General features: G+C 54.9%; 407 protein-coding genes, 2 tRNA genes and 2 pseudogenes (2 of these 411 cut by a window edge). 240 read left to right on the top strand and 171 right to left on the bottom strand.

Annotation, left to right across the window (positions count from 1 at the left end):
• From ABD851_RS01345 to lptC, 3 genes are all read left to right on the top strand, one after another.
• Window positions 1-105 carry the 3' end of a type III pantothenate kinase gene (locus ABD851_RS01345; RefSeq protein WP_344974102.1) on the top strand. It extends 633 nt beyond the left edge of the window, so only the last 105 of its 738 coding nucleotides appear in the window; the start codon falls outside the window, past its left edge; its stop codon occupies window positions 103-105.
• On the top strand, window positions 68-1,396 hold the full coding sequence (gene bamG, locus ABD851_RS01350; RefSeq protein WP_344974105.1) for a BamG family beta-barrel-assembly machinery protein: 1,329 nt from the start codon (window positions 68-70) through the stop codon (window positions 1,394-1,396). Before ABD851_RS01345 ends, bamG begins: the two co-directional genes overlap by 38 nt.
• A gap of 163 nt (window positions 1,397-1,559) precedes the next feature.
• The gene (gene lptC, locus ABD851_RS01355) at window positions 1,560-2,108 is read left to right on the top strand and encodes an LPS export ABC transporter periplasmic protein LptC (protein ID WP_344974108.1); all 549 of its coding nucleotides are present in this window, start codon (window positions 1,560-1,562) and stop codon (window positions 2,106-2,108) included.
• Window positions 2,109-2,461: 353 nt separating this feature from the next.
• Here the strand turns inward: lptC and lysS are convergent, their stop codons facing one another.
• Window positions 2,462-3,979: a lysine--tRNA ligase gene (gene lysS / locus ABD851_RS01360; RefSeq protein ID WP_344974110.1), complete on the bottom strand. Its 1,518-nt coding sequence runs from the start codon at window positions 3,977-3,979 to the stop codon at window positions 2,462-2,464.
• Window positions 3,980-4,133: 154 nt separating this feature from the next.
• On the opposite strand from lysS, the gene ABD851_RS01365 reads away from it, so the two are divergent.
• Entirely contained in the window at window positions 4,134-4,793 is a 660-nt protein-coding gene (locus ABD851_RS01365; protein ID WP_344974113.1) for a sterol desaturase family protein, read from the top strand.
• 30 nt (window positions 4,794-4,823) lie between these two features.
• On the opposite strand, the gene ABD851_RS01370 is transcribed toward ABD851_RS01365, so the two are convergent.
• The 8 genes from ABD851_RS01370 to mutY form a co-directional block, all read right to left on the bottom strand.
• On the bottom strand, window positions 4,824-5,156 hold the full coding sequence (locus tag ABD851_RS01370) for a hypothetical protein (RefSeq protein WP_344974116.1): 333 nt from the start codon (window positions 5,154-5,156) through the stop codon (window positions 4,824-4,826).
• 12 nt (window positions 5,157-5,168) lie between these two features.
• Window positions 5,169-6,110, bottom strand: coding sequence for a DUF6263 family protein (locus tag ABD851_RS01375; protein WP_344974119.1), 942 nt, complete (start codon window positions 6,108-6,110; stop codon window positions 5,169-5,171).
• Window positions 6,110-6,883: a TIGR02757 family protein gene (locus ABD851_RS01380; RefSeq protein ID WP_344974122.1), complete on the bottom strand. Its 774-nt coding sequence runs from the start codon at window positions 6,881-6,883 to the stop codon at window positions 6,110-6,112. Before ABD851_RS01380 ends, ABD851_RS01375 begins: the two co-directional genes overlap by 1 nt.
• Window positions 6,865-7,440, bottom strand: coding sequence for a DUF3109 family protein (locus ABD851_RS01385; protein WP_344974125.1), 576 nt, complete (start codon window positions 7,438-7,440; stop codon window positions 6,865-6,867). Before ABD851_RS01385 ends, ABD851_RS01380 begins: the two co-directional genes overlap by 19 nt.
• 39 nt (window positions 7,441-7,479) lie before the next feature.
• Window positions 7,480-8,076, bottom strand: coding sequence for a gliding motility lipoprotein GldD (gldD, locus tag ABD851_RS01390; protein WP_344974128.1), 597 nt, complete (start codon window positions 8,074-8,076; stop codon window positions 7,480-7,482).
• The gene (gldE, locus tag ABD851_RS01395) at window positions 8,073-9,404 is read right to left on the bottom strand and encodes a gliding motility-associated protein GldE (RefSeq protein ID WP_344974130.1); all 1,332 of its coding nucleotides are present in this window, start codon (window positions 9,402-9,404) and stop codon (window positions 8,073-8,075) included. The genes gldD and gldE overlap by 4 nt, the downstream gene beginning before the upstream one ends.
• A gap of 154 nt (window positions 9,405-9,558) precedes the next feature.
• Window positions 9,559-10,008, bottom strand: a complete 450-nt coding sequence (locus tag ABD851_RS01400; protein ID WP_344974133.1) for a single-stranded DNA-binding protein — start codon at window positions 10,006-10,008, stop codon at window positions 9,559-9,561.
• Between the two features lie 124 nt (window positions 10,009-10,132).
• Entirely contained in the window at window positions 10,133-11,230 is a 1,098-nt protein-coding gene (gene mutY, locus ABD851_RS01405) for an A/G-specific adenine glycosylase (RefSeq protein ID WP_344974136.1), read from the bottom strand.
• A gap of 100 nt (window positions 11,231-11,330) precedes the next feature.
• Here mutY and ABD851_RS01410 point away from each other — a divergent pair, with 100 nt between their 5' ends.
• The 3 genes from ABD851_RS01410 to ABD851_RS01425 all read left to right on the top strand — a co-directional run bounded on the left by ABD851_RS01410 (window position 11,331) and on the right by ABD851_RS01425 (window position 14,442).
• The gene (locus ABD851_RS01410) at window positions 11,331-11,624 is read left to right on the top strand and encodes an HU family DNA-binding protein (protein ID WP_344974139.1); all 294 of its coding nucleotides are present in this window, start codon (window positions 11,331-11,333) and stop codon (window positions 11,622-11,624) included.
• A 61-nt stretch (window positions 11,625-11,685) separates the two neighbouring features.
• Window positions 11,686-12,519 (top strand): tetratricopeptide repeat protein, encoded by an 834-nt coding sequence (locus tag ABD851_RS01415; protein ID WP_344974142.1) that lies wholly within the window; start codon window positions 11,686-11,688, stop codon window positions 12,517-12,519.
• A gap of 366 nt (window positions 12,520-12,885) precedes the next feature.
• Window positions 12,886-14,442 (top strand): Rne/Rng family ribonuclease, encoded by a 1,557-nt coding sequence (locus ABD851_RS01425; protein WP_344974164.1) that lies wholly within the window; start codon window positions 12,886-12,888, stop codon window positions 14,440-14,442.
• 28 nt (window positions 14,443-14,470) lie between these two features.
• On the opposite strand, the gene ABD851_RS01430 is transcribed toward ABD851_RS01425, so the two are convergent.
• Window positions 14,471-14,857, bottom strand: a complete 387-nt coding sequence (locus ABD851_RS01430) for a RidA family protein (RefSeq protein ID WP_344974167.1) — start codon at window positions 14,855-14,857, stop codon at window positions 14,471-14,473.
• 88 nt (window positions 14,858-14,945) lie between these two features.
• On the opposite strand from ABD851_RS01430, the gene tsaB reads away from it, so the two are divergent.
• The 4 genes from tsaB (at window position 14,946) to ABD851_RS01450 (ending at window position 18,395) form a co-directional block, all read left to right on the top strand.
• Window positions 14,946-15,608 carry a tRNA (adenosine(37)-N6)-threonylcarbamoyltransferase complex dimerization subunit type 1 TsaB gene (gene tsaB, locus ABD851_RS01435; protein ID WP_344974170.1) on the top strand — a complete coding sequence of 221 codons (663 nt, stop codon included), beginning with the start codon at window positions 14,946-14,948 and terminating at the stop codon, window positions 15,606-15,608.
• A 132-nt stretch (window positions 15,609-15,740) separates the two neighbouring features.
• The gene (locus ABD851_RS01440; RefSeq protein ID WP_344974173.1) at window positions 15,741-16,100 is read left to right on the top strand and encodes an ArsR/SmtB family transcription factor; all 360 of its coding nucleotides are present in this window, start codon (window positions 15,741-15,743) and stop codon (window positions 16,098-16,100) included.
• 123 nt (window positions 16,101-16,223) lie between these two features.
• Window positions 16,224-17,615 (top strand): MBL fold metallo-hydrolase, encoded by a 1,392-nt coding sequence (locus ABD851_RS01445; RefSeq protein WP_344974176.1) that lies wholly within the window; start codon window positions 16,224-16,226, stop codon window positions 17,613-17,615.
• A 192-nt stretch (window positions 17,616-17,807) separates the two neighbouring features.
• On the top strand, window positions 17,808-18,395 hold the full coding sequence (locus ABD851_RS01450; RefSeq protein ID WP_344974179.1) for a DNA-3-methyladenine glycosylase I: 588 nt from the start codon (window positions 17,808-17,810) through the stop codon (window positions 18,393-18,395).
• Here ABD851_RS01450 and ABD851_RS01455 read toward each other — a convergent pair.
• Together ABD851_RS01455 and nadB are read right to left on the bottom strand one after the other, a co-directional pair.
• Window positions 18,385-19,269, bottom strand: coding sequence for a lysophospholipid acyltransferase family protein (locus ABD851_RS01455; RefSeq protein ID WP_344974182.1), 885 nt, complete (start codon window positions 19,267-19,269; stop codon window positions 18,385-18,387). The two genes, ABD851_RS01450 and ABD851_RS01455, sit on opposite strands and share 11 nt — an antisense overlap.
• Window positions 19,270-19,289: 20 nt before the next feature.
• The gene (nadB, locus tag ABD851_RS01460) at window positions 19,290-20,885 is read right to left on the bottom strand and encodes an L-aspartate oxidase (RefSeq protein WP_344974185.1); all 1,596 of its coding nucleotides are present in this window, start codon (window positions 20,883-20,885) and stop codon (window positions 19,290-19,292) included.
• A 191-nt stretch (window positions 20,886-21,076) separates the two neighbouring features.
• Here nadB and ABD851_RS01465 point away from each other — a divergent pair, with 191 nt between their 5' ends.
• The 4 genes from ABD851_RS01465 to ABD851_RS01480 all read left to right on the top strand — a co-directional run bounded on the left by ABD851_RS01465 (window position 21,077) and on the right by ABD851_RS01480 (window position 25,208).
• Window positions 21,077-22,414, top strand: coding sequence for a TolC family protein (locus ABD851_RS01465; protein WP_344974188.1), 1,338 nt, complete (start codon window positions 21,077-21,079; stop codon window positions 22,412-22,414).
• Window positions 22,415-22,429: 15 nt separating this feature from the next.
• On the top strand, window positions 22,430-23,791 hold the full coding sequence (locus tag ABD851_RS01470) for an efflux RND transporter periplasmic adaptor subunit (RefSeq protein ID WP_344974191.1): 1,362 nt from the start codon (window positions 22,430-22,432) through the stop codon (window positions 23,789-23,791).
• A gap of 23 nt (window positions 23,792-23,814) precedes the next feature.
• Window positions 23,815-24,834, top strand: coding sequence for an NAD(P)H-dependent glycerol-3-phosphate dehydrogenase (locus tag ABD851_RS01475; RefSeq protein WP_344974194.1), 1,020 nt, complete (start codon window positions 23,815-23,817; stop codon window positions 24,832-24,834).
• A 173-nt stretch (window positions 24,835-25,007) separates the two neighbouring features.
• On the top strand, window positions 25,008-25,208 hold the full coding sequence (locus tag ABD851_RS01480) for a hypothetical protein (RefSeq protein ID WP_344974198.1): 201 nt from the start codon (window positions 25,008-25,010) through the stop codon (window positions 25,206-25,208).
• Window positions 25,209-25,293: 85 nt separating this feature from the next.
• On the opposite strand, the gene uvrB is transcribed toward ABD851_RS01480, so the two are convergent.
• A complete protein-coding gene (gene uvrB, locus ABD851_RS01485; protein WP_344974201.1) occupies window positions 25,294-27,330 on the bottom strand; it encodes an excinuclease ABC subunit UvrB in 2,037 nt (678 codons plus the stop codon).
• Between the two features lie 191 nt (window positions 27,331-27,521).
• Here uvrB and ABD851_RS01490 point away from each other — a divergent pair, with 191 nt between their 5' ends.
• The 3 genes from ABD851_RS01490 (at window position 27,522) to ABD851_RS01500 (ending at window position 30,679) form a co-directional block, all read left to right on the top strand.
• Complete coding sequence (locus ABD851_RS01490) at window positions 27,522-29,255, top strand: DUF4091 domain-containing protein (RefSeq protein WP_344974204.1); 1,734 nt, start codon at window positions 27,522-27,524, stop codon at window positions 29,253-29,255.
• A 4-nt stretch (window positions 29,256-29,259) separates the two neighbouring features.
• Entirely contained in the window at window positions 29,260-30,369 is a 1,110-nt protein-coding gene (gene nagA, locus ABD851_RS01495; RefSeq protein WP_344974206.1) for an N-acetylglucosamine-6-phosphate deacetylase, read from the top strand.
• Between the two features lie 97 nt (window positions 30,370-30,466).
• Window positions 30,467-30,679, top strand: coding sequence for a hypothetical protein (locus tag ABD851_RS01500; protein WP_344974209.1), 213 nt, complete (start codon window positions 30,467-30,469; stop codon window positions 30,677-30,679).
• Here the strand turns inward: ABD851_RS01500 and ABD851_RS01505 are convergent.
• From ABD851_RS01505 to ABD851_RS01515, 3 genes are read right to left on the bottom strand one after another with little or no spacing between them, the layout of a single operon-like run.
• A complete protein-coding gene (locus ABD851_RS01505) occupies window positions 30,673-31,047 on the bottom strand; it encodes a chorismate mutase (RefSeq protein ID WP_344974211.1) in 375 nt (124 codons plus the stop codon). The genes ABD851_RS01500 and ABD851_RS01505 overlap by 7 nt on opposite strands.
• 38 nt (window positions 31,048-31,085) lie before the next feature.
• Window positions 31,086-32,210: a dipeptide epimerase gene (locus ABD851_RS01510; RefSeq protein WP_344974214.1), complete on the bottom strand. Its 1,125-nt coding sequence runs from the start codon at window positions 32,208-32,210 to the stop codon at window positions 31,086-31,088.
• Between the two features lie 25 nt (window positions 32,211-32,235).
• A complete protein-coding gene (locus ABD851_RS01515) occupies window positions 32,236-33,483 on the bottom strand; it encodes a C40 family peptidase (RefSeq protein WP_344974217.1) in 1,248 nt (415 codons plus the stop codon).
• Window positions 33,484-33,586: 103 nt separating this feature from the next.
• Between ABD851_RS01515 and ABD851_RS01520 the strand changes: the two genes are divergently transcribed.
• Together ABD851_RS01520 and ABD851_RS01525 are read left to right on the top strand one after the other, a co-directional pair.
• Window positions 33,587-34,162: a DUF5606 family protein gene (locus ABD851_RS01520; protein ID WP_344974220.1), complete on the top strand. Its 576-nt coding sequence runs from the start codon at window positions 33,587-33,589 to the stop codon at window positions 34,160-34,162.
• A gap of 15 nt (window positions 34,163-34,177) precedes the next feature.
• Window positions 34,178-35,902 (top strand): M3 family oligoendopeptidase, encoded by a 1,725-nt coding sequence (locus tag ABD851_RS01525; protein ID WP_344974223.1) that lies wholly within the window; start codon window positions 34,178-34,180, stop codon window positions 35,900-35,902.
• Between the two features lie 25 nt (window positions 35,903-35,927).
• Here the strand turns inward: ABD851_RS01525 and ABD851_RS01530 are convergent, their stop codons facing one another.
• From ABD851_RS01530 to purN, 3 genes are all read right to left on the bottom strand, one after another.
• The gene (locus ABD851_RS01530) at window positions 35,928-36,551 is read right to left on the bottom strand and encodes an SCO family protein (RefSeq protein ID WP_344974226.1); all 624 of its coding nucleotides are present in this window, start codon (window positions 36,549-36,551) and stop codon (window positions 35,928-35,930) included.
• Window positions 36,552-36,601: 50 nt separating this feature from the next.
• Window positions 36,602-37,267, bottom strand: coding sequence for a hypothetical protein (locus ABD851_RS01535; protein WP_344974229.1), 666 nt, complete (start codon window positions 37,265-37,267; stop codon window positions 36,602-36,604).
• 177 nt (window positions 37,268-37,444) lie between these two features.
• A complete protein-coding gene (gene purN, locus ABD851_RS01540) occupies window positions 37,445-38,011 on the bottom strand; it encodes a phosphoribosylglycinamide formyltransferase (protein ID WP_344974232.1) in 567 nt (188 codons plus the stop codon).
• Between the two features lie 280 nt (window positions 38,012-38,291).
• Here purN and ABD851_RS01545 point away from each other — a divergent pair, with 280 nt between their 5' ends.
• The 16 genes from ABD851_RS01545 to ABD851_RS01620 all read left to right on the top strand — a co-directional run bounded on the left by ABD851_RS01545 (window position 38,292) and on the right by ABD851_RS01620 (window position 55,149).
• A complete protein-coding gene (locus ABD851_RS01545; protein ID WP_344974235.1) occupies window positions 38,292-39,536 on the top strand; it encodes a cytochrome c3 family protein in 1,245 nt (414 codons plus the stop codon).
• A gap of 93 nt (window positions 39,537-39,629) precedes the next feature.
• Window positions 39,630-42,779, top strand: a complete 3,150-nt coding sequence (locus ABD851_RS01550) for a TAT-variant-translocated molybdopterin oxidoreductase (RefSeq protein WP_344974238.1) — start codon at window positions 39,630-39,632, stop codon at window positions 42,777-42,779.
• A gap of 52 nt (window positions 42,780-42,831) precedes the next feature.
• Window positions 42,832-44,268 carry an NrfD/PsrC family molybdoenzyme membrane anchor subunit gene (nrfD, locus tag ABD851_RS01555; RefSeq protein WP_344974241.1) on the top strand — a complete coding sequence of 479 codons (1,437 nt, stop codon included), beginning with the start codon at window positions 42,832-42,834 and terminating at the stop codon, window positions 44,266-44,268.
• A 63-nt stretch (window positions 44,269-44,331) separates the two neighbouring features.
• Window positions 44,332-44,925: a DUF3341 domain-containing protein gene (locus ABD851_RS01560; RefSeq protein ID WP_344974243.1), complete on the top strand. Its 594-nt coding sequence runs from the start codon at window positions 44,332-44,334 to the stop codon at window positions 44,923-44,925.
• Between the two features lie 100 nt (window positions 44,926-45,025).
• Entirely contained in the window at window positions 45,026-45,688 is a 663-nt protein-coding gene (locus tag ABD851_RS01565; RefSeq protein WP_344974246.1) for a c-type cytochrome, read from the top strand.
• Window positions 45,689-45,737: 49 nt separating this feature from the next.
• The gene (locus ABD851_RS01570; RefSeq protein ID WP_344974249.1) at window positions 45,738-46,937 is read left to right on the top strand and encodes a quinol:cytochrome C oxidoreductase; all 1,200 of its coding nucleotides are present in this window, start codon (window positions 45,738-45,740) and stop codon (window positions 46,935-46,937) included.
• Window positions 46,938-47,000: 63 nt separating this feature from the next.
• The gene (locus ABD851_RS01575; RefSeq protein WP_344974252.1) at window positions 47,001-48,089 is read left to right on the top strand and encodes a cytochrome c oxidase subunit II; all 1,089 of its coding nucleotides are present in this window, start codon (window positions 47,001-47,003) and stop codon (window positions 48,087-48,089) included.
• Window positions 48,090-48,152: 63 nt separating this feature from the next.
• The gene (locus ABD851_RS01580; protein ID WP_344974255.1) at window positions 48,153-50,024 is read left to right on the top strand and encodes a cytochrome c oxidase subunit I; all 1,872 of its coding nucleotides are present in this window, start codon (window positions 48,153-48,155) and stop codon (window positions 50,022-50,024) included.
• Window positions 50,025-50,215: 191 nt separating this feature from the next.
• Complete coding sequence (gene cyoE / locus ABD851_RS01585; protein WP_344974258.1) at window positions 50,216-51,124, top strand: heme o synthase; 909 nt, start codon at window positions 50,216-50,218, stop codon at window positions 51,122-51,124.
• A gap of 4 nt (window positions 51,125-51,128) precedes the next feature.
• The gene (locus ABD851_RS01590) at window positions 51,129-51,695 is read left to right on the top strand and encodes a cytochrome c oxidase subunit 3 (RefSeq protein ID WP_344974262.1); all 567 of its coding nucleotides are present in this window, start codon (window positions 51,129-51,131) and stop codon (window positions 51,693-51,695) included.
• Between the two features lie 36 nt (window positions 51,696-51,731).
• Window positions 51,732-52,412 (top strand): cytochrome c oxidase subunit 3, encoded by a 681-nt coding sequence (locus ABD851_RS01595; protein ID WP_344974266.1) that lies wholly within the window; start codon window positions 51,732-51,734, stop codon window positions 52,410-52,412.
• A gap of 56 nt (window positions 52,413-52,468) precedes the next feature.
• Window positions 52,469-52,870, top strand: coding sequence for a cytochrome C oxidase subunit IV family protein (locus ABD851_RS01600; protein ID WP_344974269.1), 402 nt, complete (start codon window positions 52,469-52,471; stop codon window positions 52,868-52,870).
• A 122-nt stretch (window positions 52,871-52,992) separates the two neighbouring features.
• Window positions 52,993-53,619, top strand: a complete 627-nt coding sequence (locus ABD851_RS01605) for an SCO family protein (RefSeq protein WP_344974273.1) — start codon at window positions 52,993-52,995, stop codon at window positions 53,617-53,619.
• Window positions 53,616-54,137: a DUF420 domain-containing protein gene (locus ABD851_RS01610; protein ID WP_344974276.1), complete on the top strand. Its 522-nt coding sequence runs from the start codon at window positions 53,616-53,618 to the stop codon at window positions 54,135-54,137. The genes ABD851_RS01605 and ABD851_RS01610 overlap by 4 nt, the downstream gene beginning before the upstream one ends.
• A gap of 103 nt (window positions 54,138-54,240) precedes the next feature.
• Window positions 54,241-54,480, top strand: a complete 240-nt coding sequence (locus ABD851_RS01615; RefSeq protein WP_344974279.1) for a hypothetical protein — start codon at window positions 54,241-54,243, stop codon at window positions 54,478-54,480.
• Between the two features lie 9 nt (window positions 54,481-54,489).
• Entirely contained in the window at window positions 54,490-55,149 is a 660-nt protein-coding gene (locus ABD851_RS01620) for an LON peptidase substrate-binding domain-containing protein (protein ID WP_344974282.1), read from the top strand.
• Between the two features lie 13 nt (window positions 55,150-55,162).
• On the opposite strand, the gene ABD851_RS01625 is transcribed toward ABD851_RS01620, so the two are convergent.
• Window positions 55,163-55,699: a DUF2269 family protein gene (locus ABD851_RS01625; RefSeq protein WP_344974285.1), complete on the bottom strand. Its 537-nt coding sequence runs from the start codon at window positions 55,697-55,699 to the stop codon at window positions 55,163-55,165.
• A gap of 11 nt (window positions 55,700-55,710) precedes the next feature.
• Window positions 55,711-56,193, bottom strand: coding sequence for an anthrone oxygenase family protein (locus ABD851_RS01630; protein WP_344974288.1), 483 nt, complete (start codon window positions 56,191-56,193; stop codon window positions 55,711-55,713).
• 275 nt (window positions 56,194-56,468) lie between these two features.
• On the opposite strand from ABD851_RS01630, the gene ABD851_RS01635 reads away from it, so the two are divergent.
• Entirely contained in the window at window positions 56,469-56,771 is a 303-nt protein-coding gene (locus ABD851_RS01635; protein ID WP_344974291.1) for a nucleotidyltransferase family protein, read from the top strand.
• Window positions 56,761-57,099: a HepT-like ribonuclease domain-containing protein gene (locus ABD851_RS01640; protein ID WP_344974294.1), complete on the top strand. Its 339-nt coding sequence runs from the start codon at window positions 56,761-56,763 to the stop codon at window positions 57,097-57,099. The genes ABD851_RS01635 and ABD851_RS01640 overlap by 11 nt, the downstream gene beginning before the upstream one ends.
• A gap of 122 nt (window positions 57,100-57,221) precedes the next feature.
• Here the strand turns inward: ABD851_RS01640 and uvrC are convergent, their stop codons facing one another.
• The 6 genes from uvrC to ABD851_RS01670 all read right to left on the bottom strand — a co-directional run bounded on the left by uvrC (window position 57,222) and on the right by ABD851_RS01670 (window position 64,942).
• A complete protein-coding gene (gene uvrC / locus ABD851_RS01645) occupies window positions 57,222-59,030 on the bottom strand; it encodes an excinuclease ABC subunit UvrC (RefSeq protein WP_344974296.1) in 1,809 nt (602 codons plus the stop codon).
• 384 nt (window positions 59,031-59,414) lie between these two features.
• Window positions 59,415-60,932: a porin family protein gene (locus ABD851_RS01650; RefSeq protein WP_344974299.1), complete on the bottom strand. Its 1,518-nt coding sequence runs from the start codon at window positions 60,930-60,932 to the stop codon at window positions 59,415-59,417.
• Window positions 60,933-60,938: 6 nt separating this feature from the next.
• On the bottom strand, window positions 60,939-61,502 hold the full coding sequence (locus ABD851_RS01655; protein WP_344974302.1) for an RNA polymerase sigma factor: 564 nt from the start codon (window positions 61,500-61,502) through the stop codon (window positions 60,939-60,941).
• Window positions 61,503-61,669: 167 nt separating this feature from the next.
• Window positions 61,670-62,143, bottom strand: a complete 474-nt coding sequence (locus tag ABD851_RS01660) for an Lrp/AsnC ligand binding domain-containing protein (RefSeq protein ID WP_344974306.1) — start codon at window positions 62,141-62,143, stop codon at window positions 61,670-61,672.
• Entirely contained in the window at window positions 62,128-62,478 is a 351-nt protein-coding gene (locus ABD851_RS01665; protein WP_344974309.1) for a hypothetical protein, read from the bottom strand. The genes ABD851_RS01660 and ABD851_RS01665 overlap by 16 nt, the downstream gene beginning before the upstream one ends.
• A gap of 40 nt (window positions 62,479-62,518) precedes the next feature.
• Complete coding sequence (locus ABD851_RS01670; RefSeq protein ID WP_344974312.1) at window positions 62,519-64,942, bottom strand: TonB-dependent siderophore receptor; 2,424 nt, start codon at window positions 64,940-64,942, stop codon at window positions 62,519-62,521.
• 162 nt (window positions 64,943-65,104) lie between these two features.
• Between ABD851_RS01670 and trmB the strand changes: the two genes are divergently transcribed.
• The 4 genes from trmB to ABD851_RS01690 all read left to right on the top strand — a co-directional run bounded on the left by trmB (window position 65,105) and on the right by ABD851_RS01690 (window position 67,034).
• Window positions 65,105-65,827, top strand: a complete 723-nt coding sequence (gene trmB / locus ABD851_RS01675) for a tRNA (guanosine(46)-N7)-methyltransferase TrmB (protein ID WP_344974315.1) — start codon at window positions 65,105-65,107, stop codon at window positions 65,825-65,827.
• Window positions 65,784-66,158: an MGMT family protein gene (locus ABD851_RS01680; protein ID WP_344974318.1), complete on the top strand. Its 375-nt coding sequence runs from the start codon at window positions 65,784-65,786 to the stop codon at window positions 66,156-66,158. The genes trmB and ABD851_RS01680 overlap by 44 nt, the downstream gene beginning before the upstream one ends.
• A gap of 4 nt (window positions 66,159-66,162) precedes the next feature.
• Entirely contained in the window at window positions 66,163-66,606 is a 444-nt protein-coding gene (locus tag ABD851_RS01685; RefSeq protein ID WP_344974321.1) for an IPExxxVDY family protein, read from the top strand.
• Between the two features lie 200 nt (window positions 66,607-66,806).
• Window positions 66,807-67,034, top strand: a complete 228-nt coding sequence (locus ABD851_RS01690) for a 4a-hydroxytetrahydrobiopterin dehydratase (RefSeq protein WP_344974324.1) — start codon at window positions 66,807-66,809, stop codon at window positions 67,032-67,034.
• An 18-nt stretch (window positions 67,035-67,052) separates the two neighbouring features.
• Here the strand turns inward: ABD851_RS01690 and selD are convergent, their stop codons facing one another.
• Together selD and mnmH are read right to left on the bottom strand one after the other, a co-directional pair.
• The gene (selD, locus tag ABD851_RS01695; protein ID WP_344974327.1) at window positions 67,053-68,108 is read right to left on the bottom strand and encodes a selenide, water dikinase SelD; all 1,056 of its coding nucleotides are present in this window, start codon (window positions 68,106-68,108) and stop codon (window positions 67,053-67,055) included.
• A 17-nt stretch (window positions 68,109-68,125) separates the two neighbouring features.
• Window positions 68,126-69,181 carry a tRNA 2-selenouridine(34) synthase MnmH gene (mnmH, locus tag ABD851_RS01700; protein WP_344974330.1) on the bottom strand — a complete coding sequence of 352 codons (1,056 nt, stop codon included), beginning with the start codon at window positions 69,179-69,181 and terminating at the stop codon, window positions 68,126-68,128.
• 363 nt (window positions 69,182-69,544) lie between these two features.
• Here mnmH and ABD851_RS01705 point away from each other — a divergent pair, with 363 nt between their 5' ends.
• From ABD851_RS01705 to ABD851_RS01765, 13 genes are all read left to right on the top strand, one after another.
• A complete protein-coding gene (locus tag ABD851_RS01705) occupies window positions 69,545-70,132 on the top strand; it encodes a sigma-70 family RNA polymerase sigma factor (protein ID WP_344974333.1) in 588 nt (195 codons plus the stop codon).
• 254 nt (window positions 70,133-70,386) lie between these two features.
• Window positions 70,387-71,577, top strand: coding sequence for a FecR family protein (locus ABD851_RS01710; RefSeq protein ID WP_344974336.1), 1,191 nt, complete (start codon window positions 70,387-70,389; stop codon window positions 71,575-71,577).
• Window positions 71,578-71,825: 248 nt separating this feature from the next.
• Entirely contained in the window at window positions 71,826-75,152 is a 3,327-nt protein-coding gene (locus ABD851_RS01715; RefSeq protein WP_344974338.1) for a TonB-dependent receptor, read from the top strand.
• A gap of 10 nt (window positions 75,153-75,162) precedes the next feature.
• The gene (locus ABD851_RS01720) at window positions 75,163-76,914 is read left to right on the top strand and encodes a RagB/SusD family nutrient uptake outer membrane protein (RefSeq protein WP_344974341.1); all 1,752 of its coding nucleotides are present in this window, start codon (window positions 75,163-75,165) and stop codon (window positions 76,912-76,914) included.
• A gap of 132 nt (window positions 76,915-77,046) precedes the next feature.
• Window positions 77,047-77,718 (top strand): DUF3823 domain-containing protein, encoded by a 672-nt coding sequence (locus ABD851_RS01725; protein ID WP_344974344.1) that lies wholly within the window; start codon window positions 77,047-77,049, stop codon window positions 77,716-77,718.
• Window positions 77,719-77,819: 101 nt separating this feature from the next.
• Window positions 77,820-80,810 carry a PVC-type heme-binding CxxCH protein gene (locus tag ABD851_RS01730; protein ID WP_344974347.1) on the top strand — a complete coding sequence of 997 codons (2,991 nt, stop codon included), beginning with the start codon at window positions 77,820-77,822 and terminating at the stop codon, window positions 80,808-80,810.
• 31 nt (window positions 80,811-80,841) lie between these two features.
• Complete coding sequence (locus ABD851_RS01735; protein ID WP_344974350.1) at window positions 80,842-82,686, top strand: neutral/alkaline non-lysosomal ceramidase N-terminal domain-containing protein; 1,845 nt, start codon at window positions 80,842-80,844, stop codon at window positions 82,684-82,686.
• A 186-nt stretch (window positions 82,687-82,872) separates the two neighbouring features.
• Window positions 82,873-83,526 carry a TetR/AcrR family transcriptional regulator gene (locus tag ABD851_RS01740; RefSeq protein WP_344974353.1) on the top strand — a complete coding sequence of 218 codons (654 nt, stop codon included), beginning with the start codon at window positions 82,873-82,875 and terminating at the stop codon, window positions 83,524-83,526.
• A 290-nt stretch (window positions 83,527-83,816) separates the two neighbouring features.
• Entirely contained in the window at window positions 83,817-84,437 is a 621-nt protein-coding gene (locus ABD851_RS01745) for an RNA polymerase sigma-70 factor (RefSeq protein WP_344974356.1), read from the top strand.
• Window positions 84,438-84,510: 73 nt separating this feature from the next.
• Entirely contained in the window at window positions 84,511-85,596 is a 1,086-nt protein-coding gene (locus ABD851_RS01750; RefSeq protein ID WP_344974359.1) for a FecR family protein, read from the top strand.
• A gap of 217 nt (window positions 85,597-85,813) precedes the next feature.
• The gene (locus ABD851_RS01755; RefSeq protein ID WP_344974362.1) at window positions 85,814-89,305 is read left to right on the top strand and encodes a SusC/RagA family TonB-linked outer membrane protein; all 3,492 of its coding nucleotides are present in this window, start codon (window positions 85,814-85,816) and stop codon (window positions 89,303-89,305) included.
• Window positions 89,306-89,327: 22 nt separating this feature from the next.
• Window positions 89,328-91,109: a RagB/SusD family nutrient uptake outer membrane protein gene (locus ABD851_RS01760; RefSeq protein WP_344974365.1), complete on the top strand. Its 1,782-nt coding sequence runs from the start codon at window positions 89,328-89,330 to the stop codon at window positions 91,107-91,109.
• 104 nt (window positions 91,110-91,213) lie between these two features.
• Complete coding sequence (locus ABD851_RS01765) at window positions 91,214-91,705, top strand: methylated-DNA--[protein]-cysteine S-methyltransferase (RefSeq protein ID WP_344974368.1); 492 nt, start codon at window positions 91,214-91,216, stop codon at window positions 91,703-91,705.
• Between the two features lie 10 nt (window positions 91,706-91,715).
• Here the strand turns inward: ABD851_RS01765 and ABD851_RS01770 are convergent, their stop codons facing one another.
• From ABD851_RS01770 to ABD851_RS01780, 3 genes are all read right to left on the bottom strand, one after another.
• On the bottom strand, window positions 91,716-92,423 hold the full coding sequence (locus tag ABD851_RS01770) for an SDR family oxidoreductase (protein WP_344974372.1): 708 nt from the start codon (window positions 92,421-92,423) through the stop codon (window positions 91,716-91,718).
• 118 nt (window positions 92,424-92,541) lie between these two features.
• Window positions 92,542-93,600: a porin gene (locus ABD851_RS01775; RefSeq protein WP_344974373.1), complete on the bottom strand. Its 1,059-nt coding sequence runs from the start codon at window positions 93,598-93,600 to the stop codon at window positions 92,542-92,544.
• A gap of 89 nt (window positions 93,601-93,689) precedes the next feature.
• Entirely contained in the window at window positions 93,690-95,078 is a 1,389-nt protein-coding gene (locus ABD851_RS01780; protein WP_344974376.1) for an ammonium transporter, read from the bottom strand.
• 444 nt (window positions 95,079-95,522) lie between these two features.
• Between ABD851_RS01780 and ABD851_RS01785 the strand changes: the two genes are divergently transcribed.
• Both ABD851_RS01785 and ABD851_RS01790 read left to right on the top strand, forming a co-directional pair.
• On the top strand, window positions 95,523-96,869 hold the full coding sequence (locus ABD851_RS01785) for a M16 family metallopeptidase (RefSeq protein ID WP_344974380.1): 1,347 nt from the start codon (window positions 95,523-95,525) through the stop codon (window positions 96,867-96,869).
• A gap of 71 nt (window positions 96,870-96,940) precedes the next feature.
• Window positions 96,941-99,019, top strand: coding sequence for an insulinase family protein (locus ABD851_RS01790; RefSeq protein ID WP_344974383.1), 2,079 nt, complete (start codon window positions 96,941-96,943; stop codon window positions 99,017-99,019).
• Here ABD851_RS01790 and ABD851_RS01795 read toward each other — a convergent pair.
• Genes ABD851_RS01795 through ABD851_RS01810 form a run of 4 tightly spaced genes read right to left on the bottom strand, consistent with a single transcriptional unit; the run spans window position 99,009 to window position 100,831 of the window.
• On the bottom strand, window positions 99,009-99,407 hold the full coding sequence (locus ABD851_RS01795) for a VanZ family protein (protein ID WP_344974386.1): 399 nt from the start codon (window positions 99,405-99,407) through the stop codon (window positions 99,009-99,011). The two genes, ABD851_RS01790 and ABD851_RS01795, sit on opposite strands and share 11 nt — an antisense overlap.
• A 4-nt stretch (window positions 99,408-99,411) precedes the next feature.
• Entirely contained in the window at window positions 99,412-99,792 is a 381-nt protein-coding gene (gcvH, locus tag ABD851_RS01800) for a glycine cleavage system protein GcvH (RefSeq protein ID WP_344974389.1), read from the bottom strand.
• Between the two features lie 41 nt (window positions 99,793-99,833).
• Complete coding sequence (locus ABD851_RS01805; protein WP_344974392.1) at window positions 99,834-100,493, bottom strand: peptidylprolyl isomerase; 660 nt, start codon at window positions 100,491-100,493, stop codon at window positions 99,834-99,836.
• A complete protein-coding gene (locus tag ABD851_RS01810; protein WP_344974395.1) occupies window positions 100,490-100,831 on the bottom strand; it encodes a hypothetical protein in 342 nt (113 codons plus the stop codon). The genes ABD851_RS01805 and ABD851_RS01810 overlap by 4 nt, the downstream gene beginning before the upstream one ends.
• Before the next feature lie 134 nt (window positions 100,832-100,965).
• Between ABD851_RS01810 and ABD851_RS01815 the strand changes: the two genes are divergently transcribed.
• The 4 genes from ABD851_RS01815 to ABD851_RS01830 are packed head-to-tail and all read left to right on the top strand — an operon-like array spanning window position 100,966 to window position 104,848.
• Window positions 100,966-101,967 (top strand): AAA family ATPase, encoded by a 1,002-nt coding sequence (locus tag ABD851_RS01815; protein ID WP_344974397.1) that lies wholly within the window; start codon window positions 100,966-100,968, stop codon window positions 101,965-101,967.
• Window positions 101,968-102,006: 39 nt separating this feature from the next.
• A complete protein-coding gene (locus ABD851_RS01820; RefSeq protein ID WP_344974399.1) occupies window positions 102,007-102,876 on the top strand; it encodes a DUF58 domain-containing protein in 870 nt (289 codons plus the stop codon).
• 20 nt (window positions 102,877-102,896) lie between these two features.
• Window positions 102,897-103,838 carry a hypothetical protein gene (locus ABD851_RS01825; RefSeq protein WP_344974402.1) on the top strand — a complete coding sequence of 314 codons (942 nt, stop codon included), beginning with the start codon at window positions 102,897-102,899 and terminating at the stop codon, window positions 103,836-103,838.
• Window positions 103,805-104,848: a vWA domain-containing protein gene (locus ABD851_RS01830; protein WP_344974405.1), complete on the top strand. Its 1,044-nt coding sequence runs from the start codon at window positions 103,805-103,807 to the stop codon at window positions 104,846-104,848. The genes ABD851_RS01825 and ABD851_RS01830 overlap by 34 nt, the downstream gene beginning before the upstream one ends.
• A gap of 54 nt (window positions 104,849-104,902) precedes the next feature.
• On the opposite strand, the gene ABD851_RS01835 is transcribed toward ABD851_RS01830, so the two are convergent.
• A complete protein-coding gene (locus ABD851_RS01835; RefSeq protein WP_344974408.1) occupies window positions 104,903-106,381 on the bottom strand; it encodes an alpha-L-fucosidase in 1,479 nt (492 codons plus the stop codon).
• Window positions 106,382-106,532: 151 nt separating this feature from the next.
• Here ABD851_RS01835 and rsgA point away from each other — a divergent pair, with 151 nt between their 5' ends.
• Window positions 106,533-107,465: a ribosome small subunit-dependent GTPase A gene (gene rsgA, locus ABD851_RS01840; RefSeq protein WP_344974411.1), complete on the top strand. Its 933-nt coding sequence runs from the start codon at window positions 106,533-106,535 to the stop codon at window positions 107,463-107,465.
• Here rsgA and ABD851_RS01845 read toward each other — a convergent pair.
• The gene (locus ABD851_RS01845; protein ID WP_344974414.1) at window positions 107,401-107,805 is read right to left on the bottom strand and encodes a hypothetical protein; all 405 of its coding nucleotides are present in this window, start codon (window positions 107,803-107,805) and stop codon (window positions 107,401-107,403) included. The two genes, rsgA and ABD851_RS01845, sit on opposite strands and share 65 nt — an antisense overlap.
• Window positions 107,756-108,298: a gamma carbonic anhydrase family protein gene (locus ABD851_RS01850; protein ID WP_344974417.1), complete on the bottom strand. Its 543-nt coding sequence runs from the start codon at window positions 108,296-108,298 to the stop codon at window positions 107,756-107,758. The genes ABD851_RS01845 and ABD851_RS01850 overlap by 50 nt, the downstream gene beginning before the upstream one ends.
• Window positions 108,299-108,459: 161 nt before the next feature.
• Here ABD851_RS01850 and ABD851_RS01855 point away from each other — a divergent pair, with 161 nt between their 5' ends.
• Complete coding sequence (locus tag ABD851_RS01855) at window positions 108,460-109,650, top strand: aspartate aminotransferase family protein (protein ID WP_344974420.1); 1,191 nt, start codon at window positions 108,460-108,462, stop codon at window positions 109,648-109,650.
• Between the two features lie 24 nt (window positions 109,651-109,674).
• Here the strand turns inward: ABD851_RS01855 and ABD851_RS01860 are convergent, their stop codons facing one another.
• Window positions 109,675-112,179 (bottom strand): DUF5686 family protein, encoded by a 2,505-nt coding sequence (locus tag ABD851_RS01860; protein ID WP_344974423.1) that lies wholly within the window; start codon window positions 112,177-112,179, stop codon window positions 109,675-109,677.
• Between the two features lie 167 nt (window positions 112,180-112,346).
• On the opposite strand from ABD851_RS01860, the gene ABD851_RS01865 reads away from it, so the two are divergent.
• Genes ABD851_RS01865 through ABD851_RS01880 form a run of 4 tightly spaced genes read left to right on the top strand, consistent with a single transcriptional unit; the run spans window position 112,347 to window position 115,076 of the window.
• The gene (locus tag ABD851_RS01865; protein ID WP_344974426.1) at window positions 112,347-112,979 is read left to right on the top strand and encodes a hypothetical protein; all 633 of its coding nucleotides are present in this window, start codon (window positions 112,347-112,349) and stop codon (window positions 112,977-112,979) included.
• 24 nt (window positions 112,980-113,003) lie between these two features.
• A complete protein-coding gene (locus ABD851_RS01870) occupies window positions 113,004-113,303 on the top strand; it encodes a winged helix-turn-helix domain-containing protein (protein ID WP_344974429.1) in 300 nt (99 codons plus the stop codon).
• A gap of 50 nt (window positions 113,304-113,353) precedes the next feature.
• Complete coding sequence (gene creD, locus ABD851_RS01875) at window positions 113,354-114,691, top strand: cell envelope integrity protein CreD (RefSeq protein WP_344974432.1); 1,338 nt, start codon at window positions 113,354-113,356, stop codon at window positions 114,689-114,691.
• A 13-nt stretch (window positions 114,692-114,704) separates the two neighbouring features.
• On the top strand, window positions 114,705-115,076 hold the full coding sequence (locus ABD851_RS01880; protein WP_344974435.1) for a diacylglycerol kinase family protein: 372 nt from the start codon (window positions 114,705-114,707) through the stop codon (window positions 115,074-115,076).
• A 28-nt stretch (window positions 115,077-115,104) separates the two neighbouring features.
• Here ABD851_RS01880 and ABD851_RS01885 read toward each other — a convergent pair whose 3' ends face one another.
• Window positions 115,105-118,470, bottom strand: coding sequence for a hypothetical protein (locus tag ABD851_RS01885; protein WP_344974437.1), 3,366 nt, complete (start codon window positions 118,468-118,470; stop codon window positions 115,105-115,107).
• 65 nt (window positions 118,471-118,535) lie between these two features.
• On the opposite strand from ABD851_RS01885, the gene ABD851_RS01890 reads away from it, so the two are divergent.
• A complete protein-coding gene (locus ABD851_RS01890) occupies window positions 118,536-119,177 on the top strand; it encodes an MBL fold metallo-hydrolase (RefSeq protein WP_344974439.1) in 642 nt (213 codons plus the stop codon).
• A gap of 20 nt (window positions 119,178-119,197) precedes the next feature.
• Here ABD851_RS01890 and ABD851_RS01895 read toward each other — a convergent pair whose 3' ends face one another.
• Window positions 119,198-120,706 (bottom strand): lipopolysaccharide biosynthesis protein, encoded by a 1,509-nt coding sequence (locus tag ABD851_RS01895; RefSeq protein ID WP_344974442.1) that lies wholly within the window; start codon window positions 120,704-120,706, stop codon window positions 119,198-119,200.
• Window positions 120,707-120,918: 212 nt separating this feature from the next.
• Between ABD851_RS01895 and ABD851_RS01900 the strand changes: the two genes are divergently transcribed.
• Together ABD851_RS01900 and ABD851_RS01905 are read left to right on the top strand one after the other, a co-directional pair.
• Window positions 120,919-121,143 carry a hypothetical protein gene (locus ABD851_RS01900; protein ID WP_344974445.1) on the top strand — a complete coding sequence of 75 codons (225 nt, stop codon included), beginning with the start codon at window positions 120,919-120,921 and terminating at the stop codon, window positions 121,141-121,143.
• Between the two features lie 109 nt (window positions 121,144-121,252).
• Window positions 121,253-121,900 carry a GDSL-type esterase/lipase family protein gene (locus tag ABD851_RS01905; protein ID WP_344974448.1) on the top strand — a complete coding sequence of 216 codons (648 nt, stop codon included), beginning with the start codon at window positions 121,253-121,255 and terminating at the stop codon, window positions 121,898-121,900.
• Window positions 121,901-122,219: 319 nt separating this feature from the next.
• Here the strand turns inward: ABD851_RS01905 and ABD851_RS01910 are convergent, their stop codons facing one another.
• Both ABD851_RS01910 and ABD851_RS01915 read right to left on the bottom strand, forming a co-directional pair.
• Window positions 122,220-124,205: an OPT family oligopeptide transporter gene (locus ABD851_RS01910; RefSeq protein WP_344974450.1), complete on the bottom strand. Its 1,986-nt coding sequence runs from the start codon at window positions 124,203-124,205 to the stop codon at window positions 122,220-122,222.
• Window positions 124,206-124,232: 27 nt separating this feature from the next.
• On the bottom strand, window positions 124,233-125,903 hold the full coding sequence (locus ABD851_RS01915) for a peptide MFS transporter (protein ID WP_344974453.1): 1,671 nt from the start codon (window positions 125,901-125,903) through the stop codon (window positions 124,233-124,235).
• A 154-nt stretch (window positions 125,904-126,057) separates the two neighbouring features.
• Here ABD851_RS01915 and purD point away from each other — a divergent pair, with 154 nt between their 5' ends.
• The 6 genes from purD to rodA all read left to right on the top strand — a co-directional run bounded on the left by purD (window position 126,058) and on the right by rodA (window position 133,158).
• Complete coding sequence (gene purD / locus ABD851_RS01920; protein ID WP_344974456.1) at window positions 126,058-127,332, top strand: phosphoribosylamine--glycine ligase; 1,275 nt, start codon at window positions 126,058-126,060, stop codon at window positions 127,330-127,332.
• A 91-nt stretch (window positions 127,333-127,423) separates the two neighbouring features.
• A complete protein-coding gene (locus ABD851_RS01925) occupies window positions 127,424-128,446 on the top strand; it encodes a rod shape-determining protein (protein WP_344974459.1) in 1,023 nt (340 codons plus the stop codon).
• An 87-nt stretch (window positions 128,447-128,533) separates the two neighbouring features.
• Complete coding sequence (mreC, locus tag ABD851_RS01930; RefSeq protein ID WP_344974462.1) at window positions 128,534-129,373, top strand: rod shape-determining protein MreC; 840 nt, start codon at window positions 128,534-128,536, stop codon at window positions 129,371-129,373.
• A 4-nt stretch (window positions 129,374-129,377) separates the two neighbouring features.
• Complete coding sequence (locus ABD851_RS01935; protein ID WP_344974465.1) at window positions 129,378-129,881, top strand: rod shape-determining protein MreD; 504 nt, start codon at window positions 129,378-129,380, stop codon at window positions 129,879-129,881.
• A gap of 56 nt (window positions 129,882-129,937) precedes the next feature.
• The gene (gene mrdA / locus ABD851_RS01940; protein ID WP_344974468.1) at window positions 129,938-131,872 is read left to right on the top strand and encodes a penicillin-binding protein 2; all 1,935 of its coding nucleotides are present in this window, start codon (window positions 129,938-129,940) and stop codon (window positions 131,870-131,872) included.
• A complete protein-coding gene (gene rodA / locus ABD851_RS01945) occupies window positions 131,869-133,158 on the top strand; it encodes a rod shape-determining protein RodA (protein ID WP_344974471.1) in 1,290 nt (429 codons plus the stop codon). Before mrdA ends, rodA begins: the two co-directional genes overlap by 4 nt.
• Before the next feature lie 9 nt (window positions 133,159-133,167).
• Here the strand turns inward: rodA and ABD851_RS01950 are convergent, their stop codons facing one another.
• The 8 genes from ABD851_RS01950 to ABD851_RS01985 form a co-directional block, all read right to left on the bottom strand.
• Complete coding sequence (locus tag ABD851_RS01950) at window positions 133,168-133,638, bottom strand: hypothetical protein (RefSeq protein ID WP_344974474.1); 471 nt, start codon at window positions 133,636-133,638, stop codon at window positions 133,168-133,170.
• A gap of 10 nt (window positions 133,639-133,648) precedes the next feature.
• Window positions 133,649-134,239 (bottom strand): hypothetical protein, encoded by a 591-nt coding sequence (locus tag ABD851_RS01955; protein WP_344974477.1) that lies wholly within the window; start codon window positions 134,237-134,239, stop codon window positions 133,649-133,651.
• Window positions 134,240-134,285: 46 nt separating this feature from the next.
• Window positions 134,286-134,834, bottom strand: coding sequence for an RNA polymerase sigma factor (locus tag ABD851_RS01960; protein ID WP_344974481.1), 549 nt, complete (start codon window positions 134,832-134,834; stop codon window positions 134,286-134,288).
• Window positions 134,835-134,876: 42 nt separating this feature from the next.
• The gene (locus ABD851_RS01965; protein WP_344974484.1) at window positions 134,877-135,839 is read right to left on the bottom strand and encodes a transketolase family protein; all 963 of its coding nucleotides are present in this window, start codon (window positions 135,837-135,839) and stop codon (window positions 134,877-134,879) included.
• Between the two features lie 38 nt (window positions 135,840-135,877).
• Window positions 135,878-136,909: a UDP-glucose 4-epimerase GalE gene (gene galE / locus ABD851_RS01970; RefSeq protein ID WP_344974488.1), complete on the bottom strand. Its 1,032-nt coding sequence runs from the start codon at window positions 136,907-136,909 to the stop codon at window positions 135,878-135,880.
• Window positions 136,910-136,974: 65 nt separating this feature from the next.
• On the bottom strand, window positions 136,975-137,847 hold the full coding sequence (rfbA, locus tag ABD851_RS01975; RefSeq protein WP_344974491.1) for a glucose-1-phosphate thymidylyltransferase RfbA: 873 nt from the start codon (window positions 137,845-137,847) through the stop codon (window positions 136,975-136,977).
• Between the two features lie 256 nt (window positions 137,848-138,103).
• A complete protein-coding gene (locus ABD851_RS01980; RefSeq protein WP_344974496.1) occupies window positions 138,104-139,093 on the bottom strand; it encodes an inorganic phosphate transporter in 990 nt (329 codons plus the stop codon).
• A gap of 57 nt (window positions 139,094-139,150) precedes the next feature.
• Window positions 139,151-139,798: a DUF47 domain-containing protein gene (locus ABD851_RS01985; protein WP_344974499.1), complete on the bottom strand. Its 648-nt coding sequence runs from the start codon at window positions 139,796-139,798 to the stop codon at window positions 139,151-139,153.
• Between the two features lie 140 nt (window positions 139,799-139,938).
• Here ABD851_RS01985 and ABD851_RS01990 point away from each other — a divergent pair, with 140 nt between their 5' ends.
• The 5 genes from ABD851_RS01990 (at window position 139,939) to ABD851_RS02010 (ending at window position 146,364) form a co-directional block, all read left to right on the top strand.
• Window positions 139,939-140,778: a UDP-2,3-diacylglucosamine diphosphatase gene (locus tag ABD851_RS01990; protein WP_344974502.1), complete on the top strand. Its 840-nt coding sequence runs from the start codon at window positions 139,939-139,941 to the stop codon at window positions 140,776-140,778.
• A gap of 128 nt (window positions 140,779-140,906) precedes the next feature.
• Window positions 140,907-141,245, top strand: coding sequence for a hypothetical protein (locus tag ABD851_RS01995; protein ID WP_344974504.1), 339 nt, complete (start codon window positions 140,907-140,909; stop codon window positions 141,243-141,245).
• A 132-nt stretch (window positions 141,246-141,377) separates the two neighbouring features.
• Window positions 141,378-144,185 carry a TonB-dependent receptor gene (locus ABD851_RS02000; protein ID WP_344974507.1) on the top strand — a complete coding sequence of 936 codons (2,808 nt, stop codon included), beginning with the start codon at window positions 141,378-141,380 and terminating at the stop codon, window positions 144,183-144,185.
• 91 nt (window positions 144,186-144,276) lie between these two features.
• A complete protein-coding gene (locus ABD851_RS02005; protein WP_344974509.1) occupies window positions 144,277-145,788 on the top strand; it encodes a hypothetical protein in 1,512 nt (503 codons plus the stop codon).
• A 360-nt stretch (window positions 145,789-146,148) separates the two neighbouring features.
• Window positions 146,149-146,364 carry a general stress protein CsbD gene (locus ABD851_RS02010; protein ID WP_344974511.1) on the top strand — a complete coding sequence of 72 codons (216 nt, stop codon included), beginning with the start codon at window positions 146,149-146,151 and terminating at the stop codon, window positions 146,362-146,364.
• 44 nt (window positions 146,365-146,408) lie between these two features.
• Here ABD851_RS02010 and ABD851_RS02015 read toward each other — a convergent pair whose 3' ends face one another.
• Window positions 146,409-147,461: a sensor histidine kinase gene (locus ABD851_RS02015; protein WP_344974514.1), complete on the bottom strand. Its 1,053-nt coding sequence runs from the start codon at window positions 147,459-147,461 to the stop codon at window positions 146,409-146,411.
• A 66-nt stretch (window positions 147,462-147,527) separates the two neighbouring features.
• Entirely contained in the window at window positions 147,528-148,217 is a 690-nt protein-coding gene (locus tag ABD851_RS02020) for a response regulator transcription factor (protein ID WP_344974517.1), read from the bottom strand.
• 214 nt (window positions 148,218-148,431) lie between these two features.
• On the opposite strand from ABD851_RS02020, the gene ABD851_RS02025 reads away from it, so the two are divergent.
• The 8 genes from ABD851_RS02025 to ABD851_RS02060 all read left to right on the top strand — a co-directional run bounded on the left by ABD851_RS02025 (window position 148,432) and on the right by ABD851_RS02060 (window position 157,815).
• On the top strand, window positions 148,432-150,681 hold the full coding sequence (locus tag ABD851_RS02025) for a hypothetical protein (protein ID WP_344974520.1): 2,250 nt from the start codon (window positions 148,432-148,434) through the stop codon (window positions 150,679-150,681).
• Window positions 150,682-150,731: 50 nt separating this feature from the next.
• Window positions 150,732-152,495 (top strand): ABC transporter ATP-binding protein, encoded by a 1,764-nt coding sequence (locus ABD851_RS02030; protein ID WP_344974524.1) that lies wholly within the window; start codon window positions 150,732-150,734, stop codon window positions 152,493-152,495.
• Between the two features lie 117 nt (window positions 152,496-152,612).
• Entirely contained in the window at window positions 152,613-153,761 is a 1,149-nt protein-coding gene (atpB, locus tag ABD851_RS02035) for a F0F1 ATP synthase subunit A (RefSeq protein ID WP_344974527.1), read from the top strand.
• Window positions 153,762-153,808: 47 nt separating this feature from the next.
• A complete protein-coding gene (gene atpE, locus ABD851_RS02040; RefSeq protein WP_344974530.1) occupies window positions 153,809-154,060 on the top strand; it encodes an ATP synthase F0 subunit C in 252 nt (83 codons plus the stop codon).
• Window positions 154,061-154,183: 123 nt separating this feature from the next.
• The gene (gene atpF / locus ABD851_RS02045; protein ID WP_344974533.1) at window positions 154,184-154,678 is read left to right on the top strand and encodes a F0F1 ATP synthase subunit B; all 495 of its coding nucleotides are present in this window, start codon (window positions 154,184-154,186) and stop codon (window positions 154,676-154,678) included.
• A 33-nt stretch (window positions 154,679-154,711) separates the two neighbouring features.
• Window positions 154,712-155,275, top strand: a complete 564-nt coding sequence (gene atpH, locus ABD851_RS02050; RefSeq protein ID WP_344974536.1) for an ATP synthase F1 subunit delta — start codon at window positions 154,712-154,714, stop codon at window positions 155,273-155,275.
• A gap of 198 nt (window positions 155,276-155,473) precedes the next feature.
• Window positions 155,474-157,051: a F0F1 ATP synthase subunit alpha gene (gene atpA, locus ABD851_RS02055; RefSeq protein ID WP_344974539.1), complete on the top strand. Its 1,578-nt coding sequence runs from the start codon at window positions 155,474-155,476 to the stop codon at window positions 157,049-157,051.
• Window positions 157,052-157,215: 164 nt separating this feature from the next.
• Entirely contained in the window at window positions 157,216-157,815 is a 600-nt protein-coding gene (locus ABD851_RS02060; RefSeq protein ID WP_344974541.1) for an isoprenylcysteine carboxylmethyltransferase family protein, read from the top strand.
• A gap of 205 nt (window positions 157,816-158,020) precedes the next feature.
• Here the strand turns inward: ABD851_RS02060 and pdxA are convergent, their stop codons facing one another.
• The gene (gene pdxA, locus ABD851_RS02065) at window positions 158,021-159,088 is read right to left on the bottom strand and encodes a 4-hydroxythreonine-4-phosphate dehydrogenase PdxA (protein WP_344974544.1); all 1,068 of its coding nucleotides are present in this window, start codon (window positions 159,086-159,088) and stop codon (window positions 158,021-158,023) included.
• A gap of 111 nt (window positions 159,089-159,199) precedes the next feature.
• Here pdxA and rsmA point away from each other — a divergent pair, with 111 nt between their 5' ends.
• The 4 genes from rsmA to ABD851_RS02085 all read left to right on the top strand — a co-directional run bounded on the left by rsmA (window position 159,200) and on the right by ABD851_RS02085 (window position 162,021).
• Window positions 159,200-159,952, top strand: a complete 753-nt coding sequence (gene rsmA / locus ABD851_RS02070) for a 16S rRNA (adenine(1518)-N(6)/adenine(1519)-N(6))-dimethyltransferase RsmA (protein WP_344974548.1) — start codon at window positions 159,200-159,202, stop codon at window positions 159,950-159,952.
• Window positions 159,949-160,887 carry an NAD(P)-dependent oxidoreductase gene (locus tag ABD851_RS02075; protein ID WP_344974550.1) on the top strand — a complete coding sequence of 313 codons (939 nt, stop codon included), beginning with the start codon at window positions 159,949-159,951 and terminating at the stop codon, window positions 160,885-160,887. Before rsmA ends, ABD851_RS02075 begins: the two co-directional genes overlap by 4 nt.
• Window positions 160,888-161,054: 167 nt before the next feature.
• Window positions 161,055-161,528 carry a transcription elongation factor GreA gene (greA, locus tag ABD851_RS02080; protein ID WP_344974553.1) on the top strand — a complete coding sequence of 158 codons (474 nt, stop codon included), beginning with the start codon at window positions 161,055-161,057 and terminating at the stop codon, window positions 161,526-161,528.
• Window positions 161,529-161,628: 100 nt separating this feature from the next.
• Entirely contained in the window at window positions 161,629-162,021 is a 393-nt protein-coding gene (locus ABD851_RS02085; protein ID WP_344974556.1) for an HIT family protein, read from the top strand.
• On the opposite strand, the gene ruvB is transcribed toward ABD851_RS02085, so the two are convergent.
• From ruvB to ABD851_RS02100, 3 genes are all read right to left on the bottom strand, one after another.
• Window positions 162,011-163,048: a Holliday junction branch migration DNA helicase RuvB gene (gene ruvB, locus ABD851_RS02090; protein ID WP_344974559.1), complete on the bottom strand. Its 1,038-nt coding sequence runs from the start codon at window positions 163,046-163,048 to the stop codon at window positions 162,011-162,013. The two genes, ABD851_RS02085 and ruvB, sit on opposite strands and share 11 nt — an antisense overlap.
• Window positions 163,049-163,233: 185 nt before the next feature.
• A complete protein-coding gene (locus ABD851_RS02095; RefSeq protein WP_344974562.1) occupies window positions 163,234-163,719 on the bottom strand; it encodes a hypothetical protein in 486 nt (161 codons plus the stop codon).
• A 32-nt stretch (window positions 163,720-163,751) separates the two neighbouring features.
• A complete protein-coding gene (locus ABD851_RS02100; RefSeq protein ID WP_344974565.1) occupies window positions 163,752-164,507 on the bottom strand; it encodes a Bax inhibitor-1/YccA family protein in 756 nt (251 codons plus the stop codon).
• 175 nt (window positions 164,508-164,682) lie between these two features.
• Here ABD851_RS02100 and ABD851_RS02105 point away from each other — a divergent pair, with 175 nt between their 5' ends.
• Both ABD851_RS02105 and ABD851_RS02110 read left to right on the top strand, forming a co-directional pair.
• Window positions 164,683-166,530 (top strand): 2-oxoacid:acceptor oxidoreductase subunit alpha, encoded by a 1,848-nt coding sequence (locus ABD851_RS02105; protein ID WP_344974568.1) that lies wholly within the window; start codon window positions 164,683-164,685, stop codon window positions 166,528-166,530.
• Window positions 166,531-166,699: 169 nt separating this feature from the next.
• On the top strand, window positions 166,700-167,803 hold the full coding sequence (locus ABD851_RS02110) for a mechanosensitive ion channel family protein (protein ID WP_344974571.1): 1,104 nt from the start codon (window positions 166,700-166,702) through the stop codon (window positions 167,801-167,803).
• Window positions 167,804-167,923: 120 nt separating this feature from the next.
• On the opposite strand, the gene ABD851_RS02115 is transcribed toward ABD851_RS02110, so the two are convergent.
• Both ABD851_RS02115 and ABD851_RS02120 read right to left on the bottom strand, forming a co-directional pair.
• Window positions 167,924-169,117: a Gfo/Idh/MocA family protein gene (locus ABD851_RS02115; RefSeq protein ID WP_344974574.1), complete on the bottom strand. Its 1,194-nt coding sequence runs from the start codon at window positions 169,115-169,117 to the stop codon at window positions 167,924-167,926.
• A 28-nt stretch (window positions 169,118-169,145) separates the two neighbouring features.
• Window positions 169,146-170,384 carry a nucleoside permease gene (locus ABD851_RS02120; RefSeq protein WP_344974576.1) on the bottom strand — a complete coding sequence of 413 codons (1,239 nt, stop codon included), beginning with the start codon at window positions 170,382-170,384 and terminating at the stop codon, window positions 169,146-169,148.
• A 170-nt stretch (window positions 170,385-170,554) separates the two neighbouring features.
• Here ABD851_RS02120 and ABD851_RS02125 point away from each other — a divergent pair, with 170 nt between their 5' ends.
• Window positions 170,555-172,138, top strand: a complete 1,584-nt coding sequence (locus tag ABD851_RS02125) for an FMN-binding glutamate synthase family protein (protein ID WP_344974579.1) — start codon at window positions 170,555-170,557, stop codon at window positions 172,136-172,138.
• 18 nt (window positions 172,139-172,156) lie between these two features.
• Here the strand turns inward: ABD851_RS02125 and nth are convergent, their stop codons facing one another.
• The 5 genes from nth to gldA form a co-directional block, all read right to left on the bottom strand.
• On the bottom strand, window positions 172,157-172,798 hold the full coding sequence (gene nth / locus ABD851_RS02130; protein WP_344974582.1) for an endonuclease III: 642 nt from the start codon (window positions 172,796-172,798) through the stop codon (window positions 172,157-172,159).
• Window positions 172,795-173,019, bottom strand: coding sequence for a hypothetical protein (locus ABD851_RS02135; protein WP_344974585.1), 225 nt, complete (start codon window positions 173,017-173,019; stop codon window positions 172,795-172,797). Before ABD851_RS02135 ends, nth begins: the two co-directional genes overlap by 4 nt.
• A 98-nt stretch (window positions 173,020-173,117) precedes the next feature.
• Window positions 173,118-173,426, bottom strand: a complete 309-nt coding sequence (locus tag ABD851_RS02140; RefSeq protein WP_344974588.1) for an FtsB family cell division protein — start codon at window positions 173,424-173,426, stop codon at window positions 173,118-173,120.
• 56 nt (window positions 173,427-173,482) lie between these two features.
• Window positions 173,483-174,772, bottom strand: coding sequence for a phosphopyruvate hydratase (eno, locus tag ABD851_RS02145; protein ID WP_344974591.1), 1,290 nt, complete (start codon window positions 174,770-174,772; stop codon window positions 173,483-173,485).
• A 138-nt stretch (window positions 174,773-174,910) separates the two neighbouring features.
• Window positions 174,911-175,825 carry a gliding motility-associated ABC transporter ATP-binding subunit GldA gene (gene gldA, locus ABD851_RS02150; protein ID WP_344974594.1) on the bottom strand — a complete coding sequence of 305 codons (915 nt, stop codon included), beginning with the start codon at window positions 175,823-175,825 and terminating at the stop codon, window positions 174,911-174,913.
• Window positions 175,826-175,884: 59 nt separating this feature from the next.
• Here gldA and ABD851_RS02155 point away from each other — a divergent pair, with 59 nt between their 5' ends.
• The 5 genes from ABD851_RS02155 to ABD851_RS02175 all read left to right on the top strand — a co-directional run bounded on the left by ABD851_RS02155 (window position 175,885) and on the right by ABD851_RS02175 (window position 179,285).
• Entirely contained in the window at window positions 175,885-177,597 is a 1,713-nt protein-coding gene (locus tag ABD851_RS02155; RefSeq protein ID WP_344974597.1) for a M23 family metallopeptidase, read from the top strand.
• 7 nt (window positions 177,598-177,604) lie between these two features.
• Window positions 177,605-178,072, top strand: a complete 468-nt coding sequence (bcp, locus tag ABD851_RS02160) for a thioredoxin-dependent thiol peroxidase (RefSeq protein ID WP_344974600.1) — start codon at window positions 177,605-177,607, stop codon at window positions 178,070-178,072.
• A gap of 6 nt (window positions 178,073-178,078) precedes the next feature.
• Complete coding sequence (locus tag ABD851_RS02165) at window positions 178,079-178,630, top strand: YceI family protein (protein ID WP_344974603.1); 552 nt, start codon at window positions 178,079-178,081, stop codon at window positions 178,628-178,630.
• Between the two features lie 88 nt (window positions 178,631-178,718).
• Complete coding sequence (apaG, locus tag ABD851_RS02170; RefSeq protein WP_344974606.1) at window positions 178,719-179,105, top strand: Co2+/Mg2+ efflux protein ApaG; 387 nt, start codon at window positions 178,719-178,721, stop codon at window positions 179,103-179,105.
• 18 nt (window positions 179,106-179,123) lie between these two features.
• Complete coding sequence (locus ABD851_RS02175; protein ID WP_344974609.1) at window positions 179,124-179,285, top strand: hypothetical protein; 162 nt, start codon at window positions 179,124-179,126, stop codon at window positions 179,283-179,285.
• 11 nt (window positions 179,286-179,296) lie between these two features.
• On the opposite strand, the gene ABD851_RS02180 is transcribed toward ABD851_RS02175, so the two are convergent.
• Window positions 179,297-179,749: a GNAT family N-acetyltransferase gene (locus ABD851_RS02180; protein ID WP_344974612.1), complete on the bottom strand. Its 453-nt coding sequence runs from the start codon at window positions 179,747-179,749 to the stop codon at window positions 179,297-179,299.
• Window positions 179,750-179,816: 67 nt separating this feature from the next.
• Window positions 179,817-180,851: a gliding motility lipoprotein GldB gene (gene gldB, locus ABD851_RS02185; RefSeq protein ID WP_344974615.1), complete on the bottom strand. Its 1,035-nt coding sequence runs from the start codon at window positions 180,849-180,851 to the stop codon at window positions 179,817-179,819.
• 107 nt (window positions 180,852-180,958) lie between these two features.
• Between gldB and ABD851_RS02190 the strand changes: the two genes are divergently transcribed.
• Window positions 180,959-182,653 (top strand): NAD+ synthase, encoded by a 1,695-nt coding sequence (locus ABD851_RS02190; RefSeq protein WP_344974618.1) that lies wholly within the window; start codon window positions 180,959-180,961, stop codon window positions 182,651-182,653.
• Here the strand turns inward: ABD851_RS02190 and ABD851_RS02195 are convergent, their stop codons facing one another.
• Window positions 182,654-182,983, bottom strand: coding sequence for a YbjQ family protein (locus ABD851_RS02195; protein ID WP_344974621.1), 330 nt, complete (start codon window positions 182,981-182,983; stop codon window positions 182,654-182,656). It abuts the gene before it with no gap.
• 96 nt (window positions 182,984-183,079) lie between these two features.
• On the opposite strand from ABD851_RS02195, the gene serS reads away from it, so the two are divergent.
• The 6 genes from serS to ABD851_RS02225 all read left to right on the top strand — a co-directional run bounded on the left by serS (window position 183,080) and on the right by ABD851_RS02225 (window position 189,028).
• Window positions 183,080-184,351, top strand: coding sequence for a serine--tRNA ligase (gene serS, locus ABD851_RS02200; RefSeq protein ID WP_344974624.1), 1,272 nt, complete (start codon window positions 183,080-183,082; stop codon window positions 184,349-184,351).
• Window positions 184,352-184,510: 159 nt separating this feature from the next.
• Window positions 184,511-184,942: an NfeD family protein gene (locus ABD851_RS02205; protein WP_344974627.1), complete on the top strand. Its 432-nt coding sequence runs from the start codon at window positions 184,511-184,513 to the stop codon at window positions 184,940-184,942.
• Window positions 184,929-185,708 carry a slipin family protein gene (locus ABD851_RS02210; RefSeq protein ID WP_344974630.1) on the top strand — a complete coding sequence of 260 codons (780 nt, stop codon included), beginning with the start codon at window positions 184,929-184,931 and terminating at the stop codon, window positions 185,706-185,708. Before ABD851_RS02205 ends, ABD851_RS02210 begins: the two co-directional genes overlap by 14 nt.
• Before the next feature lie 47 nt (window positions 185,709-185,755).
• Window positions 185,756-186,301: a GNAT family N-acetyltransferase gene (locus tag ABD851_RS02215; RefSeq protein WP_344974633.1), complete on the top strand. Its 546-nt coding sequence runs from the start codon at window positions 185,756-185,758 to the stop codon at window positions 186,299-186,301.
• A 48-nt stretch (window positions 186,302-186,349) separates the two neighbouring features.
• Complete coding sequence (locus tag ABD851_RS02220; protein ID WP_344974636.1) at window positions 186,350-187,804, top strand: DUF1800 domain-containing protein; 1,455 nt, start codon at window positions 186,350-186,352, stop codon at window positions 187,802-187,804.
• Between the two features lie 18 nt (window positions 187,805-187,822).
• Window positions 187,823-189,028, top strand: coding sequence for a DUF1501 domain-containing protein (locus ABD851_RS02225; protein ID WP_344974639.1), 1,206 nt, complete (start codon window positions 187,823-187,825; stop codon window positions 189,026-189,028).
• A gap of 6 nt (window positions 189,029-189,034) precedes the next feature.
• Here ABD851_RS02225 and arfB read toward each other — a convergent pair.
• Window positions 189,035-189,424 (bottom strand): annotated as a pseudogene (gene arfB, locus ABD851_RS02230) (alternative ribosome rescue aminoacyl-tRNA hydrolase ArfB); the annotation flags it as partial.
• Between the two features lie 90 nt (window positions 189,425-189,514).
• Here arfB and dtd point away from each other — a divergent pair.
• Window positions 189,515-189,967 carry a D-aminoacyl-tRNA deacylase gene (gene dtd / locus ABD851_RS02235; protein WP_344974642.1) on the top strand — a complete coding sequence of 151 codons (453 nt, stop codon included), beginning with the start codon at window positions 189,515-189,517 and terminating at the stop codon, window positions 189,965-189,967.
• A gap of 2 nt (window positions 189,968-189,969) precedes the next feature.
• On the top strand, window positions 189,970-190,296 hold the full coding sequence (locus ABD851_RS02240) for a nucleotide pyrophosphohydrolase (RefSeq protein WP_344974645.1): 327 nt from the start codon (window positions 189,970-189,972) through the stop codon (window positions 190,294-190,296).
• 61 nt (window positions 190,297-190,357) lie between these two features.
• On the opposite strand, the gene ABD851_RS02245 is transcribed toward ABD851_RS02240, so the two are convergent.
• On the bottom strand, window positions 190,358-190,873 hold the full coding sequence (locus ABD851_RS02245; protein WP_344974648.1) for a molybdopterin-dependent oxidoreductase: 516 nt from the start codon (window positions 190,871-190,873) through the stop codon (window positions 190,358-190,360).
• A gap of 123 nt (window positions 190,874-190,996) precedes the next feature.
• Here ABD851_RS02245 and ABD851_RS02250 point away from each other — a divergent pair, with 123 nt between their 5' ends.
• Complete coding sequence (locus ABD851_RS02250; RefSeq protein ID WP_344974653.1) at window positions 190,997-192,442, top strand: glycine--tRNA ligase; 1,446 nt, start codon at window positions 190,997-190,999, stop codon at window positions 192,440-192,442.
• Window positions 192,443-192,476: 34 nt separating this feature from the next.
• On the opposite strand, the gene ABD851_RS02255 is transcribed toward ABD851_RS02250, so the two are convergent.
• Window positions 192,477-193,196 carry a ferredoxin--NADP reductase gene (locus ABD851_RS02255; RefSeq protein WP_344974656.1) on the bottom strand — a complete coding sequence of 240 codons (720 nt, stop codon included), beginning with the start codon at window positions 193,194-193,196 and terminating at the stop codon, window positions 192,477-192,479.
• 181 nt (window positions 193,197-193,377) lie between these two features.
• On the opposite strand from ABD851_RS02255, the gene ABD851_RS02260 reads away from it, so the two are divergent.
• The 3 genes from ABD851_RS02260 to mfd all read left to right on the top strand — a co-directional run bounded on the left by ABD851_RS02260 (window position 193,378) and on the right by mfd (window position 200,484).
• Window positions 193,378-193,983, top strand: coding sequence for a hypothetical protein (locus ABD851_RS02260; protein WP_344974659.1), 606 nt, complete (start codon window positions 193,378-193,380; stop codon window positions 193,981-193,983).
• Window positions 193,984-194,439: 456 nt separating this feature from the next.
• The gene (locus tag ABD851_RS02265) at window positions 194,440-197,007 is read left to right on the top strand and encodes a TonB-dependent receptor (protein ID WP_344974662.1); all 2,568 of its coding nucleotides are present in this window, start codon (window positions 194,440-194,442) and stop codon (window positions 197,005-197,007) included.
• A gap of 96 nt (window positions 197,008-197,103) precedes the next feature.
• Window positions 197,104-200,484, top strand: a complete 3,381-nt coding sequence (gene mfd, locus ABD851_RS02270; RefSeq protein WP_344974664.1) for a transcription-repair coupling factor — start codon at window positions 197,104-197,106, stop codon at window positions 200,482-200,484.
• A 113-nt stretch (window positions 200,485-200,597) separates the two neighbouring features.
• Here mfd and ABD851_RS02275 read toward each other — a convergent pair whose 3' ends face one another.
• Complete coding sequence (locus ABD851_RS02275; protein WP_344974667.1) at window positions 200,598-201,881, bottom strand: DUF6600 domain-containing protein; 1,284 nt, start codon at window positions 201,879-201,881, stop codon at window positions 200,598-200,600.
• A 251-nt stretch (window positions 201,882-202,132) separates the two neighbouring features.
• Here ABD851_RS02275 and ABD851_RS02280 point away from each other — a divergent pair, with 251 nt between their 5' ends.
• Complete coding sequence (locus ABD851_RS02280) at window positions 202,133-202,456, top strand: CD225/dispanin family protein (protein WP_344974669.1); 324 nt, start codon at window positions 202,133-202,135, stop codon at window positions 202,454-202,456.
• Window positions 202,457-202,468: 12 nt separating this feature from the next.
• A complete protein-coding gene (locus ABD851_RS02285) occupies window positions 202,469-202,882 on the top strand; it encodes a DUF2752 domain-containing protein (RefSeq protein ID WP_344974672.1) in 414 nt (137 codons plus the stop codon).
• 7 nt (window positions 202,883-202,889) lie between these two features.
• Here ABD851_RS02285 and ABD851_RS02290 read toward each other — a convergent pair whose 3' ends face one another.
• Window positions 202,890-203,600, bottom strand: a complete 711-nt coding sequence (locus ABD851_RS02290; RefSeq protein WP_344974675.1) for an RDD family protein — start codon at window positions 203,598-203,600, stop codon at window positions 202,890-202,892.
• Between the two features lie 97 nt (window positions 203,601-203,697).
• Between ABD851_RS02290 and ABD851_RS02295 the strand changes: the two genes are divergently transcribed.
• Genes ABD851_RS02295 through ABD851_RS02320 form a run of 6 tightly spaced genes read left to right on the top strand, consistent with a single transcriptional unit; the run spans window position 203,698 to window position 209,851 of the window.
• The gene (locus ABD851_RS02295) at window positions 203,698-204,729 is read left to right on the top strand and encodes a stage II sporulation protein M (protein ID WP_344974678.1); all 1,032 of its coding nucleotides are present in this window, start codon (window positions 203,698-203,700) and stop codon (window positions 204,727-204,729) included.
• On the top strand, window positions 204,696-205,586 hold the full coding sequence (locus tag ABD851_RS02300) for a hypothetical protein (protein ID WP_344974681.1): 891 nt from the start codon (window positions 204,696-204,698) through the stop codon (window positions 205,584-205,586). Before ABD851_RS02295 ends, ABD851_RS02300 begins: the two co-directional genes overlap by 34 nt.
• Window positions 205,587-205,602: 16 nt before the next feature.
• Complete coding sequence (locus ABD851_RS02305; RefSeq protein WP_344974682.1) at window positions 205,603-206,334, top strand: DUF4129 domain-containing protein; 732 nt, start codon at window positions 205,603-205,605, stop codon at window positions 206,332-206,334.
• A complete protein-coding gene (locus ABD851_RS02310; protein ID WP_344974685.1) occupies window positions 206,331-207,515 on the top strand; it encodes a DUF4350 domain-containing protein in 1,185 nt (394 codons plus the stop codon). Before ABD851_RS02305 ends, ABD851_RS02310 begins: the two co-directional genes overlap by 4 nt.
• A gap of 5 nt (window positions 207,516-207,520) precedes the next feature.
• Window positions 207,521-208,507 carry an AAA family ATPase gene (locus ABD851_RS02315; protein ID WP_344974688.1) on the top strand — a complete coding sequence of 329 codons (987 nt, stop codon included), beginning with the start codon at window positions 207,521-207,523 and terminating at the stop codon, window positions 208,505-208,507.
• Between the two features lie 3 nt (window positions 208,508-208,510).
• Window positions 208,511-209,851: a DUF58 domain-containing protein gene (locus ABD851_RS02320; protein WP_344974691.1), complete on the top strand. Its 1,341-nt coding sequence runs from the start codon at window positions 208,511-208,513 to the stop codon at window positions 209,849-209,851.
• Window positions 209,852-209,857: 6 nt separating this feature from the next.
• Here the strand turns inward: ABD851_RS02320 and gyrB are convergent, their stop codons facing one another.
• Complete coding sequence (gene gyrB / locus ABD851_RS02325) at window positions 209,858-211,846, bottom strand: DNA topoisomerase (ATP-hydrolyzing) subunit B (RefSeq protein WP_344974695.1); 1,989 nt, start codon at window positions 211,844-211,846, stop codon at window positions 209,858-209,860.
• Between the two features lie 293 nt (window positions 211,847-212,139).
• Between gyrB and ABD851_RS02330 the strand changes: the two genes are divergently transcribed.
• The 3 genes from ABD851_RS02330 (at window position 212,140) to ABD851_RS02340 (ending at window position 216,488) form a co-directional block, all read left to right on the top strand.
• Window positions 212,140-213,069, top strand: coding sequence for a helix-turn-helix domain-containing protein (locus ABD851_RS02330; RefSeq protein ID WP_344974698.1), 930 nt, complete (start codon window positions 212,140-212,142; stop codon window positions 213,067-213,069).
• 109 nt (window positions 213,070-213,178) lie between these two features.
• Entirely contained in the window at window positions 213,179-215,449 is a 2,271-nt protein-coding gene (locus ABD851_RS02335; RefSeq protein ID WP_344974701.1) for a S9 family peptidase, read from the top strand.
• A 226-nt stretch (window positions 215,450-215,675) separates the two neighbouring features.
• On the top strand, window positions 215,676-216,488 hold the full coding sequence (locus ABD851_RS02340) for a hypothetical protein (RefSeq protein WP_344974704.1): 813 nt from the start codon (window positions 215,676-215,678) through the stop codon (window positions 216,486-216,488).
• Between the two features lie 227 nt (window positions 216,489-216,715).
• On the opposite strand, the gene ABD851_RS02345 is transcribed toward ABD851_RS02340, so the two are convergent.
• Both ABD851_RS02345 and ABD851_RS02350 read right to left on the bottom strand, forming a co-directional pair.
• A complete protein-coding gene (locus ABD851_RS02345) occupies window positions 216,716-218,038 on the bottom strand; it encodes an alpha/beta fold hydrolase (protein WP_344974708.1) in 1,323 nt (440 codons plus the stop codon).
• Window positions 218,039-218,084: 46 nt separating this feature from the next.
• Window positions 218,085-218,861, bottom strand: a complete 777-nt coding sequence (locus ABD851_RS02350) for a hypothetical protein (RefSeq protein WP_344974712.1) — start codon at window positions 218,859-218,861, stop codon at window positions 218,085-218,087.
• A 312-nt stretch (window positions 218,862-219,173) separates the two neighbouring features.
• Between ABD851_RS02350 and ABD851_RS02355 the strand changes: the two genes are divergently transcribed.
• Window positions 219,174-219,584 (top strand): hypothetical protein, encoded by a 411-nt coding sequence (locus ABD851_RS02355; RefSeq protein WP_344974715.1) that lies wholly within the window; start codon window positions 219,174-219,176, stop codon window positions 219,582-219,584.
• Window positions 219,585-219,703: 119 nt separating this feature from the next.
• Here ABD851_RS02355 and ABD851_RS02360 read toward each other — a convergent pair whose 3' ends face one another.
• Complete coding sequence (locus ABD851_RS02360) at window positions 219,704-220,132, bottom strand: PepSY-like domain-containing protein (RefSeq protein WP_344974718.1); 429 nt, start codon at window positions 220,130-220,132, stop codon at window positions 219,704-219,706.
• Window positions 220,133-220,289: 157 nt separating this feature from the next.
• On the opposite strand from ABD851_RS02360, the gene ileS reads away from it, so the two are divergent.
• Window positions 220,290-223,703 (top strand): isoleucine--tRNA ligase, encoded by a 3,414-nt coding sequence (ileS, locus tag ABD851_RS02365; protein ID WP_344974722.1) that lies wholly within the window; start codon window positions 220,290-220,292, stop codon window positions 223,701-223,703.
• Window positions 223,704-223,766: 63 nt separating this feature from the next.
• Here the strand turns inward: ileS and ABD851_RS02370 are convergent, their stop codons facing one another.
• Complete coding sequence (locus ABD851_RS02370) at window positions 223,767-224,276, bottom strand: hypothetical protein (RefSeq protein ID WP_344974725.1); 510 nt, start codon at window positions 224,274-224,276, stop codon at window positions 223,767-223,769.
• A 67-nt stretch (window positions 224,277-224,343) separates the two neighbouring features.
• On the opposite strand from ABD851_RS02370, the gene ABD851_RS02375 reads away from it, so the two are divergent.
• Complete coding sequence (locus tag ABD851_RS02375) at window positions 224,344-224,715, top strand: TraR/DksA family transcriptional regulator (RefSeq protein WP_344974728.1); 372 nt, start codon at window positions 224,344-224,346, stop codon at window positions 224,713-224,715.
• On the opposite strand, the gene ABD851_RS02380 is transcribed toward ABD851_RS02375, so the two are convergent.
• Entirely contained in the window at window positions 224,716-225,462 is a 747-nt protein-coding gene (locus ABD851_RS02380) for an IclR family transcriptional regulator (protein ID WP_344974733.1), read from the bottom strand.
• Window positions 225,463-225,612: 150 nt separating this feature from the next.
• On the opposite strand from ABD851_RS02380, the gene ABD851_RS02385 reads away from it, so the two are divergent.
• The 13 genes from ABD851_RS02385 to ABD851_RS02445 all read left to right on the top strand — a co-directional run bounded on the left by ABD851_RS02385 (window position 225,613) and on the right by ABD851_RS02445 (window position 242,974).
• Window positions 225,613-225,783: a hypothetical protein gene (locus ABD851_RS02385; RefSeq protein WP_344974736.1), complete on the top strand. Its 171-nt coding sequence runs from the start codon at window positions 225,613-225,615 to the stop codon at window positions 225,781-225,783.
• The gene (locus ABD851_RS02390; RefSeq protein ID WP_344974740.1) at window positions 225,780-227,516 is read left to right on the top strand and encodes a sodium:solute symporter family protein; all 1,737 of its coding nucleotides are present in this window, start codon (window positions 225,780-225,782) and stop codon (window positions 227,514-227,516) included. The genes ABD851_RS02385 and ABD851_RS02390 overlap by 4 nt, the downstream gene beginning before the upstream one ends.
• Complete coding sequence (locus tag ABD851_RS02395) at window positions 227,513-228,205, top strand: SDR family oxidoreductase (RefSeq protein ID WP_344974744.1); 693 nt, start codon at window positions 227,513-227,515, stop codon at window positions 228,203-228,205. The genes ABD851_RS02390 and ABD851_RS02395 overlap by 4 nt, the downstream gene beginning before the upstream one ends.
• Window positions 228,206-228,308: 103 nt before the next feature.
• Window positions 228,309-228,959 carry an RraA family protein gene (locus ABD851_RS02400; RefSeq protein WP_344974747.1) on the top strand — a complete coding sequence of 217 codons (651 nt, stop codon included), beginning with the start codon at window positions 228,309-228,311 and terminating at the stop codon, window positions 228,957-228,959.
• Window positions 228,960-228,961: 2 nt separating this feature from the next.
• On the top strand, window positions 228,962-231,022 hold the full coding sequence (locus ABD851_RS02405; RefSeq protein WP_344974750.1) for a hypothetical protein: 2,061 nt from the start codon (window positions 228,962-228,964) through the stop codon (window positions 231,020-231,022).
• Window positions 231,012-231,458 (top strand): VOC family protein, encoded by a 447-nt coding sequence (locus ABD851_RS02410; protein WP_344974756.1) that lies wholly within the window; start codon window positions 231,012-231,014, stop codon window positions 231,456-231,458. Before ABD851_RS02405 ends, ABD851_RS02410 begins: the two co-directional genes overlap by 11 nt.
• A complete protein-coding gene (locus ABD851_RS02415) occupies window positions 231,430-232,446 on the top strand; it encodes a zinc-dependent alcohol dehydrogenase (protein WP_344974760.1) in 1,017 nt (338 codons plus the stop codon). The genes ABD851_RS02410 and ABD851_RS02415 overlap by 29 nt, the downstream gene beginning before the upstream one ends.
• A gap of 154 nt (window positions 232,447-232,600) precedes the next feature.
• The gene (locus ABD851_RS02420) at window positions 232,601-235,747 is read left to right on the top strand and encodes a SusC/RagA family TonB-linked outer membrane protein (RefSeq protein ID WP_344974764.1); all 3,147 of its coding nucleotides are present in this window, start codon (window positions 232,601-232,603) and stop codon (window positions 235,745-235,747) included.
• An 18-nt stretch (window positions 235,748-235,765) separates the two neighbouring features.
• Complete coding sequence (locus tag ABD851_RS02425; RefSeq protein ID WP_344974767.1) at window positions 235,766-237,409, top strand: RagB/SusD family nutrient uptake outer membrane protein; 1,644 nt, start codon at window positions 235,766-235,768, stop codon at window positions 237,407-237,409.
• A 28-nt stretch (window positions 237,410-237,437) separates the two neighbouring features.
• The gene (locus ABD851_RS02430) at window positions 237,438-238,913 is read left to right on the top strand and encodes a GH39 family glycosyl hydrolase (RefSeq protein WP_344974770.1); all 1,476 of its coding nucleotides are present in this window, start codon (window positions 237,438-237,440) and stop codon (window positions 238,911-238,913) included.
• A gap of 83 nt (window positions 238,914-238,996) precedes the next feature.
• Window positions 238,997-240,298, top strand: coding sequence for a hypothetical protein (locus tag ABD851_RS02435; RefSeq protein ID WP_344974774.1), 1,302 nt, complete (start codon window positions 238,997-238,999; stop codon window positions 240,296-240,298).
• Window positions 240,299-240,330: 32 nt separating this feature from the next.
• Entirely contained in the window at window positions 240,331-241,797 is a 1,467-nt protein-coding gene (locus tag ABD851_RS02440) for a GH39 family glycosyl hydrolase (protein ID WP_344974777.1), read from the top strand.
• 7 nt (window positions 241,798-241,804) lie between these two features.
• Window positions 241,805-242,974 (top strand): hypothetical protein, encoded by a 1,170-nt coding sequence (locus tag ABD851_RS02445; RefSeq protein ID WP_344974779.1) that lies wholly within the window; start codon window positions 241,805-241,807, stop codon window positions 242,972-242,974.
• A gap of 16 nt (window positions 242,975-242,990) precedes the next feature.
• On the opposite strand, the gene ABD851_RS02450 is transcribed toward ABD851_RS02445, so the two are convergent.
• A complete protein-coding gene (locus ABD851_RS02450) occupies window positions 242,991-244,829 on the bottom strand; it encodes an ABC transporter ATP-binding protein (RefSeq protein ID WP_344974783.1) in 1,839 nt (612 codons plus the stop codon).
• A gap of 85 nt (window positions 244,830-244,914) precedes the next feature.
• Here ABD851_RS02450 and rbfA point away from each other — a divergent pair, with 85 nt between their 5' ends.
• Together rbfA and ABD851_RS02460 are read left to right on the top strand one after the other, a co-directional pair.
• A complete protein-coding gene (gene rbfA, locus ABD851_RS02455; RefSeq protein ID WP_344974786.1) occupies window positions 244,915-245,307 on the top strand; it encodes a 30S ribosome-binding factor RbfA in 393 nt (130 codons plus the stop codon).
• A gap of 23 nt (window positions 245,308-245,330) precedes the next feature.
• The gene (locus tag ABD851_RS02460; RefSeq protein WP_344974789.1) at window positions 245,331-246,551 is read left to right on the top strand and encodes an FtsX-like permease family protein; all 1,221 of its coding nucleotides are present in this window, start codon (window positions 245,331-245,333) and stop codon (window positions 246,549-246,551) included.
• Between the two features lie 9 nt (window positions 246,552-246,560).
• Here ABD851_RS02460 and ABD851_RS02465 read toward each other — a convergent pair whose 3' ends face one another.
• Window positions 246,561-247,397, bottom strand: coding sequence for a transketolase (locus tag ABD851_RS02465; protein ID WP_344974794.1), 837 nt, complete (start codon window positions 247,395-247,397; stop codon window positions 246,561-246,563).
• 109 nt (window positions 247,398-247,506) lie between these two features.
• Here ABD851_RS02465 and frr point away from each other — a divergent pair, with 109 nt between their 5' ends.
• Complete coding sequence (frr, locus tag ABD851_RS02470; RefSeq protein ID WP_344974797.1) at window positions 247,507-248,070, top strand: ribosome recycling factor; 564 nt, start codon at window positions 247,507-247,509, stop codon at window positions 248,068-248,070.
• Between the two features lie 120 nt (window positions 248,071-248,190).
• Window positions 248,191-249,078 carry an ACP S-malonyltransferase gene (gene fabD / locus ABD851_RS02475; protein WP_344974803.1) on the top strand — a complete coding sequence of 296 codons (888 nt, stop codon included), beginning with the start codon at window positions 248,191-248,193 and terminating at the stop codon, window positions 249,076-249,078.
• A 33-nt stretch (window positions 249,079-249,111) separates the two neighbouring features.
• On the opposite strand, the gene ABD851_RS02480 is transcribed toward fabD, so the two are convergent.
• Together ABD851_RS02480 and ABD851_RS02485 are read right to left on the bottom strand one after the other, a co-directional pair.
• On the bottom strand, window positions 249,112-249,582 hold the full coding sequence (locus tag ABD851_RS02480) for a GNAT family N-acetyltransferase (RefSeq protein ID WP_344974808.1): 471 nt from the start codon (window positions 249,580-249,582) through the stop codon (window positions 249,112-249,114).
• Between the two features lie 105 nt (window positions 249,583-249,687).
• Window positions 249,688-250,923, bottom strand: a complete 1,236-nt coding sequence (locus tag ABD851_RS02485; RefSeq protein WP_344974811.1) for a trans-sulfuration enzyme family protein — start codon at window positions 250,921-250,923, stop codon at window positions 249,688-249,690.
• Between the two features lie 308 nt (window positions 250,924-251,231).
• On the opposite strand from ABD851_RS02485, the gene guaB reads away from it, so the two are divergent.
• The 4 genes from guaB (at window position 251,232) to ABD851_RS02505 (ending at window position 255,732) form a co-directional block, all read left to right on the top strand.
• On the top strand, window positions 251,232-252,701 hold the full coding sequence (gene guaB, locus ABD851_RS02490) for an IMP dehydrogenase (RefSeq protein ID WP_344974814.1): 1,470 nt from the start codon (window positions 251,232-251,234) through the stop codon (window positions 252,699-252,701).
• Window positions 252,702-252,754: 53 nt separating this feature from the next.
• A complete protein-coding gene (locus ABD851_RS02495; protein WP_344974817.1) occupies window positions 252,755-253,942 on the top strand; it encodes a lipoprotein N-acyltransferase Lnb domain-containing protein in 1,188 nt (395 codons plus the stop codon).
• A 187-nt stretch (window positions 253,943-254,129) separates the two neighbouring features.
• The gene (locus tag ABD851_RS02500) at window positions 254,130-254,975 is read left to right on the top strand and encodes an alpha/beta fold hydrolase (RefSeq protein ID WP_344974820.1); all 846 of its coding nucleotides are present in this window, start codon (window positions 254,130-254,132) and stop codon (window positions 254,973-254,975) included.
• The gene (locus ABD851_RS02505; RefSeq protein ID WP_344974823.1) at window positions 254,962-255,732 is read left to right on the top strand and encodes an SDR family NAD(P)-dependent oxidoreductase; all 771 of its coding nucleotides are present in this window, start codon (window positions 254,962-254,964) and stop codon (window positions 255,730-255,732) included. Before ABD851_RS02500 ends, ABD851_RS02505 begins: the two co-directional genes overlap by 14 nt.
• Before the next feature lie 175 nt (window positions 255,733-255,907).
• Here the strand turns inward: ABD851_RS02505 and sov are convergent, their stop codons facing one another.
• On the bottom strand, window positions 255,908-263,194 hold the full coding sequence (gene sov / locus ABD851_RS02510) for a T9SS outer membrane translocon Sov/SprA (RefSeq protein WP_344974825.1): 7,287 nt from the start codon (window positions 263,192-263,194) through the stop codon (window positions 255,908-255,910).
• A gap of 31 nt (window positions 263,195-263,225) precedes the next feature.
• Window positions 263,226-263,810, bottom strand: a complete 585-nt coding sequence (gene ruvA / locus ABD851_RS02515) for a Holliday junction branch migration protein RuvA (protein ID WP_344974828.1) — start codon at window positions 263,808-263,810, stop codon at window positions 263,226-263,228.
• A gap of 218 nt (window positions 263,811-264,028) precedes the next feature.
• On the opposite strand from ruvA, the gene ABD851_RS02520 reads away from it, so the two are divergent.
• Entirely contained in the window at window positions 264,029-265,042 is a 1,014-nt protein-coding gene (locus tag ABD851_RS02520) for a beta-ketoacyl-ACP synthase III (RefSeq protein ID WP_344974831.1), read from the top strand.
• An 87-nt stretch (window positions 265,043-265,129) separates the two neighbouring features.
• On the opposite strand, the gene dprA is transcribed toward ABD851_RS02520, so the two are convergent.
• Window positions 265,130-266,254 carry a DNA-processing protein DprA gene (gene dprA / locus ABD851_RS02525; RefSeq protein ID WP_344974834.1) on the bottom strand — a complete coding sequence of 375 codons (1,125 nt, stop codon included), beginning with the start codon at window positions 266,252-266,254 and terminating at the stop codon, window positions 265,130-265,132.
• Between the two features lie 73 nt (window positions 266,255-266,327).
• Window positions 266,328-268,262 carry an OmpA family protein gene (locus ABD851_RS02530; protein ID WP_344974837.1) on the bottom strand — a complete coding sequence of 645 codons (1,935 nt, stop codon included), beginning with the start codon at window positions 268,260-268,262 and terminating at the stop codon, window positions 266,328-266,330.
• 134 nt (window positions 268,263-268,396) lie between these two features.
• Between ABD851_RS02530 and ABD851_RS02535 the strand changes: the two genes are divergently transcribed.
• Entirely contained in the window at window positions 268,397-268,846 is a 450-nt protein-coding gene (locus ABD851_RS02535; protein WP_344974840.1) for a MarR family winged helix-turn-helix transcriptional regulator, read from the top strand.
• Window positions 268,847-268,974: 128 nt separating this feature from the next.
• Window positions 268,975-269,577 carry an NADPH-dependent FMN reductase gene (locus ABD851_RS02540; RefSeq protein ID WP_344974843.1) on the top strand — a complete coding sequence of 201 codons (603 nt, stop codon included), beginning with the start codon at window positions 268,975-268,977 and terminating at the stop codon, window positions 269,575-269,577.
• Between the two features lie 4 nt (window positions 269,578-269,581).
• Here ABD851_RS02540 and ABD851_RS02545 read toward each other — a convergent pair whose 3' ends face one another.
• From ABD851_RS02545 to pckA, 4 genes are all read right to left on the bottom strand, one after another.
• Window positions 269,582-270,229: a 7-carboxy-7-deazaguanine synthase QueE gene (locus ABD851_RS02545; RefSeq protein ID WP_344974846.1), complete on the bottom strand. Its 648-nt coding sequence runs from the start codon at window positions 270,227-270,229 to the stop codon at window positions 269,582-269,584.
• Between the two features lie 34 nt (window positions 270,230-270,263).
• Entirely contained in the window at window positions 270,264-271,010 is a 747-nt protein-coding gene (locus ABD851_RS02550; RefSeq protein ID WP_344974850.1) for a DUF4397 domain-containing protein, read from the bottom strand.
• A gap of 82 nt (window positions 271,011-271,092) precedes the next feature.
• The gene (locus tag ABD851_RS02555) at window positions 271,093-271,980 is read right to left on the bottom strand and encodes a bifunctional 5,10-methylenetetrahydrofolate dehydrogenase/5,10-methenyltetrahydrofolate cyclohydrolase (RefSeq protein WP_344974853.1); all 888 of its coding nucleotides are present in this window, start codon (window positions 271,978-271,980) and stop codon (window positions 271,093-271,095) included.
• A 160-nt stretch (window positions 271,981-272,140) separates the two neighbouring features.
• Window positions 272,141-273,748 carry a phosphoenolpyruvate carboxykinase (ATP) gene (pckA, locus tag ABD851_RS02560; RefSeq protein ID WP_344974856.1) on the bottom strand — a complete coding sequence of 536 codons (1,608 nt, stop codon included), beginning with the start codon at window positions 273,746-273,748 and terminating at the stop codon, window positions 272,141-272,143.
• Window positions 273,749-274,027: 279 nt separating this feature from the next.
• Here pckA and ABD851_RS02565 point away from each other — a divergent pair, with 279 nt between their 5' ends.
• The 6 genes from ABD851_RS02565 to rsmI all read left to right on the top strand — a co-directional run bounded on the left by ABD851_RS02565 (window position 274,028) and on the right by rsmI (window position 277,836).
• Window positions 274,028-274,276 (top strand): DUF6364 family protein, encoded by a 249-nt coding sequence (locus tag ABD851_RS02565; protein WP_344974859.1) that lies wholly within the window; start codon window positions 274,028-274,030, stop codon window positions 274,274-274,276.
• Window positions 274,266-274,694 (top strand): type II toxin-antitoxin system VapC family toxin, encoded by a 429-nt coding sequence (locus ABD851_RS02570; RefSeq protein ID WP_344974862.1) that lies wholly within the window; start codon window positions 274,266-274,268, stop codon window positions 274,692-274,694. The genes ABD851_RS02565 and ABD851_RS02570 overlap by 11 nt, the downstream gene beginning before the upstream one ends.
• A 77-nt stretch (window positions 274,695-274,771) precedes the next feature.
• Window positions 274,772-276,070 carry an aminopeptidase P family protein gene (locus ABD851_RS02575; RefSeq protein ID WP_344974864.1) on the top strand — a complete coding sequence of 433 codons (1,299 nt, stop codon included), beginning with the start codon at window positions 274,772-274,774 and terminating at the stop codon, window positions 276,068-276,070.
• A gap of 3 nt (window positions 276,071-276,073) precedes the next feature.
• Complete coding sequence (locus tag ABD851_RS02580) at window positions 276,074-276,844, top strand: CDP-alcohol phosphatidyltransferase family protein (protein WP_344974867.1); 771 nt, start codon at window positions 276,074-276,076, stop codon at window positions 276,842-276,844.
• A 68-nt stretch (window positions 276,845-276,912) separates the two neighbouring features.
• A complete protein-coding gene (gene purS / locus ABD851_RS02585) occupies window positions 276,913-277,161 on the top strand; it encodes a phosphoribosylformylglycinamidine synthase subunit PurS (RefSeq protein ID WP_344974870.1) in 249 nt (82 codons plus the stop codon).
• 3 nt (window positions 277,162-277,164) lie between these two features.
• Window positions 277,165-277,836, top strand: coding sequence for a 16S rRNA (cytidine(1402)-2'-O)-methyltransferase (gene rsmI, locus ABD851_RS02590; RefSeq protein WP_344974873.1), 672 nt, complete (start codon window positions 277,165-277,167; stop codon window positions 277,834-277,836).
• Between the two features lie 44 nt (window positions 277,837-277,880).
• On the opposite strand, the gene ABD851_RS02595 is transcribed toward rsmI, so the two are convergent.
• The gene (locus tag ABD851_RS02595) at window positions 277,881-279,554 is read right to left on the bottom strand and encodes a glutamine--tRNA ligase/YqeY domain fusion protein (RefSeq protein ID WP_344974876.1); all 1,674 of its coding nucleotides are present in this window, start codon (window positions 279,552-279,554) and stop codon (window positions 277,881-277,883) included.
• Between the two features lie 68 nt (window positions 279,555-279,622).
• Entirely contained in the window at window positions 279,623-280,495 is an 873-nt protein-coding gene (locus tag ABD851_RS02600) for an AraC family transcriptional regulator (protein WP_344974879.1), read from the bottom strand.
• 139 nt (window positions 280,496-280,634) lie between these two features.
• On the opposite strand from ABD851_RS02600, the gene ABD851_RS02605 reads away from it, so the two are divergent.
• The 3 genes from ABD851_RS02605 to ABD851_RS02615 all read left to right on the top strand — a co-directional run bounded on the left by ABD851_RS02605 (window position 280,635) and on the right by ABD851_RS02615 (window position 286,747).
• On the top strand, window positions 280,635-281,951 hold the full coding sequence (locus tag ABD851_RS02605; RefSeq protein WP_344974882.1) for an MFS transporter: 1,317 nt from the start codon (window positions 280,635-280,637) through the stop codon (window positions 281,949-281,951).
• A gap of 110 nt (window positions 281,952-282,061) precedes the next feature.
• Window positions 282,062-285,046, top strand: a complete 2,985-nt coding sequence (locus tag ABD851_RS02610; protein WP_344974885.1) for a SusC/RagA family TonB-linked outer membrane protein — start codon at window positions 282,062-282,064, stop codon at window positions 285,044-285,046.
• Window positions 285,047-285,094: 48 nt separating this feature from the next.
• A complete protein-coding gene (locus ABD851_RS02615; protein WP_344974888.1) occupies window positions 285,095-286,747 on the top strand; it encodes a RagB/SusD family nutrient uptake outer membrane protein in 1,653 nt (550 codons plus the stop codon).
• Here ABD851_RS02615 and ABD851_RS02620 read toward each other — a convergent pair.
• The 10 genes from ABD851_RS02620 to ABD851_RS02665 all read right to left on the bottom strand — a co-directional run bounded on the left by ABD851_RS02620 (window position 286,744) and on the right by ABD851_RS02665 (window position 300,196).
• Window positions 286,744-287,478 (bottom strand): 6-phosphogluconolactonase, encoded by a 735-nt coding sequence (locus ABD851_RS02620; RefSeq protein ID WP_344974891.1) that lies wholly within the window; start codon window positions 287,476-287,478, stop codon window positions 286,744-286,746. The genes ABD851_RS02615 and ABD851_RS02620 overlap by 4 nt on opposite strands.
• 17 nt (window positions 287,479-287,495) lie before the next feature.
• Complete coding sequence (locus tag ABD851_RS02625; RefSeq protein WP_344974894.1) at window positions 287,496-288,347, bottom strand: ROK family protein; 852 nt, start codon at window positions 288,345-288,347, stop codon at window positions 287,496-287,498.
• Complete coding sequence (locus tag ABD851_RS02630) at window positions 288,344-289,609, bottom strand: sugar MFS transporter (protein WP_344974897.1); 1,266 nt, start codon at window positions 289,607-289,609, stop codon at window positions 288,344-288,346. Before ABD851_RS02630 ends, ABD851_RS02625 begins: the two co-directional genes overlap by 4 nt.
• A gap of 23 nt (window positions 289,610-289,632) precedes the next feature.
• Window positions 289,633-291,144, bottom strand: coding sequence for a Gfo/Idh/MocA family protein (locus ABD851_RS02635; RefSeq protein ID WP_344974900.1), 1,512 nt, complete (start codon window positions 291,142-291,144; stop codon window positions 289,633-289,635).
• 18 nt (window positions 291,145-291,162) lie between these two features.
• Entirely contained in the window at window positions 291,163-291,867 is a 705-nt protein-coding gene (locus tag ABD851_RS02640) for a 3-keto-disaccharide hydrolase (protein ID WP_344974903.1), read from the bottom strand.
• 204 nt (window positions 291,868-292,071) lie between these two features.
• Entirely contained in the window at window positions 292,072-293,754 is a 1,683-nt protein-coding gene (locus tag ABD851_RS02645) for an FAD-dependent oxidoreductase (protein ID WP_344974910.1), read from the bottom strand.
• A 243-nt stretch (window positions 293,755-293,997) separates the two neighbouring features.
• Entirely contained in the window at window positions 293,998-295,053 is a 1,056-nt protein-coding gene (gene rhaT, locus ABD851_RS02650) for an L-rhamnose/proton symporter RhaT (protein WP_344974913.1), read from the bottom strand.
• Between the two features lie 68 nt (window positions 295,054-295,121).
• The gene (locus tag ABD851_RS02655) at window positions 295,122-296,546 is read right to left on the bottom strand and encodes an FGGY-family carbohydrate kinase (RefSeq protein WP_344974918.1); all 1,425 of its coding nucleotides are present in this window, start codon (window positions 296,544-296,546) and stop codon (window positions 295,122-295,124) included.
• A gap of 26 nt (window positions 296,547-296,572) precedes the next feature.
• On the bottom strand, window positions 296,573-297,856 hold the full coding sequence (locus ABD851_RS02660) for a sugar isomerase (RefSeq protein WP_344974921.1): 1,284 nt from the start codon (window positions 297,854-297,856) through the stop codon (window positions 296,573-296,575).
• Window positions 297,857-298,075: 219 nt separating this feature from the next.
• Entirely contained in the window at window positions 298,076-300,196 is a 2,121-nt protein-coding gene (locus tag ABD851_RS02665; RefSeq protein WP_344974924.1) for a bifunctional aldolase/short-chain dehydrogenase, read from the bottom strand.
• A 352-nt stretch (window positions 300,197-300,548) separates the two neighbouring features.
• Here ABD851_RS02665 and ABD851_RS02670 point away from each other — a divergent pair, with 352 nt between their 5' ends.
• Window positions 300,549-301,571: a GntR family transcriptional regulator gene (locus ABD851_RS02670; protein WP_344974927.1), complete on the top strand. Its 1,023-nt coding sequence runs from the start codon at window positions 300,549-300,551 to the stop codon at window positions 301,569-301,571.
• Window positions 301,572-301,718: 147 nt separating this feature from the next.
• Here the strand turns inward: ABD851_RS02670 and ABD851_RS02675 are convergent, their stop codons facing one another.
• Together ABD851_RS02675 and ABD851_RS02680 are read right to left on the bottom strand one after the other, a co-directional pair.
• Complete coding sequence (locus ABD851_RS02675) at window positions 301,719-302,513, bottom strand: DUF4350 domain-containing protein (protein WP_344974930.1); 795 nt, start codon at window positions 302,511-302,513, stop codon at window positions 301,719-301,721.
• A 38-nt stretch (window positions 302,514-302,551) separates the two neighbouring features.
• Window positions 302,552-303,424, bottom strand: a complete 873-nt coding sequence (locus ABD851_RS02680; protein WP_344974933.1) for an aldose 1-epimerase family protein — start codon at window positions 303,422-303,424, stop codon at window positions 302,552-302,554.
• Window positions 303,425-303,521: 97 nt separating this feature from the next.
• Here ABD851_RS02680 and ABD851_RS02685 point away from each other — a divergent pair, with 97 nt between their 5' ends.
• The 3 genes from ABD851_RS02685 (at window position 303,522) to ABD851_RS02695 (ending at window position 306,766) form a co-directional block, all read left to right on the top strand.
• Window positions 303,522-304,589, top strand: a complete 1,068-nt coding sequence (locus tag ABD851_RS02685; RefSeq protein WP_344974936.1) for a PA0069 family radical SAM protein — start codon at window positions 303,522-303,524, stop codon at window positions 304,587-304,589.
• Between the two features lie 43 nt (window positions 304,590-304,632).
• The gene (locus tag ABD851_RS02690; RefSeq protein ID WP_344974939.1) at window positions 304,633-305,547 is read left to right on the top strand and encodes an SMP-30/gluconolactonase/LRE family protein; all 915 of its coding nucleotides are present in this window, start codon (window positions 304,633-304,635) and stop codon (window positions 305,545-305,547) included.
• Between the two features lie 76 nt (window positions 305,548-305,623).
• A complete protein-coding gene (locus ABD851_RS02695) occupies window positions 305,624-306,766 on the top strand; it encodes a glycerate kinase family protein (protein WP_344974942.1) in 1,143 nt (380 codons plus the stop codon).
• Window positions 306,767-306,788: 22 nt separating this feature from the next.
• On the opposite strand, the gene ABD851_RS02700 is transcribed toward ABD851_RS02695, so the two are convergent.
• From ABD851_RS02700 to gmd, 6 genes are all read right to left on the bottom strand, one after another.
• Window positions 306,789-307,706 (bottom strand): sterol desaturase family protein, encoded by a 918-nt coding sequence (locus ABD851_RS02700; protein ID WP_344974944.1) that lies wholly within the window; start codon window positions 307,704-307,706, stop codon window positions 306,789-306,791.
• Window positions 307,707-307,865: 159 nt separating this feature from the next.
• Window positions 307,866-308,996 carry an acyltransferase family protein gene (locus ABD851_RS02705; RefSeq protein WP_344974947.1) on the bottom strand — a complete coding sequence of 377 codons (1,131 nt, stop codon included), beginning with the start codon at window positions 308,994-308,996 and terminating at the stop codon, window positions 307,866-307,868.
• Between the two features lie 36 nt (window positions 308,997-309,032).
• Window positions 309,033-310,178: an acyltransferase family protein gene (locus ABD851_RS02710; RefSeq protein WP_344974950.1), complete on the bottom strand. Its 1,146-nt coding sequence runs from the start codon at window positions 310,176-310,178 to the stop codon at window positions 309,033-309,035.
• A 58-nt stretch (window positions 310,179-310,236) separates the two neighbouring features.
• Window positions 310,237-312,126, bottom strand: a complete 1,890-nt coding sequence (locus ABD851_RS02715; RefSeq protein ID WP_344974953.1) for an ABC-F family ATP-binding cassette domain-containing protein — start codon at window positions 312,124-312,126, stop codon at window positions 310,237-310,239.
• Between the two features lie 146 nt (window positions 312,127-312,272).
• Window positions 312,273-313,199, bottom strand: coding sequence for a GDP-L-fucose synthase (gene fcl, locus ABD851_RS02720; protein ID WP_344974956.1), 927 nt, complete (start codon window positions 313,197-313,199; stop codon window positions 312,273-312,275).
• Between the two features lie 267 nt (window positions 313,200-313,466).
• The gene (gene gmd / locus ABD851_RS02725) at window positions 313,467-314,555 is read right to left on the bottom strand and encodes a GDP-mannose 4,6-dehydratase (RefSeq protein WP_344974958.1); all 1,089 of its coding nucleotides are present in this window, start codon (window positions 314,553-314,555) and stop codon (window positions 313,467-313,469) included.
• Between the two features lie 130 nt (window positions 314,556-314,685).
• Here gmd and ABD851_RS02730 point away from each other — a divergent pair, with 130 nt between their 5' ends.
• From ABD851_RS02730 to fumC, 5 genes are all read left to right on the top strand, one after another.
• Window positions 314,686-315,585 (top strand): MerR family transcriptional regulator, encoded by a 900-nt coding sequence (locus tag ABD851_RS02730; RefSeq protein ID WP_344974960.1) that lies wholly within the window; start codon window positions 314,686-314,688, stop codon window positions 315,583-315,585.
• A 129-nt stretch (window positions 315,586-315,714) separates the two neighbouring features.
• Window positions 315,715-316,215 carry an RNA polymerase sigma factor gene (locus ABD851_RS02735; RefSeq protein ID WP_344974963.1) on the top strand — a complete coding sequence of 167 codons (501 nt, stop codon included), beginning with the start codon at window positions 315,715-315,717 and terminating at the stop codon, window positions 316,213-316,215.
• A gap of 155 nt (window positions 316,216-316,370) precedes the next feature.
• Window positions 316,371-317,018 carry an acetate uptake transporter gene (locus ABD851_RS02740; RefSeq protein ID WP_344974966.1) on the top strand — a complete coding sequence of 216 codons (648 nt, stop codon included), beginning with the start codon at window positions 316,371-316,373 and terminating at the stop codon, window positions 317,016-317,018.
• 307 nt (window positions 317,019-317,325) lie between these two features.
• Complete coding sequence (locus tag ABD851_RS02745; RefSeq protein WP_344974969.1) at window positions 317,326-318,114, top strand: enoyl-CoA hydratase/isomerase family protein; 789 nt, start codon at window positions 317,326-317,328, stop codon at window positions 318,112-318,114.
• Between the two features lie 239 nt (window positions 318,115-318,353).
• Window positions 318,354-319,757, top strand: coding sequence for a class II fumarate hydratase (gene fumC / locus ABD851_RS02750; protein ID WP_344974972.1), 1,404 nt, complete (start codon window positions 318,354-318,356; stop codon window positions 319,755-319,757).
• Between the two features lie 35 nt (window positions 319,758-319,792).
• Here fumC and ABD851_RS02755 read toward each other — a convergent pair whose 3' ends face one another.
• The gene (locus ABD851_RS02755; RefSeq protein ID WP_344974975.1) at window positions 319,793-320,230 is read right to left on the bottom strand and encodes a c-type cytochrome; all 438 of its coding nucleotides are present in this window, start codon (window positions 320,228-320,230) and stop codon (window positions 319,793-319,795) included.
• 176 nt (window positions 320,231-320,406) lie between these two features.
• Between ABD851_RS02755 and ABD851_RS02760 the strand changes: the two genes are divergently transcribed.
• Window positions 320,407-321,129, top strand: a complete 723-nt coding sequence (locus tag ABD851_RS02760) for a hypothetical protein (protein ID WP_344974978.1) — start codon at window positions 320,407-320,409, stop codon at window positions 321,127-321,129.
• Window positions 321,130-321,275: 146 nt separating this feature from the next.
• Window positions 321,276-321,830 carry a type 1 glutamine amidotransferase domain-containing protein gene (locus ABD851_RS02765; RefSeq protein WP_344974981.1) on the top strand — a complete coding sequence of 185 codons (555 nt, stop codon included), beginning with the start codon at window positions 321,276-321,278 and terminating at the stop codon, window positions 321,828-321,830.
• A 100-nt stretch (window positions 321,831-321,930) separates the two neighbouring features.
• On the opposite strand, the gene ABD851_RS02770 is transcribed toward ABD851_RS02765, so the two are convergent.
• Entirely contained in the window at window positions 321,931-322,278 is a 348-nt protein-coding gene (locus tag ABD851_RS02770) for a hypothetical protein (RefSeq protein ID WP_344974984.1), read from the bottom strand.
• A 167-nt stretch (window positions 322,279-322,445) separates the two neighbouring features.
• Between ABD851_RS02770 and ABD851_RS02775 the strand changes: the two genes are divergently transcribed.
• Entirely contained in the window at window positions 322,446-323,699 is a 1,254-nt protein-coding gene (locus tag ABD851_RS02775) for a DNA recombination protein RmuC (protein WP_344974987.1), read from the top strand.
• A gap of 101 nt (window positions 323,700-323,800) precedes the next feature.
• Here the strand turns inward: ABD851_RS02775 and ABD851_RS02780 are convergent, their stop codons facing one another.
• The 8 genes from ABD851_RS02780 to ABD851_RS02815 form a co-directional block, all read right to left on the bottom strand.
• Window positions 323,801-325,168 carry a Gfo/Idh/MocA family oxidoreductase gene (locus ABD851_RS02780; protein WP_344974990.1) on the bottom strand — a complete coding sequence of 456 codons (1,368 nt, stop codon included), beginning with the start codon at window positions 325,166-325,168 and terminating at the stop codon, window positions 323,801-323,803.
• Between the two features lie 55 nt (window positions 325,169-325,223).
• The gene (locus ABD851_RS02785; RefSeq protein WP_344974993.1) at window positions 325,224-326,606 is read right to left on the bottom strand and encodes a Gfo/Idh/MocA family protein; all 1,383 of its coding nucleotides are present in this window, start codon (window positions 326,604-326,606) and stop codon (window positions 325,224-325,226) included.
• A 91-nt stretch (window positions 326,607-326,697) separates the two neighbouring features.
• Window positions 326,698-328,299, bottom strand: a complete 1,602-nt coding sequence (locus ABD851_RS02790; protein WP_344974996.1) for a Na+/H+ antiporter — start codon at window positions 328,297-328,299, stop codon at window positions 326,698-326,700.
• A gap of 55 nt (window positions 328,300-328,354) precedes the next feature.
• Complete coding sequence (locus ABD851_RS02795; protein WP_344974999.1) at window positions 328,355-328,576, bottom strand: hypothetical protein; 222 nt, start codon at window positions 328,574-328,576, stop codon at window positions 328,355-328,357.
• A gap of 29 nt (window positions 328,577-328,605) precedes the next feature.
• Window positions 328,606-329,487 carry a VOC family protein gene (locus ABD851_RS02800; RefSeq protein WP_344975002.1) on the bottom strand — a complete coding sequence of 294 codons (882 nt, stop codon included), beginning with the start codon at window positions 329,485-329,487 and terminating at the stop codon, window positions 328,606-328,608.
• Between the two features lies 1 nt (window position 329,488).
• A complete protein-coding gene (locus ABD851_RS02805) occupies window positions 329,489-329,887 on the bottom strand; it encodes a DoxX family protein (protein ID WP_344975005.1) in 399 nt (132 codons plus the stop codon).
• Window positions 329,888-329,938: 51 nt separating this feature from the next.
• Window positions 329,939-330,310: an iron chaperone gene (locus tag ABD851_RS02810; protein ID WP_344975008.1), complete on the bottom strand. Its 372-nt coding sequence runs from the start codon at window positions 330,308-330,310 to the stop codon at window positions 329,939-329,941.
• A 29-nt stretch (window positions 330,311-330,339) separates the two neighbouring features.
• Window positions 330,340-330,900 (bottom strand): dihydrofolate reductase family protein, encoded by a 561-nt coding sequence (locus ABD851_RS02815; protein WP_344975011.1) that lies wholly within the window; start codon window positions 330,898-330,900, stop codon window positions 330,340-330,342.
• A gap of 188 nt (window positions 330,901-331,088) precedes the next feature.
• Between ABD851_RS02815 and ABD851_RS02820 the strand changes: the two genes are divergently transcribed.
• Window positions 331,089-332,075: a GlxA family transcriptional regulator gene (locus ABD851_RS02820; RefSeq protein ID WP_344975014.1), complete on the top strand. Its 987-nt coding sequence runs from the start codon at window positions 331,089-331,091 to the stop codon at window positions 332,073-332,075.
• A 6-nt stretch (window positions 332,076-332,081) separates the two neighbouring features.
• Here ABD851_RS02820 and ABD851_RS02825 read toward each other — a convergent pair whose 3' ends face one another.
• The 5 genes from ABD851_RS02825 to ABD851_RS02845 all read right to left on the bottom strand — a co-directional run bounded on the left by ABD851_RS02825 (window position 332,082) and on the right by ABD851_RS02845 (window position 341,002).
• A complete protein-coding gene (locus ABD851_RS02825; protein WP_344975017.1) occupies window positions 332,082-334,445 on the bottom strand; it encodes a GH92 family glycosyl hydrolase in 2,364 nt (787 codons plus the stop codon).
• Window positions 334,446-334,491: 46 nt separating this feature from the next.
• On the bottom strand, window positions 334,492-335,379 hold the full coding sequence (locus ABD851_RS02830; RefSeq protein ID WP_344975019.1) for an ROK family protein: 888 nt from the start codon (window positions 335,377-335,379) through the stop codon (window positions 334,492-334,494).
• Window positions 335,380-335,445: 66 nt separating this feature from the next.
• Complete coding sequence (locus ABD851_RS02835; RefSeq protein ID WP_344975022.1) at window positions 335,446-336,831, bottom strand: sugar porter family MFS transporter; 1,386 nt, start codon at window positions 336,829-336,831, stop codon at window positions 335,446-335,448.
• 35 nt (window positions 336,832-336,866) lie between these two features.
• Window positions 336,867-339,194 (bottom strand): GH92 family glycosyl hydrolase, encoded by a 2,328-nt coding sequence (locus ABD851_RS02840; protein ID WP_344975026.1) that lies wholly within the window; start codon window positions 339,192-339,194, stop codon window positions 336,867-336,869.
• Window positions 339,195-339,205: 11 nt separating this feature from the next.
• A complete protein-coding gene (locus tag ABD851_RS02845) occupies window positions 339,206-341,002 on the bottom strand; it encodes a class I mannose-6-phosphate isomerase (RefSeq protein ID WP_344975029.1) in 1,797 nt (598 codons plus the stop codon).
• Between the two features lie 281 nt (window positions 341,003-341,283).
• Here ABD851_RS02845 and ABD851_RS02850 point away from each other — a divergent pair, with 281 nt between their 5' ends.
• A complete protein-coding gene (locus tag ABD851_RS02850) occupies window positions 341,284-342,015 on the top strand; it encodes a GntR family transcriptional regulator (RefSeq protein WP_344975032.1) in 732 nt (243 codons plus the stop codon).
• A gap of 27 nt (window positions 342,016-342,042) precedes the next feature.
• On the opposite strand, the gene ABD851_RS02855 is transcribed toward ABD851_RS02850, so the two are convergent.
• Window positions 342,043-343,578, bottom strand: coding sequence for a sulfatase family protein (locus tag ABD851_RS02855; protein WP_344975034.1), 1,536 nt, complete (start codon window positions 343,576-343,578; stop codon window positions 342,043-342,045).
• Window positions 343,579-344,091: 513 nt separating this feature from the next.
• On the opposite strand from ABD851_RS02855, the gene ABD851_RS02860 reads away from it, so the two are divergent.
• From ABD851_RS02860 to ABD851_RS02895, 9 genes are all read left to right on the top strand, one after another.
• Complete coding sequence (locus ABD851_RS02860; RefSeq protein WP_344975036.1) at window positions 344,092-347,250, top strand: SusC/RagA family TonB-linked outer membrane protein; 3,159 nt, start codon at window positions 344,092-344,094, stop codon at window positions 347,248-347,250.
• A gap of 11 nt (window positions 347,251-347,261) precedes the next feature.
• Window positions 347,262-349,178 (top strand): RagB/SusD family nutrient uptake outer membrane protein, encoded by a 1,917-nt coding sequence (locus ABD851_RS02865; RefSeq protein WP_344975040.1) that lies wholly within the window; start codon window positions 347,262-347,264, stop codon window positions 349,176-349,178.
• A 12-nt stretch (window positions 349,179-349,190) separates the two neighbouring features.
• Entirely contained in the window at window positions 349,191-349,943 is a 753-nt protein-coding gene (locus ABD851_RS02870; protein WP_344975043.1) for a DUF3823 domain-containing protein, read from the top strand.
• A 44-nt stretch (window positions 349,944-349,987) separates the two neighbouring features.
• On the top strand, window positions 349,988-352,846 hold the full coding sequence (locus ABD851_RS02875) for a glycoside hydrolase family 38 N-terminal domain-containing protein (protein ID WP_344975046.1): 2,859 nt from the start codon (window positions 349,988-349,990) through the stop codon (window positions 352,844-352,846).
• Between the two features lie 95 nt (window positions 352,847-352,941).
• On the top strand, window positions 352,942-353,187 hold the full coding sequence (locus ABD851_RS02880) for an AbrB/MazE/SpoVT family DNA-binding domain-containing protein (protein ID WP_344975049.1): 246 nt from the start codon (window positions 352,942-352,944) through the stop codon (window positions 353,185-353,187).
• On the top strand, window positions 353,178-353,501 hold the full coding sequence (locus ABD851_RS17995) for a type II toxin-antitoxin system PemK/MazF family toxin (RefSeq protein WP_425549943.1): 324 nt from the start codon (window positions 353,178-353,180) through the stop codon (window positions 353,499-353,501). Before ABD851_RS02880 ends, ABD851_RS17995 begins: the two co-directional genes overlap by 10 nt.
• A 41-nt stretch (window positions 353,502-353,542) precedes the next feature.
• Window positions 353,543-353,932, top strand: coding sequence for a VOC family protein (locus tag ABD851_RS02885; protein WP_344975052.1), 390 nt, complete (start codon window positions 353,543-353,545; stop codon window positions 353,930-353,932).
• A 200-nt stretch (window positions 353,933-354,132) separates the two neighbouring features.
• On the top strand, window positions 354,133-354,435 hold the full coding sequence (locus ABD851_RS02890) for a helix-turn-helix domain-containing protein (RefSeq protein ID WP_344975054.1): 303 nt from the start codon (window positions 354,133-354,135) through the stop codon (window positions 354,433-354,435).
• A 3-nt stretch (window positions 354,436-354,438) separates the two neighbouring features.
• On the top strand, window positions 354,439-355,713 hold the full coding sequence (locus ABD851_RS02895) for a type II toxin-antitoxin system HipA family toxin (RefSeq protein WP_344975057.1): 1,275 nt from the start codon (window positions 354,439-354,441) through the stop codon (window positions 355,711-355,713).
• A 377-nt stretch (window positions 355,714-356,090) separates the two neighbouring features.
• Here the strand turns inward: ABD851_RS02895 and ABD851_RS02900 are convergent, their stop codons facing one another.
• The 6 genes from ABD851_RS02900 to ABD851_RS02925 all read right to left on the bottom strand — a co-directional run bounded on the left by ABD851_RS02900 (window position 356,091) and on the right by ABD851_RS02925 (window position 362,056).
• Window positions 356,091-356,951, bottom strand: a complete 861-nt coding sequence (locus ABD851_RS02900; protein WP_344975060.1) for an ester cyclase — start codon at window positions 356,949-356,951, stop codon at window positions 356,091-356,093.
• Window positions 356,952-357,025: 74 nt separating this feature from the next.
• Window positions 357,026-357,799 carry a helix-turn-helix domain-containing protein gene (locus ABD851_RS02905; RefSeq protein WP_344975063.1) on the bottom strand — a complete coding sequence of 258 codons (774 nt, stop codon included), beginning with the start codon at window positions 357,797-357,799 and terminating at the stop codon, window positions 357,026-357,028.
• Between the two features lie 478 nt (window positions 357,800-358,277).
• Window positions 358,278-358,349, bottom strand: a tRNA-Arg gene (locus ABD851_RS02910).
• 150 nt (window positions 358,350-358,499) lie between these two features.
• A complete protein-coding gene (locus tag ABD851_RS02915) occupies window positions 358,500-360,452 on the bottom strand; it encodes an AMP-dependent synthetase/ligase (protein ID WP_344975066.1) in 1,953 nt (650 codons plus the stop codon).
• Between the two features lie 114 nt (window positions 360,453-360,566).
• Window positions 360,567-360,830, bottom strand: coding sequence for a 2TM domain-containing protein (locus ABD851_RS02920; protein WP_344975069.1), 264 nt, complete (start codon window positions 360,828-360,830; stop codon window positions 360,567-360,569).
• Window positions 360,831-360,919: 89 nt separating this feature from the next.
• The gene (locus ABD851_RS02925) at window positions 360,920-362,056 is read right to left on the bottom strand and encodes a tetratricopeptide repeat protein (protein WP_344975070.1); all 1,137 of its coding nucleotides are present in this window, start codon (window positions 362,054-362,056) and stop codon (window positions 360,920-360,922) included.
• Between the two features lie 143 nt (window positions 362,057-362,199).
• Here ABD851_RS02925 and ABD851_RS02930 point away from each other — a divergent pair, with 143 nt between their 5' ends.
• Entirely contained in the window at window positions 362,200-362,796 is a 597-nt protein-coding gene (locus tag ABD851_RS02930) for an opacity family porin (protein ID WP_344975072.1), read from the top strand.
• 184 nt (window positions 362,797-362,980) lie between these two features.
• Here ABD851_RS02930 and ABD851_RS02935 read toward each other — a convergent pair whose 3' ends face one another.
• From ABD851_RS02935 to ABD851_RS02950, 4 genes are all read right to left on the bottom strand, one after another.
• A complete protein-coding gene (locus ABD851_RS02935) occupies window positions 362,981-364,237 on the bottom strand; it encodes a DUF1015 domain-containing protein (RefSeq protein ID WP_344975075.1) in 1,257 nt (418 codons plus the stop codon).
• A 69-nt stretch (window positions 364,238-364,306) separates the two neighbouring features.
• Window positions 364,307-365,383: a 3-phosphoserine/phosphohydroxythreonine transaminase gene (serC, locus tag ABD851_RS02940; protein WP_344975078.1), complete on the bottom strand. Its 1,077-nt coding sequence runs from the start codon at window positions 365,381-365,383 to the stop codon at window positions 364,307-364,309.
• Between the two features lie 108 nt (window positions 365,384-365,491).
• On the bottom strand, window positions 365,492-366,472 hold the full coding sequence (locus ABD851_RS02945) for a zinc dependent phospholipase C family protein (protein WP_344975081.1): 981 nt from the start codon (window positions 366,470-366,472) through the stop codon (window positions 365,492-365,494).
• A gap of 38 nt (window positions 366,473-366,510) precedes the next feature.
• Window positions 366,511-367,140 (bottom strand): DUF502 domain-containing protein, encoded by a 630-nt coding sequence (locus ABD851_RS02950; protein ID WP_344975083.1) that lies wholly within the window; start codon window positions 367,138-367,140, stop codon window positions 366,511-366,513.
• A gap of 485 nt (window positions 367,141-367,625) precedes the next feature.
• Between ABD851_RS02950 and ABD851_RS02955 the strand changes: the two genes are divergently transcribed.
• The 8 genes from ABD851_RS02955 (at window position 367,626) to dctA (ending at window position 377,304) form a co-directional block, all read left to right on the top strand.
• Window positions 367,626-368,279: a TetR/AcrR family transcriptional regulator gene (locus ABD851_RS02955; protein ID WP_344975086.1), complete on the top strand. Its 654-nt coding sequence runs from the start codon at window positions 367,626-367,628 to the stop codon at window positions 368,277-368,279.
• Window positions 368,280-368,346: 67 nt separating this feature from the next.
• The gene (locus ABD851_RS02960) at window positions 368,347-369,690 is read left to right on the top strand and encodes a TolC family protein (protein WP_344975089.1); all 1,344 of its coding nucleotides are present in this window, start codon (window positions 368,347-368,349) and stop codon (window positions 369,688-369,690) included.
• Window positions 369,691-369,725: 35 nt separating this feature from the next.
• Window positions 369,726-370,826, top strand: a complete 1,101-nt coding sequence (locus ABD851_RS02965; RefSeq protein WP_344975092.1) for an efflux RND transporter periplasmic adaptor subunit — start codon at window positions 369,726-369,728, stop codon at window positions 370,824-370,826.
• Window positions 370,827-370,847: 21 nt separating this feature from the next.
• Complete coding sequence (locus ABD851_RS02970) at window positions 370,848-374,345, top strand: efflux RND transporter permease subunit (protein ID WP_344975095.1); 3,498 nt, start codon at window positions 370,848-370,850, stop codon at window positions 374,343-374,345.
• A gap of 221 nt (window positions 374,346-374,566) precedes the next feature.
• On the top strand, window positions 374,567-375,172 hold the full coding sequence (gene pncA, locus ABD851_RS02975) for a bifunctional nicotinamidase/pyrazinamidase (RefSeq protein ID WP_344975098.1): 606 nt from the start codon (window positions 374,567-374,569) through the stop codon (window positions 375,170-375,172).
• Window positions 375,173-375,270: 98 nt separating this feature from the next.
• Entirely contained in the window at window positions 375,271-375,597 is a 327-nt protein-coding gene (locus ABD851_RS02980) for a hypothetical protein (RefSeq protein ID WP_344975101.1), read from the top strand.
• A gap of 107 nt (window positions 375,598-375,704) precedes the next feature.
• Entirely contained in the window at window positions 375,705-375,983 is a 279-nt protein-coding gene (locus ABD851_RS02985) for a hypothetical protein (protein WP_344975104.1), read from the top strand.
• 43 nt (window positions 375,984-376,026) lie between these two features.
• Window positions 376,027-377,304 carry a C4-dicarboxylate transporter DctA gene (dctA, locus tag ABD851_RS02990; RefSeq protein WP_344975106.1) on the top strand — a complete coding sequence of 426 codons (1,278 nt, stop codon included), beginning with the start codon at window positions 376,027-376,029 and terminating at the stop codon, window positions 377,302-377,304.
• 6 nt (window positions 377,305-377,310) lie between these two features.
• On the opposite strand, the gene leuS is transcribed toward dctA, so the two are convergent.
• Window positions 377,311-380,079: a leucine--tRNA ligase gene (gene leuS, locus ABD851_RS02995; RefSeq protein ID WP_344975109.1), complete on the bottom strand. Its 2,769-nt coding sequence runs from the start codon at window positions 380,077-380,079 to the stop codon at window positions 377,311-377,313.
• A 277-nt stretch (window positions 380,080-380,356) separates the two neighbouring features.
• On the opposite strand from leuS, the gene ABD851_RS03000 reads away from it, so the two are divergent.
• Genes ABD851_RS03000 through ABD851_RS03010 form a run of 3 tightly spaced genes read left to right on the top strand, consistent with a single transcriptional unit; the run spans window position 380,357 to window position 382,319 of the window.
• Window positions 380,357-381,178 carry a cell division protein FtsX gene (locus ABD851_RS03000; RefSeq protein ID WP_344976393.1) on the top strand — a complete coding sequence of 274 codons (822 nt, stop codon included), beginning with the start codon at window positions 380,357-380,359 and terminating at the stop codon, window positions 381,176-381,178.
• A gap of 10 nt (window positions 381,179-381,188) precedes the next feature.
• The gene (locus ABD851_RS03005; RefSeq protein WP_344975111.1) at window positions 381,189-381,515 is read left to right on the top strand and encodes a DUF3098 domain-containing protein; all 327 of its coding nucleotides are present in this window, start codon (window positions 381,189-381,191) and stop codon (window positions 381,513-381,515) included.
• 6 nt (window positions 381,516-381,521) lie between these two features.
• The gene (locus tag ABD851_RS03010; RefSeq protein ID WP_344975114.1) at window positions 381,522-382,319 is read left to right on the top strand and encodes an undecaprenyl-diphosphate phosphatase; all 798 of its coding nucleotides are present in this window, start codon (window positions 381,522-381,524) and stop codon (window positions 382,317-382,319) included.
• 2 nt (window positions 382,320-382,321) lie between these two features.
• On the opposite strand, the gene ABD851_RS03015 is transcribed toward ABD851_RS03010, so the two are convergent.
• Together ABD851_RS03015 and tsaE are read right to left on the bottom strand one after the other, a co-directional pair.
• Window positions 382,322-383,539, bottom strand: coding sequence for an alanine dehydrogenase (locus tag ABD851_RS03015; protein ID WP_344975116.1), 1,218 nt, complete (start codon window positions 383,537-383,539; stop codon window positions 382,322-382,324).
• A 71-nt stretch (window positions 383,540-383,610) separates the two neighbouring features.
• Window positions 383,611-384,060, bottom strand: a complete 450-nt coding sequence (gene tsaE, locus ABD851_RS03020; RefSeq protein WP_344975119.1) for a tRNA (adenosine(37)-N6)-threonylcarbamoyltransferase complex ATPase subunit type 1 TsaE — start codon at window positions 384,058-384,060, stop codon at window positions 383,611-383,613.
• Window positions 384,061-384,123: 63 nt separating this feature from the next.
• Here tsaE and ABD851_RS03025 point away from each other — a divergent pair, with 63 nt between their 5' ends.
• Window positions 384,124-386,028, top strand: coding sequence for a RecQ family ATP-dependent DNA helicase (locus ABD851_RS03025; protein ID WP_344975122.1), 1,905 nt, complete (start codon window positions 384,124-384,126; stop codon window positions 386,026-386,028).
• Between the two features lie 45 nt (window positions 386,029-386,073).
• Here ABD851_RS03025 and ABD851_RS03030 read toward each other — a convergent pair whose 3' ends face one another.
• On the bottom strand, window positions 386,074-386,535 hold the full coding sequence (locus tag ABD851_RS03030) for a hypothetical protein (RefSeq protein WP_344975125.1): 462 nt from the start codon (window positions 386,533-386,535) through the stop codon (window positions 386,074-386,076).
• Between the two features lie 56 nt (window positions 386,536-386,591).
• A complete protein-coding gene (locus ABD851_RS03035; RefSeq protein ID WP_344975128.1) occupies window positions 386,592-387,077 on the bottom strand; it encodes a beta-barrel fold lipoprotein in 486 nt (161 codons plus the stop codon).
• A 240-nt stretch (window positions 387,078-387,317) separates the two neighbouring features.
• Here ABD851_RS03035 and ABD851_RS03040 point away from each other — a divergent pair, with 240 nt between their 5' ends.
• Window positions 387,318-389,297, top strand: coding sequence for a tetratricopeptide repeat-containing sensor histidine kinase (locus ABD851_RS03040; RefSeq protein WP_344975131.1), 1,980 nt, complete (start codon window positions 387,318-387,320; stop codon window positions 389,295-389,297).
• Window positions 389,278-389,919: a response regulator gene (locus tag ABD851_RS03045; RefSeq protein ID WP_344975135.1), complete on the top strand. Its 642-nt coding sequence runs from the start codon at window positions 389,278-389,280 to the stop codon at window positions 389,917-389,919. The genes ABD851_RS03040 and ABD851_RS03045 overlap by 20 nt, the downstream gene beginning before the upstream one ends.
• Before the next feature lie 9 nt (window positions 389,920-389,928).
• On the opposite strand, the gene ABD851_RS03050 is transcribed toward ABD851_RS03045, so the two are convergent.
• A complete protein-coding gene (locus ABD851_RS03050) occupies window positions 389,929-391,473 on the bottom strand; it encodes a helicase HerA-like domain-containing protein (RefSeq protein ID WP_344975139.1) in 1,545 nt (514 codons plus the stop codon).
• Window positions 391,474-391,656: 183 nt separating this feature from the next.
• Here ABD851_RS03050 and ABD851_RS03055 point away from each other — a divergent pair, with 183 nt between their 5' ends.
• The 4 genes from ABD851_RS03055 to ABD851_RS03070 are packed head-to-tail and all read left to right on the top strand — an operon-like array spanning window position 391,657 to window position 393,627.
• Entirely contained in the window at window positions 391,657-392,172 is a 516-nt protein-coding gene (locus ABD851_RS03055) for a DUF2975 domain-containing protein (RefSeq protein WP_344975142.1), read from the top strand.
• A gap of 48 nt (window positions 392,173-392,220) precedes the next feature.
• The gene (locus ABD851_RS03060; protein ID WP_344975145.1) at window positions 392,221-392,736 is read left to right on the top strand and encodes a DUF2975 domain-containing protein; all 516 of its coding nucleotides are present in this window, start codon (window positions 392,221-392,223) and stop codon (window positions 392,734-392,736) included.
• 32 nt (window positions 392,737-392,768) lie between these two features.
• Window positions 392,769-393,389, top strand: a complete 621-nt coding sequence (locus ABD851_RS03065) for a DUF2975 domain-containing protein (protein WP_344975148.1) — start codon at window positions 392,769-392,771, stop codon at window positions 393,387-393,389.
• A gap of 4 nt (window positions 393,390-393,393) precedes the next feature.
• Window positions 393,394-393,627 carry a helix-turn-helix domain-containing protein gene (locus ABD851_RS03070; RefSeq protein ID WP_344975151.1) on the top strand — a complete coding sequence of 78 codons (234 nt, stop codon included), beginning with the start codon at window positions 393,394-393,396 and terminating at the stop codon, window positions 393,625-393,627.
• Window positions 393,628-393,632: 5 nt separating this feature from the next.
• On the opposite strand, the gene ABD851_RS03075 is transcribed toward ABD851_RS03070, so the two are convergent.
• The 7 genes from ABD851_RS03075 to ABD851_RS03105 form a co-directional block, all read right to left on the bottom strand.
• The gene (locus ABD851_RS03075; RefSeq protein ID WP_344975154.1) at window positions 393,633-394,013 is read right to left on the bottom strand and encodes a co-chaperone GroES; all 381 of its coding nucleotides are present in this window, start codon (window positions 394,011-394,013) and stop codon (window positions 393,633-393,635) included.
• Window positions 394,014-394,069: 56 nt separating this feature from the next.
• The gene (locus tag ABD851_RS03080; RefSeq protein WP_344975157.1) at window positions 394,070-394,909 is read right to left on the bottom strand and encodes an MBL fold metallo-hydrolase; all 840 of its coding nucleotides are present in this window, start codon (window positions 394,907-394,909) and stop codon (window positions 394,070-394,072) included.
• 241 nt (window positions 394,910-395,150) lie between these two features.
• Complete coding sequence (locus tag ABD851_RS03085; RefSeq protein ID WP_344975160.1) at window positions 395,151-395,768, bottom strand: ABC transporter ATP-binding protein; 618 nt, start codon at window positions 395,766-395,768, stop codon at window positions 395,151-395,153.
• Window positions 395,752-396,552: an acyl-ACP--UDP-N-acetylglucosamine O-acyltransferase gene (gene lpxA, locus ABD851_RS03090; protein WP_344975163.1), complete on the bottom strand. Its 801-nt coding sequence runs from the start codon at window positions 396,550-396,552 to the stop codon at window positions 395,752-395,754. Before lpxA ends, ABD851_RS03085 begins: the two co-directional genes overlap by 17 nt.
• Window positions 396,553-396,559: 7 nt before the next feature.
• Window positions 396,560-397,972 (bottom strand): bifunctional UDP-3-O-[3-hydroxymyristoyl] N-acetylglucosamine deacetylase/3-hydroxyacyl-ACP dehydratase, encoded by a 1,413-nt coding sequence (locus ABD851_RS03095; RefSeq protein WP_344975165.1) that lies wholly within the window; start codon window positions 397,970-397,972, stop codon window positions 396,560-396,562.
• An 11-nt stretch (window positions 397,973-397,983) separates the two neighbouring features.
• On the bottom strand, window positions 397,984-399,045 hold the full coding sequence (gene lpxD / locus ABD851_RS03100; RefSeq protein WP_344975168.1) for a UDP-3-O-(3-hydroxymyristoyl)glucosamine N-acyltransferase: 1,062 nt from the start codon (window positions 399,043-399,045) through the stop codon (window positions 397,984-397,986).
• Between the two features lie 73 nt (window positions 399,046-399,118).
• Window positions 399,119-400,351 carry an HD domain-containing protein gene (locus ABD851_RS03105; RefSeq protein ID WP_344975171.1) on the bottom strand — a complete coding sequence of 411 codons (1,233 nt, stop codon included), beginning with the start codon at window positions 400,349-400,351 and terminating at the stop codon, window positions 399,119-399,121.
• A 321-nt stretch (window positions 400,352-400,672) separates the two neighbouring features.
• Here ABD851_RS03105 and porX point away from each other — a divergent pair, with 321 nt between their 5' ends.
• The 5 genes from porX to ABD851_RS03130 all read left to right on the top strand — a co-directional run bounded on the left by porX (window position 400,673) and on the right by ABD851_RS03130 (window position 405,685).
• Window positions 400,673-402,232, top strand: a complete 1,560-nt coding sequence (porX, locus tag ABD851_RS03110; RefSeq protein WP_344975174.1) for a T9SS response regulator signal transducer PorX — start codon at window positions 400,673-400,675, stop codon at window positions 402,230-402,232.
• 17 nt (window positions 402,233-402,249) lie between these two features.
• A complete protein-coding gene (locus ABD851_RS03115; RefSeq protein ID WP_344975176.1) occupies window positions 402,250-402,591 on the top strand; it encodes a hypothetical protein in 342 nt (113 codons plus the stop codon).
• Window positions 402,592-402,593: 2 nt separating this feature from the next.
• Window positions 402,594-403,355, top strand: coding sequence for an MBL fold metallo-hydrolase (locus ABD851_RS03120; RefSeq protein ID WP_344975178.1), 762 nt, complete (start codon window positions 402,594-402,596; stop codon window positions 403,353-403,355).
• Between the two features lie 94 nt (window positions 403,356-403,449).
• Window positions 403,450-404,397, top strand: a complete 948-nt coding sequence (locus ABD851_RS03125; protein ID WP_344975181.1) for a ComEA family DNA-binding protein — start codon at window positions 403,450-403,452, stop codon at window positions 404,395-404,397.
• A 148-nt stretch (window positions 404,398-404,545) separates the two neighbouring features.
• Entirely contained in the window at window positions 404,546-405,685 is a 1,140-nt protein-coding gene (locus ABD851_RS03130; RefSeq protein WP_344975183.1) for an acyl-CoA dehydrogenase, read from the top strand.
• A 197-nt stretch (window positions 405,686-405,882) separates the two neighbouring features.
• Here the strand turns inward: ABD851_RS03130 and ABD851_RS18000 are convergent.
• From ABD851_RS18000 to tig, 7 genes and pseudogenes are all read right to left on the bottom strand, one after another.
• Window positions 405,883-405,999 (bottom strand): annotated as a pseudogene (locus ABD851_RS18000) (hypothetical protein); the annotation flags it as partial.
• Entirely contained in the window at window positions 405,984-406,220 is a 237-nt protein-coding gene (locus ABD851_RS03135) for a hypothetical protein (protein ID WP_344975186.1), read from the bottom strand. The gene ABD851_RS03135 and the pseudogene ABD851_RS18000, both read right to left, overlap by 16 nt.
• Before the next feature lie 95 nt (window positions 406,221-406,315).
• Window positions 406,316-406,549, bottom strand: a complete 234-nt coding sequence (locus tag ABD851_RS03140) for an HU family DNA-binding protein (RefSeq protein ID WP_344975188.1) — start codon at window positions 406,547-406,549, stop codon at window positions 406,316-406,318.
• A gap of 122 nt (window positions 406,550-406,671) precedes the next feature.
• Window positions 406,672-407,925 (bottom strand): ATP-dependent Clp protease ATP-binding subunit ClpX, encoded by a 1,254-nt coding sequence (clpX, locus tag ABD851_RS03145; protein ID WP_344975191.1) that lies wholly within the window; start codon window positions 407,923-407,925, stop codon window positions 406,672-406,674.
• Between the two features lie 88 nt (window positions 407,926-408,013).
• Window positions 408,014-408,643: a ClpP family protease gene (locus tag ABD851_RS03150; RefSeq protein ID WP_344975194.1), complete on the bottom strand. Its 630-nt coding sequence runs from the start codon at window positions 408,641-408,643 to the stop codon at window positions 408,014-408,016.
• 36 nt (window positions 408,644-408,679) lie between these two features.
• Complete coding sequence (locus ABD851_RS03155) at window positions 408,680-409,384, bottom strand: ClpP family protease (protein WP_344975197.1); 705 nt, start codon at window positions 409,382-409,384, stop codon at window positions 408,680-408,682.
• Window positions 409,374-410,750, bottom strand: a complete 1,377-nt coding sequence (tig, locus tag ABD851_RS03160) for a trigger factor (RefSeq protein ID WP_344975200.1) — start codon at window positions 410,748-410,750, stop codon at window positions 409,374-409,376. Before tig ends, ABD851_RS03155 begins: the two co-directional genes overlap by 11 nt.
• A gap of 55 nt (window positions 410,751-410,805) precedes the next feature.
• Between tig and ABD851_RS03165 the strand changes: the two genes are divergently transcribed.
• The gene (locus ABD851_RS03165) at window positions 410,806-411,108 is read left to right on the top strand and encodes a hypothetical protein (RefSeq protein WP_344975202.1); all 303 of its coding nucleotides are present in this window, start codon (window positions 410,806-410,808) and stop codon (window positions 411,106-411,108) included.
• Window position 411,109: 1 nt separating this feature from the next.
• Here ABD851_RS03165 and ABD851_RS03170 read toward each other — a convergent pair.
• From ABD851_RS03170 to ABD851_RS03180, 3 genes are all read right to left on the bottom strand, one after another.
• Window positions 411,110-411,191, bottom strand: a tRNA-Leu gene (locus tag ABD851_RS03170).
• Between the two features lie 95 nt (window positions 411,192-411,286).
• Window positions 411,287-411,568, bottom strand: a complete 282-nt coding sequence (locus ABD851_RS03175) for a type II toxin-antitoxin system RelE/ParE family toxin (protein WP_344975204.1) — start codon at window positions 411,566-411,568, stop codon at window positions 411,287-411,289.
• Window positions 411,561-411,791 carry a hypothetical protein gene (locus ABD851_RS03180; RefSeq protein ID WP_344975207.1) on the bottom strand — a complete coding sequence of 77 codons (231 nt, stop codon included), beginning with the start codon at window positions 411,789-411,791 and terminating at the stop codon, window positions 411,561-411,563. The genes ABD851_RS03175 and ABD851_RS03180 overlap by 8 nt, the downstream gene beginning before the upstream one ends.
• Before the next feature lie 141 nt (window positions 411,792-411,932).
• Between ABD851_RS03180 and ABD851_RS03185 the strand changes: the two genes are divergently transcribed.
• From ABD851_RS03185 to ABD851_RS03195, 3 genes are all read left to right on the top strand, one after another.
• Entirely contained in the window at window positions 411,933-414,179 is a 2,247-nt protein-coding gene (locus tag ABD851_RS03185; RefSeq protein ID WP_344975210.1) for a RelA/SpoT family protein, read from the top strand.
• A 74-nt stretch (window positions 414,180-414,253) separates the two neighbouring features.
• The gene (locus ABD851_RS03190) at window positions 414,254-415,519 is read left to right on the top strand and encodes an adenylosuccinate synthase (protein WP_344975213.1); all 1,266 of its coding nucleotides are present in this window, start codon (window positions 414,254-414,256) and stop codon (window positions 415,517-415,519) included.
• Window positions 415,520-415,696: 177 nt separating this feature from the next.
• Window positions 415,697-416,134, top strand: a complete 438-nt coding sequence (locus ABD851_RS03195; protein ID WP_344975216.1) for a hypothetical protein — start codon at window positions 415,697-415,699, stop codon at window positions 416,132-416,134.
• Between the two features lie 114 nt (window positions 416,135-416,248).
• Here the strand turns inward: ABD851_RS03195 and ABD851_RS03200 are convergent, their stop codons facing one another.
• Window positions 416,249-417,307, bottom strand: coding sequence for a Gfo/Idh/MocA family oxidoreductase (locus ABD851_RS03200; RefSeq protein ID WP_344975219.1), 1,059 nt, complete (start codon window positions 417,305-417,307; stop codon window positions 416,249-416,251).
• An 81-nt stretch (window positions 417,308-417,388) separates the two neighbouring features.
• On the opposite strand from ABD851_RS03200, the gene ABD851_RS03205 reads away from it, so the two are divergent.
• The 6 genes from ABD851_RS03205 to ABD851_RS03230 all read left to right on the top strand — a co-directional run bounded on the left by ABD851_RS03205 (window position 417,389) and on the right by ABD851_RS03230 (window position 425,164).
• On the top strand, window positions 417,389-418,852 hold the full coding sequence (locus tag ABD851_RS03205; protein WP_344975222.1) for a hypothetical protein: 1,464 nt from the start codon (window positions 417,389-417,391) through the stop codon (window positions 418,850-418,852).
• Between the two features lie 183 nt (window positions 418,853-419,035).
• On the top strand, window positions 419,036-420,568 hold the full coding sequence (locus ABD851_RS03210) for a hypothetical protein (RefSeq protein WP_344975226.1): 1,533 nt from the start codon (window positions 419,036-419,038) through the stop codon (window positions 420,566-420,568).
• 3 nt (window positions 420,569-420,571) lie between these two features.
• Window positions 420,572-421,555: a hypothetical protein gene (locus tag ABD851_RS03215; RefSeq protein WP_344975229.1), complete on the top strand. Its 984-nt coding sequence runs from the start codon at window positions 420,572-420,574 to the stop codon at window positions 421,553-421,555.
• A 274-nt stretch (window positions 421,556-421,829) separates the two neighbouring features.
• On the top strand, window positions 421,830-422,546 hold the full coding sequence (purQ, locus tag ABD851_RS03220; RefSeq protein WP_344975232.1) for a phosphoribosylformylglycinamidine synthase subunit PurQ: 717 nt from the start codon (window positions 421,830-421,832) through the stop codon (window positions 422,544-422,546).
• Window positions 422,547-422,603: 57 nt separating this feature from the next.
• The gene (locus ABD851_RS03225) at window positions 422,604-423,047 is read left to right on the top strand and encodes a protein-disulfide reductase DsbD domain-containing protein (RefSeq protein WP_344975236.1); all 444 of its coding nucleotides are present in this window, start codon (window positions 422,604-422,606) and stop codon (window positions 423,045-423,047) included.
• A gap of 86 nt (window positions 423,048-423,133) precedes the next feature.
• Window positions 423,134-425,164 carry a protein-disulfide reductase DsbD family protein gene (locus ABD851_RS03230; RefSeq protein ID WP_344975239.1) on the top strand — a complete coding sequence of 677 codons (2,031 nt, stop codon included), beginning with the start codon at window positions 423,134-423,136 and terminating at the stop codon, window positions 425,162-425,164.
• Window positions 425,165-425,174: 10 nt separating this feature from the next.
• Here ABD851_RS03230 and hisS read toward each other — a convergent pair whose 3' ends face one another.
• The gene (gene hisS, locus ABD851_RS03235; RefSeq protein ID WP_344975242.1) at window positions 425,175-426,524 is read right to left on the bottom strand and encodes a histidine--tRNA ligase; all 1,350 of its coding nucleotides are present in this window, start codon (window positions 426,522-426,524) and stop codon (window positions 425,175-425,177) included.
• 123 nt (window positions 426,525-426,647) lie between these two features.
• On the opposite strand from hisS, the gene ABD851_RS03240 reads away from it, so the two are divergent.
• The gene (locus ABD851_RS03240; RefSeq protein WP_344975245.1) at window positions 426,648-427,961 is read left to right on the top strand and encodes a porin; all 1,314 of its coding nucleotides are present in this window, start codon (window positions 426,648-426,650) and stop codon (window positions 427,959-427,961) included.
• Between the two features lie 28 nt (window positions 427,962-427,989).
• Here the strand turns inward: ABD851_RS03240 and ABD851_RS03245 are convergent, their stop codons facing one another.
• Window positions 427,990-428,460 carry a low molecular weight protein-tyrosine-phosphatase gene (locus tag ABD851_RS03245; protein ID WP_344975249.1) on the bottom strand — a complete coding sequence of 157 codons (471 nt, stop codon included), beginning with the start codon at window positions 428,458-428,460 and terminating at the stop codon, window positions 427,990-427,992.
• Window positions 428,461-428,775: 315 nt separating this feature from the next.
• Between ABD851_RS03245 and ABD851_RS03250 the strand changes: the two genes are divergently transcribed.
• The 19 genes from ABD851_RS03250 (at window position 428,776) to ABD851_RS03340 (ending at window position 447,358) form a co-directional block, all read left to right on the top strand.
• Window positions 428,776-429,003, top strand: a complete 228-nt coding sequence (locus tag ABD851_RS03250; RefSeq protein ID WP_344975252.1) for a hypothetical protein — start codon at window positions 428,776-428,778, stop codon at window positions 429,001-429,003.
• Entirely contained in the window at window positions 429,003-429,989 is a 987-nt protein-coding gene (locus tag ABD851_RS03255) for a PstS family phosphate ABC transporter substrate-binding protein (RefSeq protein ID WP_344975255.1), read from the top strand. The genes ABD851_RS03250 and ABD851_RS03255 overlap by 1 nt, the downstream gene beginning before the upstream one ends.
• Window positions 429,990-430,067: 78 nt before the next feature.
• Window positions 430,068-431,840: a tetratricopeptide repeat protein gene (locus ABD851_RS03260; protein WP_344975259.1), complete on the top strand. Its 1,773-nt coding sequence runs from the start codon at window positions 430,068-430,070 to the stop codon at window positions 431,838-431,840.
• Window positions 431,841-432,005: 165 nt separating this feature from the next.
• Entirely contained in the window at window positions 432,006-432,404 is a 399-nt protein-coding gene (locus ABD851_RS03265; RefSeq protein ID WP_344975262.1) for an NADH-quinone oxidoreductase subunit A, read from the top strand.
• 218 nt (window positions 432,405-432,622) lie between these two features.
• Window positions 432,623-433,186 carry an NADH-quinone oxidoreductase subunit B gene (locus tag ABD851_RS03270; RefSeq protein ID WP_344975265.1) on the top strand — a complete coding sequence of 188 codons (564 nt, stop codon included), beginning with the start codon at window positions 432,623-432,625 and terminating at the stop codon, window positions 433,184-433,186.
• Between the two features lie 78 nt (window positions 433,187-433,264).
• On the top strand, window positions 433,265-433,765 hold the full coding sequence (locus ABD851_RS03275) for an NADH-quinone oxidoreductase subunit C (RefSeq protein WP_344975268.1): 501 nt from the start codon (window positions 433,265-433,267) through the stop codon (window positions 433,763-433,765).
• A gap of 85 nt (window positions 433,766-433,850) precedes the next feature.
• Window positions 433,851-435,080 (top strand): NADH-quinone oxidoreductase subunit D, encoded by a 1,230-nt coding sequence (locus tag ABD851_RS03280; RefSeq protein WP_344975271.1) that lies wholly within the window; start codon window positions 433,851-433,853, stop codon window positions 435,078-435,080.
• 92 nt (window positions 435,081-435,172) lie between these two features.
• Window positions 435,173-435,670, top strand: coding sequence for an NADH-quinone oxidoreductase subunit NuoE family protein (locus ABD851_RS03285; protein ID WP_344975274.1), 498 nt, complete (start codon window positions 435,173-435,175; stop codon window positions 435,668-435,670).
• Window positions 435,671-435,674: 4 nt separating this feature from the next.
• A complete protein-coding gene (locus ABD851_RS03290; RefSeq protein ID WP_344975277.1) occupies window positions 435,675-436,160 on the top strand; it encodes a copper resistance protein NlpE in 486 nt (161 codons plus the stop codon).
• Window positions 436,161-436,205: 45 nt separating this feature from the next.
• Window positions 436,206-437,558: an NADH-quinone oxidoreductase subunit NuoF gene (gene nuoF, locus ABD851_RS03295; protein WP_344975280.1), complete on the top strand. Its 1,353-nt coding sequence runs from the start codon at window positions 436,206-436,208 to the stop codon at window positions 437,556-437,558.
• A gap of 69 nt (window positions 437,559-437,627) precedes the next feature.
• A complete protein-coding gene (locus tag ABD851_RS03300; protein ID WP_344975283.1) occupies window positions 437,628-438,755 on the top strand; it encodes an NADH-quinone oxidoreductase subunit G in 1,128 nt (375 codons plus the stop codon).
• A 32-nt stretch (window positions 438,756-438,787) separates the two neighbouring features.
• Window positions 438,788-439,828 carry an NADH-quinone oxidoreductase subunit NuoH gene (gene nuoH / locus ABD851_RS03305; protein ID WP_344975286.1) on the top strand — a complete coding sequence of 347 codons (1,041 nt, stop codon included), beginning with the start codon at window positions 438,788-438,790 and terminating at the stop codon, window positions 439,826-439,828.
• A 41-nt stretch (window positions 439,829-439,869) separates the two neighbouring features.
• On the top strand, window positions 439,870-440,379 hold the full coding sequence (nuoI, locus tag ABD851_RS03310) for an NADH-quinone oxidoreductase subunit NuoI (protein ID WP_344975291.1): 510 nt from the start codon (window positions 439,870-439,872) through the stop codon (window positions 440,377-440,379).
• Window positions 440,376-440,870: an NADH-quinone oxidoreductase subunit J family protein gene (locus tag ABD851_RS03315; RefSeq protein WP_344975295.1), complete on the top strand. Its 495-nt coding sequence runs from the start codon at window positions 440,376-440,378 to the stop codon at window positions 440,868-440,870. The genes nuoI and ABD851_RS03315 overlap by 4 nt, the downstream gene beginning before the upstream one ends.
• A gap of 10 nt (window positions 440,871-440,880) precedes the next feature.
• On the top strand, window positions 440,881-441,180 hold the full coding sequence (gene nuoK / locus ABD851_RS03320) for an NADH-quinone oxidoreductase subunit NuoK (protein WP_344975298.1): 300 nt from the start codon (window positions 440,881-440,883) through the stop codon (window positions 441,178-441,180).
• Between the two features lie 24 nt (window positions 441,181-441,204).
• A complete protein-coding gene (gene nuoL, locus ABD851_RS03325; RefSeq protein WP_344975301.1) occupies window positions 441,205-443,103 on the top strand; it encodes an NADH-quinone oxidoreductase subunit L in 1,899 nt (632 codons plus the stop codon).
• A 29-nt stretch (window positions 443,104-443,132) separates the two neighbouring features.
• The gene (locus ABD851_RS03330) at window positions 443,133-444,575 is read left to right on the top strand and encodes a complex I subunit 4 family protein (RefSeq protein WP_344975304.1); all 1,443 of its coding nucleotides are present in this window, start codon (window positions 443,133-443,135) and stop codon (window positions 444,573-444,575) included.
• 35 nt (window positions 444,576-444,610) lie between these two features.
• Window positions 444,611-445,996 (top strand): NADH-quinone oxidoreductase subunit N, encoded by a 1,386-nt coding sequence (locus tag ABD851_RS03335; protein WP_344975307.1) that lies wholly within the window; start codon window positions 444,611-444,613, stop codon window positions 445,994-445,996.
• An 84-nt stretch (window positions 445,997-446,080) separates the two neighbouring features.
• Complete coding sequence (locus tag ABD851_RS03340; RefSeq protein WP_344975310.1) at window positions 446,081-447,358, top strand: ABC transporter permease; 1,278 nt, start codon at window positions 446,081-446,083, stop codon at window positions 447,356-447,358.
• Window positions 447,359-447,434: 76 nt separating this feature from the next.
• Here ABD851_RS03340 and rplI read toward each other — a convergent pair whose 3' ends face one another.
• The 3 genes from rplI to rpsF are packed head-to-tail and all read right to left on the bottom strand — an operon-like array spanning window position 447,435 to window position 448,527.
• Window positions 447,435-447,881 (bottom strand): 50S ribosomal protein L9, encoded by a 447-nt coding sequence (gene rplI, locus ABD851_RS03345; protein WP_344975313.1) that lies wholly within the window; start codon window positions 447,879-447,881, stop codon window positions 447,435-447,437.
• 28 nt (window positions 447,882-447,909) lie between these two features.
• A complete protein-coding gene (gene rpsR / locus ABD851_RS03350) occupies window positions 447,910-448,173 on the bottom strand; it encodes a 30S ribosomal protein S18 (protein ID WP_344975316.1) in 264 nt (87 codons plus the stop codon).
• A 3-nt stretch (window positions 448,174-448,176) separates the two neighbouring features.
• On the bottom strand, window positions 448,177-448,527 hold the full coding sequence (gene rpsF / locus ABD851_RS03355; protein WP_344975319.1) for a 30S ribosomal protein S6: 351 nt from the start codon (window positions 448,525-448,527) through the stop codon (window positions 448,177-448,179).
• 398 nt (window positions 448,528-448,925) lie between these two features.
• Here rpsF and htpG point away from each other — a divergent pair, with 398 nt between their 5' ends.
• Window positions 448,926-450,806, top strand: coding sequence for a molecular chaperone HtpG (htpG, locus tag ABD851_RS03360; protein ID WP_344975322.1), 1,881 nt, complete (start codon window positions 448,926-448,928; stop codon window positions 450,804-450,806).
• Between the two features lie 151 nt (window positions 450,807-450,957).
• Here the strand turns inward: htpG and recJ are convergent, their stop codons facing one another.
• Both recJ and ABD851_RS03370 read right to left on the bottom strand, forming a co-directional pair.
• Complete coding sequence (recJ, locus tag ABD851_RS03365) at window positions 450,958-452,661, bottom strand: single-stranded-DNA-specific exonuclease RecJ (protein WP_344975325.1); 1,704 nt, start codon at window positions 452,659-452,661, stop codon at window positions 450,958-450,960.
• 4 nt (window positions 452,662-452,665) lie between these two features.
• Entirely contained in the window at window positions 452,666-453,628 is a 963-nt protein-coding gene (locus ABD851_RS03370) for a polyprenyl synthetase family protein (protein ID WP_344975328.1), read from the bottom strand.
• 264 nt (window positions 453,629-453,892) lie between these two features.
• On the opposite strand from ABD851_RS03370, the gene ABD851_RS03375 reads away from it, so the two are divergent.
• On the top strand, window positions 453,893-455,536 hold the full coding sequence (locus tag ABD851_RS03375; RefSeq protein WP_344975331.1) for an OmpA family protein: 1,644 nt from the start codon (window positions 453,893-453,895) through the stop codon (window positions 455,534-455,536).
• Window positions 455,537-456,188: 652 nt separating this feature from the next.
• On the opposite strand, the gene ABD851_RS03380 is transcribed toward ABD851_RS03375, so the two are convergent.
• The 3 genes from ABD851_RS03380 to ftsA form a co-directional block, all read right to left on the bottom strand.
• Window positions 456,189-458,123 (bottom strand): KUP/HAK/KT family potassium transporter, encoded by a 1,935-nt coding sequence (locus tag ABD851_RS03380; protein WP_344975334.1) that lies wholly within the window; start codon window positions 458,121-458,123, stop codon window positions 456,189-456,191.
• A 116-nt stretch (window positions 458,124-458,239) separates the two neighbouring features.
• On the bottom strand, window positions 458,240-460,069 hold the full coding sequence (ftsZ, locus tag ABD851_RS03385) for a cell division protein FtsZ (protein WP_344975338.1): 1,830 nt from the start codon (window positions 460,067-460,069) through the stop codon (window positions 458,240-458,242).
• Between the two features lie 44 nt (window positions 460,070-460,113).
• Window positions 460,114-461,373 carry the 3' portion of a cell division protein FtsA gene (gene ftsA, locus ABD851_RS03390; protein ID WP_344975341.1) on the bottom strand. Its footprint extends 126 nt past the window's final position, so only the last 1,260 of its 1,386 coding nucleotides appear in the window; its start codon lies beyond the right edge, outside the window; it ends in the stop codon at window positions 460,114-460,116.

Here is a 461,373-nt window from a genome sequence, read left to right on the forward strand (position 1 = left end):
GCTTATTTTGCAGGACGCCTGAAAAATAAGATATTTGCAGACTTGACGCTATCGTATAAAGGTTTACATGCAATCTTGGAATTCAATGCGGGCCGTAACGGTTAAGCTGGGCGCGCTCTTTTTACTGCTGCTGACAGAATGGATGCCCGCTGCTGCGCAAAACTCACCCTATTCCCGCTACGGGCTCGGTGACCTGACAGACGGGCGGAACGCCATAAACCAGGCCATGGGCGGTGTTTCGCAGGCTTATGCCGACGGACAGTCGTTGAATTTCAACAACCCGGCTTCTTATGCCAACCTCCAGCTGACCACCCTGGATGTCGGCATGAACGGCAGCTTCAGCACCCTTAGCGATAAAGGGAACAATACCTTTCATTCCGGCTCAGCCAGCCTGTCCTACCTCCAGCTGGGGGTGCCGCTGAAACGCGGCGGGGGCTGGGGGCTCAACTTCGGTCTGGTTCCCGTCAGCAAAATGGATTACAATATTCGGCGGCACGATACCCTTACGGAAATAGGTACCGGCGTGGACAAGCTCTACCAGGGCACCGGCGGCCTGTACCAGGCTTTTATAGGCACCGGCGTACGCATCAAAGGCATACGCCTGGGCATCAACGCGGGTTATCTTTTCGGTTCCCTGGAGCATAGCGAGCAGTTCATCTATCCCAACGATACCCTGCACCTCTACAGCTCTGACATGCGCCAGAACACCAGCTTCGGAAGCTTCTTCTGGAGTGCGGGGGCGCAGGCCCATATCAAGCTGGCCAGCAACCTCCACCTGGAGCTGGGCGCCAGCGGCAGCTCCCGTCAGAACCTGTCGGCAAGGCGCAGCCTGCTGCAGGAGACCTTCTTCTCCAGCGGCGACCCCTCCGACCCCTCTCCCCAGAACCTGGATACGGTAAAGTATGAAGGAGGCGAAAAGGGAAAGATCATCTATCCCCAGCAGCTGCGTTTCGGCATTCTCCTGCACGACAATGAGCACTGGATGCTGGGTGCCGACTATGAAATGGGGCAGTGGGACGACTACCGCTTTTATAAAACCACCGACTCGGTACAGAACAACTGGAAGCTCCGCATCGGAGGACAGTTTATTCCCAATGCCACCGCATCCGGCAAGGGCTACTGGAGCCGGGTGGCCTACCGCGCCGGCATATATACCGGCAGCGACTACCTGCTCACGCCGGGTGGCGACCTGAACGTCTTTGCCTTTACCTTCGGGGCAGGGCTTCCCATACGCAATTTCGTGCCCAACGCGCGCGGCCAGTTTACCACCCTGAACCTGGGCTTTGAAGTCGGTAAACGGGGCGGCGACAGCAATCCCCTGAGCGAGCGTTTCTTTAGGATAAACCTGGGGCTGGACCTCAGCGATATCTGGTTTAATAAAAACAAATTCCGCTAAAACCCCTTTTCCCGACGGATAAAACGGCTCCTGCCGGTTATAATCACGGCCCCGACCCGAACAGGATAATTTATCCCTCGGCTATTACGTCCGAATCCCGGCTTTCAGTACCTTTAACCGGGCATGATAAACATTTATCGTTCAGCAGTAGGTTTATAAACGGATGAAAAAGATACTGTCCTGTCTGGTGCTTTTCTGTATCTGCTGCGGCGGATGTGAGAATGATCTGCAGCAGGTGCAGCAGCTGAATACCCGGGATATCGGCGTGGAGGTGGCCAAGAACATCGAGACCTACTACTACAGCGCCAACGGGCAGATCAAGGCGAAGATGACGGCCCCGCAGCTGCATCGCTATATGAAAAATCCGCCCTATATGGAGATCAATAACGGGTTACGGGTGGATTTTTATAACGACAGCCTGCAGGTGGAAAGCATTCTTACCGCCAAAAAGGGATATTTTAACGAAGGCAATAACGAGATGTGGGTGAAGGACAGCGTGGTGGTGATCAACCGGGAGGGACGCCGTCTCGATTGCCAGGATCTGTACTGGGACGCCAAAAAGCAGCAGTTTTATACCCATAACCCTGCTACCATCACCAGCCCTACAGAAGTTCTCTACGGCCGGAACGGCCTGACCGCCAACCAGGATTTTTCTTCCTATCAGATATTACACACCAGCGGCCTTTTCCAGGATTCCACCATGGCGCCCTGAGCCTTAAAGTCCGGACCTTCCCTTTGCTCGTCACCCTCGCTGTTGATACCCAAGGTGTGCAGCTTCCCGAAGGCGGCCCGCGGCGAAGCCCGTTTCCGGCGAAAGCCGGTCCATGCGGTCTTTATTCAATTTATCCGTCGACCTCTTATCCGTCGACCTCTTCGACGGCGGCCTGACGCGTGCGGCTGTCCTTGCAAGGCCGGATCATCACCTCCTATAACGCAAAAACCCCGCACTGCAGACGCAGGCCGGGTTTTTACGCTTTAACCTATTTTTTAACCTAAAATTACTTATTATGCTGCAACAACCGTGCCAGAAAAGCGGCCGGCTGACGGAATGACGGCCGGTTTGGATCAGGGCTTTTCCGGCCGCAGCTGCGGAAACAGGAGCACATCCTGGATGGAAGGCTGCTCGGTCAGCAGCATGGCCATCCGGTCGATGCCGATGCCGATACCCGAAGTGGGCGGCATCCCGTATTCCAGCGCCCGCAGAAAGTCCTGATCGATATACATGGCCTCGTCGTCGCCCCGCTCCATGAGCCGGGATTGCTCCTCGAAGCGCTCCCGCTGATCCAGCGGGTCGTTGAGCTCGCTGTAGGCATTGGCCAGCTCGCGCCCGTTCACGATCAGCTCGAAGCGCTCCACCAGTCCCTCTTTGTCCCGGTGCTTTTTGGTCAGGGGGCTCATCTCCACCGGGTAGTCGATGATAAAGGTAGGCTGAATATAATGATGTTCGCATTTTTCGCCAAAAAGCTCGTCGATCAGCTTGCCCCGGCCCATGCTGGGCTCTACCGGGATGTTCAGCTCCCGGCAGACTTCCCGGAGGCCTTCCTCGTCCATGCCGCTGATATCCTTGCCGGTATGTTCCTTTATGGCGTCATAGATGGTGATCCGCTTGTAGGGCGCCCTGAAGTTCACTTCGTGCTCTCCGCTCCTGACAAGGGTGGAGCCGTTTACGGCCAGCGCCGCCTTTTCGAAAAGCTGCTCGGTGATCTCCATCATCCAGTGATAGTCCTTGTAAGCCACATAAAATTCAAGGACGGTGAATTCGGGGTTATGCGTACGGTCCATTCCCTCGTTCCGGAAGTTGCGGCTGAACTCATATACCCAGTCGAACCCGCCCACGATGAGCCGCTTCAGGTAGAGCTCATTGGCAATACGCAGGTACAGCGGCATATCCAGCGCGTTGTGGTGGGTGCCGAAGGGGCGGGCGGCGGCCCCGCCGGGAATGCTTTGCAATACGGGAGTATCCACCTCCAGGGCGCCCCGCTCGTTCAGGAAATCCCGGATGGCGTTTTTCAGCCGGGTGATCTTTACAAAAGTCTCCTTTACCTCGGGGTTGATGATGAGGTCGGCATAACGCTGCCGGTAGCGGAATTCGGGGTCGGTAACGGCATCGTACACCTCTCCTTCCTTCTCCTTGACCACCGGAAGCGGGCGCAGGGACTTGGCCAGCAGGGAAAATTCCTTTACATGTACGGAAGTTTCCCCCGTTTTGGTGGTAAATACAAAGCCTTTTACCCCTACGATATCCCCGATGTCCAGCAGCTTTTTCCAGACGGTGTTGTAGGCCGTCTTGTCCTCCCCGGGGCAGATATCGTCGCGGCGGACGTACAGCTGTATGCGGCCCGTGCTGTCCTGCAGCACCGCAAAGCTGGCCTTCCCCATGTCCCGGAAGCTCATCAGGCGTCCGGCCAGGCATACCGTTTCAAACTCCGCGTCGTTGACCCCGTTTTCATAGTGGGCCTTTATATAGGCGGCGGTGGTATTTACCGGGTAGAGCGGGGCGGGGTAAGGATCCATACCCAGCTCCACCAGCTGCTGTAGCTTCTCCCGGCGTATTCTTTCCTGTTCGGATAACTGCTGACTCATATCTGAATGGTTCAATGGCGCACAAAAATAGTAAATACCCGCGAAGCGCGCTCCGCTCTATAGACGACGCCTATACTTTTTATTGACAAATCGAATGAGCACAAAGCCGTTTTTCCACTAAATTTGCAGAGGATAAAAACCAATCGTTTTTGTCATGAAATTCGAGAAAATCAAAAACAAAGGGCAGGCCCGGCTTTTTGAAAGCCGGTATCTGGAAATACTTACCAAAACGCATCCGCTGGTGATATGGGGCATGTATATCCCCATAATCGCCTATATGCTTTACTACAGCGGGGCGCGGCTGGATTTTTCCGTTTCCCGTATCCTGCTGACCTTTTTCGGGGCCATGTTCTTCTGGACCTTTTTTGAATACCTTATGCACCGGTTCGCCTTTCATTTTGTAAGCGAGAATCCCAGGATGCAGCGCATCATCTATGTGATGCACGGCAACCACCATGAATACCCGCGGGACCGGGAGCGGCTTTTTATGCCGCCCGTACCCAGCCTGATCCTGGCCTCGGCGCTGTTTTTCATTTTTTACCTGATCATGCGGGAGAATGCCTTTGCTTTTTTCCCCGGCTTTCTGCTGGGTTATCTGATATATGGCAGCATGCATTATGCCATACACGCCTGGAATCCGCCTTTTAAATGGATGAAGCCGGTATGGCGGAACCACCACCTGCACCATTACAAAAGCGATGAAAAGGGATTCGGCGTAAGCTCTTCCATATGGGATTACGTGTTCGGAACGGGCTTCGATCTCAAGAACGAGAAGGAAGACAAGGAAAAAGTGAAGGCCCTGCAGTTTAAATAGCTTCTTCCGGCATTACGGTATCCGTCCCGGTTACCATTTTTCATCTTCAGGGATCTGCTCCTCCCTGTCCCGGCCGGCTTCCCGTGTTTTTATCTTTTGCCGGATCCTTTCGAGGATCAGCACGGCAATGACCTTTGCCGCCTCTTCCGGCGACCGGTCGCGAAGGGTCTTCCTGAGACGCTGTTCTTCTACGTCGATGCGGTACAGCAGGTTGACGAGTCCCTGAAAATCCCGGTTGATCAGCTGCTGGATATGCTCCTGCAGCAGCATCAGGGCCTGTTCGCCGCTGATGTCATCCGGAACGGGGCGGCCGGTATACTGCTGCAGTTCCCGGCCCAGCGCTGCTTTTTCAGAAAGGTCCATGCCGGAAGCCCGTTAAAGGTGCTTGATATGATAGCTGATATCGCTGACCACCCGTACCGGCACTTCCAGGTCCTTCTTTATTTTCAGCTTCTTGTTGGCTTTGTAGGTATATTTTCCCTCCAGCTCCGTATGTTGGGTGCAGAGGTTGGGCCAGCCGGTTTCCGGTTCTACGGCAAACTGCCCCTGTGTTTCCCCGCCGAGGTCGATAAGCCCGCGGAGCCCCGAGCCCATGTCCACCTCTTCCGACTTGTCGGTGCTGAACTTACCCTTGTTGCTGAGCCGGATCGTATGGGCGTCGCCGTATTCCATTTTCCAGTAGTTGTTGATGCGCCCGTGGTAAAAGCCGTCTGTGTACACTACATCCGACCAGGTATCGCCGCTGCGCACCTGGTGCGAGGGATAATGGGGCAGGATCAGGGTCAGCCGGGCCTTCAGCGGCTCCGCGCCGAAGAGGCTCTGCAGCAGCTGCCGCATGGCATCCTTCTCCTCCGTCTTTTTCAGGCCCAGCGTATTGATGATGCCGTCGAAGGCGGACTCCAGCCCGCTGATGGTTTTGATGATGCCGTAGGGCGACATGGTGAGATTGAAGGGCTTTCCGATGATCGGCCGGAAGGCTTTGTTATAGACATCTTCTTCCCCGCTTTTGGTGTTTACGCTTACCCGCTGGTTGTCGCCCGAGGATACCAGCGTCAGCTGCGTGATCTTTCCTTCGATCGTAGCTGCGGCAGGCGTCAGCGCCGTGACGGTAAACAGGATAACGGCATCCATTTGACGGGTGGTGCGTTTCTGGATACCGTCGAGCGTGAGATAGCTGTCTTCCTGTGAATGTTCCGTCACCTCGAAGCGGTCTCCCTGGGTAAGCTTGTAGCGGAGGTCCTGATAGTCCTGTGCGGCTGCGGCTTGGAAGAAGCCCAATCCCAGCAGAAAAAGACAAAAGATTATTGGTCTGGTCATCAGATAAACTTTTCGATTACACCCAGGCCGAACAGCGCAAAATCATATTTCGCCGGGTCGGCAGGATCAAATTTACGCAATTCATCCGTGAGGGCCAGGGCGGCCTTCCAGTTGGTCTGGCCGGTATGCAGCAGACCCAGCCGTTGCGCGGTACGGGACACATGTATATCGAGGGGGCAGACAAGCTGTGCCGGCCGGATATTTTTCCAGCAGCCGAAGTCCACGCCGCACTTGTCTTTGCGGACCATCCAGCGGAGGAACATGTTCAGGCGCTTACAGGCAGAGTTGCGTGCGGGGGTGGCAATATGTTTACGGGTACGTGCGGGATGTTCCCGGGCGAACATCAGGGTATGAAAGCCGGTGAGCGCTTTTTCGACGGTAGGGTCGGCGGGCTGCAGGTGCCGGCTGAAGGCCGTTTCCAGCGAGGAATGGCTGCGGTACCAGGCGCTGAGGAAGTCGATGAAATAAAGCAGGTCGGTGGCGTTGAAGGTACGGTGCTTGAAGTGCAGAAAGCGCTTCAGGTCTTCCGGCCGGTGGCCGAGCATAAAGTCATGCGGGGCGTCGTCCATCAGGTCCATCAGCTGCAAACAGTTTTTGATGATGGTGCTGCGGTTGCCCCAGGCCAGGATGGCGGCAAAAAAGCCGGATATTTCGCGGTCCTGCAGCCGGGTAAAGCGATGGGGAATGCTCACCGGATCGCCGGGGATAAACAGGGGCTGGTTATACTGGGCTGTCTTCCGGTTGAGGAAGGCGGTCAGGTTTTCTTTTTCCATTTACGTCCGATCGTGTCCAGTGCCTCATAAAATGCGCTGCCGTACTTCCGGATAAGCGCTTCCTTCAGAAATCGGTATACCGGCACCTTCAGGCGTTTTCCGAGCTTGCAGGCCGCCCGGCAGAGCTGCTCCCGCGGTTCGTAGTTGATCGCCTCGTAGCCGTCCTGCCTGCTGATGCGGAAGGGGTAAAGGTGGCAGGACAGGGGCTTTTTAAAATCCGTTTTCCCTTCATTCCATGCTTTTTCGATACCGCATTTTACGATACCGTTTTCAATGATGCCGTATACGCATATCTGGTGACGGATGGTAGGGGTGACGGCCCCGAAGCCCTTTTCATAAACGTGTCTTCCCTGCTTTTCGATTTCGGCGACGCCTTCGGGGGTAAGATAGGGCTTTACCTGTTCGTATATCCGGTCCAGCACGGGCAGCTCATCTTCCGACAGCGGAGCGCCGGCATCCCCGTCTACGCAGCATCCGCCTTTGCAGGCCTCCAGGTCGCATACGAATTGCTCTTCCACCGCTTCATCGCTGATCAGCACCTTATCAATGATAATCATACCCGATTATTTTCCGCTCCGGGACAAAATTAGGAAAGTTTATCGCCATTTCAGCGTCTCGAGCAGATGCCACATGTCTTTCTCCACGAACTTCACCACAGGAGCCAGCGAATCCGCATTGGGTACGGCGTAGAAGTAAAGTGCGCCCCGCAGGTAATGCCGGGTGCTGTCTGTGGCAAAGAACTGCCGCGCCGTAGCGGCATCGCCCTCCACGTTATAAAAGATACCGGATGCGCCGTAGGGGTTCTGGAAGGCTACCGGCGTGATGGCGTCGGCTTTAAGCGTATTCTTATAGGTCATCGTGTACGCGTCGTTCACCAGCTTTTCCAGCGAATGCTGCGGTCCGATGGCTTTATAGCTCAGGTATATTTTGCCGTTCAGGCCTGGAAAGGTAATGTTGATCCAGTAGGGGTTTTCGGGGCGCTGCCCGAAAAAGGCGGTATCTTTTACGATGCGGGCATACGCAGGGTATTCAAATGTATAGGGATAGCCGGCTTCGTCGAAGCTGCGGTAGGCTTTTTCCGGCAGGGCAATGCGGAAGTATCCCCGCGGACGGGGCGCAGACACCGGGCGGCAGGCGCCGAGACCCAGGATAATGATGATGATCAGCGATAAAAGAAATCTGGAGGCTGTCATTCCGGTTGAATGGTCACTTTCACTTTCTGGATACGCATTTTGTTGATCTCGAGGATGGTGAAGTCGAAACGGTCATGGCTGATGACGCTGTTGATCTCGGGAAACTGGCCGGCCAGCTCCAGGATCAGTCCGCCCAGCGAATCGCTTTCGCCTTTTACGGAGGCAAAGGTATTGGCCGGCAGGTTCATGATGCGACATACGTCGTTCAGCATGGTTTTTCCTTCGAAGATATAATTGTTCTCGTCCGTCTTGCTAAAGCTGAATTCGTCTTCGTCAAACTCGTCCCGGATATCGCCGATGATTTCCTCCATGATGTCCTCGAGGGTAACGATGCCGCTGGTGCCGCCGAACTCATCCACCACGATAGCAAGATGGATGCGCAGACGTTGGAATTCTTTCAGCAGGTCTTCTATCAGCTTGTGCTCATGGATAAAATAAGGCTGTCGTACGATGCTGTGCCAGTCGAAGTCCTGCCGGTTTTCCAGATAAGGCAGCAGGTCCTTGGTATGAACCACTCCCGCTATGTTATCGAGATTGCCCTTATAGACGGGCAGCCGGGAATAATGCAGCTCCCCCACCTTGCGGATCACCTCTTCGAGGGGCATGTCGTAGTCGATGCCGGAAACGTCGAGACGGGTACGCATGATCTGCTTTACCGTGATGTTGCCGAACTTGATGATGCCCAGCAGGATATTCTTTTCTTCCTGGGAGGTGGACTCATCCACGGAAAGCTCGATGGCCTGATCCATTTCCTCTTCGCTGACGTTAAAAAAGTGCCGCCGCGACAGCTTTTTTTCAATGGCATCCGAGATGAAGGTAATGAGGTTGCTCAGCGGTTCGAAAAGGCTGTTGAGCCCGCTCACCACGGGAGCGGCGGTGAGGGCCATCCGGATATTGTTCTGCGCGGCATATACCTTGGGAAGCAGCACGCTGAAAAGCAGCAGCACCAGCGTGATCATCACGATCTTCAGAGTGAGCGAAAGCACCAGGTTCTGGTCCAGCCCCACCAGCTGATCCAGCAGGAAATTCAGCATAAAGATGGCGGCGATATTGCTGAAGGTAGTGGTAATGAGCAGCGTGCTCTGGAGCATCTTGGGCTTTTCGAGCAGCGAGGTCACGAGGCGGGCATTATTGTTCTCCCGGGTCTTCAGCATGTTGAGGTCTTTCAGCGTGAGGGAGAAAAAGGCCACCTCGGCGCCGGACAGGAGTGCGGCGAGGATCAGCAGCAGCAAGCTCAGGATGGCAAAAACGGTGACGTTCGGGCCGGCGGTATGGGTTACTTGCAAGGGCAAAGCAGTGGTCAGAAAAATGGCCGAATAGTAATCCAAGTGCGCTTATTTTATTTTAATGATAAAACAGGAACCGGACAAAAGTAAGGGAAAGTAATCCGCGAAAGGTGAATTGCTTTCCCTATGCAAAAATAGCAAACCATCATAATTTGCATGATGGCAGGAAGGGCGCCGTTTGCCGGCGCCGGTATGATCAGAAAGGCAGATCATCTCCGTGTTCTTCCGGCGGAGGCGAGCTGTCTTTATCCGTCTTGTTACCCGGCTCTCCCTCTTCCCCGGGGTGATGTCCGGGCATATCGTAATTTCCCTCACTGCGTTTATCGAGCATCACCAGGTTATCCCCCACGATTTCCGTAGCGTATTTCTTATTGCCCTCCCGGTCTTCCCAGCTGCGTGTCCGCAGCCGCCCGTCGATATACACCAGGCTGCCCTTGTGCAGGTATTTCTGGGCCAGCTCCGCGAGGCCCCGCCACAGTACCACGGTATGCCATTCTGTCTGGGTAAGCAGCTTTCCCGACCGGTCTTTGAATGTTTCGGTGGTGGCGAGTGAAAATTTCGCTACCGCTATATTGCCCTCAAGGAACTGTACATCCGGATCTCTGCCCAGGTTGCCGATCAATGTGACTCTGTTGACACCTCTCATAAACCCTATGTTTGGAAATTAGCTTAGCCGTCCTTGTTTTAACCGTTTCTAAAGATAGGGTTTTTCCCGAGAATCCGGAAACATTCGATCCGAAATCCGGAAGGCCCGGGGCGGTCCCGGACGCTCAGCGGTTGCCGTTCATAAGCCCTTGCAGCACGTCCTGCACATACTGATCCAGCAGCCGGGGGAGGGCATGGCGGTCGAGCTGGTCCAGGCTCACCGGGAAATAATCCGCGCCGGCAGACAGGGGTCTGGGGACGCGCAGGACGAAGAAGCGGGCGAAGATCGTCTGGTGCGTGAGCTGGTGGCGGTACACCTCCGAGCTGTGCTCGCAGGTCCAGCCTCTGTTTTTCAGCAGCCGGGTGAAGCCGGCTTTCTCCCGCAGCGCTTCAATGCCCAGGGTAGCGTCTTCCTCGAGGAGCACGAATTCGTGCAGGTGCTGCCATATATCCCTGGCGCTGCGCTTCCGGATATATATCTGATTGCGGTGGCGGATCACCAGGTAGTGGAAGAACCGGGATTTTATCTGTGTTTTCCTGCTTTTTACGGGAAGCAGGGCTATGCTGTCGTGCTTCAGGGCCCTACAGCGCGGGGCGAGGGGGCATTGCGGGCACTGCGGGCTCCGGGGCGTGCAGACGGTGGCCCCGAAGTCCATGATGGCCTGATTGTAGACGGCCGGATGGCTTTGGTCCAGCAGCTCCCCGGCCAGCTCCCGGAAGAGCAGCTTGCCGTCGGTGCTGTCCATGGGCAGCGCTATCCCGAAAAAGCGGCTGAGCACCCGGTATACGTTGCCGTCCACCACGGCATGGGGAAGATCGTAGGCAAAGGCGGCAATGGCGGCGGCGGTGTATTCCCCCACTCCCTTGAGGCTGCGCAGTCCTGCAAGATCGGCGGGAAAACGGCCTCCGTGCTCCCCGGCCACCTGCCGGGCGGCGGCCAGCATGTTCTTACAGCGGTTGTAGTAGCCCAGCCCCTGCCAGAGGCGGAACACCTGCTCCTCGGGAGCGGTGGCCAGCTGCTCCACGGTGGGATAATGCTGCAGGAAACGTTCGTAATAAGGCAGCCCCTGCGCTACCCGGGTCTGCTGCAGGATGATCTCCGAGAGCCAGATTTTATAGGGATCGCGTTCCCCCTTCCAGGGCATGCTGCGCCGGTTATCCTCGTTCCAGCGGAGCAACTGCCGGGTAAAAAATTTCTTGTCGGTGCCTGGGGCGGTATTCATAACGGTGGCAAGTTACGCCGGGAAAGAAAATATTCCTGCAGCCAATCCACTGGTTGATAATTTTTTATATTATTTTTGAATACTAAAATCATTGTTTCTCATGAGAAAAGCAGATTTAATTACCAACATTGCGGAAAAAACCGGCATACCCAAGGTGGACGTGCTGGTTACGCTGGAAGCCATGTTTAAAGAGGTGAAAGACAGCCTTTCGCAGGGTGAGCATATCTATATACGCGGATTCGGCAGTTTTATCACCAAGAAACGGGCAGCCAAGATCGGCCGTAACATCAAAAAGAATGTGGCCGTTCATATTCCGGAGCATTATATCCCGGCCTTCAAACCCTCGAAGGAATTTGTCGCCGAGGTAAAAAAGCTGAAGAAGCTTCCCGGCTGATTATCCTGCGGGCCTGTGGATTTTCCCGTAACTTTGCTCCCTGAATCAATTTGTTTTTGTAGTGCGAAAATATCAGCTTCTTTTGGTGGGCGCCGCAGTACTGTTGCTGGCGGGGTTGTATGCTTTCGGTCGCCGGGTGCCCGAAGGAAAGGCTGCTGCGCCGGCCGCCGGCCCCATGATGGCCGCGGACAATACGCCCGCTGCCGACTTCCCTACCTTGCTGGCGGCGGCAAAAAAACCGCTTTCCCCCGAAATGCAGCTTAACCTGTCCCGCCTGGAAACCGTGATCCGCGGCGATGTAAAAAACCAGCAGATCAATGCCTACCGGGCGCTGGCGCAGACCTGGGACAGCCTGAACCAGGCGCCCATAGCCGCCCATTATCTCGGAGAAGCGGCGAAGTTGGAAAATTCGGGGAAAAGCCTGACCTTTGCAGCCAATTTATTTTTGACCCATCTTCAGCATACCGAGGACCCGTCCGTCCAGAAATGGGAAGCCGGCGAGGCCGGAACACTGCTGAAGCAGGCCCTGGAGCTGGATCCGTCCAACGACAGCATTAAAACGGCCCTGGGCAAATCCTATATCGCCGGTGGACAGGTGATGCAGGGGGTACAGCAGCTGCTGGCCGTTACCGATAAAGACCCGGATAATCTCGAAGCCAACCTGATACTGGGGAAGCTGGCGATTACCTCGGGGCAGTACGATAAGGCGGTAAAACGCCTCGAAGGCGTGGTGGCCCTTCATCCCGACAATGCCGAGGCCCTGTATTTCCTGGCCGAAGGCTATAAGGGTCAGGGCAATAAGGCGCAGGCCGTGGCCACGTTTGAACGTTGTAAAAAGCTGGTGAACAACCCGGACTTTAGCAAGGAAATTGACGATTATATCAAATCATTTTAATAAAAGCATTCACTGTAATAAAAAACATACCCGACTATGCCATGCGGAAAGAAAAGGAAAAGACATAAAATTGCCACTCATAAACGCAAGAAAAGACTGAGAAAAAACCGTCACAAAAAGAAATAAAATTTATTTCTGTCTCCTGCCTGGTCTTTTGTATGCGTAGGCAGGCAATATACCGGTGATGCTTTTCCCTGACGACATATACCGGAGTTTGTCTGCCTGCTTATTTACCCTGAAGCGAACCCAATATCACCTGTACAAGTTCAACAATGTCGTTTTTACGGCAGGGTAAGGAGGAAATGTGCCGCAGGGCGCATGCTGCTTCCGCTTTTTGTAAGGCTTTATTGGTTAAATGAAAATCGCTTGAACAAGGAATTAATTATCAATGCCCATCATGGAAATGTAGAGCTGGCATTGCTGGAAGATAAGAAGCTGGTGGAGCTGCATCATGAGAGCAGCAACACCCGTTTTGCTGTGGGGGACCTCTATCTGGGGAAGGTTAAGAAACTGATCCCGGGGCTGAACGCCGCTTTTGTAGACGTGGGCTACGAGCGGGATGCCTTTCTGCATTATACCGATCTGAGTCCCTACGCCCGCTCTATCCTTCGCTTTACCCAGCTGGCCATCAACAACAAATCCCCCGAAGGATTCGACTTTTCCCGTTTCCGGAATGAGCCGGAGATCGTAAAGACCGGTAAGATCACCGAAGTGCTGAACGGCCGCCCCAATGTGCTGGTACAGATACTCAAGGAACCTATTTCCACCAAGGGCCCACGCCTGAGCTGCGAAATATCGCTGCCCGGGCGCTTCGTGGTGCTGACGCCCTTTAACGACATCATCGCCGTTTCAAAAAAGATACATTCCTCCGATGAGCGGAAACGTCTTCAGAAGATCGTGGAAGCCATCCGCCCCAAGAATTTCGGCGTGATCGTGCGCACCGCCGCCGAAGGGAAAAACACCGCCGAGCTGCACGACGATCTCCGCACCCTCGTGGAGATGTGGAAGACCATGCAGCGGAACCTGCGGGGCGCCACGCCTCCCCAGAAGATACTGAGTGAGCGGGACCGGACCACCAGCATCCTCCGCGATCTGCTCAATGCCAGCTTTAACCGGATCGTGGTCAACGACAAAAATCTTTACAACGACGCCCGCAGCTATATCCAGAAAATAGCCCCCGACAAGCAGGATATCGTTTCCCATTATACCGGGAGCGCTCCCGTGTTCGACGCTTTTGGCATCACCAAGCAGATCAAGTCGTCCTTCGGAAAAACGGTGAACCTGGACAGCGGCGTTTACCTGATCATCGAACCCACGGAAGCCCTGCATGTCATCGACGTCAACAGCGGCTATAAGAGCGCCAGCAGCAACCAGGAGCAGAATGCCGTGGGCGCCAACCTGGAGGCGGCGGCGGAAATAGCCCGGCAGCTGCGGCTGCGCGATCTCGGCGGTATCATTATCATCGACTTCATCGACATGAAGCAGGCCGAGCACAAACGCGCCGTATACGAAGCGATGCAGCGGTATATGGCCAATGACCGCGCGCGCCATACCATCCTTCCCATTTCCAAGTTCGGCGTCATGCAGATCACCCGGCAGCGGGTGCGCCCCGAAGTGAACATCTCCACTTCCGAACAATGCCCGACCTGCCGGGGTACCGGAAAGATCGGCTCCTCCGTGCTGCTGACCGATGAGATCGAAAAAAACCTCCAGTACCTGCTCAAGAACCGGCACAGCGGTCTTACGTTGCAGGTAAACCCCATCCTGTATGCTTTTCTGAAAAAAGGAGTGTACAACCAGCAATGGAAATGGTATTTCCGCTACCGGCAGTGGATCAATATCCGGCCCGACCCCTCCTGCCAGCTGGTGGAATACCGCTTCCTGGATAAAAACGGGGAAGAGATCAAGCTGGCCGGAGCCTGAGAACCGATACGGAACATGCCGGCCGCGGTCAGGAGGGCCGTGCGGCGATGACCGATATCTCTACCCCTACTCCCTTGGGAAGCGCGGCCACCTGTACGGTTTCGCGGGCGGGGAACTCGCCGTCGAAATATTGCCCGTACACCTCGTTGACCGTCGCGAAATGATTCAGGTCGGTGACAAAGATGGTGCTTTTTACCACGTTCCTGAAGCCCAGACCGGCTGCGTCGAGCACGGCCTTCAGGTTACGCATCACCTGATGCGTTTCCGCGTCGATGCCGCCGGAAACACAGGCATTGGTGGCGGGGTCTACGGGGATCTGACCGGAAACAAACAGGAGATTGCCTGCCTGTACGGCCTGGTTGTAAGGGCCTATCGGCGCAGGAGCATGCTCCGTATTGATAAACTGTTTTTCCATAACTTGCAAAACATTGAGCCGGCAAAATAACTAAATCCCGGAGATATATGATCTGCAGGGTGGACCGGATGTTTAATAAAAGAATATCGTGGCCGTTATTTTATGTATAGATACCAGCGGAGCGCAGGCTTCCGTGTGCCTTGCCCGGGACGGCGCCGTAACCGCATCCGTGTCGGGGGATTCCCGGAAGGACCACGCCGCCGCCACCGTGCCGTTTATCCGGCAGCTGCTGGAGGATAGCGGGCTTGGCCCGGAGCAGCTTAGCGCAGTAGCCGTCAGCGCCGGTCCCGGCTCCTATACCGGGTTGCGTGTGGGGGTGGCCACGGCAAAAGGACTTTGCTATACCTGGGGTATACCCCTGATCCCCATCAATACGCTGAAGATGATGGCGCAGGGTGTGAGGCCGCCGGAGCCGGAAGGGCTCCTTTGCCCGATGATCGATGCCCGGCGGCAGGAGGTATATACCGCCCTTTACGACAGCGACCTGCAGGAAGTGCTTCCACCCGAGGCCCTGGTGCTGGATAAAACCGCTTTTGCCGGGGAGCTGTCCACCCGGCAGATTTATTTTTTTGGCTCCGGCGCCGCAAAATGGCAGGCCATCTCCTCTTCACCCCGGGCTTGCTTCCTCCCCTATACACCCGACGCCGGACATCTCGCTCCCCTCGCAGAGATCGCTTTTCACGAAGGGCAGTCCGCCGATCCGGCTTACTTTGAGCCTTTTTACCTGAAACCTTTTTATACCCCGGTATAATTTATTTTTTACATTACTTGATATTATATATTTTTGTAACGCAAATCTTAGGTTGTTAACCCCACACCGATAGCTTGGATATGACCGGTAATTCACGGGAATTACTTTTTTATAATTTAAACTTTTGAAACGATGGAAAAAACTTTGGTGCCGACCTCTTCCAATGCACTGGTTATTAACCGTGGGAACGGAGAAAAAGACCTGATCAGACTGGATTATGTTGCCGTGCGAAAAGCGGCGATGGTGTTAAGGGCCATCAACCACAAATTACGCCAGCAGATCATCAAGCTGCTGGAAGATCATAAAAAGATGACGGTAACGGAGATTTATGTAAAGCTGCGCCTTGAGCAGTCGGTTGCCTCCCAGCACCTGGCCATTCTCCGCCGGGCGGGTATCGTGATTACGGAGCGGGACGGTAAATTTATTTTCTATTCCATCAATGCCCAGCGTGTGGCCGAGGTAGCGCATTTTGTCGAGGAGCTGGTGGGATAACCTTTTTTTCACAACACCCAGCGCAGGCATCCATACCGTATGGATGCCTGTTTGTTTTCCGGCCGGCCGCCAGGGGTAAATCCCCTATCTTTGTTGCGGTCAATTATCATGAACTGAACGGTTATGCAGATCAGGCAATTATATACGAACTGTCTTTCCGAGGCCGCTTATTTTATCGCCTCCGACGGCGTGGCTGCTGTGATAGACCCGCTGCGCGATACGGACACCTACCGGCAGCTGGCGGAGGAGGAGCAGGCGGAGATCCGGTATATCTTTGAAACGCATTTTCACGCCGACTTCGTCTCCGGTCATCTCGACCTGGCCGAGGCCACCGGCGCCGCTATCGTCTATGGTCCGGGTACGGAAACCAGCTTTCCTGTTCACGTCGCGCGTGACGGGGAAACATTTTCCATCGGCCGGCTGACGCTGGAGGTGATCCATACCCCCGGACATACCCCGGAAAGCACCTGTTACCTGCTCAGGGATGAGTCCGGAAAACCGTACTGCGTCTTTACGGGCGATACGCTTTTTGTAGGCGGCGTCGGCCGACCCGACCTCTTTGGCGGGGAGCGCGACGAGGAGGTTATGGCGGGCGATCTCTATGCCTCGGTCGGCAGGCTGAAACAGCTCCCCGATGAGGTGATCGTATACCCTGCCCACGGCCCCGGCTCTGCTTGCGGTAAAAACCTGGGACCGGAAACGCAGAGTACGATAGGAGAACAAAAGCAGAGCAACTATGCCATGCTGGCCCCCGATAAAGCCGATTTTATCCGGCAGGTTACCGAAGGGATGAGCACTCCTCCGCCCTATTTCCCCGTCAATGCGCGTATTAACCGTGAGGGCTATACGGCGCTGGCGCAGGTCCTGGAGAAAAGTCTGAAGGCCCTTCCGGTGAAAGCGTTCAAAGCGCAGATGGAGGAAGGGGCGCTGGTGCTGGATACCCGTTCCCCCGAAGCTTTCGCGGACGGGTTTGTACCCGGTGCGCTGAACATCGGCCTCGACGGCCGTTTTGCGGAATGGGCCGGCAGCCTTATACCCTTTGACAGGGCGGTGCTGCTGGTCACCGATCCGGGGCGGGAAGAAGAAACGGTGGTGCGCATGGCCCGGGTGGGATACGATAACGTAGCCGGCTATCTTCAGGGCGGCATGGACGCCTGGCGGAAAGCCGGTGAAAAAGCCGATCTGGTGATCAGCGTGGATCCTGACGAGCTGGCGATGGATCTGCCCTATGATCCGCATATCCGGGTGCTGGACGTGCGGAAGCCCGCCGAGTTCGAAGGAGGACATGTAAAAGGCGCCGTCAACCTTCCGCTGGAAACCCTGGCCGATGCCGGCGCCCTGGCCGATATCGAAGAAAGGCAAAACCTGTATCTCCATTGTCAGAGCGGATACCGCAGCATGATCGCCTGTTCCCTGCTGAAGCGGGAAGGCTTTCATAACCTGCGCAATGTGACCGGCGGCTTCCGGGCGCTGGAGAAGACAAAAGGGATCGAAGTGATACCCCCTAACCCCTAAAGGGGGAAATAGAGGAGAAAGGTTAAAGGTTAAGGGCGAAAGGCATTTTGGTTTAACGTCTAAAGTCCAAATTCTAACGTTCCATACCAGGCAGATTAACTTTAGACGTTAAACTTTAGACCTTAGACTATCGAACCCGAAACCGGAAACCCGAAACTTCAAACTGGAAATCAGAAACCTCAAACCGGAAACATGCCTCCCAAACCGCCCTCCCGCTGCAGCTGGCCTGCCGACGATCCCCTGATGATCCGTTACCATGACGAGGAGTGGGGCACGCCGCTCCACGACGATCGCCGCCTGTTTGAATTCCTGGTGCTGGATGCTTTCCAGGCCGGGCTCAGCTGGAAAACCATTCTTTACAAACGGGAAAACTTCCGCAAGGCCTTTGATAATTTTGATCCGCGCAGGATTGCGAAATACGATGAGAAAAAGATAGCCTCGCTTCTTGAGGATGCCGGTATCATCCGCAACCGCCTGAAGGTGCTGGCCACCATACAGAATGCCCGCAGCTTTTTGGCCCTGCAAAAGGAATTCGGCAGTTTTGATGCTTACATCTGGCAGTTTACAAAAGGAAAGACGATCAATCGCCGCAGGAAGGAAGGGGAAGGCGCTCCCGCCCGTACCGCGGAGTCGGATGCCATGAGCAAGGACCTGCAGCAGCGCGGCTTCAAGTTTGTCGGCTCCACCATCTGTTACGCTTTTATGCAGGCGGCCGGCATGGTCAACGACCATGCCCGCAATTGCTTCCGGCACAAAGAAGTAGCTGCCGTCAGGGTTTAGCCGTCGCTGTATTTCCCGGCCATTCGCGCTTCCAGCGGCGATGGCTCCATACCCAGTTTTCCGGCTGATCCCGGATGTTTTTCTCCAGGTATTCCACAAAGGCGGCCGTGATATCACCTTCCCCGGTCTGCTGCGCATGTTCTTCCGCCAGGTCGGTAAAGGCCTGGTAATATCCTCTTTTTACCTTGCGGATATGGCCGAAGATCACGGTATTGTCGTTGCGCCGGGCGCTCAGCTCGGGACCTTTGTAAAAGGCCGTCATCTTGTGCATAAACGGGAACCAGTAGGCGCGGCGGACCTTTCCCGGGTTCTGGTCGGCAACCAGCACGCTGGCATAGGGCTTTCCCTGCCAGGGCTGCATGGCCCGCAGCACATCGTCCGCCGGGACCATGGTGCTGCCGAAACGGGAACGGATATAGCTGAAAAGACGGTCTGACGCTTTGCTGTGCAGCGGCATGTAAGTAACCAGGAAGGGCTGCTGCGGATCGGTCCCTATCCTCAGGTACAGGTTGGCCCATTCCCAGTTGAAATGATGACCGAGGTGGATCTGGCAGGCGCGGCCCTCGCGGTACAGCCGGTGCAGCAGGCTCAGGTCGCAGCGGAAACGGCTTTCCAGCGCTTTTTTCCGGATGCTCATCAGCTTGACGGTTTCCACCGCGGCATCGGTAAGGTTACGGTAGTATTTTTCGGCAATCCGCTTTCTTTCCGCGGCGGTCTTTTCCGGGAAAGCCTGGGCCAGGTTAGCCATAACCACTTTTTTCCGGTAGCCGGCCACGTGATATACCAGCAGGTACAGCAGGTCGGAAATAAGGTACAGTACCCGGAACGGCAGCAATGAAAAAGCATAACAGCACAGAAACAACAGGTAGTACATAACCGGAAAGGCGGGTCTGTTTACAAAATGATATTCTGGACCAGCTTGCTTTTGTAGGGGTAGTCCGTGTTATAATGCAGCCCCCGGCTTTCGTGCCGGAAAGCGGCGCCTTTTACGATCAGGTACCCTACGGTGATGAGGTTGCGGAGCTCGCAAAGCTGGGGGGACACGATCGTTCTGGCGTACAGCGCCTCGGTTTCCTCATGCAGCATATCCAGCCGGCGCATGGCCCTGCTCAGCCTTTCATTGCTCCGGACAATGCCCACATAGTCGCTCATTACCTGCTGCAGCTCTTTCAGGCTCTGGGTGATCAGGATCATTTCCCGGGGCGCCGAGGTGCCTTCCGCATTCCATTCGGGAATATCTTCGCGGAAAGCGGTGTTATCGATCTGGTCTACAGTGTGTATATAGCAGCGGTGGGCAAACACCATGGCTTCCAGCAGGGAATTGGAAGCCAGGCGGTTGGCGCCGTGCAGTCCTGTAGAGGCGCATTCGCCGCAGGCATATAGATTGTGGATGGAGGTGCGGCCCCACTCATCCGTTTTGATACCGCCGCAGCTGTAATGGGCGGCGGGAGCCACCGGTATCATATCCTGTCCGGCCTCGATGCCGATGCTTTTGCACTTTTCGTAGATATTGGGGAAGTGCTGCCGGAACTTTTCCATATCCATATGCCGGCAATCCAGAAAAACATGCTCTGTACCGGTCCGTTTCATTTCGCTGTCGATGGCGCGGGCCGCAATGTCGCGGGGCGCCAGGTCTTTGCGCGTATCGTACCGTTCCATAAAGGCCTCTCCGTCTTTGTTGCGGAGAATGGCCCCGTCGCCGCGCACCGCTTCGGAGATGAGGAAAGGGGAGGGCGAGCCCGGCTCGTACAGGGCTGTGGGATGAAACTGGATGAATTCCATATTCTCGATCCGGCCTTTCGCGCGGTATACCATGGCCACGCCGTCGCCGGTAGCGATGGAGGGGTTGGTGGTAGAGCGGTAAACGCGGCCGCAGCCCCCGGTGGCCAGCAGGGTGATGCGGGCGCGGATCTGCTCGATGCGGTTGGTCTGCAGATTCATCACATAGATGCCGTAGCATTCGATATCGAGGGTGGATTTGGTGACCAGATAACCCAGGTGATGCTGAGTGATCAGGTCGACTACAAAACAGTGGGTGACCAGCTCTATATTGGGCTGCCGGTAAACGGCTTCCAGCAGCGTTCTTTCGATTTCGCTGCCGGTGATGTCCTTGTGATGCAGCACCCGGAACTCCGAATGGCCTCCCTCCCGGCCCCGGGAAAAGTCGCCGTCCGGCTGGCGGTCAAACCGGGCGCCCCAGTCTATGATCTCCCGGATACGCTGGGGCCCTTCCCTGACCACGATCTCGACAACCGCCTCATTACAGAGACCGTCCCCGGCCACGAGGGTATCCTCGATATGTTTTTCAAAACTGTCGTGCTCCAGGTCGTTCACTACGGCAACGCCCCCCTGCGCATATTTGGTATTGGTTTCGTCTTCCCGGGTCTTGGTCAGCACCATCACCTTTTTTTCGGGATATTTCCGCGCCATGTTCAACGCATAGGTAAGGCCTGCCACGCCGGAGCCGATCACTAAAAAGTCTGTTTGCATGTATTGCCGTTTGATAGCGCCCCAAAGTTAATCGATCTGCCCATAACAGGGATAAGGGCCGGACCTTTCCGGGGCGAACCGCCGGCAGGAGCCGGATTTTGCCGGACCGCTCCCCGAAAAAAGCCGGAGCGGAATAAAATTACTATGGTTGGCATATTCATATTCATTATTTTTGGCAAATTATGAGGATTATGCGTATACCCTTACTCCTATTCGCTGCGGTGCTTTTTTCGGTTCCTGGCCGGGCCCAGGAGACCTGGAGCCTTACGCGCTGCATCCAGTACGCCCGTGAGCATAATATCCAGATCAAGCAGCAGGTGCTGCAGAAGCGCCTGGCCGATCTGACGCTCAAGCAAAGCCGGCTTTCCCAGATCCCGAGCCTGAACGGCAACGTCAACTACGGTTTTAACTTCGGCCGCTCTGTCAACCCCACCACCTACGAGTTCGACAATACGCAGTTTAACAGCGGAAACATAGGAGTGAACAGCAGTGTGACGCTTTTTAATTTTTTTCAGAAACGCAATACCATTGCTGCCGATAAATATGCCGCGCAGGCTGCGGATGCCACGGTGCAGAAGCTGTTCAACGACGTTTCGCTGAACATCGCCACGGCTTACCTGCAGATGCTGCAGGCCCGCGAGCAGGTAAAGGTAAGCGAGGAGCAGGTGAGTCTGACCCAGCACCAGCTGGAGAATACCACCAAGCAGGTTGAAGCGGGCTCCCTTCCGGAAAGCAACCGCGCCGATCTGATTGCCCAGCTGGCGCGGGACAGCTCCGACCTGATCACCAACCAGAACAGCGCCACCATGGCGGTGCTGCAGATGAAAGCGCTGCTGAACCTTGATTTTGAAACGGAGTTTGAGCCGGAAATACCGGAAAATATCGATGATATTCCCCTGCTAAACCTGCTGGCCACCGGTCCGCGGCAGATTTATGAAGGCGCCCTGGCGGTACAGCCCCAGCTGAAGGCCGACTCCTTCCAGATATTGTCTTCCGAAAAAAGGGTAGACGCCGCCAAAAGCGCGCTGTATCCCTCGATCGCCCTTTCGGGCGGCATCGGCTCCAACTATGCCAGCGCCACACGGACCATTACCGGTGAGAAGGTGCCTTTCGGCAAGCAGCTGGATAACAACTTCAATGAAAATATCGGCATCGGGCTGAACATTCCCATCTTTAACGGATGGCAGGCCCGGGCGGGTGTGCGGCAGGCGCAGATCGACCTGGAAAACCAGCGGCTGACCAAAGAGCAGGACCAGCTGCAGCTGAAGCAGGACATTTACCAGGCTTATGCCGATGCAGGCGCGGCCCTGGAAAAATATCATGCGGCCCAGAAAAGCCTGGAAGCTTCGCGTACCGCCTTCTTCTATGCCAGCAAACGGTATGAGCTGGGGGTCGTCAACTCCATCGACTACCTGACCTCGCAGAACAACCTGTATAAGGCGCAAACCGACATGCTGACCTCACATTATGAATATGTGTTCAAGATGAAGGTGCTGGAGTTTTACCGGGACCTGAACATTCACTTTTAGTTGTAACGACGGATTATGAAAAAAAAGACGCTATACTATCTCATTGCAGGCGTGGTACTGCTGATTATAGTGTTGCTGCTGTTGAAAAGCAAAGGCGTTATCGGCGGTAACAACGGCACAAAGGTGGCGGTGGAAAGGACGGCCTACCGGGACGTGGTGCAGACGGTCTCCGCCAGCGGGAAGATTTATCCCGAGGTGGAGGTGAAGGTGAGCTCCGATGTGTCCGGGGAAATTGTTGAGCTGCCGGTCCAGGAGGGCGACTCGGTGACGAAAGGGCAGGTGGTGGCCCGCATATACGGGGATATCTACAATTCCCAGCGGGAGCGCTCCCAGGCCACTGTGAGCCAGTCGCAGGCGCAGCTGGCCAACTCCCAGGCCGCGCTGGGCGCTACGAAGGCTACGCTCGAAGAGCAGCAGGCCGCTTTTGAACGCAACAAGCAGCTGTTTGACCAGAAGGTCATCTCCCGGCAGGAGTTTGAGCAGTCGCAGAGCGCATACCAGCAGGCCCTGTCCAACTACAAGGCGGCGGAAGCCCAGATCAACAGCATGAAATATGCCCTGGCCGCGTCCAGGGCCGATCTTTCCCAGGCCGCCGAAAACCTCCGGCGCACCACCATCGCCGCCCCGATGAGCGGTTATGTATCGCTGCTTTCGGTGGAAAAAGGAGAACGTGTGGTGGGGACGGCCCAGATGACCGGTACGGAAATGATGCGTGTCGCCAATATGGATGCCATGGAGGTGCGGGTGGATGTCGGTGAAAACGATATTCCCAAGGTGTATCTCGGCGACACGGCCCTGATCGACGTGGATGCCTATAACGGCCGCCGCTTTAAGGGGATAGTCACCCAGCTGGCCAGCTCCAGCGGGGATGCTGCGGCTCAGCAGCTTACCGGCAGCAGTTCCAGCAGCAGCACGGGGTCGGCCACGCAGGTGGCCAATTATACGGTCCGTATCCGTATCCTGAAAAGCTCTTACGAGGATCTGCTGGATCCCCGGCACCGGAATCACTTTCCCTTCCGGCCGGGTATGAGCGCCAATGTGGATATCCAGACCAGGCGCCGCAGCCATGTGCTGACCGTGCCGATCACGGCCGTGGCTACACGCGACGATACCTCGTCCAAGGCCGCTCCGAAGAGCGGGGTTACGGCTTCGGGGGCGGATGCTGCGGTAGGCGTATTTACCCTGCAGCGGGACGGTACGGTGAAGTATGTCCATATCAAAACCGGTATCCAGAACGATACTTATATAGAAGTCACCAGCGGTCTCGGCGACAGCGTACAGGTGGTAACCGCGCCTTACAGCGCCATCTCACGCACCCTCACCAATGGGGCGAAGGTTAAGGTGACCCCACGCTCCCAGCTGTTCGAAGCCCAATAACTGGCCCCCGTAAATGATGATATATGGGCCGGGAAACACCCTATAAGATCGGGCTGCTCGGCAGCGGCAGCTGGGCCACGGCGCTTGCGAAGCTGCTGACCGGCAAAGGCTATACGATCCACTGGTGGATACGGCAGCCGGAGCATATCCGGTATTTGAAGCAGCACCGGCATCATCCGCGTTACCTGAGCGCCGTTCATTTCGACCTGCGAAAGCTCATTTTTTACGAAAGCGCAGCGGAGCTGGTCGCCCGAACCGACCTTATCCTGGTCTGTCTGCCTTCCGCTTTTCTGAAAGCCGTACTGGATACCCTGCCGCCTTCCGCTTTCCGGGACCGGTATGTGGTGTCTGCAGTGAAGGGGATGGTGGGGGAGACGCACCAGCTGCTGAATGACTTCCTGGAAGATCGTTTCGGCCTTCCGCAGGAGCAGTATTTTAACATTACCGGTCCCTGTCATGCGGAAGAGGTGGCGGCCGAAAAACTCTCTTATCTCACGGTTTGCGGTAAAGACAGGGCGGTGTTGGAACGCATTGCCCCGCATTTTTCCACCCCTTACCTGCAGACCGTTCTTTCCACGGATGTCCGGGGCACACAATATGCCGCCGTGCTGAAAAACATCTATGCCCTGGGTGCGGGGATGGCGCACGGGCTGGGCTACGGTGATAATTTCCTGGCCGTTTATATCGCCAACTGTGCCCTGGAGATGAGCCGCTTTAATACGGCCGTCTGCGGGACGCAGGAAGAAGAGGCCGCACCGCAATTGCTGTCGAGCGCTTACCTGGGAGATCTGCTGGTAACCTGCTATTCTTCCTATAGCCGTAACCGTAGGTTCGGCAACATGATCGGGAAAGGCTACAGCGTGCGTGCGGCACAGATAGAAATGGATATGGTGGCCGAAGGCTATGAAGCCGCCCGTTCCGTATACCTGCTGAACCGGGAAATAGCCGCCCCGATGCCGGTGGCCACTGCCCTGTACCAAGTGTTATGGGAACACGGTCATCCCCTGGAATGCTTTACCAGCCTGGAAAAAAAATTCTTCTGAAAATATTTCCCCTTTTTTGTTTGCAGTTTCAGAAAAAGTAGTACCTTTGCGCCCGATTTCAAGATACAACAACACTTAGTAATCGTGTCAAAGGAGTAATTCTGCGCAGTATCCACACCCTTACTACCTGTCTCGTGGAGATTGGATTTTTTAATGATCAAAAAATCAGCATTATGAACTCTGAACTGTTGGGTGCATCCAAAAGCATCCGGGTAGAAGGTATCCGTGTCAACGATCTGTTTGTTCCGGAAACCTTAGCCCAAAACGTGACCCTGCCGGGCCATTCTGCCATCAAAAGCCGCCGTTTCAGCCATGTAGACCTCTGGAACATCCAGCGGAGACTGAAAACTGCAAGGCGTACCCTTTCCCTGTAACAAAAGGGCGCCGATCAGTATCGGCAAAGGCAAGACCGTCTCCGGTTATATATTTCTTAACCGGAGACCGGGAAGCGCCGGGAGGTTATTCCTGCTTCATTTCCTTCAGTTTCTTTTGCAGCGAGAACAGCTCGTCCCGTAAACGGGCCGCTTCGAGAAAATCCAGATCTTTCGCTGCCTTTTCCATTTTTTTTCTTGTGCGGGTCACCGCTTTTTCCACCTGCGGAATCGTTTCGTAGACAACTTCTTCTTCGGCTACCAGCACAGCAGCTTCCTCATGGATGGCATAGGGGGCGTTTTCATCGTAGTTTTTGATATCGAGCACCGCAGTTTGACCGAATATCTGTTGCTTGCTTTTTCGTATGGTCGATGGCGTTATCCCGTGCTCAATATTGTACTTCAGCTGTTTTTCCCTGCGGCGGTTGGTCTCATCGATCGTGCGTTGCATGCTCATCGTGATGCTGTCCGCATAAAAGATCACCAGCCCGTCCACGTTCCGCGCCGCGCGTCCCGCCGTCTGTGTAAGCGAGGTTTCGTTCCGGAGAAAGCCTTCTTTATCCGCATCCAGGATAGCCACCAGCGATACTTCCGGAAGATCCAGCCCTTCCCGCAGCAGGTTTACACCGACCAGCACGTCGATGTTGCCCAGCCGCAGCTCCCGGAGTATTTCCACCCGCTCCAGCGTATCCACCTCGCTGTGGATATACTTTGATTTGATATCGATCCGGTGCAGGTATTTGTCCAGCTCTTCGGCCATCCGCTTCGTGAGGGTGGTGACGAGTACCCGGTCGCCTTTCTTTATCCGCTTGTCTATCTCATCCAGCAGGTCGTCGATCTGGTTATGGCTGGGTCGTATCTCGATGGGAGGGTCCAGCAGACCGGTCGGACGGACCACCTGCTCCACCACCACTCCTTCCGTTTTTTCCAGCTCGTACCGGCTGGGCGTGGCGCTGACAAAGATCACCTGGTTCAGCTGCTGTTCGAATTCTGAAAAATTCAGCGGCCGGTTATCCAGCGCTGAGGGGAGGCGGAAACCGTATTCCACGAGATTGAGCTTCCGGGAGCGATCGCCCCCGTACATCCCGCTGACCTGGGGAATGGTGACATGACTTTCATCGATCACCGTAAGGAAATCCTTGGGGAAATAATCCAGCAGGCAGAACGGGCGTGTCCCGGGCTGGCGGCGGTCAAAAAACCGGGAATAGTTTTCGATGCCGCTGCAGTAGCCCAGCTCCCGGATCATTTCAATATCATAATTTACCTTTTCGCTCAGCCGCTGGGCTTCCACGGTTTTTCCCTGGGTCTGGTAATAGGTTACCTGTGCGGCCAGCTCGTCCTGTATTTCATAGATGATCTGCTGCAGCTGATCTTTCGGCGCAAGATAGAGGTTGGCCGGGAAGATGGCTGCCGTATCCATGCGACCGATGCGTTTTCCCGTTTCCGGATCAAAGCTTTCAATGGTTTCGATATCGTCTCCGAAGAAGGAAATGCGGTAGGCATAGTCCACATAGGGCAGGTTGATGTCCACCGTATCGCCCTTTACCCGGAAGCTGCCCCGGCTGAAGTCGACCGTGGTGCGGGAGTAGAGGGAGTTGACCAGCCCATGCAGAAAGGAATTGCGGGCGATGGTCTGTCCCTGGTGGATGCGGATAATGCCGTTTTCGTATTCCTGCGGATTCCCCATGCCATAGATGCAGCTTACGCTGGCCACCACGATAATGTCCCGGCGGCCCGAGAGCAGGCTGCTGGTAGCCCGAAGCCGTAATTTGTCCAGCTCGTCATTGATGGAGAGGTCCTTTTCGATATAAATACCCGATACGGGCATATAGGCCTCCGGCTGGTAATAGTCATAATAGGAAACAAAGTATTCCACGGCATTTTCCGGAAAGAACTGTCTGAACTCTCCATACAGCTGCGCGACCAGCGTCTTGTTGTGCGTAAGCACCAGCGTGGGCTTTTGCACGTTCTGGATGACGTTGGCCACGGTGTAGGTTTTTCCTGAGCCGGTAACGCCGAGCAGGGTCTGGAACTGTTCCCCGGATTCCAGTCCTTTGGTCAGCTGCCGGATGGCCTCCGGCTGGTCGCCGGCCGGCGGATAGGGTGCTGCTATTTTGAATGGCATAGGGTAAAGTTACGAAGAATCAAAACTATGGCTATCTTAGAGAAAGTTTAACCCTCTGGCCCCCTGAAGGGGGAATGAGGGTGAAAGGTTAACCGTTGGACCTTAGCCTACGGGATCAGAAACCGGAAACCACAAACCCCAAACCGGAAATAGGAAATCTCAAACCGGAAACCGTGAAAGACGCTGTCCATATGAAAATCGCTTGTTTTTTGCTGGCCGCCTGTACGGGCGCCTTTCTCTTCATCTGCGCTGGCAACCCGGCTGCCGCCTCTGCCCGGGATACGCATGGGAAAGCCCCCAGCAATGTCGGCATTGTATGCTGGCTGGAGACCTCCCTCAGGCGCGTCTTCCCCCAGTCGCCCTCCGGCACCCGGGAGCAGCTGGATCTGCTTACGGCCCGTAACAGACAGATATCCTTCCAGGTCTGCTTTCGTAACGAGGGTACCGATGCTGCCACGATCTCCTGCAGCCTGGACGGGGCGGAAGCCCTGAAGCCGGAGATCCGCCTGGTAGGCCTGGTGCCCATGCCGCATTTTAATACGGATATGCCCCAGGCGGAAGCCGACGGCGTCGGTATGCTGCCCGGCCTGGTGCCGGATCCCCTGTACCCGCAGACCAAGACCACGGCCGGTCCCTTTGCCAGCCGTTCGTTCTGGGTGACCCTCCATATCCCGGCGGACATTGCTCCCGGCGAGTATACCTACCGGGTGCGCATGTCCTGGGAGGAAAACAAAAAAAAGCAGGAGAAAATCCTTCCGGTGCGGGTAAAGATCAGCCCGCTGGTGATCCGCCCCCGGCATGACTTCCATGTCACCCACTGGATACGGGGCGAAGCCATCAGCCTCTATTACCATACCGATTTGTACAGCGAGCGCTGGTGGCAGCTGGCCCGCGCGCTCATGAAAGACCTTTATGACCATGGTACGGATGTGGCTTTTGTACAGCATTTCTTTGAGCTTCGCGCCGTGTTCAAACAGCCTTGCCAGCTGCTGATCGTGGATGAGCCCAGCCCCGGAAAATACCGGTTCGACTGGTCCCGGGTCAGGCGGTACGTCGACATGTGCAAGAAGATCGGGTTCAAAAAGTTCGAATGGGCGCATCTCTGGTTGTACTGGGGCGTGGAGAACGCCATGCATGTCTATGCGCAGAAGGACGGCAAGTATGTGATGCTGTGGGATGAAAACCTGTCCGCCACCTCGCCGGTCTACCTCAACTTCCTGAAGCAGTTCCTGCCTTCCTTCCACGATTTCCTGCAGCAGGAAGACATCCTGGAGGACTCTTATTTTCATTTGTCGGACGAGCCCGGGGGGCAGCACGTGGAGAACTATAAAAAGGCCCGGCAGATCCTGCATGAGCTGGCTCCCTGGATGAAGGTCATGGATGCCCTGAGCGATATCCGGTACGGGCGGGAGCACCTCACCGATATTCCCGTGCCGCTGATCGATGCAGCCGCGGCGTATACCCGCGAGCATATCCCGCACTGGGTCTACTTCTGCACCGGTCCCCGCGGTCCCTGGCTCAACCGGTTCTATGATACCCCGCTGTCCAAGATCCGCATGTCGGGCTGGCTTTTCTATCACCTGAAAGCACAGGGTTTTCTCCACTGGGGCTATAATTACTGGTACAAGCTGGACCGGGAAGAGACGGAAGATCCTTATCAGGAAGGTGCGGCAAGCTCCTGGCCGGGCATTGCCTACGGGGATCCGTTCGTGGTTTATCCCGGTCCGGACGGGCCGCTGAGCTCCGTCCGCTGGGAGGTATTTGCCGAATCGCTGCAGGACTACGCCCTGCTGCAAACGGCCGGCATCAGCCCGGACGACTCGTTGCTGTCCGGTCTGCACTCCTATGCCGATTTCCCCAAAAACGAGGCGTGGATACAGCATGCGCTGGAACAGATACTAAACCGTCCGGCCACAAAAAAATAAACCGATGCTGACTGCTTTTACCAATGCTGCTATCTTCACGGGCCGCGGGATTTCCCAGGGTCAGGCCTTGCTGATTGAAGACGGGCATATAAGGGCCCTTACGGAAATAGAATCGCTGCCCGCGGACACGGAGCTCATCGACTGTGGGGGGCATTACCTGGCGCCGGGGCTGCTGGATCTGCAGATCTACGGCGCGGGAGGACACCTTTTTTCCAACCATCCTACCCCGGAAGCGCTGGAGGCGGTTGCAGAAGCCATTGTCCTCACCGGCACCACAGGCTTTATGCTTACCCTGGCGACCAATCCCATGGAGATCGTTTACGAGGCCATACGGGTAGCCGGGGAGCATCCTCATCCCGCCCTGCTGGGTCTGCATCTGGAAGGCCCTTATATCAGTACGGCCAAGCGGGGAGCGCATCCCGAAGCCTATGTGCGCCGGCCGGAAAGAAAAGAGCTGGAGACGCTGCTGAAAGCCGGCAGGGGTATTGTAAAAATGATGACCATTGCCCCCGAATGCTGGGAACCTGAGCTGATCTCCCTGCTGACCGACTACGGGGTGGTCGTTTCTGCCGGGCACAGCAACGCCACCTTTGCGGAAGCCATGAAAGGGTATGCGGCGGGTATCCGGACCACTACCCACCTGTTCAATGCCATGTCTCCCTTTCATCACCGGGATACCGGGTTACCCGGCGCGGCCTTCCGCTCCGGCACGGCCTTCGCCAGCATCATCGCCGACGGCATACACGTGGATTACAACGCGCTGGCGGTCAGCAAAGCGCTGCTGCAGGACAGGCTATTTCTCATCACGGATGCGGTGGCAGAGACCCGGGAGGGTTTTTATATCCATGTGCGGCAAAAGGACCGGTATACCTTGCCGGACGGCACCCTTTCCGGGTCGGCCCTCACCCTGCTGCAGGCGGTCAGCAACTGCGTGGAACATGCCGGCATTGCCTTGCCGGAAGCGCTCAGAATGGCGACTGTTTATCCCGCTGCGGTAATCGGATCGGCAGACCGGGGCGCCCTTGAGCCCGGCTGCCGGGCGGATCTGATCCTGTTCGACCGGAACATGGCCCTCAGCGGGGTTTGCTTCGGCGGAGCGTTCCGCCGGTGCTGATACTTATCTGTCTCCGCCTGGCTGAATTTTTGCCGGATTCGCGGAGTTCTTCTATTTTTGTATTGATCATCCGATGTTAATAATTAAAGGAAGAAAAATGCAGACCGTAACCATAGATATATTGAATAATAAGGCTTTACAGCTTTTACGTGCCTTGGAAACCCTTAAGCTTATCTGCATGCGCAGGGGCAAGTCGCTACCTGCGGTCAATTGGGCGAAAAAATATAAAGGTGCCATGAAAAAACAGCCTTTGGCAGATATCGACCATCAATTAAAATCGCTACGTGGCCGTCTGCGCCATCATCAGTAAGCAGTGCTGTCTCTTTCTATCCGGAGACTTTCTTCGTGGATGGCGTTCATCAGGGTCTTTATGAATTCCGGGGAAAGCCCCGCCTTTTTTCCTTCCGCGATGCTCTGTTCCAACACCTCGTTGAACCGCGCTTTCTGCAACGGCGCAATATGTTTTTCCGCCTTGTAACGGCCGATCGCTCTTACGATATCCTCCCGCCGGCCAATGAGCTGTATCAGGGCATGATCCACAGAGTCTATCTGCATCCGGCTGCTTTCGAGAAAGTTGCCGTTATCCTTGTCTGCCCGAACGTCCTGTGCATGCAGGCTGCCCTGCAGCAGGCACAGGAGGATCAAGCCTGCGGCAGAATAATACCATTTTGTCTTCATCTGTTAATAATTGATTTTTCAATGGGTCGTCTCCCTGCTCAAAGCGGGGATATCCCGATGCCGGGCTCCCGGTTCAGCGTTATTTTTCCGTCAATCACCTGCATGCCTTTGTAGACGTCGTTGCTGATGAGCAGGTTCCCGTCCAGGTCCGCCCAATCCGTCATGGGGGAGAGCTGTGCGGCGGCCGAGACGGCGCAGGAGGTCTCGGTCATGCAGCCGATCATCACCTTCATGTCCAGCGCCCGGGCCAGCGTCAGCATCTTATGGGCCTCCCGCATGCCCGTACATTTCATCAGCTTGATGTTGATGCCGCTGTACACCTTATGGGCTTTCATGACATCGGGAAGACGCTGCACGGCTTCGTCGCCCATGGTAGGAAGGGGACTGTGTTCGGTAAGCCAGGCGTTGTCGTCCACCCGCTCCTTGGGCATGGGCTGCTCGATAAAGATGATGCCCTGCTCGTTGAGCCAGTGGGCCATGTCGAGGGCATACTGCCGGTCTTTCCAGCCCTGGTTGACATCCACGCAGATCGGCTTGTCGGTAAGCTTCCGGATGGTGGAGATGATCATCTTATCGGTGCCCAATCCCAACTTTACCTTCAGCACCTTGTAGGGCGCGGCTTCCTTCACCTTCTGTCGGATCACTTCCTCGGTATCGATCCCTATCGTATAGGAGGTACGGGGTGTTTTTGAAGGATCATAGCCCCAGATCCGATACCAGGGCTGCTGCATCAATTTACCGGTAAGATCGTACAGGGCGATGTCCACCGCAGCCTTGGCCGCCGGGTTGCCCGGCTCGATGCCGTCTACGTAATCCAGAATATCCTCCGTCTGGAAGGGATCGTCAAACTGCGAAAGGTCTACTTTGGACAGGAAGCGCAGTACCGTTTCATGGGATTCGCCGAGATAGGGCGGCATGGAGGCCTCCCCGTAGCCGGTGACGCCTTCAAATTCGATCTCGCTGAGCACCACGGGGGTGGTGGTCCGGGAATTGCTCGAAATGGTGAAAACATGTTTCAGCTGCAGGGTATAGGGTTTGTATCTGAGCTGAAGGCCCTTCCGGGCCGGCTTCCCGGTTTTCCCGGGCAGGGCAAGTTTGGGTGCAATGCTCATGGCGGTAGTGATTAATCCGGTATGCTTGATAAAATCTCTTCGGTTTGACACGGCGGAATATTTTAAAACATAGAGATTATTTTTGAGACGACTGGCCGGTATAAAAAAAGTTGTGTTCCACCCTGCTGATACCGGGACTGTCTGTGGCGCCCAGGATGCGGCGGGCACTGACCAGCCGCCGGCTCTGGAAATCGTCGTATCCTTCCGTCCCCGGCAGCATATTGTTGATCCTGACCCTTCCGGCCGCCTGGATAAAAACGCCGTCGCCCATGTAAATGGCCGTATGGGTAATGTGCGGCGGGCCGTTACGGTTATCCTTTGCCGGCGTAAAGAACAGCAGGTCGCCGGGACGGAGGTTCTGCAGGCACTTGCGGAGGCTGAGGGTATCGTTTTCCAGGATGTCCACGGGAACGCCTACACGCGCTTGCTGTGAGGCGTCTCTGGGCAGGATGATGCCGTTCAGGAAAAAGCTGGTTTTGGTGAACCCGCTGCAGTCCATTCCTTTTATGGACGTGCCGCCCCAGAGATAGGGAACGCCGGTCAGGGTCTTTGCCGTGCCAATGATCTGAGCCGCGTCGGGGTCGGGGCGGGCTATCCAGCGTTCGTAGGGCATGGCCTCCCGCACCGGCAGGTAAGCAATACGCCCGTCGGGATACCGGATGCGGAAAAAGCCCTTTTCGGTACCCAGCACCTCCAGGATGTCTCCCTGTACCAGGTCGGATACCCGCATGGCCGTATCGGAAGGTGCGGCAAAGGCATGACCGTATTCTTTGGTATACACTGTTTTGGGGGCTCGTACCCAGGCCCTGTACGCGGCTTCGTCCACCGGCACCACGGCCGCGTCGTCTGTCCAGGAGATATAGCGGTCCGGCGTCCGGACCAGGTAATAGCCTTTTTCTTTTTTCAGGATCCGTACCGGCGTGCCCAGCAGCATCTGGGTAACCATTTCGGAGGCGTTGGAAGGCAGCTTCCGGTTGTTGGCCACCGACAGGTTGACGATACCGTAGGTCTTTTTCCCGGTCCCGCTCCCGGGCAGCAGTCGATTGCGGACCGTGGTCCGGATGCCCGCGCTGTCCAGCGCCGACCGGAATGCCGCCAGCGCCCGGGGCAGGGTGCTTTCGGCCAGCAGCTGCAGGGAGTCTTCCCCTTCCGCCCATACCCGGAAAATATCGGTGCGGTCATCCGGCACAAACCGCTGATGAACGGCGGCGGCGATGTCCCGTACGGCATCGCTCATCCGCCCGTCGTCCGTCTGGGCATAGACCGGGCCGCATCCGAAGAACAGCCCGGCTATCGCCAGACTTGTTTTCACCCCCTTTCTCATAGTCTACAAAGCTACAGTAATTGTGAAATTGAAGGGTTTCCGTCCTCCTGTTCCCGGGCGGTTTTATTTTTTTATCTTTGTGCCCCTTAAAACCAAAAACTGTATGCAATATCGTGAAATCGTATCTGTAACGGGCCTGGGTGGGCTGTACCAGCTGTTGTCCAGCAAGCCGGAGGGCGCCATCATACGCTCCCTGGAAGACCAGTCTACCCGCTTTGCCGCTGCCCGCCAGTATAATTTCACCCCGCTGGAAAGCATCGAGGTATTCACCTCGGGGGAGAATGTGAACCTGTCTGATATCTTCAAAGCCATGCAGGCGGCGGAGGCTGAGCATCCGCCCGTGGACGCCAAGGCCGACGGTCCGGCTATCCGGGATTATTTCAAGACCGTTTATCCGGAGCTGGACGAAGAGCGCGTATACATGAGCGATATGAAGAAGATGCTGAAATGGTATACCCTGCTCAAAGTTAGGGACCTGCTGCATTTCGAGGAAGCAAAGACGGAAGAGAAAGCCCCGGCGGCGGAAGCGGCCGAAGCAACGGAAACGCAGGAAGAAGCGCCCGCGGCGGAACCGGCGAAAAAGCCCGCCAGGAAAACCGCCAAGCCGGCGGCAAAGAAGGCAGCCGAGGCGGACGCTCCCGCGAAGAAAGCAGGCACAAGGAAGAAAAAGGAAGCATAGCTCAAACCGGTAATTATGATACAGGCCAACGCAGACATACAGCCGCTGCCCCGGCATTTTCTCCCGGCGGATTTCCGGGTGACGACCTGGGAGGCGCTGCAACCCTATTTTGAATCGCTTCAGCAGCGGGAGATCGGCAGCCCCGAAGCCCTGCAGCAGTGGCTGAGGGACTGTAGCGAGCTGGATGCGGTGGTCGGGGAAGACGCTGCCTGGCGGCAGATCCGGATGACCTGCGATACCACGGACAAATCGTACGAGGAAGCCTTTGTGTATTTCTGCATGGAAATACAGCCCAAGCTGCAGCCCTATGTGCATGCGCTGAATGAAAAGTTGCTGGCATCGCCGGGGCTGGACGGGCTGAAGGACGAAAAGTATTTTACCTATCTCCGCGGCGTGCGCAGCGCTGTAGAGCTGTACCGCGAAGAAAATATTCCCCTGCAGGCCGAGCTGAACGTGCAGCAGCAGCAATACGGGCAGATCACGGGGGCGATGACCATCACGGTCAATGATAAAGAGTATACCCTGCAGCAGGCAGCCAAGTTCCTGGAAAATACCGACCGCGCCCTGCGGGAAGAAGTGTTCCGGAAAACGGCGGATCGCCGGCTGAAAGACCGGGAGCGGCTGGATGAGCTGTATACCGCCCTGGTACGGAAACGCGACCAGGTCGGCCGCAATGCCGGCTTTGACGGTTACCGCGATTATAAGTTCCGGGCGCTGGGGCGGTTCGACTATACGCCGGAGGACTGTTTCCGGTTTCACGAAGCCATCCGGCAGCATGTGCTGCCCCTGGTGGAAAAGGTGCTGCTGCGGCAAAAGGAAAAGCTGCAGCTGGATGTATTACGGCCCTGGGATACGGCCGCCGAGCCCGCCGGTATAAAGCCCCTGGAGCCTTTTAAGACCGGCGCGGAGCTGCTGTCGAAGGCCGAAAGCTGTTTTACCGCGCTGCGGCCCTTCTTCGGCGACTGTCTCCGGGTGATGCAGCAGCGTCAGCGTCTGGACCTCGAAAGCCGTAAGGGCAAAGCGCCGGGAGGCTACAATTGTCCGTTGGCCGAAAGCGGGGTGCCCTTTATCTTTATGAACGCCGCCGGGCAGATGAGGGACGTGACCACCATCCTGCATGAAGGCGGGCATGCGGTGCATGCTTTTCTGAGCCATGACCTGGAGCTGAGCGCTTTTAAGGAATATCCCATGGAAATGGCCGAGGTGGCCAGCATGAGCATGGAGCTGCTGACGATGGATCACTGGAATGTATTTTTTGAAGACGGGGAAGACCTGCGCCGTGCCAAGCTGCAGCAGCTGGAACAGGTGCTGACCGTTTTCCCCTGGATCGCTACGATCGATAAATTCCAGCACTGGGTGTATGCGCATCCCCAGCATACTACGGAAGAGCGCACTGCTGCCTGGAACCGTATCCAGGAGGAATTTTCCACCGGACAGGTGGACTGGAGCGGCCTGGAAGACTTCCGTGCGGCCAGCTGGCAGAAGCAGCTGCACCTGTACGAAGTGCCTTTTTATTATATCGAATACGGTATTGCGCAGCTGGGCGCCATCGCCATGTGGAAACAGTACCGTGAAAAAGGAGAGCAGGCGCTGGACAATTATATGAAGGCGCTCAGCCTGGGATATACGAAACCGTTAAAGGAGCTGTACGCGGCTGCCGGTATCCGGTTCGACTTTTCGCCTGCCTATGTAAAGGAGCTGGCGGATTTTGTACAGGAAGAGCTGGAAAAACTGTTGTAAAGCCCGGTCTGCCGGGGGCTCCCGTTCAGTCTTTCTTCTCCTCCTGCAGCAGGGCGCGGATATCATCGCTGAGCTGGCTGACCTGCTCCTGCTTGAGCCCGTCATAGAAGCCGCGGATGCGGCGGTCCTGGTCCACCAGGGCAAAAAACTGGGTGTGGACAAACTGCTCCGTGGCTCCGGCGGAGTCGGCCGCGCTGAGAAGAAACTGATTTACCGCTACCTTGAACAAGGCGTTTCTGTCGCCCGTGAGGAACAGCCACACCCGGGGATCCGCTCCCCATTGTTCCCCGTATTTGGCAAGCACCGGCACGCTGTCGTGTGCAGGGTCCACCGTAAACGATAAGATCTGGAAGCCCGGCGTGTGCTTGAACTTTTCGTAGACCTGGTCCATGTTCCGGTTCATCTTGGGACAGATGCCTGTGCAGGTGGTAAAAAAATATTCCACCACGCTTACCTTTCCATCGAGCTTTTTCTCGGTGATGCTGTCTCCTTCCTGGTTGACGAAGGTGAATGCGCCCACTTTGTGACCCGGATTACCCAGGACCGGGAGCGACTTTTTGGCGTAGTCGGTGCCCCTGAATAAAAAGAGGAAGAATGCGCCGGCCAGCACCACAAAGAAGACGATCAGTATCGTTATTTTACGATTCATGTGCGGGAATGATTTTCCGCAGGCAAAGGTAAGTTATTCGGACGGACCGCTCATTGTTTCCCGGCGAGCCCGATCTTTATGCCCAGCTGTATGCTGGGCAGCCAGCTGGTGGTGTGGTCGTTGTCGTTCTGGACCTTGCCGGTAGCGCTGTTTGTCTTGTAGTTATCAAAAGAGTAGGTTTTGGCTTTTACGCCGAGACCGAAATACTTGTCGATGATCCATCGTCCGTTGCGGTGTTGCCGTCCGACCAGCAGCTGCAATCCCCAGATCCTTTTGTTGCCGTTTTCGGGATATTTTTCTTCGTCGATGGTTTTATGGTCGGTGGGATACCAGACCTGCTTGAACAGCAGCAGGGGTTCGAAATAGGTACCGCGGGCCCTCAGGTTGTCAAAATCAGGGGCGATGATATAGTAGCGAAAGCCGATCCGGCCGGCTACTCCTTTGGCCTGCAGGTATTGCCGCGTGCTGAGGTTGGGCTTGATCTGGCCGAAGTCGAACTGGTTGAGCAGGCGGTCCCAGTAATCGGTATAGATGCCTCCGGCCCCGATCTCGAGGCTGGTGGAAGGGCTCAGCTCCTGTTCGAGGTAGAGGTCCAGCTCATTGATGAGCGTGGTGGGGTTCAGCTTAAAATAAGTATGACGCTTCGCGGACTGGGCATGTACGGCGTTGGTCGCCAGAAGCGACCCGAGGCAGGCAAACAGTAGATAGCGGCGCATGGTTTAACGGACGCCGTTAAGTTACGAAAATCCCGGTAATCCGGCCGGTCAAATCGTTATTATATCCATTTGCATGTAAAATCCTCCTATTGTTCATTTTCCGGAATCTCAAACCTCAAACCAGAAACGCGGAGCGTTCACGGAGACCGCTAAAAAACTTTGCGAGCGACGTAAACTTCAAACCCTTAGCAGTTCCTCCACCACCTGTGGCAGCCAGGTATGCTCCAGCTTGTGGATCCGCCCGGCCAGCAGCTCCGGGGTATCCCCGGGCAGCACGGGACAGGTTTTCTGCAGGATGATCTCCCCGTCGTCATATTGGTCATTTACATAATGGATGGTGATGCCGCTTTCGGTGTCTCCCGCCGCGATAACGGCCGTATGCACCCGCTCGCCGTACATGCCCTTCCCGCCGTATTTGGGCAGCAGGGCGGGATGCAGGTTGATCATCTTTCCCGCGAAGGCGCGCACCAGGTTATCGGGGATCTTCCACAGAAAGCCCGCCAGCACCACCAGATCCGCCGGCATCTCCTGCAGCAGCTTTACATAACGGTCCGTGTGATAGAAATCGTGACGGTCCAGCAGCGCGACAGGAATGCCCTCCCGCCGGGCGGTTTCCAGCACGCCCGCCTGGGGGTTGTTGCAAAGCAGCAGCTTTACCCGGGCCAATTCCGATTCCCTGAAACGGTCGATGATCTTCGCGGCGTTGCTGCCGGTACCGGAGGCAAAAATGACGATGTGCTTCATGCCGGGCAAAGATGATAAAAAAATTTCAGGCCGCTCATTTTTTCCGGCGGAAGCCCATACAAATCAATAAAATGTCCGGTTTAAAGTGATATGAAAAAAAATAATTAAATAAGGTCAAAAACGGCTGAAATCCTTTGCCCGCAAGGGGGAGAATTTTTAAAAATTGTAGCCGAATTGTCAACATTCTGTCTTATTTTTGTGGCGCTTTTCAAAAAATCATCAGGTACACAATATTATTATAATGGTTAACCGTCTTTATAGGACCGCGTGTAGTAAAGCTTTGCCGGGTATTCTTCTCTTTCTATCATTCTTTCTTTTTGCACAAAGTTCCCTGGCTGCCGACGGCGGTGGCGACGCAGCTAAGGGGAAGACCCTCTTCCAGGCTAACTGCGCCACTTGTCATAACCCTATCAAGCCGATGACAGGCCCTGCGCTGCAGGGTGTTGTAAAGGATATACCCGGGGGCATGGACTGGGTATACGACTGGGTGCACAATTCCTCCAAGGTGGTGGCCAGCGGCGATCCTTACGCCAACCAGATCTTCAACCAGTGGGGAAAGGTGCAGATGACCGCTTTCCCGCAGCTGTCCAAGGAAGATATCGATAATATATTTGCCTATGTGGACAGCTATCAGCCGGCCGGCGCTCCTGCAGCCGGTGCGGAAGGGGCCGCCTCGGGCGCTCCTGCCGAAGGGGGAAACCACAGCGTGCTGTTTGGCGTCCTTACCCTGATCCTGGCCATCCTTGCGCTGATCCTCATGCAGGTCAACAGCAGCCTGCACAAGCTGGCCAACGACAAAGAAGGCGTTCCCAACCCCAAGCCCATTCCTTTTTACCGCAACAAACGCAATATCTTCTTCGTGGTGGTGGTGCTGTTTATCCTTTCCGGGTATTTCCTGGTCAATGCCGCTACTACCGTAGGTTATAATCAGAATTACCAGCCCAAGCAGCCTATCTTTTACTCGCATAAGGTACATGCCGGCATCAACCAGATCAGCTGTCTGTATTGCCATGCCGGTGCGGAAAAGAGCCGCCATGCCATGATTCCTTCTCCCAATATCTGTATGAACTGCCACAAGGCCATCAGCAGCTATTCGGGGAATGCCCTGCAGACCGCCGAAGGTAAGATGGTGGACGGCACCGCCGAGATCCAGAAGCTCTACGATTATGCAGGCTGGGATCCGAAGCAGCAGAAATATACCAAGCCCGGGCGCCCCATCGAATGGGTCAAGATCCACAATCTCCCGGATTATGTGTATTTCAACCACTCGCAGCATGTGAAGGTAGGCCAGGTGCAGTGCCAGACCTGCCATGGCAATATCCAGGACGAAAACGAGGTATACCAATATGCCACCCTCGGCATGGGCTGGTGTGTAAACTGCCACCGCACCACCAAGGTACAGTTTAAGGAAAACAACTATTACTCCATCTTTACCAAGTACCACGAACAGCTGAAGAATCACCAGATAGACAGCGTAACGGTAGAGATGCAGGGCGGCACCGACTGCCAGAAATGCCACTATTAAGATGAGGGGCCGCGGCATGCTTAACGGAGATTTCCGCCCGGCTGTACGAAGAATTTTTTTACCTGTAACAATACGTAAGCGTCAATAAATAACATGAAGCAGAAGAAATACTGGAAAGGGTTGGAGGAGCTGCAGGATGAGGCTGGCTATGAAAAAGCCATGTACAACGAATTCAGGGAAGAGCTGCCGCTCGGGGAGTCCGATGCATTTCTTTCCACCACTACGCCGCGCCGGGATTTTCTGAAATACCTGGGCTTCAGCATCACGGCCGCCACCGTGGCCGCCAGCTGTGAGATCAAGGTGCGCAAAGCCATCCCTTACCTCAACAAGCCGGAAGAGATCACGCCCGGTATACCCAATTACTATGCTTCCAGTTATGCGCTGGACGGAGATTACTGTCCCATCGTCATCAAAACGCGCGATGGCCGCCCCATTAAGATAGAGGGAAACACCCTGTCTTCCATTACCGGCGGGGGCACCTCTGCCCGGGTACAGGGTTCCGTGCTGAGCCTGTATGACACTACCCGCCTGCGTTACCCCATGGCAGACGGCAAGGAAACCACCTGGGCCGCCCTGGACAAGCAGGTGGCGGGCAGTCTGGCCGGCGGCGGCGTCGTCCTGCTGACCGGTTCCATCCTGAGCCCTTCCGTAAAGCAGGCCATCAACGAATTCATAGCCCGGTATCCCGGCACGCGGCATGTCGTGAACGACTCGGTCTCCTACGCCGGCATGCTGATGGCCAACGAAGCCTCCTATGGCAAAAGAGCCCTTCCTTCCTATCATTTTGAAAATGCGAAATGCATCGTCAGCATCGGCGCCGACTTCCTGGGCACCTGGCTGTCTCCGGTAGAGTTTGCCGGACAATACGGAAAGGCGCGGGCCGTCAGCGGGGAAAACCCCTCGATGAGCCAGCACTTCCAGTTTGAAGGCCATGTCAGCCTGACCGGCTCCAATGCCGATTACCGCTATACCCATAAGCCCTCCGAACTGCCTGCGGTAGTGCTGGGGCTGTACAATGCTGTGGCCCAGACCCTGGGCCGGCCGGCACTCTCCGGCGCTCCCGCGCCGACCAGCAAAAGGGTAGCCGACGGGATCAAAAAGGCCGCCAAGGCCCTCGCGGCCAGCCAGGGCGCTGCCCTGGTCGTGAGCGGCTCCAACAATACCCAGGTGCAGATCCTGGTGAACGGCATCAACGATATGCTGGGCGCCGGGGGAAAAACGATCGACTGGAACACGCCGGTAAATTACCGCCAGGGCGTGGATGCCGATATGCAGCAGCTGGTAAACGACATGCAGTCCGGCAGCGTAAAGACGCTCCTGGTCTACGGCGCCAACCCGGCTTACGACTACTACGAAGCCGACAAGTTTGCCGCGGCGCTCAAGAAGGTACCGGCCAGCGTTTCCTTTAACGATCACCTGGACGAAACGACGCGCCTCTGCAAATATGCCGCGCCGGATCATCACTATCTCGAAAGCTGGGGAGATGCTGAACCCAAAACGGGCTATTACAGCCTGCAGCAGCCCGGGATCGCCCCGCTTTTCAAAACCCGGCAGTTCCTGGAGACCCTCCTGAAATGGAGCGGTGCTGCCGAAAGCGATCCGCTGGCTTATATCCAGAACTACTGGAAGACAAATATATTTCCCCAATATGGCAACGGCGACTGGCAGACCTGGTGGGACCAGTCCCTGCAGGACGGGGTGGCAGAGCCCAAAACGGCTCCCGCCTTCGGTACGGCCGCCTTTGCCGCCGACGTCAACGATGCCGCCGCCAAGCTTCTTTCCGCCACCCCCAAAAGCGGCGGCGTGGAGATCGTATTTTATGAGAAAGTAGGCGTTGGCACCGGACGGCATGCTAATAACCCCTGGCTGCAGGAAATGCCCGACCCCGTCAGCAAATGTACCTGGGACAACTACCTGTGTATCTCTCCCGCCATGGCGGAGAAGCTGCATGCAGTGGTCAACCGCTTCAACGAAGTGGACTTCCACCGGCCCCTGGCCAGCGTGAAGGTCAACGGAAAGGAGCTGAAGCTGCCCATCCTGGTGCTGCCGGGCATGCACCCCGAAGTGGTGGCCGTAGCCGTAGGTTATGGACGCGGCGGAAACGGGCTTAACGGAGATGCGCTGAAGACTGCCCGCCGGAATATCGGCCCCTCGGCTGCCGGCGTAGGTACCAATGTATACCCCTGGGTAAGCTATAATGCCACCAGCGGCACTTTTGAATACAGCGCGCCCAAGGCTGAGGTCTCCAATACCGGCGAAACCTACCTGCTGGCCATTACCCAGTCGCACAACAGCTTCGAAGGCCGCCCCATCATCCGGGAGACCACGCTGAAGGATTTTATCGAACATCCCGAAGAATTGCAGCACGAGCGCAAGGAAGAGTTAGGCAAATACGGAGAAAACTTCCGGGATGATGCCACCCTCTACTTCCCCGACGTATTCAATCATCCGCAGGGGATCCACTGGGGCATGTCTGTCGACCTCAGCACCTGTATCGGCTGCAGCGCCTGTACCATCGCCTGCCAGGCGGAGAATAACGTGTCGGTGGTCGGCAAGTCCGAAGTGGCCCGCGGGCACGAAATGCACTGGCTGCGGATCGACCGCTATTTCGCCGGGGACCCCGAGGACCCGCAGGTGGTATTCCAGCCGATGATGTGCCAGCACTGCGACAACGCCCCCTGTGAAAACGTTTGCCCGGTAGCCGCGACCAGCCATAGCGACGAAGGGCTCAACCAGATGATATACAACCGCTGTATCGGTACCCGCTACTGCGAAAATAACTGTCCTTACAAGGTGCGGCGGTTTAACTGGCGCGACTGGAACGGCGCGGACAGCTTCGCCGACAACCTCTGGGACGACCCCGCTACCCTGGAAATGAACGAAAGCCTGACCCGCATGGTGCTGAACCCCGATGTAACGGTGCGCGGCCGCGGCGTGATGGAAAAATGCACCTTCTGTGTACAGCGTCTCCAGGATGCCAAGCTGCAGGCCAAGAAAGAAGACCGCCCGGTGAAGGACGGCGAGGCGCAGACGGCCTGCCAGCAGGCTTGTCCCACCCATGCCATCGCCTTTGGCAACGTGAACGATAAGGAAAGCAAGGTATACGAGATCAGGATGAAGAACCAGCGGCTTTACGGCGTGCTCGAAGAACTGCATACCCTGCCCAACGTTACCTATCTCTCCAAGGTGCGGAACAAGGATCCGGAAGACCTCTTCCAGGAAGGACCGCAGAACGTACTGTAAGAGAGCGGCCGGAGGGGCCATTGATAAAAAGTAAATTTTTATAATTAGAACTATGTTGCTGAAATACGAATCCACGGTAAGGGAGCCCTTAGTTGACGGTGTTAAGGATTATCACCAGGTCACCGTAGATATTGTGCGGCCTATCGAGGGGAAGCCGGGGAAATTGTGGTATGCGGGGCTGATCATCTCCATCGCCCTGCTGATCTTCGGCGTTTTTTCGGTGTATTGGGAAGTCTATTATGGTATCGGCGTATGGGGCGTCAACAAATCCATCGGCTGGGCCTGGGCCATTACCAACTTCGTATGGTGGGTGGGTATCGGTCACGCCGGCACCCTGATCTCGGCAATCCTGCTGCTGTTCCGCCAGGGCTGGCGTACCGGCGTGAACCGCGCCGCGGAAGCCATGACCATCTTTGCGGTGATGTGCGCCGGGCAGTTCCCCATCTGGCACGTAGGACGCGTATGGGATGTGTTCTTTATCTTTCCTTATCCCAATACCCGCGGCCCCTTATGGCCCAACTTTAACTCCCCCCTCCTGTGGGACGTATTTGCAGTATCCACCTACTTCACCGTATCCCTGCTCTTCTGGTACTCCGGGCTGCTGCCCGACCTGGCCACGATAAGAGACCGGGCCAAGACCAAGCTCCGCAAGTTTCTCTATGGCGTGGCTTCCTTCGGATGGACCGGCTCTACCAAGCACTGGCAGCGTCATGAGGCCCTGTCGCTCGTGCTGGCCGGCCTGGCCACACCGCTGGTGCTCTCGGTGCACAGCGTGGTGTCGATGGACTTTGCCACTTCGGTGATCCCGGGCTGGCATACCACCATCTTCCCGCCTTACTTTGTGGCCGGGGCCATCTTTTCGGGCTTTGCCATGGTGCAGACCCTGCTGATCGTGACGCGGAAGATCCTGCACCTCGAAGAATATATTACCCTCGGACATATCGAGGCCATGAACAAGATCATTATGCTTACCGGCTCTATCGTAGGGGTGGCCTACCTGTCCGAGCTTTTTGTGGCCTGGTACTCCGGAGCCTACGGCGAAGGCGGCGCCTTCTGGTGGCGCATCCTCGGTCCCTACTGGTGGGCATATGTGATCATGATGACCTGTAACGTGGTATCGCCCCAGGTATTCTGGTTCAAGAAGCTGCGCCGGAACGTACCCTTTACGCTGCTCATGTCGGTAGTGGTGAACATCGGGATGTGGTTCGAGCGCTTTGTGATCATCGTGCTTTCGCTGTACCACGACTGGCTGCCGTCCAGCTGGAGCTATTTTTCTCCGCAATGGCCCGATATCGGGTTTTATGTGGGCACCTTCGGCCTGTTTTTTACCTGCTATTTCCTCTTTGCCAAATATTTCCCGGTCATTGCCATCGCCGAAATCAAGCATGTGCTGAAAACCTCCGGGGAGAATTTCAAAGGGAAAATGCATACCATCGAGGCCAAGACCAACGAAGCCTTTGCCGAAGAGGTGGCCCATGCCCATCATTGAGCGGATGGCCTGCGGCAGATGAAACAAGAAAGGATTTATGTACTCAAGTAATGCCTGTTTATTATGATAAAGAATTTTGTAGTAGGATGCTTTAAGGAAGAAGCGGATACCTTCAAAGCAGTCGAGCAGGTACGGGCTACCGGCTACAAGCTGCATGATGTATATACGCCTTTTCCCATCCACGGGTTGGATGAAGCGATGGGATTGCGGGGCACCAGCCTGCATACCGCCGGATTCCTGTACGGGCTCCTGGGTACGCTGACCGCCCTGCTGGGGATGTCCTATGTGACGGTAATGAGCTGGCCGCTGAATTTTGACGGGAAACCGCATTTTCCGCTGCCCGCTTTTATTCCCATTACTTTCGAATTGACGGTATTGTTCTCTTCCGTGGGTATGGTGCTGACCTTCTGCTGGTTGAACCAGATCATGCCCGGCGTAAAGAAGCACATCTTCCATCCCCGCCAGACCGATGACTATATGGTAATGGTGATCGAGGTGACCCCGAAGACCCGCCCGGACGAGGTGGTGAAAATGCTGGAAGGGCTGAATGCCGTTGAGATCACCCAGCAGCGTGCCGAAGCCGGCTGGTGGTTCGGAAAGTTCAGTAAACGGGAAAAATACGAAGAAGCCGGCCTGAGCAGCGTGCCGGTGGGATGAAGCCCCATCCCCTGGCCCCCTAAAGGGGGGAAGGTAAAAGGTGAAAAGGTGAAGGGCTAATGCCTATTGAAAACAGATATCAACGGACGAATATTAAGCGATGAAGCGATCCTATATTGTAGCTTGTTTTATTGCCGGGGTCATGATCACCCTGGCTGCATGTAACGGAAAACACCGGGAGCCGGGGCATATCTATATGCCGGATATGCACTACTCCCAGGCGTTTGACGCCTATTCCGAAAGCCCCAACTTTGCGGACCATATGAGCAGCCGCATGCCGGTGAAGGGCACGGTAAAACGCGGAGAAATGTTGCCTTATCATGTCCCGCAGAGCGATTCGGGCTATGCTTTTTCCGGCATGGTGCGGAACCCGCTGACGGTGAATGATTCCATGCTGGCCGAAGGACAGCGCCTGTTCAACATCTACTGCGCGGTTTGTCACGGCGAGAAGCTGGACGGCAACGGCCCCCTTTATAAGGATGGCAGCGGACCCTTCCCCGTCGCTCCCGCTAACTTTATCGCCGGCCCCAAAGCCTCCCTTCCCGAAGGCACGATATTTTATGTGGCTACCTATGGTATCCGTATGATGGGCAGCTATGCCAGCCAGCTGGACCGGCATCAGCGCTGGATGGTGGCAGCTTATATCCGGAGCGTCCAGGAAAAAGGCGGTGTTACCCAGACCGCGGTGGACTCCACCCAGCAATCGCTGGTAGCGGCTTACCGGCAGACGCAAAATGCCTTTGGCGGAGGCTCGGGCCAATAATCCGGGCCAACCACCCGAAAAAAAAGTACAAACCTATATTGCGAAGATAATGAGAGAACAATTTGTATTGCCTGCCAAACTGAAGAACGTTTCCCTGGTATTGCTGGGCGTAGGGGTGCTGGCCCTGCTGATAGGGATCTTTGCGCTGAACGGGGAAGAAGGCGCCCGCCGCTTCTGGGGGGTGCTGCTGTTTGACAGTGTGTTTTTCCTGGTTGTAACGGCCGCAATGGGATTACTGCTGAGCGCGGCCACCCTGGCTGCCGGAAGCTGGCATATTGCCTACCGCAGGGTAATGGAATCCATGGTGATGGCCCTGCCCGTGCTGGGGATCCTGGCCTTTATCGTGCTGATGATCATCGTGTGGGGCGATAAACATTTTATCTATGAGTGGGTGGACAAGCACGTCGTAGCGGAAGACCCCGTGCTGCAAAAGAAAAGCGTGTTCCTGAACCCCGGCTTCTTTACGCTCATGACCGTGCTCACCATCGGGTTGTGGTCGTTTCTGGGTTACCGCCTCCGCCGTCTTTCCCTGCAGGAAGACCTGGCGCAGCCGGGCACGCGGAAGATATACTGGAAGACCCTGCGGGTAGCCGCCGCCTTTGTGGCCGTTTTTGCCGTAACCAACTCTTCTTCCTCCTGGCAGTGGATCATGAGCACCACGCCGCATTGGTATTCCACCCTGTTTGCCTGGTATATCTTTGCCAGCTCCCTGGTATGCAGCATTGCCGTGCTGGCGCTCTTTGTGGTGCTGATGCGTAACCTGGGCTTTATGGAATGGATCACCGACGAGCACCTGCACGACCTGGGTAAGCTTATGTTCGCCTTCTCCATCTTCTGGACCTACCTCTGGTTTGCCCAGTATATGCTGATCTGGTATGGTAATATCCCGGAAGAGACCACTTATTTTTCGCCGAGGCTCTGGGGCAGCTACCGCCCTATCTTCCTGCTGAATATTATCATTAACTTTGTAACGCCCTTCCTGCTGCTCATGACCCGCGATGCGAAGCGCAATTACACCTCCGTGGCCGTACTGGCTTTCATCATCGTGATCGGTCACATGTTGGATTTTTATATGATGTTTATGCCGCAGATCGTAAAGGACAACTGGCACCTGGGCTGGTTTGAGCTGGGTATCACCCTCGGTTATGCCGGCCTGATGATATTGCTGGTAACGCGGAGCCTGGCCAAGGCGCCCCTTTACCCGAAAAACCATCCTTTCCTGAAAGAAACGCTGATTCATCATTCCTGATAGGAGAGGCCGCTGAAGAGAACCCGTTTTTCAATGTAATTAAAAGCATTCAACATACATACAATGTCAGGATTATTCATAGTGCTCACGGTCGTGCTCATCTTGATTGTCGTGTTTCAGATATCAAGGGCCAGCGAGTACGTGGCCGTGCTGAAAGGTGAAAAGAAAGCGGACGCACAGTCGAACCAGGTAAATGCCGCCCTGATGATCGTGTTCCTGGTGCTGGGGCTGATCGGCGTGTATTACTGCAACGAGTTGCTGAAGGGAAGGATGTTGCCGGAAGCCGCCTCCATACAGGGGAAGGCCATCGACCGGATGATGAACGTAACCCTGATCATTACCGGTATCGTATTCGTGATCACCCAGATCATGCTGTTTGTATTTGCCTACCGCTTCCGGGCTACCGAAAAGCGCAAGGCCTATTATTATCCGCACAACAACAAGCTGGAGCTGGCCTGGACGGTGGTGCCCGCCATCGTGCTCACCATCCTGGTGGCCATCGGGCTGAAACACTGGTTCAGCATCACCTCCGACGCCCCTAAAGATGCGATGCTGGTGGAAGTGACCGGCAAGCAGTTCAACTGGATGTTCCGCTACCCCGGCAAAGACGGGGTGCTGGGTAAGAAAAACTATCAGCTGGTCGACGAAAGCAAAGGCAATATGGTAGGGCAGGACTGGAGCGATCCCGCCAACCATGACGACGTGATGCCCAATGAAATGCACCTCGTGGTCAACAAGCCGGTAAAGCTGCTGATCAACTCCCGGGATGTGATCCACGATGTGGGGCTGCCGTACTTCCGGCTGAAGATGGATGCGGTACCGGGGATCCCCACCACCATGTGGTTTACCCCCACGATCACCACCCAGGAGATGATCAAAAAAACAGGAAATCCTAACTTTGTATATAAGCTGGTCTGCGACCAGCTCTGCGGGAAGAGCCATTATTCGATGACTGCTAATATCGTGGTGGAGACGCAGGAGGAATTTGACAAATGGATCGCCACCCAGCCCGTGCAATACCAGCTGGCTATGTCCTCCGAGGCGCCGGCCGGGGGCGACAGCACCCAGGCAGCCGCTCCGGCGGACAGCACCGCTGCGGCTCCCGCGGCAGACAGCAGCGTCGCACCTGCGGACAGCAATGCAACGAAGTAAAAGCGGCCCGAAAAAAGGATTTAACCGGCAACCCGTTGCCGGACCATATATAAAGCACTTATCATGAGTAACGAAGCAACCTTGCACGGTCAACAGGAAGTACAGCAGCCCCATGCTGACGTACACGATCATGGACATGACGGAAATGGCCATGCACATCATCATCATGAGACGTTTGTCACCAAATATCTTTTCAGCCAGGATCATAAGATGATCGCCAAGCAGTTCCTGGTGACGGGGATGATCTGGGCCATCATCGGGGCCTTTTTCTCGGTACTCTTCCGTTTGCAGTTGGGCTTTCCGGAGGCCACCTTCCCCTGGATGGAGACCGTGTTCGGCCACTGGGCCAGGGGCGGAAGGCTGGACCCCGAGTTCTACTATGCGCTGACCACCATGCACGGCACCATCCTGATCTTCTTCGTGCTGACCGCCGGGCTGAGCGGTACCTTTGCCAACCTGCTCATTCCGCTGCAGCTGGGCGTCCGGGATATGGCCTCTCCCTTTATGAACATGCTGTCCTACTGGTTCTTCTTTATCGCCAGCGTGATCATGTTCGCCTCCCTTTTCCTGCAGACCGGCCCCTCCCAGGGCGGGTGGACGGCCTATCCGCCGTTAAGCGCGCTGCGCGACGCTTCGGACGGCTCCAAAACCGGTATGGACCTGTGGCTGATCAGCATGGCCCTCTTCGTGGTGTCTCAGCTGCTGGCCGGCCTGAACTATGTATCCACTATCCTGAACATGCGTACCAAAGGCATGAGTATGACGCGCATGCCGCTGACCATCTGGGCGCTGTTCTTTACCGCTACGCTGGGGATACTGTCCTTCCCCGTACTGTTTTCCGGCTTTATCCTGCTGATATTCGACCGTACGCTGGGGACCAGCTTTTATCTGTCTGACATCGTGATACAGGGGAAGGTGCTTCCCAATCAGGGCGGCAGCGCCATCCTGTACCAGCACCTCTTCTGGTTCCTGGGGCATCCCGAGGTGTATATCGTTATGCTGCCCGGTATGGGCATCGCCTCCGAAATGCTCTCCACCCACGGCCGGAAACCGATCTTTGGCTATCTGGCCATGATCGGCTCCCTGTTCGCCATCTGTATCCTGGCCTTCCTGGTATGGGCGCACCATATGTTTGTAACCGGAATGAACCCCTTCCTGGGCGCCTTCTTCGTGTTGCTGACGTTGCTGATTGCGGTACCGTCGGCCATCAAGGTGTTCAACTGGCTGACCACCCTTTGGAAGGGCCGGCTTCACCTGAATGTGCCGATGCTGTTTGCGATCGGTTTTGTGAGCATGTTCATCTCCGGCGGTCTTACCGGTATCTGGCTGGGTAACTCCGCGCTGGACCTGCACCTGCACGACACCTACTTTGTGATTGCCCACTTCCACCTCGTGATGGGCGTATCCGCCTTTTTCGGGATGTTCGCGGGCATCTATCACTGGTTCCCGAAAATGTTCGGGAGGATGATGAACCGGACGCTGGGTTATATCCACTTCTGGATAACGCTCATCGGCGCCTACCTCATCTTCTGGCCCATGCACTACGAAGGGCTGGCCGGCATGCCGCGGCGCTATTACGAATACAATGCCGACTCTCTGGCCGTATACCATAATTTCCAGGGACTGAACGCCTTTATCAGCGTGGTGGTCATCATCGTCTTTGTCACGCAGCTTATGTTTGTGCTGAACTTTTTCTACAGCATGTTCAAGGGACGTAAGATTACCGACCCGAACCCCTGGAAGGCCAATACGCTGGAATGGACCACCCCGATCAACCCGGGACACGGTAACTGGCCCGGCGAGATTCCCGAAGTACACCGCTGGCCGTATGATTACAGCAAAAATGGTATCGACTATATCCCGCAGACCGTTCCCCTCACTCCGGAGGAAGAGCAGGAGCAGGAGCACGTAGTGCGGCAGCCGGCAACCCCCTGACCCCCTGAAGGGGGGATAGAGGTGAAGGGTAAAAAGCGAAAGGAGAAGGGTGAGGGGTGAAAGGTGAAAGGTCACCGGGCACCAGAAACGCGCAGCGTTCACGGAGGCCGCTAATAAACTTTGTGAACGACGTAAACCAGAAATTTCAAATGTAAATGCCGGCCGGGGCGTGATTCCCGGCAGGAGATAAAATGATTCAGGAAAATTCCATAAAGTTACCCTGGCACTATGCCATAGCCTGTAAGGTAAAAGACTATTTCCAGCTCACGAAGTTCACCCTGAGCTTTATGGTGGTCTTTTCCAGCGTGATCGGCTACCTGCTGGTACCGGGAGTGGGATTTGACCTGCTGAAGGTGCTGCTGCTCTTTGCAGGAGGACTGCTGATCACGGGATGCGCCAATGCCATCAACCAGATCATGGAGCGCGATACGGATGCGCTCATGAAGCGGACGGCCCGCAGGCCGCTGCCGGACAAGCGGATGAAGGTGGAGGAGGCAGCCGTTTTTGCGGCCATCCTGGGTATCGGCGGCCTGGTGCTGCTGGCGCTGGTCTTTAACTGGCAATGCGCCTTCCTCAGCCTGCTGTCTATCGTCCTTTACGGGTTCGTATATACGCCGTGGAAGAAATGGAACTCGCTGGCTGTGCTGGTCGGCGCCATACCCGGTGCGCTGCCCCCGCTGATCGGATGGGTAGCCGGGAGCGGACAGGCGGATGCCGGCGGGTGGATCTTGTTTGCCATGCAGTTTCTCTGGCAGTTCCCGCATTTCTGGGCGATCGGATGGGTAGCTTATGACGATTACAAGCGGGCCGGCTTTAAGCTGCTGCCTTCCGACGAAGGCAAAAACCGGTTTACCGCCCTGCAGTCTGTGACCTATACCATCATGCTGATACCGGTGGGCTGGCTGCCGTATTATTTTCACCTCACGGGTATCGTGTCTGCGGTGATCGTGATGGGACTGACCTTGTTCTTTGTATTTCGTGCCGTACAGCTGTACCGGTTTTGCGATGTGCCGCATGCCCGCAAGCTGATGTTTGGCTCATATATATATCTGACGGTGGCGCAGCTGGTGCTGCTGGCAGATAAGGTAAAAGTTGTTTGAGATCATGGGAAAAATGGTGCATGCTCAGCGGAAGCGCATCCACCCCTATAAGTTCAATATGTGGGTGGCGATGGGGAGCATCGTGATGATGTTTGCCGGGTTTACCAGCGCTTACCTCGTGATGCAATCGCGCAGCACCTGGCAATCGTTTGAGCTGCCGGAGGTTTTTTGGTTTTCCACTGCGGTGATCCTGGTCAGCAGCGGTACCATACAATGGGCCTACCGGAGCTTCAAGGCGCACAATATGGGGCGGTATAAGATGCTGATCACCGTTACCGCCGTGCTGGGGCTGGTGTTCCTGGCTTCGCAGACCACCGGTTTTGCGGAGCTGTATGAGCGGGGGCTGAAGCTGGACTGGAACGTATCGGTAGCCCTGCTGTATATCATTGCAGGCGCTCATATGCTGCATGTGCTGGGCGGAGTGGTAGCCCTGCTGATCATTTTCATTCGGGCTTACCGCCGCAAGGTACGCTCTTATGATCCGATCCCCATTGAAGTGGTGGCTACTTACTGGCATTTTGTAGATGTGCTGTGGATTTATTTGTATGTTTTTTTTCTGTGGATTCGTTAACTGGCTATTAAAATATCGCGTTTAGATTTTCGTAAAATGGATACTGCACTAACAGGTAAGAAAAAATTATGGGGAGGAGGGCTGTCTCCTTTTAGTACCAGCTATGGCAAGCTGATGATGTGGATATTCCTGCTTTCGGATACCTTCACCTTCAGCGCATTGCTGATCTCTTACGGTACTACCCGTTTCAGCGAAAGCTACTGGCCGGACCCCAACCATGTATTTAATAAGTTTTTTATCCTGGAAGGCAACTTCCCGCTGATGTCCGTGAGCGTGATGACCTTTATCCTCATCATGAGCTCCGTGACCATGGTGCTGGCCGTACATGCCGGCCACATGCACCGGCGCAAGGAAGTGGTCAAATGGATGATCTTTACCATTATCGGCGGATTGCTCTTCCTGGGCTGTCAGGCTTTTGAATGGACCGATCTGATCCTGGAAGGGGTGACCCCCACCCACAACATGTTTGGCCCTGTGGTCAACGGTGCGCACACCCCCGGACCTGCTGCCTTCGGCGCCTTCTTTTACCTGATCACCGGTTTCCACGGCTGTCACGTTTTCTCCGGTGTCGTGCTGAATGTCATTATCCTGATCAATACCCTGAAGGGGACTTATGACAAGCGCGGTCATTACGAGATGGTGGAAAAAGTAGGGTTGTACTGGCACTTTGTGGACCTGGTATGGGTGTATGTATTTACCTGCTTCTACCTGCTCTGAGGAGCGGCCGGAAGGTTGCATTAGCATGATCATATAAACTTTTTATCGTAATAGTTATGGAGAATACGCAAGCGCTCGAAGCACATGCTCCTGTACAGGAAGGGAAAGATCCGGTGGTAAAACGCCTGCTTCGGGTGTTCTGGATATTGCTGATCGTCACGATCATTGAGGTGGGTTTTGCCTTTCTGCATTATTTCACGAAATTCCCGCCCAGGGCGCTGCTGAACGCCATATTCATCGGGCTTACCGTGGTAAAGGCTTTCTATATCATGGGCGAGTTCATGCACCTGCGCCATGAGGTAAAGAACCTGATCTGGACGATCCTGATACCCCTGCTGCTGCTGGTATGGGCTATCGTGGCCTTCCTGGCGGACGGCAATTCCTGGAAGAACATGAAGAAAAGTCAGAATATAGAGGCTACAAGCTCCTGGGAACAGGTACAGCACGAGCAGCATTGAGCAAAAGCGCCGGTACGGCTTGTCGTCTTGCGTCTTCCAGGGGATAAAAGATCCCGGTTTTAAACAAATAACGCATCTCCCGGAAAAACATTATAGGATATTGTGTCGCGGTAGCGATCCCCGTGATCTGTTACCTGATCGTGCGGCAGATATCGGCCACTACGGTACGGTTGCCGGGGTATTATATCGTGGACCGCGTGGATTCCACCGGGCAGGACGGCCGGATGCAATACGATACGGTCTATCACCAGCTGGGTGATTTCCGGCTGACCAACCAGCTGGGGCACCCGGTTTCCCTTACCGATGTGGAAGGGAAGGTGCTGCTGGCCGACTTCTTTTTTACCTCCTGTCCCTCCATCTGCCCCCGGCTGAGCGCCAATATGCGCAGGGTGCAGCAGGCCTTTGCCAAAAACGATTCCTCGCTTCAGCTGCTTTCCTTTACCGTTGACCCCGAGCATGATTCGGTGCCCAAGCTAAAGGCCTACGCCGACCAGTACGGCGCCAACCATGACACCTGGTGGTTTCTCACCGGATCCAAAAAGACCATTTACGGGATTGCCAGGAACGATTTCCATCTTTCCGTATCCGGAAGCGACGGCGATGCGGGCGATTTTATCCATACCGAAAAATGGGTGCTGCTGGACAAGCACCGCTATATCCGGGGATATTACAATGGTCTGGATACCGCCGACATTACCCGCTGCATCAATGATATCGCCCTGCTGATGCTGGAAAAAGAAAAAAGATGAAGACCAGAAACCTGACCCTGCCCATCGTCATCATATCCGTAGCCATCCCGGTGCTGATTGCCGTATTGTACTTCCTGCCCCGGCCCAATATCGAGGTGGGATTCAACATAAAAATACTTCCGCTCCTCAATGCCGTGCTGAACGGGACTACCACCGTGCTGCTGCTGGCCAGCTTCTATTTTATCCGCCGCGGGCTGCGGCGGGCCCACGAGGTCTGCAACCTTACAGCCGTGGGGCTTTCGGTGCTGTTCCTGCTTTCGTATGTCACCTATCATGCCCTGAGCGAGCAGGCGCATTACGGCGGCACCGGCGTATGGCGGTACATTTACTTTTTTATCCTCATCACCCATATCTGCCTGTCTGCGGTGATCGTACCGCTGGTGCTGATCACGCTGGTCCGGGGGCTGAAAGGCAATTTTCCGCGTCACAAGAAGATCGCCCGGTATACCTGGCCGCTCTGGCTGTATGTGACCGTCACCGGGGTGCTGGTGTACGTGATGATGTCCCCCTATTATTGAGCGGGCCGGAAGCGTGTTGGCCCGTAATTTTTTTGTACCTTTACATCCAAATATACAGGTCATGGAACAGGTGTGCGGGCAAAAAAACGGAAAAACGTGCCGGGTGTCTTCCGGTATGAAGCGGCTGTTTGCGGGCATGGTGCTCATCCTGCTCGTGTTTTGCAGCAGCGGCGTAATGGCGCAGGGTTGTGCCATGTGTTCCAAAACAGCTTCGGAGCTGGGTGAAGGCGCCGCCAAGGGGCTGAATACCGGCATCCTCTATCTGGCGGCTATGCCGCTGGCCATCGCCGGCTTTATCGGCTTTCGCTGGTGGAAGAATAACCAGGCAGAAGAAGGAGAATAATCTTCCGGTATGACCAATTTCATCCCCATTTTCCCCCTGGAGATTGTCGTATACCCCACAGAACACCTTAACCTTCACATTTTTGAACCCCGTTATAAGCAGCTGATCGCCGAGTGTTTCGCGCAGCAGAAGCCTTTTGGTATTCCCAGTGTTATCGGGGGGACGATGAAGGAATTCGGTACCCTGGTTGAAATACTCAGCATCGAAAAGCGCTATGAGAACGGGGAGATGGACATCCGTACCCGCGGGCTGAAGGTGTTTCGCGTCCTGGAAACCATCCGGGACGTCCCGGATAAGCTTTATTCCGGAGCCATCGTGCATTATCCCCGCAACATCCGCCAGGGCAACGACGAGCTGATGCAGAAGATACTCCGCAGCATCCGCGAGCTGCATGCCCTGCTGAAGGTTTCCCGGGACTTCTCCACTCCCGAAGCAGAATTAAGCTCTTATGATGTAGCGCATCATGCCGGACTGCAGCCCGAAGAGGAGTACGAAATGCTTTGCCTGATGCAGGAGCGGCAGCGGCAGGAATATCTACGCCGCCATCTTGGAAAGGCCATTCCTCTCCTCGCGGAAATGGAGAACCTCAAGCAGCGGATACAGCTCAACGGTCATTTCCGCAACCTGCCGGGATACCCTTCCGACCCCGCGTCTCAGGCGGAGCAGTAGAGGGTGAAGACGCTTACCCCTTACCCTTATACGAGATCCTGCGCAGCGGAAGAAATCCGACAAGGATGGAGATCAGTATAGCGGTAATCGAACCTGCCAGCCCGGGTTTTACCGTCATTAAAAAAATAATTCCTAAGAAAAGAAAGGTTCTGATCTGAATAGATAGCCACAGGGAATTCTTATTTAGGAGCGGCTTGAATTCCTGGACCGAATTATTCCCGGTTTTCACCATTTTTTTGATCTTATTCATTTTTCTGCCCGTCACGACGCCACCGATTATCCCCAGTAAGAGCAAACCGGCCAGCGCGATCATGATCCAGCTGGCATCTTTCCAGACCATGGCGGTCATATAGAACCCCGGGATGAGGATCAGGAGCATGGCGGTGCCCCCGATTTTACTTAATGCCGAATAATTAAAAACGGATTCCCTGATCCGTTCCGGGGTATCGGCTTTGCGGAGGTTAAGGATGCACAGCCATTCAATGACCAGGGCCGTACATAATAATAAGGCTCCGATGACGTGTAAGAACAAGGCGATTTTGTACCACATGTTTAATGATTTTATTTTTTTGTAGTTGGGTTTTTAACGTTGATCGCCGCCAGCGCAAAACAAGCGAAGCTTGCCAGAGCGGTGAATGTCCGCACGGCATGATAAGCATGCCACCGGCTACGGATGTCCTCCCAGTGCTCCGGAAGGGCGGATGCTGTCCATTGTTTCAGGTCGTTGTCAATAGGAACCAGGATGATTAACGTGACGAGCAGCGTAATGATCATCAGGACTAATGCGGCAATACTGAGATGGAAACCGGCGGAGGGTTTTTCGGGATAAAACCAAAGGGATAACCCCAGAAAAATGATACAGGCAGGCATTAAAATGCTCATCGGTACGGCCACGTTTGCAATAATAACCCGCCCGATATGGATAAATTCGGCTGCGGAAAACTGATCGATCGACCGGGTCATGGTAAACCAGGTCCCCCAGAATACTCCGGTAACCAGCAGCAATAGCAGCAGAGCGATAAAATGAATTATTTTGGTTTTCATGGCCGCAGTTTTTGTTTCAAAAATACCGGCGTGCCGGGTTGCTGTATTTTGACGGTATGATTTATCTCCGCCTGATGTCTGATGTAAAATTATGATCCGGCCCGGCAGAAAAATTTGATAGTAGACCAGCGGCTATGCTGTTGCGACGAAAGGGGGAATTGTGTATATCTGACCCGGATCAGGCATAATAATACCTGAGGGGCTTAACAAGTCCAAAACAAGGTCGTTGCTTCATTTGACTAATTTTGCGTAAATTCGTATGGTAAAATCCAGTTATGTCAATACTTGACAAACATATAAATGACATTCAAAAACTTTGTGAAAGCCACAATGTAAAGAGGTTATATGCCTTTGGCTCTGTGTTGACAGACAACTTTCGCAAGGAAAGTGATATAGATTTGATTGTTGATTTTAATCCAATAGATATCAGCGACTATGCAGACAATTATTTTGATCTGAAATTTTCCTTACAAGATGTTTTGAACCGGCCCGTTGACCTTTTAGAAGAAAAGGCAATAAAAAATCCATATTTCAAACAGGCTGTTCAACCTAAACGTCAACTTGTTTATGGATATTAGCGTTAAGTCGTGGCTTTACGATATATTAAATGCCATTAATGAAATTGACAGTTTCTTCATTGATACGCCGAAAGACTTTTTTATTTATCAGAAAGACATTAGAACTAAAAGGGCTGTAGAACGGAACATTGAAATTATAGGGGAAGCTATGAATCGTATTTTGAGCGCAACCGATAAGATTGCATTATCTAATTCAAGAAAAATTGTAGATACAAGAAACAGAATTATTCACGGCTACAATTCTGTTTCAGATGACATTATTTGGGGAATCATCAGTAAGCACCTGCCTCTTTTAAAATCAGAAATTGAAGTGTTGCTAAATGAATAGCATTAGCCCGTAACATCGGCTTTACCGCTATGCTGGTTGACGAATATGACTTCATCTGTTGGCTATTATCAATTTCTGTGAAATTCCTGGAATATTGGGAAGGGAAGATCAAAAAGGTTCGATTACCCTTCGGGGTGAAAGTAATCCCAGATCAGGCGGGCCTGGCGGGAGCCGGTTTCTTTCGCGATCTCGCGCTGGGTCAGCTCCCGGATATGCTTTACCGAGCGGAACGCTTTCAGCAGCTGCTCGGCGGTGGTTTTTCCGATGCCGGGGATGGCCTCCAGCTCGTTGCGGAATGTGCCGCGGCTTCGCTGGTTCCGATGAAAGGTAATGCCAAAGCGGTGCACCTCGTCCCGGATGCGGCGGATGAGCCTGAGGCTCTCGCTTTCGTAAGGCAGCTTCCAGCTTTCGCGGTCGCCGGGGAAAAACACCTCTTCCACGTTCTTGGCCAGTCCCACTACCGTCATCCTGCCGCTGAGCCCGAGGCTTTCGAGGCTTTCCATGGCCGCGCCCAGCTGCCCTTTTCCCCCGTCGATGATCACCAGCTGCGGGAGCGGCTGCTCTTCTTTCAGCAGGCGGCTGTAGCGACGGTAAACGGTTTCCTTCATGGAAGCAAAATCGTCGATACCCGTTACGCTTTTGATGTTGAAATGCCGGTAATCCTTTTTGCTGGGCATGCCGTCTTTAAATACCACGCAGGCAGATACCGGGAAGCTGCCCTGAAAATTGGAGTTGTCGAAGCACTCGATATGCACCGGCAGGGCGGGCAGCTGCAGGTCGTGCTGCAGGTCTATCAGCACCTTCTGCTGCGCGGTCTCGTCTTTCTTTTCCAGCCGGAGCATCTTCTGCTTGCGCATCTCTTCCCGGAAATAAGCGGCGTTTTTGAGGGACAGCTCCAGCAGCTGCTTTTTGTCGCCTCCCCGCGGAACGGTGAGGGTGATCTCCGGATCCGGATAAGATAACGGGAACGGCACTACGATCTGGCGGTTGATGCTTTGCAGCTTTTCCCGGAGGTGGGCAATGGCGAAGGCCAGCACTTCCTCGTCGGTTTCCTCCAGCTTTTTTTCGAGGGTGATGGTCTGCGTCTGCACTACGGTACCGTTCAGCACCATCAGGTAATTGACAAAGGCCTGCCGTTCATCGGACAGCAGGGAGAACACGTCCACGTTTCCCGTGCGGGGATTGACGACGGCCGATTTTGCCCGGTAAGCCTGCAGCTCCACGATCTTCTTTCGCAGCTGCTCCGCCGCTTCGAATTCCATCCGCCCTGCCAGGCGGGTCATCTCTTCGCGGAAACGCTGGATAACGGGAGTCAGGTTGCCCTTCAGGATATTGCGGACCTGCTGCAGTCCTTCCCGGTAGTCCGCTTCGGTCTGTAGCGCTTCGCAGGGACCTTTGCAGTTGCCCAGGTGATATTCCAGGCAAACCTTGAACTTACCTTTCCGGATATTGTTTTCCGAGAGGTTGAGCCCGCAGGTACGCAGCGGTATATGATTGCGGACAAACTCCAGCAGCTCCCGCACCTTCCCCACCCCGGTAAAGGGGCCCAGGTATTCGGATCCGTCGCGGATCAGCCTGCGGGTAAGGAATACCCGGGGAAAGGGCTCGTTCTTGATAACGATATAAGGATAGGACTTGTCGTCTTTGAGGTTGATGTTGAATTTTGGCTGGAACTGCTTGATCAGCGAATTTTCCAGCAGGAAGGCATCCTGTTCGGAGTCCACGATGGTAAACTCGATATGGTGGATATTTTCCACCAGCTTGCGCGTCTTGTAGTTGTCGTGGTTTTTTACAAAATAGGAGCTGATCCTTTTTTGCAGATCTTTTGCTTTTCCGACATAGATAAGCTTTCCTCCGGCCTCAAAGTATTTATAGATACCCGGCTGCCGGGGAAGGGTAGGGTTGATCTGCTGAAATTCCTCGCTGGTCATGACTGGTTTTCCCTTGATACATCCGCCCGCAGGCACGCCTGGGGTATTTTCAAAGGTACGAAGTTTTGTTCCCGGGCGGGTAAAACAAAAGCGCCCCGCAGGAGGTGGGGCGCTACACACACGAAATTAAACAGTAAAAGAGAAGGAAACTTATATAAATTTAATAAGATCTGTCCAGGTAAAGATGCCGCTTCCGGTAAAAAGACAAGGCGTTTGTACGAAACGCTGCATGCGGGATAAAAACTTTTCAGGTGAACCGGGATAGGGTACATGGGGCCGGCACCAGGGGCTGGGGCGCGCCGTGCTGAGGGCCCTGTAACGGCCGGTGGGCATAGCAAGAAAATTAATTCCCGCGGTGCTTTTTCCGGGAGCTGCGGCGGCAGGCTACCATTGCAGGGAAAGCTGCAGTCCGGTGGCAAAGGGATGTTCGTTCACCGGGTAGCCCTTCTTATAGGTGGACATCAGCTGATAATATACCATAGGGCCCGCCTCCAGCTTCATGGAACCCTCAAGCGGGAAGGCAAACAGGATATTGGTCATAAAGGTGCCGTTCCAGGGGCGTACCAGGGATGGGTCGCTGAAATAACGGCCCATCTCGGGGGCGAAGATGTTGATATGGCGGTTCAAAAGATAGTTTACCGCTACTCCGGAGGAAATGCCTATGCTATAGCCGTTCCGGTCCAGCGGCATCTCCCACCGCAGCAATACGGGAACGCCGGCTTCGAAATAGTTGTTGTGAAGCGTAATGGGCTCGCCTTCGCTCAGCGAGCCGGTGCTGTTGGCGGAGAAGGCCGAACGGCGGCTCACGGTGTGCATGCTGCCGGTGCTCTGCGTTACCTGTACGGAGAGGGGGCGTGTCCGGTTGGCGGAGATATCATACCCGGTTTTGGACAGGCTGACGCCGGTCAGCAGCGACCACCGGCCGGATATCGGCAGCAGGGTATGTACGCCGGCATGGATACCCAGGTTCTGGTGATGGTATACCTTGCTGATCTCTTCGGGGGCGGTGGTCGCCATGCGGGGAAGACCGCTGATGGCGTAGGTGACGTCAGCCGCGGCAGGCGTGGGATCCGGCCGGCCGGCGGTGCTGAAGGTGCGGTAGCTGACGGCGGGCGTGGCAAAAAATTCCCAGCGGGCCTTTTTCTTTTCAGGCGTTTCGGCGGCAGGCGCCATTTCATTGAATGCCAGCAGGCGGCGCGCCGTCTCCGCGGAAGGCTGTCCTAACAGCGCCTGCTTGGGACTTTGCGTGGGTGCGGGGGCGACACGGGAGGTCGCGGTCAGGTTTTGGGTTGCCGGCCATGCCGGGGAAATGCCGCCTTCGATGTAGGGAAGCGAAGGAGTGGCCGGGCGGGCCGCCGCAATCAGGTTTTCCTGTTGCCGTGCAGCAGCAGGAATTGCCGGGGTCGCTCCGGTGACAGGAGTGATTTTGGCTGTTGCCGTTGCGGGAAGGGCGGGGGACTCCGCTGCCACGGTGCCGGCCGGGCGCGTTTTGGCGGAAAGGTCCCGGTGCGGGCGGGCGGTTGCCGGCTCTTCTGCAGCGGGCTGCCGGGAACCGCCGGCGGCAGTAAGATCCTGTTCCGGATGCGCAGCGGCTGCCGTGTCCGTATTTCCCGCCGGCGCCTCATTCTTCGCCGGTGCGCCCGCCATGTCGCGTTGCTGCAGGGTATGACCCGGTACGGTCTGCTGCGGCCGGGGGCGGAACACCCAGAAGCCGCCCGCGAGCAGCAGCAGGGCAGCCGCGGCGGCAAGCCAGCGGTAAGGAAATCTTTTTCCGGCTGCCGGCAGGGGGTGCAGGGAACGGGAAACCTGTTCCCAAACCCCGCCGGATGGCGGGAGGGAAAAGTCCTCCGCTGCAGATTTCAGCAGGCGTTCTAATTCATCGTCACGTAGTTCTTCACGCATTGCCGGTTATTTGATAACAGCCACTTTTTTTCGTTCTTCGATCAGCCGCATCAGCAGGCCCCTGGCGCGGGCATACTGCGAGCGGGAGGTGCTCTCTGCGATACCGAGGATGTCCCCGATCTCCTTGTGCGAATACCCTTCCACCGCATACAGGTTGACGATGCTGCGGTATCCCAGCGGGAGCGAGCGGATGATCGCAATGATATCCTTGGTATGCAGCGGCAGGTCGCTCTGCTCCGCAGAGGAGACCTGCAGCGCCTCATCGAGCTCCAGGCTTTGCTGGAAAGATTTATTGCGTTTCAGGTAATTGATCGCCGTTGTCACCATGATACGCCGGATCCAGCCTTCCAGTGCGCCATCCGAACGGTATTGCTCCAGGTGGGTGAATACCTTTATAAACCCTTCCTGAAGCATGTCTTCCGCATCGGCCTGATTGCGCGCATAACGATAGCATACCCCCAGCATCCGGCCGCTAAATCGCTCATATAACGCTTTTTGTGCACCGGCATTCTGCTGCAGGCATTCCCTGACGAGCGTTGCCTCGTCCAGCCGTTCATACTGCTTGCTCAAATTGGCTAAGGTTTAGACAGGTAGTACCCTTAAAAACGCTGCATAAAGGAAAGAAATTTTTCGTTAAAAAATCCGCCATCAGCGGGCAATACGCCGTTGTCCCGGGGCGGCGAGATCAGCCCGGTCATGGCGTATAGCGGCCGGCAGGGCCCGGGTATGGCTCCTGCTCAGTCCGCCGGGGCAACGTTTATGCTGCGGGTGAATTCCTCTTCGAGGGAGATGATGGTTTCGGTCCGCTCAATCCCTTTAACCTTCTGAAGCTCATCGTGTAATACACGGCGCAATTGTTCTATATCTTTGCAGACCACCTCGGCAAAAATGCTGTAATTGCCCGTGGTATAGTTGATCCGGGTGATCTCGGGGATCTTTTTCAGCTCCTTGGCCACGGTATCATAGAGCGAGCTTTTTTCCAGGTAGATACCGATAAAGGCGATCACGTCATAGCCGATCATCTTCAGGTCTACCTGAAGCTTGGTGCCTTTTACCACGCCCATCTCATGCAGCTTCTTCATACGGACATGGATCGTTCCCCCCGATACGAAGAGCTTTTTACCCAGGTCGGCATACGAAATCTCGGCATTCCGCATCATTTCGTTGATGATCTGCAGGTCCAGTTTGTCGATGTTTAAGGTAGCGGCCATTTTGATGCTTTTAAAAACGGATGTAGAAAAGGATAGCGATCAGGATTCCGGTAGAGACCTTCACCGCCAGCAAAAATGCCGTTCCGGCTTAGGCTTTCATTACCAAAGGATAAAGATAGGAAATTTTGATACTTTGCAAAACAGGCCTGCTTTTTTGTTTTTTTGTCAAGTATGTGGCCCCAAAACGGCAGAATGTATAACAGACACTTATCAAGACAGTACCGCAACGGCGGAAAACCTTGAGAAATTCTGCCGCAGCGGAAAGCATCTGAACGGAAAAAACAAAGCACGCACTTTCGGAAGCCGGCCGCTCCCGCAAAAGCGGCCGGGCGCATGGATTTACCGGAATATGGCTCCGGCGCGTCAGATCTGCGGTCAGAATTTGAAAGACAGGCTGGCCACAAAATTCCGGGGCTTCTGCGGGTTCACCGACCAGTAGCCGATATAATATTCCGTGTTGCTCAGGTTGTTTACATTGAGCGCAGCCCTGAACCTGCTGCCTTCGTAAAACAGGGAGGCATTCAGCAGCGTATAGGCGGGCAGGTAAAAGACGCCGGTCTGACTGTTGTCGATCACCTTGTAACGGCCGGCGTAGTTTCCTCCGATGCCCAAGCCCAGACCCCGTAAACCATCCTTGTGGAAAGTATACGTTCCCCAGAAGTTGGCCGTATGCTGAGGGCCTTGTCCGCCGGGACTTCTGCCGGGCTCCGAATAGAAATCCATATCATTGCCCTCAATCACCGCGGTATGGTTATAGCTGTATCCCGCGATCAGACTGAGCCCCTCCAGCGGATAGGCCGCCAGGTCCAGCTCGAGCCCCCTGCTGCCTACCTTGCCACCCTGGACCTGGTCATTGGGATTACCGGCAACCGGCACCACCCTGTTGCTGACCCGGATATCATAATAGGAGAGGGTGGCGGACAGCTTTTGGGAAAAGAGATTGGCTTTTACCCCGGCCTCCCACTGGTTGGCATGTTCGGGTTTAAATGATTTGATGCGGGGATTGCTGCCATCGGGGTCGGCGACTTCTGCCGGTGCCACATTGATAAAGGCATTCATATAATTGGCAAACAGCGATACCTTATCCGGCACCGGCTGATAAACGAGACCAAACTTGGGTGAGAGCGCGAACTGGCTGAAGTCGTCCTCATCCGTGCTGCGTTCGCCCTTCGAGTCAAAGTAATCCGCCCGCAGGCTGGCCATGAGCATCAGCCCGGGCGTGATATTGATCACATCCGATACATAGGCGGCATAAGAGCTGTTCGAAATGTTGCTGTGGGCAGGTTCCGTACCGGCCAGAAGATTGTCGATGGATGCCTTGGTCAGGTATACGGGAACCAGGGTGTCTCCGGAAAAGGGGTCGACGTAGTTGACGTCCCCCTGCGGAGTGACGTTCCGGGCCCATCCCCATCCGGAGCCGTTGTCCACCACATGCTGATTGAAGAAATCGAGTCCCAGGAGCAGGCGGTTCCGCAGCCTCCCGATGTTGAAATCCCCGTTGAAATTTTGCTGTATGTCGGTGGTATAGGTCGTCTGCTGCTCGTCGTGGAAATATTGACTGAAATGATCGGCCTCGGTGGAATCATCATCCCAGATATAGGTATAGATGCCATCGGATTTTACGGTACCCCTCGAGAACACGGTCTGGGAAGTCCAGCGGCCGGAGAGCTTGTACTCCATCCGGGCCTGGAGGTTGAACTTGGGATTTCTGATGGTCAGGTCGTTGCTGGTAAAGGACAGCTTGGGATCCAGGTTCAGCGCATCAATCGTTTTAAAGGGAAGCGCGCTCAGTCGGTCGGAATGAAAAAATACCGGAGGTACTGCTCTTTCTTCCTGCAGGATCTCGGTGAGGATATGAAAAGAAAGCCGGTCGTTCACCTCGTATACCAGCGAAGGCGCCAGGAAGAAGGATTTCCGGAAACCGGCATCCTGAAAGCTGCCTTCCGAATGATAGGCCGTATTGATGCGCATCGCAATTTTCTCCCGGGAGCTCAGGGGTGTGTTGATATCCGCTGTTACCCGGTTGAGGCCAAAGCTTCCGAACTGGTAGCCCGCTTCTCCGCCGAAATGATAATAGGGTTTCTTGGTGATGGTATTGATGATGCCGCCGTAGCTGTAAAAGCTGCCGCCGAACAGCGTGCCCGAAGGGCCTTTGAGTACTTCTATCTCTTCCACATCGGCCGGATCCATATCTCCGCTGGTCAGACCGGGCAGCCCGTTCACGAGCGCCGGCTGGGCGTCGAAGCCGCGGAGCGCAAAGTAAGCACCGCCGTCTCCGGCCCGGCCTGTAGAAGCCCAGGTGCGGGATATCCCCGGCACATTCCGCATGGCGTCGTCATAGTCGGTAACGGCTTGCTGCTTCAGGATCGCCGAGGTGACGGTATTGTAAACCTGCGGATTTTCCAGATTTTTCAGCGGCATCTTGGCCACGCCGGTGTTTACCTTATCCGGGTTGCGGCCGGACACGACTACTTCCCGGAGGGCTGCGGCGTTTTCTTTCAGGCGGAAATCGACGGTCAGGGTCTGCCCTGCCGCCACATGGATCTTTTTTTCCTGTGTCGCCATACCCACCGCAGATATCTTTAAGGTCCAGCTCCCGGGTTTTATGTTCCGGATGATATATTTTCCCTGTTCATTGCTGATGCTGCCCCAGCTGCTGCGGGTTATGCTGACGGTGATGTTGGCCGCCGGAAGCCCATCGCTCCCGGCGATGGTACCCCTGACGGTACCTGTGCTTTCGTCCTGGGCAAACAGCAGAAACGATGGGAACAGCAACAGGAGCGTGAAGATTGTTTTCATATGATTGGTTTGGCGCGATGAGCAGTTTGAGGGGAGCAAAAGTAGCCGCTTGGCCGACAAACCATCCCCGGCAATCGGGAAAATGATTTACGCGATTGGGAAAAAAATGCCTGGCGGTGAATACCCGGCTTCCGACTCGGCTGTCTGTCTTATTTTTGCGGCATGGGACACAACAAGCTGATCCGTTTTGAGGAGATCCTGCATTTTCCGAATGTGCTCATTTATCCCGAGCAGCAGGCCGGCCGCTGGGCGGAACATTTCGGGAACAATCACCCGGTCACCCTGGAGCTGGCCTGCGGGAAAGGCGACTACACCCTGGCGCTGGCCCGCCGTTTCCCCGAAGAGAATTTTATCGGCGTGGATATAAAGGGCAACCGCATATGGAAGGGGGCCCGCACCGCCCTGGATGAAGGATTGCGGAATGTGGCTTTCCTGCGCACGCAGATCGGACAGCTGCCCGCCTATTTTGCGCCCGGGGAGGTGAAGGAGATCTGGATCACTTTTCCGGATCCCTTCTTACGGAAGTCAAAGGCAAAGAAGCGGCTGACGCACCCGGTGTTTCTGCACCGCTACCAGCAGGTACTGACGCCCGGCGGAATGATACATCTCAAAACCGACTCTCCCGAGCTGTATGCCTTTACCCGGGAGGTGATCAGTGAAAATGGCTGTATCTTAGCTGAGGACATTCCGGATGTGTATGCGCTGCCCGCTGTGCCTCCCCTGCTGGATATACGCACTTTTTACGAGAGCATGCACCTGGCCGCGGGCCGGACGATCCGGTACCTGCGTTTTTCATTACCCGACCGGCTGCCGCCCCTGCCGGTGAAAAAACAACATGAGCATGGCGATGCAGAAATCCTCCAGGACGCCGACAAAAAACAGTAAGGAAGAACCCGCTTCCTTTTTTGAAACCGTATATGCCATCGTAAGAAAAATTCCCCGCGGGAGGATAACCACTTACGGCGCCATTGCGGAAGCCGCCGGCACAAGACTTTCCGCCCGTATGGTGGGCTGGGCCATGAATGCGGCGGGACATGCGCCTGTTCGCGTTCCCGCTCACCGTGTGGTGAACCGCAACGGCATGCTTACCGGACGTCAGCATTTTGCCACCCCTACCCTCATGCAGGAACTGCTGGAACAGGAAGGGGTAAAGGTGGAAAACGACCAGGTAGTGGAATTTGAAAAATTATTCTGGGCGCCGCCCGTGAAAAGCTGATCTTATGTCCAAAGGCCGGTTTACGCTGAACACTGCCCTCCTGGAGGAAGACTTTTTTGACATGACATGGCTGATCGGCATCCTGGCCCCGATAGCCGATTACCGCTTGTGCTGGCAGCTGAACCGCGCCCTGGGCGTCAATTTCAGGGTCAACAACGACCTCGAGATCTCCCTGATCAGCAAAGGGAAAAAATGTTATTTCACGGTTTTCGAATTTACGGAGCCGGTAAAATCCGTGGCGCATTATTTGTACAACAATCACAGCAAGGCGGAATTCCTGCTGCCGGAGCTCCGGAACATCGATTATCTGTGGCTGCTCAAGGGAGATTATTACCGGCAGGGCGACGTACAGGAACTGATGGAGCGGATCCGCCGTGTGGAAGGCGTGCAGCTGGTGAACTTGCTGGATCCCGCCGGGCTGAAGCACCGGCAGCACCTTATCTTCTGAACCCGCCGGCCCCCTACCCCCTGACCCCCTAAAGGGGGAGGTGAAAGGTAAAAGGTGAAAGGCAATTGAGTGAAATAAATGATTTGATGTGCCAATTTACTCCATCATCAAATCATCAAATTTCCAAAGGCAAAGCCTTCACTGAGACCACTAAGAAATCATAATGCGCGAAGTAAATCATCAAGTCAAAACCTTATCCTATGTGGCAGGAAAAAAATAACCAGCTCGTTCGTGAATTCAGTTTCGATGATTTCAGCCAGGCTTTTGCTTTTATGACCCGCGTGGCCCTGCTGGCGGAGAAGATGAATCACCATCCCTATTGGATCAACGTCTACAACAAAGTGGATATCCGTCTTTCTACCCACGATGCCGGCGATGTGATTACCGATAAAGACCGGAAGCTGGCTGCGGCGATCGACGGGTTGTAAACGTGGGCAACGGCTTGCTTACAGCACGGTAATAAGCGGTTGCTCCCTATCCTTTGCTGCCGTCAGCTTGCCGATCGGGGTGCCAAAGGCGCTTAGCTGATGGGCGGCCAGCACGGCCCTGATCTCTTCCAGCCCTTCTGCTTCCGCGGCAATAAGCAATCCCCCGCTGGTTTGCGGGTCGGCAAGGATGGCCTTGCGGAGCGGCGTCAGCGCGCCGATCTTATGCCCGTAGCTCTCCCAGTTGCGTCCGGTGCCGCCCGGCACGGCCTGCTGTTCGATATAATCCGGCAGATCGGGGCTCAGCAATGGGATTTTATCGAAATACAATTCCGCCGCGCATTGGCTGCCCCCGGCCATCTCTGTCAGATGGCCCAGCAATCCGAAACCGGTGACGTCGGTCATTGCCGTAACGCTGTCCAGCGTGGCGAGCGCAGCGCCGGCTTTGTTGAGCTGCAGCATTCCTTTTGCGGCAAGATCCCTATGTTCCGGCTTCAGCAGCCCTTTCTTTTCGGCGGTAGTCAGGATACCGGTCCCCAGGGGTTTGGTGAGCAGCAGGAGATTACCCGGCTTGGCGGTATTGTTCCGCTTGAGATGGCGCACGGCCACGGTGCCGTTTACCGCAAGTCCGAAGACCGGCTCTGGATTATCGATGCTGTGGCCGCCCGCAAGGGGTATGCCCGCGGCCTTGCAGGTGCTGCGGGCCCCTTCCAGCACCTTCGCCGCTATGGAAGGCGGGAGGAGGTTCACCGGCCAGCCCAGTATGGCAATGGCGAGGAGCGGCGTGCCGCCCATCGCATAGATATCGCTGATGGCATTGGCGGCGGCAATGCCGCCGAAGGCATAAGGGTCGTCTACCACCGGCATAAAGAAATCCGTCGTGGAGATAAGCGCCCTGCCTTCTCCCAGGTCATAGACGGCGGCGTCGTCACGGGAATGATTGCCCACCAGTAAATTCGGGTAGTCCGGCTCCGCATCCTCCCGCCGGAGTATTTCGTCCAGCACCTTGGGAGATATCTTGCAGCCGCAGCCGGCGCCATGGGCATAACGGGTAAGCTGTACAGGAGTGTTGTCCATTGCGGTAAAATACAAAATTATCCGGCGGCCATGCCAGCCAGTTTTTCGGCCAGGAGCGCCGGATCTGTGCCTGCATCCTGCAGCACCCGGACCTGTGCGGAATCGGGCCGCAGGGAGAGCGACTTCCGGTAATATTTATCATAGTATTGCAGCAGGATGCGGAAGCAGCCTTTGAGATCGCCCTGCTGCAGGGCCTGCGTCGCCTTCTGCGTTTCCAGGCCGCCCAGCCTTTTCCGGATGCGGAGTATTGCCTGTTCCAGCTCGGCGCTGCCGGCGTTGCCATAGCTCTGCAGGAGATTATCCAGCCGTTGCGGAAACGGGATGTCCAGAAAATACAGGGGAGCATGGTGAAGCTGTTCCCAGAGGGCGCCGGGAATGTTGACCTGCCCGATGCGCCGGCTCTCGTCCTCCATCCACACCGGCGTTGCTGCCGCTTTTCTGAGCGCCAGCGCCAACCGGTTCTCGAACATCTCCTGCGAGGGTTGCGGCGGCAGTCCGATGCCGCCAAAGGCGGAACCCCGGTGCCCGGCCAGCCGTTCAAGGTCTATCACGGAAGCGCCCTGCTGCCCGAGTGTGTGGAGCAGGGACGTTTTGCCGGAGCCGGTATAGCCTCCCAGCACCCGGATGTCAAAAGGCAGGGTAAAGGTCTCCAGTACATAACGGCGAAAGGATTGATATCCCCCTTTGAGCGTGTATACCGTAAAGCCATAGAGGTCCAGCAGCCAGGCGACGGCTGCGCTGCGCATGCCGCCCCGCCAGCAGTGCAGGAGTATGCGGCGGCCGGCTGCTCCGCCCGGAGGGGAATGCTGTTCCGCCATGAGATCCTCCGCGGCGGTCACCATGGCCCGCATCCTGGGCCCGAAGAAATCCAGTCCTGCTTTGATGGCGGCTTCACGGCCCTGCTGTTTGTACAGGGTGCCGACGACCTTTCGCTCCTCATCGTCGAACAGGGGCAGATGATGTGCGCCGGGCATATGGGCATGCCCGTACTCTGCGGGAGCCCGTACATCCAGAACGGGCATCGTTGAAGCCATCGTCATGAAAGTTCCGATATCCAGAATTTCTGCTGCCATTGAAGTCTTGTGTTCTCCTGCAAGTTAAGATATAGATGATCGAAACTACGACATCAATGCGCAGGAGATATAAAAAGTGTTGTCTGCAGGTTCGCTTTACAGGTGGCGGAGCCGCCGGGATGGCTGCCGGGAAGGGGATATAGGATGCAAACAGCATTAGCGGCTCATCGCAGAAAAGGAAATGAGAAGACAGCAGGCTATTGCAAAAATGAGAAGGGAACATTAGCTTTGCTAAGGTAGGCTGTACGATATTACGGTCCTGCCTGCTGTAGCGGATGGCGATGAGGGTTTCCGGACCTCCATGTAAAAAACAAATTTTGTCCCTGTTTTTTGCTTTATCTTATTAACCTGTCATAGCGGCTTATGGATAATGCGTTATACCACGATAGCTTATTCCGGCAATTAGCGGTGGGCAGCGAGCCGGCTTTCCGGAAAATATTCCATGCCTATAATGCTCAACTCCATCCGTTTATTTTTAGGATGACCGGTTCCGGGTACGTTACCGAGGATATTATACAGGAGACCTTCCTGCGCCTGTGGATACACCGTGCGGAAGTGGGCCGGATGGACCGGCCCGTATCATGGCTGTATACCGTTGCCTCGAATTTGTCTTTGTCGTGGCTGCGGGCCCGCGTTTCGGAACACCGCCGGCTGGCGCGGATAGAGACGGAGCACCGAACGGCCCCGCATCCCGATGAGGGAAATCTTTCCCTGAAGGAAATTCAGCTGCTGGTCGCGGAGGCGGTGGCCCTGCTGCCACCCAAACGGCAGCAGATATACAGGTTGAGCCGCGAGCAGGGCCTCAATCATCAGGAAATTGCCGAACAGCTTCAGCTTTCTCCCAATACCATAAAAAACCAGCTGGTCAGCGCGCTTAAATTCATCAAGGTATATCTTCAGAAGGCCGGTGGCCTGGCTGCACCGCTGCTGATTTTAATCTTCGGCCATTAATTTTCTTTCCGGATAGTCCCTCGCGGTCTTTGCTGCGTTCTTATAGTATGAGGGGTGTAAACGGACCTGGCTGTTGACAATGTTAACTTACGAGGTTTATCTCGTTCATAATAATAGTCACGGGTATCGATGCACCTTCAGTGTCGTCTGCCCGCCACAGCGACGTCAGCCGGGTCCGGCCGTTGAAACGCGCAGCGTTCATTGAGACCTTTAAAGGTCATTATGAACCGAGATAAAAAGACACACATTAACGGATGAAAGAAGAAGAGCTAAAGCGTCTGCTTGAACGGTACATCAGCCGTACGGCGACCGAAGAGGATTATCGGCGTCTTTCCGAATTGCTGGAAAAAGAAACAGGAGCCTGGACCAGGGTGATCCGGAAAATGATGGAGCAGGAGCCGATCGACCGGGAGTATGACCCTTCACGCTGGGAGCAGACCATCAACAGGATCCTGCGGAAGGGCGGCAAGGCAGGCAGGAGCGTGAAGCGGAAAAACCGCTTGCGCATGCGGAAGATGGCTGCCGCCGCCGCAATAGTTATTTTGACGGGCATCGGCGTATCCATATATATACACATAAGGCATAAGCAGGATCGCGCGGGCGTCGCGCAGCTCAGTGATTTAAAAAACGATATACGTCCGGGTGGTCCGAAGGCGCTTTTAACATTGGGCAACGGACAGCATATTATCTTGGACAGCATGCAGAACGGCCCCATAGTCTCCCAGGGGAGCGCACGTGTCGTAAAGCTGAAAAGCGGCCAGCTTGCCTACAACCGGGAGCAGGGGGATGCGGTCCGCGACGTTTACAATACGTTGCAAACGCCGCCGGGGGGACAATATGAGCTGATCCTGCCTGACGGCAGCAGGGTATGGCTGAATGCAGCTTCCTCTATCCGTTTCCCGGTTACTTTTCAGGAAAAGGAGCGGCGTGTTTTTATTACAGGAGAGGCCTATTTTGAAGTCGCCCGCGATGCCGTAAAACCCTTTGTTGTTTCGGCAGGCGATATGCAGGTGAGGGTGTTGGGTACGCATTTTAACATTATGGCTTACGCCAACGAACCGGTGATGAAGACCACCCTGCTGTCGGGTGCGGTGGAGATCGCGGAAAAAGATGCTTTGGCAAAACTTAAGCCCGGACAACAGGCTGTTCTCCGGCCGGTGCAGGGCGATCAAAGTCATATTGCCGTGAAGGAAAACATTGACGTAAGTGAAGCTGTGGCGTGGAAAAGCGGATTGTTTCAATTTTCTGATGACGGCATAGAATATGTCATGCGGCAGATTGCCAGGTGGTATGACGTGGAGATCATATACGCAGATAGCGTACCCGACGTCCATATCACGGGAAAAATACCCCAGAACACGAATCTTACGGACGTGCTGAAGATGATGGAGCTGAGCGGTATCCGTTTTAGGCTGGAGGGCAGGAAAGTAATTGTATTGACCTAAAGAAATATAAATGGGACCTTGATTCAAATGACTTATTTCCCCGAAGGTAAAAAGCCGGATCCTGATCTGCACTCAGGGTCCGGCCGTTGAAACGGGCTAATGCAATCATTATCCAAGCGAATGTCTAATAATCATTTTAACCCTCCGGAACGAATGCTCCGGTCAACCTTTACAAATATATGCATTTAACTGTAAAATGCCCTTGCAGTTCCTCATCAGGGTTTCCCGTTCTAAAAAAATTGCTGATCATGAAACTGCTATCTATTGCCTTATTGGCGGTTCACCTGCAAGCCAGTGCGAATGCCGACGCACAGCAGATCACCCTGATCGCAGATAATGCTTCTCTTAAGAAAGTGTTCAGCGAGATAGAAAAGCAAAGCGGCTATTTCTTCATTTACAGAAATGAATGGATCCGTCGCGAAGAAAAGGTGACCGTGAACCTGAAGAACGTATCCTTGACCGAAGCGTTAAAGACTATTTTGGATCATCGGGCGTTAACGTACACGCTCGTTGATAAAAACATTGTGATCAGAAAAACTGCTCCGCCGGAGGCGCCGGTAGCCGCTCCCGTGCAGCAGGTAAGAGATGTTCAGCTTTCGGGCGTCGTAGCCGATTCGGCCACCGGGCGGCCACTGCCCGGCGTGACGGTAAAAGTGCGGAACAGCAATACGGGCGCCACCACGGATGCAGAGGGTAAGTTCAGCTTGACGGTGCCTGAGGATGCAGTGCTGGAGGTGACCTATCTGGGCTACGGTAAAAAGGAGGTTCCGGTAAACGGAAAAAATGTGATCAGGATACTGCTCGCGCCTGAAGCAACCGGATTGAACCAGCTGGTGGTGGTAGGGTACGGCACCCAGAAAAAAGCCAATGTGACCGGTTCCATTTCGACCATATCGAGCAAGGATCTGACCACGGTGCCGGTGGCGAATGTGACGACGGCGCTGGCCGGAAAGCTGCCGGGACTGATTGCGGTTCAACGGAGCGGACAGCCCGGCGCGGATGACGCCAGTCTCTCTGTTCGCGGCTTCGGGAATGCGCTTGTCGTCGTCGACGGGGTTGTGGGAAGAGAGTTCTCTCGCCTGGATCCTAATGAGATAGAAAGCATCACCGTGCTGAAAGACGCCGCTTCCGCTGCGGTGTATGGCGTTAGCGGCGGGAACGGTGTGATCCTGGTGACCACGAAGAAGGGATTTATCGGGAAGCCGGAACTCAATTACACCTTTAACTACGGCGTGCAGCATGTCACAAAATACCCCCGGTTCGTGAATTCTGCCGAGTTCGCCACCCTGAAGAATGAAGCTTCTGTAAATTCCGGCGGCGGGCTGATATACAGTCCCGAAGAAATCCAGAAATACCGCGAAGGAACCGATCCGAACTATCCCAACTTTGACTACTACGATTATTTTGTACACGATTATACGCCGCAGATACAGCAGGATCTGACGATCCGGGGCGGCAGTGAGAAGATCAGGTACTTTTTTCTGCTGGGCGGGCTCAAACAGGCGGCCATGTGGAAGGGTAAGCAGGATTATACCCAGTATAATTTCAGATCCAATGTCGATGCGCAGATCAATGACGACCTGGACATTTCGGTCCAGATCGAAGCGAGGGACGAGGTCCGGAACGAGCTGACCCAGGATTCCTACCTGATGGCCTCCTGGCTGCAGTATTCCTGGCCGATTGACAAGCCGAAGACACCCGACGGCAAAATAGCATCTACAAATTACGGGCTTACGGCTTATCTGGATAAGGACCTGGCCGGCTATATCAAAGACAACAGGAGGCGTTATATCGCTAACCTGACCATCAATTACCGCATACCTTTTGTTGAAGGGCTGACCGCCAAGATTATGGCTTCGAGGGATATGTATATCGGCAAGACCAAAAGCTGGCTTAAAAAATACAATACTTATCAATGGAATGAGGAGACCCAAACGTCCGAGGTGACGGGGTCGCGGGGAGAGAACAGTCTTGAGCTGGCCAATGCAGACGTCGGGATAACGCATATCCAGCCGGCCCTTGAATATGACCGGACCTTTTCGGAGAAGCATCATGTCAGCGCGCTTTTGTTATTTGATGAAACCGAGTCCGACTCTTCCAGCGTTTCCGCGACCCGGGTGGGCTATGTGGTGCCGATAGACCAGATCTTCGCTGGGCCCGACCTGAACAAAAGCAACGGGGGAACCGCAGCCGACGACGGGCGGGAAAGCGTTGTAGGACGTGTCAATTACGACTATATGGGAAAGTACCTGGCGGAATACAGCTTCCGGTATGACGGGTCTGCAAGGTTTCCGCCGGAGAAAAGATGGGGATACTTCTCCGGCGTCTCCGCAGGATGGCGGCTGTCCGAAGAGGATTTCATAAAAAATAATTCCCGCGCCATAGATAACCTGAAGCTCCGTTTTTCCTGGGGAAAGCTGGGGAATGACGAAACGGGAATATTCCAGTTTTTGACCGGATACCTGTACCCCTCGCCCGGCAGCTACATCTTCGGGAACGATATTGTAACGAACGGTATGATCCCCAACGGGATCGCCAACCCTTATATTACCTGGGAAGTAAGCCAAACCTGGAATCTCGGCGTCGACCTGGATCTGTGGAACGGGATGTTCAGCGCATCGGTGGATGTTTTCAGCCGGCAGCGGACGGGGATACTCGCCAAAAGAAACCTGCAGCTGCCGCTTACCTTCGGCGCTACCCTGCCGGACGAGAACCTGAACTCGGACAAGGCCAAGGGTTTTGAAGTAGTGCTGAATCATAACAACCAGGTAGGGGAGATCAACTATAATATCTCAGCCAACCTCTCCTTCGTGAAATCGAAATGGGACCACGTAGAGGAAAGGAATTTCAGTTCGGAATACGACAGGTGGGTAAACAGTAAGGCAGAACGTTATGTGAACCGGTATTTCGGGCTAAAGGCCATCGGCCAGTTTCAGTCGGAAGAAGATATAAAGTCATCGCCCATACAGGATCAGAAAGCGAATTCAACCCTTCGCCCCGGCGATATCAAGTACGATGATTTTAACAAGGATGGCGTCATAGATGCAAACGACAACCAGCCGCTTGGCCGCGGAGAGACCCCCGAGATCAATTACGGTTTGCAGATGGGACTGGGCTGGAAAAGATTGTCGCTGGCCGTGAACTGGCAGGGCGCCGCCAATTTTGTCATGCAGCAGCAGTCCTTTTTGATCGCGCCGTTCTTTAACGGGATGAATGCATACGCGTATTTAATGGACAGATGGCACCGGGAGGACATGGCTGATCCCAATTCCAAATGGATACCCGGTAAATATCCGAGCACGATCGAATCGGGGGCGCCGAATAACATGCAATTCTCCTCGTTCTGGCTGAAGAATGCCACCTACCTGAGATTGAAATCGGTCAACATTACCTATAGCTTTGACCATCCCCTGCTCAAAAAGGCCGGCATAGAAGGGATCGATGTGTCGCTGAGCGGTCAGAACCTGCTGACGTTTTCAGGATTAAAATATATTGATCCCGAAGCGCCTACCGGCAGATTATCCTATTACCCTCAGCAGAAGACCTATAACCTTGCCTTAAACATCAAATTCTAATACGGGGTTTATGAAAAATAAAATATTTGCCGCCTGTCTCTTGATAACGCTGTCCGGCTGTATCAAGGATGTATTGGACAGAAAGCCGCTGAACATCATCACGGATGACGATGTGTGGGAATCCAAAGAACTGGTGGATATATACCTGGCCAACCTGTACGATGCCATCCCGATCGGTTTTCTCAACCGGGTGGATCAGTCCAACTTCACCGACGAGTCGTCCTTTATGGACGGGACCTACGTAAGCGGCTATGGCAACCAGTGGCTGTCCCTCAACACAGGTATGTATGAATGGATCAGAAATGTCAATTATTTCCTCGGACGGATCGGGACCAGCAGCCTTTCCGAAGAAGACATCCGCACTTTGTCCGCCGAAGGTCATTTCATCCGGGCTTACTATTATTTCGACCTGGTCCGGAAATATGGCGGAATGCCGCTGATTAAAACGGTGCAGAATTTCGACAATAACCTTGAGGATATTCAGATACCCAGGAGCAAGGAAGAGGAGGTGTGGGAATTCATTGCCAGCGAGCTGGACAGCGCCATCCTGGATCTGCCCGAAACGCAGGAGGCGGCAGGGGCGAACCGGCCCACAAAATATACCGCTCTCGCCCTGAAGTCGCGCGCAATGTTGTATGCCGGATCTATCGCCAAATACGGCCAGGTTCAGCTTGGAGGAATCCTGGGGATCCCTTCCGATAAGGCGGAAAGCTACTTCACCGCATCGTTGGACGCTTCCCAAAAGATCATCGATAGCAAGCATTTCTCCTTGTATACGAAGCAATATGATCCTGCTACACATGCCGGAGATCCGGTGGCCAATTATCAGAATATATTCCTCGATGAAAACAACAGCGAGATCATTTTTCAGAAGGCGTACAGTTTCCCCGATAAAGCGCACAGCTATGACAACTGGAATATTCCCGAAGGGTTTACCACCAATAACGGCAGCTCTATCGCCCCGACGCTGGAGATGGTAGAATCCTATGAATATATCGACGGGTCGCCTGGGGATTTAAAAACAGATAAGGAATACGATTCTCCCACCGGCATCTTTGAGGGCAAGGATCCCCGTTTCGAAGCTTCCGTCCTCCATGGCGGCAGCCCTACGGGCTGGGGCCGGGATGTACAGATATACCGCGGCATTTATGCCGGAGGCAAGCTGTACGAAAGCCTTTCTCCTTTCCCGGAAGAGCCTTCCCGCAGGCAGGTCGGTCTCGACGGGCCGTTTTCATCAGGCAATTTCGGTAAAACGGGTTTTTATATAAAGAAGTACATGAATATCGCCAACCGGGTGGTAGAGCCGGGATATTCGGATCAGAACTATATCGATATCCGTTATGCGGAGATCTTATTGAATGCGGCGGAAGCGGCGGTTGAATTGGGAAGAGATAAAACCGGGGCGCTGGATGCCATTAATCAGATAAGGGGCCGGGCGGGCATAAAACTGCTGACGGCCGGCGAGCTGACCCTGGATAAAATACGGCATGAAAGAAAGATCGAGCTGGCATTTGAAGACAAGCGCTTCTGGGATATAAGAAGATGGAGGCTGGGCACAAATCTTTTCAGAAATACGTATGTCCACGGGCTATGGCCTTATCTGAACTATGAAAACGGCAAATATACCTACACCTACAAGGTGGTTAACGGCTATCCTATCGACGACGGCTATCCCAGGATATTCGAACAGCGGGACTATTACAGTAATCTTTCGGCATATGTGAATTCCAATCCCAAAATCGTCAACAATCCCGGGTGGTAATCCCGGCCGGCAATCAATAGGGTCATGATCATCTTTCCGGAGCGGCCCGCAATGCCGTCCGGCTATGAAATACCGGGCGTTTATTGAAGCCGGAAAAGAGATAAACGAAGAAAAAAATCAAAATATTAACGCATGAAAGCGAAATTATTTTACCTGTTCATGCTGTCCTCCCTGGCCGGCTGCACCATTGACAATTATGAGATGCCTCATCTGACGTTGTCGGGCAAGATACTGGATGCCCAGACAAATGAGCTGATACCTTCAAGCGGAGCCAACGCCGGCGCCCTTGTTAAGCTGTATGAGGGCAATTCCACCCAGCCTCTGCTATATACGGTCAAGCCGGATGGCACCTTTCAGAATAGCCGCGTTTTTCCCGCTACCTACAAAATCGTTGCGGAAGGGGCATTTGACAGGGTGGAGGACACGATCACGGAAACTATTTCGAAAGATATGCAGCTCGATATCAAAGTGACGCCGCATGTCCGGCTGCAGCTGACCCTTGCCGGCATTACCGACACTACCGCGGAAATCAAGATGCATTATAAAAAGATCAACGCTGACCAGGAGATCGTCAAGCTGGGTGTGGTTTGGAGCACCTTCGCTTATCCGAATGCCACCGTCTTCCCGGAAGGCGACATTATACTGGAGGATGCAGCCCCTGCTCTTCCTGCTGAAGGCGATCGGACCTATACCGTGTCCGGCCTCAAGGCGGGAGCCACCTATTATATACGCGCCCTTGCATTGACCAACAATGCCGGAGGATATTACAATTACAGCACACAGCTTGAAGCTGAAGCGAAATAAGCGCATGCGCCTATGCAACATCGCAAAAGAGTCTCTATCTTTAGATGACTGCCGGACATAAAGACATCCCATTACGATAAACAACCCGTACAAACTCCTGTATGATGATAAGCAGAAAATATCTTTTTCAATCCTGTTACCTTCTTTTCTCATTATGTGTTATCGGCCTTGTGACCAGTGGCTGCCACAACAAATCCGCTTCTCCCTTCAGCGAGTCCGCCGAGGAGGACCTCTCCACTTTTCAGCTGGAGCCGGGATTTAAGATCGAGCTGATCGCCAGCGAACCGCTGGTCCGCGACCCGGTGGATATGACCATTGATGAATATGGCCGCATGTATGTCGTGGAAATGCCCGGGATGCCGCTGAACAAGTCGGGGCTGGGAAAAGTCATCATGCTCTCCGATACCAGCGGCGACGGGAAAATGGATAAAAGAACGGTTTTTGCCGATTCCCTGATCATGCCCTCGGGCGTCACGCGCTGGAAAAAAGGGATATTGGTGACCGATCCGCCCAAGGTGTATTATATGGAAGACACCCAGGGCGACGGCATAGCCGATATCAAGAAGGTCGTACTTACCGGATTCGACACTTCGAACCTGGAGGCCAATGTAAACAATCCTGAATACGGGTTGGATAACTGGGTATATCTTGCCGATCTGCCGGTCGGGGGTGGGTCGGGGATCCGCTATGCCGACGACACTGCCGGAACGGCCCTGCCCGAAAGCTCCGTCCGTTTCCGGCCCGACCGCCGGCAGCTGGAGGTGCTGTCGGGGCAAACCCAATTCGGACAGGCATTTGATGCATGGGGCAACCACCTGCTGGTTAATAACAGCAATCACATCTTCCAGAACGTTGTCGCCACCCGCTATCTCCAGCGCAATCCCGATCTGGTGGCGCCCAGCGCAATCCAGACGCTGGCGGATCATTCCGAGGTTTTCCCGATCACCAAGAATCCGGAATATCAGATGCTTACCAATGTGGGCGTATTCACCTCGGCATGCGGACTTGCCACCTATCTCGGAGGCGCCTTTCCGGATCCGTATAACCACGACGTAACGTTTGTCTGCGAGCCGGTCAGCAATGTGGTGCATGTGGACCGGCTGTCATCCGACGGGGTCACCTTCAAGGCCAACCGGATATTGGATCATAAGGAATTTCTCGCGTCAACGGATCCTTACTGCCGGCTGGTCAATATGTATACCGGGCCGGACGGGGCACTATACGTGGTTGATTTTTACCGGCAGGTTATCGAGGGGCCGGAGTTTATGTCGCAGGAGGTGCTGGATTCGGTCGACCTGTACAACGGCACGCACAAGGGCCGCATCTACCGCATCAGCGCCAAAGACGCCGCCGCACCCGAATGGACAAAAGGACTTGAGCTGGGAAATGCAACGGACCAACAGCTGGTGGAGAAGCTGGCAGACAAAAATATCTGGTGGAGACGAAATGCGCAGCGGTTGCTTGTCGACCGGAAGCCGGCCGGGGCCGTGCCGCTTTTAACGGAGATGGCGCAAAACACGAAATCGCCGATGGGACGCTTGCATGCCCTGTGGACGTTGGAAGGCATGGATACGCTCTCGTCCGCGTTAATTACCCGTGCCTTAAAGGACCCGGAAGCCGGTATCCGGGAAAATGCCATAAAGCTTGCCGAGCTCCATTTGAGCGCCGATCCCTCCCTCGCTGCCGCGTTGCTGCCGCTGAAAGACGATCCCGATCGCAAAGTAAGATTTCAGCTGCTGCTGACCTTAGGGTTCCTCGATACCCCGGAGGTCAATCAGATAAGACAACAGCTCTTGTTCAGGGATATTAACGACAAGTGGGTCCAGCTGGCCGCGTTGAGCGCATCATCATCCCAGGCCACTGCCTTGCTGGATGCCGTTCTGGCGAAGTTTGACGCTGGCAATGCCGCTTACGCCCTGCTGGTAAAAAGTCTCAGCGCCATTATTGGGAAGAGCCAGCCCGCCGCCGTCATGCAACCGTACGTCCGCGAAGCCACCGCCGTCTCCGCCGCGCAGGGAAGATGGCAGGCCCCGCTTCTTGAAGGACTGGCTGAAGGCCTCGGGAGCAGGAAAGACCTTCCTGCGGGAATAGAAGCGGAGCGTGCGCTCCTCATGCAAAGTTGCCTGGAGCATCCGGCTATGCCGATAAGAGAAGGCGCCCTGAATATATTGAAGGTCATCGGCCTCTCTCCGGGCGCACAAACCCAAAAGACCCTCCAAAAAGCCCGTCAGATGGCTGCTGATGCGAAACTGCCTGAAGAGCAGCGGGCGGGCGCTATCGATTTTCTGGCTTTGCAAAGCCCGGCATCCTATTCGTCGCTCCTGAAGAGTTTGATCGTTCCCCGGGAACCCCTGCCCGTCCAGCTGGCGGCTTTGCGTGCGCTCAGTCTCGTGCCGGGACTGGAAGTAAGCCAGTATATCCTGCAGCGATGGCTGACCCTTTCTCCGGAATTGAGGAATGCAGCGATCAACGCCTTTATGTCCGATGACCGGCGGATCGACCTGCTGCTCAATGCGGTGGCGTCCGGAAAGATCAACACCGGCGAGATCAGCTGGTCGCAAAGCGTCCGGCTGAGATCGCTGGGGAATATGGAACTCCGAAAACGGGCAAGGACGTTACTTACCCAAAAGAGCGATGAACGGGAAAACGTGATAAAAGATTACCGTGCCGCATTGTCCCTCAAGGGAGATGCCGCAAAGGGCAAAGCGATATTCCAGCAAAACTGTTCCGTGTGCCATCAGGTGCGGGGTAAGGAAGGAAGGGCATTCGGTCCTGACCTGGGTACGGTTCATGCCTGGGCGCCTTCGGATATTATGATCAATATCCTGGATCCGAACCGGTCCATTGCGCATGGGTACGACAGCTGGGATGTCAGCCTGAATAACGGCGAGTCCGCACAGGGGATCATTTCCGAAGAGACCCCTACCGCGATCACCTTAAGTGACGCCAACGGACATACGAGCAATATCGCCCGCCAGGATATAAAATCGTTAAAGGCGCTGAAGCTGTCTCCCATGCCGCTGGGTCTGGAAAAGAAGATCGATAAACAGCAGATGGCCGACCTGCTGTCGTTCCTCCGGCAGGGAGAATAATAAAAAAACACTTAATCAAATAGGATTCATTATGCTACGGAAATCAATATGCACGCTTATCGACAGGCGTTTCAGAACGGCGCTTGTTCTTTTTCTACTGGTTGCCGGTCTGCTCGGCGGGGAGACTGCCTATGGTCAGCAGGTGGATGGGAAGATGCCCATGGATGCTGGCGTAGCCAGTGTCGATATCACCCCCCAGGTACCCATCCGTATGGCCGGATATGCAGCCCGGTCCAGCGCCGAGACGGACAGTGTGCTGCAGCCTATCTCTGCAAAGGCGCTGGCGTTGGGCAGCGACCAGCAGCATCCCGCCGTATTGATTACGGTGGATCTGGTGGGCATACCCTGGAGGATCACCAAACAGGTCTCCGATTTCCTTTCGCAGAAAATGGGGATTGATCCTGCCCAGCTTGTCATTTGTGCGTCCCACACGCACGGCGGGCCCGAAGTCGGTAACCTTATCAATATATTGCAGGCCAGGGGCGGCCACTTCACCGATTCCCTGCTGGCCCTGGAGCAGCTGATCCATATTGCGCAATATACCGAAGCGCTGACGCAGAAGCTGAAGGACGTAGCGGTGGCGGCCCTGAAAAACCGGCAACCTGCGTATGTGTCCTGGGGGCAGGGTCAGGCTTTGTTTGCGGCCAACCGCCGCACGAAGGGAGGTCCGGTCGATCCGGCATTGCCCATGCTGCGGGTTACGGATCTTAACGGAGGGTTAAAGGCCGTCTTTGTCAATTATGCATGTCACGGAACCACATTGGGGGGTGACGTGCACAAAATTCATGGCGATTGGATCGGGGAAGCGCAGCGTGTGATTCAGACCCGGCATCCGGGGGCTACCGCCCTGATCGCGCTGGGTTGTGCCGGCGATGCCAATCCGGCGCCAAGAGGCAGCCTGAACGATGTGAAGCAGCACGGACAGGAGATTGCCGACAACGTCGATAAGCTGGTGGCCGCCGCATTGCAACCCCTGAACAGCCCCCCTGCCGGGAAGATGAAGTGGATCAAGCTGCCGTTCTCCAAGGTGCCCACCGTTCCTGAATTGATCGAGCTGACGAAGGACGAAACCGTAAAAGGATATTACGCCCGTCTGGCCCTGGAGCGCCTCGAAAGAGGGGAGACCATACCGGCGACGCTCGATTATCCCGTCCAGGTATGGAATTTTGAAAACAAGATGGTCATGGTAAACCTGGGCGGTGAAGTGGTCGTGGATTATGAGATCCGGCTGAAGAACGAATACGGCGCCGAACGGCTTTGGGTCAACGGTTATTCCAATGATGTTCCCTGTTATATCGCATCGCGGCGGGTGGTAAAAGAAGGCGGTTATGAAGGAGAAAGCAGCATGTACTGGTACAACAAGCCTGCACCCTTTGCGCCGGAGGTGGAAGATATCATTGTAAATGCGGTGGGTGAATTAATGCCGCCGGCATTTAAGGATAAAAGACCCGAAGCTAATCATCAGGAGCTTATCCGGCCCGGCGAGGACAATACCTATCGCCTCTCTTCGTGGCTGGGCAGCGCCGTAGGACAGCATATCAAGTACATGCCGGAGTGGAAGGCGTTCGGCTGGTTCAATACCGAGGACCAGGCGGTGTGGAAGGTGGATGTAGCAAAAGCGGGGAGGTACGACGTATATCTCGAATGGTCGGTGTCGGATAAGGAGGCGGGGAAATCGTTTGTGCTGCAATCCGGAAATAAAAAGGTGACCGGAAAAGTGGCGCCGACCGGCTCCTGGTTTACCTACAGGACAAAGAAGGTAGGATCCATTCGCCTGTCCGGGGGAGTACAGGACATTGTGCTGAAATCAAATTCCAAAAGGGAAAAAGGTTCCATCTTTGATTTGAGAGAAGTGAAGCTGGTCCCGGCCAAATAGGGATTTTAAATAATCATATTGTCTGCACAGATGCGCTGCGGATGTACTCCACGCGGCCGGTTTTTCCGGCCGCGTGTTTTTATAAGGGAGCCCGGCGTATGTCTGTCCGGGCGGTGAAAAAATTTTGGTGGATATTCCAAAGTTTTCTACTTTTGACTCTGAGCGTAAAAAAGTCAAAAATACAATATGCCGGAGCAGGATCTCAAGCGGGAAATGATTCTGGACATTGCCTTGAAGAGACTTGCACATTTTGGCCCTTCCAAGACAACGATGGATGAGATTGCCCGTGACCTGGAGATATCAAAGGGACTGTTGTATTATTATTTTCCGGATAAGGAAAGCATCTGTATCGCTGCGGTGGAGCGGGTGGTGCAAACCTCGGTAAATTCCCTGCAGGCGCTGATGAAAGAGCCCTTGTCCATGGATGAGCTGCTGGAGCATTACCTGCGGCTGAAAGAAGAGAACTATATCCGTTACCAGCATCTGCTGGGCATTCTCGAATGGTCGCCGAAAGGGCGTACCTGTCTGGCGCAGCAGGGGCTTGATATTTTCCGCCGGGCGGAAGTGGGGTTTATGGCCCAGCTGATCAGCCGGGGTATCCGTGAAGGAGAGATTGATGAGCATACCGACCCGAAGTTAACGGCGGAGATATTTTTTGATGCAATGCTGGGACTGAGGATGATGTGGGTGAAGGAAAAGTGCCAGCATTTCAGCCGGATCGAAAAGCGTAACATCAGCGTGCTTATGCGGCGGATCAGGCTTTTGCAGGAAACCTTTTTCAGAGGATTGCGGACAGCGGCGGCGGCTTCCGGACCGGCGGCGGACGCAAAGATGCGATGAGCCGGCATCCGGGTCCGGTGCGGAAAAAGACGCTTGCATAGCAGAAGAGATCATAAAGAGCATACATATAAAGTGTAGTAGTAGGTTTTAAGGTAAGGTAGCGTGAAAGGACGATGATTTTTCATCGTCCTTTTTTTGTTTAAAGCAGGTTCGCCCCCTGGCCTGCAGCGTCCTTCCCGCCGGCTGCGTTTTCCGGCAGCATATGAACTTTTTGAAAAAAAACGAATAACTTATCGTTACTTTAGACGGCAGACCTTGCCCGTTTTCTAATTTCATCTTAGACTTGCTATGTGAAAGAGGATATCTGGAACATACAATGGCAAAAATGCTGTCTGGAAGACGACCAGCACGCCTTTGAGCGGCTTTTCACCCATTTTTATGTTTCACTCGTCCGCTTTGCTGCCGATTATGTTGGCGAAAAAGCCTCGGCGGAAGAGATCGTATCCGATGTTTTCGTGCGGTTATGGAACAATCGTTCCCGGCAGGACCCTATCCGGAATATCGGCACTTATCTTTTCATTTCGGTACGCAATCAATCCCTTAATTACCTCAAGAAATTCTCGCGGATGCGGCTCGTCGCCGATCCGGAAAATTTTTGCCACCGCTTGACCGATTCCCATGACCCGGCATGCGCCATGGAATGGAAAGAGCTGCTTTTCAGACTGGACAAAGCCGTGGAGGCGCTTCCCCCGCAATGTAAAGCGGTTTTTAAACTTGTCCGGGAAGAGGGATTCCGGCATAAGGAAGTGGCTGAGATCCTGAGTATCTCTCCGCGTACGGTGGAGACCCAGCTGCTCCGGGCCATGAGCAAGCTGCAGGATGTGCTGGATAATTCTCCTTCCTCCGCCCCCCGGAGATTCCGCAATAATGAGCTGCGGAGCATGCTGCTGTTATTCGGCAGCCTCTTTTAGGCCTTTCAAAAATTTTTTCCCCCTTGTCCGTGTTCCGGGCTTTTTTGTTGTCCTTATTGATATAACCGTCAATATGCACAATAAAAGGTTTGTAAGCCTCGTGACCCGCTGCCTTTCCGGAAACATTACCCGGGAAGAGCAGGAAGAGCTGAATGAGGAGTTGCAGGCTTCGACGGCAGCGCGGGAAAAATTTGAGCTGTTGCGGCGGTTCTGGCAACACCGCCCTGATGGAATGGGCGGCGTAGATCCGTCCGCGGCTTACCGTTTGGTACAGGAACGTCTGAGCCATGAGCCGGCCCGCGGTAAACGCCGGCCCCGGTTTCGCAGGCAGGCGTTTTTGGCCGCCGCTGTCCTGCTTTTGCTGATCCTGGCGGGAGCATTGCTTTACCGGTACAAACCCTTTTCCCGGGACAGCGAGACCGTAAAATGGATTACGCTCTCCACCCCCAGAAAAGAAAAGCGGCATATTGTGCTGGAAGACGGTACGGGGATCTGGCTCAATGTGGACAGCAGGCTGCGCTATCCGGAAAGATTCGGGAAGCATACGCGGGAAGTATACCTCAGCGGCGAGGCTTTTTTTGAAGTGAAAAAGGCGGCTGCACATCCTTTTGTGATTCACGCCAATGATCTTGACATCAAGGTGCTGGGTACCGCTTTCGACGTAAAATCATATCCCGGAGACCCTACTTACGAAACTACGCTGCTGAAGGGGGCCATAGAGGTCAGCCTTCGGAGCAATCCTTCAAAAAAAATCCGGATGAAGCCCAATGAAAAGCTGGTATGGCGTAACCAGCGGGCTACAGACAGCCTTGCCCTGATGCATAAGGAAAAAGAAAAAGCTGCCTCGCCGGACTGGCACCAGCTGCCCAGGGTAAGCATCGGCGAGCCGTTGTATCTCCCCGGTGAGGACAGTTCCGCTGTGGCGGAAAATGCCTGGGTGGAAAATAAGCTGGTATTCCGTGATGAAAGCTTTGAAGTGCTGGCCGTTCAGCTGGAGCGCTGGTATGACGTTCATATCCGTTTCAAACGGGAGGCTCCGCGATACTACCGGTTCTCCGGTATTTTTACCCGTGAAACCGTTGAGCAGGCGTTGGAAGCCCTTCAGATGACCGAGTCTTTTCATTACCGTATAAAAGGTAACGATATCACGATCTTTTAAACCCAATAAAACATTTTATGGATACTTCCTGAAGGAGGTTTACAACAAGAGGGCGGGAAGTGTTGACGCACTCCCGCCCGACAGGTCAACAGGAATGCTCTCCTTGGTACGGCGCGGCATTCCCATTGTATCACCCGCATTGATCAAAACTATGAAAAAATTCGATCCTCCAAGCGTGGGCTGTCCTTCGCGGCCCCTTCTCAAGTGCTTGCTCATTATGAAATTATCCGTCTTTCTGCTGCTATGGGGTTGTTTCCAGGCGTCGGCCGCCACCGGCTATTCGCAGGAAAGGGTTACGCTTAATCTGAAAAATGCAGGCTTGAAAAAGGTACTGCATATGATCGAACAGCAGACGGATTACCGGTTTATTTTCAGCGACCGGAAGCTCCCCACCGGCCTGAAGGTAAATGTGGAAGTGAGCAACGCTCCCCTTCCACGGGTACTGGATACCCTCCTGGCGTCCGTCAACCAGCGATACCGCATGCTGGGAGATAATCTCGTCGTGATTATGCCCGACGGGACAAATGCTGCGGTACAGCAGATCTCCGGCCGCGTGATAGATAAGGCAAGCGGCGCTCCGCTGGTCGGGGTATCCGTGAATGTAAAGGGGACCAGCCTGGGCACCTCTACGGACGCACAGGGTAATTTTACCCTGGAGGTCCCGGACGATGCAATACTCCGGATTACCTATATCGGCTACGAGGCCCAGGAAGTAGCGGTGGCGGGCCAGAAAAGCATTACGGTTGTGCTGGCAGCTTCTTCCACCTCGCTTAACCAGGTAGTGGTCGTCGGGTACGGTACGCAGAAAAAGGCCAACCTTACGGGGGCCGTAGCCCAGATCGATTCCAAGATGCTGGAGAACCGTCCCGTCGCCAATATCACCCAGGCCCTCCAAGGGCTGGTGCCCAACCTGAGCGTTAATTTCAATGACGGCCGTCCGGGCAGCCAGGGAAAGATCAACATCCGGGGATATACCTCGGTCAACAGCGGCTCGCCGCTGGTGCTCATCGACGGCGTACCGGGCGACATCAATCTGATCAACCCTCTGGATGTGGCGTCTATCTCCGTGCTCAAAGACGCTTCTTCGGCGGCTATCTACGGCGCCCGTGCGGCATACGGTGTGATCCTGGTAACGACCAAACAGGGGCAGCAGGGTAAGTTGAAGGTCTCTTACAGCAATAATTTCTCCTTTGGTACACCGACCACCCCGCATGATTTTATGACCGATGGCTATGCGACGGCCAAGCTGATTGACGAGGCCTTCAGGATCAGCACCGGTAACAGCTATACCGGCTATACCGACGAGGACTATGCCGAGCTGGAAAAGCGGCAGACGGATCATTCGCTGCCCTCCGTGGTGGTGCAGAACCGGGGCGGCCGCGACCAGTATGTATGGTACGGCAATACGGACTGGTGGCATTACTTTTTCCGCGAAACCCTGCCATCCATGAGCCATTCCCTGCAGTTTACCGGCGGGTCCGAGAAGATAGACTTCCTGGTGTCCGGCCGTTATTACCAGCAGCTTGGCATGATGCAGATGAACCGTGATAAATACACGGCCTATAACCTCCGTGCAAAGATCAACGCACATATCACACCCTGGCTGACCCTTAGCAACAACCTGCAATTTGCCGCCAATACCTATAATTATCCCGGCGACGGTTCCAACGGCGGTCCCAATACTGCTTTCATCTATCTCGGCGTTCATGCCCTGCCCTCTTATGTTCCGGTGAACCCGGACGGTACCTTTACCTACAGGAGCCAGCTGAACAATTATGGCATCGCCGACGGCCGCAATGTGCAGCTGCAGTACGGGAAGGCCAAATCACAGGAACAGGAGTTCGATCTTACCAATACGGTGAGCCTGACCTTACAGCCTACCCCGGAGCTCAGCATAGTAGGCAGCTACAGCTATGACCTGAACCCTTATTCCAATTTTCACCGCAGCACAAAGTCGCCGTGGTCCATCTACCCGGGCCAGACCGACTATATCGGGGACGACTGGTATTCGGAATCCTCCAGCCAGGACCAATATCACGTCGTCAATGCGTATGCTACCTATACCAAAGACCTGGGTAAGCATGCGCTGAAGATACTGGGTGGCTACAACCAGGAGCTGAAAAAATACCACACCGTTAACGGAAGGGCCAATAACCTGCTTTCCGAGGACCTTAACGCGCTGGACCTGGGCACCAGCGACCAGCAGGTAGGCAGCAATTCCGTGGAATGGGCCTTGCTGGGCTTTTTTGGCCGGATCAATTACAGCTATGCCGACAAATACCTGCTTGAGCTCAACGGCCGCTACGACGGCAGCTCCCATTTCCCGGAAGGAAGCCGCTTTGGCTTTTTTCCTTCCGTATCGGCGGGCTGGCGCATCAGCGAAGAGCCGTTCTTCGCACCCCTGAAGCGCGCAGTCTCCGAGCTGAAGCTGCGCGGCTCTTACGGCTCCCTGGGGAACCAATCGCTCAGCGCCAACCTCAGGAACAGCAACTACCCCTATATTCCCGTTATGAGCACCGGTCTGTCCAGCTGGCTCACCGGCGATAGTAAGACCCAGTACCTCAGGGTAGGCAGTCCCGTGTCTCCCGAGCTGACCTGGGAGCGGACCACCTCCGCCAACATCGGTATTGACCTGGGCTTTATGAAAAACAGGCTCAACGTGACCTTCGACTGGTACGACCGGAAGACGTTGGATATGCTCATTGCCGGAAAAACGCTGCCTGCCGTTTTCGGGGCCGCTTCTCCCAAGCAGAACGCCGGCGATCTGGACAGCAAGGGCTGGGAACTTTCGGTGCAATGGAACGACGAGCGAACGGTAAGCGACAAGCCCTTTTCCTATAGCATCGGTTTTGTGCTCTCCGATTTCAAGTCCCATATCACCCGCTTTGACAACCCGCTGAAGCAGCTGAACAATCATTATGTAGGAGAAAGGATCGGCGATATCTGGGGCTATACGGTGGACGGGTATTTCAAGACCGATGAGGAAGCACAGGCCTACGGAGAGGTCGTCAATCAGGACTTTGTCAACAAGGAAAGAGTGCAATCGCCCGGCGACGGCAAGAAGCTGCAGGCCGGGGATATGAAGTTCGTGGACCTGAGCGGAGACAGCATCATCAACAACGGGCAGAACACCCTTGCAGATCACGGCGATATGAAGATCATCGGCAACAGCCTGCCCCGTTATAACTTCGGTATCACCGCCAGCGCCAGCTGGAACGGCTTTGATCTCTCCGTGTTCTTCCAGGGGGTTGGGCATCAGGACTGGTACCCGGGCAACGAGACCTATTTCTTCTGGGGACCTTACGGGCGGCCTTATTATTCATTTATTCCCAAAGATATCCAGAAGGACATCTGGAGCCCGGATAACCCTAACGCCTATTTTCCGAAGCTAAGGGGATATGTGGCCCTCAACGGCAATACGGAACTCCAGGTGGCCAATACCCGTTATATCCAGAACATCGCCTATATCCGTCTGAAGAACCTCAGTGTGGGGTATAGCCTGCCGCTGTCGCTTATCCAGCGCTGGAAGATCGACCGGGTACACGTCTACTTCAGCGGGGAGAACCTGTTTACCGCGACGGGACTGCATTCCAAATACGTGGATCCGGAACAGGTATCCGCCGATCCCAACGGGAGCAGAGGCGATAACAACGCCCGGAACTACCCCTTTATGAAGAACTATTCCTTTGGGCTGGATATTACTTTCTAAGGTTCACCAAAAGCGAGAAAAAATGAAAAATATAAAATCCTTTATTGTTGTACTTCCGCTGGTCGCGGCGCTGCTGGCCTCCTGCAGCAAGAACTTCCTGGACCGGGAACCGCTTTCCCAGCTGTCCCCGGGCAGCAGCTTTAACAGTGAGAACCAGCTGAAGCTGTATACGAATTCGTTTTATGACCTGTTGCCGGCGGCCGGCGATATCTATAACGAGCGATGGGATAATATCGTGGTGAACACGCTCAGCAGCGAGATGACGGGCGACCGGATCGTACCCGTTACCGATGCCGGCTGGAGCTCGAGCGATGCCCGTAGCTGGAGCGCGCTGCGGAACATCAATTTCTTCCTGCAGAATTATCAGCTCGGTGGGCTTCCGGACAATATCACGGCTCCTTATGTCGGCGTTGCCCGGTTTTTTCGTGCCTATTTTTATTTCAATATGGTAGCCCGTTACGGAGATGTGCCCTGGTATTCCGCTTCCATAGCATCGAACGACTCAGCACTGTTGCAGAAGCCCCGCGACCCGAGGAGCCTTATCATCGACTCGGTGGTGGCGGACCTCGATTACGCCGTTGCCCATTTACCATCCGCAGCCTCCACCGAACAGGTCACCAGATGGACGGCCCTGGCCCTGAAGTCCAGGATATGCCTTTTCGAAGGCACTTTTAGGAAATACCATTTCGGGGACGACTTCGTAAAGGACAGCACGGGTGCTGCCGGGCTGCTGCGGCAGTCTGCCGATGCTGCAGATACCCTGATGAGCTACGGTCCCTATAAGCTCTATACCAGCACGCCCGACAAAGCTTATTGGGAGCTTTTTACCGCCGAAACGCCCATTGCCACTGAAATGATCCTTGCCCGAACCTTCAATGCGGATCTGCAGGTATATCACGATGTAAACTATTATACCGTATCGCCTTCCTATGGAAAACCGGGACTGGAGAAAAAGCTGGTCAACAGCTATCTGATGAAGGACGGCTCCCGCTTCACCGACAGGATGGGTTATGACACCATACAGTTTTACCGGGAGATGGAGAACCGAGATCCGCGCCTGGCCGGCACCATCCGTACCCCGGGTTATATGCGGATCAACAGCACGGTGAAGCTGGCACCCGACTATGCCGCTACCGCCACCGGCTACCAGCTGATCAAATATGTGCTGGATGCCACGCATGATAAAATATCCGGCTCGGTGACCCCCATACCGATCTTTCGTTATGCGGAAGCGCTGCTCAATTTTGCGGAGGCCAGAGCGGAAATGGGCGTGCTTACCCAGGCGGATATTGACCGGTCGATAAATCTTTTGAAAAGTCGCGTTGGCATGCCCGGCCTGGACATGGCAGCGGCTAACGCGCATCCCGATCCTTATCTGGCCGGGCAGTATAAGCACCTGGATGGAAACAATAAGGGTGTGATCCTGGAGATCCGGCGGGAAAGAAGAATAGAGCTGGTCATGGAAAATTTCCGCTGGAACGACCTGATGCGCTGGAAAGAAGGGCATCTCCTCGCCGAGCAATTTTACGGTACCTACTTTCCGGGACCGGGCTCTTTCGACCTCGACGGCGATGGCAAGACCGACCTTGTGATCTACACCGGGGATAAGCCGGCCGGCCAGCCCGGCGTGCAATACCTGAAATTGGGAAGCGATATCTCGCTGGAGCATGGGGCAAGCGGCGGCAGGGTGATCATTAACGGCGACATCACAAAGAGCTTCCGGGAAGACCGGGATTACCTGTACCCCATTCCTACGCAGGAGCTGCAGCTGAATCCCGACCTGCATCAGAACCTGCATTGGTAAGGAAGCTACTTTTTAGCATAAAAGCAGGGTTTCTCCGGAAGCCCTGCTTTTTTTGTTTCGGGGCTGCGCAATGGGTTTGCGGGAGAAACCCGTATTTTTGGATCATGACCCTTCTGCATACACCGTATTACTTCTTCTACCAAAGTCCTGTCGGCTGGATAAAGCTGGGGGCCTCCGATACCGGCCTGATGCTGGCGTACTTTATGAAGGCGCGGGAAGAGGACGATCGGCCCAATGCCGTGACCCGGGAGGCTTTGCGGCAGCTGGAGGCCTATTTTGAAGGGCGGCTGAAAAGCTTTGACCTTCCCCTGGAAATGCAGGGAACGGATTTCCAGCGCAGCGTCTGGACGGAGCTGCTGAAGATACCTTTTGGCAAAACGATCAGCTATCTTGCGCTTTCGCAGCGGCTGGGCGACGAAAAGGCGATACGCGCCGCGGCCCGGGCCAACGGGCAGAACCCGCTGCCCGTGATCGTGCCCTGTCACCGGGTGATCGGGAGCGACGGCAGCCTTACCGGCTATAGCGGCGGGCTGTGGCGGAAGAAATGGCTGCTGCAGCACGAGGGGCTGCTCCCGCAACTGGAGCTGCCCCTGTAGCGCGGAAAATTTATTTCGACGGCGGCTTTGTGGGGCGTATCTCCACCTTGCTGGGCAGGGCCCGGGGATGCATCTGCAGCAGGTCGTGCACCAGCTGGCCGATGTCCTCCGGCTGTATCTTCCAGAAGTCGGCTTCGGAAGGGGTGTGATCATGAAAATGACTGGCCACCGATCCGGGCATGATGGTCGTGACCTTTACATCCTCCTGCCTGAGGTCCAGCATCAGGGCCTGGGTGAAGCCGACCAGCCCGAACTTGCTGGCGTTGTAGGCGGTGCCGCCGGCAAAGAAATTGGTGCCGGCCAGGCTGGCTATGGTGATGATATACCCTTTGGACTCGCGAATGGCCTGCAGTGCCGCTTTTACGCTGTTGAACACACCGGTAAGATTGGTATCTATCGTCTGCCGCCAGGCGCCGGCATCCAGCTCCCCGATCGGGGCGAAGATGCCTACCCCGGCATTGGCGACGAGCACATCCAGCCGCCCCCACTTCTGGAGGATACGCTGCACGGCCTGCTGCTCGTCCTGCTCCTGTCGCACATCGGACTCCAGCGCCAGCACGCCGGCCGCTTCCCCGCCCAATGCTGCCGCCGCTTCCCGGGCGGCCTCCAGGTTTCGGCTGCTGATGGCTACGCGGTAACCTTCTTCCAAAAGACGGGCGGCAATGCCTTTACCGATGCCCTTGCTGCCCCCTGTGATGTAAACAACTTTTGCTGACATAGCTATTTTTTTGCTGACTCTTTTGGAACAGGTAAGCGACCGGTTTTGTTCAGCGGGAGGCATAGCAAAAAAAGCACGGCCGGGCAGCCGCGCTTTCAAAACAGGGTTAGGTAAGAGATCAGAAGCTGTAGATAGCGGCGAACAGGGCCGAGGGCGAGCTTTGGGTGGGGCTGCCGTTGCCCTTGTTGAACAGGGTTTCCGAAGCCTGGTCCAGCCGTATTTCCGGAACCAGCCGGAGGTGGCCCCCTATCTTGCAATTACCCGAGAGCGTGAAGCTGAGCACGCTGCCGCCGTCGGGGAAAGCTGCCGCATCGGTGAATACTTTTACGCCGTCTTTGTCCGAAAAATATTCCCCGCGCAGCGTCAGACCGAAATGTTCGGTGAAATCGCCGTTCAGATAGAGCGCCGATCCCCACCATGCGGTTTTATTGTCTTCGAATTTATAATGGCTGTAAGTGCCGTTATAACCCAGGCTGAAATGGTCGCTGACCGTATAATTGAGCACTACGTCCAGCTGGTCGTTCCGTAATCCGGAGGTGTCCTCCCCGCCGATATAGTTCAGGTAGGAGCTGAAGCCGCTTTCCGAAGGGGTGAAGGCCCACTGTGCTCCGATGTATTTCTTGCTGTCCGGCGGCGCGTATTTATAGTCGGTGGGGTTGAAGACGCCGACCATAAAGCTGTGATCCCCCGCCTTGAAAGTGGCTTTCAGTCCCGTGTGCGAAAACGGCCCGTAGGAGAACATGTAAGACATGCTGTAGTTCCGGTTGAGGTCCGCATCCACCAGCTCGTAGCCGACATGCGTGGCGAAGCTTCCCAGCGCCAGGGTCACCCAGTCTGCCGGCGCGTAGCTGACATAGAGCTGCTTGATGGCCAGCGACGTTTTTTCATCGGTATAGGAAAACTCGTCCGCTCTTTTTCCAAAACCCAGGTCGCCATACACGCTCACCTTTCCGAAGGCATGCTGGACCTTCAGGGAGATCATGCCCAGCTCGAAGGAATTGTGGGAATTGGTGAAGCTGGTTTTATTGTCGGTTTCATTTTTGTTGAAATTATACTTGTAATAGACGTCAGCATAACCCGAAAGCAAGGGCGGTGATTGTTCCTTTGTGCTGTCCTGGGCATGAGCCGCTGAACAACAAATAAAGACACCGAAAAGCACGCTGAGTAAATTTTTCATAAATACACGGTTTTAAAGGACCAATAAACGGGTGAAGCTCTTCTCCGCGCGCTCAAAAACGATGTATTCGGTGCGTCTCGTCTCTGGGATCAGGCCATCTCCATTTCCACGGAAGATACCGGATCGCTGTGCAGCGTAATACGGGAGGTGTCCCCGTACTGCTCGTCATGCTGGCTGATGTCCAGACCCAGTTTTTCTTCCTTGGCGGATACCCGTATCGGATATACGAAGTTGATGAACTTGAAGATGAGCCATCCCATGATAAAGCTGTAGGATACCACGATCAGCATACCCAGCAGCTGGTGCAGGAACAGGCTGAAATTGCCGTACAGCCATCCGTTGGCTCCCGCGCCATTTACGGCGGTGGTAGCAAACAGGCCGGTGCAAAGCATCCCTACCATCCCTCCTACGCCATGGCAGGGAAATACGTCCAGGGTATCGTCCAGGGAAGATTTCGATTTCCAGTGTACAACCATGTTGGAAACAATGGCTGCAACAAGACCGATGGCTGCGCTTTGGGGGATGCCCACGAAGCCGGCGGCCGGGGTAATGGCGACCATGCCCACTACGGCGCCCACACAGAAACCGATGGCGGAAGGTTTGCGGCCGCGGATGTTATCAAAGAATATCCAGCCCAGGCCTGCAGCGGCGGTGGCGGTGTTGGTGGTGGCAAAGGCAGAGACGGCCAGCGCGTTGGCGGCCAGCGCCGAGCCGGCGTTAAAGCCGAACCAGCCAAACCAGAGCAGGGCGGTTCCCAGCAGGACGAAAGGAATATTGGCAGGGGTATTTTCCTGTTTTTCCACATGGGCGATGCGGCGTTTGAGCACCATGGCCCCGGCCAGGGCTGCGCAGCCTGCGGAAATATGTACTACGGTGCCACCGGCGAAGTCCAGTACGCCCAGCTGAGCCAGGATGCCGTCCGGATGCCAGGTCCAGTGCGCGATGGGTGCGTAGATCAGCAGGCTGAAGAGCACCATGAACAGCACATAGGCCTTGAAGCGGATGCGTTCCGCTACCGCGCCCACGACCAGGGCCGGCGTGATGATGGCAAATTTCATCTGGAACAGGGCAAAGAGCAGCAGCGGTATGGTCGGCGCTCCGGCCCAGGGCGTTCCGTTCCAGACCCCTTTGAAGAAAAAGAAGGAGACCGGATTGCCGATAATGCCGTGCAGGGAATCCCCGAAGGCGAGGCTGAAGCCCACCACTACCCATAATATGCTGATCAGGCCGGTGGCGACAAAGCTCTGCAGCATGGTGGAGATGATGTTTTTCCGGTTTACCATGCCGCCATAGAAAAAGGCCAGCCCCGGGGTCATCAGAAATACCAGGGTGGAAGCCACGATGATCCAGGCCACGTCTCCCGAATCGAATTTCCCGGTATCGGCTATCGGCGGCAATACCGGAACAAAAATGCCGATGAGGCATATGATACCCAGCAGGAGGAAGGGTGCGATTTCAGAAAGCGTTATTTTTTTCATGTTATTATAATTTATAATTACTTCACAAAAGTAAGACTAAACTTTATATCATTCATATAAATGACATTTATTTAGATTAAATCTAAAAAACGTTCCATTTTTATTGATTTTTTAGGATCAAGGGTAAAAGTATGTAATTCAATCCTGAATTACGAAAATAAACATTAAAATAATTATAATTTGTATTTTATAAAGATTGAATGACGAAATATTAATTGAGAATCAATAACTTAATAAAATGTGAATTTTGAAGCTGTTTTTGTAATTTTAAAGACTATCGATCTAAAATTGATTATTTTGGATCAATAATTCATATTACACAATTATTAATATTTTAAAAATCTCCCGGCGCTTTTTCCGGGCTCGCGGGCCATTTTTGAGAAATCCTTACTTTCGATCCGCATTTTCATCCCTAATTGTCTGACCATCCTAATTCATGAACGCATGCAGAAAATCTTTGGCGCGCTCTTCCTCGGTCTCCTGTGCTGGCTTCCGGGAAAAGCCCAGCAGCGGAATATTGACTTTATCCGTTACCGGCTGCCCAACGGCCTGAAAGTAATTCTCCACCGCGATACCACTGCCCCGGTGGTAGCGGTGACGGTGCTGTACCATGTCGGATCCAAAAACGAAAAACCCGGACAAACCGGCTTTGCCCATTTTTTTGAGCATCTCATGTTTGAGGGGTCGACCTATATCCGGCGCGGGGAATTCATGAAATATGTCAGCAACGCCGGCGGTCAGCTCAATGCCAATACCAGCCAGGACCGCACCTTTTATTATGAGAACATGCCCTCTAACCAGCTGAAGCTGGCCCTCTGGCTCGAAAGCGAACGCATGCTCCACGGGAAGATCGATACGGTAGGGGTAAACACCCAGCGGGAAGTCGTCAAGGAAGAAAAGCGCATGCGGGTGGACAACCGCCCTTACGGTACCCTCCTGCAAGAGGTCTGCAAGCGCGCCTTTAAAGGCACGCCTTACCAGTGGGTACCCATCGGGAGCATGGAAGATCTCAACAAAGCGGTGCTGGGCGACTTCATCGAGTTTTACCATACTTATTATGTGCCCGGCAATGCCGTGCTCAGCATAGCCGGCGATATCGATACCGCCCGTACACGCGAGCTGGTCGCCGCATATTTTGGTTCCATACCGGCTTCGGACAAGCCCATACGTCGTCCTCAGGTGCAGGTTCAGCCGCTGGGACATGAGATCAGGGATACGGTGTACGACAACATCCAGCTTCCCGCCGTTATCGAGGCCTACCGCGTTCCCCGCCAGGGTACCCCGGATTATTACGCCTTTAATGTACTGGCGCAGCTGTTGGCCGGCGGTCCTTCCGCCCGCCTGCAGCGCGTGGTAAAAGATCAGCAGCAGCTGGCAGCCGGTATCGAGGTGGTGCCGCTTTCGCTCGAAGACGCCGGGCTGTTTCTGAACCTCGGGGTGGTCAACGTGGGTGTGGACCCGGATACGCTGCAGCAGGCCATCGATGCCCAGGTAGCTTTGGTAAAGCAGGATACCGTGCCGGAACACGAATTCCTGAAGGTGATGAACCAGATCGAGACCGATTTTATCTCCGGCAATGCCCGGATGCTCGGCATTGCCGAGAAGCTGGCCGACTACGAAGTGTATTTCGGCGACGCCAACCTCATCAATACCGAGCTGGATCGCTACCGCCGTGTTACCCGGGAAGATCTTCGCCGAGTCGCCCGTAAATACCTTACGCCGGACAACCGCGTAGTGCTGTACTACCTGCCCAAGGCCATGCAGTCCGGCTCCGGCAGCAAGGCCTCCTGATCTGTTCCCGGAGAAGGGCCGGCCGCGACCCGCCCTCTCCCGCTTTTGATAAATGCTCAAATCCCGTTATCATGATAAAGAAATTTCCGGTTCTCTTTTTTCCTGTTTTGCTGATCGCCGCCGCCCTGCAGGCCCAGCAGCCGGACCGTTCCCATGCCCCGCTGCCGGATCCCGCCCCCGCCGTAAATATCGGTACGCCGGACAGCTTTACCCTCGCCAACGGCCTGAAGGTATTTGTGGTGGAAAATCATAAGCTGCCCACCGTAACCGCTTCCCTGGTGCTGAAGCTCGATCCCGTACTGGAAAAAGACAAGGTGGGTTATGTATCGATGGCCGGCTCGCTGATGCGCCGCGGTACGACCACCCGCAGCAAGGCCGAGCTCGACGAGGCCATCGACTTCCTGGGCGGCCAGGTAAGGACCGGCTCCCGCAGCGCCAGCTGCTCCGGGCTGCAGAAAAATTTTGAGCAGATCTTTGCCCTGATGGCCGATGTGGTGCTGCATCCCTCCTTCCCCGCCGGAGAACTGGAAAAGATAAGGCGGCAGACCCTCTCCGGACTGGCTTCCGCCAAAGACGACCCCGAGAGCATGCTGTCCAATGTTGCCGCAGTAGTCACCTACGGCGCGGATCATCCCTACGGGGAAGTGGAAACGGAAGCGACGGTTAAGAAGATAACGGTACCGGACATACGCGGATATTATGAGACTTACTGGAAGCCCAACGTGGCCTACATGGCCCTGGTGGGCGATATTACCCGGGACAGTGCGGAAGCCCTGGTAAGGCGTTATTTCAGCAGCTGGAAGCGCGGCAGCGTGCCCCGTCATACCTACCCGCTGCCGCAGAAGCCCGGCAAGGCCCTGATCGCCCTGGTAGACCGTCCGGCCTCCGTCCAGACCAATATAGAGATCATCAACCCCGTGATGCTGAAGCCCGGCGAGGCGGTGAATTTTCCCGCTGCGCTCATGAACGCCGTGCTGGGCGGGGGCAGCAGCGGCTGGCTGTTCCAGGACCTCCGGGAGAAATACGGCTATACCTACGGGGCCTATTCCTCACTTTCCGTCGATCCCGTCATCGGCGCCTTCTCTGCCAGTGGAGATGTGCGTACGGCCGTTACCGATAGCTCGCTGGCCCGTTTTATGTATGAGCTGAACCGCATCCGGGACAAAACGGTCAGCCCGGCTTTGCTGGACAGCGTCAAAAACACCGTGTCGGGTAACTTTGCCCTTTCACTGGAGAGCCCCGCCCGCATCGCCCAGTTTGCCATCGATGTGGCCATGTATGATATGCCGGCGGATTATTACCGGGATTATCTGAAAAGCATCGCGGCCGTTACCCCCGCAGCTGTGCAGGCCGCGGCGCGCCGCTTTGTGACGCCGGACCGCATTCATCTTGTCATGGTGGGAAATGCCTCGGAATTTGCCGGTAAGCTGGCGGCCTTCGGACCGGTACAGTATTACGACGGAGAAGGCAACAAGGTAGCCCCGCCGCTGAAAAAGCAGGCGCCGGCGGGCATGACGGCCAGCGCCGTTATCAAAAAATACCTGGAGGCCGTCGGTGGGGAAGAAAAGCTGAGCGGTATAAAAGATGTCCATATTATGTCCGGCGCCGAGGTAATGGGGCAGACTTTAAAAATGGAGCAGAAGTACCTGCTGCCGGATCATTTTTTTATGAACATGAGCATGGCCGGCCACAGCGTATCGCAGACCATAGTAAACGGAGACAGCGCCGGCATGTGGCAGATGGGTCAGCCGCTGCCTGTTGACGACAAGACGAAGGCCGGGCTGAAAGCACGGGCGCAGCCCTTTCCCGAACTGACCTACGGCAACGGCAAATATGATCTCCGGCTCAAAGGGATAGAAACGGTGGACGGCAAAGCGGTGTATGCGCTGGAAATTACCGACCCTTCCGGTGAAAAACATTCCGCTTATTACGACACCTCCACCGGCCTCAAGCTGCGGGAAACGAGCCCTCCCCGCAAAACACCCCAGGGAGAGATGGTACAGACCGCCGACCTGCGCGATTACCGGGAGGTGGAAGGTATAAAGATTCCCTACGAAACCATCGTTGATGCGGGCGGGCAAAAGATCGACATACGGGTGCAGGAGGTGAAGTTCAACAGCGGGCTGCAGCCCGGGGATTTCAACCCCTGACCTTCTTTTTTTGAGGGAAAAGCAGCAGCAGGAGCAGGCCGATCACGGCCCCGGTGGCGTCTGCTACCATATCGAGGAATTCAAAATCACGTTTTACCACATATTCCTGCAGGTATTCGATACCGATACCCAGCGCTATGCCGGCCAGCGTAACAAACAGCAGCAGGCGGAAGAGATGGTGCATGCCCCGGGCCTGCCGGAAGGCCCAGCCCCATAAAAAGACAAACCCGAAAAAAAGCGTGCCGTGCACCAGCTTGTCAAAATGGGGAAAGCGGTCGAAGATGGAAACATGGGGCACATCCCGGCCCGGCATGAGGGTTGCCGTCAGCACAATAAGGGTCCATACCAGCGCGGGTATAAAAAGAAGAAAGGGATTTTTGGACTTCATAAAGTTATGCGCTCACCAGCTTTTCATAAGCGGCCGCATCGAGGAGGGTATCTATATCCGCGGTATTCTTCACGGTCATTCGCACCAGCCAGCCTTCGCCGTAGGGATCCTGATTCACCAGCTCCGGCGTGCTTTCCACCTGCGGATTTTTTTCAGTAAGGGTGCCCGCAACGGGCAGATAAAGATCCGATACGGTCTTTACCGCCTCTACCGTCCCGAATACTACGGCGGCATCCAGGGTTTTGCCCACCGTCTCGATTTCCACGTATACGATATCGCCGAGCTCACGCTGTGCAAATTCCGTGATGCCAATGGTGGCGGTATCGCCCTCCAGACGGATCCATTCGTGGTCTTTGGTATATCTGAGGGTTGCCGGGAAGTTCATGGGTACAGGCTTTTAATGCGAAAATAAAGGTTTTGATGCTATCAGAAGAATAAAAATTTATGTACCCGGCGGATCTTCATCGGCACATCCTTCAGGGGCCGGTCGCGGTCGTCGGTCGGCAGCGCTGCGATCTTATCGATCACTTCCATGCCTTTCAGCACCTGTCCGAAAACGGTATAGTTCATGTCCAGAAAAGGCGTACCGCCCGTGGTCTTGTAAACCGCCCGGTGGTCCGGAGGGATATCATGCCCGAAGCGCTGCGCGATCTGATCCATTTCCGCATCGGTATAGGTCCGGCCCTGCACCAGGTAGAACTGGCAGCCCGACGAGGCCTTTTGCGGGTTGACGTCGTCTCCTTCCCGGGCCGCTGCCAGCGCGCCCTTCCGGTGAAACAGCTCCGGCCTGAACTCGGCGGGCACCGTATGACCGACGTCGCCGTCGCCCAGCGGGGCGCCGGCCGCGGCCTTGCGGGAGTCAGGATCGCCGCCCTGTATCATAAAGTCTTTGATCACCCGGTGGAACAGCAGGCCGTCATAAAAATGCTTTTTTACCAGCCGGAGAAAATTATTCCGGTGCTGCGGCGTTTTGTCGCTCAGCTCCACCAGCATCGTGCCGTAAGGCGTGATGATCTTTACCCTGCGGTGCTGGGCAGTGGCCAGGGTGGTCGCCAGCAGCAGGGCAAACAGCAAAGACGCTTTCATATCAGACCTTGTTTTTCAAAATAAAGAATGGCCTCTTCCCGCAGCATCCGCGCCTGCTCGGTCAGCGTCATGGCGGGCAGGCGTTCGGTCGGTTCGAAATGCGGCCAACCCTCCGCATCCTTGCGGGCCAGCCGGTAATACCCCCGGTTCATCAGCAGCGTACATACGGCCACGTGTATCAGGTCCTGCTTCTCTTCCTTGCTGAAACCGGCGGCGGTGGATTGCCCCACCTCCTGGACCCCGATCAGAAACAGCAGCGCCTCCATATGAGGGATTTTTCCAAAACGTTTTTTCAGGGCGTCCTTAAGCGCCTGCCACCGCTCTGCATATTGCTCCATCAGTTGTTCGTTTATTGCACAAAATCAGCCATTTAACATTGTTTTAACAGCCGGAACCTGCTTACATCGCTATTTTGCAAACTTAATTGTTATTTTAGTATCTCTTAACGACATTCAGGAACAAACAAGCGCACATGGAAAGTACGTCGTACGACATTAAAGCATTAAATGAAAAAATCCACGAGGCCAGCGCCTTCGTAGACCTGCTGAATCTGGAGATGGGAAAGGCCATCGTGGGTCAGAAATATATGGTAGAGCGGCTGATGATCGGATTGCTGGGTCAGGGCCATATCCTGCTGGAAGGAGTGCCGGGGCTGGCGAAGACCTTATCCATCAAATCCCTTTCCGCGGCCATCCATGCCAAGTTCAGCCGCATCCAGTTCACCCCCGATCTGCTGCCGGCCGACGTGGTCGGCACCATGATCTACAATCAGCAGCAGAATGCCTTTATGGTGCGGAAGGGTCCCATCTTTGCCAACTTCATACTGGCGGATGAGATCAACCGCGCCCCCGCCAAAGTGCAGAGCGCGCTGCTGGAGGCCATGCAGGAAAAGCAGGTCACCATCGGGGAGAACACCTTTCAGCTGGAAGAGCCTTTTCTGGTGCTGGCCACGCAGAACCCCATCGAGCAGGAAGGGACCTACCAGCTGCCGGAAGCGCAGGTAGACCGTTTTATGCTGAAGGTAGTGATCGGGTATCCCAACAAAGAGGAGGAACGGCTTATCATCCGGCAGAACCTGCAGCCGCAGGGCATCCAGCCCATCGCCCCCGTGGTGCATCCCGGGGACATCCTGAAAGCCCGCCAGCTGGTGCGCGAAGTGTATATGGATGAAAAGATAGAGCAGTATATCCTGGATATCGTATTTGCCACCCGTACGCCGGGGGATTACAAGCTGCCCAGGCTGAAGCCGCTGATCGCCTATGGGGCATCGCCCCGCGCCAGCATTAACCTGGCGCTGGCGGCAAAGGCCTACGCCTTTATGAAGCGCCGCGGGTATATCATCCCCGAAGATATACGCAGCATCTGCTTCGACGTGATGCGGCACCGCATCGGGCTGACCTACGAGGCCGAAGCCGAGAACGTAACGACCGAGAAAATACTGAGCGAGATATTAAACGTGGTGGAAGTGCCCTGATGCGCTCTTCCGGCATATCTGCCGACAACAATCAGCTGAATGGATACATCCGAGTTATTAAAAAAGGTCCGCAAGATAGAAATCAAGACCCGTGGGCTCTCCAATCATATCTTTTCCGGGGAATACCACACGGCGTTTAAGGGGCGCGGTATGAATTTCAGCGAGGTGCGGGAATACCAGTTCGGGGACGACGTGCGCGCCATCGACTGGAACGTGACCGCCCGCTTTCACCATCCCTTTATAAAGGTATTTGAGGAAGAGCGCGAGCTGACCGTGATGCTGCTGGTGGATGTCAGCGAAAGCGCCGCCTTCGGCACCGTAAAGCAGCGCAAAAAGGACCTGATCACCGAGCTCTGTGCCGTACTGGCCTTTTCCGCGATCAATAATAACGATAAGGTAGGCGTGATCTTTTTCAGCGAAGGGGTGGAGAAGTATATCCCGCCCAAGAAAGGCAAATCGCATATCCTGCTCATCATCCGGGAGCTGCTTTCCCTGGAGCCGAAGAAAAACGGCACCAATATCCGGGACACGCTTCGCTTTTTTAACAACGCCGCCAAGAAACGCAGCATCGTTTTTCTCGTTTCCGATTTCCTGGCGGCCCCGCATTACCAGGAGGCGCTTACCATTGCCGCCAGGAAGCACGATATGGTGGGGGTGCATGTATATGACCGGCATGATAAAGAGCTGCCGCCCGCCGGGCTGATCCGGATGCAGGATGCGGAAACAAAGCAGCTGCGCTGGGTGGATGCTTCCGACCGGAAAGTGCAGGAGTTTTATACCCGGCAATTCCAGGAGCATGCGCGGTATTGCCGCGAGGCATTCATCAAAAGCGGGGCGGAGCTGCTCAGCATCCGTACCGACGAGGACTATGTAAAAGCCCTGCAGGCTTTTTTCAGTAAGCGGATTTAACCGGGGTTGATTTTTTCAGTATGAAGCGAAACCGAATCACTGCATTATTATTCTTTATATCCTTTCTGTTCCCGGCTACTTTCGCCTGCGCACAGCAGCCAAAGGTATCGGCCAGGATCGACTCCTCGCATATCCTGATCGGACAGCAGTTCCGCCTGCTGCTGGAGGGACAGGCAGACGCTTCCCGGGGCGGGTTTTCCTGGGCAACGGTGCCGGATACCTTCAACCATCTTATGGTGGTGGACCGGGGAAAGATCGATACGCTCACCAATGGCGCTCAGCAAACTTACCGGCAGGCCATCGTGCTGACGGGTTTTGATTCCGGCCGCTGGCAGGTGCCTGCGCTGTCCTTCGGATGGAAGGCCGCCGGAGGGAGCACGCCGCCGGATACGCTGCATACCTCCCCGCTGCAGGTAATGGTCAACACCGTGCCTGTCGACACCACCCAGCCTTTCCGCCCGATCAAGGATGTCCGCCGGGTGCCCGTAAATCTTATCGACTTCTGGTATATACCCGCCATCCTCCTCGCGTTGCTTATTGCCTTTTTTGTCTGGCGGCGTTACCGCGGCCGTAAAAAGCCTTTGCAGGAGCGCCCTGCGGCCCCCCCTCCGCCGCCGTATGAAACGGCCCTGAAGGCGCTGCATGAGCTGGAGGCGGAAAAGCTATGGCAGGCCGGCGAGGTAAAAACGTATTATATCCGGCTTACCGATATCCTCCGTATTTATATGGAGCGGCAGTTCCGCATTCCGGCGATGGAGCTGACCACCGACGAGGTGCTGCAGCAGATAAAGAAGGTAACCCAGCTCAGCCAGCGGCGGGAGACCCTGCAGTATATCCTCCAGACGGCAGACCTGGCTAAATTTGCCAAGCTGCAGCCGATGCAGGAAGAACATGAACGCTGCATGAAGAGCGCCTATCAGCTGCTGGAATGGACAAAGCCGAAAGAGGAGGAGGAAAAATGATGAACGTGTTTGATCTCAGCCATATCGAATTTGCCTACCCGCTTTTCTTTCTGCTGTTGCTGCTGGTACCCGTCATGATCTGGTGGTATCTCCGCCGGCGGAAAGGAGCGCAGGCTACGCTGCGGGTTTCTTCGCTCGAAGGACTGAAGGACCTGCCGGTCTCCTGGAAGGTCCGTTTCCGGCCCCTGCTGTTCGTGCTGCGGCTCCTGGCTTACCTCCTGCTGGTGGTGGCGCTGGCCAGACCGCAACGCTCCAACGTGTCGGAAACCATCAACAGCGAAGGCATCGACATCGTACTGGCGATCGACGTCAGCGGCAGCATGCTGGCCCAGGACTTTCATCCCAACCGCATCGAGGCGGCCAAAAAGGTGGCCCTGGATTTTGTGAGACATCGTCTTTCGGATCGTATCGGGCTGGTGATCTTCGCCGGGGAAAGCTTTACGCAATGTCCCATTACCACCGATCATGCCGTGCTGGAAAACCAGATCAAAAAAGTCAACAGCGGCATGCTGCAGGACGGCACCGCCATCGGTATGGGACTGGGCACCAGCGTGGACCGGCTCCGGAACAGCCAGGCCAAGAGTAAGGTGATCATCCTGCTTACCGACGGGGTTAACAATACGGGCCTGGTGGATCCGCTCACCGCCCTCGAAATTGCCAAGTCCTATAAGATACGCGTGTATACCATCGGTGTGGGCACGCGCGGCGTGGCGCCTTACCCGGTACCTTTGCCGGGAGGAGGCGTACAGATGCAGAACATGGATGTACAGATCGACGAGGCGCTTTTGCAAAAGATCGCCCAGGGCACAGGCGGGCAGTATTTCCGGGCTACCAACAACAATTCGCTGCAAAATATCTATCAGCGCATCGACGATATGGAAAAAACAAAGGTGGAGATATCCTCCTACAAGCGCTATGCAGAGCTGTTTTATCCCTTTGCCCTGGCCGCCCTCTGCCTGCTGCTGCTCGAGATCGTGCTGCGTTATACGGTGTTCCGGAGCCTGCCGTGAAAAAGAGGTAAAAGGAGAAAGGTCAAAGGTGAAGGGCCTTTTGCCTTTAACCCTTTACCTTTTACCTTCCGGAAGTCCGTTCTCCACCCTGATCACAAAGGGCAGAGAAATATCGCCCGGACGGATACCGGAGAGATCGATCTCACAGTTTTCCCCGTTTTGTTTCCAGCTGATCTTCCGGCTGCTTCCCGCCAGGCTGACCGTTGCCGAGGCCGGCGGACTGAAATTCCGGATGCTTACTACAGGCATATAGTTCGGAAGGATGCAATACAGGTCGTTTCCCTTCCGGGTAAAAAACATTTCGATATGGGCCTGGTCGTCCCGCGGCACGACCAGCTTGCTGATATCATAGGCGGCCATATAGCTGGCCTTTTTGACTTCCGGTCTTTTACCCGCGCTCCATTGCCGGGTTGCCTTCCAGGGGGTGGTGGCATAGATGGCTTCCCCGTTGGTCTTCAGCCAGCTGCCGATATCCAGCAGGCGCTGCTGCATGATCACGGGGATACGTCCATCGGCGGTCGGTCCGATATCGAGCAGCAGGTTGCCGCCCCGCGACACGATATCGGCGAGGATCAGGATAAGCTGTCGGCTGCTTTTGTAATCTTTCAGCGCTTCCATCCGGTTATAGCCGTAGGACAAACCGATGCCCTGGCTTTCTTCCCAGGTCACATCCGGCCCCATGCCGCTGCCGTATTCGGAAGTGGAGTAAGTGCTGCCGGTATTTTTCCCGCGGGTATTGCTGCCCCAGCGGTCGTTTACCACCACCTCTTTGGCCACGGGGGATTCGTTAAAAAGCCAGGCCAGCAGTTCCGGGCTGTGCCAGGCCGTATCCGGGAGCTCCCATTCGCCGTCCGAAAAGATAATGGAGGGTTTATAGCGGGTAACGAGGTCCTTGAACTCGGGCGTCATCACTTCGCGGATATAGCGTTGCTTGTCGGTTTTCCAGAGGGGGTTGAACCATTCGTACAGCGAATAGTAATAGCCCATCCGCAGGCCGGCGTCCTTTACGGCCTGGGTAAGATCGCCGAGCAGGTCGCGGTGCGGCGTTCCGGTTACCGCATTCCAGGGCCGTCCCCAGGAGCGGTCTGCCCAGGGGCTGTTCCACAGGCAATATCCTTCGTGGTGCTTGGAGGTGAGCACCACATAGCGGGCGCCGGACTCCCGGAATATCTCTGCCCATTGTGCCGGGTTGAACAGCTCGGCCCGGAAGGATTTTTCAAAGTTGCGATAGGGGAAATCCCGGCCGTAGTTCCGGGCATGGAAGTTTTTTACCGCGGTATCCCCCTTCATATCCTTGCTCTCCAGCCGGTTCCAGTACCACTCGGCATAGCTGTAGCCGCTGTTGGGGATCACGGGGGCAAAGGCCGGCACCGAATAGACGCCCCAGTGGATAAAGATGCCGAACTTGGCTTTGTGAAACCAGGCGGGGATGCCTCTTTTGTTCAGGGAGGCCCAGTTGGGTTCGTAGTGCTGGGCGGGAAGCTGCTGTGTCAGCAGGAGCAGGGTGGCGAGGGCAAACAGTATTTTTTTCATACAGCCGGGCAGGTTAGCGGGGATATAATAGGTTAAAAATAAAAAAATATTCTTTCTCCGGGGAAGAAGACCGCTTTAAAGTGCGAGATGTGTACGCGGTAAACACGTTATCCCAAAACCCACTAATTTTACAGCGGTCAAACCCGCGTATTTGGAAGCCGTTATCTGTAAGTCAACCGGAAGCTGGTATACCGCCCGTGCCGATGCGGGCACGGTATGGCAGTGTCGTATCCGGGGCAAGTTCAGGGCCGACGAGGCCATCACCTCCACCAATCCTGTGGCTGTGGGGGACGTCGTGGAGCTGGAGCCGGAGGATGCCGCCCGGCATACGGCGATGATCACCCGCATCATGCCCCGGAAGAATTATATGGTACGGTCATCGCCCCACCGTCCCAGCCGGCATGTGATCGCCGCCAACCTGGACCAGGCCTTGCTGGTGGCCAGCCTGCGCACCCCCCGTACCTCGCAGGGCTTTATCGACCGTTTCCTGGTAACGGCGGCGGCTTATCATATCCCCGCGATCCTGGTTTTTAACAAAAGCGATCTGCACCGGCGGCAGGAGGAGGAGCGGTATGCCTTCTGGAAAGCGCTGTATGAGGCTATCGGCTATACGGTGCTGGGGACGGCTGCCGTCAGCGGGGAGGGGGTCGATCCCCTGAGGGAGCTGCTGTCGGGTAAGATTACCCTTTTTTCCGGTCATTCCGGGGTGGGCAAGTCCACCCTGATCAACCTGCTGATACCGGGATCGCAGCTCAGAACACAGTCGGTAAGCGGCTGGTCCGGAAAAGGCATGCACACCACTACCTTTGCCGAGATGTTCCCCCTTCCGGAACCGGGGGGCGGAGCGATCATCGATACCCCGGGCATCCGTGAGCTGGGGGTTGTGGATATGGAAAAAGCCGAGCTTTCACATTACTTCCTCGAGATGCAGCCTTATATCGGAAAATGCCGGTTCAACAATTGCCTGCATATCGACGAGCCGGGTTGCGCCGTCAGGGATGCCGTGGAAAAGGGGGCAGTCAGCGCGGAGCGGTACGAGAGCTATCTGACGATACTGGATTCGCTGGAGACGCCGGAGTGGTAGCGGGAGCAGGAGCTCTCCAGGAGGAGTCAGCGCCCCGGGCCGGCACCCGCTTTTGCATCATACCCCGTTCCTGCAGGTATTTGTTCATCTTCTTGTCGAACAGCTGCCGCGGCTTCTTTTCCGGCCGCAGCACGCCTTCGTCGAATTTGTGCTCGGCGCCGAGGGGCGGCGGTTTGTAAATCTTGGGTGCACAGCCGCAGAGCTGCCACCCCGCCAGCGGCAAGACCAGGGCCAGCAGCAGCGGTTTCAGTCCTCCGCCCTTTATCCTCCTCCCGCTTAAGGGCAGCAATTCATTGCTCCCCGGTGCGCGGGCCGTTTTCTTTTTTGAACCATCCTGCATATTTCACATAATTCTCTGCGATACGGTTGATCTCATCGCTCACCATGTCTCCGGGGATATCCTTCAGCTTTTTTGCCGGTACCCCGGCAAAAATACAGCCTGGCGGCACCATCGTTCCTTCGGTCACCACGGCGCCCGCCGCAATGATGGAGTTGCTGCCGATATGGGCCCCGTCCATCACGATGGCCCCCATGCCGATAAGTACATTATCATCCACTGTGCAGCCGTGCACGATGGCGTTATGGCCGACGGAGACATTATTTCCGATTATCGTTTTTGTCCGCTGATAGGTGCAGTGGACGATTGCTCCGTCCTGGATATTCACGCGGTTACCGATGCGGATGCTGTTCACATCCCCCCGGACCACGGCATTGAACCAGACGCTGCTCTCGTCGCCCATCAGTACATCCCCCACGATCGTGGCATTCGGGGCGATAAAGCAACCGGATCCGAATCCGGGATATTTTCCTTCTACTGGTAATATTACAGGCATACGGCTAAAACGGTTTTGGGGTGACGGATATTATAGGATGCAAGATAATACCCGGATGGTTAGGCCGGATAAAATGTTCAATTTGGCAGACGCCGGCTGCGAATCTTGGCCGCCGGCTGCAGAGCGCCTATTTTTGTATAAATATATCAACGATCCCGAAGATGACCAACCGTCAGCTTTTTATGCAGCATGTAGCCCAGACCTCCGATGCGCCGATGGGGCTGGAGATCGTCCGCGCGGAGGGCATGTACCTCTACGATGCGGAGGATAAGCAGTATCTCGATCTGATCGGCGGCATCAGCGTCTGTAACCTGGGTCACGGTCATCCCGGCATAACGGAGGCCATACGGGACCAGGCCGGCCGGTACCTGCACCTGATGGTGTACGGCGAGTTTGTACAGTCTCCCCAGGTGAAATATGCCCGGCTGCTCACGGAGCAGCTGCCGGCTTCGCTGAACTGCATGTATTTTACCAACTCGGGCGCCGAGGCGGTAGAAGGGGCGATGAAGCTGGCCAAGCGTTATACCGGCCGACGGGAGATCGTAGCTTTCAGGGACAGCTATCACGGCTCTACCCAGGGCGCGCTGAGCATCCTGGGCGACGAGTACTGGCGCAATGCTTACCGTCCTTTGTTGCCGGGCATCTCTCATGAGCGGTACAATGATCCTGCCGCCCTGGAGCGGATCACCGGACAAACGGCCTGTGTATTTGCGGAAACCATACAGGCCGAAGCCGGCGTGATCGCGCCGCAACGGGAATGGCTACACGCTTTACGCCGGCGCTGCAGCGAAACGGGCACGCTGCTGATCCTTGACGAGATCCAGTGCGGCTTCGGCCGCAACGGCACGCTCTGGGCTTTTGAGCAGTATGGGATCGTGCCGGACGTGCTGCTGCTGGGGAAGGCCTTGGGCGGCGGCATGCCGCTGGGCGCTTTTATCGCCGGCCGTGAAATCATGCAATCGCTTTCGGCGCAGCCGGTACTGGGGCATATCACTACCTTCGGGGGGCACCCCGTTTGCTGTGCCGCCGGCGCCGCTGCTTTGGAAGCCCTTCTCCGGGAGGGATGGATAGCGCAGATCGCCGGAAAGGAACAATTGTTCCGGAGCCTGCTGGCGCATCCGGCGATAAAGGCGGTCCGCTCCCGCGGGCTGATGCTGGCCGTGGAATTTGATTCGGCGGAAATAAACCGGCAGGTGATCGGCAGCTGTATAGCGCAGGGGGTGCTGACAGACTGGTTTCTTTTTGCTCCGCAGTGCCTGCGTATTGTACCGCCGCTGATCATCACGGAGCAGCAGATCCGGGAAGCCTGTGCGGTGATCCTCCGGGCGGCGGATGAAGCGGCGCAGGGATAGCTGTCGCCGGAAGACGACGCCGGCTCAGAATTGCAGGCGGAAGCTGCCGAATACCCCGAACCTTTTTTGCAGGGGCTCGCCGGGCTGCGGCCGCGGCGCTACCCGCCATACGCAGTCTATCCGGATAAAGTGGAGGATATTTTCCACGCCGGTGCCGAGCTCCAGGTAAGGATGGTTCTCCAGGGTCCGGAACGGGTAGCCGGTATGGGTGATGTTCAGCTCCCGGTTGGCGGCAGAAAGCCCGCCGATAACGCCCTTGGCGGTCCAGAACTGGCGGAGCTTCAGCTTCCGGATTCCCGGCAGATAGTTAAAGATACCGCCCCCGATCTCGTGCTCCAGGTTGAAGCCGGCATAGTGGTCGCTGAGGAACTCGTAGCGGTTCATCATGTTGAAGGCATACTTGTCGTAATAGTAGAGCTCGTTACCGGGGTGTATCTCCAGGAAAAGATAGGGCAAGGTGCCGTATATCTTCCCGCCGAAGAAGTTGTAGTACAGGCTGCCCAGGGGAGGGATGGGCATCTGGTCCGAAATGCTGAGCCCTATTTTCCGGTAGTTGTATTGACCGTTCAGCACCCCTTTCAGCCCCGCGGCCAGGTCCAGCTGCACGATGGGGTAGAGGCTGCCCAGGCTCACCCGGTAATACGAGCCTTCCAGGAATTTCTCCCGCCACGCATAACGGAGGCTCAGCTGTATCTGCATGTCATGCAGCGGATCGCTCTGCTTGCCCTGTCCGAAAAAGGAGGCGTCCGGGAGGGGTGCATAAGGCTGGAACTGCTTGTTCACCACGCTGAGGTGCTGGGAAAAACCGCTGAACCCTTCCTTGTAAAACTCAAACCGTTTTTCGTCTATCATCACGAACTTCTGGGGGATGTCCGGCTTGCGGATGGCCAGGGTAAAAATATTATCGGTTGATATCTGGTCCTGGTACTGCACGCCGTTGTCCAGGTCGTGCGTATAAGAACCGTACAGGTAGGAGCGCGGATGCCGTTCCAGCAGCCAGAGACCCGCGATCTTGCCTTTGAACTGCCGGTCTCCGAAGCCATAAGCGAGGTAGCCGTTCAGGTAAACCGATTTGAGCAGCTCCCGGGTAGTGCCGAGGTCAAAGCGGACCCGGTACTTCTCCAGGTCGTTCATGCTGAACCAGTAATAGTAAGGGCCGATCTCAAGCGGGCCGAACTTTTTGGTACCGGTGGCGACAAACTGGATGATGTTGGAATATTTGTTGAACAGGGGCATATGCTGCAGGCTGTCCACCATGGTATATATCCCTTTTTCCCGGCGGTTGAGCGTATCCTGGCGGTGGGTCTGCCAGAAGGTATCGGTTTTGGCCGCAGCCCCGGGAAGCACGTAGATGTTGTTGTCCCGGTAAGCTTTGGCTTCCAGGACGGCATTCACCGCCGAATCGTTATTGATCTCCACCTGATCATAGGTAGCGGTCTTCCGGCCGATGAGTCCCGGCCGTTTGTCGCCGATGGGTTTGAAATCGGCTACGAACATATCCTTCCGGGGAAACCAGCGCCCGCCTGCGAGCTGCTGAAATTCCTGGACCAGGCTGACCCGGCCCACAAAGTTGATGTTGGCCGTTTTGCTGACCTGCATGGATACCTGCAGGATGGCATAGGTGGTGTCGTGCACCCAGAAATCCCCGAAGAAGGCGCTTTCCCCTTTTCTTTTCGGGGAAAAGCTGACCTGGAAAAACCGCCTGTTGTCGATGTACTGCGTATCGGCGATATGATAGTTGTAATAGGCGGCGCCGGCATTGCTGATGGGGCTCACATATTTTTTATCGAATACGGGAATAAAATTTTCATACACGTTTACATTCTGGTAGGTGGTGCCGAGAAACTGGGTGATGCTTTTGTTTTTGATGCCGGAGGTACGGCTGGCCAGGATAAGTTCCTTGGTTTTCTTGGGCTGGCGCCGGTAGAAATAATCCGAAAGCGTTTCGGTCAGGAATACCGGCAGGAAGGGTTTTTCTTCGGCGCTGCTGTCCATGTTATCCAGGATAAAGGCAAATGGCCTGAACAGCTTCGAGTGACGCAGCTTTTCCCGGTTGAGGCGGTTGATGTCCAGCTCCAGCTTGTTGTAGAGCTTGTAGGTATAGTTGTCCAGCAGGTCGGGGTCGTTGAGCGGCTTGTGTCTGATGATGAGCTTCAGGAGCGTCAGCGCGGGGTCGCTGCCCGAATGGATCACAAATTCCTTCAGGGCATATTCCTGCCGGAACAGGGAAAAGTCTATCGTTTGGGTATCTGCGGTTTGATCAAGCGCGGTGCTTTGTAAAGTGTAGCCCAGGGTCCTGGCGGTGAGGCTGTCTGCGGGAAGCGCCGGCAGGGTAAAGGTGTAGCTGCCGTTCTCGTCGCTGGTGGTACCGGTGCTGCTCCCGTTGAACTGCAGGGTAGAGAAGGGCAGCGGCTCTCCGGTATGTGCATCCCGCACTACACCATGAACCACTTTCTGCTGTGCCTCGGCCAGGTTGCAGGTCAGTATGCCCATGCAGGCCCCAAGGATAAGAAGCCGGTAGTTTCTCATAAATTTCCCCCCGCAAAGTACGGCAATTTTGTCTTTGGGAAGACAGCCGGGCCGCCGTCGGGGAGCGCCGGTAAAGCAGCGCCCGTGGGGAACCTTCTGGCCCGTACAAAAAATAAATTTGACAGATATCCGGATTTACTCTTACTTTGTTGTGCAAAGTACTTTATATGGATGAAAAACAATCCCTGGAAACCCTTTCAGACATAAAGCGGATCATGGAGCGCTCTTCCCGCTTTCTCTCGCTGAGCGGGTGGAGCGGTGTGGCGGCCGGCATTTGTGGGCTGGCCGGGGCTGCCTGGGGGCAGCAAGTGCTCCTGCGGTATCAGGGGAGCCTCTCTGCCGGCGGACAAGGACTGGACGGACTGCTGCTCCAGACGCAGCTGATCCGCCAGTTGTTTCTGGTGGCGGGGCTGACCTTTTTCTGTGCGCTGGTCTCGGTTATTGTCTTTACCTGGCTGCATACCCGTCGCCGTCATCTGCCGGTTTGGAACGCCGGCTCGCGCAGATTGCTGGTCAATCTTTTTATTCCTTTGATTGCCGGCGGTATCTTCCTGCTGGGCATGCTTTACCGGCACGAGTACCATTTTATCGGGGCCGGCTGTTTGGTATTTTACGGTCTTGCCCTGGTCAATGCCGGGAAGTACACGTTGACGGATATCCGTTACCTGGGGCTGCTTGAAATTCTGCTGGGGCTGGTCTGCTTGTTTTTTGAGTCCTATACCCTGTATTTTTGCGCCTTCGGTTTTGGGTTGTTGCATATAGTCTATGGCCTGATCATGTGGAAGAAATATAAGGGATGAGCCGCATCATCCCGACCTGATGGTATGAAAAATCCGATCGCACAACTGAATAAATTATTTGAAAGCCGTATCCGGCTGGGGATCATGAGCGTTTTGATGGTCAACGAAGCGGTCAGCTTTAACGATCTGAAGCAGCTGCTGGACGTTACCGACGGCAATCTGGCTTCCCACCTCGTGACGCTGGAGGAAAACGGCTTTATCAAGGTATGGAAGGGGTTTGTCGGGAGAAAGACCAATACCACCTATTCGGTTACGCGGGCGGGGGAAAAAGCATTTAAGCAGCATCTTGAGGCGCTGGAGCAGATGATCAGCGGGTTGCGGTAATTTTTTTGTCATTATACTTTGTATTGCAAAGCACTTTTAAAATTTAAAATATGGAAAATTCACTTGTTTCTTTCTGGGAGCGGAACCGCCTCGTCATCAAAATCTGCACGATCGGCATCCTGGCCCTGCTGTTGCTCATTCCCACCGCCTTTATCAGCTCCCTGGTACGGGAGCGCGAGGCCCGCAGGCAGGAGGCGGTCAAGGAAGTCAGCAACAAATGGGCTTCCGGGCAGACGGTCAGCGCTCCTGTACTGGTGATACCTTACCTGAAACATGTTTATGACGAAAAAGGACAGCGCGAGCTCGTCCGGGAGCTGGCTTATTTCTTACCCGACCAGCTGCATATCGACGGTAAGATCATCCCGGAAAAAAGATACCGCGGGATCTACGAAGTGATCCTGTACCGTTCGGATCTGCATATCAGCGGCCGGTTTGACGACCTGCAGCCGGAAGGCATGAAGATCGCGCGGGAAGACCTGCTGACCGATGAGGCATTCCTGATGCTGGGGCTGGACGATGTGCGCGGGCTGGAGGACCAGGTGATGCTGCGCTGGGCAGATACTTCCTTGCTTTTCCGGCCCGGGCTTCCTGAAAATACATCGCTGAAGAGCGGTATCAGCGTTCCTGTGTCGGTAGTGGGCAGCGGTCAGGACAAGAATTCCTTTGCTTTCGATATCCGTTTAAAGGTGAAAGGCTCCGGACAGCTCTTCTTTGTGCCGCTGGGGGCGACCACTACCCTCAGCCTGCGTTCGCCGTGGCCCACCCCGAGCTTTGACGGCAGCTTCCTTCCCGATAAACGCCGGGTAACGCCGCAGGGCTTTGAGGCCGAATGGAAGGTCTTTCACCTGAACCGTAATTTTCCGCAGCACTGGACGGACGCTTCGTACAAGTTGCAGGATGCGGCCTTCGGGGTGAACCTGATGTTGCCGGTGGATGCCTATCAGCAAACCATGCGCTGCGTGAAATATGCCATCCTCTTTATTGCGCTCACCTTTATCGTCTTTTTCCTGCTAGAAGCTACACGGGGCGGCGGCCGCGTCCATCCGTTCCAATACCTGCTGATCGGCCTGGCGCTGTGCGTCTTTTATACCCTGCTGCTTTCGATTTCCGAATATCTCCGCTTTTCCTGGGCCTATGGTATTGCGGCAGTGGCCGTCGTAGGGCTGATCGCGCTGTACAGCTGGTGGGTCTTCCGGAGCCGGCGGTTTACCCTGCTGGTATCCGGTATCCTGGCGCTGCTGTACGGCTTTATTTTTACGCTGGTGCAGCTGGAGGATTTCTCCCTCCTGGCCGGCAGTGTAGGGTTGTTTTCCATACTGACCCTGTTGATGTATTATTCCCGGAAAATAGACTGGTATGGCCTGCAGGGCGGAAACAAGCGACAATAACTAATTTTAGGGGATGGAAAGCAAAGAAAAATTTTCGCTCCGCAGCCGGCTCTGCAGCTTCCGGTATGCCTTCAGCGGGCTGCTGCGGTTTTTCCGTACCGAGCACAATGCCTGGATCCACCTGCTGGCGGCGGTCCTGGTGGTGCTGGCAGGGCTGGTCTTTCGTTTGACAAAAGGAGAATGGACAGGCATTGCATTTTCCATCGGCCTCGTGCTCTGCGCCGAAGTGTTCAATACCTGTATCGAGAAGATGATGGACCTGCTGTCCCCGGTCCGGGATGAACGGGTGAAATATATCAAGGACCTGGCGGCCGGCGCCGTGCTGGTGGCGGCCGCCACAGCCGCCGTCATCGGTCTGCTGATCTTTATACCCAGGCTGATTTAGCGGTCTACGCGGGCCGGGATAGCCTTCCTTAGAAATCCACGCCCAGGGCCAGGTACCACATCGGCTTCCCTTCGAAGAGCCCGGTCATGGGCCACGCCGCGTCCAGCCGCAGGAAATAGCCGCCCAGCGCCGTGCGGGCTCCGAATCCGTATCCTCCGGCAAAAGGCCCCAGGAAATTGTTTTTGATCTGGAGGATCACTGTGGGGTCGGTCGGGACATTGGGATAGCTGGAATAGCCCTCGTTTTTAAAGGACAGCTTTTCGTTCCAGGCGGTGCCGATGTCGGCAAAGGCGGTCAGCTGGAAGTTGCGGATAAAATTGGAATTGATGGGCTGTTCGATAAAGGTGGCGAACACCGGCAACCGCAGCTCCGTATTGAGGAGCAGCACATTGGTGCCGTTCTTGACGTTCTGCGGATAGCCGCGAAGGTTTTCCGCCAGTGTCTGGTAGGCGTAATAGGGGGGATTGTCGCCTGCGTGGTTCACCGGTACCGTGGCATCATACTTCGGAAAAAGCCAGTTGTCCACTCCACCCAGGTAATACAGCAGCCGCCGGTCGCCCCAGGAGAAGTCTGCCGCCACGCGAGTGGCCCAGATGAAGTTCTTATAGATGGGCAGGTAGTAGCGGGCGTCGGCGCCGGCATTGAACGTAAAGGATTTTTTAGGACCCTTCAGCTCGGGGAACAGCTCCCCGTACACCTTGTAACGAAGACCGTTCCAGATGTTCATGGCCGGGTTAGTGGTATTGTCGTAGACGTATTCCAGCCGCAGCAGGCCATACGTCTGGGTATAATCAAGCGGCCCCTTGGGCAGGGATGTCGGATCCTTGGCCAGGAATACGTTCTGGTCGGTACGGTATCCCAGGGTCAGCCGCACGCTCCGCACCGGGTCAAAGGGATAACGGGCGGTGATCTGGTAGAGGTTGGTCTTCAGCTTGCCTTCGTTCAGGGTAGGGTTACCGCTGCCGTCGGAATACGACAACCGGTCCACCTTGCGGTAATAGACCGCTTTCCAGTCTACCAGGTGCGTCAGGTTCTCATAGCCAAAGAAGTATTCGCTTCCGTTGAGGTTGGAGGGGACGCGGAACCCGCCGAAGAACTTGATGTTTTCAAAAAGGTCGCTTACCCCTACCTGTATCATACCGTTGAAGGGCTGTTGCAGATAGATCGGGCCTCCGCCGCCCATGAAAGGCTGGTAGCGATTGATCAGCACGGAGTTGTCCAGCTGGGCCACGAGGTAATCCGAAGAGAACTTCAGGTGGTACGGCAGCAGGCGGGCTGATTTCAGTATGTTTTTATGGGACTGGGTGAGCGTTTCGTTTTCCTTGATGATGATGTTGCTGTCCGGCGGCTCATAGCCAAACTCGCTCTGGAAATAGTTACCCTGTTCGGGCTGCGTGGTATCCGGATGCTCATAATACATGGGCAGGCCGCGGGCAATGCTGTCCTTATGCAGCGAATAGCGCCGGTAGGTGGTCAGCGGCGTGCTCACGTTGCGGCGGCGCAGGGCGATGGTGTCGGTCCTCAGGCGGTATACCCGCTTGAAATCCCCCTGCCGGATGGTCTCGGAAACCTGCATCTGGTCGCCCGCGATGTTGGACTCTACGATACCGTGGATATAGTTGGTAATGGGGAATACATAAGTGGAGTCCTGCGTGATGGCGATCACCTTTACGGAATCCGGCTGGGTGCTGCCGTATGCCTGAAGGGCGGAGTCCAGCTCCGTCGGCTCGGGGTTGTGGTAGATATCCGTTCCCACAAAATAAAGCGAGTCCAGCCCGTCCTGGGTAGCCCTGAAAAAGCCGGCATAACGGTTACGGATACCGTTGTCGTCGCTGACAAAAGTGAAATAAGTATCGTTGTATTGCGTAGGCATGCGGGCGTCGCCATGCTGCATTTCCGTAAGCCGGCTGATCTGCTTGTCCTGGGTCTTGTTCCAGTTGTCTATCAGAAATACATTATAATGATCGTGCGGAAGTACGGTGTCGGCGTCTTTGGCATAGGCCGAGGGACGGTTGGAGGAAAAGATCACCCCGCTTTTCCCGGGGAAGGCCACAAAGGAAGGGTCCAGATCGTCATACACATCCTGCGTGATGGGGGTGGTCTGGAAGGTGCTGATGTTGTAGGTATAGATATCGGAATGGCCGTTCTTTACCGCCGACAGCAGCAGGGTGTTATGATCCAGCAGGTACTGGAAGCTGTTGATGGACTGGAAATCAGCGGGCAGGTCCTGGTGGGTGCGGGTTCTGCTGATGAGATCATAGATCATCAGCTTGAGTTTCCCGCGTTCTTCGTAGATGACGGCAAGACGTCCTCCTTTGGTATCCCAGGCAATCTGCGGATAATCCGGGTTTACCTGCGACTGCAGCTGACGTACCCCGCTGGTGAGCAGTACTTTGGGCTTATAGGCGCCCTGGTACAGCAGCACGCTGTATTTTCCCTTTTTAAACTCCACCATGGCATAATCGCGGTTCCGCGGATTGGGGTGGAAGCGGTAATAATCATGCCGCTCATCGGTGGGGCGGGTGGTGACCGGCCTGCCGCGGGTAATCTGGCGGCGGTGGCGATTGTCATCCTGGTAGCGCCGGTAGTTGTAGGTCATAAAGTCCTGCAGGGCGTTCTTGAACTTCTGGTGCAGCACCTGGGTGCTGGCCTTTTTAAGGCTGCGCTCCATGCGGGAGATGTAGAGGAGGTAGGAGGTGGCGTCTTTCCCGTATTTGTTTTCCACATAATACCAGAAGGCGTGGCCGGCCAGGGTTGGCTTTTCGAGCGCCAGCTGGTTAAAGGTGCGGTAACGGCCGCTGTAAAGCGCTTCCTTGAGATCGCCGTCCAGCTCGGTATTCCAGTTCTCCGCAATATAGGCGATATAGCCGTCGGTATACCAGATAGGCAGGTTGAGCAGCATGGTATTCCCGGCAAACTCCCCGAAATTGTCGCCCATCAGCATATTTTCAAAAATCACCCGCGCAATGCCTTCCCGGATCTGGCGGCGCAGCGCGGCATGGTCCCCGTCGAAATAGACGATCATTTTGTTGTTGACCAGCTTGGTGGTGCCGCCGGTGTTCTGCCAGTCCAGCCCTATCCCGATATTGGACTGCTTCATTTCGCCGAAGCTGTTGTAAACCACGATGTTGATCCGGCGGCGCAGCCCGTAGTCCATGGTCTTTTCAATATCGTTCAGTTCCGCTTCCGCCGCCTGGGCCACGTATTTGCCCAGTTCCAGTCCGTTTTGGTTAAAGTAGGTATTGAAGTTGCCGGTTTGCAGGTAGCGCCATTTGAAATTTTTGTATTGCAGCCTGTTTTGTCCGAATTCCACTGTGTTGGTTTGTCCGTAGGCCATGGAGGCCAGCCCGAGGATACACCCGCTCAATAACAACTTACGTAACATGCGATTCATACGGAATCTGTTGATAATGGACTATTTTTACGGTAATAAAAGTAGCGAAAATAAGCTTACTAAAAATGTTGACGATCCACAGCTTTCTTTTCAACCCCTTTCAGGAAAATACTTACCTGCTCCTTAACGAAAAAAAGGAGTGTATCATTATAGACCCGGGCTGTTATTTTGAAAATGAACGGAACGAACTGGTGGGGTTTATCACCACCCGGGGGCTGCAACCCCGGCTGCTGCTCAATACCCATGCCCACCTGGACCATATTTTCGGAAATTATCTGGTGAGCCAGGAGTGGGGGCTCCGTCCCCGGCTGCACCGGCTGGAGCTGCCCGTGCTGGAACGGTCGCCCGAGGCCGGGAACCTGTACGGGACTCCCTTTGCGCCCTCGCCGGAGCCGGAGGCGTTCCTTGAAGAAGGGAAAGCGATTCTTTTCGGGGAAGATGAGCTGGAGGTGATCCTGGCGCCGGGGCATTCCCCGGGCAGCCTTTGCTTTTACTGCCCGGCCCAGCAGTTCCTGATCGGGGGCGACGTGCTGTTCCGGGAGAGCGTCGGCCGCGCCGACCTGCCGGGGGGCGACTACGATACCCTCGTCCGTTCTATAGAGACCAGGCTGTATGTGCTCGATGACGCCGTTACCGTATATCCCGGTCACGGGCCCGCCACCACCATCGGGCATGAAAAACGGCACAACCCCTTTGTAAGGGGGTAGGGGTAAGCGGTGGAAGGGCTTCAGCGGCCCAGCCACCGACCCACGACCGGCAGGCGGCTGAACTCCCGCCGTTCCCGCAGCAGGGTAAAGAGCATGTACGCCCCAAGCAGAAGTACCCCGGCCAGGACGCGGAGGCCGGTCTGCCCCGTCAGCCGCTGCAATCCCTCATGCAGCAGCAGCACGACTACGGCAAGCAGCATATACCCGCCCAGCTTTTTCCATTCGTAAGGCACCGGGTAATGCCGCTGTCCCCACACGAAGGAGATCACCATCATAATAAAATAGCAAAGAAAGCTGGCCCAGGCGGAGCCCACATAGCTGAACCGGGGGATCCACCAGATGTTCAATACCAGCGTCACCACCACGCCGGCCAGCGTCATATAAGCGCCGTACAGGGTTTTGTTGGTGAGCTTGTACCAGATGGCCAGGTTGTAATAGATGCCGAGACATACATACGACATGGCCAGCTGCGGGATCACGTCGAAGCCGCCGGCATATTCGGGAGAATGACGGATGTCCACCAGGTTAAGCGCTTTCCACAGATCGCGGAACAGCACGATGCCGAGGAACATCCAGCAGCTGCCGATCACATAGAACTTCATGATGCGGGCATAAGTAGCCTGCGCATTCTCCCGTCCCGCTTCGTTGAAGAAAAAAGGCTCGGCCCCCATCTTGAAGACCTGGATGAAGACGTTGATCAGCAGGGCAAAGAGATATCCGGAGTAATAGATGGCCTGGATGGTCTCCACCCTGTCCCTGGAGTAGGGCAGCAGATTGTCCAGCAATGCGCGGTCCATCACTTCATTGATCATACCTCCGAAACCGACGATCATCAGCGGCCAGGTATAGCGCATCATCTGCTTCCACAGCTTCAGATCGAAGACCGCCCGCAGTCCGCGCAGTTCCTTGTATAGCAGCAGCAGCGTTACCGCGCTGGCGATCAGGTTGGCAATAAACACATAGCCGACACCGACGGCCGGGTCATAGCCTGGCAGGCGATGACCTCTTGCGCCTGCCCAGGGGCCGATCACCAGGAAATAAAAGATGAGCAGTACCTGCATCAGGATGTTCAGGAAGCGGATAAAGGCATATTTGACCGGCCGTCCCTGCTGCCGGAGCCTTGCAAAGGGAATAGCGCAGAGGGCGTCAAAGCCCAGTATCCCGGCAAACCATACCACCCATTCGGGATGCCCGGGAATATTCCAGATATCGGAGATGGGAGCCGCGCAGACCGCCATGGCCGTGCTCAGCAGGATGGTGGTGCCGAATACGGAAAAGAACGAGGTGGCATATACGGCGTTCCGGCCTTCCTTATGTTGTATAAAGCGAAAGTAGGTGGTTTCCATGCCATAGGTGAACAATACGTTCAGGAAGGTAGAGTAGACGTATACCTTGGTCACCACGCCGTAGTTGTCGATGGCGATGATATGGGTGAGGAAGAACTTTAAAAATACATTCAGGAAGCGGGCGGCCACATAGCTGCCCCCGTACCATAAAGTCTGATTTGCCAGTCGTCTGATGGAACTCAAGAGAAAATTTTTGCAAAAGTAAGAACAATCCCGGGCATGGGTCTTTTTGGAGTTATAAGGATTGCGGGAGCCGGGCGGCGATATCCGCGGATGGCTTTCGGCGGCCTGCTGCTGCGCCGGTGCATGTCGTCGCTGTTTATTTGGAAAATGCGACGGATTGGAGTATCTTTTGAAGAATTCTACTGTTTCTTTTTATCTTAAAACCATGGCTTATGCGTGTAACGGGCATTATACTGATCCTTATCGGCATAGCGATGCTGATCTTTACCGGCGGGATCAACTTCCAGACCAAAAAGAAAGTAGTGGATGCCGGTCCGATCCAGATCGACAAGAAGGAAAACAAGCACGTGGGCTGGCCTGCTTATGCAGGAGGCGTTATTGTGGTCGCCGGGATAGTGGTGCTGCTTGCCGGCGGCAAAAGAAAGGGAAGCGCCTGAAGCCTTTGACGGAAAAGATTTGTACATTACCTTCGTGCGGTCCGCGAAGCAGGGTTCTCATGCCTGTCTAACGGGAAGCCGCTAACGTCATTAAATGAAGCAACAGCGTATGAGAAAAGTCCTACTGATCCTATTTTTCACGGGTATGACCGTTTGGGCGCAGGCGCAGCAGTCCTGGCCCTTCCAGAAAGAAATCAATGAATTCAAGGCGGCGGACCGGGCCGGCATGCCGCACAAGGGAGCCATCCTTTTTACCGGCAGCTCTTCTATTAAGAAGTGGAGCGACCTGAAGACGCGTTTTGCCGATTATGACGTGATCCAGCGAGGGTTCGGAGGATCACAGCTGAGCGATCTGCTGCATTACACCGACGATATCGTACTGCCTTACCGGCCTTCCAAGATCTTTGTATACGAAGGCGATAACGATATTGCCGGCGGAAAGACGGCGGCTAAGGTGTATGCCGATTTCGTTACTTTTTTTAATCGTGTTCATACGGCGCTGCCCGAAACCAAGATCTATTATATCTCCATTAAACCCAGTCCCAGCCGGAAAAAGCTGTGGAAGACCTTCCGGGAAGCCAATGAAATGATCAAGGCCTTTGCCGCGAAGCATCCCTGCAATGCCGTCTTTATCGACGTGTACCATCCCATGCTGGATGGCAACGGAGAGGCCCTGCCCGTATTCCTGCCGGACAACCTGCACATGGTCAGCGCCGGGTACGACATCTGGGAGAAGGAGATCAGGAAGTATTTGTAGTTTATCTCGTGCACAATGATTTTAATTGGTCTCGATGAACGCTGCGCGTTTCTGGTTCTGTTCTTTCTTTGCCTTGATGCAAAGAAAGAACCAAAGAAAAATCAAGACTGGCGAAAAATGACTAAAATTTGTTTCACTCCGCTACGGAAAATAATGTCCTGATTCGCTTTTGTATTTCTCTGAGCTGCTCCATTGCTCGGCATCCGGTCATAGCCGGTCCTATTTTCCGTTTAACGCTCCATTGCACAAATTTTTTGACGTCATTTTTCTAAGGTCGCCTTTCATGTTTGTCAGTGAACTTTAAACCTCAAAATACCCTTTATCCTTCACCTTTCACCTCCCCCTTCAGGGGGTTGGGGGGTGTGGCAAAGCGGTACAATATCCGGCAGAGCAGCAGGAATGCCGCTACTCCTAAAATATCTCCCCAGACGCCCATTTTTTCCGCTATGCCGGTATGAAACACCGATATCAGGCTGCGGGGCGATCCGTCGGGTCCTGTCCCGATGTTGGTGCCGATCATGAGCGCAATGAGGATGCCGGTAAGCGCCCCGCCCGCGATCAGCCCCGAGCTGAAGAGGGCGCCCGGTCCGGCTTCGGATTCTTCGGTCTTGTTTTTCCTTTTACGGTCTACCAGCCATTTTACAACACCGCCGGCAAAGATGGGAGCGGTGGTGGAGAGCGGCAGATAAGCGCCTACGGCAAAAGCCAGTGAATTTACCCCGCACAGCTCCATGACGGCTGCGATGCCCATACCGGTGATCACCAGCCCCCAGGGCAGATCATGGCTCAGCAATCCTTTTATGACGGTCGCCATCAGGGTGGCCTGGGGCGCCGGCAGCGGGTTGGGATGTGCAGCGGTGACGGGGCCGATGCCGAGGGTGCGGTTGAGCAGCAGCAGGGTAAAGCCTACCGCCAGCACGGATACCGCCACACCGATGATCATTCCCAGCTGTTGCTTTAACGGTGTCGCCCCAACGATATAACCGGTCTTCAGGTCCTGCGACGTAGCCCCCGCATTGGCGGCGGCGATACAGACGATGGACCCGATCACCAGGGCGATGGGCTGGTAGGCATCGCCGGTCCAGCCGATGCCGACAAAGATCAGCGCGGTGGCCATCAGCGTGGCGATGGTCATCCCCGAAACCGGGTTGGAGGAGGAGCCAATCAGCCCGACGATACGGGAGGACACCGTTACAAAAAAGAACCCGAACAGCACGATCATCACGGCCGAGAGCAGGTTGGTGGGGATAGAGGGGATGACCGTCATAAAGATGATCAGCGCCAGGCTGCCCAGCAGCACCCAGATCATCGGGATATCCTTTTCCGTGCGATGGGCTTCTTCCTCGGTTTCGCGGCGGCGTTCCCGGAAGTCCCGGAGCGAATCGCGGAAGGCGCTGACGATGGTCGGCAACGTTTTGACCAGGGTGACGATGCCCCCGAAGGTTACGGCTCCGGCCCCGATATAGCGGATGTACTGGCTCCATATCTCATCGGGCGACATCTGCGAGATGAGCTTTGTTTTTTCAGGCAGAAAAGGTTGAGTAAGGCTGTCGCCCAGCAGGGTGATCAGCGGGGTCAGCACCAGGGCGGACAGCACTCCGCCGGCGACCATGATGCCCGCGATGCGGGGTCCGATGATATACCCCACGCCCAGCAGCTCGGGAGTGATCTCGCCGTTTACCGTACCGTTGGGCAGGGCGGACCGCCGGCTGAACACATAGGCCGGTACATCTTTCCAGAAGCCCAGCACAGACATCAGCAGTTTATACAAAAAGGCGATGCCCAGTCCGTAGTATACCCTTTTGGCAAGGTTACCTCCTTTTTCGCCTGCGATCAGCACGTCCGCGCAGGCCGTGCCCTCGGGATAGGGCAGCTTGCCGTGTTCCTTGACGATCAGCGAACGGCGCAGCGGGATCATGAACAGCACACCCAGCACGCCCCCGGCCAGGGCCAGCACGAAGATCTGGAAGTACCGGAAATACGCCTCGCCGCCGGACAGGAACAGCAGCGCGGGGATCGTAAATACCACGCCGGAAGCCACCGATTCCCCCGCAGAGCCGATGGTCTGCACGATATTGGATTCGAGTATGGTGGCCTTCCCCAGCTTCTTGAACACCGATATGGCCAGCACGGCTATGGGAATGGAGGCGCTGACGGTCAGGCCTACCTTGAGCCCGAGATAGCAGGAGGCGGCGCCGAAGACGATGCCGAACACGGCCCCCAGCAAAATGGCGCGGGGGGTAAACTCGGGGATGAAATCCCGCGGGGAGATGTAAGGCTTGAAGTCAGGTTTGGGTTCAGACATGAGGTGAAAGGTTAAAGGTAAAGAGACCTAATCCGATCCCGTTTTTTCCCGGATCACCCGGCCCAGCCATTTGCTCATCATGAACATGATGGTAGCGGCCACGGCGGCGGAGATCACCAGGATCAGGAAATAGTTTTCCTTATCAATAAAGCTGTCCCAGAAGGTGGCCATCAGGCCGGCCAGCTTACCGGCAATGGAATTGACCAGGAACCAGGCGCCCATCATCAGGGCGGTAATCCGCCCGGGTGAGAGCTTGGACACCATGGACAGCCCGATAGGGCTCACCAGCAGCTCCCCGATGGTGAACAGCGCATAGGTGGAGATCAGCCAGATCATGCTTGACTTGTCGTGATAAATATCTGTGGAGAGCACGGCGATCACCATGAGCAGGGAAGAAAGTCCCGCCACCAGAATGCCCAGCCCTACCTTCACCGGCGTGGAAGGTTCCTTTTTTCGCCGCGCCAGCCAGGAGAAGAGGGCCACCAGCAAAGGGGTAAAAAAGACGATGAAAAAGGGATTGACCGACTGGAATATCTCGGTGGAGATCAGCTTCAGCTGCCCGTCTCCCGGCCACTGGTCCTGCGGCAGGTTCTGGAAATAAGGATCCGGCCCCTGCGTCAGGAGGGTCTCGCCGCTGCTGTCGGTGGCGGCCCGGAAATACGCATCGACGCGGGTGACCGTATGCGGCTGGGTGGTCACCGGCTGCAGCATGCCAAAGGGCTGCAGCACGTTCTCGGCAGCCGGAGATATCTCCCGGGAGGTGTACTGGTCGGCCCAGATGGTCAGGCCGGTGCTGTTCTGGTTGTAGATCACCCAGAAAACGATCGATACCAGGAAAAAGGCAAACAGAGCGCCCAGGCCGCGTTTGTCTTCCCGGGAGGACCGTATGTACAGGCTTACATAAAAGATAACGATGGGCACGCAGGCGAACATAAAGGCGTCGTTGGAGGGCGTGCCGAAAAGCGTATGCCCGAGGATATCCTTCATAAACCAGCCCAGCGTGGCGGTCAGGATAGCCGGGAGGAACACGCCGCCGAAAATCGCGCCCAGCGACATGTCTCCTTTTTCTTTCGGTTTGATGACATCCCCTTCCTTGACATGCTTCATGCTGCCGATGAACCAGATCAGACCGATGGTCATGCCCACCCCGGCAGCGGCAAAGGCGTATCCCCACCCATAATGATTACGCATATAGGCGGCCACGAAATTGCAGACAAAGGCGCCGGTATTTACGCCCATATAAAAGATGTTGTAGGCGACGTCTTTTTTGGGCTTCAGGTCCTCCCGGTTATAGATGTTCCCGAGGAGGGTGCTGATGTTGGGCTTGAAAAATCCGTTGCCGATAATAATGGAGAGCAGGGAAATGTACATGGCGGTATCCCCGGGTATGGCCAGCCCGTAATAACCTGCCGCCAGCAATATTCCTCCCAGGATAATGGCCCGGCGGTAACCGAGGATGCGGTCGGCCAGCAGTCCTCCTATAAAAGGAGTCAGATAAACCAGTGCAATATAGGAGCCGACAAGATCGGCGGCCTTCCGGGTATCAAAGCCTTTTCCTCCCTGGCTTACGGGATCGATGAGGTATAACAGGAAAATGCCGACCATCAGGTAATAGCCGAACCTTTCCCACATTTCGGTAAAAAAACAGACATAAAGGGCCTTGGGATGCCCTTTTTTTGGCGTTAAAGTTTGTTCCATACAAGTGGTTTATGCGTTCAAGAACTTGAGGAATAAAAAAACGGCACTGTTTCAGGGGCGGAAGGTAACGTAATTCTCCTTAAAAAACCCCGTGATTGAAGGACGACTGTATTACATTTGCAGCACCTGAATCGGATAAACCACGGAGAAAAAGATGAATATCTTATTACTTGGAAGCGGCGGGCGGGAACATGCATTGGCCTGGAAGCTGCGGCAAAGCCCGGATTGCGGAGCATTATATATTGCGCCTGGAAACGCCGGCACAGCAGGGTGCGGCACCAATGTCCCCATAGCGGTTCACGATTTTGAACGGCTGGCGGCCTTCTGTCTGGAGCACGATATACAGCTGCTCATCCCCGGTTCCGAAGAACCCCTCGTGGCAGGCATCTACGATTATTTCGGGGAAAGGGAAGCGCTGCGCGCCATCCAGGTGATCGGCCCCTCCCGGGAGGGCGCCCGTCTCGAAGGCAGCAAGGCTTTTGCAAAAGCCTTTATGGAGCGTCACGGCATTCCCACAGCCGCCTACCGGGAGTTTACCGCGGAAGACTACGAAGCGGGAAAGCAGTACCTGCGGGAGCATGCGCTGCCCGTGGTCCTGAAGGCCGACGGCCTGGCCGCCGGCAAAGGCGTCGTGATCTGCGACACGCACGAGGCCGCCCTTGAGGTATTCGGACAGATGCTGCAGGAGGCCCGCTTTGGCGAGGCAGGCAAAAAAGTGGTGGTCGAAGCCTTTCTTTCGGGGATAGAGCTTTCCGTGTTTGTGCTGACCGACGGTCGCTCTTATGTGCTGCTGCCGGAAGCCAAAGACTATAAACGGATCGGCGCCGGAGATACCGGGCCCAATACAGGCGGCATGGGAGCCGTATCCCCGGTGCCTTTTGCCGACGCGGCTTTTATGGAGCGGGTGGAAAATCGTATCATCCGTCCCACCATAGCGGGGCTTGCCGCGGAAAATATTGATTATAAAGGATTTATATTTTTCGGTTTGATCAAGGTAGGGGAAGAGCCCTTTGTGATCGAATACAATTGCCGTATGGGCGATCCGGAAACCGAGGTGGTGATGCCCCGGCTGGAGGCCGATCTGCTTGCCCTTTTGTCGGCGGTTAAAACGGGCCGTCTTTCGGAAGTGCCGGTGTCTTTTGAGAAACGTACAGCCGCCACGGTCATGCTGGTATCCGGAGGATATCCCGGCGGCTATGATAAGGGAAAGACCATTACCGGTCTGGATCAGGTAAGGGACAGCCGGGTGTTCCATGCGGGTACGCGGGCCGAGGGCGATACCGTCGTCACAAACGGGGGCCGGGTACTGGCCATTACTTCGCTGGCCGGCGATCTGAAGACGGCGCTGGAACGGTCCAATGCCTGTGCAGCGCAGATCTGTTTTGACAAAAAATATTTTCGCAGCGACATAGGATGGGAGTTTCTATAAAATTGATCGCCCTCATCATAAAACGGCTACTTTTTCGTTAAAAAAGGTCATTTTTGCAAAAGATTACTTAAACCGCACACAAAGCTATTAAATGGGATTGTTCAACTTCCTGACGCAAGAAATTGCCATAGACCTCGGCACTGCGAATACCCTGATTATACACAACGACGAAGTAGTGGTGGATGAGCCCTCTATCGTGGCCATTGAGCGGGCGAACGGTAAGATTATCGCCGTAGGGAAGAAGGCCATGATGATGCACGAGAAAACGCATGAGTATCTCCGCACCATCCGTCCCCTGCGCGATGGTGTGATCGCGGATTTCAATGCGGCGGAAAGCATGTTGCGCGAGATGATCAAGATGGTATATCCCAGAAAGCCGTTGTTTTCTCCCAGCTGGAAGATGGTGATCTGTATCCCTTCCAGCATTACGGAAGTGGAAAAGCGCGCCGTGCGCGATTCGGCCGAGCAGGCCGGCGCCAAGGAAGTATATCTTATCCACGAGCCGATGGCCGCGGCCCTCGGTATCGGCATCGATGTGGAAGAGCCGGTAGGTAATATGATCATAGATATAGGCGGTGGTACTACCGGTATTTCAGTCATCGCGCTGGCGGGCATCGTATGCGACCAGTCCATCCGCATCGCCGGCGATGAGTTTACCGCCGATATCATGGAGGCCCTGCGCCGCTATCACAGCCTGCTGATCGGAGAACGCACCGCGGAGCAGATCAAGATACAGATCGGATCGGCCCTGAAGGAGCTGGATACGCCGCCGGACGATATTCCGGTGAACGGGCGCGACCTCGTGACCGGTATTCCCAAGCAAATCATGGTATCTTACCAGGAAATAGCAGAAGCCCTGGATAAATCTATTTTCAAAATAGAAGAAGCGATCCTGAAAGCGCTGGAGACCACGCCTCCCGAGCTGGCCGCGGATATTTACCGGCGGGGGCTGTATCTCACGGGCGGGGGAGCGCTCCTGCGCGGACTGGATAAACGGCTGTCCCAGAAGATAAAGCTGCCGGTACATGTGGCGGATGATCCGCTGAGGGCAGTGGTGCGGGGCACCGGCATATCCCTGAAGCATATCGGCAAATACCCCTTCCTGATGCAGTAGGAAAGGTAAAATCCGGAACCCGGTCCTCCGGGACCTGCCGGTTCGCAGCCGGCCCCGGTTTTGGATTTTATTTCAAAATTTCTTGTTGTGAGAAACCTGATCATATTCATAAGGCGGTATTTCAACTTCTTCCTGTTTCTGGTGATTGAGATATTCTGCCTCGTGCTGGTGTTCAGGAACAACAATTATCAGCGCGCTACCGTGCTGAACTCTGCCAACCGGGTTACCGCCGGCCTCTACAAAAAATATAACGCTATCCAGTATTATTTCCACCTGAAAGCCATCAACGACAGTCTCGCGGTGGAAAATGACCGCCTGCGCAACCAGCTGCTGCGGGATTTCCGTACTGCCGATACGCTGGCGGACCAGGTAAAGGAAATATCCGACACCGCCGGCCGCCGCAAGTACCTGTACATGCCGGCCCGTGTGGTGAACAACTCCGTCAACACGCTGGTCAACTACATCACCATAGAGCGGGGATCCGAGGAAGGGGTGACGCCCAACATGGCCGTCATCAGCGCCACGGGCGTGGCCGGTATCGTCCGCAGTGTGAGCGATCATTATGCGGTAGCCATCTCCCTGCTGAACAAAGACAGCCGGATCAGCGCCAGGCTGACCCGTACCGGTAATTTCGGGTCCGTACGCTGGAACGGCCGGAACCCGCGCTACGGCACGCTCACGGATATCCCGCGCAATGTAAAGGTGTACAAGAACGATTCGGTGGTGACCAGCGGCTATTCCACCATTTTCCCGGAAGGGCTGCTGATCGGGTATGTGGAAGGGTTCACCGAACAGAAGTCGAGTAATTTTCATACTATCCGTATCCGTTTTGCCACCGATTTTTACCGGTTGCAATACGTATCGGTGATCCGTAACCTGATGAGCGAGGAACAAAAAAAGCTGGAAGCGTCCGTGCCCCATGAGTAGCCTGATGAAAAATATAATCCGCTTTGTGCTGCTGTTGCTGCTGCAGGTTTTTGTGCTGAATAAAGTGTTGATCCACGAATTTGTCAATCCCTATCTTTACCTGCTGTTCGTGCTGCTGCTGCCTTTCAGCATGCCGCGCGCCGCATTGTTGCTCTGCGGTTTGCTCATGGGGCTTACGCTCGACATGTTTATGAACACGCCGGGCATGCATGCGGCGGCCTGTGTGCTGATCGCGTTCCTCCGGCCTTTTATCATCAACCTGCTCGCTCCCCAGGGCGGATTTGACCTTACGCAGAAAGATCCTTCCGTCACCACCATGGGCTGGGTACCCTTTACGGTCTATGCCACCATCCTGGTGCTGGTGCATCATATCGCCTATTTTGCGCTGGAGGTATATGGCTTTTCCAATCCCCTGTACTTCGTGCTGAAGACGCTGCTGTCTGCGGCGGTGTCGCTCGGCCTCATCCTGGTTTTCGAAATGTTGTTTGCGGTCCGTCCGGGGAAATGAGGACGGCCAACTGGCAAATTGTATGTAGGTTTGTACCCGAAAATTAATTCGTATCCATGCCGGTATATAACCAGTCGAGGAAGAATGTGATCAGGGCATTGTTTATTGCGGTGATCTGTATTCTGGGCCTGCGGCTGTTCTACCTGCAGATCATGGAAAAGAAATACCGTCTGCTGGCCACCGCCCAGGCTATCCAGCGCAAAACGGTATATCCCACCCGCGGGATCATCTACGACCGTAAAGGTCGCGCCGTGGTCAATAACGACGCTCTCTACGACCTGATGGTCACCCCTTCCGAGGTGAAATCCCTGGATACGGCATACTTCTGCAGCCTGCTGAACATCGACATCCCTACCTTCCGGACACGCCTGCATCGCGCCATGGTGCGGAACGGACCGGTGCGCCCTTCCGTATTTGCCCCCCTGTTGCCGCAGGACGTATTTGGCAGGCTGCAGGAAAATATCTACCAGTTTCCGGGATTCGACCTGGTGGAGAGACCGGTGCGGAACTATCCCTTTGGCGTCGGCGCCCATATTTTCGGATTTATCGGCGAGGTTGATTCCAACGTGATCAAACGAAACAGCCTGTACCAGGCGGGTGACTTCATCGGGATAACCGGTCTGGAGCAGACCTATGAACCCATCCTGATGGGACAGCGCGGCGTGAATTACGTGGTGCGCGACGTCCGTAACCGTATCGTTGGCTCTTATGAGAACGGCACCTACGATACGGCGGCCATAGCCGGTAAAAATCTGCACCTGGCGCTGGACATCAAGCTGCAGCAGCTGGGTGAGGAGCTGCTGCACGGCAAGATCGGCAGCATCATTGCGATCGATCCTCAAACCGGCGGTGTGCTCACCATGGTGAGCAGTCCCGAGTTTGACCCAAACGCGCTGAAGGGCGCCGAAAAAGGGAACAATTATATCAAGCTGCTGCGCGACCCCGCCAAGCCCCTGTTCAACCGCGCCATACAGGCTGCCTATCCCCCCGGCTCCACCTTTAAGCCGCTGGATGCGCTGGCGGCGCTCGACCTCGGCGTGATCACCCCGGCATTCGGCATCTCCTGTACCGGCGCTTATTATGGCTGCGGCCGCGTCATGCATTGCACGGAGCACTGGGCCGGCCATTCCCGAGATCTCCGTACGGCCATCGCCTGGTCCTGCAACTCTTATTTCGCGGATATTTACCGGAAGATCATTGACCAGCGGCACAACGTGGTGGCCGGGCTGCAGAGCTGGAAGAAATATATGAATGCCTTCGGGCTGGGGCAGCGCCTGGGCATCGACCTTCCCCATGAAGGCACGGGCAATATCCCGGATACGGGTACCTATAACCGCCTTTTCGGGAAAGGGCACTGGAGCTCCTGCTCCATCATCTCCTGCGCCATCGGACAGGGAGAAGTACTGGAAACGCCGCTGCAGATCGCTAATGCCATGTGCATCATCGGCAATCACGGATACTATTATACGCCGCACTTTGTGGTGAGTGTGGACAACGACTCTTCCCTCCTGAGCCCTTTTCATATAAAGCATACGGTAACGCATATCCCGGACGAGATGTACCAGGTGGTGGTCAACGGCATGGAAGACGTGGTAAAGCAGGGAACGGGCCGGATCGCCCAGATAGAAGGCATTTCCGTTTGCGGTAAAACGGGTACCGCACAGAACCCGCACGGAAAAGACCATTCGCTGTTTGCCGCATTCGCCCCGAAGGATCATCCCCGCATTGCCATCGCGGTGGTGGTGGAAAATGCCGGTTACGGCGCCACCTACGCCGCTCCTATCGCCAGCCTGATGATGGAGCAGTATCTGAAAGATTCCATTCCCTCCGGTCCGCGTACGGAACTGATGAAGCGGATGAAAAATACCACCATCCTGCCCCAGTACCTGCTGGATGAAATGAAGCAGATGAAGGCAAAAGACAGTATCCGCATCGTAAAAAAGGAGCGCAGGGAGAAGGCCCGCGAGGTAGCCGTTAACTGGAAGCCATGAACGACATAAAAGATACTACGCTCACCAAGGGGTTCGACTGGCTGATGATCTATCTGTACATGGCCCTTGTGATCATCGGCCTGCTCTCTATCTATGCCGTGGAGCACCGCGAGGGGGAGACCATCTGGTATGCGCTGACCCATTCGGGCAGCAGCTTTGCCATGCAGCTCAAATGGGCGGGCGTGTCTGCCGTGCTGGCCGTCATCGCCCTGTTGCTGGACAGCAAGTTTTACACGGCCATGGCCAATCTGCTCTACGTCTTTGGCCTCCTCCTCCTGCTGTTGGTGCTGGGCATGGGTACGGATGTCAAGGGATCCCATTCCTGGCTGGTGCTGGGCAGCATCCGGTTTCAGCCGGCGGAGTTTACCAAGCTCTGCACCCTGCTGGCCCTGGCCAAGTATCTTTCGGATACCGAGGTGGATTTTTCAAAGCTGCGCTCCCGTGTGATCGCTTCCGCGATCGTGCTGGCGCCGGCGGTCATCACTGTCCTGCAGAACGAAACGGGGCTGGCGCTGGTATACTGCTGTCTTTTTCTGGTGATGTACCGGGAGGGGCTGCCGGGGGTGCTGCTGGTGATCGCCTTTTCCCTGCTGGTGCTGGTGCTGTCGGCCCTGCTGGTGGATAAAAACATCCTTTTTATCATCTTCACCGTGATCGCAGGACTGGTCATCTGGTTTACCCGGCGGGAGATCAAGCGAAACCGTGCCCGGCTGGCCCTGATCATTCTCATATGGGGCTTCTGCGCCCTCTTTGTGATGTTTGTGGTGCCCTACACGTTTAAGCATATCCTCCAGCCCTACCAGGTATCGCGGATCAACGTTATCCTCGGCAAGGAAGCCAGCCGGGTAGCCGGATACAACGTGCTGCAGTCCAAGATCGCCATCGGGTCAGGCGGATTGACCGGCAAGGGTTATCTGAAGGGTACGCAGACGCGCTTCGACTTTGTGCCCGAGCAGCGGACCGATTTCATCTTCTGTACCATAGGAGAAGATTTCGGCTTTACCGGGAGCATCATACTGCTGCTTATTTACCTGGGTCTGTTGCTGCGTATCGTACAAATAGCCGAGCGGCAGCGATCGGCTTTCAGCCGCATTTATGCTTACGGGGTGGCCTGTATCGTTTTCTTCCATGTGGCCATCAACATCGGGATGACGGTGGGGCTGGCGCCGGTGATCGGGATCACCCTGCCCCTCATCAGCTACGGAGGCTCCTCGCTGCTGACCTTTACGCTGTTGATCTTTATCCTGGTACGGCTCGATGCGGACAGGCAGGTGGTGCTGCGCTGAGCGGCAGGGTTACTTTTTCTGCTCGCCCCTTTGCCGCAGCTCTTTCAGGAGCCGGTTATAAAAATCTCTTTCCGCGCGGTACAGGATCACTACTTTTTGCGGAGGCAGTATTTTCAGAAATTCGCGGTTGTATTTTTTCCGGAGGTCCAGCACTTTTTGCTGGTAGTCGAAATCGGCTTCCAGCTGCTGCCGGGCCTGCGCCGCCGTTGCCTCCTGGGGAGACCCCTGCGCAAGGCGGGCCCGCCGCTGCGCGGCGGTAAGCTGCCGGTAGGCTTTCTGATAGGCGTTGTACACGGGCCAGAATGCCCGGGCCTGCTCGCTGGAAAGATCGAGCCGGCGGGTCAGGTAGGCGATCTTTAGTTTTTCCACCTTTTCCTGCCGGGCGTGATTGTTCCCGGGATGCTGCGTGCCGGACTGGCCGAATGTGTTTGAGACGCTCGTTATCAGTATTCCGCAGGCGATCAGCAAAAATCGGGTCATGGCAGCTGTATTAGGGTAAGGCGGCAGGGGTATCTTCCTGTCCGGAAGCAGGCAGCGCGCCCGTCTCCCCGGTAAAGGCGGCGGGAGAGAGGCTGTTTTCGTCAAGGTTGTTATAAAGGGTCTGCTCGTCCAGCATTTCCGGATGGTCTTCCAGGAAGGATTCTATAGCCTGGCTGGATACCGACGTCAGCTGTTCGCTCAGCCCGGGAGCGGTGCGGGCATGCCATTGCTGTACGGCATATCCCATTGCACCGGCCAGCACGGCTGCCGCAGCCCATTGTGGCCAGCGCCGCCGCCGGGGCATGGATGCTATGCGGCCGCTTGCAGGCAGCCGTTCCCGTATCTGCGCCGGCAGGCCCGCAAAGTAAGCAGCCCCCGGGTCCGCATACACATTGCCGACGGGAAGACCGTCCCCGGATTCTCCGGCTGCTCCGCCGGCCGCGCTCCCGGAGCTTGCGCCGGCCCGCCGGTCCGCTTTTTCCGGAAATTTTTCAAAATAGCCTGCCGGAACGGAAAAAGGAAGCTGCTGCCCCGGGAAAGAGATGTCTTCCCCGCCGGTCAGCAAATGCCACTCCTCAGCTATGGTCTTGGCTTGGTTCATTGGGTGTTGGACCCCGCCCGGCGAAAAAAGTTTAACGTCCGGCGGTTCATAGCGCTGCTTTTATAAAGGCGGATACTTTTTTTACAGCATGGTGATAGGATGCCTTTAACGCGCCTTCGGAGGTCTCCAGGATGCGGCTCATCTCTTCGTAAGGCATTTCGTCGTAGTACCGGAGGTTAAATACCAGCCGCTGCTTTTCCGGCAGCTGCAGAATGGCTTGCTGCAGCCTCCATTCCAGCCTGCCGGGGTCAAAATCCCGCTCAGCCTTCAGCTTTTCGGATAAACCGCCCGTGGTATCGGACAGGGAGAGGGTGCTTCGTTTTTTCTGCTGCTCCAGGAAGGTCAGGCACTCGTTGGTGGCGATGCGGTACAGCCAGGTATAAAGGGCGGCGTTGCCGCGGAAACCGGACAGGTGCGTCCATGCTTTTATAAACACGTTCTGGAGCAGATCGTCGGTATCCTCGTGACTGATGACCATCCGCCGGATATGCCAGTAGAGCCGTTCCTGGTATTTACGGATGATGGCCGTAAAGGCCGCTTCCCGTGTCTCCGGCCGGTGAAATTGCTCCAGCAGCAGTTTATCTTCGTCGAACATAGATACAGTCTACCGGTGAAACGGAAAGCGGCCCGGAAGTCCTTAGCCTTTTTTGCGCTGCATCGCTTTTTCGGCGGCTTCCACGATATTGGGGGTATCCAGGCCGTATTTCTTCAGCAGCTCTGCCGGCTTCCCGCTTTCGCCAAAGGTGTCCCGGGTGCCGATATACTCGATGGGAATAGGCCGGTAGCGGGCGGCTACCTGGGCAATGGCATCGCCCAGCCCCCCGATGATGTTGTGCTCCTCGCAGGTCACCGCGCAGCCCGTCTTCTCGATGGAGCGGCGTACGGCGGCTTCGTCCAGCGGCTTGATGGTATGTATGTTGATCAGCTCCACGCTGTAGCCTTTTTCTTCGAGGATACGGCCTGCTTCCACGGCTTTCCATACAAGATGGCCGCAGGCAAAAAGGGTAATGTCGGTGCCCTCGCTCAGTACCTGGGCCTTGCCCAGCTCGAACGGCTGGTTCTCCGGCGTGAAGTTGGGCCATTTGGGCCTTCCGAAACGCAGATACACCGGTCCGTCGTAATCGGCAATGGCGATGGTGGCCGCCTTGGTCTGGTTGAAGTCGCAGGGCACTACAACAGCCATGCCCGGCAGCATCTTCATCAGGCCGATATCTTCCAGTATCTGGTGGGTGGCCCCGTCCTCACCCAGGGTAAGCCCGGCATGAGAGGCGCATATCTTCACATTCTTACCGGAGTAGGCAACGGACTGCCGTATCTGATCGTAGACGCGGCCGGTGGAAAAATTGGCAAATGTAGTGGTATAAGGTATTTTGCCCCCTATGGTAAGACCGGCGGCGATACCCATCATGTTGGCTTCGGCGATGCCGCACTGGAAAAAACGATCGGGAAAATCTTTGATAAAAGGAGCGAGCTTCAGCGATCCGGCCAGATCGGCGGTGAGTACCACCACATCTTTATTTTTCTTTCCTAATTCATAAATGCCTTCGCCGAAACCGCCGCGTGTTTCTTTTTCGTTAAGTACCTGGATGTCTTTTAACATAATTGCGTTTGATTGAGCTTGGTTTATTCGGTAGCGCGCTAAGATAGCGAATTGTTTTCTTTCAGGTGCAACTCCCATTGCCAGGCGGTACGCATCATGTCCTCGATGTTGTAGCGCGGCTCCCAGCCCAGCAGCTGCCGTGCCCGGGTATTGTCGGCGTATATGGCCTCCACATCGCCGGGGCGGCGGGGTCCCATGGTGTAGTTGAGCTTTTCCCCGGAGACCTTCTCAAAGGCCCGGATGGCCTCCAGTACAGATACTCCTTTGCCGATACCCAGGTTAAAGATCTCGTAGTTGGAGGCATTTTTTCCTTCGATGAGATACTGGAGGGCCCGGGTATGCGCATTGGCAATGTCCATGACGTGTATATAATCCCGTATGCCGGAGCCGTCGCGCGTGTTATAGTCATCGCCCCATACCTTCATCTCCGGCAGCTTCCCTGCGGCGGTCTGGGTGATCACCGGCACCAGGTTGTCCGGCTTCCCGAGGGGCAGCTCCCCGATCTCGATGGAGGGATGGGCGCCGACGGGGTTGAAGTACCGGAGCAGCACGTTATTCCCGGAATAGGCCCTGGCATAGTCGAAGATGATCTGCTCTCCCATTTGTTTGGTCCGGGCGTAGGGCGACTGCGCCTCTCCCAGCGGGGTATCTTCCGCAACGGGCAGGGCTACGGTGTTGCCGTATACCGAGCAGGAGGAGGAAAAAACAAAGTTGGGTATTTTATAGTCCCTCACACAGCGCAGCACATTGATCAGCGATTCCAGGTTGTTGTGAAAATACAGCAGGGGCCGCGCCACGGATTCGGGGACGGTCTTGTAGGCGGCAAAATGAATGATGCCGACCATATCGCGGTTTTCCTGGAAGACGGCGCCCGTATCGTCAAAGTTGCACAGGTCTACCTTGTAATTTTTTATCTTATGGCCCGTGATCCTTTCGATGCCGTCCAGCAGGGCCGTTGTGGATCTCGAGTTGTTGTCCACCGATATCACTTCAAAGCCGTGATCGATAAGATCTACAATGGTGTGCGCGCCGATATATCCGCAGCCACCGGTAACGAGTACTTTACGCATAGTTGATGAGTTGATCATTCATGATTAAGATTGATGGTCTTCCGGGCTGGCTTTGCCCTGGCGGTTCAGGTTACGGGCCGTCCTGCAATGTCCGTCAGGTACCGACCGTACCCGCTTTTCAGCAGGGGTTCCGCTATTTTTATCAGTTGTGCTTTACTTATAAATCCCTTCCGGTAGGCGATCTCTTCGATGCAGGCGATGCGGATGCCCTGACGCTGCTCGATGACCTGCACGAAATTGGCGGCCTGCATCAGGGAATCAAAGGTGCCGGTATCCAGCCAGGCAGTGCCCCGGTCCATGATGGAAACCCTGAGCTTGCCGCGGCGGAGGTAGGCTTTGTTGATGTCGGTGATCTCATACTCACCGCGTGCGCTGGGCTGCAGGCTGCGGGCAATGTCGATCACCTCGTTGTCATAAAAGTAGAGACCGGGTACAGCGTAGTTCGACTTGGGCTTTGCCGGTTTTTCCTCGATGGAGACGGCTTTCCGGTTTTCATCGAATTCCACCACGCCGTACCGTTCGGGGTCGGAGACGTGATAGGCATATACGATACCCCCGTCGGGGTCCACATTGTTCTGCAGCTGCTCTTCCAGCCCGGTGCCGTAAAAGATATTATCGCCCAGTACGAGGGCCACCTTTTCCCCGCCGATAAAAGAGGCGCCGATCACAAAGGCCTGCGCCAGCCCGTTGGGGACGGCCTGTTCGGCATAGGAAAGCGCCAGCCCGTAATCCTCGCCGGTCCCCAGCAGCCGTTGAAACAGCGGCAGGTCCTGGGGGGTAGAGATGATGAGGATCTCCCGGATCCCGGCCATCATGAGGACGGACAGGGGATAATAGATCATCGGCTTATCATACACGGGCATGATCTGCTTGCTGATGGCATAGGTGATCGGGTGTAAACGGGTTCCGGAGCCTCCGGCCAGGATGATTCCCCTCATTTGCTTTTTTTGAAGGTACAAAAATAGGGGGATAATTTGGATTGCCAACCCCGAGCGCCCCCGGCCCCCGCCTCAGGCGGGAAATAGAGGAGAAGGGTTAAAGGTTAAAGGCGAAAGGTTAAAGGTGAAGGGTGAAAGGCATTTTTAGGTTTAAGGTTCAAGCCTAACGTCTAAGGTTTCCCTTCAGGCAGATCAACTTTAGACTCCGAAACCTCAAACGGGAAACCAGAAACCTCAAACGGGAAACCGCTTTCTCTTATTTCACAAAAAGGTTAATGAGGGCGTACAGCCCGGCGGCCAGCAGCGCGCTCACGGGGATGGTCAGCACCCAGGCCCACAGCAGGTTGATGGTCACGCCCCAGCGCACGGCAGACAGCCGTTTGATGGCGCCGACGCCCATGATGGCGCCGGTGGTGGTATGGGTGGTGCTGACGGGAATGCCGAGGAAAGAGGTCAGGGACAGGGTGATCGCCCCGGCGGTTTCGGCGGAAAAACCTTCGAAAGGCGTCAGCTTGGTGATCTTCTGGCCCATCGTTTTTACGATTCTCCATCCGCCGATCATGGTACCGAAGGCCATGGCGAACTGGCAGGCATACATCACCCATTCGGGGATGGGCGCCGTAGCGGATATCATCTGCGCGGCAATGAGGGCGATATAGATGATGCCCATGGACTTCTGCGCATCGTTTGCGCCGTGGGCGAGGCTGATAGCCGCGGAGGATACCAGCTGCAGCCGGCGGAAGTATTTGTCCACCCTTGAAGGCACCGCCCGCCGGCAGATATTGGTGATGATCACCGAAAGGACCAGCGCGATGATCATACCGATCAGCGGGGCAAGTACGATAAAGGCGGATATCTTTGCGATACCGCCGATAACGATGGAGCTGAAGCCGGCCTTGGCGATGGCCGCCCCGGCAAAGCCGCCGATGAGGGTATGCGAAGAGCTGGAAGGTATGCCGAACCACCAGGTGAACAGGTTCCAGCAGATGGCGGCCAGTATGCCGGCCAGGATGACGGTGAGCGTCACCGCGTCCTGATGGACAATGCCCTTCGCCACCTCCTGCGCTACATGCAACGGGAAGAAATGGATAGCTACATAGTTGAAGATAGCGGCCCAGATCACGGCCGCCGCAGGCGAAAGCACCTTGGTGGACACCACGGTGGCAATAGAGTTGGCTGCATCATGAAATCCGTTGATCAGATCGAAAAAAAGCGTCAGTACGATAACGATGATCAGTAAGGTCATGGTGAAATATTGGACCGTTAGCCCGCCGTGCCGCCTTGATGCGGCCGGTTAACCGGCTTATGCATATTTGATAATAATGGATTCCAGTACGTTGGCCGCGTCTTCGCATTTGTCGGTAGCGGTTTCCAGCGACTGCAGGATTTCTCTTTTCTTGATCACCGTCACGGCGTCCCTTTCGTTTTCAAAAAGGTCGGCCACGGCGCTGTCGTAAACATCGTCGGCATGGTTCTCCAGGCTGTTGATCCTTACGCAGGCATCGGTGATGTTGCGCAGGTTCTTCATGTTGCGCAGCTCGTGCACTCCCTTTTTCAGCTCCGCCACCGCCTCGCAGATCAGCCCCGCCAGCTTGGAAATGCTGTAATGCGGCTGGGTGATCTTGTACAGCTGCAGCCGCTTGGCGGCGCCGTGGATAAAGTCGGCCACATCGTCCAGCGTGGAGGCCAGATAATGGATATCCTCCCGGTCGAAGGGGGTGATAAAATTCTGCCCCAGCTCTACAAATATCTTGTGGGTGAGGTCGTCATTGACATGTTCAAGGTGCTCGATCTGCTTAAAAAGCTCGCTGCGCTTGTCGCCGGCGGTGGCATCCACCGCCTCCTGCAGCAGCAGGCCCATCTGCACCAGCACATCGGTAACCTGCTCAAAGAGCTGATAAAAGACCCGGTCCTTGGGGAGGAAGATTTTTATAACAGAATTGAAGTTCATGCGTCGGGTTTAAAAGCTGCCGCAAAAATAGAATTGACCTTATGAAAGTAAGTACTTTTCGGGATATTTAATAATAAGTTAACATTGAGGTAATATAGAAATAATATAAAGAATGGTCCTTGCAGGGCAGAAACGCATATATGGATACACAACCCAGGGAAGTAGAGCTGGTGGTGATTTCTGACATACATCTCGGCATCTACGGCTGCCATGCCAAAGAGCTCTGCCGCTATCTTTCGGGTATCCGGCCCCGTATCCTGATCCTTAACGGCGATATCATCGACATCTGGCAGTTCAGCAAACGCTATTTCCCCAAATCCCATACCCGTGTTGTCCGGAAGATCCTGAAGCTGGCCGGCAACGGCACGCAGGTATATTACCTCACCGGCAATCACGATGAGGCCCTGCGCAAATACGCCGGCTTCTCGCTGGGTAATCTTACGGTGGACAATAAGCTGCTGCTTACGCTGAACGGAAAGACGCACTGGTTTTTTCACGGCGATGTATTCGATCTCACGATGCAGCATTCCCGCTGGCTGGCGAAGCTGGGGGGCAAAGGCTATGACCTGCTGATCATCCTGAACCGGTGGGTCAACGTGCTGCTCGAAAGGCTGGGAAAAGAAAAGATGTCTTTTTCCAAAAAGGTAAAGGCAGGGGTAAAAAAAGCGGTGCAGTTTATCTCCGATTTTGAGAATACGGTAGCCGAGATCGCCGCAGATAAACACTTTGATGTCGTCTGCTGCGGGCATATCCATCAGCCCTGTATAAAAGAGATATCTTCCGGAGAGCATACGGTGCTGTATCTCAACTCAGGCGACTGGGTGGAGAGCCTTACCGCGCTGGAATATCATAACGGGCAGTGGGAACTGTACCGCCACCCGGCGGAAGAGCAGGCCCCGGCGGTGGTCGAGGACGAGGATGAACCCCTCTCCGCAGAGATCTTTCCCCTGCCGTTCCCCCTGCCATCCGTAGGGAAGTAATGTCCGAACTCCCTGCTAATCATAACAATTTATTTACTTCCTGATAAGGATATCTTAATCCGGATAATGTTTTTTTGTATACAAATCGGTAATAACTTATTCTGTCGTTTATTCAAACCGGTTAGATCATGCGGATACTGAAGTTGCATCCTTTAATGACGGTGTCTTTGCTACAGATGCAGGTGAGGCAGTTGCTGCATTGCAACGTGGTGGTATACCATACCAGCCAGCTGGCCTATGCCTGGGAGACCTTGCGGGATACCGGGTTCGAAGGAGATGAGATGACGGAGTACCCCATCGACGAAACCATGAGCGTGCGCGAATTTGAGATGATGATAGAGGACCGGTTTAATATCAGCCTGGAGCTGAGCAACCAGCGTGAATCTCCTTTTAGCAATAAGAGCCTGAAGCTGTATCAGCTGACCGCCGGTAATACATCTTCTCCCGGCAGGGAATGCCGGGCCTGAGCCGTTTTCCCCTGTTGCGGCTGCCCCTCGGCGGCCTGTCTTGCCGTGCACGAAATCATGATCTGTTAACATTAAGGTAACAAAACCGTAACATACCCCCTCTACTTTTGCCCTGTATTAAAACGTTATCCTGTGAAGGAAAAAATCACGCTAAAATGCCGATGGGCATGCCTTTTTTTACCCTCCTTATTTCTTTATAGCGCCGTCCTTGCCCAGGGAACGGGCAAGATTGGCGGCAAGATTACGGATAAGCCTACCGGTAATCCCCTGATCGGTGTTACCGTCCTGGTGGACGGCAGCGCCAGCGGCGCTATTACCGACGTCCAGGGCGGCTATGTTATCAGCGGCATCTCGGCCGGCAGTCATACGGTAACGGTGAAGTATATAGGTTATGCTACAAAATCCATTTCCGATGTAATGGTGAAGGACGGGGCGGTGACCACGCTGGATGTAGTGATGGATGAACCGTCTTCCGAGTCTTTAAAGGAAGTAGTGATCACCTCTTCCTACCGGCAGGAATCGGTGACCTCGCTGCTGGTCAACCAGAAGAACAGCATGAGCGTTTCCAGCGGCATCTCTGCCGATCAGATTTCCAGGTCTCCGGACAAGAATATCGGACAGGTATTAAAACGGGTAAGCGGCGCCAGCATCCAGGATAATAAATTTGTGGTGGTCCGCGGGCTGAACGATCGTTATAACAATGCCACGCTCAACAACGTGTTGCTGCCCAGCTCCGAACCCGACCGGAAAGCGTTTTCTTTTGATATCATTCCTTCCGGCCTTATCGATAATGTGGTGATCAACAAAACCGCCCTGCCCGACAAACCGGGAGATTTTGCCGGCGGTCTGATCCAGATCCATACAAAGGACTTCCCTGAGCAGCAGTTTTTCAGCTTTACCCTGGGGACCTCCTATAATACCATCTCCACCTTTAAAGATGTGCTCTCCGGTAAACGCACAGCCCGGAATTTCGTGGGATTTGACGATGGGTCCCATCGCCTGCCGGACGGCGTTCCCGCTGATCAGAAGGCCTTCAACGGACTGAGCGGCGCTGCGCAGGACCGGATGAACCGGTCCTTTGAGAACACCTGGCAGATCAATCCCCGGAAAGGCCTGCCCGCCGGTAACTTCCAGTTTACCATGGGGAAGACCTTTTATGGAAAAACCAACAGCAACCGCAAGCTGGGCTTTATCCTGTCGGTTACGGATAATTACAGCGAGACCAACCAGCTCGCGGAAAGAAGCGACTACAACATCGATACAAAATCCTTTAATTACCACCTTTTGGACACGACGGGAACTTTCCAGTCCTCTTTCGGAGCGCTGGCCAATATTGCCTACAGCAACGGTCGGTCCACCATCTCATTCAAGAACCTCTATAACCGGGTATACAACGATCAGACCATCATCCGTCACCGCGCTACCGATCCCCAGCCGCCTTTTCATTATGTGACCTATGCCAATTTTCACAACCTCACCGAACGTTCCCTGTATTCAGGAACCCTGGAAGGGCTGCATGCCGTGGGCGGAAACGATATCCGTATCAACTGGAGCCTCAATTACTCCGGACTGGAGCGTCTTGAACCCGATTCCCGCATTGTCAATTATACCAATGACCATGCTATCGTGGACCAGCCGGTAAACGGCGGCAGCTCGCGTTCTTTCTCCAATGTAAATGACAACATCTATAACGGACAGGTAGCCGTATCCTTTCCCTTTAAGATAGACGCCCTGAGCCAGGAGCTGAAGATCGGGGGACTCACCCAGTACCGCGACCGCAAGGCCAACTACCGCCCGCTGTCCTACCACAGAAGCAGCAGCTTTCCCTTTGATCAGCTGACCCTGCCTCCTTATCTGTTGTTTGCTCCGGAAAACCTGGGCAGTGAAGGACTGTATCTCCGGGACGACAGTTCCCCCGAAAACAAATACGAGGCGAATTCGTTCCTGAAGAGCGGCTTTGCCATGCTGCAGAACGAGCTGGGAAAGAAGCTGAAGCTGATCTGGGGATTCCGTTTTGAATCGTACCATCAGGAGCTGGCCCCCGTCTCTGAAAAAACAGGTATCCGTACCACAGATACTACCTACAACAGCCTGCTGCCCTCCGTGAACCTGATCTATGCGCTGAACAAGAAGACAAACCTGCGGGCCTCCTATTCCAATACGGTGGCGCGTCCTGAGCTTCGTGAGATAGCTTCCTACAGCTTTTACGATTTCCTCAATTCCGCTTCGGTATTCGGCAATCCCCGGCTCAGACAGACCCGGATCACCAATATCGACCTGCGCTATGAGTGGTATCCCAGAGCAGGAGAAACGGTGAATGCCGCCCTGTTTTATAAAAAGTTTAAGGATCCTATCTCGGAATCATGGGCCAGCCAGGATAACAATGACCGTACCTATATCAACCTGAACGATGCGGTGTCCTATGGAGCTGAGGTAGAGCTCAGAAAAGACCTGGCTTTTGTGCTGGGCGACTGGGGTAAGAACTCCTTTCTCTCCCTGAACGGATCGTACATCTACTCCCGTATAAAAAACCCCAACAGCAGCAACCAGCGGAATGTCAACGGCGATACGCGCCCCCTGCCCGGACAGTCGCCCTACCTGGTGAATATTGGCCTGCAGATCGGGGATCCAGGGAATACTTTTTCAGCTACCATACTGTATAACCGCACCGGCGAAAGGATCAATACCGTAGGCGACGACAGCAGTAACAAGCTGGATATTTTTGAAGCCCCGCGCAACCAGCTGGATGTGCAGCTGAGAAAGAAGGTCTTTCATCAGAACGGGGAAGTAAAGCTTGGCTTTTCGAATCTGCTGAATGCCAACTATCTCCTGTATCAGAACAAGAACGACAAAAAAAGCTATCAGCGCGGCGATTATACTTATTATAAATACAGGCTGGGCACCGATATCTCGCTTTCCCTGAACTATACGATAAAATAAGCCAAAGCCCGGCCCGTAACATTAAGATCATCTTGCATTAACAGTTTGTTTAAAACCAATCCTGAATTTTAAAGCGTAAAAACGTCTTTTTATGAAGAAAGTATTGATTTACCTCATGGTCTGTACGGGTGTGCTGACCGTTTTTTCGGCCTGTAACAAGGATAATGACCCGGTCTGCGAGGGTTGTAACGAAGGCGGCGATTCCACCGGCAACGGGCAGGACTCCGCGAAAGTGGCCCTCCTCGTCGGAAAAATTGATCATGACCGCACCCTGTCTGCCGATACGGTATATGTGATGCGCACTTATGTGTATGTGGTTGACGGCGCCACCCTCACCATTGAACCCGGTACCGTTATCCTGGGCGGACAGGAATCTCCCACCAAGGGCGGCACCCTGTTCATCACCCGTGGTTCCAAGCTGGTGGCCAAGGGCACTGCAGACAATCCCATTGTATTTACTTCTGAAAAGCCGGTAGGCCAGCGCAAGAGCGGCGACTGGGGCGGTATCGTATTCCTGGGTAAGGCCTCCACCAACCGCGACCTCACCAAGCGTAAGCCGGAAGGCGTGGAAGGCGCCGACCAGAGCGTAGACCTGGTTTACGGCGACGATAATAACAATTTCAAGGATGACGATAATTCCGGAACGCTCGAATATGTGCGTGTGGAATTCGGGGGGATCGCCCTCGCTTCTACCAAGGACAGCGAAATCAACGGCGTTACCTTTTACGGGGTCGGCAGCGGAACTACTGTAGACCACGTGCAGGTAAGTTATTCCGGGGACGATGCCTATGAATGGTTCGGCGGTACCGTGAATGTAAAGAACCTGGTAGCCTTCGGCACCCTGGATGATAACTTTGACATGGACAGCGGCTTCCGCGGCAAGATGCAGTTCCTGCTGGCCCTGCTGGATCCCACGAAATCCGACGTGGTAAGTCTTTCCAACGGTATGGAAGTGGATAACCTGAACGGCGCCAATACGGCTACGCCCTTTACCCATCCGATGATCTCCAACTTTACGCTGGCAGGACCGGGCAATGCAACCGGTGATGGGGACAACTTCTATTCCGGTGCACGCTGGAGAAGAGGCGCCACCTTTGAGGTAGCCAACTCCGTTTACAGCGGCATGCCCGTCGCCATCGACGTGGAAAGCGAAACCGCCCAGAAGAAGCTGCAGGACGGCACCTCTTCCATCAAAAACTCTATTCTGCAGGCCAGCGGTATCAGCCCGATAACGGATCAGCGCGGCAACGGCAGCACGCCGATCGGCCCTGTGATGTTTGATGCCGACAACAAAGACGGCTCCATCTTAAGCGCTACGGATATCTGCGACCTTATCCTGAAGGCCGCAAACAAGAACGATACGGTTTCCAAACAATCCGATGTGTTTGTAAACGTACCCTCGGTGAGCGATTACAAAGCCTCCAACACCGACTTTAAGCTGAAGACGGATAAAGCCGCCATGTTTGACGGAAGTTTCAACGATGCGTTCTTCGACAAGGTAAATTATGTCGGCGCCGTAGACCCTGCCGATCCCTGGACCGCTGAAAAATGGATCAACTGGGACCCGCAGCATACCGAATACCCGGCCGCTACCCAGCAGTAGGAATAAAGCGTATTACTTTACCGCGCATTTATCCTTCACACATATATACGTTTAGTGCAGCAATGCCCCCTCTTCAGGGGGCATTTGCATTTAAGGCTTCTTCCTGCTATAAAGGACCCGGCCGGCGGGCCGAACTGTTCCGCAAGCTTGTAGCAGCCCTTTCTTCCCATGGCTTTCCGGCCTCCCTTTTTTCCGCGTCCGGCGCATCTTTACAGGCGTCTGCCGCTACCGAAAAAGGCAGCAATCTATTTCTGGCACAGATATTGGTTTTTTAGTAATGTATTAACCCTTTATCCTGCGAAATAACGCCGCTACAGGCGTCGTCGCGGAGACAGACGGAAATATAAAAGGAGAGATGTCATGGATGCCAGAATATTAAACCGAAAATGGAGGGAGCTGAAATGGGCGCTCCGGCAGCGGTACATACAGCTTACCGACGAGGATGTATTGCTGATCCGGGGTGAAGAAGAGCAGCTTATGGAGCGGTTGCAGCACAAGCTGGGAAAAAACGGACAGGAGCTGAATGCCCTGCTTGCGGATCTTATTCTGTCAGAGCATTGTCAGCAGCATTGGTGAATGAGGGCATATTTCCGCCGGAGCCGGGGCGGCGCAAAAGGCGTCTATTCCCGGCCGACCTTGAGGGTGAATCCGAAGGTGGAGCCGATATCCGGTTTGCTGCGGACGTTGATGGTTTGTCCGTGTGCTTCGATGATGTGCTTTACGATAGCCAGCCCCAGACCGGTACCGCCGGCTTCGCGGCTGCGGGCCTTATCCGTTCGGTAAAAACGTTCAAATACCCGGGGCAGGTGTTCTTCGGGGATGCCGATGCCGTTGTCGGAAAGCTCCACGAGGATGCGTTGTCCGTCTGTATTGTAAAAGCTGGCCATGGTATGCCCTTCGTGCTTTCCGTACTTGATGGAATTGTCCAGCAGGTTGATGAGCACCTGGCGTATCTTTTCCTTATCCGCATATACCGGAAGGGGCGGAGCTTCGCAGCCTTTCTTGATGGAGAAACGCACTCCCCTGTTTTTTGCTTTTAGCGAAAGCGTATCGAAAACATCCCTGACGAGGTCCTGTATGACAAATACTTCAGGGTCCAGCTGGTTTTCCCCGCTTTCGAGGCGGGATATTTCATCCAGGTCGTCGATCAGCCGGCAAAGCCGGTCGATATTTTTGGTGGCGTTCCGGAGAAAGGTCTTGTTTACTTCGGGATCTTCGAGCGCGCCGTCCAGCAGGGTATGGATATAACCCTGGATGGCGAACACGGGGGTTTTCAGCTCATGGGCCAGGTTCAGCAGGAATTCTTTCCGGAATTTTTCATTACGCTGCAGGCTGGCGATCTCCTCCCGCTTCTGGATGGCCCATTTTTCCACATCTTTGCTGACTTCCTCGATGCTCTTTTGCGGCAGCACATTTTTGTTGAAAAACTCTTCCTGCCGGGTGGCCTTCGTCTGGTGAATAAACTTGTAGATGAGCTTGATCTTGCGGTAAATAAATTTCCGCAGGCTGTTCAGAAAGAAAATATAGGAAAGCAGAAAAGAGACGGCGAAAGCGCTCAGGAACCCTGTCCACGATGCTTTGAGCAAAAGGCTGCACAGGGCCAGCAGCAGGGCCAGCAGCAGGGCGGTATAAAAAGCGATCTTCTGGGGAGAGGTATTTTTGCTGCTGATCATGTCCGCGGTATATACATTCTGTAAACCTATGATAAATCGGGGGAACCGCCAAAGGAGGGACCGCCCTTACATCATCAGGTCGAATTTATATCCCACCCCTTTTACCGTGGTCAGGAGGTCGGCGCCGATCTTTTGCCGGATCTTGCGGACATGCACATCGATGGTGCGGTTGCCCACGATGACCTCGGTGCCCCAGACCTGGCTGAGGATTTCGTTGCGGAGGAATACCCTTCCGGGTTTGGAGGCCAGCAGCTCCAGCAGCTCAAACTCTTTTTTGGCCAGGGCAATATCCCTGTCCTTGTAGCTGACATTGAATTTATCGCGGTCGATGACCAGGTCGCCGATACGGATGACTTTTTCTTCTTCCTTGTTCAGCCTGCGAAACAGGGCATTGACACGGCTCACCAGCAAACGCGGCTTGATGGGCTTCGTGATGTAATCGTCGGCTCCGATATTAAGACCCTCTACTTCCGATTTTTCATCCCCCAGTGCGGTCAGGAACAGGATCAGCGTTTCCTGGAACGCCGGCAGGCGGCGCAGCTCCCGGCAGGCGTCCATGCCGTTTTTGTTGGGCATCATGATATCGAGGATGATCAGGTCGGGATTAAAACGCTTTGCCTTTTCCAAGGCTTCTTCCCCGTCCCTGGCAGTAGCGGTTTCATACCCCGAGATCTGCAGGTTGTAACTGATGATCTCCAGAATATCCGCCTCATCATCCACGATCAGAATTTTCCCTCCTTCCTGGGCCATTGGCATAAGATGATGTTAAAAAGAACACCCAAAATTAACATTCCCCTGTAAAACGGCCTTGAAAAATAACATTACGAAATTGTTAAATCCCCGGCCGGCGGGTTTTCCGGGGTGATTTTCCCGTGAAACGCCGCATTTTCAGCTGTTTTTCGTTTCAGAAATTCGGGAAGCCCGTAAATTGGTAATAAATTTGCATCAAAGAGCAGAAAAACCGGTACAGATGAAGCAGTTATCCTTTGTGGTATTATTTTTTTCCCTCACGGCGACCCTGCCCCTGCGGGCGTCCATATGGCAGGATACGAGCGGCGTAGCCGTTCCCATACGCCTGCAGTACTGGCACGACCTCATCGGCAAACAGCAGGAAGCCGCCCTGCAGCTGAACGGGAAAGTAAAGGGAGAAGTGAACGTATCGGATGATAAAACCGTTAATCTGCAGGTAACGGATGCCCTGATCCGCCAGGTCAACGAGATGCGCACCGAAATAGAGGGCTCTGATCTCGAGTTCCGGAAACAGGTGATTTACCTGAGCGGGCTGTACAACATGCTGCGGGTGTACAATTATGAGCGCCGCTTCGGCATGATAGACGCTGCGCTGGCCCCCGAGCTGGTGGAGAACTTCCGGAGCATGATGGCGGCGGACCGCAGCGGGAAGAGCATCGCCCCGTATGTGGAGCAGGTCTCCTACGATGTGGGTGAGATCAACGTGCAGGTGTTTAACCAGAACTACGGCTACCGGGTGGCGCGGTATATCCTGTTCCGCAAATATGCGGATCTGCATCCGAACGAGGTGCTGCCCAAGCTGCGGACCATCTATGCGGATTTTGTCAACGAACCATACACCGATACCCTGATTGCGAAGGTGGCTCACCTGTATCCCGAGCAGGTATACAACTATGCAACCTCCAGTACCCCGCTCGGCTCGAAGGTCCGCGGGAACAACGATCCCCTGGTGAAGGCCATCGTGAAGATAGGCCAATCCAACTACGCCATACGTCTGCTTTCCTTTGTGGAATACATCGCCAACGGCACCTATACCATTGCCGAGCTGCAGAAAGTGGCTGCCGATGACGATGCCTTCTACAAGCTGGTGGTGAAGACCAAGATCGACATGGACAAACGCCAGCTCGAAGGCGCCCATCCCATCGGGATGAAGGCCATGCAGTACAATATAAAAACCCGTGCCCTGAAATATATCCGCCTGGTCAACGACCTGCACGAAAGTCCCGACCGCGTCCGGTTCGGCTCGGTAGATAAGTTTACGCCGCAGGAAATCTATTACGTGCTGATCAACGGGCAGGAAGAGCTGTATACCTCCAGCTATGTCGGCCTGTTCAAACGGATGATGGAGCGGATGAAACCCCCGAAAGGTGACGAGTTCCTGATGTCCGTGATCTTCGACCGTTTCCGGAAGTTCCTGACCATGGCGGCAGCCTATAATACCCTGGATCCCTTCCTGAGATCCATGGACCAGCAGAATGCGAACCTGCTCATGCAGAAATTCGTCAGTGACCTGCAGTACAGCGAAGGGCTGGAAGATGCCGTGGATGTGGCGGATGCTTTTGGCAGCATCAAAGACTCCAGCCTGCTGCGGTACCTGCAGCAGGAAGTCGCACAGAACTACCGGCAGATGATGTCCGAAGGGAACGAGCGCGGAAAGGTGATCTATGGCCTGCTGTCCAGCCTGTTCAACACACGGGAAAGCTCCGGCAAGGATAAGGAATGGTCCAATGCCATGGCTTCGAAGCTGAACCTGCCCCCCATCGATTATATTCCCTTTGCCAACCTGGAAACAGAAGGACGCGTATACCAGCAGGTGTTCTTTTACGGGGACAAAGACGGTTTTGAATCCTATAACAGCTTCCTGACCAGCTTCCGGAACGGTAACTGGAAGATCACCAACAGCAAGTACTGGACCACGCTCGCCTCGGTAAAAGGCAAGCCCACCACCATCTTTGCGAAGAAGCCGCAATCAGACGCCGACGAAGATGAGAAAGGCATGACGGAGCTGCGCAATTATCTCGAAGCAAAGAACATCCACCCCACCGTATACATCCACCGCGGCCACAGCTATCATGTCAACGCCACCATTGCGCAGCTGCAGAGTACGGCCAAGCTGGTGATCCTGGGCTCCTGCGGCGGGTACAACAGTCTGGCGGGCGTGCTCAACGTGGCCCCGGATGCACAGATCATTTCCTCCAAGCAAACCGGCTCCATGCATGTCAACGAACCGATCATCCGGACCATCGAGGATGTGATCCGCAGCGGAAAGAACCTGGACTGGATCGACATGTGGAATAAGCTGGGCGCGCAGTTCAAGAGCAGCCCCAGCTATTATGAGCTTTTCCAGGACTATATCCCTCCGCACAAGAACCTCGGCGCCATCTTTATCAAAGCCTATAAGAAGCTCATGAAAGAAGACGTGCCGGTGGATACGGCAGAAGAGGCCGCGGGAGGGCGGGACCAGGAGTAAGGTCATTATTAGTATCTTTGTGTTGTTCTAAACAACAAAGGCCCTTACCTGTGGAAGTTCCCGTTCCCAAAAAAGTGTTTGATACCCGCCTGCTACGGCGGGTATTTTCCTTTGCTACCCCTTACCGCTGGCAGCTCTGGACCGCTGTGGCGCTGACCGTGGTGCTGGCCGTCTTCGCGCCCCTGCGCCCCTATCTTATCCAGGTGACGGTAGACCGGTATATCACCGGCAAGCTGCTGCAGATGGTCGTCAACATCACCCTGATCCAGATCGGGCTGCTGCTGCTGGAAACCGCCTTCCGCTTTACCTTCAGCTATCTTACCAGCTGGCTGGGACAGACCGTGGTGAAGGACCTGCGCATGACGGTCTTTAACAAGATCATCGGACTGAATCTCGCCTACTTTGACCGCACGCCTATCGGTACCCTTACCACCCGTACCATCAACGATATAGAAGCGATCAACGATATTTTTTCGGAAGGGCTGATCTCCATCATCTCCGATTTGCTGATGATCGCTTCCATACTGGCCGTGATGTTTGTGACCGACTGGCGGCTGACGCTCGTCAGCCTCAGCATCTTCCCGGTGCTGATCTTTGCCACCTATATCTTTAAGGAAAGCGTCAACAAGTCCTTCTTCCGGGTACGCAATGCCATCGCCGACCTGAATGCCTTTGTGCAGGAGCATATCACGGGCATGTTCGTGGTGCAGGCGTTTGCGGCGGAGGACAAGGAATATGACAGGTTCAGCGCCATCAACCGGCGGCACCGCAAGGCCAATATCGATGCCATCTTTGCCTATTCCGTATTTTTCCCGGTGGTGGAGATCATCTCGGCGGTCTCCCTCGGGTTGCTGGTATGGTACGGCGCCGCCCGGGTGCTGGATTACCACGGCTCTTTCGGGGTGATCATCAGCTTTGTGATGTACATCAACCTGGTCTTCCGGCCCCTGCGTACTTTGGCGGACAAGTTCAACACCCTGCAGATGGGTATGGTGGCCGGGGAGCGGGTGTTCCGGGTGCTGGACAGCGACGACTATATCAACAATGAGGGAACCCACACGGCCGCCCGGATACAGGGCGGGGTGGTTTTCGACCATGTCTGGTTTGCCTACCGCAGCGGCCACGACGTGCTCCGGGACATCTCCTTCCGGATCCGGCCGGGGGATACGCTGGCCATCGTCGGGCATACCGGTTCCGGCAAAACGACCATTATCAGCATCCTGAACCGGCTTTACGAAATACAGCGGGGCCGTATTCTTATCGACGGGGTCGACCTGCGGCAGTATGAGCTGCACGCCCTGCGCAGCAAAATGGGGATCGTGCTGCAGGATGTCTTTCTTTTCTCGGGCTCCATCCTGGAAAATATCACCCTGCGCAACCCGGGTGTTTCGAGAAAGCAGGTAGAGGAGGCGGCCCGTATGATCGGGCTGCACGATTTTATTATGCAGCTGCCCGGCAATTATGATTATAATGTCATGGAGCGGGGCAGCACCCTCTCCCTGGGACAGCGGCAGCTGATCTCGTTCGTCCGGGCTCTCCTCTATGATCCGACCATCCTGGTGCTGGACGAAGCCACCTCCTCGGTAGATACGGGGTCGGAGCTGCTGATCCGGGAGGCCACCGAAAAACTGGTGTCCGGCCGTACCGCTATCGTGATCGCCCACCGGCTGTCTACCATCAGCAAAGCCGACCAGATCCTGGTGCTGGATAAAGGCGAGGTAAAGGAAACCGGCACCCATGCCGAACTGCTTCGCCGGCAGGGCTTTTATTACCGTCTCCACCACATGCAGTTTTCCGGCGCAACCGCGGAATAATACTTATTTAGTATGCTGTTAAGCAGTATATTAAATATTAATTAAAATATTTTCCTAATGTAACTATTGTTTTGGAGTAAAAACGACTATCTTTGCGGCAAATTTGACAAATCCCGCATGGTTTTCAAGCAATTCAAATACACGTTCACAGTAGTTCTTACCCTGGTTTGCCTGTTGGCAGCCGGGCGTTTTTCCTTTGCGCAGGAAGCAGCCGGTGAAGCCGGGGTGCAGGAAGAAAAGACGGAAAAAGGCTTCGATGCCAATGAAGTGATCCTGCAGCATATCAAGGACGCGCATGAATGGCATTTTTTTACCTGGAAAGGTCATCCGGTAAGCCTGTCGCTGCCGGTGATCCTGTATGTGCCGAACCAGGGATGGTCGGTATTTTCCTCCGCGCGGTTTCATCATGGAGAAGAGGTCTACAAGGGCTTTCAGCTGATGACCGGCGAATATATCCATGCGCATGGACTGGACCCCAATAAGTTTTTTGCAGGCAAGGTGATCGCCGTAAACGAAGACGGCTCGCCCAATATGGATAAGGCGGTGTATGACCTGTCGCTGACCCGGAACGTGATGCAGATGATCCTGGCCGCGTTGCTGCTGTTCTTTATTTTCCGCGGCATGGCCGGAAAATATGAGAAGAACCCGGGCAAGGCCCCTTCCGGTTTTCAGAATGCAGTGGAGCCTTTTGTGATCTTTATCCGCGACAGCGTAGCCCGGCCTTACCTGGGAAAGAAAACGGGTAAATACCTGCCCTACCTGCTCACGGTTTTCTTCTTTATCTGGATCAATGCGCTGGTAAGTCTGATCCCCGGATCGGCCAACGTGGCGGGCAATCTGGCCTTTACCGGCGTGCTGGCCGCCGTCACCTTCGTGTTTATCCTGACCAGCACCAACAAGCATTACTGGCAGCATATCATCTGGCCTCCCGGCGTACCCCTGTGGGTAAAGCCGATCCTGATCCCGGTGGAGATACTGGGTATCTTTACCAAGCCGTTTGCCCTGATGATCCGTTTGTTTGCCAACATGCTGGCCGGGCACATGATCATCCTGAGCATCATTTCGCTGATCTTTATCTTTGGCGGGCTGGCCGCGGTGGCGGGGTGGAGCTTTTCGTTTGTGTCGATAGCCTTTACCATATTCATGTATCTGGTGGAACTGCTGGTAGGGTTTATCCAGGCGTTTATCTTTACCAACCTGTCGGCTTTGTTTATTGCGCAGGCCTTTGAGGGCGGGCATCACGATGAAGAAGAGGTGATCCTGTAAAATTTCCCGTTGTAAACGTTTTCGTTTATCTATAAAAAGTATATTTTATGACACTGTTGAGCATTTTGTTTTTGGCCGCGGACGGTCTGGCCAAGCTGGGCGCCGGAGTAGGTGCAGGGCTGGCTGCTATCGGTGCCGGTATCGGTATCGGTCAGATCGGTAAGGATGCCATGAGCGCAATTGCCCGTCAGCCTGAAGTAGTTGGAGAAATCCGCTCCAACATGATCGTGATGGCGGCGCTGGTGGAAGGGGTAGCCCTCTTCGCCGTGGTAGTTGCTATCCTGGCGCTGTTCGTATAGGCTTAACCGTATGATTACTGCATTCAACGCACAGGGCCGCGAATGCAGTAATTATCTTTGTGAAGTATGATTTTAACCGGCCTCCGGCCACTGTTTACGATAACACAGTAATAAATTATCCATATGGATCTGCTTAGTCCTGATTTTGGCTTACTGTTCTGGACCGTCGTCATCTTCCTGCTGACTTTTCTCATCCTGAAGAAGTTTGCCTGGAAGCCGATTCTGAAAACGCTTGACGACCGGGAGAAAGGTATTGCCGACTCCATCGCTTCGGCCGAAAAGATCAAAGCCGAAATGTCCCATCTGAAAGCCGAGCATGAGCATGTCCTGGCAGAGGCCAAGGCTGAAAGAAGCCGCATCCTCAAGGAAGCCAAGGAAATGAAAGATCAGATAGTGGGAGAGGCCAGGGAACAGGCCAAGGCCGAAGCCCGCCGGATCATCGAAGATGCCCAGGGGGCCATCAACAACCAAAAGATGGCGGCGCTCACCGAAGTAAAAAACCAGGTCGGTCATCTGGTGATCGAAGTGGCGGAGAAGGTACTGCGCAGGGAACTGTCTGATCAGTCTGCCCAGCAGCAGTATATCCGCGAGCTGACCAAGGATATAGAATTGAATTAACCACGTCGTCCGCATTTTGTCGAATCCAGAATCATGCAGAATCCCCGTTTAGCATCCCGGTACGCAAAGTCCCTCATCGATATGGCCATCGAGACCAATCAGCTGGAGGCGGTATACTGGGATATGCAGCTGCTGCAGGCTGTCTGCAAAAGCAATCCCGACTTCACAGCGCTGCTGAGAAGTCCTATCATAAAGGCCGATAAAAAGGAAAAGATTTTCAGGGCCATCTTCGGGGACAGGCTGACCCTGCTGAGCGCCAAGTTCAGCGAGCTGCTGATGCAGAAAGGACGGGAGCTGTTTTTGCCCGAAATTGCCGGTGCGGTGATCCGGCAGTACCAGCAGATTCAGCATATCCGCAAGATAAAGATCACGACGGCCGTGGCGGTGGACGACAGTCTGAAGGCGGATATCGTCAAACATATCCGCGCCGAAACACCGCTGGATAAGGTAGACCTGGAAGCCGAGGTGGACGATTCGCTGATCGGCGGGTTTGTGCTGGAAATGGAGAATACCCTCTTTGACGCCAGTATCCTCCGCGACCTGAAAGATATCCGGCAGCAGTTTGACAAAAACGTGTACGTAAGGAATATAAGATAGGTGAAAGGCGGACTCTCTAACCCCCTACTCCCGGCCCCCTAAAGGGGGAGGTAAAGGGTTAAAGGCAAAAGGTGAAGGGCATTTTAATTTGATGATGTGCTGATATGGAGATTTGATGATGACGCAATCATTTCAAATCAGAAACTGGAAACCAGAAACCAATAAAAGTTTTATTTTAAAACAATAAGCAATAAGATCATGGTGGAAATAAAACCCGATGAAATATCCGCGATACTGCGCCAGCAGCTCAGCAACTTCGATATCGGAGCCGAGCTGGAGGAAGTAGGTACTGTTCTCCAGGTGGGGGACGGCATTGCCCGTGTATACGGACTGAACAATGTCCGTTCGGGAGAGCTGGTGGAATTTGAAAACGGTACAAAAGCCATTGCGCTGAACCTGGAAGAAGATAATGTGGGGGTAGTACTGATGGGAGAGGCCGCCGGTATCCGTGAAGGCGGCAAAGTGCGCCGTACCGGTCAGATCGCATCCATAAAAGTAGGCGAGGGCCTGGTAGGCCGTGTGATCAATACCCTGGGCGAACCGATCGATGGAAAAGGTCCTGTGGAAGGAGAGCTCTTTGAGATGCCGCTCGAACGTAAAGCCCCCGGCGTGATCTATCGCGAGCCGGTAAAGGAGCCCCTGCAAACGGGTATCAAGGCCATCGATGCCATGATCCCCGTTGGCCGCGGACAGCGCGAGCTCATCATCGGCGACCGGCAAACCGGGAAGACGGCCATCGCCATCGATACGATCATCAATCAGCGGGAGTTTTACGAAGCCGGCCAGCCGGTTTACTGTATTTATGTCGCCTGCGGACAGAAGGCCTCCACCGTAGCCCAGGTAATGAAGACGCTGGAAGAAAACGGCGCCATGGCCTATACCACCATCGTGGCCGCCTCCGCTTCCGACCCTGCTCCCCAGCAGTTTTATGCTCCTTTTGCGGGCGCCGCTATCGGGGAATTCTTCCGGGATACCGGCCGCCCTGCCCTGATCATCTATGACGATCTTTCCAAACAGGCGGTGGCTTACCGCGAAGTATCCCTGCTGCTCCGCCGTCCGCCGGGCCGCGAAGCTTATCCGGGAGACGTGTTTTACCTGCACTCCCGTCTGCTGGAGCGTGCCGCCAAGGTAGTGAGCAAAGACGAGATTGCCCGTGAGATGAACGACCTGCCCGAATCCATCAAGCACCTGGTAAAGGGAGGCGGCTCCCTGACCGCGCTGCCGATCATCGAAACGCAGGCCGGCGACGTATCCGCCTACATCCCCACCAACGTTATTTCCATCACCGACGGTCAGATATTCCTGGAGTCCAACCTGTTCAACGCCGGTATCCGTCCGGCCATCAACGTAGGTATCTCCGTAAGCCGTGTGGGGGGTAATGCCCAGATCAAATCCATGAAGAAGGTGGCCGGTACCCTCAAGCTGGACCAGGCGCTTTACCGCGAAATGGAGGCTTTCTCCAAGTTCGGGGGCGACCTCGACGCCGCTACCAAGCTGGTGCTGGACAAAGGCGCCCGTAATGTGGAGATACTGAAACAACCGCAGTTTTCTCCCTATAAGGTAGAAAACCAGGTAGCGATCATTTACCTGGGTACGCAGGGCTTGCTCCGGGAAGTACCGGTAGACAAGGTGAAGGAATTCGAAGAGCATTTCCACCGCGAGATGGAAGCCCGTCTGCCCGAGGTGCTCGCCGCCTTCAAGGCCGGCAAGCTGCCCGAAGACGGTCTTCAGAAGATGACCGATCTTACCAAAGAGCTCGTCGCCACTTATAAATAAGCGGTCCGCCGACAACATACAACAGCCCCGCCGTTTCGAAAACGGCGGGGCTGTTTTGGTTTACCGCCTGCGGATAGCAAAATGCCGGAGGCAATGAACAAAATGGCCGCTGCAGCGGGAACCTTTTTCCTACCTTGAACCCCTGTTTGAGAAAAAGCCATCTTATGCCCGTCCGTGAACAATTTTATGAAATAAGTCTGCTGCTGATCGTCGGGATTTTTCTTTGGCTGCGGATGTATTTCAAGAAGAAATATTATGTGCCGGGGCATCAGAAGGTGATCGCCCGCAGCCTCCCGCAGGCGCAGCTGCTGCTGCAGGTGCTGCTGGGTCTCTCTATGGTGCTGCCGCCCTTGCTGCTCGTTTTTACGGACTGGCTGGACTTTGCCGGCTTTTACCTGTCTGCCGCTTACCGCCTGGCGGGCTGGGTGGTCGCCGTCATCAGCCTGCTGCTGCTCTGGTGGACGCACCGTTCGCTGCACAGCAACTGGTCGCCTTCGGTGGAGATCCGGGAGGAGCATGATCTTATTACAGCGGGGCCCTTCCGTTATGTGCGGCATCCGATGTATACCGCTTTCTTTTTCTTTTACGCCAGCTTTCTGCCCCTTTCGGCCAACTTGTTTGCGGGGCTGCTGCCGGTAACGCTCTTTTTTGTGATCCTGTATCTGCGGGTGCCGGTGGAAGAAAAGATGCTGCAGCAGCAGTTCGGGGAACGCTATGTTGTCTACAAAGCCGCTACCCGCCGGTTTATTCCGTTTTTGTTTTAAGGGGGATTCCAGGTTTCCAGTTCAGTAGTCTAAGGTCTAAAGTTTAACGTCTAAAGTTGATCTGCCTGGAATGGAACCTTAGACTTTAGAATGTCTTTTCCTCTGATGATCCGGCAATTATCAAATCATCAAATCTTATTAAATGCCCTTCACCTTTCTCCTTTTACCTTTCCCCTCTCTTTCCCCCTTTAGGGGGTCAGGGGGTTTATCCTTCCTCGGCCAGCGCTCTTTTCTTCAGGGGATTACGGGTATATTCCGAAAAATCATGGCGCCGCCGAAGGATTTCGGCGCAGGTGAAGACGGCTTCCCGGAACGAAGCGGCGTCTGCCACGTTTTTGCCGGCGATGTCAAACGCCGTACCATGGTCGGGAGAGGTCCGGACGAAAGGCAGCCCGGCGGAATAGTTGACCCCTTCCCCCACCGCCAGTGATTTAAAAGGAATGAGGCCCTGATCGTGGTACATGGCCAGTACTGCATCGAAATGACGGTAGGTTTCCCGGGCAAAGAAAGCGTCGGCGCTGTAGGGGCCAAAGCACAGGATACCCTGGTTTTTGGCCTGACCGATCGCCGGCAGGATCACCTGCTGCTCCTCGGTTCCCACCAGCCCCTCGTCGCCTGCATGGGGGTTCAGCCCCAGCAGCGCAATCCTCGGCTGTCCGATGCCAAAATCGCGGACCAGGCTGTCCTGCAGAACGGCCAGCTTGCTGAGTATGCTCTCCTGGGTGATGTGGCGGGACACCTCTGCCACCGGCACATGCTCGGTGACCAACGCCACCCGCATGTTTTCGGCCACCATTAGCATGACCACCTCCCTGGCCCCGAAGGACTGCTGCAGATAAGGGGTATGACCGGTAAAATGAAAATCGTTGCCCTGGATGTTTTTCTTATGGATGGGGGCGGTGACCAGCCCTTCTATCTGACCGTCTTTCAGGCATTGCACCGCTACGGCCAGCGAGCGGGCGGCATATTTCCCCCCCGTGTCGTTCAGCTGCCCCGGAGTGATCACCACCTCCTCCTCCCAGCAGTTGAAAATGTTGACCTGGCCGGGGCGGAGACGCTGGAAATCCTTCAGACTCTGATAGTTGAAGCTGTTATCATCCAGGAGCTTGCGGTAAAAGTTGATGGTTTTGTTGGAGGCGAAGATCACCGGGGTGCAATAGTTCAGTATCCGGTTGTCACTGAAGGTCCTGATCACGATCTCCGGCCCTATGCCGTTGATATCCCCGATACTGATACCGATAACCGGCCCGGGAGAAGACGCTGCTGCTGTCATGTTCAACACTTTTGTCGAGGCCAAACCTACATAAAAAAGCTGACTTTATCTTTTGCCGGGCGGTAAATTGACCGGGGTTCTATTATTAGTGGTATTTTTGCGCCGCCGGAGATGTATACGCTAAAAAAATCACTGGGACAGCATTTTTTGCGGGATGAGGCGATATGCAAGCAGATCGTACAGGCCCTTCCCGTATCGCCGGGCATGCAGCTGCTTGAGATCGGCCCGGGAGCGGGAGCCATCAGCCGTTACCTGGCGGAGATACCCGGCGTCGACTACCGGGCGGTGGAGGTGGATGCTGAAAAAATAGCTTACCTGCGGCAGCATTATCCCGCGCTGGAGGGAAAGCTGATCCTTGGGGATATCCTGGAAACCGTTCCGCCGTTTGACGGTCTGTTCTCGGTCATCGGCAATTTCCCGTACAACATCTCTTCGCAGATCCTGTTTCGCATCCTGGAATGGAAGACGCGGGTGCCTTGTATGGTAGGGATGTTCCAACGGGAAGTGGCCCGCCGTATCGCCGCCGGCCCGGGAGGTAAGGATTATGGTATTTTAAGCGTATTATTGCAGGCTTTTTACAGGGTGGAATACCTCTTTGAGGTAGAGCCCAAGGCGTTTGAGCCGCCGCCGAAGGTCATGTCGGCCGTAATCCGGCTGCATTATCTCGGCAACCCCTATATGATCACCGATGAAAAGCGTTTTTTCCGCCTGGTAAAGGCGGCCTTCGGGCAACGGCGCAAGATGCTGCGCAACCCGCTGAAGCCGTTCTTCGAAAAGACGGTACTGGAGGAGCCGGTGCTGTCCAAACGGGCGGAGCAACTAAGCGTCCGGGAATTTGTTGATTTATCAAAACGTATGATATGACAGAGCATCTGAGAAAAGTATTGATCACCGCTAAAGTGCATCCTTATCTGATTGACACGCTTACCGAAAAAGGGTATCAGGTATTGTACCGCCCCGCCATTACCTATGAAGAGGTGTTCCAGGTCGTCCACAGCTGCGAAGGGCTGATCGTCACCACCCGGATCCGGGTGGACAAGGCGTTGCTCGACAATGCGATCAATCTGCAGTGGATCGGCCGTCTGGGTTCGGGGATGGAAATGATCGATGTGGATTATGCTGCGCACAAAGGTATCCGCTGTGTGAGCAGCCCCGAAGGCAACTGCGACGCTGTGGGCGAGCAGGCGTTGGGCATGCTCCTCTGTCTGTTCAATAACATCCTGCGGGGCAACCTGCAGCTGCGCGAAGGGATCTGGGAACGGGAAAAAAACCGTGGTCTCGAGCTGAAGGAAAAGACGGTAGGCATCATCGGCTACGGGCATACCGGAGCGGCCTTTGCCCATAAGCTGAGGGGCATGGAATGTACCGTGCTGGCTTATGATAAGTATAAAAAGGACTTCGGGGACGAATATCTGCAGGAGGTAACGCTGAACACGATTTTCGAGCAGGCCGACGTGGTCAGCGTGCATGTGCCGCTGACGGCGGAAACCAAGTACATGGTCAACGATACCTTCCTGCAGTCTTTTGAAGGGCCGGTATATGTGATCAATACCTCCCGCGGGGCCATCGTCAATACCAAGGACCTTATCGCCAACCTCAAATCCGAGAAGGTGGCCGGCGCCTGTCTGGATGTGCTGGAAAATGAAAAGCTTGAAAAGATGTCCGTCGAGGAGCGGGAGCAGTTCGAATACCTGCTGCGTGCAGATAACGTGGTGCTGACCCCGCATATTGCCGGCTACAGCCACGAAGCCTCCTTTAAGATGGCGCATGTGGTGTTGAAGAAACTGGGCATCCTGTAGCCTCCGCCGGTTCCGGCCGGTGCTTTTTTATTCCGGAAAATTGGCTATATTTGTATTTGCTGCAACGCTTCCGCAAGAGGCGTTGCTTTTTTTCACTCTCCTGCCTTTGTTTTTATTGTAAGGGCAGGAGTGATTTTTTTGTCATTAACAAAACAAAATCACCGTTTATGTCGGGAGTAACTTATGTGACCAAAGATACCCTGGAGCAGATGAAGGCGGAATTGAACGACCTCCGTACCAGGGGCCGGGCAGAAATTGCCAAAGCCATTGCCGAAGCCCGCGAGAAGGGAGACCTGCGTGAAAATGCAGAGTACGATGCGGCCAAGGAAGCGCAGGGGATCCACGAGGCAAAGATAGCGCAGCTGGAAGGAGCCGTGGCCACCGCCAGGATACTCGATACCAAAGATATAGATACTTCCAAGGTTTCTGTCCTGTCTACAGTGACCATCACCAACCTGAAGACGAAGAAGGCCGTGACCTATCAGCTCGTCTCCGAAAATGAAGCGGACCTGAAAGCCGGTAAGATATCGGTGGCTTCGCCGATCGGTAAGGAGCTGCTGGGCAAGAAGGTGGGGGACGTCGCCGACGTAAAAGCGCCTACCGGCCTGCTCCAGTTCCGGGTGGAGCAGATCACGGTATAAACAGGGCTGCAGTTTTTCAGAAAACCTGTCCCGTCCGACGCGGGACGGGTTTTTCTTTTGCCCTGAAATGGATTACTTTTGAAAAAACAACGTCACAACCATGACTATTTTTTCAAAGATCGTCCGCGGAGAAATTCCTTCCTATAAGATTGCAGAGGATAAGCGCTTTTTTGCTTTTCTCGATATCTCTCCCCTGGTGCGCGGTCATACGCTCGTGATCCCCAAAAACGAGATCGATAAGTTTATGGAGATGGAAGACGATCTGCTGGGCAGCATTCTGTTGTTTGCCAAGCCGGTTGCCGCCGCCATCGAGAAAGCATTTCCCTGTAAACGTGTAGGCCTCAGCGTTATCGGGCTGGAAGTGCCGCATGCACATCTGCACCTGCTGCCGCTGAATACGATGAACGATATCAATTTCAGCCGTCCCAAGCTGGAACTTTCTCCGGAGGAGCTTAAAGCGGATCAGGAGAAGATATTGAAGTTTATTTCGTAAACAGCTCCTGGGAGCCGCCCCATTGCGGCGGCACCCGGCCGAGATGCCGGTAGGCCTTGTCTGTGGCTTCCCGTCCCCGGGGCGTACGCTTGATAAAACCTTCCTGGATCAGGAAAGGTTCATAGACCTCCTCGAGGGTGCCCGGCTCTTCTCCCACCGCTGTGGCGATGGTGTTGATACCCACCGGCCCCCCTTTGAACTTGTCGATGATGGCCGAGAGGATGCGGTTATCCATATCGTCCAGGCCGTATTCGTCCACATTGAGCGCCTTCAGACCCATACGGGCGATCGCTATGTCCACCTTGCCGTTGCCCATTACCTGGGCGAAATCCCGCATCCGGCGCAGCAATCCGTTAGCGATGCGCGGCGTGCCGCGGCTGCGGCCGGCGATCTCCTTCGCCGCCTCCGGGCTGATGGCGGTCTGGAGCAGCTGAGCGGAGCGTTCCACGATATGCTGCAGCGTATCGGCAGTATAATATTCGAGCCGCGATTTGATGCCAAAACGCGAGAGCAGGGGAGCGGTCAGCAATCCTGACCGGGTAGTGGCCCCGATGAGGGTGAACGGCTGCAGGTTCAGTTGTATGGAGCGGGCATTGGGTCCCGAGTCGATCATGATATCGATCTTGAAATCTTCCATGGCCGCATAGAGATATTCTTCCACCACCGTGCTGAGCCGATGGATCTCGTCGATAAAAAGCACATCCCGTTCTTCAAGGCTGGTCAGTAATCCGGCCAGGTCGCCGGGTTTTTCGATCACCGGCCCGGAGGTTTCCCGGATATTGACCCCCAGCTCATGGGATACGATGCGGGAGAGTGTTGTTTTCCCCAGCCCGGGCGGGCCGTGGAAGAGGACATGGTCCAGGGCTTCGCCCCGCATGGCGGCAGCCCGGATAAAGACGCGCAGGTTTTCCACCAGCCCTTCCTGTCCGGCAAACTCGGCGATCTCCCGGGGGCGGATGTTGTTCTCAAAAGCCTTTTCGGCGGCGGTCAGCTGCGTTTCGTCTGGATGTATATGCGGATTGGACATCGGCGGCAATGATTCTGACCCCGAATTTAGGGTATAATCGCTTAATGGGTGAAATGAATGTCAATTTGATAATGTGCTGATTTGATGATGTGCCGATTATTGGATCATCAAATCATCAAATTTCCAAAGGCAAAGCCTTCACTGAGACTACTGAGAAATCATAATGCGCGAAGTAAATCATCAAATCAGAATGATGATGTACTGGCAGCGGTCAGGGTATCTTTGAGCTGGTAGCCGTCGCCCGAGAACTGGGTGACCATGGCCCGGTCCCCTTCCAGCTGTATGCGGATGGAATCGCTATAGGAACCGCCTTCCTGCTGATAATGATATTGCCCGGAAACGGTATGGCCGGAAAGCACGCCGGTGATGGTGCCGCGTTTGCCGTCCTTGCCGGGCAGCACCCATTGGTAGGTACCGGTCGCCGTATTACCTTTCAGGTTGAGGTTCAGCTGCATGGAGTCGGCGTTGGCAGGGCCGTCGCCTTCACTTTTAAAAACGGTGAGATAGCGGTATTCCCCCTGGAGCTGCTCGGCATCGCCGGTCATGGCCTCCGCTCCCGTGGAATCTATACGGCGGGTGTCGGTGGTGGTGTCGGATGATTGTCCGGCCGGCTGACATCCTGTAGCCCAGACGGCGGCAGGGATCAGCAGCAGATAAAGTAGTGTTTTCATGGGACGGGTTTTTTGCAGCGGCGCGGGCGGCATTACCGCCGGCTGTACAGCTTGGCCAGCAGCCGCAGGATCTCGATATACAGCCAGATCAGCGTCACCATCAGGCCAAAAGCGGCATACCATTCCATATACTGGGGAGCGCCTTCCCGGCTTCCCTTCTCGATGAGCTCGAAGTCCATCACCAGGTTCAGCGCGGCAATAGCGACGACGATCAGCGAAAAGACGATGCCCAGGGGGCTGCCCTCATGGATAAAGGCAATATCTATTCCAAAAAACCGGAGCAGGATCGAAATAAAATAAAAGACGCCGATGCCCAGGGTTGCGGAAAAAACGATCAGCTTGAACTTCTGCGTGGGGCGGATAATGCGGGAGCCGTACAGCAGCAACATGGCGATGGCGGTGCCGAAGGTAAGCCCTACCGCCTGTATGACGATAAAAGGCGCTTTTTCGGCAAAATAATGGTTGAACATCGCGGAAACGGCGCCCAGGAACAGGCCTTCGAAGAGGCAATAGGCGGGCGCCAGGTAGCCGGACCAGTTCTTTTTGAATACAATGACGATGGCCACGACAAAACCGCCCAGAATGCCGCCGTACATGTAGGGCGTTACGTTCATCCCCCGGCTCCAGAGGCTCCAGGAATAAACAGCGGAGCACAGCACCATAAGCAGCAGGAAAGCCGTTTTGGCCAGGGTGCCCCGGATGGTCATCTTGCCCTCTCCCTCCACATGGAGCGAGGGTTGAAAGACGTCTTCCCGGAGCGTGGGATTGGCGGATCGGAACAAAGGCATAGGTTAAAGCATTTAGCGGATATTCAAAAATAGGGTATTTTTTACGAATTTTTTCACTCCGGCCCGCGACCGATTGTAGATTATCTGTAAAACTCCTGCCGGAGCCTTATACATTCAGGTGAAGATTAAGTAATTTTGCACTTTCAAACGATAGGATAAGTCAACTAATAAAGAAATGCCAGAAACCACTATAAACCAATTAGCGGATGTAGTGATCAAATTTGCCGGTGACAGCGGCGACGGGATGCAGCTCACCGGCACCCAGTTTACCAACAATACCGCACTGCTGGGAAACGACCTTTCTACCTTCCCGGACTTCCCCGCAGAAATAAGAGCTCCCCAGGGCACGCTTCCCGGGGTAAGCGGCTTCCAGCTTCATTTTTCCAGTGAGCGCATCTATACGCCGGGCGACCAGTGCGATGTGCTGGTGGCGATGAATGCCGCAGCCCTCAAGGCCAACCTGAAATCCCTCAAAAAAAGCGGGATCATCATTGCCAACAGCGATGGCTTTGATGCAAAGAACCTGCGTCTGGCCAACTACCCCGACGGGGAAAACCCCCTGGAGGACGATACGCTCCAGGGGTATACCGTATACAAGATGGATATCACCAAGATGACCCGCGAGGCGCTGAAGGATATCCAGATGGGGGTGAAGGATAAGGACCGGGCCAAGAATATGTTCGTGCTGGGTTTCCTGTACTGGATGTATAACCGGAACATGGAGAACACCATCCGTTTTCTGAAGGATAAGTTCGGTAAAAAGCCCGAGATACTCGAAAGCAACCTCAAGGTGCTGCATGCCGGCTATCATTTCGGAGATACTACCGAAACCTTCACCACCCGCTACCGCGTGGAAAAGGCGCGTATGCAGCCTGGTACCTACCGGAGCATTACGGGAAATGCAGCGCTGGCCCTGGGGCTCATTGCCGCTTCCAGCCGCGCCGGGCTGCCCATTTTCCTGGGTACCTATCCCATTACCCCGGCCTCGGACATCCTGCATGAGCTCAGCCGGCATAAGAATTTCGGGGTGCGCACTTTCCAGGCGGAAGACGAGATCGCCGGCATCACCTCGGCGATCGGCGCCTCCTACGGAGGACATATGGGCATTACCACCACCTCGGGTCCCGGGATGGCGCTCAAAACGGAAGCCATGGGCCTGGCCGTTATGCTTGAAATCCCGCTGCTGATCATCGATATCCAGCGGGGCGGTCCTTCTACGGGCCTGCCCACCAAAACCGAACAATCTGATCTGCTGCAGGCCTATTATGGCCGCAACGGGGAATGCCCGATGCCGGTGATTGCCGCCTCCACGCCTTCGGACTGCTTTGCAGCGGCCTATGAGGCTTTCCGCATTGCCGTACAGCATATGACCCCAGTGATCCTGCTGAGTGACGGCTACATCGCCAATGGGGCAGAGCCCTGGCGTTTCCCCAAGAGCGCCGACCTTACGCCGATAACCGTGAAATTCAAGACCGCCCTGGACGAAGGAGAGGAGCAGTTCCTGCCCTACCTGCGTAACGAGCAGCAGGTACGCCCCTGGGCAGTGCCCGGCACGCCCGGTCTGGAGCACCGGATCGGCGGTCTCGAAAAGCAGAACATCACCGGAAACGTAAGCTATGACCCGGAAAACCATCAGCTGATGGTCCGGATCCGGCAGGAAAAGATCGATAAGATCGCCGATCATATCCCCCTGCAGACCCTGGATAATGGTCCTGAAAAGGGCAAGATACTGGTGCTGGGCTGGGGTTCCACCTACGGCGCCATTAAAAGCGCAGTACAGGAATTGCTTGCCGAAGGTCACAGCGTGGCGCATGCTCATCTGCGGCACCTGCGTCCTTTCCCCAGGAATCTTGGAGAGCTCCTGCATAATTATGATCAGGTGCTGATCCCCGAGATCAATAATGGTCAGCTCATCCGCATCATCCGCGATCAGTTCCTGGTGGATGCGCAGGGATATCATAAGATCATGGGCGTGCCCATCACCCGGCAGGAGCTGGTGATGCGCATCCGCGAGATGCTGTAGCCGGCCCTCCGTTTTTCCGGACCGCTGCTTTTTTGTACCTTTGCTGCATTCTTATTGTATGCATGCCGTCTTTGTATTTCTCCGACGGCGATAAGTCTCCCAATACGGCTTTAAAACGACCGCTGCAGGTGGCGGGCGGAGCTTTTTTTTAACCGAAAAACGGACGACGATGACGCATTGGAGCGACACGCTTTACTGGAACAATTCCCTGCGCGACTATCTTGTTGCCTTACTGATCATTATCATCGGACTGGTGGCTGTAAAGCTGCTCCGGTCCATAGTGCTGGGCCGCGTACGGCGATGGGCCAGGAATACCAGTTCCACACTGGACGATTTCATACTAAAGCTGATGGAGAAGGCCGTGCTGCCCGCGCTTTATCTTGCCGTGATATATGGCGGCATCCGCACGCTGAACCTGAGCGCTACAGTTGAGAATGTACTACGTATAGCCATCGTCGTTGTACTGACCTTCTTTGGCATACGGCTGGTGGTGTCCGCGCTGGAGTACGGGCTGAACAGCTATCTGAGCAAAGAAAAGAAAGGCGGGGAGCGGCGCAAGGAGCTGCGGGGCATGCTCATCATCATCAACGTGATCCTATGGAGTGTGGGAATTATCTTCCTGTTCGATAACCTTGGGTTCGACGTTACCACGGTGCTGACCGGTTTGGGCATCGGGGGTATTGCCATTGCCCTGGCGGCCCAGACCATACTGGGCGACCTCTTTGCCTATTTTGTGATCTTCTTTGACCGCCCCTTCGAGATCGGGGACTTCATCATCGTGGAGGACAAGCTGGGCAGCATTGAGCATATAGGGGTAAAGACCACCCGCATCCGCAGCCTCTGGGGAGAGGAGCTTATCTATTCCAACAAGCTGCTTACCGATTCCTGGATCCATAATTATAAACGCATGGAGCGGCGCCGGATCGTTTTCCAGCTGGACATCAGCTATCTAACGCCGGCGGACAAGCTGGAGCAAATCCCCGCCCGCATCCGGCGCATCATAGAAAGCCAGGAACGGGTACAGTTTGACCGGGCCCATTTTGCCAGCTATACCGAGTTCTCCCTGAAGTTTGAGGTGGTGTATTATGTGCTCACGAGCGACTATAACGTGTATATGGATATACAGCAGGCCATTAACCTGGCGCTTTTCCGGGAGTTTGCCGCCGAAGGCATCCGCTTTGCCCACCCGCTGCGCAGCCTGGTCACCCCCGATCCGGTAACAGGGCAGCCGCGGCCGCTGACCGTGGAGCTGAAGGCTGAGCGTGTATCCTGACGAGGCCGGTTTCCCGGCATGTACCGGCCATACCGTTTTATAAAAAAGATCCGCTGCGGCCAGGAGCTGCAGCGGATCTTCATGATATGCCGTGGGGCATGATGTCCGGTTTGGCGCCGGCTATGCCGTTACCTTTTCGATCACCTTCCCGGACTGTTTGTCTTTCAGGATCACCTTGGTGCGGCCGTCGTGGATGACTTCTTCTTTGATCAGATAATACTGGTCGTCGTAATCGGTCAGGGTGCTTTCCTGCTGCACCCCTTCCCGGCCACGCCATATTTCCAGCTTCACAGGCTCCCATTGCCGGCTTTTTGCCGAACGGTACGCAGCGTCCAGCACGGCGTTGACCACATAGCCGTCGTAGAAGGTTTCCCGCGGTTCCCGCCCTTCGTCGCAGGCGTTGAACATATCGGTGAACATATGGTTGTAGCCCAGGTCGGCCAGCTCATCGCCCACGGGGAAAAGCCAACCGGTATTGCTTTCCGCTTTCTCCGCCACATAATGCGCGCCTTTGCCGCTGGTGAACATCTCCAGACCCGTACGCAGGAAGTTGTTGACCCACACGGTCCCTTCCGTACCCATGACCTCGTCGCGCAGGTCGAGCCCGCCCCTGAAGGTCCAGCTCACCTCGAACTGGCCGATGGCGCCGTTTTCATATTTTACAAGCGCGATCGCGTGGTCTTCTGCAGGAATGGGCTTTACCTGGGTTTCCGCCCAGCACATCACTTCGATGGGTTTGATATCCTTGCCGATATAGTTCCGGGAGATCTCCACGCAGTGACAGCCCAGATCGAGGATACAGCCGCCGCCGGCCTGCTCCAGGTCCCAGAACCATTCGCTGTGCGGGCCGGGATGCGTTTCGCGGCTCTTGGCCCAGAGAATACGGCCCAGGGCGCCGCCCTGCACGCTTTCCAACGTTTTCAGGAACTTGGGGGTATAGCACAGGTCCTCGAGGTACCCGTTAAAGATGCCTGCCTTTTCCACGGCTTCCAGCATCCGTTTGGCCTCCTCGGCATTCCGGCCCAGGGGTTTGGTGGTGATCACCGCTTTTTTGGCTTTCACACAGGCCATCACGGCCGCCTCGTGCAGGTTGTTGGGCAGCGCGATACAGACCATATCCACATCCGGATGGTTTACCGCCGCTTCCATCTCGGTGGTCCAGTGCGGAACGTCGTAGTCTTCCGCAAATTTCCGCGCGCTTTGTTCCCGGCGGGAATACACGCTTACGATCTTGTCCTTGCTGCGGTGCGCCTGTATAGAATCGGCGTAAAAGCGGCCTATGAAGCCGGATCCGAGCATCGCAATCTTTCTCATAGTATCATGGGGTTGATGAAAAAAACAATTATATACTTTCGGGCAGGGCGCTGTCCGTTTTCTTTTCCCGGAAAGCGGCCATGAAAAATACCAGGACTACGGCGGCGATGCCGGCGGGAATGAGCCAGATGGTCTTCCAGTCGTGCGAACCGTCGGCCAGCTGCCAGTGATCCACGATGGGACCGGAGATCACATAGCCGATGAGCATGCCCACTCCGTAGGTGCCGAGCGTGATCAGCCCCTGGGCTGCGCTCTGGAAGGCCTGCCCGGCTTTGTTATCCGTGTAGATCTGACCGGTCACAAAGAAATAGTCGTAACAAACGCCGTGGATGGCTATGCCGACGAACAGCAGCCAGAACAATCCGCTGCTTTCATATCCGTAGGCAAAACAAATATAACGGATCGCCCAGGCCAGCATACCCAGCCCCAGCATCTTTTTTACTCCCAGCTTTTTAAAGAAGAAGGGCATCAGTAGCATAAACACCACTTCCAGGAACTGACCGATGGTTTGTTTGGCTGCCGCTGCGGTCATGCCTACCTCGTTCAGGAAAGGATTGGTGAAGTTGTAATAGAAGGCCGTAGGGATACAGATGGCCATGGAGGCTATAAAAAACACCAGGTAGTCCCGGTTCTTCAGCAGCTTGATCGCATCCAGCCCCAGCAGCTCGCTGACCGACACCTTCACGTTTTTCTTCAGCGGCAGCGTGTCCGGCAGGGTAAAGCTCTGAAAGCCCAGCACCAGAGAGGCAACGGCGGCCATCTTAAAGGTCAGGTTCAGCTGGTGGCTGCCTTCCCAGTGCAGAAAACCGATGATCAGCCCGGCCACGATCCAGCCTACCGTACCCAGCACACGGATGAAGGGAAACTCTTTTTTCGGGTCCGTCATCTGCCGCAGGGCGATGGAATTGGTAAGCGCCAGCGTGGGCATGAACAGGATCATGTAGACGAGGATCAGCAGGTAGAAGCCGGTAAAAGATGCAGCGACGGAGGCGCCCCACAGCAGTACGGCGCCGACCAGGTGCAGCACGCCCAGGATCCGTTGTGCGGAAAAGAAGCGGTCGGCGATAAGCCCGACGATGAAAGGAGCGATAACGGCCCCGAGAGACTGGGAAAGGTAGGCCTCTCCGACCTGAATCCCTTTTACCCCAAGACCTCCCGCTCCGGAGGGTTGCAGCAGATAGGTTCCCATGGTCACAAACCAGGCTCCCCACACAAAAAATTCAAGAAACATCATGGTGGAAAGCTGGAATCGGATTTTTGACGACATAACAGTTTATTTACGAAATGGCTCTGCGTTTTTACGCCCGGTAAAAGTGAGGTCAAGGTAATGATTCCCACGCATTTTCTATACATTTAATTTGCAGTATGTGATGAGCGGAGCAGGGGTTTTAACAATTCGTTACCGGGTGGCCTGCCTGTTTTTAAGTAATTTTAACGATGCGAAAAAAATTTATTCTCGGAAGTCTTATCGTCATGGCCGGATTGTTAGCCGGCGCAGCCTATTACCCCTGGATCGCCTGGCTCTGGATTCTTTTCGGTCCGCTAATCCTGCTGGGTATTGTGGACATGATCCAGGTCAAGCATGCCATCATGCGTAACTACCCGCTTGTGGGACGGTTGCGCTACCTGATGGAGGACCTCCGTCCGAAGATCTACCAGTACTTTATAGAAAGCGATATCGACGGGCGGCCGGTGAACCGGGTAGATCGCTCCACCATATACCAGCGGGCCAAGCGGCAGCTGGACACGCAGCCCTTCGGCACACAGTTCAACGTGTACCAGGAAGGGTATGAGTGGATGGGTCATTCCGTACAGCCGGTACCGTTTGAGAAGATGAACAAGGATCCGCGTATCCTCATCGGGGGCGGGGACTGTGCCCATCCTTATGCTGCCAGCGTCCTCAACGTCTCGGCCATGAGCTTTGGCTCGCTCAGCTCCAATGCCATCGAAGCGCTGAATGGCGGGGCCAGGATCGGGAATTTTGCGCACAATACGGGGGAGGGCGGACTCAGCCCCTATCATCTTGCCCAGGGCGGCGATATCGTCTGGCAGATCGGCACCGGCTATTTCGGTTGCCGCGATGATAACGGCAATTTTTTGCCGGAGCTGTTCCGGAAAAAATGCCGGGACCATCCGCAGGTAAAAATGGTGGAGCTGAAGCTTTCCCAGGGCGCCAAGCCCGGCCACGGCGGTATCCTGCCGGCGGAGAAGAATACCGCCGAGATAGCGGCTATCCGTCATGTCCGGGCCGGCACTACCATCTTTTCGCCCCCTTATCATACCGCCTTCAGCACGCCCCTGGGGCTGATGAAGTTTGTCGGGCAGCTGCGGGAGCTGAGCAATGGCCTGCCCGTCGGGTTTAAGCTGTGTATCGGCCGCCGCAGCGAATTTATCGCCATCTGTAAGGCCATGCTGGAAACCGATATTTACCCGGACTTTATCACCATCGATGGCGGCGAAGGCGGCACCGGGGCGGCGCCGCCGGAGTTTTCCAATTCGGTGGGCATGCCGTTTATGGACGGCCTTGCCTTTGCGCAGGACGTGCTGGTGGGGATGGGCGTACGCGACAAGCTGAAGCTGATCACCTCGGGAAAGATCCTGACGGGTTTTCATATCGTCCGCGCCCTGGCGCTGGGCGCCGATGCTTGCAACAGCGCCCGGGCAATGATGATAGCCCTGGGCTGTATACAATCCCTGCTTTGCAATACCAATAAATGTCCCACCGGCGTGGCTACGCAGGACAAGCTCCGGGCCAGCGGCCTGGTGGTAAGCGATAAAAAGCAGCGGGTGGCCAATTATCACCGGGATACGGTGGAAAGCGCGGTGGAGCTTACGGCGGCTGCCGGCTTGTCCGACCTGCGTCAGCTCACGCGGTCGCATCTTTACCGGCGTGTCTTTATGAACGATGTACGGACCTTCGAGGAAATCTATCCCTCCTTACAGCCGGGGAGCCTGCTGAAAGGCCTGCTTTCGGAGCGTTACCGGCACGATATGGCGGCGGCGGCCACAGACCGCTGGTAAGGCATCCTGCCGGAGGTCCTATCCGGTGAGGTGCGCATAGTACTTGCAGGCTTTCCGGATGCCGCACTGGTCGCATTTGGGATTCCGGGCCACACAGATATAGCGGCCATGGAGGATCAGCCAGTGGTGGGCGCGGTAAATCTTTTCTTTGGGGATATGCCGGACAAGCTGCTGCTCCGCCTGCAGGGGCGTTTTGGCGTTCTGGGTCAGCCCCACCCGGGCCGCTACCCGGAAAACGTGGGTATCCACCGCCATGTTGGGCTGGTGGTAGACGACCGAGGTCACCACATTCGCGGTCTTGCGGCCCACTCCCGGCAGCTTTATCAGCTCGGGCACGGTATCCGGTATCTCCCCGTCGAAATCTTCCATCACCATACGGGCCATGCCGATGAGGTGCTTTGCCTTGTTGTTGGGATAGCTGATGCTCTTGATCAGGGGAAAGAGCTCGTCAAAAGCGGCGTGGCTCAGGGATTTTATGTCGGGATATTTTTCAAAAATCGCCGGCGTGGTCATGTTCACCCGCTTGTCCGTACACTGCGCGGAAAGGATCACCGCCACCAGCAGCTGATAAGGGTTGTGATAGATCAACTCCGTTTCGGCGCCGGGATTGTGCTTTTCGAAATAGTCCAGAACGAACTGGTACCGTTGCTGTTTGGTCATATGGCCTTTTCCGCCTTGCGCGCATATTCGAGTATCGCCAGCAGGGTAGCGGTACGGGGCGAAAATTTCAGCCGGTCCAGCATCTGCCGGACAGACGGGGTTTCTTCCTCTTTCATGTCAAATGGTTGCAGGGTTGTTTCTTCCCATCCGGGGCGGGACGGGCAGAACTCATCCGATGGAGCAAGGGTGGAGGGGCGCTCCGGGTGTGTAAAGGTATTCATGCATAACAGAATTGTAACTGTGAATAATAACGTGTGTAGCTATTAAACGCCATGTTACAAAATTCTATTGTCTCCGGGGGAAATTTTTTTGGGGAGGCTTATTTTTTATCCTCCTCCTGGGGGGCGGCCGTAATGACAAAAAGGTCCTCGCCGTCTTTTTTCATAAAGTATTTTTCCCGTGCAAACTTTTCCTGTTTTTCGGGGCTGGAAAGCAGTTCCTGCCGCTCTTTTTCCGTCTGGCTGATTTCGTTCAGGAGATAGTCCTTTTTCTGCTGCAGTTCGTAAAGCTGGGCCCGGTAGCGGACCTGGGTGATGAGATCGTTGCGGTCAAAAAAGATCATCCACACGGCAAAAGCCACCGTAGCGATGATGTATTTGTTCCTCAGCAGGCGGGCGAACTTGCGCATGGTCGGTAGGATATGATCCCCGGTGTCCCGCCCCGGGCGGGACACCGGGGCCCGGTTTATACTCCAAATTTAAAGATATTATCCGGAAAAACCGCCGTCTCGGCCAGCTGTTCCTCAATGCGCAGCAGCTGGTTGTACTTGGCGATGCGGTCGGTGCGGGAGGCTGAGCCCGTCTTGATCTGTCCGCAGTTCAGCGCCACAGCCAGGTCGGCGATGGTGGTATCTTCCGTTTCGCCGGAGCGGTGGCTCATGATGCTGGTATAGGCATGGGTCTGTGCCAGCTGTACGGCATTGATGGTTTCCGTGACGGTTCCGATCTGGTTTACCTTGATGAGTATGCTGTTGGCAATGCCCCGGTCTATACCCTGCTGCAGGCGTTTTACGTTGGTGACGAACAGGTCGTCCCCGACCAGCTGGGTCTTTGCGCCGATGGCGTCGGTGAGCATTTTCCAGCCGTCCCAGTCGTCCTCTGCCATGCCGTCCTCGATGGAAAGAATAGGATATTTGGAAGCCCAGCCTGCCCAGTAGGCCACCATTTCTTCGCTGCTCAGCTTGCGTCCGTCGGATTTGTGAAAATGGTAGACCTTTTCGTCGGTGAGGTAGAGCTCGCTGACGGCGGGGTCCAGGGCGATGCCGATCTGCTCCCCGGGCTTATAACCCGCGGCTTCGATGGCCTTGAGGACCGTTTCGATGGCTTCCTCATTGCTTTGGATATCGGGTGCAAAACCGCCTTCGTCGCCTACGTTGGTGGAATATCCCTTCTTTTTCAGTACGGCTTTCAGGTGGTGGAAGACTTCCACACCCCAGCGCAGGGCTTCGGAGAAGCTGCCGGCGCCGAAAGGCACGATCATGAATTCCTGGAAATCGATCTTGTTGTCCGCATGAGCGCCGCCGTTGAGGATATTCATAAGGGGTACGGGAAGCGTTTTGGCGTTGGTGCCGCCGACATAGCGGTACAGGGGCAGCTCGCACTCCTGGGCGGCAGCTTTGGCAGCCGCCATGCTCACGGCCAGCATGGCATTGGCGCCCAGCTTGCTTTTGTTATCCGTGCCGTCCAGGGTGATCAGCAGGTTGTCGATGCCGGCCTGGTCGGTTACCTCCCAGCCTACCAGCTCTTCGCTGATGGGACCGTTGACATTGGCAACGGCGTTCAGCACCCCTTTGCCCATATATACGTTTTTATCTCCGTCGCGCAGCTCCACCGCCTCATGAACACCGGTCGATGCTCCCGAAGGTACGGCCGCCCGGCCTTCCAGTCCGTTCTCTGTGATCACTTCCACCTCTACGGTGGGGTTGCCCCGGCTGTCCAGGATCTGGCGGGCATGGATTTCAGTAATGATACTCATGATGTCGATTTGATATTTCTGGTTTGATTTGGTAATTTGATGATTTGGTAACTTGATGATAAACTAATCAGCACATCATCAAATTAAAAATGCCTTTCACCCTTCACCTTTATCCTTTCACCTCCCCCCTTTAGGGGGTCAGGGGGTGGTCAGCTTCCGGAATACTTCTTCCAGGCTGCTGCTTTGGCTCTGCAAAGAAACGATGTTCAGGTTGTTTTGCAAAGCAAACTGCAGCAGGTTTTTGCGGATCGGCTCCGGATCGGGACCAGAAAGCTGCCAGCGGCCGCCTTCCAGCGGCAGGGCCGCCGATACGCCCGGCAGGGCCTCCAGCTGTTCCCGGGAAGCCGCTCCCGCAAACTCCACCAGCACCTGCATCTGCTGCCCGGCCTGCGACCGGAGCTGCTCCAGCCGGTTATCGGCCACCAGCCTGCCCTCATGGATGATCACCACGCGGGTGCAGAGGGCTTCCACCTCCTGCAGGATATGGGTGGAAAGGATTACCGTTTTTTCCTGACCCAGCTGCCGGATCAGCTGCCGGATCTCCACGATCTGATTGGGATCCAGCCCCGAGCCGGGCTCGTCGAGAATCAGCACTTCCGGATCGTGGATCAGCGCCTGGGCCAGCCCTACCCGTTGCCGGTAGCCCTTGGAAAGCATCCCGATCTTCTTGTGCTGCTCTCGGGTCAGGCCGGTAAGACGGATCATCTCGGCAATACGCTCCCGGCGCCGGCGTCGCGGTATGCGGTACACGGCGGCCACAAAATCCAGGTATTCCCTGATGTACATGTCGGCATACAGCGGATTGGATTCCGGCAGGTAGCCCGTACGGCGACGTACTTCCAGCGGACGGGCAGTGACATCCAGACCGCAGACCCGGGCCGTCCCCGAGGCGGGGGGCAGATACCCTGTAAGCATCCGCATCGTCGTGGATTTCCCCGCTCCGTTGGGACCCAGGAACCCGACGATCTCGCCCCGGCCCACAGAAAAGGAGATATCATCCACGGCCCGCTGCGTACCGTACGACTTGCAGAGATGGCTTACTTCAATGGACATGTCCGCTTGCGTTAGGCCGCTAAGATAGCCATTCTGCCCATATCCCTTACTTTTGCAGCATGATCAGAAGAATTATGCTGGCGCTGCTGCTCCTTCCCGGCCTTTCGAAGGCCCAGCAATTTCCCGAACCCCATTATCCCCAAAACTATTTCCGCAATCCCCTGGATATTCCGATGCTGCTTGCCGGCAACGTTGGCGAGCTCCGTCCCGGCCATTTTCACTCCGGGCTGGACATCAAGACCAACGGTCATATCGGCATGCGGGTACATGCCGCTGCCGACGGCTACATCTCCCGCGTGGGCGTTTCGTCTACGGGATTCGGCAATGTTATCTACATCTCTCACCCCAACGGGTATACGACGCTATACGGGCACCTGCACCGCTTTAATCCGGCGCTGGAACAATACGTTAAGAAGCAGCAATACCGGCAGGAGCGCTGGGCCGTGGACCTGGACCTGATGCCGGGCCTTTTTCCTGTGAAGAAAGGGCAGTTCATTGCCTGGAGCGGGTCCACCGGCTCCTCCGTAGCGCCGCACCTGCATTTCGAGATCCGGAAAACCGTTGACCAGCATCCGCTGAACGGACTATTGTTTGGTTTCGAGGTACGGGATAATATCCCTCCTTCGGTTTACCGTATAGCCGTTTATGATAGGGATAAGAGCCTCTATGAACAAACACCGCAGGTCTATTCGCTGAAAAAAAGCGGCGGCCTTTACCGTCCTTCCCTCGGCACCATACGGGTAAAGGCAGCCCGGGCAGGCTTTGGCATCAGCACCATCGACCACGAGAACGGCACCACCAACACCTACGGCGTATACCGCGCCGTTGTGTATGACGACGACCGGCCCTCAGTGGGCTTCCAGCTGGACGATGTGGGCTACGAGGAAACCCGCTATGTAGACGCCCACACGGATTATAAAACGCACCACAGCGGCGGGCCCTACTATGAGCTGCTGTTTTCCCTGCCCGGCAACCGGCTGCCGATCTATCATAATTTTGAAGGCGACGGTACGGTTGACCTCTCCGACGGGGCGGTCCATGCCATAAAAATCGCCGTCAAGGACGCCGGAGGAAATACCAGCACGGTCTCTTTCAACATACAGCAGGACCCGGCGGCCAAACCGGAACAAAAATCACCCTGCGCCAACAGGATGACGCCGGGGATAAAAAATATCTTTGAAAACAACCACGTGGAATTTTACCTGGACGAAACAGCCCTCTATGACGATATCTGCTTCCGGTATAAAACCCTGCCGGCCCCGGCAACGGGTTACTATTCGGACATTTATTGCCTGCACAACCCGGATGTGCCCCTGTATACATCCTTTACCCTGCGGCTGCGGCCGGACAAACCCGTCCCCCCGTCCCTGCGGAGCAAAATGGTCATCGTACGGACAGAACCCCGCAGCGGGCGCCACGAAGTCCGGGCGGCCTCCTGGTCCGGGGCATGGCTGGAAGCCTCCTTCCGGGATTTCGGGAACTTTGCCGTACAGGCGGATACCACGCCGCCGGTCATCACGCCGGTGGGACTTCACTCCGGCATCAGCCTGGCCAATGCCACCCGTATGGCCTTCCGCATCCGGGACGGCCTGAGCGGCATCAAAAGCTACCGGGCCATGCTGGACGGCCGCTGGCTGATGTTTGCGCAGGATGGCAGTACAATTTATTATACATTTGATGAACATTGTCCCCGGGGCAGTCACCGGCTGGAGCTAACCGTGACCGATGAAGCAAACAATACAGCTACTTATTTACTTACTTTTAAAAGATAAAAAAGCGATGACAGCACTCAAGGAAGGCGATAAGGCACCGGATTTCAAGGCCAAGGATCAGAACGGAAAAACCGTGTCGCTTGCGGATTTCAAGGGAAAGAAGCTGGTCCTGTATTTCTATCCGAAAGACAATACGCCGGGCTGCACCGCCCAGGCCTGCAACCTGCGCGACAACTACAGCCTGCTGCAGAAAAAGGGATATGCCGTAGTGGGGGTAAGCACAGACCCTGAAGCCAGCCACAAGAAGTTTGAAGAAAAATTCGACCTGCCCTTTACGCTGGTGGCCGACCCCGACAAAAAAGTCGTGGGAGCTTACGGCGTTTTCGGGGAAAAGAAGTTTATGGGGAAGACCTATATGGGCACCCACCGCACCACCTTCCTTATCAATGAAAACGGCGTCATCGACAAGGTGATCAACAAGCCGGACACCAAAAATCATACTGCCCAGGTGCTGGAAGTATGGGAAGGGAAATAAAAAGCGATGAAGAAGGGATTTTTTCTGATGTTGCCGCTGCTGGCCATCCTGGCCGGAGCCCGCGCCCAGCAGCGGTTTACCTGTGATAATGCCGTTGTCTCATTTTTCTCCTCGGCGCCCCTGGAAGACATCGACGCCAGGACCGACAAGGGAATTTCCACGCTGGATATACAGACGCGTGAGCTGTATTTCAAGATCCCCGTCAATACCTTTCAGTTTAAGCGGAGCCTGATGCAGGAGCATTTCAACAGCGACTATCTGGAGACGGAAAAATATCCTTTTGCAGAATTTAAAGGACAGCTGCAGGGGAGCGACAGCCTGACCCGCGCGGGTACCTATACCGTATCGGTGAAGGGCCAGCTGACGATCCACGGGGTTACCCGCGACTGTACCGCAGACGGCACCCTCACCGTCATGTCAGACCGTATCCGCGCCGTATCGGCGTTTCAGGTACGCCTGGCGGATTATAACATCAAGATTCCCCGCCTGGTGATCCGGAACATCGCCGAGGTGGTGGATGTGAAGATAAATGCGGATTACCTGCCCGGTCCCTCCTGAAGGCTGAAGGCTACGGCAGGAGCAGTTTTTGCCCATTTATCCAAAAAAAAGAGGATGGGAACGAAAATTGCTTATTTTTACAAAAGTCATGGTCAAACAGATCACATCAGGTATTACGATCAGCGTGGAAACGTTCTACCAGCCGGATTATTCCAACCCGGTGGGAAGTGAGTTCATGTTTGCTTACCGCATCACCATTGAAAACAACAATACCTTCCCCATAAAGCTGCTCCGCCGCCACTGGCATATCGTGGATTCCAACGGCGCGCACCGCGAGGTGGAAGGCGAGGGGGTGGTAGGCGTACAGCCGCTGCTGGCGCCGGGTGAGAACTACCAGTACGTTTCCGGTTCCAATCTTCGTACGGAGATCGGCAAGATGTACGGAACCTACCTGATGGAAAACCAGAACAATAAAAAACTCTTTGAGGTAGCCATCCCCGAATTCCAGATGATCGTACCCTTCAAGCTCAATTAGGTTTCCCTTTCCGTTGTTATGAATAACCCCCGCCTACGTAATATCCTGCTGCTGGTGGCCTTTCTGATCCTGATCGGGGGCACCGTCCTGAAAATGCGGGAACATCCGGCCGCCTGGTATCTCATCGGCTTCAGCATCGCCCTGTATATCTTTGCCCGCTTCTTTATGCGGCGCGCCTAATGCAAGGCGTTTCACTGCTCCAGCGTATAATAAAAATGACGAGCGGGCTGCTCCCCCGCAGGTTGGGTAGAACGATAGAAAGCCACTGCCTCCCTGTCCGCCTGATCCGCCTGTACAAAGATCTCCTCAAATCCCAGTGCGGTACAATGCTCCCTGAATTTGTCCATGAGCAGACTGCCGATCCCTTGCCGCTGAAAAGTCTTTGTTACGGCAAGATCATAGATGTAGGCCAGCGGCTTCGGGGAATGATACTGTTCAAGAACATAGGCTGTCAGGCCTCCGGCTACTTCTTCGTCAACGAGCGCCACAAAAACCATAAAGTTTTCTTTATGGAGCAGCCGGTCCAAATATTCCGGTGTTGGGTCCTGAGCATTTTTCAGATCGAAAACAACTTCAAAAATCCGGATGAGCTGCATAAACTTATCCAGATCCCGGTTGCCCAGCGGGGTTATTTTTACTTCCATAGATCCTATGATTGAGATCGCCCGTCCCTTTTCCGCTTCACTCGATATACGGACCGGGCGAGGCTTATCATCTTGGCCGGTATTTTGCCCCGCCGAGCAGCTTTGCGGCATCGTTCATCTGCATCAGCTGGGACAGCGCCATGTCGGGATGCAGGGCCATGTACCGGCGCACGATCTGCCATCCCACCCAGGCTCCCACGCCGCCGGGAGCGCCCGTAGGCATATCCTGCGGACCCGGGCCGGGGTCCATGTACCGGGAGCTGGTCTGGAAATCCCGCCGGTATAAAAGATCGTGCTGTACAAAAAACTGCCAGAGCTGCTGCTCGTTTTTCCGGCACCAGTCCAGCTGCTGAGCCGAATAACCCGTCCTGACCGTCGCCGGATCGCCGGGCATCACCTTCTCCAGGAAATAAAGCAGCTTTCCCGCGCTGATCATCCGGTCCAGCAGCGTAGCCCGGTCGCCGGCAGGCGGGAACATCTGCTGCCCGATGACCTTGAAACAGTCTGCCGCGATAAAGACCGGCTCAAACTGGGTAAGCATATAAGCCGGGTAGGGGTCGGCCAGCTGTGTGTAGGGCCGGAAATCTTTTCCCAGGAACATGTCCAGCCCGATACCGAGCAGGGAATCCGCCGTGATGGCCCCGTAGTTATTCAGCCCCGAGATAAAGGTGATCACCTCCGGCGCCCGGAAGCGGGGAAAATAATAACGGATATACCGGAAGCCGGACTCCAGCTGGTGCTGCAGGGCATGCAGGTCGGAAAAATGGGCGTTGACCGTATCCTGCAGCGCCCGGATGTCCGCCGCCGTTAGCAGACCCCTTACGTTCTGCGTCAGCCGGCCGCTGGTATCCGGGTAAGGTCCGTAGTTGAGGATGTTCTCCAGGTAAATCGGGAGAAACAGGGGATATCTTTGCTGCAGTCCGGCCAGCCCTTCCGCTACCCGGTTCGTATCGATGGCGAGGAAATCGCGGTCAAAACGCCTGATCTTTACCTCCATGGGAATATGGCTCACATCCGGCGCGGAAGGGGAATGACAAGCCGCCGCTCCGGAAATCACCGCAAGCAGCAGCCACCGGAAGGCGGAATGCCGTTTTATCTTCATAACTTTTTGGCGATACGGTTTGTAAAATTATTCTGCCCGGGGATAAATAACTTTGTGACCCGGAGTATGCGGGTAAAAATACCATTAAATCATAAAACACCTTTCACGTGAAGATCGTCTTAGCCCAGCAAAATTATCATATCGGCAACTTCGAAGCCAACACCCGGCAGATCATCGACGGGATACGCGAGGCGGAAGCCCGGGGCGCCGACCTGGTGGTTTTTTCGGAACTGTGCGTCTGCGGGTATCCTCCCCGGGATTTCCTGGAGTTCGAAGATTTTATCCGCCGCTGTGAAGCGGCGATCGATCAGATCCGGGAACATACCGCCGGTATTGCCGTGCTGGTAGGGGCGCCGGCGCGCAATCCAAAGCCGGAGGGGAAAGACCTGTTTAACGCCGCCTGGTTCCTTTACGAAAAAGAAGTGAAGCAGGTCGTGCACAAAACGCTGCTGCCCACCTATGACATCTTTGACGAGGACCGGTATTTCGAGCCGGCGTACGAGTGGAAGGTGATCCCGTTCAAAGGAAAGCGTTTGGCCGTTACCATCTGCGAGGATATCTGGAACCTCGGCGACGATCCGCTTTACAGGATATGCCCGATGGACCGGCTGATCGGGCAACAGCCCGATATGATCATCAACCTCTCGGCTTCGCCGTTCGACTATGATCACGACATACAGCGCAAAGCCATCGTCCGCGCCAACGTGCTGAAATACGGGCTGCCGCTCTTTTACTGTAATGCGGTGGGGGCGCAGACCGAGCTGGTGTTTGACGGGGGATCGCTCGTTTTTGATGCACAGGGCAATGTCGTCAGGGAGCTTCCGCTCTTTGCGCCTGCCCTGGCAGATGTCGAATGGGAAGACCTTCAGGGCGAAAGACAAGCCGCCGGCGCAGCGCCGGATCCGGCGGGGGCCGCTCCTTTCATCCTCCGTCCTGCAACGCTCAGCTTTGACCCTGAGCGCAATATCGCCCGTATCCATGATGCGCTTGTCATGGGGCTGCGCGACTATTTCCGGAAAATGAACTTCAGCCGTGCCATCCTCGGTTCCTCGGGAGGCATAGACAGTGCCGTGGTGCTGGCCCTGGCCTGTGAAGCGCTGGGGAAGGACAATGTACGGGCCATACTGATGCCATCCCCTTTTTCATCGGAACATTCCGTATCCGACGCCGTACAGCTGTCCCGCACACTGGGCAATCCCCATGATATCATTTCCATCGAGGAAGCCTACCAGGCCTTCCTGCATACCCTGGAACCCTTTTTTGAGGGACGGCCCTTCGATGTGGCGGAAGAAAATATGCAGGCCCGCATACGGGGGAATATCCTGATGTCGCTGGCCAACAAATTCGGCTATATCCTGCTCAACACCTCCAACAAGAGCGAGCTCTCCACCGGCTACGGCACCCTCTACGGGGATATGGCCGGCGGCATCAGCGTGCTGGGCGACGTTTATAAGATGCAGGTGTACGCACTGGCACGGTATATCAACCGGGAAAGGGAGATCATCCCCGAGCACATCCTGGTCAAGGCCCCCTCGGCGGAGCTGCGCCCCGGGCAGAAAGACAGCGACAGCCTGCCGGACTATGCCGTCATGGACAGCCTGCTGTACCAGTACATCGAGCGGCGACAGGGGCCGGCCGAGATCATCGCGCAGGGCTTTGACGAGGCGCTGGTAGCGCGTATCCTCAGGCTGGTCAACGCCAACGAATACAAGCGAAACCAGTTCTGTCCCATCATCCGGGTATCCTCAAAAGCTTTCGGCGTGGGAAGAAGGGTGCCGATCGTGGGGAAATACCTGATCTGATCACAGCTTTTCCACGGTCACCGCGGTGCCATAAGCCAGCACTTCGGTTACGCCGCTCATGATTTCGTTGGCGTCGTAACGCATGGCGATAACCGCATTGGCGCCCATTTGTATGGCGTGCGTCACCAGGTGATCCAGCGCCTCCTGCCGGGTCTTTTCACAAAGCTCCTGGTAGATCGAGATTTTCCCGCCTACCAGGGTCTGGAATCCTCCGGCAATATTGCCGAAAATGCTGCGCGAGCGGACCGTAATGCCTCTTACGAGGCCGAGGTAGCCGGTGATGCGGTATCCGGCCAGTTCGTTGGCGGTAGTAATGAGCTTGGCGTCCATTTTTTGGGATAAAACTATCGAAAATACGGATAGCCTGCGCCGCCGGGCGGGATTTTGTGCGGGGGACGCCTATCTTTGCAAAAATTCGGTACGACTATGCTGGCCATACACCTGATCAGGGAAAAGAAAGAATGGGTACTTGAGCGTCTCGCGGTAAAGCACTTTAAGGAGCCGGAGCTGGTGGAAAAGATAGTGCAGCTCGATGAGCAGCGGCGGAAGCTGAAAACCGCACAGGACAACCTCCTGGCGGAGGTGAACACGGCTTCCCGCGCTATCGGCGCCCTCATGCGCGAAGGCCGCAAGGTCGAAGCGGAAGCCAGCAAAAAAGCGGTGGCCGATCTCAAAGCGCAGCTGCAGCCGCTGGAAGCGGAGCTGGCCCGGGCGGAGCAGCAGCAGCAGGAACTATTGCTGAAGCTGCCCAACCTCCCTGCGCCGGAAGTGCCGCCCGGCCGCTCTCCCGAAGACAATGTAGTGGTCCGCGAAGGCGGAACGATACCGGAGACCGGCCCCGGCGCGTTACCGCATTGGGAGCTGGCGCAGCAATACGACCTGATGAGCCTGGAGACGGGCAACAAGATCACGGGCAGCGGCTTCCCGGTATATAAAAACCGGGGGGCGAAGCTGCAGCGGGCGCTGATCAGCTATTTCCTGGACTACAATATCGCCAACGGCTATACGGAGTATCAGCCTCCGCTGCTGGTCAACGAGGCAACGGCTTACGGCACCGGGCAGCTCCCGGACAAGGAAGGGCAGATGTATTTTGTGCAGGAAGACGGGCTTTACCTGATCCCGACGGCCGAGGTGCCGCTGACCAATATTTACCGGGACGAGATCCTGAAGGAGTCCGAGCTGCCGGTCCGCATGACGGGCTATACGCCCTGCTTCCGCCGCGAAGCCGGCTCTTACGGCAAGGACGTAAGAGGACTGAACCGGGTACACCAGTTCGACAAGGTGGAGGTGGTGCAGCTGGTCCACCCCGCACAATCCTATGCCGTGCTGGAGCAGATGGTTGCCCATGTGGAAGGGCTGGTGCAGACCCTGCAGCTGCCCTACCGTATCCTGCGGCTTTGCGGGGGCGACATGAGCTTCACCTCGGCCATGACCTACGATTTTGAGATCTACAGCGCGGCGCAGAAGCGCTGGCTGGAGGTGAGCTCGGTATCCAACTTCGAGACCTTCCAGACCAACCGGATGAAGATACGATATAAGGATGCGGAAGGACGGTCGCAGCTGCTGCATTCCCTGAACGGCAGCGCGCTGGCGCTGCCCCGTATCGTGGCCTGCCTGCTGGAGAACAACCAGTCGCCCGAAGGCATCCTGTTGCCGGAAGCGCTGCATCCTTACTTTGGCGCGGACCGGATCAGCTGATCGTTGTTTCTGGTTTGAGGTTTAACTTCAAAATGCCCCTCACCTTTGGCCTTTGCCTGCCCCGTATGCATGAGAGAGCCGGGGATAAAACGGGGATAAAAATTGCTGCTCCCCGGGGAATTGCTTATCTTACGGGGAAACTGAAATTTGCCCGTCCGGATGAAGCTACCTGCCGCCTGTCTGTTATCCTGCTTTTTACTGCCTTTGCCGCTTTCCGCGCAAATGGCGACAGACGTGGTGGTCGCTGTAAAGACGGATGACGGCGGCCCGGGAGATATATCCGGCAACGTTATCTTCACCGCCGCGGTCATTTTAACGATCCTGCTTATACTTATCGTTGTCATAGGATTGTGGGGGCCGCACCGCCGGCCGGTCACCGGCGTCGAAGGGCTTGTGGGCGAAGCCGGCGAAGCGCTTGAGCCGCTCGATCCGCGGGGCATGGTGCGGGTTCACGGCGAGCTTTGGCAGGCCGAATCCGTTGCCGGCCCGATCGGAAAAGACGAAGACATCCGGGTAACGGCAATAAAACGGCTCAGGCTGTATGTAGAACCTCTTAATAACGATAAAAAACCACCTCATGAACGCATCTAGTTTTTTGGGATTTGTCATCGTCCTGGTTGTCCTTATCATCCTGCTCAACTCCATCCGCATCTTACGCGAGTACGAACGCGGCGTGATATTCCGGCTGGGGCGTCTGGTCTCCGGCGGTGTAAGGGGCCCGGGTCTGATCCTGCTGATCCCCATTATCGACAAGATGGTCAAGGTCAGCCTGCGGACCGTGGTGCTCGACGTGCCGCCGCAGGACATCATCACCCAGGATAACGTGTCGGTGAAGGTGAATGCGGTGGTCTATTTCCGGGTGATCGCCCCGCAGAAAGCGGTAGTGGATGTGGAGAATTATCTGTTTGCCACGTCGCAGATCTCACAGACCACCCTGCGCAGCGTGCTCGGGCAGTCCGAGCTGGACGACCTGCTTTCGCAGCGGGAGAAGATCAACCACAAGCTGCAGCAGATCATTGATTCGCATACAGATCCCTGGGGCATCAAGGTTTCCAACGTAGAGGTGAAGCAGATCGACCTTCCGCAGGAAATGCAGCGTGCCATGGCCCGTCAGGCGGAAGCCGAGCGGGAGCGCCGTTCCAAGGTGATCGCCGCCGAAGGCGAGTTCCAGGCTTCGCAGCGGCTGGCGGATGCGGCCGGCATCCTCAGTGACCAGCCCAGCGCGCTTACCCTGCGCTATTTGCAGACGCTGCGGGAAATTGCCACGGAGAACAACTCCACTACCATATTCCCGATCCCCATCGATATCCTCAAGCCTTTTATGAATGTAAAAGGCGCCGAAGGAAAACAGGAATAAAGGTTACCCTGAGATAGTGTGCCGGCATTTGTAGTAAATGTAAGCCCATGGAATATCTGCTTGCCAATGGTCAGAAACTGCGTATACGAGCGGCAAAGAGAGAAGACGCCGCGGCGTTGCTGCAGATGTTTCGCCTGGCCGTAACGGAAACGCCTTTTCTGATGACGGATCCCCGGGAGGCGGAGCAGCTGACCCTGGAGCAGGAAGAAGCATTTGTCGACGGTTACCGGCAAAGCGCCAATCATTTGTTCCTGGTGGCCGACGTAGGCGGCGGCATCGCCGGCTCGCTTACCATTACACAAAGCAAATGGTTCAAGCAACGGCATGTGGGGGAGCTGGGCATCGTTATCCTGCGCGACTACTGGAACATGGGCATCGGCCGGCGGATGATCAACACCATGCTGCAATGGGTAGAGCGGCATCCCCTCATCCGCTGTCTCCATCTGAACGTAATGGCGCACAATGAAAAGGCGATCCGTATCTATAAAAAATTCGGATTTACCGAACACGGGCGGCTGGAGAAAGCCGCGCTGCAGCCGGGCGACCGTTATGAAGACCTCATCCTCATGAGTCTCTGGGTGCCGGACCGTTAAACTTTTCCGCCCTTTTCCCGTCTCAGTACAAAAAGCAATATGCCTGCTATGGATGAACAGGCGAAGGCCAGACATCTTTGCTGGCGTGCCGGCTTCGACGGGGTTGCCGCTATGGCAACGCCGGGGCAACCGGTGCGTCTGAAGCCGCTGATCAGAAAAATGCTGCAGCCGTCTCCTGAGATAGCGGCAATTACGGCGCCGGAGATAGCGGCCCTGTCCCTGCCGGGAACGGCGAGGGCAAAACCGGCATCTCCCGAAGAAAAGCGCGCCCTCCGTAAACAGCAGCAGCAGGGAATACGCCACCTGAACCTCGCCTGGCTGGATACCATGGTTGCCACCTCCAGCCCCCTGCAGGAGAAGATGAGCCTTTTCTGGCATGGCCATTTTGCCTGCCGTGTCGGCAATGCAGTACATAACGGGCGCCTGCTCAACGTGATACGGCAGCATGCGCTGGGCGACTTCGGGACGCTGCTGACCGCCGTTTCAAAAAGCGCGGCGATGCTGCAGTTCCTGAACAACCAGCAGAACCGGAAACAGCATCCCAACGAAAACTTTGCCCGCGAGGTGATGGAGCTTTTCACCATGGGTCGCGGAAATTATACCGAAGACGATGTAAAGGAAGGCGCCCGCGCCTTTACCGGCTGGGCCTACGACGGAGACGGTAACTTCCGGTTTCGCCGCTCCGTGCATGACAATGGCGTAAAGACATTCCTGGGGAAGACCGGGAATTTTGACGGCGACGATATCCTGAAGATGCTCCTGGAGCAGCGGGCCACCGCCTATCATATCACGGATAAGCTTTACCGGTACTTTGTCAATGAAACGCCCGATGAAGCAAAAATAAAAGACCTGGCCGGGCGCTTTTACCAGAGCAATTATGATATCCGGGCGCTGATGCGGCATATCTTTGAGTCGGACTGGTTTTATGACCCTGTCAACACGGGGAACAGGATCAAGTCGCCCGTGGAGCTGCTGGTAGGCATGCGGCGCAGCATTCCGGTGACCTTTGCCCGGGCGGATACCCAGCTGCTGGTACAGCGCCTGCTGGGGCAGGTGCTTTTCTATCCCCCGAACGTGGCCGGATGGCCGGGCGGGCGCAGCTGGATAGACAGCTCCACCCTGATGTTCCGGATGCGCCTCCCGCAGATCGTTTATTACGATGAAACGCTGGATATGCAGCCCAAAGACATGCCGGACGAGATGATGATGGACGGGCCGGGCCGTCCGCCGGCGCAGCGCAGGCGGTATGCGGAGAACGACCGCTTTGTACGCAACTATGCGAGACGGATAGATGCAGACCCTCACTGGGACGCATATATGAAGAAGTTTCAGCAAACTCCTTCCGGGGAGCTGCCCGCTGCCGTCAGCCGTGTCCTGCTGGCCGGTACGCCGCCGGCCGGAAGCAGCGCGCTGCTGAAGCCCTATGCTTCTGCGGGCCGTGAAGAGGCCATCAAAGCCATGAGTGTGGCCGTCATGAGCCTGCCCGAATATCAATTGTGTTAGGAAGTAAAAACTTTCGTTATGCTGATCATTAACCGCCGCCGTTTTTTACAGCTGGGATCGCTGGCCTCCGTATCCACGATGATGCCCAAATTTCTGAAGGCATTTGAGCGCAATGCGCTGCCGCCGGAAAACAAGGTGCTGGTGGTGGTGCAGCTGTCCGGGGGCAACGACGGTCTGAATACCGTGATTCCCTACCGCAACGATATCTATTACAAGCTGCGGCCCGCGCTGGGGATACGACGGGAAAGCGCCCTGGGACTGGATGACGAGCTGGGTCTGCATCCCGCGTTAAAAGGGCTGAAGGCCCTGTACGACGACGGTGCGCTGGGAGTGTTGAACAGCGTGGGGTATCCCAATCCGGACCGTTCCCATTTCCGGTCGATGGACATCTGGCAGACGGCCAGCGATTCGAAGGACATCATCACCACCGGCTGGATCGGCCGCTACCTGGATGCCCAGTGCAATGGCTGCGCCCATCCCACCCAGGCGCTTGAGATGGATGATACCCTCAGCCTGGCGCTGAAAGGCACACGTCTGCGGGGACTGACGGTCCCCGATCCCAACCGGCTGTACGCCAGCGCCCATGACCGCATGTTCGGCGCTATGGCCGCGCAGCACCGCGACGGGGCCGGCGACGGGCACGGCAACGTGGATTACCTGTATAAGACCATGACGGAAACCATGAGCTCCGCCGCTTATATCTATAAGGAATCCAAGATCTACAAATCCAAAGCGCCTTATCCCGACACGGCTTTCGGAAAAGGGATGAAGACCATCGCGGAGATGATCCTGTCCGGTATCGATACGCGGGTATATTACATCTCCCTGGGCAGCTTTGATACGCATGTCAATCAGCACCCGCAGCAGCAACGGCTGTTTACCCAGCTGGGCGATACGCTGCAGGTGTTTACCTCGGAGCTAAAGAAGAACAACCGGTTTAACGATGTTGCGGTGATGACCTTCTCGGAATTCGGGCGTCGGGTCGGGCAAAATGCCAGCGGCGGTACCGACCACGGCACGGCCAACTGTATGTTCCTGGTATCCGGTGGGCTGAAGAAGAAAGGCGTGCTGAACGAAGTCCCCGATCTTCATGACCTTGACGAGGGCGATCTCCGGTATAAGGTGGATTTTAAGAACGTATATGCCACCCTCATGCGGAAGTGGCTGGATGCAGATGACCGCAACATCCTGGGCGGCCGGCACAGCTATCTCGATTTCATATAGCCGTGTTCAGTCTTCTTTTCGTCGCTGCTGTTTTCTTTCCGAACGGATTCTTTTTTCCTGCAGCCTCTTTTCCACAGACCCGGCCGTGGGCTTTGTGCGGATTCTTTTTTTGGGGACGACAAGGGCCCGCGCTACCAGGGCATTCATCTTACGGACAACCTCCTTTCTGTTTGCACCCTGGGTACGTGCGCGCTGCGCGGTTACCCGCAGCAGGCCTTCCTTGGAGATGCGGCCGGAGAGCTTTTCGCGGACCCGTTGCTGCTGGGCGGGAGTAAGCAGCCGGGACCGTTCCAGATCGAGATATCCCTCCACCATGGTCTCCACCTTGTTGACATGCTGCCCTCCCTTGCCGCCGCTTCGGGCCGTTTGAAAAACGATCTCGGATGAAAGGTCTATTAACATGATGCAACGCCGAAGGGGTTTCGCCCGGGTACAAAAATAAGGCTAAATTTGTACCTTACCTTTTTTCAAACAGCCGGCGGCATCATGAGAGCGGTCATCCAGCGCGTCACCCATGCGGGCGTTACCATTGACGGAACCATCAAATCCCGTATCGGGCCCGGACTGCTGGTGCTGCTTGGCATAGAAGAAGCCGATACCGTGGCGGATGTAAGCTGGCTGAGCGGTAAGATCGTGAACCTGCGTATCTTCAATGACGGGCAGGGCGTCATGAACTTCAGCCTGAAAGATACCGGCGGGGATATCCTGCTCATCAGCCAGTTTACGCTACATGCCCTTACCAAAAAGGGGAACCGCCCGTCTTATATGCGGGCGGCAGGGCCGGCCGTAGCCGTGCCGCTGTACGAACAGATGATCCGGCAGCTGGAAGCCGATCTGGGGAAGCCTGTCGGCGCGGGCACGTTCGGCGCCGATATGAAAGTAGAGTTATTAAACGACGGCCCGGTGACCATACTTATCGACACAAAAAACAGGGAATAGTCATGACCATACAGGAAGCGCAGCAGCGGGTAGACCAATGGATAACGACTACGGGTGTACGTTATTTCAGTGAGCTGACCAATATGGCCATCCTTACCGAAGAGGTGGGGGAGGTGGCCCGGATCATGGCACGGCAGTACGGGGAGCAATCCTTTAAGGAAAGCGATCTGAAAAAAGAGCTGTCCGATGAGCTGTCCGACGTGCTGTGGGTGTTGATCTGTCTGGCCAACCAGTGCGGAGTCGATCTTACCGCAGCCCTGGAAGCTAACTTTGTAAAAAAGGACCGGCGGGATGCGGAGCGGCACCGCCAGAATAAGAAGCTGCACTGAGGGTGGCTTTATCCTGCACACGCCATTGTTGTACGGTCCCGGGAGCGGTCCTCCCCGCCGCTTATTCCCCGGCCTTTCCCACTACCAGGGCGGTTACATCCCATATCCAGCGGGCCGGCTTTTTTTCACCGGGAACGATCACCCGGAAAGGGCCTTTGCCGGCCGGCAGCGCCTGCCCGTCCTCCCGGTCCGCCAGGATGATCCTGCGGTCGGTAAAAGCCGCATCCAGCTCGGGTAAGGCGAAGATTACCCGGTAACCATCCGCGGCTTTGACCAGGAGATAGCTGGCCATGTTCTTTCCGCGGAGGGCCGGGCCCATGGCAACGCCCGCCTTTTCCAGGATATCCGACAGGGCGACGCCCGAAAAAGCATGTGTTTTCCCATCCTTGCCGGCAGCCCGTACTTCGGTTCTTTTCATGCCGGAAAGATCCGCTGCGCTGAGCTTTAGCGGATGCTGTACGGCGCCGGTTACCGTAACCGCCCGGGGCGGTTTCGCGTCCTGTCCCCGGCAGAAGGATGCCGGTGCGGACAACATTATCAGGAGGATCCACAATCGGAATGATTGCCTTTTTTTCATCTGTGACCTTTTGTAAGTAAATCGATAACAGGAAGATTCAAAAAATAAGTTGTTGTAAAAATAGCCGTTTGCCCCGGAAAAACACCGGCTCTTCCCTTTTAACCTTTTATCTTTGCTCCCGTTATGGCAAACGATCAGCATAAGCTACAGGCAATTATTGCCCATTCCAAGGAATACGGCTTTGTTTTTCCCTCCAGCGAGATCTACGATGGGCTCGGTGCGGTGTACGACTACGGACAATACGGCGCACAGCTCAAAAAAAATATCCGTGATTACTGGTGGAAGAGCATGACCCAGCTGCAGGAGAACATCGTCGGTATAGATGCGGCTATCTTTATGCATCCGACCACCTGGAAGGCTTCGGGCCATGTGGACAACTTCAGCGACCCGATGATTGACAATAAGGACAGCAAAAAGCGCTACCGGGTGGATCACCTGCTGGAAGCCCGGGCCGATAAGCTGGAAGAAGAGGGTAAAGCCGATGCGGCGCGCCTGCTGATCGGAAAAATGGAGCAGCTGCTGTCCGCCGACGATCTGCCCGGCCTGAAAACGCTGATCCTCGAAGAAGGGATCGTTTGTCCGCTGAGCGGAACGGCCAACTGGACCGACGTACGGCAATTCAACCTCATGTTCTCCACCCAGCTGGGGAGCGTGGCCGGTGAGGCCGGGGAGATATACCTGCGGCCCGAAACCGCGCAGGGCATCTTTGTCAACTTCCTGAATGTGCAGAAAACCGGCCGGATGAAGATCCCCTTTGGGATTGCCCAGACGGGCAAGGCTTTCCGGAATGAGATCGTGGCCCGTCAGTTTATCTTCCGGATGCGGGAGTTCGAGCAAATGGAGATGCAGTTTTTTGTCCGTCCCGGCACCGAGCTGGACTGGTATGCGCACTGGAAGGAGACCCGGATGCAATGGCACCGGAGCCTGGGTATTCCGGAAGACAAACTGCAGTTTCACGATCATGCCAAGCTGGCCCACTATGCCAATGCCGCGGTGGACATCGAATACAACTTCCCCATCGGCTTTAAGGAAGTGGAAGGCATCCATTCCCGCACCGACTATGACCTTCGCCGGCACCAGGAATTTTCCGGAAAAAAAATACAGTATTTCGATCCCGAGATCAACAAAAATTATATCCCCTATGTGGTGGAAACTTCCGTAGGACTGGACCGTACCTTTATGATGGTGCTGAGCGAAGCCTATGCCGAGGAGGAGGTCGCCACCGCAGATCCAGCCAAAAAGGACACGCGTACCCTGCTGAAGCTGCCTCCGCGACTGTCGCCGGTGAAGCTGGCCGTCCTGCCCCTGGTAAAAAAGGATGGTCTGCCCGAAATTGCCCGGACGCTGATGGACGAGTGTAAGCAACAGTTTCATTGCATCTACGAGGAGAAGGACAGCATCGGGAAACGCTACCGCCGGCAGGACGCTATCGGCACACCTTTTTGCGTCACCATCGACCACCAGACGCGGGAAGACCAGACCGTCACCATACGCTACCGGGACAGTCTGCAGCAGGACCGGCTGCCGATAAGCATGATCTCGCAGCTGGTGCAGGACGCGATAAGGTGAGCACCCTGACCTCTAAAGGGGAGAGTAGAGGTAACTACCCGTAAAGCTCCTGATGGATGGCCTTGCGGTCGTACCCCATCGCCTGTATACGGCGTTTGGCCTCGTTGATCATCTCCTTCCAGCCGCAGAGGAAAAAATGTGCCGGTCCCTTGTCTTCCAGGATCGTTTCATACAACGTATGTACATAGCCGGAATGTCCTTCCCATTGTTCCCGGGAGAGGGTCGGGATGTACCGGAAGCGCTCTAATGCCGCCTCCAGCTGCTGCATTTCCCGGTGGTACAGCAGGTCTTGCTGCGTACGAGTACCCAGCAGGAGATACATGTTCTGATTTCGCGTGATGCCGTGGTTCCGCATGTAAGTGAGCATAGAGCGGAAAGGTGCGATGCCGGTACCGGTACAGATAAAAAAGAGATCGCCCTCTATCGCCTCGGGCAGCGTAAAGACGCCCAGCGGCCCCCGCAGGGTCACCTCGGTGCCGGGTTGCACCTCGTTAAAAAGGTAGGTGGTGCCGGCTCCGCCTTCCAGTAGTACGATCACCAGCTCTATTTCGTTGGTGCCGTCGGGTGCCGAGGCAATGGAATAGCTGCGCCAGCGCCGCGCCGGTCTTTCGTGGATGGGAAGGTCCAGCGTAACAAACTGCCCCGGTAGAAAGTCGAAGCTTTCCAGTTCGGGGATCCGTATCCGGAAACGCCGGGTATTGGGTGTTTCCTGGATGATTTCTGTAAAAACGCCGGTTCGCCAGGGTGCTGTCATGGGTCTTAAAATAGTTCGCACTGAAAAGATAAGCAGAAAAACGGGGGTAAGCAAGTTTTACGGTGTATTCCCGCTGGTACTGCAATAAAGACCAGGCAAGACATCCGGCAATTGTGATGAGCGGTTAGGCACATGCCGTTATTTGGATAACTTTGCAAGACGCCCGCTTACTGCATATATTATGGTAAAAATACTTTCTGTTGCCTTTTGCGTTTTCCTCTTTTGTTCCTGCTCAAAGAAGGACGAACCCCGTCCGGAACCGCCACCGGCTGAGCAGTACGAATTTCAGAGCATTGCATATTTTCTCCATGAAGGAGATGGTGTGACGACAGATTCGGTGCTGTTACAACCCTCAAGGATCGTCTCTAATAATACGTCAGGTACCGTGTCTGCGGATATTGCTGTTCCTCAGCAGTATGAAACTTCGAAATTTCTCAATAGTGAAAAATTTCCTTTCACTTTACAAACCGGTGACTCCGTGAAGATCGGCGTTCCTGTTTCCATTAGCGGGGACAAGATATATACCGGCGATGACAAATGGAGCTATCTCGAAAGCAGGGAAGAAGCGTTACCGGCTGCCACTTCTGATTACCATAGCGCATTTGATGTGGCTCCCCATACAAAAGCTACCATAGCGATATACGTTGTTCGGCGAAAAATATCCACGGGTTATATCGCAACATTTAAAGAGCGGCAGACGGGTAAGATCCTGAAAGTTGAAGGGGAGTGGAAGGGAGTGCAATTGGACCGTTTCTATACTTCCGCAAGGTGGGACGAGATAAAATAAGTTCTTCCTGTTTGTTGATTGAATCGTATCTCCCTCTTAAATAGTCAATTATCTGTTATTATAAAATAAATGTGAATATAAAGTCTACTGAAATTATAGACTTTATGTATTATTGCATTGCGATGCATTTTTATCTTCCGGACATACAAATAATATATACCTATTCCGCCGGGAAAGGCGGGATCGCTTCCTGTTTTCCGGTTTTCGGCAGGTAAGGTAGGCCGGCTGGGCCGGATACTTCACCGACCCGTCCGTCTGCGCATCAGCATGAAAGCCGACCTGCCTCATAACAGCTTTGACCGAAGTTAAGATGCTACACTCATAACAGCTTTGCCTGAAGTTAAGTATCACGGTAACGGACAAACGCTTTGCTGCGAATACACCCATAAAGCAGATAGCTTCAATAAAAAAACGTAAAAATCATTCATATTTTCCTATTTAAATTATAGAGCAACTATGAAAATAAAATTGTTTATAATTGCTGCCATCCTGTTGCTGGCGGGGAAGGCATCGGCTCAGCAGACCGTCGTGCAGGGCATAATAGCGGATGCCAAAGGAGCGCCGGTTTCCGGCGCAACGGTGGGGATAACCAGGACAAACACCTTTGCCATTGCGGACGACAGCGGCGGGTTCCGGATAACGGTCGCGGGGGAGCCGCCCTTTCTGCTGTCGGTACGGTCGGTGGGATATAAAACAAAAGAAGTGCGTGTGAACAAGCCGCCCGGTAAACAGCTGAGGATAATACTGGATGAGGATGCCCGTGTATTGACAGCAGTGGCGGTCACCGCCAGACGCCGCAGCGAAAACGGACAGGACGTTCCGATTCCGATAGCCGTTATCGGCGGAGCCCGCATCGCGGAAACGGGCTCATTCAACGTGAACTATCTCAAAGAACTGGTTCCCGCTGTGCAGCTTTATTCTTCCAATCCCCGCAATACCACGCTGAATATCCGCGGTCTGGGGTCGACGTTCGGGTTGACAAATGATGGCATTGATCCGGGTGTCGGTTTTTATGTGGACGGCGTGTATTATGCGCGTCCCGCCGCGACCACCCTTGATTTCATCGACGTGGAGCGGATCGAGGTGCTCCGCGGCCCGCAAGGAACCTTGTTTGGCAAGAACACGACCGCAGGCGCATTTAACATCATTACCCGTAAACCCGACTTTACACCCGGGGGGAATTTTGAAGCCAGCTATGGAAACCATGGATATATCCAGGCCAAAGCTTCGATAACAGGCCCCCTCGCGAAGAAGCTGGCCGGCCGGATATCCTTCACCGGAACCCGGCGCAACGGCACGTTGTTCAATATAGCCACTCAGCAGCATGCGAACGATCTGAATAACCTGGGCGCCAGGGCGCAGTTATTGTTCACGCCTTCCGACAAGACCCGGATCACCCTGTCGGCGGACGCTTCGGGTCAACGTCCTAACGGATATGCCCAGGTCATTGCCGGAGTCGTGAAAACGCAGCGCCCGGATTATCGCCAGTTTGACCAGATCATCGCTGACCTGCACTATAAGCTGCCCAGTCTTAATCCCTTTGACCGGCTCATCGATCATGATACGCCCTGGAAGTCGAACAACGACCTGGGCGGCGTTTCGCTCAACGTGGACCTGCAGCTGGGCCGGGGGACCTTGACCTCCACCACGGCATGGCGCTACTGGCACTGGAGCCCTTCCAACGACCGGGATTTTACCGCCCTCCCGGTTTTAACCTTGTCCCAGGCGCCGTCGAAGCATCAGCAATGGTCCGAAGAAGTAAGGTATGCCGGTGATTTCTCCACCCGTTTAAGCGGCGTGGCAGGGATCTTTGTGCTCGGTCAGGATCTCAAGACAGACCCTTTTCAAACGGAAGAATCCGGTTCGGCACAATGGCGCTTTTCCCAGAATTCGACCAGCGAATTATGGCAAACGCCGGGTCTTTTCGACGGTTACGGGATTCATACCTACTCCGCGCTCCGTTCGTTCAGCGGCGCCGTATTTGGCCAGCTGGACTGGAAAATTACCGATCGCCTTCATCTGTTGCCCGGGCTGAGGTTCAATTACGATAAGAAAAAGGAGCATTTCAGCCGGGAAACCTATGGCGGACTGGATACCGACGACCCGGAGCTGATTGCCTTGAAAAAAGTCGTGTACAGCGATCAGGCCTTTGATGCCAATACGGACAACACCAATCTTTCGGGCCAGCTGACCGTCAATTACAAGGCCACCGGCCGGATCAATGCCTATGTTACCTATGCGACGAGCTACAAGCCGGTGGGCCTGAATCTCGGGGGGCTGCCGACCAGCGACGGAAAGCCGTTGCTTGAGCTTGCACAGGTCAAGCCGGAGTATGTCCGGCATGTTGAGTTCGGCATAAAAACGACCCCGGGCAAAGACGCCATACTGAACCTGACCTTCTACAATACCGGCATCGATGATTTTCAGACCCAGGTTCAAACCGCTGAAGTGGGAGTGAACCGGGGCTATCTTGCCAATGCGGAAAAAGTACGGGTACGCGGCGCAGAACTGGAGGGAAGCGTATCCATCCGGCAAAATCTGCTGTTTTATGGCAGCGCCGCTTATACCGACGGTAAATATGTTTCATTCAAGAACGCGCCGGTACCCCTGGAAGAAACCGGCGGCGAATCTGCTTTTAAGGATATCTCGGGGGGCAGGCTGCCCGGGATTTCCAGATGGACCGGCTCATTAGGCGGAGAGCTCAGCCTGCCGGTAAAATTTATCGGCTTGCCGGGTAAATTCTTCCTGGCCGCGGATACTTATCTGCGTTCCTCGTTTTCTTCAAGTCCTTCGCCTTCCCAATACCTGAATATAGATGGCTACGCCTTGCTGAATGCACGGGCCGGCTTCCGGACGCTGGCGGGGTTGACCTTTTTCCTCTGGGGCCGGAACCTGCTGGACAAGGATTATTTTGAACAGCTGCTGCCCGCGGCGGGCAATGCGGGACAGTATGCCGCCGTGCTGGGCGATCCCAGAATGGTGGGGGTAACGTTGCAGTTCGCCTTTGGCGCTTCCCGGCGTTGATGAGCCCGTCCCCTCCGGTATTTGCCGGGAATGGCATGAGGTTCCCCTGCCGCTTTTTTGCCGGCCGTTCCAATTATCGTAACTTTGCGGCGCTTCATGAACTTGCAGGCGTTGTTGAATGGTTACCGTACGGATAACCGCCTGAAACAACTGGCGGAAGGGATAGCCATGCCTGCACCCCGCATCATCCGGCTTTCCGGCCTGACCGCCTCCGCTCCGGCTTTCATCGCTTCCGCGCTTTGGGAGCAGAGCGATCTGAACCATGTCTTTTTGTTGAATGACCGGGAAGAGGCCGCTTATTTTCACAATGATCTCGAGAACCTGCTGAACATCCTGGATATCTGCTATTTCCCCGATTCATTTAAGAAAACGGGTTTCTTTGAAGAGCAGAACAGCAGCCATGTGATGCTGCGTACCGAGGCGCTGATGAAGTTTTCGGGCCGGGAGACGCACCGGAAGATACTGGTCACCTATCCCGAGGCGGTATTTGAAAAGGTGGTGCCCCCGGCTGCGTTGTCCGGCAGCATGATCCAGCTGAAGGTGGGCGATACGCTTTCCCCCGAAGCCCTGTTGGCACAGCTGACGGGTCTGGGCTTCGAACGGACGGATTTTGTATATGAGCCGGGACAGGTGGCGCTGCGCGGCGGCATCCTCGATATCTATTCCTTCGGAAATGAAAAGCCCTACCGCATCGAGCTGTTTGGCGATGAAATAGATTCCCTCCGCCTGTTTGATCCGGAATCCCAGCTCAGCGAACGCAAGCTCCTGCAGGTAACCCTTATTCCGAACCTCGAGACCGGGATGGTTGCTGCCGAAAAAATATCTCTTCCTGCCTTTCTGCCATCGAACACCATCTGGTGGATAAAGGACCCCGGTTATGTGACCGGGGTATGGGGACAGATGGAAGAACGGGCCGCCGCCTTTATCCGCGCCGGCGGCAAGGTAAGCACCCCGGCTTCGGAAACGTTTATCGCCCTCTCGGCAGACGACTTTGAAACCGCAGGGGAGATACAGCAGCGCATCTTGCGGCAGACCTGCATTTTTCTTTCGGAAGACCATCCCATGCTGCCTTTTTTGCCCGCGGGCAGCGGGGCGGATCAGGCGGTCATCGACTTTCATACCGCGCCTCAGCCCGTGTTCAACCGGCAGTTCGAGCTGCTCATCGCGGACCTGCAGCAGAAAATAAAGGCGGGTTATCAGCTGTTTCTTTTTGCAGAAAATCCGAAGCAGCTGGAACGTCTCAACGCTGTCTTTGAGGACCTGCAGGCGGCGGTTTCCTTCTACCCCATCCCGCTGGCCATCAGCGAGGGCTTTATCGATCACGACCGCAAGCAGGCCTGCTATACCGATCACCAGATCTTTCAACGCTATCACAAATACCGGGTCAAGCAGGCGTACAACAAGAACAAGGCGCTCACCCTGAAAACGCTGCGGGAGCTGCAGCCCGGCGATTACGTTACCCACATCGACCACGGTGTGGGCGTATACAGCGGCCTGCAGAAGATAGAAACCGGGGGCCGGCTGCAGGAAGCCGTGCGCATCCTGTACAAAGACCAGGACATCCTGTATGTGAATATCAACTCCCTGCACAAGATCAGCAAGTATACCGGCAAGGAGGGAGCTGTTCCCAAGCTCAACAAGCTGGGCAGCGATGCCTGGGACCGGCTGAAGGATAAAACGAAACGCCAGGTAAAGGATATCGCCAAAGACCTTATCCGGCTGTATGCCGCCCGGAAGGCGCAGCAGGGATTTGCGCATTCGCCCGATACCTACCTGCAAACGGAGCTCGAAGCCTCCTTTTTGTTTGAGGATACCCCCGATCAGAGCAAGGCTACCGCGGATGTAAAGCGGGATATGGAATCTGCCGCTCCCATGGACAGACTGGTCTGCGGCGATGTGGGTTTCGGGAAGACGGAAGTCGCCATCCGCGCCGCTTTCAAAAGCGTCGCCGATAGCAGGCAGGCCGCCATTCTGGTGCCTACCACCATCCTGGCCTTTCAGCATTATCAGACCTTTTCGGAACGGCTCAAGGATTTTCCCTGTACCGTGGACTACCTGAACCGCTTTAAGTCGGCGAAGGAAAAAAAAGAAACGCTGCAGCGGGTACAGGAAGGGAAAACGGATATCATCATCGGCACCCATGCCCTGCTGGGCAAGGCGGTAAAGTTCAAAGACCTGGGCATCCTGATCGTGGATGAGGAGCAGAAATTTGGTGTCACGGCCAAAGAGAAGCTCAAACAGCTGAAGGTGAACGTGGACACGCTGACGCTAACGGCAACGCCTATACCCCGTACCCTCCAGTTTTCCCTGATGGGCGCGCGCGATCTTTCCATCATGAACACCCCTCCGCCGAACCGGCAGCCGATACAGACCGAGGTGCATGTATTTGACGAGGATCTGATCCGCGATACCATCTATTTTGAGACCGAGCGGGGCGGTCAGGTCTTCTTCATCCACAACCGCGTGCAGAACATCCGGGAGATGGCGGGGATTATACAGGGCCTCTGTCCCGACCTTTCCGTGGCGCATGCGCATGGGAAGATGGAAGGGCATCAATTGGAATCCGTATTGCTGGATTTTATCAATCGCCGTTATGATGTGCTGGTCTGCACCAACATCGTGGAGAGCGGGGTGGACATTCCCAATGCCAATACCATCATCGTCAACAATGCGCATCATTTCGGGCTGAGCGATCTGCACCAGCTGCGCGGACGGGTGGGCCGCAGCAATAAGCAGGCCTTCTGTTACCTGCTGGCGCCTCCCATGAGCACTTTGCCTTCGGACAGCCGCAAGCGCCTCCAGACCCTCGAGCAGCACAGTGAGCTGGGCAGCGGCTTCCAGATCGCCATGCGCGACCTGGATATACGCGGCGCCGGCAACCTGCTGGGCGGCGAGCAGAGCGGCTTTATGGCAGAGATCGGTTTTGAGATGTATCATAAGATACTGGATGAAGCCGTACGCGAGCTCAAGCAAACCGAGTTCCGGGAGCTGTTCAGGGAACAGCTGGCCGAAAAGGAGGAGTATGTCGGTGATTGTACCATTGACACCGATCTGGAGATCCTTATCCCGGACAGCTATGTGGAGAACATCACCGAACGGCTGAGCCTTTATCAGCAGCTGGACAACTTATCGGAAGAAGCCGATCTGCAGGCTTTCGCCATGGGGCTGGAAGACCGCTTCGGTCCGCTGCCTGCTCCCGTGGAGGACCTCTTTACCACCATTCGCTGCCGCCGTCTCGGCATTGCGCTGGGCTTTGAGAAGATCATCCTCAAAAATGAAAAAGCCCGCTGCTATTTCATCAATAATCCCGATTCCCCTTATTTCGAATCTCCTCTTTTTAATCATATTCTGCAATTTATCCAGCAAGAGGTCAACAATGCCCGTCTGCGTCAGGTAGGGACCAACTTTATGCTTGTTCTCGACCATATCGGCAGCATGAAAGACCTGGAGCAGTTCTTCCTCCGGATGAAAGGATAGAATAATGCCTGGTGTAAGAATGACCGTGGCTATACGCCTGCACAAAAAATCCCGTCCCGCCGGAGGCGGGACAGGATTTGCAAAACATGGACTTATATAAAAGGAACTGTGTATTACCGTTGGACGACGCGGCGGCTCGGTGCGCTGTGTGCGCTGGAGCTGCTTTTCCGGGGCGTGCTGCGTTGTACCGTGCTGCGTGCCACATGAGGTGCAGGACGGCTCGACCGTGAGGGAGCCACGCGACGCTGCGGACGGCTGGAGGCAGACACGCGGGACGCCGGAGCTGCGCGGTGTACGGACGTCTGCCGGGCCGGGGCCGCTCTTTCGGGTGCGGGGCTGCTGTGCGGAACGGTCCTGGACGGGGCGGGCCTGGCCTGGGGAGCAGCTGATTTACGCTGCGGAGCTGCCGGAGCGTGCTGCGGAGCCGCAGGGGCATGTTCCCGGTTCTGCGACGGTACGGTTCTCCTGGCAGGCGCTTCACCCCGTGCCGGGGCGGTATTCCGTTCCGCCGGGCTGCGGCCGGGCGCTACGGTTCTGGCCGGTGCGTGATTCCCCGAAGGAGGCGTTACCCTGCGGGCGGGTGCGTTGCTGTTACCATGGGCCGGCGCAGCGCCGCTTTTAGCGGGTATCACCCGTTTGGGAGCTGCCGAGCTCCTGCTGGAGCTGTTTACCGCAGGCCGGAAGATGTGCAGCTGGTCATTGCTGACCCTGCCGGTAGTGGGGCGGGAGGTATTGGTCACCCTCACCCTTCTTACCGGGGCTCCGGTAGCCCGTTCCACATCGCGGTGCGGAGGTCCGCCTGCATATACATTTTTGTTGTACACGACCCTGTTGTTGATGATCGTGGAGTTATTGATGATGGTAATATTCTGCTGCCGCCTGACGTAATACCTCGGCAGATAGCGGCTGGAGATATACCGTCGCGGCGCAAATATCCATCGTACCGCGGGGATGTTGATGCCCACGGAGATGCTCATGCCGGGACCCAGCGGCGCCCAGCCATAATAATCGGGCGTCTGTCTCCAGGCTACCCAGGCCGGTCCCCATTCGCTGCCCGGAAGCCATACCCAGCCATAGCTGTTGTCGTATAGCCAGCGGCCGTAATGGAAAGGCGCCCAGCCCCAGGAATAGTCGGATACCCAGGTCCATCCGTAATCGGTGTATATCCAGTGACCGTTGGTAGCATAAGGCTGAAAACCGCTGGACACCCGGGGTACCCAGGCATATCCATAGGAAGGGTAGTTGATCCAATTGCCGTAAGGACTCAAATTATCATAAAAGGTCTGATAGGAAATGGACGCACCTACGACCGGCTGCGCCGAGATCCTCGAGGCGGCGCAGCTTGTGAGCATGAGCGCCACCAGGTATATTGCGGATAATCTAAAGATCGTTTTCATGATACCGTTTTTAAGGGTTAGAAAACTTGTTTACGGGGATATAAAATCAATATCTGTACCATATTAACTTAACAAAATGCTATAAAATGGGTGTATGCCGTTTCCGGCGGATAAACGGCCCGGCAGGGCTTTGAGCGGAAAAAATATTGCGGCCATCCTGGCAAAAAAACCGCCGGATTGTCCCTTTTTCCGCCGCGGAAGGTATTTGCCGCAAAAAAGCCTATTTTTACGTTAAACAGCTTTTAATCCATATGGAACAACAACCTGTACCCCAACCGGGCAACGGTGGACAGCCGGTCGTGCCACCCAAGAACTGGCTGGTAGAATCCATCCTCGTGACCATCTTCTGCTGCCTTCCCTTTGGCATTGTCGGCATCATCAATGCCTCGAAGGTAAACAGCGCCCTCGCCGTAGGAAATTATGATGAAGCGCTCCGTCTCTCGAAGGAAGCCGGAAAGTGGACCAAGATCGGTTTCTTTGTCGGTCTGGCCCTGATCGTCATTTCGGTGATCTTGCAGTTTGTGGTCGGCGTAGCCATTTTCCGTCGGAATTCCGGCAGTTTCGGCATGCCCTAAACAAAAGGGAGCATGCAAGCTCGTAACCTTTCTGCAAGGATAAGTGTGTTGATCGGGTTAGCGGCGCTTCCGTTGCTGCTGGTCTATTTTTTATACGACCCCGCACACAGCGCGCTTTTTCCGGCCTGTCCCTTTCACCGGCTGACCGGATTGGACTGCCCCGGCTGCGGTTCCCAGCGTGCCCTGTACCAGCTGCTGCATGGCCATATCCTGGATGCGCTCGGCTATAACCTCATGATGGTGATGGCGCTGCCGCTGATCCTGTATGCCGCGGCGGTGCAGGCCGGCAATCTGTTTCGCCGGGAGCGGCGGGTCATCCGCTTTCTGTACCGTCCCTGGTTTACAAAGCTGGTATTGGCGGCAGTGTTGGTTTTCTGGGTGGCCAGGAACCTTCCCTTTGTTCCTTTTTCCTGGCTTGCCGCCTGAGCAGCTGTCAGTCCTGTTCCCGGCTGGTGAGGTGGTTGTAATCGGAGAGTACCTGCTGCAGAAAGGCCTCGGGCTCCAGGCTGCTCCTGAGTTGCAGTATCGTCTTGACCTTCTCGGCCGTCTGATAAAGAATGGCGGGGTTATCGGTCTTGCTGGCCTGGACAAGCAGGGATTTGATGAGCTGTATGTCCCGGTCGGAAAGCCGGGTCACCTCCGGATAAAGCGCCTGGTAGTCGTCGGCCGTCGGCATATAGAGCGTATGCTGCAGCAGCGTGCGCGGCTCCGTTTTGATGACCGTGGTATGGGCTACCATATCCCCCACGCGCTGCCGTTTGTCGGTAGCGGCCACACAAACCAGCGCTACCACCCCGTTCATCAGCCCGAAGTCTACCAGCCTGAAAATCCAGCGGAGCAGGTACTGGCCAAAGGTGGGCTGCGTTCCGTCGAGACTGATCACCCGTATTTTCATGATGCGCTTGCCCAGCGACTGCCCGTTAAAAAGCTGTTCCATGCACAGGTCGTAAAACAGCGCGGGTATTAAAAACAGGAGCCCCCATACGCTGTTACCGAACAATATCGACCACAGCAGAATGACCATGATGATATAAGCTCCTTTGATCGCGAAGTCGATAAGGCTCCCTGCAAGACGCTCTCCCACGCTGGCGATATCATAATCCAGCGCGATGTGCTGGGCTGTGGGTATGCTGACGGTATTCATAGGTTATAGTTCACAATGATAACAAACCCGGGACAAAATCGTAAGGACTTTTTTAATAAATTGCAGACACTGCCGGGTGTCCGGCAGTGCACCCTTTATGCGAGAAGCCTACTTTTTAAAGAAAAATGCCGGCAAGTGGAAACAATACGAATCCGAGCTGGGCGGGAAACCTGACCCTGACCGGCTGGCGGAAGGCTTTATCGAGCTCACCGATGATCTGTCCTATGCCAGGACCTTTTACCCCGCCAGCAATACCACCCGCTATCTGAACGGGCTGGCCGCGCGTTTTCATCAGCATATATACCGGAACCGCAAAGAAAGGGGAGGCCGCTTTTTTTCTTTCTGGCGGTATGAGCTGCCCTGGATGTTCTACCGTCATCAGCGTCTCCTCCTGTATACCTTCATCATCTTTGCCGTATTCGTGTTTATCGGGGTGCTGTCTGCCCTGTACGATCACCAGTTTATCCGTGCCATACTGGGCGACGGGTATGTAAACATGACTCTCGAAAATATCGAGAAGGGCGATCCTTTTGGTGTATATGCGCAAACGGCTCCGGCAGGCATGTTTCTGAAGATTGCCCTCAATAACATTTTTGTGGCTTTTGTGATCTATGTCTGTGGTATCACGGCCGGCGTTTTTACCGTGATCTTCCTGATGCGAAACTCCATTATGCTGGGCGCCTTCGTCGGTTTTTTCTTTACAAAGGGATTGGGCGCCGATGCCCTGCTTGCCGTATTTATACACGGCACGCTGGAGATATCGGGGCTGGTGGTGGAAGCCTGTGCAGGTCTTATCATGGCCCGGGCCATCCTTTTTCCGAAAACCTACAGCCGGAAGGTAGCCCTCGGCTCCGCCGCAAAGGACGGCCTTAAGGTCATTATGGGGATGGTCCCCGTTATCCTGCTGGCGGCCTTTCTTGAAAGCTTTGTCACCCGTTATTACCAGACGATGCCCCTGATGCTGAACCTCTTTATCCTGGCGGCTTCGCTGGCATTTATGGGCTGGTATTTCATCGGCTATCCGCGGCAGCTGCACAAACGAATGGAAAAAAACAAAGCCCGGGACTCCCCGGGCGGAGACCAAAATTTTATGGTATGGATGAACAAAAAATTGAGCTCCGGAAAATAAGGGCTTTCGGAGATTGCTTTAACGATACCTTCCAGTTTATCAAGCTCGGCTTTCCGAACCTGCTGAAAATCTTTCTGCTGATCTGCGGGCCCGTGATGCTGGCTGAGGCTATTCTGCGCGGTTATTACAGCTACGGTCAGCTCTCGCTTTTTAAGATACTGGGTCAGGTGGGTACGCCGGCGTACAGCAGGAATGTCCTCTCCCTGTTCACCCCGCTGTATTTCGTGATGTTGTTGATGTTCTTCCTGCTTTGGGTACTGATGGAGACCGTCATTTCGGCCTATATGCTGCTTTATGAACAGAAAAGCGGGGTTCATCCCGATATCAGTGAAGTCTGGTTGCTCACCCGGCGGTACATTTTTAAAGCGGCGTTGTTCAGTATTCCCAAGCTCGTGCTGACCTTGATCGGCACCCTCTTCTGTCTGGCTCCCGGCATATATTTCTGGGTGGTTTTCACCCCGCTGGTACCGGTGATCATGATGGAAGGCGGCACTTTTTCCCGCGTTTTCAATCGCTGCTTCAGTCTTGTGCGGTATCAGTTCTGGTCTACCCTTGGCATCTACGCCGTAGCCTATCTGATCTACAGCTTCAGCAGCATGGTGATCTCCGTATCGGTATCGGCAGTCGTCGGAATATTGTCTTACCTGACGGTCAAGAATGTTTCGACCACCATCAGTATGATATCGTCCGTGCTGACCATTTTTGCCTATCTGTTTTATATGGTGTTTTATGTTGCCGTGGTATTGCAATACTATAACCTGGCGGAACGCAGCGACGGTACAGGGCTGTTAAAACAGATAGACGAGATCGGGAAAGATATACCGCCACCTTTCTATGAAAATGCGGGAGAATATTAAGCTTAAAAACGGGTCCATGCGCTGGTTGCCTTTCTTGTATCTGCTTTGCCTGTCTCCGGCGGTTAACGGCCGGCAGCATGCGCTGCGGTACGATTCCTCGCGGGTGGAGCGGCGGCAGGTAAGTCCCGCGCAGCTGCAAAAATACCGGCAGCAACGCGAGTTCCGGTACGACCGGCAGGACCGCAGCGCATATGCCTCACTCTGGAGCCGGCTCTGGGACTGGCTCTGGGAGCGCTATTTTGACCTGTTCGGCAGGAGCGGGGGAGGTCTTCTCCTGCGCATATTGCTCTGGGGGCTGTGCATCGGGGTGCTGGGCTATTTTCTTTTTCGTGTGCTGGGGATGAATGCCATCCTCCTGCTGGGCAAGAAGAACCGGGAGGAAGCGCTGCCTTATGTCGTAGGAGAGGAGGACATCAACGCCCCCGGTTTTGAGGCTGCGCTGGCCGCTGCCATAGCGCAGAAGCAGTACCGGCTGGCCGTACGGCTGCTTTACCTGCAGTGTCTGAAACAGCTGAACGACCGGGCGATGATCCGCTGGCAGCCCGGCAAAACCAACCGGCATTACCTGCAGGAGCTGTCCGGCACAACGGCAGCGCCGCTGTTCGGGGAGCTGACCCGCAGCTATGAGTACGCCTGGTACGGAGAGATGCCCGTAGCGCCCCGTCAGTTTGAAGATATACGTAACCGTTTCGAGCAGTTCCGGACTATGGTGGACCGCCCGGAAGCAGAAGCCGGCGGAGATAAATGAAAGGCTACCGCAACTATATCGTCGTTTTTGTTCTCCTGCTGCTGCTTTACATAGCGGCCCAGTATTATAAGCCCGTGCCGGTCGATTGGCGGGTGACGCTTTCTGCGAAGGACAAGATACCCTATGGCAGCTTTCTGGTTTATGACAACCTGAAGACGATTTTCCCGGATGCCCGGGTGGTCTTGCAGCGGGTGCCCGTATACAACGTAGTGAACAACTCCACCGACCGGCATACGGCCTACCTCCTGATCGATCCGGAGCTTTCCCTTACCGCTACCGATGAAAAAGAGCTGCTCCGCTATGTGGCGCAGGGCAATTATGTATTCCTGGCCGCCTTCACCGGCTACGGCGGGCTGGCGGACAGCCTGCATTTCAAAAGGAACCTGGCGGTTTTGCCGAAGCAGGATTCCGTAAAGATCAACTTTACCCATCCCGTCCTGAAGCGGGACAGCAGCTATACCTTTGTCCGCAGCCGTATCGACGGTTATTTCTCGGAGTTGGATACTTCCCGTACGCTGGTGCTGGGAGAAAATCATAACGGAGCGGCCAATTTTGTAAAAATACCTTTTGGGCAGGGCGCCTTTTTCATACATGCAGCGCCGATATGTTTCAGCAATTATTTTTTTCTGTTCCGGCAGAACAACCGTTATGTGACCGATGCGCTTTCCTGTCTCCCCGCAGACATAGGCAAGGTTTACTGGGACGAATATTACAAGCAGGGAGGGACCACCGGATCGCAGAACCCGCTCCGGTTTTTCCTGACGGATCCCTGGCTGAAATGGGCTTTCCGGGTGGCCCTAATGCTGCTGGTCGTTTTCCTGCTGTTTGAGACCAAGAGAAGACAGCGCATCATACCGGTATGGGAGCCGCCGAAGAATACTTCGCTGGACTTTGTGCGCACCATCGGAAATGTGTATTTTAACCACGGCGATAACCGCGGCATCGCGCGCAAAAAGATCGGGTATTTTGATGATTTTCTCCGCACCGCTTTTTACCTTTCCCCGGCGTTGCCGGCGGAAACGCTGGCTCCGGAGCTGGCGCGGCGTTCCGGTTTGAGTGAAGACGGGATCCGGCAGCTGCTCGGGCGGATAGCGCAGGTCAGGCTGGCGGAGCAGGTGTCCGACGCCGTATTGCTGGACCTGAACCGGCGCCTCACTGATTTTTATAAAAAAGTAAAATAACGATTATGGAAGAATCGCAGCCATCTGTTACCCGGACGGATCTGAGCCGGCTGAGCGCAGCCGTGCAGGAGATAAAGCGGGAAATGGCCAGGGTGATCGTCGGACAGGAAGCGATGATCGAGCTGCTGATCGCCGCCGTGCTGGCGGACGGGCATGTCCTGATAGAAGGAGTGCCCGGCGTGGCCAAAACGCTTGCCGCCAAGCTGCTTGCGCAGACGCTGGACATCCGGTTTTCACGCATCCAGTTCACTCCGGACCTTATGCCCAGCGATGTGCTGGGCACAGCTGTTTTTAACCCGCAGCATGGCGAATTTCAGTTTAAGCCCGGCCCTGTTTTCAGCAATATCGTGCTGATCGATGAAATCAACCGGGCGCCGGCAAAGACGCAGGCGGCGCTGTTTGAGGTCATGGAAGAGCGGCAGGTGACGATGGATAACCGTACCTACCCCATGGCGGCTCCCTTCCTCGTCCTGGCCACGCAGAACCCGGTGGAGCATGAGGGGACCTACCGCCTGCCCGAAGCGCAGCTGGACCGTTTCCTTTTTAAGATAGCCGTGGACTACCCCGCGCTGGAAGATGAGGTGCGGATGCTGGAGCAGTTCCAGGCAAGGGGCGATGGCCTGAGGATACCGTTCGAACAGGTGTCCCGCGTATTGCAGGCCGCCGATATCCTGGCGCTGCGCAGCAGCATCCATAAGCTGCATATCGAACAACCGCTGATCGCTTATATTGCCCGCATTGTGTACGAAACCCGGCACAGCCGCGAGCTTTCACTGGGGGCTTCGCCGCGGGCATCCCTGGCGCTGCTGCAGGCTTCGAAGGCCTTTGCCGCTATCCGGGACCGCGATTTTGTGACGCCCGAAGATATCGTGGATACGGCGCCTTCCGTGCTGCGGCATCGTGTGGCGGTGACGCCCGAAAAGGAGATGGAAGGCGTGACGGCCGATGAGATCATTGTACAACTCCTGAAAAAAACGGAAGTGCCGCGGTAGCAGATGCCATTTAAAAAATATATCGCCCCCCTCTACTTTACGCCGGTCTTTTATGCGGCCGGGGCTGTAGTGGCCGTGTGTTTTGTGCTGCGTTTTTTCCTGCGCTGGCCGGGAGACCTGCCGTTTTTGCTGCTGGGGCTTTTCTTCCTGCTGACCGCGATGGATTACCTCCTGCTGTTTGGCAGGGGCGGCAGCATATTTGCCCGGCGGATCGCTCCCGAACGGCTCAGCAACGGCGATGAAAACGATATTCTCATCTACGTGAAAAGCCGGTACCGTTTTCGTGTGCGCCTCACCGTTATCGACGAGGTGCCCTTCCAGTTCCGGAAACGGGATACCGAATTCACACTTTCCGTGCTCCCGGGACGCGAGCAGCATATCCGGTACGGATTGCGTCCGGTCCGCCGCGGCGCTTACGAATTCGGGAAGATAAACGTATATGCACGTTCCCGGCTGGGCTGGATAGAACGGCGCTACCGTTTTGAAACTCCCCTGACCGTGCCGGTATATCCCGGTTTTCTGCAGATGCGCCGCTACCAGCTGCTGGCGCTGGCCAACCGCCTGAGCGAAGCCGGCATCCGGCGGCTCCGCAGGGTAGGGCACAGCCCCGAGTTTGAGCATATCAAGGAGTATGTGCAGGGCGATGATATGCGGACCGTCAACTGGAAAGCTACGGCCCGCCGGGGCGGGCTGATGGTCAACCATTATACCGAGGAAAAAAGCCAGCAGATCTATTGCATCATCGACAAGGGACGGGTAATGAAGATGCCTTTCAACGGCATGAGCCTGCTGGATTATGCCATCAATGCGGCGCTGGTGCTCAGTAATGTGGCTTTGCTGAAACAGGACAAGGCCGGGCTGATCACCTTTTCGGAAGCACCGGGCACTTTTCTCAAAGCCGATGCCAGGGCCGTGCAGATGTCGGCTATCCTCGAGCTGCTGTATAACCAGAAGACCCGGTACCTGGAAAGTGATTATGAAAAGCTGTATCAGCTGCTGCGCGCAAGGGTGACCCACCGGAGCCTCCTGGTGTTGTTTACCAACTTTGAAACGCTGACTGCCCTGCAGCGGCAGCTGCCTTACCTGCGCCGGATAGCGCGGCATCACCTGCTGCTGGTGGTTATTTTTGAGAATACGGAATTGCGGAAGATCAGGGAAGCGCCCGCCCGCGATCTTGAAGCCGTCTATACGCAGACCATTGCCGAACAGTTTGCCCACGAAAAGCAGCGCATCCTGAAAGAGCTGCGCCAATACGGTATCCTCGCGTTGCTGACCGCTCCCGAACAGGTGACGGTCAGCACGGTGAACCGTTATCTGGAAGTCAAATCCCGCGGCGAGCTATGATCGCCGTCAGGCATCGATATTGGCGTACTTGGCGTGCGTTTCGATAAACTGGCGCCGGGGCGGTACCTCGTCGCCCATGAGCATGGAGAAGATGCGGTCGGCCTCGGCAGCGCTTTCGATGGTTACCTGCTTGAGAATACGGGTGCCGGGGTTCATGGTGGTTTCCCAGAGCTGTTCGGCATTCATTTCACCGAGACCTTTATAACGCTGTACGGTTACATTTTCTTCTTTTCCATTCCCGGCGATCTGGCGTATGGCCGCCTTGCGCTGCTCTTCCGTCCAGGCGTATTCCTGCTCCTTGCCTTTCTTGACCAGGTACAGGGGCGGCTGGGCCAGGTATACATAACCCTGCTCTACCAGCGCTTTCATATAGCGGAAAACAAAGGTGAGGATCAGGGTGGCAATATGAGAACCGTCCACGTCGGCATCCGTCATGATGATCAGCTTGTGGTAGCGGAGCTTGGCCAGGTTCAGCGCCTTGTCGTCTTCGGGTGTGCCGATGGTGACGCCCAGGGCGGTAAAGATATTCTTGATCTCTTCGTTTTCGTAGATCTTGTGCTCCATGGCCTTCTCCACGTTCAGGATCTTGCCGCGCAGCGGCAGGATGGCCTGAAAACGGCGGTCCCGTCCCTGTTTGGCCGTGCCGCCTGCGGAGTCCCCTTCCACCAGGAACAGCTCGCATTGCTCGGGGTCGGTATCGGAGCAGTCGGCCAGCTTGCCGGGGAGCCCGCTGCCGGTCAGCACGCTTTTGCGCTGCACCAGCTCCCGGGCCTTGCGGGCGGCATGCCGCGCCTGGGCCGCCAGGATGACCTTGCTGATGATGGTCTTGGCCTCCTTCGGGTGTTCTTCGAGATAGGCTTCCAATACACCGCCCACCGAGCTGTCCACCACACCCATCACTTCGGAGTTGCCCAGCTTGGTCTTGGTCTGTCCTTCAAACTGGGGCTCGGGTACCTTTACGGAGATAATGGCGCTGAGGCCCTCCCGGAAATCGTCCCCGCTGACCTCCACCTTCACCTTTTCAAAAAGCTTGTTCCGGTCGCCGTAGGCTTTGAATACCCGGGTGATGGCCCGGCGGAAGCCGGCCACATGGGTTCCGCCCTCGATCGTATTGATGTTGTTGACGTAGGAGAAGATGTTCTCGCTGAAGGAATCGTTGTATTGAAGGGCCACTTCCACGGTCACATTGGTGCCGCTATCCACCGCTTCGATGGAGATGGGGGAGGGCAGCAGGGGCGCCCTGCGCCCGGTCTTGTCCTGCAGCGCCACGAATTCCACGATGCCGCCTTCGGAGTAAAAAGTCTCCGTCAGCGGAGCGCCCTGTTCGTCTTTTTCCCGCATGTCCGTAAGGGTGATGCGGATACGGCGGTTCAGGAAAGACAGCTCCCGCAGGCGGGAAGCCAGTATTTCCCGGTTGTAGACCACTTCCCGGAAGATGGTATTGTCCGGCAGGAAGTGGGTGGTCGTCCCGGTTTTATCGCTGATGCCGATCTCCCGGACAGCATACTGGGGAATGCCGGTACGGTACTCCTGTTCGAATATCTTGCCCTCGCGGTACACGGTTACGTGCAAAGCGGTTGACAGGGCATTTACGCAGCTTACCCCTACCCCGTGCAGGCCGCCGGATACTTTATAGGTATTTTTGTCAAACTTGCCGCCGGCATGCAGCACCGTCATCACGATCTCAAGCGCGGAACGGTTTTCCTTGGTATTCATACCCGTCGGGATGCCGCGTCCGTCGTCGCTGACCGTAATGGAATTGTCCTCTTCGATGGTAACCTCGATGTTTTTGCAATAGCCGGCCAGGGCTTCGTCGATGGAATTATCTACCACCTCGTAAACCAGATGGTGCAAACCTTTTGAGCTGATGTCGCCGATATACATGGCGGGACGCTTCCGTACCGCTTCCAGTCCTTCCAGTACCTGTATACTGTCCGCATTATATCCGTTGGAGAGGGCTGCTGTCGCCGGCGACGTGGTCGTTTCTTCACTCATATTTGCAGTGGAAATTTCTTTTTGATGGAAAATGATGTATAACATGCAAAAATAAGAAATTTGCCCCTATTTTTCAACAAATTCAGTGGTTTTTTCTGCACGGTTGATCCCCTTTCCCGGCCATTGTTCATCCAGGCAGGGAGGGAGGGTCGTTCCCGGCAGATAAACGAGAAACCGGAACCCTCAAACCGGAACTATTGGCACATTCTTCGTATTTTTGCCCGGCCGTTACCCTTTGGGAGCGGACAGCGCTTTACCGGCCCGTTACGGACACCGTGCAAAAAGAACTGAAAATGAAAGAGCAACCGGAGGATATTTTATCGCTTGCCATACAGCAGCCGGCTTTATCAGACCAGGTAAAGCTGGTGGAAGAGCGTTCGGTGAAGGTGAAGGCAGGCTTCGACTTCCGGCTGCACCGCTATGCTTACCCCGAAATGCTGCCGGTGGAAGACGTGGGCGTGGTGTATTACCAGCCTGCCAGCGGCAAAAAGTCCCAACGGGTACAGCTCCGTTATTGCATGGTCGGCAACCGCTACTGCAACAACCCCGCCTGTAAAAATACCGCCTGTGCAAAAGCAGCGGCAGAGGGGGGAACCCCGTCAGACAAACAGGCCGTGCTGGATGTGATCAGCATCACCCTGCACCCCTCGCTGCTGGATACCCTTCAGGCCACTCATATGCCGGATATCTTTGAAAAAAACGGCAACCGCTCCTTTGTAAAGACCATCCAGCCCTGTACCAAAACCAAGATAGCCCTCGAGGGCATGGTCCACCACGGGTACGACGGTATGCTGCAGAACATTTTTCTGCAAAGCAAGGCGCTGGAGCTGCTGCTGTACAGCTCCGACCAGTTTATCCGGAACGATCCGGATGAAAAGTACGGCTGCCGCTTTCTGACCCAGGTAGAGGACCGGGACAAGATCGTGCAGGCCCGGGATATCCTCCTGGAGCATCTCGACGCGCCCGTTACCATCCGTGAGCTGGCCCGGAAGGTGGCCATGAACGAATGCTATCTGAAAAAGGGATTCAAGGCCATGTACGGCACTACCATTTACGATTATTTTCAGAAAGAACGTATGGAAAGAGCCCGTCAGCTGTTGTACGACAGGGGACTGTCGGTTTCGGAGGTGGCGATGATGATGGGATATTCCTGTATTTCTCATTTCAGCACGGCGTTTAAAAAGCATACCGGGCTGAAACCCTGTGAATTATTACTGCGCTAAACCCGGTGGGCCTGTTTTCGCCGGTTGACATAAATTTCGTTACTTTCCCCATTTTTGCCGGCGGGGTAGCGCCCGTCTGTTCTGTTGCATCCGTAAAATCATCCGTTTCATGTCAAGACGTTGTTTTCGTAGTATTCCCGTACTGATAGCAGCACTGGCCGTACTGGTTTTTTCCGCTCATGCGCAGCCGCTGCATCATGCCTGGTCTTATAAAAGCCTGCAATGGGATGCCGTGCCGGACCTGGGCAGCCTGGACGATGTGCAGTGGGAAAAGACAGGCCACCTGTTTACCCGCCTGGAAAAGCTGGCTGCAGGAGGATATGAGATCGCGCAGTATGATCCCGAAAAAGATCTTGCCCGGCAGGTGCTGGTATCCTCCGCGTCGCTGAAGCCCGCAGGTATCGCGGACCCTATCGCCGCTGAATCCTATACCTGGTATCCTGAGCAGGGAAAGCTGCTGATCTTTAACAATTCCAAAAGGGTCTGGCGGGGCCGGACCCGGGGCGATTTCTGGCTGTATGATACCCGGGCCCGGAAGCTGATGCAGCTGGGAAAAGGGCTGCCGGCGTCCTCGCTGCAGTTTGCCAAGGTCTCGCCCGACGGCCGGCAGGCTGCTTACGTATCCGGGCATAACCTGTATGTGGAAGACCTTGGATCAGGTACCCGGCGGCAGCTTACCACCGATGGCACCGACAAGATCATCAACGGTACTTTCGACTGGGCCTACGAAGAGGAACTGTTCTGCCGCGACGGCTTCCGCTGGAGCCCGGACAGCAAATCCATCGCTTACTGGCATATCGACGCTTCGCATATCCGCGACTACCTGATGCTGAATACCACGGATTCGGTCTATTCCTACACCATACCGGTGCAATATCCCAAAGTGGGCTACGACCCCTCTCCCGCGAAGATCGGCGTGGTGGACGTCGCCACCGCCCGGACCCGCTGGATGGACATCCCGGGCGATCCGGTGCAGCACTACCTGCCGCGTATGGACTGGGCCGGCAATGCGGATGAGCTGATGGTGCAGCAGCTGAACCGGAAGCAGGATACCTGCCGGCTGATGCTGGTGAATGCCCGTACCGGCGCGGCCAGGACCATCTATGAGGAAAGCGATTCCGCCTGGATCGAACTGAATTATATCTGGCAATACGACCGTCCCGGCTGGGACTGGATCAACGACGGGAAGGAGCTGCTCTGGACCACTGAAAAAGACGGATGGAAGCATGTGTACCGGATGGACCGCGACGGGAAGCACGAGCGGCTGATCACCCCCGGAAACTATGATGTGATAGACCTGCCGGGTATCGACCGTCAGAACGGATGGCTTTATTATTATGCCTCTCCCGAAAACGCCACCCAGCAATACCTCTACCGCAGTAAGCTGAACGGAAAAGGGAAGCCGGCAGCGGTTTCCCCCGATGCCCGGAAAGGTACGCACGAATACAACATGTCGCCGGACGGGCAGTATGCCGTACACAGCTTTTCCAGTCATGATATTATGCCTTCCGACGAGTTTGTGCGGATGAAAGACGGGAAATCCCTGTTTGAGCCGCCCTCTTTTGAGCTGACGGACGAGCAGAAGCAGGAGTTTATGCGTAATCCGCAATCCTTTTTCCGGGTCACCACGGCGGATGGCGTCACGATGGATGGCTGGATGATCAAACCGGCGGATTTTGACTCCACCAAAAAATATCCCGTACTGTTTTTTGTCTATGGAGAGCCCGCCAGCGCGACGGTAGTGGATAAATTTGCGCCCAACCCCTGGTACCAGCAGTTGGCAGACCGGGACTATGTCATCATCTCGGTGGACGGCCGCGGGACTCCCGTACCCAAGGGCCGGCGGTGGCGGCGCGCAGTCTTTAAGCAAATCGGCGTCCTCAACGTACGGGACCAGGCCATGGCGGCCCGGGAAATCCTCAAATGGCCCTGGGTGGACAGCAGCCGGATCGCAGTATGGGGCTGGAGCGGCGGCGGATCTTCCACCCAGAACCTGATGTTCCAGTATCCGGATATCTACAAAACGGGCATGGCGGTAGCCGGGGTATCCAACCTGCTGTATTACGACAATATATATGAAGAGCGCTATATGGGATTGCTGCCGGAAGATCTTCCCTATTATAAAAAAGGATCTTCCGTCAACCATGTGGAAGGGCTGAAGGGTAACCTGCTGATCATTCACGGCAGCGGGGATGACAATGTGCATTACCAGAACCAGGAAGCATTGATCAATGCGCTGGTAAAGGCCGGAAAACCTTTCGATATGATGGAATACCCAAACCGTACCCATGGTATCCGCGAAGGCGCGGGCACCACGCGGCATCTTTATAACCTGCTTACCCGTTACCTGCTCGATCATTGCCCGCCGGGTGCCCGGTAACCGCGCGCCGTGCGCCGGCCCCGGCAGCCGTCCTTCCGGGCCGGTAAAACGGCGATATATATTCCCGGCTTTCCGTTAACTTTGCCGCATTTTTGGGGAAGGGGGGAAATGCACCGTTATTTCCATCCTGCTCCGGTCGCTCCGCGCGAAAGTGTATCCCTTTGACCAGGTTGTCTGCAAAAGCAAGGAAGAAACATTAAACCATTAAAGAATCAGATATCAACAGATGAAAAAAAGGATTTGCCGGACCCTCATCGCGGTCTCCGCCCTGTTGCTGACAGGACATGAGCTGAAGGCGCAGCAGAACCTGGGAGACAAAGGGGCATTTTACTTCTCCTGGGGATACAATAAGGAATGGTATACGCACAGTAACATTCATATCAGCCAGCCCTCCCTGGGCAACCATTACGTCTTTAAGAATACCATTGCCGTGGACAAGCCCGGCTGGAACGGACATTTTTTCCAGGAGGCGCTTACCATTCCGCAATACAACTACCGGATCGGTTATTTCTTTAAAAAGAACTGGGCGGTGGAGCTCAACTTTGACCATACCAAGTATGTGGTGGCCCCCCGTCAGCTGCTGCACGTCAGCGGGACGATGAATCATAAGCCGGTGAACGAGTACGTGGTGAACACGCCCGATATTCTTCAATATCAGCTGAACAACGGCGCCAATTTCTTTCTGTTCAACCTGGTACGCCGGCTCCAGCTTCCGTATGTGAATTACAAAAACCTGAATGCGGCGCTGCTGCTGAAGGGCGGGGTGGGTTTTATGTATCCCCACGTGCAGAATACCATCTATGACAAAAACAACGACAGGGGATTCCAGTTCGGCGGTCTCGATATCGGTACGGAAGCGGCGCTGCGCCTGACCTTCTTCCGCCACGTTTACCTGGAATACTGCAACAAGCTGGTCTATACCAATTACTGGGGGCTGAAGATTTACGAGGGGAAAGCCCGGCAGGCCTTCGGTACCTACGAGATGATCCTCAACCTGGGAGGCACCTTCCCGATCGGCGGCGGACATCGCCACGGGTAAATCCCGGCGCGATCCCGACGAAAGTATGCTGAGGGGCGGCGCCCTTTTTCCGCATCTGATCATTGATTTTCCGGATCGGCGTGCCCGGGGATGAAAAAAGGAAGTTTCTTTGTGCTACCTGAAAGCATGGGCATCTCCTCAAATCCTGATGATACCTGAAATTCCGCCCGCCCATGAAGATATCAAAAACCAAAAGGACCGTTCTGCAAAAGGCAGAACGGTTTTTTTTATGGGAGGATATGATGCTGTTGCAAAAAGGCCGTAATGGACGGTAGCAGCCCCGCGGAGAGCGGCAGGTCCGCCCGTCCGTAGGTGGCGATGTTTTGCGCCCGGTCTGCCGGCGCGTCCTTCAGCACGTGGTTCATTCCTTCGATCAGCCGCAGGGTAGCCTGCGGATCCGCCTGCGACAGCAGCTGCGCCTCGCTGGCCGGAACCTGGATATCGTGGGTGCCGTTGATGAGCAATACGGGGACGGCTACACGCTTTAACTGCACCGCGGGATCATAACGGAAGTCGGATATCAGGAAGGGCTGCACCCCCGGCGCAAAAAGATCCTGCAGCGCTACGGGCACATCCCGGACGGCTCTCCCCTGTTTCAGACTATCCAGTATCCTGCCGGCATCCTCAAGGGGGAAATCCGGCTGCAGCACCTTCGCCTGCTCCAGCTGGGTGCGGAGGATATCATCCAGCGGCCTCCCCGCGCCCGCAATGGAAATAAAGGCCGCAACTCCCGGCTCCTGCGCGGCAATCGTCCCGATCAGGGCTCCTTCGCTGTGGCCGATAAGGATCACTTTTGAAAACCGCGGATCCTTCCCGAGCTGTTGTATCCAGGCGATTGCATCGGTTACATAAGCCTCGAAACGCGGCGGGACCTGCAGGTCAAAATGACTGCTTTGACCCACATACCGTTTGTCATACCGCAGCGTAGCCACTCCCTTTGCGGCAAGCCCTTCAGCGAGCAGCTTATAGGTGTCCGTATGGAGACCGTTTTCATTATTGCCGTTCCGGTCCGTGGGGCCCGATCCGGCAATGATCAGGGCCACCGGCACAGGCATGCTGTCTTTGGGCAGCATGAGCGTGCCTTTCAGGGTGCCGTCACTAAAGACCAGGCTGTCCGGCACCTGCCGGAAGCCGCCCGCACTGTCGCTCTCCGCCTGCACCGTCTCCCGGGACGCCACCTTGAGGGTGTGAAAGCCCACCACCTTGCCGGACCGGTCGAACGCCACTTGTATTTCCACCCTGTTCTTTTTAAAAAGGGTATTGATCAGCACCGCCGTCAGGGAATCCCGGCGGAGCACCGAGCTGGAGCCAAGCCGCTCATAAGCGCCGAAATGGGTTTCGAGACCCTCCCAGGCCTTTTTCAGCGCCGCAGTGTCCGCCTGCTGCCGGAAAGCCGCGCTGGTCATGGCCGAAGCCTGTGCGAAGCGCTCCCCGTTGAGCAGGCGGAGAAAAGTGCGGGCCTTGATTTCCTCTTTTTGCTGGCCCTGCACGGTAAAGCCCGCCAGAAGAAGGCAGACTGCCGGCAGGAATCGCCCTATATAACGCATCATCCCGGATACTTTGAGTAGAAACCATAAAGGTAATCATTCGCCGGGCTTATGCTTCCGTATCGATATCCTCGTTTTCCCGGTAAATATCGTCCTCCCCGGTATCGGGAGCCCCGTCCATGTCCGCGTCCTCATCGTCCGGCTGCAGCGCCGGAATGTTCAGCGGCGGTACATCGGGTCGGTACTTGACGATCTGCTGACCCTCTATTTCAAAAACTTCCCGTACATAGATGAGGTGTGCGGCCTCCAAAAGCTTATGAAGGTATCGCTGCATGTCCATGATATCCCGGAGTACCGGAGATTCGATGGCGTGCGCATTGGAAAAGGCATGGGACAGCAGCTCGAGAAGCACCTCCCGCCATTCGGGCAGCGTCCGGAAATCGAAGAAATCTTCCAAAACCTGGTAGGGATCGAGAAACTCCCTTCTGCTGAGGCTTCGCGGAAAATAATCCCAGCGCTGGCCGGCGCCGAGCCCGCCGCAGTAAAGCGCGGGATCCGGCTCGTCGAACAGCTCCCGGGGCGCGTCTTCCAGTACCGCGGCAAAGGTCTGGCCATACGCCGACTCCTTAAAAAGACGGTGTACCAGGAAGGCCGATTCTACCAGCTTCTCCATATTTTCATAGAAGAACAGCAGATCCCCGTGATCCTCGATATAGGTTTTCTTGTCGCGGGTGGCCGCCCTGAGCACAAAAGACAGCGTTTTCCGGCCCTCGGGCAGACCCCAGCATTCGAAAAAAGCAACGATGCCCGCATAAGGCTCGACAATTTCCTTGAGCGACAGGCGGTGCAGGCAGGCATCCTGCATATGCATGGATAAACGTGACATAATAACGGATTTTATGGATGAAAAAATAGATGAACAAACAGGCACAGGCAGCAGCGAAAGCCGGGGCCTGTGCAGCGTTCAGCCAGGAGAAAAATATACGATAATAAAGGGGACCCGCAGACAGTGTAGGAACGAAGATCTGCCGGTAAGCGTGTTGAGAAGGTCCTTGGCGTGGAAGACAGATCAAAAGAGAAACCTGGGCTGTTTTCCCGGAAATGCTTACATTCGTAATCTTGTTTCCGGGAATTCGTCCACAAGGTATTTATTTTTCTTAGAAAATAAAAATTTTTTCCTCTTCCCTGAAAAAAACCCATGTCTTTACGTCCCATAGACCGGCTTGATGAGTTCAGAAAGTATAAGGAGCTTACCCCCGGCAGGTTTGAACGCCTGGGCGGCCTTTCCAACGGTTACTTCCGGAACAACAGGAAAGGCGGCGGCAAGATCGGCGATCGCATTGCCGACCGCATCGTCCTGCATTTCCCGGAGCTCAGCAGGGACTGGCTCCTGACGGGGAAAGGAAAGATGATCCGGGAAGGAAACGGATATTCCGGGGGGACCGGCACAAGCGAAGCGGAAAACCTTTACCTCACCCTGCAGGACACGTTGCTCCTGGAGCTGCGGGAGCGGATTGCCGACCTGAAGGCGGCGCTTGAGGATAAGGAAAAGATCATCCGTTTGCTCGAAAACCGTCCCCCTTCAGGCCGGAAAGGCAAGTCCCGTTAGGACGGGTGTGCGGCATCCCCGGCTTTACCCGGAGCACCGGAAAATAAAAAAGCCGTCCTACTGATGCAGGACGGCTTTTTCTGATTTCAAAGGGGTCATAATATAGAATAGGGCATTGCTTATTCGGTGAGCGTCCCCTGCTCGTTTCCCAACAGGGTGGCCGCCATGCCGTTCCGGTCCACGTCGATCTTATAATACCCTGCGATATCCGCACGGGTGATGTGCGTAACCGTCTTCACCGTGGCATCCGGGTATTGCAGCTGCAGGTTATGCATCAGCGTGTCGGGGAGCTGGGTAGGCGCCAGCTCGATACGCGTGGCCACCCAGGTGCCTTCCGGGGTAAATTCTGCCTGGGCGGGACCTTCCTCCGTTTTGAAAACAGCTACCCAATTGTCGGCGGCCCGATGCCACTGCAGGTCCGAAGCGTTGGCAAAATTTTCCTTCAGCGCATTCCGGACCGGCGCCGGCGCGGTCTCCCGCGCTTTTTTTTGCCCGAAAGCGACCGTGACGGCCGCCAGCATGAACAACATCAGAACAGCTTTTTTCATGGCTTTTGTATTTGAGGCCTGTGCAACCGGCTTATCCGGCCTCCCGGGTACCTTTCAGCGGGTTGCTTTGCTGGAAATTGCAAAAATCAAACCAGAATTGACACGCGGCCTTCACGGACGATTTTCGTAACTTTGCCCCCATTTTCAAAGCATACTTATGTCGGAAAAATACCGGGAATATACCCAGCTGGACCTGCCGGCGATAGAGCGGGAAATGCTGGAACAGTGGGATGCAGCGGGCACATTCGGGAAAAGCGTATCGCAGCGCGAAGGCGCGCCCTGTTTTGTGTTTTACGAAGGGCCTCCTTCAGCCAACGGCATGCCCGGTATCCACCACGTCATTTCCCGGACCCTGAAAGACCTCGTCTGCCGCTATAAGACCATGCGGGGCTTCCAGGTAAAACGCAAGGGGGGCTGGGATACCCACGGCCTGCCCGTGGAATTGGGTGTGGAAGCCATGCTCGGCATCACCAAGGAAGACATCGGCAAAAAGATATCGGTAGCGGAATACAATGCCACCTGTCGCCGGGAAGTGCTCCGGTACAAAGACAAATGGGACGAGCTTACCCGGATGATGGGTTACTGGGTGGACCTGGAACATCCCTATATCACCTTTACCAACGACTATATCGAAACGCTCTGGTGGCTCCTCAAAAAGCTTTTTGAAAAAGGACTGCTGTACAAGGACGTCAGCATACAGCCCTATTCGCCGGCTGCCGGCACGGGACTCAGCTCCCACGAGCTGAACCAGCCCGGCACCTACCGCGATGTAAAAGATACCACTGTCGTGGCCATGTTCAAGACCGTGGCCGATGAAAGGAGCGCTTTTCTTTTCCGGGTGGCGGGCGAACATGCCGGCGTGCAGCCGGAAGCCGCCGCGCCCCTTTTCTTCCTGGCCTGGACCACCACCCCCTGGACGCTCCCGTCCAACCTCGGACTTACCGTGGGCCCGCATATCGATTATGTGCTGGTAAAAACCTTTAACCCCTATACCCATGCGCCGGTGCATGTGATACTGGCCAAACCCCTGCTGGGAAAATATTTCCGTCCGGAGGGAGAAGGGGCGGATTTTGAAAAATACCAGGCCGGCGATAAGATCATTCCCTGGCAGACGCTGGCTGAGTTCAAAGGACAGGCCCTGGAGGGCATGCGTTACGAGCAGCTGATGCCTTACCCGGCCAACACCGCGGAGAAGGCCGGGGGAGACCCGTTCCGGGTGCTGCTCGGGGATTTTGTGACCACCGAGGACGGGACCGGCATCGTGCACACCGCCCCCGCCTTTGGCGCGGATGACAACCGCATCGGCAAGAAGTACGATATCGGTATCCTGACGCTGGTAGACCGGCAGGGCCGCTTCGTGGAAGGGCTGGGCGAGTTCAGCCACCGCTATGTAAAAAATTACCGCGACGAGGCGAACTATGTCGAGGTGGACGTGGATATCGCCGTAAAGCTGAAAAAGGAAGGCCGCGCCTTCCGGGTAGAAAAATACGAGCACAGCTACCCCCATTGCTGGCGTACCGATAAGCCGGTCCTTTACTATCCCCTGGATGCCTGGTTCATCCGTACCACGGCGATGAAGGATCGCATGGTGGCGCTCAACAAAACCATCCGCTGGAAGCCGAAGGCGACCGGGGAAGGACGCTTTGGTAACTGGCTGGAAAACATGGTGGACTGGAACCTGAGCCGCAGCCGCTTCTGGGGTACCCCCCTGCCCGTATGGGCTACGGACGACCACAGCGAGATGAAATGCATCGGCTCCGTGGCGGAGCTGAAAGCCGAGCTGGAAAAATCGGTAAAGGCCGGGATAATGCCTGCTGGCAGCGCCGAGCTGAAGCCGGAAGAGCTGGACCTGCACAAGCCTTATGTGGACGATCTCATCCTGGTGAGCGACAAAGGCCTGCCCATGCGGCGGGAACCCGACCTGGTGGACGTATGGTTCGACAGCGGGGCCATGCCCTTTGCCCAGTGGCATTTTCCGTTTGAAAACCGGGAAACCTTTGCCCGGAACTATCCGGCCGACTTTATCTGCGAAGGCGTGGATCAGACCCGGGGCTGGTTCTACACGCTACATGCCATCAGCGCCCTGCTGAAGGAAGAGATCCGGGCCGAGCTGGAGAAAGACGGCGTGCCGGTCACCGAAGAAAAATACCCGGGCCTGGCTTACCGCACGGTGGTCTCCAACGGCCTGGTGCTGGATAAGTTCGGGAACAAGATGAGCAAACGCGTGGGCAACGTAGTGGATCCCTTCGAGACCATCCGCCGGTTCGGTGCCGATGCCACGCGCTGGTACCTCATCACCAACGCCTCTCCCTGGGACAATCTGAAGTTCGATCTGGGCGGTATCCAGGAGGCCCAGCGCAAGCTTTTCAGCACCTTATATAATACGTACAACTTCTTTGCCCTGTATGCCAATCTGGACGGCTTTGGCTTCCGGGAAGATTATATCCCCCCCGCAGAGCGGCCCGAGATCGACCGCTGGATCATATCGCTGCTCAATACCCTGGTAAGATCGGTCACGGAAAGCCTGGACGATTATGAGCCCACCCGGGCAGGACGCCTGATCCAGGACTTTGTGGATGAGCAGCTCAGCAACTGGTATGTACGCCTGTGCCGCCGCCGGTTCTGGAAAGGGGAATATGCGGCCGATAAGATCAGCGCTTACCAGACGCTATACGAATGCCTGGAGACCCTGTCCGGGCTGATGGCCCCCGTGTCGCCCTTTTTTGCCGACTGGCTGTTTACCCGGCTCAACGGCGTTACCGGCCGTCAGCCCGTGAGTTCGGTTCATCTGAACGATTTTCCCAAGGCCGACGCTTCCGCGATAGACGCTCCCCTGGAGGAAAGGATGCAGCTGGCGCAGGATATATCCTCGCTGGTGCTTTCGTTGCGGAAAAAAGTGAACATTAAGGTACGTCAGCCGTTACAGAAGGTATTGATCCCTTTGCAGGACCCGGCCATGCGGTCCCAGCTTGAGCAAGTGGAAGCCCTGATAAAAAGCGAGGTCAACGTAAAAGAGATAGCGTATCTTACGGACACGGGATTTATCCGGAAAAAGATAAAGCCGAACTATAAAGCGCTGGGCAACCGGCTTGGACCCCGCATGAAAGCGGCGGCCCAGGCTATTGCCGGGTTTACCCAGGACGATATTGCCCTGCTGGAGCGCCAGGGGTACCATACCCTGCAGCTGGAGCGGGAATCGTTGCAGCTGTCGCTCGACGAGGTCGAGATCCTCTCGGAGGACATTCCGGGCTGGACGGTGGCTGCCAAGGGGCCGCTGACCGTAGCCTTGGATATTACCCTCACCCCCGAGCTGGAGGAGGAGGGGCATGCCCGGGAGCTGGTGAATCGTATCCAGAAAATGCGGAAGGAGCAGGGGTTTGAGCTGACAGACCGGATAGCGGTAAAACTGACAGCGCCAGAAACTTTGAGACATGCAATAATTAATTTTAATAATTATATTTGCACGGAAATTTTGGCAGACAGCCTGGAAATAGTACCCGAATTACCGGATGGAACTGAGATAACGATTAATGACAGTAAAATCAATGTATTAGTTCACAAAAAAAGCTAGACCTATGGCAACCCCAAAAAAAGTTGCTGGAAAGGCTGTAAAGAAGGCGACCAAAACGGTTCCTCAGAAAGCGGCAAAAAAGGTGGTGAAGAAAGCTGCTGTGAAGACGGTAAAAAAGGCAGCGCAGAAAACAGCTGCACCCAAGACTGCTGCCAAGAAAAAAGCCATGCCCAAAAGTGATCCCCGCAAAACGGTAAAGAAAGCCGCCGTCCCTTCGAAAGCAAATGCGTCGAAAACCAAGAAAACGGCCGCCAAACCGGCTGCGGTAAAGAAAAAAGCTTCCGTGGAAGCTAAATCCCGGAAGCCGGTCCGCCCGTCGACGGTTGCCGCAAAGCCGAAAACAGCGGTGAAACCTGCCCGGAAAACGATAGAAAAAAAGGTCGCTGAGAAGAAGAAAGCCGTAGAAAAGAAGACTGTGATAAAACCCAAACCCGCTGAAAAGCAAAAGACGCACCCGCAAAAGGGGGTAAATACCAAGCCGGTCAAAGAGAAGGCCGGAAAGCAATCCCAGACCGTTAGCCCTGTCGTTTCCGAGGGAACAAAACGGATCTCAGAACGAAGGAACGGAAGCAAGAAATCAACATTTGTCTACAAGCCGGAGCCCTCTATATTAGATCAGCCCGCAGAAAAACAAGGACCTGTGAAAAGATATAGCGACAATGAATTGCAGGAATTCAGAACGATCATTCAGCAGAAACTGGAAACCGCCCGTAAGGAACTGGCCTATCTGCAGGGACTGATTACCCGTAAGGATGAAGCCGGTACGGACGATACCGAAAATAAATACATGAGCATGGAAGACGGCAGCGGCACGCTGGAACGCGAGCAGCTGAACCAGATGGCCAGCCGCCAGATCCAGTTCATCGACCATCTCGAGAAAGCCCTGATGCGTATCGAAAACAAAACATATGGCATTTGCCGCGTTACCGGCAAGCTGATCGAGAAAGCCCGTCTCCGCGCTGTTCCCCATGCCACGCTGAGCATCGAAGCCAAGCAGCAGATGAACAAATAGTCAGTTTTCCTCCTGTTCCAGTCTCCCCGAGATTTTCCTGGCCGCCTGCCGGATAAGACGTGATATTTTTTCCTGATGGGAGGCGATAAACCGGCTTTCGGGCAGGAATATGCTCAGGCTGGCGATGACCTGTTTGTGCAGGTAGATCGGCACCGCTACGCCAACTACATGCTTCTTCGAAAGGGTATGGGACATTTTTTCATCGCGAATTTTTTGTAAAGCCCGGTACAGCTCGTTTTTGGTCTTTATCCCCTGCCATACCTGGGAGGCCGGCAATCCGACGGCGGTAACCAGGCTTGCCAATTCCTTTTCCGGCAGAAAGGCCATCAGCAATCTACCCGTAGCGGTAGAATAAAGGTCGAGGTCTGTACGGATCCTGACCTGTAATTCCTGATCGCTGTATACCGAGTAAAGCACATGTCGTCGGTTGTTCCGTATGATCCCCAGCAAACAAGTCTCATTTAGCTGCCGGGTAAGCTCCTCCATGATTGGTTTGGACGCTTGGATGAGGTGCTGGTCGTAAGACAGATTGCCGGCAAGCTGATAGGCCTGATCTCCCAAAATATATCCCGTATTCCGGTCTATCTGCTCAAGATATTTTTTCTGGATAAGCGTTTTGACAAGATTGGCGCAAGTGGACTGTGAAGTTCCTATCTGGGCGGCAATCTTGCTTAACCGGACCGGCTTTTTATCATGTTGTGCCACGAACTCCAGAATATCCAGTGCCCGCACTACCGCTTGTATCATATTATACAGTAAGAGGTGAAAAGACCAAAAATATTTCAATATTATTGAAATGAAAATTTTTTATCCTTTCCCTACAAGATTTATTTGGAAATTAAAAATGAAAATTCATAACTTTACTATATTGAAATTATATTCAATAATATTGAATTTATGATCCATCCTCTTTTTCCTGTCTTTGTGATGCGGCATATCGTCTGCTCTGCTGTATCGCTTGCCGTCGAACATGGCGGAATTCCGCTTCCTGTATATCATCCGGAAATACTTTCTGCTGAAAGTTCCGTTGGCTCCTGTTTTTGTACGCAGCTCAATCCGGATAAATGAAAGCGCTTCAGTCACTCGATTATACGGCTATCGTCATATACATGACGCTCATGGCGGGCATCGGCATATTCCTGGGAAAATTTGTAAAGACAACGGGCGATTACTTTAAAGGTGGTAATGCCATCCCCTGGATATCCGGAGCCATCAGCAATTTTATGACGAAGTTCAGCACCTTCATTTTTGTCGCTTATGCAGGAATTGCCTATAAAGACGGCATTATTGCCCTGACCGTGATCTGGAGCACCGTATTGCCGGCACTGGCTGGCGTGGCGTTCTTTGCCAAACGCTGGCGACGCGCAGGCGTGATGACCCCGGTGGAATACATGGAAACCCGGTTCAACATGCCGGTGCGGCAGCTTTTTTCGTGGGCCGGCGTGCTCTTTAAGCTGCTGGATAACATGGTGCGGTTGTACGCCCTTGGACTATTCCTGAAGGCTGCGGCAGGCATCAGTCTGGAAACCTCCATTATCATCTGCGGAATTATCGTCGCTTTGTATACGATCGCAGGCGGCCTCTGGGCCGTAGTGATTACCGATGTTGTGCAGTTCGTTATTCTCATTGTTGCCACCTGTATGCTCGTTCCGCTTTGTCTGAAGGCGACCGGAGGACTGCAGAGCCTGATACAGACTGTGCCGGACCATTTCCATTGGTTCAACGGTCCCAAAGGCACTCCCTGGTTTCTGCTGGCTTATTATATTATGATCCTCATTAAATATAGCGGCAACTGGACGTTTATCCAACGTTTTTACAGCGTTCGGGATGAAAAGGCCAGCCAGAAGCAGGCCCTGCTCACCGCCGTTTTCTTTTTCATATTTCCGGTCATATTTCTTTTTCCCTCTGTTGCTGCCAGAGCCATACTGCCTCATCTCGAAAATCCGGAGATGGCTTATGTAAGTATTTCCATGAAGCTGTTGCCCCCCGGCATTATGGGTTTGATGGTAGCCGCCATGTTTGCAGCAACGATGTCGGTGGTCAGCGGAGAATACAATGTGACGGCCAGCGTGCTCAGCCGGGATATTTACCAGCGGCTGTTCAGCAAAAATGCCGGAGATCGGGAAATGCTGTGGGTGGGGCGCATGATGACCTTGTTACTCGGCGCAGTAATCACCGTAGGCGCCTTGTTTGTCGGTGGATTCGGAGGCGCGTTTGAAGCCAATAAGCTTTTTACAGGTCTGTTTGCCATACCGATGACGATACCCCTCGTACTGGGTATCGTGCTGAGAAAGCCGAAACCCTGGGGCGCCTTCGCTACTGTGGTATCCGGCATCCTGACCGGCCTCCTGCTGAACATGAACAGCAGAATAGCTTGGGAAGCCGCCACCTTGATTGAAATTGGGGTATGCGTTTCCGTTTTCCTGCTGTCGGGATTGGTAAAAAATAAAGATGCCGCTTATAATACCCGCGTAATCTCATTTTTTCGGCGACTTTCTGTTCCGCTCACCGCATCGGAAAAGCCCGTTATAGACCCTGTGTTCCGGCGGTCTGTGAACCGCCTCTACGCCCTTGCCCTGGCGGCAACGGGTTTGTTATTTGCCGGCATGGGGATTCCTTCCGCCGGGGAAGCGACCGGCCTGATGGCCATCAGCGCCGGCGTAGCCTGCCTGCTGCTGTCCGGCTTTTTGCAATACCATAGCCGCCGCACAGCGGCCATTCCGAAAAAGACAACAAACCTGTCCCGGGAGATCTTGCTTCCGGAGGCGAATGATGCTTACCCTATAAAACATCAACCATGAGCAGACTTAAAGACAAAGTAGTATTCATCACAGGCGGCGCTGCCGGCATCGGTGGCGCCACGGCCGGCCTGCTGCTGAAAGACGGGGCGAAAGTATTTAGCATGAGCCGCTCCGGCAGCCTTCCCGACCACCCTGCTGCGTTTTCATTCCGCGGCAATGTGGCCAACGAGCAGGAGGTGACGGCCGCTTTCCGGCAATGCATCCAGACATTCGGAACAGTGGATATACTGATCAATAATGCAGGTGTTGGAATACCTACCCCAGACCTGGCGGAGACAAACCTGGAAACTTATGAAAAAATGACCGACACCAATATGCGGGGCGTTTTCCTCTGTAGCCGGGAGGCTCTGAAGATCATGAAGCCAAAGCAGAAAGGTCATGTGATCACTATCGTTTCCATGGCCGGGCAGCGCAGCAATCCTACTGCTCCGCTTTATTGCGCCTCCAAGTTCGGCGCCCGCGGCCTGATGAGCGGCATGGCAGACCAGGTCCTGAAACAGGGGATTAAGGTCACGGAAATAAATCCCGGTCCGGTAGACAGCGATTACTGGGGAAACCGTCAGGTGCCCCGGCAGAAATTCCTGAAAGTCGATGATGTGGCCCGGGTCATTCTCTTCGTGCTGGACCAGCCCGATTATATGATCGTCCGGGAGATCAATTTTGATAATATGCAATACCTGGCGGGATGATCTGTAACCCTTCAACAGGGTAAAACCGAATGTCTTTCAGCTTTACAGTTAATGATAATATAAACAATATAACAGTAACCCACATATGCAAACCTTATATCCTGTGCCTGTATCGGAAATGCGGGAAAGATACCAGCGGTTGTACACCGGTGCGGTGAACGACGTGCTCCGGTTCACTTATAAAATGCATGCCGCCAGCCTTCCTTCGGATTACAGGCCCCTGGCTGAAGACGCCAAACTTGCCGGTATGGCATTTACCATCAAAGGCGCTCCGGATATTACCACCGAAGGAGAGTTTGAAATGCGTGCCGAAATGCTGGAGGCCCTCCATGAAGATACTGTAGTGGTCTGGGACTGTACCGGGGATGTGGTCACCTCCCAGTGGGGAGAAGTGATGACGATGGCTGCTATCCGCGCCGGTTGCCGCGGGGCCGTGGTCAACGGCATACGCGATACCCGTTCCATCATGGCGCAGCAATTTCCAGTATTCTACAAGTACCGAGTCAACACAGGCATGTTTGGCCGTTTCCGGATGTACTATTACCAGAAGCCGGTACTTATCGGAGAAGTGATCGTTCATCCCGGCGATTGGATATTCGGGGACATTGACGGCGTGATCTGTATTCCCCGCGATATCGCCTACGATGTGCTGCTGGCCGCCGAAAAGATCCTGTATAAAGAGGAAGATATCAAGGCTATGGTGCGGAGCGGCATGAAGCCCACAGAGGTGGTAAAGAACGGCGGTTATTTTTAATGATGCACAAATTCTTAACCATACAGGAAAGCAACGGTATCCTTAACGCAAAGGATAGGCACATCTGCGCCTTCCGGAAGGCGCTGGCCCTGCGTGTCCGGGAAAGAATGCAGACGGATAGCCTGATATCTCCTTCGGACCGCGCTGCCTGGTGGTACGTAGCGGCAGAATATTTATCGGATGCTGCGCTGTTGTATGCTATTGCTCCCGATGACGGTCTGGGAACATGGCTGCGGAATATTGCGCTGGAGATCGCCCGTAAACCGTTGGAGGATTGGATAGGTCCCGCTTTCAGGGATCATAGACAACCCTTTCAGGGACATCTTGAAACGGCGCATCTCTGCTGGGGAATGGCAGCGGTAATGGATCTCTGTTTGCGCCTTTTTACCACCGTGGAACAGGAAACGCTCAAAGCAGCCTTGTGTGACAAAGGAGCGCACCTCTGTGAAGCATGGCTGGCCAGACATAATCACGTGGGAAACTGGCGGGGCATAATGATCTCGGGGATGGTGGTTACGGCAGCCGTACTGGAAGATGAGCAAAAGATCAGCCGCTTCGTAAAGGAGCTCAGGATGCTCGCGCAGGCTTTTCAGCCGGATGGCTCTTACGGGGAATCATTGCAATATGGCAACTATCTCGCCAACGCCATGATGCTGGCCTACGAATCCCTGGTAAGACAATATCCCGCCCAGGCCGAAAAGCTGGATATCGGCTGCTATGCAGGAGGAATGGCATGGGTAGCGCAAAGCATGCTGTACCGGAAGCCGCTCTCCGGCTGGGGGAACGAACCAAGACCGCGTGCCGTGAACTTCAATGATTCAGCGGCTCTTTTCAGGCCCTCGGGTGACATGCTGCTGCATGTTGCCGTACGCTATGCGCCGGCGGACAGGCGCATGTCGGGGCTGGCCAGATGGCTCTTTGATACGTACTATGCCCCCTGTCCGCAACAGGGACCGCATGACCTGGCTACTTTCGGCATGCGGAACGATTGGGGATTCCTGGCGTTGCCGCTGCTGACCCATGCTTCGATTCCCATGTCTCCCCCGGAAGCCGGGCTGCCCCTGACGGCCGCTTTTTCCAACGGCAACGTGCTGGTCCGAGATCAATGGGAAGGGCGTTCCATTGTGGCCGTGCAAGCCGGCAATAACGACGGCGTATATGCGCCCGGACACCTGCAGGGGGACTTGAACAGCTTTATGCTGGTGTTTAACAAGGAACGGATGCTTGCAGATCCGGGCCATAGCTGCTATCGCAATATTATCCACGGTCTGGAAAGTGCCTCCCGGACGCACAATACCTGTACGTTCCTGATCGCAGCGGATGAGCTCGGCTTACAGGAAGACCTTACCAAAGCTTCCTTGCTGGAGCAGGCGAACGTCCTGCCCAGGCGACGGATAACGGATGGCAAAGTTGGCCCTCCTGTGGACCGCGGCGGACGTCTGCTCCACTGTCAGCGGCGGGGCGAGGTATCGCTGGTGGCCTCGGAGGCCGGAAAGGCCTATGGCGCTCCGCTGAAAAAATTTACCCGTTACTGGATACAGGCAGGCACGCATCTCACGCTGATCCTGGATGATATAGAAGCGACTGTGCCAGTCAGGACGATCTGGAACTGGGTCATGAATAACCGGGATAACCGCGCTGTGGTGACGACGGACTCCCATAGTATAACCCTGATCCGCCGCCATGCCGGACTGCGGCTGCTGCATTGCGGAGCGGCTGCCGGAAGCGGACCGGTATACGCTCATCTGCACGATGCCTATCATCCCGAGCCCAACCAGCTGGGAGAAGGCGCGTCGGGGTCTGCCCTGATCTATCGTTTTACAGATGCGGCTCCCCGGCTTTCTGTTCGCCGTCTCCATATCCTGATCGCAGATGAAGCGAAGGCACTGTCCGGATGGAAGGTCAGTGAAAGGGAGTACGGTTACCGTATTGAAAACAGGAATGAAAAATGGCAGGTAACGGTTGATGATCCCGGTCATTCAGGTCTTACCCTTGAAAGCCCTGACGAGCGTCTGCACTTCAACCTGTCCGCCGAAAAAATCGATATGCATTATGTCTCTTAACCCACAGCTCTTTTTAGGAATAGATCATCCCGCCATCGCCGCCAACGATGTGGAGAAACTGGCGAACTGGTATTGCTCCGTACTGGGATATACAAAATTATACCGGCATGAAAAACCCGTGTGGATACTGGAGGCTCCTGACCATACGCTGCTTGAGATCATGCCGGAAGATCATACCGACCGGCCCCGGCGGACCATATGGACCCCGGGTTGGTCGCATCTGGCGATACGTGTGGCCAGCATGGAGCAGGCGATTGAACGGCTGGACGAGCAGCAGGTCAGCTGGGGCGGTGAAATAATGCCGGCTATAGGCGGCGGAAGGGTACGTAATCTCTACGATCCCGAAGGCAACCTGCTGCAATTGCTTGAACGCGATACTCACTTTATCACTCAAAGAGGACAACGACATGAAAGCAGCCATTTACAAGGGGAATAAAACTTTTTGTACCGGCGAAAGCAGAATGATCCCGCCGGGCAGGGGAGAGGTGAGCCTGAAGGTAGCTTATTGCGGCATCTGCGGCACAGATGTGCATATCTATCATGGCGAGATGGATCGGCGGGTAAATATTCCGCAGGTGATCGGACATGAAGTATCGGCCGAAGTGATCGCGGCGGGAGAAGGCGTAACCGGTATGCATCCCGGTGATAAGGTCGTGGTCCGTCCGTTGAAGCCGGGACCTCCCGTGCCGTCCGATAAAGGATATACGCATATCGGAAAGCATCTTCGGTTTATGGGCATCGACACGCCGGGTGGAATGCAGCATTACTGGACCGTACCGGCGGACACGCTCCATCATCTTCCTTCCGGTGTTTCCCTGCAGCACGGCGCGCTCATAGAACCGCTGGCAGTGGCTTGTCACGACGTCCGTATCGGTCGTGTGGAAGCCGGAGAACATGCTGTGGTGATCGGCGGAGGGCCTATCGGGATGCTGATTGCGCTGGTGATCCGTGCAAAGGGCGGGAAAGTATTGCTGGCCGAAGTAAACGAACACCGACTGAAGCTGGCGGCAGAACTGGGGATCTCCGGGGTCAACCCCATGCAGCGTGATCTTGCCGCCGCCGTGGAGGATTTTTCAGCAGGCGCTATGGCAGACGTGGTATTCGAGGTATCCGGATCGGCCGCCGGCGTGAAAGAGATGACCCGCCTGCCGAACATACGGGGCCGGATCGTTATGGTCGCCATCCATGCCGCTGCACGCGAAGTGGATCTCTTCAGCTTTTTCTGGAAAGAAATTGAAATGAGGGGAGCGAGGGTCTATGAACCGGAGGATTTTGAAGCCGCGCTATCGCTGGCCGCCGATGGTCTTGTGCCCTTGCCGGCCCTCATATCCGGCGTCGCGGGTATTGATCAGGTGCAGGAAGTATTTGAGCAGATCGACCGCCATCCGGAAGGCATGAAATATTTAATCGATTGCAACAGCTAACCGGTACATTAAATTCTTAAACCCAGCTGCCATGACATGAACATTACTTATGATACCGGTTCGCCGGTAACCGCGGATCCCGTAACATCCTCTTCCGGACAGATCAACCCGTCCGGAGCCTGTATCATTTAACCAGTTTTAAAGGTTTCAAATCATGAAAAGAAACGCACTCCATCCCTTTGGTTTCCGTCACATGCTGTGGATGGCACTCCTGACGTTGCTGATGCCCCTTGCGGCCGTTGCACAGCAGGGAACGGACATTTCGGGAACTGTCCAATCAGCAGAAGACCATGAGCCGATTGTCGGCGTAACGGTTCGTATGAAGAATACTTCCTTAGGTACCACCACCGATGTCAACGGAAGGTTTAGCCTGCGGCAGGTACCGCCCCATGCCATCCTTGTGTTTACCGCGGTCGGCTTTACCGCTCAGGAAAAACAGCTGCAGGATACAAAGCCGCTGGACATCTACCTTCAAAAAAGCGATGCAGGTCTGGATGAGGTGGTAGTGGTGGGATACGGTACGCAAAAGAAGGTGAATCTTACCGGCGCCATATCCCAGGTGGATGGCAAGGTGCTGGAAAACCGTCCGGTAACCAATGCGCTGGCGGCCCTGCAGGGCACTGCTTCCGGCATGGTCATCACACGCAGCACAGGCAAGCCGGGCGATGAGGGCTATGCCATACAGGTGCGGGGCCGGTCTTCGGTAAACGGTAGCGAACCGTTCGTGCTGATCGACGGTGCACCGGCAAGCGCTGCGCATATTGCCATGCTGAATCCGGACGATATTGCCGCCGTCAGTGTATTGAAAGACGCAGCGGCCGCAGCTATCTATGGTGCACGTGCAGCCAATGGCGTGATTCTCATTACCACCAAAAGCGGAAAGCCCGGGCAGCTGAGGGTCTCTTATAACGGTATGTGGGGCATGCAGAAATACATTAATCTGCCCGGCAGGATCCATTCCTGGGTAGATGCAGAAATGGACAATGAAGGCCGCCGGAATGCCGGCCAAAGCGACAACTGGAGTCAGCAGCAGATCGACTGGATGAAAGATCCTGACGTCAATTATGTGGTAGATCCGGCCAATCCCAGCGTATACCAGTATTATTATGACTTTGATCAGCTGAGTCCCGTGCTACACAATTACAGCGCCACCCAGAACCATAACCTTTCATTGGAAGGCGGATCGGACAAGGATAAATACTTCATTTCCCTGGGTTACTTTGACCAGCACGGTATCTATAAGATCGGACCTGACAAAACAGACCGTCTGAATGCCAGGCTGAACTACAACCGGCAGCTTTCCGGGAAGCTGAACTTGGATACCCGTATCACCTATTCCCAGGAGAATACCCTTGCTCCCCCTTATGCTTCGGAAGGCTACGGCGGATTGTTATATCTGATCCTTACGCGTGGGTCTATGGAACCTATCTATCTTCCCGGCAGCGATAACAAGAAATATGCTGCTTCCTACCTCGGACTGCCTGCCAACACCTATTCCATATTAAAAGACGGAGGTAAGGACGACAGCCGCTCCGATAACTTCAACGCAGTTGTCTCCCTGAAGGCAAGCGAGCTGGTAAAAGGCCTTACCCTACGGGCGATATATGCGCCCGGCATAGCTGTAACGCAGGAAGATATCATCAAACGGACGATCCCCTATTGGAATGTCAGCGGCATAAGTGATTACGGCTATCAAAAAACCAATCCCAATGCGCTGAGCAAACGGCGGGGCGTTACGCTGAGAAACAATCTCCAGTTCCTGGCCGATTATGATACCCATCTGGGCAGCAAGCACAGCCTACACGCCCTGGGCGGTTACTCGTTTGAAGATTACCGTTTTGATTACACCTTGGCCGGTGCGAAAGGGTTATCCTCCAATGATCTCTTTTCCCTGAATCTCGGTGATCCCACCCTGGCTGCTAATAGCGACGGCATATCTACCTGGGCGCTGCTGTCCTTCTTCGGAAGGTTGAATTATAATTACGACGAACGGTTTCTCCTGGAGGCCAATCTGCGATATGATGGCAGCTCCAAGCTGGCGCCGGTGAATCGCTGGCAGGCCTTTCCCTCTGTATCCGTGGGCTGGCGCCTGAATAACGAACGCTGGTTTCAAAATGCGCTGCCGTTTTTTGATGCATTCAAGATACGGGCCTCCTGGGGCCAGGTGGGCAACTCGGAAGGCGTGATCGGGGATTATGATTATATCGCCCTGATCAATTCTGGAACGGTTTACCCGTTTAATAACCAGCGCAACAAATCATTCTACCAGGGTGTGCTGGCTTCTCCGGAAAAGACGTGGGAAACCATCGAAAGCAGCAACGTCGGTCTGGACATGTCCCTGCTGGATCAACGGCTGAACATTTCGGGGGATTACTTCATCAAGCGCAATAAAGACATGCTGGCCCCACTGCAGGTATCTTCCATTATCGGCATAACAACTTCCACTTATAATATCGCTGACATGAAAACATGGGGCTGGGAAGCCTCCGTTGAATGGCGGGATGTCGCCGGAAAGAGCCTGAGCTACTGGGTCAACTTCAACCTATCCGACAACCAGAACAAGATACTCAGCTACAACGGGAGAAATGCCGTTACCGCCGGGTTGAACGGGATTATCGAGGGGCTGCCCTACAATACTTTTTTCGGATACATTGCCGACGGCTATTATAAGAGCGAGGAAGATGTGGCCAAAAGCCCGGTTTATAACAATGTCAACGGCCCAGGCGATCTAAAATACCGGGATATGAACGGTGATAACAAGATCAACGGCGGGCTGGGCAGAACGGATGATCATGGAGATCTGGTTAATCTGGGAAGCCCCGCAGCCCGGTATACCTTTGGGCTGAATATGGGCTTGGGTTGGAAGGGGATCGACTTCTCTGCATTTTTCCAGGGCGTAGGCAAGCGGAATATATTTCCCGATCCCAAGTTTCTTATGCCTTTTGTAGAACGTTGGCGCCATCCGATGGATTTCCAGACGGATTACTGGACGCCCGAAAATCCGGACGCCCTTCTTCCGAGGCTGTATTATCAAGGTACGCAGAATACAGCAGCTTCTTCCCACTGGGTCATGAATGCGGCTTATGTACGTCTTAAGAATCTGCAGGTTGGCTACACGCTGCCTTCCTCGCTGACCCAGCGTATAAAGATCAGCAAGGTCCGTATTTATTTCTCCGGTCAGGATCTTTGGGAAGCCGATAAGCTTCCGCTCAATGTATTGGACCCCGAGGTGCCCAATAATTCCGCCTATCAATATCCCTACTTCCGGACATTCAGTCTGGGGCTTAATATCGTCTTTTAAAATAAAAACCGGATGCTCATGATACGCAATAACAAGAAAGCCTGCTGTCTGCTTCTGGCAGCTGCAGGATTGATCTTTGCCGCCTGTACCAAACAGCTGAATAAAATCCCCGAAACTACCTTGTCTGATGCGGCGTTCTGGAAGACCAGCAGCGATCTCCGGGATGCCTGTAACAGCTTTTATGTCGTTTTACCGGCGATCCAAAGCAATGATGCCGCCGTATGGTCCGACGACGGATTTGGCACGGCACCGAATACCATCAGCGACGGATCCAGGCTGGTACCGGTAACTTCGGGAGACTGGTCCGATAAATATTCCCTTATCCGGAAATGCAACAATGTGCTAGAGAAATCCTCCCGGGTTTCGGATGATCCGGAGCAGGTAGACCGCTACCGCGGAGAAGCGCGGTTTTTCCGGGCTTTTGCCTATATGGAGCTTGTTAAACGATACGGCGATGTGCCGCTGATCCTCCGTACTTTTGATGTAAATGATACCCTTACCGAGGCCTACCGTACGGCGAGAGAAACAGTGATGGATTCCATCTATGCCGACCTGGATTTTGCCATCGCCCATTTGCCTGTCGCTTCCAAGCTTCCTCAGGCAGAGTATGGCCGTGCAACGCGGGGAGCTGCTCTTTTCCTGAAAGCCAGCGCGGGACTTTTCGAGGGGACCTGGAATAAGTTTCACCAGCAGGGAGACGCATCGCGTCATCTCAATATCGCCCTGGAAGCGAGCGAGCAGATCATAAACTCCGGCGAATATGCATTGTTTACCTATGCCCCTCTTCCCGATAGCAGCTATTTTTATCTGTTTCAGAACGCGGGAGAAGGGCCGGCCAACAAGGAAAACATACTGGTACGTCTATACGGGGAAAACATGAACAACAGCATTGCTTCTCACAATTACGTGCGGAGCATCTGGGGCGGTTCTGTGACGCCCACAAAGTCGCTGATGGATGCTTACCTGTATAAGGACGGTCTCCCCGCCGGCAAATCGCCCTGGGAAAAGCCGCAAACCAATACCCTCTCCCAGTATGAAAACCGCGATCCGAGAATGGATATGACGGTCTTTAACAAAAGACACTGGTTTATCAACAGTCTCTACGTACCCAGTTTTCAGAATACGCTTACCGGTTACAAGTCCAGGAAGTACTTTATCTCCGTCGACTGGACGATCAACCAGAGTTACGTCGACAATATCATTATGCGGTATGCAGAAGTATTATTAATGTTTGCCGAAGCTAAATACGAGTTGAACGGACAGATATCAGACGATGATCTGAACCGGTCTGTCAATCTGATCCGGCACCGTGTGGGCATGCCCCCGCTGACCAATGCATTCGTGGCGGAACATAGCTTGTCTATGCGGGAGGAAATCCGCAGGGAGCGCCGGGTGGAGCTGGCCCTGGAGGGCGATCACCGGTACTGGGACCTCATCCGGTGGAAGACCGCCGAGACCGTGCTTCCCCAAGCTGTGTTGGGTACCAAATTCTTTCCTGACGAATACGTGGATGTCACGAATCCGAAGCTGACGCCGGAAGGTTTTGTCATCGCCCAGGATGCCGCGAAAAGGAAATTTGATCCGGACAAGGATTACCTCTGGCCCCTGCCGACCAAAGAGCTGGGATTGGACATCCATCTCAGCCAGAATCCCCAATGGTGAATTTTAATTATGATTTAAATACCTGAAGATGAAACTTTCTTTCTTTGTCTGCTTCCTGATCGGCATGCTTATGGATATCCCCGGAGCATGGTCGCAGCAAAATAAAACAGGTCATGTTTCCTCCCCTGCAGGGCCGGACGATATGCTACCTGCATCGTGGCGGAAGACCGGGCATATAAAAACCCGGGCAGCCCGGGACATTCTTTCCTCCAGATGGTCTGTCGGCGGTGAGACGCTGGACCGTGATTACGCAGATTACAAGTCATACCGGGAATACCTGGGGCCCCTGGGTGCTAAACGGATCCGGCTGCAGGCCGGCTGGGCAAAAACGGAAAAGAACAAGGGCGTCTATGACTGGGCCTGGCTGGACAGCGTCGTGAACAACGCAGTAAGCCAGGGTGTAAAACCGTGGATTGAAACGTCCTACGGTAATCCGATTTACGAAGGCGGAGGAGACGCTCGCATCGGGGGAGGAATTCCGATTACCCCCCTGGCTCTGGCGGCCTGGGACCGCTGGGTAAGCGCGATGGTCAGCCGCTATAAGCACAAGGTAAATGAATGGGAAATATGGAATGAGCCCAACCTGAGCGGCAAGTATACCGCTGAAGCCTATGCCGCTTTCTTTATACGCACGGCATCGGTGATCCGCAGGGAGCAGCCCGGCGCCGGTATCATTGCGCTGGCGCTCGGAGGGATTTCAGCGAAGAGCTTGGAATTTACCCGGACATTTCTGTCCTTTCTTTCCGTCCGGAACAAACTGCCCCTGGCAGACATTATCTCCTTTCATATTTATCCTTCAAGACCGGAAAATGCGTCCGGTGAATTCAAACGGTTAAAAGCGGTAGTCGATGAATTCTCAAAAACGATCGTATTCTGGCAGGGAGAAACGGGTTGTCCTTCCACACCTTCTGCTTATAGCTCGGGAGCCCTCTCTAACCTGGACTGGACAGAAACATCCCAGGCCAAATGGATTCTCCGGAGGATGTTCGATGAAATGAAGCATGCAGATGATATTGCGGTAACCAGCATTTTTCAGATCTCGGATATGAATAGTTATAACGGCGGAAAGAACAATACCAAAGGACTGTTGAAGACAAATCCGGATAAGAGCATCGCTTATGCCAAGCCTTCTTATTATGCCATGCAGCATGTAACTGCGGTTTTTGACAGCACGGTCCGGCCTGTCAGCGATTTTCAACCCGAGATGGATGGGGCAGGCACTGCGGAGGCCGTCTGCTTCCGCAGGCTGAAAAACGGAGCGCCGGCGTTTGCCGTATGGTTGGACGGCCAGATCCCTTCGTCTTCTACTTCGGCGCATAAGGTAACGATAAAGCTGGGTGCGGCGAAGCTTAAAAAGCCGTTATATGTCGATATGCTGAGTGGCGCGATATACAGGATCCCTTCCGCGAATATCCGGAAAGACGGGGGCGTATATACGTTGAGCAATATACCGGTTTATGATGCGCCCGTACTTATTGCGGACGAGGGATTTCTTATCCGTTAATGCAGGATCAACTGATGAAAATGCTGGACGATCAAAAGATGTTTAAACCCGGACTAACGGTATGCGCCTTTTTCTTCCTGATAATGGCAACAGCAGTACGGGGACGTAGCCTGGCTTTCCGGGAGCCGGCGATTGGGAAGCCGGGAGACAGCGCCCTGCTGATCCGGGACGGTATTTATCATATCATCATGTACGGGCAGAGCCTGATGTTGGGAACCACTTCCATACCGGTGATCACGAAGGAGCAGAAGTACAATACGCTGATGTTTTCCGGCGGGGTGCGATCCGGATATGACGGTGATTCGGTGCATTTTTATGATAGCCTGGTGCCGCTGGTTGAAAAGGAAGTAAGATCAGCCTATACGGGCACCCTTTTGGGGGAAACCCCTGCGTCAGGATTTTCAGAAACCTTCCTGTCGCTGCTGATCCGGGAAAATCATTTGTCTTTTGATGCCCGGACCCGGAGGTTTGACCGGCCCGATTTTTCGTTGCTGTTGTCTTCCCCGGCGCAGGGATCCATGTCGGCGGAAGCGCTTACCGATGAGGGGCCTTACTGGGAGCGCTTTAAGCGGGACGTCCGCGCTGGATATGCGCTGGCCACGGCAAGGGGAAAGCCGTATAATGTTCCCTTCATTCTCTGGAATCAGGGAGAGCGTGATATTGATCTGAAAACATCCCCGGAAATCTATAAGGCGCGTTTGCGTGCGTTCCGTAGTAAGGCCGACCGGTTTATAAAGTCAGTTACGCACCAGAAAAATAATGTCTGGCTGGTGCTTTATCAAACCGTATCGCACAACGTACGGAAAGCGGCGGGAAATCCCACAATTGCCAATGCGCAATATGAGCTGGCCCGTGAGGATTCCTTTATCACGATGTCCAACACCACTTACCAGCTGCCTTATTCGGGGGACCACGTGCACTTTACCAATGCCGGCAGCAAATGGAACGGCGCCTGTTACGCCGTGGCCTGCAAGCGGATGCTGGCGGACGGGGGCAACTGGCGGCCGGTATTTGTGAAGAACGCGGTTCGCTCCGGCCGGACGGTACGGCTGACCTTTCACGTTCCGGTACCCCCGCTGGTATGGGATACCGTAACCGTAACCAACCCCGGCAACTTCGGTTTTAGACTATTCGATGATAACGGGAAGGAAATAAGTATCCGTAAGGTGATGTTAACGGGAGCGAGCTCGGTAAAAATTATTGCAGGGAAAAAACTTCCGCCGGGATCTGTGCTCTGGTATGGCAATAACGGCACCGGCACGGGTCCGCTCAACGGGGCGAGGGGCAACCTGCGTGATAGCCAGGGGAGGGGCATCTATTTGGATATCGGCGGGAGAAACATACCCATAGATAACTGGATGCCCCTGTTTAAGCAGGCGTTATAAAACGGGTTGAATCATCTTAAAATATGAAAAATATGCGCAACGCTTTTTCTGTCCTGGTCTTTTCGGTCTTTATGGTAAAGGCCATATTTGCTTTATCAGGTCCGGTCACGGCTCCTGCCTCTACTGTCATTTCCGATACCTTACCTGTTCTGGCCGACTGGCCCCTGGACGGGAGGCTTCGGAGCCGGTCTGCCCGGGAGATCGCTTCGTCCGACTGGTCCATTGGCGGTGAAACGCTGGACCGGGATTATGCCGATTATCATTCGTACAAGCCATACCTGGGTCCCCTGGGGGCCAAACGGATCCGCCTGCAGGGAGGATGGGCAAAGTGCGAGAAGGTAAAAGGGCGCTATGATTTTTCCTGGCTGGATTCCATCATACCAGACGCTTTTGCGCGCGGGGTGCGGCCCTGGGTCGAGCTTTCCTACGGTAACCCTATTTACGAAGGCGGGGGGGAGGCCAAGCTGGCCGGACGCATACCTACGTCGCCGGAAGGACTACGGGCCTGGGACAACTGGGTGAAAGCGATCGTCAGCCGTTATAAAAACCAGGTTGCCGAATGGGAGATCTGGAACGAACCGGATCTGAATGCCAAGAATCAGGGCGATGAATTCGCGGATTTTTATATCCGTACCGCCCGGATGATCCGGTCCGTACAGCCGGAAGCCCGCCTTTGGGCTCTGGGCATGGCCGGTGTGCCGGCGCTCCGGTTTCTGGGCCCCTTTATGGAACGCCTCCGGGAAAAAAACGCGCTTGACCTGATCGATGTGCTGACCTACCACGGGTATGCCCCGAATCCCGACGATTCTTATCCGAAGATAGAGCAGATGCGCAAATTTGTCTGGAAGTACAATCCCCGTATTAAATTCATGCAGGGTGAGAACGGAGCTCCTTCCACACCTGCCAAAGGCACGGTAGGGGCGCTTACGCAATTTGACTGGACGGAGCTGAGCCAGGCAAAATGGGATTTGCGCCGCATGCTGGGCGATCACGGAAGGGGCATTGCCACCAACGTATTTACGATCAGCGATGTTCGCTACGGGCCCGGGGATCATCTGCTCGGTCTGAACACCAAAGGACTGTTGAAGACCAATCCGGATAAGACGATCGACAGACCCAAGCTCTCCTATTACGCGGTTCAACATGTCATGAGCCTGTTTGATGACCGGCTGGAATTGGTGCCCGGGGCCGGGATCACTGCCGAAGGTCCGGATATATCTGTCTTTCACTACCGACGCCGGTCCTCGCATGCCTCGCTGATCACCCTTTGGAATCATGCAGCCCGTCCGTCGGAAGCGTTTATTCCCGTTGCCGTATCGGTAACCGTGACCGGCAAATTCACCCGTCCTGTTTTAGTGGACCTGATCTCCGGCAAGGTATATCGGATACCGGCAGATCACTGGAAAAGAAGCGGCCGGCAATATCGCTTTACAGGTATACCGGTCCCTGACTATCCGGTAGTGATCGCTGATAAATCAGCTTTATATCTAAAAAAATAAACCGACTATGCATATAACGGGAACCCCCGGTTACGACCAGATCAAGCAGACCACGCTGCGCTTCGTGGAGGCGATGAAAATAGGAGATAAGCCGGGCATTTACCGGAAAGAAGCCGGCGAGGACGAAAGCTTTTACGGATCTTATCATGCCGCGCACATCCTCGATCTGTTTGGTGAGTTATCCCTGCTTCCGGAGACAACGCGGCGTCAATGGGCGGAGCTGTTCCGGCAGCGGCAGACCCAACAGGGGTATTTTTCCGGAAAGGCGGATGACGTGCGGCGCGTCCGTAGTTTGGAAGAGCTTGAGCCGGTATGGCATTATACCCGGGGAAACATCTGGGCCCTTCGCATACTGGGATACCCTGCGGCACAGGAGTTACAGTTTGCCATGCCCCTGCTGGATGCCGGCAGGCTGTACCGCTGGGTGAAGCATTACGACTGGAGCAATCCCTGGGCGGCCGGCAACCAGGTACTGGCAGCGGCTACCGTGCTGATGGCCATGCGGGACTGGTTCGGGGCAACCGAGGTTGACCGGGTGCTGGAGCAGGGCATGTTCCCGGCGCTGGAAGAGCTGTTGGATGAAAAAACGGGTTTCTGGGGTACACAGTACGGCGCAGACCTGTCCAACGCGTTATTCGGAACCATTCATATTACGCCGATCTATTTTGCCCAGGGCTGGACGCTGCGCTCGCTTGAACGGAATGTTGATTCCACCCTGGCCTGCCAGCTGAGCGACGGCTCCTTCTGGCCGGGCGGATCGGACTGTCCCGATTTCGACGGCGCCTATATGATGGCGAATCTTGCCGCGCTTACAGACTATCGCCGAGAGGACCTGCAGCTGGCCGCCAGGAAATATCTCGCGCATGCCCTGATGCATGAAGATACGGAGCATGGCGGATGGTTGCTGCATCGGAGAGACAGTGTGCCCGCAGATTGGGTTCCGCGTCCGCACTGGATATGGAAAGAAGGTGAAAAAAAGGCCTTCGCCGAGTTGAGGGATGAGGACCCTGCCCGTACGCACATCATGCTGGGCTCCTGGTTTTATCCGCTTTCCATTGCGCTTATCAGCCATTTTCTGGGAGATACCGGATATGAAGGTCCTTATCAGTTCAGGAATGATTCACTGCATGTCTGTAATGTGTTCAATCCCCCGGCAGTTCCCGGCAAACAAGACTGACGGCCGCCTTGCCGGATCAATCGGTAAACTGCTGCATATCCACGAGCCGTTTGTAGAAGCCGCCGGCATTGACCAGCTCCTGGTGCCGGCCCCGTTCCACGATTTCTCCCTGGCTGAGCACGATGATCTCATCCGCATGCTGGATGGTGGAAAGCCGGTGCGCGATGACGATGCTGGTGCGGTTTTGCATGAGGTTGTTGATGGCCTCCTGGACCATCCGTTCGCTTTCGGTGTCGAGGGAAGAAGTAGCCTCATCAAGGATAAGGATGGGCGGGTTCTTTAAAACCGCCCGCGCAATGGTCAGCCGCTGGCGTTCCCCCCCGCTGAGCTTTACGCCGCGATCGCCGATATTGGTGTGATAACCCTGTTCCTTCCGGATAATGAATTCGTGGGCGTTGGCCACCTTCGCCGCGGCCACTACCTGCTCCTCAGTGACGCCGCCGGCCCCCAGCGCAATGTTGTTGAAGATGGTATCGTTGAACAGGATGGGCTCCTGGGTCACAATACCCATCAGCCGCCGCAGGTCCTCGATCCGGTAATCCCGGATGTCGGTGTCGTCCAGCAGCAACGCTCCGCCGCTGACATCGTGAAAGCGGGGGATAAGATCGGCCAGGGTGGACTTGCCCGCACCCGAGGAACCGACCAGGGCGATCATCTTTCCTTTCTCCACGCGCAGGTTGATGTGCTTCAGTACCGGTTTTATTCCGGCATCCTGGGTGGAATAGGCAAAGCTGACATCCCTGAACTCAATCGCGGAGGTAAAGCGGCGCAGCGCTTTTGCATCCGGCTTTTCCACGATCTGCTCCGGCGCGTCGAGGATCTTCTGTATCCTTTCCGCGCTGGCTTTCCCTTTCTGGATATTGTAGGAGGCGGTGGAAAAGGTCTTCAGCGGATTGATGATCTGGGTGAAGATCGCGATATAGCCGATGAAGCTGGCCGCGCTCATCAGCGGCGGATCGCCCAGCGCCAGGCGTCCTCCGAAATACAGCACGATGCACAGCACCACGATGCCGAGGAATTCGGACATGGGCGAGGCCAGGTCGCGCCGCCGGTTGATCCGGTTCTTGATCCGGAAAAGTTCATTGTTTTCATGCGTGAACTTGAGACGCTGCTGTCTTTCTGCATTAAAGGCTTTTACGATGCGCATGCCGCCCACCGTTTCATCGATCAGCGAAAGAATGCTGCCCAGCTTTTCCTGTCCGGCCGTGGAATGCCGCTTCAGCGACTTGCTGACCCGGCCGATGATCAGGCCGGTAGCCGGGAGCAGCACCAGCAGAAAGAGGGTCAGCTGGGGGCTGAGCGTTACCAGGGCGATCAGAAAAATAATGATGTTGAAAGGTTCGCGGAAAGCCGTTTCCAAAAAGCTGATGATCGATACTTCCACCTCCTGCAGATCGTTGGTCATCCTGCTGAGGATATCCCCCTTGCGTTCTTCGGAGAAATAGCCGATCGGCAGGCGGACGACCTTATTGAACAGGTCGGTCCGCATGTCGTTGATGACCGCGTTGCGAATGGGGGAGTTGATATAGGAAGCCAGGTAAAGAAAAAGATTTTTAAGCAGAATGGCGATCACCACCGTGATGCAGACAAAGCCCAGCGCCTGTATCCTGCCCTGGCGGATGATGATGCCGGACAGGTAATAGTTGAACGTGTCCAGCAGGGCGCTTGCGTTCAGCACGAACGCCGGCCGGGTATAGACGAGGTCCGTTTCTCCGAAGATCAGTTGCAGAAAGGGGATGAGCATGGCCAGCGATACGAGGGAGAACAGGATGGAAAGCAGGTTGAAGACGAAGTAAAGCAGTATGGCACGGGTATGACGCCTGAGGTAGCGGAACACCGGGAATAAACTCTTCATGGTATCCTTTTTGCCGGAATTCCGGCCTTTGACGGGGAATCCGTATAAAGGGCGTAAATTTACGACAATAATCAACGACAGTCTTATGGAAGAAGGTAAAAGGCAGAAACAGGTCGGTAAGCTGATCCAGCAGGAGCTGAGCGATATCCTCCGCCGGGAGGGACTGAATGTGGTGGACGGAGGCATGATCTCCGTGTCTGCGGTCCGGATGACGCCGGACCTGCTGGAAGCCAGGGTATACCTCAGCCTGTTTAACATTGCGGATACCGCCGCCATGCTGGAAAGGATAAAGGAACGCGGCCGGGAGATCAAAAAGGTGCTGGCCGCCCACATAAAAAACCAGGTCCGCCGTATACCGGAGCTGCAGTTTTTCCTGGACGATACCCTGGACCATGTTTTTAAGATGGAAGCGCTGTTCAAGCAGATCCATGATTCCGATGCTTCCCGAGATGAATCCGGCGAGGCCGGGCGTTCCTGATCCCGTTTTAAAACCGCCGACCTTTGATCCTGCAGTTTGCATCCCGGTATTTTATCGCAAAAAAGTCCACCCAGGCCATCAATATCATTTCCTGGGTCAGCATGATTGCCATTGCGGTGGGGGCGGCGGCGCTGATCATTGTGCTCAGCGTCTTCAACGGTTTTGAAGACCTGGTAAAATCCCTTTATTCCTCTTTTTATCCCGCCCTGAAGGTCAGTCCTGTCGAGGGAAAGACCATCCTGGTGCCGCCCGATACGCTCAGGCAGCTGCATGCCGTTCCCGGTATAAAGGATATCGCTGAGGTGCTGGAAGAAAAGGCGGTGCTGCAGTACAACAACGGCGGGGAGGTCATTGCCGTGCTCAAAGGAGTGCAGCGCAATTACCGCGACGTTTCGGGCATCGCGCAGCGCATCGTCCGCGGGGAATACAACACGGGCCGGACAGACGCGCCCACTGCCGTGGTGGGCGTAGGGGTGGAGGCCGCCCTGGGGATCGATGTAAAGCGGAGCTTCATTCCGCTGGCCATCTATATGCCGGACCGGCATGTCCGTCAGTTTCTTTCACCGGAGCAGGCGCTGAAGCGCGGCCAGATTTATCCGGTAGGCGCCTTCGCCATTCAGCAGGATTTCGACGATCATTATGTGATTACCAACCTCGATTATCTGCGCAGCCTGCTCGATTTAAAGCCCGGCGAAGTATCCGCGCTGGAGATTTCCCTGAAAATACCGGAGGATATGGATGCCGTAAAGCAACGGGTACAGCAGCTGCTCGGCAGCCGTTACCAGGTGCAGACGCGGTATGAGCAGAACCGCTCCCTCTATAATGTGATGGAGGTGGAGAAATGGGCCGTCTATGCCATCCTTTCCTTTATCCTGATCATTGCCGCCTTTAACATGATCGGCTCATTGTCAATGCTGGTCATCGAAAAGGAAAAAGACATCACCATCCTGAAGGCGATGGGTATGCGAAACAGCGGGGTGCGGCGTATATTCCTTGCCGAGGGAATGCTGATTGCCCTGGTGGGGGCGGCCATCGGCATCTTTATTGCCCTGGCGCTCTGTCTGCTGCAGCAGCATTTCGGACTGATCCGCATTCCGGGCGACAGCTTTGTGGTACAGGCCTATCCCGTGAGCATGCAGGGGAGCGACTTTATCCTCGTTTCCGTAACGATCCTCGTGATTGCTTTGCTGGCTTCCTGGTACCCCGCGCTGCGGGCTTCCCGGCAGGAAGTGCGGCTGAATTAAAGCAGCGCTTTAGTAGTCGCCCATGGTTTCCGGGAGCTGCTCCAGGGCCTTGGCCAGCTGCTCGTCATTGGGCGCTATGCCGTGCCAGTGGAAATCCCCTTCCATAAAGTCCACGCCCTTGCCCATGATCGTGTTCATCATGATCGCAATGGGCTGTCCTTTCCCGGCATACTCTTTGGCAGCTTCCAGGCTCCGCACGACGGCGTCGACGTCGTTGCCGTTATCAAGGTGCAGCACCTTCCATCCGAACTGCTCGAACTTGGCGCCCAGGTCGCGGTGATCCATGACCTCGCGGGTGGGGCCGTCGATCTGCTGTCCGTTCCAGTCGATAGTGGAGATCAGGTTATCTACCTTATGATGCCCGGCAAACATAATGGCTTCCCAGGCCTGTCCTTCGTCCAGCTCTCCGTCGCCATGCAGCGAAAAAACAAAACGGGGGTCCTTGTTGAGCTTTTTGGCGAGGGCCGCGCCGATGGCCACGCTCATACCCTGACCCAGGGATCCGGTGGCAATACGTACGCCCGGCAGATGCTCGGCAGTGGCGGGATGGCCCTGCAGCCGGGAATTGATCTTGCGGAAGGTATGCATCTCCTCGGGGGGGAAATAGCCGGAGCGTGCGAGCACGCTGTAGAATACCGGCGATATATGGCCGTTGGAGAGTACAAAGATATCCTCATCCTTTCCGTCCATCTGGAAGGAAGGATTATGTTTCATCACTTTAAAATAGAGGGCGGTAAGAAAGTCCGCACACCCCAGAGAACCGCCGGGGTGGCCGCTTTGCACCTCATGTACCATTCTGACGATGTCCCGGCGTACCTGGCTGGCAATATCCTGTAAGGTTGGCATAAACACTTTATTTTGGCGCCCAAACCTACATCAAAATGGCGAGCCGTCAAAATGGTAATATCGGCGGCTTTTTGTACGTTTGCAGATTCAACAACCAACCTTACCCGCTATGCAAGACGAACTGGAGCTCATCCTGTCCGATACCCGCGAAAATATGCAAAAGGCGATCAGCCACCTGGAAACGGAGCTGACCAAGGTCCGTGCCGGTAAAGCCAATCCCCAGATGGTGGATGGCATTACCGTGGAGTATTACGGCTCGCAGGTACCGCTTGCGCAGGTAGCCAATATCAACGTAGTAGATGCGCGCACCCTCTCCATCCAACCCTGGGAGAAGCCGCTGCTGCAACCCATAGAACGCGCGATCATCGCCGCCAACATCGGTATCAACCCGCAGAACGACGGGCAATATATCCGGCTTTTCCTGCCCCCGCTTACGGAGGAACGCCGCAAGGAGCTGGTGAAGAAGGTACATGGCGCCGGGGAGCAATCCAAGGTATCCATCCGCAACATCCGACGGGACGCCATCGAGATGGTCAAAAAGCTGCAAAAGGAAGGGCTCAGCGAGGATTCGGCCAAAGATGCGGAAAGCGAGATCCAGCAGCTGACCGATAGCCACAGTACGCTGATCGACAAACATTGCGGCACCAAGGAGAAGGAGATCATGACGGTATAATGCAGATGCACCTGTCCGCTGCAAGGCAATGGCCGGCGGATCTAACCCTTGAAACACGAAGTGTTCATTGAGACCTTTTAAAGTCATTATGAACCGAAATAAAAATCAATTACTTGACAGATGAAACATGCCTTTGTTTTTCCGGGGCAGGGCTCCCAGTTTCCCGGTATGGGAAAATCGCTTTATGATGCCGATGCCCGGGCCCGTGACCTGTTCGGGAAGGCCGATCATATACTCGGGTTTTCCATTTCCGATACCATGTTCACGGGCACAGCGGAAGCGCTGAAGCAAACGAATGTTACCCAACCTGCGGTATTTCTGCATGCTACCATCGCCTTCCTCTGTCACGGAGGGAAACCCGATATGGTGGCCGGTCATTCCCTGGGCGAATTTTCGGCGCTGGTGGCGAACGGGGTGCTGGACTTCGAGGATGCGCTGAAGCTGGTGGTGATCCGTTCCAATGCCATGCAGCAGGCCTGCGAACGTCACCCTTCCACGATGGCTGCCGTGCTGGGGCTCGAGGATGCAAGGGTGGAGGAGCTCTGCGCCGAAGCGGCGCGCGAAAGCAGCGAGGTGGTGGTGCCGGCTAACTACAACTGTCCCGGACAGGTAGTGATTTCCGGAACACAACGCGGCGTTGAGCTCGCCGGAGAACGGCTGAAGGCTGCCGGCGCCAAGCGGGTACTTCCCCTGCCGGTCGGCGGCGCTTTTCATTCGCCGCTGATGGAGCCGGCCAGGCTGCAGCTGCAGCAGGCTATTGAAAATACGACCTTTCATCAACCTTCCTGCCCCATATATCAGAATGTGAGCGCCACGGCCGTGGATGATGCCGATACTATCCGGCAGAACCTGGTTAACCAGCTGACCGGAGCCGTGCGCTGGACCCAGTCGGTTCAGGCCATGGTGGCCGACGGGGCTACCCGCTTTACCGAGTTCGGTCCCGGCAAGGTGCTGCAGGGGCTGATCGCCAAGATCAGCCGGGAAGCGGAGACAGACGGCGTCAGCTGACCTGCCGGCTCTCGCCGATTAGCGCTGTCTTTGCTAAAGATCCACGCTGCAGTTGATCCATTCGGGATCAAAGCTTGCCTGATATTTTTTATAAAAACGAATGGCCGGTTCGTTCCATTCGAGCACCTGCCAGGTCATACCCTTGAAACCGCGTTCATTTGCTTCTTCGATGAGCCGGTCAAACAGCATCTTGCCGATGCCTTTTCCTCTCATGTCCTGCGTGACCAGGATGTCTTCCAGGAACATCCGCTGCCCTTTCCAGGTGGAGAAACGGATATAATATAAGGCAAACGCTACCACCCGCGGGCTTTCCCCCGCCTCCGGCGCGGTATCTTCGGCTACAAAGGCCCACCATACGGGGGCGGAGCCGAAGCCGCTTTCGGTAAAATGTTCGAGGGAGACGGTCACCTCGGCGGGCGCCCTTTCGTATTCCGCCAGCTCCCTTACCAGCTCAAGCAGGCGGGCGCAGTCTGTTGCCTTTGCCCTGCGGATCCGTATGGTCATGGAGGATTTCTGTTTTGAGGTTTGAGATTCCAAAGTTGATTCAATAATTTACTTCGTGCACCATGTCTTTTTATCTGTCTCAGTGAAGGCTTCGCCTCTCGCCTTTCACCTTTCACCTTTCGCCTGATAAAGCGCCTGTTCCAGGTCGCTGATGATATCTTCCACATTCTCGATGCCTGCGCTGAGCCTGATAAGTCCGTCCGTGATGCCCGCCGCTTCCCGCTCTGCTTTGGCCACGCCGTAATGGGTCATGGAGGCGGGATGGCTGACGAGGGTATCGCAGGTGCCCAGCGAAACGGCGCGCACGCAGAGCCGCAGGCTGTCGATAAACTTTTTACCGGCTTCCAGGCCTCCTTTCAGCTCAAAGCTCATCATGGCCCCCGGCATTTTCATCTGCTGCTGCGCCAACTGGTAGTCCGGGTGTGCGGCCAGCCCCGGATAGTGTACCCGGCCGACCTCGGGTTGCTGCTCCAGAAAGCGGGCTACCGCCATCGCGTTGCTGCAGTGCCGCTCCATACGGAGCTCGAGGGTTTTGATGCCGAGGCTGAGCAGCCAGGCGTCGAAAGGACTGCCGCCGCCGCCGAGCAGGCGGTAGGTCTTGGTGACCACCTGCGCCATATGATCGCGGTCCCTGCCGATCAGGATGCCGCCGGTGGCGGTGCCGTGTCCGTTCAGGTATTTGGTGGTGGAGTGAAAGACAAAATCGGCGCCGTAGCGGAAAGGTTGCTGCAGGTAAGGGGTGGCAAAAGTATTGTCTACCGCGGTAAGCCGTCCGTACTGCCGGCCCAGACCGATCCAGGTCTGCAGGTCCACACAGCGAAGCGTGGGGTTGGTGGGCGTCTCCAGGTAGATCAGGCGGATAGCGGGATCCTGCTCCAGCAGGGCGGCAGCGGACTGCGGCGCTTCGGGATCCGCGAAGAGGACCTCGATGCCGAGCCCGGGAAGGATCTTTCGGAACACCTCGTCGGTGCCGCCGTACAGCGAATGGTGGGTCAGAATTTTGTCTCCCGCCTTGAGATGGGCCAGAAACAGGGTGTTCAGGGCGGCCATGCCGGAGCCGTGCAGCAGGGCGGCGGCCTGCAGGGGCTGTCCGTCCGGTCCGCTGAGTCCCAGGGTCTCGAGCAGGGCGATCTTTTGCTCCGCCTCGGTGGCATTGGGGTGCCCGAAGCGGGCATAGATGTATCCTTCTTCCTTGCCGGTAAAGCGGTCCATGCCTTGCTGAGCGGTGTCAAACAGATAGGTGGAAGTGGCGTAGATCGGCGTCAGATGCGCATAGCGCGGATCCGCGCTGTGTCCGCCGTGTATGCAGGCGGAACCAAAGCCGTGCTGTTGGTCGTCCATAGTACTGGTTTTATTTTTCCGGATGCGGCCGGGTTTACCAGCGTAAAAGTACATAACGGCCGGGATTCTGCCGTCTGTCGCCTTGCCGCAGCCCGGAGTTGTTCCGGCCGGGCGGCGTGGCCGGCCTGTCTTTCCGGGCAGGATTTGCGACGACGGTTGCCGGATGCTTTTTTTGACGTAAATTTGCGTGCAATTATTTCATCTGTTAATATTTGTTTTTTAATGGTCAGATGGAACCTCGCATATTAAAAACGCGCCTCTGTGGAGGCGGGATTATCATGCTCGGTTTTATACCTTAATAATTGCTTATGCCCCCCTCAAAGTCTAAATTTTTCGGAGAAGGATTAACATTTGACGATGTGCTGCTGGTGCCGGCCTATTCCGAGGTATTGCCGCGGGAAGTGAACATTTCCACCCGGCTTACGCGGGATATCGGGCTGAACATACCCATGGTTTCCGCCGCCATGGATACGGTGACCGAGGCGGGCATGGCCATTGCTCTGGCCCGGGAGGGCGGCATCGGCATCCTGCACAAGAACATGAGCATCGAGAAGCAGGCCGAGCAGGTCCGGAAGGTAAAACGTTCGGAAAGCGGCATGATCCTCGACCCGCTGACGCTCCCCGAAACCGCTACCATCGGGCAGGCGCTGAAGCTCATGAAGGAAAACAAGATCGGGGGCATTCCGATCATTAACGGCAGCGGCAAGCTGGTCGGCATACTGACCAACCGCGACCTCCGTTTCGAAAAAAACAACCGTCGCCCTGTCAGCGAGGTGATGACCCGCGAAAAGCTGATTACCGCCCCGGAAGGAACAGACCTGAAAAAGGCGGAGAAGATACTTCAGCAATACAAGATCGAGAAGCTGCCCGTGGTAAACCGGCAGGGCAAGCTGATCGGCCTGATCACCTACCGCGATATCCTGCAGCTGAAGAGCTTCCCCCTGGCGGTGAAAGACCGCTACGGGCGGCTGCTGGCCGGCGCTGCCATCGGTATCACCGCCGATATGCTGGAGCGCGTGGAGGCCCTTGTGAACGTGGGCGTGGATGTGGTGGGGCTGGACAGCGCCCATGGTCATTCCGCCGGCGTGATCGCCACGCTGAAAAAGATCAAGCAACAGTTTCCCGATCTGCCTGTGATTGCCGGGAATGTGGCCACCGGTGCCGGGGCCAAGGCTTTGGTAGATGCGGGCGCCGACGCGGTGAAGGTAGGGGTGGGGCCGGGCTCCATCTGTACCACCCGGGTAGTCACCGGCGCGGGCATGCCCCAGCTGACGGCCATCATGGAAGCCTTTAACGCCATTAAGCGTACGGGGGTTCCCGTTATTGCCGACGGCGGCATCCGCTATACCGGCGATATGGTGAAGGCGCTGGCTGCCGGCGCTTCGTGCATCATGGCCGGGTCTGTTTTTGCCGGCGTGGAAGAAAGCCCCGGAGAAACCATTATCTACGAAGGCCGCAAATTCAAATCCTACCGCGGTATGGGCTCTATCGAGGCCATGTCGGAAGGCAGCCGGGACCGTTATTTCCAGGATGTGGAAGCCGATATCAAAAAGCTGGTGCCCGAGGGCATCGTGGGACGGGTACCCTACAAGGGGTCGCTGAATGAGGTGGTGCAGATGTTTGTCGGAGGGTTGCGCGCCGGTATGGGCTATTGCGGCGCCAAGGATATCCGGGCGCTTCAGCAGGCGCAGCTGATCAAGATAACGGCTGCTACCGTACAGGAGAACCATCCCCACGATATCGTGATCACCAAGGAAGCCCCGAATTACAGCCGGTAAAAAAACCGGCCTGCTTCTCCCGGATAACCTGTACTTTAGGGTTTATATCGGTTATGAAAAACAGGTTACTGTTCCTGCTTGTCGTTACATCTTTATCGCTGCTTCCCCGGCAGGGCCGGACGCAGCCTGCTCCCGCGCCGGATTCCTGTACACTCCGGATCAGCCTGCTCACCATCGGTGTCGGGGACGATCTGTACTCCATCTTCGGACATACCGGTATCCGTGCGACGGATCCTGCTACCGGCATGGATGTGGTATTCAATTACGGAACTTTCGATTTTTCCGACCCTCATTTTTATCAGAAATTTATCCGGGGCAAGCTGCTCTACTACCTTTCGGCCGACCGCTTTTCCGATTTTATGGCGGCTTACCGGGAAGAGGAACGCAGCGTAACCGAGCAGGTGCTGAACCTGAGCTGTGTGGACCGTGAATCCATCTTTGCGTTTTTGCGCAACAACGCCCGGCCCGAGAACCGTTCCTACAAATATGATTTTTTCTATGACAACTGCTCTACGCGGCCCCGGGATGTTTTTGCCGGCATACTGGGCAACAGCTGGCAGATGCCGGATCAGCTGATACCCCAGGGCAGCACCTTTCGTTTGCTTTTTAATCCCTATATGGACCGGCATGCCTGGTCCAGGCTGGGCATGAATCTTCTGCTGGGCCGGCCCGCGGATGTGATGGTAAACAGCTGGCAGTCCATGTTCCTGCCCGATTATCTGATGAAAGCGCTGGACAGCACTTCGGTAAACGGGCAGCTGCTGGTGCGGGAGAAACGCGTGCTGTACACCCCGTTGCAGACCGCACGGCCGGCGCCCCCCTTCTGGGAAATGCCGTTGTGGTGGTTCATCGCGCTGGGGGTGTTGCTGCTGCTCTTCAGTGTAGGTCCCGGACAGCGATACAAAAGCATACAGCCCTGGATAGACCGCTGTCTTTTTTTCCTGACGGGATTGCTGGGCTGTCTGATGTTGTTCATGTGGTATGGCACCGATCACCAGGCCTGCTCGCAGAACTGGAACCTGCTTTGGGCCATTCCCCTTCACCTCCCGTTCAGCTTCTTTACCCAGCGGAATGCCTTATGGGTGAAGCGGTATGCCCTGCTGACCTTTGCGCTGGCCCTGCTCGTGCTGGCCGGCTGGCTGTTTCTGCCCCAGGCGCTGCCGCCGGAAATGTTTCCCGTGATCCTGGTGCTGGCGGTACGCGCTTTTCGGATCTACAAACGTTTCCGGTTTCCGGTTTGAGGTTTCGGGTTGATTTGATGATTTACTTCGCGCATTATGATTTCTTAGTGGTCTCAGTGAAGGCTTCGCCTTTGGAAATTTGATGATTTGATAATGAAATAATCAGCACATCACCAAATCGGCATATCATCAAATTATTAAGCGCCTTTCCCCTTTAACCCTTTACCTTTAACCTTATAAACGAATCATGCCCTATTTGGCCACAAAAGCATTGCCCGCCTCGTCCGGCGGCATGTCCTACCGGGATGCAGGCAGCGGGTTTCCGCTGGTGCTGATCCATGGGTTTCCCATGGACGGCAGCATCTGGGAAGCGCATATGGATGTCTTGAAGCCGCATTTCAGGTTGCTGGTACCCGATCTTCCCGGCAGCGGCGCCTCTCCGCTGACCCACCCCCTCGGTATCGCTACGATGTCCGAAGCCGTCTATGCCATGTTGCAACAGGAACAGATCACTTCCTGCATTATGATCGGGCATTCCATGGGCGGGTACATCACCCTGCGCTTTGCAGCGCAGTACCCGCAGCTGCTGCGGGGCTGGGGCCTGTTCCATTCCACTGCCTTTCCGGATACGGAAGAGAAAAAAAACGGAAGGCTGAAGTCCATACAGCTGATGCATGACTATGGCGGGGCTGCCTTTCTCCGTCAGATGATACCGGATATGTTTGCCGGCCGGTTCAGGGATACACAACGAAACCAGCTTACCGCGTTGATCCGTAGCCGTGAGGAAATGGCGGTAGCCTCGATGGAAGCTTATTACCGCGCCATGATGGAACGGCCGGACGCCACTGCGGCTTTGCGCGGGAGCAAAGTGCCCGTATTGTTCATCCTGGGGAAAGAGGATAAAGCCGCTCCCCTGAAAGATCTTCTCCGGCAGGTATCCCTGCCGCCCACTGCTTCCATACATATCTTTGAAGCGGTAGCGCATATGGGCATGCTGGAATTGCCCCTGCCGGTAACCGCCGGTATCATCCGCACTTTTGCCGCACTTTGCCATTTACTGGATACGAAACCGAAAAACCATGACGACAGTTAGACCGATCGCTATGATCACCGGGGCCACCTCGGGTATCGGAAAAGCCTGTGCGCAGCAGTTTGCCGCCGGCGGATATGACCTGATCCTTACGGGAAGAAGAGAGGAGCGTCTGCTTGCGCTGAAGCAGGAGCTGGAACAGGCCGGCGATATACAGATACATACCCTCTGTTTCGATGTGCGCGACCGGGAGGCGGTGCATGCCGCGCTGGAAGGATTACCGGCAGCCTGGAAGAAGATTGCCGTGCTCATCAATAATGCAGGGCTGGCTGCGGGACTGGCCTCTGTCTCCGAAGGGGATATCGACGATTGGGAGGTTATGATCGATACCAATCTCAAGGGGTTGCTATACGTTTCCCGGCAGGTGCTTCCCTGGATGCAGGCCGGAAAGAAAGGACATGTGTTCAATATCGGGTCCACCGCCGGCAAAGGGGTTTATCCTAACGGTAACGTATACTGTGCCACCAAACATGCCGTGGATGCGCTGTCCAAAGCCATGCGTATAGATCTGCTGCCTTATGGTATTAAGGTAACCGCCATACATCCCGGGGCGGTGGAAACGGAATTCTCGCTGGTCCGTTTCAAAGGCGATGCGCAAAAAGCGGAAGCAGTATATAAGGGCTTTGTGCCGCTGGAAGGAAAGGATGTCGCGGAGATCGTTTTCTTTTGCGCCGGCCTGCCCCCGCATGTCTGCATCAACGACCTGGTGGTGACCTCCACGGCGCAGGCGGATGCGCATTATTTCCACAAGTTGATTTGATGATTTGATAATTTGGAGATTTGATATTTCGTGTACAAAATGCTTTTATTGATGATTAAGTAATCATCAAACGCGGAGCGTTCATTGAGACCACTAAAGATCATTGTGCACGAAATAAATCAGCACATCATCAAATTACCAAATTTAAACGCCTTTCGCCTTTTACCCTTCACCCTTATCGCGCCATCACAAAACGCAGGGTAACGCCTGCCTGGGTATTGGACTGCGGGAAGTAAGATGAGATGGCCGGAATGGTCTGCCGCCGGTCATAGAAGAAATGCAGGTTCAGCCGGTCGTTCACCACATAGTCGATGGAGGGCGAGATGCCGATGGTCTGCTGCCCGCTGGTAGGAATGATCAGATCGGCATCCAGCCGGTTGTTTACTGTTTTGTCGTCCCGGAAGCTGAGGTCGATCCGGAAATTCAGGTCGTTGTTGAGTTTCTTTTTACCATTGCCCAGGTTAAACGGCAGGCTCAGGTTGCGGACGCGGAAGCCGCCGCCTACCGTGATTTCGCTGGACCGCATCTCCGCCAGCTGGAAGTCGATCAGGCTAAGGCTCAGCGTACGGCTCTTGCTGTAGGCGAAACGCACGTTCAGGTTGTTGGTAAAGGTAGCCTCGATCCCGAGCAGCGGCGCAAACTGTTCGGTAACCGTGATATTGGGCACCAGGAAGTAGGGGATATAATCCCCCGAGAGTGAATTCGGATCGATAAAGCCCGGGTAGCCATAACGCAGCGGATCTGCATACATCAGCGAGGAGTTATAGCTGTTCATGCTCAGCAAAGAGGTATAGGCATGAGACAGGGTCATGTTGGTGACAAAGTTGCTGAAGAAAGGCAGCCGGCTCAGGCCGTTGTAAGTGATCCGCCAGTTGGGCAGCGGCTTGTAGGCGCTGAAGGGATTGGAGCGTACGCTGCCCCCGCCGTTCTTCAGCAGACCGATCTTATCCGGATCCCGGCCGGTGTAGGCCGCCAGGAAAGCAGGGATGAGCACATCCTGCGCATACCGTCCGTATCCTTTGTAATAATCCGGGTCCTTGGGGTTTTTCTGTCCGTTGGTATAGGGGTTCTCCGTGCCCAGCCGTTTGGAGATGACCTTCCGGTAGTTTTCAAAGTCGAGGAAGGTCTTCGGGATGTCGCCCAGCATCTTTTCTTTACCGAACAGGGATTTAATGGAAATATAGGAGATCTGGAACCCGCCCATATCATACGGATTCAAATGGGCCAGTCCTGCGCTGCCCGTGGTATCCTTGAACAGCTCCGAGTGGGTCTTGGAAAAAGACTGGGTCAGGCTCAGGTCGATCCGCAGGCCGCCAAAGGGCTCGAGGGAGGCCTGGGCATCGAGCCGCTTGGTATACTGCTGCTGATACTGCAGGTTGAACAGGCTGTCGTGCGTGATCCATCCCTTCCGGCCGATATCGTCCAGCCAGGCGTCGTTCGGCTGCCAGCCGAACAGGAACTTCATCCCGGGGGCCATGCTGCCCCAGTTCTGTCCCAGCACGGAAGTGCTGTCCACATATCCCGGCAGGCGGGTGGCGGCGTTTTCGCTGTAATTGATCGTAACGCGTTTCAGTGACAGCAGGGGCCGGATCAGCGCGCGCAGCACCGGCGATATACCGTCGCTGCTGTTTTTGTCTTTGGCATTGCTGCCGGTTTTTTGCGGAGCGGGCCGCGCCGGGGCGGCAATTTCACGCAGGAACCTGGACTTGTTATACAGCGCTGTGAAGTTCAGATCGGCATTGACCTGGGTCTGGTGGCTGTTCTCGATGGCGTTCCCCAGGTAAAGCGCCAGGCGCGAAGCGGCCGTCCAGCTGTAATCGGTGGCATAGCCGAAGCGGACATTGGTCCAGTCCAGCAATGGAAATTTCTTCAGCGGCAGGGTATAGGTGAGGTTGGCCGTATGGTGGTACATGGTGGTCCTGCCCAGGTTGAGCAGGTTGTTAAAGACCGTGTCTCGTTTGGACGGCGTATTAAGGCGGCCGTAAGGCTCGTCGATGCGCGAGTTGTTGAGGGCCGTGAAGTCCAGCGTCAGCGAACGGGTGAGATCCCACTTGAGGGTATAGTACCTGTCAAATGTGAAATACTTATCGTAGGTCTCGGGAATCTTATACGGTCCCCCGCCGATGTTACGCACCCGGGTGGCGCCGAACTGCCGGTTGATCTCGCCGCGCAGGCTGATGATCGAGGGAACATAGTTGAAGTTGAAGTCCCGGATCAGGTCGAGATATTTTGATTTACCGCCCAGCAGGTTGCGGAAGGGTGTGATAAAGCGGCTCTGTCCGGCATAGTTATAACCGATACCCAGCCGGTGATTGGTGAGCATATCCCTTTCGATCAGCGGATTGTGCTCCATCGTCTGGGTGAAGGAGTAGCTGAGGTCGAAGTTTTCGATATCCCAGAGGTGGCTGTTCTTTTTACCGGCGCCGGGCAGCTTGCGCATGTTGGTGATGTTGAAGCTTTTTATGGCCACAAAATCCTGCGCCTGCTCGCGGATGGAATCCCTTGCGTGCTGGCTGCGGGCGAGCCGCAGCTTATCCTTCAGCTTGATGTCCAGGTCATAGGGATCATATTCCGGGTTGCTGATGGTCTGGGAATAGCCGGCATATACGGGTATGGACAGCCCCAGCTTGTTGGGCAGCAGCTTGCCCAGCTCGAGGTTGGCCGCCATGTCGTATTGGGTGTAATTGTCGCGGAAACGCTCGTTGATCCGCTGATCCACGCTGCCGAATCCCTGGGTATGCATGGCCCCCGATACGGATACCGTACCCAGATCGGAAAGCTGCATGTCCACCCTGCCTACGGCGGCGTAGCCGCCTTTTTCATCCATATCGGATACCCGCATCTCATCCACCCATATTTCGGCACATTTGGGAAGGCCGTCGTCGGGGCTGTTGGGATCGGTCTTCTTGGGGTTGAGGATACCGATAAGGGCATTCCGCACATCTCCCAGGTTGGGATTGCCGACCACGGTGATGTAGTTGCCCAGGTTGTCCTGTACCGTATAGGGACTCAGCGGGGAAACGTTCTCCTGGTTGCGCTGCTGTTTGATGCGGGGCAGCATGGTCAGGTCGATGTTCAGCTGGTTGGAGTCCGGCCAGATGGTGGCGGTATTGAAGGGGCCTTGCGGACTGGTAACCCGCAGGGGGATACGGTATTCGTAATAGTTATCGTTAAAATCGCTTCCCAGCCGGATGATGGCGGCGAGGTCGCCATCCCGGAGCGCTCCCTGTCCGGTAACCTCTTCGGCATGGATATACATTTTCATGCGGCGGAACTGGCGGAGGTCCATGGCGAGGGGTTTGAAAACGCCCCTGGCGTCCCCGTCCTGCAGCTCGCAGACCTTCAGGGTCATGGACTGCTCGTTCAGGTACTGGTTCACGTTGTTGGCGCTCAGCTGCTGCTGGCGTTTTACTCCCGGCGGGATCTGATAGGGTATGGGCACGCGTCCGGAGTTCTCTTCCAGGTTTACCGCAGAGATGTTAAAGGTGGTGCCGGTATTGTCGTCGTCCACCGGTATGGGTGGCTGGCCGGGCGGCGTATTCAGCTTGTAGTTGTACTGCCGCCACTGGTTGCGCACCAGGTCCAGCTTGGCAAAACGCAGGATGGCGCTGTCCCGGAAGCCGGTCAGGAACATCCGCATAAAGCGGATGGACTTGAAGTCGGGGATATCGCCGACCTTTTTGTTGTAAGATTGTATGGGAACGCGGAACTGGTACCAGGTCTCCGCACTGAGGGGGCCGTTCTTGTCGTTGGCAGGGATGGTGACCTTATCTACGATAAAGTTGTCGCCTACGTTCATACCCGGTTTCATCTCTATGCGGTACTGGAAATATTCTTCCGTCTCGTTCAGGGTATTGTCGTTGTTGATGTCTTCGGTTTCGGGCCGGTTGGAGTAAGCGGCTGGATACCGGTCTTTTCCGCTGGCGACGGGCGCATTGTTCTCGGAATTGTTGAAACGCTTGTAACGCTCCAGCACGCTCAGCTTCTGCTGGTCGTAATCGGCGCCGCGGTAAAAATGGAAATCATCGTTGTCGGGATCGGTCAGCGCGTCCTGGTAGATCTTGGAGTTGGGGCCGAAGTGCTGCATCAGCTCCAGCAGGTACTGTTGCCGGTATTTTGTTTCCTCGTTGTTGTCCAGGCCATCGTACCCCACGTCCTGGTAAGCCCTGGCGGCGGGGTCGTTATCGAAGGCATTGGTGATCTGCTGCTGGAACCGCGGTGTGCGGCCCCATATGGAAGTGTCCACCTTGTTGGTTTCCGCAGGTTTCGGAAGGCCGTTCTCAAAGAATTTACGGCCGTCGCGCAGGATATCTTCGGAAATGTTGCCGAGGTTGATATAGAGGTCGCCGCCGGAGCTGGTGGGGTTGTCCAGGAAGGGGTCCATGACCCAGAACTCGATGTACTGCACATTGGAGGTCTCGAAATCGGTGTTGTCGATGGCCCGCATGATACCGCCCCATCTTTTCTCGGGATGAAGCAGGCGGCCGTTGGCATCCACATCCGACGTGCTGCTGCTGAAGTTATAAGGGCCCCGTTCGTTGGGGTAATAGGCCAGGTCAAAGGTGGAGAGATATATCTGTCCGAAATCCAGGTCGCGTTTGTCGGGAAACAGCTCCTGCGGATTGATGGTGCGGACATAGTGTCCCAAGCGCATCTGCTTATCGTTCCGGATATAATCAGGCGCATTGCTGCCGTCGACGAGAGATTGCTCGATGGTATACCAGGCCAGGTTGCCCCGGTTCATGCCATATTCGAGCGAGTCGGTGAGCGTGGCTTCGGGAAACAGCTCCTGTCCTTCGGTGCCCGTGGCCCCCTGCGGGGTGGAGGCCAGCACCCAGTTGTAGTAGGGCGTCTTGAGATCGTAGGAGTTGCGGGCGCCTTCGAAATCGTCGATGAGCACGCTGCCGTCATCGCCTTTCCCGATCAGCTTGGAATGGCCGGGGAAAAGGCGGGCTACCTCGCCGGTAGCATTGATGGTGGAGGCGGTGCTGGACTTGTAGTTTGGCAGCTTGTCCAGCCAGCGGTTGAGGCCGGGCAGCTCTGATCGGTAGTTCATATCGAACCCGCCGATGGTATTGCTGATGGGATCTTCGCCGTAGTTTACCGTAGAGAAATAGGGCCGCTCGGTCATCCGGATCACCGAGGAGCCGATGGTGAGCTTGTCGTTGACATAATAATCGAGACGGGCCCCGAAGTAATTCCGCGTTTGCTGTCCAAAGGCCGCATTGCTTTCAAACTGTACGTTCACGGGCAGTCCGGAATTGAGCACGCCGGGGTTGATGATCCTGAGCTGACCCACCGAATAATCGATCACGTAATCCACATTTTCCAGCAGCTGCTGGCCACCCGCCGTAACGGTTACCGATCCCGGCGGGATGTTCAGCCCGCCCAGCGAGATCTCGGAGGAGGATGAGCCCTTGTAGGTCCCCCGCATGACATAGCGGTTGAACTGCGGAAACTGCTGCGCAATGGTCTTGGTGGAATCGTACAGCACCTGGAACAGGTACTTCTGCATCAGCTGGCTGTTGCCGTCGAAGGCCTTGGCCAGGTCCTTGCCGAAGGGCTGGAGGACCGGGAAGATGATATGTCCGTCCTGCGTGTTGATGGTAAACCCGTCGACAAAGTCGAATACCCCGTCCGGCTGGGGGTCGTTGTTGCTGTTCAGCCGGTCGAGGTTGAGAATGGACAGGAGCGGCCTGCCTTCATAGGGCCCCTGTGCGTCCGGGAGGTAACGTTTATCCCCGCTGCCCGGGTCCTGGTAAAAGATATCCATCCGGAAATCTTCCCGGCTCACCTGGAAGGCGCCGGTGGCATAGATGTTTTTCATCATCAGCTGCCATATGGGGAGGCGGGTGCGGGCGGAAGTAGCTTTGAGGAGCTTCAGGAAGATCACCTGGGGTTGCGCGCGTGCGGAGTCGGGCGGTATGTCCTGGGAAAACTCGCCTACCTGGAATACGCGTCCGTTATAGGTGTACTGGAAAGCCACCCCCAGCACTTCGTCCGGTTGCAGCTGCTGGCGCAATGAAAGAAATCCTACCTGATCGTTGTAGGTATATTCGGTGGAGTCCAGTTTTCGCGCAAACGTCTTTTCAAAATCCTGAACGGGCTGGAGCCCTATGGCCTGCAGCCGGCTGATCACCGTGCCGGTATTGCGGGCGGAAGGATCCGAGGCGAGGCGCTGGTATTCGTCGTTTGCGCCGTTCTCCGGCAGGGGATTGCTGGTCAGCGGATGGATATTGCCGTTGTAAGGCTTTGTTTCACCCAGGTCCATGAGCCCCACTACATCGCGGGCGTTGATGGTGGCGCCGGTTTTGTTGGTCACCCACACTTCCATCCGGGTGATGTGTACCTGCGAGCTCACTACCGGCAGGTTGGCCATCGTTTCGTTATAATGGTCGTGGAAGTATTGGGCCAGCAGGAAGTGCCGGTTTTCTTCATACTGATCGGCCATGATGGAGAAGTTGCTGACCTGGGAGCCGCCTTCCATCATCAGGTTTTGCTTCTGGGAGCGCTGGTTGGAGAAAACGGTGGTTACGCCGAGCCGGCCGAACTGCAGCTGGGCCTTTATGCCAAAGAGCGACTGTATGCCGGTTACCAGCTGGCTGTGGAGCGGGAAGCTGACGTTGCCGGCCTCGATCTTTTTGATGATCTCATCGTCGTCGCCGGTATATTCCAGGCGGATCTGTTTTTCAAAATCGAAGGTGGACTGGGTGTTGTAGCTGCTGGTCAGCTTCAGCTTGCTGCCGATCTGGCCCACCACGTTCATATTGATGTCCATGTCGAAGTTGAAGCCTCCCTGCCGCCGGTTGTTTTCGGGCAGGATGAGGTTGCCGGTATTGGAGCCTTCATAGCCGAAGGTGAGGTTCAGGTTGCCCTGGGGGCGGATGTCCACGCCGGTGCCGCCGAAGGTACGGTTAAAAAGCAGGGGGCCGCGGTAGAGCGCCGGTCCGCCGTTATCGCGATTGAGCCGGCTCATGGTACCGGCCCGCTGCATCCAGTAGTCCTGTTCGTCTTTTTCGCCCTGTCGCTGCAGGAACTTTTGATAATCCAGCTCCCCGGGCTTGCGGTAATAGCGGTCGCCTATCTTCTCTTCCAGGCGGTACTGCCGGGTAACGGGGTCGTATTCGACGGTTCGTTTGATCACGGGGGGATCCTGCAGGTCGATGCTGGAGGGCGTGGGCGTACCCTCGGGGTCTCCCCGCCGGTCGTATATCGGGAAATGCAGGGTATCGGTAAAGGACAGGGCGGGGGTGGTGTCGGGGACTGCGGCGGAAAGGGGCTGCGGGAGCAGCGGGGCAATAGAAGTCTGTCTTCCGCCCGGGCCGGTTTTGCCGGGGCGAAGGTATGCGTGAGGATGGGCGTCTTGCACAGTAGACCTGAAACCGGGAGCTCTGGCGCTCAACAGGAAAAGGGGCACTATGCCTGTTATCGCCAGGGTACCGAAATGGAACTTTCGCGCCAACGTGAATCTTGGTTTTTACAAGTTAAACGAACTACATGCTTTTAAGTGAAAGCTTGATCAGTTCTTCCACTTGCTGCATACCAGGGGATGCCTTCATTGCTTTCTGAACCGCCGATTCGGCGGCGCTGCGGGCAATGCCCAGCGCCAGCAAAGCCTGGAGGGCGTCCGCCTGTAACGTACTGCGTGCGGAGGCCGGCATATGGGGGATTTCTTTTTGCTTCAGCACCTTATCCCTCAGCTCAAGGATGATGCGTTTTGCCGTTTTGGCCCCAATGCCTTTGACCCGCTCGAGTACCCCTTCATTTTCTTGTAGGATCGCTGCTTGTATTTCTTCAGGCTGCATGGATGAAAGTATCATCCTGGCCGTGGATGCACCTACCCCGGATACGGATAATAGTTGCAGGAAAACCTGTCTTTCGGATTCTTCAAAAAAGCCATATAAGGTGTGTGCATCTTCTTTTATATGCAAAAAAGTCAATAGCCGGCAACGTTCCAGATGCTGCAGCTGCGTATAGGTATGCAGGCTGATCAGTATTTCATATCCGACCCCGTTATTCTCCAAATACACCACCGCGGGCGATTTATAGGATAGCCTGCCTTCAATGTATGCGATCATGGATGCTGCCGGTTCGGTTAAAGTCCCGCAAAGTAACGAGAAAAAGAGTCAAATTCAGCATATTATACGCATATTCTGGGTAAATTATTTTACGGCTTGTATAAATTCCGGGATGTGGCTGTCTGACAGGGAAAACCCCGGCCTTCACAAAGAAAAATCAATTGATTACGCGTATTGGCGTAATTTTACGCCCTGACAAAAAAGCGAGGTATACATTCATGAACAAGCTTACTGCAGCCATTACAGCTGTCGGCGGCAATCTGCCGGACTACGTATTGACAAACAAGGAACTGGAAAATATGGTGGATACCAACGACGAATGGATACGCACGCGTACCGGTATCGAAGAGCGACGGATACTGAAGGGAGAAAACCAGGGTACTTCTGTGATGGCGGTTAAAGCGGTAAATGAATTGCTGCAGAAAAGAGGGATCGGCGCCGATGAGATAGACCTGTTGATCTGCGCCACCACTACGCCTGACATGGTATTCCCGGCTACGGCCAATATCATCTGCGACAAGGTGGGGGCCGTGAATGCCTGGGGCTTTGATCTGCAGGCTGCCTGCTCGGGCTTCATCTATGCGCTTACTACGGGGGCGAAATTTATCGAGGCGGGCATGCACAAAAAAGTGGTGGTAGTGGGAGCAGACAAGATGAGCGCGATCGTGGATTATACGGACCGGGCCACCTGTATCATCTTCGGGGACGGTGCCGGAGCGGTGCTGCTCGAGCCGGATACGGAAGGCTTCGGCGTGGTAGACAGCGTGCTCCGGAGCGACGGCTCGGGATGCGAATTCCTGCATATGAAAGCCGGCGGTTCCGCACGCCCGGCCTCGGCCGAAACAGTAGCCAACCATGAGCATTTTGTATACCAGGAAGGCAAGGCGGTCTTTCGCTTTGCCGTGACCCGGATGGCCGATGTGTCCTATGAGCTGATGCAGCGCAACGGACTGACGGCGGACGACGTCGCCTGGCTGGTACCGCACCAGGCCAATAAACGGATCATCGATGCTACGGCCGACCGTATGGGCCTGCCCCCAGAAAAGGTGATGCTCAATATCCAGCGCTACGGCAATACCACGGCAGCCACTATCCCGCTTTGTCTCCGGGACTGGGAAAAGCAGCTGAAGAGGGGAGACAACATCGTGCTGGCCGCCTTCGGCGGCGGCTTCACCTGGGGAGCGGTGTATGTAAAATGGGCATACTCTCCTGGGGTGAAAGGTGAAGGGTAAAAGGTAAAAGGGCATTTTAATGATTAGAGGCCGAAACCGGAAATAAGAAACTTCAGACCAGAAAGGCGCAGCATTGGCAACGGGACATCAGAAACCGGAAACAAGCGAATACAGTTTCCCCGGCAGCGCCTGTACGATATCCCGTATTTCGAGGTTGAGCATTGCCGTGGCAATGCGCGCAGGGGAGAGGCCGCTCTCCCGGGATATTTCGTCGATATGCAGCACCGGCTGCCGCTGCAGCAAAGCCAGCATCTTTTTTTCGTCTTCCCCGAATTTTTCGTCATCCCCGGTATCCCGGGGTCGTTCTTCCGGTTGCCCGGCTGTTTCCGGCACTTCCCATCCCATCAGCTCCAGCAGATCGGCCGCACCCGTGATCAGCGCCGCCTTGTTTTTGCGGATCAGATAATGACAACCGGCGGAGCGGGCATCGCCGACGCGGCCGGGAAAGGCAAAAACATCCCGGTTATAGCTGTTGGCCAGCTCGGCCGTGATCATTGAACCGCCGCGCAGCCCCGTTTCCACCACAATGGTGGCGTCGGCCATGCCGGCAACGATCCGGTTTCGCCGGGGAAAATTCCGTTTATCCGGCAGGGTGCCGCTCATGAAATCCGTCAGCAGCCCGCCCTGTTCCGGCATCTGCCGGGCCACGGCCTGGTGTGCCGGGGGATAGATCCGGTCCAGCCCGTGCGCCAATACGGCTATCGTGGGCAGGCCCGCTTCCAGCGCCGCCTTGTGGGCTGCGATATCGATACCGTAAGCCAATCCGCTGACGACAACTACCCCAACAGCCGCCAGCTCCCGGACCAGCTTCTCGCAAACGGCCTTACCGTAGGCCGTGCAGTACCGGGTGCCCACGATACCGACAACGGGCGCGTGGTTCAGGTCTGTATTTCCCCTGTAGTACAGCATCACCGGGCTGTCGTAACAGTTCCTGAGCTTTTCGGGGTAAGCGGCATCGGTGTAAAACAGGGGGTGGATACGGTAGCGCCGGAGAAAGGACATTTCTTCTTCCACCCGTTCGAAGTCATGGAACTGCCGGATGTTTTTGGCCCGGGAGGGGCCGATGCCCGGCGCCGCGCTCAGCAGCTTTTCGGGCGCCTCAAAGATATCGCGCGCTGTGGGAAAATGCTCCAGCAGGCTTCTGGCCAGCACGTCCCCGATATTGGGGACCAGGGTCAGCGCCAGCCGGTAGCGTAGTTCTTCGTCTGTCATAGCGGATGGGTTGGAGAATGAAGTTACCGAAAATCGAAAAGCCGCGGAATCAGCCCGGCGAAGGCAGCCCGGCTTATTGGCCGGTGATCAGAAATTCTGTGCGGCGGTTTCGGGCGCGGCCGGCCTCGGTGTCGTTGCCGGCGATGGGCTTCGTTTCCCCGAAGCCTTTGGCTTCCAGACGTCCCGCGGCGATACCGTGCCCCGTCAGGTAATCTACTACCGACTGCGCGCGGTGCTGGGAAAGCAGCAGGTTGTCCTCGTCGTTGCCGATGTTATCGGTATGCCCGCTGATCTGTATCCGCAGGCTGGGATTTTGCTGCAGCAGCTGCACCAGGCGATCCAGCTCCGTGCGGGATTCGGGTTTCAGATCGTACTTGTTGGTATCAAAAAAGATATTTTTCAGGATCATGCCGGCATTTACCCGGATGGTATCCAGCCCGATGTTGATCTGATAGGAGGTATCGGGCACCTGGTTCTTCAGGGGAAAGTTGTCGGAATAAAAAAGATAACCGGGACGGCCGACATTGAAGCCGTAGTTTTTTCCGACGGGAAGGGTCATCAGGTAGTTGCCCTGCCGGTCGGTGGGTACCCGGGAGATCGTTTTCCCGGAGTCCAGGTCCACCAGGTCCACCACAGAGGGCAGTCGCTCCCGGGTTTGCTTGTCATACACAAAGCCTTTTACAAAAAGGGTCTTTACCGGACGGGCTTCCGGATACAGCTCAAAGCGATAGATATCCAGCTGTCCCCGGCTGTCGGCCCGGTCCGAGGCCAGGTAGGCCGTTTTGCCGTCGGCCGCCACAAAAAGGCTGCCTTCGTGATCGATGGTGTTGATGGGATAGCCCAGGTTTTCCGGCTTCCCCCAGGAGCCGTCCGGGTTCTTGCGGGCAAAAAAGAGGTCCATATCTCCCATGCCGGGCAGTTCGCCGGAGGCAAAAAAGAGCGTTTGGTTGTCCGCATGGATAAAAGGACTGCTTTCATTGCCGGAGGTGTTGATACCCGGACCCAGGTTTTCGGGCTTGCTCCAGGTGCCGCCGGGGCGAAGGTGGCTGACATAGATATCGCTGCCGCCGTATCCGCCGGGGCGGTTGCTCACAAAGTAGAGATCGCGGTTGTCCGGCGAAAGACAGGGTTGCGTATCCCAGTATTCGGTATTGACCGGAGCGCCGATGTTCCGGGGCGTGGTCCATCCCGTAGCGGTGCGGACGGTATAAAAGATATCGCAGCTGCCATATCCGCCGGGGGTATTGCAAAGGGTGTAAAGCAGCAGCCTTCCGTCCTGCGAAATGGTCTGCGCCCCCTCGTTGAAAGTAGTGTTGACCGGCGTGCCGATGCTCAGCGCCTTGCTCCAGCTGCTGTCCGGCCGGAGATGGCTGAAGAAGAAATCTTCGTTATGTCCCTGCAGGTTGCGGGTGAAGACCAGGGTACGCTGGTCGATGGTCAGCGTAGGAAAATATTCCGCATCCCCCGTATTGATGCTGTCCCCCAGATTGATCGGGGAAAAGGGGATGTTTTTGCCGGTATATTGCTGTGCAAACGTAAAATGGCTCAGCCATTGTTCCGCCGTTTCCCGGTCCCGCCCGGAGGGATTTGTATTCAGATAAGCTTTTGTCAGGCGCAGGGCCAGCCCGAAATTCCCCGTGCCGGCAGCCGCTTTGGCGTACATGATCCAGCCGGACCGGAAGAAAGCGGAATCCAGCCGGAAGGCTTTTTCAAAAAAAGGCAGGGCTCTGGCATAGTCATGCTGCATATTGTAAATGGAGCCCAGCTTTGCATAGGCTTCCAGGTAGCCGGGATCGACGGCAACCGCCTGCTCCAGCCAGCGGACGGCTTCCGTACCGCCGGCGGAATAATCCAGGTATTGCTGCGCCTTATCATAATAGGCTTTGGCTTTTTTGGGCACGCCTGCGGGGTTGTACTGGGCATGCAGATTCGTATACATCAGCAGCAGTAGCGCCCATCCATACCGTCTGAGGGAAGCGGTGATTTTCCTGTCGATATGTGCTTTCATGTACCGTCAGTGTTAGGAACAAGCGGAGGAGGTTGCAGCCGCTTAAAATTAGGACAATTTACCGCCTTCCCAATTTTTTTTGCCGGATATGGAAAACCGGCTACCTTTGTTGTGCATACAACTGTTGTAGTAGTATGAAACTGGAAACAGCCATACGGCAGAAAGCATTTGAAAGCGAGCAGCAAAAGGCGTCGCTGAACGTGATGTATACCGGCAACTGGCTGAACGCGCAGACCAACCGGCTGCTCAAGCCTTTTGGCCTGTCTCATCAGCAGCTGAACGTGCTGCGTATCCTGAGGGGGGCCGGAAGCGGCACCAATCTTTGTGAGATACAGGAGCGGATGCTGGACCGGATGAGTAACTCCACGCGGCTGGTGGAAAAGTTGCGGCTGAAAGGACTGGTCACACGGGACGCCTGTCCGGAAAACCGCCGGAAGGTGGATATCCGGATCACGCAAAAGGGTTTGGAGCTGCTCGGTGGCATTGACGGCGCCATACGGCAGATGCACGAAGGCATGTGTACCCGTATCAGCGCGAAGGAAGCGGCCCAGCTAAATGCGCTGCTCGAGAAGATGAGAAAATAAATTTTTTTACCTCAAATGTTGTATAGACAATAATCGTTTGGATATTTATCAGCAGCCCGGCATGATCATATTTCGCAAGGGGTATAGGCATGCCGGGGTCAACACTTCAAAACAAAAACAGTAAACCGATGAAAATCGCAATTATCCTGGGCAGTATCCGTATCGGCCGCCGGTCTCATCATGTAGCGGCCTATTTGCAGCAGCGTCTTTCGCAGTTCAGGGGCGTGGAGGCGGAGGTCATTGACCCGGCAGAGCATGCCCTTCCCCTGATGGACGAACGTTATGGCATGCATCCCAGTCCTTCCGAGCTCCTGCTTTTCCTGGGTGAAAAGATCAAGGCAGCCGATGCCTATATCCTGCTGAGCCCGGAATACAACGGCAGCTATTCGGGCGTGCTGAAGAATGTGGTAGATTATTTTGGCCGGCAGATGAGCGGTAAGCCCATCGGTGTGACCACCGTATCCGGCGGCAGGCTGGGCGGTATTAACGCTTCCCATCACCTCCAGAGCCTGGTGTTATCCATACAGGCTTATCCGCAGCCCCAGAAGCTGCTCGTATCCCAGGTGCAGGACCTGTTTGACGAAGCCGGTCAGGTAATACAGGAGAGCTTTGTTGCCCAGGTCGACAGCTATCTAAAGGCATTTCTGCCCTTCGCCCATGCGCTGGTCGGATCCCGCAGGGATCCCTGGTTACCGGAGACCATTGACGATTCCGCGGCCGTTAACGCTTAAGGCGTCAGGGTACGTTGATATACTTATGAAGCTGGAGGGAGAGCTCCCACTGCGGGTTTGCCTTGATGTATTCGATGATCAGCGGCAGCATCTGTTCCCGCCGGCTCCATTCCGGCTGCAGATACAGCCTGCAGGAAGGACTTACCCGGGCTGCATGTTCCTCGGCCCAGGCCAGATCGGTCCGGTGATAAACGACTACTTTCAGCTCCTGCGCATGGCCATAGGCCTCGGGGAGCGGGGCCTTGAATTTTTTCGGTGAAAGACATACCCAATCCCAATCTCCGCTGAAGGGGGCGGTGCCGGATGTTTCGATATGGATGCGAAAACCCCGCCGGTGCAGGGCCTCGCAAAGGTCGCCAAGGGGATGCAGGAGCGGCTCCCCGCCGGTGACGACAGCCAGGCGTCCGGGATGAGCGGCCGCTTCCGCCGCCATATCGCTTACGGACACCTGTGGATGCTTATCAGCATCCCAGCTTTCTTTTACATCACACCATACACAGCCCACATCACAGCCGCCCAGGCGGATAAAATAAGCGGCGCTGCCCTGGTAAAAACCTTCGCCCTGCAGCGTATAGAAGGCCTCCATCAGCGGAAGAAAAGCGCCGGGTGCGGCGGTCCGCTCCGCCGGGGTTATGTCCGGGAAAATATCCATGCTGCAAAGGTAAGAAAGGATCGCTTGCCGCCCGCTATTCCGCTGCTTTGGGGGCGTTATCGGCCGTTGAATCGAGTGTCAGCATAGCGTTCGGTATATACCTGATCTGCACGCTGTCGTTGCCCGTTCCGGCGGGATGGCCGGTCAGCAGCAGGGTATAGACTTTTCTTTCTTCCACCGCGATGGTCCGGCTGGTATGGATGTCCCCTCCGTCATTTACATCGATGGTGATGGCGCCGGTATCGATGGCGGTAAAATCCGAGACGGTGTTAAAGGCGGGATGATCGGAGATCAGCTCTCCCTTCCCGTTGCTGACCGTAACGGCAGGACTGCCCGAGCCGGGAATGGCGTTGATGTAGCGGATATAGGATTTTCCGGCCTGTCCGGACAGGCTGTCCAGCCCGTCTTCGACCACAATGTTATAAAAGGCATCGCCCATGCCGGTCACAAACAGCGAATAGTATTTGTCGGGCTGATAAGTAGGGGTATCCACCGCCAGCGATTCTCCTGTGGCGGCATCGTAGGATTCGGTATATCTTTTCCCGGGGAAGACGGCCAGGTAGCCGCCGGTATAGCTCATGTAGGGGAGCGGGTTCAGCTCGTTGCCCGATAAGGCAACCCCGACAACGGGCTTGTCCGGCGCCAGGTTGAAGGCCATTAATCCCGCTACCTTTGGTCTTACATGATCATCGTCGTCGTGGCAGGAAGCAAGAAATACCGAGACGGTTAAGCAGATCCCCAGCAGCCATAGCAGGCGGGAACCGGATAGGAAACGTTTCATAGTATTCGGTTTTTTTCACAGATAGAAAATCAGACGGGATTACTAAGATAAGGAAAAATGAGCAGAACCGGCTGCGTCTTCCTCAGCGCCCGGCTTCCAGACGGGCTATGGCCGCATGGAAGGTGTTCTTCAGCAAGGCGGCCCGCGTCATGGGACCTACCCCGCCGGGCACCGGTGTGATAAAGCTGCAGCGGGGCGCCACTTCATCGAACTTTACATCCCCGACCAGCCGGAACCCCGATTTTTTGCTGTCGTCTGCTACCCGGGTAATGCCCACATCGATGACCACGGCCCCGGACTTTACCATATCTGCCGTGACAAACTCCGCTTTGCCCAGCGCCGCTACGATGATATCGGCCTGCAGGCACAGCTCCTTCAGGTTATGCGTATGGGAGTGGCAGAGGGTGACGGTACAGTTGCCGTAAGGGGTATTCCGGCTCAGCAAGATGCTCATGGGGGTGCCCACGATATGGCTGCGGCCGATCACCACGGCGTGCTTGCCCCGGGTGGGCACCTGGTAATGTTCCAGCATCAGCATAATGCCATAGGGGGTAGCCGGGATAAAGGTCGGCAAGTTGTTGACCATCCTGCCGAGGCTGACGGGATGAAAGCCGTCCACATCCTTCTCGGGGGCGATGCTGTTGATGACGGCCTCTTCTTCGATATGCCGGGGCAGCGGCAGCTGCACCAGGATGCCGTCTATCGCCGGGTTGTCGTTCAGCAGGGCAATCTGGTCCAGCAGGTTCTTCTGGGAGATGGCGGCGTCGAAGCGCAGCAGCGTAGAGTCGAACCCGACCTCGGCACAGTCTTTTACCTTGGCGGCCACATACGTTTCGCTGGCGCCGTCATTGCCCACGAGGATAGCGGCCAGGTGGGGCGTCTTTTTTCCCTGAAGCCGCAGGATTTCGGCTTCTTGTCTGATCGCTTCTTTGATAGCCGCGGAAACGATCTTACCGTCTAAGAGTTGCATGGCGCAAACCTACGCTAATTCAGGGAATGTGCAAACAGTTGCGGAATACAGGCGCTGCGGCGGCAGGCGATGACAGGGCGCGGGGAAGATAAGCGGCGGAACACTAAACGGCGAAGCGATAAAAAAAGGCAGGGCTCGACAACCCCGCCGTATGCGCTAATCAAAAAAAGAGATGGGGGGCGCCGTTCCGTATGCGGGAGCCGGCATGTCCCTCGTATTTTTTAAAATTGTTTATAAACAGGCCGGCCAGCCGACCGGCCTGTTTGTCGTAAGAGGACGGATTTTTCCAGGTATTGCGCGGATCGAGCAGGGCTGCGGGTACGCCGGGGCAGACGGTGGGCATAGCGGTTCCGAATACCGGATGCCGGGTATAGGACATGGTATCCAGCCGTCCTTCCAGCGCGGCGGTGATCATAGCCCGCGTATACGATAGGGGAATACGGGTACCGCTGCCGTAACCTCCGCCGGTCCAGCCCGTATTGACCAGCCAGCATTGTACCCGGTGTCGCCGGATACGCTCGCCCAGCAGGGCGGCGTACCGGGCAGGGTGCAGCGGTAGAAACGGAGCGCCGAAGCAGGCGCTGAAGGTGGCGCTGGGCTCGGTGACACCCGTTTCGGTGCCGGCTACTTTGGCCGTATAGCCGGAAAGGAACTGGTACATGGCCTGACCTTCATCCAGCCGTGCTATGGGCGGCAGCACACCATAGGCATCGCAGGCCAGGAAAAAGATATGACGGGGATGCGACCCCGACGGGGGCTTGGCGGCATCCTCAATATGATACAGCGGATAGCTGACCCGCGTATTTTCGGTGATGGCCCGGTCGGCATAATCCACTTCGCGGCTTCCCGGGAAGAACCGCACGTTCTCCAGCAGCGCTCCATGCCGGATGGCCCGGAATATCTGCGGCTCTTTTTCGATGTTCAGGTCAATACATTTGGCATAACAGCCGCCTTCGAAATTGAACACCCCTTCATCCGACCAGCCGTGCTCGTCGTCCCCGATCAGCTGCCGGTGCGGATCGGTGCTCAGGGTGGTTTTGCCCGTGCCGCTCAATCCGAAGAAAAGAGCGGTATCCCCCTGTCTGCCGCGATTGGCCGAGCAATGCATGCTCAGCACGCCCTTCGCCGGCAACAGGTAGTTCAGTACGGAGAAAATGCTTTTTTTGATCTCTCCGGTATAGGCGGTGCCCCCGATGAGGATGACCCGTTTGCCAAAGTTGAGAATGACAAAGTTGGCGTCCGCCGTGCCGTCCGCTGCGGGATCGGCCCGGAAGCCGGGCGCGTGCAGCACCGTCCAGTCCGGCGTAAACATTTTCGCTTCAGGGGCGCCGGGGCGTCCGAACATATTGTAGCAAAAAAGGCTTCCCGAAGGTTGCTCCGTAACCACGCGCAGCTGCAGCCGGTAGCGGGGATCGGCGCATACATAGCTGTCCCGCACCCAAAGATCCTGCCGGCTGAGATAGGCGCAGACCTGCTGCTGCAGCCCGTCGAACCGCCGGGCATCAAAAGGCCGGTTGATCTCGTTCCAGTCGACAGTCTCTGCGGTGTCTGCGTCTTTTACGATAAAGCGGTCGCGGGGCGAACGGCCGGTAAATTTCCCCGTATGGATAACGAGGGCGCCCGAGCTGCTCAGCTGTCCTTCTTCCCGTATAAGCGTCTGCGTTATTAATTCCTCCGGCAGCGTCTGTGTATATACCTGTGTATCGTCGCCGGGGTATAGTCCCAGGTAATCCAGCGAAAGGGGGGATGGAGATAAAGTTGCCTGCATACCGAGTTGTTTGGATCAGGGCAAAGATATCGTTTTTTGGAAAATATCAAATTTACATCTTGTTTAAAAGATTGTTTTTTGATAAAATTTAATTTAAAAAGAAATTTTTGGTTAAAATTGCAAAATCTGGGCATATGGGCAAAAGCCCGTTACGGGATGGTCGAAAGGAAACCACATTTGTAAAGAACGTCAATAGTTTGGTGTGCGCATTTTGAGAAAATATGCGTATATTTGTTCAGGGAAGCGAGGCCAACCACAAAAAAATGAAATATTTAATGTATGAAAGCAAGGTTGAACATTACGATTGAGGAAAGCCTCCTGGAAAGGGCAAAAGTATATGCCATGAAGAAGCGGGTGAGCTTATCCAGCCTGGTCGGAGATTATCTGGAAGCGATCGTCCATGCATCTCCCAGGCGAAAGACTATCGTGGATATGGTGGATAAGCTGGAGCCCGATCCCGAAGTGATTGCTGAAAGCAGCCGGCAAGCAGCATTTTACGAAAGCCAGAAGGAGAAATATGGTTTTTAAAATATTTATTGATGCGAACGTCCTGCTGGATTTTACCCTGAAACGGGATAATTATACCCGTGCCCGGGAGCTTTTTAAGCTGGTGATTCATCAGGAAGTAAGCGCCTCCATTACCCCCGCCATTCTGCATATAGCGGGTTACTGGCTTACCAAAGCCTATGGAGCGGCTAAGGCCAAAGATATCTTATTGGAATTGCTGTCAGACGTACGTGTAATAGATGCTCCGCACGAAACGGCGCTTGCCGCGCTGCACTCCCGCATGACCGATATCGAAGATGCATTACAATATTATACAGCGCTGCATCATCAGCTCAACTGCTTTATCAGCGGCGATAAGCTGCTCAAAAAAGCGGCCATCGCATCCTTGCCGGTTTATACAATTGATGAATTTCTGGATAGCCGGCCGCCTTTAGGGTAGCTTGATGATTAAACACTAACGTATTGCGGCTGCTCAAAGCTTGCGACGGAAGCAGCTTTTAAAATAAATATTAACAGATGAAATACCTGCCCCTTGATCCCCGCCTGTTTATCGAGAACCGGAAACGTTTTGTGCGACAGATGCTGCCGCATGCGCTGGCGGTATTCAATTCCAACGACGAGGTTACCAGCAACGGTGACGCCCTCTATAAGTTCAAGCAGAACGCGGATCTCTACTGGCTTTCGGGTATCGACCAGGAAGATACCCAGCTGGTCTTTTATCCCGGCAATCCCGATCCCCGTTACCGGGAGGTGCTGGTGCTCAGGCGTCCCGATCCCCTGAAGGAGAAATGGGACGGCCACCGGCTTACCGCCGCCGAAGGCACGACGATCTCCGGGATACAGACGGTGGTATGGCTGGACGAGCTGGAGGGCCTTCTGCAACGCTGGGTGCACGAGGTGGAGGAGATTTATCTGAATACCAATGAGAACGACCGGAAGGCCGATACGCCGCCCACGCGCGATTACCGCTATGCGGCGCAGCTGCGGGAGCGCTTCCCCCTGCACCGGTACCACCGGGCCGCGCCCATCCTGAAAACCCTCCGCTCGGTAAAGACAAAATACGAGATCGCCGTGATGCAGCAGGCCATGGATATCACGGAAGATACGTTCCGGCATCTCCTGCGGTTTATCCGGCCCGGCGTATGGGAACACGAGATCCATGCGGAGATCCTGCACCAGTTTCTCCGGCAGCGGGCCACGGGAGAAGCTTACGCTTCCATCATCGCCAGCGGCGACCGGGCGCGGACCCTGCACTACGTGTACAACAACCAGGAATGCAAAAGCGGGGAAGTCATCCTGATGGATTTTGGCGCCGAGTACGGCGGCTACTGTGCGGACCTCACCCGCAGCGTGCCGGTGAACGGCAGGTTTACCAAACGGCAAAAAGAGGTATACAACGCCTGTCTGCATCTGCACAACTATGCCAGGAAGCTGCTGAAACCGGGGCTGACCATCGCCGCTTATCATGCCGAAGTAGGGAAGGAGGCGGAGAAGACCTTTGTAAAGATCGGGCTGCTGGATAAAGCGGATATCAAAAACCAGGACCCTGCAGCGCCGGCTTACCGGAAATACCTCTATCACGGCATTTCGCACTACCTGGGCGTGGATGTGCATGACCTGGGGCCTTCCTTTTCGTACCCCATTCCCGACGGCGCCGTTCTCACGGTGGAGCCCGGCATTTATATCGAAGAAGAGCAGCTGGGTATCCGCATCGAAAACAATGTATGGGTCAAAAAAGGCGGCAACGTCGACCTGATGAAAAACATCCCTATCGAAGCCGGCGATATCGAGCGGCTGATGCAACGATCTTCCTGAGCCATGAAGCAACTTCCCAATATCCTGACGCTGGCCAATCTTTTTTGCGGGGCGCTGGCGCTGGTCTTTATCCTGCAGTCTCCCGGCTTTATCGCAAGCTATAACGGAGAGGACTATATGATCACCGTGCCTCCGCCGATCTGCCAGGCCGTTGTGCTGATCGGGATAGCGGCGGTATTTGATTTCTTTGACGGGCTGGCCGCCCGCCTGCTGAAGGTGCAGTCGCCCATGGGCCGGGAGCTGGATTCGCTGGCCGATGTGGTGACTTTTGGCGTAGCCCCCGGCATGATCCTGTACCAGCTGCTGCGCAGCGCATACATGATGCAGCCCGGCGCCATGGAAGTGAGCCTGGTCAACGTGGCGGTAGCGCTGCTGCTGCCCTGTTTTGCCGCCTACCGGCTGGCCAGGTTCAACCTCGACGAGCGGCAGACGCAACACTTTATCGGCGTCCCCACGCCGGCGGTGGGCCTGCTGGTGGCCTCCTTTCCGCTGATCCTGCTGTACAACAGCGCTGGCCTGGCGCCCTGGCTGCAGCGTGTCTGGGTGCTGTATGCGCTGATCGCCCTGCTCTGTTTCCTGATGGTCTGCAATCTGCCTTTTTTCAGCCTGAAGCTGAAGCGGCTGTCCTGGAAGGAAAACAGGCTGCGATACCTCTTCCTGCTGCTGACGCTGCTGGCGATACCGCTGCTGAAATGGGCGGCTGTGCCCTTTGCCTTTGCGCTGTACGTGGCGCTGTCGCTGGGGAAGCATTTCTTTTCTCCCGGCCCCGAATAGGCTGCCGTTCCGGAAAGGAGGTTGGCGAGCCTGGAAGCGTTGTCTTATCTTTGCTGCAAATTCACCGTATGACCTTTACCGCACAAATTGATATCATGCCCCTGAAAGAGTTGCTGGACCCGCAGGGAAAGGCCGTTATGGGCGGGCTGACGCGCCTGGGCCTGGGGCAGATCACGGATGTCCGCATCGGCAAGCACATTACCCTGCAGCTGGAAGCGGCCGACAGGGAAGCTGCGCTGCAGCAGGCAGAGGATGCCTGCCGGAAGCTGCTGGCCAATCCCGTGATGGAATATTTTGAAGTGCACATCGTGGAATAAAGAATGCTGTATCTCGTTCCTTCTCCTATCGGTAACCTGGGGGATATTACCTACCGGGCGGTGGAGGTGTTACGGACGGCAGACCTCATCCTTGCCGAAGATACCCGTACTTCCGCCGTGCTGCTTCGCCACTACGGCATCGGGCAGCCCCTGACCGCCTATCATCAGCACAATGAGCACCGTATCGTGGATGGACTGGTGGAGCAGCTGAAGGCGGGCAAGACCATGGCGCTGCTGACCGATGCGGGTACGCCGGGCGTGTCCGATCCCGGCTTTCTGCTGGTGCGGGCCGCCGTTCGCGCAGATATACAGGTGACCTGCCTGCCCGGCGCCACGGCTTTTGTACCGGCGCTGGTCAACAGCGGTATCCCGATGAACCGGTTTGTCTTTGAAGGCTTTCTGCCCCTTAAGAAAGGCCGCCAGACCCTGCTGAAACAGCTGGCGGAGGAATCCCGTACCCTCGTGCTGTACGAATCTCCCCTGCGGTTGCTGAAGACCCTGGCCGAGCTGATCACCTGGCTGGGCGCAGACCGTCCCTGCTGTGTCAGCCGGGAGCTGACCAAGCTGTTCGAAGAGAACCGCCGCGGTACCCTGCAGGAGGTACACGATTATTTCCGGGAAAAAGGCAGCGTCAAGGGCGAGATCGTGATCGTGGTGGGCCCCCCAGCCCCCTGAAGGGGGTGAGGTGAAGGATTAAAGGCAAAAGGTAAAAGGCGCCTTTAACCCTTCGCCTTTAACCTTTCACCTTGTTTACTCCAGGTATCCTTCAGCGTAACGGTACGGTTGAACACCGGCTTGCCCGGAGCGGAATCGCGGTCCGCACAGAAGTATCCTTTCCGCATAAACTGGAAACGGTCGCCCGGCTGTGCTTCGGCCAGGGCCGGCTCTATAACGGCCTCCGGGATCACCTGCAGCGAATCGGGGTTCAGACAGGCTTTGAAATCTTCGGTGGCGGCAGGGTCTTCGGTGCTGAACAACCGGTCGTACAGCCTCACTTCCGCGGTACAGGCATGCGCCGCGCTTACCCAGTGGATGGTGCCCTTTACCTTGAAACCGCTGTTGTCCTGCCCGCTTCTGCTTTCGGGATAGTACGTACAGTATATCTCCGTGATATTTCCCTCCGCATCTTTCTTGAAATCATCGCAGCGGATGATATAGGCGCTTTTTAAACGTACGGCGAGGCCCGGTCCCAGGCGGAAGAATTTTTTGGCGGGATTTTCCATGAAGTCCTCGCGCTCTATCCACAGGGTACGGCCGAAAGGCAGCTTGCGCGAACCGGCCTCCGGGTCCTCGGGATTGTTTTCCGATTCCAGCCATTCTTCCTGTCCCTCCGGGTAATTGGTAAGGACAAGCTTTACCGGCTCGAGCACGGCCATTACGCGGTTGGCCGTCCGGTTGAGCTCTTCACGGATGCAGAATTCCAGCAGACCCACATCGATGAGGTTATCCCGTTTCTGGATGCCGACCTTATCCCAGAAGCTGCGGATGCTGGAAGGCGTATAGCCCCGGCGGCGGAGCGCGCTGACGGTGGGCATACGGGGATCGTCCCAGCCGGATACGTATTTTTCACGTACCAGCTGGAGCAGCATGCGTTTGCTCATCACTGTATAGCTGAGGTTGCCCCGGGCAAATTCGTACTGGCGGGAGGGGAATATTTCCAGCTTTTCGATCAGCCAGTCGTACAGCGGCCGGTGGGTGGCGAATTCCAGTGTGCAGATGGAATGCGTCACCCCTTCGATGCTGTCGCTCTGTCCGTGTGCAAAATCATACATGGGGTAAATGCACCAGGCATCGCCCGTGCGGTGATGGCTGGCGTGTTTGATACGGTACAGCACCGGGTCGCGCAGGTGCATATTGGAAGAGGCCATGTCTATTTTGGCCCGCAGCACCTTCTCCCCGTCTTTGAACTCGCCTTTGCGCATGCGCTCGAAGAGATCCAGGTTTTCTGCCACACTGCGGCCGCGCCGCGGACTTTCGACACCGGGCTTGGTGGGAGTGCCTTTCTGCTCGGCTATCTCGGCTGCCGAGGCATCGTCTACAAAGGCAAGTCCTTTACGGATCAGACGGATGGCATATTCGTAGAGGGTTTCAAAATAGTCGGAGGTATAGCATTCTTTTTCCCATTCGAACCCGAGCCAGCGGATGTCTGTTTTGATGGCCTCCACGTATTCGGTTTCTTCGGTGACGGGGTTGGTATCGTCGAAGCGGAGGTTGGTCTTGCCGCCGTATTTGTGTGCGAGGCCGAAGTTCAGGCAGATCGACTTGGCATGTCCGATATGCAGGTATCCGTTGGGCTCCGGCGGAAAACGGGTCAGGATGCTTTTGTATTTACCGTCGCGCAGGTCCGCTTCAATGATTTCCTCGATAAAGTTCAGGGATTTTTCTTCGCTCATGTGCTTGACTTGATCAGACTGCAAATGTAGGATAACAGAAGTAAAGACAGGTGATTTGATGGAAGGGCTTACGGGGTTTCTTCCCCGCCGAACGCTTTCCGGTAATGCAGCGGGCTGCACTGCCAGCGTTGCCGGAACATCCTGTTGAAATGGGATACGTCCCCGAAACCGCTTTCGTAACAGATAGCGGATACCGGCTTGTCGGTACCAGCCAGCTGCTGTGCGGCATAGTTCAGCCGGTAGGCCGTGACCGTTTCCACGAATGTCCTGCGCGTGGCCCTTTTGAAATATTTGCAGAAGGCCGAGGGGGTCATCCCCGCGATGGCGGCGGCCTGTCCCAGGCTCACCGGCTGCCGGAAATTTTCCACCAGGTAGGCCATCACCGCGCCGATCCTTTTCCGGTCGGCGGGGGATTGTTCCGTGGGCCGCTCTCCGGGATTCAGCAGGGTATATTCTCCGGACCCTGCCAGGATATCGAGGATGTCCAGCAAGCCGATCAGCTGCCGGAAAGGGCTGTTTTCCCCGGCCAGCCGCTTCATCCGCACCGCAACGACGCTGCGGGCTCTGCCTCCGAACCGGATGCCGCCGCTGCTTTTTTGCAGCAGCTCTCGGACCGGCGCTGCGGTAGCTTTTGAGAAAAAGTCCGCACCCGCGAAGTCGGCGGCAAACTGTATCACCAGCGCTCCGGCTTCGGCATTGCTTTCCGCCGGTGTGGTTTTCCAGCAATGCGGCAGGTTGGCCCCCAGCAGCACGAGATCGCCCCTGTCGTAGTCCTCCATGCTGTGTCCCACATACCGCTTGCCCCTTCCGTTCACGATAAAGGTGAGCTCCAGCTCCGGGTGAAAATGATAAGGCGCGCGGAAACCATCCGCGCTGAAGCGACGGACCAGCAGGGCGCCATCCTCCGTATGCGGGAGCGCTTCATAAGCTGCTTTCAGCATAGGTGTTTTTTGATATAAAAATAGCCTTTCTATTCGTAGTACGACAATAAATAACAAGCCTGAGGACTCCCGGCTTGCCGCTCATCCCATCCTGCGCCGGAATAGGATATAAATCTTATTTTTAAAATACCATCTTTTTATGCGCGACAACACCTCAATACCCAGGCTCTCCGGCCGCAGCATCTGGAACATGAGCGCCGGTTTCCTGGGCATACAGTTCGGATTCGCCCTGCAGAACGGAAATGCCTCCCGCATGCTCCAGACCTTTGGCGCGGGTGTGGAGCACCTGGGGCTGTTCTGGCTGGCCGCGCCGCTGGCGGGGATGCTGGTGCAGCCGCTGATCGGCCATTACAGCGACCGTACCTGGTGCCGGCTGGGACGCCGCAGCCCTTACTTCCTGGGTGGTGCGTTGCTGACGGCGCTGGCGCTGGTGCTGCTGCCGCATGCGGACGTGCTGACCGTCCTGCTGCCGCCTGTGCTGGTCGGCGCCGGCATGCTGATGATCATGGATGCCTCCATCAATGTGGCGATGGAGCCATTCCGCTCGCTGGTCGCCGACAAGCTACCGGATGAACAACGAAGCCGGGGATTTTCCGTGCAGACCTTCCTGATCGGCGCCGGCGCAGTAGCCGGATCCTGCTTGCCTTACGTGCTGGGCGAGTACCTGGGGCTGTCCAAGACCGCCGCCCCGGGCAAGGTGCCGCAGAATGTGGTCTGGTCTTTTTATACCGGTGCCCTGGTGCTGGCCGTCAGCATCCTCTGGACCGTGGTCACTACCCGGGAATATCCCCCGGGCCGGTATGCCGTTCCGGCAAAGCCGTCTGCCGGGGGTATAGGAGCCATCTGGCAGGATTTTCTGCACATGCCCCCCAAAATGCGGCAGCTGGGTTTGGTACAGTTCTTCTCATGGTTTGCCCTGTTTTCCCTCTGGGTGTTTGCGACCCCGGCGATTGCCGTCCGTGTCTACGGTACGCTTCCCGGCGATACCGCTTCGGAAAGCTATGCGGATGCTGCCAACTGGGTGGGTATCCTTTTCGGTATCTATAACGGTGTTTCTGCCCTGTATGCCTTATGTCTGCCGGCGATTGCGCGCGCTGCCGGCCGCAGCGCCGCCCATGCCCTCTCTTTAACGGCCGGGGGCATCGCGCTGATCTCCATTTACTTTATCCGCGACCCGCTGCTGCTGATCCTGCCCATGGCGGGCGTCGGGCTCGCGTGGGGCAGCATTCTCTCCATGCCCTATGCCATGCTGGCCAATACCATCCCGCCCCATAAGATGGGTGTGTACATGGGCATCTTCAATTTCTTTATCACCTTCCCCCAGCTGGTGAACGGTCTGCTCGAAGGGATCATTGTCCGGTATGTCTATCACGGACAGGTGATCTATGCCCTCGTGCTGGCCGGCGTCTTTATGATCCTCGCGGCACTGGCCGTTCTGCGCCTGAAAGAAGGGTAGATAAAAAAGTTTAGATTTTTTCCGGCTTTATGTTTAATTTGTGTATTGGATACATAAAATAAAGTATCCGGTCCAAACCAAAATCTATAACCAAAATCTACTCCGCTCTGATGAAAAATCTGCCATACAGGCTTTGCTGCCTGTTATCTTCCTGCCTTTTACTTTCCTTATCTCCCGCCGCCGCCCAGCAGGTCACCGTCACCGGCGTGGTGACCGATTCGCTGGGGGCTGCTCCGTTATCCGGGGTAACCGTTCATATCAAAGGCAGCACCACCGGCACGGGTACGGATGCTGCAGGAAAGTACAGCCTGCCAGCGCCGGCAAATGCCGTGCTGGTATTTTCTTATGTGGGATACCGCACCAAAGAGGTGCCGGTAAACGGTAAAAGCGTGCTGAATGTCAGCCTGTCTTCTTCCACCTCGCAGCTCCAGCAGCTGGTGGTGGTCGGATATGGCACGCAGAAAGCGCGTGATGTGAGCGCAGCGATCACCAGCATTTCAACAAAGGATTTCAACAAAGGCATTGTCACCAATCCGGTACAGCAGATACAGGGCAAGGTGGCGGGTCTGACCATTACCGCTCCGGGCGGAGACCCCAATGCCAGTCCCATCATCCGGCTGCGGGGCCAGGCTTCCCTGACCGGAGGGCAGACCCCGCTCGTGGTGGTGGACGGGGTGCCGCTGGACGATCCCGCCCAGGTAGCCAACATCCCTCCCGGGGATATTGCGTCCTACGATGTGCTGAAAGATGCATCGGCAACCGCCATCTACGGATCGCGCGGGGCCAACGGCGTGATCATCATCAATACCAAAAAAGGCATGGCCGGCAACCCCGTGGTGACCTATTCCGGCTATATCGGTATCGACCGGGTGGCCAAGCACTGGGACATGCTTGATGCCGCCGCATGGAAGGATGCAGCGCGTTCTATCGGCACTCCGGAAAGCACGATAGAAACCTATGATCATGATGCGGATGTGGACTGGCAGAAGGCTATTGAGCAAACGGCGTTTACCAACAACCATACCCTGTCGGTCTCCGGGGGCACCGAACACTTTACCTACCACGGCTCGGTGAACTATATCAACCAGGAAGGCGCTATCATCAATACGGGCAGGAATGCGGTGGGGCTGAACTTCAGCGCCAACCAGAAAGCGCTGGACGATAGACTGAATATCCAGATCGGCATTATCAGCACCCAGACCAACCGGAAATATGCGGATTACAATATCTTTACCTACATCGCCAGCACACCCCCTGTTTATCCCGTTTACAACAAAGACGGCAGCTACTTTGCCTTCCAGGATTTTGAACAGGCCAATGCCGTGGAGCACCAGATGCGTCAGCTGAATACGGGAAAAGAACGGCTCACCATCATGACCGGCACCATCGACTATGACCTTATCCCGTCCCTGAAGATCGGAGCTACCGGCTCGCTGAGCTATTTTAACAACCAGACCGGCTTCTTCCAGCCTTCTTACCCTATTGAAAACAACTTCAATAACGGTAACCAATATACGGAGGACCGGAATTCCAAAAAGGGAAACCTGCATATCAATTACAATCAGACCTGGGGCAAAAGCAACTTTGCCGCCACCCTGGTGCATGAATACAACGACTTTATATACGATAATTTCAAGGCCTCGGGGCAGCAGTTCCTCGCGGAGATAAACCAGAACAATTCCCTGGAGAACGGCAATCCGGCTTATAACGAGATCAACTCCTACAAGGAAGAGTATGAGCTGGCCTCCTTCCTGGGGAGGGTCACCTATAACTACAATGAAAAATACTATATCGAAGCCAGCTTCCGGCGAGACGGCTCCTCCAAGTTCGGCAGCCATAACCGCTGGGGTAACTTCCCTTCCGTCTCTGCCGCATGGCGCATCAGCGGGGAAAGCTTTATGGAAAATGTTTCCTGGGTCAGCGATCTTAAGATCAAGGCTGGGTACGGGGTTACCGGTAACCAGGATGCGATTGACGCCTACCGCTCCCAGCAGCTGCTGGGCAGCGTAGGCCGCTATTATGATCAGGCCAACCAACGCTATCCCCTGGCCTATGCCCCTTCCCAGAATCCCAACGAAGATCTGAAATGGGAAGAAAAGCACGGCATGAACGTGGGCCTTGATTTTTCCCTGTTCAATAACCGGCTTGGCGGGGACATCAACGTGTTTCACGATAAGACCAAAAACCTGCTGTATGATTATACCGTGCCGGTTCCGCCTTATTATGTCAATACCATCCTGGCCAATGTGGGCGATCTGACCAACAAGGGCATCGAAATAGCCCTGAACGGTGATATCGTCAAGGGGCAGCATTTCACCTGGTCGGCCAACGGGCAGATTACCTTTATAAAAACCACGGTGGACAACCTGTCCGGTACCTATGCCGGCAACGAGCTGACCACGGATGACATCCCGGGCGGCACCGCTGCAGGACGCGGACTGAGCGACAACCCCATCACCTATCTGAAAGTCGGCTATTCCCCCTATGTATTCTTCCTGCCGCATTTCGTAGGCGTGGATGACGACGGCAACCAGCTGTTTGATGACGGAAAAGGCGGACAGGTGACCCAGGGTGATCTTGACCAGAGCATGTACCGTTATACCGACCCGGCTGCAAAGTTTAATTACGGGTTCGGCAGCACCCTTACGTATGATCAATGGGGGCTGAACTTTTTCCTGAGGGGCGTGAGCGGTCAGAAGATATTTGATGATACCCGCATGCTGATCAGCAACATCAACCGGCTTCCCGGTAACAACGTTATCGGGGAGGCCCTGACCAACGGCATCAAGGACGCCCAGGTAGCCTCCGACCTGTGGCTGGAAAAAGCCTCCTATCTGCGCATGGATAATATCACCCTGTCTTATACCTTTAGCCACATATCCGCCTTGCAGAGCCTGCAGCTGTATGTTTCCGCAAACAATCTTTTTGTGATCACCCCCTATAAAGGTCTGGACCCGGAGATCAGGATCACCGGAGACGACCTGAACCATACCGATGTAACAAATCAGGCTTATATCGATGCCAATTACGGGAGCGATGGCTATTATCCCAAAACACGATCGTTTTCCTTTGGGGTGAATGTCTCGTTCAAATAACCGGTACCCGTTTTTATGTTATCCGTTTATCCATTTAATTTCTTTACTATGAAATCACAGCTTTTTTATAAAACCATCGTCATGCTGTCTTTTGCGGCTTTGGCATTCCCTTCCTGTACCAGGCTCGACCAGCATGTATACAGTGTGGTCCCCAACGGTAATTTCTGGCAGACGCCGGAAGAGATTGCGGCGGGAATAGCTCCCGCTTACCAGGCGCTGACGGCTATTCCCGACGGCAGCGTCTTTAACATCAGCGAAGTGAGCTCGGATGAATGCATTGTACCCACCCGGGGAAGCGACTGGTACGACGGGGGTGAATGGCAGCAGCTCTGGCTGCATACCTGGACGGCCCAAAGCGGCCAGCTGAACAATGCCTGGAACGATATTTACAACGGCATCGGTAAGATCAACTTTGCGCTGTCCCAGGTGGACAGTCTTCCCGAGCCGCCGGAGAATCTGGCGGGCATCGATGCGGAGTTAAAAACGCTGCGGGCCTATTATTATTTCCTGGCCATGGACCTGTTTGGCAATGTGCCCCTGGTGACCAGCTTTAATACAGACCCGAACTCCGTAACCAACGTCCCCAGAGCGGATGTATTTGACTTCATAGAAAAAGAGCTGAAAGATAACCTGGACCTGCTTCCTGTGGATGTGAGCGGCAGCACCTACGGCCGCGTTACCAAATGGATGGCCTTTGCGCTGTTGGGTAAGCTGTACCTGAACGCCCAGGTGTATACGGGAAAGGCGCGCTGGGCGGATTGTATGGCCATGTGCGATTCCATTATCGAGTCTGCCGGCTACACCCTGATGGCGGATTATTTTGATAATTTCTCTACGGATAATGAAAAATCTACCGAAAACATTTTTGTAGTGCCGTTTGACCGGATAAATATAAGCGGGAACGGTTGGGAGATGAACACCTTGCATTATCAGAACAACGTCAACTTCGGCCTGAGCGGCAGCCCCTATAACGGCTTTTGTACCGCCGCCGCCTTTTACTATTCTTTTGATACGACTTCCGTCTACAGCGCTACCGGTGCAAATACCTACCGCACTTTTAAGGACCAGCGTACCGGCCAGTACCTCGTAGGGCAGCAGTACAGTGCACCCTATCCTTATCCGCCTTATCAGAATATTCTGGTTGGTACCTCTGATCCGGGTATTACGGCGCTGAGCGATCTCCAAACCCAGCTGCCGCTTAAGTTCACCCCCGACGTCGACGTGCTGTCCAATCCGAGCGGGGCATTCCGGCTTGCGGGCGTACGCAACATCAAGTATTTCCCGGAATCGGGAACGGCAGGACAGCAGAGCAACGATATGGTACTTTTTCGGCTGTCCGATATCATGCTGATGAGGGCGGAGTGCGCACTGCGCCTGGGCACGGACCTGAGCGGTGCGCTGGACCTCGTGAACCAGATCCGGGAACGCGCATACAGCGGGGATAATTCCCATGATTGGAAAATGGCCGATCTGACGCTGGACAACATACTGGCCGAACGTGGGCGGGAGCTGGCCTGGGAGGGCTGGAGGAGAAACGACCTCATCCGGTACGAGGTGGCCGGCGGAAAACCGTATTATGGCGCAACCAGGGTGCCGGGCAAAAAAGCCGATCCTTCCGACCGTCATCTTAACATCTTTGCCATACCGGCGCCCCAGATATCGGCCAATCCGAAGCTAAAGCAAAACCCGGGATATAATTAAAAAGCGCGATGCAGCATGCCGGCGGCTCCGGCATCCGTATAAACGGTATAATGCGGATGGCGGCGCAGCAGAGACGCCGGCAGGGCCGGGGTGATTTCCCCCTCGAGCGCCTGCTGCAGGACAGCGGACTTTTTTTCACCGTTTATGAGCAGCAACAACCGGGCGGCTTCCATCAATGTGGCCATGCCCAGCGTAATGCCCTGCGTCAGGGATTGCGGGCGGACAAAATATTTCTGACCTACCTGCGCCGTTACCGGATCGATAACCGATACATGGGAGCGTAAGGAGGCTGGGGTGCCGGGTTCATTCAAACCGATATGGCCGTTCATGCCCAGCCCGAGCACGGCCAGGTCAATGGGTCCGTGTTGCCGGATAAAAGCTTCTACGCGGCTGCATTCTGCTTCCGGGTCTTTTGTCCTGCCGTCAAAAAAGCAACATTGCCCGGGCTGTACCCCCAGGGGACGGATCAGGTCCTCTTCCAGCATATACCGGCAGCTGCCGGGGTCGTCCCCACCCAGCCCTAACCATTCATCCAGTCCCAGAAAATACCAGCCGGAGATGTCCGCCTGGCCCCGGCGGCAGCGCTCCGCAAGGATGCGGTACAATCCTTTGGGGGTATCGCCGGAGGCTACGCAAAACAGGGGACGCTCCCGTAACTGCAGGGCCTGTATCACCTCGTCCGCCGCCTTTTCCGACAGGGAAGCATAGGAATCAAAAACCTGTATCTCCATAAGCAAGATTTTGTCGTTTAGCCGGCAGCGTCATAATACAAGGCGGCGGCGCCGAGTATGCCGCTGTTCTCCAGTGCGGATACCCTGATCTGCAGTTGTCCCGCAGAACGGGGATAAACGAGAGTATGGACGCGTTCCCACATCTTCCCGGAAAAATAGGGCCAGGCCCGGCTCACGGATCCGCCCACGACAATAAGGTCCGGGTCAAAAGTGTACAGTATCGTTTTGATGGCGTTGCCCAGATGAGCGCCCATCTCCGCATACATGGCGATCGCTTCCGGATCGCCCGCCGCCGCTCTTTTAAAGACCGTTTCCCCGTCTGTCCGGTAAACATTTTGGAAAAACTGACCGCAGGCATAGTATTCATAATATTTATCCAGGTATTCTACCATGCCGAATTCCCCGGCTCCGCAGTTGCTGCCTGCATAAAGCTTGTTGCGGATGATGATGCCTGCGCCCAGCCCGGTCCCGATCGTTAATCCGATCAGGGAAGGATGATCTTTACCCGCCCCGAAGTAATGTTCCCCGAGCGCAAAGCAATTGGCATCGTTGTTTACCCATACCGGCACGCCATAGCGTTCTTCCATCCGTTGCTTCAACGGCACCTCCTTCCAGGAAGGGATGTTCTGCACATCATAGACGATACCCCTTTCCACATCTACCACGCTCGGCACGCCGATACCAATGGCTTTTACAGCGCCGCTCACCAGCCGGTCGGCGAGCGCGAACAGCTCCTGCATAACCTCTTCTTCCGTTCCCCTGCTGCTGACCCGGCGCCGTGTAATATCCTGTACGACGGTTTTGTTCACCCGGGCTCCGCGGATATGGGTACCGCCCATGTCGATGCCGACAATGTAGTCCTGTGTCATGTTCCTGAGACCGGCTTCTCCGGCATCTTTTTCCGGATAAGCCGTATTTTTTTATTGGTGATCACCGGCCTTGCCCACCAGCCCACACTGAGGATATATCCCAGGGTAAGGTATAAAAAAAGCATTCCCCAGCGAAGCCCGAGCAGGTCACCCAGCCAACCGATGATCAGGGGCACCAGCGCTCCGCCGGTGATCCCCGTTACCAGTATGCCCGAAAAAGATCCGTGATGTTCCTGCAGGGAATTCAGGGCCAGCGAAAAGATAACGGGATACATCACCGCAGCAAAAAAGCCCATGAGCGAAAAAGCTGCAAGCGACTGGCGGGCCGGTCCGAACAGGGCTATGCTGAGGCATATCAGGGCAAGACAGGTAAAGATGATCAGCACGTGGCGGCTGTCCATTATTTTCAGCAGTAGCAGTCCCGCTACACCTCCGGCCGTCATCAGCCCCCAGAAATAAGCCACCGCTTTGGCGCCCGTTGTCTGCGGATCATATCCGTGGTAGACGGACAAAAACTGGGATATCCAGTTGGCCACGCCCTGCTCCGTACCGACATAGCAAAAGATGCCGATGAAGAACAGGATGACCACCGGGTTTTTAAGCAGCCGGATATGCGTTTGCCAGGGTCCCGCCTTTTCCGCGCTGCTTCGCTCCACCCGGGGGAATTTTGAGCCCGCGATGATGAGGATCATCAGGAGAGAGGTAAGCGCAAAAAGCCAGTACAGGGATATCCAGGGATGTTGCTCAGGTACCAGCGCCGCCGGCAGTGAAGCGCGGCTGCCGGAGTGCTTTAGCCTGAGCACCAGGTAGGAGTAGGTCAGCGGACTGACAAAGGAAGCGAGGCCGAAGACCAGCTGGGCCAGCACCGAGTTAAAAGCATAGTGTTCCTCGCCTCCGGCTATCCGGAGCAGCGGGTTGATCACCACCTGCAGCATCGCCATGCCGCAGCCGATGAGGAAAAGGGACAGCACCGCGGTCAGGTAATTGGGAAAAAATGCCAGCAGCAGGGCCCCCAGGAAAGCCACGGCAAAGCCGGCCATCATGATCTTCTTTTCCCGGTATTTTTCCGCCAGCATACCCGAAGGGATGGACATTACCCCGTAGGCGATAAAAAAGGAAAAAGGCAGTACCGCTACCAGGGTAAGGCTCAGTTTGAACTCCCTGATGATATCGGGTATCAGCGGACCGATGATGTTGGTCAGGAAGGAGATGACAAAAAAGATGAGCAGGATGAGCCCGACGATATAATAGTTTCGTTTCATGAAAGCCGTATGGTAAACCTGCCTTATAGTTTCAATTCATCCCACCCTTTCCGGTAAGTTCTTTTCACAAACTGATTGGCGGCTTCGAAGTTGGTGATCCGCATGTTTTCGCCATCCCATTTATAAGTAATATAGCGGCCGGGCGTATCGTATTCCTCCAGCGTACCGTATACCGGATCTTTCTTTTTTACTTTCTGCCGCAGGTTAAAGCTGCGGATCAGGAGATTCCCCATCAATACCGTTTCGGTGAGGGGGCCGGCATATCCCACAAAAGGAGAATCCACTTCCATATTGCCGTAGCCGGCGATACAGGCATCCACCCATTGCCACCAATGCCCGTCCATGCCGCCTTCCACGCGGGGATATTTCTGAGGGATATGGACATCCCGGTTCCGTGAAAGCGGCAGCAGCCGGGGATGATTGCCGCCCCATCCGCAGGATATCTTCCCTTTTGTGCCGATAAACAGGGAGCCGCCTTCAAAATCATGCTCCTCGGGGGTATCCGCCAGGGCCTCGTTCTCATTTACATCCGGGTCCAGCTCATCCGGCCGGTCGGGGACAAAGCCTCCGTCCATCCAGTAGAGCAGCAGATCGCGGCCGTTCTTTAATTTGAATTTATAGCGGAGCCGGCTGGAAGGGGGAATGCTTTCGGGATAGTCTGCCTCCTTAAAAATGCCTGAGTAAAGGGTAGTGGCGCTGCAGGTTACTTCCGTGGGATAGCCCAGATCGAACAGCTTGAAGGAAGGGCCGATAATATGACAGGCCATGTCGCCCAATGCGCCGGTGCCGAAACGCCACCAACCGCGCCAGTTGAACGGCACCAGGTTGTCGATATAGTCCGTTTGCTCGGCGGTGCCCAGCCAGAGATCCCAGTTGAGCTCCTTCGGTACGGCGGGATGCCTGTCGGGCCAGGGAATGCCCTGGGGCCAGACCGGCCGGTTGGTCCAGTTATACACTTTTTCTATATCGCCGATAAGATCCGCCTCAAACCATTCTTTCAGGATGCGCATGCCGTCGCAGGAAGCGCCCTGGTCGCCCATCTGGGTCACTACCTTGTATTTTTTTGCCGCCTCCGTAAGGATGCGGGCTTCGTAGATGTCGTGGGTCAGCGGTTTCTGAAGATAAAGATGCTTGTTCAGCTGCATGGCGTTCAGTCCCACGATGGCATGGTTATGATCCGGAATGGCTACGGAAACGGCATCAAAATGACTGCTTTCTTTTTCAAACATCTCCCGCCAGTCGTGATAAAATCCGGCCTTGGGAAATTCCTTTCGCCTTGGCGCCGCCATGCGGTCGTCCACATCGCAGAGAAAAGCCATTACCGCATTCTTTTTGGGAGCATTGGCATAATGATGGATATCGTTTTCGGCTTCGCCGCCGCAGCCTACCGCGGCGATATAGAGCTTGTCGCTGGGGGCCGTAAAGCCGCGGCCGCCCAGTACATGCCGCGGCACGATATAGAACCCTGCAGTAGCCAGCGCCGTATCGCGGATGAAGCGTCCCCTGCTGATGGGGCTGTCTTTTTTTATTGTCATGACCGGATGTTTGTATGGTTACAGTTTGCGGATCTTGATGTTGCGGAACCACAGTTTCCCGTTTTCCGTTCCCTGGAAGGAAATGTGACCCTTATGAAAAGCGCTGAAACCGGGCATCTCTGCGAATTTGCTGTGCGCTATCAGCTCCCGCCACTTGTCATCCCAGAGATGGGTATCGATGATCTTGTGTCCGTTCTGGAAAAGCTGCAGATGTCCCCGGTCGGCCTTTACTTCGTATTGGTTCCATTTGCCGCCGGGCGTTACCCATTCGGTATCGGCAGGGATCAGGTCATACAGGTCGCCTGCCCTGCATTTTAAGATGCGGCTGTCCGGACTGCAGGCAAGATCGGCGATCTGCATTTCCGGTCCCGTTTCATAAGTTTCCTTGTACTGCGGATCTTCATGCACAAAAAACATCAGTCCGCTGTTGGCGCAGGGTTCCATCTTCCATTCCACCTTCAGGTCAAAATTTTCAAATGCTTCATCGGTTACCAGGTCCGCATAATCTCGGTAAGTGCTTTGCGCATCTTTGTTCAGCGCAATGGCGCCGTTTTGGACCTGCCACGATTTTCCGGGTTTGTTCTCGAGGTAGGAATGCCAGCCCCGGAGGTCCCTGCCATTAAAAAGCAGCTGCCATCCGGCAGCCTTGTCCTCCGGTGTAAGGGTATTCTGGATCTGACCGTACCCTGCGCGGCTGTGTATGCCGATGATCAGGGTTATCATACAGGGTAAGATAAAATTCCGCATATCGATTCTGGTTTTGCAGGAGAAAGAGTTTACAGGGGCAAGCGCCGCCTTTAACGTGTATAACCTACAAATTACGGAATCTTCCTGAAACGCGGAAGGATATTTATGGAAATGACCCCCTGCCGGTTGGACCGGCTGTAAGGGTGAAAGGGGCTCTATGGGGAGAAGAGATGAGGACGGTTATGCGGCAGGGGCAGCCCGTGCGATCTGCTCCAGGGCAGCGGATAATTGTGCCGCATGATCTCCCAGGTCCGGACCCTTCCAGGCGATGAAGCCATCGGGCCGTACCAGCAGCGCTTCTCCGGCTTCCATACCGGTTTGGCAGCGCCACTGATCTGCCGGGTCGTTGAGCGTTTTGCCGGGACCTATATCGTAGGCGCGGATCGGAAGGTTATTCCGGGTTTTCTGCTGGGCTACCGCCGGTTTCCAGGCATCGATATCGCTGCTGAGCAGCACAAAATCCTTTCCGAAGACATCAAGGATGGAAATACGTTCGCCAAAATATTCCACCCAGACATGCGGAGCTCTTTCTCCGGGTCGTAAGATACCGGTATCGCTGTTGTCTTCCTGCTTTTCCTCATCCAGGATAGCGGCAGAGCAGTATGCATACCGTTCTATGCCGGCCAGCTTTTTAAGTAGCGTTTTTAGCTGCTCGGGTGTTTTTTGGCCGCTGTTCCAGAAGCTTTTTCCCGGAAAAGCTTCTGCTGCCGGCAATCCCCTGGGCCCCGCCAGCCGGCCGGATTGCAAGGCATTGGCAAGACCTACCGGCTGCCGTTCTGCACTGTAGGTCTGCAACAAGGCGGAATCTGCCTGTCCACGCAGCACGGCCGCCAGCTTCCAGGCAAGGTTATGCACATCCTGTATGCCGGTAGCAGCACCTTTTCCGCCGTAAGGGGTCATGACATGCGCGGCGTCTCCGGCCAGAAAAATTCTTCCGTGCTGCATTGCGTCGGCCACCGTTACGGTCGGCTGCCAGGGCAGCACGCTGAGGATACGTATGGGCAGGCCGGGCAACCCGATCAGTTGCTGCAGTATGCCGAGAATGCGTTCTTCGGGAAAGTCTGCCGGACTTTCACCCGCAGCGGGATCATAATACAAATGAAAAACCCATCGATTACTGTTGTTGATGGAGGTCAGCAGACCGGTGCGTCCGGGTTCGTCACAGCGGAGCATGCTGAATTCACGTCCCCGGACAAAGTCGCCCAGGTCCGCCTCGAAATAGATATTAAGCAGCTGGCTTAACGGGCCGCTGCCGCTGGTGACGGCTCCCAGGGCATGCCGTACCGGGCTGCCGGCTCCGTCAGCTGCAATCATATAGTCGGCGCGGATATCTTCTTCTGCTCCGGTCTGCCGGTGGCGCAGCAGCACATCTACGCCGTTGTGGTCCTGGCAGAAGCGGACCATTTCCATCCCGAACAGTAATTCCCCGCCGCGATCCAGTGCGGCTGCCAGCAATACCGGTTCGGCCAGGTCCTGGGTGCAGCGGGCGCCGCTCACAGGGCTCAGTGCCGCCAGCTCTTCCATGCCCGGAAGCTGCAGCGGATGCTCGGGAGCCGGTCCTTCCCGGCGGGGGAGGTCTTTCAATACGGTGAAGAGCGTGCTGCCCGTATGGATACCCCAGGCGCCGGAGAGGGCTTTCCCGGCCTCCCGGATGGCGCTATCCAGCTTCAGCTCGCGGAACAGCTCCATGGTCCGGACGTCAAAGCCTCTGGCGCGCGGATGAATCGAAGTGCTGCAGTGTTTTTCCACAAGCAGGGGGCGGATGCCCTGTTGTAATAAAAAGAGGGAGGCGCTCAGGCCGGTGATGCCGCCCCCGACAATCAGTACCGGTACCCGGCGGCCGGCTGTTTTTTGTCCGTTCATCATATTCTTTTATGCACGACACGGCATTTCTGAGGAAGACTTCGTAGGGTTGAGGCCGTTATAAGTCGTGCCGTATCGGTTGTCTTTGCCGGGCAAATCTATCCCCTTTGCTGGTCTGGCGGCAAGGAGACATCGGTGAAGCGGAAGAAAATTTCGGTAAAGCGGACGGTAGGGGGCTGTGGGAGAAAAAAAGCGGCCCTGCCTGAGGCAGGACCGCCGGAAAAGATATTGAGCTGGCAGAGATTACCCTGCCGCCAGCTTGTTGCCGTATCCGACCAGGAGGATCGAAACAAGGATGGTCAGTATGCCCAGGGTAATGGTGGTGCGGGTCTTTTTATTGACGCCGGTCCATTCCTTCAGCACCAGTCCCCAGACGTTGGCCACCAGGATAATGAAGGCCATATGCAGGATCCAGGAGCTGGCGCCGTTGCCCAGCTTGCTTTCGCCCATCCCGTAAAAGAAAAACTGTAGGAACCAGGTAGTACCGGCCAGCGCTGAAAAAATATAGTTTTTCAGGAGCGGCGCCTCTTTGTCCGTATAATCGCCAAAGGTTTTGTTCCGCGCATTCAGGATAATACACCAGATAAGGTTGGTGCTCAGCCCGCCCCAGAGCAGCACCACATAGATGACGTTGTTCTGGAAAAGGGGGTTGATGCCCCGGCTCACCGCCATCTCGGCCATAGGCGTGCCGGCTTCGATGCCGTAGTTGAAGCAGGCGCTCAGCAATCCCGATATGACGGCTACGATCAGGCCTTTCCCGATGCTGAATTCCTTCTCCCCGGCATCCTTCACGGGATTGTCCTTTTCCTTTAGTATCCCGGCCCGTCCGCAGATGATGATGCCGATCAGGCATACCAGCACGCCGGCGAGCACAAAGCGGCCCCAGGTAGAGCCCAGCATATCCGTAAAGGTGATCTTGCCCGGATGGGGGGAAAGGTTGTAATAAATGGAGGGCAGCAGGGCCCCGCAGACGGAGGTAAGCCCGAGGATGACCGTATTGCCCAGGGACATGCCCAGGTAGCGCACCCCGAGTCCGTAGGTGAGTCCTCCGATGCCCCAGAGTATCCCCATCAGGTAGGTCCATCCCAGCACGCTCGACGGCGTGGCGCTGATGATGTCCGCAAAGCCCGGGATCGTCAGCCAGGCGGCCAGCGGCGGCACGATCAGCCAGGAAAACAATCCCCCGATGATCCAGTAGCTTTCCCAGGCCCATTTTTTTACCTTTTTGAAAGGCATGTAAAAGCTGCCGGAAGCAAAGCCGCCGATAAAGTGGTAAATGACGCCGATGATGACTTGCATATGAGGAAGGATTTATTGCGTGCTTATGGTTCGTTTTGAATACGGAAAAAAGACTGTTGCCGTGATGGTCAGAAAGGCCGGTAGGATGACAGGTCTGCCCGGAGCCGCGGTGCAAACGCTACCAGGGGCGTTACATCTTCCGGCAGGGGACCGTCCTGCCAGCTCTTGTGTACCGCCAGCGCCGCTCCGAGCGCGGAAGCCCTTTTGTTTTCGGCAATGAAGAGCTGCCAGCCGGGCAGGAAGCTGCAAAGCAGCTCCATGAACAGCTCGCTTTGCAGAAAGCCTCCGCTGAGATACAAACGGTTGACCGGCGATTTGTCGGACAGCAGCTTCAGCGATATCTTTTGCAGCCAGGTAAGGTCGAGCATCAGCTTATGATAAGCCGTTTCAAAGCTGCCCATCCTGCCGAGGTCCGGCGCAGGTCCCTGCAGCTCCGGGAAGGGGCCGGTGCCGCCCATCGTTTCGGGATAAAAGGCCGTGCCGGGTCCCTGCAGCGCCAGCGCCTGCTCCAGTGCCGCGGCGTCCGGCTGCACCTCCTTATAGGCGCCTTTTGTCTTTTGAAAGAAAGCCTCCAGCTTCTTTACCTGGTGATCGTATTCGCTGCCCAGGAATACACGGGATGCGGCCACCGGCTGATCTTTATCCAGCAGGTAATACAGACAATCCTTCGTATAGTCGTCAGCGGTAAGGCGGCCCTTAAAGAAGGGATGGAGGGAAATATTCCAGGTGCCGGAGGAAAGCAGGATGAAAGGTTCCTGTGCGGTATAGACAAAAGGCAGCAGGGCGGCGGAGCTGTCGTGCAGCCCGATCCCTACCGGTATGGTTTTGTCTCCGAAGCGTACGTTGTCCGTAACGGTGGGCGCCTCCGGCGCAGGTAGCCGGTCGTCTACCTGCTGATCCCGCACCCAGCTGTGATACCGGTGATGACTGAAATCCCATAAGCCGGTATGGCAGCCGATGCTGGTGATATCGGCATGCGCCCGCCCGCTGAGCAGAAAATTGCCATACTGGGGCAGGTGCAGGCTGTGCCGGATCTTTTCAAACTGTTCCGGCCGGGTATGCTTCAGCCAGTAAAGCTGGATGCCGCTGTTCAGCATGTTGAGGACAGGCGATCCGGTTTCGGAAGAGAAGGTTTCCCGGCCGTTGAACAGCGCGTAGAAGTTGTCCCTGAGCTGCGGGTCCAGCGGTTTCATGTAATCATACAGGGGCGTTACGGGCTGGCCCTGGGCGCCTACATGTACCAGCGAGGCGCCGTGGGCCGAGAAGCTGATGCTGCGGATATCGTACCTGGTATCCTGCAGCGCTTCCCGGAGTACGGTCTGCATCCATTCCCGGATCGCTGCCAGGTCTTCACAAGGATACCCGTCTTCATCCGCAATGTCGGGAATTTTTGTGCTGGATTCTGTTACCACGCCGTACTGCCGGTCGAAAAGCAAGAACTTTTTATGGGTGCGCCCGATATCATAAACGGCGATCACTGGTTGTCCCGTCATACATTTTCTGTTTTAACACGTCCGTATCACAATCCGGTAGCGATGGTTTTTTCCCCGCGGGCGGCAATTAAATTTTTCCGGACCTGCAGCTCCCGGTAGCAATGGATCGGGCTCAGCGCAGCGCCGTCCTGCAGGCGGGCTTCGGCCAGCAGGGGACGCAGGTCGGTGCGGAAGGCATCCTGCAGCGCTTCCTGGGCCAGGACGGGGTCGTTTTCCTCCTGGGCCTGCTGCAGTCCAGGCGTATCCACGATCAGGGCCTGGGCATAGGCCAGCAGGATGGCATCTACGGATTGCAGGAGGTCTTCCAGCGGATCTTTGATATTGTGACTGGCATCGATCATCCAGCCGAGGTCCTGCATAGGACGCTGTTTCCGGCGCATGCCGTCCACCAGCTCGTAGAAAATAAGGAAGAGCTGGTAGGGCTTGATGCTGCCGGTGGTGAGATCGTCGTCGGCAAACTTGGAATCGTTGAAGTGAAAACCGGCCAGCCGGTCTTCGGCCAGCAGGGTGGACACGATCTGCTCAATGTTGGTATTGGGCAGGTGATGGCCCAGGTCTACCAGGGTCCGTGCGCGGTCGCCCAGCTTGTTCACCAGCAGAAAGGAGGTGCCCCAGTCCGGGATCACCGTTGCGTAGAACGCCGGTTCAAAAGGCTTGTATTCCAGGAAGAGCAGGAAATCGTCGGGCATGCCGGCATAAATGCTTTGCAGCGACTCGAGGGTACGCTGCAGGGCGCCCTGCATGTGGTACTGCCCCGGGAAGTTGCTCCCGTCGGACAGCCATACGGACAATACGTTGGTGCCCAGCTCGGCGCCGTAACGGACCACTTCCAGGTTGTGCTCCACGGCTTGCCGCCGCACCTCCTTGTCGGTATGGCAGAGGGAGCCAAAGCGGTAGGAGCGCTGCTGGTCCGGCTGGTCCTGAAAGGTATTGGAATTCACGGCATCAAACCGGAGGTCCAGCTCCGTCGCCAGGGCGCGGATATGCGCAGCGTTATCCGGGATATCCCAGGGAATGTGCAGCGAAATGGCGCCGCTGGAGCGGTTGAGCGCATGCAGCATACCGATATCCATCATCTTTTCTTCGAGGTTGAGCGGTGCGCCTCCGATGGGGAAGCGGCCGAAGCGGGTGCCCCCGGTGCCCAGCGCCCAGCTGGGAATGGCTACCTGGAACTGCCGCAGTTGCTGCAAGGTACTGGCTACATCCACGCCCCTTTCTTCAAGCTGCTGCCGCAGCGCGGTCCATTGTGCCTGATGTTTTTTCAGCTGCGGCTCATTGTGCTGCTGAAGCTGTTCCTTTGTGATTTGCATGTAATGTTGTTTGAAAAGTTTACATCGTTCACAAAGACTTTTAGCGGTCTCCGTGAAGGCTTCGCGTTTATTTCGGGCTTAATATCTTTTAGCGGTCTCAATGAAGGCTTCGCCTTTCCGGTTTCCAATTTCTGGTTTCCGGTGGTCTATAAAGTTTAAGGTCTAAAGTTAATCTGCCTGGGATAGAACCTTAGACTTTAGACCTTAAACGTTAAACTTTTACCGTACGAATGCGGCGGCTACCCCGCCATCTACATTCAGCACGTTGCCCGTGCTCTTGGAAAGCAGCCCACCGGTAAAGACAAACACGGCATTGGCAATGTCTTCCGGCAGGATGGTTTCGTGCAGCAGGGTCCGCTTGGCATAGTATGCCGGCAGCTCTTCCACGCTGATGCCGTACGCCTTGGCGCGTCCTTCGGCCCAGCCTCCGGCCCAGATATTGCTGCCCTGGATCACGGCATCCGGGTTAACGACATTCACCCGGATATGATCTCCGCCCAGCTCGGCGGCCATCAGCCGGCTCATGTGCAGCTGGGCGGCCTTGGCGGCCCCGTAGCCTACGTTGTTCGGGCCGCTGACCAGGGCGTTCTTGCTGACGATGTTTACGATGTCCCCGTCCAGTCCCTGCTTCTTGATAACGGTAACGGCTGCACGTGATACGAGAAACTGACCTTTTACCAATACGTCCTGCAGCAGGTCCCAGTCCTTGAGGGTGGTGTTTTCCAGCGTCTTTGAAATGGAGAGGCCGGCATTGTTAACGATAATGTCTACTCCCCCGAAGGCCAGGATGGCCTCCTTCAGACAGGATTCAATGGTGTCGCCGCGTGTAACGTCGAGGTGTGCGGTGATGAATCCGTCGCGGCTAAAAGCCTTTGTGAACTCTTCCGCCGTCTCCTTAAGTCTTTCGTCATTGATATCGGTCACCACCACGCAGGCGCCTTCGCCGGCCAGCTTTTCCGCGACGGCTTTTCCGATGCCGCCGCCGCTGCCCGTTACCAGGGCTACCTTACCGCTGAGGGGCTTGGGCTTGGGCATCCGCTGCAGCTTGGCCTCTTCCAGGAGCCAGTACTCAATATCAAATGCTTCCTGCAGGGGAAGGGATACATACTCGGAAACCGCTTCCGCCCCCTTCATGACATTGATGGCGTTGGTATAGAATTCAGCGGCTACCCTCGCGGTTTGCTTGTTCTTGGCAAAAGCGAACATACCCACCCCCGGGTAGAGGATGATCACGGGGTTGGGGTCGCGCATGCCGGGGCTGTTGGGATGTTTATGATCTTCGTAATACTGCCGGTAGTACTCCCGGTATCCGTCAAAGGCGGGCTGCAGCTTTTCTTTCAACGCCTGGCTGTCGTTCAGCGCTGCGTCGGGGGAAAGGTCCAGCACCAGGGGGCATATCTTGGTACGGAGGAAGTGATCCGGGCAGCTGGTACCCATCTTCGCCAGCCGCGCCACCTCTTTGCTGTTGATGAACTCCAGCACCCGCTCGTCATCGGTAAAATGACCGACCATACGGGTATAGGAAGAGCAGAAGCCGCGCAGTACGGGGGCCAGCGCCGCCGCCTGCTCCTTTCTTTTTTCCGGCGCGAGGGACTGCATTTTTACCCCTCCGAAAACGGGTTTTTTCTTGCCGAAATTTTCGTGGAGATAGGCCGAATATTTTTCGATCACCTCAAGGGTGTTCACATAGCTTTCATAGGCGGTATCTCCCCAGGTGAAGAGGCCGTGTCCTCCCAGCAGGATACCCTTTATTCCCGGGCTTTCCTCGAGGCAGGCCTGCAGCTTCAGTCCCAGGTCGAATCCGGGTCGCTGCCAGTCTACCCAGCCGATCTGTCCTTCAAAAAGCGCTTCATTGATCTGCTTGCCGTCTTTGCTGGCGGCGATGGCAATGGCTGCATCCGGATGCAGGTGGTCCACATGATTAAAAGGCAGGAAGGCATGCAGCGGAGTATCGATGGAAGGGGCCTTGGAGTCCAGATCATAAATGCAATGATTGAACAGGGCTACCATCTCATCTTCATGCTCGAGGCCGCGGTATATCTTTTTAAGCGCATGGAGGCGGTCCAGGTACAGCCCGGCCAGCCCGTTTCTTTTGAGGGTGCCCAGGTCGCCGCCGGAACCCTTTATATACATTACACGTACGTCCGTTCCCGTTAAGGGGTCTTTTTCCGTTGTTTTACAGCTGGTATTGCCGCCGCCGTAATTGGTCAGCCGCAGGTCTGCACCCAGCAGGTTGGAGCGGTAGAGCAGCAGCGCTACTTCGTCTCCCTGCAGTGATGCCGCTTTGGCGTCATCCCATAAATAGCTGACATATTTGAAATCTTTTGAGGTTAATGCCATATGATCTTATTGTTTGAAATGATGATAATCAGGATTTAATATTTCCAGGTGCAAAATAAGGTTTTGTAACTTGTTCCATATACGGCCGGAGGGCCTTCCGGAGACCGGGACGGGTTCCGGACAGGTATACTGCTGCCGGCAGGCCTGAAGGAAAAAAAGCGCCGGGGCAGCAATGATCGGTGTTTTTTCTCCGGGCATGACGACAGGAACAATGTCGGTTACAGAATAATAATGGTTTTACAAGGGATAAACATACTACAGGATGATAATTCCGGCATCCTGTACTTTCCTGCTCTCCGGCTTTTTTTGTATTTTGGCCGCTTTGCAGCCATTCATGCAGATACCATATTTCATGCATACTTCCTTCGCCATAAAGTTTATTCCCGATACGCCGAAATACCTGTGCGTGGTGGACTCCATCATCGAAGCCATCCGGGACGGTGAGTTGCAGCGCGGGCAGCAGCTGCCCTCCATCAATGAGCTCAGCGAACGGCACCTGCTGGCGCGGGATACGGTGGAGAAAGCCTATAAGGAGCTGCGCCGGCGCGGCATCATTACTTCGGTAAAGGGCAAAGGCTATTTTATCAACCGAGTGGACGTGTACGCGCCGCTCCGGGTACTGCTGGTATTTAACAAGATCAGCAACTATAAAAGGCAGATATATAATGCGTTCGTGCACACCCTGGGTGGCATGGCCAAGGTAGACCTGCATATCCATCATTCCAACGTACAGGTATTTCAGCAGCTGTTGGACAATAATATCGGCGCTTACGACTATTATGTGGTCATGCCGCATTTTTATGAGCGGCAGGAAGAGGTGATCGCGCTGCTTCGCCGGATTCCCGCCCCGCAGCTGCTGCTGCTCGACAAAAAGCTGCCGGAGCTTTGGGACAAGGAAGTAGCGTCGGTTTACCAGGATTTTGAAAAAGATATCTATGCGGCGCTCAACGAGGCTATCGGTCAGCTCCGTAAATACGAGCGCCTTGTATATGTCAATCCCAACCTGGTACCCTATCCTTCCGAAATCCGGAAGGGGTTCGAATATTTCTGCCGGATGAACGACTTTGCCTATTCGGTGCTGGAAGGGATGGATGCGGATACGGCGGTAAAGGCAGGCGATGTGTATGTGGTGATCGAAGAAACGGACCTCGTCAACCTGATCAAGCTGAGCCATATCCGAAAATGGGAGGTGGGCCGGGATATCGGCATCATCTCCTATAATGAGACCCCGCTGAAAGAGATCCTGCTGGAAGGGATCACCGTCATCTCCACCGACCACGAACACATGGGGAAAACCGCCGCCCGTCTTATCCTGGAAAAGCGGCAGGAGCAGATCAAAAATCCCTTTATCCTGATCCGCCGCAATTCCCTGTAAGCATTTACCGTAAAAACGGTATCCGCTCATGTCATTTGATGAGCATCATCTCCGATTATATACACTTTTAGTGAATATAATCACCAGACGTAGGTATGAGAGACGTCTTTTGCCCGGACATCTCCTGTGCGGCGCCGAACATGCCGCTTATTTCCGGTGCACCTGGCTGAGCAGGTAGCCGCTGAGGTTTTCTGCCGCTTTCCGGTTCTCAAAATCCGCTGTCAGGTGGTCGTGATCGATATATTCGTTGTATATCCAGGGATCGCAGATCGCAAAAACAAGCCCTTTGCCTGCATGGTTTTCCGCCGCCAGGGTATGGCCCTGGTAGGTGAGTACCGGCCGGGCAGCACCCGAAAGGGAGAGGGAAGAGGTTTCCTTCATATAGATCTTATGAACTCCCTGGAAAACGGGATGGTCGGGGAATTCCGTAAGGGCTCCCATCTCCCAGTGGCTGCCGGTAACATGGAGCAGGCTCACCGGGTTGAAATGCATGCCGAAGCGGGTGGCCAGTATATTGAAATGGGTGAATTCACAGTTGATGGAATCGTTGGAGAGGAGCACCAGCACACCGCCCCGGCGCACCCATTTTTCAATGGCGTCTGCTTCTGCAGGAGTGATGTAGTGCGGATCGGCAGTTTCCGCCCGGGTATCCGGGTCCACGATGATCAATATATCGAAAGGCCGCAGGTTGTGCTGATCGGGGCTGGCAGTAAGGGAGGCCAGCGTAGCCTGCTTTTGCCTGAAAATGCCGCCCCAGCGGGAGTATCCGCTGGCCAGGGTATCTTCCCAGGTATAATGAAAAGGCTGCCCGGTCTTTTTGTTGATCTCGTGATTATGGTAATTATCCAGCGCCACCACGGCAGGGCGCTGGGCAACGGCGGTCATCGAAGCGGTGAGCATACAGAGGGCGGCAAAGCATCCGGGGATGTTGGGTAATTTCATCGTAATGGTTTCTCTTTAGGCGTATGGTAAAAAACATTTTAAAAACAGGTGACGCTCCAGCTTTTTTCCCATTTTGCGCGGGGACTGAGCCGGATGATGCCTTCTTTTTCCGTAAGCTCCCCGTTATGTCCCGCCGTATCGGCAAGACCGCACCAGGGCTCCAGGCAGATGAAAGGCGCATCCCGGGCGGCCCATATCCCGAGATAGGGGAATCCTCCGAAATCCAGCTGCACGCCCCTTTTTTCTTTTGCAGACAGCAGGCTTACCCTGCGGGACCGCAGCCCTTTCAGCACGATGGCATCCTCGTAGAAAAGGGATTTTTGCAGCGGCAGCCTTGCCGCGTCTTCCAGCAGGGGATGAACTTCTCCCGTAATGAGGCCGTCCTTCCGTAGCCGCCATCTTCCGGCGGTTTCGGGATGCTCGAACTCCAGGTGATAGTCCTCGTACCGGAGACCTTCTTCCAGCGGCAGGGCAAAGGCGGGGTGCCCGCCCACCGAAAAATACAACGGGGCGTCGGCATCCGGGTTGCAGACCTCGTAGGTGACCTGCAGCTTCATGCCGGCCAGGTGGTATCGGATCCGGAGAATAAAATCAAACGGATAGACCTGCCGCGTTTCGGCAGAGCTGTGCAGGACAAAGTTGGCCATGTGGCCCGCCGTTTCCTCAGGGGTAAAAAGGAGATCGCGCGCAAATCCGTGCCGGGGAAGCGTGTATTCCCTGCCGTTATACCGGTAGCGGTCGTTCCGGAGCGCCCCGATTACCGGGAAAAGTACCGGCGAATGCTTTCCCCAGTATGCAGGGTCGCCTTTCCAGAGGTATTCCGTCTGGGTGCCGGTGCCGAACAGACTTTGCAGTTCGGCGCCTTTGGGGTGGATGCGGACCTGCAGCTTTTCATTTCGCAGGGTGATCATGGCCTTCGAGTTTGCGGCAAGGTACGGCAAAATAAAGATTAAGACACCATGGCAAATGCTAATAATTTTAGTATTTTTACTAAAAAAATTAGTAATCATGAAGCCGACGGAAGAAGATCATTATTATCATGGCCGGGGCGCCCAGGTCAACCCGGCCAACAAGTACCTCAAGGGTGAATATGTGCAGGAGCATGCCGAAGGCATTGACGAATGGTGGCAGCCGGACGAGCGTACCGAATACATAGAAGGGCATGCCCGCAGCATTGTGAACAAGGTGGACAGTCCCGATATCGGCATGTGGTATTCCCTGAATCCCTACCAGGGCTGCGAGCATGGCTGCATTTACTGTTATGCCCGCAACGCGCATGAATACTGGGGCTTCAGCGCGGGGATGGATTTTGAGCACAAGATCGTCGTCAAAAAAAACGCGCCCGCCCTGCTTCGCCGCTTCCTGGAGAACAAGAACTGGAAACCGGTACCCATTTCCCTGTCCGGGAATACCGACTGCTACCAGCCCGTGGAGCGGAAGCTGAAGATCACCCGGCAGCTGCTGCAGGTGGCGCTCGAGTACCGGCAGCCGGTGGGGATGATCACCAAAAACGCTTTGGTGCTGCGGGACCGGGATATCCTGGCGGAGCTGGCGCGGCATAACCTCGCCTTCGTATTTGTATCCATTACGGCGATGGATGAAAAGCTCCGCCAGGTGATGGAGCCGCGCACCGCTACCTATAAGCAGCGGCTGCGGGTCCTGAAGGAGCTCAGCGAGGCAGGCGTTCCTACCGGGGTGATGAGCGCGCCGATGATCCCCGGCATCAACGACCAGGAAATGCCGAAGATACTACAAGCTGCGCGGGACAATGGCGCACGCATGGCGGGCTATACCATCGTACGCTGCAACGGCGCGGTGGGTGAGATCTTCCGGGACTGGCTGTTCAAGAACTTTCCGGACCGTGCCGACAAGGTATGGCATCTTATCGAGAGCTGTCATAACGGGCAGGTCAACGACAGCCGCTGGGGGAAACGGATGAAAGGGGAGGGGCTGGTAGCCGGGATGATTGCCCAGCAGTTTCGCATCCATACCCGGCGGCTGGGGCTGAACCAGGAAAAGATCCGGCTGGATACCACCCAGTTTCGCCGTCCCCGTCCCCAGCTGAGCCTTTTCTGAATGCACTTTTTTTGTAATTTTAGGGAAAGCAAATCATACCGTCATGAGCCATCCTGCCACCCTTTGTCTGTCTGCCACCCTGCTGTGGGGCGCCTGTCTTACCGCCTGCAATTCCGCCCCTTCTTCCGGGTCCGCCGGGTCAGAAAGCGATTCTGCCGCTGTCACTGCCGCAGCCCCTGCATCGTCCCCGGAAAAAAAATGGGAGACCGATACGGTGGTCCGCGCGCCCGAATCGGTGCTCTGGGACGCGGGTGAAGGCATCTTCTACGTGTCCGATATCAACGGCGACGGCAGCGCCAGGGACGGGAACGGTTTTATTTCGAAAGTAAGTCCGGACGGCACCGTAAAGCAGCTGCACTGGGCCGACGGGCTGGATGCGCCCAAGGGTCTGGGTATGTATAAGGACGAGGTGTATGCCGCCGATCTGTCCCAGCTGGTGATCCTGGACAAAAAAAGCGGCAAGATCAAAAAGAAGCTGACGCTGCCGGGCGCCACCTTTCTCAACGATATCGCTGTGGATGATGAAGGAAATGTATATGTGTCCGATACCCGCCAGGGTAAGATATACCGGTACCGGGACGGGAAGGCTGAAGTGTTTCTCGGGGGCGACGAAGTAAAGGGCGCCAACGGGTTGCTGGCCGAGAAGGGCAGCCTGTGGATGCTCACCGCCGCCGGCATCAGCCGGTATGACTTTTCCACCAAAAAGACAAGCCTGTTTTCCGACGCGGTAAAAAACGGAGACGGCATTACGCGGGTCAACGACAGCGATCTGATCGTTTCCCAGTGGAAGGGCCTGGTGTATTATGTAAAAGCAGACGGCACGGCGAACCAGATACTGGACCTGCAGGCAGAACATAAAAATACCGCCGATCTCTTTTTTCTGCCGGAGCAGCAGCTGCTGGTCATTCCTACTTTTACGGGCAACACCGTGGCAGCTTATACGGTTTCCGCACCCTGACCGAAGCGTTTGTATTCATGATCGCTGCCGCCGGATCCCTCTCGGGGGAAGTGCGCTCCGAATTTAGTTTATATCCATGCATATCCTCATTGCCACCAATGCGTTCAAGCACAGCCTCAGCGCAGCAGAGGCCGCTCTGGCCATCCGCAAGGGACTGATGCAAAGCCGTCTTACGGGGAAGATAACCGTTTTCCCCGTGGCTGACGGGGGAGACGGCACGATGGAAGCCCTGCTTTTTCATAAGGGGGGTGAGCTGCAGACCGTCCGCAGCGTCAACGCCCAGGGGCATCCCGTTACCGCTTCCTTCGGCTGGATGCCCGGAGAAAAGACGGCGGTGGTCGCCCTCTCGGCGGCGTCGGGTCTTTCCCGGCTGGGTGCGGCCCGGCTCCGGCCGCTGCAATCCGATACCCGGGGTACCGGCCGGCTGATCAAAGCTGCGCTGGACCGGGGCGCCCGCCGCATCCTGATCGGGGTGGGCGGCAGCGCCACCATCGACGGTGGCGCCGGTATCATTCGCGCGCTGGGCGGAAAGTTCAGGGACCGCGCCGGTAAAATGATCCGGCAATTACCGGAGGGATTGCTGCAGCTGGCCCAAATCGACCTCGAAAAGCTGGACAGGCGGCTGGAGAAGGTGGAGCTTGTCGTGCTGTGCGACGTCACTACTCCCTTGCTGGGGCGGGGCAACTGTGTGAAAGTATTCGGTCCTCAGAAGGGAGCGGAGTCCGGAGATATCGTGCTGCTCGAAAAAGCGCTGAAGCGCTACAGCCGTGTCATCCGCTCCTGCTCCGGCAGAGATGTCTCGGCTATGCCCTTTGGCGGTGCGGCCGGCGGTACGGCGGCAGGGCTGAATGGTCTGCTGGGAGCAAGGCTGGTGAATGGCATCGACTATTTTCTTGAACATACCGCCTTTGCCGCCGCTCTGCGACAGGCCGATCTGGTCATTACCGGGGAAGGCAGCCTCGATACGCAAACACTCAGCGGGAAGGCCCCGCTGGGGGTGGCGGATCGCTGTCATGCGGCAGGGTTGCCGGTCATTGCCCTGGCGGGAGCGGTTCCCCTGGCTCCGCCGGGGGTATGGCAGCGGCACTTTGATGCTTTCTTTCCCATTGGTCACGCCCCGGAACCGCTGGACCAGGCCATACGGCATACCCGGGAAAACCTGGCCCGTACGGCCTGTCAGCTGGGGAACCTGATTGCGCAGAAAACAAGCCTGCACTGAGCAAAGCGGTAAAGCATGCTCCTCAGCGGGCCGCTGCGGCTTCTTTTTTCCGCATGGCGATGCCGGCGGGACTTCCAAAAATAAAATGACATTTTTTACGGAATCCCTTTGCCTTTTTTACATCTTTCCAGATGTCCAGGTATTCATGGAAATTCAGATATAGGGGATTGGCCTTTTTTTCCTTGGGCAACGGCGAGGTGATGCCGTAGATCACCTGTTCCTCTTCAGGCTGATAAGTACCGAACAGGCGATCCCAGAAGATGAAGGTAGCGCCGAAATTTTTGTCGATATACTTCTCCTGGGAGCCGTGATGCACACGGTGGTTGGAAGGTGTGGCAAAGATATACTCGATAAAACGGGGCATTTTCCGGATGTATTCGGTATGGACCCAGAACTGGAACAGGATTGCGATCTGGTTCACCACAAAGATGATGATGGGATGGAAACCCAAAAATGCCACGGGTAAGAAGAAAATGATCTTGAGGTCCTGCACCCAGCTGAGCCGGAAAGAAACCGTCAGGTTATAATGCTCGCCCGAGTGGTGGGCGATATGCGTAGCCCACCAGAAACGCTGGGCATGAGAGATGCGGTGGGCCCAGTAGCTGCAAAAATCAAAGATGATGTAGCAGGGCAGGAAAGTCCACCAGTTGAGCGTCATCCGCCAGGGAATAAGATTGTATACGCAGACGGCGCCGTATAACAGGGTGGCTTTCAGCAGGGCGCTTACCACGACGTTGCCCAGGCCTACCATAATGGATCCGAAGGTTTCTTTCTTCTCGTAATATTTGTGATCCTGCTTCCAGGAAATGATAAATTCCAGTGCGGCGAAAAAAAACATGGCAGGTGCCGCCCATACTATAATATCCGGAGCATTTCGCTCGATGTGCTCAAGATTATCCAAAGGGATTTTTTTGCCGTCAAACAGCGAGAGTAGCAGCATGTGTCAAGTTTAGTTTTAAGGTAGGTGCTCAAAATACTAAAATATGACAACAATCCGGCAGCTTACCCCTACGCGGGCCAAAAATAGACCGTAACGTCCCGGAAAAATAACAGGACGCTAACATAACAGGGATAACCGTTATGAGTGCTTCCGGACCTCTCAGATGCGGATATATACCTTTTTCCGGTCCATCCAGTATCCTACGAGCCAGCAGATCAGCATGTAGGAAACAGCGAACAGCAGGGAGCCAAAAGCCCCGGGGACGATTACCTGGTAGATGTGCCCGTTTATCCAGCGAAACAACGGATCCCCGCCCACCGGGATCATATACAGCACCACGACCAGCAGCTCCGAAAGCAGATAAACGGAGAGCGGGTTTTTGCCGACGACGGTGAAAAAGTAAACGCCCCGCTTCCACGACCGGATCTCAATAAAATAAATGAGCAGCGGCAGCACCAGCAGATCGATCCCTACCGTATACAATACAAAGGGGCTGGTCCATATTTTTTTGCCGATGGGGAAAAACTGGTTCCAGAAGAGCGCCGCAAAAACGAGCAGCGTGCCGGCCATCATGAGCTTGAAGACGCATTCGAAGTTTTTTCCCTTTTGTTGGATGAATATGCCCGCCAGATATCCGGCGATCACATTTACGATGGAAGGTATGGTGCTCAGCACCCCTTCGGGGTCAAAGGGAATGCCTTCGCCGTGATAGAGATGATCGTTGCCAAACAGAAAACGGTCCAGCCGCAGTACGGCATTGCCGGTCATGCTGAGCTGGGCTCCGGGCTCGCCGAAGATCATCAGCAGGGCCCAGTAGCCGAAAAGAAAGATCACGGAAAGGATGACGGCCGTTCGCCGGGAGCAGTACAGCACGATCAGCGCGCCGAAACAGTAGGCCAGCGCAATGCGTTGCAATACCCCCATGATGCGGGTCTGACTGATGGGGTTGAGCGCCCAGTGTCCCTCGGAGGTGATGTGAAAAAAGGGAAACCAGTACATGAGATAGCCCAGCAGGAAGATGATGACCGTGCGTTTGAATATCTTTTTCAGCACCGCTGCATTTCCCATGGCCTGGTATTTTTTTATGGAAAAGCTAAGCGCATTCCCGACGGCAAAAAGAAATGAAGGGAACACCAGATCGGTCGGTGTAAAGCCGAACCAATGGGCATGGTGAAGCGGGGCGTAGGCCGATGCGCCGCTGCCCGGCGTGTTTACAATGATCATCAGACAGATGGTCATGCCGCGGAACACATCGAGCGACTGAAAACGGGTGGATGGAGATGTATGCATAACAGGTTGTTGACAACGATACGGGCATGAAGCGGGTTAGACCCGGATATAGATCTTTTTCCGGTCAAGCCACAAGCCTACCAGCCAGAAGAGCAGTACGTGGAAAACGGCAAAGGCGAGCGAGCCCATCCAGTTCCCGAACAAGGGTTGAAACACTACGGTATAAAGCCACCCGTACATATTCCGGCCGGGTGTCATGGGGATGGCAAAATAGGAGAGCACCACCACGTCTGCTAAGATATAGATAAAGAGCGGATTTTTTCCGAATACCGTAAAGAAGCGGGACCAGTTGCCCGGATTCCAGGCCCTGATCTCCAGCAGCCAGATCAGCACGGCAATGACATAGAGGGCCAGACCGGTGGTATAAAGCACAAAGCTGCTTGTCCACAGTTTTTTGGCAATGGGAAAGAGGGGATTCCAGCAGAGCGCCAGCGCCAGCATCAGCGTCCCGGCCAGGAAAAGACCGGCGACACATTCGTAGCTCTTCCCTTTCTGCTGTATAAAGACGCCCGCCCGGTATCCGAAGATGACCGACGATACGGCGGGGAGGGTACTCAGTACTCCTTCGGGGTCAAAGGGGACGCCTTCTCCATGATACAGGTGATCCGGGCCAAAGAGGAAGCGGTCGAGCTTCAGCACGGCGTTGCCTTCGAGCGTCAGCTGCGCACCCGGATCGCCCAGCCACATCAGCAGTCCCCAGTAAGCCGGCAGGATCAGGATGCCGATCAGCAGTGCCCGGCGCAGCCCCAGGTAATGAATGAGCAGGGCGGCAGCGCAATAGGCCAATGCGATCCGTTGCAGCACGCCCATGATGCGGATATGGTCCAGGTGGAACTTGTGCGACCAGCTATGCGTAACGGCATCATAGCGGAAGAAAGGGTAAAAGTGAATGGCATAGGAGATAAGGAAGATGAGCGCCGTCCGTCTGAATATCTTCCACAAAACGGCCGCCTGCCCCAGCGCTTCGTACTTCTTCATCGAGAAGCTCATGGCGTTACCCACGGCAAAAAGAAAAAAGGGGAATACGAGATCGGTGGGCGTGCAGCCGAACCATTTGGCATGATCCAGCGGTGCAAAGACATAACGCCAGCTGCCCGGGTTGTTTACCAGGATCATCATGGCAATGGTCATGCCGCGGAACACGTCGAGCGAAAGAAACCGTCCGGGCCGGTTCAGGTTCATAATACGGGGCTATATACCCAACAAGATAACAATAGTTGGAGAAATTTCCGGGAAAGAGTTACCGCCGCTCGTCCAGCTCCAGCCAGCGCAGCTCTTTTTCATCGAGCAGCGCCGTGATGGTCCCGATCCTGCTGGCAGCCTCATGCAGCGCCTCGAACGACAGGCTGCCTTCGCCGATCTTTTCTTCCAGCGATTTCTTCTCCTGCTCCAGCTGGGGCATCTCCTGCTCCAGCTGTTCCAGCTCCCGCTTTTCGTGATAGGCCAGCTTTTTCTTTTGCGGCCCGGACGCTGCCGCGGTCCGGTCAGCGGCCGGCGCTCCGCCGGAGGGGGCTGCTGCTGCGGCTTTCTGCTTATGACTTTCGGCTTCCCGGTACTGCGAATAGTTGCCGGGGAAATCCCGTATGCTGCCCTCGCCCTCGAACGCAAAAAGATGGTCGATGAGCCGGTCCATAAAATACCGGTCGTGCGATACGATGACCACACAGCCGGGAAAATCCTGGAGGAAATCTTCCAGCACGTTCAGCGTCTGGATATCGAGATCATTGGTAGGTTCGTCGAGGATGAGGAAGTTGGGATTTCGGAACAGGATGCTGAGCAGGTGCAGACGCCGTTTTTCGCCGCCGCTGAGTTTTGAGATATAGGTATATTGCTTTTCGGGAGGGAACAGGAAGAGCTCCAGGAAGCGGGCGGCGCTCACCTTGGTGCCGTCCGCCAGGGGGAAGTGCTCGGCAATGGCCTTTACAAACTCGATCACCCGCTTGTCTTCTTTTACTTCCAGCCCCTGCTGGTTATAATATCCGAATATAACGGTGTCGCCTGTATTCACCTTCCCCGAGTCGGCCGGCTCGTTTCCCATCAGGATGTCCAGAAAAGTAGATTTGCCGGCGCCGTTCTTCCCGATAATGCCGATCCGCTCTCCCTTCTTAAAGGTATAGTCAAATCCTTTCAGGATGATTTTGTCGCCATAGGATTTATAGACTTTTTTCAGCTCGAGGATTTTACCGCCGAGCCTGCTCATCTTCACCTGCAGGGAAACGTTGCCTTCCGTGGTTTTTACGGTGGCTTTTTCCTTCAGGTCGTGAAAGGCGTCGATACGCGCCCTGGCCTTGGTACTGCGGGCTTTGGGCTGGCGCAGCATCCAGTCCAGCTCTTTTCGGAGGAGGTTGCGGGCCTTGTCGGTGGAGGCTTTCTCAGCTTCTTCCCGGGCCGACTTCTTTTCGAGGAAATGTTCGTAGTCCCCCCGGTAAGTATATAGCCGCTCATCGTCCAGCTCCCAGATCTCGTTGCACACATGATCCAGGAAGTACCGGTCGTGCGTCACCAGGAAGAGGGTCACTTTTTCCTGCTTCAGATACTGTTCCAGCCATTCGATCATTTCCACATCGAGGTGGTTGGTGGGCTCGTCCAGGATCAGCAGCGTATGGCGGTGCTCGAAGCCGGCGTCGATCAGGGTGCGGGCCAGGGCCACGCGTTTTCGCTGTCCGCCGGAAAGGGTGCCGGCGGGTTGCTGCAGCTGTCGGATCTGCAGCTTTCCCAATATCTGTTTTACGCGGGCTTCAAACTGCCAGGCGCCGAGCTCGTCCATGCGGGCAATGGCGGCCGCCATCTGCTGTTCGCCCGGCGCAGGACCATCCAGCAGCGCTTCGTATTCGCGGATGGCATTCAGCACCGGATGATCGTGATCAAAGATGTTCCCGATCACCGACTTCTGATCCTGCAGGCGGGTTTCCTGATCGAGGAAGGCTACGGTCACATCCTTGTGGACCCATACCGTGCCTTCATCGGGGGTATCCCGCCCCGCCAGTATCTTCAGCAGGGTGGATTTACCCGCGCCATTGCGCGCGATCAGCGCTATCTTATCGCCTTCTTCAATATGAAAAGATATTCCGGAGAACAGCGATTGTACGCCGTATGATTTATTCAGCCCTTCCGCAGAAACGTAATGCATATTTTATAGGGTTAAAGGTAAAAGGTTAGAGGCGAAGGGCATTTAGTCAATAGTTTCTGGTTTGAAGTTGATTTGATGATTTGAAAATTTGATGATGTGCTGATTGTTCATCATCAAATCGGCACATTGTCAAATCAAAATGCCTTTCACCCTTCATCCTTCGCCTCCTGATACACCGCCCTGATCCCTTCCTGCAGCCCGATGCGGTGTTTCCAGCCCAGCTGATGCAGCTTGCCGACATCCAGCAGCTTGCGGGGGGTGCCGTCGGGCTTGCTGTGATCGAATTCGATCTTCCCTTTATAGCCGGCCACAGCGGCAATCAGCTCCGCGAGCCCGGCAATGCTGATATCTTCCCCGGTACCGATATTGACCAGGCCCGGTTCGTCGTAATGCTGCATCAGGTAAACACAGGCGTCCGCCATATCATCCGCATGCAGAAATTCGCGTTTAGGCGTTCCCGTTCCCCAGACGGTAACGGAAGGCTGGTTCTCCGCAACGGCCTCCCGGAATTTCCGGATCAGCGCCGGCAGCACATGCGAATTTTGCAGGTCGTAATTGTCGTTGGGACCGTAGAGGTTGGTGGGCATCACCGAAATAAAATTGCACCCGTACTGGCTGCGGTAGGCATCGCACATTTTGATGCCGGCGATTTTGGCGATGGCATAAGGTTCATTGGTCGGTTCCAGGAGGCCGGTCAACAGATAGTCTTCCCGTAAAGGCTGTGGGGCCAGCTTCGGATAGATGCAGGAAGAGCCCAGGAAGAGCAGCTTTTTTACCCCGTTTTTCCAGGCATGGTGGATCACGTTGTTCTGGATCTGCAGGTTGTCGTACAGGAATTCTGCCCGGTAGGTATTGTTGGCCATGATGCCGCCCACCCTGGCAGCGGCCAGGAAAACATAGTCCGGTTTTTCGGCGGCGAAAAAGTCTGCTACGGCCGCCTGGTTGCGCAGGTCCAGCTCGGCCGAGCTCCGCAGCACAAAATCAGTAAACCCTTCTTCCTGCAATCTCCGGAGGATAGCGCTGCCCACCATGCCGCGGTGGCCTGCGATATAGATCTTATCGTTTTTGTTCATCAGTCGATGGTTTCCAATTTCTGATTTCTCAGTTTACGTCGTTCGTAAAGTTTTTAGCAGTCCCGTGAAACGCGGTTCGGCAGCACTATTTAAAAATGAATCGACTCCGTTGCCAATGCTTCGCATTTGAGGTTCAAGGTCTAAAGTTTGAGGTTTTTGGTTCCGGAGTCTAAGGTCTAAAGTTGATCTGTCTGGCATAAAACCTTAGGCCTTGAACCTTACTTAAAATGCCTTTCACCTTTCACCTTTTTCCTTTCACCTTTATTTTCATCCTTCCGCGGAAGGGGTCGACCGCCCTCCGCCGGCCAGATCGGCCTGTACCATTTCCCGGACGAGCGCCTTCAGGTCATACTTCGGCGTCCAGCCCAGCTTTTGCTTTGCCTTTGAGGCATCGCCGATGAGGAGATCCACTTCGGTAGGACGGAAGTAACGCGGGTCCACGCAAACCACTTCCTGGCCCTCCGGCAGCTGGTATCCGGGATGGGAGCAGCCGGTAACATACCCTTTTTCCTCCAGGCCCTTTCCGCGGAATTCGAGGGCGATACCCGCTTCGGCAAAAGCCATCTTTACAAAATCACGTACCGAATGGGTTTCTCCCGTGGCGATCACAAAATCTTCGGCCCGGTCCTGCTGCAACATCAGCCACATCGCTTCCACATAATCCCTGGCATGCCCCCAGTCGCGCCGGGCGTCCAGGTTGCCGAGATAGAGCTTTTGGTCTGTGCCCAGGGCGATCTGTGCGACCGCCCGCGTGATCTTGCGGGTGACAAAGGTCTCGCCCCGCACCGGACTTTCGTGGTTGAACAGGATGCCGTTGACGGCAAACAGGTCGTAAGCCTCCCGGTAATTGACCGTGATCCAGTAGGCGTAGAGCTTGGCTACGGCATAGGGGGAGCGGGGGTAAAAGGGTGTGCTTTCCTTTTGAGGGGTTTCCTGCACCAGCCCGTACAGCTCGGAGGTAGCCGCCTGGTAGAACCGCGTTTTTTCAGACAGCCCCAGCAGCCGGATGGCTTCCAGCAGCCGCAGGGTGCCCAGGCCGTCGGCATTGGCGGTGTATTCCGGGGTCTCGAAGCTCACCTTTACATGGCTTTGGGCGGCCAGGTTATAAATCTCGTCGGGCTGCGTTTCCTGCACAATGCGGATCAGATTGGTGGAATCCGTCAGGTCACCGTAATGCAGCACAAAATGCGGATGCTGAACATGCGGGTCCTGGTACAGATGATCGATGCGGTCCGTATTGATCAGCGAGCTTCTGCGCTTGATGCCGTGCACCAGGTAACCTTTGCCAAGGAGCAGTTCGGCCAGATAGGCCCCGTCCTGCCCGGTGATGCCGGTGATTAACGCTGTTTTTTGCATAATTACTGCTTAAAGCCGCTAAGATAAAACAATTGCGGAAGCCGGCAGGCGGGAAGCGGGAACGGGCAAACCCGTCTTTTTGAACCAACCGGACAAATCAGTTGTAAAAATAATAAGTTTGCGTGCGGAAATGAACGACACTTATACCATCAGGGAGCTGGAATGCCTTTCGGGGATCAAGGCGCATACCATCAGGATGTGGGAGCAGCGCTACGGGTTGTTAAAGCCGCAGCGCAGCCATACCAACATCCGCAGCTATGACTGCGCCGAGCTGAAGCGCCTGCTGAACATCGCCCTGCTGAACAGAAACGGGTACCGCATATCCGATATCCACCGTATGGATGAGGCCGACCTTCATGCCAGCATCCTTTCCCTCTTTCGTTCGGACGCCCGTTGCGAATGCCGCATTACCCGGCTGATGCAATTGATGCTGGATCTGCAGGCGGAGCAGTTCGAAAAAACCCTGGAAGCCGATATCCGGAAAAACGGGCTGCAGGACTGTCTTACCGAAGTGATCTTTCCCTTCCTGCAGCGGATGGACGTATTGTGGAGCACCGATCATATCAATGCCGCCCAGGACAGGCTGGTCACCAATATCGTCCGCCAAAAGCTGATTGCCGGCATCGAGAAAGCCGGCTCCTGCTGTGCCGGCCCTGAGACCGCCACCGCCCTGCTTTTTCTTCCCGAAGGGGAGTTTCACGAGCTGGGCCTGCTGTACCTCTGCTATCTCCTGAAAAGACAGGGCCATAATGTGCTTTACCTGGGCGCCAATATCCCCCTGGGCGATGTAAACGCGTTCCTGGTAAAAAGACCGGCGGATTATCTTTGTCTGCACCTGACCTCCACGTTGCCCGCCGGGCGTTTCGAAGAGTTCCTGCGCCAGCTGAATGCCCGCTTTAAAGGAAAAAAGATCATGCTGTGCGGCCCGCTGGTCAGCCGTCACCATGTCAAAGCCGGGCGCTTCCCCAATATCCAGATCAGCCGATCGGCCGCCGAGATAAACGCCTTTGCCGAAAGCCTTTGCCCCTGAAATGATAAGCCCTAATGCCGTCCCCGCAGAAAGGATTGACTATTATGTACATTTAACAAAACCTTAAGCAAAATAATTTGTTCGTTCCAAAATTGGTGTTTAACTTTACTATAGAAAAAGTTAAACAATATGTCTACCCTTGAATTTAACAATCTGCTGGTCCGCAATGCGGATTTTCTGAGGCCCTTCGCGATCACACTCACCAAGGACAGCGAGGCGGCCAAGGACCTCTATCAGGAAACGATGTTCCGCGCCATTTCCAATCAGGATAAATACAATGTAGGTACCAACATAAAAGCATGGCTCTATACGATCATGCGCAATATCTTCATCAACAATTACCGGAGGAAGGTAAAGCAAAAGACCATCTTTGACAATTCTGCGAACGACTTTCTCCTGGATTACCAGCAGGCCGGGACGGTAAACCATACCGAGTCTGCGTTGCGCGTGAAGGATCTCTACCAGGCCATCCATAACCTGCCGGAGATATTCAGGCATCCTTTCCAGATGTACCTGGACGGGTATAAGTACCATGAGATCGCCGACATGCTGCATGAGCCCCTGGGTACCATCAAAAGCCGGATCCATTTTGCCCGCAAGATGCTGAAATCCCAGATCAGCCGTTACTGAACCTTTGCCGGACGCGGCAGGCCTTCGGGCTGTCTGTGGAAAATCCGGCTGTCGCCGGGGGTACAGGGGGAAGCTTTTTCTGTTTATTTAACTTTTTTCGAAGGCAGGGTTGCATTATTGCGTAAAGTTTTTAATATTTAGGTTAAAAATCTGCTATGATGCCGACTCCGTCTGTAACTGTCCTCAAGGATACCACCGCCAATCCCGCCCCGCTGGGGCTGCTGGGATTCGGGATGACCACCGTTTTGCTCAATCTCGCCAATGCCGGATATTTTGGCGTCAATGCCATGATCCTGGCCATGGGTATCTTTGTAGGCGGTCTGGCACAGGTGCTGGCCGGCGTCCAGGAATGGAAGAAAGGGAACAGCTTTGGGGCGACGGCATTTACCGCCTACGGCATGTTCTGGCTGTCTCTGGTCTGCATTTTCACCCTCCCCGCTACCTCCTGGGGCGGCGCTTTTAAGGCGGATGCCGCCTCGCTGGGCTGGTACCTCCTGCTATGGGGAGTGTTTACCCTGTTTATGTTTTTCGGTACCCTGAAGCTGAACCGCATGCTGCAGGTGGTTTTCTTTACCCTTACCATCCTGTTTTTCCTGCTCGCCGGAAGTGAATTTACGGAAAACGCTTCGCTCAAAGCCTTTGCCGGATATGAAGGTATTGTCTGCGGTCTCTCCGCCTGCTACGGCAGCATGGCGCTTATCCTCAACGAAACCTATGGCAGGACGGTGCTGCCCCTGGGAGATAAAAAAGTCTTACCGGCGTCCCAGCCTGAAGCTGAAGCCCTGCCTTCGCTGAGCGCCTGAGGGCGGAACATTCGCCCCGCTGCCGGCGTGGGATCCGGCCGGATGTTGTCGTATTAGGCCCCGCGGCGGAACGCTCCGCCCCGGCGATGGGCCGGGTCTCCCGAGCTTTATAAGTCTTTGTGTTGCCGAAAGCCGCAGAATATGATATCCTGCGGGAGGCTTTTGCGCCCGCCTTCCGCCGGCTGCCCCTTCATGGCCGTCCTTACGACCGTTACCTTTCCGCCGCGGATTTTCAGCCGACTTACCCCGCAGGGCGAAAGTCCCGTCAATATGCGCTAACTTGCAACCGCATTTCAAAACCACCGTCATGCCCCAGGAACTCCTGCTGACCGGTCTGAGGGAAGGCATTTATACCATCACCCTCAACCGTCCTGAAAAACTGAATGCGCTGAACCGGCAGCTGATCGCCGGGCTCGGCCGGGTGATGGAGGAGGTATACCGCCGTCCGGACATCCGGGCGGTACTGATCACCGGGGCGGGGGAGAAGGCTTTTGCTGCAGGAGCGGATATCGCGGAGCTGGCTTCCCTGGACGTGGAGGCGGCTACCGCGCTGGCCCGGAGCGTGCAGCAGGATGTTTTTGATAAAATTGAAAACTGTCCCAAGCCCGTCGTGGCGGCGGTAAACGGATATGCCCTGGGCGGCGGTTGCGAGCTGGCTATGGCCTGCCATTTCCGGACCGCTGCGGAAACCGCCCGGTTCGGGCAGCCGGAAGCCGGCCTGGGGCTGATACCCGGCTATGGCGGTACCCAGCGGCTTACCCGACTGGCGGGCAAGGGGAGGGCCATGGAGATGATGATGAGCGGCGGAATGATCGACGCCGCTACCGCGGAAAGATGGGGCCTGGTGAACCATATTTACCCGCCCGGGCAGCTGCTGGACGCAAGTCTTCGCCTGCTGGAGAAGATACGGGATAATGCGCCCCCGGCCCTCGGCCGTATCATCGGGCTGGTCAATGCGGCCTCATTGGGCGATGCCGGTGGATTCGACAGGGAGATCGCGGCGTTCGGGGCCTGCTTCGGCACCCCGGAGATGCAGGAGGGTACCCGCGCTTTCCTGGAAAAAAGAAAGCCGAAGTTCGATGGAGGTGAAAGGTAAAAGGCGAAAGGCGTTAATGATTTGGTAATTTACTTCATGCATTATGATTTTTTAGTGGTCTTAGTGAAGGCTTCGCCTTTGATGATGAATTTATTATCAAAAGCACTTTTTAAAGTTTAAGTTCAAGGTCTAAAGTCTGAGGTTTCATTCCAGGCAAATCAACTTTGGACGTTAAACTTTAGAATCTTAGACTCAGAAACCTCAAACCGGAAATCAGAAACTTCAAACATCAAACATACATGGAATACCGCATTGAAAAAGACACGCTGGGAGAGGTAAAAGTACCGGCAGATGTATACTGGGGCGCGCAGACCGAACGCTCGGTGGAGAATTTTAAGATTGCCCGGGACACCAATAAGATGCCGCTGGAGATCATCCGGGCCTTCGCCTATCTCAAAAAAGGGGCTGCGCTCACGAATATGGCTGCAGGCGTATTGCCTGAAGAAAAAGCAAATCTCATCGCGCGGGTATGCGATGAGATCCTCGAAGGCAAGCTGGACGATCAGTTCCCGCTGGTGGTATGGCAGACGGGCTCGGGAACCCAGAGCAACATGAACGTCAACGAAGTGGTCGCCTACCGCGCGCATGTCCTGAACGGCGGAAAGCTCAGCGACAAGCAAAAGCTGCTGCACCCCAATGACGATGTCAACAAATCACAGTCTTCCAACGACACCTTTCCGACGGCCATGCACATTGCGGCCTATAAAATACTCGTTGAAGTGACGTTACCGGGCATCAAAAAGCTGCGGGATACGCTTGCCGAGAAGTCAAAAGCCTATATGCAGGTAGTGAAGATCGGCCGCACCCATTTTATGGATGCCACCCCGCTGACCCTGGGGCAGGAGATCAGCGGCTATGTGTCCCAGCTGGATCACGGCCTGAAGGCCATAAAGCATACGCTGGCGCATCTGAGCGAGCTGGCGCTGGGGGGTACCGCCGTAGGGACGGGTATCAACACCCCGCCCGGCTATGCCGCGGCAGTCGCTGCAAGGATCGCCGAGCTGACCGGGTTGCCTTTTGTCACTGCAGAAAATAAATTTGAGTCGCTGGCGGCGCATGACGCTATTGTAGAAAGCCACGGGGCGTTGAAAACGGTGGCGGTCAGCCTGATGAAGATTGCTAATGATATCCGGATGCTCTCTTCCGGTCCCCGCTGCGGCATCGGAGAGATCCATATCCCCGACAACGAGCCCGGCTCCTCCATCATGCCCGGAAAGGTCAACCCCACCCAGTGCGAAGCGCTGACCATGGTGGCGGCTCAGGTAATGGGCAACGATGTGGCCATCAACATCGGTGGCGCAACGGGACATTTTGAGCTGAACGTGTTCAAGCCGGTGATGATCTACAATTTTTTACATTCCGCCCGGCTGATCGGGGAAGCCTGCGTATCCTTCAACGACAAATGCGCGACGGGTATTGAACCCATCGAAGCCAATATCCGTCACAACCTGAATAATTCCCTGATGCTGGTAACAGCGCTGAACACCCGGATCGGTTATTACAAGGCGGCAGAGATCGCGCAAAAGGCGCACAAAGAAGGGAAAACCCTCAAAGAGATGGCGGTATCCCTGGGCTACCTGACTCCCGAGCAGTTCGACGAGTGGGTGAATCCGGCGGAAATGGTCGGCCATCTCAATGGGTAAATCCAGCGGCGGCGGATATATCGCGTACGGAATAGCTATTTTTTCACGGCAGGAGCTTCCTTGGCCGGATGTTCACTACCGTGGTGGCAGCTGTAGCAGGTCACTTCATACTTGTTATTGACGAAGTTCTCGGCAAAGCTGCCTTTTACCTTGAAGTGCTTGCCATTGATCTTCTTAACCATGCGCATCATATTGCGGGCCACGTCTTTATGGGGGTTGGCATCGGATGCAAAGTCAAGATCGCCCGGCTTGGTGGTAGATTTGGCATGACAATCGCCGCATTTAAAATCAAGGGCGTCACAGAAATCGTGCATGATCTTGATGAGCGCCATGTGATCGATATCTTTGGGAAGCACTTTCAGGTTCTGGGGCTTGTGCGGTTTGGGAGGCGCGGCATCCCGGAAAGAAAGAGAGGCGAAGGACATAATGCCGACAATGGCTAATCCGGCTAACCATTTTTTTCTGTGAGTCATGAACATGATGATGATTTTAATGCCTGATAAAAATTCCGGCTATAAAGCTAATAAAAATAAAATACCATACGCTTCCTCTTTTATAGGCGGGATGCCGGGCGGGGAAAATTTAACGTATCGGTAACTTTTTATGCCGTTAATTCGTAGTATGGGCTATGAATACTAAACTTTTCCGGATGAAGACAGTCGCCCTGCTCTGCGGTCTGGGTCTGACCCTTACCCTTACCTCGTTATCGGTTCGGGCCCAGGGTACCTTACCCGGTTATCTGCAGAACTATACGCATGCCTTTAAGCTGAAGCCGCAGCAGCGGGTTTACTGGACCGGCGGCGCCGACGGTCCCATCGCTTCTTTTTCACAGGTAAAGAACAATGCGGGAAAGGTGCCTTCGGACATGCGCTTTTCGCTTTTTTTCAATATCGGAGTGGCCACTCATTACGACTTTAACAGCCATGTGGGGGTTTTTTCCGGTCTCAATCTGAAAAACATCGGCCTGATCACAAGGCAGGATTCCATCCGGTTGAAAAGAAGAGTCTACACCCTCGGCGTTCCCCTTGGACTGAAGCTGGGCGACCTGGATCAGCAAACCTTCTTTTTCCTGGGCGGACAATATGAGCTGGCCCTGAACTATAAGGAGAAAACCTTTATCGACGGACACAAGACGGGCAAGTTCAATGAATGGTTCAGTCCGCGGACCCCGCTGCTGATGCCCTCCCTGTTTGCCGGCTTCGAGATCCGGGACTTCAGCCTCAAATTCCAGTATTATCCCCAGCCTTTTTTCAACCGCGACTTCTCCCAGACCGTCCACGGGTCCCAGTTTTATCCTTACAAAGACCTGAAAGCAAATCTCTTTTTTGTGACCTTTGGCTATAATTTTTCCACCCGCGACACCAGCCGCTGAGGGCAATTTTCTCTACAACCGTCCGGCCTTTTCCACATCCTGAAAGCACCTGTCCGCCTGACGTCGCGCATTACGCCCTGCCTTAATGGCCTGGTTTGGTATTTGGAGTGAGAGGCAGTATCTATCACCCCGAAAAACCCATGGTTATGAACAACATGTCAGAAAAGAAAGTGGCGATCCTTACCGAAAACGGATTTGAAGAACAGGAGCTCACCAGCCCCAAGCAGGCCCTTGAGGCGGCAGGCGCTACGGTGCATATCGTTTCTCCGCAGCCGGAGAAAGTCCGTGGCTGGAAAGGCGGCAACTGGACCATCGAGCTACCGGTAGATGTACAGGTGGATCAGGCCCGGCCGGACGACTACGATGCGCTCGTGGTACCCGGGGGCGTGATCAATCCGGATAAGATGCGGCTGAACGAACATTGTGTGGCTTTTGCAAAAGCCTTTCTCGAAACCGGAAAGCCGGTGGCCGCCATCTGTCATGGTCCCCAGCTGCTGATCGAAACCGGTTTGCTGCAGGGCCGCACCATGACCTCCTTTTATTCCATCAAGACCGATCTGATCAATGCCGGCGTACAATGGATAGACAAGGAGGTGGTGACCGACCAGGGGCTGGTGACGAGCCGTTCGCCCCGGGATCTGGAGGCATTCAACAAAAAGATGCTGGAAGAAATACAGGAAGGCGTTCACAGCGCGGCATAATTACACAACGGCACAACGGGGAGGCCCGGCCCCGCCGTTGTGCCGTCTTTTTTCCGCTGTGCGGCGGTCTTTCAGCGACCGGCCGTTGCTGGCATGTCACTTAGTCGTTACGGTCGTCTTCCAGGTCCTCATGCCGGTCTCCCCCGAGGCTGTAATAGTTGTTTTCTTCGTCTTCCTCGCCGATCGACTCATCCGCATCATCCAGGTCGGCGCCCGGAACATCGGGCATTTCTTCCGTATTGTCCTCCTTGCTTTGACTCAGCTCGGGAACTTTTTCGGAAGGCGCTTCCTCCGAGTCGTCTACCTTTACCTTCCGGCCGGCATGCCGGGGCGTGAGGATATCCTCCTCGGGAGGATAAGGGGGATATCCCGGGAAATCTTCCTCTTCCTTTTTCTTTTCTTTCTGCTGCTTTTCCGGTTTTTCCGGATGCTTGTCCTGTCTGGCCATAGTAAGTGATTTATAGGGATAGAAGGATTAACGCTGAAGAAAGCGCCAAAACTGTTCCAAAAAGCTTCCGGCAGCCGGTTTCCGGGCACGCGTCTTGCCCTCTTCCTGTGGCGGTTCCCTGTTTATGGCGGTTTGGGCGTTTTTGATTAAAATTGCAGGAAGTTTCTATGGAACCATTACTGATTATATTGCTTTTGGTCATACTGGCGTTGCTGGGGGTGACGGCTTTCTTTGCTTACCGGGCGGCAGCCGGCAAGGGCGATCACCTGACCGGGATAAAATACAAGGTGGAGAACCTCTCTGCGGAGCTGTTCCGGATGGAATCTGCCGTAAAGGGAGAGCTGGTGACCAACCGGGCTGAAACCGGCGAAGCCATGCGCGCATCGCGACAGGAGCTGTCGGCCCTGCTTACTTCATTTGAAGATCGTGTGGGCCGGATGCGCGAAACCCTGGAGCGGAAGATGGCCGAGCTGCAGGCCGGCAATGAAAAAAAGCTGGATGAAATGCGGGCAACCGTGGATGAGAAGCTGCAAAAGACCCTCGAAAGCCGGCTCAGCGAATCCTTTAAGCTGGTGAGCGAACGCCTGGAGGCGGTGCATAAGGGGCTGGGAGACATGCAGCAGCTGGCCACCGGCGTGGGGGACCTGAAAAGGGTATTATCCAATGTAAAGACACGGGGTATCCTTGGCGAATATCAGCTGGAGACGCTGCTGGATCAGCTGCTTACCCGCGAGCAGTATGCGCGCAACGTAAAGACCAAAGAAAACTCAAACGCCCTGGTGGAGTTTGCGGTGAAGCTGCCCGGCAGGAAGGACGGCGAAAAGGGGGTATGGCTGCCGGTAGACTCCAAATTTCCACGGGAAGATTTTGAGCTTTTGCAGGAAGCTTACGACCAGGGTAATCCTGCGCTGATCGAGGAGGGGCGGAAGAATTTTGTAAAGGGAATAAAGAAATGTGCCGCGGATATTGCCGGTAAATATCTTGATCCGCCCAACACCACGGACTTTGCCATTCTTTTTCTGCCTTTTGAAAGCCTGTATGCGGAGGTGCTCCGTACGCCGGCTTTGTTTGAGACGATACAGCGGGAATACCGTGTGGTCATTACGGGGCCCACTACCTTGTCGGCCCTGCTGAACAGCCTCCAGATGGGCTTCCGGACGCTGGCCATAGAAAAGCGTTCCGGAGAAGTATGGCAGCTGCTGGGCGCGGTAAAGACGGAATTCGGAAACTTTGGCGGCATCCTTGAAAAAACGCAGAAGAAGCTGCAGGAGGCCAGCAACGTCATCGAGCAGGCCGGCGTAAGATCCCGCGCTATCGAAAGGAAGCTGAAGACCGTGCAGGAGCTGCCCGAGGCGGAGTCCCGGGCATTGCTCGGCAGCAACCCCCAAACCGCGTTTCCCGGCGAAGATGAAGGAGCCTGATAACAGCGGCGCGGAATAATAGTCGCCAGGACCTGCGTAACCCGGTCTCCATCCGGCATTGGCTGTCCGAAGGGACAGCCTGCGGTCTGCTATCCGGCGACTCAGACGGTGGCCCGGTCGGGATGTTCCCAGGGGCCGCGGTAGCTGCGCCGTAGCAGGGCATTTGCTTCGGGATCGCCGACGATCTCACGTTTTTCCGGATCATATACGATAGGCCGTCCCGTTTTCATGGACAGGTTGGCCATGATGCAGCTGGCGGTGGAGATATGTCCTTGCTCGATATCTGCCACGGGACGTCCTCCGCGTTCGATAGCCTGGAGGAAGTTGCGCATGTGCTGCCGGGTGGCGGGTGCGGCATTTAACTCGATATCCGGCTCGGTAAGGTCTTCCGGGTATTTTTCTTTCTCATATACGACGTCCTTATGGATTTTCTCTCCTTTGCCTTCGGGGATAAAATCATACCGCATGGTGCTGGCTTCGAGGGTTCCTTTTTCACCATACAGCTTGAAGGACCAGGGGTAATCCGGATCGGCCGGTGTGCCCCAGGTACGGTGCTGCCAGATGCAGTTGAGCTCGTCGTATTCAAACAGCGCAGACTGGGTATCGGTGATATTGGACTTGCCTTCCTTCTGGACATAGATGCCTCCTGTGGAGCTGATCCGCTTGGGCCATCCGAGCTGCAGCATCCAGCGTACGGTATCGAACATGTGGATGCACATATCGCCCAGCAGCCCGTTGCCGTATTCCATAAAAGTGCGCCACCAGCGGACATGCGGAATGCCGTCATAGGGGCGCAGGGGCGCCGGCCCCGTCCACATTTCGTAATCGAAGAAGTCGGGTACGGGCTGTACCGGCGGGTTGCCGTTGGCGCGCATATGATAATAACAGCACATTTCCACATGGGATACCTTGCCCAGCAGACCCTTATCCACGATGGTTTCCTTGGCATCGATGAGATGGGGCGTGCTTTTGCGCTGGGTGCCCACCTGCACTACGCGGTTGTATTTGCGCGCGGCGGCCACCATGGCTTCTCCTTCCGTTACATCGACGCTGATCGGCTTCTGCACGTATACGTGGGCGCCGGCTTTCATGGCGGCTATGGCCTGCAGGGCATGCCAGTGATCGGGCGTTCCGATCAGCACGATGTCCAGCTTGTTTTCCGCCAGCAGCTTCCGGTAATCCCGGTAAAGCTTGGGCGTTTCATGCGATTGCTGCCGCTGGCTGACCATCTTCGCGGCCTTATCCAGCTGATGCTGATCCGCATCGCAGAGGGCGACCACCTTGACCGGGGCGACCTGGATCAGGCGAAAGAGGTCGCTTTTGCCGTACCATCCGGTGCCGATCAGGGCCACGCGGTATTCTTTTGCGGGCCGCAGAAATCCAAGGGCGCTGCCGCTCAGGGCGGAAAGGGCCACAGTGGCCGTCGCTCCTTTCAGAAAATGGCGCCGGCTGTTCGAAAAGTTATCCATAATCGTTAGCTCAATAGGGAAAGTAAGATAATCAAATTATCGGGTTATGCGGTCTCTATACCTTTATATCATCCCAGCCATGCCGGTAGCTGCGCCGGAGATATTTTTCCGCTTCCGGGTGGTTGGGAAACTTCAGATGCTCGGCATCCCATTCCAGCAGGGTGTCGGGAACGCGGATGGCTACGGTGCCCAGCAGCACCGTTTCCGTCATGGGACCGGAGCGTGCGAAAAATGACTCGGTACCCGGGCCGCCCAGGCAGGCGTTTACAAAGTTGTGATAATGGTTCTGATCCTGCATGTCCGGTCTTTTGTGATCTTTGAATTTCGATTCGGGCAGCAGCACCGGCGTTCCCTGATGGGGGATCAGCAGGGCGCCTTCCGACCCGATCAGGATAGACGACTCGGCGGGATATTTTTCAACCGAATATAAGGCGCGGATTTCCTCCGGCGGATAAAATTCCCCGTCGAACCATTCCACGGTCAGCCCCCCGGGATCGGTGCGTTCGCTGGGGGGAAACTTCCAGGTAATATGGTTGCTCTGCGGCCAGGTATCTCCCCGGCGCGCCGGGGAATCACGCCAGGACTGCTGTACCTCGGCGGTCACCGAAAGAGGCGTCTTCAGCTCCAGGCCTTTCCATACGGGATCGAATATATGACAGCCGATATCGCCGGACCAGCCGGTGCCGAAGTCCTGCCAGGCCCTCCATTTGGTAGGATGATAGATGCCCGGGGCATAGGGCCGCATGGGCGCAGTGCCCGTCCATATCTCCCAGTTCAGCTCTGCAGGCGGCGTCTCACCTTTTGCCGGCCGCGGTCCCACCAGCCGGTAGGCTTCCACTGCGCCCGGGCGGTTGGAGCAGAGGTAAGCATGTTTGATCTTGCCCACGATACCTTCTCTGAGCCATTGTACTCCGGTACGGTCGCCCACCGTAGCCGCCACCTGTGTGCCCAGCTGGGTGACGACCCCTGCACGCACCGCAGCCCGGGTAAGTGCACGCACCTCGGCCACGTCGTGGCACAGCGGCTTCTGGCAGTACACATGCTTGCCGGCGGCGATGGCATGACTGGCAATGATAAAGTGGTTGTGGTCCGGAACGGTTACGTTCACGGAATCGATGTTATCTTTTTCCTTTTCCAGCAGCTCCCGCCAGTCCCTGTAGGTACGTGCCCCGGGAACTACGGCAGCGGCGCTTTTCAGATGACCTGCATCCACATCGCAGATGGCGACGATGTCCACCTGGGGATGGGACTTGAAGTTTTGCAGGTCGTGAGCCCCCATGCCGCCCACCCCGATGCTGGCATGGCGAAGCCTTTTACCGGGCTGTGCGCCGGGGCCGAAGCTGCCGAGCGAGCGGAGGATAAAGGGTGGGGTGATGGCGGCTGCAGCCGCGTTGCCCAGGAACTTCCTGCGGGAAGGGGAATAAGCGTTTTTCTTCATAAGGATGGAATATCGTTAGCAAATGGTTAACGGCAAAAGGCGAAAGGTTAAAGGTTTCTGAGAGCCAATATAAGAAAAAATATAACTTTTTTCAGCCCATGTACATCTCCATTTGCAGCCGGGTTTCTTCGAGGTCCAGCTCCCGTTCGATCTTCCGGGTGATTTCTTCGCCGGCCTGTCCGGAGCGGTGCAGCTTTTGGAGATTTTCCCTTTCCACATTGATCAGGTCGATCTGCAGCTTGGAGAATTCGTTGAAGATCTTTCCCTCCAGCGTTTTGCCCTGCCCGAAGTAATTGGCCGGCAGATCGGACTTTTGCAGCCGGTTGTATTTCACCTCGTACTTGCTTTTGATATTGTGAAGCAGGGCATCCGGGAGCAGAGAAAGGGTTTCTTCAATATGGGTGATGGTGTGGCTGACGATGAAGTTGCGTATCTCGTATTCTTCCACTGCAATGGAATAAGGCATGATCTTCAGCCGCCGTACTACCCAGGGCAGGGTAAAGCCCAGCAGAACCAGCGTGGAGAGGATCACGCAAAAAGTCAGGAAGATGACCAGGTCCCGGTTGGGAAAAGCAGCGCCGTTCAGCAGGGTGGGTGGCAGGGCAAGGGCCGCGGCCAGCGAAACGACGCCCCGCATCCCGGCCCATCCGAACACGACCATATTGCGGGCGTCGAGCTTGTCCTTTTCGGGAACACGGCGGTTAAAATATTGCGGCAGCAGGGCCGCCGGGATGATCCAGACAAACCGTATCAGGATGACCACCGCGCTGATGACAATGGCGTACCGGGCCAGGGCGCCGGGGGAATAAGCGCTGATGCCCCGGACAACGCCGCGCAGCTGCAGGCCGATCAGGATGAAGATAAGGCTGTTCAGGATAAAGATGACCACCTCCCAGACCGAATAGGTCATGATCCGGCTTTGGTGGCTGAATATTTCGCTGGAGCGGAAGGAAAGATAAAGACCCGTGGTGACCACGGCCAGCACACCGGAAAAGTGGAAATGCTCGGCAATGAGATAGGAGGTAAAGGGCGTGAGGAAGGTCAGCGTTACCTCGATGATCGGGTCGCAGATGAACTTCTTGTGCACGAGGTACATCACATACCCGATGGCCAGACCGATGCCGATGCCGGCGGCTACCACCAGCAGAAAATTAAGCCCGGCCTGCCACAGCACGAAGTTGCCCGCCATGACGGCCGTTAAGGCATATTTGTACGCGATCAGACCGCTGGCATCATTGACCAGGCTCTCCCCTTCGAGTATGGTAATGATCCTGGGACTCAGCCCCAGTCCCTTGGTGACTGAGGTGGCGGCTACCGCATCGGGCGGGGATACAATGGCGCCGAGCAGGAACGATAAGGGCCAGCCCAGTCCGGGGATGAGCGCGTGGGCGATGATGCCCACAAGCCCTGTCGTCAGCAGTACCAGGCCTATGGCGGCAAAGGAGATCGGCCGTATGGCGCTTTTGAAGCTGAGCCAGTTTGTATTCCAGGCCGCTCCGTATAAGAGGGGCGGCAGGAAGATGATGAATACGATATCCGGGTTGAGGTTGATGGAGGGCAGGCCCGGTATCAGGCTGATGAGCAGACCGGAGAGCACCAGGATTACCGGGAAGGGAAACCTGTATTTGTTGCTGAGTACCCCCAGAAAGGCGATCCCGAACAGCAGCATGATGATGATGCCGACATTTTCCATGCGACAAAAATAAATCTTTCGGGGGTATGCCGGTGCCCTCCCTCCCGGACGTATCCTACGGCAGGACGCTGCAGCTGAATCCGTGTTCCTGCAGCAGCCGCATCACCTTTTCCGGTGCAAAATCCTTTCCCTCCACCCGCAGTATCCTGTCGCAATCCTCGAGGTCGAAATTTATCTTGGTATCCGGGAAATGCCGGAGCAGCAGCGCCAGCAGCTTTTGGGCCTCGGGCATTCCTCCGACGTTGGTCCTGAATACTTCCACCTTATGCGAGCGCATGCTTTTCATTTTGATCCGGCTGCTTTGTGCTAAGCCTGTTCCAGTTGGGCGATATCCAGCTTTATCATTTTCATCATGGCCTGCATGGTTCTTTTTGCCTTTTCCTTATCCTTGCTCTGCAGCATTTTGAACAGCATCCTCGGCGTTATCTGCCAGGATATCCCGAACCGGTCGGTCAGCCATCCGCAGGCCACTTCCTGTCCACCTTCGGTCAGCTTTTTCCAGTAAGCGTCCACCTCTTCCTGGGTGTCGCAGTTTACGACAAAAGAGATGGAGTCATTGAATGCCGCCTTGTGCTCATGTGCGCTGTCCATGGCGGCAAACCATTGGCCGGCCAGGATAAAATCAGCGAACATAACGGTTCCTTCCCTGTCCGGCTGCCGGTCTGCTCCGTAACGGAAGATACTGACCACCCTTGCCTCTTCAAATTGAGCGCTGTAGAAATTGATGGCTTCTTCCGCCTTTCCGGCTGCTTTGCCCGTGAACATCAGGGAGGGCATTATTTTTTGCTGGGGCTCGGCTTCGCTCAGCATCAGCTGCCAGGAGAGTCCGTATTTATCCTGCACCCATCCATATTTGTCGCTGAAGGGATACTTATCCAGCGGCATCAGTACCTGGCCGCCGGCGGAAAGCTTATCCCAGAGCGCTGTTATCTCACCGTCCGTCCGGCAGTTGACGATAAAGGAAATAGCGGGGTTAAATCCGGATTCCGTACGTCCGTTCAGGGTCATGAACTGCTCGCCTTCCAGGCTGAAGCCTACTGCAACTACAACACCTTCCGGACTGTCCGGGACGTCCCCGGTATTACGGAGGATATCCGTAATTTTTGAATTTTTGAAAAGAGCGGTATAAAAGGTTGCCGCTTCTTCGGCCTGGTGGGGAAACCAGAGGCAGGTCATTATCTTTTTCATATCAGGCGGGTTTATGTGTGACCAGTTGTCTTAAATGACTGTTTCGCAGATACAATCCTATCCAGATGAGCAAGCCCAGATAAACGGGGAAGAGGATGTGCGAGAAAAGCGGGTTGCCTACCCGTACATGGGTGGCCACAGCCCCACCCAGATAGCCGGTGAGCAACACGGCTCCCAGGAAGGAAACGCGGGGAAGGGCATACAGCACCGTGCTGATGAGCAATACTACGCCGAGCCCCGTGATGACGGTTTCGGGGTAGCCGAGTTCAGTGGTCCCTTTGATAACGGCTTCCGGCTTTGCGAGTTTACCGACACCGTCAAAGAGCAGGAAAAGGATGGCCAGGATGCTGAGTATCCATCCCGTAATGCGGCTTCCCTTTTTTGTGTTTGTTGTTTCCATACATTGTGTTTTAAGGTTAGCGGTTATATTTTGGCATTCATGTTTTTGTTTTCAGACCTTCCTCGCCCGGGCTTGCTCTGCCCTGTACTTTACCATTTTGCGAATCAGGTCCAGCGGCAGGGGGCTGTCCAGCGGGAACTGTACGGTCCCTTTCCCGCCTTTGTAGGCGGCCAGCGTCTTTTCAAACAGGGGATGCTGTCTCGGCGCGGGGTAAAATCCGATGTGCTTTTTAAAGGCGGCAAAATAAGCGACGGGATGGCCATGGAGGATAAACGCAGGTATGGCGTAGCTGATCTTCTCCTCGGCACCGGGAGCGGCCTTTTTTATGGTCGTGCGGAGCTGCTCCAGCAATGGCCGGACGCTCTCGGGAGAATCTGCTATATATTCATCCACATTCCGGGCGGGCGCCTTTTTGTTTTCCATGGTATGTCGAGTTAAGGTTGCAACAAGATCTACTTCCGGACCGGTTGATAGAAAAGCAGCACATTTCCGGAATTGAACACCTTTACTTTTAAAAGCTGCAGCTCAAGCTTATCCTGTGCCGGCAGGAATAAAGGATTTCCTTTTCCCAGGACGACGGGATTGATCATCACCCGAAATTCATCGATCAGGCGGTGCTGCATAAGGGTCGACGAAAGGAAGGCGCTCCCCAACAGGAGCATATCTTTTCCGGGCTGCTGCTTCAGCCGGGTTACCGCTTCCGCGACCGGCTCCTTCACCAGCCGGGTATTGTTCCAGTCTGCTTTGTCCAGCGTTTCCGAAAAAACGATTTTAGGATAGCTGTTCATGATCGAAGCCACAGCCGGATCGTCGGTGGCGGCTTCCGGAGTGGGCCAGTAGCCGGCCATGAGCTCATAGGTCTTTCTTCCGAATAAAAGCGTGTCGGCCGTCCCTATCTGTTCAAGAGCAAATTCGTTAAACTCTCCGTCCACATGATGCCAGTCCAGTTCGCCTCCGGGGCCTTCAAAGAAGCCGTCGAGGGACATCATGTTAAAGGTAATGAGCTTTCTCATCTGTGGGTTGTTTGTTACGATACAAATGTAGGTCCCTTCCTTTTGTGACGAGGGGTGCAAATACGGCAATATGCGGGGTTGATTGCGACAAAATCTTTGCATAGCTTTGTTTATGCATCGGGGCCGGCAGGGTGGAATAGGATGGAGCGGTGAGCGCCGGTTTTACAGGACTAAAAAAAGAACAGCAAATGCAACAGAAACACGTTTCGATCCTCGTAGCGGCCGGAAGCCACCTGGGGAGCATAGAAAACTCAAGGAATGGTTTTCTGGAAGTAAACCGCTTTTTGGAAAATGCCGGAAAAGCTCCGCTGTTTACCGTTCAGCTGGCCGGGCTTTCAAAGACCGTCCGGCTCGGCAACGGCATGTATACGGTGCGGCCCGATGTGCTGGTACAGGAGATCAGGAGCACCGACCTGATCATCGTGCCGGCCTTTAGCGATGATATACGCCGGAGTCTGAAGCAGAACCAGGCGTTCATTCCCTGGATAGTGCGGCAATACAAAGCCGGTGCGGAAATGGCCAGCATGTGCGTGGGCTCTTTCCTGCTGGCTTCGACGGGGCTGTTAAACGGGAAAAGCTGTTCCACGCATTGGCAGGCTGCCGAGGCCTTCCGGGCCATGTTCCCGGAGGTGGATCTGGTCACCGACAAGATCATCACCGATGAACACGGCATTTACTCCAGCGGGGGCGCCTTTTCTTCGGCCAACCTTATCCTGTACATCATTGAAAAGTATGCCGGGCGGGAGGCCGCCGTTTATTGCTCCAAGGTCTTTCAGATCGATATAGAACGCTCCAGCCAGTCGCCCTTTATCATTTTTCAGGGGCAGAAAGATCATGAGGACGAGCCGGTGAAAAGAGCCCAGGAGTTTATCGAAAAGAATTACCGGGACAAGATCAGCGTAGAGCAGCTGACGGATATGCTGGCGTTGGGGCGAAGGAATTTTGAGCGTCGCTTTAAAAAAGCTACTTCCAATACGGTCGTGGAATATATACAACGGGTAAAGATGGAGGCGGCCAAGAAAAACCTCGAGGCCGGCGGAAAAACCATCAACGAGCTGATGTACGATGTAGGCTATTCCGATACTAAGGCATTCCGCAGCATCTTTAAAAAGATCACGGGCCTGTCCCCGGTAGAGTACCGCAACAAATACAGCAAGGAGCTGTGGGCGGTATAGCCGGCCTCAGTAATCGTCTTTCGGCTGATCCCCCATCTCCAGGATCAGCTTTCCTCCCTTCTTTATCGCTTCAAACGGGATGAATGGTTTGTGCAGGCGTTTTCCGTTCAGGTCAAAAGACTGGACATAGATGTTTTCCTTGCTGCTGTTTTTTGTTTCGATAACAAATTGCCGGCCGGGATAATAATGCCGGTTCAGGCGGATCGTGATCTTGTCAAACAACGGGCTGCCCAATCCCATAGTGGGATGGATATCGGTGAGTCCTTTGACGTCGAATAAGCCCATGCTGGATATCACATACCAGGCGCCGAGCTGACCCTGGTCCTCATCTTGTCCATACCCGTAACCGTGTATGCCTTCGGTTCCGTAAAATTCGTCGCAGATGGCCCTTACCCATTTCTGGGAAAGCGAGGGCTTCCCTGAAAAATTAAACAGCCAGGAGATATGCAGACAGGGCTGGTTGCCGTGGTTATAAAGACCGGCAAGACCCGAGAAAGCATCTATTTTTGTTCCACCCCCGAAGCTGTTTTTCCGGGAAGTTTCAAAAATATGGTTCAGCCGGATGTTAAAGCTGTCCTTCCCGATCTTGTCTATCAGGGTTTGGGGATCGTGGGGAACAAAAAAAGTATATTGAAGCGCATTGCCCTCCTGGAATCCCCGCCAGGGCTCCTCGGGTTTAAAGTTATCGATGAATTTCCCGTTGGCGTATTTGGGCCGGATCAGCCTGAGGCTTGTATCAAAAAGATGTTCCCAGCCCCGGGATAAGCGCATCAGTTGCTTGTAATCCTGCTCTTTTCCCAGGAGCTTCGCCCACTGGCCCACGGCATACGCGCTAAAGGAATATTCAAGGGTGTGCGAGGCGGAGAACTTCCAGGTCTCCACCCATTCGTCGCTCTGATCGATATGATTCACAAAGCCGTATTTCAGAAATCGGTCTACGTCAAGCTTTCCGGCGCCCCGGGGCCGGTCTTTCCAACCTGTCTCATTTTTTAAAGCCGCCTGATAGGCCAGGTTGACGTCAAAGTCCCGGATGCCCGCCATGTAAGCGCCCGCCATGATCAGGCTCACGAAATTCGTCCCGACGCCCGATACATACCGGCTGTTGGCGATGCCATCGCCCAGCCAGCCGGCATCCTTAAATACCAGGAGCTGGCTTTTTATAAAGTCGGAATAATATTCCGGGTATGCCAAAGCCCACAGCTGTGTCAGGTTCCAGTAAGCGCCCCATACGGCATCGGTGTTATAATGGTTGTACAGGGGACGGTTGTTCCTGTCCAGCGGGATCTGGCCGACAGTGCCGTCGTGTTTCGGATAAGCGCCGTTGACATCGCTGGCCAGCCCCCGCCCCAGTAACGCATGATACAATCCGGTATAGAATTTTACCTTGTTTTCCCGCACCGGCGTTTCCACCCTGATCCGTCCCAGATAATCATTCCAGGTAGACATCGCGCGCGTTTTGGCCTGGTCGAAGCTCAGTCCGGACGCTTCTGTCTGAAGATTCAGCCGCGCGTTTTCGACAGAAGTATAGGAGAGTCCTGCTTTTAGGGTAACCGGCTCGTTTTCCCGGGTAGCAAATTTCAGGTAAAGCCCTGCACCCTTTCCGGATATCTCACTTTTCCCGGCGGTAATTTCTTTTCCCCTGAAAACGCCATACGAGACCGGCTTTTTATCGAGCACGGCGGAGAAATACATCGTTACCTCGGCGCCAGGCTGGTACTTCTGGACATATACCGGCAGGGTGGTGACAAAGCCTTCCACGCTACCTTCCGGGGTGATGTACACCTTCGCATCCTTCACCGGACCGCTTTCGCCCTGACGGTTGCCGATATCAAAAAGGATATAGGAATCTTTTCCTTCCGGAAAGGTATAACGGTGAAAGGCCACCCGCTTCGTAGCGGTAAGCTCGGCCTTTATCCGGTAATCCTTTAGCCAGACCGAGTAGTATCCGGTAGTAGCCGTTTCGTCTTTATGATCAAAGCGGGAGCGGTACCCGGAATCCGGATCCTCCAGGGTACCGGGAACGGTCTGCAGCTTTCCGGTCAGCGGGGCAAAGACGATGCCGCCTATCTGAAATTCGTGGAAGTTTGGAAATCCTTCTATGGAGGTATGTCTGAAGTCGTAGCCTACCGCCTCCCAGCCGCCGGCATTACCATAGTGTCCGTTGGTAGCGGGGGCAGGCTTGGCCATCCCGAAGGGCACGGCGCCGGGGGTATAGAAAAACCAGCGGCAATGCGCTGTCCCGATATTGGGATCAACGAACTGTGTCAGGTTTGCGGAACCTTGCGCCCTTGCTCCGGGATGACAGATGCCGGCCATGGCGATCATCAGGCCCAGTATGCATAGCTTTTTGTTTGAAGATTTCCTTTTCATCTGTTATCATTTATCGGTCTGAGGAGGGTTTGCCTGTCGGATCAGTTTATCCGGAAGTCTTGTCGCCTGACAGTTCCCGGTACCGGCAGCTGGCGGCTCCGATTAAGGCAGCCTCTTCTCCGAAGGCGGCTTTCCGGATCGCTACCCCGGGGAATTCCCGGCTTATGTCTTCTTTCAATATGGACTCAAAAAATGCATAGGCCTGCATGATATTTCCACCCATGATGACCACCTGCGGGGTCTCCTTCCTGATGAAATGCTTTACAAACAATGCGAGATTTTTCCCGAACTCATCAAAGACCGCTTTTACGTTGGGGTCTCGTCCGGCCTGTCCGGACAATTCCCTGACCCCGCTTACCTCCCGGCCGGTTAATTCGAAAAATCTTTTTACAAACCAGCGGGTCGATAAGTAATCTTCTGCCATGCTATCCTTAAAAGGGGCCTTCCAAAGACCTGCGTCGCAGGCCTGTCCGTCCCGGAACTTCGAGGTACCGAGACCGGTACCCAACGTGATGCCTATCGCCTGCTCATATCCCCGGCCTGATCCGCTGAAGGTTTCTCCCAGTAAAAAGCAGGCGGCGTCGTTCCGCAGACAGATATCCCCGGAAGACCCGTTCAGTCTTTGGGCCAGCAGCGTTTTCACATCCAGCCCGTACAGCGATTCGTACTTATTCTGGTCTTTAATAAGAGAAATCCCGTTTTCGTAATCAAAAGGTCCCGGTATGGCGATGCCGATATTGCTGACCGGCAATCCTCTTCCCGCTTCCGAGATGGTTTTGCTCCAGATCCCGATGATGTCGTCCGCGCCGGCCTTTGAATCGAGCCTATTTCTCACCAGGGAGTCGGGAGCAATTGTTTTCTTTTTAAGATCGACCAGGGCCGCCGTGATGTGCGAGCCTCCGATATCGGCTCCTATCGCCCAAAGGTTATTCATGCGTTATGGTTTAATTCGCTGCATCGCGATATTGTCCGCGTTGCACGGTCTGAAAACCTGGCTGTTTCAATTGGTTTTCTTCCAGTAATGCTCGATCTGTTCGAGTGATTTGCCTTTTGTTTCGGGCAAGAGCTTAAAGACGGTTATAAAGGCGATCAGGCAGAATAAGCCAAAGAACCAGAAGGTGCTGTAGGTCCCCCATGCTTTTAAAAGTATGGGTGTCAGCTGCCCGACGATGGTATCGGCTACCCACATCGTCATGATGCTTACGGCCATGGCCCTGCCCCGGATGGCGTTCGGAAATATTTCGGAAGCCACCACGAACTTTAACGGGCCGATGGAGAATGCGAAGCAGGCGAGGAAGGCGAGCACGCACAGCAGCAGCCAGATGCTGGCCGTGGCGCCGGTAAAAAAGCACAGGCCGGTCAGGAACAGCATAACGGTGGCGCCTGCCGTCCCGATCAGATACAGGGGGCGTCTGCCCAGGCTGTCCACCTTCCAGATGGCGATCAGGGTAAACAGCATGTTCGCCACCCCGAAGATGATCTGGCTGAGCAATGAATTGCTGAGCGAGATGCCTGCGTTGTTCAGGATGGTGGGGCCGTAATAAATAATGGCATTTATTCCGCTGAACTGGGAAAACAAGGGAAGCAGGATACCCAGGAGCATGGCCTTGCGCATGGCCGGGGAAAAGAGGGTGCGATACGAGGCCGTCTCTTCGGTAAGACTTTGCCGGATCTGCCCGGTATCCCGGATGGCGTCGTCTTCGCCGGTTATTTTGGCCAGGATGTCCTTTCCCTGATTGAACCTACCCTTTTGTATCAGCCAGCGCGGACTTTCGGGAACCAGAAACAGCCCGGTCAGAAACAGCAGGGCCGGAAAAACCCCGATGCCAAACATGCCTCTCCATACCTCGCCGACAAAAAGCCGGTTAAAGAGACTGTCGGCGGCATCTTTGTTTAGCGAAAAGCTCAGCAGCCCGGCATTGGTCAGGTAGGCTACCAGAATGCCGAAGGTCAGCGCAAACTGGTAGTAGGTGACCAGCCGGCCCCTTACCCGGGCCGGAGCTATTTCCGATATGTACAGGGGTACCACGTTGGAGGCGATCCCGATGCCGATGCCCCCGACGAGGCGGGCGGCGATGATCCAGGACAGAGAGGGCAGCAGGGCGCATCCCAGGGCCGACAGCAGGAAAAGCGAGGCCGACAGCATGAGCAGCTTCTTCCGTCCGAACCGGTCGCTCAGCTCTCCTGAAAAGGCCACGCCCGTAATGCAGCCCACCAGCGCCGAAGATACGAACCACCCCTGCTGGACGGCGGATAATGAAAACTGCTGCTGCACCAGGGGCAGCACGCCGGATATTACGGCCATGTCGAAGCCGAAGAGCAGACCGCCCAGCGACGCTACAACGGTTATGCCCAGAAGATAGATGTTTCTTTTCCCTTTATCCATGATCGTCGGTTAGTGTTTGCTGCTGAACCTGAAAGCTATTTTCTGCGGGACATCGAAGGAGGAGCGTCCTGCGGACCGCTGCCCCATTTTTTGTTGGGTTCCGGTCCCATCTCGAGCACCAGCTTCCCGCCGTCTACCAGGTCGGAATGATAGAACCAGGGCTTGTTCAGCGGCTTCCCGTCCAGGATGGCCGACTGGATATAGCGGTTCGTATCAGAGGTATTCCTGGCCTCTATTACAAAGGTCTTCCCCGAATAATATTTGTTATCGAGGTGTATGGTGATCTTGTCAAAGATCGGGCTTCCGATCTCGTAGAAAGGTTTTGCCGAAGCGCCTCCGTCGGTTTCAAATAATCCCATGGCGCTCATGACGAACCAGGCTCCCATCTGGCCCTCGTCCTCATCGCCCAGCCATCCGTGGTAAGGCGTGGAGCCGTAGTATTTGTTCATGATCTCGCGTGTCCATTTCTGGGTGAGCCAGGGCTTGCCCGAATAGTTGAACAGCCATGCCGCTTCCATATTGGGCTGGTTGCCGTGGTTGATGGGAACAAGATCATAGAGATCGCCTTCGGCATTAAAATCGTACCGGGCCGATTTCTTAAACCCTTCGTCCAGCCGGTTGTTGAATTCGTCCTGGCCCATGAGGTTGATGATGCCCTGCACATCGTGGGGATTGAAGAAGCTGTATTGCCAGGCGTTCCCTTCCAGGTATCCGGGGCCGTTAAAGCTGGTGCAGCAGTAAGGCGTCCAGTCTTTTACCCAGCTGCCGTCCCGGTTTTTCATCCGCACATATTTTACCGAGGGATCAAATACGTTTTTATAGTTTCCGGCGCGCCTGATAAATGTCTTGTACTCCCGGGTTTTACCCAGCGCTTTTGCCATTTCGGCCACGCACCAGTCGTCATACGCATACTCAAGCGTATTGGAGACCTGTCCTTCTTCGTTGGGCACATAGCCGAGCTTGAGGTAGGATTCATAATATTTATTCCCGGCAAAGCCGCCCTCTTTTGTCCGGATGCCCGGCGTGGTCTGCTGGTGGATCATGGCCTTAAATGCCAGGGGTACATCAAAATCACGTATACCCTTCTGATAAGCGCTTACCATCAGCGATATTTCGTGGGATGCCTCCATGATGCCCGAGTATTCGATACCGGCGGGGCCTTTGGGGAGCCACCCTCCCGTTTTATAGATCTCCAGGAATGAGCGGACCCACATGCTGGCGATATCAGGGTTGACCAGGGTCCAGAGCTGGTTCAGGTTCCAGAACGTATTCCAGAAGGCATCTGACCCCAGGACCGGGGAAGCCGGATCCGTCTGTCTTTCTATTTCGTTGACATCGATGTATTTGCCGTTTACATCGCTCCAGATCGTGCGGGCTACATACGAGCGGTAGAGGTTGGTATAAAATTTCTTTTTGTTGGTTTCCGTGCCGCCTTCAACCGTTATTTTACTCAAAAGGGTATTCCATACCTTCCTGGCATGCTCATGTACCGCATCAAAATTCCACTTGAAAGGGTTCATTTCTGTTTCCAGGTTGAGCCTGGCCTGATCGATGCTCACCAGTGAAATGGCGCTTTGCATCTGGATCACCTCGCCTTTGTGCGCCTTAAAATTCGCATAGGCTCCCATGCGGCCTTTGCCTTTTATTTCCTTTACATTTTTTAGAATGCTGTCGCCGACCCATCCTCCGAAGCCTTCGATAGGCTTATCAAAACGAACGACAAAATGAACGGTATATTCATTCCAGCTCCACTTCTGTTTTGAATAACCTTCGATCTCGGTATCGCTTATCTTGGTGAACTTGGCATCCAGTATCTCCGCCGTATTTTCAAAGGGAATGTCCAGGTCCAGCAGGATGTGCGCGTCTTCTTCTTCAGGGTAGGTAAACCTGAAAAAGCCTGCCCGCGTCGTGCTGGTCAGCTCCGTATGGATATTGCCGTTCATGAGGGTTACGGCATAATAGCCGGGGCTTGCCTGCTGGCTCGATGCTGCGATTCTGGACCGGTAGCCTGTTGTCCAGCCTGTGGTGGGGCCGTCGGCGGGACCGCGGCGGGTGTTGAGGACGCCGACCGTTGGCATCACAGAGAGGCCGGCCATCGTCCAGGAATGGATATGGCTGAAGCCGCCGATGTTATTGATGGTATACTCATAGCCTGATTTCCAAACGCCTCCCTGGTTATCGGGACTGAGCTGTACCATGCCGAAGGGCAGGGTAGCTCCGGGATTCAGCATCCAGCGTGATTCTGAAGTGCCCAGCAGGGGATCGGCATAATCCACCGGTTGTTTTTCCTGTGCGGTTACCGACACGGCCGCCATGCAGACAGCCGACAGCAACAGCAAAGATTTTTTTATGAACGAAACCATGATCATTGTTTTTAGGCTTTAAGGAATGCTTTTATCACTTTTGCACGGGAAGTTCCCTGGTTGACGAGGGTATATGATGCGGCCGCAGCAGGGATAACGAACGTCTCTGCATATTGATATATTGTTTCCGGCTGGCCGGCGATCTGTACGGCTACGGCCGTGCCTTCGACGAGCATAAGCACATGGAAAGAACCTTCGGTCTGCAGGGTCAGGGAGGTATCAAACTCCGCGCGGTGGACATCGTAAAAGTGCGCTTTGTGAGTAGGCAGATGGATGATCTCCCAGTCGGTTCCCTTTTTCAAAGATACGGGTCTGGAGATCAGTTCGTCGGCCACTGTCTTTCCCTTACGGTCGAATTGCAGGTTGTTAAAGGCATGTTCAATATTGATGGCCCGGGGTTTTCCGTTCAGGTCCAGCCGGAGCCAGTCATACATCTTGAAAGTAAAGATGTAGGGGGTGGCGCTGATCTCCAGCACGAGATTACCCTTGCCGGCACTGTGCACGGTACCGTTGGGAATAAGAAAAAGATCATGTTTTTGCGCGGGAAAAGTTTGTACGAAGCGCGGTATGTCCACTACCGTTCCCTGCGCCTGGCTGTCTTCGAGCTGTTTTCTGAAGAATGCGGGATCTATATCGTCCTGGAAGCCAAGATACACCTCGGCATTTTCCTGGCAATCGAGTATATAATAGGTTTCATCCTGGGTGATGGTTTCTCCGAAGTTCTCCCGGATGTAAGACAGCGAAGGATGACACTGGATGGAGAGGTTGCCGCCGTCCCAGGTATCCAGGAAATCGAAACGGACCGGAAATTCGTACCCGAACCTTCCGGCATGGTTGCCCAGCACAGCGTCCTTTTCGCGAAACATCAGAAAATCGAAAGAAGCTTCGAGCAGGTATCCGTCGCTTTCAAAGACCAGCCCGTTTTCGGGAACGATCAGCTCGAAGGACCAGGCATAATTTACCTCTTCCTTGTTTATCCCTTCGATATGTTCCTTGATCCACTGTCCGCCCCAGGCGCCCGGTTCGAACCAGGGGCGTACGCGGAAGGCCGTTTTACCCAGCTGATGCAAGGCGTTCTTAAAGTCGGCTCCGGCCATCCAGCTCAGCGTATCTTTCCATTGCGCATCGGCGATCACTTCAATTTTATCAAGGATCTGTTTTTTGTGTTCGTTCAATACCACCCAGTCGACAAAATAAAAGCGCTTGTACATTTCACCGGCATCTTCCGGTGCGTCGGCGCCCAGGTTGGTGATCGAGCCGGCGCGCATGCGAAGCTGCAATTCGCTCTTGGGCAGGTCGAGATAGACCAGATGCGCATTTTCGGCCATCAGCGCGGCCGCGGTTCCGATTACCAGCGTGAGGTCATGATCCTGGCGGGGGGTAATCTGTTCTCTAAGATCATAAAACCGGTCTAAAGAGAGGTCTGTCTTTGTGCCCCATACCGATTGAGGCGTTCCCAGGTAGGGGGATGCCATTTCCCGGATAATCCCGGGCGATTTGAGATAATCCGTCGTATCGACCCAGCATACGGATACGCCCTGTTTCTCAAATTCCTTTTCCAGCGCTGTTTTTACGTCGGTCCAGAATACTCCGGCATATCCGTCCAGGGCTACGAACTTGTGCCGGATGATCCAGGCTGCAAGCGACGCATAGCCATGAAAGATTTTTCCCGCTCCGAGGGAATGGGTAGGGTAGAGGTCATATCCCTGCGGATTACCATCAATTCTCCTTACGGGCAGCAGGGGTTGGCTACCCGCTCGCCAATTCGTCTTGATCGGATTGGTCTTATTTTTTACACTTATATCCATATGGGTTCATTTATGTCTGCGTTGCTGTCGTCACTCCGGCGCGGGCTTTGGCGGCAGCGGTTAAGCGGGCTGCACGGCTTCGGCATAAGCCACAAGGAAATGATTTTCTGAAAATGTTTATATGTACAAACATACAAACATTTTGAAGATTCCCAAAATGACTTTTAAATTTGTTCTCCGGACAGGCGGTGTCATATTGCCTGACGGGAGGGCGGCAAGGCATCTTAAAAGCAGGAGATGCAATTGTTCATAAACGCTTGTCTACACGAAACAAACACCAGATGAAATTTTCGATTAATCATAAAAGTCCCGTCCCGCTGCACATACAGGCGGAAGAGCTCTTACGCAATATCATCAAGGACCCGCAGTATGTAAACGGAAAATTTCTTCCCAATGAAGTGGACCTGGCCAAACAGCTGGCCATTTCCCGGACTACTTTAAGACAGGCCCTGAACAAGCTGGTTTATGAAGGACTGCTCGTCAGGAAAAAAGGTATTGGCACCAAGGTGGCGGGAACTTCGGTGAGTTCGAAGTCCAATAACTGGCTCAGCTTTTCACAGGAGATGCAGGCCCGCGGCATTCCCATCCGGAACTTCGAGTTGCACATCAGCTGGGTCAGCCCGGAGGAGCAGGTGGCCAATTTTTTTGAGATCAGCACCGCCAAGAAGGTGCTGAAGCTGGAGCGGCTGAGGGGCAAGCCTGAGGGCCCTTTTGTCTATTTTGTTTCTTATTTCCATCCCCGGGTGGGGCTGACGGGGGACGAGGATTTCAAACGGCCGTTGTATGAGATCCTGGAAAACGATTATTCCGTCATTGCCAACCTTTCAAAGGAAGAGATCAGCGCCAAGACGGCCGATAAAAATATTGCCGCCAAGCTGGAGGTTACGCCGGGCGATCCTATACTTTTCAGGAAAAGATTTGTCTATGACCAGGGCGACCGCCCCATAGAATTCAATCTGGGTTATTACCGGGCAGACAGCTTTGTATATACCGTGGAAAGCAGGAGGGAATGACCCTCTTGCAGTAGTCGGGCCGGGCTCTTATTTCTTCATATCATCCCTGTACTTTTCCTGCAGCGCTTTTAAATGGATCTTGAGCGTTGCGATCACGTCCTTGTAGTGCGGGTCGTTATATACATTTTTCACTTCCGTCGGATCTTTCTTCAGGTCGTACAATTCCCAGGCATCTACAGGGTTGTAGAAATGGATCAGGGCATACCGGCGGGTGCGGATACCATAATGCGCCGTAAGGTTAAATGATTTTTCATAGTAGTGGTAATATATTTCATCCCTCCAGTCCTTTACCTTCTGCTTCATCAGCAGGGGCTTCATGGACTCGCCCTGCATATCTGCGGGCACCTTCAAGCCGGCCAGGTCCAGTAAGGTGGGCGCCAGGTCCAGGTTCAGCACAAATTCTTTCAGCCTGTTCCCGGGCCTGACCGCCTGGGGATAGCGGATCATCATGGGCGTCCGGAAGGCTTCTTCGTACATGAACCGCTTGTCGTACAGGCCGTGCTCACCCAGGTAGAATCCCTGGTCGGAAGTATATACCACGATCGTATTTTTGGCCAGCCCCGTTTCATCCAGGTATTTGAGCACCCGGCCGACATTGTCGTCTACCGACATGATACAGCGCAGATAATCCTCCAGATAGCGCTGGTATTGCCAGCGGGTTACCTCATCTTTCGTTTTTAACGTTTTAAAGATCTCATATTCCTTTTCATAGGCGCTGTCCCATACGGCCCTTTGTTCCAGGGAAAGACCGGCCAGCTCCTTCTGATACTCGCCCGGCGCCCAGCTGTTTATTTGTGTAACGGGGCAGGAATCGCAGGGTATCTTGCTGTCGTACCGTATATCCAGATCGTTTTTTACGCTGATGCTTTGACGCTGCAGGGCCGGCTTCCCGGTATAGTCTTCATAAAAGCTGGAAGGGAGGGGAAACTTTACGTCGTTGAATTTATCCAGGTATTGGAGCGGTGGCATGGCGTTGCGGTGCGGCGCTTTGTGATGCAGCATCAGGAAGAATGGTGCGTTTTTATGCTGATCGATCCAGTTTATGGCCAGATCGGTAATGATATCGGTTACATAACCTTTATAGATGGTGTCCTTGCCCATCTTGATAAAATGGGGGCTGTAATAATGTCCCTGGTCCGGAAGGATGTTCCAGTAATCAAACCCGGTTGGTGTGGTGAAAAGATGCCATTTGCCTACGATGGCCGTCTGATAGCCGTTTGCCCGGAATATCTTGGGGAGGGTCTGCTGTTTACCGTCGAAATAAGTTCCGTTATCCATCATGCCGTTGACATGCGAATATTTTCCTGTTAAAATCACGGCCCGGCTGGGGCTGCATATCGAGTTGGTCACAAAGGCGTTTTGCATGAGCGCGCCCTCCCTGGCGATACGGTCGATATTCGGCGTCCGGATAAACCTCGACCCGCAGGCGCTAATGGCCTGGTAGCCGTGATCGTCGGCCATAATAAATATGATGTTGGGCCGGTTGCCGGCTGCGGGTTGCTGCGCGGAAGATACGAGGGATAAGGACAGCAGTATACACAGTAAAGAAAGGCGTAGTTTCATGAAAACTTGACTTTTAGGAATTTAGGAAGGGCAAGTATACGGAAAAATAATGTATATACATCATAACATTTTTTGAAAGAGAAATCATTTCAGGTATCGGTTTGCAGGAACAGGCAGCCCGGAAAAAATCAAATTGTTTTGCGAAGAGCTCCGGAAGAGCAGACCCCATCGATAAATATTTCTATATTGATAATCAATTTGATAGTATTCTAATAAGAACCTGCCTTCCGGGATGATGATAAGCGGAGGCCCGGCGCCCGTAAAAATTTCTTAATTATTTGGATTGCTGGAAATAATTTGTATGTTTGTACATTATAACATGAATTTAACACTCCCGGTTGGATCGGAACAGGTTTTAAAGTGTTATCGCTGATGATATAACGTATACCCATATACTCCGATTAAGATTTGCAAAGGCAACGCTCCATGCAGTATTCCTTGCGTTCCTGCCGGCTTTGTTGCTTACTTCCCTGTGAACCGTCCCTATAGGTCTATAACCTACTAATATTTATTATGAGAATTTTTTCAAAAAAACACAGCACGAAAAGGCGGTCCGGATGCAGCAGTGTGCTGTCGTCTCTCGTTTTTCTGACGGTTCTTTTCACGTCGACCGCTGTTTTTGCCCAGCAGGCGCTTAGCGTGCGGGGTACGGTAACCGACGACAAAGGCGTTGCCTTGCCCGGCGTAAGCATCTCGGTCAAAGGAACCACCAACGGAACGCTGGCCGGCGCCGACGGGGCATTTTCAATCTCCGCAAAAGCAGGGGATACGCTTGTTTTCAGCATGGTGGGCTTTAGCCCTACCCACATAGCGGTCGCCGGTGAGGAGCCATTGAATGTGAGCCTGTCCTCAAGCTCCTCATCGCTGGATGAGGTGGTCGTGGTAGGGTATAATACCCAGAAAAAGGGATCGCTGACCACCGCGGTGTCGACGGTAAGTAATGCTGAGATCGTTACCACAAAAAACGAGAACGTGCTCAACACGCTGTCCGGCAAGATTCCCGGTCTACGGGTAGTGCAAAACAGCGCCGAGCCGGGCGACTTCAACAACTCCTTTGATATCCGCGGCATGGGAAGTCCCCTGCTGGTGGTAGACGGCGTGCCCCGGACAGATATCATGCGGATAGACCCGAACGATATCGAGAGCATCTCTGTGCTGAAAGACGCTTCGGCTGCCGTATATGGTGTGCGTGCCGCCAACGGCGTGATCCTGGTGACCACCAAAAAAGGGAAGAAGGGCGCGCTGGAACTTGACTATACCGGCTCTTACGGATGGCAGGTGCCGATCAGATTTCCGAAAACGGTAGGCGTGCTGGACTGGATGGCCCTGGTGAATGAGAAGAGCATGCATAATGTGAACGGCGGCCAGCTTACCTATACGGACGCCGATATGGAAGCTTACCGCAACGGCACCAAGCATGCAGATGACTGGTATGGCGCCGTGGTCCGGTCGTCCGCCCCCCAAACCCAGCATAACCTGAGCGCCAGCGGCGGCACCGAGCATACCACCTATTACATCAGCCTCGGGTATACCGGTCAGGATGGTATCCTGAAGAGCGGCGATCTCTTTTATAAACGCTACAGCCTCCGGTCCAACCTCAGTACCGACATATCCCGGAACCTGACCTTTGAGCTGAACCTGAGCGGGATCATGGATCAGAAGAACATGCCCTACAATGCCCCTTACTGGTCGTTCCGGAGCTTGTGGTATGTGCCGCCCACTACCTCCATTTATGCCAACGACAATCCGGCCTATCCGGGCATCGTGCCCGCCGTGGTATCGCCCTTCGCCCTGACCAATGCAGATATAAGCGGGTATCAGATACTGAACAGCAAGTGGCTGCAATCGTCCGCCAGCCTCAACTATAAAGTTCCCTTTGTGAAAGGCCTGAGCATAAAAGGACTGTATAGCTATGACTTTACCATGTCTACCAGCAAAAAGTTCATGAAGGCGTTCAACCTTTATTCCTATAATGCCAGCGCCGATACCTATCTTCCTTCTCCCCAGCAAAAGCCCGGCACCCTCAGAAGGGAATACTATGAATATCCTACGGACCTGGCGCAGCTGTCGCTCAACTATAACCGCACCTTTTCGGATGTTCATAATGTAAGCGCACTCTTGCTCTATGAAGCCAGCGACCGTCTGGCGGATAATTTTTACGCGCAGCGGGAATTGTCTATTCCGGTGGACCAGCTGCTGGCCGGTAACAGCCTTAACCAGCAGGGCAACATGTCCCCCAATACCTTATATAAATACGCCAATGCCGCTGTGGTAGGAACGTTTACTTATGATTATAAGTCCAAATACCTGGCGGATTTCCGGTTCCGGTACGACGGCTCCTCCCGGTTCGGTCCCAAAAAGCAGTGGGGTCTCTTCCCGGCAGGCTCGCTGGGATGGCGCGTTTCTGAAGAAGATTTCTGGAAAAGCTCGGTCTTGTCCTTTATCGACAATTTTAAGATAAGGGCATCGTATGGCGTTACGGGAGATGATAATGCATCCGCCTACCAGTTTGTAACGGGTTATACCTATCCGGCATCCGGATCGGCGACAGGACTTCCCGCAGGTGCAGTATTCGACGGCACCTTTGTAAACGCTTCCCAGAATAAAGGGATACCCAACCCGGATATCACCTGGTACACTGCAAAGATGTTTGATGGCGGTCTGGATCTCGAAGCCTGGGACGGGCTGATCGGTGTGACGTTCGATTATTTTATCCGCAACCGGTCGGGCTTGCTGGCCACTCAGCTGCTGACGCTGCCGGATGTGGTAGGCGCCGGCTTGCCGCAGGAGAACCTGAACGGCGACCGTACAAAGGGTTTTGATTTTGAGGTTTCCCATCGCAATCATATCGGGGCGTTCACCTATAACCTGCGGGGGACCTTCGGCTTTACCCGGACCATGAATACCACCCGGGTGCAGGCAAAGGCCGGTAACTCCTACCTGAACTGGCTGAACAGCGCCTACACCGCCAACCGGTATAATAATATCTATTGGGGCTATGGATCGGACGGGCAGTTCGAGAATTATAAAGCCATAGAGAACAGCGATATCTATGTCAACCGGAATACCGTCGTGGGCGACTATCGTTATGAGGACTGGAACGGCGACGGGCAGATCGGTCTGGACGACAGCCATCCGATCGCTACCACCGGCCTGCCGCTGATCACGTATGGTATCAGCGCCGGCGCTGCCTATAAAGGCTTTGATCTAAACCTGGTGTTCCAGGGAGCGGGCATGGTCAGCGCCAGTTACCTCGAGCAGCTGAATACCCCCCTCTGGGCAGGCGGCGGCGCACTGGAACAATTCCTGGACCGGTATCATCCGGCCGATCCCGCCGCCGATCCGTATGATCCCAACACCGCATGGATACCGGGCCATTTTGCCTATACCGGCACCGTGCCTTTTGTCAACACGCTTGAAAATCTCCAGAACGCCGCTTATCTGCGTCTGAAGAGCGTGGAGATCGGTTATACTCTTCCCCCCAAATATGTATCCCGTTTGGGGATAAAAAACCTGAGGGTATTCCTGAACGGATATAACCTGATCACTTTCACCCACCTTTTATACATGGACCCGGAGCATCCTTCTGCCACCTCGGCGATCGATCAGCAGTACGGTTATATCTATCCGCTTGACAGGATATTCCAGTTTGGCGTGAATGTCAAATTTTAAAACCCAAAGTCATGAAACCGAAGATATATTTATTACTGATTGCTTTTTGGGGTCTTGTCTCGGCCTGCAAGAAGAACCTGGACATACCGCCGATGAATGTCGTGGGAGATGATGACATTTTCTCCGATATCAGCGGTATCGACTCCTATATGGCGCGGATATACAGCGAGCTGCCGATCGAAGATTTCAAATGGTCGCCGAACAACGGCTTTAACGCCTATTACTATGGTTCGCCGGCTTCGGTGACCGGAGAGGCCATAAGCCGGGACCCGCAAAGCGCTACGGAAAATATCGATGCGTTCTGGGGAAATGCCTACCGGCTGATCCGGGAATGCAATTACTTTATGGAGACGCTGCCTTCCTACGCCGGTAATTTCAGCGATGCGCAGGTGAAGAACTGGTCTGCCGAGGCCCGCTTTGTCCGCGGGATGACCTATTTCGCCCTGGTAAAACGCTTTGGCGGCGTGCCGCTGGTAGACAGTGTGCTGACCCGGCCCGGGGAAAGCATTACCGATATTACCCAGAATATCGAAGAGCTTAAGATCCCCCGCGCTTCCGAAGAAGTCGTATATGATTTTATTGCCAGGGACCTCGACAGCGCCTATGCCAATTTACCCGAGACCAACCAGGCCGGCCGGGCCAACCGCTATGCAGCGGCGGCCTTCAAGTCGAGGGCTATGCTTTTCGCCGGCTCCATCGCCAAATACAATTCCGTCAGTCTGGTATCCGGCTCAGCGCGTCTTTGCGGCATACCGGCAGAAAAGGCAGTAAGCTACTTCAAGGCCAGCTATGATGCTGCCGGACTGCTTGACGGTAAGTACAGCCTTTACATGAAAAGCTGGGCGGAAGGCGACAAAGACGCGCAGTATACCAACTTTGTCAACCTCTTTACCGATGCATCGAGCCCGGAGAATATCTTTATACGGCGATACAAATATCCCGATGCGGCCCACTGGTACGACGTCAACAATGTACCCCGGCAGATATCCCCGAACGTTTCTTCGGAAACCTGTCCTACGCTCGATTTTGTCGAGATGTTCGAAGGACTTCCCAAAAATCCCGACGGTACCCTCATGACGGTAGGGGCAGACGGTAAATATATCCTGTACAACAATACCATGGATTTGTTTGCCAATGCCGAACCGCGTTTACGCGCAACCGTTATTTTCCCGGGGGACGCATTCAGCGGACAGAACATAGAGGTCCGCCGCGGGATCTATACCGGCAGCGCCGCCGGCGGGATCGGCAAGCTTATCCCTTTCGGATCCACCAATGCTTATCCGACAGCTGATCTTCTGTCGTCCGCTTCCGATGTGCAGACGCCCTATACCTTACCGGACGGAACAAAGATGAACCCGGCCGGTCTCAGCGGGGTGTTTACCAACTATAACGGCACGGCCGGTTGCATTTCCGGTTTCCTGGTCAGAAAGTATCTGGTCCCCAACAAGCCGGCTTCGGAAATGCAGAACAATCATTCCGAGCAGAGCTGGATCGAAATGCGTTATGCCGAGGTGTTGCTAAACCGTGCGGAAGCGGCTTATGAGCTGGCCAGCGCAGGACAGTCGGGCCCTTATATGGCGGATGCCTTAAGCATTATCAACCGGATCAGGAAGCGGGCCGGGGCCAGCGAGCTTACCGCGCTCAGCGGCATTGACGATATCTGGACGGAGCGCAGAAAAGAGCTTGCCTTTGAAAACAAGACCTGGTGGGATATGAAAAGATGGAGGATCAGTGACAAGGAACAGAACGGAACCATTTACCGCGTGCTGATGCCTTTCTATTCCTCGGAGGCCGGTCAGTATTTCTTCGACCCGAGATTTGATGAAAGGAATACACGCTACACTTTTGATCCGAGATGGTATTATGCAAAAATTCCTGACGCAGCCATTGCCAAGAGTGCAAACTTAGTTCAAAATCCAGGTTATTAATACTTACTGAATATGAAACGGAGATTATATTATATGTCCCTGATCCTGGCTGTCTTAGCAGCAGGTTCCTGTAAAAAATTGGATAACTATGACGGTCCTACAGAGACGTTGACGGGCAATATCCTCGACGCCAACACCGGGAAGAATGTGCAAAGCGAAGTGTCCGGCGATAACGGTAACGGCACCCGGATCAAGCTGCTGGAGATCAGCTGGAGCGATAACCCCACACCCCTCTACCTTGCCTGTAAAGAGGACGGCACCTATAGCAACAAAAGGGTGTTTGCGGCTACCTACAAGATGTCGGCAGAGGGTGCGTTTGTGCCGATGGTACAGGGAGATGACGACAAAAGCAAGACCGTTGAGGTAAAAGGCGGCGTTACAAACGTAGATTTTGAGGTGGAGCCTTTTCTCGAGGTGGAGTGGGTCGGTGATCCCGTCCTGAATGCTGACAGCACCGTCAGCGCCCGGGTAAAGATCACCCGGGGGACCAAAAATCCGGGTTTTCAGCAGGAGATAACCGATCTGTGGCTTTTTGTAAGCCCTACCCAGTACTGCGGCAACAACAATTATGATAACCGTTACTCCGCCCACGTGGTATATAGCGGTACGGCAGGCGATAGCATCCTCGGACAAACCATTACGCTGAAGACCATTGGCGGTGCTTTGCCGTCAAAAAGAGACTGGTATTTCAGAATTGGCGCGAGAATCAACTACGGGCTGAAACAATACAATTATAATGAGGCCCGCATGATAGCCGTACCTTAAAATGCAGCTGAATGATCGACAGGATAGTATTTATTTTATCAATGATGGTTGTTTTGACCGGCAGCGTATCGGCTTTCCCGGTAAATCAGCCGTCTCCTTCATTTTTTGAATGTAAAGTCCGGCCTTATTATAAATACCGCCACGACGGTAAGGCCGGCCGGGCGGTTACGCTTGTCTTTAAGGGGTCGAAGCTATACGGCCCCGCCACTATCCGCGTGTCCTGCGATTCCGTTACAGAGGAAACGTCGGTCAACGAGCCGGAAGGAGCTGGGGAGGTTGAGGTGCTGTTACCCGCAGGCGCAGGAGTGGACAAGCCCTGTCAGGTACGCATTGCTGTTATTGCGCCCCGGACGGCCCTGTACAGGTCGGTAATCGTTCCGCCGCAGCGTCAGTGGACCGTTTACATCTACCCGCATTCGCATGTGGATATAGGCTATACGAATACGCAGGAGTTTGTCCGGAAGCTGCATATGCGGAATATCGATGTGGCTATCGGGCTTGCGCAAAAGACGCAACACTATCCTGAAGGATCAAGATTCGTCTGGAACCCAGAAGCCAGCTGGGTAACGGAGCAGTATCTGAAAAGCGCTTCCCCTGAAAAACGGAAGCGGTTCATCGAAGCCGTAAAGAAGGGCTGGATATGCCTGGACGGCGATTATGCCAACCTGAATACGAGCGCATGCTCGGATGAGGAGCTGCTCAGGTTGTTTCATGAGTCCAATAAGATCCAGGCCGTTACGGGGGTGCCGATAAAAACGATGGTGCAGATGGACGTAGCCGGCGCATCCTGGGGAATAACGCAGGCTGCATATCAGAATGGAATACGGGGTTTTCTTTGTTTCCCCAACATCGGTACCATCAGACGGCCGTGGGAGCATCAGCCTTTTTACTGGGTAGCCCCCGACGGAAAATCAAAGATATTTTTCCTGCAGGCGTTGCCTTACGGATTCGGTTATAATATAAAGGGATCAAAAATCGGTCTTTATAAGATCCAGGGGAATGACTCCACGTTGGACCGCATCCGGACAGACAGTCCGCTGGTCAATTTTATCGATCCGCTGATCTTTGAAGAAACCGCTAAGCTGGAGGCGGCCGGATCGCCCTACAGCCTCTTCGTGATGCCCTGGTCACTCGCCGATAATTCCCTGATCGATGCCGACCTGCCGGATGCCGTTCGCTTATGGAATGAAAAATATGCCTATCCGAAACTGATCATCGCCGGCGCACAGCATATTATGGACGACTTTGAGCGCCGTTATCAGGATATTATCCCGGAGATAAAGGGAGATTATACCGAATACTGGACCGATGGACTGGGATCGGATGCGCGGCGGATCGGCCTGTACCGGCATGCGAAGGAAAATCTGGTACAGGCGGAGACCGCATGGTCCATGCTGAATGATAAAAAGCCGGCTCCCTGCGGATTGATCGACAGCGCCTGGAAAGATTGTCTGCTGGGCGCCGAGCATACCTGGGGGTACCAGGACCCCAAGGCGCCGCTGGCCAAACAGATCGAGCAGACCAAAGCCGGTTATTTTGAAAATGCATTTAAGCTTGGCGAGCAACTTTTAGATAAGACATTCCGGCCCATCGAGGTTGCCGGAAGCAATAAAATAGCGGTTGTGAATACCCTGTCGTGGGACCGGGACGGCCTGGTTACCCTCTCGGCAGACCAGTCGGCGGGGGGCGACCGGGTATTGGATGAAAAAGGTAAAGCCGTGCCCTCGCAAAGACTTTCGACCGGCGAGCTGGTTTTTCTGGCCAAACAGGTGCCGGCGCTGGGCACGGCGCGCTATACGGTTGAAAAGGGGAAGCCTGCGGTGCGCAAAGGCTGCACGGTGAAGAACAATGTGCTTTCCAACGGCATACTGTCGGTAACGATCGACCCGCAGACCGGTGATATATCGGGCATACGGAACCTGAAAACCGGCCGGGAATATGTAGACAAGCAATCGGAGTACCGGATAAACGGCTATTATTATTCCCGGAGCCGGGACAGCACGGGCAGGATATATTCTCCGACCCATGTTGCGGTGAAGGTTAAGGAAAATGGCCCCCTGGTGGCCTCCGTAGTAGTGGAGTCGGAAGCCGAAGGCTGCAACTGGCTGCGCAGGGAGGTAAAGCTGGTGCTGGATCAGCCCTGGGTGGACATCGACAATTCCCTGGACAAGATAAGCACCCGCGTAAAAGAGGATATCAATTTTGGCTTTGCCTTCAATGTGCCCGGCGGCACGACGCGTCTGGATATACCCTGGGGCGTCATGATCCCCGAATACGATCAGTTGCCCGGGGGCAATCGCAACTGGCTCACCTTTCAGCGCTGGGTAGATATTTCCAACAAGAACGCCGGCGTTACGTGGACGTCCATCGAAGCTCCCCTGATTGAGCTGGGTGGCATGACTGCCAGCCATCTCCTGGGCGGCGCTTACGGACACCGCAACTGGTATAAGACCCTCACCGCCACCCAGCCGCTGTTTTCCTGGGTGCTCAACAACCACTGGGGTACTAATTTTCCCCTGGAGCAGGGTGGCGTCATGCATTTTCATTACGGCATATTGCCGCACGGCGCTTATGATCCCGTTGCAGCCAATCGCTTCGGCCTGGAGCAGAACCGTCCTTTGCTCGCCGTTCCGGTTGGGGAGAAGCCCGCGGCCGGTCCCCGGGTGAAGATCGGCAATCCCCGCGTGTTTATTTCGGTGCTAAAGCAAAGCGACGACGGCAAGGGCATGATCCTGCGGTTGCGTTCCGTTTCGGACAAGCCTGAGAAGGCGTTGCTGAGCTGGCCGGGGGGTGAGCCCCGCGAGATCTATTCCTGCCTGGCTGATGAAAAGCCCGGTTCCGAAGTGAAGGGCGACCGGACCCTATTGCCTTACGGGACGGTCAGCTATTATTTAAAATGGTGACTGTTTGGTGTTGAAAGATTCGGCGAACGTCTGCGATATTATTTGGCAAATACCAAAAAATGTAATTACTTTGTGATTACAAAAGAAGTTTTGAAATGGAACTTTCAGTCATTCCCATTGGGAATTCAAAGGGCATAAGGCTGACAAAAGCCTTATTAGAAAGATATAACATTACAGATAAAGTTGAGCTTGTGCTTGAGAAGGGCTATATTATTCTAAAATCAAAAAGAGCTCCGCGGGAAGGATGGGGAAAAGCATTTAAAAGAATGCATGAAAATGGAGAGGATGCGTTGCTGGTTGATGATATCCTTGAGGATGAAAATCTCGAAGAATGGAGCTAAGACAATATCAGATTGTTTTGGTAAACCTTGACCCTACTGTAGGTGCTGAAATAAGGAAGACCCGGCCTTGCGTTATCCTTTCTCCAAATGAAATGAATGCTTTTTTGCAGACGATCGTTATTGCGCCAATGACGAGTAGTTCGAAATCCTATCCTACCCGGGTAAAGACATATCATCATAAGCAAATTGGATGGATTGTCCTGGACCAGATTAGAACTATTGATAGACGCAGAATCCACAAGGTATTGGATAATCTGAGTGATAAAGAAATAAATGAAGTCAAATTAATTATCAAAGAAACCTACGTGGACTGATTACATGGAGCAAAATATCTAAGAAGCTTGAAAGATATGTCATGGCAGAAATAGATCCAATAATAGCAGTAAAAGATGTCGAAGCCAGTTCCAAGTGGTATCAATCCTTACTGAATTGCAGAAGCATGCACGGCGGAAAGGAATTTGATATACTGGTTGCTGAAAACGATGAGATTTTAATCTGCCTTCATCAATGGGGAGCGCACGAGCATCCGACCATGGCCGATCCCCGCATCACGCCCGGAAACGGGCTGATCCTTTACTTCCGCACCGAAAATATGGAAGCCATACGGCAGAATGCCGAAAAGCTGGGCTGGCCGGTTGAAGAAGAGATCCATCTAAATCCGAATTCCACAAAAAGGGAATTTTCACTCCGGGATCCGGACGGCTATTATCTGACCATCACAGCATTTCACCGGTATGAAGGTTAAGCCGGCCCCCATTCCGACGCCTGCTGCAATATCGTCCCGTTCTAATCATAGGAGGCCTATGCTAATTACTGTGAGCAGCCCTTTGCTGTAATACGTCCCGCATATCATCCATGTCTATCCTCGTCACCTTGATATGGCCTTTATTAATATTTGTCCGATATTTCATTCATTTTCCCTAATTTTGTATGAAATATCAGACATTGAGGAGCAAAAAAACCATATTATTACCCTCTGCAGAGAAAATCCTCAGCACCTTCGGCGAGAATATCCGGCTGGCCCGCCGTCGACGCCGGCTATCCCTGCAACAGGTAGCGGAGCGGGCGGACATCGCGCGTTCTACCTTGGGGTTGATTGAAAAGGGGACTCCGGGGGTAGCCATGAGCGCCTACCTGCAGGTGCTCTTTGTGCTTGGCCTGGAAAAGGACCTGTTACGGGTGGCGGCGGATGACCCGCTGGGTCATAAGCTGCAGGATGCAGGGTTGCTTTCGGAGGGAAGAAAATAAGCTATGGCAAAGCAGGCGGGACATAACAAGCAGATCTGGGTTTATGCGGACTGGCTTGACTTAGGCAGCTTGATGTTTATGGGCATGCTGAAGACGGAACAGGTTCGGGGCAAAGAGATTTTTTCTTTTTCTTATGGTAAAGGATGGTTGGATAAAGGGCCGGCGTTGTTAGTATTGGATCCTGATCTTGGATTATATGGGGGTCCGCAGTACAGCCGGGACGACAAACCGAATTTCGGACTGTTCCTGGATTCCTCACCGGATCGTTGGGGCAGGGTGTTGATGGAGCGCCGGGAAGCGTTGACAGCAAGACAGGAAGCCCGGAAGCCACGGGCGCTGATGGAAAGCGATTATCTGCTGGGCGTATTTGACCGCTATAGGATGGGAGGACTGAGGTTCAGATTGGCAGAGGGTGGCCCTTTTCTTGACGACAATGATAGGGCGGCCGCTCCGCCGATGACGAGTTTGCGGACTTTGGAGGAGGCCAGTCTACAACTGGAAAACGAAGATGCGCCAGACAGTCCGCAGTTTTCCCAATGGTTGAATTTGCTGATGTCGCCGGGTTCTTCGCTGGGCGGCGCCAGGCCCAAAGCCAGTGTTGCAGACCCTGCAGGTGAGCTCTGGATAGCTAAATTTCCAAGCAAAAACGACAGCCACGATATGGGAGCATGGGAAATGATAATAAACGAACTGGCGGTTCGATCGGGGCTGAATATCGCAGAAGGATATGCCCGCCGGTTCACCCAAAACCATCATACTTTCCTTACCAAGCGATTTGATCGCCGCGGGGAAGACAGAATTCATTTTGCTTCCGCAATGACATTGCTGGGTTATAATGACGGAGCAGATGCAATGTCCGGTGCCTCTTACCTGCACCTTGCCGAGTTTATCATGCGAAATGGAGCCGGGCCGGATGCAGACCTGGAAGAATTGTGGCGGCGGATCGTATTTAATATTTATGTCAGCAACAGTGATGATCACCTGCGTAATCACGGCTTTCTGCTAACATCAAAAGGGTGGAAATTGTCGCCGGCTTTTGATATCAATCCCGTTCCGTTATCCGCCGGCCTGAGTCTGAACATTTCGGAGCACAGCAACGCCCTCGATCCCGATCTGGCCCGGGACGTGGCTGAGAAATTCCGGATCAGAGAAAAAAAACGGGAGGTTATCATAGATAAGATCGACAAAGCCGTAAAGCATTGGCGGAAGATCGCGGAGGGTATGGGTATTGCGAGAAATGAGATACAGCGGATGGAAGATGCTTTTTTAGTTGGTTGACGCGATCCTTTTACGAAGCCTCTTGAATTGTCGATCGTAGCTATAGTTAGCACAATACCCATGCCCAGGCTATTAATTATACTGACTTTAGGACTTCAAATCGCTTTGGCTTTCATAGCGACGTTTTGTATTTATATGATTTTTGCGCTGCTTGACAACGACCTTGGTATTGACGGTTTGTTCGGCCTGTTTATTTTTCAGCCGGTAATCGCAATTTTCATTTCGGGGTTCACCATTTTGGTTTGTCTGCTTATTGGACTTCCTATTCGGCTAAATCGCAGAATAAATTATTGGTGGGTATCGAATTATTATATGTAAACTCCAGGTATTTCCATCAGGATTGGTAATGGTTGCGAAATTTCCAGAAGGGGCGTCTGTCATTCCTTTTTTAGTTGGGAGCCTGGGATTAAGCCTTCCGGGATTAAACTGATTTGTGTCAATACACCTAATCTGTCGCCTTGTAGCCAGGCATTGGTAACTTTTCCGTCTTTTAGCTGATATATGACAATTGCATTGTCTGTTACCTTTTTATTGCTTGCAGGAATACCCCTGAATGGAGCAGTATTTGTTCCATTCCAATGCCACCGTACTATAATTTTGTCGCCTTCGGAAACCATATCTTCAATCGTCCACTCTATATCGGGAAACCCGGCAATAACGGACAATACCGTACTTGAAAATCCTGCAACACCTTTAACGCCTCCAATGCCTACATAATCAGGCGAAATTACATCGTTAAGAAGTTCAATTTTCCTGTTGTTTAAAATATTCTCATAAAGATTGCGGATTATTTCTTTATTGGTAGTTTCGGGTCGTGGTTGCGTTTCTCTGACTTCTACCGTGCCACCTTGATTAAGAATTGGACATTGTTGTGCCAGTTTTGTTGCTTGTTCAATATCTGTTGCTTTGACGATAATATTGCTGATAACTTTGGTGTTGTTGGAAACTATAGATTTCTTTGCAACATTTCTATCTTTTCCTGTTACCACATATCCATCGGTTGGAGCAATAAAGCTGGTTACAAAAATTCCGTCCGCTTTCCATTGGTCGGTAAGTGTTGTCCATTGTGTCCTCACAGCTTGTGCTTGTGTAGGTCCATAACCAATCGGCAGGCGAATTAATAAGATGTATTCTTTCATTTTTTCTGTTTTAATTAATTCTTTTTTTTGAGAAAATGCAACTATGCTCAAAAGCAATATTGTAAAAAGGGGAAACCCTTTTCTTGCTTTGTGCCGCATAAGAATGATTTTAAATGCTTCACACTGCAAAATTGATGATTTGCAGTTTTGGAAACTTGTAAAAAATCATTGATTTACCAGAAAGAGGCAGATTTGAAGAAATCGGTTGGCGCTTGTCCTGTAAAAATTTTGAAGTCTTTATTGAAATGCGGCTGGTCGTAATATCCGTTTTCAAAGGCAACGTCAAGAAGGGGAGTATCTATTTTACTTTGACGGATAACAGCATTCATTTTGACGATGTACGAAAACTGCTTGGGGGTTGCTCCCGTTCTCTTTCTGAATCGTTTTTCAAAAGCGTCCTGACTGATATATAGGTCGTTCGCTAATTCTTTTATCCTGATATTGCCTTTTGCCGAATAAATTTTTGCAATAGCTTCCGATACGAGCTTGTCAGGATTATGGTGAATAATTTTGGAAAACAAAAACTCCTCTACAACGGTAATCTTTGATGCAAGGCTTTCGCTTTCTGCTAAACGTTCTTCTACCAGAGAAATTTCCAACGATGAAAAAAAGTTGTCTAATGAAATACTCTGCTCAAACAGTTCGTGAAGCGGTTGTTTAAAAAATACCGAGGCTCCTGTTTCTTTGAATAATACGATAATGGCTGCCGAGTGGGGAGCATAATTGATAAGTCTGACGGATTTTTTTAGTCCTGAAAAAGCTACAGTTGGTAAGACGGTTTTGTTATTGTCATTAAGATATGAAATTTGTCCCCGGATACGGAATGCCAAAGCGAATGAAGTGCCTGGCAAAACCCTATTCGTTATTTCACCCTGGCTTTCAATAACAGCGTAAGCTTTAACGAATGGCTTTAGCTGCTCTGTTGGTATATAAGTTTCAAATCTCATTCGGTAGTTCGGTCATTCTATATTTCTGTTTTATGTTTGTCTTGTCTGATAAAAGTAATGTCGGCGTTTAGTCTTACTGACAATGGTCAAGGCATATAAAATTCCAAAACTTTTAGCTGAACACAAAGGTAACAAAAAGGGGCAACCTGCCGTTTAGCCTGTTGCCAAGTGCCGTCAGGAAATGAATTGATAACAGTTTTCAAGCTATTATAACAAGTATGTTGAAAATATCATCTGGAAAAACATGAAACGAACCACGCGAATAATTCCATTCATTATATAAAGATAAGCGACAATCGGCCCTTGTTCATCCCTTTGATGATCCATCACATGCGGCTTATCGCTTATGTAATCCAGGGATCATGGGTCGCATCACTTCCCGCATCAACATCCTGTTTTTGTATATTGCTTATTTAGCGCAAAAACAAAAGAGGCATTCCAGAATTAGGGCTGGATTTTGCCTCTTTTGCAACTTCGGTAGCCCCGCCAAGAATCGAACTTGGATCTAAAGTTTAGGAAACTTCTATTCTATCCATTGAACTACGGGGCCGGGAGCGCCGCAAGGCGGCGCCGGGCTGCAAAAATACTATTTCCTGCGGGGAAAAGAAGCGGAGACCGGCCGACGGTCACAAAACATTTTTTATTGCCGGAAGATTGCGTTGATCCGGGCTATTACCGGGTGACTGCGATCCTGCCAGCGTTAACGGCCTGGAAAGGCTGTCCGGGCAACATTGGCGGAATGATACATCTCCTCGATCTCAGCGGCAAACTTCTCCTGTATGATCTTCCGCTTTGGCTTCAGGGTCGGGGTCAGCTCCCCGCTTTCCACCGACCAGGGCCGTGGAAGCAGGGTGAATTTCTTGATCTGCTCTACCGGCCCGAACTGCGGGTTGTACCGGGCGATGATCTCCTCGTAAAGACGGAGCACTTCGGGCTGCTGTACCAGGTCTTCAAGGGCCGCGGCCATATCCCCGGGCGTAGCGGTGGCGGCCACCGCTGAAGGCGCTGCTCCGGTATGGTCGCCCGTCGCCGGCTTTGAGGAATATGCCGCTCCGTCGTGTCCATTGGGGAGATCGCCGCCGTCTTCGTCCGGGACGCCGTCGCGCTGCTGCCGGTACCAGGCCTCCAGCAGGGTGAAGGCCGGCACCACCAGTGCGGCGGTGAACTTGCGGTCGGCTCCCACTACCATGATCTGCTCGATAAAGGGCGATTCCATCATCTTGTTTTCCACCGGCTGAGGGGCCACATATTTGCCGCCGGAGGTTTTGAAAAGGGCCTTCTTCCGGTCGGTAAGCTGCAGGAAACGTCCCTCCGTAAAACTGCCTACGTCGCCGGTATACAGCCATCCGTCGCGGATAGCCTCGGCGGTGAGATCGGGCCGGCGGTAATACCCCGGCGTTACGCCCGGTCCTTTACAGCAGATTTCCCCGTCTTCCGCAATCCTTACCTCCACGCCGTCGATGACGGGGCCAACAGTGCCGAATCTACGCGCTTCGGGTTCTGCCCGGTTGACGCTGATAACAGGAGCCGTTTCGGTAAGCCCGTAGCCTTCCAGCACCGTGATGCCTGCGGCGGTGAAGAGCTTCAGCAGCCGGAGCTGACAGGCGGCCGAGCCGGAAACGATCACCTCTACTGTCCCGCCGAGGGCCGCCTTCCATTTGCTGAAGACCAGCCGTCGCGCGAGGTAAAGCTGAATGCGGTAAGAGAGTCCCGGCGGAGGCTGCAGCGCATAGCGTTTCCCGATCGCCAGCGCGCGGAAAAAGAGGATTCTTTTCAAGCCCTTCAGGGTCTCTCCTTTGGCCAGTATCTTTTCGTATACCTTTTCCAGCAGCCGGGGTACCGTAGTGAAGATGTGGGGGCGTACCGTGCGAAGGTCTTCCGCCAGGTTTTCCGTTCCCGCGGCATAATAAACGGATACGCCGCCGTAAATATACAGGTAGGTGATCATCCGCTCAAAAACATGGTTCAGCGGCAGAAAGCTGAGCGCACGGGAGCCGGGACCGCAAGGAAGGTAATGAATACAGGTCAGCACGTTGCTGACGATATTGCCGTGGGTCAGCATCACGCCCTTGGGCTCCCCTGTAGTGCCGGAGGTATAGATAATGGTGGCCAGGTGGTCCGGACGGATGCTGTCACGGATTTCCCCGACCCGGCGGTGGTCTGCCTCCGTGATCCCGGAAAGCAGGGTATCCCAGGCCGCTGCGCCCGGTACGGCGGAAAGGGTGAAGAGCTGTTCCAGGGCAGGCAGGCGGGGTTGGAGGTTTTTGATTTTTTCATACAAGTCCGCATTGCCGGCAAAGGCCATTTTTACCCCGGCATCGCGCAGCACCAGCTCGAGCTCTGCCTCGCTGATGTTAGGGTACACGGGCACCAGTATGGCCCCGATCTGCTGGCAGGCCAGGTCGAGCAGAACCCATTCGGGACAGTTCCAGGAAAGCACGGCCACCTTATCCTGCGATTCGGGCGTCAGCCTCCGCCCGCTGATGCCGCTCTTCAGCAAGCCGGCCGCCAGCTCCCGGCTGATGAGGATCACCTCGCCGGAGGCATACCCGGTCTGCTTTCCCGCACAGGTACTTCCCAGCATAACGGTCTGGGGAAAGCGGCGGTTTTGCGCTTCCGCAAGGTCGAACAGCCGGCTGGGGGTGGTGTGCATACGTGCAGGATTGTTTTCCGGAAACAATAAGGGCTAAAAATAATAAAAGTCCCGCCATGGCGGGACTTCGGTCCAAAAGATTTCAGCAGTTTAAGTTTTCGGCAGAACGGGAGATCAGCCTTCCCTTTCCTGCAGGTATTTTACATATCCTTTGTCGGAATTATTCCGGTTGCTGTCAAAAAAAGTATTGCAGAAATGGCCCAGCACAAAGATGAACCAGCTGCCGGTAAACCAGGCTTCCCAGGGATAGGCCCCCCCATGCAGGGCTTTGTTGGACACGTAGTAATGCGTCCAGAGAATGGCCATGGCAATGAGATAAATGGCCAGGTGAATAAAAAAAACGCCCTTTGAGGGATGTTTATAAGCCGTTTCTTCCATGTTGCATTTGTTTATACTGCCGCAAAGTTAATTGTTTTGCGGTTAAAAAAGTCACGAAAAATCGTTCCGGTGCGATCATTTTGCGACCGTCAGGTATTGTTGTCGGCCTCGTAATCGATTTTTTCATTCTGGTAAAACTCACCGGCCCGGGGTTGCAGGGAATTCTCCTGCAGGTATTTCATCAGCCTGTCGTATTCGGCCTTGTGCAGGCCGGTCCAGGTTCTGTAAGCTGCCTGGTTGGCGGCGGGACCGAATATCCATTGGTTATAGGCTTCAAAAAGCCCGTCTTTCAGCAGCTGGCGCTGGAAATCAAACAGGGCATAAGGATAATAAAGGCTGTAGAAGCGGGTCCAGTCGAGGATAAACCGGGTTCTCAGCATGATCAGCGTTTCCGGAGTAATGCCGCGGGTGATCACCGTAGCCGACTTGGCCAGCGTGTTCAGGATGGCTTTCCGGAAGCTGAGGGCTTCGCCGGATGGTTGCTGGCCGGCAGCAGCGTCGCCGGAGGCGTTTTGCAGCGGCGGCAGCTCCACGCTCAGCGCATCGGGATTGTTGAACAGGTATTTATAGGATTCCAGGAGGATGCCCCGCATTTCAGCCGTCCGGGTGGACATCCGTTCCAGGTTGATAAAGATCTCTCCGTAGATGATGGCCCAGAACTTGTCTTTGCTGTAATAATAGGTGCGGGCGGCATTGTAATAGTTGCCCGGGTAACTGGGGGCTACCCGGATGCCTTTGGTCCAGCAGCGCAGCGCATCGGTATAGTTCTGCTCATTGAAGTAAAGCAGTCCCAGCTCGTTATTCAGCTCCCCGCTGTTGGGAAATTTCCGTAATCCCCGTTTGTAATTACGTTCGGCTTTTTTGCTGTCGCGTTGCGCCTGATAGATATTTCCGGCGATCTGATAGGTCTGCACATCGGCGTCGTCGCGGCCGAGCAGCTCGCGGATCAGCTGATCGGCACGGCCCAGGTCCCGCCGCAGGAAATAGGTAAAGGCCAGCTGTTTGCGATACTCCAGGTTCTGCGGGTCCTGCTCGATGGCCCTGTTCAGCACCAGTATGGCATTGGAATAATCCCCGTTGCTGATGAATTTCCGGGCGGTGGCAAACAGTTCGTCCGCACCGTTGCTTCCCCCGGTATAAGTTCCTGTCTGGGCAGACAGGGACAGGCTGATCATCATCGTGAACAAAACCGTGCAGCCGGCTTTTTCCCAGCGGTAAAAACGCATAACCCTCGTTGGATTTAGCTGTAAATGTAGTAAAAAATAAGTGCTTCCCCTGCAGCAAGGATGATGCCGGATGCTTTATTTTACCCATATCTTGATATTTATTTACGTTTAATCCCTTAACTTTGTGAGCAAAACCATATTTTATGAAAAAGCTCCTTACTGTTCTTATCTGTGCCGGCATCCTGGGTATGGCCGGCGTGACTCATGCACAAACCCAGAAGGGTAATTTGATGATCGGCTCGCAGCTGGCTAATATCGGCGGTGTTTTCCAAAATAACAGCAACGAATTTGATTTCAGCATTACGCCGAGCATCGCCTATTTCATCCATGACAACCTGGCTTTGGGCGGCATGCTGAACCTGGGTCTGGAGGCGCCGAAAGGAGCTCCGACTACTTTTACCTATGGCATCGGTCCCTGGGCGAGGTATTATTTTGCCACCCCGGAGGAGCTGGATTTCTCCAAGCATGCGGCCTTCTTCCTGGACGGCTTTGTCGGTTTCCAGGGGGAAAACCACAGCAAGGGCGGGGGCAGCACCAACGGCCTGGGCATAAAGGTAGGCCCCGGTGTTTCCTATTTCATTACGCCTAACGTAGCCCTGGACGCTGCGCTGGATTACAACGTGGTGATCGGGTTTGGAAATGCTACTACGGTAAACCGGCTGGCCATCAATCTGGGCTTCCAGATATTCCTGCCGACCGGCAAGCTGAAAGAGCGCTATCACGAAGAAACCAATCAGTAGCCGCAGCGCTATGCTGCGAAGCCGGCGATAACCGCTTTCTTATCATCAACAGCCCCGTTTTGCCCTAAGGCAAAACGGGGCTGTCGTATATACGCGTCTGTTATTGTCCGTATGCTGAATGCCGGCCCGTCGGGTGCTTCGTCGGAATACGACGCCGGCCAGAGGGGTGACCCTGGCGGGTTTTTTATGCCGGCCGTATGAGGTGGGTCAGAAGCCCGTCGCGGAGCTTGGGCTCGAACCAGGTAGATTTCGGAGGCATCACCTGACCGCTGTCGGCGATGTCGAACAGCTGCCGGATGGTGACCGGATGCAGGGCAAAAGCTACCTGCATTTCACCGCTGTTCACCCTTTTTACCAGCTCCCCGAGTCCCCGGATGCCCCCGACGAAATCGATACGGGTATCCGTGCGCGGGTCTTTGATGCCCAGCAGCTTGTCCAGCACATTTTTTTGCAGGATGGATACGTCGAGGATGCCGACAGGATCGGTTTCATAGGTGCCTTCATGAGCCAGCAGGCGGTACCAGCGGCCGGAGAGGTACATCCCGAATTCGTGCAGCATGGCCGGCTTCACCGGGGTGTGCCCTGTATCGGTGACGCCGAAGCTGTATTCCAGACCGGACAGGAATTCCTGCGGAGTAAGACCGTTCAGGTCTTTTACCAGGCGATTGTAGTCCAGTATGGTAAGATCGCCTGCAGGAAACAGGGTGGTCAGGAAATATTGCGCTGCCTCATCCCCGGGGTCGGGGTCCTGTTCCTGCACCTTTGCCGCGGAAGCCGCACGGTGATGCCCGTCGGCAATATAGGTAAAGGGTACCTTTTCGGTAAACAGCCGGGTGATATGGTCTATGGTTTCCGTATCGTCCACCACCCACAGGGTATGCCGGATCCCGTCTTCTGCCGTGAAATCGTATTCGGGCGCATGCGCGGCCTTCCACTGCTCGGTAAGGGTGCTGAGCTCATACACATCATTATAGGCCAGAAAGACGTTCCCGGTCTGCGCGCCGGTGCTTCGGATATGGTTGATGCGGTCCTGCTCTTTCTCAGGACGGGTGAACTCGTGCTTTTTGATAATACCGTTGTGATAATCGCTGATAGCCGACACCGCTACGAGTCCTGTCTGGATATGCTCCTCTCCGGCTTCTCCCAGCGGCATCACCAGCTTATAGATGTAATAACAGGGCTTTCCCTCCCGGATGAGAGTGCCTGCGGCGATGAATTTCCGCAGGTTATCGGCGGCTTTTTCATAAACGTCGGAACCGTGGATATCGGAACCTTCGGGCAGGTCGATCTCCGACTTGGAGATATGATAAAACGAGTAAGGGTTATCTGCGGCTTCTGCGCGGGCCTCTGCGCTGTTGAGCACATCGTAAGGCCGGGAAGCGACCTGTGCCGCCAGGTTTTTTACCGGGCGTAATGCGTTGAAGGGGCGGATAATAGCCATAAGCGTCGGTTAGGTTTGTTCTTAAAAAGGCATAAGGGAATGGCTGCTCCTGAGCGGCGGCGGCAGGGCTCAGCCTTCGCCGTGCTGCCGGGCAAACTCGCGCATGGCTTCTACCAGCACCTGCACACTTTCTTCCGGCATCGCATTGTACAACGATGCCCTGAAGCCTCCCGAGCTCCGGTGGCCTTTTATGCCCACGATATTTTCTTTTTTACAAAAATCCAGGAAAGGCGTTTCCAGCTCCGGCCGCGTGGCCACAAAGCAAACATTCATCCGGCTCCGGTCTTCTACGGCTACGGGGCAATGAAACAGGGGGTTGTTGTCGATCTCGTCGTACAGCAGCTTTGCTTTCCGCTCGTTTATTTTTTCCAGTGCGGCAGCGCCGCCCTGTGCTTTCAGCCAGCGCAGGGTGAGCATCGCAATATATATGGCAAATACGGGCGGGGTGTTGAATACCGAACCGTTCTGGATGTGTACACGGTAATCCAGGATGGTGGGAATGGAGCGCCTGGCCTCGCCAAGAAAGCTCTTCCGCACCATCACCAGCGCCACACCGGCTGTTCCGGTATTTTTCTGGGCACCGGCATAGATAAGGCTGAAGCGGTTAAAATCGAGCTGCCGGCTCAGGATATCGCTGCTCATGTCGGCCACCAGCGGTATGCCGGGATCCGGCATACTGGCCCACTGGGTACCGTATATGGTATTGTTGGTGGTAATATGAAGATAACGGGCCTGCGGCGGCACGGAAAAGTTTTTCGGGATATGATGGTACTGATCGTCCTTGCCGCTGCAAACAACGTCCACTTCCCCGAAGAGCCGCGCTTCCTTGATGGCTTTGGCGGCCCACACGCCCGTATCGGTATAGGCGGCCGTTTCCCCGCTGTTCAGCAGATTGAAGGGCACCTGCATGAACTGGGTGCTGGCGCCTCCGTGGAGAAACAGCACCTCGAAGTCGTCGTCCAGCTGCATGAGCTCGCGTACCAGGGCGCGGGCCTCTTCCATCACCGGGGTGAATTCCTTTCCGCGGTGCGACACTTCGAGGATGGACATGCCCGATCCTTCGAAATCCAGGATCCCTTTGCTGGCCTGGTACAGCACTTCATTGGGAAGAATGGAAGGGCCGGCATTGAAATTATGTACTTGCATGGTGTTTATGGGCTTATTCGCTTTGGAATGCGACGCAAAGGTAGAACAGTTTTGATTCTTTTGAAAAGAATCAGCAGGTACTGTGCATTTTTCCGGCGGCCAGGGAAGTCACTCGTGGGTTCTGCCGGCAGGCGTGGCCTGGTGCCATTTTTCGCCGAGCAGTTTCAGCTGCTCCGCTTCCGCCGGTGACAGGGATCGCGGGGCCAGGGTATCCAGGGCGGGCTGACCGGCATTTACCCAGGCCGTATACCAGAGGGAAGCCACCGCCTGTATGGCCCTCCGCATGCGGCGCTCCACCATGCCCTCCAACCGTTGGTTGTAAGCGCGGACATAGGCGGGGGAGTAGCTACGCATCATTCCCCCTCCGCGGTTGAGAAAGGCGTATCGGCGGTCGGCGGAAAAACGGGCAGACAGGCTTTTTTCTGTTTTTAGCACCGTATCGGCTGCTCGGCCGCTTTCCATCACCAGCGACCAGATATACCGCTGCGGATTGCCGATGTATACGGCCTTCCCGGTCCAGTAATCAAAGCTGCGATCGGCAAGCAGCTCGGGGATCCGGCTTTCCCAGAGGGCATGGATGCCTTCCTGGCCCGTTTGCTGTCCGTTGTAATTGGAATGGGCATGCAGGGGAACGCAGGCATCGGCAACATAATGTCCCAGGTAGGCGGACCATTTCAGGATATGCGCCTTGTCTTTTTTCCTGAAGGCGTCGGTAAGGCGGTAGAAGATACGCTGTGCATACCAGGGTACGGTACCGTTGTGCAGCAGGGAATCCGCCCCGTACCGGCGCTGGGCGCTGTCTCTCCGCCGCGGCAGATCCGGATAAGGGTAGGAGCCATAACGGTCCAGGTCGATAAAATGATGAAATTCTTCTTCGGGGAATACATAGCGCAGCTTGTCCGGATCGGTGGCATGCTCGGTGATATAATCCAGCTCTGCCTTATACAGCTGTATCATTTGCGGAGGAAGGGTAAAGACGGCCAGCCTGTTGATCCGTTTGTGCGCAAAAAAGCCCCATCCTTCCGCAAGTGAGGGAAGCAGGAGGAACAGCAGCAGGACGGCTGCCCGGTTCCGGAGGAGGAGATGCATAACAGGATAAAGATACGGAAAGCAGCCGGCTTACTCCTTTATACGGCAGGAGGCTGCTCCGGAGGATGCCTTCTGCTGCCGTGCTCATGGTACAGCGCCGTAACCCCGCCCGAAACGGCGAACTTCATGGCATCGGCCGCGGACACGTTGTCCAGCGGACGTACCTTATGCCGGGGCAGGAGGTAAACCTTGCCGCTGATGGCGTACGACATGGGCACATACACGGCCATCATTTCTTCCAGCCCGAACTGGCTCATGTCCTGTTGGGTAATAAACCCGATTTCCCACACATCATCCGCATAGACGGTGACGAGGACGGGATGGTCGAACTTGCGCTTTTCCCCGATAAAAGCGTCAAATACATCCTTGATGGAGGTATAGATATACTTGATGACCGGCGTACGTTCCAACAGGTAATCAAAGAGGTCGAAGAGACGTTTTACCAGGAAGGAGGATGAAAGATACCCCACCGCTGCTATGCCGACGATGACAAGCAGCACGCCCAGACCGGGGATGATGCCCACATGCGGGATGGTCACCTGGAAAAAGCTGTCCACTAAGGTGAACGCCCAATAAATCACATAGCCGGTGAAGAAGATCGGCGCCAGTACGATAACGCCCTGGAAGAAGTGCTGGAGCAGCCGGGTAAAAGTAAATCGCTTTTTCATCTGTTGATATTCATTTTTTAATGGTCAGACCAGCCCGCGATAGCTTTACGGCGGGCCGGCGACACCGAAGGGGCATCGAGACCTATGACTTATTACCATGAACGGGATGAGCCCCGCATATCAATATGTTTCTGTATGACAAGTATTATCGTGCTCGGTTTCATCCGTCCGTTTTTTGTCCTTTATAAGGGTCGTCTATAAGGGTCGTCCCGTTTTTGGGAGCACTATCATACCTGATTTCATAGGAATGTATGTTGCTTAGGCCCTGTAAAAGTAGGTTAAATTCCGCGGGCCGTTTAACGGCACCCTCCGCCTTTTCACCGATCTTTTGCGACAATTCGCCGGAATCTGTTTGAAAAGCGTGTGGGCGGGATGCACTTTTACAGCCGGAAAGAAGGGGGCAACGGCAGAGATAATATAAATTTTCTTAATGGAAACTATCGGAGTACTGAAAGTTTTCATAGTTTTGTCCCCGAATTTGAAATATGGAGAAAGCAGAGAAATCGGCATTGGCTGTGACCCGCATCCTCGAAACCGCGTTTACCCTGTTCCGTCAGTATGGGGTGCGGCTTGTAACGATGGATGAGATAGCCGCCCGTATGGGGATGTCCAAAAAGACCCTTTACCTGCATTTTGCAGACAAGGACGAGCTGGTGACGCGGGTGGTGCAGCACAGCGTGCAGGGAATTCAGGACCTGTGCCTGACATACCAGCAAAGCGCCGGCGACGCGATAGAGGAGCTGCTGCAGACCATGCGGTACCTGGAGGGGTTTTTTCGCAATATGAATCCGGTGGTGATCATGGACCTGCAGAAGTATCATCCTAAGGCCTATGCGGTATTCCGGGAGCATATGGACGGGTTTGTGCTGAAAAACATTTATGCAAACCTCAAAAGAGGGATGACGGAAGGCCTGTACCGCGATAATATCCGGATGGATATCGTGGCCAAGGCAAGGCTGGAAACCTGTATGATCTGCTTCCGCCCCGAGTTCTTTCCCGGAGACCGTTATGAGATGAGCCAGGTACAGCAGGAGCTGAGACTGAACTTCCTGTTCGGGCTGTCCACGCTGAAGGGGTACAAGCTGATCCAGAGATATTTAAAAAAGCAAACGGCATCCGAGACGGCAAAGACAGCATGAATAACCGCCGGAATGCAAAATGAACGTACATATCTTAAAGTCTGTCAACCATTAAAATTATTTTCAAGTGAACCGTATTGCAAAAACCCTTTTGTCCCTCTTCAGCCTGGCGCTGACCGCCGGGGCGGCATACGGGCAGGATACGCAGCCCATGAGTTTGCAGCAATGTATCGATTATGCGTTGCAGCATCAGGCGCAGGTGCGCTCCGCCCGTATTGACGAGGCCATTTCACTGGAAACAAATAAGGAAGTCACCGGGCAGGCTCTGCCACAGGTCAGCGCTACCGGTAGCTTCCAGGACAATGTGGTGATCCAGAAACAGCTGATCGACGCTTCTATGTTTGACCCGACGGTGCCCAAGGGTACGCTCGTGCCGTTCGAATTCGGGATCCAATACAATGCTGTAGGATCCATTACGCTCAGCCAGACGTTGTTCGATCCCAGCGTAATGGTAGCCTTGCAGGCCCGGAAAACCCTCGAGGAGCTGGCGCATAAATCTGTGCTGCAAACCGAACGGGATACACGGGTGGCGGTTTCCAAAGCTTATTACAACGTATTGATCAACCGTAAGCAGATGGTTTTGGTGGATGACAACATCAGCCGTATTGAACAGCTGCTGCGGGAAACCGACGCCATGTACAAGAACGGCTTTGCAGAGAAGCTGGATATTGACCGTACAAACGTACAGCTTACCAATCTTCGCTCGGAGAAAACAAAGCTTTCCAATCTGATGCATGTAGGGGAGTTGTTGCTCAAATTCCAGATGGGGATGCCGATGAAAGATCAGCTAACGCTTTCGGATACCCTTAATTTTTCCGGACTGCGGGAAACGCTTGGCGATGCCCCCTTTGATTATTCCCGTCGGATCGATTACAGCCTGCTGGAGACCCAGAAGCGGGTAAATGAGTTCGATCTGAAACGGTATAAGCTGGCCAAGCTGCCCACCCTCACCTTTTCGGGGACCGTCGGCACCAACCGGGCCAGCACACGCTTCGACTATTTCAACCTGAACAATACCTGGTATGGTTACGGTGTAATAGGGCTCGATCTGCATATTCCCATCTTCTCCGGTTTCCAGCAGAATCATCGGATACAAAAAGCCAGGCTGAATGTGGAAAAGTCGCAGGTGGCGCTGGATAATATGAAACAATCCATTGATCTGGAGCTGGATCAGACGCACTCCACACTGGAAAGTAACCTGCTGACCCTGCAGGCGCAGGAACGCAACATGAAGCTGGCTGAAGATGTGTATAATACTACGAAGAAAAAATACCAGGCCGGCGTAGGCAGCAACCTGGAGGTAGTCAATGCAGAAAATGATCTGAAACAGGCGCAGACCAACTATTTCAGCGCACTCTACGATGCCATTATTTCCAAGATCGATTATCAAAAAGCAGTCGGACAACTCTAAACATTATGCAACCGAAATACCACAAATACATCTCTATGCAACGCCTTTTTATCATCAGCGGCATGGCGCTCTTGCTGGCTGCCTGCCAGTCCAAACCGGGTAACAAACAGGAACAGCTGAAACAGCTGAAAACGCAGCGTGATGCGCTGAACAAACAGATCGCTGCCCTGGAAGCTACCGTGGGAGATTCCCAGACTGTCAAGGCTATTCCCGTCTCTGTTATGGCGCTACACCCCTCGGAGTTCAGGAATTATATCCAGGTACAGGGCCGGGTGGATGCGGAAGAAAATGCCGGTGTTACCCCTGAGGCGCCGGGTGTGATTACAGGCATCTTTGTAAAGGCCGGACAGCATGTAGGCAAGGGCCAGGTATTGGCTCAGATTGATGACAAGGTAGTCCGCCAGCAGATCGCACAGGCGCAGAGCCAGCTGGATTATGCGAAAAACCTGTATGGCCGGCAAAAAAATCTCTGGGACCAGAACATTGGTACCGAAGTACAGATGCTGACGGCAAAAAACAACTATGAGAGCGCGCAGAAGCAGGTGGCCGTATTGCAGTCCCAGCTCAGTACCTACAAGATCAAATCTCCGGTAAGCGGTACAGTGGATAATGTAACGGCCAAGATCGGGGACGCAGCCCAGCCGGGTATGGTGGTAATGCGGGTAGTCAATACCAGCGACCTGAAGGTAAAAGGAGAAATCGGAGAATCCTATATCTCAAAGGTAAAGAACGGAGGCCCCGTAGATATCATCTTCCCCGATACGCAGGATACGCTGCATACCCGGATATCCTATGCCGGAAGGGTCATTGATCAGTCCAGCCGGGCTTTTAACATAGAGATCCGCCTGCCCAACAGCAACAAGTATCATCCCAATATGCTGGCCGTCATCAAAGTGATCAGCTATACCAGCAAGGACGCCCTGACGATCCCGATCAGCGTAATTCAGCATGCGGCGGATGGGGATTATGTTTATGTGGCAGACCAGAACAAAGCCAAAAGAGTGAAGATAACCGTAGGCCAGCGTTATAACGGACAGGCGGAAATCACCTCCGGACTCAAGGAGGGAGATCAGGTCATCACCGCCGGTTTTGAATCCGTCGGCGAGGGCAACCCGCTGGAAATAGTGAATGGATAATTATACATGAATTCCTGAATCATGCAAGACATCGCAAAAGAATTTAAACCCTCGAGCTGGGCGATCAACAACCGCACCAGTATCTATATCATCACCATCATCATCACGCTGGCGGGTCTGCTGGTCTATAACGGGCTGCCCAAGGAGCAGTTTCCCGAGATCACCATCCCCACCATCTATGTGACCACCCAGTATCCGGGTACCTCTCCGGAGAACATGGAAAAGCTGGTGACCAAGGAGATCGAAAAGCAATGTAAATCCCTGAAGGGCCTGAAAAGGATCACGAGCAATTCCTTCCAGGATTTTTCCATGGTAAAAGTGGAATTCAATACGGACGTGGATATCGTCGCGGCCAAGCAGGAGGTGAAGGACGCCGTGGACAAGGCCAGGGCGACGACCACCTTTCCCAAGGACCTTCCGCAGGCGCCCGATGTGCTGGACGTCAACCTTTCGGACCTGCCCATTCTCTATGTGAACATATCCGGGGATTATGATCTCAAGAAGCTGAAGGACTATGCAGACGATATCCAGGACCGGATCGAGGCCATTCCGGAGATCAACCGGGTGGACATCGCCGGCGCGCTGGACCGGGAAGTGCAGATCGACCTGGATATGAACAAGATGGCGGCGGCGAAAATATCCTTTCAGAATATAAAGGACGCCGTATCCGCCGAAAACATCACCACCTCCGGCGGAACCGTGAAGATGAACGGAGAACGCCGGGATGTGACGCTCAAGCAGGAATTCTCCAATGCGGCGCAGATCGGCAACCTGATCATCCGCTCCCCGGCGGGCGGGCAGGTATACCTGAAAGATATCGCGGCTGTAAAGGATACCTTCAAGGAGCAGGAAAGCTATGCCCGTCTCGGTGCAAAGCCGGTGATCACGCTGAACATCGTTAAACGCAGCGGCACCAACCTCATCGAAGCCTCGGATCATGTGCGCCAGGTGGTGCAGGATATGCAAAACACGGTATTGCCCAAGAACCTGAATATCGTGATCACGGGCGATCAATCCGATCTCACGCGCACCACCCTGCACGACCTGATCAATACCATCATCATCGGGTTCGTCCTGGTGACGCTGATCCTGATGTTCTTTATGGGCGTCACCAATGCCATATTTGTCGGCCTGTCCGTACCGCTGTCCATGTTCATCGCCTTCATGGTCATGCCCTCGTTCGGCTTTACGATGAACATGATCGTGCTCTTCTCGTTCCTGCTGGCGCTGGGTATCGTGGTGGACGACGCCATCGTGGTGATCGAGAATACCCACCGCATCTTTGACAACGGCAAGATGCCTATCATGCAGGCGGCAAAAACAGCCACCGGCGAAGTATTCCTTCCCGTGCTGGCGGGTACCCTCACTACGCTGGCGCCCTTCGTGCCGCTGCTCTTCTGGAAGGGCATCGTGGGGAAATTTATGTTCTTCCTGCCGTTGACCCTGATCATTACCCTGCTGGCCTCCCTCGTCGTGGCCTATATCATTAACCCGGTATTTGCGGTGGACTTTATGAAGCCGCATGAGCATGGAGGGCCGAAGAAATCGAAATGGACAAAGGGAATGAAGATCACCTGTGTAGTCCTCCTGGCCCTGGCCCTTATCTTTTATGTATTCGGCAGCTTTGGCATGGGCAATTTCACGGTGTTCCTGCTGCTGCTGTACCTGCTGAACAAATTTGTGCTGGAAAAGCTGGTGGAGAAATTCCAGACCCGTGTATGGCCCGGTGTGCAGCGGCGGTATGTGAACCTGCTGAAAAGGGTGCTGAAAAGCCCGGGCTGGATGATGACCGGCATGCTGGTGCTGTTTGTCCTGTCGTTTATCTTCTTTGCCGTGCGCGGCCCCAAGGTGGAATTCTTCCCCGAATCGGACCCCAATTTCGTATATGTATACCTGAAGATGCCGATCGGCACCGACCAGGCGCATACCAATGAAGTGCTGGAAGAAGTGGAAGGAAGGGTGAACAAAGTGCTGGGTATCGATTATGCCAAAGGAAAGGAGAACCCGGTGGTGACCTCCGTGATCTCCAACGTAACCATTGCCGCCGCCGATCCGATGAGCGACGACAACTTCGGTCCGCACTATAACCTCGGTAAGATCACCGTATCCTTTGTGCAGTACAATCAGCGGCATGGGGTCTCCACCCAGAAATACCTGGACCAGATCAGAGAAGCCGTAAAAGGTATTCCCGGGGCCGAGATCGCTGCGGACAAGGAGCAGGGCGGCCCTCCCGTCGGCAAGCCCATCGTGGTGGAGATCACCGGCGACAACCTGGACACCCTCATCGCCACTTCGCAGAAGCTGCAGCAGTTTATCAAACGGCAGAATATCGGGGGGATCGAGGAGCTGCGTTCCGATTTTGACAACAACAAGCCCGAGCTGGTGTTTGACCTGAATCGCGAGTTTGCCAACCGGCAGGGGATATCAACCGGACAGATCGGCTTTGCCCTGCGCAGCGCCATCTTCGGCACGGAGATCAGCCGTTTCCGGGATCCGAACGAAGACGACGATTTTCCCATCAACATGCGGGTACGCGAAGATCAGCGCTATAATGTGGATCTGATCCGCAATATGGTCATCACCTATCAGGATATGAATATGAACGGGGCCATACGGCAGGTGCCTATCTCCTCCCTGGCAGATATTCATTACTCCAGCACCTACGGCGGCATCAAACGGAAAGACCAGAAGCGGATCATCAGTCTTACCTCCAATGTGCTGGGCGGATATAACGCCAACGAGGTGGTAAAGAATATCCAGGATGCGATCGCGCAATACCATTTCCCGGCCGGCATTTCCGCCACCATGGGCGGCGACCAGCAGGATCAGCAGGAAACCATGTCCTTCCTGCAGGCGGCCATGCTGGTAGCCATCGGGCTGATCTTCCTGATCCTGGTTACCCTGTTCAACTCCCTCAGCAAACCTTTGATCATTATCAGCGAAGTAGTGTTCAGCATTATCGGCGTGCTGATCGGGGTGGCCCTCTTTAAGATGAGCATCTCCATCGTAATGTCCGGCGTCGGGCTGATCGCGCTGGCGGGTATCGTGGTGCGTAACGGTATCCTGCTGGTGGAATTCACCGACCTCATGCTGGCGCAGGGCATGCCGCTGAAGGAGGCGCTGCTGGAAGCGGGCAAAACGAGGATGACGCCGGTGATCCTGACGGCCACGGCTACCATACTGGGGCTTATTCCCCTCGCGGTAGGCATGAACATCGACTTTGTAGCGCTCTTCTCGGAACTCAACCCGCACCTCTTTTTCGGCGGCGACAACGCCGATTTCTGGGGGCCGCTGTGCTGGACGATGATCTTCGGCCTCATCTTCGCCACCTTCCTTACGCTGGTGCTGGTGCCGGTGATGTACCTGATGATGGTGCGCCTGACGCCCATGCGGGATTTCTTTGGCGGAAAATGGGTGGTATACACCCTGCTGCTGCCTCCTGTGTTCCTCCTCCTGTATGTGGCTTACCGGATATGGGGCAGGGAATACCGCCGCCAGCATTATGTGGTATTAGAATAAAGATTTTTATAGTAGCAGGTTTAACGGAAAGCCGGGGTAGTCTTGCCCCGGCTTTATTTGTATTTTGCAGTAGACTATGCCTCATGAAAACGAGCATGATAATATTTATCGCACAGAAGTATATTAATGTGCGAGGTTTATCTCGCTCATAATGGATTTTATAATAGGTCTCGATGCAGCTTCGCAGTCATCCGACCATTGAAAAAGATAATTATTAACGGATGAAAGCGTTGCTGCTCATCGATATCCAGTATGATTTCCTGCCGGGCGGCGCCCTCGAAGTGCCGGGCGGAGACCGCATTATCCCGGTCGTGAACCGGCTGCAGCCCCTGTTTGATCTGGTAGTGGCTACACAGGACTGGCATCCGCCGGATCATAAAAGTTTTGCCCGGAACCATCCGGGCAAAAAGGTTTTTGAACAGGTGGAGCTGGAAGGATTACCACAGGTCTTGTGGCCGGCACATTGTGTGCAGGAGACGCAGGGAGCAGAAATTTCCGCGGAAATTTCCCAGCATCATATAGCGGCTGTCTTCCGCAAGGGAATGGATCCGGCAATAGACAGCTATAGCGGATTTTATGACAACGGGCATCGCCGCAGCACCGGTCTGGCCGCCTATCTGCAGGGCATGCAGGTTCATGAAATATATCTCGCCGGTCTGGCCGCCGATATCTGTGTGTTTTTTACCGCCCTGGACAGTCTGGCTGCGGGCTTTGATACGGTGATCATCGAAGATGCCGCTCAGGCGCTAAAAGAGGAAGATTATAAAAAAGCCATGCAGCGCTTCCGCGATGCGGGCGGACGGCTGCTGCGGAGCACACAGCTGTAGTTGGTGCGCGGGTATATGCTGTACAACAGCGTACAACGAAAAAACGTGGAAGAACGCCGCAGGCGTTCTTCCACGTTCGTATTTTACCGTTTTCTTGCTTGTACGGTAAAAGACGTTATTGCGGTCCCATCGGCGAGGATCCTCCTGCAGGCGGCGGCGAAGAAGGGCTCGGGTTCATCGGGCTGCTGCCGGGTGTGGAAGGACTGGCTCCGGGATTAGGCGTGGATGTCGGCGGCATGGGCGAAGTGCTGGACGGCGGCAGGTTGTTCATATTGTTATCTGCCGGCGGCATGGATTGCATCGTGCTGTCGGCATTGCCATTGCCGCTGCTGTTGCGTGTAGAGCTGCATGCAGCCAGAAAAGCCGCTGCTACCAGGATCGTAATCCCGGGTCTTAAGATCTTTTTCATGGGGGTTCTCTTTTAAGTGTTCACAGAGAAGGACACAAACATCGTGCCTCTAACGGAGACGCCATTTCCGCAGGGAGCCGGAATCGTTATATTTTTTATACATTTATTCCAAAATAACCGTAAATGGAGCTTACTTTCAGCATTATACCCACCACCGGTGAGTTTCTTATCTACCGGGACAAGGTAAATAGCCGCTATGTCGGTATTCCGCATGAGGATATGATAGACGTGCGTAAATTGAAAAACGCCTTTGGCGAGTACGATAAGATTCCCCCCGATCAGACGGTACGGGCTGTGCCGCTGCAGGTGCAGGCCGATCAGAACACGGTGGTGCTGGATGCGGACCGGGTAGAGGAGCTGCCCTGTAATTGTCTGGAAACGGTGAGCGTGCTACTGCCATGATTCCTGCCTTTAAATTTGAAATAACCGCGCTAAACCTGGCCTTTTGAGACTGTTACGCAACCTCACCTTTCAGGTGATCTGCGCCATCATCCTCGGCGTGGCGATCGGGATCTGCGCCCCCCAGGCAGCCGTGAAGCTGAAGCCGGCGGGGGATGTGTTCATCAACATGATCCGCATGCTGATCGCCCCCATTATTTTCCTGACCATCGTGCTGGGCATCGGCAGGATGGAGAGCCTGAAAAAGGTGGGCCGTGTGGGTGGCAAAGCCATCCTTTATTTTGAGCTGGTGACTACCTTTGCCCTGCTGATCGCCGTGGTGCTGGCCAACCTCATCAAGCCGGGACGGGGTATTTCCGCGGACCGTATACAGCTCCCCGATATCCGGCAATATGCGGATCAGGCTGCCCATATGAACTGGGTAGATTTCTTTTTGCATATCGTGCCCGAAAATTTCATCGAGGCTTTTGCCAAAGGGGATATCCTGCAGATACTTTTCTTTTCCATCCTCTTCGGGGTGGCCTTGTCCAAAATGGGCAAATGGAAGGAGGGGCTTATCCAGACTTTTGAACGGCTGTCCGGGGTGTTTTTTATCATGCTGCGCTTTATCATGAAGCTGGCGCCGCTGGGTGCGCTCGGGGGCATGGCTTATACCATCGGTAAGTTCGGCTGGGAGGCCCTGCTGCCTATGGGCAAGCTGATGATAAGCGTGTACAGCACAATGCTGATCTTTATTTTCGTGGTGCTGAACCTGCTGCTGCGTTATTACCGGGTGAGCCTCTGGAAATTTCTCGGATACATCCGGGAAGAGCTGCTGCTGGTATTGGGTACCTCTTCCTCCGAGTCGGTATTGCCCCAGATCATGGAAAAGCTGGAGCATATGGGCTGTGCCAAGCCGGTAGTGGGATTGGTGGTGCCTACCGGTTACTCTTTCAACCTGGACGGCACAACGATTTATATGGCCATGAGCACCATCTTCCTGGCCCAGGTATTCCATATCCACCTCAGCATCAGCCACCAGCTTTCGATCATCCTGATCCTCATGCTTACCTCCAAGGGGGCGGCAGGGGTTACGGGCAGCGGCTTTATCGTGCTGGCTTCCACGCTTGCCGCCACCAAGGTCATTCCGGTGGAAGGCATGGCGGTGCTGCTGGGGGTAGACCGTTTTATGTCCGAATCGCGCGCGCTGACCAATATCATCGGCAACGGGGTGGCCACCATCTTTATTGCCAATAATGAAAAGGCGTTTGACCGGCAGAAAATGGAAGAAGCCTTTAACCGTCATGCGACGGGGCGGGGGTCTGCCGGGGACGAGCCGGGATAGCCGGGCTCACACGACGATGTTGATCATACGCCCTTTTACGATGATCACCTTTTTCGGGGCCTTTCCATCCATCCACTTCCGCACCACCTCGTGCTGCAGCACCTCCGATTCGATGGCTGCAGCGTCTGCGTCCGCCGGGAATACCATATCGGTCCGCGTTTTGCCGTTGATGGCTACCGGGTATTTTACCGTGCTCTCCGCCAGGTATTTTTCCTCCGCTGCGGGATAGGCGGCATCCAGTACCGTGGTATCATGACCCAGCTGCTGCCACAGCTCTTCGCAGATATGCGGGGCATAGGGCGTCAGCAGCACCAGCAGGGGCTCCAGCACGGCGCGGCTGTGACTATCCAGGGCGGTCAGCTCGTTTACACAGATCATCAGCTGGCTGATGGCCGTGTTGTAAGAAAAGCGCTGCGTATCTTCCTCTACCTTGCGGATCGTTTTGTGCAATATGCGCAGGGCATCTTCGGAGGGCGGCTCGGCCGTTACGATCCATCCTTTTTGCTCATCCGCGAAAAGCCGCCACAGCTTTTTCAGGAAGCGATGCACACCTTCAATGCCTTTGCTGTCCCAGGGCTTGGACTGCTCTATGGGACCCAGGAACATCTCATACATGCGGAATGTATCCGCGCCGTATTTTTCCACGATATCATCGGGGTTGACCACGTTGTAATACCGTTTGCTCATCTTTTCCGCCTCGCTGCCGCACAGGTATCTGCCGTCTTCCAGTATGAAGGAGGCGTCGCGGTATTCGGGACGCCATTGGCGGAATGCTTCGATATTGAGTTCCATGCCCTCTACCAGATTCACATCCACGTGCAGGGGATCGGTAAGGTATCCGTCTTTCAGACCGGCGCTGACAAAGCGGTTGCTGTCCCGCACGCGGTAGACCAGCCGGGAACTGCCCTGGATCATGCCCTGGTTGATCAGCTTTTTATAAGGCTCATCAAAGCCGAGATACCCGAGATCGTACAGCACCTTGGTCCAGAGCCGGGAATAGAGCAGGTGGCCCACCGCATGCTCGGTGCCGCCGACATATACATCCACCTGGTTCCAGTAGTCCGTTGCTGCGCGGGCGGCAAAGGCCTGGTCGTTGTGCGGGTCCATATACCGGAGGAAATACCAGCTGCTGCCTGCATAGCCGGGCATGGTATTGGTTTCGAGGTGGCGTGAGGTCCAGCTTTCCACATTGGCCAGGGGACCTTCGCCCTCCGGACCGGGACGGTATTTTTCCACGTGGGGCAGTTCCAGGGGCAGAGCGTTTTCATCCAGGGGAACGGCGACGCCGTTATCCCAGGTAATGGGGAAAGGCTCTCCCCAGTACCGCTGCCGGCTGAAGGCAGCGTCCCGCATTTTATAATTGACCTTACGCCGGCCCTGGCCCGTATCTTCCAGCCTGCGGACCACCGCTGCTGCAGCGTCCCGCATGCGCATCCCGTCCAGGAAACCGCTGTTTTGCAAGATGGCGTCCTTGCTGGGATTCGCGGCTTCGCCGGTATAGGCTTCTCCGATGATATTGGTAACCGGGATATCGAAATGCTGCGCAAAGCGGTGATCCCGCTCGTCCCCGCAGGGCACCGCCATGATGGCTCCCGTGCCGTAGCCGGCCAGTACATATTCCGAGATCCAGACCGGTATCTTTTTACCGCTGAAGGGATGCAGGGCGTAGGCGCCCGTAAAGCAGCCGCTGATCTGCTTCTCGGCCTGCCGTTCCCGCTCGCTGCGGCTTTTTACATAATTCACATAGGCCTCCACATCAGGGCGCTGCTCCCGGGTGGTGATCGTATCCACCAAATCATGTTCGGGAGCCAGCACCATAAAATCCACCCCGAAGAGGGTGTCCGGGCGCGTGGTGTAAACATCCAGATACGGCTGTGCTGCGCCTGCTGCAGAAGGAACGTCCAGGGCAAAGCGGATCTCGGCGCCTTCGGACCTGCCGATCCAGTTGGCCTGCATGTCCTTCATGGCTTCGCTGTAGTCCACACGGGTCAGCCCTTCCAGGAGCCGGTCTGCATATTCGGTGATGCGCAGGTACCACTGCCGCAGCTGCTTCCTCACTACGGGAAAGCCGCCCCGCTCGCTTACCCCGTTCACCACCTCGTCGTTGGCCAGCACGGTACCCAGCGCCTCGCACCAGTTGACCTCCCCGTAGCCGCAGTACGCGAGCCGGTAGTGCATGAGTATCTCCTGCTGCTTTTGGGTGTCATACCCTTGCCACGCTGCTGCAGAAAACATCAGACTGCTATCGCCCGGACATTCGTGCCGGATATTTCCTTCCTGCTCGAAGAGGCTGACCAGCGCGGGAATGCGTTCCGCCTGCTGCCGCTCCCGGTTGAACCAGCTGTTGAAAAGCTGCAGGAATATCCACTGCGTCCATTTATAAAAGGAGGGATCGGAGGTGCGTACCTCCCGGCTCCAGTCGAAGCAGAAGCCGATGTTATCCAGCTGCTCCCGGTAGCGACGGATGTTTTGTTCGGTAGTCACCGCCGGGTGCTGACCCGTATCGAGGGCATAGAGCTCGGCCGGCAGCCCGAATGCGTCGTATCCCATGGGATGCAGCACATGGAACCCTTTTAACCTTTTATAACGGGCATAGATATCCGAAGCGATATATCCCAGGGGATGGCCTACATGAAGACCGGCCCCCGAAGGATAAGGGAACATGTCCAGTACATAGCATTTGGGCTTTTCCGTATCGTTGCTGACACGGTAGGTGCCCTTTTCCCGCCACTGCTGCTGCCATTTTTTTTCGATTGCTCTGAAGCGGTATTCCATAGCTGATGATTGGTCTTTGTAGCTGCCCGTTTTTCCGGAAAGGCGTGAGTGGATTGTACTCACTTTGGCATCCCGGCAGCTGTAGCGCGCCTTCCCGTCTGGCCGGGCCCCAGCAGGCAGGGCGCCGGCCGAGGCCCGGTAAAATAAAATAGTTAAAATTTCGTTTATAAGCGGCAAAATTAAGCCAAACCGTCAATTTTTTATACTTTCGCTCACAAACCCGGTCATGGCACAAGTTGGAAAATCTTCTGCAAAAAGGTCCAAGCCGTCCTATGTGATGTCAGTCATAGGCGTGGCGCTGGTGCTTTTTCTGCTGGGAACGCTGGGGCTGATCGTGATCCATGCCCAGAAGCTGAGCACCTATTTCCGGGAAAATATCGAGATACAGGTCATCCTGCGCGATGATGTGAACGACAAGACCGCCCAAGCCCTGAAAGATACGCTGGCTACGCGCCCTTTTGTGAAATCTGTCGAATATGTAAGCAAGGATATGGCGGCCGAAAGGTTTAAAAAGGATTTTGGAGAGGACTTCATTGCCCTGCTGAAATCGAACCCCCTGTACGCCAGCATCAACTTCAAGGCCAATGCACGATATGTGAATCCGGATAGCCTGAAGGTGGTGGAAGACCGCTTGCTCGAAAACAGCAATGTCCGGGAGGTCTATTATCAGCGCGCCCTGGTCAGCAAGCTGAGCGATAATGTCCGGAAGATCGGGGTCGTCATTCTGGGTATCAGCATCATCCTGTCCATCGTGGTGATTGTATTGATCGACAATACCATTCGGCTGGCCATGTTCAGCAACCGCTTCCTGATCAAGACCATGCAGATGGTGGGCGCCACGCGGGGATTTATAGCCCGGCCTTTCGACCTGCGCAGCATCGTGAACGGCCTGATCAGCGCCGTGCTGGCTATCATCGGTATCTGCATCATCATGTATTACGCCCAGAAGGAATTGCCCGAGATCAGTGCTATGCGCGACTATACGCTGGTGGGATTTCTTTTTGCAGGCCTCATTCTGATCGGCATCTGTATTTCATTGTTCAGCACGCACCGTTCGGTGATGAAATATCTCCGGCTGAAGCTGGACGACCTGTATTAAAATAAAAAGCATGGCAAACACTACGGACAGAATCCATAAAAAGGGAGGGAGCGCTTCGCAAAAGAGCCTGTCTACCTCCCAGCGTACTCTCTTTCTTTTTGGCCGGGAAAATTTTATCATCATGCTGGCCGGTCTGGCGGTGCTGGTGATCGGATACCTGCTGATGGTCGGAGGCGGCAGCCCGGACCCTACCAAATTTGATGCAAAGGAAGTATACAGTTTCCGCAGGATCACCCTGGCCCCCATCGTGCTGGTGCTCGGGCTGCTGATCGAAATCTATGCCATCATGAAAAAACCCAGGCAGGGGGAACCCGGCGAAGGCAGTCAGCAGCAATAAGGTGGTATGGATATTATACAGGCGGTTATTTTAGCCATTATCGAAGGTATTACGGAATTTCTCCCCATCTCTTCCACGGGCCATCTGATCATCGGTAGCTCCTGGATGGGCATCGAGCGGCAGGACTTTACCAAACTCTTTGAAGTAGCGATACAGCTGGGCGCTATCCTCGCTGTGGTGGTGCTTTACTGGAGGCGGTTTTTTGACCGGAACCGGCTTAACTTCTATATAAAGCTGATCATCGCGGTGATACCGGCGCTGATCGTCGGCTATCTGTTTGCCGACCGGATAGACCAGCTCCTCGAGAGCCCGGTAACTGTAGGGGCTACCCTGCTGTTGGGCGGCATTGTGCTGTTGTTTGTGGACAACTGGTTTAAGCAGCCTGTCGTCAGGGAGGAGCAGCAGCTGGACATCTTTAAGGCGCTGCGGATCGGTTTCTGGCAGTGCATTGCCATGATCCCCGGCGTGAGCCGCAGCGCAGCCACCATCATCGGGGGAATGCAGCAAAAGCTGACCCGCTCCTTTGCCGCGGAATTTTCTTTTTTCCTGGCCGTGCCCACCATGGTGGCCGCTACGGGTTATAAGCTGCTAAAGGCCTGGAAGACTACGCCGGAGATATTGACGGACCGGCACAACCTGCTGTTGCTGGTCGTGGGCAATGCCGTCGCTTTTGTAGTGGCTATGATTGCGATCCGTACTTTTATTACTTACCTCCAGAAACACGGCTTCCGGATGTTCGGCTATTACCGCATCCTGGTAGGGATCGTGATCCTCATTATGGTATGGAAAGGTATGCTGGTCTAACCTCATCCTTTTACAGCCAGCAGCAGCTCCAGATCGGTATATTTCAGCTTGAAACGCTGGCTGAGGTAGAAGTTGGTGAGGGCGCCCTTGTACAGGTAAATACCGTGCCGCACACCCTGTTTTCTCCAGATCAGGTTATCGAATCCCCCGTCCAGCGCCGTGTCGAGGATCAGGGGCATCAGCACATTGCTGATGGCCTGGGATGCCGTTCTTGAAAATCCCGAGGGGATATTGGGCACGCAGTAGTGGATGACGTCGTATTTCTTAAAAACGGGATGTTCGTGAGAGGTAACCTCTGAGGTTTCGAAACATCCGCCCCGGTCGATGCTGACATCTACGATCACCGAGCCCGCCTTCATCTGGCTGACCATCTGCTCGCTCACCACTACAGGAGTCCGGCCGGTCTGGGAAGAGAGCGCTCCGACCGCGATATCTGCGTTTTTCAATTGTTCTGCCAGCACTTTCGGCGCAATGACAGAGGTATACAGACGTACGCCTATGTTATTCTGAAGACGTTTCAGCTTATACAGGTTGTTGTCGAATACCTTTACGTTGGCCCCCAGCGCCTGTGCTGTGCGGGCTACGAACTCTCCGACCACTCCGGCGCCAATGATGATCACCTTGGCCGGGGGAACGCCCGATATGCCGCCGAGCAGCACGCCTTTTCCCTTATTGGCATTTCCCAGGTACTGTCCGGCGATCAGCATAACAGCGCAACCTGCGATCTCGCTCATGGAACGTACGATCGGGAAAGTGCCGGCGTCGTCCCGCAGTCCTTCAAAGCTGAGGGCAGTAATACGTTTGGACATCATCCGCTGTAGCTGGGCCGGCTTCAGCACAGACAGGTGGATGGGGGAGATAACGATCTGGCCGGGCTGCAGCAGGTCGATCTCTTCATCGCTTACCGGAGCCGATTTGATGATCATGTCCGCCTTGTACAGCTCCTTCCTGTCATAGGCGATCTCTGCCCCGGCTTCCGAATAATCCGTATCGTAAAAATGAGATCCTTCGCCGGCTTTCTGCTCTACCATTACCCGGTGTCCGTTGCTCACCAGCACGCTCACCGCTTCGGGCGTCAGGGCAATCCGGTTTTCCTGGAAAGAGGTTTCGCGCGGAATGGAAATAAAAAGACGCGGATGTTTTTCCCGTACATCCAGCTTTTCTGCCATCGGCACATAAGCAAAAGACGGAGTGATCATTGGTGGATAAGTAGGTTCCATGGCTTCATCGGCACGCTCATCAGCTTTTCCCAAAGATAGTGAAAAGCAGGATAATTTGCCGGCGGGAACTTTCAGCGGCCCGTTTTCCCGGCCGTAAGACGGGTTGTACGCAATAGCCTCCGCTGGTCCGGCAGCACGGAGAGGCTTACCGCTACGGTATCGTCGGGCAGGAGCGCAGCGGCATGCTCGGGCCATTCCACCAGGCAGATGCTGCCGCTGTAAAGACAATCCTCCACGCCGGCCTGTATGGCTTCCGCCTCATCCCTGAGCCGGTACAGGTCCATGTGATAAAGCCGGCGGGCTTCCCCTCCGGTCTCGGTGTAACCATATTCATTGATCAGGGAAAAGGTAGGGCTGGAAGTAGCGTCTTCCACGTTTTTGATCCGGCAGAGGGCTTTGATAAAGGTGGTTTTTCCCGCGCCCATAGGACCGTAAAAAGCAAAGACCCGTGCATCGGGATGCTGCTGCCAGAGTTCCCGGGCGGCCGCGGGAAGGCCTTCCAGGTCAAAAGTGATTTCCATGTCCGCAAAAATAATCTTTTTGGACGGCCCGGGAGCCTGTGCGGATTTGTTATCTTGCAGGCCGTGTCCGCGCCACTGACCATACTAAAAAAATACTGGGGCTATACCGCCTTCCGCCCCTTACAGGAAGAGATTATACGGTCGGTGCTGAACAGGCAGGATACGCTGGCGCTGATGCCGACGGGCGGGGGCAAGTCGGTTTGCTTCCAGGTGCCGGCCCTCCTGACCGAAGGCATCTGCCTGGTGGTGACCCCCCTTATTTCGCTGATGAAAGACCAGGTGGAGCGGCTGAAGAAGCAGGGCGTCCCCGCCCTGTCCGTGCACTCGGGCATGCCCTATGCGGAAGTGGAAAAAAGCCTGCGGAATGCCGCAGAAGGAGCCTTTAAGTTTTTATACCTTTCTCCGGAACGGATACAGACCTCCCTTTTCGAAAGATATGTGGCCGAGCTGCCGGTAAACCTGATTACGGTGGATGAGGCCCACTGCATTTCCCAGTGGGGATATGATTTCCGCCCGGCTTACCTGCAGATTTCCGCGTTGAGAAAGGCCCATCCGGAAACGCCCGTCCTGGCGCTAACAGCAACGGCTACACGTATGGTACGGGCGGATATCTGTGAAAAGCTCGCTCTTCGCTCTCCCGCCGTCCTGGCCCGGAGCTTTGTGCGGGAGAACATTGCTTATTCGGTATGTGCTGAAGAAAGCAAGATCAACAAAACGATGGCCGTGTTGAAGGCGGAGACCGGTTGCGCTATCGTATTTTGCGGCACCCGCAGGCGTACCGCCGCAGTGGCGGGACGGCTCCGCGAAGCGGGATTGCCGGCGGAGTTTTACCACGCCGGGCTGGGATCGGAAGAAAGAGCCCGCAAGCAGGAAGACTGGATGCAGGGCAGGGTGCGCATCATGTGTTGTACCAATGCCTTTGGTATGGGACTGGACAAGGCCGATGTACGGACCGTTATTCATTATGATGCTCCGGACAGCCTGGAAGCATACTATCAGGAGACGGGCCGCGCCGGCCGCGATGGACTGCCTTCGGCTGCCATCCTGCTGTACCGGCCTTCCGATATCACAGAGCTGCAGCGGCGTCCCGAGATAAAATATCCTCCCATGGCCGTCATCCGGAAGGTGTACGCCGCCATGGTCAACTTTCTGCAGCTGCCTGCGGGCACAGGCGGAGGGCGGTATTTTGATTTTGATGTGATGGAGTTTTCGAGAAGGTTTTCCGTCCCCCTGCTGCTGGCCTATAATACGCTGAAGATCCTTGAGCAGGAAGGTATTCTGGCGCTCAGCGAAAATATCTTTCTGCCTTCGAGGGTATGCTTTACCGCCGGAAGAGCTTCCCTGCAACAGTTTGAACGCGACTACCCGGCCCTGGCTCCCCTTGTAAAAGGATTGCTCCGTACCTACGAGGGTATATTGGACAACCCTGTACCGGTGAGCGAACGGCAGCTCGGGCGGTTGCTGCGCCGGCGGCCCGCGCAGATCGAAGGCGAGCTGCAGCGGTTGCAGGCGTATGGACTGCTGGATTATGAGCCCTGTAAGGACAGTCCCCAGTTGTTTTTCCCGTACGACCGTGCCGCGGCGGCAGACCTGCAGCTGGATATGAAGCGCATCCTCGAAAAGAAGAAAAGCTATGCGGCCCGGATACAGTCGGTCTGCGATTATATACAGGACAACAGCGTCTGCCGCAGCCGGCAGCTGGTAATTTATTTCGACGAACACACGGCGCCTGACTGCGGCATCTGCGATGTCTGCCGGGCAAGGCAGCGGGCCGGAGCCCCGAGTCCGCGGTTTGAAGAGGCCTGGCCGGCCATCCGGGCGCAGCTTTCCCGTCGGCCCCTGTCGCCCGGACAGCTGGAGGAGTCATTGCCGGAATATCCTGCGGCCCGGATACAGGAAATCCTGCGGTTTCTGCAGGATGAGGGCAGGATCATTCCGGATGAGGAAGGGCGGCTGCATGTGGGATAGGAGCGGGTGCCGGGCAAAAGCTGCCGGCACGCCGCCGGTTATCCGTCACTTGTTTTTGAGATTAATCGAAATATTGCCGTCTTCCAGCCCTTCCAGGTTCTGTTCGGTAAAGATGTCCTTTGAGGTCTGTTCCATCAGCTTGAGCAGATCTTCGGTAGCGCCGGTATGGTCTACGATGATGGTGGAGGTAGCTGCATTGAATTTCATTTTGGTATCCGTTACACCTTCGCAGGCCTGAATATTCCCGTTGAGCTTCTTCAGGGTCGGGAAGTCGATCCCGCTGATGTGAACCGTGGTTTGGGATCCTGTCTTTTCGCCTGCCTTATCTTTCTTCTTTTTCAGCAGGTTGAAGACCTTGCCGCTGGTGCCCCCGGCCCGCTCGGCTGTATTGGAGGCGCGGTCCACCTTGTTCAGCGCGTTGTCTACCTTGTCGAGCAATCCCTGCGCCTTTGAAGAAGTAATGCCGAACAGGGCGATAGCCAGACAGGAAATGATCAGCTTTTTCATATCATGTCGTTTTTTATGATAAAAATGAGTAGGACATCCGCGCAGATTGCAGGTGTTTAATAATCGAAAGCATGTGTATAATCTTTGCCTTCCTGAACGGTAACATCCTTGTCGTCAGTAATTACTTTGCCGTTGATTTCTGCTTTGAAGCTTACTTTATAAGGTTGACCGAAGTTGAAGCACTGAATGGTGGCCTTAACTACATCCAGTGATCTTACGGATTCAATTACATAAGTTTTTGTGCTTCCGGTAAAATTATTTTCATCCAGCGAGACACCCTGTTCGTTGTTCTGGGTAGCCCCGTTCAGTTTCCATAAGGTTTTATCGTTATTATTGGTAACACCGACAAATACGAAGCTCATAGAGACATCATCCGGATTGATATCCCCTTGTATGGTGACGGTGAACTTGGCCGTCTTTCCATCGGGCGTTTCGGGCTTGTCCTTGTCTTTGCTGCAGGAGGCAAGCAGGCCGATGGCCGCGATACAACATAAGGCGATAAGGCTTTTCAGGGAAAGGGTTTTAAGGAATGTTGTTCTCATAGATTTCTTTTTCAGTAAAAAATATATTTCCGGACACAAAACTATCCCGGGCTGCAGGTAAGGACAATCCCGGAAAATGCGGTTTTTTTTCTACTGGTTTTCCGGTATTTTTATTCCGGTGGAGCAGGGGTACTTTCGTGGATTTAGGCGAGCAGCGCAAGCCCCGGACAGGTGTGTTCGCCGCCCCGTTTCATAAAATAGGTGCTTATCACCGGTGAGGTTATTCCCATGAAGAAATGTATGCTCTTGATTTGTGTCCTTGCGCTGGCTTTTTTGCAGGCCGGAGCGCAGCTGCCTTTGGATCAGCAGAAATATGCGGACAGTCTGACCCGCGCCCTGGGGCAAGCCGTATCCGACAGCGGCAAGGCAAGGATATGTTTTCTGCTAAGCAATTACTGGGCACCCGAAGATACCGGGAAGGCCAGGCGATATCTGGAGGAGGGGAGGCGTCTGGGCAGAAGATATCCTTACATAACCGCGCTTTCCTATAGCGCGGAAGGTTATCTCTACTATACAACCGACCTGTCAAGAAGCCAGCAGGCTTATAAAAAGGCGGATACTTTGCTGAGCCGGTTCAGGACACCGGAGGCCTATATGGCCCGTTCGAATATCTGGGCCACCTATGCTGCTATGTTACAGCGGCAGGATGATGACCGGGGATATATAGCGGTGGTGCTGAACAAGGCCATACCGATGGCATTGCTGGCGGGCGACAGCACGCTTGTCGGCTCGCAGTATGTAGGCCTGGCCACTGCGCTGATGAATGTGGATGAAAATGCCAAAGCGGAAGAATACCTGGATAAAGCCATCGCCATTTTGAAAAACAAAGCCCCTTCACGTCTTGTCGCCGCTTATAACCGGGCCGGGGAAAACTATCTTATTTTAAAAAAGCCGGATAAGGCAAAACAAGTGCTGGATGCGGCGAAAGACATACTGGTACCCTATCCGGGATCCGAATTATATGCCGGTTATTATCTGATAGAAGGCTTGTATTACCATGAGCAGAAACAGTACCGGAAAGCGGTATCCAGCTTTGATCAGGGGATTGCAAAAGCCGGCGGACATAATAAGAAATATAAGATACAGGAGCTTGATTTCTATAAGATCAAAAGTCTTCTTGCGCTGCATAGCTTTCAGCCGGCAAAGAAGGTCGTTAATGAGCTTGCCGCAGATAAAGAGCTGATGTCCATCGATCAGAACAGGGTGGAAATATATGATGATCTGGCTGAGATCTATCACGGGACCGGAGATCTGGATTCCGCCTATTTCTGGCTGGGTCAAAGCAAGAGGTTAAATGACAGCCTGTATGAAAGCCGGCTTACCCATGACATCAATGCGCTGGAAGCCAAATACCGGAATGCCGAAAATCAGAAGCAGATTGCTACCTTACGGGTGGAAAAGGCGGAAGCTGCGCTTTCGGCGGGCAACAACCGTTTGTTCAACTGGCTGCTGGGCGGGGCCTGCCTGATCCTGCTGATCATAGCGGCGTTTGCTTTGCTTTTTTTCCGTAACCATAAAAAGTTGTCTGTGCAAAGGGAGCTGAATTACCAGCAGCAGCTGAAAGAGATGGAGCAGCAACAGCAGCTGACGGTCACCCGGGCTATGCTCGAAGGCGAGGAACGGGAGCGCGAAAGGGTGGCCCGCGACCTGCATGACGGGCTCGGCGGCATGCTGGCCGGCGTAAAGATCAATCTTTCCGGTTGGGCGTCTGCCCATGCGGAACCCGACGATATCCATCTGCATAGGGTGATCGGCCAGCTGGACAGCTCGGTGGGCGAGCTGCGGCGCATTGCCCGGAATATGATGCCGGAGACGCTGCTGAAATTCGGTTTGGAAACGGCGCTAAAGGACCTGTGCGAATTTTACATGAAGGACGGGCTGCATATCGACTTCCAGCCCTTTCATATCAACGGCTCCATTCCATTGCCCGTGCAGATCAATATTTATCGTATTGTACAGGAAATATTGTCCAATGCCATCCGCCATTCCGGCGCCACCAATATTGTGCTGCAATGCAGCCAGAGCGGTCAGGAGTTCTTTATTACCGCGGAAGACAACGGCCGGGGTTTCGATACCGGGGTGCTGGCGGGCAGGAAGGGAATGGGGCTGGATAGTGTAAGAAACCGGGTGGAGTACCTGAAAGGAAAAACGGAGATCATCTCCGCCCCTGGAGAAGGTACCACCATAAACATAGAACTACATGTCGATGCCGCCACCTAAGATCCGGATAGCCATTGTGGATGATCATCCTATTGTCATAGAGGGACTGAAGATGTTGCTGGTCCGGGAGCAGGATATTGCCATTGCCGGCTGCTTTGTGGACGGCGCCGGTATCCGCTCCTTCCTGGGGACAAACGAGGCAGATGTGGTGCTGCTTGACATTACGCTGCCCGATATCAACGGAATGGAGCTCTGCCGGGAAATAAAAAAGCTCTCGCCTTCGACGCTGGTGCTGGTGATCAGCAACCACTCGGAACGCAGCATCATCATGCAGTCCATTCAGAACGGCGCCAGCGGCTACCTCCTCAAGAATGCCTCGCTGGAAGAGCTCACCGGTTGTATTCACGAAGCCCTTTCCGGCAATATCACCTTTAGTAAAGAGGTAAAGGACATCATCAGCCGACCGACCAAAAACGAGCTGAAAGGGGTTCCCCAGCTGACGAAGCGGGAGCGGCAGATACTAAAGCTGCTGGCAGAAGGCAGGACGAGCGCGATGATCGCCGAAGCGCTTTTTATCAGTCCGCTTACGGTAGATACGCACCGCCGCAACCTCATGCAGAAGTTTGAGGTAAAGAATGCAGCCGAGCTGATCATGGCCGCCACCCAGCAGCAGCTGTTGTGATGGGGGGCCTTAAAACAGGCTTTTCCGTCTGCTCCGGCCACCGAGACCCAGGGCGCCCAGCAGACTGCGGGTGATGACCGACGCCGCCGTTCTCCCGGCCTGGCGCGCGGCGGAGCTGGTCAGCAGCTGTTCCAGCATTGAGGGAGCGGCATCCCCGCTGTTTTTGCGGACCGGTTTTTCTTCCGGCTGTCCCGCCGCCTCCTGTAACTTTCCGTTGAGGATCTCATAAGCACTTTGGGCGTCCACGCTGTTGTTATACTTGGCAGTAAGGAGAGAGGCATTTACTAAGGCGTCGATCTCACTGACGCTTAGTACATCCATACGGGAGCGGGGGGCGCGCAACATCACATGCGCCAGGGGAGTGGGTATGCCTTTTTCATTCAGCAGGGTCACCAGCGCTTCCCCGATGCCCAGCTGGGTAATCAGCGCATCGGTCTTATAAAAATCGCTGAGCGGATAATTCTCTGCAGTCTGCTTGATGGATTTACGGTCGGCTGCGGTAAAGGCCCGGAGGGCGTGTTGTATCTTCATCCCCAGCTGGCTGAGCACAGGCGCAGGAATATCGGTAGGGTTCTGCGTGCAGAAAAATACGCCTACTCCCTTGGACCGGATCAGCTTGACCACCGTTTCAATCTGTTGCAGCAGGGCATCTCCCGCCTCTTTAAAGACCAGATGCGCCTCGTCGATAAACATGACCAGGCGCGGCTTCTCGGCGTCACCCTGCTCAGGGAGCGTGGCATACAGCTCGGCCAGCATCTGCAGCATAAAGGTGGAGAAAAGCTTGGGTTTGTCCTGGATATCGGTGACGCGGAGTATGGATACGATACCTTGTCCGCCCGTGTTTGTCCGGAGCAGGTCGTTTACTTCAAAAGATTTTTCTCCGAAGAAGATATCGGCTCCCTGCTGCTGCAGTTCGATGACCTTCCGGAGAATGGTGCCGGTGGATGCCGTGGATATCTTGCCGTATTCCTTTTCGATCCCGGCTTTCCCTTCGGCTGTGGCATATTGCAATACCTTCGTAAAATCCTTGAGGTCCAGCAGGGGAAGCCGGTGATCGTCGCAATATTTAAAAAGAAGCGCCACTATGCCTTCCTGGGTGTCGTTCAGGCCCAGCACCTTGGCCAGCAGCACGGGGCCGAATTCACTGACGGTGGCGCGCAGGCGGGCGCCTTTTTCGCTGCTGAGGGTGAGCAGTTCCACGGGGCAGGCCTGCGGCGTATAGTCGATCCCGATCTTCCGGCTCCGCGTGGTGATGGCATCATTGGCGGCACCCGCGGCGGCCAGCCCGCTGAGGTCGCCTTTGATATCCATGAGGAGTACGGGAATGCCGGCTTCGCTGAGGCCTTCGGCCAGGACCTGAAGCGTCTTGGTTTTTCCCGTACCGGTAGCGCCGGCGATGAGGCCGTGCCGGTTGAGCGTCTTCAGCGGCAGATTGATATCGCAGCCGGGCACTACATCATCATTCAGCATAGCAGCGCCGATTTTAAAGAATGAACCCTTGCAGGTGTAGCCGTTCTTTATCTGCTCGGAAAAGGCGGTTTGTTGGTCAGCCATAGGGAGGTTTTTTGTACGGCAATATAAAAAATACCATCCGGATTTGATGCTACAGGGGAAAACAATCAAAATGAATTTATCGATAAACAATAAAAATATTTTGATAATTGATAAGTCCAAACTATCTTTACCCTGTCACAGGAGAACCAACGGAGCCCGGCGGTTGTCCTTCAAATACCGTTCATGAAGCAAACATCCCATCGCCGGATCATCTACTGGGCTTACCGTCTGGTAAGTGTATGGTTGTTCTTTCAGCTTTTGTACCTGGTGTGGAGGGTGTTCACGCTTGTGCATGCCGCGAACAGCAGGGCCCCGTTTTTTGAGCACGGGCAGTCTAACCGGTGGGAAACTGCCAACAGTCTTTTTCACCTTTTGCTGCCGGTTGTTATCCTGTCCCTGCTTCAGGATCTGCTCGGGTCGCTGCGGAAACAGACGGCTTTTGATCCCGGGATCATCCGGAAAGTGCGGTGGATCGGTTTTGTTTACCTGGGGTATGCCCTGCTGGAGTATGTGGTGTTTACGATTGTCCCTCCTTGGTTTACGGGACAGCAGCGTTATCCCCTGGTGTATGGCTCCAGTCTTCTGATGGGTTTGCTGAACCTGTCGGGAGAGCTCTTTTTCGGTTTGCTGATCCTGGCGCTGGCCGGAGTTTTCCGCTATGGGCTGCGGCTGCGCCGCGAGTCGGAACTAACGATTTAACTCCCTGAATCTCAAATATCAAACTTCAAATCAGAAACCCAACGAACAATGCTCCTACTCGGCCACCGTTTTATCCGCTGGGCTTGTTTCCTGGCCTTATTCCTTATCGTGGTGCAACTGCTACTTGGTATTGAATGGCTGTGGGGGGATATTCAGCGCTACCGCACCGGGGATGCGCTGGACGCCATAAGGGGGTACCGCTATTCGATCTGGGAGATCCTTCGTGATTTTTCTGTGGTGCTTTCCGGTATCCTTGTACTCCTGCTTTTGCTGCGCATTTTTATTTCCTTCAAAAATGACAGGATATTTGATGCGGTTAATATCCGTCGTCTCAGATCGGTCGGGTGGATCTATCTGGGTTATGCCGCGGTGCGCATTATACTGTTGGTAATTATAATAACCTGTGTGGTGCGGGTATCAGGTACACTGCCGCTGTTGCACCGTCTTGCCTATGGCCTGGCCCCGGTTTCCGGTTACGTATTGTATGGGCTGATCGTATGGGTGGTGGCGGCTGTCTTCCGGGAAGGTCTGCAGCTGCAGGAGGATCAGGAGCTGACAGTTTGAAATAAGCATCTTTTATCGTTAAAATGTCATCTATGAAATCATTAGGCGTGCATTCCCTCTCTTCCGTGTTGAGGATCATCGTCTCGGTATGCTTTTACGCGCAGGCGGCATTTTTTGTCGTCCTCCTGCTGATCATCACAGGACAGCTCTGGTTACAGGGCGAGCGGCAATATACCTGGCCGGTCGCCTTTACCGCTCCTGCGGTTCAAAAAGCCGAAAAGGTCAGTCAGGGCATATCTGCCGTCTCGCTGAAGGCCACGGAGGGGCAGCTGAGCTTCAACGGGAAAAATCACTGGCAGCTGGAGTTATTTACGATGCTGGGAATAGCCCTGGTGTTCGGCACCTCTCTTTTCGTCACCTTGCAGCTGAAGCGTATCCTCTCCAGCTTTGTCCGGGACAAGCCTTTTCTTTCTCAAAATGCCGGGCGGATAAAGGCGATCGGGATAGCCCTACTGCTGTATTCGGTGGTCAGCGCTTTCTTTGGCTGGTTCTATGTCCATTTCCTCAATACCCGGTTTGCTGCGGAACTGAACGTGCATTTCACCCTGCACTGGGATTTTGTATTCCTGCTGATGGGGCTGCTGGTGCTGGTCATCGGGGAGATATTCCGGATAGGGGCGCAGCTGCAGGAAGAAAAAGCCTTAACCATCTGAGCGTATGCCGATCGTAGTAAACCTGGATGTGATGCTGGCCCGGCGCAAGATGACGCTGACAGAGCTGAGCGAAAAGGTGGGGATCACCCTCGCCAACCTGTCTATTCTGAAAAGCGGTAAAGCGAGGGCCGTTCGTTTTTCTACCCTGGATGAGATATGCAAAGTGCTGGACTGTCAGCCCGGTGATATCCTGGAATATGTTACCGAAGAGGCTTACCGGAAGCTGTTTTCTTCCTGAGCTTTTTACAATTCTTCTTCGCGCTCCAGCATCAGGATGGCGCTCTGGGGGACAATAAAATACTTCTCTCCGGCGTACATCACCTCGGTGGCGCCGCCCAGCAGGAAGATCGCCAGATCGCCCTCCCGCGCCTGCAGGGGCACATACTTGACCTTTTCCTCCTCGGGCTTCCAGGATTCTTCATCTTCCACCGGCAGGGGAATGACATATCCCGGTCCCGTTTTGATAATATAACCCTGTTGTACTTTTTCCCTTTCCTGTACGCCGGGCGGGAGGTACAGCCCGCCGGAGCTTCGTTCGTCCGAAGGGGCGGGCCGGATCAGCACGCGGTCCCCGACCACGATCAGCTTTTTCAGTTTGTTATCCGAAGTGAGATGAACAGCCATGGCTTTGTTTTTTGTCGGCGCAGCGGTAGAGAGCGGCCGGGTTCAGGCTGCCCTGATCAAATTTCGTGCAAAGAGAAGGTCTCTGCCACTCGTACGCCTTTTTCTGTCATTTTTACCGTACAGCATTCCACTGCCGGATCGTGCTCAAAAAACAAAATGTATTCCTTTTCCGCCGCTTCGGTCAGAAACTGTTCCTTCTCCCGTAGGGTGGTGAGCGGAAACATATCGTACGCCATTACATAAGGAAGGGGAAGGTGGTGCACCGAGGGCAGCAGATCGGCGACAAAAACCAGCGTTTTATCACCCAGTCTGAGCTGGGGCAGCATCTGCGATTCGGTATGGCCGTTGACAAACCGGACGGAAATATCCGGCGTGAAAGCGGTACCCTCGTCTATTTCGAGAAAACGCAGCTGTCCGCTTTCGCGGATGGGCAAGATGTTTTCCTTCAGGAAAGAGGCCTTCTCCCGCGCATTGGGCTCGGTAGCCCATTGCCAGTGGCGGGCATTGCTCCAGTAAACGGCGTGGGGGAAGGCGGGCAGCAGCTTGTCTCCCTTCCGGATCACGGCGCCTCCGCAATGGTCGAAGTGCAGATGGGTGAGGAACACATCCGTGATGTCATTGCGGTGGAATCCGTGACGGGCCAGGGAGGAATCGAGGGTATCCGGGCCGTGAAGGTGGTAATGGGACAGGAATTTTTTATCCTGCTTGTCGCCGATGCCGGTGTCGACCAGGATGAGCCGGTTGCCGTCCTCGATCAGCAGACAGCGCATCGCCCAGGTACAGCGGTTGTTTTCATCTGCCGGGTGAAGCTTGCTCCACAATACCTTGGGCACCACGCCGAACATGGCGCCGCCGTCCAGCTTGAACAGTTCCGTATCGATGGGATATACTTGCATCGGTTGCGTCTTTGTAAACAAAGATAAGACATACCGGCCGGGCGCAGACCTTTCTGCCCATATAATGATTTGATGGTTTGATGATGTGCTGATTTGATGATGAAGCAATCATATAAGAGTTTAAAGTTTAACGTCTAAAGTCTAAAGTTGACCTGCCCGGAAAGGAACCTTAGACTTTAGAATCTTAGACTATTGAACCGGAAACCTCAAACCTCAAACGAGAAACCGGAAACCAGAAACTTCATTTATAGTCAGAAATGCTCAGGCGGTGCGTGCACAGGCTGTACTCCTGCTCGTCGTTGGAGGAAATGACCACCAGGCGTTCCCGTTGGTATTCGCGGATCAGCTGTCCATAGAGCCCGATGCCCTCTGCATCCAGGTTGGAGCAGGGCTCGTCCAGGAAGAGGACGGGCACATCCGAGAAAACGGCTTGGGCCAGGCGCGCGCGTTGCTTCATCCCGGAGGAGAAATAGCGTATCTGCTTATCGGCGGCTTTTTCCAGCTGTACGGCCTTCATGATCTGCGGCAGGCTTACGCCGGGCAGAAAGGGTTTGAAACGGGCATGGAACCGCAGCAGCTCCATAAGGGTAAGCTCTTCGATCAGCTCGAGGTAAGGGGTGGCCAGGGCCAGATGCCGGAATACCTGTTCCTGGGGCAGGGGCCTATTGCCCAGGGAATAACGGATGCTGCCTTCGCTGTGCTGAAGACTGCCGGCCAGCAGCTGCAGCAGCGTGGATTTTCCGGATCCGTTGGGACCCAGTATGGCATAGCTGTTGCCCGCGTGGAAGCCGGTGGAAAGATGCCGGAATACCCATTCGTAGTTAAAGCGTTTTCCGATATTTTCAAGCGATATCGTCATTCGACTTGCCGGAATAGCCTTTCATGATGCCGCGGGCCGATTCCCGGATAAAGGTAAGTATCTCATCGCGTTCATCGGAAACAGGGATGTCCGCCTCGATGATGTTCAGCGCTTTGGAAATGCTGTAGCCGCGTACGTAGAGGATACGGTAGATATCGAGGATATGGTTGATCTTATCCAGCGAAAACCCTCTTCGCTTCAATCCGATGGAATTGACCCCCACATAGGAAAGCGGCTCCCGGGCCGCTTTTACATAGGGAGGAATATCCTTGCGGACCAGCGATCCCCCGGTGACAAAGGCATGGGCGCCGATCTTGCAGAACTGGTGTACGGCTACCATGCCGGCCAGCACCACGTAATTGCCGACCGTAATATGTCCTGCCAGGGTGGTGTTGTTGGAAAAAATACAGTTGTCGCCCACCTCGCAGTCGTGCGCGATATGGCAATAGGCCTGTATCAGGCAGTTTTTGCCGACCACCGTGTTGCCTTTGGCGCGCGTGCCGCGGTTGATGGTTACAAATTCACGGATAGTGGTATTGTCGCCGATCTCGGCAGTGGATTCCTCTCCGGCAAATTTCAGGTCCTGGGGTATGGCGGAGATCACGGCTCCTGGAAATACCCGGCAATTTTTACCGATGCGTGCGCCTTCCATGATCGTGACGTTGGAGCCGATCCAGGTGCCTTCGCCGATCTCCACATTTTTATGGATCACGCTAAAGGGGTCGATCTTTACATTGGGGGCCAGCCGGGCATCGGGATGTATATAAGTCAGCGGGTGGATCATGTGCGCTTTATCTGTAGTCTTTTTTTACAAGCTGGGCCACAAGATCGGCCTCCGTACAGACCTTATTGCCTACGAAAACAGTGCCACGCATTTCACAGATGCCGCGTCTGATCGGGTTCAGCAATTCCATTTTCAGGATCATGGTATCGCCGGGCAGTACTTTGTGCTTGAATTTACAATTATCGATTTTCAGAAAATAAGTATCGTAATTCTCGGGATCCTGGTAAGTGTTCAGCGCCAGGATGCCGCCGGCCTGGGCCAGCGCTTCCACCTGAAGCACGCCGGGCATCACCGGGTTGCCGGGAAAATGCCCCTGGAAGAAGTTTTCATTGAACGTCACGTTTTTGATGCCCACCACATGAGTGTCGGACAGTTCGATGATCTTATCCACCAGCAGGAAAGGGAATCGGTGGGGTAGCGTTTTTTCGATATGACGTATATCAAAAATGGCCGGCTGGTTAGGATCGTAAACCGGCACATTCCGGATATGCCTGTTCTTTTTGATATACTGCTTGATCTTCCGGGCAAATTCCACATTCGAGGAATGGCCCGGGCGGTTGGCAATGATATGCGCCTTGATGGGATAGCCGATCAGCGCCAGGTCGCCCACCACGTCGAGTAATTTGTGACGGGCCGGCTCATTGGGGAAGCGAAGCTGGATATTGTTCAGGATGCCTTCGCTTTTGACGGATATCTTTTCCCGTTTGAAGGCCCGCGCCAGCCTTTCCAGCTGCTCATCGCTCACCACACGGTCCACCACCACGATGGCGTTGTTCAGATCGCCTCCTTTGATCAGGTTGTTGTCCAGCAGATATTCCAGCTCGTGGAAGAAGCAAAAGGTGCGACAGGGCGCTATTTCCTTTTTAAAGCTGCGGATATGCTTCAGCGCGGCATGTTGGGTGCCCAGCACCGGTGAGTTAAAATCGATAAGGGTGGTGATCTTGTAATCCATGGACGGCAACGCCACCATCTCCACTTTTTTTGTTTCGTCGTAATGGTAGATATTGCTGTCAATGGAATAATATATCTTTTTGGCGTCCTGCTCGTGTACTCCGGCTTCTTCAATGGCGGTGATAAAAGGCTGGGAGCTGCCGTCCATGATCGGCACCTCGGGCCCGTTCAGCTCGATCAGCACATTGTCGATACCCATGCCGACCAGGGCGGCCAGCAGGTGCTCTACCGTGCTGATGCGGGCGCCGCGGTGCTCCAGCGTAGTACCCCTGGAGGTATCCACCACATAATCCACATCGGCCTTTACGATCGGCTGATCGGGCAGGTCGATGCGTTGGAATTTTATGCCGAAGCCCGGTGTTGCCGGTTTCAGGGTCATGTCGACCTGATGACCGGTATGTAAACCGACTCCTGAAACAGTAACCGGCCCTTTCAGCGTCTGCTGATAGTACATTTCCTGATTTCCCATAAGCGTCGAGGTTAAAGCCGTTCTTTTTCAGCCATGAACTGCCGGACTAAAGCTTCAAGTTCCTTGATCCGGCGGTCTAATTCGGGCAAATTTCGAAAAATTGCCTGACTTTTCAGCGAACTTTTATAATCAAAGGCGGGAGTGCCGTTGAGCGCGGCGTTCTGTTCGTTGACGGATTTGGATATCCCGCTTTGCGCGTTGATGCGTGTGCCGTCGGCAATCTGGATATGACCGACCATGCCCACCTGACCGCCCACCACGCAGTTGCGTCCTATCTTGGTGCTGCCTGAAACGCCCGTCTGTGCAGCGATGACGGTGTTTTCCCCGATCTCCACATTGTGCGCTATCTGGATCAGGTTATCCAGCTTTACCCCCTTCCGGATGATGGTAGAGCCCATCGTGGCCCGGTCGATAGTCGTGTTGGCGCCGATCTCCACATCATCTTCGAGGATGACATTGCCGATCTGGGGCACTTTTTTATAATTCCCGTCCGCCTGGGGCGCAAATCCGAAGCCGTCGCTGCCGATGACGCTGCCGGCGTGGATCACCACCCGGTGGCCGACGAGGCAGTCGTGGTACACCTTCACCCCGGCATAGAATATGGCATCGTCGTTTACTACCACGTTGTCTCCGAGATAGGTGCCGGGATATATCTTTACGTTGTTCCCGATGATGACGTTTTCGCCGATATAGGAGAAGGCGCCGATATAAACATCCTCGCCCAGAATGGCGGAGGTGGAAATATAGGAGGGTTGCTGGATGCCTTTTTTCAATCCCTTCTGCCGGCTGAGAATATAATTGTATTTCTCCATCAGCAGGGCAAATCCGCTGTAGGCATCCGCTACCCGGATCAGCGTAGGTTTTACCGGCCGTTCCACCTGCAGGTTTTCATTGATAATCAGGATGCTGGCCTGTGTGGAGTAGAGATGTTCCTCGTATTTAGGGTTGGCGATAAAGCTGAGGGCGCCCTCGCCGGCTTCTTCTATCTTGGCGATATTGCTGACCCGTACGTCGGGGTCGCCTTCCACTTTACCATTGACGATGGTGGCTATTTGCAGTGCGCTGAATTGCATGTTATACGTTTAATTGACCCGCATTTCCGGGTGCCCGCCGGGGAAACCGGCGCTTCCCTTTGAGGTACCGCAATTATCGGTCCTCTATTTTGGGGTAACAAATGTAGAATTTTTTTATGGGTATAGCGAGCGTATTATTAATAAGGGCGTTGTCCACCGACGATATATCCCGTACCTGCCCGGTTTTAAAAAAAATGTTAATTTCTTCGTTGCTGATGTCGTAGGTGCGGTTGGCCGCCACTCCGGTAAAAACGAAATAGTCCATCTCTTCGGGGGGCAGCTGCAGGGTTTTGCTGAGTTCCGTGCGAAGCCGGGCTACCCGTTCTTCGGAAAAAGGCTCGAGGCTCAGCTCCACGCGGAAGAGGTTCCTGTTGATCAGGCCGCTGCAAAGCGCAGACAGGACCCGGTCCGGGTGCCCGGCCCAGACCTTTATGGCGGAGAGGATATCATAGTCGTCCAGCAGGCAGAACTGCTGCAGGCAGCCGGGTTGTTCGGCGAAGGAGGACCGGTCCACCCGCTGCTGCATAAAAAAGCGGAGTGCCGGAGTGCCGAACAGCGCTTCCCCCTCCAGAGACAGCCTCCGGGCGCGGCGCAGGATGTTGACCAGCATGTTTTCCGCACTCAGCACGGTTTTGTGGAGATATACCTGCCAGTACATGAGGCGGCGGGCGATGATGAACTTCTCGATGGAATGGATGCCCTTTTCTTCCACCATCAGCTCGCCCTGCTGTACCGTCAGCATTTTGATAATGCGGTCGTAGCTGATTACTCCTTCGTGAACGCCGGTATAGAAGCTGTCGCGGTTCAGGTAGTCCATCCGGTCCACATCCAGCTGGCTGGACACCAGCTGATGGAGAAATCTTTTTTCATATTCCCCGTTGAAGATGCGCAGGGCAAGGTCCAGCGCTCCCCCGGACCCGCTGTTCAGCACCTGCATGATATACCGGGAAAGGGTTTCGTGCGGGACGTCTTCCACCAGGGTATTTTCCAGCGCGTGTGAATAGGGGCCGTGGCCGACGTCATGCAGCAGGATGGCAATACAGGCGCCCACCTCTTCCTCGGGGGAGATATCGGCCCCCTTGTTCTTCAGCTCCCGCAGGGCCAGGCACATCAGGTGGTAGGCGCCCAGCGAGTGGTGCATGCGGGTATGGGTAGCGCCGGGATATACCAAGTGGGCCATGGCCATCTGGTGAATCCGGCGTAATCTTTGATACCAGGGGTGCTGGATCACATCGTAGACCAGCGGGTGATCTATGGTGATAAAGCCGTATACCGGATCATTGATAATTTTCCTTTTGCCAGACACAGGGAAACCGTTGTATAAAAAAAAGTTAAAACGGGCGCTGCCGCTTCCGCAAAGCTACGATAGCTGCCGGGAAAAAGGTAACTTTGAAAAACGCTACCCCCTCAAGGGGGAAAAGGCGAAAGGTGAAGGGCGAAAGGCTTTTCGAAGTTTAGAGTCCAAGATTTCATTCCAGGCAGACTAACTTTAGACGTTAAACTTTAAACCAGAAACTTCAAACCTCAAACTGAGAAGCCAGAAACGCGCAGCGTTCACGGAGACCGCTCAAAATCTTTGTGAACGACGTAAACTTCAAACCAGAAACCTCAAACCAGAAATATATAGATGAGTAACATAGCCAATATCTTATGGGTGGATGACGAGATCGATTCGCTGAAATCGCAGATCCTGTTCCTGGAAAATAAGGGATATCAGGTATCCGCATTGACCAACGGACACGACGCCCTGGAATATCTTAAGGACAATATTGTAGACGTGGTGCTGCTGGACGAAAGCATGCCGGGTATCACCGGGCTGGAGACCCTGGCGGGCATAAAGGCGCTCCACCAGCACATGCCGGTGGTGATGGTGACGAAAAACGAGGCGGAAGACGTCATGGAAGACGCCATAGGCTCGCAGATCACCGATTACCTGATCAAGCCGGTAAATCCGAATCAGGTGCTGCTTTCGCTCAAAAAGATCATCGACAACAAAAGGCTGGTGGCAGAACGCACCACCACTGCTTACCAGCAGGATTTTCGCAATCTCTTTATGGCGCTCAGCTCCAACCCGGACTACAACGAGTGGATGGATATCTACAAAAAGCTTGTTTTCTGGGAAATGGAGATGGGGAAAAGCGACAGTCCCGAGATGCAGGAAGTGCTGAGCACGCAGAAATCGGAGGCCAATACCGAATTTTCCAAATTCATCTCCCGTCATTACGAAGACTGGGTGCATCCCCGCAGCACGGAATCGCCCATCATGTCCCATACGCTGTTCCGCTTTAAGGTAGCTCCGCATATTACGGGCGATAAGCCCCTCTTCTTTATCCTGATCGACAACCTGCGCTTCGATCAGTGGAAGGCCATCCAGCCTGTTTTTTCCGAGAGCTTCCGGGTACTGGAAGAAGAAACCTTTTACAGCATACTGCCGACCTCCACCCAGTACAGCCGCAATGCCATCTTTGCCGGCATGCTCCCTGTGGATATAGAAAAACGTTTCTCGCAGCAGTGGAAAAACGATGACGAGGAAGGCGGAAAGAACCTGTATGAGGAGGAGTTTCTCGCCGCCCAGCTCAAACAGCTTCGGCTGGGGGATATGCGTTTTTCCTATACCAAGGTCACCAACCACCAGGACGGGCAGATGCTGGTCAACAGCATTCATAACATGATGGACTACCAGCTCAACGTGATCGTCTATAACTTCGTGGACATGCTGTCTCACGCCCGCACGGAAATGGAAGTGCTCAAAGAGCTCGCCAGCGACGAAACCTCTTACCGCTCCATCGCTGCCAGCTGGTTCGAACATTCTCCCCTGCATCAGGCGTTGAAGAAGCTGGCCGGGAAGGACGTACGGCTGATCGTGGCAACCGATCACGGTTCGGTACGGGTAAAGACGCCCCATAAGGTGATCGGGGACAAGCAGACCACCACCAACCTGCGGTACAAGCACGGGCGCAACCTGAACTACGATGCCAATGACGTGCTGGCCTTCCGGGATCCCTCCGCTGCCGGTCTTCCCCGCCCCAATGTCAATTCATCTTATATCTTTGCAAAAGGCGACGGGTATCTGTGCTACCCGAACAACTATAATCATTTCGCCAACTACTACCGGAATACTTTCCAGCACGGAGGCATCTCGCTGGAAGAGATGATCGTGCCGGTGGTGCGTATGGTGAGCAAATGACGGAAAACAGATTTCGTATGCAGATCAAATACAACCAGCATACGCTGGACAGGGTAGAGAAGATTTTTGAGGAAAGCGGCTACATCCTCCGGTATGAAAAGGGAACGTTCAATTCGGGCTATTGCCTGCTGGAACATAAGAAGGTGGTGGTGGTCAACAAATTTCTGAGCATCGAGGGAAGGATCGGCGTGCTCGCGGATATCCTCCCCGCCCTGTCCATCACCGCCGACCACCTGCCGGAAGGCTCCCGCAAGCTATATGAACAATTACTGAAACAGCTTGCAGAAGCGCCCCTGCAGCAGACCGGCACCGGGGATGCGCCATCGTCCTCCGGCGACCCTGGCGCCAACAACAGCTGACATTGAAGATTACTTTTCTCGGAACAGGAACCTCTCAGGGCGTGCCCATGATCGCCTGCAACTGCCGGGTCTGCACCTCTGCAGATCCGCGGGACAAGCGGCTGCGCAGCAGCATACTGCTGTCTGCCGGCGAGCAGCATATCGTGGTGGATACCACGCCTGATTTTCGTTACCAGATGCTCCGTGCGCAGGTAAAACACCTTGAGGCCATTCTGATCACCCATGCCCATAAAGATCATATTGCGGGCATGGACGATGTCCGGGCCTTTAACTATTTCCAGCAGCGTCCCATGGATATTTATGCGTCGGCCGCCTCGCAGGAAGCCATCCGCCGGGAATTCTACTATGCCTTTGCCGCCGAAAAATATCAGGGCGTCCCCGAGATACGGCTGCATACGATCGATGAAGAAACTTTTCAGGTAGACGGACTGGAAATATTACCCGTGCCGGTAAAGCATCATAAGATGCCGGTGCTGGGTTTCCGGATCGGGGATTTTACCTACATCACCGATGCCAATTATATCGGCGCTGAGGAAAAAGAAAAAATCCGGGGCTCGCGTATCCTGGTCCTCAACGCCCTGCGCCAGGAGCCGCATATCTCTCACTTTGCCCTCTCCGAAGCCATCGCCCTTTCCGATGAGCTGGGCGTCCCTGAGACCTATTTTACACATATCAGTCACCAGATGGGACGTCACGCCGAAATTGACGAGACCCTGCCGCCCGGCAAGCATCTCGCCTACGACGGGCTGGAACTGAAAGTGTAGTTTCCGCCTCCAACCACGGAATTTTTTGTAACTTAAGGCTACAGCGGCGGAAATCCGCTTCATGTCTTTTTAATATACTGAAAACCGGATCCTGATGCGAAAAAACGCATTTCGGGACTATTTTTCTTTTACGCGTGGACAGCAACGCGGCATCCTTGCTTTGCTCCTGATCATCGTGGCGCTGCTGCTTATGCCTTACTGGCTGCCTCATCCGGCAGCCCGCTCAGCATCCGATTTCAGGGCCTACCGGAGGGCCATCGCCGAATTTGAAAAACGAAAGGACGACGATACCGCCCGGGTTTTCAGCCGGGAAGACAGGACTTCTGTCAAAGCAGCGCTTTTTCACTTTGATCCCAACAGCCTGGCTGATTCCGGTTGGCAGCGGCTGGGCGTGAGCCCGCGGGTAGCCCGCACCATCCGTCATTACCGGGAAGCAGGGGGACGATTTTATAAGCCTGAAGACCTGCAGAAAATATACGGGCTGTCCCCGGCAATGTATAAACGGCTGCTCCCCTATGTAAGACTGAAAAATGCAGAAGAAGCCCGCTTTGCCCCGAAGCGGGAAAACCCACCGGCCGTCAGCGGCGTGCAGCAGGAAGCGGTAACGGGCTTACAACATTACCGGTATCCGAAACCGGCTGATTTTGCGCTCGATATCAATACGGCCGACAGTGCCGACTGGGTGCGGCTGCAGGGGATCGGTCCCGCCCGCGCCGCTTATATCCTGCGGTTCCGGGAACGGCTGGGCGGCTTTTACCGGGTTTCACAGGTAGCAGAGGTGTACGGGTTGCCGGACAGCGTGTTCCGGAAGATTGAACACCAGCTAAATATTTCATCCGTTGATTTGAAAAAAATCAACATCAATACGGCCACGGTGGACGAAATGAAATCCCATCCCTACATCAGCTATCGCCTGGCCGCTACCATCAAGGCTTTCCGGGAAGAGCACGGCAGCTTCGACTCGGTGGAAGACCTGAAGCAGGTGGCATTGGTGGATGACCGAATTTACCGTAAACTTGCCCCGTACATCGTTGCCCGTTGAGGCGTGGGCGGGCTGCAAAAGCAGCCATGGATTTAAAACCGGCTGACCGCTTTTGTTTTTTGAGCAGCAGTGCTCCTGTAAGAGCAGCGATGGATTTAAGGCTGACCGATTGGATTAAATGCCAAAAACGTCTGATAAAAGTAACATGATGGACTTTCAACCTACCGAGTTGCAGCTGCAGATCACCCGGATGATCCGTGACTTCGGACAAGCGCACATACAACCCTTTGTGATGGAATGGGATGAGCAGCAGCTGTTTCCCCGCGACCTGTTCCGGCAGCTGGGCTCGCTTGGCCTGATGGGCATCCTGGTGCCCGAAACATATGGCGGGTCGGGTCTGGGTTACCCGGAGTACGTGACGGCCATCCGGGAGGTATCCCGCTTTTGCGGATCAGTCGGTCTGAGCATGGCGGCGCACAACTCACTGTGCACAGGGCATATCCTTCAGTTCGGCAGCGAGGAGCAGCAACGGAAGTACCTGCCCCGCCTGGCCTCCGGCGAATGGATCGGGGCCTGGGGGCTGACCGAACCCGGCACCGGCTCCGATGCGGCCAATATGAAGACGGTGGCGCGCAGGGAGGGCGGGGAGTGGGTGCTGAACGGCACCAAATGCTGGATCACCCATGGCATATCCGCGGAAGTGGCCGTTGTGATTGCCCGTACTGGCGGGACCGGCGATAACCATGGGATGAGCGCCTTTATCGTGGAGCGGGGTACGCCGGGCTTCAGTGGAGGAAAAAAGGAAAACAAGCTGGGGATGCGGGCCAGCGAAACGGCCGAGATGATCTTTGACGATTGCCATATTCCTGCAGACCACCTCATCGGTAAGGAGGGGGAGGGCTTTATCCAATCCCTGAAGGTATTGGACGGAGGGCGGATATCCATAGCGGCCTTGTCGCTGGGAATAGCCCAGGGCGCCTATGAGGCGGCGCTGCGTTATGCCAAGGAGCGGCAGCAGTTCAACCAGCCGATTGCCAGCTTTCAGGGTATCTCCTTCAAGCTGGCGGACATGGCTACGGAGATCGGAGCGGCAGAGCTGCTCACCTTTCATGCGGCGGAAAAAAAACAGCGCGGCGAAAAGATGACGAAAGAGGCGGCCATGGCCAAATATTATGCTTCCGAAGTGGCGGTGAAGGTGGCTACCGATGCGGTCCAGATCTTTGGCGGTTACGGCTATACGAAGGATTTTCCGGTAGAGAAATATTATCGCGATGCCAAGCTCTGCACAATCGGGGAAGGTACCTCGGAGATCCAGAAGATCGTGATCGCCCGGGAAGTGCTGAAGTAGGACTGGTATTACTTCCGGGGATGTTTTTTAGGATTGCTCCTGTTGTCCCAGAAATATTGGAGCGCAACCTGTTGTTTCCGGGGATAGTAGCGGTAAAACAGAGATATCTGCTTCATGATAACAGCTTTGTGCTGATGAGATTTTCCGGGGGCTGCAATATAAAGCCGGGGGTATTTCCGGAGTAAGGAGAGGCAGTTATTGACCTTTTCAACGAAATTTCGGACTTCTGTTTCTGTCCAATGCTGGGATAAATATTCTATTATAGCGAGAAAGGATGCTTCGGCTTGCGGTGACCAGATTATTTTAACCCCCATTGCTTGTATTTCTTCGTTATGACTTCATGGGGTATTCCATTTCCCTGACTTATCTCTTTATCAGCAGCCATAATGGTATCTTGTACCGCGGAGGGCAGATCATCCCACCAATCGTGATTTTGTTCTATTTCCAATATAGCCTGCACCATACGCAATGACTTTTCATCTGCCTGGGCAATATATTCCGCCACTTTTCTCCGCAAGGCTTCGGTTTGGGTCATTTTTAAAGGATTTTATTCAAATTTACTCTTTTTCGTCCGGTATAAAAAAATCCTGCATAGCGCAGGATTTTCAAACAGTAACCACCGGATCCGGCTTACTTTCCGCCGCCGAACATACCGGATAATTTATCCCCGGCACCGCCCAGGAAGCCTTCTGCTTTCTGTACGAGGTTGTCTACATTTTCCCCGCTGAAGATAGAATCGATGGCGCCATGAAACGATTCCGGCACCTTGGCTTTGATCTTCTCAAGGATGGTTTCCACGGCCTGCTTGGCCTGATCGGGGTTCAGTCCGACTTTTTGCTGGAGTTCCTGGATAAATTCCTGCATAGCTATTCGTTTTAAGAGGTGAATTATTCCGCAACGTCATGCTGCGCAATGCAAAACGAATCTAAGAAAATTTACGGTATTGGCAAACCGTTCTTTAAAAGCAGGAAAGGGATATGAGCCGCTCAGGCCACCTTCAGGTGCTTCAGCGCGGAACGTTCCAGCTTTTCCCGGGCATATTCCGGGGTAAGCAGGAATGTTTTCTCGCCGGAAGAGGGCAGCTCAAACATGGCGTCGGTCATGATGGCCTCGCAGATGGACCTCAGCCCGCGGGCGCCCAGCTTATACTCCATGGCCTTCTCCACGATATAGTCGAGCACCGCTCCGTCCGTCTGAAGTTGTATGCCTTCCAGTTCGAAAAGCTTTTCATACTGCTTGATGAGGGCATTCTTCGGCTCGGTGAGGATAGCGCGCAGCGTGACCTGGTCCAGCGGATTCAGGTGAGTGGTTACCGGCAGGCGGCCCAGCAGCTCGGGGATAAGCCCGAAGGTGCGCAGGTCCTGCGCATTTACATACTGGAGCAGGTGCTGACGGGTATAATCCTGTTCTGCCTTGTTGGCCGTAAACCCGATGGTGTTGGTCTGGACCCGGCGGGCGATGATCCGGTCGATGCCGTCGAAAGCTCCGCCGCAGATAAACAGGATATTCTGGGTGTTGATCTTTACCATCTTCTGGTCCGGGTGCTTGCGGCCGCCCTGCGGCGGTACCAGCACGTCGGCTCCTTCGAGCAGCTTCAGCATACCCTGCTGCACGCCTTCCCCGCTGACATCGCGGGTAATGGAAGGATTATCCTGCTTGCGGGCCACCTTGTCGATCTCGTCGATATAAACGATGCCCCGCTCGGCGGCCGCCACATCGTAATCGCAGACCTGCAGCAGGCGGGAAAGAATGCTCTCCACATCTTCGCCGACATAACCGGATTCGGTAAAAACGGTGGCGTCCACGATGGTGAAGGGTACCTGCAGCATCCTCGCGATGGTGCGGGCCAGCAGGGTTTTACCCGTACCCGTTTCGCCGACCATGACGATGTTGGATTTTTCTATCTCCACATCGTCCTTTATTTTCTGCTGCAGCCGCTTGTAGTGATTGTATACAGCTACGGAAAGTATCTTTTTGGCTTCATCCTGACCGATGATATACTGGTCCAGGAATTTTTTTATCTCTACCGGCTTGTGGACGTTGGGGTTAAAGGGCTTCTGCGCAGCTTTTTTCGGCTGTCCTTCCCTCGCGGTGTCCGGCAGCTCCTGCAGGATGATATCCTGCGCATGTGCCACACAGTCATCACAGATGTGCCCTTCCTCTCCTTCGATAAGGAGCCTTACCTCGTTTTTGCCCCTTCCGCAAAAGGAGCAGTAGATGCCGTTACGTTGCTGTTTCATCTGTTGACATTATAAACTTCGCATATTCCCATATTCCTGTGCGATAAATACGGTCATGCCCGGTTTCATTTTGCTTACCTTTTCCTCCCTAAATCTTTTCCATGATCTGGTCCACGATGCCGTAGCCGATGGCTTCCTTGGCATCCATCCAGTAATCGCGTTCGAAATCCCGCAGTATCTTTTCCATCTTCTGTCCGCAGTTCTCGGCCAGTATCCTGGCGCCCAGTTCCTTCGTTTTGCGGATCTGTTTGGCATGGATCTCCAGGTCGGAGGAAACCCCCTGGAGGTAGCCGCCCAGGCTGGGCTGGTGGATCATCACTTCCCCGCTGGGATAGATAAAGCGATGGCCTTTTTCACCACCCGACAGCAGGATGCTGCCCATGGAAGCGGCCAATCCCATACATACGGTAGACACCGGCGACTCGATCATCCGCATGGTATCGTAGATCACCATGCCGGAGGTTACCATGCCCCCCGGGCTGTTGATATAAAAGGTGATCTCCTTACCGGGCGCTTTGCTGTTCAGATACAGCAGCCGGTTGACGACCTCTTTGGCAGATTGGTCATCCACGACGCCCCACAGAAATACCTTCCGCTCTTCCAGGAACTTTTTATCGAATTCACGTGAAGAGACCAGGCCTTCCAGGGGATTGTTTTCTTCTTTCGGTTTTTCTTCTTCCGACCGGAGCGGGATTATGTTTTTTGAATAACGCGCCATGATTGTTTTTCGGGGTTGGTTGAAGGAATGTTTTAATTATCCGGCCTGCTCATCCGTTCCCTGTTTCCGGGGATTGATGCTGAGCACCTCATCCACCAGGCCGTAGGCTTTGGCTTCTTCCGCCAGCAGCCAGTAATCGCGGTCGCTGTCTTTCTCCACCTTTTTCAGGGGCTGACCGGTATGGTGGGCGATGATCTCATTCAGCTCCTTGCGGATCCTCAGGATTTCCTTGGCGGTGATCTCCACGTCGGAAGCCTGCCCGCCGATAGCGCCGCTGGGCTGGTGGAGCATGATCCGGGAATGCCGCAGGGCGGTCCGCTTGTTCTTGGCGCCCGAGCACATCAGGATGGCGGCCATCGAGGCGGCCATGCCCGTGCATATGGTCGCCACGTCGGGACCGATGATCTGCATCGTATCGTACATCCCGAGACCGGCATATACGCTGCCGCCCGGACTGTTGATATACATCTGGATATCCCGCTGCCGGTCGGTCGACTCAAGAAATAACAGCTGGGCGTTGACAATGTTGGCGACATAGTCGTCGACGGGTTCTCCCAGGAAGATGATGCGATCCATCATCAGGCGGGAAAAAACATCCATGGACGCCACGTTCAGCGGACGTTCCTCGATAATATAGGGGGTGAGGGCCTTTACAGACTGATGGGTATACTGGTCAAACGCCAGGCTGTTGATGCCATGGTGGCGGATCGCATATTTCCTGAATTCCTGATCAGTGTTCATGATGATGATTATGCGGTAAATGATTGAATTCTTCCAAAGTTATCGTTTTCTCCTCGATATTCAGCTGGCTTTCCGCCCAGTCCAGCAGCTTGCCCGTCAGCAGTTCCCGGTAGGTCTGATCCAGGTATTTTTCGTCCTGGGTCAGCTTGTCCAGGTAGGCATCCACCCACTCGGTATTACCGGCTCCGCCGGCCAGTCCGAAGTAACCCAGCACCTGCTTTTTGGCATGTTCCCGCAGTTCCTCGGCCGATACCTTGATATCGTTTTCCCGGATCAGCTTGTCAGAGATCAGCGTCCAGCGGAGCTGATGGTCAAACTGGGGATATTCTTTTTCGGCATCTTCGGAGGAGCGGTTTTTGCCCTCGCCGTTCTGGAGCCATTTTTTCAGAAACTCCGCGGGAAGGGTAATGGGCGTTTCGTGCACCAGCAGTTCAAAAATATCGTTTTGCAGACGGGTACGGGTCTGCTCGTCGTAATAGCGCGCGATCTCTTCCCCGACCTTGTTCCGGAAATCCGCTTCCGTGGCGGGGGTGTCGGTAGGATATACCTCTTTAAAAAAGTCCTCGTCCAACGCCCGCTTTTCCAGGTGTTCCGTTTTGAGCAGGGTCAGCCGGAAATGCTTCTGGGCGGCTGCCTCGTCTTCCGGATCCAGTTCCAGGTCACGCAATACATTCTTCAGTTCCGTTTCGTCGAAAGCATCTGCAAGCTTAAAGACAATATGATCGTCTTTTTTCTTCCCGGTAAGCTGTTCGCGGAGAGCGGGCGAGAAATACTTCACCAGCAGGGAGTTTTCCTTCTGTATCCCCCCTTCTACGGGCGTGCCGGCCGCATCGCATTCCTCGAATTGTACCGTTACGGCGTCTTCTTCGCTGCTGACGCTTTCCTGCTCCGTCATCTTACCGCCTTTGAGCTGCAGCCTTTCCACTTCTTCATCTACCGTTTTCTCATCGGGGGTAATGCGGTAGCGGGTAAGGGTGGTCTTGTCTTTAATAGGCGTCACGTCGAATTCCGGCTTCAGGCCGATCTCGAAGTCAAAGGCATATTCTCCGGGCTCGTTCATATTGAGCCGGTCCGTATCGGCGCCCAGGGACAGGGGCTGGGCAAAGATCTCCAGCTTTTCTTCCTGGAGGTAGCTGCCCAGTTCTTTTTCCACGGATTTCACCACCTCATCGGCAAAAACAGCCGGACCGTGCATTTTCTTGATCAGGCCTGTGGGCACCATGCCTTTCCGGAAGCCGGGGAGGCTGGCGTTTTTGCTGTATTGCTTCAGTGCTTTCTCAAAAGCGGGCAGGTAGTCGTCCTGGGCCACCTTCACGGTAAGCTTATCGTTTAATACACCGATGTTTTCTCTGGTAACGGTTGCCATAGTTTTAAAAGTGATAGTTTTAGCGCAATAATGGTTCCTAAGTTTACTTACTGACATGAAGTCAGTTGCGGGTGCCAGGGTAACAGTCGGTGATCCCTTGTTTGCGGAAAAGGCGGGATGGCGGGTGCGACCTCAGCAACGCATTTTTATCTGCTCTCCGGTCTTTGTTTTTCCGGAAAAGGAGCGCAAAATTAAGATTTTTGTGCCAGATTCCGGTGACCGTCTTTGGGGAGGACGGGCCCAGGATCCGCCGGACGATTTCCGGGGGAGGAGTATTGTTTTAGTTTGGGATTTTGGGGAGAATGGAAGACGCGGGCCGCATCCGCTTCTCGAGAACAGCATGCGCCTTCAATTTTAAGTGCGGATGGAGGGACTCGAACCCACACGCCTTACGGCACCAGATCCTAAGTCTGGCGCGGCTACCAGTTACGCCACATCCGCAGAACCAGCCGGCGCCGGGCCGGTCAAGCGCGGGCAAAGGTATCGTTTTTTCCGGAAAAGCGAGGCCAGGGGGCTGCCGAAAACCGGTAGTGTCATTAGAAAAGGCGCTTGGTATGAAGCACAGCCAGTACGACAACCCTTTTTTCTTCAATAATATAACTGAATACCATAGGGGAACTGTCGCAGGAAAGTAATTCTGATGTCCCGGTATCGATCTGAAAGAGGAAAGGATTCCGGCAAATAAGATCAAATCGTTCGGAAAGGGCCTGGATAAGGGGGGCGACTTGCAGCGGTGCTTTTTCGCGATACCATTCTACAGCCTCCTTTATATCCAGCTCGGCTGCTGTCCGGATGGAAATGGCATAGGGATCAGGCATCCCTCAATAACTCATTTTTGCATTCCTTCCATGATTTTCCGTTATCTTGCTTTGTGTGATAGGCCTTTAGCCGGTTATCCAGCAGGCCCTTTAAGGCAGGAGTCAGTTCCGGCGGAGCTGTTAGCTCCTCTTTCATTTCTTGATACCGATATTGTAAGCTGTCCAGAAAAGCAAGCAGTACCTTTTCTTCCTTTTCATCATGTGGAGATACGAGAATAGCCATAACCCGGATACAATTTTGTATGTTTCAAAGATAAGACTTTTTAATATGACGCCTGAAAAACGGCAAAATGACACCCGGACCGGAAAGCCGGAGGGGCGGTCTGGTTGTTGTTATTATAAAGATGTGATGTAATTTTGAAGTATGCCTACAGGAACGATCAAAAAAGAACGGTATGCGCTTTCCGAAGAACAGGAAAAGAAGGAGATCGTACGGCAGTACCGCGCCCTGCTGCGGGCGCTGAAGAGCAAGCTTAAGAAAGGCGACAAGGAACAAGTACGCCGGGCCTTTGAGATCGCCGCCGATGCGCATAAGGATATGCGGCGTAAATCCGGCGAGCCCTATATCCTCCATCCCCTGGCGGTAGCCCAGATCACCATCGAAGAGATCGGGCTGGGAGTGACCTCGGCCATCTGCGCCCTGCTGCACGATACGGTAGAGGATACCGAGGTAACCCTCGAGGAGATCGAACGCGAATTCGGCAGCAAATGCGCGCATATCATCGACGGGCTGACCAAGATATCCAACGTCATTGAGGACTCCAATACCAGTACCCAGCAGGCAGAGAACTTCAAAAAGATACTGCTGACCCTGGCCGAAGACCCCCGCGTGATCCTCATCAAGCTGGCGGACCGCCTGCACAACATGCGCACGCTGGACAGCATGAGCCGCGAGAAGCAGCTGAAGATCGCCTCGGAGACGGTGTTTATCTATGCTCCCCTGGCTCACCGTCTGGGGCTCTACAATATCAAGTCCGAAATGGAAGACCTGGCCCTGAAGTATACGGAGCCGGAAGTTTACTTCGACATCGCCCAGAAGCTCAGGGAAACCAAACGGGAGCGGACCCGGTATATCAATGAGTTTATCCGCCCGGTCCGGGAACGGCTGCAGCAGGAAGGATTTGAGTTTGAGATTTTCGGGCGGCCCAAATCCATCCACTCCATCTGGAACAAGATGAAGAAAAAGGGAGTGACCTTCGAGGAGGTTTACGACCTGTTTGCCATCCGCATCATCCTCCATTCGGTGACCGAGCGGGAAAAGGCCGATTGCTGGAAAGCCTATTCCGTGATCACCGACTTTTATATGCCCAGCACGCAGCGTCTGCGCGACTGGCTCAGCAATCCCAAATCCAATGGCTATGAGGCGCTCCATACCACCGTCATGGGGCCGGGCGGCAGGTGGGTGGAAGTGCAGATCCGTTCTGAACGGATGAATGAAATTGCCGAAAAAGGACTCGCCGCTCACTGGAAATATAAGGAAGGCGCCGTTCAGGAGAGCAAGTTCGACGAATGGTTCAAGCAGATCCGGGATATGCTGGGCAACTCGGATGCCAGCACCCTGGATTTCGTACAGGATTTCAAGCTCAATCTCTTCGCCGAGGAAATTTATGTCTATACCCCCAAAGGGGATCTGAAGATACTTCCCGCCGGCGCCTCCGCCCTGGATTTTGCCTTTGCCATCCACAGCGCCATCGGCCAGAAATGTATCGGCGCCAAGGTCAACTATAAGCTGGTGCCCATCAGCCACAAGCTGAAAAGCGGGGACCAGGTGGAGATCATCAGCTCCAACAAACAAAAGCCTTCGGAAGACTGGCTGAACTTTGTGGTCACCGCCAAGGCCAAATCCCGTATCAAGGACGCGCTGAAAGAAGAAAAAAGGGTGGTGGCCATGGACGGACAGGCGGCGCTGGAGCGGAAGCTGAACAACATGGGCGCGGCCGTAAATGTCCAGAATATCAATGAGCTGACCCAATACTTCAAACAGCCCTCCCCGTTAGACCTGTACTATCAGATCGCGGTGAAAAACATCGATCTGAAAACGCTCCGGGAATTTACGTTGCTGGGCGACAGGCTGGAAGCGCCGAAGCCGCAAAAGGCGCCGGAGCCTGAGGTGAAGTCGCCCGAGCCCTCGAAGAAGAGTCCCAAAAAGGAATCCGAGCTGATCATCTTCGGGGAAAATGCGGACCGGATAGAATACAAGCTGGCGAACTGCTGTAAGCCGATCCCGGGCGATGACGTATTCGGATTTGTCACGGCCAGCGAGGGTCTGAAGATACACCGGACCAACTGCCCCAATGCCGCCCAGTTGCTTTCTCATTACGGCCACCGCGTGGTAAAGACCAAATGGGCGAAAAACAAAGAGATCTCCTTCCTGACCGGCCTGCGGATCATCGGGATGGACGACGTGGGGGTCATCAACAAGATCACCAACGTTATTTCCGGGGAAATGAAGGTCAATATTTCCGCCCTGACCATCGAATCAAAAGAGGGCCTTTTCGAAGGCATTGTAAAGGTATTTGTCCACGATCGGGAAGAGCTGGAAGAGCTGGCTGTGCGCCTCCGCAAGCTCAACGGCATACAGTCGGTAAGCCGCCTGGAGGTGGAAGACTGAGTCCAACTTGCCGTAAAGTCTTTTTAAATGTTATTTTTGCCGGGCATTTACTAACTGATAAAATACCAAACCTGATGATAGACGTATTACTGGGTCTGCAGTGGGGCGATGAAGGCAAAGGAAAGATCGTGGATTACTTTGCCGGCAAATATGATGTGGTCGTCCGTTTCCAGGGCGGTCCCAATGCAGGACATACCCTGTATGTGAACGGGCGGAAGGTGGTGCTCCGCACCATCCCTTCGGGCGTCTTTCATCCGCATACGCTGAACCTGATCGGGAACGGGGTAGTGATGGACCCGGTGGCCATCCGCCAGGAATACCAGGAGCTGGAAGCCCTGGGCATCGATCTCCGGGAAAGACTGTTCATTTCCGAAAAAACACATCTCATCATTCCTACGCACCGGGCGCTGGACAAAGCCTCCGAGCTGTCCAAGGGAGCCGATAAGATCGGATCCACCTTAAAGGGCATCGGTCCGGCCTACATGGATAAAACCGGTCGCAACGGTCTCCGGGTGGGGGATATTATCCATGGCGATTTCCGGTCGGCTTACGAAAAGCTGAAGCAGAAGCATATTCAGCTGCTGGCAGGATATGATTTTTCGGAAGATATTTCCGCCTGGGAAAAAGAATTCCTGGAGGCTGTGGATTTTCTGCGCGGCATAAAAACGGTCAGCGGCGAATACTTTGTAAACGAGCAGCTGCGTGCCGGCAAGCGGATCATGGCCGAGGGCGCCCAGGGTAGCATGCTGGACGTAGACTTCGGGACCTATCCGTTTGTCACTTCTTCCAATACCATTTCTGCCGGCGTCTGCACCGGCATGGGGGTGGCTCCCCAGCAGATCCGCGAGGTGATAGGGGTCACCAAAGCCTATTGCACCCGTGTCGGGGGAGGACCTTTTCCCACAGAGCTGTTCGACCAGACCGGGGAAGACCTCCGCAAAGCGGGGAACGAGTTCGGTGCGGTCACGGGCAGGCCCCGCCGCTGCGGCTGGATCGACCTGGTGGCCCTGCGCTATACCTGCATGGTCAACGGTACCACGCAGCTGGTGATGACCAAGGCCGATGTGCTGGACGCTTTCCCGGCCATCAGCGCTTGCACCGCTTACCGGGTAAACGGGCGGGAAACCGCCGAGATGCCCTACCAGCTGTGCGGAATGGATGTCGAGCCGGTATACCGCACATTTGAGGGCTGGGAGGATACCCCTTCGGCGCAATGCACGGCTTTTGATGCCCTGCCGGCCCCGATGAAATCCTACATCGGCTTCCTGGAAAGCTATCTGCAAGTACCGGTGAAATATGTTTCCAACGGCCCCGGACGTGATCAGCTGCTGGAGCAATAGGAGGAGAAAACCGCCCTGAAAAAATTGCTAAAAAAATTTGGCTGTTTAAAAAAGTAGTTAAAACTTTACGAAGCCAATCAGGATATGTTATACTACATCTTCGCGAAGACAATCAACAATAATCAAACGGTTCCGGTATAGTTTTTTTCAGTTATTTTCATCCGGTAAATGAAAATCATGAAAGCAAAATCAGACAAGGAAAAGCAGGTGAAAAAAACCACTGCTTCGAAGTCGCCGAAAGGGAGTGCGCAGTCCTCGGAGGGTCCGGACAAGGACCAGGAAGAAACGGAAGGAGAGGAAGAAACAGAAGAAACACCCCCCAGCAAAACGGCCAGAAAAAATGCAAAACCTTCCTCCAAAACAACATCCCGCGAGGAAGACAATGAGGACGAAGACGAGGATGAGCCCCAGGATGATTGGGAAAAAGGAGAGGAGGACGACTATGATCCGGATTTCGAGGAATTCGACCTTCCGAAATCACGTACCAAATCAGCAGGCGGTAGCGGCGGCCGGAAAAAGACGGGCGGGGATGACGATGATTTCGATTTTGACGACGAATTCAAGGATCTGGGATTCTTTAACGACTCCTATGACGACGATGACGATGAATTTTAAACCGGAAAACGCTACATGGATTAACGCTACGAAACAAGTCTGCTGAGGTATCCCGGCTCATTGCCGCGATACCCCCGCGTCCCTTTCATCAGATTTTCTCCTGTTCCTTTATCTCTAAAGGCTTATTACCTGTTGTTCCCGGCTGCTCTCTAAAGCCGCATCGATGATGCGCATGTTCAGCAATGCATCCTGCAGGGCTACCGGTGAGGGTTGTCCGTTCCGGATGTGGCGGTATACGCCTTTGAAGAATTCCTGGTAGCAGCCTGCCGGGGAGGGGAATCTTTCCCTGATCTCTTTCCCATCTTCGGTCATGATATGGAGCAGACCGGCCTCTGCGGCAGGCTCTTCTCCCCAGCCCGTATGGGTAGGCTGCTTTCCTCCCTGGAGGGTAACTTCCTGGATATCTGACCGTGATTTCAGGAAGGATCCGCGCACGCCATGCAGCACAAAGGCCGGGATGGGCTCACGGACCAGCAGGCTGGATTTCAGCGTCACCGTCAGGCTGGGATAGAGCAGCACGATATTCAAATAATCATTGACGGAAGCCTCGGGACGGTTGGTCTGGATGCGGGCAAAAACTTTTTCGGGTTTGCCAAACAGGCAAATGGCCTGGTCGATGATGTGCGGTCCCAGATCGTGCAGGGTACCGGTTCCCGCCTGGGCGATCTCCTTGTGCTTTTTATAGCTCAGCCCCGGCTGGTAGCGGTCATAATGAAACTCAGCCTCGATGAGATCGCCCAGCAGGTGCTTTTCCACTACCTGTTTTACGGCCTGAAAATCGCTGTCCCAGCGCCGGTTCTGAAAAACGATCAGGGAGCGTTGCTGCTTTTGTGCAAGATCCATCAGCTCACGGGCCTGGCTGACCGTAGCGGTAAAAGGCTTTTCTACCACCACATGCTTCCCGGCCAGCAATGCCTCCCGGGCGTATTCATAATGCGTGACGTTCGGGGTATTGATGATCACCAGCTCCAGCTCCGGGTCTTTCAGCATTTCGCTTACCGATTTGTAGGAACGGACCCCGGGATACCGTTCGGCGGCTTTGGGATCGTGACGTTCCACTACGGCCCTGAAATCAAACTCATCCAGCAGGTTCAGAAAAGGAGCGTGGAATACCTGTCCGGACATACCGAATGCGCAAAGTCCTGTAACAATAGGTTTTTGGGAATTAGTCATAATAAATCGGGTAAAATTGTGATGGTTCGGGGTAAAAATAAAAAATAAATCGGTACCTTCCTTTTATAACCGGGCCCCCACATGCGGCTTTTTTTACGCTCTTCCATCCGTTCATTTCTTCTCCGCCGGGGATTTTATCTCATCTTCCTGCTTTTACCGTTGGCGCGCACGTTGCCCCTGAGGGCGCAGCATCTCAGTTATTCCGCTTCCGTCGGGAGCTTTACTACATATTTCAGGATCGCCGGGAAATGCGGACAATACCTCTTCATATACAAGAGCCGGTTCGGGAAGGACAGTCTTATCGGGTATACCGGGGATATGCAGGAAGCGGTCCGGCAGCCGCTGAAGTTTCTGCCCCAGGAAGTCGACGAGCTGGAATTTATTGCTTATCCCGATCACATATTCCTGTATTGTGTGTACCGCCAACGGAACGAGCTGCGCTGTATGACGGCGAGGCTGGACAGCCTGGGCCGTCTCCGGGGGCGGCCTGCGATAATCGACCGGATGCCCCTGCGGGAAGGTCTGCAGGTGGCGCGGGGAATCGGCGGATTCCGCCTCATCAAGTCTGCCGGGCAGGAGCGGATGATGATCCTCGGCATACGGGAACCCCCGGATTCTCCTTTTTGCCGCATCCGCACCTTCCTGCTGGGCCCTGCATCCGAGCTGCTGCACCGCGGCGCTGTAGTGCTGCCCTGGCAGTCTGCGCAGGATCAGCTCAACAGTCTGCTGATGGCCGACGGCACCCTGCTTTTTGTGCGCGGCAGCCAGGCGGTTTTTGACCGGGGAATCACCCGCGTCATGCTCTTTCACAAACCGCCGGAGGTGGATTTGCTGTATGGGATGCCCTGTCCGCTCGACGGCAGGGCAGTCAGCCCGAGTATGATGCTGAAGGCCGGCGTCCGGGACGGGTGCTTCTGGTGGACAGCCTGGGCTTATAATAAGTCACATCGTTTCATTGCCGGGCTGTATACCTGTCTGTACAACTACCGCACCCGTCGTATACTTATACACCGCTTCAGTCCCCTGGGTACCAGGCTGTGGCGGGAGCAGAAAGGCCGCCGCCATGCGGCATCCATTGATTTCGAAGCGTGTCGTTTCCGCGATCTTATCTTTGACCGCGGCGGTCATGGAATACTGTTTGCCGAAGATGCCCATGTCCCCGGCAGCCGGCGCGCTGCGTCGGGAAATATGCTCCTGCTGAAGATCGATACCACAGGGAGCCTCAATGGATACGACATAGCAGAGCGGCCGGCCGATATGGGACTGTATTACACTTCTGCCGCTTACCTGATCCTCAACACCGGAGATGCCCTGCATCTGCTATACAACAGGATTTATTCCTCCGGACGGTTGTTCGGGAACGTGAAGCGCGCGATTTTTGATTACCGGTACGACGGGGTTCACCCCTCCGGGGCCCTGCCGCTCCGGATCGTACCCGACACCGACAACTGGATGCTGGGATTGGGCAGGCAGACCGGTCCCAGGACCATTATCGTCCCCTGTGAGCGGAACGGGAACCTGCTTTTTGCCCGGCTGGAATTTTGAATACAGAATGTTAAAATTATCGGGTATTCCCTTTCCCTTTTATACTAAAAAGCCGTTTCGGCTGTTATTATAATAAATTTGCGCCGCCCGGTCCCGCTCCTGCAGCGCGGAGGGTGGCGGGGGCTGCCGGTCTTTTTGCCGGTTCGTTGATTTCATGTAGGTTTGATGTTAATGTTAAAAACTATGCGACGGATTTATTTGCTATGCGGAATAGGGTTGGCCTGTCTGCTGCCGCTGGTGGCGGGAGCCCAGCAGATCTCTTACTCGCAACCCGAGCGTGAGGACAATGCCCGGAATACGGAATTTGAAATCATCGGAAGCGTGGGCGGGAATATCCTGGTCTTCAAAAATAACCGGAACGATTATGCCCTTTCGGTATACGACGACGATATGAAGCTGGAGCAGCGGGTGCCGCTCGACTTCCTGCCCCGCAACATGCTTACGGTAGACTTCGTGCCTTATGCCGATCATTTCCAGATGATCTACCAGTTTCAGCGCCGGGATGTGGTCTATTGTCTGGGCGCCACCCTCGGTGCGGACGGCAGCATCCTGCGCCGGCCCGAGCTGATCGACTCCAGCGTGGTGGGCGCCTTCCAGGTAAAAAACAAGATATATTCGGTGATCCGCTCCGGCGATAAAAGCCGGATAATGGTCTATAAGATCAACCAGAACAAAAAATACGATAACGTTTTCTATACTTTCCTGCTCGACGGGGATCTGCAGCTGATCAATAACAGCCGCCTGACATTGCCCATGGAGGATAAGCGCAACTTCCTGAGCAGCTTTATGCTGAGTAACGACGGCTACTTTATCTTTTCGAAGCTGGTGCGTCCCACCAACAAGGGGAATATCAATGCCGCTTCCCTCGTGGTAAAGCCGCCCGAAACGGACAGCTTCCTGGTGAGCAAGCTGGACCTCAAGGGACAGTTTCTCGACGAAGTAAAGCTGAAGCTGGACAATATCAACAAAAAAGTATTCCTGGCCTCCTTTTACTATCAGCAGCGGAAGGGAAATGTGGAAGGGCTGTATGCCGGTATCTACAACTGGGCGGCGGGCAGCTTCGAACGGGCCTCGCTGCTGCCGTTTTCCGACGAGCTGAAGGCCAATGCCCGGCAGCAGTCCTCGCTGAAGAATGCCTTTAACGATTATTTTATCAAGCAGCTGGTGGTGCGCAGCGACGGCGGCTTCCTGCTGACGGCGGAAGCCTACTATACCTCATCGCGCTCCCAGCCGTGGAACCGGTGGGACTACCTGTATGGCGGCCCCTGGGGCTTTTCCCCGTATTCTTCCTATTACTACTACTCGCCGTTTTCTCCCTGGTACTACAGCCCCTATTACTGGGACAACGACCGGGGTACCCGCTATCATTACGACAATGTGGCCATACTGTCCTACGACGGTTCGGGGAAGCTGGAATGGAGTAATTTTATCCGTAAAAATCAGTATGCGGACGACAATGCCGGACAGCTTTCCTACGAGCTGGTCAATATCGGCAGCGAGCTGCACTTTATTTATAATGAGCTGTACCGGCGTTCGTGGCTGCTGACCGATGTGGCCATCACACCGGAGGGGAAGCTTCGCCGCATGCCTACCCTGCGGAACCTGGACAAGGGGTACGATTGGATGCCCCGTTACGGAAAACAAATCGGCTCAAGGGAAGTAGTTATTCCCTGTATTTACCGGAATTATATTTCCTTTGCAAAAATTGATTTCTAAACGGTGATCAACTGGTTTCGCTCCGGGAGCCCCTATACGCTGCTGGTGCTGCTGTTGTACACCCTGGTCCTGAAGTCGTGGTTTCTTTTTCACCCGGCGGGACCGGTGGTGCATCCGGCATCAGACGGCATGCTATACAACTGGATCCTCTCGCTGCTCCGGGGGCGGTGGCAGGGTTCCGGCTGGGTGCTGCTGGCCCAGGGTCTGCTTTTTCTGCAGGCGCTGGGTATCAACCGGCTCAGCAATCATTTCCGCCTGTTTCCCAAAAACACCTATTTCCCGGCGATGTGCTATCTGTTGTTCTCCTCCTTCTTCCGGGAATGGAACTACTTTTCGGCGCCCCTGCTGGTCAATACGCTGATGGTAGGGCTGCTTTTCCTGCTGATCAGCCTGTATGCGGCGCCGGACGGGAGAGGCAAGGTCTTTAACGCTGGTTTTTTCATCGGGCTGATGATGCTTGTTTATACGCCGGCCTGCATATTCCTGCTGCTGCTCTGGCTGGCCCTGGTCATCAACCGTCCCTTCAAGATCGTGGAATGGGTCATGGCCGTGGTCGGCATTTTAACCCCCCTTTACTTCCTGGGCACCTGGCTGTTCCTGACAGACCGCTGGGTCGGTGCGGTGCAGCTCCCCGCGTTCTCTCTCGATTATCCCCATCTTGCCAAGGCTTATCTTCCCGCCGCTGCCATCCTGGTGATGCTCGTGGTGTTTCTCTACGGCCTGCTGCGGATGCAGCAGCATTTCTTCAAGCTGCTGATACAGATCCGGAAAGTATGGTCATTGTTGCTGGTGTATATCTTTCTGGCGCTCTTGCCCGCCTTTTTCGGTCATCCGTTTACCTATCACGGATGGGTGCTCGCCCTGGTCCCGCTTTCCGCATTTTTTGCCAATGCGTGCTGGAATATCCGCCGGCCGCTCGTCGCCAATATCCTTCATGGTATCCTCATACTGGGGGTGCTGACCCTGCAGTATGGCGGCATGCTGTAAAAAAATGCTAAATTGCCCCCGGAAATCCCCTGACCCCTAAAGGGGGAGAAGGAGGTGAAGGGTGAAAGGCGCGTCATCCCGGATGTGCGGAATTTTCAGGGAATGAGAAGATAAGACCGGAGATCCGGATCCGGCAGCACGGTCTTTAACCTGAACTATAGACGGTGCGGATTGTTTAAAGTATCGGGTTTCGTTCCGGGCCAGTCGGCTTCAGGCTTTGGTCCGGAAACTTTGAACTGCGATATAAGTTTGACCATAAAAAATCGGTAATTACATGAAATTCGGTGTTTTGGTTTTTCCGGGATCTAATTGCGACCAGGATATGGTGGATGCCCTGCAGGCCGATCTCGGGCAGGAGGTGATTGCCCTCTGGCACAAGGACCGGGATATCAGCATGTTTACTACGGAGGATTGTATTGTGCTGCCGGGCGGCTTTTCCTACGGGGACTATCTGCGCTGCGGCGCCATTGCCCGGTTCAGCCCCATGATGCAGTCGGTCATTGCCTTTGCGGGCAAAGGCGGCCGGGTGCTGGGGGTTTGTAACGGATTTCAGATACTCTGCGAGGCCGGCCTGCTACCGGGCGTGCTGCTGCGCAATAAAAACCGGCAGTTTGTCTGCAAGAACAGCTATATCCTCAGCGAAAATACCGATACTCCGCTGACGGCAGGATTGCAGGGGCAGGTGCTCCGCATACCGGTGGCCCACGGAGAAGGACGGTATTATGCCGACGCCGCTACACTGGAAACGCTGGAATCCGACGGACAGGTGATCTTCCGTTATTGCAGCCCCGAGGGAGACGTCACCTGGGGCGAAAACAATCCCAATGGCTCGGTGCACAATATTGCCGGTATCTGCAACGCCGGGAAAAATGTTTTTGGTATGATGCCGCATCCGGAGCGGGCCACAGCCGAAGCGCTGGGCAATACCGACGGCCGGCTGATCTTCCGGGGGCTGATCCGTCAGCCGGAGGCCGTTGCCGCCCTGAGCTGACCCTGCTGCGCTGATCTTATATTTGCAACGGACCATTCACAAAACAAACGTACTGTTATGAAGAAGTTATTGTTTGCAAGTGTATTGATGATGCTCCCTTTTCTCGGCGGAGCCCAGATCCTCAATCCCGTAAAATGGATGTATTCTGCGAAAAAATCCGGTAACGGCGAATACGAGCTGCACATGAAGGCTACCGTGCAGCCCGGCTGGCACCTCTATGCCCAGGACGCCGGGGAAGGCCCTATACCCACTTCCTTCAAATTCGAGGGGAACGATGGCATGGAGCGCGTGGGCGTGGTAAAGGAGATCGGGAAGATAAAAAAGACCTACGACCGGAATTTTGCCTCCGTGCTGAGCTATTACGAGGATACGGTCGACTTCGTGCAGCGGGTAAAGGTAAAACCCGGTACGCAGATCGTAAAAGGAAGCCTGCAGTACATGGTCTGCGACGACAAGCAATGCCTGCCTCCGAAAGACGTGGATTTCGAGGTTAAGCTATAACAACGCCTTTTTGTTTTTCTCATGCGCGCTTACAGGCTAACCCCGGTTAGCCTGTAAGCGTATAAGGCCTAATCTATATACCCGACATGAAGAACAGGATAATGACCACCGCGGTTTTGCTGCTTGCTCCTTTTTTCCTGCATGCCCAGCTGCTGACCCCGGTAAAATGGACATTCAGCGCTCATAAAATGGCAGATAAAACCTACGAGCTGCACATGACCGCCCGTATCGACAAAGGCTGGCATGTATACGCCCAGCAGTCGGGACAAGGTCCTATCCCCGCTTCTTTCCGGTTCGAGGATACTTCCGGCATCCGCCGCGACGGCGCGGTACAGGAGAAAGGAGCGCTGATCGAAAAGCAGGATCCCGTTTTCGACTCCCGGCTCCGCTATTTTGAAAATGAGGTTGATTTTGTACAGCGTGTGACGGTCACCGCTCCGGATGCCCGGGTAAAGGGATCGCTCGAATACATGGCGTGTAACGATAAGGAATGCCTTCCGCCGAAAACCGTTCCCTTTTCCTTTGTCATGGCCGGCGGGGAGCTGACGGTGGCTTCTGCACCCGCCGCCGCACTCGGCGGAAGCAGGGCCGCGCCTCCGGCAGCGGCCGCTCCGGATACCACGGCGTCCAGTCCGGAGGGGATCCCTGAAGACGCCAGCCGGATATCCCTTTGGGCCATCTTCCTGCTGGGGCTGGGGGCGGGCTTTGCCGCGCTGATCATGCCCTGCATCTATGCGATGATACCCGTTACGGTCAGCTTTTTTACCAAGCGCAGCGAGACCCGGAAACAGGGTATCCGCAATGCTGTTTACTATTCCGCTTCGATCATCCTCATCTTCACCCTGCTGGGGTTCCTGGGAACGCTCATCTTCGGCCCACGTGCCATGAACCAGCTGTCCAGCAGCGCCGTTTTCAACATCTTTGTATTCGTGCTTTTCCTGATCTTCGGGATCTCTTTCCTGGGCGCTTTCGAGATCGTGCTGCCCGGTACCTGGACCGATAAGATCAATGCCCGTTCCGGTCTTGGCAGCTTTACCGGGATCTTTTTTATGGCCCTCACCCTGGTGGTGGTCTCTTTTTCCTGTACGGCTCCCTTTATCGGCAACCTGCTGGTATGGACCGCCCGGGGCGGCATACTGGGGCCCGTCATCGGCTTTTTCGGCTTTTCCCTGGCCCTGGCCGTTCCCTTTGCCTTGTTTGCCGTCTTCCCCGGTCTGCTGAACAGGCTGGCCAAGTCCGGCGGCTGGCTGAATACCGTGAAGGTATCGATGGGGTTTATAGAGCTGGCGCTGGCCCTGAAGTTTCTTTCCAGCGCCGACCTGGCTTATCACTGGCGGCTGCTGGACCGGGAGGTATACCTCAGCCTCTGGATCGTGATCTTCGGGCTGCTGGGGCTTTACCTGCTGGGTAAGCTGAAGCTGGCGCACGACAGCGACGTGCCTTATCTGACGGTAACCCGCCTGTTCTTTGCCATTGCCGCGCTTTCCTTTACGGTGTATATGATCCCCGGTCTCTGGGGGGCGCCCCTGAAAGGCATCAGCGCCTGGCTCCCCGAGATGAGAACCCAGGATTTTAATCTTTACGATATCCAGACCAGCGGCATATCGGGTACCGCACCCGCCTCTGCCTCCGGCATCCGGCCGAAACGCTATACCGATATCCTGCATTCGGAAATACCCGGAGTAGCAGCCTTTTTCGATTATGATGAAGCCATCACGGCGGCCAGGGCGGAGAAAAAACCGCTGATGATCGATTTTACCGGTCACAGCTGTGCCAACTGCCGGCGGATGGAGCGGGAGGTGCTGTCCGACCCCGAAGTGCGCCGTATGCTGCAAAATGATTTTGTGGTGGCCTCTCTCTATGTGGACGACCGGACCGCGCTGCCGGAAGAAGAGCGCTATATCTCCAAGCTGGATGGGGGAAAGATCGGTAACATGGGCGCCAAGAACCTCGATTTCGAAGCCATGCTGATCAACAGCAATGCCCAGCCCAACTACGTGTTCGTGGACCAGAACGGAAAAGTGTTGCTGAACGCCGGCGGGTATGATGCGGATATCGAACGCTTCAAGGGATTGCTGCGGTCGGCCCTGGAAAAATACAGGCAGGGAAATCCCTGAATCTTCTTGTTCAGAAGCTGCGGTTCGCCAGTTGTGCCTGCGGTATCTTCTCCTGGTGCCCCGTTTCCAGGTTTTTAAGGCTCACGGTGTTTTCCTGCAGCTCCTGCTCGCCGATGATCGCCACATGGGGTATACCCCGCTTGGCGGCATATTTCAGCTGTTTGTCCAGTTTCAGCGGATCGGGGAATATCTCAGCCGGGATATCGCGGTCCCGGAGCGCTTCCATCAGCGGGAAAGCTGTCTTTATGCTGTCGTCCCCGAGGTGCAGAAAAAGTATCCGGGTGGAGGCGGCGCCGGCTTCGGGGAAAAGCTGCAGGGCTTCCAGCACGTCGTAAATACGGTCTACCCCGAAGGAGATCCCTACTCCCGAAAGACCCGTCAGCCCGAAGAGCCCGGTAAGATCGTCGTAACGCCCGCCCCCGCCGATACTCCCGATCTTGACAGTGGCGGGAGCATTGGCCTCGATGATGATGCCCGTATAATAATTAAGGCCCCGGGCCAGGGTAGGGTCCAGTACCGGCACGGTATGCCGGGCGGCCAGGTCGGCATGCAGCACATAGCTCAGCTCCTCGATGCCCTTCAGTCCGGTTTCATGCCCGGCAAAAAGCTCCCGGAGCCGGTCCAGCTTCTCTTCATTGTTGCCCTGTATCGACAGGAAGCGTTCAATCACGGCGGTTTCCTGCCCGGAGAGACCCCGTTCCGCCAGTTCCTTTTTTACCCCCTCTGCTCCGATCTTGTCCAGCTTGTCGATGGCCACGGTGATGGCGGTCAGCTGCTCCGGCTTCCCGCAGCGGTCGGCCAGCGCGCTGAGTATCTTCCGGTTGTTGATCCGGAGGGTATAGCCCCGGAGGCCGAGGCGGTGAAAAACCTGGTCATAGACAGCGAGCAGCTCCACCTCATTCAGCAGCGAACTGCTGCCGACCACGTCCGCGTCGCACTGGTAAAACTCCCGGTACCGTCCTTTCTGGGGCCGGTCTGCCCGCCATACCGGCTGTATCTGGTACCGCTTGAAGGGAAAGGCCAGCTCATGCTGGTTCATGACCACATAGCGGGCAAAAGGGATCGTCAGGTCGTAACGCAATGCCTTTTCGCTAACCCTGCTTACCAGCTCCCTGCTGTTCCCGGCCTGCTGGGCGGCAGAAAAAATATCCCCGTTGTTGAGGATTTTGAACATGAGCTGATCCCCCTCTTCGCCGTATTTGCCGGTGAGGGTGGAAAGGTTTTCCATGGCCGGCGTTTCCAGCGGCTGAAAGCCGTACAGCTCAAAGGTGCGGCGGATGGTGCCGAGGATATGATTCCGTTTTCTTACTACGTCAGGTCCGAAGTCGCGTGTGCCTTTGGGTATGGTCGGTTTGTTCATGGTGCTTAAAGGGGGCAAAATTAGGGCAAATTTTTGTTTACCTGCCCGCGCCCGCCGGGGAAGGTCATGCCGCTCCGGATGGTAGGGATATTTCCGCTATTTTTGACCCTTATCCGAAAGCCTATGTCCCTCGCCCGGATTCTTTTGCTGTTGCTGCTTTGCCTGTCCTCTGCCCGCCTTTGCCGGGCGCAGTTCCTCATGGATGCGATCGATACCAGCAGCGCCGGAAAAGGGGCCTTGTACCTGCACAAGGGCAAGGACATGCTGCAGCTGAGCGGGTATTTTCAGCCCCAGTTTCAATGGTCCCAGTCAAAAGGCGCCAAAGGTTATGCCGGCGGGGATTTTCCGGAACGGGTGAACAACCGGTTCATGCTCCGCCGGGGCCGCCTGCGGATCGATTATGAGCGGTACAACCGGGATGATATGCCGGTGGTACAGCTGGCTTTCCAGTTTGACGGCACGGAACGCGGCGTGGCCATCCGGGATTTCTTCGGCCGCTTTTTTGAAAACAGATGGAGCCTGTTTTCGCTGACGACCGGCATGTTTGCCCGTCCCTTCGGATATGAGGTGAACCTTTCCTCCTCAGACCGGGAATCTCCCGAGCGGGGACGGATGTCCCAGATCCTGATGAAAACAGAACGAGACCTGGGGGCCATGATCACCTTTGAGCCCAGGCGGGCGGGTCAGCCGCTGCGCTTCCTGGAGGTGGATGCGGGCCTGTTCAACGGGCAGGGGCTGGCGGGGCCGGCAGACTTTGACAGCCACAAAGACTTTATCGGCCGGATCCGGGTAAAGCCGCAGCGCCTTGGCCGCGCCGGGTGGATGCTTTCCGGCGGCGTTTCCCTGCTGTACGGTGGAATGGAACAGTTTACCCCCGTCATTTACCGGACGGTGCCGGGCAAGCCGGTTTTCCGGAAGGATTCCTCCGTTTCCAATACGGGACGGATCGCCCCGAGGCATTATTACGGGGCCGACCTGCAGCTGAAAATCCCTAACCGCAGCGGCGCTACCCTGCTCAGGGCGGAGTATATCCGGGGGATACAGACGGGCACGGCGCTGAGCAGCGAAACCCCGCCGGTGATCCCGGAAGATGATGCCGGCCGCTACAGCCCCCTGTATATCCGCCGCTTTGACGGTGCCTATTTTTATCTTTTACAAAACCTCGGCAGCGAAAAACACCAGCTGGGCCTCAAATACGACTGGTATGACCCCAATATCCGGGTAAAGGGCCGGGAAGTGGGAGCGGCATCCGGCTATACCGGGGAGGCCGATATGCGCTTTGACACCTTCGGAGGCGGTTATATCTATTATGTGAACGAGCACCTGAAGCTGACCTTGTGGTACGACCGGGTGTTGAACGAGCCTACGTCGGTATCGGGGCTGGGAAAAGACCTTGCCGATGACGTGTTTACCTGCCGGCTGCAATACCGGTTTTAGCCGCAGCAGGATCAGGCAAGTCGGGGATTCAGCTGCCGGCAGCCTGGACGTACGAAGCCACCATCTTGCTGCAGGCACTGTCCAGCAAGGTATATACGGAATGGAAATCGGGTTCGGTGCCATACCAGGGGTCCGGTACGGAACGGTTTTCACCGGGATAAAGCAGGTTCAGCAGCAGGTCCACCTTTTGCATATCCATCTCCTGCCGGCCGATAGCCTGCATCTCCTCACATACGTCGGTGGCCATGGCATAGATCTTATCAAAATATCCGAAGTCCGATTTGGTCATCCTACGGGCCCTTAAGCCCGAAATATCGATACCGTGAAGTCGGGCTACCTTCCGGGCCAGCGGATGAGGCGCTTCCCCGACATGATAACTTTCGGTGCCGGCGCTGTCGATCTCCCAGTCCAGCCCTGCAATGCGGACTTTTTCCCGCAGAATGCCTTCCGCCATCGGGGAGCGGCAGATGTTCCCCAGGCAGACCATCAGTATTTTCATAGGCGCAAATAAAGGATAAAGATAATTGAAAACCCCTGACCTCCTAAAGGGAAAATGGAGGCGAAGGGTAGAAGGTGGAGGATGAAAGGCGAAAGGTAAAAGGTGAAAGGCAAGTGACAAGACAATAAAAGAATAAACGGAGGAAGGGAAGCGGGGTGGAAGGACGGGAGGCTGATTTTTCCTAAAGAAATGTTAAAAAAAGGCAGTTCCGGCTCCGGGGTATGGAAAAGCGCGTTCCCCGCATCTGTCCAGTAGTTCAAATAATAATTTCCGGGTTAAAAATATTTTTTTTGTATACTTGCTGACGGACATACCATGAATATTGACGAGCGAAACAAGAGAACAGGAGCCTACGTAAAATTCCGGACTTTATTTGATTACGTGATGGGGCTGCTCTATCTGCTGGGAGGCCTGGCCGTATTGTTTGCCAAAAAGCTGGGATTCGATATGGGATTGTCCTCCGTCATCATGTGGTGCCTGGGAGCCCTGCTGGTGATTTACGGTTTGTTCCGGCTGTTCCGTGGCTGGAAAAAGATATTTTGATGCAAAGATCATCGTTGCCCGCAGGGCATGCGTTATTTTTTATGAGAAGCGGTGTAAAAAAATATATTGCTGGATGTCTGGCCCTGCTGGCCCTGGGTTGTCATTCCAATTCGGGCACGCAACGGGACACGCAGACTTCCGGAACGGTGCACATCAGCGTAGATGAGTCCTATAAGCCGCTGATCGACTCGGAGATCAGCGTATTTGAAACCCTTCACCCGGATGCCCATATTATCGTGGATTACAAGCCGGAAGCCGAATGTTTCAAAGACCTGATCAACGACAGCGCCAAGCTGGTCATCGTAACACGGGACCTGAACAGCACGGAGAAAAAATATTTCCAGGACAACAAAACGCATATTACCGCCAAAATACTGGCCTGGGATGCCGTGGCCCTGATTGTGAACCCGGCCAACCGGGATACCACGATGACGATGGACGAGGTGAGGGCGCTGATGGGCGGGCAGACCGGCAACCGATACGAGCTGGTCTTTGACCATCAGAATTCAAGCCTCGTACGGTATGCGATCGACTCCATCAACCGGGGTAAGCCCCTGCCGTCCAATACCAAGGCAGCCAATGGCTGCGCCGAGGTGGTGGACTATGTGGCCGGACATGAAAATGCGGTAGGGGTGATCGGTGTAAGCTGGATATCCAACCCCTATGATTCCACGGGACTCAGCTTCCTGAACAAGATCCGGGTGGTAGGCCTGATGAGTGATTCCACCCTGCAGGTGCAGCGGCAGAATCCCGGCTTCGACCCGGCTACCTCTTCGTATTATTTCAAGCCATTTCAGGCGTATATCGCCCTGAAGAGCTATCCCCTCACGCGGGCATTTTATTTCGTGCTCCGGGAACCTTATTTCGGATTGGGCACGGGTTTTGCGAACTTCCTGGGAGGCAATCAGGGGCAGCTGATCATCGGTCAGCACCGCCTGTTCCCCGCCCGCCTTAATATTGTATTTCGAGACGCAACTATACATTAAACAAAACCAATTAAAAAACGAATAAAAACGAAACCGATGAAAAAAAGGATGTGCTTGACAGCTGTTTTATTGTTATGCATGGCACAAGTGATTTTTGCGCAGTCATTGGATGATGCGAAGAAAAATCTTTACTACCAGAAGTATACAACCGCCAAACAGCAATTGCAGCAAATGGCTTCTTCAAAACCCCAGGCCGAAACCTATTATTACCTGGGCCTGGCCGATATGGGAATGGCGGACTACAAGGCCGCAAAAGCGGATTTTGATAAGGGATTGCAGACAGATGGCTCCTCTGCCCTGAATATGGTAGGAGAAGGCGCCATCGCCATTCACGACAAGCAGTACGACGCCGCAAAGCAGCAGTTCCAGAAAGCATTTGATGCTACAAAAGGACGGGATTTCGACGTAGTGCGCGCTATCCTGAAGGCTACCGCCCAGGACCCCGCCATGGACGAACAGTTTGCGCTGGGTCTGCTGAAGCAGTTCCAGGACGATAAGAAAAACCGGAAATATGACTATAAGCCGGAAGATTACGTCGCCATCGGCGATGTATATGCCAACACGCCCAGCGGTGGCGGACAGGCGGTGACCAATTATGAAAATGCCGTGACCGCCGACCAGAACTACGCCGGCGCTTATTATGCTACCGGTAACCTGTGGGATCGCGCCCGGCAGGACAGCCTGGCCCGTATGAACTGGGAAAAATCCGTAGCCGTGGATGCCAATTACGGCCCCGGCTTCTACGCCTTGTTTGCCTACTACCGGGACCAGATCTACCAAACCCTCAACCGGGAGGATGCGCAAAAAGCAGAAGAATATCTCAATAAATACATGGCCCTGACCGATGACAAGGTGAATTCCCAGATCAACCTGGTGGATATCCAGTTTATGCAGGGTAAGTTCAGCGACGCTGTATCCCAGGCGCAGGGTCTGATGGACAAGCTGACCAACGAGGAGACCAAAACCCGGCTGTACAAGCTGATGGCCCTCAGCCAGCTTAAGATGGGCGATTCCACCGCCGCCAAACAGAGCATGGATACCTACTTCCAGCGTCAGGATACCAGCAAGGTGCTCGGCTTTGACTACCAGCTGTATTCCGACATCCTCTTCAAGCTGAACGATCAGGAGAAGGGGAACGAATATCTCCAGAAAGCCGTGGACCGCGATACCAGCAGCGATCTGAGCTATATCCGCCAGCAGGCCGAAACACTGCGTAACAAGAACAACTGGAAAGGCGCCGCCCTCTGGTATAAGAAAGCCATTGACGTGAACAAGGGCGCCCCCAGCTCGTTTGACTACTTCTACTATGCCTACAGCAAATATGTGGCCCAGGATTACCCGGCTGCTGAAGCTGCCTTTGGCGAGATGACAAAGAAAATGCCGGAACAGACCTCGGGCTACTATTATCTGGGGCTGTCCCAGGCCGCCCAGGATACGGCCTATACGGGCAAGCCGATCGAGGCCTTCAATACCTACCTGGAAAAGGTCAAGACGGATACCGCAGCGCAGAAAAGCGACAAAACCTCGCAGCTGCGTAAGATATATACCTACTTCGGCGCCTATTATGTAAACAAGGGCGACTATCCGAAGGCCGCCGAGTACGCGGACAAGCTGCTGGCCGAAGTGGATCCCAAGAGCCCTGAAGCCCAGTCTATCCTGTACAACATCGCCGCTTACTATACCAAGCAGAAGGACCGGGATAATGCCATGACCTATATCAATAAGATGCAGTCCGTCGACCCGAACAGCGAAGGCGCGAAGACGCTGGCGGATTACTGGAAACAGATGGATGAGTACCAGAAGAAAATGCAGGATTATAACAAGAAGAAAGCCGCCGCAGGCGGACAATAAGGCCGCAAGCCGCCTTTTTATAAGTCATTTCGTTTTTGACAAATGCCTTCCCCCGGGAAGGCATTTGTCGTTACCGGGCCCTGAAATAGCCCTCATTTAGTTTGTATTTTCTACAACTTAGCGTATTTTTGCGCGTCTAAAATGACTTGAGGAGGTTAAAAAGTCATGTCTTTTCATCTATACCTGCTGGATACAGCATCCAATGCGCCGGTAAACTATTTACCCATTGCATTACAGCTGATTATAGCCGTTTTGTTCGTGGGCGCCGTAATGGCGGCCACCCACCTGCTGGGCCCCAAGCGGAAAACCGCCGATAAGCTGGAAAATTTCGAATGCGGCATCGAGCAGCTCGGAAATGCGCGCCGGCCGGTTGCCGTCAAGTATTTTCTCACCGCCATCCTGTTTGTATTGTTCGACGTGGAAGTTATCTTCTTTTATCCCTATGCGGTAAATTTCCGCTCGCTGGGATGGGGGGGATTCACGGCCATGCTGATGTTTATCGGCTTCTTCCTGTGCGGGTTCTTTTATATCCTGAAGCGTGGCGTGCTGAAATGGCAGGACTGACGGAGGGCAAAAACAATTGCCCGGTATGGCCCCGCCGGGGGAACATACCTCCTGGTAATTTGTTATTATCGGTAGAAGCCGAGCATGATAATAGCTATTGCGTAAGGACATGTTAATATGCAAGGTTCCATCTGGCCGTTAAAAAGCGGACAACAGCAGATGACAATGTTTTATCATCCGGTCCGGCAGACGGCGGGCCGATAACTGATTAAGTGATCATGGGACGTCCGGTTCGGTTCAATACAAAGATAAAAACGGTCGAAATGCCCGAGGGCTACTCGGGGCAGGGTTTTTTTGCCACTTCTTTTGATAAGGTGATCGGCATGGCGCGAAAAAATTCCATCTGGCCGCTGCCTTTTGCCACTTCCTGCTGCGGCATCGAGTTTATGGCCACCATGGGAGCGCATTACGACCTGGCCAGGTTTGGTGCGGAACGGCTGGGTTTCACCCCCCGGCAGTGCGACCTGCTGATGGTAATGGGTACCATCGCCAAGAAGATGGGGCCCGTGCTGCGGGAAGTTTATCTGCAGATGGCCGAACCCCGATGGGTACTGGCCGTCGGCGCCTGTGCCTCAAGCGGAGGCATTTTTGACTCTTATTCCGTATTGCAGGGCATCGATCAGATCATTCCGGTGGATGTATATGTTCCCGGCTGCCCCCCCAGACCCGAAGCCATCCTGGATGGCATCATCAAGGTGCAGGAGCTGATCGGCCAGGAAAGCCTCCGCAGGAGGCATTCCGAACGGTATAAGGAATTGCTGAACAGTTACGGCATTGCCTGATACGGCAGACTGCAGACACAGATAAGTATTGCTCATTATTATAAAACAGCACACCGCCGCAGCAGGCGGTTCCGGGATATGGCCCTTACCTATGACGACATACAACAACGCCTGACGGAAAAGTTCGGAGCAGAGCTGACGGATTTTGAAATGCCTTATGAGATGCTCACCTTTACAGCTCCGAAGACGCTCAACCTGAAGGTGTTGCAGTTTTTGTACGACGACCTGAATTTCCAGTTCCTCACCGACCTGACCGGCGTGCATTATCCGGACCGGAAAGGCGCGGAGCTGGCGGTGGTATATCATCTTCATAACCTGGTAGACAATATCCGTCTCCGTATGAAGGTGTTTACCGATATCCAGGATCCGAAAGTCTATACCGCTACGGCATTGTTCGCCACCGCCAACTGGATGGAAAGGGAAACGTATGACTTTTTCGGAATAGAATTTACGGGACATCCCAACCTCACGCGTATCCTGAACGTTCCCGAGATGGACTATTTCCCCATGCGTAAGGAATATCCCCTGGAGGACCAGACCCGGATCGACAAGGATGATGAAATGTTCGGACGGGGATGAGCGGACCGGATCATAGTACGGATGTTTATCCCTGTTTTTCGGAACGCGGGAATTTTTATTTCCCGGCGTATTAAGTGCAGGAACCATGACGGAACAACAGACCAGAGAACGGCATATCAGGCTCCAGGAGGACTCCCTCCAGAAGGAGACGAGCACCCTCAACCTCGGACCTACCCACCCCGCCACCCACGGCGTATTCCAGAATATCCTGGAAATGGACGGAGAGCGGGTGATGAGCGCGGAATCCACGGTAGGATATATCCACCGCGCCTTTGAGAAAATTGCCGAACGCCGGCCCTTTTATCAGGTTACCCCCCTTACCGACCGGCTGAACTACTGTTCATCCCCTATCAACAATATGGGATGGCATCTTACGGTAGAAAAGCTACTTGGCGTGAAAACGCCCAAGCGGGTGGACTATATGCGGGTGATCATCATGGAGCTGGCGCGCATTGCCGATCACCTGATCTGTAATTCTGTAGTGGGCGTAGACTCCGGCGCTTTTTCCGGTTTTCTCTACGTCATGCAGTACCGGGAGCTGATCTATGAGATCTATGAAGAGATATGCGGTTCCCGCCTGACCACCAATATCGGCCGGGTCGGCGGGTTTGAACGTAACTTTAACGATACCGTATTCCGGAAGCTGGATAAGTTTCTCGACGAATATCCTGCAGTGCTGAAAGAGTTTGAAAACCTCTTCAACCGTAACCGGATCTTTATCGACCGCACCGTGGGCGTGGGCGCCATCAGTGCCGAACGGGCGCTCAACTACGGATTTACCGGTCCTAACCTGCGTGCCGCCGGCGTGGATTACGACGTACGGGTGGCCAGTCCGTATTCATCTTATCAGGATTTTGACTTCCAGGTACCGGTAGGCAGCACGGGCGACAGCTACGACCGTTTTCTGGTACGAAACGAAGAGATGTGGCAGAGCATGGATATTATACGGCAGGCCCTCCGGAAAATGGAGAGCGAGCCTGCGGATGTTTACCATGCCGACGCGCCTGAATACTATCTGCCGCCTAAAGCCGACGTATATACGAAGATGGAGGCGCTCATCTGGCATTTCAAGATCATCATGGGTGAGGTGGACGCTCCGCCCGGCGAGGTATATCATTCGGTGGAAGGCGCCAACGGAGAGCTGGGCTTTTACCTGATCAGCGACGGCGGACGCAGCGCGTACCGGCTGCATTTCCGCAGACCCTGCTTTATCTATTACCAGGCGTATCCCGAGCTGATCCAGGGCGGATTGCTGAGCGATGCGATCATCTGCATGAGCAGCCTGAACCTCATTGCGGGAGAGCTGGACGCGTAAGAATGGGTGTGTACGGAAGACCGGAAACAGAAAATCAGATAACCGGCCGCCGGTATCAGGAGCACCGTTAACCAATATAGGAATAAACTGAAATGGAATTTTCACCCGAAAGGCTGAGCAAGGCAAAGGAGATCATTGCCCGTTATCCGGAAGGCAGGCAGAAAAGCGCCGTCATCCCCCTGTTGCACCTGGCGCAGGAGGAGAACAACGGATGGCTCAATGTGGAATGGATGGATTATGTCGCGGGCCTGCTGCAGCTCCGGAATATAGAGGTCTATGAAGTAGCTACCTTCTACAGCATGTTCAACCTGAAGCCGGTGGGCAGATATGTCTTTGAAGTGTGCCAGACCGGCCCCTGTATGCTGAACGGCTCTGATAATATCATCGCTTATATCAAAAAGCGTTTGTCCATCGGCGTGGGAGAAACCACTCCGGACGGTTTATTTACCCTGAAAACGGTGGAATGTCTCGGCGCCTGCGGATATGCCCCCATGATGCAGCTGGGAAAGCATTTCAGGGAGCATCTTACTCCGGAGCGGGTGGATGCGATTATTGAAGAATGCCGGAAAAATGCCGGCGTGCTGAATTAAAACTATGATGCGGACAGCCTTTTTATGGATAATACCGGTGATGCTGACGACGGCCTGCAGCCATAGCGATACGGGCGGCGACCAGGCGGCAGCTGATTCGGTAAAGCTGGATGCAGATAGTCTGATATCCGCAGCAGTAGGGGAGGCCGCCGATGATTTTGACAGCTACAGCGGGGTGCTGCCCTGCGCAGACTGCGACGGGGTGGAAACCACGGTAAACCTGTACCCGGATGCTACCTATGAAGTGCATATCCTCTATTACGGAAGAGCTTCCAAGGGGCCGGGCAGCAACGAGTTTTCGGAAAAAGGCAGCTGGACCCGCTCCGGCGATACGATCGTGCTGAAGGGATTAAAAAACGCGCCCGGGAAATACCTCTTGTCGGATTCTTCCCTGATCCAGCTGGATCAGGCGGGTCGGAAAGTGGAAGGTCCCCTGGCCGGAAAATATGTATTGAAGCAGATATTCAGTACTCCGGTACAACAGCCGTAAACGCCTGTGCCGGCACTCATTTAAAACCCTGTAAAGGGCAGACTTATGGGCAGAAAATTATTATTGGATAAAGCGCATATCGAAGGCATCCGGTATTACGATACCTACCGGCAGCACGGCGGCTATGCGGCGGCGGAGAAGGCGCTGAAGCTGGCGCCCGGGGACGTGGTGGAAGAAGTAAAAAAGAGCGGCCTGCGCGGACGCGGGGGAGCCGGCTTTCCGACGGGAATGAAGTGGAGCTTTCTGGCCAAGCCGGAAGGTGTGCCCCGCTACCTGGTCTGCAATGCCGATGAATCCGAGCCGGGTACCTTCAAGGACCGCTACCTGATGGAGTTTATCCCCCACCTGCTCATCGAGGGGCTGTTGATCTCCAGCTACGCGCTGGGATCGAACCGTACTTATATCTATATCCGCGGCGAATATGCCTGGATACCCGATATCCTGGAACAGGCCATCGGAGAGGCCCGGCAGCACGGCTGGCTTGGGAAGAATATCCAGGGCACCGGTTTTGATCTTGAAATATATGTTCACCGCGGGGCAGGCGCCTATATCTGCGGTGAGGAAACCGCGCTGATCGAATCACTGGAAGGCAAACGGGGGAATCCCCGCATCAAGCCTCCTTTCCCGGCGGTAAAGGGCGTATGGGACTGTCCCACGGTGGTCAACAATGTGGAAACGCTGGCCGCGGTGGTGCCCATCATCAACATCGGCGGGGAGGAATATGCCAAGATCGGTACGGGCAAGTCCGCCGGTACCAAGCTGATCTCCGCCTGCGGAAATATCAACAAGCCGGGGGTATATGAGATCGAAATGAACCTGACGGTAGAGGAGTTTATCTTCTCCGACGAATACTGCGGAGGTATAGCGGGAGGCAAGAAGCTGAAAGCCTGTATTCCCGGCGGCTCTTCGGTCCCCATCCTGCCGGCCAACCTCCTGCTGAAGACCGCAAAGGGAGAACCGCGTCTGATGACCTACGAGAGCCTGGGCGACGGCGGCTTTGTCACCGGCTCGGCCATGGGGTCGGGCGGGTTTATCGTATTTGACGAAGACCAGTGCGTGGTCCGCCATACCCTCACGCTGGCGCGTTTTTATCATCACGAAAGCTGCGGTCAGTGCAGCCCCTGCCGGGAAGGAACGGGATGGATGGAAAAAGTGCTGCACAACATTGAATACGGCAAGGGCAAGATGAGCGATATTGATCTGCTCTGGGATATCCAGCAAAAGATCGACGGCCGCACCATATGCCCGCTGGGGGATGCCGCTGCATGGCCGGTCGCTGCTGCGATCCGCCATTTCCGGGATGAGTTTGAATGGCATATCCTGCATCCCGAAGAAGCGCAGCAGCGCAACTACGGACTGGCCCATTATGCCGATCCGCTGGAGGTAACCGCCTCCTGAGCAGCCTGCCGTCGGGAGCCAAAGGCTTTGCCGACGGACAGAACCATTGGCGAAAAAACAAGCTGAGCAATGAGCGAAGAACAGAAATTTAAAGTCACCATAGACGACATCACCATCGAGGTGGCGCCGGGCACTACCGTGCTGCAGGCCGCGCGTATGATCGGCGGCGATGTGGTTCCCCCCGCCATGTGCTATTATTCCAAGCTGGAAGGCAGCGGCGGAAAATGCCGCACCTGCCTGGTGGAAGTGGCGCAGGGCTCCGCCAAGGATCCCCGCCCCATGCCCAAGCTGCAGGCCAGCTGCCGTACCACGGTAATGGACGGCATGGTGGTAAAAAACATCACGAGCGAAAAGGTGCTGGAAGCCCGTAAGGGAGTCGTGGAGTTCCTGCTGATCAACCACCCGCTGGATTGCCCCGTCTGCGATCAGGCCGGGGAATGCGATCTGCAGAACCTTTCCTATGAGCACGGTGCCGATGCTACCCGCTATGAATTCGGCAGGCGTACCTTCCCGGTGATCGACATCGGGGATAAGGTAAAGCTGCACATGAACCGCTGTATCCTCTGCTACCGCTGCGTATATGTTGCCCAGCAGCTGACAGACGGAAGGGTGCACGGCATTCTCGGACGGGGCGATCATTCGGAGATCAGCACCTACATCCACCAGGCAATTGACAACGATTTCAGCGGAAACGTCATCGATGTCTGTCCGGTAGGAGCGCTTACCGACAAAACATTCCGGTTCAAGAACCGCGTCTGGTTCCTGAAGCCTATGGATGCGCACCGCGATTGTCCGAAATGTTCCGGTAAGACGGTGCTCTGGATGCGCGGCGACGAGATATTCCGCGTTACGGCGCGCAAAGACCAGTACGGAGAAGTGGAGTCGTTTATCTGCAATGAATGCCGCTATGATAAAAAAGAGGCAAAGGATTGGGTGATCGAGGGGCCGCGGCACATCAATCGCGACAGCGTGATTTCGCAGGGTCACTACGAAAAGACGGTGATGCCCCGCGAGACCGTTTCCCGCGTGATGAAAGGGCGTAAGCCAAAGCTGCTGATGGATATTCACAGCGTCAGCGCGGTGAACCGGCCCGATATTGAGCTGTCTGCCATTCCCGGCCCGGCCAGCTCGGACGTGTTCAACCAGGGACCCCGGCAGCTGGAGAAAGGCGGAAAGCCGGAAGAAGAAAGCAAGTGACTTATCGCAATACCAGGTTATAGCCAAAGCATATGCTGTTACAGATCGAAACATTTTTGCTGGTTGAGAAACTGATACTGATCGCCGTTATCCTCGGCATATCGCTGTTTATAGCGATGTACTCCACCTATGCCGAAAGAAAAGTGGCCGGCTTTATACAGGACCGGCGTGGTCCGAACCGGGCAGGACCTTTTGGTATCCTGCAGCCCCTGGCCGACGGGGGAAAGCTGTTCTTTAAGGAAGAGATCATCCCTGCCAACTCCAACCGCTTTCTCTTTGTGCTGGGACCTTCCATTGCCATGCTCACCGCCTGTATGACCAGCGCGGTCATCCCCTGGGGCGACAGCCTGACCATCGCCGGGCATACCATCCCCCTGCAGGTGGCCGATGTGAATATAGGCGTGCTGTTTATCTTTGGCGTGGTCAGTCTCGGCGTTTACGGCATCATGATCGGCGCCTGGGCTTCCAATAATAAGTTTTCATTGCTGGGCGCCATACGGGCGGCCTCCCAGATCATCTCCTATGAGCTGGCCATGGGGCTTTCGCTGATCGCCCTGCTGATGCTTTCCGGATCGCTCAGCCTGCGCGATATCGTGGAGCAGCAACGCCAGGGAGTATGGTATGTGGTGTATCAACCCCTTGGTTTTCTCATCTTCCTGGTATGCGCCTTTGCGGAATGCAACCGTACCCCTTTTGACCTGGCGGAATGCGAGTCGGAGCTGGTGGGCGGTTTTCATACCGAATACTCCTCCATGAAGCTGGGCTTTTATCTTTTTTCCGAATATATCAACATGTTCATCAGCTCGGCGGTGATGGCCACCCTCTATTTTGGCGGCTACAGCTTTCCGGGCATGGACAGCCTGCATGTGTCTCCCAACCTGCTGGGTATACTGGGGATCGTGGCCTTGTTTATAAAAATCGTACTGTTCCTGTTTTTCTTTATGTGGGTGAGATGGACCATACCCCGGTTCCGCTACGACCAGCTGATGAACCTCGGCTGGAAGGTGCTGATACCGCTGGCGCTGGTGAACCTGCTGATCACGGGAGGAATAGTGCTTTATCTGCAACAGTAAAAATAATTCCCGCAAAGGGAAATAATAGAAAGGAGTCAGCTATGCAAGCATTGACAAACCGGGCGAAAGCAGTGAACCGCCGTCCCATGACCTTTTGGGAGCGGCTGTATCTGCCTGCTATTGTCCGCGGCCTGGGGATCACGTTAAAACACTTCTTTAAAAAGAAGGCTACCGTCAATTACCCCGAGCAAAAACGTCCCTTCAGTCCGGTATTCCGCGGCCTGCACATCCTGAACCGGGACGAGGAAGGACGTGAGCGCTGCACGGCCTGCGGATTGTGCGCAGTTGCCTGTCCCGCGGAGGCCATTACCATGGAAGCCGCCGAGCGGCAACCCGGAGAAGAGCATCTGTACCGGGAAGAAAAGTATGCCGCCAGATATGAGATCAATATGCTGCGCTGCATCTTTTGCGGTTTTTGCGAAGAGGCCTGCCCCAAGGATGCCATCTACCTCACCGAAACCTTTGCCCCCTCCAATTATAAACGTAAGGGATTTATTTACGGAAAAGACGACCTGCTGATCCCCTTCCCCGAAAAAGCACCCGAAGCATGAGCATACAGGAGATTTTATTCTGGGTTCTGACCGTTATCGCGCTGTGTTCCGCGATCAGCGTGGTGGCGGCAAAAAACCCGGTGTACAGCGTGTTGTCGCTGATCGTTACCTTCTTTGCCATCGCCGGGCATTATGTTCTGCTGAACGCGCAGTTCCTGGCCGTGGTGCATATCATTGTTTATGCCGGGGCCATCATGGTGCTGTTTCTTTTTGTGATCATGCTGATGAACCTGAATGCCGAGATAGAACCCCAGAAGCGCAGCCTGGTCAAGTTTGCCGGCGCCATTTCGGGGGGGCTGCTGCTGGTAGTGCTGGTGGCGGCGCTGAAGCAATCGGCCAGCACCGCGGTGCTGCAGGGGCATTCGGATATCGGTCTGATACAGAACCTCGGCCGGTCGCTGTTCAGCGATTTTGTGGTTCCCTTTGAAGTAAGCAGTATTTTATTCCTGAGCGCCATGATCGGCGCCATCGTAATCGGGAAAAAGCAATAAACAAGATTATATGCCGGTACAATATTACATCTGGTTGGCAGTGGCTTTGTTCTGCATCGGGGTGACGGGCGTGCTGATGCGCCGGAATGCCATTATTATCTTTATGTGCATAGAGCTGATGCTGAACGCGGTGAACCTTCTGCTGGTGGCTTTTTCGAAGCTGCATCACGATGCTGCCGCACAGCTGTTCGTTTTTTTCATCATGGTGGTGGCTGCTGCGGAAGTGTCTGTAGGCCTGGCCATTATTGTGATGACTTACCGCCATACGCATGCGGTGGATATCAATATCCTGAACCGGTTGAAACACTAAAAAAAGAAACATAGCACTATAATTATGATCAATCTTGTTTGGCTGGTTCCCTGCTTTCCCCTGCTTGGCTTTCTGTTGAATGGCGTCGGAAGACGGGTTTTCCCGAAGGGGGTTACGGGTATAATCGGCTGCCTGACGGTACTGGCTTCCTTCCTGATCTCCTGCGGTATCTTCAACGCCGTACGCGCCGACGGATTCACTGCTCAGACGGTACATCTCTTCGATTTTATTTCTGCCGGTTCCCTGCATCTTCCCTTTGATTTTTATGTGGACCAGCTGACCAGCCTTTTCCTGCTGATCATTACCGGGGTGGGTTTTCTGATCCACCTGTATTCCACGGCATACATGCATGAAGAAAGCGGGGAGGGGTTTGCCCGCTATTTTGCCTACCTCAACCTTTTTGTGTTCTCCATGCTGCTGCTGGTGCTGGGCGCCAACTATGTGATCATGTTCATCGGCTGGGAGGGTGTAGGGCTCTGCTCTTACCTGTTGATCGGCTTCTGGTTTAAAAACGCAGACTTTACCAAGGCGGCCAACAAGGCCTTTATCATGAACCGCATCGGGGACCTTGGTTTCCTGATCGCCCTGTTCTGGATGCTGCAGCAGTTCGGGACCCTCACCTTTACGGAAGTGTTTCCCAAGGCGGCGGGGCTGGGTATGCATGCGACTGTGCTGACGGGCATTACGTTGCTGTTGTTTGTGGGGGCTGCCGGCAAATCTGCGCAGATACCGCTTTATACCTGGCTGCCCGACGCTATGGCCGGTCCTACCCCGGTATCCGCCCTGATCCATGCCGCTACCATGGTAACGGCCGGGGTGTATATGATCGCCCGCAGCAACGTGTTGTACACGCTGGCGCCCGCTACGCAATGGGTGGTGGCGGTGGTGGGCGTGCTGACGGCTGTGTTTGCCGCCTCCATTGCCCTGAAGCAGAACGATATCAAAAAAGTGCTGGCTTACTCCACGGTAAGTCAGCTTGGTTATATGTTCCTGGGTCTTGGCGTAGGGGCTTACACAGGCGCCGTCTTTCATGTGATGACGCATGCCTTTTTCAAGGCCCTGCTGTTCCTCGGCGCCGGCTCGGTTATCCATGCCATGGGCGGAGAGCAGGATATGCGGAAGATGGGCGGCCTGAGAGGCCCCATGAAGATCACCTATATCACCTTCCTGATCGCCTGTCTTGCCATTGCGGGCATCCCGCCGCTGTCCGGCTTCTTTTCCAAGGATGAGATCCTGGGGCAGGCTTTTGCGGCAAGTCCACTGCTGTATGTTGTGGGGCTGGCCGGCGCGCTGATGACGGCCTTTTATATGTTCCGCGCCCTGGCGATGACCTTTCACGGAACATTCCGGGGCACCGAAGCGCAGCGGCATCATCTGCATGAAAGTCCCCCCGCTATGACGCTGCCGCTGATCGTACTGGCCCTGCTGGCCATTGCAGGCGGATGGGTGGGTATCCCGGAAGTGCTGGGCGGCCATCACGGGCTGTCTGCCTTCCTGGCGCCTGTATTTGCACCCTCGCAACCCTTTATAGTGCGGCATGAAGCGGCGCACCGGACCGAACTGTTGCTGATGGCCATAGCTACCGCCCTGGTGATCATTATGATACTGTGGGCGTTGAGGCTGTTCAACAGATATAAAGACGACGGGAAGCCGTTCTCCGGCTTTGCCCGTGTGCTGGCGGATAAATGGTATGTGGACGAGCTGTATGATGCGGCGGTGGGGCGGCCCCTGAAAAGCATTTCGGGAATGCTGGACCGCGTCGTGGAAAAAGCAGGCATCGACGGTTTGGTAAACGGCGTAGGCAGGAGCGTTCGCTGGGGAAGCCGGCAGGTACGGATGATACAGACCGGACAGGTGGGCTTTTACATCTTTGCCATGGTGGTGGGGATGGTAATATTACTGGTAGTCGGAATCTTTTTGTGAGATCAATAATGATGAGCAGACTGTAAGCTATGTTGACTTTTTTACTGATACTTATCCCCCTGCTGGGCGGCCTGATCACCTTCGGACTGAAGGGTAACGGCGCAAGAATCTGGTCCCTGGCGACCGCTCTGGTAACGCTGGCCCTGGCGGCTACGGCAGGGGTGGCTTTCCGGCAGGATCCTTCCGGCCTGGGACTGGATGTTTCCTGGATCCGGCAGCTGGGCAGCCGCTTCAGCATCGGCCTGGACGGCATGGGTATGATGCTGGTGCTGCTGACCGCGGTGACCTATGTCGTTATCTTTCTGGCCGCGCTGCGGCACGATTATGAAAGGCCTCATCATTTTTACGGTCTTATGCTGCTTACGCAGGCAGGCCTTATGGGGGTATTTACCGCCTATGATGCCCTGCTGTTTTATGTATGCTGGGAGCTGGTGCTGATCCCGGTTTATTTTCTCTGTTCCATTTGGGGCGGGCCAAGGCGTATAGCCGTTACCTTTAAATTTTTCGTATATACCTTTTTTGGTTCCCTGCTGATGCTGGTAGGTATCATCTATCTTTATTTCCAGACGCCGGGTACCCATAGCTTCTCCTGGGAAGCCTTTACCCATCTGCAGCTGGGAGCAGGGGAGCAGCAATGGCTGTTCTGGCTGTTCTTTGTCGCTTTTGCCATCAAGATGCCGGTATTCCCGTTTCATACCTGGCAGCCGGATACCTATGAGCAGGCGCCTACCCCTGTTACGATGGTGCTTTCCGCGATCATGGTGAAGATGGGGCTTTTCGGCATCATCCGCTGGGTATTGCCGGTATTGCCGCAAGGCGTGGCCCATTGGTCGCACCTGGTGATCCTGCTTTCAGTGATCGGGATCGTATATGCTTCCTGCATTGCCATCGTACAAACAGATCTGAAACGTCTTTTTGCCTATTCGTCCATCGCCCATATGGGTCTGATGTGCGCTGCCGTGTTTTCGGGATCGGAGGTGGGCATGCAGGGGGTGCTGGTGCAGATGTTTAACCACGGCATTATCATCACCGGTCTCTGGGTGGTGGTGGAAATGCTGGAGCAGCGCCTGGGCACCAAAGCCATCGGGGATATGGGCGGTATCGCGCTGAAAGCGCCGCGTATAGCCATTGCCTTTATGATCATCTGCCTGGGCAATGTAGCCCTTCCCCTCACCAGCGGCTTTGTCGGGGAATTCATGATGTTCAGCGGCCTGTATCATTATAACGGATGGATGATGGCGGTCGCCGGCCTGGCGATCATACTCGGCGCCGTTTATATCCTGAGGATGCTGCAGCGGGTGATCTTCGGGGATGCCAACAGCCTGACGGAGAAGATAAAGGATATAAAGACCCACGAATGGCTGGCCGTTGCCGTGGTGATCGGCCTGATATTATTTCTGGGCATATATCCGAAACCGTTGCTTGAGCTGGTTGGCCATACCACGCAAACGTTATGGGCCCTGCGGGGATAAGGCAGGAAGATATAAAAAGTTTTATTTAAGAACCTATGAACGCATTAGTATTTACGGCGGTATTCGGAATTGTCATGATGCTGTCCGGTTTGTTTATAAAGAACAAATCCGTTATCAGCTCTCTGGCTGTTGCGGGTATAGCGGTGGCTTTTGTGCTGAATCTGCTGGACTTCGCCTGCTACGGAACCGAAGCGACGGACCTGTATAACCATATGTTGTCGGTCAACCGCTTCAGCATCCTGTTCAATGCCGTAGCCCTGGGATGCACCCTGGTTTATTTCCTGCTTTCGGGAAGAGCCTTTGCGGCAGTGGGGGAGTATGTGGGAGAGTATTTCGGGCTCATCTTTTTCATCCTTTGCGGGGTAACTCTGACCTCCTCGTATGGCAACCTGCTGATGTTGTTCCTGGCCATAGAGATCATTTCCATTCCTCAGTACATCCTGGCGGGGAGCGATAAGCGCAACCTGAAAAGCAGCGAAGCCTCCCTGAAATATTTCCTGATGGGGTCTTTTTCCACGGGCGTGCTGTTGCTGGGGATTGCCTTCATCTACGGCGCCGCAGGCAGCTTTGATATCCGTCAGCTGAACCTGGCGGAAAACGGGAACATCCTGTCGCTGACAGGGGTTATCCTCATCGCTTTTGCCCTGGCGTTCAAGGTATCCGCCGCCCCCTTTCATTTCTGGACGCCCGATGTGTATGACGGAGCGCCCACCGTGTTTACCTCTTTTATCTCCACGGTGGTAAAGGCGGCAGGTTTCGTGGCCTTTATCCGCCTGTTCCACATTTCTTTCAGCGCCGCCCCCGTTTCCGCACATTGGATTACGGTGCTGTCGGTGATTACCGCGGCCACCCTGGTGATCGGGAATGTGACGGCCGTGTTCCAGCAAAGCGTGAAGCGGATGCTGGCATATTCCAGCATCGCGCAGGCCGGCTTTATGCTTTTTGCGGTCATCGCTTTCAATGACCTGGCCTGGCAGGGTATCCTGCTGTATGCCGCCGCCTACAGTCTCGCTACCATCGGCTGCTTTGCCGTATTGTTGAAGCTGAAGGACTATACCTATGACGGATACAACGGCCTGGCCCGGCAGCAGCCGCTGCTGGCCCTGCTGACCGCCGTTTTCCTTTTTTCTCTCGTGGGCATTCCGGCTACGGCAGGGTTCCTGGCCAAGTATTTTATGCTGTCTGCCGCCGTACAGAGCGGGGGGCTGCTGTGGCTGGTCATCTTAGCGGTATGCTGCGCCGCCATCAGCGCTTTTTATTATTTCCGGGTCATCTGGGCCATGTATTTCAAACCGGCCAACGAAGGGGAGACCGCTATGGCTCAGGAAGCAACCCCGGGCTTTAAGGGAATGCTGCTGCTGACCGCCCTGCTGGTGATCGCCCTGGGCGTATTTCCCGGTCTGATCCTCAACTGGCTGTAGCGGGGTTCCTTCCTGTGTGATAAAGTATTATCATGCCCGGTTTCGTCCGCAATCTTTTTTGCAGTAATTTTATGCTTACTGCCTATGCTCATCAAGGACGTCTTATACCTGGCTTTCCGCTCCGTAAAGGGGAACCGTCTCCGTACCGGCCTTACGGTGGCCATTATTGCTTTCGGCATCATGGCCCTGGTAGGCATTTTTACCGCTATCGAAAGCATCCGTTCCAGCATTTACAGCAATTTTGCCAGTATGGGCGCCAACGGGTTCAATATCCGGAACTGGGAGATGAACGTACGGTTTGGGAATGAAAAAGCCACCAAGGAAAATAAAAACGACCGGAAAAAGGTAAAAACCTCCCGGCGGAACAATACCATCACTTACCAGGATGCCCTTGCCTTTAAGGAGCGCTATCATTTCCCCGGGGCCATCACAAGCATATCCGTGCGGTCTGCCGGCGCCGTCACCGTATTTCACGGCGAAAAAAAGACCAACCCCAACGTACAGGTAATGGGCGGCGATGAGAATTACCTGAAGCTGTCCGGGTACGACCTCACCCTGGGGCGTAACTTTAACGAGTCGGATGTAAGCTCGGGGAGCAATGTAGCGGTGATCGGGCAGGATGTAGCCAAGAAGCTTTTCGGGGACAACATGAAAGGGGTGGAAAACGGCACCGTACGGTTGGGAACGGTACGCTACCGGGTGATCGGCGTGCTGAAATCCAAGGGAAGCAGCAACCTTTTTAATGCGGATAATATTATCATCACCTCGGTAAATAATGTACGAAGAGTGTTTGATATCCCCTATGCCTCCTTCCAGATCGGCGTTATGGTGGACAAGGTGCAGAACATGGAGGCGGCCCAGGGGGAGGCTACGGGCCTGTTCCGGACGGTCCGTAAGCTGCACTTCAACGAAGAGAACAACTTTTACATCAGCAAAAGCGACAGCCTGGCGGAAATGCTGATGGGGAGCCTGAGCAAGGTAAAGCTGGCGGCGCTGTTTATCGGCTTTATCACCCTGTTTGGCTCGGCCATCGGGCTGATGAATATCATGCTGGTATCGGTAGCGGAACGCACCCGGGAGATCGGTGTTTCCAAGGCCATCGGGGCCAAAGCGGCCACCATCCGCCGTCAGTTTGTATACGAAGCCATCCTGATCAGCCTGATGGGCGGGGCGCTGGGCATCCTGCTGGGTATTATGGTCGGCAATGTGGTGTCCCTGCTGATGAAGTCCGGCTTTGTCATACCCTGGCTGATGATCATAACGGGCATTGTGATCTGCAGTATCGTAGGACTGGCCTCGGGGATCTATCCTGCCATAAAGGCTTCCCGGCTCGATCCCATCGTAGCTTTGCGGTACGAATAAAAAAACAACCCCTGCCGTTGGGTGAAAAGCCCGGCAGGGGTTGAAGAAGTTACGGGAATAACCGTGTGGTGCTTTCTTATTCGGCCACCACTTCGAAATCGAGGGTCACTTCCTGGCCGTTTCCGAAATCGATCCGGGACTTGTAGGATCCCAGCTCTTTCACCTCATCCAGGATATGAATGCGGCGCCGGTCTATTTCGTAGCCTTTCTGTTCGCGAATGGCCTGTCCGATCTGCAGCGGGGTGACGCTTCCGAATATTTTTCCGGTAGTGCCGGTCTTGGCGCCGATCTTCAGGGGAGTAGCCAGCAGCACTTCCTTTACGCGGGCGATCTCGGCCAGCATTTTGTCTTCCTTCGCCTTGCGTACTTTCTGCTTTTCTTCCAGCTGTTTCAGGTTGGAAGGGCTGGCTTCCACCGCCAGCTTCCGCGGGATCAGGTAGTTACGGGCGTAACCGTTCTTTACGGTCACCAGCTCATTGGACCCGCCCAGGTTTTCGACGTCTTGTATGAGAATAACTTGCATGGTTCGTGTTTTTTGTTGCCCCGGAGGCTTATTTTAAAAGGTCGGCAACATAAGGCAGCAATGCCATCTGGCGGGCCTTTTTTATCGCTTCTGCCACTTTGCGCTGGTATTTCAGCGAATTGCCGGTGATGCGGCGGGGCAACAGCTTACCCTGCTCGTTCAGGAATTTCTTCAGGAACTCGGCATCTTTGTAATCGATGTACTTGATACCCAGCTTTTTGAAGCGGCAATATTTCTTCTGACGCTTTTCGATGCGGTTGGCGGTCAGGTATTTGATCTCTTGTTTGGCCATAGTTTATGCTTCTGCTGGTTTGGGTTGAGCGTCCGTACCAGTCCGTTTCCGGGTATTGTATGCCGTGGCATACTTGTCCAGACGGGTGATCATGTAACGCAGTACGGTTTCATCGCGATTCAGCTGAATCTTCAGCTTTTCATTGAGGTCGGTTGGCGCCTGATATTCCAGCACCCAGTACAAACCCGTGGTTTTCTTCTGGATGGGATACGCCAGTGATCTTAATCCCCAGGGATTACTGTGCACGGTAGTTCCGCCGTTTTCGGTAACCAGATCGGCGAATTTTTTCTGAGCCGCGGTATAATCTTCCTCAGAAAGCACAGGGGTAAAGATCACCATCAATTCATAATCCATAGTCGTTTACCCTGTTTTGGTTTTAGAATAAAGAAAAAATTTTTTGGACTGCAAAGGTAGGGAAATTTTGGATTTAAAATTAAAAATCCGGGTAATAAGTTGCGGGCCGGCCCTTCCTCCTGCCGGCGGCCTCCCGTCGCGGCCGGCGAACCTTTCCCGCTCCCGGGATGCTTCTCCTGCGGGGTTAGGGGAGAGCCTCCGGGGGGAGCCGATGTGCGACGCTCGCGGTCCGGCTCTGCTCCGGTCGCCCTTCCGGACCGCCCGGTCGGGAGCAGCTGCTGTCTTCCATGCAGGGCAGGAGCCGGAAGCCTGTCTTTCCTCTTGTCAGAATGGCAGCGGCGGGCGGATGGCACAAACTTTGAAACCCCAGGGACCGGAACATCTGAAAATCAACTACTATGCAAAAAGGAGCCATACGCGTACAGACCGAGAATATTTTCCCTATTATTAAGAAATTCCTTTATTCGGACCACGAGATCTTCCTGCGGGAACTGATCAGCAATGCCGTGGACGCCACCCGGAAGCTGAAGACGCTGGCCGGTGTAGGGGAATTCAAGGGCGATCTGGGCGATCTCCGGATAGAAGTGAGGTTGGATACTGAAGCCGGCACGCTGACCATCTCCGACAGGGGCATAGGGATGAGCGCCGACGAGGTGGACAAATATATCAACCAGGTAGCCTTTTCGGGCGCCGAAGCCTTTGTAAAGCAATACAAGGGACAGGATGAGGCCAATATGATCGGGCATTTCGGGCTGGGCTTCTATTCTGCCTTTATGGTCAGCAGCAGGGTGGAGCTGTTTTCAAAATCCTGGCAGGACGCCCCCGCCGTTCGCTGGGAATGCGACGGCAGCCCCGAATTTGTCATGGAAGAAACCGCCAAGACGGAGCGGGGAACGGATATCGTCCTGCATATCAATGAGGAAAGCAGGGAATTCCTGGAGTCTGCCCGCATCCGGGGCGTGCTGGGGAAATTCTGCCGCTTTCTGCCGGTGCCGATCTATTTCGTGGATAAGGAATCAAAGCCGGACGACAAGCCGGTCAACAATACCCAGCCGGCCTGGATCAAAAAACCTTCAGAGCTGACCCCCCAGGATTACCAGGATTTTTACCGGGAGCTGTATCCCTTTGGCGAGCCGCCGCTGTTCTGGATCCACCTGAACGTGGACTACCCCTTTAACCTGACGGGCATTTTATACTTCCCCAAGATCAAGCATTCTTATGAGATCCAGAAAGACCGTATCCAGCTGTACAGCAACCAGGTCTTTGTAACCGATGAGGTAAAAGACATCGTGCCCGAGTTCCTGATGCTGCTTCACGGGGTGATCGATTCTCCGGACATCCCGCTGAACGTCAGCCGCAGCTACCTGCAGGGCGACCCCAACGTAAAAAAGATCAACAACCACATCACCAAAAAGGTAGCCGACAAGCTGGAAGAGATCTTTAAGAACGATCGTAAGGCTTTTGAGGAAAAATGGGAGCATATTGCATTGTTTGTGAAATACGGCATGATCACGGACGACAAGTTCTTTGAAAAGGCGTCCAAATTCCATCTCATGCAGGAAGCGCTGCCGGGCGGGAAAACCGGACCTTTCCATACGCTTGAAACCTACCGGCAGGAAGCCGAAGCGCTCCAGAAGAATAAGGACGGAAAGCTGGTGGTGCTATATACCACCGATCCCGTGCAGCAGGACAGCTATATCAGCGATGCGGCGGCAAAAGGGTATAAGGTGGTGAAGCTCGACACCCTCATCGATCCCTCCTTTATCAGTCAGATGGAGCCGAAATGGGAGGACGTTCAGTTTACCCGCGTGGATGCCGATATCACGGATAACCTGATCGACAAGCAGGAAAAATCCGAGAGCGTGCTCTCCCAGGGCCAGGAAAATACCCTGAAAGAAATCTTCGGGCTGCAGCTGCCCGATCCGCATATCAAGGTGGAGCTGAAAGGCCTGAGCGCAGACGCCCAGCCGGTCGTGGTGACCCGCGGGGAGATGATGCGCCGCATGAAGGATATGGCCGCCGCCGGCGGACCCGGGATGAGCTGGTATGGGGAGATGCCGGACGAGATCACCATGACCGTCAACGCCAACCATCCTATTTTTCGGCAGGTGTTACAGGAAAATGATAAGGACAAGCAGGGTAAGCTGGTGCATAACCTGGCCGATCTGGCGCTGCTGTCCCAGGGGCTCCTGAAGGGCACTGCGCTCACCGACTTTGTAAAGCGGAGCGTGGAGCTGCTGGAAGGAAAATCCAAAAGCCGGATTATCCTGGAGCCCTAAGCGCCTGTTTAAACTTTGCCCTTTGGGCTGCAAACGTGTCTCAGGCCGCTGGAACTTCGGCTCTTTCCGTGCACGTAGTATCCTGCTACGCACGCGTAAAGGCGCCTCGCCCAGCAACCTGATCCATCGTTTTCGCCTTCAAAAGCAAAATTTAAGCAGGCTCTGCGCTTCGTATATCGGTTATGTTTAGCTGGAGCGTCGTATAGCCGTTCCACTCGTTTTCCTCCAGGGTAAAACAGAGGTCGAAAGCCGCATTATCCCTGACAAGCGGATATTTACAGGCGAGATTGAACCCGATACCCTTCATCCGGATGCCGCTTTCATCCCGGACCTCCAGCCGGAGATGCGCCTCCTTTACGATACGGCTGTAGCCCGTGTCCCGGAGGTTCCGTACCATAAAAACAGGACGGTTGTTGTCGGGGCCAAAGGGTTCGAACTGGCTGAGGATACGATAAAAGCGGGGGGTGATATCCTGCAGCTGTATTTCCGCATCGATCCTTATTTCGGGCACCAGCAGGGCCGGATCTATGCTGCCGGCTACTACGCTTTCGAAGCGCTGTCCGAAAGCAGCTACGTTTTCCGGCTTGAGGGTCATCCCCGCGGCGTAAGCATGGCCGCCGTAATTATCCAGCAGGTCGCGGCAGGCATGCAGCGCCTCGCAGATGTTGAACCCGCTGACCGAGCGGGCCGATCCCGCCACCTGTTCGCCCGAACGTGTCAATACAATGGTAGGGCGGTAATAGCTTTCCATCAGGCGCGAGGCCACGATCCCCACCACTCCCTTATGCCAGTGCGGCTTAAAAAGCACGGTAGTGCTGCGTACAGGCTGTTCCGAGAGCAGCTCCAGGGCTTCCCGGGTAATGTCGGCATCCGCTTCCTTTCGTTCGAGATTATCCCGGTGCAGCTGGGCGGCGTACTCCCTGGCGCGTTCCTGTTCCTGTTCGATGAAGAGCAGCACCGCCTTCCGGGCGTCGTCCATACGGCCGGCGGCATTTACCCGCGGGGCCACGGAGAATACGAGATCGCTGATATGCAGGGTCTTTTTTAACCCGCTTTGCTCGATCAGCGCCTTTAGGCCCGCGGAAGGCTGCTCATTGGCCTGCTTTAACCCGTAAAAAGCCAGCGCGCGGTTCTCCCCGGTCAGCGGCACGATATCGGCGGCAATGCTGGTGGCCACCAGGTCGAGATAGCGGAGCACCTGTTGCTCCGGGATATTTCTTTTTCCGGCCCAGGCCTGTATCAGCTTAAAGCCGATACCGCAGCCGCTCAGCTCCTTGTAGGGGTAGGGGCAGCCGGGTTGCTTGGGGTTGAGTATAGCCGTGGCAGGGGGAAGCGCGGCCCCCGGCAGATGGTGGTCGCAAACGATGACGTCAATGCCCAGGGTCCGGGCGAAGGCAATTTTATCCACGGCCTTGATGCCGCAGTCCAGGCAGATCAGCAGGGTAACGCCGTTTTCCCCGGCATGCCGTATGCCCTCGGCGGAAAGACCGTATCCTTCGCGGTAACGGTGGGGGATATAAAAATCTATCGCCGGGCAAAACGGCAATAAAAAATCATAGACCACCGCTACTGCGGTGGTGCCGTCTACATCATAATCGCCGTATACCAGTATCTTTTCTCCGCGGGAGACTGCCGTTTCAAGCCGCTGGACCGCCTTGTCCATATCTTTCATCAGCCAGGGATCGTGCAGCTCGGCGGGAGAAGGCCGGAAAAAACGGCGGGCGTCCTCAAAGGTGCCGATGCCCCGGTTCGCCAGCAGCCGGCACAGCACGGGGTGGATGCCCAGGGCATCGCCAAGCCGGCTGCATTGCTCGGCATCGCAGGATTGTATGGTCCATTTTTTATCCATCGCCATACCGCTAATAGCTCCTTTCGGTGGTAAAACGCACCAGCTTTTCCAGCCCGTCCCGGATAGGACCTTCGGGGAAGGTATGGAGGATGTCAAAAGCTTCCTGCCGGTACTGCAGCATCTTTTCCTCGGCATACCGGATGCCGCCGGCCTGCACCACATGTTCGATCACCTCGTTTACCTTCTGCTTGTCCTGGTTCTGGTTTTTTATGATGTACACCATTTTGTGGCGGACGGACCTGTCGGCATGGGCCAGGGTATAGATGAGCGGCAGGGTCAGCTTTTTTTCGCGTATATCTATGCCCGTAGGTTTGCCTATCTTATTATTGCCATAATCGAAAAGATCGTCTTTTATCTGGAAGGCGATACCCACCTTTTCCCCGAAGCTGCGCATTTTTTCGGTGATGTCGGGGTCGCCGGAGGAAGACCATGCGCCGGCGGCGCAGGTAGCGGCCAGCAGGGACGCCGTTTTTCCGCGTATGATGTCAAAGTAGGCCTGTTCCCGTATGTTGAGCGTACGCGCTTTCTCCATCTGCAGGAGCTCGCCTTCGCTCATCTCCTTGATGGCGGTGGATAATATCTTAAGTATCTGAAAATCATCATTCTCCAGGGATAATAATAAACCTTTCGACAAGAGGTAGTCCCCAACCAGGACGGCTATCTTATTTTTCCACAGGGCGTTGATGGAAAAAAAGCCCCGCCGTTCCATAGAATCGTCTACCACATCATCATGTACGAGGGTGGCGGTATGCAAGAGTTCCACAAGGGCCGCGGCGCGGTAAGTAGATTCCCCGATAGGGCCGTTCAGGCGGGCAGCCAAGAAAACGAACATGGGCCGGATCTGCTTGCCCTTGCGTTTTACGATATAGTGCATGATCCGGTCCAGCAGGGGCACATGGCTTCTGACGGCGTCGGTAAACTTTGATTCAAATGTTTCTAATTCCTTCTTTATCAATAATTTGACTTCGTCCATGCAGATGTGGGAATAAAGGTCCGGACTGATAGATATCGGCTACTAAGTTACCTTTTTCCGCCAGACCGTCTAAAAGTTTGAAAGCGGTGTTTTTTGTTTTAAAAAATTGGAACTATTTTTGTAATACTGCTAACAGGAAACCCTATGTGCAATGGCGATGTCGTTGAAAAATAAATTTGTATATTCATCTATCAATTTATATCTTTGCTAACTGAAAATTATTGGAACAATAATTTTTTAAACCGTTATCTTAAATAACATATTATGGCAAGCAAAAAGTACCTATTTCTGGCAGGCTTATTCAGCCTGTTGGTAACGTCTGGGGCGTTTGCGCAGGATTCTTCATCCGGCAGCACCACCTCGACTACGCCTTCTGCGTATAAGGGAAGCAGTTATGATTACATGGATACTGCATACATCCCCGCCCGCAGAGCTGAAAAGCAGCGTAGTTTTCTGAACAATGAAAACCCCTATCCCGCCAAGCCGCGTGATATGATCGAATTGGGCGTGCATGGTGGTTATCATTTCATCATCGGCGACATGCCCGGCATCCCCGGTTTCGGTGGCGGTATTTCCGTGCGCAAGGCACTGGGTCATGTGTTCTCGCTGAGGGCTGAGTATACCGGTTCGTTTGATTACGGACAGGATTACAAGCCTTATACCAGCTATCTCGGTAGCAAGGTAAGCGGCAATCCCTGGGCCAAGTTTGGCGGCGATCAGTTTGTTGCCAACTATAAGACTGCAACCCATGCCCTGTCTCTGGACCTGGTAGCGACGCTGAACAACATCGGCTTCTACCGTCCGAATCCCAAAGTTGACTTCTATGCACTGGCCGGCTACACCATCATGGCTGCCGACGTGGACGTAGATGCACGTGACCTGGATTACAGCGGCGTGGACTTTGGAGCTAAGAAGAGCGATATCCGGAAGCAGATCAAAGACATCCGCGGTTCTTTATACAAGAACTTCGATGAAAACGCTCCTTCCCAGGGTAACCGCGTTCCCATCGGCCGTATGAAGGACAACCAGCTGCTGCGTCATGGTCTTGATGCCGGCCTGGGTGTAGCCTTCCGCGTATCCAAGCGCTTTAACATCGCTGTTGAACAGAAGTTCACCTTCACCTTCGACGATTATCTGGACGGATTCAACACCGGTCAGTACGATGCCAGCAAGGACATCTTCTCTTATTCCAACGTTCGCCTGAACTTCAACCTGGGTAATGCTTCCAAGCGTACCGAGCCCCTGTACTGGCTGAACCCCCTGGATTATGCCTACAACGAGCTGAACGAACCGCGTCATATGAAGATTCCGCCGCCCGTACTGCCTGATGCCGACGGTGACGGTGTAACCGACCAGTTCGACCAGGATCCCAATACCCCCTCCGGTGTACCGGTTGATGTACATGGTCGTCCGCTGGATACCGATGGTGACGGTGTACCCGACTACAAAGACAAACAGCTCATCACCCCGACTTATTGCCAGCCGGTTGATGAAGACGGTGTCGGCAAGTGCCCGGATCCCGAATGCTGCAAGAACATGAAGGCCGCTTGTGACCTGGGTGTTCTGCCGAGCATCACCTTCAAGGGACGTTCTGTATCCATCTCCGATGATCAGCAGGCCCTGCTGGCCGATGTTGCCAACAGAATGCGTCAGAGCCCCGATTGTAAGGTAGTAGTAACCGGCCACGCCGAAGCTTCCAAGGCCAGCGAGCAGCTCTCCTGGGATCGCGTGAATGCCGTGATCACTCACCTGACTGAAAAAGAAGGTATCTCCGGCGATCGCTTTATCTTCCAGTACAGCGGTGTACCGGGCGACAACCACACGGTTGACCTGCGCACTGCTTCCGATGCCGATCAGGGTCCGAACACCGTTCCGCCCCCGCATCCGAACCTGCGGAGAAGCAAATAAGTGAACAAGCCTTAAAAGGCTGAACAATACCGCAAACCCCCTTCGCCTGGCGAAGGGGGTTTGTTTTTTGCCTACTCCCTCCTCCCTGAAGGGGGAACGGTAAGCCCCCTCCCCTAAAGGAGGAAAGGTGAAAGGTGAAAGGTAAAAGGTGAGAGGTAAGGGGTGAAAGGTGAAAGGGGTGAAGGGCATTTTTTGAGGTTTAAAGTTCACTGTCTAAGGTTCCCTTCCAGGCGGATCAACTTTAGACGAGTGAAAGTCCGAGGTTCAAAGTCTAACGTGTAAGGTTTCATTCCGGGCACATCAACTTTAGACGTTAAATGCGCAGCGTTCCCGGAGACCGTTGAAAAGCTTTGCGAACGAGGTAAATCAGAAGCCTCAAACTACCCTTGTAACAGGTGAAAAGGCAAGAATGAAAGGTACGGCAAGGGCCTTGGTGGATATTTACACACCCCGGATAAAGACGATCGGATCCATTTCCTGCATCTTCCGGCAGCTTCTTGAAGACGGGATAGACACCCTGATGGGGAAGCTTCTATGGCTGGCAGATGGCCGGAGAGCGGGGTCACGGGGTTATGCCGATGTATCTCCCACAGGGAAGCCGACGTACCCGTAGCCGGTTGAGCAGTCCGGTGTACATCGTCCGAAGTGATGTCTACTCCTCCACCCTGCGGAGATGCAGGTTGGATACTGGGGCGACGATAAGCGGGAATTTTTCGACCGTCACATAGCTGGAGTCCAGCCCGAAACCCCGTTCTTCGGAAAGGCCGATCTTTTTCAGCAGGAAATAGGCTTTCATGATAAACCGTTCCTGCAGGGGCAGGTCGTTGTCGTGCGAAAGGAACTTTTCCATGACGATGAACCGGAAATCGCCCACCACATTGTTCTTGCTCAACGATTCATAACGGCTGGTGATGTTGACCTCCTTGTTGTTGACCATATCCTCCACCACCTTGCGGAACATCAGGTTGATCCGCTGCTCCACGCGGAAACCCAGCCGGAATTCGACACGGATCACTTCATTGGGGATGATGGTATTTACCACGTAATCGCAACGGTAGGGCTCGTCCAGCACGTCTACGTGGATCAGCCAGTAGATATCGGCCCGCTTGGGTTTTTTGTTAAAGATGGAATAGATCACCTTGTGCTCGATCTCCTTGGGATCGTTGGCGCTGGTCATATACACGAGGTGCGTGGAGTACTTGGGAATACTGGTGTCGTTGCTCAGCTCCTGCAGCAGCGGCAGGTAATCGTCTATACGGACGAATTCCACATATCGGTTCCGGATCTTGCGCGACTTGTACCATACCCACATGGTCAGAAAAAGCAGACCCCCGAGGAGGATGGTGACGTATCCGCCGTGGGGAAACTTATCCAGGTTGGCGAAAAGAAAAGAAAATTCGATGGAAAGATATACGACGAGATAAAGGACCAGCCAGCCGGGCTTTACCCTTCTTATATACAGGTAATAAGCCAGCAGACAGGAGGTCATCAGCATGGTGATGGTGATGGAAAGCCCGTAGGCCGCTTCCATGTTCTTGGATTCCTGGAAGAAAAGCACGATGGCGCAGCATCCGACAAAAAGCATCAGGTTGATGCTGGGGATAAAAAGCTGCCCTTTTTCTTCGGTAGGATAATTGATCTTCAGCTTGGGCCACAGGTTCAGCCGCATGGCTTCGCTGACCAGGGTAAAGGAGCCGGAGATAAGCGCCTGGCTGGCGATAATGGCAGCCATGGTCGCGATGGTGATCCCTGCGGGAACAAACCAGGAGGGCATGAGAGCAAAGAAAGGGTTCAGCTGGTCCGGCAATACCTTTCCGCGGTGCTGAAGAAGCCAGGCGCCCTGTCCCAGGTAGCTGAGGATCAGGCAGCATTTGACGAATATCCAGGATACGCGGATATTGTTTTTTCCGCAGTGACCAAGATCCGAATACAATGCCTCGGCACCGGTGGTACACAGAAATACGGCCCCGAGGATCAGGAAGCCCTTGGGGTAGGTGGCCAGCAGCTCAATAGCGTAATGCGGGCTAAAGGCCCGGAGAATGGACCAGTTATCCGCAAGGTGACTGAGCCCGAAAAAGGCCATCATCACAAACCAGAGCATCATAATAGGGCCGAAAAGACGACCGATGGACTTTGTGCCGAACTGCTGCATCATAAAAATACCGGCCATAATGACCAGCACCAGCCTGACGGTATAATGCGGCCCCAGGTTGAGGCCCTCGATGGCCGAGGTAACGGTGATGGGAGGGGTGATGAGCCCGTCGGCCAGCAGGGAAGCGCCTCCGATCATGCCAAACAGCACGGCCCATTTGGCATGACGGCGGACCAGGGCATAGAGCGAGAAGATGCCTCCTTCTCCTTTGTTATCTGCCTGAAGGGTCAGGATAACGTATTTGAGCGTGGTCTGCAGGGTCAGGGTCCAGATGATACAGGAAGCGCCGCCGATGACCAGCAGGTCTTCGATGGGCTTTCCACGGACAATGGCGCTGTAGGTATAAAGGGGAGAGGTGCCGATATCCCCGTACACGATACCCAATGCAACGATCAGGCCTGCAAGGGTAGCTTTGTTAAGGTTTTGACGACTCACTTTCTGTGTGTGTGCAGATTTAAGGGTCAAAATTAGGTTAATATTTGTTAACGGAAGCCAAAAAGAGACCCCGCCGGAGGCGGGGCCTGACACAACTAAAAAACAATCAATCCTTCTCAGTCGGGTTTTTTCCCATCCAGAAAAGTGTTGATGGTACTGATTTCAGCCTGCTTTTTGCCGGGTTCCTGCGATACCGAGTAGCTGGAATAGGTATCATCCCTCGAGCCCGCTTGCTGATCCAGGGAAACGTTCCGCCGGATATAGGCCGGCACGGTCTCCAGCTCGTGGGGCTGTTCCATATTCTTTACGTTGAAGCTCATGTTCCGGAGCCGTGCGATCCTTTCGGCGGCCTTGAGCTTCTGCTCTTCGCTTTCTTCTTCGGCTTCCGGCTGCGGGTTCGTTTCCGCGGAGGGCGCTGCTTCAGGAGCCGGCGCAGGAGCTGCAGGCGCCGGTGTTTCCTGCCGGGGTTCGGCGGATAAGGGCGTGGCGCTTATCTCTCCGGCGGGCGGGGCGGTGCTTTCCGGCGGAGCGGGAATGCTTTGTTCCTCCCGGATCACCAGCTTCATCGCGCTTTCTTCCGGCTCCGCGGCAGACGGTGCAGCCGGCGGGTAAGTCTGCGCGTCCGGAGCAGGGGTATAGCCGGATGCGGCGGGTCCCTGCGGGCGGGCGGGCTCCACATGTATGGATGCCGGCCGGGAAGCGTAAATATTGCTGCTTTTCTGCCCTTCCGGTTTTACCGGATCGGGTTCAAACTGGATCGTCGGGCGGGCGGGTGGCTCCTGCCGGGCACCGGCAGAACCTGCTTCGTTGTTTTCAGCGCCGCTCTGTACCAGGCGGGGCGCCATCTGGTCCTCCTCAGGTTCGAAATGCAGGGAAGTCTGCGGCTCCATTTTCTTTTCCTCGTTGGCCTTGCCGAGCTCCATGACGATCTTGGGCTGTTCCCGCTGGGCTTCTTCTCCCTTTTTCTGAAGTGCGATAGGTTTCTGCTCGAAGCCTGTGGCGATGATGGTAACGCCCAGCTTGTTGTCCAGCGTATTGTCGTATCCCATACCCAGGATGACGTCGCAGTCCGCGCCGGCCTGCTGATGCACATAGGCCTGGATGGTATCCATTTCATCGATGGTATGCTCGTGCTCTCCTTCGGAGGAGGTAATGTTGAGGAGTATCCATTTGGCGCCGCGGATGCTGTTGTCGTTTAGCAGGGGCGAGGCAAGCGCATTTTCGATGGCCTGCTGTGCGCGGTTCTCCCCTTCCGATGCTGCCGATCCGAGAATAGCGACTCCCCCGTCGCGCATGGCGGTGCATACATCCGCGAAGTCCACGTTTACCAGGCCGTGGATATTGATCACATCGGTGATACACTTGGCGGCGGTAGCCAGGATGTTATCTGCTTTGGAAAAAGCCGCTTTAAAGGGCAGGTTGCCGAATTGCTGACGCAGCTTGTCATTGGAAATGATCAGCAGGGTATCCACGTATTGCTTGAGTATCTCCACGCCTTCGTCCGCCTGTTGCATTCTTTTCTTGCCTTCATAGGAGAAGGGGGTGGTGATGATGCCGACGGTAAGAATGCCCAGATCCTTACAGATGCGGGCGATGATGGGCGCGCCGCCCGTACCGGTACCTCCACCCATGCCGGCGGTGATAAAGGCCATCTTGGTGTTGACCTCCAGCATCTGCTTGATTTCCTCAAACGACTCTTCGGTGGCCTGCTTCCCGATCTGGGGGTTGGCCCCTGCACCGAGCCCCTGGGTCAGGTGCGGGCCAAGCTGTACTTTGTTGGGTACAGGACTGCTGGTGATCGCCTGCGAATCGGTGTTGCAGATGATAAAATCCACACCCTGTATACCCTGGCTGAACATGTGGTTCACCGCATTACTGCCTCCACCGCCAATGCCGATGACCTTGATGATGGAGGACTTTTCCTTCGGGAGATCAAAATGTATCATGACTGAATGTCTTTTTTGTTAAAAATGGGTTAGCTGATCATGAATCAGTTCAACTGGGTGTCCCCGTCGTCAAACATATTGATAAGACCGCTCTTCATACGATCCAGAAATTCCTTCAGTTTTTTCCTGCTGTCTACGTTTATGCTTTTTTCAGGCTTTTGCTTTTTCCGTTTTTCCGTTTTTTCCTGCCGGTAGTCGTCATCCGGAGTATACATGTTTCGATCCGCTGTCGCCATTTCTACGGCTTCTGCAGGATGCTCGATATTTTCGTAATCGTTATATCCTTTCAGTATGAGCCCTATACAGGTGGCATACATGGGCTTCATCAGCTCCTCCAGGTGGCCGCCGGCGAGATGCTCGTTCGGATAGCCGATACGGGCGTTGATGCCGGTGACGTATTCGGTCAGCTGCATCAGGTGCTTCAGCTGCGAGCCGCCGCCGGTCAGAATAATGCCGCCATTCAGCAATTTGTTGTCCAGCCCTACCTGCTTCAAATGGTATACCACAAAATCGAGGATCTCCTGCATGCGGGCCTGGATGATGTGCGCGAGGTTCTTAACCGATATTTCTTTCGGGTGCTGGCCGCGCAGACCGGGTATGGTGATGAAGGCGTTGGTGATGGCTTCGTCGGCCAGGGCGGATCCGAACTGAACCTTCATCTGCTCAGCCTGCGTTTTCAGTACGCCCAGCCCGTTTTTGATGTCGTTGGTGATGTTTTCCCCGCCGTAGGGAATTACGGCGGTATGTTTGAGGATGCCCTCATAGAATACGGCCAGGTCGGTGGTGCCGCCGCCGATGTCCACGATGGCTACCCCGGCTTCGAGATCCTGATCGCACATTACCGCGGCGGCGGAAGCCAATGGCTGTAATACCAGGTCCTTGGTCACCAGTCCCGCTTTTTCCACGCTGCGGTTGATGTTGCGGATGGCGTTCTTATCGCCGGTGATGATGTGGAAATTGGCGCCTACTTTTACTCCTGCCATGCCGATAGGGTCGGCGATGTTGGGGATGCTGTCTACGGTATATTCCTGCGGGATCACATCGATGATCTGGTCGCCTGCGGGGATATAGGTTTTGTACTGGTCGTTGATCAGCTGGTCGATCTCCTTCTGGGATATCTCGGTTTCCGTATCGTTGCGGACGATGTCGCCGCGGGTTTGAAGGCTTTTGATATGATGCCCGGCAATACCTACGTATACTTCTTCCACCACGAGGTTGGGATTGGAGGCATAGCAGTTTTCCAGGGCGGAGTGGATGGCTTTGATGGTCTGATCGATATTCAGCACCATGCCGTGCTGTACCCC

Origin of the sequence: Compostibacter hankyongensis (assembly GCF_039541075.1) — a bacterium.
Taxonomy (GTDB): domain Bacteria; phylum Bacteroidota; class Bacteroidia; order Chitinophagales; family Chitinophagaceae; genus Compostibacter; species Compostibacter hankyongensis.

Excerpts from the sequence above, each read along its gene's own strand:
- bamG (WP_344974105.1), top strand. The coding sequence starts at position 68 with ATGCAATCTTGGAATTCAATGCGGGCCGTAACGGTTAAGCTGGGCGCG.
- lptC (WP_344974108.1), top strand. The coding sequence starts at position 1,560 with ATGAAAAAGATACTGTCCTGTCTGGTGCTTTTCTGTATCTGCTGCGGC.
- lysS (WP_344974110.1), bottom strand. The coding sequence starts at position 3,979 with ATGAGTCAGCAGTTATCCGAACAGGAAAGAATACGCCGGGAGAAGCTA.
- ABD851_RS01365 (WP_344974113.1), top strand. The coding sequence starts at position 4,134 with ATGAAATTCGAGAAAATCAAAAACAAAGGGCAGGCCCGGCTTTTTGAA.
- ABD851_RS01370 (WP_344974116.1), bottom strand. The coding sequence starts at position 5,156 with ATGGACCTTTCTGAAAAAGCAGCGCTGGGCCGGGAACTGCAGCAGTAT.
- ABD851_RS01375 (WP_344974119.1), bottom strand. The coding sequence starts at position 6,110 with ATGACCAGACCAATAATCTTTTGTCTTTTTCTGCTGGGATTGGGCTTC.
- ABD851_RS01380 (WP_344974122.1), bottom strand. The coding sequence starts at position 6,883 with ATGGAAAAAGAAAACCTGACCGCCTTCCTCAACCGGAAGACAGCCCAG.
- ABD851_RS01385 (WP_344974125.1), bottom strand. The coding sequence starts at position 7,440 with ATGATTATCATTGATAAGGTGCTGATCAGCGATGAAGCGGTGGAAGAG.
- gldD (WP_344974128.1), bottom strand. The coding sequence starts at position 8,076 with ATGACAGCCTCCAGATTTCTTTTATCGCTGATCATCATCATTATCCTG.
- ABD851_RS01400 (WP_344974133.1), bottom strand. The coding sequence starts at position 10,008 with ATGAGAGGTGTCAACAGAGTCACATTGATCGGCAACCTGGGCAGAGAT.
- mutY (WP_344974136.1), bottom strand. The coding sequence starts at position 11,230 with ATGAATACCGCCCCAGGCACCGACAAGAAATTTTTTACCCGGCAGTTG.
- ABD851_RS01410 (WP_344974139.1), top strand. The coding sequence starts at position 11,331 with ATGAGAAAAGCAGATTTAATTACCAACATTGCGGAAAAAACCGGCATA.
- ABD851_RS01430 (WP_344974167.1), bottom strand. The coding sequence starts at position 14,857 with ATGGAAAAACAGTTTATCAATACGGAGCATGCTCCTGCGCCGATAGGC.
- ABD851_RS01440 (WP_344974173.1), top strand. The coding sequence starts at position 15,741 with ATGGAAAAAACTTTGGTGCCGACCTCTTCCAATGCACTGGTTATTAAC.
- ABD851_RS01445 (WP_344974176.1), top strand. The coding sequence starts at position 16,224 with ATGCAGATCAGGCAATTATATACGAACTGTCTTTCCGAGGCCGCTTAT.
- ABD851_RS01450 (WP_344974179.1), top strand. The coding sequence starts at position 17,808 with ATGCCTCCCAAACCGCCCTCCCGCTGCAGCTGGCCTGCCGACGATCCC.
- ABD851_RS01455 (WP_344974182.1), bottom strand. The coding sequence starts at position 19,269 with ATGTACTACCTGTTGTTTCTGTGCTGTTATGCTTTTTCATTGCTGCCG.
- nadB (WP_344974185.1), bottom strand. The coding sequence starts at position 20,885 with ATGCAAACAGACTTTTTAGTGATCGGCTCCGGCGTGGCAGGCCTTACC.
- ABD851_RS01465 (WP_344974188.1), top strand. The coding sequence starts at position 21,077 with ATGCGTATACCCTTACTCCTATTCGCTGCGGTGCTTTTTTCGGTTCCT.
- ABD851_RS01470 (WP_344974191.1), top strand. The coding sequence starts at position 22,430 with ATGAAAAAAAAGACGCTATACTATCTCATTGCAGGCGTGGTACTGCTG.
- ABD851_RS01475 (WP_344974194.1), top strand. The coding sequence starts at position 23,815 with ATGGGCCGGGAAACACCCTATAAGATCGGGCTGCTCGGCAGCGGCAGC.
- ABD851_RS01480 (WP_344974198.1), top strand. The coding sequence starts at position 25,008 with ATGAACTCTGAACTGTTGGGTGCATCCAAAAGCATCCGGGTAGAAGGT.
- uvrB (WP_344974201.1), bottom strand. The coding sequence starts at position 27,330 with ATGCCATTCAAAATAGCAGCACCCTATCCGCCGGCCGGCGACCAGCCG.
- ABD851_RS01490 (WP_344974204.1), top strand. The coding sequence starts at position 27,522 with ATGAAAATCGCTTGTTTTTTGCTGGCCGCCTGTACGGGCGCCTTTCTC.
- nagA (WP_344974206.1), top strand. The coding sequence starts at position 29,260 with ATGCTGACTGCTTTTACCAATGCTGCTATCTTCACGGGCCGCGGGATT.
- ABD851_RS01500 (WP_344974209.1), top strand. The coding sequence starts at position 30,467 with ATGCAGACCGTAACCATAGATATATTGAATAATAAGGCTTTACAGCTT.
- ABD851_RS01505 (WP_344974211.1), bottom strand. The coding sequence starts at position 31,047 with ATGAAGACAAAATGGTATTATTCTGCCGCAGGCTTGATCCTCCTGTGC.
- ABD851_RS01515 (WP_344974217.1), bottom strand. The coding sequence starts at position 33,483 with ATGAGAAAGGGGGTGAAAACAAGTCTGGCGATAGCCGGGCTGTTCTTC.
- ABD851_RS01520 (WP_344974220.1), top strand. The coding sequence starts at position 33,587 with ATGCAATATCGTGAAATCGTATCTGTAACGGGCCTGGGTGGGCTGTAC.
- ABD851_RS01525 (WP_344974223.1), top strand. The coding sequence starts at position 34,178 with ATGATACAGGCCAACGCAGACATACAGCCGCTGCCCCGGCATTTTCTC.
- ABD851_RS01530 (WP_344974226.1), bottom strand. The coding sequence starts at position 36,551 with ATGAATCGTAAAATAACGATACTGATCGTCTTCTTTGTGGTGCTGGCC.
- ABD851_RS01535 (WP_344974229.1), bottom strand. The coding sequence starts at position 37,267 with ATGCGCCGCTATCTACTGTTTGCCTGCCTCGGGTCGCTTCTGGCGACC.
- purN (WP_344974232.1), bottom strand. The coding sequence starts at position 38,011 with ATGAAGCACATCGTCATTTTTGCCTCCGGTACCGGCAGCAACGCCGCG.
- ABD851_RS01550 (WP_344974238.1), top strand. The coding sequence starts at position 39,630 with ATGAAGCAGAAGAAATACTGGAAAGGGTTGGAGGAGCTGCAGGATGAG.
- nrfD (WP_344974241.1), top strand. The coding sequence starts at position 42,832 with ATGTTGCTGAAATACGAATCCACGGTAAGGGAGCCCTTAGTTGACGGT.
- ABD851_RS01560 (WP_344974243.1), top strand. The coding sequence starts at position 44,332 with ATGATAAAGAATTTTGTAGTAGGATGCTTTAAGGAAGAAGCGGATACC.
- ABD851_RS01565 (WP_344974246.1), top strand. The coding sequence starts at position 45,026 with ATGAAGCGATCCTATATTGTAGCTTGTTTTATTGCCGGGGTCATGATC.
- ABD851_RS01570 (WP_344974249.1), top strand. The coding sequence starts at position 45,738 with ATGAGAGAACAATTTGTATTGCCTGCCAAACTGAAGAACGTTTCCCTG.
- ABD851_RS01575 (WP_344974252.1), top strand. The coding sequence starts at position 47,001 with ATGTCAGGATTATTCATAGTGCTCACGGTCGTGCTCATCTTGATTGTC.
- ABD851_RS01580 (WP_344974255.1), top strand. The coding sequence starts at position 48,153 with ATGAGTAACGAAGCAACCTTGCACGGTCAACAGGAAGTACAGCAGCCC.
- cyoE (WP_344974258.1), top strand. The coding sequence starts at position 50,216 with ATGATTCAGGAAAATTCCATAAAGTTACCCTGGCACTATGCCATAGCC.
- ABD851_RS01590 (WP_344974262.1), top strand. The coding sequence starts at position 51,129 with ATGGGAAAAATGGTGCATGCTCAGCGGAAGCGCATCCACCCCTATAAG.
- ABD851_RS01595 (WP_344974266.1), top strand. The coding sequence starts at position 51,732 with ATGGATACTGCACTAACAGGTAAGAAAAAATTATGGGGAGGAGGGCTG.
- ABD851_RS01600 (WP_344974269.1), top strand. The coding sequence starts at position 52,469 with ATGGAGAATACGCAAGCGCTCGAAGCACATGCTCCTGTACAGGAAGGG.
- ABD851_RS01610 (WP_344974276.1), top strand. The coding sequence starts at position 53,616 with ATGAAGACCAGAAACCTGACCCTGCCCATCGTCATCATATCCGTAGCC.
- ABD851_RS01620 (WP_344974282.1), top strand. The coding sequence starts at position 54,490 with ATGACCAATTTCATCCCCATTTTCCCCCTGGAGATTGTCGTATACCCC.
- ABD851_RS01625 (WP_344974285.1), bottom strand. The coding sequence starts at position 55,699 with ATGTGGTACAAAATCGCCTTGTTCTTACACGTCATCGGAGCCTTATTA.
- ABD851_RS01630 (WP_344974288.1), bottom strand. The coding sequence starts at position 56,193 with ATGAAAACCAAAATAATTCATTTTATCGCTCTGCTGCTATTGCTGCTG.
- ABD851_RS01635 (WP_344974291.1), top strand. The coding sequence starts at position 56,469 with ATGTCAATACTTGACAAACATATAAATGACATTCAAAAACTTTGTGAA.
- ABD851_RS01640 (WP_344974294.1), top strand. The coding sequence starts at position 56,761 with ATGGATATTAGCGTTAAGTCGTGGCTTTACGATATATTAAATGCCATT.
- uvrC (WP_344974296.1), bottom strand. The coding sequence starts at position 59,030 with ATGACCAGCGAGGAATTTCAGCAGATCAACCCTACCCTTCCCCGGCAG.
- ABD851_RS01650 (WP_344974299.1), bottom strand. The coding sequence starts at position 60,932 with ATGCGTGAAGAACTACGTGACGATGAATTAGAACGCCTGCTGAAATCT.
- ABD851_RS01660 (WP_344974306.1), bottom strand. The coding sequence starts at position 62,143 with ATGGCCGCTACCTTAAACATCGACAAACTGGACCTGCAGATCATCAAC.
- ABD851_RS01665 (WP_344974309.1), bottom strand. The coding sequence starts at position 62,478 with ATGCGCCCGGCCGCTTTTGCGGGAGCGGCCGGCTTCCGAAAGTGCGTG.
- ABD851_RS01670 (WP_344974312.1), bottom strand. The coding sequence starts at position 64,942 with ATGAAAACAATCTTCACGCTCCTGTTGCTGTTCCCATCGTTTCTGCTG.
- trmB (WP_344974315.1), top strand. The coding sequence starts at position 65,105 with ATGGGACACAACAAGCTGATCCGTTTTGAGGAGATCCTGCATTTTCCG.
- ABD851_RS01680 (WP_344974318.1), top strand. The coding sequence starts at position 65,784 with ATGGCGATGCAGAAATCCTCCAGGACGCCGACAAAAAACAGTAAGGAA.
- ABD851_RS01685 (WP_344974321.1), top strand. The coding sequence starts at position 66,163 with ATGTCCAAAGGCCGGTTTACGCTGAACACTGCCCTCCTGGAGGAAGAC.
- ABD851_RS01690 (WP_344974324.1), top strand. The coding sequence starts at position 66,807 with ATGTGGCAGGAAAAAAATAACCAGCTCGTTCGTGAATTCAGTTTCGAT.
- selD (WP_344974327.1), bottom strand. The coding sequence starts at position 68,108 with ATGGACAACACTCCTGTACAGCTTACCCGTTATGCCCATGGCGCCGGC.
- mnmH (WP_344974330.1), bottom strand. The coding sequence starts at position 69,181 with ATGGCAGCAGAAATTCTGGATATCGGAACTTTCATGACGATGGCTTCA.
- ABD851_RS01705 (WP_344974333.1), top strand. The coding sequence starts at position 69,545 with ATGGATAATGCGTTATACCACGATAGCTTATTCCGGCAATTAGCGGTG.
- ABD851_RS01710 (WP_344974336.1), top strand. The coding sequence starts at position 70,387 with ATGAAAGAAGAAGAGCTAAAGCGTCTGCTTGAACGGTACATCAGCCGT.
- ABD851_RS01715 (WP_344974338.1), top strand. The coding sequence starts at position 71,826 with ATGAAACTGCTATCTATTGCCTTATTGGCGGTTCACCTGCAAGCCAGT.
- ABD851_RS01720 (WP_344974341.1), top strand. The coding sequence starts at position 75,163 with ATGAAAAATAAAATATTTGCCGCCTGTCTCTTGATAACGCTGTCCGGC.
- ABD851_RS01725 (WP_344974344.1), top strand. The coding sequence starts at position 77,047 with ATGAAAGCGAAATTATTTTACCTGTTCATGCTGTCCTCCCTGGCCGGC.
- ABD851_RS01730 (WP_344974347.1), top strand. The coding sequence starts at position 77,820 with ATGATGATAAGCAGAAAATATCTTTTTCAATCCTGTTACCTTCTTTTC.
- ABD851_RS01735 (WP_344974350.1), top strand. The coding sequence starts at position 80,842 with ATGCTACGGAAATCAATATGCACGCTTATCGACAGGCGTTTCAGAACG.
- ABD851_RS01740 (WP_344974353.1), top strand. The coding sequence starts at position 82,873 with ATGCCGGAGCAGGATCTCAAGCGGGAAATGATTCTGGACATTGCCTTG.
- ABD851_RS01750 (WP_344974359.1), top strand. The coding sequence starts at position 84,511 with ATGCACAATAAAAGGTTTGTAAGCCTCGTGACCCGCTGCCTTTCCGGA.
- ABD851_RS01755 (WP_344974362.1), top strand. The coding sequence starts at position 85,814 with ATGAAATTATCCGTCTTTCTGCTGCTATGGGGTTGTTTCCAGGCGTCG.
- ABD851_RS01760 (WP_344974365.1), top strand. The coding sequence starts at position 89,328 with ATGAAAAATATAAAATCCTTTATTGTTGTACTTCCGCTGGTCGCGGCG.
- ABD851_RS01765 (WP_344974368.1), top strand. The coding sequence starts at position 91,214 with ATGACCCTTCTGCATACACCGTATTACTTCTTCTACCAAAGTCCTGTC.
- ABD851_RS01770 (WP_344974372.1), bottom strand. The coding sequence starts at position 92,423 with ATGTCAGCAAAAGTTGTTTACATCACAGGGGGCAGCAAGGGCATCGGT.
- ABD851_RS01775 (WP_344974373.1), bottom strand. The coding sequence starts at position 93,600 with ATGAAAAATTTACTCAGCGTGCTTTTCGGTGTCTTTATTTGTTGTTCA.
- ABD851_RS01780 (WP_344974376.1), bottom strand. The coding sequence starts at position 95,078 with ATGAAAAAAATAACGCTTTCTGAAATCGCACCCTTCCTCCTGCTGGGT.
- ABD851_RS01785 (WP_344974380.1), top strand. The coding sequence starts at position 95,523 with ATGCAGAAAATCTTTGGCGCGCTCTTCCTCGGTCTCCTGTGCTGGCTT.
- ABD851_RS01790 (WP_344974383.1), top strand. The coding sequence starts at position 96,941 with ATGATAAAGAAATTTCCGGTTCTCTTTTTTCCTGTTTTGCTGATCGCC.
- ABD851_RS01795 (WP_344974386.1), bottom strand. The coding sequence starts at position 99,407 with ATGAAGTCCAAAAATCCCTTTCTTCTTTTTATACCCGCGCTGGTATGG.
- gcvH (WP_344974389.1), bottom strand. The coding sequence starts at position 99,792 with ATGAACTTCCCGGCAACCCTCAGATATACCAAAGACCACGAATGGATC.
- ABD851_RS01805 (WP_344974392.1), bottom strand. The coding sequence starts at position 100,493 with ATGAAAGCGTCTTTGCTGTTTGCCCTGCTGCTGGCGACCACCCTGGCC.
- ABD851_RS01810 (WP_344974395.1), bottom strand. The coding sequence starts at position 100,831 with ATGGAGCAATATGCAGAGCGGTGGCAGGCGCTTAAGGACGCCCTGAAA.
- ABD851_RS01815 (WP_344974397.1), top strand. The coding sequence starts at position 100,966 with ATGGAAAGTACGTCGTACGACATTAAAGCATTAAATGAAAAAATCCAC.
- ABD851_RS01820 (WP_344974399.1), top strand. The coding sequence starts at position 102,007 with ATGGATACATCCGAGTTATTAAAAAAGGTCCGCAAGATAGAAATCAAG.
- ABD851_RS01825 (WP_344974402.1), top strand. The coding sequence starts at position 102,897 with ATGAAGCGAAACCGAATCACTGCATTATTATTCTTTATATCCTTTCTG.
- ABD851_RS01830 (WP_344974405.1), top strand. The coding sequence starts at position 103,805 with ATGGACAAAGCCGAAAGAGGAGGAGGAAAAATGATGAACGTGTTTGAT.
- ABD851_RS01835 (WP_344974408.1), bottom strand. The coding sequence starts at position 106,381 with ATGAAAAAAATACTGTTTGCCCTCGCCACCCTGCTCCTGCTGACACAG.
- ABD851_RS01845 (WP_344974414.1), bottom strand. The coding sequence starts at position 107,805 with ATGCAGGATGGTTCAAAAAAGAAAACGGCCCGCGCACCGGGGAGCAAT.
- ABD851_RS01850 (WP_344974417.1), bottom strand. The coding sequence starts at position 108,298 with ATGCCTGTAATATTACCAGTAGAAGGAAAATATCCCGGATTCGGATCC.
- ABD851_RS01855 (WP_344974420.1), top strand. The coding sequence starts at position 108,460 with ATGACCAACCGTCAGCTTTTTATGCAGCATGTAGCCCAGACCTCCGAT.
- ABD851_RS01860 (WP_344974423.1), bottom strand. The coding sequence starts at position 112,179 with ATGAGAAACTACCGGCTTCTTATCCTTGGGGCCTGCATGGGCATACTG.
- ABD851_RS01865 (WP_344974426.1), top strand. The coding sequence starts at position 112,347 with ATGGATGAAAAACAATCCCTGGAAACCCTTTCAGACATAAAGCGGATC.
- ABD851_RS01870 (WP_344974429.1), top strand. The coding sequence starts at position 113,004 with ATGAAAAATCCGATCGCACAACTGAATAAATTATTTGAAAGCCGTATC.
- creD (WP_344974432.1), top strand. The coding sequence starts at position 113,354 with ATGGAAAATTCACTTGTTTCTTTCTGGGAGCGGAACCGCCTCGTCATC.
- ABD851_RS01880 (WP_344974435.1), top strand. The coding sequence starts at position 114,705 with ATGGAAAGCAAAGAAAAATTTTCGCTCCGCAGCCGGCTCTGCAGCTTC.
- ABD851_RS01885 (WP_344974437.1), bottom strand. The coding sequence starts at position 118,470 with ATGAATCGCATGTTACGTAAGTTGTTATTGAGCGGGTGTATCCTCGGG.
- ABD851_RS01890 (WP_344974439.1), top strand. The coding sequence starts at position 118,536 with ATGTTGACGATCCACAGCTTTCTTTTCAACCCCTTTCAGGAAAATACT.
- ABD851_RS01900 (WP_344974445.1), top strand. The coding sequence starts at position 120,919 with ATGCGTGTAACGGGCATTATACTGATCCTTATCGGCATAGCGATGCTG.
- ABD851_RS01905 (WP_344974448.1), top strand. The coding sequence starts at position 121,253 with ATGAGAAAAGTCCTACTGATCCTATTTTTCACGGGTATGACCGTTTGG.
- ABD851_RS01910 (WP_344974450.1), bottom strand. The coding sequence starts at position 124,205 with ATGTCTGAACCCAAACCTGACTTCAAGCCTTACATCTCCCCGCGGGAT.
- ABD851_RS01915 (WP_344974453.1), bottom strand. The coding sequence starts at position 125,903 with ATGGAACAAACTTTAACGCCAAAAAAAGGGCATCCCAAGGCCCTTTAT.
- purD (WP_344974456.1), top strand. The coding sequence starts at position 126,058 with ATGAATATCTTATTACTTGGAAGCGGCGGGCGGGAACATGCATTGGCC.
- ABD851_RS01925 (WP_344974459.1), top strand. The coding sequence starts at position 127,424 with ATGGGATTGTTCAACTTCCTGACGCAAGAAATTGCCATAGACCTCGGC.
- ABD851_RS01935 (WP_344974465.1), top strand. The coding sequence starts at position 129,378 with ATGAAAAATATAATCCGCTTTGTGCTGCTGTTGCTGCTGCAGGTTTTT.
- mrdA (WP_344974468.1), top strand. The coding sequence starts at position 129,938 with ATGCCGGTATATAACCAGTCGAGGAAGAATGTGATCAGGGCATTGTTT.
- rodA (WP_344974471.1), top strand. The coding sequence starts at position 131,869 with ATGAACGACATAAAAGATACTACGCTCACCAAGGGGTTCGACTGGCTG.
- ABD851_RS01950 (WP_344974474.1), bottom strand. The coding sequence starts at position 133,638 with ATGACCCGATTTTTGCTGATCGCCTGCGGAATACTGATAACGAGCGTC.
- ABD851_RS01955 (WP_344974477.1), bottom strand. The coding sequence starts at position 134,239 with ATGAACCAAGCCAAGACCATAGCTGAGGAGTGGCATTTGCTGACCGGC.
- ABD851_RS01960 (WP_344974481.1), bottom strand. The coding sequence starts at position 134,834 with ATGTTCGACGAAGATAAACTGCTGCTGGAGCAATTTCACCGGCCGGAG.
- ABD851_RS01965 (WP_344974484.1), bottom strand. The coding sequence starts at position 135,839 with ATGTTAAAAGACATCCAGGTACTTAACGAAAAAGAAACACGCGGCGGT.
- galE (WP_344974488.1), bottom strand. The coding sequence starts at position 136,909 with ATGCGTAAAGTACTCGTTACCGGTGGCTGCGGATATATCGGCGCGCAC.
- rfbA (WP_344974491.1), bottom strand. The coding sequence starts at position 137,847 with ATGAGGGGAATCATCCTGGCCGGAGGCTCCGGAACCCGTTTACACCCG.
- ABD851_RS01980 (WP_344974496.1), bottom strand. The coding sequence starts at position 139,093 with ATGACCTTACTGATCATCGTTATCGTACTGACGCTTTTTTTCGATCTG.
- ABD851_RS01985 (WP_344974499.1), bottom strand. The coding sequence starts at position 139,798 with ATGAACTTCAATTCTGTTATAAAAATCTTCCTCCCCAAGGACCGGGTC.
- ABD851_RS01990 (WP_344974502.1), top strand. The coding sequence starts at position 139,939 with ATGGATACACAACCCAGGGAAGTAGAGCTGGTGGTGATTTCTGACATA.
- ABD851_RS01995 (WP_344974504.1), top strand. The coding sequence starts at position 140,907 with ATGCGGATACTGAAGTTGCATCCTTTAATGACGGTGTCTTTGCTACAG.
- ABD851_RS02005 (WP_344974509.1), top strand. The coding sequence starts at position 144,277 with ATGAAGAAAGTATTGATTTACCTCATGGTCTGTACGGGTGTGCTGACC.
- ABD851_RS02010 (WP_344974511.1), top strand. The coding sequence starts at position 146,149 with ATGGATGCCAGAATATTAAACCGAAAATGGAGGGAGCTGAAATGGGCG.
- ABD851_RS02015 (WP_344974514.1), bottom strand. The coding sequence starts at position 147,461 with ATGATCAGCAGCAAAAATACCTCTCCCCAGAAGATCGCTTTTTATACC.
- ABD851_RS02020 (WP_344974517.1), bottom strand. The coding sequence starts at position 148,217 with ATGCCAATGGCCCAGGAAGGAGGGAAAATTCTGATCGTGGATGATGAG.
- ABD851_RS02025 (WP_344974520.1), top strand. The coding sequence starts at position 148,432 with ATGAAGCAGTTATCCTTTGTGGTATTATTTTTTTCCCTCACGGCGACC.
- atpB (WP_344974527.1), top strand. The coding sequence starts at position 152,613 with ATGGTTTTCAAGCAATTCAAATACACGTTCACAGTAGTTCTTACCCTG.
- atpE (WP_344974530.1), top strand. The coding sequence starts at position 153,809 with ATGACACTGTTGAGCATTTTGTTTTTGGCCGCGGACGGTCTGGCCAAG.
- atpF (WP_344974533.1), top strand. The coding sequence starts at position 154,184 with ATGGATCTGCTTAGTCCTGATTTTGGCTTACTGTTCTGGACCGTCGTC.
- atpH (WP_344974536.1), top strand. The coding sequence starts at position 154,712 with ATGCAGAATCCCCGTTTAGCATCCCGGTACGCAAAGTCCCTCATCGAT.
- atpA (WP_344974539.1), top strand. The coding sequence starts at position 155,474 with ATGGTGGAAATAAAACCCGATGAAATATCCGCGATACTGCGCCAGCAG.
- ABD851_RS02060 (WP_344974541.1), top strand. The coding sequence starts at position 157,216 with ATGCCCGTCCGTGAACAATTTTATGAAATAAGTCTGCTGCTGATCGTC.
- pdxA (WP_344974544.1), bottom strand. The coding sequence starts at position 159,088 with ATGACAGCAGCAGCGTCTTCTCCCGGGCCGGTTATCGGTATCAGTATC.
- rsmA (WP_344974548.1), top strand. The coding sequence starts at position 159,200 with ATGTATACGCTAAAAAAATCACTGGGACAGCATTTTTTGCGGGATGAG.
- ABD851_RS02075 (WP_344974550.1), top strand. The coding sequence starts at position 159,949 with ATGACAGAGCATCTGAGAAAAGTATTGATCACCGCTAAAGTGCATCCT.
- greA (WP_344974553.1), top strand. The coding sequence starts at position 161,055 with ATGTCGGGAGTAACTTATGTGACCAAAGATACCCTGGAGCAGATGAAG.
- ABD851_RS02085 (WP_344974556.1), top strand. The coding sequence starts at position 161,629 with ATGACTATTTTTTCAAAGATCGTCCGCGGAGAAATTCCTTCCTATAAG.
- ruvB (WP_344974559.1), bottom strand. The coding sequence starts at position 163,048 with ATGTCCAATCCGCATATACATCCAGACGAAACGCAGCTGACCGCCGCC.
- ABD851_RS02095 (WP_344974562.1), bottom strand. The coding sequence starts at position 163,719 with ATGAAAACACTACTTTATCTGCTGCTGATCCCTGCCGCCGTCTGGGCT.
- ABD851_RS02100 (WP_344974565.1), bottom strand. The coding sequence starts at position 164,507 with ATGCCTTTGTTCCGATCCGCCAATCCCACGCTCCGGGAAGACGTCTTT.
- ABD851_RS02105 (WP_344974568.1), top strand. The coding sequence starts at position 164,683 with ATGCCAGAAACCACTATAAACCAATTAGCGGATGTAGTGATCAAATTT.
- ABD851_RS02110 (WP_344974571.1), top strand. The coding sequence starts at position 166,700 with ATGACGCATTGGAGCGACACGCTTTACTGGAACAATTCCCTGCGCGAC.
- ABD851_RS02115 (WP_344974574.1), bottom strand. The coding sequence starts at position 169,117 with ATGAGAAAGATTGCGATGCTCGGATCCGGCTTCATAGGCCGCTTTTAC.
- ABD851_RS02120 (WP_344974576.1), bottom strand. The coding sequence starts at position 170,384 with ATGTCGTCAAAAATCCGATTCCAGCTTTCCACCATGATGTTTCTTGAA.
- ABD851_RS02125 (WP_344974579.1), top strand. The coding sequence starts at position 170,555 with ATGCGAAAAAAATTTATTCTCGGAAGTCTTATCGTCATGGCCGGATTG.
- nth (WP_344974582.1), bottom strand. The coding sequence starts at position 172,798 with ATGACCAAACAGCAACGGTACCAGTTCGTTCTGGACTATTTCGAAAAG.
- ABD851_RS02135 (WP_344974585.1), bottom strand. The coding sequence starts at position 173,019 with ATGAATACCTTTACACACCCGGAGCGCCCCTCCACCCTTGCTCCATCG.
- ABD851_RS02140 (WP_344974588.1), bottom strand. The coding sequence starts at position 173,426 with ATGCGCAAGTTCGCCCGCCTGCTGAGGAACAAATACATCATCGCTACG.
- eno (WP_344974591.1), bottom strand. The coding sequence starts at position 174,772 with ATGAGTATCATTACTGAAATCCATGCCCGCCAGATCCTGGACAGCCGG.
- gldA (WP_344974594.1), bottom strand. The coding sequence starts at position 175,825 with ATGTCCATTGAAGTAAGCCATCTCTGCAAGTCGTACGGTACGCAGCGG.
- ABD851_RS02155 (WP_344974597.1), top strand. The coding sequence starts at position 175,885 with ATGATCAGAAGAATTATGCTGGCGCTGCTGCTCCTTCCCGGCCTTTCG.
- bcp (WP_344974600.1), top strand. The coding sequence starts at position 177,605 with ATGACAGCACTCAAGGAAGGCGATAAGGCACCGGATTTCAAGGCCAAG.
- ABD851_RS02165 (WP_344974603.1), top strand. The coding sequence starts at position 178,079 with ATGAAGAAGGGATTTTTTCTGATGTTGCCGCTGCTGGCCATCCTGGCC.
- apaG (WP_344974606.1), top strand. The coding sequence starts at position 178,719 with ATGGTCAAACAGATCACATCAGGTATTACGATCAGCGTGGAAACGTTC.
- ABD851_RS02175 (WP_344974609.1), top strand. The coding sequence starts at position 179,124 with ATGAATAACCCCCGCCTACGTAATATCCTGCTGCTGGTGGCCTTTCTG.
- ABD851_RS02180 (WP_344974612.1), bottom strand. The coding sequence starts at position 179,749 with ATGGAAGTAAAAATAACCCCGCTGGGCAACCGGGATCTGGATAAGTTT.
- gldB (WP_344974615.1), bottom strand. The coding sequence starts at position 180,851 with ATGAAGATAAAACGGCATTCCGCCTTCCGGTGGCTGCTGCTTGCGGTG.
- ABD851_RS02195 (WP_344974621.1), bottom strand. The coding sequence starts at position 182,983 with ATGGACGCCAAGCTCATTACTACCGCCAACGAACTGGCCGGATACCGC.
- serS (WP_344974624.1), top strand. The coding sequence starts at position 183,080 with ATGCTGGCCATACACCTGATCAGGGAAAAGAAAGAATGGGTACTTGAG.
- ABD851_RS02205 (WP_344974627.1), top strand. The coding sequence starts at position 184,511 with ATGAAGCTACCTGCCGCCTGTCTGTTATCCTGCTTTTTACTGCCTTTG.
- ABD851_RS02210 (WP_344974630.1), top strand. The coding sequence starts at position 184,929 with ATGAACGCATCTAGTTTTTTGGGATTTGTCATCGTCCTGGTTGTCCTT.
- ABD851_RS02215 (WP_344974633.1), top strand. The coding sequence starts at position 185,756 with ATGGAATATCTGCTTGCCAATGGTCAGAAACTGCGTATACGAGCGGCA.
- ABD851_RS02220 (WP_344974636.1), top strand. The coding sequence starts at position 186,350 with ATGGATGAACAGGCGAAGGCCAGACATCTTTGCTGGCGTGCCGGCTTC.
- ABD851_RS02225 (WP_344974639.1), top strand. The coding sequence starts at position 187,823 with ATGCTGATCATTAACCGCCGCCGTTTTTTACAGCTGGGATCGCTGGCC.
- dtd (WP_344974642.1), top strand. The coding sequence starts at position 189,515 with ATGAGAGCGGTCATCCAGCGCGTCACCCATGCGGGCGTTACCATTGAC.
- ABD851_RS02240 (WP_344974645.1), top strand. The coding sequence starts at position 189,970 with ATGACCATACAGGAAGCGCAGCAGCGGGTAGACCAATGGATAACGACT.
- ABD851_RS02245 (WP_344974648.1), bottom strand. The coding sequence starts at position 190,873 with ATGAAAAAAAGGCAATCATTCCGATTGTGGATCCTCCTGATAATGTTG.
- ABD851_RS02250 (WP_344974653.1), top strand. The coding sequence starts at position 190,997 with ATGGCAAACGATCAGCATAAGCTACAGGCAATTATTGCCCATTCCAAG.
- ABD851_RS02255 (WP_344974656.1), bottom strand. The coding sequence starts at position 193,196 with ATGACAGCACCCTGGCGAACCGGCGTTTTTACAGAAATCATCCAGGAA.
- ABD851_RS02260 (WP_344974659.1), top strand. The coding sequence starts at position 193,378 with ATGGTAAAAATACTTTCTGTTGCCTTTTGCGTTTTCCTCTTTTGTTCC.
- ABD851_RS02265 (WP_344974662.1), top strand. The coding sequence starts at position 194,440 with ATGAAAATAAAATTGTTTATAATTGCTGCCATCCTGTTGCTGGCGGGG.
- mfd (WP_344974664.1), top strand. The coding sequence starts at position 197,104 with ATGAACTTGCAGGCGTTGTTGAATGGTTACCGTACGGATAACCGCCTG.
- ABD851_RS02275 (WP_344974667.1), bottom strand. The coding sequence starts at position 201,881 with ATGAAAACGATCTTTAGATTATCCGCAATATACCTGGTGGCGCTCATG.
- ABD851_RS02280 (WP_344974669.1), top strand. The coding sequence starts at position 202,133 with ATGGAACAACAACCTGTACCCCAACCGGGCAACGGTGGACAGCCGGTC.
- ABD851_RS02285 (WP_344974672.1), top strand. The coding sequence starts at position 202,469 with ATGCAAGCTCGTAACCTTTCTGCAAGGATAAGTGTGTTGATCGGGTTA.
- ABD851_RS02290 (WP_344974675.1), bottom strand. The coding sequence starts at position 203,600 with ATGAATACCGTCAGCATACCCACAGCCCAGCACATCGCGCTGGATTAT.
- ABD851_RS02295 (WP_344974678.1), top strand. The coding sequence starts at position 203,698 with ATGCGAGAAGCCTACTTTTTAAAGAAAAATGCCGGCAAGTGGAAACAA.
- ABD851_RS02300 (WP_344974681.1), top strand. The coding sequence starts at position 204,696 with ATGGATGAACAAAAAATTGAGCTCCGGAAAATAAGGGCTTTCGGAGAT.
- ABD851_RS02305 (WP_344974682.1), top strand. The coding sequence starts at position 205,603 with ATGCGCTGGTTGCCTTTCTTGTATCTGCTTTGCCTGTCTCCGGCGGTT.
- ABD851_RS02310 (WP_344974685.1), top strand. The coding sequence starts at position 206,331 with ATGAAAGGCTACCGCAACTATATCGTCGTTTTTGTTCTCCTGCTGCTG.
- ABD851_RS02315 (WP_344974688.1), top strand. The coding sequence starts at position 207,521 with ATGGAAGAATCGCAGCCATCTGTTACCCGGACGGATCTGAGCCGGCTG.
- ABD851_RS02320 (WP_344974691.1), top strand. The coding sequence starts at position 208,511 with ATGCCATTTAAAAAATATATCGCCCCCCTCTACTTTACGCCGGTCTTT.
- gyrB (WP_344974695.1), bottom strand. The coding sequence starts at position 211,846 with ATGAGTGAAGAAACGACCACGTCGCCGGCGACAGCAGCCCTCTCCAAC.
- ABD851_RS02330 (WP_344974698.1), top strand. The coding sequence starts at position 212,140 with ATGAAAGAGCAACCGGAGGATATTTTATCGCTTGCCATACAGCAGCCG.
- ABD851_RS02335 (WP_344974701.1), top strand. The coding sequence starts at position 213,179 with ATGTCAAGACGTTGTTTTCGTAGTATTCCCGTACTGATAGCAGCACTG.
- ABD851_RS02340 (WP_344974704.1), top strand. The coding sequence starts at position 215,676 with ATGAAAAAAAGGATTTGCCGGACCCTCATCGCGGTCTCCGCCCTGTTG.
- ABD851_RS02345 (WP_344974708.1), bottom strand. The coding sequence starts at position 218,038 with ATGATGCGTTATATAGGGCGATTCCTGCCGGCAGTCTGCCTTCTTCTG.
- ABD851_RS02350 (WP_344974712.1), bottom strand. The coding sequence starts at position 218,861 with ATGTCACGTTTATCCATGCATATGCAGGATGCCTGCCTGCACCGCCTG.
- ABD851_RS02355 (WP_344974715.1), top strand. The coding sequence starts at position 219,174 with ATGTCTTTACGTCCCATAGACCGGCTTGATGAGTTCAGAAAGTATAAG.
- ABD851_RS02360 (WP_344974718.1), bottom strand. The coding sequence starts at position 220,132 with ATGAAAAAAGCTGTTCTGATGTTGTTCATGCTGGCGGCCGTCACGGTC.
- ileS (WP_344974722.1), top strand. The coding sequence starts at position 220,290 with ATGTCGGAAAAATACCGGGAATATACCCAGCTGGACCTGCCGGCGATA.
- ABD851_RS02380 (WP_344974733.1), bottom strand. The coding sequence starts at position 225,462 with ATGATACAAGCGGTAGTGCGGGCACTGGATATTCTGGAGTTCGTGGCA.
- ABD851_RS02385 (WP_344974736.1), top strand. The coding sequence starts at position 225,613 with ATGATCCATCCTCTTTTTCCTGTCTTTGTGATGCGGCATATCGTCTGC.
- ABD851_RS02390 (WP_344974740.1), top strand. The coding sequence starts at position 225,780 with ATGAAAGCGCTTCAGTCACTCGATTATACGGCTATCGTCATATACATG.
- ABD851_RS02395 (WP_344974744.1), top strand. The coding sequence starts at position 227,513 with ATGAGCAGACTTAAAGACAAAGTAGTATTCATCACAGGCGGCGCTGCC.
- ABD851_RS02405 (WP_344974750.1), top strand. The coding sequence starts at position 228,962 with ATGCACAAATTCTTAACCATACAGGAAAGCAACGGTATCCTTAACGCA.
- ABD851_RS02410 (WP_344974756.1), top strand. The coding sequence starts at position 231,012 with ATGTCTCTTAACCCACAGCTCTTTTTAGGAATAGATCATCCCGCCATC.
- ABD851_RS02415 (WP_344974760.1), top strand. The coding sequence starts at position 231,430 with ATGAAAGCAGCCATTTACAAGGGGAATAAAACTTTTTGTACCGGCGAA.
- ABD851_RS02420 (WP_344974764.1), top strand. The coding sequence starts at position 232,601 with ATGAAAAGAAACGCACTCCATCCCTTTGGTTTCCGTCACATGCTGTGG.
- ABD851_RS02425 (WP_344974767.1), top strand. The coding sequence starts at position 235,766 with ATGATACGCAATAACAAGAAAGCCTGCTGTCTGCTTCTGGCAGCTGCA.
- ABD851_RS02430 (WP_344974770.1), top strand. The coding sequence starts at position 237,438 with ATGAAACTTTCTTTCTTTGTCTGCTTCCTGATCGGCATGCTTATGGAT.
- ABD851_RS02435 (WP_344974774.1), top strand. The coding sequence starts at position 238,997 with ATGGCAACAGCAGTACGGGGACGTAGCCTGGCTTTCCGGGAGCCGGCG.
- ABD851_RS02440 (WP_344974777.1), top strand. The coding sequence starts at position 240,331 with ATGCGCAACGCTTTTTCTGTCCTGGTCTTTTCGGTCTTTATGGTAAAG.
- ABD851_RS02445 (WP_344974779.1), top strand. The coding sequence starts at position 241,805 with ATGCATATAACGGGAACCCCCGGTTACGACCAGATCAAGCAGACCACG.
- ABD851_RS02450 (WP_344974783.1), bottom strand. The coding sequence starts at position 244,829 with ATGAAGAGTTTATTCCCGGTGTTCCGCTACCTCAGGCGTCATACCCGT.
- rbfA (WP_344974786.1), top strand. The coding sequence starts at position 244,915 with ATGGAAGAAGGTAAAAGGCAGAAACAGGTCGGTAAGCTGATCCAGCAG.
- ABD851_RS02465 (WP_344974794.1), bottom strand. The coding sequence starts at position 247,397 with ATGCCAACCTTACAGGATATTGCCAGCCAGGTACGCCGGGACATCGTC.
- frr (WP_344974797.1), top strand. The coding sequence starts at position 247,507 with ATGCAAGACGAACTGGAGCTCATCCTGTCCGATACCCGCGAAAATATG.
- fabD (WP_344974803.1), top strand. The coding sequence starts at position 248,191 with ATGAAACATGCCTTTGTTTTTCCGGGGCAGGGCTCCCAGTTTCCCGGT.
- ABD851_RS02480 (WP_344974808.1), bottom strand. The coding sequence starts at position 249,582 with ATGACCATACGGATCCGCAGGGCAAAGGCAACAGACTGCGCCCGCCTG.
- ABD851_RS02485 (WP_344974811.1), bottom strand. The coding sequence starts at position 250,923 with ATGGACGACCAACAGCACGGCTTTGGTTCCGCCTGCATACACGGCGGA.
- guaB (WP_344974814.1), top strand. The coding sequence starts at position 251,232 with ATGCCCCCCTCAAAGTCTAAATTTTTCGGAGAAGGATTAACATTTGAC.
- ABD851_RS02495 (WP_344974817.1), top strand. The coding sequence starts at position 252,755 with ATGAAAAACAGGTTACTGTTCCTGCTTGTCGTTACATCTTTATCGCTG.
- ABD851_RS02500 (WP_344974820.1), top strand. The coding sequence starts at position 254,130 with ATGCCCTATTTGGCCACAAAAGCATTGCCCGCCTCGTCCGGCGGCATG.
- ABD851_RS02505 (WP_344974823.1), top strand. The coding sequence starts at position 254,962 with ATGACGACAGTTAGACCGATCGCTATGATCACCGGGGCCACCTCGGGT.
- ruvA (WP_344974828.1), bottom strand. The coding sequence starts at position 263,810 with ATGATCGCATACATTGAAGGCAGGCTATCCTATAAATCGCCCGCGGTG.
- ABD851_RS02520 (WP_344974831.1), top strand. The coding sequence starts at position 264,029 with ATGAACAAGCTTACTGCAGCCATTACAGCTGTCGGCGGCAATCTGCCG.
- dprA (WP_344974834.1), bottom strand. The coding sequence starts at position 266,254 with ATGACAGACGAAGAACTACGCTACCGGCTGGCGCTGACCCTGGTCCCC.
- ABD851_RS02530 (WP_344974837.1), bottom strand. The coding sequence starts at position 268,262 with ATGAAAGCACATATCGACAGGAAAATCACCGCTTCCCTCAGACGGTAT.
- ABD851_RS02535 (WP_344974840.1), top strand. The coding sequence starts at position 268,397 with ATGAAACTGGAAACAGCCATACGGCAGAAAGCATTTGAAAGCGAGCAG.
- ABD851_RS02540 (WP_344974843.1), top strand. The coding sequence starts at position 268,975 with ATGAAAATCGCAATTATCCTGGGCAGTATCCGTATCGGCCGCCGGTCT.
- ABD851_RS02545 (WP_344974846.1), bottom strand. The coding sequence starts at position 270,229 with ATGGATATTTTCCCGGACATAACCCCGGCGGAGCGGACCGCCGCACCC.
- ABD851_RS02550 (WP_344974850.1), bottom strand. The coding sequence starts at position 271,010 with ATGAAACGTTTCCTATCCGGTTCCCGCCTGCTATGGCTGCTGGGGATC.
- ABD851_RS02555 (WP_344974853.1), bottom strand. The coding sequence starts at position 271,980 with ATGCAACTCTTAGACGGTAAGATCGTTTCCGCGGCTATCAAAGAAGCG.
- pckA (WP_344974856.1), bottom strand. The coding sequence starts at position 273,748 with ATGCAGGCAACTTTATCTCCATCCCCCCTTTCGCTGGATTACCTGGGA.
- ABD851_RS02565 (WP_344974859.1), top strand. The coding sequence starts at position 274,028 with ATGAAAGCAAGGTTGAACATTACGATTGAGGAAAGCCTCCTGGAAAGG.
- ABD851_RS02570 (WP_344974862.1), top strand. The coding sequence starts at position 274,266 with ATGGTTTTTAAAATATTTATTGATGCGAACGTCCTGCTGGATTTTACC.
- ABD851_RS02575 (WP_344974864.1), top strand. The coding sequence starts at position 274,772 with ATGAAATACCTGCCCCTTGATCCCCGCCTGTTTATCGAGAACCGGAAA.
- ABD851_RS02580 (WP_344974867.1), top strand. The coding sequence starts at position 276,074 with ATGAAGCAACTTCCCAATATCCTGACGCTGGCCAATCTTTTTTGCGGG.
- purS (WP_344974870.1), top strand. The coding sequence starts at position 276,913 with ATGACCTTTACCGCACAAATTGATATCATGCCCCTGAAAGAGTTGCTG.
- rsmI (WP_344974873.1), top strand. The coding sequence starts at position 277,165 with ATGCTGTATCTCGTTCCTTCTCCTATCGGTAACCTGGGGGATATTACC.
- ABD851_RS02595 (WP_344974876.1), bottom strand. The coding sequence starts at position 279,554 with ATGAGCGAAGAAAAATCCCTGAACTTTATCGAGGAAATCATTGAAGCG.
- ABD851_RS02600 (WP_344974879.1), bottom strand. The coding sequence starts at position 280,495 with ATGCTGAAAGCAGCTTATGAAGCGCTCCCGCATACGGAGGATGGCGCC.
- ABD851_RS02605 (WP_344974882.1), top strand. The coding sequence starts at position 280,635 with ATGCGCGACAACACCTCAATACCCAGGCTCTCCGGCCGCAGCATCTGG.
- ABD851_RS02610 (WP_344974885.1), top strand. The coding sequence starts at position 282,062 with ATGAAAAATCTGCCATACAGGCTTTGCTGCCTGTTATCTTCCTGCCTT.
- ABD851_RS02615 (WP_344974888.1), top strand. The coding sequence starts at position 285,095 with ATGAAATCACAGCTTTTTTATAAAACCATCGTCATGCTGTCTTTTGCG.
- ABD851_RS02620 (WP_344974891.1), bottom strand. The coding sequence starts at position 287,478 with ATGGAGATACAGGTTTTTGATTCCTATGCTTCCCTGTCGGAAAAGGCG.
- ABD851_RS02625 (WP_344974894.1), bottom strand. The coding sequence starts at position 288,347 with ATGACACAGGACTACATTGTCGGCATCGACATGGGCGGTACCCATATC.
- ABD851_RS02630 (WP_344974897.1), bottom strand. The coding sequence starts at position 289,609 with ATGAAACGAAACTATTATATCGTCGGGCTCATCCTGCTCATCTTTTTT.
- ABD851_RS02635 (WP_344974900.1), bottom strand. The coding sequence starts at position 291,144 with ATGACAATAAAAAAAGACAGCCCCATCAGCAGGGGACGCTTCATCCGC.
- ABD851_RS02640 (WP_344974903.1), bottom strand. The coding sequence starts at position 291,867 with ATGATAACCCTGATCATCGGCATACACAGCCGCGCAGGGTACGGTCAG.
- ABD851_RS02645 (WP_344974910.1), bottom strand. The coding sequence starts at position 293,754 with ATGAACGGACAAAAAACAGCCGGCCGCCGGGTACCGGTACTGATTGTC.
- rhaT (WP_344974913.1), bottom strand. The coding sequence starts at position 295,053 with ATGCAAGTCATCATCGGCGTCATTTACCACTTTATCGGCGGCTTTGCT.
- ABD851_RS02655 (WP_344974918.1), bottom strand. The coding sequence starts at position 296,546 with ATGACGGGACAACCAGTGATCGCCGTTTATGATATCGGGCGCACCCAT.
- ABD851_RS02660 (WP_344974921.1), bottom strand. The coding sequence starts at position 297,856 with ATGCAAATCACAAAGGAACAGCTTCAGCAGCACAATGAGCCGCAGCTG.
- ABD851_RS02665 (WP_344974924.1), bottom strand. The coding sequence starts at position 300,196 with ATGGCATTAACCTCAAAAGATTTCAAATATGTCAGCTATTTATGGGAT.
- ABD851_RS02670 (WP_344974927.1), top strand. The coding sequence starts at position 300,549 with ATGCATACTTCCTTCGCCATAAAGTTTATTCCCGATACGCCGAAATAC.
- ABD851_RS02675 (WP_344974930.1), bottom strand. The coding sequence starts at position 302,513 with ATGAAATTACCCAACATCCCCGGATGCTTTGCCGCCCTCTGTATGCTC.
- ABD851_RS02680 (WP_344974933.1), bottom strand. The coding sequence starts at position 303,424 with ATGATCACCCTGCGAAATGAAAAGCTGCAGGTCCGCATCCACCCCAAA.
- ABD851_RS02685 (WP_344974936.1), top strand. The coding sequence starts at position 303,522 with ATGAAGCCGACGGAAGAAGATCATTATTATCATGGCCGGGGCGCCCAG.
- ABD851_RS02690 (WP_344974939.1), top strand. The coding sequence starts at position 304,633 with ATGAGCCATCCTGCCACCCTTTGTCTGTCTGCCACCCTGCTGTGGGGC.
- ABD851_RS02695 (WP_344974942.1), top strand. The coding sequence starts at position 305,624 with ATGCATATCCTCATTGCCACCAATGCGTTCAAGCACAGCCTCAGCGCA.
- ABD851_RS02700 (WP_344974944.1), bottom strand. The coding sequence starts at position 307,706 with ATGCTGCTACTCTCGCTGTTTGACGGCAAAAAAATCCCTTTGGATAAT.
- ABD851_RS02705 (WP_344974947.1), bottom strand. The coding sequence starts at position 308,996 with ATGCATACATCTCCATCCACCCGTTTTCAGTCGCTCGATGTGTTCCGC.
- ABD851_RS02710 (WP_344974950.1), bottom strand. The coding sequence starts at position 310,178 with ATGAACCTGAACCGGCCCGGACGGTTTCTTTCGCTCGACGTGTTCCGC.
- ABD851_RS02715 (WP_344974953.1), bottom strand. The coding sequence starts at position 312,126 with ATGCATTACGTTTCTGCGGAAGGGCTGAATAAATCATACGGCGTACAA.
- fcl (WP_344974956.1), bottom strand. The coding sequence starts at position 313,199 with ATGAACAAAAACGATAAGATCTATATCGCAGGCCACCGCGGCATGGTG.
- gmd (WP_344974958.1), bottom strand. The coding sequence starts at position 314,555 with ATGCAAAAAACAGCGTTAATCACCGGCATCACCGGGCAGGACGGGGCC.
- ABD851_RS02730 (WP_344974960.1), top strand. The coding sequence starts at position 314,686 with ATGAACGACACTTATACCATCAGGGAGCTGGAATGCCTTTCGGGGATC.
- ABD851_RS02735 (WP_344974963.1), top strand. The coding sequence starts at position 315,715 with ATGTCTACCCTTGAATTTAACAATCTGCTGGTCCGCAATGCGGATTTT.
- ABD851_RS02740 (WP_344974966.1), top strand. The coding sequence starts at position 316,371 with ATGATGCCGACTCCGTCTGTAACTGTCCTCAAGGATACCACCGCCAAT.
- ABD851_RS02745 (WP_344974969.1), top strand. The coding sequence starts at position 317,326 with ATGCCCCAGGAACTCCTGCTGACCGGTCTGAGGGAAGGCATTTATACC.
- fumC (WP_344974972.1), top strand. The coding sequence starts at position 318,354 with ATGGAATACCGCATTGAAAAAGACACGCTGGGAGAGGTAAAAGTACCG.
- ABD851_RS02755 (WP_344974975.1), bottom strand. The coding sequence starts at position 320,230 with ATGACTCACAGAAAAAAATGGTTAGCCGGATTAGCCATTGTCGGCATT.
- ABD851_RS02760 (WP_344974978.1), top strand. The coding sequence starts at position 320,407 with ATGAAGACAGTCGCCCTGCTCTGCGGTCTGGGTCTGACCCTTACCCTT.
- ABD851_RS02765 (WP_344974981.1), top strand. The coding sequence starts at position 321,276 with ATGAACAACATGTCAGAAAAGAAAGTGGCGATCCTTACCGAAAACGGA.
- ABD851_RS02770 (WP_344974984.1), bottom strand. The coding sequence starts at position 322,278 with ATGGCCAGACAGGACAAGCATCCGGAAAAACCGGAAAAGCAGCAGAAA.
- ABD851_RS02775 (WP_344974987.1), top strand. The coding sequence starts at position 322,446 with ATGGAACCATTACTGATTATATTGCTTTTGGTCATACTGGCGTTGCTG.
- ABD851_RS02780 (WP_344974990.1), bottom strand. The coding sequence starts at position 325,168 with ATGGATAACTTTTCGAACAGCCGGCGCCATTTTCTGAAAGGAGCGACG.
- ABD851_RS02785 (WP_344974993.1), bottom strand. The coding sequence starts at position 326,606 with ATGAAGAAAAACGCTTATTCCCCTTCCCGCAGGAAGTTCCTGGGCAAC.
- ABD851_RS02790 (WP_344974996.1), bottom strand. The coding sequence starts at position 328,299 with ATGGAAAATGTCGGCATCATCATCATGCTGCTGTTCGGGATCGCCTTT.
- ABD851_RS02795 (WP_344974999.1), bottom strand. The coding sequence starts at position 328,576 with ATGCGCTCGCATAAGGTGGAAGTATTCAGGACCAACGTCGGAGGAATG.
- ABD851_RS02800 (WP_344975002.1), bottom strand. The coding sequence starts at position 329,487 with ATGAAAAAGATAATGACCTGCCTCTGGTTTCCCCACCAGGCCGAAGAA.
- ABD851_RS02805 (WP_344975005.1), bottom strand. The coding sequence starts at position 329,887 with ATGGAAACAACAAACACAAAAAAGGGAAGCCGCATTACGGGATGGATA.
- ABD851_RS02810 (WP_344975008.1), bottom strand. The coding sequence starts at position 330,310 with ATGGAAAACAAAAAGGCGCCCGCCCGGAATGTGGATGAATATATAGCA.
- ABD851_RS02815 (WP_344975011.1), bottom strand. The coding sequence starts at position 330,900 with ATGAGAAAGCTCATTACCTTTAACATGATGTCCCTCGACGGCTTCTTT.
- ABD851_RS02820 (WP_344975014.1), top strand. The coding sequence starts at position 331,089 with ATGCAACAGAAACACGTTTCGATCCTCGTAGCGGCCGGAAGCCACCTG.
- ABD851_RS02825 (WP_344975017.1), bottom strand. The coding sequence starts at position 334,445 with ATGAAAAGGAAATCTTCAAACAAAAAGCTATGCATACTGGGCCTGATG.
- ABD851_RS02830 (WP_344975019.1), bottom strand. The coding sequence starts at position 335,379 with ATGAATAACCTTTGGGCGATAGGAGCCGATATCGGAGGCTCGCACATC.
- ABD851_RS02835 (WP_344975022.1), bottom strand. The coding sequence starts at position 336,831 with ATGGATAAAGGGAAAAGAAACATCTATCTTCTGGGCATAACCGTTGTA.
- ABD851_RS02840 (WP_344975026.1), bottom strand. The coding sequence starts at position 339,194 with ATGGTTTCGTTCATAAAAAAATCTTTGCTGTTGCTGTCGGCTGTCTGC.
- ABD851_RS02845 (WP_344975029.1), bottom strand. The coding sequence starts at position 341,002 with ATGGATATAAGTGTAAAAAATAAGACCAATCCGATCAAGACGAATTGG.
- ABD851_RS02850 (WP_344975032.1), top strand. The coding sequence starts at position 341,284 with ATGAAATTTTCGATTAATCATAAAAGTCCCGTCCCGCTGCACATACAG.
- ABD851_RS02855 (WP_344975034.1), bottom strand. The coding sequence starts at position 343,578 with ATGAAACTACGCCTTTCTTTACTGTGTATACTGCTGTCCTTATCCCTC.
- ABD851_RS02860 (WP_344975036.1), top strand. The coding sequence starts at position 344,092 with ATGAGAATTTTTTCAAAAAAACACAGCACGAAAAGGCGGTCCGGATGC.
- ABD851_RS02865 (WP_344975040.1), top strand. The coding sequence starts at position 347,262 with ATGAAACCGAAGATATATTTATTACTGATTGCTTTTTGGGGTCTTGTC.
- ABD851_RS02870 (WP_344975043.1), top strand. The coding sequence starts at position 349,191 with ATGAAACGGAGATTATATTATATGTCCCTGATCCTGGCTGTCTTAGCA.
- ABD851_RS02875 (WP_344975046.1), top strand. The coding sequence starts at position 349,988 with ATGGTTGTTTTGACCGGCAGCGTATCGGCTTTCCCGGTAAATCAGCCG.
- ABD851_RS02880 (WP_344975049.1), top strand. The coding sequence starts at position 352,942 with ATGGAACTTTCAGTCATTCCCATTGGGAATTCAAAGGGCATAAGGCTG.
- ABD851_RS17995 (WP_425549943.1), top strand. The coding sequence starts at position 353,178 with ATGGAGCTAAGACAATATCAGATTGTTTTGGTAAACCTTGACCCTACT.
- ABD851_RS02885 (WP_344975052.1), top strand. The coding sequence starts at position 353,543 with ATGGCAGAAATAGATCCAATAATAGCAGTAAAAGATGTCGAAGCCAGT.
- ABD851_RS02895 (WP_344975057.1), top strand. The coding sequence starts at position 354,439 with ATGGCAAAGCAGGCGGGACATAACAAGCAGATCTGGGTTTATGCGGAC.
- ABD851_RS02900 (WP_344975060.1), bottom strand. The coding sequence starts at position 356,951 with ATGCGGCACAAAGCAAGAAAAGGGTTTCCCCTTTTTACAATATTGCTT.
- ABD851_RS02905 (WP_344975063.1), bottom strand. The coding sequence starts at position 357,799 with ATGAGATTTGAAACTTATATACCAACAGAGCAGCTAAAGCCATTCGTT.
- ABD851_RS02915 (WP_344975066.1), bottom strand. The coding sequence starts at position 360,452 with ATGCACACCACCCCCAGCCGGCTGTTCGACCTTGCGGAAGCGCAAAAC.
- ABD851_RS02920 (WP_344975069.1), bottom strand. The coding sequence starts at position 360,830 with ATGGAAGAAACGGCTTATAAACATCCCTCAAAGGGCGTTTTTTTTATT.
- ABD851_RS02925 (WP_344975070.1), bottom strand. The coding sequence starts at position 362,056 with ATGCGTTTTTACCGCTGGGAAAAAGCCGGCTGCACGGTTTTGTTCACG.
- ABD851_RS02930 (WP_344975072.1), top strand. The coding sequence starts at position 362,200 with ATGAAAAAGCTCCTTACTGTTCTTATCTGTGCCGGCATCCTGGGTATG.
- ABD851_RS02935 (WP_344975075.1), bottom strand. The coding sequence starts at position 364,237 with ATGGCTATTATCCGCCCCTTCAACGCATTACGCCCGGTAAAAAACCTG.
- serC (WP_344975078.1), bottom strand. The coding sequence starts at position 365,383 with ATGCAAGTACATAATTTCAATGCCGGCCCTTCCATTCTTCCCAATGAA.
- ABD851_RS02945 (WP_344975081.1), bottom strand. The coding sequence starts at position 366,472 with ATGCATCTCCTCCTCCGGAACCGGGCAGCCGTCCTGCTGCTGTTCCTC.
- ABD851_RS02950 (WP_344975083.1), bottom strand. The coding sequence starts at position 367,140 with ATGAAAAAGCGATTTACTTTTACCCGGCTGCTCCAGCACTTCTTCCAG.
- ABD851_RS02955 (WP_344975086.1), top strand. The coding sequence starts at position 367,626 with ATGGAGAAAGCAGAGAAATCGGCATTGGCTGTGACCCGCATCCTCGAA.
- ABD851_RS02965 (WP_344975092.1), top strand. The coding sequence starts at position 369,726 with ATGCAACGCCTTTTTATCATCAGCGGCATGGCGCTCTTGCTGGCTGCC.
- ABD851_RS02970 (WP_344975095.1), top strand. The coding sequence starts at position 370,848 with ATGCAAGACATCGCAAAAGAATTTAAACCCTCGAGCTGGGCGATCAAC.
- pncA (WP_344975098.1), top strand. The coding sequence starts at position 374,567 with ATGAAAGCGTTGCTGCTCATCGATATCCAGTATGATTTCCTGCCGGGC.
- ABD851_RS02985 (WP_344975104.1), top strand. The coding sequence starts at position 375,705 with ATGGAGCTTACTTTCAGCATTATACCCACCACCGGTGAGTTTCTTATC.
- leuS (WP_344975109.1), bottom strand. The coding sequence starts at position 380,079 with ATGGAATACCGCTTCAGAGCAATCGAAAAAAAATGGCAGCAGCAGTGG.
- ABD851_RS03000 (WP_344976393.1), top strand. The coding sequence starts at position 380,357 with ATGTCAGTCATAGGCGTGGCGCTGGTGCTTTTTCTGCTGGGAACGCTG.
- ABD851_RS03005 (WP_344975111.1), top strand. The coding sequence starts at position 381,189 with ATGGCAAACACTACGGACAGAATCCATAAAAAGGGAGGGAGCGCTTCG.
- ABD851_RS03010 (WP_344975114.1), top strand. The coding sequence starts at position 381,522 with ATGGATATTATACAGGCGGTTATTTTAGCCATTATCGAAGGTATTACG.
- ABD851_RS03015 (WP_344975116.1), bottom strand. The coding sequence starts at position 383,539 with ATGGAACCTACTTATCCACCAATGATCACTCCGTCTTTTGCTTATGTG.
- tsaE (WP_344975119.1), bottom strand. The coding sequence starts at position 384,060 with ATGGAAATCACTTTTGACCTGGAAGGCCTTCCCGCGGCCGCCCGGGAA.
- ABD851_RS03030 (WP_344975125.1), bottom strand. The coding sequence starts at position 386,535 with ATGAAAAAGCTGATCATTTCCTGTCTGGCTATCGCCCTGTTCGGCATT.
- ABD851_RS03035 (WP_344975128.1), bottom strand. The coding sequence starts at position 387,077 with ATGAGAACAACATTCCTTAAAACCCTTTCCCTGAAAAGCCTTATCGCC.
- ABD851_RS03040 (WP_344975131.1), top strand. The coding sequence starts at position 387,318 with ATGCTCTTGATTTGTGTCCTTGCGCTGGCTTTTTTGCAGGCCGGAGCG.
- ABD851_RS03045 (WP_344975135.1), top strand. The coding sequence starts at position 389,278 with ATGTCGATGCCGCCACCTAAGATCCGGATAGCCATTGTGGATGATCAT.
- ABD851_RS03050 (WP_344975139.1), bottom strand. The coding sequence starts at position 391,473 with ATGGCTGACCAACAAACCGCCTTTTCCGAGCAGATAAAGAACGGCTAC.
- ABD851_RS03055 (WP_344975142.1), top strand. The coding sequence starts at position 391,657 with ATGAAGCAAACATCCCATCGCCGGATCATCTACTGGGCTTACCGTCTG.
- ABD851_RS03060 (WP_344975145.1), top strand. The coding sequence starts at position 392,221 with ATGCTCCTACTCGGCCACCGTTTTATCCGCTGGGCTTGTTTCCTGGCC.
- ABD851_RS03065 (WP_344975148.1), top strand. The coding sequence starts at position 392,769 with ATGAAATCATTAGGCGTGCATTCCCTCTCTTCCGTGTTGAGGATCATC.
- ABD851_RS03070 (WP_344975151.1), top strand. The coding sequence starts at position 393,394 with ATGCCGATCGTAGTAAACCTGGATGTGATGCTGGCCCGGCGCAAGATG.
- ABD851_RS03075 (WP_344975154.1), bottom strand. The coding sequence starts at position 394,013 with ATGGCTGTTCATCTCACTTCGGATAACAAACTGAAAAAGCTGATCGTG.
- ABD851_RS03080 (WP_344975157.1), bottom strand. The coding sequence starts at position 394,909 with ATGCAAGTATATCCCATCGATACGGAACTGTTCAAGCTGGACGGCGGC.
- ABD851_RS03085 (WP_344975160.1), bottom strand. The coding sequence starts at position 395,768 with ATGACGATATCGCTTGAAAATATCGGAAAACGCTTTAACTACGAATGG.
- lpxA (WP_344975163.1), bottom strand. The coding sequence starts at position 396,552 with ATGATCCACCCGCTGACTTATATACATCCCGATGCCCGGCTGGCCCCC.
- ABD851_RS03095 (WP_344975165.1), bottom strand. The coding sequence starts at position 397,972 with ATGGGAAATCAGGAAATGTACTATCAGCAGACGCTGAAAGGGCCGGTT.
- lpxD (WP_344975168.1), bottom strand. The coding sequence starts at position 399,045 with ATGCAATTCAGCGCACTGCAAATAGCCACCATCGTCAATGGTAAAGTG.
- porX (WP_344975174.1), top strand. The coding sequence starts at position 400,673 with ATGAGTAACATAGCCAATATCTTATGGGTGGATGACGAGATCGATTCG.
- ABD851_RS03115 (WP_344975176.1), top strand. The coding sequence starts at position 402,250 with ATGCAGATCAAATACAACCAGCATACGCTGGACAGGGTAGAGAAGATT.
- ABD851_RS03125 (WP_344975181.1), top strand. The coding sequence starts at position 403,450 with ATGCGAAAAAACGCATTTCGGGACTATTTTTCTTTTACGCGTGGACAG.
- ABD851_RS03130 (WP_344975183.1), top strand. The coding sequence starts at position 404,546 with ATGGACTTTCAACCTACCGAGTTGCAGCTGCAGATCACCCGGATGATC.
- ABD851_RS03135 (WP_344975186.1), bottom strand. The coding sequence starts at position 406,220 with ATGACCCAAACCGAAGCCTTGCGGAGAAAAGTGGCGGAATATATTGCC.
- ABD851_RS03140 (WP_344975188.1), bottom strand. The coding sequence starts at position 406,549 with ATGCAGGAATTTATCCAGGAACTCCAGCAAAAAGTCGGACTGAACCCC.
- clpX (WP_344975191.1), bottom strand. The coding sequence starts at position 407,925 with ATGAAACAGCAACGTAACGGCATCTACTGCTCCTTTTGCGGAAGGGGC.
- ABD851_RS03150 (WP_344975194.1), bottom strand. The coding sequence starts at position 408,643 with ATGGCGCGTTATTCAAAAAACATAATCCCGCTCCGGTCGGAAGAAGAA.
- ABD851_RS03155 (WP_344975197.1), bottom strand. The coding sequence starts at position 409,384 with ATGAACACTGATCAGGAATTCAGGAAATATGCGATCCGCCACCATGGC.
- tig (WP_344975200.1), bottom strand. The coding sequence starts at position 410,750 with ATGGCAACCGTTACCAGAGAAAACATCGGTGTATTAAACGATAAGCTT.
- ABD851_RS03165 (WP_344975202.1), top strand. The coding sequence starts at position 410,806 with ATGAAGTCAGTTGCGGGTGCCAGGGTAACAGTCGGTGATCCCTTGTTT.
- ABD851_RS03175 (WP_344975204.1), bottom strand. The coding sequence starts at position 411,568 with ATGCCTGATCCCTATGCCATTTCCATCCGGACAGCAGCCGAGCTGGAT.
- ABD851_RS03180 (WP_344975207.1), bottom strand. The coding sequence starts at position 411,791 with ATGGCTATTCTCGTATCTCCACATGATGAAAAGGAAGAAAAGGTACTG.
- ABD851_RS03185 (WP_344975210.1), top strand. The coding sequence starts at position 411,933 with ATGCCTACAGGAACGATCAAAAAAGAACGGTATGCGCTTTCCGAAGAA.
- ABD851_RS03190 (WP_344975213.1), top strand. The coding sequence starts at position 414,254 with ATGATAGACGTATTACTGGGTCTGCAGTGGGGCGATGAAGGCAAAGGA.
- ABD851_RS03195 (WP_344975216.1), top strand. The coding sequence starts at position 415,697 with ATGAAAGCAAAATCAGACAAGGAAAAGCAGGTGAAAAAAACCACTGCT.
- ABD851_RS03200 (WP_344975219.1), bottom strand. The coding sequence starts at position 417,307 with ATGACTAATTCCCAAAAACCTATTGTTACAGGACTTTGCGCATTCGGT.
- ABD851_RS03205 (WP_344975222.1), top strand. The coding sequence starts at position 417,389 with ATGCGGCTTTTTTTACGCTCTTCCATCCGTTCATTTCTTCTCCGCCGG.
- ABD851_RS03210 (WP_344975226.1), top strand. The coding sequence starts at position 419,036 with ATGCGACGGATTTATTTGCTATGCGGAATAGGGTTGGCCTGTCTGCTG.
- purQ (WP_344975232.1), top strand. The coding sequence starts at position 421,830 with ATGAAATTCGGTGTTTTGGTTTTTCCGGGATCTAATTGCGACCAGGAT.
- ABD851_RS03225 (WP_344975236.1), top strand. The coding sequence starts at position 422,604 with ATGAAGAAGTTATTGTTTGCAAGTGTATTGATGATGCTCCCTTTTCTC.
- ABD851_RS03230 (WP_344975239.1), top strand. The coding sequence starts at position 423,134 with ATGAAGAACAGGATAATGACCACCGCGGTTTTGCTGCTTGCTCCTTTT.
- hisS (WP_344975242.1), bottom strand. The coding sequence starts at position 426,524 with ATGAACAAACCGACCATACCCAAAGGCACACGCGACTTCGGACCTGAC.
- ABD851_RS03240 (WP_344975245.1), top strand. The coding sequence starts at position 426,648 with ATGTCCCTCGCCCGGATTCTTTTGCTGTTGCTGCTTTGCCTGTCCTCT.
- ABD851_RS03245 (WP_344975249.1), bottom strand. The coding sequence starts at position 428,460 with ATGAAAATACTGATGGTCTGCCTGGGGAACATCTGCCGCTCCCCGATG.
- ABD851_RS03250 (WP_344975252.1), top strand. The coding sequence starts at position 428,776 with ATGAATATTGACGAGCGAAACAAGAGAACAGGAGCCTACGTAAAATTC.
- ABD851_RS03255 (WP_344975255.1), top strand. The coding sequence starts at position 429,003 with ATGCAAAGATCATCGTTGCCCGCAGGGCATGCGTTATTTTTTATGAGA.
- ABD851_RS03260 (WP_344975259.1), top strand. The coding sequence starts at position 430,068 with ATGGCACAAGTGATTTTTGCGCAGTCATTGGATGATGCGAAGAAAAAT.
- ABD851_RS03265 (WP_344975262.1), top strand. The coding sequence starts at position 432,006 with ATGTCTTTTCATCTATACCTGCTGGATACAGCATCCAATGCGCCGGTA.
- ABD851_RS03270 (WP_344975265.1), top strand. The coding sequence starts at position 432,623 with ATGGGACGTCCGGTTCGGTTCAATACAAAGATAAAAACGGTCGAAATG.
- ABD851_RS03275 (WP_344975268.1), top strand. The coding sequence starts at position 433,265 with ATGGCCCTTACCTATGACGACATACAACAACGCCTGACGGAAAAGTTC.
- ABD851_RS03280 (WP_344975271.1), top strand. The coding sequence starts at position 433,851 with ATGACGGAACAACAGACCAGAGAACGGCATATCAGGCTCCAGGAGGAC.
- ABD851_RS03285 (WP_344975274.1), top strand. The coding sequence starts at position 435,173 with ATGGAATTTTCACCCGAAAGGCTGAGCAAGGCAAAGGAGATCATTGCC.
- ABD851_RS03290 (WP_344975277.1), top strand. The coding sequence starts at position 435,675 with ATGATGCGGACAGCCTTTTTATGGATAATACCGGTGATGCTGACGACG.
- nuoF (WP_344975280.1), top strand. The coding sequence starts at position 436,206 with ATGGGCAGAAAATTATTATTGGATAAAGCGCATATCGAAGGCATCCGG.
- ABD851_RS03300 (WP_344975283.1), top strand. The coding sequence starts at position 437,628 with ATGAGCGAAGAACAGAAATTTAAAGTCACCATAGACGACATCACCATC.
- nuoH (WP_344975286.1), top strand. The coding sequence starts at position 438,788 with ATGCTGTTACAGATCGAAACATTTTTGCTGGTTGAGAAACTGATACTG.
- nuoI (WP_344975291.1), top strand. The coding sequence starts at position 439,870 with ATGCAAGCATTGACAAACCGGGCGAAAGCAGTGAACCGCCGTCCCATG.
- ABD851_RS03315 (WP_344975295.1), top strand. The coding sequence starts at position 440,376 with ATGAGCATACAGGAGATTTTATTCTGGGTTCTGACCGTTATCGCGCTG.
- nuoK (WP_344975298.1), top strand. The coding sequence starts at position 440,881 with ATGCCGGTACAATATTACATCTGGTTGGCAGTGGCTTTGTTCTGCATC.
- nuoL (WP_344975301.1), top strand. The coding sequence starts at position 441,205 with ATGATCAATCTTGTTTGGCTGGTTCCCTGCTTTCCCCTGCTTGGCTTT.
- ABD851_RS03330 (WP_344975304.1), top strand. The coding sequence starts at position 443,133 with ATGTTGACTTTTTTACTGATACTTATCCCCCTGCTGGGCGGCCTGATC.
- ABD851_RS03335 (WP_344975307.1), top strand. The coding sequence starts at position 444,611 with ATGAACGCATTAGTATTTACGGCGGTATTCGGAATTGTCATGATGCTG.
- ABD851_RS03340 (WP_344975310.1), top strand. The coding sequence starts at position 446,081 with ATGCTCATCAAGGACGTCTTATACCTGGCTTTCCGCTCCGTAAAGGGG.
- rplI (WP_344975313.1), bottom strand. The coding sequence starts at position 447,881 with ATGCAAGTTATTCTCATACAAGACGTCGAAAACCTGGGCGGGTCCAAT.
- rpsR (WP_344975316.1), bottom strand. The coding sequence starts at position 448,173 with ATGGCCAAACAAGAGATCAAATACCTGACCGCCAACCGCATCGAAAAG.
- rpsF (WP_344975319.1), bottom strand. The coding sequence starts at position 448,527 with ATGGATTATGAATTGATGGTGATCTTTACCCCTGTGCTTTCTGAGGAA.
- htpG (WP_344975322.1), top strand. The coding sequence starts at position 448,926 with ATGCAAAAAGGAGCCATACGCGTACAGACCGAGAATATTTTCCCTATT.
- recJ (WP_344975325.1), bottom strand. The coding sequence starts at position 452,661 with ATGGCGATGGATAAAAAATGGACCATACAATCCTGCGATGCCGAGCAA.
- ABD851_RS03370 (WP_344975328.1), bottom strand. The coding sequence starts at position 453,628 with ATGGACGAAGTCAAATTATTGATAAAGAAGGAATTAGAAACATTTGAA.
- ABD851_RS03375 (WP_344975331.1), top strand. The coding sequence starts at position 453,893 with ATGGCAAGCAAAAAGTACCTATTTCTGGCAGGCTTATTCAGCCTGTTG.
- ftsZ (WP_344975338.1), bottom strand. The coding sequence starts at position 460,069 with ATGATACATTTTGATCTCCCGAAGGAAAAGTCCTCCATCATCAAGGTC.